Raw genomic sequence first — 461373 nt, 5'->3', positions numbered from 1 at the left:
CCGACAAGCTGGAGATCATTCGAAAGGAGTTGAGCCTCAGCGAAGCCGGGCCGCAGAAGCTCGCCGACATCGTCGACGGCGGCACCTTCCTGCTGTCCACCCTCGACTCGGTCCTGCCGGAGACGAGTTCCTTGTTGCGGACCAGCCAGGTGGCGTTCACCATGGTCGCCGACAAGAACGCCGGAATCGACGCCGCCTCGGACAATCTTTCCGAGAGCTTCGCGGGCATCAACCGGATGCGGGAAGGCTACCGTCGGCTGACCAACCAGACGCCGGGCACGCTGGCCCACGTCGACAACCTGTTCGTCGACAACTCCGACACCATGGTGCAGTTGCTGGGCAACCTCACCACCACCTCGCGGCTGCTGTATCTGCGGGTGCCGGCCCTCAACGCGCTGTTCCCGAAGCACCGCACCTCGGTGCTCGACGCGCTCGGTTCGGCGATGCACTCCGGCGGACTGTGGGGCACCGCCGAGATCTACCCCCGCTACACCTGCGACTACGGCACACCCAAGTACCCGCCGTCAGCGGCGGATTACCCGGAGCCGTTCATGTACACCTATTGCCGCGACGACCATCCCGGCGTGCTGGTCCGTGGCGCCAAGAACGCGCCCCGGCCGGCGGGCGACGACACCGCCGGACCGCCACCGGGCGCTGACCTGGGCCGGCAGACCGACCCGACACCGAAGGGGCGCTACACGATCCCGACGCCCTACGGTGGCCCGACGCTTCCCATCGAGCCGCCCCGCTGATTCGAGCGCTAGGAGATGATGATGTCCGTGAGCACCGACGAAGACCAGGACACCGGCCGCACCCCCGACGACGAGGAGATGGTCGCCGAGACCGAGGCTGACTCCAAGGCCGTCGGGAGCGAGACCGATGCGGAGGCCGGTGAGACTCAGGCCGACGACGGCGGCTCCGGCGGTGACGACGGCGCCACGCCCACGGCGCGCAACTGGCGCCGCCCGGCATTGTGGGGTGCGCTGGTCACGGTGTTCGTGGCGCTGTTGGTCGCGGTCGGAGTTCTGGGATGGCAGCTCTGGCAGGAACGTCAGGTCACTCAGGCCGCTGAACAGGCTCGGCAGGCCGCGACGGAGTACGCGCAGGTCCTGACGAGCATCGATTCGGAGAAGGTGGACGAGAACTTCGACGCGGTGCTCGACGGAGCCACCGGCGAGTTCAAGGACATGTATTCGCAGTCCAGTTCACAATTGCGGCAATTGCTGATCGACAACAAGGCATCCGCCCGCGGCGTGGTCCTGGAGTCGGCGGTGCAGTCGGCGAGCGAGGACAAGGCCGTGGTGTTGTTGTTCGTCGATCAGTCGGTGTCCAACACCAACGTGCCCGACCCGAGGCTGGACCGCAGCCGCATCAAGATGACCATGGAGTATGTCGACGGGCGCTGGCGCGCAAGCAAAGTCGAACTCCCGTGATGACGCGCCGGTTCATTCGCAGCAGCGCGGTGGCCGTAGTGGCGACGGCCATGTTGGCGACCGCATCGCCCGCATCGGCGTCAGCACCCTCGTTCTGTGGTGAGCTCGGCGGTCAGTGGGACGGGCAATTCTGTACGACATCGGTGGAGTCGGAGCGCAAAGCGACCCGCAACATCAAGATGGCGCTGCCCGGCGATCTCGTGGAGAACCCCGTGATTCGGGAGTACCTCACCAACCTGATGAACAACTGGCGCAATGCGGCGAAGAAGACGGTCCAGAACAGCTTCGGAGAACAGCACTTCCAGATTTTTCAGCACGGCGAGGCGATGACGGTCGTCTTCCACGAGATGTACTCGGGCACGGTCGGTACCGACGCTCTCGCGCATCCGAACGCACCGATCATCAGCGACGCCTACCGCACCTTCACCTTCGCCGACGGGCGACAGATACAACTGGCTGACCTGTTCAAACCTGGCGTCGACCACATGGCCGAGATCCCGCGCCTGGGTGCGCCGTTCATCGTCGCCGCCCTCGATGCCGCGCCGCCACCGCACCAGCCCGGCACCTATCCGTTCACCCCGGACCGCTGGACCCCGGACAAGGTGTACTCCGGGGCGTACAAGGCGTGGGCGCTGACACCCGACGAACTGATCATCTACATGCCCGACTACCCGGTAGGCAGGGATCGCCCGACCAACTTCACGCCGGGGCTCATGCAGTGGTCGATGGACGGGGGTACCGTGCAGGCCCACATCCCGCTCGCGGCGCTGGCACCGATCCTTCGGCCCGAATTCGGTGGAGTGTAGCCATGTTCCGGTGGGTGCTGACTCTTGCGGTGGGCCTGCTGCTCGTCGCGGCGCCGCCGAGTCACGCGGAGCCGGCCGCGCCGACGCTGCCGGTGTTCACGCCGTACCCATCGGACTGGCAGCCCGATTACACCCCGTTCCCATACAACCTCTGGCAGATCCGCGTCACCCCGCAGCAGATCACCGCGCAGCGGGAGTCCTGCCAGTGGTTCAACGCCCAATACGGCGAGCTGATGGGTCAGGTGTTCGGGTTCCAGCGTTTCCTCGCCGACCAGGATGACGACTGGTCGCGTCCCGGGGTCACCGAGGCCGGCGATATCGTGGCGGCCAACCTCGACCAGTCCGCGGCATTCCTGGATCCGCGGGCGCACACCCTGTTCATCATCAACTATCCGGACCAGAGCGAGTATTCGCCGCTGTTCCACGGTGATTCGATCTACCGGCTCTGGTATCAGTTCACCCAGATCAGCGACAAGATCAAGCAGCGGTGGCCGTCCGGGGTCATCAACGCCAACATCGCGACCGCCAATGTCTACGGCACCGTGATCCGCGACTCCGGAGTCTGCGCCGGCGCCTGACACCGCGAGCGCCTTGCTTCGCGAGCGCGCGTGTCTGTCCCTCGACACACCGAGAACTGTCAGCATTTCGCGCACCCTCGCGCCCGTCGAGCGCGCCCTCGCGCCCGCCGAGCGCGCCCTCCCGCACCATTGACATGTTGACACAAAAAGCTAGTCTTTGTGTCAACAGCAATCCGGGAGGACCCCATGGTCGCGGTCGTCAACGAAGTTCCTCGAACAAGTACGCAACCCGTGCGACCGCGTGTGATGCGGGAATTCCGCAAGCACTCCGGCAGCGTCTTCGGCGGCTTCTTCGGCGCCGCGGCGTTCGACGAGGTCGCGCTGGTGCCGGTGGCCGCCGCGGTCGACAAGACCGGACGTTTCGCCGAGAACTTCGCCGATCGCGGTGTGCGCAGCGGCTTCTCGGCGTTTCTCGCGATCTGGGGGGACGCCCGCGACCGCGAGCTGGAAGGTCAGCGGCTCAAGACCATGCATCGCGAGGTGCGCGGCAAAGGCGTCGGCGACTTCTCCGACGTGCGCTACAGCGCGCTCGACCCCAAGCTGTGGAACTGGATCGCGGTCAGCGGCTTGTTCCTGGTGCTCAACTCGTTCACCCCTGCCACCGGCTACACCCTCAACGAGGCCGAACGCGAGCTCGCCTACCAGCAACTGCTCGAAGCGTTCAGTTCGCTCGAGTTGCCCGGCAAGAGCGCGAAACTGCCCGCCACCTACGACGAGGCCACCGACTACTACGAGACGATGGTGCGCGAGGAACTTGCCTCCAATCCGTTCCTGCGTCGCGTCACCGCGGACCTGACCCGGTTGCCGCTACCCACCCTGGTGCTGCCGCCGGCCCTGCGCAAAGCGCTCACACCGTCGTGGATGGTGCTGCGCCCCGTCGCCGGCCGAGTGGTCAAGGTCTGCTCGTTCGGCATTCTGCACCCGGGCATCCGTGAGCTCACCGGTTTCGACTGGCAGGCCCGTCATGACCGCGAATTTGCGCTCTACACCGGGCTGCTGCAGATCGCGTGGCGCGTCCTGCCGGACCGGCTGCTGCTGATCCCGCTGGCCCGCAACCGGATCGAATACGAGAAGCTGGTGCGCCTGCATCGGTCCGTGGCGTTGGATTCGTTCGCCCCGCCGGCTGGGCGCTGCCCCGTCGGCGGGCCCTGATGCGTCGCCGCAACACCGACAGCCGCACCGAGCAGGAGTCGGCGATCCTCAAGGCGGCCGCCGAGGAAGTCGCGCTCGTCGGGGTCGGCCGCCTCAGTATGGACGTCATCGCCCGGCAGGCGGGAGTCAGTCGCAGCACGCTGTACCGCCGATTCCCCAGCCGCGACACCTTGATCACCGAATTGGGCCGCCAGATCTTCGAATTCGCGATGGCCCGGCTGCAAACGGTGGCGATCGACGACGGGCCGCAACAGGCCGCGGTGGCCGCGTTCCGGGAGGGGGTGCGTCTGCTCACCGGTGAACCGGTGATGCGCCGCTTCCTGCAACTCGACGACGACTTCACCGCCACCGCGAGCATGGTCGGCGAAGCCCGACAGTTTTTGACCAGCGCGGCCACCGCGATGGCCAAGGCGTTGCGGGCGGCGGGGGCCACGATGTCCGACGACGAGCTGCTGGCCGTGGCCGAACTGCACATCCGGCTGGCGGCTTCGCTGGTCCAGGTCAGCACACCCGTACTGGATGTCAGCGACGACACGGCGGTCACCCGATACGCGCAGGCCTACCTGGCCCCGCTGGTCCACTGAACAACTGGAGGTTTGGATGAAAATGCATGGTGTCGCACCGGGGCATGGCACCCTGTGACCATGTCCGAGCTGCCCGAACCCCGTCTCCTCGACGACCGCGTGTCCCATTGGGCGCGAACCACACCCGACGCCGAGGCGATGGTCTACCTCGACCGCAGTTGGACCTGGGCGCAATGGAACGACCGCATCCGCCGGCTGGCCGGGGCCCTCACGCAACGGGGGATCAAACGCGGTGACGTCGTGTCGTTCCTGGACATGAACCACCCCGCGTGCGTCGAGCTGACCTTCGCGGCCGCATCGCTGGGTGCGGCCACCGCGATCTTCAACTTCCGTCTCGCCGCGGACGAACTCGACTACGTCATCAATGATTCCGGTGCCAAGCTGCTGATCGTCGGCGCGGAGTTCAAGCCGGTGATCGACAAGATCGCCGACAAGCTGCCCGCCATCGAGCACATCATCACCGTGACACCGCAGGGCGACGACGAATACGAGGCGCTGCTGGCATCCGCCGAACCCGTCGAACGCAGCGACGACGTCGACCCCTCCGATGTCGCGATCATCATGTACTCGTCGGGAACCACCGGCCGGCCCAAGGGTGTGGAGATCGCCCAGCGGAACCTGATCGCCCACACGGTCAACAACCAGGACGGTTACGAGTTCGCCGAGGGTGACAAGAGCATGGTCTCGATGCCGCTGTTCCACGTCGGCGGGTCGTCGTGGATTCAGTTCGGCATCTACGCGGGCGTCCCCAGCGTGATGACCCGGGTGGTCGACGGCGCAACACTCGCCGACGCCATCCTCAAGGGCGCCAACCGCACTTTCCTGGTACCGGCCGTGCTGGCCACGGTGCTCGAAGCCGGCGAGGACGCGATCAAACTGTTCGGCGCGCTCAAGACCTTCGGTTACGGTGCCGCGCCCATGCCGTTGCCGTTGCTGCGGCAGGCGCTCAAGGCCTGGCCTGACACCGAATTCATCCAGGTCTACGGTCTGACCGAGGTGTGCGGGGTGATCAGCCGGCTCATGCCCGAGGACCATCGCAGCACCGACCGTCCGGAACGGTTGCAGAGCGCCGGACGTCTGACCAACAACGCCGAGCTCCGTGTTGTCGACCCGGAGACGCTGGAGGAGGTCCCGACCGGTCAGCAGGGCGAATTGTGGTTCCGCACCGACCAACTGATGAAGGGCTATCACAACCTGCCTGACGCCACCGCCGAGGCGATCACCGAGGACGGCTGGTTCCGCAGCGGCGACATCGGCCACGTCGACGAGGACGGCTACATCTTCGTCGAGGACCGGCTGAAGGACATGATCATCTCCGGTGGCGAGAACATCTACTCGATCGAAGTGGAACGCGTCCTCGCCGAGCACGAGGCCGTCACCGACGTCGCCGTCATCGGTGTGCCCGATGACAAGTGGGGCGAGGCGGTCAAGGCCGTCGTCGTCACCGCGTCCGACGTCTCGGAGAAAGACCTCATTGCCTTCGCCCGCGAGCGGCTTGCGGGCTACAAGTGCCCGAAGAGCATCGACATCGTCGACGAGTTGCCGCGCAACCCGACCGGCAAGATCCTGAAAAAGGAACTCCGCAAACCACATTGGGAGGGTCGCGACCGCGCGACGGTGTAGCGGGTCAGGACACGTCGAACACCAGCAGGTGCACGTAGACCTCCGGTGACTGGCGCTCGTCGACGGTGATGTTGCGGCTGACCAGGCGACCGTCGCCGTTGGTGATCCGGTCCTGCCAGCTCAGCACGCCCGACCCGGCGACGAGTTCGGGTCCGGCGACGATGTCCTGGGTGTAGATGACGAAACCCGGCTCCTCCGGCCGCCCGCCCGCCAGCCCCGAGTCCTCGACCAGCTGGTCGGCGCCCTCCGGAGTGGTCTTGACCGACAGACGATAGGAGTCGTCCGGCCCGCCGGTGTCGGCACGCGCACCGAGGACCTCGACGTCGGCGGGTAACCGGATGCCGCCGAATTGCTCTGCGGTGGCGACGATCCCGGAAGTGTCCGGCTCCCCCGAGGAACAGCCCGACAACACCATTGCTGCGGCGGGGACCAGCGACAGCCACACCCAGAACGACGGCACACGGACTCCTCTCTCAGGCGGGCCTCTGCAGCCCGCGCGGTGTCGGCTGCGCCGGCGGGAGCGGCACGGGACCGCCGGGCCCGGGTGCGGCGCCTTCGTAACGGTACGTCTGCGAGGTGCCGCGGATGTCGTACTCCTGCGCGAGCCCGACAGTGTGCAGTCGGCCCATCTGGTCGTCGGTGATCGTCTGGCCCAGGATCTCCACGCTCTTTCCGCCGTCCCAGTTGTACCGGTCGAACACGTGGGTCCGGTACTCCACCGACACCCTCGGTTTGGCGCCCGGGCTGCTCGGGGGATGTACGACGACGACGCCCGACGCGGACTGCTCGTAGGAACCCACCGCGTAGTACCAGTCGGCGTTCGCGTCCTTGTTGACAGTGCCGTCCTGCCAACCGGTCTGGAACGGAATGGGTTGTCCGTAGTTGCCGCTGCGTTCGGCGTCGGCGACGATCCGGGCGACCTCCTGGTTGACCAGTTCGTCGGTGCGCTGCTGCGCTCCGGGGACCTGGTCGAGGAACGTGTCGACGTCGAGCTCGAGATCCTCGCCGCTGTTGTCGAGGTAGTGACGCAGGTGTTCGGCGGCGTGATCCCAGCCCGCTACGTCGGCGGCTTCGGCAGCCGCGGCGATCGCCTGTTCGGCGACCCGGTCGCCGATGCCGGGGGATTGTGAACCGTGTTCGCCGTGCCCGGGGTCGGTCGGCGGATCGGCTGGTGCACCGGGAATCACCACCGTCGGCGGCAACCCCCATGCCGCGCGCATCGCGTCGGCGGTCGCTTCGTCGGCCGACGCGAACAGCCCCAGTAGCTTCTTGATCAGCGCGGTATGGGCCGGCGCCAGCGCCCGCACGGGTAACGGCGCGAACCACGGCGGCGTGGCCACCCCGTCGTCGGAGATCCGCCAGCCCGTGCGGCGCAGCGGCTCGACCACCGCCAGCAGCGCAGTGCGGATGCGGCCGAGTCGGGTCCCGCCGCGCTGCAGAGTCTCGGCCATGAGATGCAGACGCGCACGCAAGTGCTGCTGTCGCGCCAACTCCTGCTCGCCCTTGGCGATGGCGGCATCAGCCCCGGCGCCCTGCCAGTGCCGCCGCATGATTTCGAGTTGACGACGTTGCTCGCCGATGGCCGTGTCGAGGTCGCCCACCTTGCCGCGCAACCTGTCCGCCGCGGCGATCACGTCGTCGGGGCGTGACGCTTCCACCTCCGACACCGTCACACTCACCTGATCAGTATCGGTGCGGCGCGGACACCCCGATGACACCAATTTCGGAGTGGGTGGGCCACGATGAAGCGGTGGTGGAGTTGTCCGACGTTCTCGATCGCCTGCACGTGGTCGCATTGCCGATGCGGGTTCGCTTCCGCGGCATCACCGTTCGCGAGGTGGCTCTGATCGAGGGGCCGCACGGTTGGGGTGAGTTCTCGCCGTTCGTGGAGTACGAGCCTGCCGAGGCCGCGCACTGGTTGGCCTCCGGGATCGAGGCGGCGTACCGACCGGTGCCGGCTGTGCGCCGCGACCGCATCCCGATCAATGCCACCGTGCCCGCCGTGCCGGCGGCGGCGGTGCCCGACATCGTCGCGCGATTCCTGGGCGCGCAGACAGCGAAGGTGAAGGTCGCCGAACCCGGTCAGTCGCTGGCCGACGATGTGGCGCGCGTCAACGCCGTCCGCGCCCTGGTGCCGACGGTGCGGGTCGACGCCAACGGCGGCTGGACGGTGGCCGAGGCGGTCGCGGCGGCGCGGGCGCTGACGGCCGACGGCGCGCTGGAGTACGTCGAACAACCGTGTCGCACCGTGGCCGAACTCGCCGAGGTGCGCCGGCAGGTCGACGTGCCGATCGCCGCCGACGAAAGCATCCGCAAGGCCTCCGACCCGCTGCACGTGGTGCGCAGCGGCGCGGCCGACGTCGCCGTGCTCAAGGTCGCGCCTCTGGGTGGCGTGGCCGCGATGCTCGACATCGCCGCCGATATCGACGTGCCGATCGTGGTGTCCAGCGCGCTGGACTCGGCGGTCGGGATCGGCACGGGGCTGGTGGCCGCTGCTGCGCTACCGCGTCTGACCCATGCGTGCGGGCTGGGCACCGGCAGTCTGTTCGTCGAGGATGTCGCCGAACCGCCGGTGCCGGTGGACGGCAGCCTCCCGGCCACGACGGTGACGCCGGACCCCGCACGGCTGGCCGCGCTGGCCGTCACCCCGCAGCGACGGCAGTGGTGGATCGACCGCGTCCGCGCCTGCCATCCGCTGTTGTCCTGATCTGTGGGATCCATGGCCTAGACGACATCGTCGGCAGGCCAGAGACTGAGTGCATGGTGCGCACAGTGCTGGTGGTCGGCTTCGCCGGCGTGCAGGCGCTCGACATGGTCGGGCCGTTCGAGGTGTTCAACGGAGCGTCGGCGTTCGTGGCCGCGGTCGGCGGCGAGGGTTACGACGTGCGAGTGGTCGCCTCCGGCGGCGTCCCGGTCCACACCGGCACCGGGCTGACGCTGGTCGCCGAGCCGCTACCGGACCCGTCCGCACCGGTGGACACCGTGGTGATCCCCGGCGGCGTCGGCACTCACACCGCCCGCCGCGACAGCGAGCTGATCGGGTGGATCGCCGCGGTGTCGACGACCGCCCGCCGCGTGGTGAGCGTCTGCACGGGCGCGGTGCTCGCCGCCGAAGCCGGCCTGCTCGACGGCTGCGTGGCCACGACGCACTGGGCTTACGCGGCGGAACTGGCCGCGGAGTTCCCGAACGTCACCGTCGACCCCGACCCGATCTTCGTGCGCAGTTCGGCGAAGGTGTGGACGGCCGCGGGCGTCACGGCGGGGCTCGATCTGGCGCTGTCGCTGGTCGAGGACGACCACGGCACCGAGGCCGCGCAGACCGTCGCCCGCTACCTGGTGATGTACCTGCGCCGGCCCGGCGGGCAAACCCAGTTCGCCGCGCCGGTGTGGATGCCGCGGGCGCGACGCACCCCGATCCGCGACGCGCAGGAAGCCGTCGAAGCGCACCCCGGCGGCGCGCACAGCGTCGCCGAACTGGCCCGGCGCGCCGCGATGAGCCCCCGCCACTTCACCCGGGTCTTCACCGAGGAGGTGGGGGAGGCGCCGGGCGCCTACGTCGAGCGCATCCGTACCGAAGCCGCACGCCGGCAACTCGAGGAGACTGACGACACCATGGCGGTGATCGCCGCCCGCTGCGGGTTCGGGAGCGCAGAGACCTTGCGCCGCACCTTTGTTCGTCGTCTCGGCATTCCGCCCGACCAGTACCGCAAGACGTTCGCCTGACCCAAGGAGACACCATGCAGATCGCCATCATGCTCTACCCGGGCTTCACCGCGCTCGACTTCATCGGCCCCTACGAGTCACTGCGGTACCTGCCCGACGCCGAGGTCCGGTTCGTCTGGCACGAACCCGGTCCGATCGCGGCCGACTCCGCGGTGCTGCTCGTCGGCGCCACGCACAGCTTCGACGAAACCCCGACCCCGGACGTCCTGCTCGTCCCCGGCGGTTTCTCGTCGACCGAACACGCGCGCGACGCGAAGGTGCTCGACTGGGTGCGCAGCGCCCACGCGACGACAACGTGGACGGCGTCGGTGTGCTCGGGGTCGATGATTCTCGCGGCGGCGGGGCTGCTCGACGGCAAACGCGCCACGTCGCACTGGGCGGCGCTGCCGTTCCTGCGCACGTTCGGGGCCACGCCCGTCGACGACGAGCGCATCGTGCGCGCCGACGACAAGACCGTCACCTGCGCCGGAGTGTCCGCGGGCATCGACCTGGGCCTGTGGCTGGCTGCGCAGATCGGCGGTGAGAGCAAGGCCAGGGCCATTCAGCTGTCGATGGAGTACGACCCGCAGCCGCCGTTCGACAGCGGCCACATGTCCAAGGCCTCGGCGTCGACCAAGGCTGCCGCCGCCGCGATGATGGGCCGCGAGCTGGTCAAGCCGGCTGCGCTGGGCGCTGCGACCGGACTGCTCTGGGACGCCGCCCTCCGTTCCGTGCGATTTCGGCGTGCCAAGCGACGCTGAGCGTCGACAATCACGCCGAAATCGCGGCGCGGATGACCTGGACGACGCGCTCGGGGTACTCGACGAGGTCCAGCCACGTGAAGCGCAGCACCTGCCACTGCATCAGCACGATGTCGTTCTGACGCGTGCGATCGATCTGGAACTCTGCGGCACCGCTGTGGAATGCGAACCCGTCGACCTCGATGGCCACCTTCGAACCGGGGAAGCCGACGTCGACGCGGTAACCGCCCACCCGGTAGTTCGCCCGCCACCCGCTGATTCCGGCCTCCCGCAGCAACCTCAGCAGCAGCCGCTCTGCTTCCGACCGCGCACCGTTGTCGGCAGCCTGCAGCAGCCGCCTACTTCGCGGTGAGCCGTATCGGCCGGTGTGGCGCAGATGCGCTGCCCACAGCGCCGGCAGATCGATTCGGGTCGTCTGCAGCGCCCAGTCCAGCAGTTTAGGCCCGCCACCCCGTCGGGCCGCGGCTTCGACGATTGTCAGCGCGAGATCGGTGACGTTCAGCCCGTTCACTTCCACGATGTCCGTGCGGGTGAGGTCGCGGCGACGCGGTCGACAGCCGACGCGCCTGCGACCGTTGCTGTCCCTCGGGATCGTCATCTCGACGACTTCGGGGGCAAACTTCGTGAGGCCGTGCCACCAGGCGGCGGTCAATCCGCTGCCGACGGCGGACGGACCGTAACTCCACACTGCCGCTCTGATGCGGGCGGCATCGGTGAACGGTCGGTCGTCGACGAAATACACCCCGCGGGCGCAGCGCACCCAGCGACCCGACCGAACGCGCCGTTGCACCGCGGCCTGGCTGAGGCCGGCCGAGCGGGCCTGGGCCAGCGTGATGACGCCGTCGTGACTGCGCAGGAATGCGTCCAACATGTACTAGCGGACGTCGGCGGGCGCCTTCCGGTTCCATCCCGAGCGATTTCGGCGTGCTTGTCGTCGCTGACCGTCGATAAGCACGCCGAAATCGCTCCAGTAGCGTCGGCGGGGTGGATCTGGCATACGACGATCGCGGCTCCGGGGAGCCCGTGCTGTTCATCGCAGGTCGCGGCGGTGCCGGCCGGACCTGGCACCTGCATCAGGTACCCGTGTTCGCTCGTGCCGGTTATCGCTGTGTGACGTTCGACAACCGCGGTGTCGGCGCCACCGAGAACGCGTCGGACTTCAGCACCGAGACGATGGTGAGCGACGTGGCGGGGATCATCGAGCGCCTCGGCCTGGCTCCGGTGCGCATCGTGGCCGTTTCGATGGGGTCCTTCATCGCGCAGGAGCTCATGGTGGCCCGCCCGGAGCTGGTGCGTTCGGCGGTGCTGATGGCCACCCGCGGCCGCCACGACCGCACCCGCACGTTCTTCGGTGAGGCCGAGCGCGCGATGACCGCCTCGGGCGTGCAGCTTCCCAAGGAGTACGAAGCGAAAATCCGTCTGCTGGAGAGCTTTTCGCCCAAGACGCTCAACGACGACAACGCCGTGCGCGACTGGATCGACATGTTCACCATGTGGCCGCAGAAATACACCCCTGGGCTGCGCGCACAACTGTCGATCGCCCCACAGGGCAGTCGGCTGCCGGCCTACCAGAGCATCCAGACCCCCGCACTGGTCATCGGCTTCGAGGACGACGTGCTGCTGCCGTCCTACCTGGGCCGCGAGGTCGCCAACGCGATGCCGAACGCCCGCTTTCTGGAGATTCCGGCCACGGGTCATCTGGGTTTCATCGAGAAGCCCGAGGCGGTCAACACCGCGATCCTCAATTTCTTCGCCGATACCCTGTAGTGGTGAACCCATCGACGGCGCAGGCCCGGGTGGTCGTCGACGAACTGATCCGCGGCGGCGTCCGCGACGTTGTGCTGTGCCCGGGGTCGCGCAACGCGCCGCTGGCCTTCGCGCTGCACGACGCCGACCGCGCCGGCCGGCTGCGGTTGCACGTGCGAATCGACGAGCGCACCGCCGGCTTCCTGGCGATCGGCTTGGCCGTGGCCGAACGCGCGCCGGTCTGTGTCGCGATGACGTCGGGTACGGCGGTGGCCAACCTCGGGCCCGCCGTGGTGGAGGCCAACTATGCGCGGGTCCCGCTGATCGTGTTGTCGGCGAATCGGCCCTACGAGCTGCTCGGCACCGGCGCCAACCAAACCTTCGAGCAGCTGGGCTATTTCGGCACGCAGGTGCGCGCCAACATCAGCCTGGGTCTGGCCGAGGAAACCGCTGACATGGATGCGCTCAACGCCCAGTGGCGTTCGGCGACGTGTCGAGTCCTGGTGGCGGCCACCGGATCTCGGTCGGCCAACGCCGGTCCGGTGCAGTTCGACATCCCGCTGCGTGAGCCGCTGGTGCCCGACGCCGAGGAGCCGGCGGTGCCGTACGCGCCCGATGGACGCCCGGACGGCAAGCCGTGGACCTACACCCCGCCGGTGACGTTCGACCAGCCGTTGGAGATCGACGTCACCCCCGACACCGTCGTGATCGCGGGCCACGGCGCGGGTGTGCATCCCAATCTGTCGCACCTGCCGACCGTCGCCGAGCCCACCGCACCGCAGCCGCAGAATCCGCTGCATCCGTTGGCGCTGCGGTTGATTCGGCCCAAGCAGGTCATCATGCTGGGGCGTCCGACCCTGCACCGGCCGGTCTCGGCGCTGCTGGCCGACTCGTCGATTCCGGTGTACGCGTTGACCACCGGGCCGCGCTGGCCCGATGTCTCGGGCAACTCGCAGGCCACCGGCACCCGCGCCGTCATCTCTGGCGCGCCGTCGGCCGCCTGGCTGCGCCGTTGCGCCGACGTGCACCGCCATGCCGTGGATGCGGTGCGGGGACAGCTTGCCGCGCATCCCTTGACGACCGGGCTGCACGTGGCCGCGGCGGTCGCCGACACGTTGCGGCCCGGCGATCAACTGGTGTTGGGCGCGTCGAATCCGGTTCGCGACGTCGCGCTGGTCGGCTTCGCCGCCGCCGAGGTGAAGGTGCGTTCCAACCGCGGTGTCGCCGGTATCGACGGCACGGTGTCGACGGCGATCGGCGCGGCGCTGGCGCATGAGCGCAGCGGCGGTCGCACCGTGGCCCTGATCGGTGACCTCACCTTCGTCCACGACAGCTCCGGCCTGCTGATCGGGCCCACCGAACCGACCCCGCGGCGACTGACCATCGTGGTGTCCAACGACAACGGCGGCGGCATCTTCGAACTCCTCGAACAGGGCGACCCCCGCTTCTCCGACGTGTCGTCACGTGTCTTCGGCACACCGCACGACGTCGATGTCGGGGCGCTGTGCCGGGCTTACCACGTGGAGAGCCGACAGATCGAGGCCGCGCAATTGGCCGAGGCACTCGACGAGCCGTTCGACGGCATGCGGGTGCTGGAGGTCAAGGCCGACCGGTCGTCGTTGCGGGCGTTGCATGCGTCGATCAGGGCGGCCCTGTGAGCGGAGCGAACGATTCCGGCCCTGTGAGCGGAGCGAACGATTCCGGCCCGGTGAGCGGAGCGAACGATTCCGGTCCTGTGAGCGGAGCGAACGATTCCCGCCCCGTGAGCTTCGTCCAGCGCCTGAAGGCGTTGTGGCAGATCGTGATTCCGCATCTGTACGGCGAGCCGGGGGAGACCCGCAGCGGCCGCATCCTGCGTCGTGTCCGGATCGGCATCGTGGTGGCGGCGTGCCTGGTGACACTGCAGTCGGTGCTGCTGGTGCTCGGGGCGTGGCGCAACGACCGCCAGATCGAACGCAACATGGGGGTGGCCGAGGCGAACGTGCTCGACGCGGGTCCGCGCCGGTCGACGATCGAGTTCGTCACGCCCGACCGCGTCACCTACCGGCCCGAATTGGGGGTGTTGTATCCCTCCGAACTCGAGAACGGGATGCGCATCTACGTCGAGTACGACGTCAACGATCCCGATCTGGTCCGCGTCCGCGACCGTGACGCCTCGTTGGCGATCATTCCCGCCGGCTCGATCGCGGTGGTCGGCTGGATCGTCGCCGGCGCGGCGCTGGCGGGGACTGCGGTGATCCAGCGGCGCATCGTCGAGGGTCAGGACGCGACGAGCTCGTCGAGCCAGCTGGCGTCGTAGATGTCGAGCTTCTGCTCGGCGCGCAGGTCGAACACCGTGGGGGTGCCGGCTTCGTCGGGATCGACCTCGAACAGGAGCGTGTAGTTGGTCTCGTCCATGTCGACGACGTCGACGCTCGCCGCGCCTTGGGCGACGTTCGCGGCCACCGGCTCTGGCAGACCGGCGCCGAGCGCCATGTCCCGCAGCTCCGCGCTGCTGAACGGCTGGCCACCCGGGTCCTGGTTGCCCCACAGCTGCCCCACGAAGCGCTGGAATTGCGCGCCGGTCGCGGTGACCGGACCCACCGGTTCGGCGGCGACGAACATCGCGTTGGCCACCGTGGCCGAGTAGCCCTCGTAGTCGACGTCCATGAAGGTCAGCGGCCGGTAGGTGACCTGGAGGGCGCCGACCGCGATGTAGTAGGCGAGGTCGTCGCCGAAGTCCCGTTGCAGGGTCGCGCAGTGAGTGCACTGCGGCTCGGTGTAGATCTCGATCTGGGCCGGGGCGGTGTCGAAACCCGCGATCACGCCGTAGCCGTCTTCGGACAGTGCCAGCGGCGCCGTGACCGCCGGCGGCTTGGCGGTGCCCGTCACCTGCCGGGCGCAGCCGACGGCCCCGGTCAGCAGGCACATCACTGCGACCAGGGCGAGCCATCGGGACGAACGCATACGACCATCCTCTCAGCACAGTTCTCGCGACATATCCCTGGCGGCAACCTTCCCGACAGGTCGTGGTGTCAGCGTCACCGGTGTGCGCGTCGCGATCGTCGCAGAGTCCTTCCTCCCCAACGTCAACGGCGTCACCAATTCGGTGCTGCGGGTCATCGAGCACCTGCGCCGCACCGGCCACGAGGTCATGGTGATCGCCCCGGACACTCCGCCGGGACAGCCCGCCGCCGAGCGGGTGTACGACGGGGTCCGCGTCCACCGGGTGCCGTCGCGCATGTTCCCGACGGTCACCTCGTTGCCCTTGGGCATCCCGTGGCCGCGGATGGTCGGTGTGCTGCGCGGCTTCGATCCCGACGTCGTGCATCTGGCCTCCCCGGCGCTGCTCGGCTGGGGCGGGGTTCATGCGGCACGCCGCCTCGGAGTGCCGACCGTCGCGGTGTTCCAGACCGACGTGGCCGGCTTCGCGCAGAGCTACGGCGTCGCGGCGTTGTCCCGCGCGGCCTGGGTGTGGACGCGTCGTCTGCACAACCACGCGGACCGGACGCTGGCGCCGTCCACGGCAGCCATGAAAGACCTTGCTGACCATGGTGTTTCGCGGGTGCACCGCTGGGCCCGCGGTGTCGATGTCACGGGTTTCGTCCCGTCGGCGCGTGACGACGCGCTGCGGCGGACCTGGTCACCGCACGGCAAACCGATCGTCGGGTTCGTCGGCCGGCTCGCCCCGGAGAAGCACGTCGAACGGCTCTCAGCTCTCGGCGACGATGTGCAACTGGTCGTCGTCGGTGACGGCGTCGACCGCACCAAACTCGAAAAGCGTTTGCCTGCAGCAGTGTTCACCGGTGCGCTGTACGGGCCGCAGCTGGCGACCGCCTACGCCAGCATGGACGTCTTCGTTCATCCCGGCGAGCACGAGACGTTCTGCCAGACGGTGCAGGAGGCCATGGCTTCGGGCTTGCCGGTCGTCGCTCCGGATGCCGGTGGGCCGCGCGATCTGGTGGCCCCGATGCACACCGGCCTGCTCTTGCCGGTGGCCGACTTCGAGCGTCGACTGCCCACCGCGGTGGCCCATCTGGTGGCCGAACGGTCCCGGTACGCGCCGGCCGCGCGACGCAGCGTCCTCGGCCGGACCTGGCCGGTCATCTGTGACGAGCTGCTGGGTCACTACGAGGCGGTCATCGGGACCCGCGCCCGCCGAGCGGCGTGAGCCTCAGCCCTGCGCCTCCACGGCGACGGGCTGCCACTGCTCCCACGTCTTGAGTCGGCTCTCGTAGTCGGCTTTGGCCAACTGCAGCGGCAGCTCGCCGAAGAACACCCGCAGCGGCGGTTCGGGCGCGTCGACGACTTTCAGGATCGCGCGTGCCGAGGCCTTCGGGTCGCCGGGTTCGGCGACGCGCTGACTGCGGATCCGGTCGGCCTCCTCGTGAACCGCCTGGTAGTCGGGCAGTGGGGTGGACCGTCGCGACGACGACCCGGCCCAGTCGGTGGAGAACCCGCCCGGTTCGATCAGCGTGACGTGGATCCCGAACGATGCGACCTCCTGGGCCAGCGACTGCGAGAAGCCCTCCAGCGCCCACTTGGAGGCGTGATAGATGCCGACGTTCTGGAACGCGGTGATGCCGCCGATCGACGACACCTGGATGATGTGGCCGCTGCGCTGGGCACGCAGGTAGGGCAGCGCGGCCTGGGTGATCCAGAGTGCGCCGAACACGTTGGTCTCGATCTGGGCGCGGGCTTCTTCTTCGGTGATCTCCTCGATGAACCCGAAGTGCCCGTAGCCGGCGTTGTTGACGACGATGTCGAGCCGGCCGAAATGGTCGTGTGCGGCCTTGACCGCGGCGAAGTCGGCTTCGCGGTCGGTGACGTCGAGGGCGATCGGCAGCAGCGCGTCGCCGTATCGGGCGACCAGGTCGTCGAGCGTGGCGGTGTCGCGGGCGGTCGCGGCCACTTTGTCGCCGCGGTCCAGCGCGGCGATCGTCCATTCGCGCCCGAAGCCGCGCGAGGTACCGGTGATGAACCAGACTTTTCCACTCATACGCCTAACAAGGTATCGCCGGCCGAGCCCATTCCCGGTCCGCTGCTGTTCACAGGTAGCGTCGGCACGGTGAACCGCGCTTCGCTGGAGAAAGACCCGCACGAGGTCGCGTCGATGTTCGACGGCGTGGCACGGCGTTACGACCTGACCAACACTGTGCTCTCGCTGGGCCAGGACCGGTTCTGGCGACGCGCCACCCGAGAGGCGCTGCGGATCGGCCCCGGTGACCGGGTGCTCGACCTCGCCGCCGGCACCGCGGTGTCGACGGTGGAGCTGGCGAATTCGGGTGCGTCGTGCGTGGCGGCGGACTTCTCGGTCGGCATGCTGCGCGCCGGGGCGTCGCGGGACGTGCCGAAGGTGGCCGGTGACGCGACCCGGCTGCCGTTCGCCGACGAATCCTTCGACGCGGTGACGATCAGTTTCGGGTTGCGCAACGTCGTCGACCACAGCGCGGGTTTGCGGGAGATGGCGCGGGTGACGCGGCCGGGCGGTCGGCTGGTGGTGTGCGAGTTCTCCACGCCGACGAACGGGCTGTTCGCCACCGTCTACAAGGAGTACCTGATGAAGGCGCTGCCGCGGATGGCGCGCGCGGTGTCGTCGAATCCTGAGGCGTACGTGTACCTGGCCGAGTCGATCCGGGCGTGGCCGGACCAGCGTGCGCTCGCGCAGCGCATCGAGGCGGCCGGCTGGGCCGACGTGCGCTGGCGCAACCTGACCGGTGGCATCGTCGCGTTGCACGCTGCCACCAAGCCCTGATCCCCTCGCCTCGTTTTGGCGAGAGCGCGCGTCTGCTGGCCGACAGGCCGTCTTTTCCCGGCATTTCGCGCGCGTTCGTAGCCGACGAAAGCGCGCTCGATGCGCACGCGAGGGTCTGTAGTGCCGCCGACTGCTCGGCGGGGGGCCCTGCCATCGGCCGGTCGCAGGTACCTCGCCGCCGGCATCCGCGACGTCAGTTCAGTCGCTGAGCTGATCCCACAGCTTTTCGGACTCCGTGCCCACACGCGCGTCGTGGATTTGTTGGAAGTTGCGGCCACCCCGACCGAACGTCGCGATCACCGCTGCGGGGCAACGTAATTCGTCCACCGGGTCGGAGAGCCACCGGCACGGTCGCACATGCACGAGGTCGACGTCTTCACCGTCGACGTCGTAGAAGTACGCGCCGTCGAGGCGACCGAGCCAGTACCACCCCTCGCCGTCACGGGTCCACACCAGCGAGCCGTCGGGCGCCGCGGCGAACCGCTCCACCCGCCGCTCCAACTGCCCGCCGTGGCCGCGGTCGCCGAACCCGCACCGCCCCAGTTCGAGGGCACGGCGCAGCGTCGAGGCCGGATAGACGTCGTCGCTTCGGGACCGCAGCGGCGCGCGGTACACGTTCGTCACGGTCGCGCCCGACGAGCGCGCGCAAAATGCTCACCAAACCCGGCGTGTCGCCCAACAAACACGCGCTCTCGGCAAAACAGCGCGACCGGAATCACGTGAAGGGGCGGCGGTCGTCGAGGCGACGCGAGAGGCGCCCGGCGCCGCGCCACACCCGCGCGACCATGTCCTCGTCCTCGTCGGTGACGAAGTTGCCCATCACACGCACTGCGATCGTCATCAACGCCGACGACCGCATCGCCACCGGTCCCGCAACCGGCAGGAACCGCGGGAACGTCAACAGCAGCGCCAGCCGCCGCGCCACCGAGAACCCGCGCGCGTAGTGCTCGCGCAGCACCGCCGGCCATGCCGTCTCGTAGGATCCCGCCCCCAGCAGTTCGGCGGCCAGCCGGCCGGTCTCCAACCCGTAGTCGATGCCCTCCCCGTTCAACGGGTTCACGCATGCAGCGGCGTCGCCGATCAGCATCCAGTTCGGTCCGGCCACACCCGACACCGCGCCACCCATCGGCAGCAGGGCCGACAGCGCCGCCCGCGGGTCGCCGTCGAAACCCCACTCGTCGCGACGCAGGCCGGTGTAGTAGTTCAGCAGCGGCCGCAGTCCGGCATCGGCAGGCCGCTTCACTGTGGCCAGCGCGCCGACACCGATGTTCACCTCGCCGTTGCCGAGCGGGAAGATCCAGCCGTAGCCCGGCAGCACCTCACCGGTGGGGGAGCGCAGCTCCAGATGCGAGGTGATCCACGGCTCGTCGCTACGCGGCGTGGCGATGTAACCGCGGATCGCGACTCCGTAGACCGTCTCCTTGTGCCACTGCCGGCCCAGCGCGCGGCCCAGCGTGGACCGCGCCCCGTCGGCGACGATCAGATGCCGGCATCGCACGACCTCACCGTTGTCGAGCACGACCGCTGTGACCCGGCCCGCAGAATCGCGTTCGGTGTCAACTGCTTTGGCCCCGAGTTTCATTTTCGCGCCGTCGTCGACGGCCACCAGACGGATTCGGTCGTCGAGTTCGGTGCGCGGCACGGCGCTGCTCGACGGCGGGAACGACCGGCCCGGCCACGGCACCTCGACGTGGGCGCCGAACCCCGACATCCGCAGACCTTCGTGCGCGACCCGCCCGTCCAGCCACGCACCCAACCCCAATCGGCGCAGCTCGGCGATGGCGCGCGGGGTCAGCCCGTCACCGCAGGCCTTGTCCCGGGGGAACTCGGCGGAGTCGATCACCAACACGTCGTGCCCGGCCCGGGCCGCCCAGGCGGCCGCCGACGAACCGGCCGGTCCGGCCCCGACGACGACCACATCAGCGCTCGGGTTCATGGTTCACAGTATGTTGGCAGTGTGAGGACGCCCGCGAACGTGGTGGCAGGAGTGGACTTAGGCGACGCTCAGTTCGCTCAGGACGTCCGTGACGGCGTCGCCCGCATCGAAGCGCTGATGTCCGAGGAGCTGGGTAAAGCCGACGTCCTGATGGCCGAGGCGGTGCACCATCTGTTCGAAGCCGGCGGCAAGCGGTTCCGGCCGCTGTTCACGGTGTTGTCGGCGCAGCTGGGTCCCGAACCCGATGCATGGCAGGTCACCGTTGCCGGCGCGGTCATCGAGCTGGTGCACCTGGCCACGCTGTACCACGACGACGTGATGGACGAGGCGCAGATGCGCCGCGGCGCCCCGAGCGCCAACGCCCGCTGGGGCAACAACATCGCGATCCTGGCCGGCGACTATCTGTTCGCGACGGCGTCGCGCCTGGTCAGCCGGCTCGGACCGGATGCGGTGCGGATCATCGCCGACACGTTCGCGCTGCTGGTCACCGGACAGATGCGCGAGACGCGCGGCGCGGCCGAGAACGTCGACTCCGTCGACCACTATCTGAAGGTCGTCTACGAGAAGACGGCGTGCCTGATCGCGGCTTCCGGCCGGTTCGGAGCGACGTTCTCCGGCGCCGACGAGGAGCAGATCGAGCGGCTCAGCCGCATCGGCGCGATCGTCGGGACTGCTTTCCAGATCGCCGACGACATCATCGACATCGACAGCGATCCTGATGAATCGGGCAAGGTGCCCGGCACCGACCTGCGTGAAGGGGTGCACACGCTGCCGGTGCTCTACGCGCTGCGCGACTCGGGTCCCGACGTCGACCGGCTGCGCGAACTGCTGGCCCAGCCCATCGACAACGACGACGACGTCGCAGAAGCGCTGCGCCTGCTGCGCGCGTCTGACGGAATCCGCAAGGCCAAGGAGACGGTCGCCGAGTACGCCCGTCGGGCCGAGGAGGAACTCGCCCTCCTGCCGGCGGGACCGGGCCGCGACGCGCTGGCCTCGCTCGTCAGCTACACCGTCCACCGAGACGGCTGACGGATCCGGAACCTGCGGGGGGCGCGTGCGCGTTAGTCAGGCGATGACTTCTGCAGGCACGGTACGTGCGCACGTTTTCGAAGGAGGCAAGCCGCGATGACCTGGCATCCGCATGCCAACAGGGCCAAGACGTTCTTGCTGCTGGCGGTGTTCTCGGGCCTGATCGTCGGGGTCGGCGCCATGTTCGGGCGCAACATCATGTTCCTGGCGGTCCTGTTCGCCATCGGCATGAACGCCTACGTGTACTTCAACAGCGACAAGCTGGCGTTGCGGGCCATGCACGCGCAGCCGGTCAGCGAGATGCAGGCACCGGTGATGTACCGGATCGTGCGTGAGCTGGCCACCACTGCGCGCCAGCCCATGCCGCGGCTCTACATCAGCGACACGGCCGCCCCGAATGCGTTCGCCACCGGGCGCAACCCGCGCAACGCCGCGGTGTGCTGCACCACCGGCATCCTGCAGATGCTCAACGAACGTGAGTTGCGCGCCGTGCTGGGTCACGAGCTGAGCCACGTCTACAACCGCGACATCCTGATCTCCTGTGTGGCCGGCGCGATGGCGTCGGTGATCACCGCGCTGGCCAACCTGGCCTTCTTCGCCAGCATGTTCGGTGGGAACCGCGAGGGCGGCTCGAATCCGTTTGCGATCCTGCTGGTTTCGCTGCTCGGCCCGATCGCGGCGACGGTCATCCGGATGGCGGTGTCGCGGTCGCGCGAGTACCAGGCCGACCAGTCCGGTGCGGAGCTGACCGGTGACCCGCTGGCGTTGGCCAGTGCGCTGCGCAAGATCAGCGCGGGGGTGGAGCGCGCGCCGCTGCCGCCGGAGCCGCAGCTGGCCGATCAGGCGCACCTGATGATCGCCAACCCGTTCCGTTCCGGCGAGAAGATCGGGCAGCTGTTCTCGACGCACCCGCCGATCGCCGACCGCATCGCGCGCCTGGAGGCCATGGCCGGCGGCGGCCGCAGCCCCTACTGACCGCCGAAATTGCATTCCACGCGCGTCAAGTACGCTTTTCGGCCACGCTGGATGCAATCTCGGCGGGAATGAAGCCGCCAGATGAAACACTGCCGAGCTCGGTGACGACACTTAAGCTGTGATCGTGCTGACCCGACTTCTGATCAGCGCTGCGTGCGTCGCAGCGGCCGGTGCGGTGTGCGCCCCCACCGCCGCGGCGCAACCGGCGCCGCCGCCACCGCCGCCTCCCGCGCCGAACGTCAACGCCTACCCGCCGGTCAGCCCCAAGGACTTCGCGATCTACGAGGGCACCGCCTACGCGTTCAGCGTCGGAGACCTGGTCTGCATGCTGCAGCGCTCCGGCAGCTACGGCTGCAACGGCCCGCTGCCCGGTGCGCCGCAGGGCGCCAACCTGGTCAGCGGCACCACCGGCGGCGTCCCAGGCTTCGCGTCGGCGCCGCTGCGGATGTACGACGGTCCGGTCAACGCGCTGCCGCCGAACACCCGGCTGAGCTTCGGCACGGTCAGTTGCGGCACCGACGGCGCCACCACCTCGTGCGTGGACAGCCGCAATCAGGCCGGGTTCGTCGTCACCCCCGACGCCACGTGGGTGGTCAACGCCGTCAACCCGCTGCTGGCGCGCCCGGAAGGCACCAACCCGTTCTTCAACTAGGACGTCAGAAACCCGAGCCATGCACCTCGTGGCCCGGCTTCTCCGCGACCAGGCCGCGATAGGCCTGCTCCACGGTGGAGCCGTGGTTGACCACGCCGTCGACTTCGCGGGCGATCGGCATCGGGATCCCGAACTTCTCGGCGAACTCCATGATCACGCTCGCGGCTTTCACGCCCTCGGCGACCTGGTTCATCGCCGAGATGATCTCCGAGATCGTCTTACCCTGACCGAGTTGTTCGCCGACGTGACGGTTGCGGCTGCGCTGCGACGTGCACGTGACGATCAGGTCTCCCATGCCGGCCAGCCCGGCGAAGGTCTCGCGGTTGCCGCCCATGGCGACACCGAGTTTCGACATCTCGGCCACCGCCCGCGACATCACCATGGCGCGGGTGTTCTCACCGATGCCCAGCGAATACCCCATGCCCACCGCGATGGCATAGACGTTCTTCAGTGCGCCGGCCATCTCCACACCGATGACGTCGTCGGTCGTGTAGGTGCGGAACCGCTTGGTGCGGAACAGCTGTGCCAGGTTCGCGGCAAGATGCTGGTCGGGCATCGCGAGTACGGCGGCCGCGGCGTAGCCTTCGGCGACCTCACGGGCGATGTTGGGGCCGGCCAGGATTCCGGCGGGGTGCCCCGGCAGGACCTCGGCGACGATCTCACTCATCCGGTAGTTGGTGCCCTGCTCGAGGCCTTTGACCAACGACACCACCGGGACCCACGGCCGCAGCTGGGTTGCCAATTCGTTGAGCACCCCACGGAATCCGTGTGACGGCACCCCCATCACGATCACGTCGGCGCATTCGGCGGCTTCGGTGAAGTCGGTGGTGGCCCGCAGCGTGTGTGCCAACTCCACCTCGTCGCCAAGGTATTTCGAATTGCGGTGGTTGTCGTTGATGTCGCGAGCGGTGTCCTCGGAACGCACCCACTGCAGCGTCGGTCCGCGCCGCGCGCAGATCGACGCAACCGTCGTGCCCCACGACCCGCCTCCGAGGACCACGACCCTGGGTTCGCGCTTCGCTGCCATAGGAGTTCACACTAGGGCGGTGGGCGCCGCGCCACAGCAAATTCGGCGCCCATGTGAATCACTCAGCGGTAGTTGACGAACTGCAGCGCGACGTCGAGGTCGGAGCCCTTGAGCAGCGCGATGACCGCCTGGAGGTCGTCGCGCTTCTTGGAGCTGACGCGGATCTCGTCGCCCTGGATCTGTGCCTTGACGCCCTTGGGGCCCTCGTCGCGGATCAGCTTGGTGATCTTCTTGGCCTGCTCGCTGTCGATGCCCTGCTTGAGGGTGCCGCTGACCTTGTAGGTCTTGCCCGACGGTTGCGGGTCGCCGGCGTCGAAGGCCTTCATCGAGATGTCCCGGCGCACCAGCTTCTCTTTGAAGACGTCGACGGCGGCCTTCACCCGTTCCTCGGTCGAGGAGACGATCTCGATGGCCTCCTCGCCCTTCCAGGCGATGGTGGTGTCGGTGCCGCGGAAGTCGAAGCGCGTGGCCAGCTCCTTGGCCGCCTGGTTCAGCGCGTTGTCGACTTCCTGACGGTCGACCTTGCTGACGACGTCGAACGATGAATCCGCCATGGGAATCGTTCCTTCCTCGGTGGTGATAGGACCTCGTCCCATCTTGGCCGTCGCCGGGAACGCTCCCGACACCGCCCCCTACCCGCGCGTTTGTGCCCGAGGGCGGTCCTCGTTGTATTCTGCTGTCCGCGCTGTGCAGCGCATGTTGTACCCAGGCAGGTTGCCCGAGCGGCCAATGGGAGCGGACTGTAAATCCGTCGGCTTACGCCTACACAGGTTCGAATCCTGTACCTGCCACACTGATCAGGCCCCCTTTCGAGGGGGCCTGATTGCTATCCGGGGGAAGTCCGTCCGCAGAGCGCCGCAGCGGTTCCCGCCGCCGCGTCGAATGCGACAGCGAGCGCGTCCAGGTCGCCGGGGAACAGATGGCCCTAGCGGTCCTGCGTGAGGACCGCCGACTTGTGGCCGAGGAGCTTCTGCACCACCTTGACGTTCGCCCACCGCACGCGCGACGCACTCAAGCCGGCGCCCTCGAACCGAACCGAGCCATTGACCGAAAGCCCGGTGATCCACGCCTGCAGATCGTCGAACCGGACATCCCGCAGCGCCGTGTCCTTCCACCGCGACAGGACGATGGTGTCGAGCAGGGAGCGGTACCCGGCGACCGTCGTGGCCGAACTGTTTACCTTCGTGTCGATCCACCGCTCGGCCATGGCCCCGAACGTGACAGCCGACAGCGCCGGGTCCGTCCAGGTGCCCGTCACCTGGTCACTGACCTGCTTGTTCAGCCAGTTCTGCGCGTCAGCTTTCCGGCCGAAGCCCTTCGCGTGCTCTTTACCGTTGCCGTCGAATACCTTGCGCGCCAACGCAAACCCTTACCGTGGGCGGCAGACGGAACAACCTCAGTGGAGCCGTCAGGTAACCGGACCGTCTTCGACCACCGATCCTCGACACCAGCGCGGCGGTTACGCATCTGAATCACGACCGTCGGCGGTCCCCCAGTACCTCTTGTGGCATGGCTTCCTCCTCGAATTCTGCGACCAAATCTGTGATCAGCTGCGCTATGGATGTTCCCAGCCCGATGAGCGCCGCGGCGGCAAACAGGACGTGCCCCCATCGCCTCCGTTCGCGGCGAGGGAGTGCGAAGGCGTAGAGCTGGGGGGGGTGTCGGATTCCCAGATCTCGAGGCTGGGTGTGACCCATCGTTCGGCGAGCTGGAGGCAGACGGCTACGAGGTAGAGCGCGGTGGTGATAAGTGGTGTTGTGTTCATGGCCGCGCGTTCAACATGGCCACGGTGCACGGGGCCCCGCCTCAGAGATCGCCGACTTCTTCGATTGCCTCGTCGGCGTTCTTCGGGCCTCGCTCGAGCCGGTAGTACCGGGGAGCGCCGGCTTCCTTAACGTCGTCGAGGATGTGTAGGAAAGCCGCAATCAGTCGCGCTGCGTCAGCGGTGGCGCCGCGCTTACCTTTGGCCGGGACCTTGCGTAGACCGACCCAGTGCAAACCGGCTCGCCTGCACGCGACGCGTTCGGCTGGCCGCTTGTCGAGCTGGCCATTGTCGGCGCAGATGTACACCTCGCAGCCGAGTCCAGCGACGATGGGATACAGCGGAATATCGAGGATCCCCTTCTCGACGTCGATGCCGCCAACGAAGAATGTGTGGTCCTGAAACATCGCTCTGACCGCGCCGACGATCTTTAGGTTGCAGGACTCGTCGAGGAAAATCTTCACGCAGCCGCCTCGATGAGCTGCGCGAATGCCACGGCGTCAGCGACGGCGTCAGGAGTGACCGAGGGATAGTACTCAGCGACCTCATCGAACGACACGTCGCCGTCAGCGACGAGGTCGACAACCGCGTCGTACGGGACGCGGGTGCCTCTGATCGTCGGCCAGCCGCCGAGCCGGTTCAGATTGACTTCGAGCTCCGGCTTCGGGTGCTTGAAATCGACGACCTTGACTTCGTTGCGGTTGATGAAGCTGTTGAAGACATCGACCATCTCGACCATGACCCTGGTGGTGGGTGCGGCGACCAGGTCGATGGCTTCGTTGCTGTTCTCGACGAGCGCGATCGACTCGCCGTGAGCGACGAGCGTGTACTTCGAGGGGTGCTCGGTGAGCTCGAGCATGTCGAGAGTGGACAAAGCTTTGCGGATCTTCTGCAGGGACACGGTGGAGCGCAGTCGGGCGAAGGTGCGCAGAGCAACCAGGTCTTGGAAGCTGTACAGCGCGCGCGGCCGGGTGCCGTACTCGGGGGCCAGGACGACAGGCTCTCGTCGCCAGCCGGCGAGCTGAGACTTCGTGACACCGGTCATCGTGACCGTCAGCGGCACAGGAAACACATGATCACCCCCTCTCGGCACCTTGCCGCACGTCGGCCTGTCGTGACACCGATTGTTGCAGTGCCGATGGACATTCCTGACCTCGCCGCGACATTCGGTCACGTCGGGCAGCCCTTGGAGGCGACATGTGTCATCGCACTCCCCAGAGGACGCGTCGCCAGAACTCTCGTGACGAGTAATGGCCCACGAGTCCGCGGTACCAAGGGTCTATGCGTGAACGGTGCAATTGGGGGTCATCCTCACTCGACAGCTTCCAATGCCGGGCCGAGGCGTCAACGCATTCGATCGTGATTTCGACTCTCATCGGGTAGTGGTCAGCCCTTCCGTGCCGCCAGACCACACCGTGGACGTTCTTGAGTCCGACGACGAATTCGCAGAGTTGACCGCCGGGTTGGTCGAACCGGGGCACGATACGGAGCACCCGGTTGGGAATGGGGTCAGCCAGTGTGAATTCGCCGGCGCCGAAACTGTCGACTACCGCGTCGACTAGAACTGCTTGCAGCACGGGTTCTCGGCTCAGGTTGGTGATGCGAATCCGCATTTGGTAGAAGTGTTCGTCGCTGGCGCCGCTGTGTTCCCAGCTGATATCGATGAGTCGCGCCTGGGCGATAGCCTCCTCCTCGGCGACTTGCTCGCGGTGTTGTCTGTCGGCAGTGGCAATGTGCAACGCGGCCCATGCTGCGAAGATCGTCCCAGCAGCGGCAAACCAGTCGGCCAGCTCGGCGGAGCCGACGTGTAGGTACCGCGAAGCCGCGAGTCCTACGAGCGCAAGTAATAGTGCCCAGCGGAGAACTCTGAAAGCTCGAGTCCGACGCACCCGGCCAGCACCTGCTTGGGCCAGGTGCCAGCAGAGCGCCCAACGCATGATTGGCATCATGACCTACTCGCTTGAAGATTTCGGCGGAGATCATCTGCGGGGACTCCGGCCCGGCCGCCGTCCAGTGGCTCTCCAGACGCCTTCGCGGGAAGCCTCACCGGTGCTCCCTGGCTACAAGGTGGGCCGGCGGTGGCGGATGACTGCCGATGACATCACCGCGGCGATCGAGCTCCTACGGCCGGAACGGCCGCCATCAGATACGCAGTCGGCGGAGACCGCGTGCGGTCGATCGGGGCACTACCGGTGCTACCGGTCTCTTGGCTCACCCCGACCAGCCGACGGCTGCTCCTCAACTACGAGCCGCCCGAGGCTCCTTGAGGGCAGCGCGTCCGCAGTGCGTCCGCAGCAGTTTCGCTTACCATCCACCGTTGCCAACACCAACCGCATCCTGACCAGCGGGTTGACAGCGCAGTCAACAACGCCGGTTCAAGCAAACGCCAAGAAGGACAGACTGTAAATCCGTCGGCTTACGCCTACACAGGTTCGAATCCTGTACCTGCCACCACCGCTCAGGCCCCCTTCGAGGGGGCCTGACGCGTTTTGTGCCGGCGGAGCCCGCGAGCCGTTTCATCCATATGCAAAACAAACTCAACCGTCCTCAAAACATGTAAAAATTTCCTCCGAAACTTTACATATCGGTACTTGGTTTGCGATCGTATGCGGGGTGACCAAGTGGGATCCTGAACGGCCGTACAACGATTTGCCTGCACCGCCGAGCGCCGATGATCTAGAGACGCGGCGGGTGCTGAAGGCTGCCATCGGGGCCAACTCTGCGCTCGCCCAACTCGACCAGGCGGTCGTCTCGATCCCCAACCCAGCGGTTCTGATCAACACCATCCCGATACTCGAGGCGCAAGCGAGCTCCGCGATAGAGAACATCGTCACAACTACAGATGAGCTCTTCCGGCATCTCGACCACGACGCGGGTGCTGATCCCGCGACGCGCGAAACGCTGCGGTATCGAACAGCGCTTCGTGCGGGATTCGACCACACCATCGAGCGCGGCCTCACCACGTCTACGGCATCTGCGGTGTGCAGCATCATCAAAGGGCGGGAGATGGAGGTGCGCGCGCTACCTGGTACCAGGATTGGCCGGCCAGGGACTAGTGAAGTGATCTACAGCCCGCCCGAGGGGCGCGACGTTATCAACGAGAAGCTCGGAGACTGGGAGCGATTCATCCATGCGGATGACGGACTCGACCCACTTGTCAGGATGGCCGCCGCCCACTACCAGTTCGAAGCGATCCACCCGTTCACGGATGGCAACGGCCGGACAGGGCGGATTCTGAACGTGTTGATGCTCATGGAAGCGGGACTACTCCGGCTGCCTGTGCTCTATCTTTCGCGGTACTTCATCGATTCGAAAAACGACTACTACCGCTTGCTCCTCGCAGTCACCGCCGAGTCGGCGTGGGAGGAGTGGGTGCTGTACGTCTTGACCGGGATTGAACTCACGTCGCGGTACACGATGAAAAAAATCGACGCTATTCGCGCCTTGCAAGACGACTTCCATCAGCGTGCACGCGCCGTCTCGCGCGGGGGCGGGGATGCGGAGTTTCAATCTGTGCTGTTCGAACAGCCCTATTGCCGCATAGCTACCGTGATGGCTCGATGCAATGTTTCGCGGCCTACCGCGACTTCGTGGCTGAGCGCGCTTGCCGATGCTGGGATGCTGCAGACCATGAAGATCGGCCGCGATCGTCTGTATATCAACCGGGAGTTCTTGCAGCTCTTGGTGCGTCGTGAGCCAGCTGATCAAGCGGCTTCAAAATAGAAAGAAACTTCGTACGACTGAGAAACTTGTCCGAAAAGTGGGCACAAGTTCACATCAGGATGTGACTCAAGTCGCCACCACCCACTCAGGCCCCCTTTTCGCGGGGGTCTGAGGGCGGGTTGCGAGGTTCACTCGTCGGTTGCGGTCAGAAGTCCCTGTCGGCGGACCCGGTCTCGGTGGCCGGGGTGCTCGCGAGGGCGTTGCCGGCCAGGTCCCTCGGCGTCGTCGAGGGCGTCCAGACCATCGTTCCCGACCCGCTTGGGAACAAGTTCTGGCCCGGACCGAGCGGTACTAAAAGCCCAAGCACGACCGTGATGGTGTTGCCGGTCATCGTCATCCGCGAGGGGCTTACCGCAGTGCCGAACCTCAAGTACCCGAGGCCGACAACGTAGTCGCCGCGGCCGAGGTCGATGGTCCCCAGTGGTAGCAGCGAGTCGTTCGAAGCGTCGTAGACCTGCACGATGTCGTTCGACCCGACGTCGCCGCTTGCCCGCACCACAACCTCGGTGGTGGTTCCGTCCCACCCGGCGAGGATCGAAGTGGGATCGATCGGCTCACTGAATGTGTAGGTGATCGTGTCACCCCTGTCCATGATGCCACTCAAGGACCCGCTGTTGGTGGTCTGGACGTTGACGGCTCGCGGCGCGATGTTGTCCACGACCGTGATGCTGACGGTGGCGATGTTGCTGGTGGCAGTGCCATCACTGACGGTGTACGTGAAGCTGTCCGTGCCGGTGAAGTCGAGCTTCGGGGTGTAGGTGAAGGTGCCGTCGGCATTGAGGGCCACCGTGCCGTTCTTGGGTTGGGTCCGCACCGTTGCCTTCAGATTGGCCTTGGGATTGTCGACGTCGGTGTCGTTGGTGCGCACATCGACGATGACCGTGGTGTTCTGGGTCGTGGTGACCGTATCGCCTGTGGCGACGGGCGCATCGTTGACCGGGTTGACCGCGATGGTCACTGTGGCAACCGAACTCGTGACGCCGTCGCCGGCGGCGTAGCTGAAGCTGTCGGTTCCGTTGTGGTTGGCCGTGGGGGTGTAGGTGAAGGTGCCGTTGGCGTTGAGGGTCAGGGTGCCGTGGGCGGGGCCGGTGACCAGGGTTGCGGTGAGCGGGTCACGGTCGACGTCCGAGTCGTTGGTCAGGACGTTTCCGGTCAGCGCGGTGTCTTCGTTGGTGGTGAAGCTGTCACCCACAGCCGTGGGTGCGTTGTTGACCGGGTCGATCGTGATGGTCACCGTGGCAAGGGCACTGGTGTTGGTGCCGTCACTGACTGTGTAGGTGAAGGTGTCGGTGCCGTGGTGGTTGGCGTTCGGTGTGTAGGTGAAGGTGCCGTCTTTGCCGAAGGTCACGGTGCCGTTGGCGGGGTCGTCCACCAGGATCGCTGTAAGGGTGTTTCCGTCGACATCGGTGTCGTTGGTCAGAACGTTGCCCGTCAGCGGGGTGTCCTCCTTGATGGTGTAGCTGTCACCGACAGCGACGGGGGCGTCGTTGACGGCGGTGACGGCGATACTGACGATCGCAACATGGCTGGTGAGGGTGCCGTCACTGATCGTGTAGGTGAAGACATCAGTGCCGCTGTAGTTGGCGTGCGGGTTGTACTCGAACGACCCGTCGGCGTTAAGGGTCAGGGTGCCGTGGGCGGGCCCGGTGACCAGCGTTGCGGTGAGCGGTTTGCCTTCGGCGTCTCTGTCGTTGGTCAGGACGTTTCCGGTCAGCTCGGTGTCTTCGTCGGTGGTGAAGCTGTCGTTGCCGGCGACGGGGGCGTCGTTGACCGGGTTGATGGTGATGCTCACGGTGGCAACGGAACTGGTGGTGGTGCCGTCGCTGACCTCGTAGGTGAAGGTGTCGGTTCCGTTGTAGTTGGCCGTCGGGGTGTAGGTGAAGGTGCCGTCGGCGTTGAACGTCAACGTGCCATTGGCCGGGCCTGTCACCACCGTCGCGGTGAGCGGGTTGCCGTCGGCGTCTCTGTCGTTGGTCAGGACGTTGCCGGTCAGCTCGGTGTCTTCGTTGGTGGTGTAGGCATCGTCGGTGGCCACCGGTGCGTCGTTGACCGGCTTGACGGTGACGATGACGGTGGCCGTGGTGCTGGCGGCCGTACCGTCGCCGGCGGTGTAGGTGAAGCTGTCGGTTCCGTTGTAGTCGGCCGTCGGGGTGTAGGTGAAGGTGCCGTCGGCGTTGAGGGTCAGGGTGCCGTGGGCGGGTCCGGTGACCAGCGTTGCGGTGAGCGGGTTGCCGTCGGCGTCTCTGTCGTTGGTCAGGACGTTGCCCGTCAGCGGGGTGTCTTCGTCGGTGGTGAAGTTGTCGTTGCCGGCGACAGGGGCGTCGTTGACCGGGTTGACGGAGATGCTGACGGTAGCAACGGAACTGGTGGTGGTGCCGTCGTTGACGATGTAGGTGAAGGTGTCGGTTCCGTTGGAGTCGGCATCGGGGGTGTAAGTGAAGGTGCCGTCGGCGTTGAACGTCAACGTGCCGTTGGCCGGGCCCTCGACAAGGGTGGCGGTCAAAGGGTTCCCGTCGGCGTCTCTGTCGTTGGTCAGGACGTTGCCCGTCACGGGGGTGTCTTCGTTCGTGGTGACCGAGTCGTGATTGGCCACCGGGGCGTCGTTGACGGCGGTCACCGCGATCGTCACGAGTGCCGTGTTGCCCGTGGTGGATCCGTCCGAAGCCCGGTAGGTGAAGCTGTCGACACCGTTGTAGTCGGGGTCGGCGATATAGGAGAAGCTGCCGTCGGCGTTGAGGATCAGCGTGCCGTGCGCAGGCCCGGTGACCACCGTCGCGGTCAAGGTGTCGCGATCGACATCGTTGTCGTTGGTCAGGACGTTGCCGGCGAGAGGGGTGTCTTCCCCGACGGTGAAGCCGTCGTTGCCGGCGACGGGGGCGTCGTTGACGGAGTTGATGGTGAGGCTGACGGTGGCGACCGAGCTGGTGGTGGTGCCGTCGTTGACGGTGTAGGTGAAGGTGTCGGTGCCGTGGTAGTCGGCGTCGGGTGTGTAGGTGAAGGTGCCGTCGGCGTTGAACGTCAACGTGCCGTTGGCCGGGCCGTCGACAAGGGTGGCGGTCAGTGGGTTGCCGTCGTTGTCGTTGTCGTTGTCGAGCACTCCGCCGGTCAGCATGTGGTCTTCATCGAATGTGAACGAGTCGTTGCCGGCCACGGGGGCGTCGTTGACGGAGTTGATGGTGAGGCTGACGGTGGTGACCGAGCTGGTGGCCTCTCCGTCGCTGACCTGGTAGGTGAAGGTGTCGGTGCCGTGGTAGTCGGCTGTCGGGGTGTAGGTGAAGGTGCCGTCCGCGTTGAGAATCAGGGTGCCGTGGGCCGGTCCGGCCACCACTGTCGCGGTCAGGTCGTCCTGGTCGATGTCGGTGTCGTTGGTCAGGAGGTCGCCGGTCAGGACACTGTCCTCGTCGATGACGAAGGAATCACCATGGGCGACGGGGGCGTCGTTGACCGGGTTGATGGTGAGGCTGACGGTGGTGACCGAGCTGGTGGCCTCTCCGTCGCTGACCTGGTAGGTGAAGGTGTCGGTGCCGTGGTAGTTGGTCGTCGGGGTGTAGGTGAACGTGCCGTCGGCGTTGAGGACCAGGGTGCCGTGGGCAGGTCCGGCCACCAGTTCTGCGGTCAATGAATCTTCGTCGATGTCGGTGTCGTTGGTGAGCACGTTGCCCGACAGTTCGCGGTCTTCGTCCGTGCTGAACGAATCACCGACAGCGACCGGTGCGTTGTTCACAGGCGTCACCGTGATGGTGACGGTCGCCTCTTGGCTGGTGAGGCTGCCATCGCCGACGATGTAGGTGAACGAATCCACGCCGTTGTAATTCGCGCCCGGGGTGTAGACGAACGTGCCGTCGTCGTTGAATTCCAGCACGCCGTGCACCGGACCTTTGACCAATGACACGGTCAGCGAATCATTATCGCTGTCAACGTCATTCGACAGCACATCGCCGACCAGGACGCCGTCCTCGACGACGGTGTAACTGTCGTCGGTGGCCACCGGAGCGTTGTTGACGGGCTTGACCACGACCACCACCACGGCTGGTGTGCTGACAGCTGTGCCGTCGGAAGCGGTGTAGGTGAACCAGTCGACGCCGTCGAAGTTCGCGGCGGGCGTGTAGGTGAAGGTCCCGTCGGAGTTGAGCACCACGGTGCCGTTGGCCGGACCGTCGACCAAAGCCGCGGTCAGCGAGGGGGATTCCACATCACGGTCGTTGGACAGAACGTTGCCGGTCAGTTTGCCACCTTCGTCGACATCGTAGATGTCGTCACCGGCGACGGGAGGGTCGTTGACCGGGTTGACCGTGATGGTCACGGTTGCGGTGTTGCTGGTGACGGTGCCGTCACTGACGGTGTAGGTGAAGCTGTCGGTTCCGGCGTAGTTGGCGGTCGGGGTGTAGATGAACGAGCCGTTCGGCAGGAGTACGAGCACACCGTGGCCGGGACCCGATGCGACTGTGGCCGTCAGGGTGTCGCGGTCGACGTCGTTGTCGTTGAACAGCACCGAGCCCGCCAGGATGGCGTCCTCGTTCATCGAGTAGACGTCGTCGTGGGCGACGGGGGCGTTGTTGGCCGGAGTGATGACGATCTGGACGACGGCAGGTGCACTGGAAAGCGTGCCGTCGGAGACGGCGTACGCGAACCAGTCTGTCCCGCTGTAGTTCGCATTGGGGGTGTAGATGAACGAACCGTCGGTGTTCATGGTCAACGTGCCGTGGTTCGGACCGTCGACGACGGTGGCGGTCAGGGTGCCGTCCTCGGCATCCTCGATGTTCACGGTGCCGGTGTGCGACGTTCCCTCGCCGACGGTGAACGACCCGTCATGGGCGATGGGCGCATCGTTGACCGGCGCGATCGTGATGGTGGCAGTGGCGGTCGCGGTGGCTGTTCCGTCGCTGACGGTGTAGGTGAACGAGTCGGTCCCGTTGTAGTCGGCGAACGGGGTGAACGTGAAGGTGCCGTCCGGGTTCAGGTCGAGCTGACCGTGTGTCGGCCCTGAGGTCAGTGACACCGTCAGCGGATCGGAGTCCACGTCGGTGTCGTTGTGCAGCACCGAGCCGGTCAGGATGGCGTCCTCGTCGATGCTGAACGAGTCGTCATGGGCCACCGGCGCGTCGTTGGCGGCGACGACGGTGATCGTCACCAGAGTCGGTGCGCTGGTGAGCAATCCGTCGGAGGCGACGTACGAGAAGTGATCGATACCGTTGAAGTCGGTGTTCGGCGTGTAGGTGAACGATCCATCGGCGTTGAACTCGACGACGCCGTGGCTCGCTCCGGTCACCACCTCCGCGGTGACAGGGGAGCCCTCGCGGTCGCTGTCGTTGGTCAGGACGTTCCTACTGATCGGGGTGTCTTCGGTGGTCGTGTAGTGGTCGTCGACGGCGATCGGCGCCCGGTTGACGGGGGTGACGGTGATCGTCACGCTGGCAACGGAGCTGGAGGTGGGATTGGATGCGGTGTAGGTGAATTCGTCCGTGCCGCTCCAGTCGGGGTCCGGCGTGTAGGTGAACTCTCCATTCGCATTCAGCGTCACGCTCCCGTGGGAGGGCCTGGAAAGCAGTGTGGCGACGAGGTTCTGGTGGGCGGGGCCGCCGTCGTTGGACAGCACGTTGCCCACCACGACATCGTTCTCGGCCGTCTGATAGGTGTCGTTGGTGGCCGTCGGTGCGCCGGCCGGGGCGCCGATGTCGAGGGTGATCTTCGCCGAATGGGCGTGGCCCCGGTTGGGCTTGAGGAATCCGAATAATCCGTGCAGGTGGAAGCGATTACCCGCATCGCTTGCGGTGACGACGAATTCGTCGGTGCCGGTGAACCCCGGGTCAGGCGTGTAGGTGAACGTCCCGGTCGCCTGGTCGACGACGACTGTTCCGTGCTGCGGTCCGCCGGGCACACCGCGCGTCGGCACGTAATAGGTGATCGCATCTCTTTCGGCGTCGTGACCGTCGAACGAGATCGGGCCACTCGTCTCACCCGGCTCCAGCACGAGGCTGATGTCCTGCGGCCGCACATCAGGGGTGCGGTTGAAGAAGGTGCGCTGGATCTCCCGGGAAATCCATCCCAACACTGCCCACAGGAGCGGGGGATGCGCCGGAGCGGTAGGGCCGGGCGAGACGAGCGGGGCCAACAGCGTGGAGACGAATTCCTGGACGCCGTCGACCGCCGTGACGGCATCGGGGGCGGAGGCAGACGCGGCAGCAGCTCGCGGCTGGGATCCGTCGTTGGCGAGAGGGGTGTGAACTGCGTCGGACGCACTCTCTTCTTCGTTCTCGTCCGGGGTCGTCGACTCCAGCCCCGACGGCAACTCCGGATCGTTCGACACGATGGGCGGCTCTGAGGTCGTGGACTCGCCACTGCCTTCCGGTCCGGTGAGCGGCGCGGCGTCTGCTGCCGAACGTCTGGCGGACAACGGGGACGCACTCTGGCGCTTGGACTCCGACTTCGGTTCGTCCGCAGGCGAATCCTCGAGCGACGGAACACCCTCGACCTCGTCCGGCAGGTCAGTCTCGTCGTCGACATCGAAGGTCGGCTCGTCCACCGCGTCGGAATCGTCGAGCTCGGCGTCACCGGTCTCCGGATCCTCGAGCTCCACGTCCTCGAACTCGTTGTCTACGGTGTCGATCTCGTCGAGCTCGACGTCGGTTGCGGTGTCCCCGGACACGGGGTTTGTCGACGCACCCGGCGTCGTCGGCGAGGAGGAGGGTCGTCTCGACGCATCGTCGGATCGGGAGTCTCTCGTCGGCGAGTCCGTGGAGGTCACCCCGGTGTCGGCGTGTGCGGCCCCCAGACCGTGACCGGTGGTGACTGCGGCTCCGACTCCGAGGGCCACCGCCAGCATGCCGACGCGGCCGATGTACTTCGCGTGGTTGCCGGCGGTGATCTTGGGAACGACCTGGCCTACGGTGTCACCCGCCAGGCTGAACGTCGGGTAGGTCGCCTGTGCATAGCTGGGGTTCTTCAGTCTCTGGTGCCGAGCTTTGCTCGAAGCATCCTGGCGACGACGTTTTCCAACGCTCATGGTGTGGCTCCCAACCCTCTGGTCCGTCCTGGGCCAGTCCGTTCAGCTTGGTGCGCATCTGTTGCTCATGAGCATGCAGCTGCACATCTAGCAAAATTTGACGTCCCAGATAATAGACTCAGCGGAGCGTAATTGTGAAGAGCTTTTGGTGGTATTTTCCTGGTATGCGGACAAACTGTGTGCGCACAGGTGCGATTAGAGCAAAGTACTGAACACAGCTACTCATGGGATTCGAGATTGCCCCGAGGTTCATTCGCAAACCTTGCTCCGAGGCCTCTCAGTTCATTGACAAGCATTTATCGATCGATCAGTAGCGATGTCAGCGAACTAGTTCCCGCCTGGGATACGGGTTCACCTACCTCGAAATCCGTCGTGGTAGGCAAGATTGCTGCTCCAGGTGGATCTTCGCTGTGATCGCGGGCCCTGGCGGCAGAGGGGCGCGGCGGCCCTCTGTCGGGTTACGCAGCATCGCGACGATCTCGTCGATGACGTCGGGATTGGGCGAACGCGTCGCGCCTGGCGCAGGGAGATCAGGAAGAGGACGAACCCGCAGGAGTGCGGCACAGCGGTGACGACCAGGCCGCGACGGTTCTTCCGAGTCGCTGCAGGCGTCTCATGCAATCTCGATGGTCGTTGCCATCAGCTGCACGGCGCGTCGTGATCCGATGGAACGATTCGTCGGGGCCGACGGCATACGGGAGGCGCGGGTAGCTCCCGAGCGTCACCCGCCGCTCACTTCAGGCGCCGGCTGCTCTTGACCGGGGCATGCCTCGACCGGCACCCGAATCGTGATGTCACCGGCACGGTCGAAGTGGAAGGTGACGTCGGTCGACATCGCGGGCTTCAGGTCCGGTGACAGATCGCTGAGTTGAAGCGCCGGCCGCTCGGTCCCGGTGCCCACCGACTCGGCGCTCGGCTGACCGAAGGCGACCGTCGAACGCCGGGGGATCTCGACGCCAGATCCGATGTCGGCGCTCTCGGCTCCGGCGGTCGACACGCCTTTGAGCCGCTCGACGCTTTCTGAACTGGTGTTCGTGACGGTGAAGCGCATCAGCGCGCCACTGCCGACCTGAATGGCGCAATTGCCGGGCAGGAACGTCGGCACGATGAAGGCATTCTCGACGGTGGTGTCCTCGGTCTCCGAGCCCGAGCCGCGGTTGGTCGACGAGCCGATCACCTCCTCGCCGCAGCCTGTCGCGGTCACGGCCAACAGTGCCGCGACCGTAAGCGAAAGCAGTGGTGCGCTCCTGCGGCCGGTCCTTTCAGGCTGCGCCACAGGATGATGTTGAGTGGTCATCGGTGCTCCTTTCATGGCACGGGTAACCCAGACGTCTGCTCCCAATCCTCGAAATTCGCGGCGCCTTTCGTGCCTCCCCGCAGGGGTTGCCGGCGCGCCACGACCTAGAGGTGTATCCCCGGTGGGCCCGGGTACGCGGCCCTGAGTGCCGGGGGAGCCGGGAAACTCGACGAGAACGGAGAAGGGATATGAGCACCGTTGCAGCAATGCTGCAGAGCCACCCGAAAGGTCCGTCGGGCGTCGATGAGGCGGCGCTGGCGCGCTGTATCGAGGTCCTGGTCGAGTGCGCCCAGACCTGCACCGCGTGCGCGGACGCCTGCCTGGGCGAAGACTCGGTTGCCGACTTGACCCGATGCATCACCACCGACCTCGCCTGCGCCGACATCTGCAGCGCGACAGCGAAAGTGCTGTCCCGCCGCACAGGCTCCGACGCCGACCTGACCAAAGCGCTACTCGCTGCGTGTGTGACGGCATGTGAGAGTTGCGCCGAGGAATGCGCCAAGCACAGCTCCCACCACGAACACTGCGCGATCTGTGAACGAGTGTGTCGTCAGTGCAGCCAGGCGTGCGGCGAACTGCTCGGCGCCGTGGGGTGATCGGCTCGGGCGCCGGCCGCGGTCACCGACGGTCCGTCACACCGCGACGGCGTCTCCTGCCGGTGAGATCCGCACGAGCGATCCCGAGTCGTACACCAACTGGTAGATGTTGCCGTCGGGCCCCTCGCGCAGCACCACGGTGTAGCCGGCGTCCGGGTCGAACTCCTTGGGATCAGCACACGCGGTGAAATCCGGGCTGCAGGTCAGCACGCGGATCCACCCCTGGACGGTGTCGGCGATGAACACCTTGCCGCGGAAGTCCGGCCCGAACGCCGACCCGTTGTAGACCAGCACCGACGTGATCGCCGCGCCCCCGCCGCGAGGGTAGGTGTAGATGGGGTCGACCACGTCCGCGCAGTCACTGGTGCACAGCCCCTCGGCGCCCGGCCACCCGTAGTTGGCGCCGGCGGTCACGAGATTGAGCTCCTCCCACGACGACTGCCCGACGTCGGCGACCAGCAGTTGCCCGGTGGGCGCGAAGGTCAGGCGGAACGGGTTGCGCAGCCCGTACGCGTAGATCAGCGGCAGGGCACCGTCGCCGAGCGCCGGGTTGTCCGTGGGGACGCTGCCGTCGGGGTTGAGCCGCAGGATCTTGCCGTGGATGTTCGTCAGATCCTGGGCATTGCCGGGTCTGGCGTTGTCACCGACGCCCCAGTAGAGCTTGCCGTCGGGGCCGAAGCCCAGCGCTCCACCGTGGTGGTTGGCCGCTGCGGCCTGATCCGACTGCACCAGCACCAGCTCGGAGCCTTCTGCGACGGTGTCGCCGACGACCGTGAACCGCGAGAGCTGGTTGGTCGTGGTCGTGTAGGCGACGTAGAGGTAGCCGGTGTTGTCGAAATCAGGGTCGACCTCCAGACCGGCGATGCCACGCTCACCCAGCGTGCTGACCGCCAGCGTGACCAGCGGTTGCGGGCGCAGCACTCCGTTCTCGACCATCCGGATGGCACCGGTCTTCTCGGCGACGATGATCCGGCCGTCGTCGAGGATGCGGAAGTCCACCGGCTGGTCGAGGCCGCCGACCACCGTCGCGCGCTCGTATCCCACGAAGACCGTCTGCGAGCTGCGGTGTCCGCTGTTGCCGAGGAGGCCGAAGCTCACCAGGTTGATCAAGCCGGCCAAGCCGTGGATGTGGAAGCCGCTGCGCGCGTCGCTGACAGTGACGGTGAATCGATCCTGCCCGGTGAACGTCGCGCCGGGTGTGTAGACGAACGAGCCGTCGGAGGCGATGGAGACGGTGCCGTGGTTCGGCCGCGTCGCCGAGTAGGTCAGCCGGGTCGAGTCCGGGTCGTCGGGGCGCAGATTGCCCTCGATGACGCCGCCGTCGACGGAGTTGTCGCTGGGTTGGTGCCGCAGCGTGGGGGTCTTGTTGTCGAAGAGACGCTGCAGCGGGGTGGGTGCTGCGGTCTGTGACGCGCCGTCGAGGCCATCGCCTGTGATGTCGGTGCGGTTCGCAGCCGTGCTGCGCGCTGCGGTCCGGGAGGACCGGTGCGCGGCGATCGAGACGGCCGCGTCGGGTTTGTCGGAGACCTCGTCCGTCACCTCGGGTTCTTCAGGTTCGACGTCGACGTCGGCAGGTTCGGCTCCGGATCGGTCGTCGCCGAGGCTGCGTTGTGTGCCGCGCCTCGGCGACGACGTCGACTCCGACCGCGCGGCCGGACCGGTTTCAGCGCGAGATTGCGAAGACGACGATGCGCTGGTGTCGCGCTCACCTGTGTCGGCCGACGCCACCGCCTGCCCTGTCAGAACTGCCGCCCCGACGCCGAGTGCGAACGCCAGCCCACCGACCCGTCCGACGTAGCGCGCGTAGCACCCCGTCGGCTCACCGGCCGCACGGATGTCCCCCATGTCCCCTCCTCGGTTCCGACGCCTGCAGAGCAAACTGTAGGACGGGCACTGCGCAAGCGAAGGCGTTTTCGCCGCCCGCGTCAGTTTCGCGTCACCCTGATCGGTCCTCAGGCGTACATGTGCCGAGATCATCGAGCATGATCTTGAAGCTGCCTCGCTGCAACAGCTTTCGGGACTTCATCGCCGGCGGGCGGCGTGCCCGCCTCCTTGCCCACGGAAGTTCCGGCACTTTGCGGGACACCGGTTGGCGGCCGGGTCACATCTGGTCACAGCTAACTTTCAGTCGTATACTCGCCACGGCCCGCTCCGCGGGCGATCAACGGGAGGGGACCACGATGGCCAAGCACCGCGCGAAGAAGACGGGGGGCCGGAAGGGGTCCGGTTCAGCCTTGGGCGTCGCAGCGATCGCCGTGGCCGGCGCCGCTGCGCTGGGGGTGGCGCCGACGTTGTCCACGAGCCCGGGCCTCATGGCGTCGCTGCACTATCTGCGTGGCACCAACATCGGCACCGTCCCCACCGACGGAGAATTCACCGACTTCATCGACGAGGTGCTGATCGGCGCCGGCGCCGACCTCCCCGAGCAGCCGTATCAAAAGGTGCCGTACAACGCAGGCTTCCGTCCGTTGTCGCGGGGCGGTTTCCGCGACCTGACCTACGACGCTTCGGTCGCGCAGGGCGTCGAGCTGCTGACCGGCCAGAATCCGGTGGCCGGCGACATCATCTTCGGGTTCTCTCAGGGGGCGGTGGCCGCTTCGGCGTACAAGGGCACGCACACCGGCAACACGTATTTCCTGGTGGCGAATCCTGCGCGGGCGAACGGCGGTGTGCTGCAACGGTTCAAGGGATTCAAGCTACCTCTGGTGGATGTCACGTTCAGCGGTGCGACACCGAACAACGGCGACTTGACGATCGATGTCACCCGTCAGTACGACGGATGGGCGGATTTCCCCACCTACCTGTGGAATCCGGTGGCGCTGATCAATGCGTTCATGGGTATCGCCATGGTTCACGGTGACACTCAGTGGAAGCTGACCGCCGAGGACCTCGAGGAGGCGCGGGAAGCGGGCAGTGATCACTACCAGTTCGATGCCGACTCCAACACCGCCTATTACGTGCTCCGGACATATCCGGTGCCGTTGTTGATGCCGCTGGAGCCGTTCCTGCCGGATTCGTTCATCGCCGCGCTCGACGCACCGCTGCGAGCCTTCATCGAAACGGCGTACGACCGCAGTGACTACAGCACGCCCACGCGCGCGTCCCTGTTCCGGCCCCTGCGTCCGCGAACGGCGGAACCGGACGCCGCGACGACCACCCCGTCGCCATCGATCGCAGACGCGGAAGAAAGCGAGACATCTCGCGAATACGATGCTCCCGCCGAGCCGAAGTCTCCGCAGGCGGACGCTGAAATCAACGAGCCCTCTGAGGCTTCAGTCTCGGAAGTGACTTTCGAAGAGGCCGAGTCGAGCGACCAAGCCGTGTCCGAAGAGGTCGAGGAGACCAAACCCCAGCGTCGGATCGCTGACGGCGACCGGGCGCAGCGTCGCGCTGCTTCGGACCAGAAGCGCCGTGACCGCAGCGACGCCGCCTGACTGGCGGAGTGCCCACGGCGCGTCACCGGGGCGTGTTCGGTCCCAATTCTCAGCGGCGAAGAACTCTGTCAGCAAATTTATCTGCCATACTACGCCACAAACTTGGGCGTGTGTCTGAGGTTTACCGACGCTGGTGTGGATAGAGCCTGATTATCTTGGTAGTAAACACTTTTCGATGAATAACACGGGTGTAGCCGACTGATTTCGAGTAGCTAGCGACTCATAAAAAAAGTAAAAAGTGCGCTAACATGCGAATACAGCAACGTTGTCCTGATCGCAACAACCTCCGACAAATGAGCAGACAAACCGCCGGTGGTGATCCACACTTGTTCAGCAACCAATTCCGGTTTGCACGTCGGACTGAACCTACGGGGGTGGGGATATGTCGACAGACTTGACTCAACGGGGGCGACGAGAGAATTTCTCGGGTTCTGAGGGGTCTCCATCGATGTGGACGCCGATTCCGGTCCGGCGCAGAACTGGCTTCGCTGGGCAAGGCGAAGTGAGTGAAAGCGTGTACCGGCGGCCGATGGCACCGGCTCCCTTCTCCGCTGTGGCACCCGAATGTACACAGGCCGCCATCGTCCAGGTTGTCCGCCCGTGTGAGAGCCCCATGGGTCGTCCGAGAGTCGAGGACGACCTGTCCGTAGCAGTCGCCGTCGGGGAGACCAAGGTCGTGATCGTCGACGACTGCAAACTGACCCGAGACAACCTGGTCGCAGCGTTCACCGAGCGCGGGTCGTTGAAAACGTCTGTGGCTTGGGATCTTCCGTCGCTGTTCAACACACTCGCCGCACCCGACAGTCTGGTTCTGTTGAACATCAACACCCGTGACAGCGCCATGCTGCTGCAGGCGGTGTTCGAGATCGACGCGCGCCACAAGGTCATCGTGATGGGCATCGCCGAAGACGAGGACGAGGTGATCGTGGCGTGCGCCGAAGCCGGCGTCGCGGGCTATCACCTCCGCAACGAATCGCTCGATGATCTGCTGGAACTGATCGGCAGGGTGGCCGCCGGCGAATCGCTGTGCTCGCCGCGCATCTCAGCGATCCTGCTCAGGCGGCTCTCAATGCTGGCGGCGCAACGCGAACCCAGCGGCAAGGAACTGGTTCTGACGGCCCGAGAGGTTCAGATCCTCCGCATGCTGGAACTAGGCCTTTCGAACCGGGAGATCGCCGCCCGGCTGTGTATCGCCATCCATACCGTCAAGAATCACGTGCACAGCGTCCTGACCAAACTCGGTGTCAGCAACCGGGCCGAGGCCGCGGCGCGCTTCCGGACGGTGCGGTTCACCGAGATCGACTCGGCGATCTAGTCCCGATCTGGTCGGGGATTTGGTCCTATCGGTCCATGGCCGGGTCCAAGCCGGGGACCGATAGTGGTCAGGTGAGACTCAGACCGACAACACATGACCCTCGCGGGCCGGCACCCGACCATCCAAGAGTGCGGCGTAACACGACTCCACAGCCGACTTCCCATGCCCCGTCACGACTGTCAGCCACGGGTCGTCGGGTCGGGTGACCGGCTCCATGAACGCAGTCCAGGAGGTGGCCATGCGCTCGCGAAGACCGGCCGTGCCCCATTCCTGCATGCGTTTGGTGGCTTGATCGGGGGCGAAGAAGAGCACCGGGTCGGGGCCGGGAACCGCCGTGTCGGTCGGTTCTGCATTCCAGTGCGTGGCGCCGACGGCGCAATCGTAGGTCAGATGGTCGCCCAACCGCTGGTGGACCGCCGCGCGGACAGCAGCGCTGCCGCTGAAATCAACGATGACAGTGGGATTCTCGGGTAGCTGCGTCTCGATCTGGTCATAGGTCAGGACGTCGTCGTAGCAACCCAACGAGCGGGTGAACTCCTCGTTGGCCGGCGAGGTCAGGCCGACCACGCGCACCTCGTTCTCGCCGTGCCGCTGCGACAGACAGAAAGCCGTGCCATAGGCCGTCTTCGAAGAAGCGCTGGACAACACGACGGTGTCGGCGCCGAAATACCCGTTGTCATGCAAGAAGTCGTCGAGCAGAAACGATGTGGCGAACAGTGGACGCAGAATCGCCTGTTGCGGTTCCCGTTCGGCGACATAGCTCGCGTCGGAGGTGCATCGCTCGTACCGCGCGTAGATCGGCGGCAGACCGCGACGATGCTCCGCGCCGTCACTGAATCCCGCGTTGGACACGTTCTGGGGGTAGAGCACGACCTCGTCGGCGATGGGGAAGTAGCCGTAGAAGCGGTCCCCGACGTCCACACCGTCGCGGTCCGAATCCGTGACTGCACCGAAGCCCCAGGCCGGGATCACGCCGGTGGCAGGGTCGCCGGTGGGGAAATGCTGCCAGTAGCCGAAGGAGTCGCCCAGGGTCGCGTAGGTGATGTTGTTGGCGGTCAGCGCGAGCAGGTCGATGCGCATGCGCACTGCCCCGGCGCCCATATCGGCCGGTGTGGAGGCCCAGCTGCTCCGCCGGATGTCGTCGCGCCGGACTTCGAATCGGGTGGCCACTGCAGGCATCGTAGTCGCGAGCTTGGGCGGACAGAAGGGCTCGCGGTAGGGTCGACGGTTAGTCGCAAACAGATCGGAAGTTCATTCATGGACCTTGTACTCGGCTTGTCGATGACCTCGTCATCGTTGCGCTGGGTGCTCGTCGACGGCGCCGCCGGTGACGGCGCCCCGCTCGATCGGGGCTCCGTCCCGACCGACCCCAGCCAGGGATTCGACGCAGACGCACTGGTCGAGGCGCTTTTCACTCGTGCCGCGCCGCGTGGCGTCGACGCATTCGGACTGACGTGGGCTGCCGATGCCGAGTCGGTGACCAGCGCGGTGTGGCAGGCACTGACCCAGCGGGGCTTGGAGAACGTGATCGCGGTCTCGGACGTCGAAGCGGCCGAGGCGCTGGCGCGCGGCATCGCCGAGTTGGCCGGCTGTGAACGCATCGTCGTCTGTGTGGCCGAACCCGGCACCTCGGTGGTGGCGGCGGTCACCCCCGACGGCGTCACCGCCGACCGCGTCGACCCCTCGGCTCTGGCCGACGTCGAGGGCTTGGCCCCCGAGGCCGTGTTCGTGGTCGGATCCGGTGACGTCGCCGCGGTGGTATCGGCACTGCGCGATCGGCTCGAGGTGCCCGTGGTGTCGGCCGACGAGGCCGAACTCGCGCTGGCGCGCGGCGCCGCGCTGGCAGCGGCATCAGCGGTGTCGATTCTCGACGCGGATTCGGCGCCGAAGCGCACGGTATCGCCGACGGCGACGCTGGTCGGGGTCCTGGCCGCCGCCGTGGTGACGTTCGTGGTGTCACTGTCGGTGGCTCTGGGAATGACGTTCACCCCCGACTCCGGACAGCAGCTGGCAGGCTCGGTGCAGCCGCCGGCCCGGGAATCCGCGCCACCTGCGAAAGCCGTTGCACCCGAGGCCCCCGCTGAGGCCGCACGCCCGGTGGTTCCGGAGCCGGCCCCGCCCGCAGAACCTCCACCGCCTGCGGTGGCCGAGCCCGTCGCCGTCGAAGTGGCCGAGCCGCCCGCAGCGCCGCCGCCACCGGCGCCGGAAGCGCCCGCGCCGGTCTTCGAGGAGCCCGCCGCGCCGGCCCCGGCGTATGTACCCCCGGCGCCGGCGTATGTGCCCCCGCCTCCGCCGGCGAACTACCTGCCGCCGGCGCCCGCCCCGGCAGCAGCTCCGCCGCCGCAGTTCGCGCCACCGCCCGTTCCGGCGGCGCCGCAGCCGCGACTGCGCGACCGGATCATCGAACGCATCCCGATCATCAACCGGTTCCACGAGCCGCAGTACACCTACGGCCCGTAGGTCAGTCGAAGGCCAACGGCAGGGTCTTGGGTCCGGACAGCGCAACCATCGGTTTCCAGGGTGCCGGTCCGGTTCGCCGCGGGGGTTGCCACCGTCGGGTGACGGCTTTGAGCGCTTCGGCGAGTTCCGTTTTGGCCAGGTTCGCGCCGATGCAGTAGTGCACGCCGGCGCCGAAGGTCATGATCGGCGCTGTGGCCGAGCGGGTGATGTCGAAGCGGTCGGGTTCATCGAACACCGCTGGATCACGGTTTGCCCCAACGAAGTTCAGGATCACCATGGTGCCGGCCGGGATCGCCACCCCGCCGAGTTCGAGATCCTCGCCCGCCACCCGCAGCGTCGAGCACGCGATCGGTGCGTACCGCATGGTTTCGTGGACGGCGTTGAGCGCCAATTCCGGCCTGCGGCACAGCAATTGCCATTGATCGGGGTGATCGCACAGAAGGTCGATCGACGCGGCGACCTGATTGCGGGTGGTGTCGGTGCCGGCCAGCAGGATCCCGGCGGCCAGCATCCGCAACTCGGCGTGATCGAGTCGGTCTCCGCCGTCTTCGGCCCGGATCAGGTCGGACAGCAGGTCGTCGGTCAGGGTGTGACGGCGGCGTTCGATCATCGCGTCGGTGTAATCGTCGAGTGCGCGCCACGCGGTCATCACGATGTTCTCCACGTCGGGCACCTCGGTGAAGGTGAACGCCTGGAAGATGTCGTCGGCCCACAGTGAGAACTGCTCCCAGTCCTGAGCCGGCGCGCCCAGCAGGGCGCAGATGACGGGTACCGGGTACGGCCGCGCGATGTCGGTGACGACGTCGCAGTGGCCGCGCCGGGTTGCGTGGTCGACCAGAGAGGTGATGACGTCGGTGATCGTGTCGTGCAGCCGCTGGACCGCGCGGGGTGTGAAAGCCCGTGACAGCAGGCTGCGCAGCCGGTGGTGCTCGGGCCCCTCCATGCACAGCAACGTGCTGGTCACGCGGTCCCACAGGGGACCGGAGGTGATGCCCTGGACCACGAGACCCAGGCCCGGTGGCAGCCGCAGTCGCGGATCCCGCAGCGCAGACTTCACCAGCTCGTGGGACAGCACCTCGGGTCCGTACGGTCCGACCGCGATGGGTGCGACGGCCAGGGCGTCGCGTAGCTGCGGATACACCTGGGCCGGCGTGTGGTCGCCGTCGTAGTCGATCACCGGGAGCCCGGCCCGGAACACATTCGGGGTGGCTGTTCCCGCGCTCATGACCCCGAATGTAGGGAGTCCACACCGGGCGCGGGCCTGATTTGGTGGAGCTCGACAGGGCCGAACGCGTCCCCGAGACGCCACAGCGGGCGTCACCGTGGTAGAAAAACAGCACTTGCGGCATGTCGCGTGAGCGGGGGCGTTCGATTCGGGCAACCGAACCAAAGCCGCTTGACATGCTTCCGGGCAGCCCCGGCAAACATTGATGTAGCTTCAATCCAACACCGATTGGCCGCAGCCGAGGAGAACACCGGTGAATGCGACACCATTCGGGCACTATCGGCTCCAGAAGCTGATCGGCCAGGGCGGGATGGGCGAGGTCTACCAGGCCTTCGACACCAGGACCGACCGCGTCGTGGCCTTGAAGGTCCTGCCGCACCACATGGCGACCGACGAGACGTTCCAGGCCAGGTTCCGGCGGGAGTCACAGGCCGCCGCGGGGCTCAACGACCCGCACGTGGTCCCCATCCACGGTTTCGGTGAGATCGACGGTCGGCTCTACCTCGACATGCGCCTCATCGAAGGTCGCAACCTCGGCACCATGCTGCAGGAGAGCGAGAAGCCGCTGGGGCCCACGTTCGCGGTGACGATCGTCGAACAGGTCGCCCACGCATTGGACGACGCGCACAGGACCGGGCTGATCCACCGCGACATCAAGCCGTCGAACATCCTGATCACCGATCGCGACTTCGTCTACCTGATCGACTTCGGGTTGGCGCGCACGGTCGGGGAGCAGGGGCTGACGACGGCGGGGAGCACCCTGGGCACGTTGGCCTACATGGCCCCGGAACGCTTCGAGGGCGGGGAAATCGACTACCGCAGCGACATCTACGCGCTGACCTGTGTGCTCTACGAGTGCCTGACCGGTTCGCGGCCGTACCCGGCCGACAGCCTCGAACAGCAGATCGCCGGTCACATGGTCACCCCGGTGCCGCGGCCGTCCGACGTGGATTCGCGTCTGGCTGCGTTCGACGACGTGATCGCCAAGGGGATGGCGAAGAAGCCGGCCAATCGGTACCAATCCGCCGGCGAACTGGCCGCGGCCGCGCGGCGCGCACTCAACGCGCCGGTGCGCCGCCCCGGCGGAACGTCGCGCCACGCGGCCCGATCGGAACGCACTCTTCCGCGCAAGGCGATCGCCGCCGCAGCCGCGCTGGTGGTCCTGGCGGTCGCGGCCGTCGGGCTGTGGCAGTGGGCGCCGTGGGCCCACGGGCCGGATGCGACGGCTCCGCTGCCCGAGGGGGCCGTCGAATCCATTGCGGCGACGGTGCCGGACGACATCCGCGACGCCGGACGGCTGATCATCGGTGTGAACGTGCCGTATGCGCCGATGGAATTCAAGAACGCCGACGGCCAGCTCGTCGGCTTCGACGTCGACCTGATGAACGCGGTGGCACGCGTGCTGGGCCTGGTGCCGGATTACCGGGACACCGCGTTCGAGAAGATCCTGCCCGCAGTGGTCGACGGCTCATTTCACGTCGGTACGTCGTCGGTCACCGATACCCGGGAACGGGAAGCTCTCGTCGACTTCGTGACGTACCTCGAGGCCGGGACGCAATGGGCGCGCCGGCCCGGCACTTCCCTGGGGCCTGCGTCGGCATGCGGTCTCAAAGTCGGTGTTGCGCAAGGGACTTTGCAGGAGACCGAGGAACTTCCCGCCAAGAGCGGTCAATGCACGGCAGCCGGCATGGCACCGATCGAGATGGTGGTCTACAGCAGCCAGGACGAGGTCACCGCGGCGTTGATCGCCGGCGAGGTCGATGCGATGTCGGCGGATTCACCGGTGACAGGATTCGCGATCAAACTCAGCCGCGGCGAATTGGTTCCTGCCGGTGATGTTTTCGACTCGGCACCCTACGGCTGGCCGGTACGCAAGGACTCCGGCTTGGCCCAGTCTTTGCTGTTGGCACTCGAACACCTGATGGAAAGCGGCGAGTACCGCACCATAGCCACGATGTGGGGTGTCGAGCGCGGCATGATCGACCAGCCGGCGATCAACGGCGCACCGCGGTAGGCGCGGTTTAGCACTCAGCTCAGCGGGTAGAAATCGGGCTTGTGGCCGATGTCTAAGGAGGAGCAGATGACCAGCGATGACAAGTCTGCCCAGACCCGCAAGAGCTTCGCTGAAACCGTCAAAGGTAAAGCGAAGGAGTGGGCGGGCGCCGTCACCGGCAACGACTCGCTGACCGCAGAGGGTCAGCTGGAACAGGCCCAGGGTAAGGAACGCCGGGAAGCCAGCCGCACTGCGGCGGAGGCTGACGCCGAGGCCGCGCAGGCGCGTGCCGAGGCCCGCGAGGCCGAGTTGGAGGGGGCCGCGGAGCGGCGGCAGACGCAGATGCAGGCGGCCGAGGCCAAGACCACGGTGCGTGACCAGCAGATCGCCGATCGGCAGGCCGCGCAGCAGGCAGAGCATCAAGAGGCCGCGCGCAAGCAGGCGCGGCTCGAAGCCGAGGTGAAACAGGAAGCCGAGCGGGCCAAGGCGCAGGAGCGGGCAGAGGTTCGTTCAGCCAGTGCTGAATACGGCGAGGCGGTCGACGACTACAACGAAGCCGTCAGTGATGCGGTCCGCACCGAAGCCCAAGCAGACCGGCTGCGCAGTCGCGTAGAGGGCACTGAGAATCCCTGATCCGTCGAAACAGGAGTTGACGATGAAGATCACCGATTTACCGTTTGCGGTGCTGCGATTGCAGTACCGGCTGGCCCGCGTGCCTCTGCAGTTGATCGAGCAGCGCTTTGTCGCCCGGATGGACGCCGAGGCGCCGCCGAGGCTGTATTTCGAACGAGCGGTCGGCACTGTGGATGCCGCGGCGGGCAGCCTGTTGCGCGACGCCAAACTCGAAGAGAGCGGCATCAATCGCATCGAGAAGGCCGCGGTGCTGGGCGAAGCGGCCCGGCTCGACGACCTGGCCGCCCAGCAGAAGCAGCAAGCCGAAGACGAACTCGCCGAGCGACGTGAGCGTGCGGCCAGCGCGCCGGAGGAGGCTCGGCAGGAGGCACAGGAGCGCATCAGCGAAGCGCGCCTGACCGCCGAGCAGCGCAAGCAGCAGACGGCCCAGGAGGCCGCGGTGCGTGCGGAGCAGGCCAAGAAGCAGGTCGATGACGCGGCCGAGCAGAAGGTCGCCGCCGTCGAGAAGACCCGTCGCAATGTCGAAAACCGCAGTCGCGCAGTGGAAAACACCAAGGTGTCCGCTGCGAAGGAGGAACTCGAAGACGCGGCCGACAAGCAGCGGACAGCCGGCAAGGCGCGTCAGCACGCCGAGCGGCTCGATGAGCTCAGTGACGTCGAGAAAGAAAAGCGGCAGGCCAACACATGACGGCGATGCCGCCCGACCCGGACCCCGGGCAGACTCCGGGCCAGGAGCACGCCGGCGGCGTGCCTCCGGGGGAGACCCCGCCCGACTCGGCGCAGACCAGGGCCACTGCCAACGCGGACCCTACGGCTGGGCGAAACCTCAACCCGCGCAACGCGATCGGCATCACGGCCATCGTGCTGTTCGTGCTGGTGTTCGCGGTGGTTGCGGTCCTGCTGATCGCCCAGATAGTCGGCGGCTGACGAGGTAAGCAGGAGATCATCCGTAGCCCACCGGGCCTGGTGATCACAAACGCCCGCGGTTACACCGCGGGCGTTTGTCGTGTCTGCAGAGGTTTGCCGAGCAGGTGCCCTACCTCTGCGGGCCACCGAGTTCGGCGGGCCTCGGTGTCGCTGTGGCCCGGCTGGAAGGCGGGGCGAACCCCGCGAACCACGGCTTTATTCCCGAAGTTTGCAGTACGGCATTACAAATGCCTCTGACTGAAGCAATAACATTAGCTGAACGCAACCTATGGCAACCGCGAATCATGATCGACAGCGACGTTCGTCCCCGACTCGGTTGTCGCGGTAAAGTCCAGCGAAAAATCAGCTAGAAAGCTGATTACGCAACCCGCATGGGACAGTCACCTGCGTTCAAACCGAACCATCGCGCACTGGCGCAGTTATCCGAAACCTGTTCGCTAGAAATAGAAATAAGAGAACAATAAAAAAGTTGCTATGCAGCCGTGGGTGGCGGCCTTAATCTGGGATCACACCGCGAACACGCGGACTCATCACCACAGAAAATCCTGGAGAAAACCCGTGCACACCACCCTGCGCAACGCCGGCATCACCGCCGCCACCACCGTAGCCGCAGCCGCTGTCGCCCTGTCGACGGCCACCGGCGCCGGGGCCGCCAGCTCGGCGGTCATCATCGGCGGAATCAGCGTGCCCAAGATGTCGGATCTGCTGATGGCGCCGCTGCTGGGCGGTGCGTTCAAAAACCAAGAACGCATCAACGTCCAATGGCCCGCTGAGGCCGGCCCCTTCACCGGACGCGGCGACCTGACCCTGGGCGCCTCGATCGCCGTCGGTAAAGAGAACATGCACGCCGCGATCAAAGACGCGCTGGCCGACCTCGACCGCGACGCCGCCGGCAACATCGTCGCCGGCCAGAAAGTCACGGTCGTGGGCCTGTCGGCCGGTGCGCTGGTCGTCGACGAGGTCATGCGCGACTTGGCCGCCCAGCCCGGAGCGCCCTCAGCTGAGCACCTGACCTTCGTGGTGGCCGCTGATTCCAGCCGTCAGGACATGATCGACAAGGCCAAGCACAACGCCAAGTACGACTACACCTACCAGCCCGCCCCGACGACCGGCTACGACGTGGTCGTGGTCACCGGCGAATACGACGGCATGGCCGACTTCCCGGACCGTCCGTGGAACCTGATGGCCGTGACGAACGCCATCGCCGGCGGGGTCCTGGTCCACGTGACCTCCATGTACACGGATCTGTCCACGGTTCCGGCGTCGAACGTCACCGTCGAGACCAATGCCGAGGGTGGCACCACCACTCACTACCTGGTTCCGACCAAGAAGCTGCCGATCGTCACCCTGATGCCCTGGCTGGCTCCTCGCGAGGCCGAGCTCAAAGCTCAGATCGACAAGGCCTACATCCGCAACGACGTCAAGACCACCACCACGGCGGCGAAGACCGCCGACGCGCGCACCGCGATCAGCTCCGTCCCGGCCACTGTGGCGCGCACCCTGGCGGTAGACACCAACGCCGAGGTTGAGGCCGAGGTCGACACCAAGGCGCAGGCCAAGCAGTCCCGCGCCGAGGCCAAGCAGGCTCGCGCCGAAGCCCGTCAGGCCAAGGCCGTCGCTCGCGCCGAGGCCAAGAAGGCCAAGGCCGATGCCAAGCAGGCCACGGCCGGCACCAAGAACGTCGGGTCGTCTGACTCCACGGACTCCTCGGAATAACTCTCCAGGTTTACTCCGCGACGGCCCGAAATGACGGACCACCCGAACCCGAAACCCCGGCACACCACCGGGGTTTCGTGGTGTCTACGGGTCAGGGCACAGCGACAGGGCTGCGGTGCTCGGCTTCCAATGCGGTGCCTTCGATATCCAGGTCGGGCACATACTTGCCGAACCACTTCGAGTGCACCCACATCTTGTCCCCGAGCATCGCCATCACGGCCGGGATCAATGTCAGTCGCACGACGAACGCGTCGAGGAACACCCCCGCCGCCAGTGTCAGGCCGACCGATTTGATGATGGGGTCGCTACCGGCCACGAAGGCCACGAACACACCGAACATGATCAGTGCGGCAGCGGTCACCACCCGGGCCGACAGGCCGACGCCATTACGTACGGCGTCGGTCGCCGCATCGGGGCCGGACGTTTTGGTCAACTCCTCTTTGACGCGGGACACCACGAACACCTGGTAATCGCTGGACAGACCGAAGATGATGGCCAGCACGATGATCGGCAGGAAGCTGATGGTCTCGCCGGGCGTGATGCCGAGCAGGGATGCGCCCCAACCCCATTGGAACACCGCCACCTGTACACCGAGGGCTGCGAACACCGAGAGCAGGAAGCCGACGATCGAGGTCAGCGGCACCAGCGCCGCCCGGAACGCGACGGTCAGCAAGATGAAGGCCAACCCCACGACCACGAGCAGGAACACCGGCAGCGCCGCGGCGAGCTTCTCGGAGGTGTCGATATTGGATGCGGTGTTGCCGCCGACCAGAATCGTTGCGCCCGTGTTGGCCTCGATCTCATCGCGGTCGGCGCGAATGAGCTCGACCAGACCGGCAGTCGCCGGGTCGTTGGGGCCGGTCTCTGGAATGACCTGGATGACCGCGGTCTGGTTCTCCACGGCTGCGGGTGCCGCGGCGACGACGCCTTCTTCGCGGTTGAGGTTCTCCACCAGGGTGGGCACCACATTCGGGTCGGTGGCGTTGGACAGATCGGCGACGACCAGCAACGGCCCGTTGAAGCCCGCTCCGAGATGCTCGGCGGTCAGGTCGTAGGCCTGTCGGGAGGTGTTCGATTCGGGCTGGGACGAGCCGCTGGGCAGACCGAGATGCATGTTCATCGCGGGCAGCCCGATCACCACGAGAGCTGCGATGCCACTGATCAGCAACGGCTTACGGAACCGGACGACGAACCGGGCCCAGGCCGCACCCATCGTGCGGTGCGGGGTGTAGGCGGCGACCTGCGCCACCTCCTTGGGGCGCTGCGGTTGCAGGGGTGCCTTGATGAATTTCGCCACCCGGCCTCCGGCGAAGCCGAGCAGGGCCGGCAGCAAGGTCACGGCGATCAGCATCGCGATGAGCACGGACACCGCGGCGGCGATACCCATGTAGGTCAGGAACGGGATGCCGACCACGGCGAGGCCGCACAGCGCAATGATGACCGTCAGCGCCGCGAACACCACTGAACCACCGGCGGTTCCGACGGCCAGCGCCGCGGATTCCTCGCGCGGCATCAGTAACAGAAGGTTGTTGCGGTAGCGGTTGAGGATGAACAGCGCGTAGTCGATGCCGCACGCCAGTCCCAACATCAATGCGAGTGACAATGCCGCCGAGGGCATTTCGATGAATGCCGCGACGACGAAGATGCCCAGTGCCCCGATGCCGACACCGATGCCCGCGGTCAGGATCGGAAGGCCCGCGGCCACGACGGCTCCGAACGTCACGAGAAGGATCAGGAAGGCGACGCTGACGCCGATGATCTCCGGCAGGTGCGGAATCGCGACCTTGTAGCCGGGGTACACGCTGCCGGCGTACTCGACCTGCAGGCCGGCGTCCTCGACCGGTTTCATGGCCGACTCCAGCTCGCCCAGGGCCGAGTCGGTGACCTCGCCCAGTGGGGCGGTCCATTGCACGGTGCCCAGGCCGACCCGGCCGTCCGGGGCGATCTGCTGGGTCTGGTTGGGTCCGGCGGCCGCGGCGATGTCCGGGAGGGTGTTCAACTGCGCGACGGCCTGGTCGATGGCACCGGTGAACGCCGGGTCGGTGATCGCGCGGCCCTCCGGGGCGGCGAAGGTGACCTGGGTCTGTGCGCCGCCGAAGGCCGGCAGCTTGTCCTGCAGCTGCTCGATCGCACGCTGGGATTCCGTACCGGGGATGACGAAATTGTCGCTGGGTTCGCCGCGGAACCCCACGAAGGCCAGGGCGACGCCGATCAGCAGGGCAAGCCAGGTACCGAGCACCAGCCAGCGGCGGCGGAAACTGAACCCACCCAGCGCGAACAGATAGCGGGACATCGTCATCCTTCGTGTCGTGGCAGCCGAACTGGCTAGCTGATTCCCGGTCGGTTCGCGCAGTACGCTCGCGAACGCGTGTGACATGCACAACGGGACCGCAGTCGCTATAACCGCCGTCGGTGCGGTTAAACGTCGCCCATGCGGATCCACGGGTCCAAGACCTGTTCGAGGCGCGGATTTCGTACGCCGACGGACCCCCATCTGACTCATCGGTAAGAAATGGCTGAACGCCCCCGCTGCTGCGTCGCGCGGAGTTTGATCTATCCCATGGGTGCAGGGGCGTACATAGGTCGGGTTGGGGGTCTGGCGGTAGCGCTGGGTATCGGCGCGGCACTGTTGGCCGGTGCGGGCGTCGCCGCGGCTGATGACGGGCCGTCCTCGGCGGGCGAAGCGAGCAGCTCATCGAGCTCGTCGGACACCTCGAGAGCACCGAGCTCGAAGGAAACCTCCGAGCGGTCGACGCGAAGGTCTGAAGCGCGGGCCGCACGGCGCGCGGACAAGTCCACGAGGGCAGAGGTCGCCACAGAGGCGACCAGCCGGGAGGAGACCAGCCGCGCCGAGGCTCCGCCCGAGCCGGAACCGGCCCAACCTGAACCGGAGGAGCAGTCCGGACCGGCTGACGTCGACGATTCCTCGCCACCGAGCGACCCCTCGGCGAGCACGGACAAGCCCGACACCAGCGTCGGGTCACAACCGGTGAGTTCGTCGGCAGCGGCGCCGACCACGGCGAAGCCGACCCCCGCGGAGCGCAGGGTCGAACAGGCCACTCCGGCGCAGACCGCGACGGCCTCGTTGGGTCGCAGTGCACCGCGGCGGGCCACCGCCGACCCCGGGAACCCGGCCGTGCCGGGACTGACGTCGATGATGCTGTCGCTGGTGGCCGCGGGCCGCGAGGTGACGGGTGAGACGTCCCAGGCGCCGACCGCCGCAGCGACCGCCACGGCGCTGGACGAGGACGCACCGCGGTATCCGATTCCGACCGATGTGCGGGTCACCGAGGCGACGGCGGCGTTCGAATGGGTGCAGAAGATCCCGGTGCTGGGACCGCTGCTGGTGACGCCGGTGGTGCGGCTGCTGCATGCGATCCCGTTGGTCGGGGATGTGCTGCACCCGTTGATCGGCTGGCCGGTCGACCACCGGGCTGACCCGAACGCGCCGAAGCCGCGTACCGTGCTGGTCGAATCTTTCGACGGCGCAAAGATCTACGTCCACTTCATGCCTGCCAAGGGGTTGGCGGCCGGGGAGTCGGCGCCGACCGTCTTCAACGGACCGGGACTGGGTCTGCCGGGGTCGACGGCCCTGGATCTCAGGAGCGACAGCTTCCTGCCCAACGACGTGATCGGCGTCGGGGCGCTGCGGGACGCCGGCTACAACGTCGTCACCTGGGATCCCCGCGGCGAGTGGCGATCCCAGGGCCGAATGCAGTTGCAGTCACCGGATTTCGAGGGCCGCGACATCTCCCACGTCATCAGCTGGCTGTCCACCCTGCCGGAGGTCGCCAAGGACGGCGACGACCCGAGGATCGGGATGGTCGGGGCGTCCTACGGCGGCGGAATCCAGTTCGCCACCGCCGCGATCGACAAGCGGATCGACGCGATCGTGCCGACGATCGCATGGAACAGTCTGACGGACACGCTGTTTCCGACGCAGTCCGTGCGCAGTGGGTGGGCCACGTTGCTGACGTCGGTGCTGGTGCTGACGTTGTCGCGCCCGCACGAGCGGATCCTGCCCGCCGCGATCGTCGGCATCCTCACCGGCAAGGCGTCACAGTCCGACATCGATCTGCTCAACAGCCGCGGCTACACCGACCGCATCGGCGACATCACCGCGCCCACGCTGTTGGTGCACGGCACAGTGGACACGCTGTTCACGCTCGGTCAGGCCGACGCCAACGCCAGGGCACTGATCGAAGCCGGCACCACCACCAAGGTGCTGTGGTACTGCGGCGGGCACGGCACCTGCCTGAGCAGCTACAACGACGGTGAGGTCGTCATCGACAGGACGCTGAACTGGCTGGATCGCTACGTGAAGGGGGAGGACATCCCGACCGGCGCGCAGTTCGAGTGGGTGGATCAGCGCGGCAGGTGGTTCGAGTCCGACACTTATCCGGTGACTCCGGACTCCACGCCGCTGGTAGCCGAGCGCACCAGACGTCAGTCGCTGGCGATCGTCCCGTTCCTCGGCGGCTCGGGTCCCAACCCGTTCATCGTCACGCGCGGGCTCATCGCCACGATCCTCGGATTGCCTTCGGGTGCCTACGCACTCAACGCGGTCAACCTGCGCACCCCCAGAGTCACCGCGACGACGCACGTCCTCGGAGCGCCCTCGCTGACCCTGACGTACTCGGGGACCGGGACTGCCCGCCATGTGTACGCCCAGATCGTCGACAACAGCACCGGACTGGTGCTGGGCAACCACGTCACGCCCATTCCAGTCGAGCTCGACGGGCGGAACCATGAGGTGACGGTGTCGCTGGAACACGTCGCCCACACCCTCAACCCCGGGCAATCCGTGACGGTGCAGGTGATGACGTCGGCGTTCCCGTTCTGGAATCTGTACTCGTGGGGCGGCATCGCGATCGGGAGCATGAGTGTGCGGCTTCCGACCTTGGCCTCGGTGGCCGCGGCGCAGGCACCCATTCTCGCGGCGTAGGTGTACTGTCGAACGTAGGCCGCGTCACTCGCAGTCCCCATCGGCGGACTCGCCCCCCACGGCATTGCGCGTGGCCTCCGATGCGATCTCTTCGCTCGGACCACGTACAGGGGTGACTCCCGTACCACTCAAGGACATGTTTTATGGATACGTCTGAACTGTTTTCGCATCGTCAGGCGCCGCAGGTCATCAACACCGATGAGCACTCTTCCGAGCCGGTACAGGCTCCCGTTTTCTCCGACCAGCCGCGTAGGCAGTCCTCCGACACCGCGGGCGCATGAACGGTATGGCGCGGTCCCGCCGCGCATCCAAGCCTGTTCGTGCCACGCTGGCCAAAGAGCTCGGCGGAACCATCGACGGTGCCTGGTGGCCGCACTCGGCGCTGATCGCCGCAGAGCTGCCCGAGCTCATCGGAGCCCTGCATCGGACGCTCGGAGAGATCATCGACATCCGGATCAACTGGTCGGCCACCGAAGGGCAATCCGACTTCGAGACGATGGTCACCGGTTCGCGTTTGATGCGCAGCAACGACCTCGCCCGCCGTCCCCGCTTGATGGCGGTCAAGGGTGCCGAGGGAAGCGCGAAGCTGTTGGTGGTGCCCAGCATGACTTCGCAGGCGCTCGGCTCGATCGTCATGCGCGTCGCAGCCGGGCTGCCCGCTCCGAGCAGCAACGGCGATGCGAAGCTGTTCGACACAGCTCAGACGGTGATGCGCCTCGCCGAAGCCGAAAGCGCGAAGTGGGCTGAGGCTGCCAACATCTAATCCGTTGTCGCGCAAGTCATTTACTCACTGCAGTTCCCATATGCGCAGGTGGCGTGCTAGGCTCTACAAAGATGTCTCTCGACATCTATTCACATGAGGAAGTTGAAAAAGTATGGCACAGGGAACTGTGAAGTGGTTCAACGGCGACAAGGGCTTCGGCTTCATCGCCCCCGATGGCGACGCTGGTGACGTTTTCGTTCACTACAGCGAGATCAACGGAAGCGGATACCGCTCACTCGAGGAGAACCAGCGCGTTGAGTTCGAGATCGAGCAGGGCAACAAGGGGCCGCAGGCCGTGCGAGTGACTGCCATCTAAGGCAGACCAAGACCTCAATGTGGGCTGGTGAGTGACTCTCACCAGCCCACATTTCTTTTTCCGCCGAGATTGCATTCCACGCGCTGGATTTCGCGATGTTCCCGCGGTGGACGCAACTTCGAAGAGGATGAAGAACCCTGCGCGTCGTAATGCTGAGCACCTTCCCGCCATCGGTGAGTGGCACCGCGAGGTTCAGTGCCCGCCTGGCGCAAGCACTGTCGGACCTGGGTGTCGAGGTCGGTGTCGTCCGGCTGGGCGACGAATCCGCCTCGCCGGACACACGGGTGGTCGGCGAACTGGTCGACGGATCCGAAGAGTCGCTGATCAGCTGCGTCGAACTGCTCAACAGCGGTGACGTCGCACTGATTCAGCACCAGGACGACCTGTACGGCGGTGTGTACGGCGAAGCGCTGCTGAACGTCCTGAGCGCGCTGCGGGTGCCGTCGGTGGTCGTGATCCATACGGTGCCGAAAAGCCCCGAGCCGCATCGCCGTTGGGTGCTGGAACGCATCGCGGCGACTGCCGACCAACTGGTCGTGCTCTCGGATGCGGCACGAGAGCGCCTCTGCCAGGACTACGCCGTCGAGCGCGACAGGATCCTGACCATCCCGCACGGCGCGACGATCCCGACCGGCCCTCGTCTCAAACGCCCGAGCCGCCCGATACTGCTCACGTGGGGTTCGCTCGGCCCGGGTAAGGGCGTCGAGCGGGTCATCGACGCGATGCCATCGCTGCGGGACGTGTCGGGACCACCGCGCTACCTGGTGGTGGGGCAGACGCATCCGAAGGTCGCCGCGGTGGACGGCGAGACGTACCGCGAGGCCAGGATGGAGCAGGCCGTTCGCAGCGGAGTGGCCGGTTCGGTGGTCCTCGACGAACGCCGGTACGCCCGCGCGACCCTGACCGAGTTGGTCCAGTCGGCATCCGCGGTCGTCCTGCCGTACGACTCACGCGAGCAGGTGTCCTCGGCGATCCTCGTCGAGGCCATCGCCGGCGGCAGGCCCGTGGTGGCCACCGCGTTTCCCCACGCCGTGGAACTGCTCTCCAGCGGAGCCGGCATCATCGTCGACCACGACGATCCCGCAGCGATGGCCTCCGCACTGCGGCAGGTGCTGACCCAACCGCGGGCGGCCGGCGCCATGGCGGCCGAAGCCCGGCGACTGGCGCCCACAATGGCGTGGTCGACTGTCGCCGATGCCTATATCCGGCTCGCGCAGCGGGTACTCGACGAAAATTGCGCGCGGCGATGATCACCCCCCGGTCCGCCGCGGACCCGGACAAGCGAACGGAACCTGCATTTGGCCATCACGGACACCGCCGCGTACGCACACCTCACCGACGAGGACGTCGCGTCGCTGGGCTATGAGCTCGACGCCATCCGCCGCGAGGTCGAGGAATCGATCGGGTCGCGCGACGCGGCCTATATTCGACGCACCATCGCGTTTCAGCGCGGTCTCGACATCGCCGCGCGGCTGGTGCTGGCCGCCACCCGCTCGCGCGCCGGGTGGCTCGTCGGCACGGCAGCGCTGGCGACGGCGAAGAGCATCGAGAACATGGAGATCGGCCACAACGTCAGCCACGGCCAATGGGATTGGATGAATGATCCCGAGATCCACTCGAGCACCTGGGAGTGGGACATGGTGGCGGTGTCGGCGCAGTGGCGCTATTCGCACAACTACCGCCACCACGTGTTCAACAACATCGTCGGCGTCGACGACGACCTCGGCTTCGGGGTGATGCGGGTGACGCGCGACGAGCCGTGGAAGCCCGAGCACCTCATTCAGCCACTGCGCAACATCCTGCTCGCAGTGATCTTCGAATGGGGCATCGCGCTGCACGGTGTGCACTCCGAGCGGGACCGGTCCGAGGGCGACGCTGCGCGGATCTCCCGCGAGCGCAAGACGTTGGGCACCAAGATCTTCCGTCAGATGGTCAAGGACTACCTGGTGCTGCCCGCGCTCGGCGGACGACGCTGGCGCCGGGTACTGGCGGGAAACGCGGTCGCCAACCTCGCCCGCAACCTGTGGGCGTATGTGGTGATCTTCTGCGGGCACTTCCCCGACGGCGCCGAGAAGTTCACCGCCGACGTGCTGGAGAACGAGTCCCGCGGCGAGTGGTACCTGCGACAGATCCTGGGTACCGCCAACTTTCGCGCCGGCCGCGTTCTGGGATTCCTCAGCGGCAATCTGTGCTACCAGATCGAGCACCACTGCTTCCCCGACCTGCCGAGCAATCGCTACGCGCAGATCGCCGGGCCGGTGCGCGCCATCTGCGACAAGTACGACGTGCCGTACACCACCGGTTCGCTGGCGCGCCAGTACCTGCTGACGCTGCGCACCATCCACAAACTTGCGCTGCCGGACCGCTTCCTTTTGGCCACCAGCGACGACGCACCGGAGACCGCGTCGGAGAAGAAGATCCGCTAGCCCCGTCTCCCGCCGAAATCGCATTCCACGCGCGTCAAGTCGCCATTTTCCCGCGCTGAGCGCAACCTCGGCGCGACTACCGCACGATGATCGTGTGTTCGCCGCGCGGCACCAGCTCGCCGATCACCGGGGCTCCCGGGATTTCGCCGGCGATCAGCAGTCCGCCGGAGGTCTGCGCATCGGCCAGCAGCAGCGCCTCGTCCTCACTGATCGCCGACACGTCGATGTGCGGCGCGACCCACTCCAGGTTGCGCCGGGTACCGCCGCTGACGAACCCGTCGCGCAACGCCTCCCGCGCACCGTCGATGTAGGGCACGGCCTTCGCATCGACGACTGCGGTGACCCCGCTGGCGCGCGCCAACTTGTGCAGATGCCCGAGCAGCCCGAACCCCGTGACGTCCGTGGCGCATTCGACGCCGGCCCGCAGCGCGGCGGCCGACGCCTCGGCATTCAAGGTGGTCATCACCTCGATGGCCTGCTCGAAGCGTTCGCCGGTGTTCTTGTGCCGGCTGTTGAGCACGCCGATGCCGAGCGGTTTGGTCAGCGACAGCGGAATGCCAGGCTTCCCGGCGTCATTGCGCAGCAACCGCTTCGGGTCTGCGACGCCGGTGACCGCCAGTCCGTACTTGGGTTCGGGATCGTCGACGCTGTGTCCCCCGGCCAGGTGGCAGCCGGCCTGGCTGCAGACGTCGAGTCCGCCGCGCAGCGTCTCGGCGGCCAGCTCGAACGGCAGCACGTCACGGGGCCAGCCCAGCAGGTTCACCGCGACCACCGGCTGTCCACCCATTGCGTAGACGTCCGAGAGCGCGTTGGTGGCGGCGATGCGACCCCAGTCGTAGGGGTCGTCGACCACGGGGGTGAAGAAGTCCGTCGTCGCGATCAGCGCCGTGTCACCCGCGATGCGTACCGCCGCGGCGTCGTCACCGTCGTCGAGTCCGACCAGCAGCTCACCTACCGGGTTCACAACCTGCGCCGATGTCAGGCCACGTACGACGTCCTCGAGTTCGCCGGGCGGGATCTTGCAGGCACAGCCACCGCCGTGGGCGTACTGGGTCAGGCGCTTCTCCATGTGTCCCATGCTGCCCTGCCATGATGGGAGCCATGGCTCAGGGAGGCGTATTCGGTCTGGTGACCGGCGCGATCTTCAAAATCGTCGAGCGGCAGTCGCTGTCGCTGGCGGGTTCGATTCCCGTCCGCCTCCGCCAGCCGTTCCCCTGCGATTTCGGCGTGCTCAGCGACGCTGAGCGTGCGTCAGCACGCCGAAATCGCCATGGATGACCCCCGTCGGCGGGTGCCGCGCACCGACGCGCTACTCGCCGACCCCCGTCTGGTCGAGGCGCAGCGCGTCCTGGGCCGCGAGCTGGTCAAGTCGGTGATCGCCGACGCTCAGCAGAAAGCGCGCCGCGGTGACATCGCCCCGGAGCAGGTCGCCGACGCCGCGGTGGCCGCGCTGCCGACGGGCGCGTCGAGTTTGCGGCCGGTGATCAATGCGACCGGCGTGGTCGTACACACGAACCTGGGACGTGCGCCGCTGTCGCAGGCGGCGGTGGACGCGATCGTCACCGCCAGCGGCGCCACGGACGTCGAGTTCGACCTCGCCACCGGGCGGCGGGCCAAGCGTGGCCGTGGCGCACTGCAGGCGCTCGCCGACGCCGTGCCGACCGCGGGCGGTGTGCACGTGGTCAACAACAACGCCGCCGCGCTGCTGCTGGCCGCGATGACGCTCGCTCCGGGCAAGGAGATGATCGTCAGCCGGGGGGAGCTCATCGAGATCGGTGACGGCTTCCGGCTGCCCGCGCTCATGGAGTCGACCGGCTCGCGCATCCGCGAGGTCGGCACCACCAACCGCACGCATCTGCGCGACTACGCCGACGCGATCGGGCCCGACACGGGCTTCATCCTCAAGGTGCATCCGTCGAACTACGCGGTCAGCGGCTTCACGTCCGCGGTGTCGGTGACCGAGCTGAGTGCCCTGGACACTCCGCTGGTCGTCGACATCGGCTCCGGCCTGCTGACGCCGCACCCGCTGCTGCCCGACGAGCCCGACGCCACCACGGTGTTGCGCGCTGGTGCGGACCTGGTCACCGCCTCGGGGGACAAGCTGCTGGGTGGTCCGCAGGCCGGGCTGCTCTTCGGCGACGCCGATGTGATCGAACGTCTGCGCCGACATCCGGCGGCCCGTGCGCTGCGGGTCGACAAACTCACGTTGGCCGCACTGGAGGCGACGCTGACCGGCCCACCGCCGCCGGTCGCGCAGGCATTGACTGTGGACGTCGCGACACTGCGGGAGCGCGCGGCGCTGCTGGCCGCGCAGCTGCCCGACGCCGAGGCGGTCGACTGTGTGGCTGCCGTCGGCGGTGGCGGCGCCCCCGGCGTCGAATTACCCAGTGCTGCAGTCGCTTTACCGCAGCGGTACGCGGCAGTGTTGCGCACGGGAAAGACGCCGGTGGTGGGCCGGCTCGAGAGCGGCCGATGCCTGCTGGATCTGCGCACTGTCGCGCCGGAGGACGACGACGCGCTGCTCGAGGCCGTGCGGGCATGTACGTCGTAGCCACCGCCGGACATGTCGATCACGGCAAGTCGACGCTCGTGCAACGGCTCACCGGCATGTGGCCGGACCGGCTCGCGGAGGAACAGCGCCGCGGCCTGACCATCGACCTGGGCTTCGCGTGGACGAACATCGAGGGTCGCGACATCGCGTTCGTCGACGTGCCAGGCCACGAGCGGTTCGTCGGCAACATGCTCGCCGGCGTCGGCCCGGTGGCGGCGGTGATGTTCGTCGTCGCCGCGAACGAGGGCTGGATGCCGCAGACCGAAGAGCATTTCGCCGCGCTGCAGGCGCTCGGCGTCACGCACACCCTGGTGGTGATCAGCAAGGCTGACCTGGCCGATCCCGGCGACACGATTACCCAAGTGCGCGAGCGGTTTCCGCGCGCGCCGATCGTGCTGGGCACCGATCTCGAGCGGGTGCGTGCGGAGCTGGTCGCGTTGGTCGACAGGCTGCCCGCGGCGGACCGCGACGCCGACATTCGGTTGTGGGTGGACCGGTCGTTCACGGTGCGCGGTGCGGGCACCGTGGTGACGGGAACCCTTGCCGCAGGCACGATTCGGATCGGTGACGAACTCGAGTGCGACGGTCGACGGGTCACCGTGCGGGGTCTGCAGTCGCTGGGCGCCGACCGCACCGAGGTCGCGGCGGTCGCGCGCGTCGCGGTGAACGTGCGCGGTGTGGATCGGCGTGACATCGCCCGCGGTGACACGCTGCGCACGCCCGGCGCGTGGATCGACACGTCCGAGGTCGACGTCGCGGTGCGTACCGATGGCAAGCTGCCCCAGCAGCTGATGCTGCACATCGGCTCGGCGGGAGTGCCGGTGCATGTGCGGCCCCTCGGGGACGTCGCAGCGCGGCTGCGGCTGGCGCGTCCGCTGCCGCTGCGGATCGGCGACGTCGGGCTCCTGCGCGATCCCGGCGGGCACCGCATCGCCGCGGGGGTCGAGGTGCTCGATGTGCGGCCGCCGCTGCTGCGTCGACGCGGTGACGCCCGCGCCCGGGCCGCGCAGCTGGTCGAAGGACACGCGCCACCACCGGTCTGCGCACGCGGGAAAGACCTGCGCGCCATGGGATTTCCCGCACAGGGTGTGCAGGTCGGGGAGTGGGTGGTCGAGCCCGGTTGGTGGGCCGAGCAGCGTGGCAGCGCCGTCGAGGTGGTGCAGCGGTGGGCCGCGCAGCATGACGTCGCGGCGGGCATGCCGTTGGAGACGGTGCGCCAGGAGCTGGGCTTGCCGGCAGCGGAACTGGTGGTCCCACTGCTCGACGGCACCGGATTGCAGATCGTCGACGGCCGCGTGCGACGTCCGGGAGCCGGCCTGCCGGAACGGGTCGACAAGGCGGTGCGAACGCTCGAGGAGTGGCTGGCCGCCGAGCCGTTCCGCGCACCGGAGGCCGCGGAGCTGGCCGAGCTGGAGTTCGGACCCAAGGAGCTCGCCGCAGCGGTGCGTGCCGGCCGGCTCACCCGCATCGCCGACGGCGTGGTCCTCGGCGCGGACGTCGTCGAACGAGCGGCCGAGGTGCTCGAGACACTGCCGCAGCCGTTCACCGTCGCGCAGGCCAAGCGGGCCTGGAACACCACCCGTCGGGTCGCGGTGCCGCTGCTGGAGGTGCTCGACGCGCGCGGAGTCACCCGGCGCCTCGATGACGGAACCCGCCGACTGCCCTGAGCTACTATCTGCGTATGGATGCAGATAGTGGGGTATGTCGTCGGCGGCTACCCGACGATCAGGTCGCACTGGTGGTCGAGGTCTTCCGGATGCTCGCCGACACCACCCGGGTGCAGGTCCTCTGGGCGTTGAACGGCCGGGAGATGTCGGTCAACGAACTCGCCGAACACGTGGGCAAGCCCGCACCCTCGGTGTCCCAGCATCTGGCGAAACTGCGCATGGCACGCCTGGTCCGGACCCGCCGAGCAGGGACCACCATCTTCTACGCGTTGGAGAACGACCACGTCGGCCAACTGGTGTCCGACGCGGTGTTCAACGCCGAACACGCCGGCCCGGGGGTCCCCGGACATCACCGCGACAGCGCCGGCCTGCGCGATCTTCACGCAGACACGCGACAAGCCGGCGCATGACTCACGAAGCCCGACCCCACCTCGGTCACGACCACCACCACGACCACCGCCACGGGCTGCGCGGTGCACTCAAGGAAGTGTTCGCGCCGCACAGCCACGACGCCTCCGACAGCATCGACGACGAACTTGAGTCCAGTCGGGCAGGTATCCGCGCGGTCAAGATCAGTCTGCTCGCCCTCGGGCTCACCGCGGCTGCGCAAGCCGTCGTCGTCGCGGTGTCCGGTTCGGTGGCGCTCCTGGCTGACACGGTGCACAACCTCTCCGACGCGCTCACCGCGATCCCGCTGTGGGTGGCATTCGTGCTGGGACGGCGCGCGGCGACGCGCCGATTCACCTACGGATACGGCCGGGCCGAGGATCTCGCCGGGCTGTTCGTCATCGCGATGATCGCGTTGTCCGCGGCGGTGGCGGCCTACGAGTCGATCAAGCGGCTGTTCCAGCCGGCCGCGATCGACCACGTCGGCTGGGTGGCCGTCGCCGGACTCATCGGGTTCATCGGGAATGAACTTGTCGCGGTGTACCGCATCCGGGTCGGCCGGCGCATCGGGTCGGCAGCCCTGGTCGCGGACGGCTTGCATGCCAGAACCGACGGATTCACGTCCCTGGCAGTGCTTCTCGGTGCCGCAGCGGTCGCGCTCGGATTCCCGCTCGCCGACCCGATCATCGGACTGGTCATCACCGCAGCCATTCTCGCGGTGTTGCGGACCGCGGCGCGCGACGTCTTCAGGAGGTTGCTCGACGGCGTCGATCCCGAGCTGATCGACGCCGCAGAAGCGGCGTTGGCCGCCGAGCAAGGCGTGCGCGAGGTGCGTAGCGTCAAGATGCGGTGGATCGGGCACCGTCTGCACGCCGACGCCGAACTCGACATCGACCCGACTCTGACGCTTGCCGAGGCGCACGCGGTCGCCCACGAAGCAGAGCACACCCTGACCCACGCCGTTCCGAAATTGTCGTCGGCTCTCGTCCACGCCTATCCCTGCCCAACCTCGGTCTAGCCGGGGCGGGCCAAGTTGTTCGAGGCCCATATACCTAACAGTGCTAGGGTAGCGGTGCTATGTATATCGACAAGGACTTGGTGGCGGCCTCGGCGACCCCGCTGGTGCTCGGCATACTCGCCGAGGGCGAGTCCTACGGTTACGCCATCCTCAAGCGGGTGAATGACCTGTCAGCCGGGCAGATTCAATGGAGTGACGGCATGCTGTACCCGCTGTTGCATCGGCTGGAGCGACTGGGGCTGGTGACGTCGTCGTGGACCCGGTCCGAGAGTGGGCGTCGCCGGAAGCATTACGCGATCACCGACGCTGGTCGGGAGATGCTCGTCGAACGCCGAACACAGTGGGAGGCGATGGCCGACATGCTGGACCAGGTCTGGCGCAGTGTGCAGCCGCCGCCCTCCGCGGCCGGGGGCTGGGCGTGACAACCGGCGACCCGGTGGTGGAATCGCAGATCGGTCACTGGCGGGGATACGTCGAACGTCACGCCGCGATCTCCACCGCTGACGTTGACGAGATGGAAGACCATCTGCGCAACCAGATTTCGGATCTGTCGACCGTGGGGCTCAACGCCGACGAGGCGTTTCTGGTCGCGGTCAAACGCATGGGCGATGTCGACAGCATCTCGCGAGAATTCGCGCGCGAGCACTCCGAGCGGTTGTGGAAACAATTGGTGCTGCTGCCTGTCGACGGCGACGGGCGCACCGCACGATCCCACCGCGAACTCTTCGTCGTGATCGGCCTGGCCGTCGGTTCGGCCGTGGTCACCAAGATCGGGTCCACGGTCATGGGCGGCGGATACGGATTCGCCCGCTACGCCGCACTTTTCGTGTTGCCGTTCCTGGTCGCGTACTTCTGCTGGAAACGGCGGGTGTCCGGTCGGGTGATCGCTGCGCTGGGCGCGGCGTTCACGGCCGCGGCCGTCGTGCTGTCGGTGTATCCGTTCGAGGTGGGCGGCGTCACCGAAGTCATCGCGACCATCCACATCCCGATCGCGTTGTGGTTCGCCGTGGGTGTGGCCTACACCGGCGGCCAGTGGCGCAACGGCCGACGACGGATGGACTTCATCCGGTTCACCGGAGAGTGGGTGGTGTACCTGACCCTGCTCGGCCTGGGCGGCGGTGTGCTGACGGCCTTGACCGTCGGCGCGTTCGAGGCACTGGGCAGCGACATCGAGCCGGTGGTGGAGGACTGGTTGGTGGCGTGTGCGGCACCGACGGGCGTGCTCGTCGCGGCGTGGCTGGTCGAGGCGAAACAAAGCGTGGTGGAGAACATTGCCCCGGTGCTGACCCGGGTGTTCACCCCGCTGACGACGCTGATGCTGGTCGCCCTGCTGGGTGCGTTCGCGGTGTCGGGCAGCGTCGTGGATGTCGACCGCACCTTGCTGATCCTGATGGACGTCATCCTCGTGCTCGTCCTCGGACTGCTCCTCTACGCGATCTCGGCCCGCGACCCACAGCTGCGGCCCGACTTCTTCGATCGGCTGCAACTGCTGCTCGTCCTCAGTGCGTTGGCCGTCGATGCACTGATGCTCGTCGCCATGCTGACCCGTATCGCGGAGTTCGGTTCGAGCGCCAACAAGGTCACCGCGCTGGGTCTCAACCTGGTGCTGCTGGTCAACCTCACATGGTCGGCGTATCTGCTCGGGGGCTTTCTGCGTGGCCGCCGCGAGTTCACCGCGATGGAGCGATGGCAGACCGGGTATCTGCCGGTGTTCGGGCTGTGGGCGGCTCTGGTCGTCGTCGCCATCCCGCCGATGTTCGGCTTCGTCTAGCTCGGGCGGGTGGTTTGATTGGTGGCGACTGGGTAGGAGGTACGACGTGGACATCAAGGGCCTGTTTCAGTCGTGGCCGGTGTACCGGCAGCTCACCGGCGACGACAAGCTCGGCCGCGGCAAGGCCGCGCAGAGCCCCCGCAGTCTGACGCTGACCCCGCGCACCGCCGAGGCCGACCGCGTCGTCAAATCGGTGTGCCCGTTCTGCGCTGTGGGTTGTGCGCAGAACGTTTACGTCAAAGACGAGAAGGTCGTCCAGATCGAGGGCAACCCGGACAGCCCGATCTCCCGAGGCCGTCTGTGCCCGAAGGGTTCTGCCAGTAAGCAATTGGTCACCGGACCGCAGCGCCTCACGAAGATCAAATACCGGCCGCCGTATGCCACCGAGTGGCAGGAGCTGGACCTCGAGACCGCGATGGACATGGTCGCCGACCGGGTCATCGACGCGCGCGCCCGGAGTTGGCAGGACTTCGACAAGGACCGTCACACCTTGCGCCGCACCATGGGTATCGCCAGCCTCGGTGGCGCCACGCTGGACAACGAAGAGAACTACCTGATCAAGAAGCTGTTCACCGCGCTGGGAGCGTTACAGATCGAGAACCAGGCGCGCATATGACACAGCGCCACAGTTCCCGGTCTGGGAGCTTCCTTCGGTCGCGGCGGGGCGACGGATTATCAGCAGGATCTCGTCAACTCTGACTTCATCGTCATCATGGGCTCGAACATGGCCGAGGCTCATCCGGTCGGGTTCCAGTGGGTGATGGAGGCGAAGGCGCGGGGCACCGGTGTGGTGCACATCGATCCGCGGTTCACCCGCACCAGCGCGTTGTCCGACCGGCACGTCCCGCTGCGGGCGGGTAGTGACATCGCCTTCCTGGGTGGGGTCATCAACTACATCCTGAGCAACGGGCTCGACTTCCGGGAGTACGTCACCGCGTACACCAATGCGTCGTTCCTGGTCGACGAACGCTTCGCCGACGCGGAGGATCTCGACGGGCTGTTCTCCGGGTACGACGACGCCACCGCCTCGTACGACCCGTCCACGTGGCAGTACGAGAGCACCGATGCCGAGGAGGGCGGCGCCGACGCCAAGGAGGAGAGTGCCGGGGACCGCTCGGGTTCCGGCGGACCACCCATCGAAGGTGCTGCCGGCGGCATCCCGAACGATCCGACGCTGCAGCATCCGCGCTGCGTCTACCAGATCCTCAAGCGCCACTACGCCCGCTATACGCCGGAGATGGTCGAGCGGGTGTGCGGCATTCCCGCCGACGTCTTCCTCGACGTCGCGCGCAAGTGGACGGAGAACTCGGGCCGCGAGAAGACGGCGGCACTGGTCTACAGCGTCGGCTGGACCCAACACACGTTGGGTGCCCAGTTCATTCGGGCCGGCGCCATCATCCAGCTGCTGCTGGGCAACATCGGCCGCCCCGGTGGCGGGGTGTTCGCCCTGCGTGGTCACGCCAGCATCCAAGGGTCGACCGACGTGCCGACACTGTTCAACCTGCTGCCCGGCTATCTCGCGATGCCGCAGGCCGGTCACGAGACACTGGCCGACTACCTCGACGACATCAAGAGCCGCAACCAGAAAGGCTTCTGGCACAACGCCGACACCTACATGGTGTCGCTGCTCAAGGAGTACTGGGGCGAGCACGCGACCGCGGAGAACGACTACTGCTTCGACTATCTGCCGCGCATCAACGGCGACCACGGGACCTACCGCACCGTGATGGACATGGTCGACGGCAAGGTGTTCGGCTACTTCCTGCTCGGACAGAACCCGGCGGTGGGTTCGGCGCACGGGCGGTTGCAGCGCCTCGGTATGGCCAACCTCGATTGGCTGGTGGTGCGTGATCTCGTGGAGATCGAGAGCGCCACCTTCTGGCGCGACGGCCCGGAGGTCGAGACGGGTGAGATCTCCCCGCAGACGTGTCGCACCGAGGTGTTCCTGTTTCCGGCCGCATCGCACGTCGAGAAGTCGGGTACGTTCACCCAGACCCAGCGGATGTTGCAGTGGCGCGACCAGGCTGTCGAACCACCTGGCGACGCGCGCAGCGAACTGTGGTTCTTCTACCACCTGGGTCGCATCCTGCGCGAAAAGCTCGCCGGCTCAACCGATGACCGCGACCGTCCGCTGCTGGACCTGTGGTGGGACTACCAGCTCGACGGCGACGAACCGTCAGCTGAGGACGTGTTGCGTCGCATCAACGGCGTCGACTTGACCACCGGCCGGGCCGTCGACAGTTACCTCGAACTGAAGGCCGACGGGTCCACCGCGTGCGGGTGCTGGATCTACAGCGGTGTTTACGCCGACGAGGTGAATCAGGCGGCGCGGCGTAAACCGCACACCGAGCAGGGGCCTTACGACAACGAGTGGGGTTGGACCTGGCCGCTGAACCGGCGCGTGCTGTACAACCGCGCGTCGGCGGACCCGCAGGGCCGGCCGTGGAGCGAGCGCAAGAAGCTCGTGTGGTGGGATCCGGACAAGGGTGAGTGGACTGGCTACGACGTCCCGGATTTCGAGAAGAACAAGGCGCCGGACTATGTGCCGACCCCTGAGGCCGTCGGCGTGGCGGCGCTGCGTGGCGACGACGCGTTCGTGATGCAGGCCGACGGCAAGGGCTGGCTCTTCGCCCCCAACGGGGTGCTCGACGGTCCGCTGCCTACCCACTACGAACCGCACGAATCCCCGGTGCGTAACCCGCTGTACCAGCAGCAGGGCAACCCTGCACGGAAAGTGTATGGGCGAGCGGACAATCCGTCGAACCCGTCTTGGCCGGACGCTCACGGCGAGGTGTTCCCGTTCGTGTTCACCGCCGCACGGCTGACCGAGCACCACACCGCCGGCGGGATGAGCAGGCAGCTGCCATACCTCGCCGAGCTGCAACCGGCGTTGTTCGTCGAAGTGTCACCGGAACTCGCGCGAATCCGCGGCTTGAACCACATGGACTGGGCGCATGTCATCACCAGTCGCGCCGCGGTCGACGCCCGGGTTTTCGTGACCGACCGCATGCGCCCACTGCGGGTGGAAAACCGTGCTGTGCACCAGATCTGGATGCCCTACCACTGGGGTAACGCCGGTTTGGTCGACGGCGACGTCGTCAACGACCTGCTGGGCGTGGTCGCCGACCCGAACGTGTTCATCCAGGAGAGCAAGGTCGCCACCTGCGACATCCAGCCGGGCCGCCGGCCGCGTGGTCCGCTGCTGCTGGAGTATCTGCGTGAGTACCGCGAACGCGCGCAGATCACGCCGGAGACCGGAACGCAGCTCGACACCACCGAGCCGTCGCGCGAGCACACCGAGGAGACGCCATGAGCCGGAACAGTTTCTACGGCCCACTCGACGACGTGGCGGGGGAGGCCGGCTACGAGGAGCATCCGCCGCGGGTCGGGTTCTTCACCGATACGTCGGTGTGCATCGGCTGTAAGGCCTGCGAGGTGGCGTGCAAGGAGTGGAATCAAGTGCCCGTCTCAGGAGATGGGGACGGATTCAACCTGCTGGGTATGTCGTTCGACAACACCGGCGAACTCGGCGCGAACTCGTGGCGGCATGTGGCGTTCATCGAGCAGCCCGCCCGTGAGCCCGAAGATCTCGGCATGCCGGCCTTCGAGCGTCCCGGTGATGCGACCGGCGCGGAAGCCCGGCAGGACTTCCGCTGGCTGATGTCTTCGGATGTGTGCAAGCACTGCACTCACGCCGGCTGTCTGGACGTCTGCCCGACCGGTGCGCTGTTCCGCACGGAGTTCTCGACTGTGGTTGTGCAGCAGGACATCTGCAACGGCTGCGGCTATTGCGTGTCCGGTTGCCCGTACGGGGTGATCGAGCGACGCGAAGGCGACGGCCGGGCCTGGAAGTGCACGCTGTGCTACGACCGCCTGCACGACGGCCTGGAACCTGCGTGCGCGAAGGCGTGCCCGACCGACTCGATCCAGTTCGGCGTGCTCGACGAACTGCGCGAGCGCGCGGCGCTGCGTATCGAGGAACTGCACGAGCGGGGGATCACCGAGGCTCGGCTCTACGGACACGACCCCAACGACGGGGTCGGCGGCGACGGTGCGTTCTTCCTGCTGCTCGACGAACCGGAAGTGTATGGGCTGCCACCGGATCCGGTGGTGCCGACCCGGGACGCCGGTGCGATGTGGCGCTACGCCGGGATGGCCGCGTCGGCGTTGGTGGGGGTGGCGGTGTCGGCGTTCCTGGGGCGGCAGCGATGAGCGCTCGCGCGAAGAGCAGAGGACAGTCGTGAAGGAGAAGCTCAGCGACACCGGCGCATCCGACATGCATGCGCACTCCCGCCACCGGCGCGGCGGCAGAGAGGACATGGCCGTCGCGCCCGCCGACTTCCGGTCCTACTACGGCCGGCAGATTCTCAAGACGCCGGTGTGGAACTGGATGATCGCCGCCTACCTGTTCAGCGGTGGGCTGTCGGCGGGTTCGGCGCTGCTCGCCGCGGGCGCCGATCTGACCGGGCGGCCGCAGCTGCGGAAGGTGTCGCGAGTCGGCGCGCTGGTCAGTGTGCTGGCGAGTCTGTATTTCCTGATCGGCGATCTCGGCCGCCCGGAGCGCTTCCACCACATGCTGCGGGTCGCCAAGCCGAGCTCGCCGATGAGCATGGGCACGTGGATCCTCGGCGCGTACGGGCCCGGCGCAGGGCTGGCCGCGGTGGCCGAGTTGATGCCGCGTCGGCTTCGACGCAGCCTGCTGGGCCGGCTGGTCGACAAACTGGCCCGTCCCGCCGGCCTGGAAGCAGCGGCGGTTGCACCCGGAGTGGCGTCGTACACCGCAGTTCTGTTGTCGCAGACCGCCGTTCCGGCCTGGCGTGAGGCGCATCCGTATCTGCCGTTCATCTTTGTCGGCTCGGCCGCCGCAAGTGGTGCCGGCCTGGGCATGCTGCTGGCGCCAGTGGCCGAGACCGGTCCGGCGCGGCGGATGGCCGTCACGGGGTCGGCGCTCGAGGTGGCGGCGTCGCGGACGATGGAGCGCCGGCTGGGACTGGTCGGGGAGGCGTACACGACCGGGCGCCCGCACCTGCTGCGGCAGTTGTCGGAGATCCTCACTGTCGGCGGGGCGGTCGGCGCGGTGGTGGCGGGCTCACGCCGGTGGGCGATTGCCGCGTCGGGCGCGGCACTGTTGGCCGGTAGCGCGCTGCAGCGGTTCGGGGTCTTCGAAGCCGGGGTCGCGTCGACGAAGGACCCGAAGTATGTCGTGGTGCCGCAGCGGGAGCGGTTGAACGCCGCCCAGCGTGTTTAACGGTTGTTCTCCGCACTGCGCTGACGGTGCATCCGATCGCGGGCGGCTTTACCGTCGTCCTCGGCCTCCAGCGCGTCATACATTTTGTCCGCCTTGGCTTCCGGCATCAGGGGTGGCAGCAGCGGGGTGGCGGCATCGACGATCGCCTCGATCACCACGGGCCGTTCGGCTTGGAACGCGCGCTGCCACGCCACGGTGGCCTGAGCCGACTCTGTGACGCGAATCCCGGTGAGCCCCAGCAGTTCCGCGTAGTCGGCGTAGGGGAAGGACGGGACGTCCTGTGAGGCGGGGAAGCGGGGGTCGCCTTCCATCTCGCGCTGTTCCCACGACACTTCGGACAGGTCCGCGTTGTGCAGCACCAACACCACGAACCGGGGATCGGTCCACTGCTGCCAGCGGTCGGCGATGGTGATGAGTTCGAGCAGCCCCGACATTTGCATGGCGCCGTCGCCGACGAGCGCGACGACGGGCCGGTCGGGTGCGTCGAGTTTGGCGGCGATGCCGTACGGCAGCGCGCATCCCATCGAGGCCAGGTAGCCGGACACATGCGCGGGCACGCCGGGCGGCAGCCGCAGATGGCGGGCATACCAGTACGTCGTCGAACCGACATCGACGGCGACGCGCGCGTTGGACGGCAGGAACTCGTTGAGTTCGCGGACGACGAATTCGGGGTTGGCGTTGACGGTCTCCTCGCGACACCGTTGTTCGGCCAGCGCCATCCAGGTTCCGGTCCAGTGGTGGATCTGCTGTTCCCAACCGCGGTCCTTGGTCGGCTTGAGCAGCGGCAGCAGGTCGGAAAGCGCTTGCCGCGCATCACCACAGACGGCCACGTCGATCGGGTACTTGGCGCCCAGCACGCGCGCCTCGATGTCGATCTGCACCGCACGAGCCTGGCCCGGCGCCGGGTAGAACTCCGTCCACGGGTCGTTGGAGCCGACGATGAGCAGGGTGTCGCAGTGGCGCATCAACTCGGCGCTCGCGGTGGTACCAAGGTGGCCCATCACACCGGTGTGCCAGGGCAAGGATTCGTCGAGCACCGGCTTGCCCAGCAGCGAGGTCGTGACTCCGGCGCCGAGAGCGTCGACCACCGCGGCGATTTCGTCGGTGGCGCCGGCCGCCCCGCGACCCACCAGCAGCGCCACTCTCGCGCCGGCGTTGAGGACGTCGGCGGCCAGGCGGATCTGCTCGGCTGGGGCGTTGATGCGGGGCCTCGTCGATACCGGCGCCGAGGGCACCACCCCGTGACTGTGCGGGATCTCGTCGGGCATCTCGGCCTTCTGCACGTCGTGCGGGACGATCAGACACGTCGGAGTGGAGGTGGCCAGCGCGGTGCGCATCGCGTTGTCCAGCGCGGCCATGGCCTGCTCAGGTGCGAACACCGTCTGGACGTATTGCGCGCACACGTCTTTGAACAATGCGTGCAGGTCGACTTCCTGCAGATAGCCGCTGCCCAACGCGGTCGACACCACCTGCCCCACGATGGCCACCACCGGGCGGCGATCCAGTTTGGCGTCGTAGAGCCCGGCCAACAGGTGGATCGCACCGGGCCCCTGGGTGGCCAGGCAGACCCCGACTTCGCCGGTGTACTTCGCATGCCCGCATGCCATGAACGCCGCGAGCTCCTCATGCCGCGTCGCGATGTAGTCGGGCGAACCGGCGCGCTGCAGCGCACCGAGCACGGTGTTGATGCCGTCACCGGCATATCCGAACACTCGCGTCACACCCCAGTCCTGCAGGCGGCCGATCAGGGCGTCGGCGACATTCATGGCGGCTCCTCGGGTCATCCGGTCCCGGCTACCCGCGGCGGGTTTTGCGAAACCCTGCCGGTTTGACGCGCCTGTCACCGGGGGTACGTCGGATGGGTGGAGCGGCTCAGTGGTCTGGATGCGGGTTTGTTGTACTGCGAGTCCGAGGCAGTGCCGCTGCACGTGTGCTCGGTGCTCGAGCTCGACACCTCCACCGTTCCCGGCGGCTACAGCTACGAGCGCTTCCGCACCGAGTTGGCCAAACGGATGCCGGCGGTCCCGGAGTTCCGCACCAAGCTCGGCGACAGCCAGCTGAATCTCGATCACCCGGTGTGGGTGGAGGACAAGGACTTCGACCTGTCCCGGCACGTGCACCGCGTCGCCGTGCCGGCCCCAGGTGGGCGTGAGGAGTTGGCGGAGGTGTGCGGCCAGATCGCCTCCACCCGGCTCGATCGCAGCAAGCCGCTGTGGGAGTTGTGGGTGATCGAAGGCACCGGCGAGAACTCGCTGGCCGTGATGATGAAGGTGCACCACGCGGCGGTCGACGGGGTCTCGGCGGCCAACCTGCTCAACCAGCTACTCGACGTCGAACGTGACGCGCCGCCGCCGGATCCGGTGGACGGCCCCGGCGATGCGTCGCGGTTGGGTATCGCCGTCGACGGGCTGGTGCGTTTCCTGACGCGGCCGTTGCAGCTGACCCGCACGGTCCCGGAGACGGCGGCCATGCTGGCCAAGACGGTGCAGCGCGCGGTCACCGGCTCGGCGATGGCCGCGCCGTTCTCGGCGCCCCACACCCGGTTCAACGCGGAGCTGACCGGTGAGCGCAGCATCGCGACGGTGCAGCTGGACCTCAACGACGTGAAGAAGGTCAAGAACGCGTTCGACGTGAAGGTCAACGACGTGGTGATGGCGCTGTGCGCCGGAGCGTTGCGCGGCTTTCTGGCCGACCGCGGCGAGCTGCCGGACAAGCCGCTGATCGCGGTGGTCCCGGCGTCGGTGCACGGCCAGACCGACCGGCCGGGCCGCAATCAGCTCTCCGGCATGTTCTGCAATCTGCACACCAATGTCGAGGACCCGTCCGACCGCCTGCAGACGATTGCCGAATCCAATGTGCGCGCCAAAGAGCACAGCGGATCGCTGGGTCCGACGTTGCTGATCGATCTGGCGCAGAGCATCTCGCGGACCGGCTACACCTGGCTGTTGGGCCTGCTGTCGCGGGCTCCGCTGAGCAACACGGCGATCCACAACGCGGTGATCTCCAACGTTGCCGGCCCGCCGACCACGCTGTACAGCTGCGGCGCCGAGGTCAAGGCGCTGTATCCGCTGGGGCCGATCTTCCACGGCTCGGGGCTCAACATCACGGTGATGTCGCTGGCCGACACTCTCAACGTGGGCATCGTGTCCTGTCCGAAGCTGGTCGATAACCTGTGGGATCTGGCCGACCGGTTCTCGTCCGAGCTCGAGGAGCTGGTGCGCCGCTGCTGACCGGCGTTAGGCGGTCGCAGCGTGCGGGAAGCCTACGGCCGGTCGAGACGGAAAGGACGGCATGTGAGCTCCGCGAGAGGCGGCTTCCGGTTGGGCACGCGGTTCGGGCCCTATGAGCTGCGGTCGCTGATCGGCGTCGGAGGCATGGGCGAGGTGTATCGCGCCTACGACACTCAGCGGGAGCGGATGGTCGCGATCAAGCTGCTCCGTCCCGAGGTGGCCGCCGACCCGAGCTTTCAGCAGCGGTTTCGCCGTGAGTCGCGGGTGGCCGCGCGGCTGCAGGAACCGCACGTCATCCCGGTGCACAACTTCGGCGAGATCGACGGCGTGCTCTACATCGACATGCGCCTGGTCGAAGGCGCCAGCCTCAAGGACGTGCTGCGCACCGACGGTGCGTTGCCGCCGGCGCGTGCGGTCGCGATCATCCGGCAGGTCGCCTCGGCGTTGGACGCCGCACATGCCCACGGACTGGTGCACCGCGACATCAAACCGGAGAACGTGCTGCTGACCGCCGACGACTTCGCCTACCTGGTGGACTTCGGCATCGCGCACGGCGGCGGCGAGGCGTCGGTGACGTCGACGGGTCTGGTGGTGGGGTCGAGTGCGTACATGGCGCCGGAGCGGTTCAGCGGGGACCGCGGCGGGCCGGCGTCGGACGTGTACTCCCTGGCCTGTCTGCTGTACGAGACGCTGACGGGGCGGGCGCCGTTCTCGGCCGGCGATCTGCGGCAGGTGATGGGCGCGCACATGTTCACCCCGCCGCCGCGGCCCAGCATCATGCGCCGCGGGATCAGCCGGGCGTTCGACGACGTCGTCGCGCGCGGCATGGCGAAGACGCCCGGTGAGCGCTACGCGTCGGCCGGCGAGCTGGCTCAGGCCGCGTCGGCGGCCCTCTCCGGTGCCGCGGCGGTCTCCGGTGCCGCGACGCCCGACACACCGCCGTCGACGCGCCAGTTCTCGACGGTCTATCCGAACCCGGCGGCCACCGGCTACGCGCCGTACCCGCCGCCGCCCGCGCCCGTGGCCGCACCTCCGCCTGCGCGCCGGTTCGGCCGCGGGCAGGTGGCGTTGATGGTCACCACGGTCGTGCTGTTCGCCGCCGCGCTGGTGCTGGCGGTCGTGCTGGTCTTCGGCGGAGACACCGCGCCGTCGACGCCGCGGTTGGCGGCACCACCGCAGTCCTCGTCGACCACCACGACCACGTCTCGCCCCGGTGACGGCGAAGGAATCACCGGCGTCTCGGGTACGGATTCGCGAGGCTTCGTCGGGCATACGGCGCGCTGCGACTCCGCGGACTCACCGGCCGCGGCGATCAAGACGTCGCTGTCGCTGGCGATCATCTGTGAGACCTCCGAGGGCGACTACTACTACCGCGGGGAGCGGCTGCGCGACGGCGCGAACATCCGGATCGACAACGTGCGTCGCTCCGGCGACGGGTTCGTGGCAGTCAACCCGGCTGACGGGGCGCGCTATGACGTACAGCCCGATCAGCTGACGATTTCCAGTAACGGGAGCGTGGACTCCGCGGAGCCGGCTCTGGAGTACGGGTCGAGCTGATACTGCTCAGCGTTGCGGACAGGTGTCGACGGATTCCCCGGCGGCAACGGCGTCGGCGAAAGCCTCGATGTCTGCGAGCGAGGCGGCGATGACGCCGCGGTGGTCCTGGTCGCGGTACACGCGGTAGTCGACGGAAACGCCTCGGACGCAGAGGGTTTCGGCAAGGCGGTCGATGCCGGCCGGGGCGACCAGGACATCGTCGCTGCCCTGCGCGATCAAGACCGGAACCTGCGGGTCCAGGTGCGACGGGTCCTGGCGGTCCAGGTAGGCGCTGAGTTCGTCCAGGTTCGCGTCCGGCGTGAACAACTGCGACGGCGGCACCGGAGGGACGGTGTTGATCTGCGCGACGCATGCGGTGCGCGCGGCGGTCACCAGGGGGCGCGCCTGGCTCGTGAAGATCTGATCCGGGTCGATCGATGGCTCCACCACCGCCGCTCCGAGCACCAACAGGGGCAGGAACCGTTGCGCGGCTTGTACTTCGGGGCGGCCGGCGCGAACCAGGTCGACAGCCTCGGTCAGTCCCACGCCACCCGGTGCGATCGCCACGACGCCCTGCAGGTTGAGGTCCCCGCCGCCCCGCCCCAGGTCGGCCGCCGCGAACAGCACCGCCTGACCGCCCTGGCTGTGCCCGATGGCCACCCAGTCGGTGCCGATGGAGGAGTCGAGATGTCGTGCTGCGCGGACGATGTCGGTGAGGGTGTTGGCCTCGCTGACTCCGTTGGCGTAGGGGTGTCCGCCGGGCGTGCCAAGGCCTTGATAGTCGGTCTGGACGACGGCGTAGCCGCGTTCGACCCAGCCGGCCAGCATCGGGTTGACCAGGGCGACGTAGTCGTGGACGAGTCCGTCGGCGGTGTCCGCGGACGGGGCGCAGGTGTCGGCGTAGCCGGTGGTGCCGTGGGCCCAGCTGATGACCGGCCATCCGCCTTCGGGCGGGGATGACCGCGGTACCGAGACGGTGCCCGACACCACGATGGGTTGACCGTGCGGATCCTCGGAGACGTAGGTGATCAGCCGGGTGTCGGCAGTGGGCAGTGCGGCCGCGGTGGCCAACGGGCGGGCGGTGAGCAGTTGTCCGGGGCGCAGTTCGGGCTCGGTGGCGGCGGTGCAGCCGATCAGCAGGGCCATGACGAGGACCGCGGCGGGCCAAGCCCGGGTGCGGTCAGTCATCGAGCATCCGCCGCCGGCTGGCGGCGATCGGGCTCTGCGCAGTCAGTCCGCCGTCGAGTACGAGGGTCTGCCCGGTCATGTAGCGCGACTCATCGGACGCGAGATACACCATGGCCCAGCCGATGTCCTCGGGAGCGCCGATCAAGTCGAGCGCGTTGTGACTGCGGATGTCGGCGATCATGTCGGCCGGGAGATTGTCGCGCAACGCGGGGGTCATGATCGCCCCTGGCGCAATGGCGTTGCAGCGGACGTTGTTTGGTCCGTACTGGGTGGCGATGTACTGGGTGAGACGGATGACGGCGGCCTTGGCGGCGCCGTAGGCGCATTGCAGCGTGTCGCCGGCCAGCCCGGCCACCGAGACCGTGTTGACGATCGAGCCGCCCCCACCGGCAATCATGTGTGGCAACGCCAACCGGGAGGCCACGACGGTGCTGCGGGCATTGAGCGTCATCGTCTTGTCCCATTCGGACAGGTCCAGGTGCAGCAGGTCGAGGTCTTTGCGCGGATCGCTGCCGCCGACGTGGTTGCACAACACGTCGATGCCGCCGAACTCGGCAACGGCACGAGCAACCATGGCCGCGATCGAGTCCTCGTCCAGCACGTCCACCGCCATACCTACAGCGTTGCCGCCGATGTCGGCGGCGGCCTCGGAGGCCGCTTCGGCGTTGAGGTCGGCGATCAGTACCCGGGCGCCTTCGCCGGCCATCAATTGTGCGGCTGCGCGGCCGATGCCGCTGGCGGCGCCCGTGATGACGACCCGTCTGTTCTCGAGCCGGTGTCCAGTCATCGCTTCAGTCCGTTGTGTCGACAGCGGTATGCCCTCTGGGTAGAGGTTAGGCCGGTCGCATGGGTTTGGTCGCCGAATCCGATGCCCGGTGGATTCCGCGCCGCCGAGTGTGGGAAGTATGGGAGGGTGCCGCTGGCCCTTGCTCGATGTGCAGGAGGATTTTGATGACCGCGACCACCGCATCACCGCCGCCGCGGTCCACCCCGGCGCAGACCCGCCGCGCGATCTGGAACACCATTCGCGGGTCGTCGGGAAACCTCGTGGAGTGGTACGACGTCTACGTATACACCGTCTTCGCAACCTATTTCGAAGGCCAGTTCTTCGCTGAGTCGGAGAAGAACTCCACGGTGTACGTGTACGCGATCTTCGCGATCACGTTCGTGATGCGCCCGATCGGGTCATGGTTCTTCGGCCGCTTCGCCGACCGTCGCGGCCGGCGTGCCGCGCTGACGGTCAGTGTGTCGCTGATGGCGCTGTGCTCGTTGATCATTGCGCTGGTGCCGTCGCAGGCGTCGATCGGTGTGGCCGCGCCGATCATCCTGGTGTTCGCTCGGCTGCTGCAGGGCTTCGCCACCGGCGGGGAGTACGGCACCTCGGCGACTTACATGTCCGAGGCGGCCACGCGGGAGCGGCGCGGGTTCTTCTCGTCGTTCCAGTACGTCACGCTCGTCGGCGGCCATGTGCTGGCGCAGCTCACGCTGCTGATTCTGCAGACGTTCCTGAACGATGAGCAGCTGCGCGAATTCGGTTGGCGCATCGGGTTTGCCATCGGCGGTGTGGCCGCGGTGGTGGTGTTCTGGCTGCGTCGCACCATGGACGAGTCGCTGTCCGAGGACGTCATCGAGGCGACCAAAGCCGGCGAAGAGGTCGCCGCCGGCTCGGTGCGCGAGCTGGTGACCCAGTACTGGCGCGGGCTGCTGCTGTGCTTCCTGATCACCATGGGCGGCACCGTCGCGTTCTACACCTACAGCGTCAACGCGCCGGCCATCGTCAAGAGCACCTACACCGATGCCGCGATGACCGCGACGTGGATCAACCTGATCGGACTGATCTTCCTGATGTTGTTGCAACCGGTCGGCGGCATCATCAGCGACAAGGTGGGCCGCAAGCCGCTGCTGGTGTTCTTCGGGATCGGCGGGCTGGTGTGGACGTACGTGCTGATCACCTTCCTGCCACAGACGCAGTCCCCGCTCGCTTCGTTCGCGCTGGTCGCGGTCGGCTACATCATCCTGACCGGCTACACCTCGATCAACGCGCTGGTGAAGTCCGAGCTGTTCCCCGCGCATGTGCGGGCGCTCGGCGTCGGGCTCGGCTACGCTCTCGCGAACTCGGCCTTCGGCGGGACCGCGCCGCTGATCTACCAGGCGCTCAAAGAGCAGGACCAGGTGCCGCTGTTCATCGGCTACGTAACGGTGTGTATTGCGATCTCGCTGGTCGTGTACATCTTCTTCCTGCGCAACAAGTCCGAGACGTACCTGGACCGGGAGCGGGGATCGGCGTTCCGGGCGTGAGCAGCGGCGACGTCCTCTCCACGCGGATGCTCGAGTGGGATGACATCGACGACGTCGCGGACCGCGCGACGACACGACGAGCTCCTCGCACCGTGGTCCTTCGACTGCACGACGGTCGCGAAGAGATCATCTCGGTAGCTGACGTCTACCTGCCGGGCGGGGCTCTGGCCGACAACAGAGCTGTCCAGCGTCTTCGCGACGGGCGGTTCGACCTGGACTGATCGGCCTCTCAGTTTCGCCGCCGCAGACGAGGGGTAGTTGACACCGGTGTCAGGGCAGGGCGAGGGCATGGCCAGATGAGCTTCAAGGGCGTCGTCAACCGTGCCACCGGCAGCCGCACCGTCGAGTGGATCGCCCGCGCCGGATACCCTATCAGCGGCCTGCTGCACCTGCTGATCGCGTACATCATCCTGCGCATCGCGTTCGGCTTCAGCGGGGACGCCGACCAGACAGGTGCGCTCGCGACGTTGGCCGAGCAGCGCGGCGGAGCGCTGTCGCTGTGGGTGGTCGCCTTCGGGCTGGTGGCGCTGGCGATGTGGCGGCTGGCCGAGACGGTCCTCGGACTACACCCCGGCGAGTGCACCGACGCAGACATGCGCGACTCGCCACTCATCAACCGTCTCAAGGCCTTTGGGCTGGCCGTGGTGTACTTGGCCCTGGCCCTCACCGCCGTGCAGTTCGCCCTGGGGGTTGGCCGGCAGGGCAGTGAACGAGCCCAAGGCCTCAGTGCGCGCCTCATGCAGTCCGACGGCGGCAAGGCCGTCCTGGTCGCGATCGGAATCGCCGTCGCCGCGTTCGGCAGCTACTTCGTCTACAAAGGCGCGTCGCGCACGTTCCTCGGCGACCTCACGGTGCCCGGTAGCCGACTGATCATCGTGTTGGGAGTACTCGGCCACGTCGCAGAAGGTGTGGTGCTGTTCGCGGCCGGGGTGTCGGTGATCGGTGCGTCGTTCCTGCGGGACCCCAGCCGCGCCACCGGGCTCGATGCGGCAGTCGAAGCTCTCGGTCACGCCGAATTCGGCCAGACGATATTGATCGTGGCTGCAGCAGGTTTCGCTGCCTATGGCCTGTACAGCATGGCGTTGACGCGGTACTCGCGGATGTAGTTCAGCAGGGCGCTTTGATCTCGAACGACATGTCCCGGGTCTCGCCCGGGGTGGTGACGTCGCTCCCGACGAGGGTGCCGCTGATGGTGTAGACGTCGCCGTCGGTCACCGCGGCTTTCGCCTCACCCACCTCGGAGTCGGCGACGCCGTAGTGGTCGTCGATGCCCTCGACGTTCACGCTCGTCACCACCGGTCGTTCACCGCCCAGCTCGACCAGCACCCGTGCGTTGCCCTGGTCGCCGGCGGTGTCGATCTGCAGGAGCCACTGGTTCTGGGTGCACTCGACGGTTCGCGTCATCGCGGTGTGTCCATCGATCGTCATGCGACCGGACTCGGCGGGTTGTTCCGTCGGTGGAGTTCCGGTCAAACCGCATCCGGCCGTCAGCGCTGCGGCAGCGAGGATGAGGACGAGACGGCTGTTCATGGGTGACCTCGAGCGTTCGGCAGCGGGTGACTTCCGGTGAATCTAGGGCGGGACCGTCCGATTCGTCGCCGATTGGTGTGATCGGGCGACAAATTGGTGCACGGACCCCCGGGCGACCCTCGGTAATGTTCCCGTCGTAGTGAGAGGGGGACAGATGTTCGTCGACACCGATCTGCTGCGCTGCGGTGCAGAGTTTTCCGGGAGCGCCGGCCAGACCGCTCGACGAGGGGCGGAGCGGTTCGCGGCGACGGAGCTGACGACGGGCATCTTCGGCGACTTCGACGCGGCGCACGGATTCCAGCGCGCGCTGCGTCGGGCACGCCAGACCCATGTGTCCGCGATGGAGGCCCACGGCGCCGGACTCGAGGTGTTGGCGGAGAAAGCAAACTCGGCGGCCGCGGTCTTTGTGCGACAGGACGACGCGAACGGATCGACCCTGGAGTCGGCCGGACTCCGTTTCGCGTGAGGCGGTATGGCACCCCTGCTGAGGCATCTCGATCTCGGTGAGCTGATCGGCGCTGCCGGTGGCGATCCGTGGCAGGTGAACAAGACGATTCAGAGCGGGTCGCCCGGCGAGATCAGCGGACTGGCTACCGCCTTCTACGAGGCCGGCGTCTGCAGTCAGGAAACGAGCGAAGAGTTCCACGCCGCCAAACAGCGTTTCGCCGCCGCGTGGGACCGCCAGGATGGCGGCGACCATCCGATCAACGATTCGGCGGAGGTGCGGCGGGCCACCGAGTCGCTGCAGCTGAGTCGTGAACAGCTCAGCCGGATCGCCGTCGATCTGCAGAACATCTCGGCCGCGCTGGCCGAAGCGCAGCGTGCCGGCGACACCGTGATCAGCAACATCGAGATCCGGCTGCGGATGTTCGACGACTACATCGATCGGGAGATCGCGATTGCCGCGGCGGAGGGACGGGCAGCCGACTGGTCCGACCTGAAACAGGCAGCGATCGACGCGACCGAACAAGGTCTCCGGGAAATGCACGCTGTCCGCGACGCCTACGCAGCGCAGCTCGACGCGGCACAACTCGAGATGGCAGCCGAGGGTTACAGGCCCGACGCTGCCGCGCCCGTCGATGGTGTCGGCGACGTCGCCGTGAATCCCGCCGCACACGCCGAGGCCGACCACTACGAGCGAACCCAACGCGCCGCCGACGAAGCACTGGTGAACGCGCCGGGGCCTTCGACGCCGGAGAAGCAGGCCGCCGCAGGACGGCTACGTGATCACGCGACGATCAACGACCCAGGCGCGGGCGTCGACAAGGTGCACCTGGCCGGCGAGCGGCTCAACGATCACCGGATGGCGCAGTTCGCCGGACCGCTACCAGCCGACACCGTCCTGGGCGGCAACGCCCGCACCCGCGCCCAGGCCAGGCTGCAGATGCAGCAGCTGCTGGAGACTCCCCATGCGATTCCGGGCCAGACGCTGACGCCGGATCAGGCCACCCGGCTGCTCGATCAATGGGAAATCGATGGCCGGGCGATGGTGCTGGACAAGTTGGCCACGCAGCTGACGCAAGCCGGGGTCTCGCACGATGGTGCTGACCGCGCGATCCGGGAGATTCAGAACGGGAAGTCGCCGGCGCAGGTGCTGCGCGAGGCGACCGGGGCACTGGCGACGCAGGCGAGTGCGTGGGGTGAAGGGGCCCAAGCACAAGCCCGGACACTGCCCACCGGTAGCCACTGGGGCGCCGCGCCGGCGTGGTCGCAGGCGGATGTGGAGGCGCTCAAGGGGTTCGGGTCGAAACTGGGACTAGCGGGTACCGCGGTCGATGCGTTCGCCTCGGTATACGACTGGACTCAGGGGTCCCCGTTCGCTGAAGAGGGTCCGCAGTTTGTCGGTCGCACCGCCGGCGCCTGGGCGGGTGGCTGGGCTGCCGGCGCCCTGTGGGGCTCCGCCGTGGGACCGCAGGGGACGCTGATCGTCGGGTTCCTCGGTGCCTTGGTCGGTGGAGTGGGAGGCGAGGAAATCGTGAACAAGATGCTAGGGAAGTAGTCGTGCATACCGTGTCCATTTGGCTTTTCGGCTTGTGCGTCATCGCCTCGGTAGTCCAAGGCTGGTTCGACCACAGTCGGCAGTCACAGCGCCGGTGGTACTGGGGACTGACCATCGCCGCGGCCATCGCGATGTTCCTCGGCCGTCTTCCAGACGTCCGGGCAAGCCTCGAGGGAGCCCTCTTCGCCCTTTTTGTGATGACCTTCATTGCCTACGCGCATACGCCGTACATCAAGATCCGCGGGAAGATCTACCACTTTCCGCTGCGCGACATCGAACCTGACCCGGAAGATGTCGTCGAGCGGCCCATCGTGGACCGCGAGCATGACCCGCTGCCGGATGCGTATGGCCCCGGTATCTCCGCAACCAAGCTGTGGTGGACCCTGGTGGGCCTCATGTTCATCGCGTCGGTGAACACCATTGCCTTTCTGACGGGGAAGGGCGACTGGACCGGGCTGGGCATCGGTTTAGCCTTCCTGGTGTTCTTCGGATTGCTGCTCGGATATGGCGACGGCAGTTGGGATTACACGGTTGCGCGAGGGCAGCGACTGCAGTTCGGGATCATCACGGTGATGACGGCAGGATCGTTCGCATTGCTCTACCTGCCGGCGTTCCAGACGGCGAGGCGCTGGCCGCTGCGTCGTGAACAGTCGATGGAGTATCGGACTCACCCGCGGCATTGGAAGCAAGCGGACTAGATACAGACGTGCTTCAAGCCGCGCGGTTCCAGGGGCAGTACGTCATATAGGCGAGTACCACGTAGTCGGCAGCGCCGTCCCAATCGAAGGCAGGATTGTCGTAGCGGACAAGCTCAACGACGCGTGAGTGCGGAACGCCCAGGTTGAGTTCGCGGCACACGCCTTGGGCATATCGGATCGTGCCGTAAGGGTTGGTGTAGGTGATTCCGACCTGATCGAGGCGGTCAAGAAAATCTGTGTCTTGCGGAGAAGCGCCGGCGTGGGCAGCGAGACCGGCCGCCATCAAAGTGCCCACGAGCGAGAGTCCGATACCGATGATGAGTCGGATGCGCGTCACATGCTCGAACATGTTGGTTCCCTCAGGGGTCTGGGCAGGCCAACGTAACTGTGTTCGAAGAATAGCTCCTTGGCTGTAGGCGTTCCTCATCTTCGAACGGGTTGCCGGACAGCGATGCTCGCCCGGATGGTGAGCATGATGCAGCCGTGACTCGACGGACTAATGAGGCAACCGTCCGGACCCGGCCGCGGTTCACCGCGTTCGTTAGTGGAGCCGAACGTGGGCGACTGTCGGGAATCGAGCATAGAATTACGCACCTGGTTTGCTGGGGGACATACGATGGCGATGGATTCTGAGGACGTGGCGGGAGACGGCGTCGCTCCGACTGTGCTGTGCCCGCAAGGTCACGTGAACGCGTGGAACTACAAATTCTGTAGCCGGTGTGGGTCTCCGATCGGTGTGGTCGAGTGGCCCGAGCATCAACCAAACGTGGAGGTGGCATCGCGACCGAAGCGGCGCGGTGTGGTGGCGGTCTTGGCGCTTGCAGCGGCTGTCCTGGTGTCCACGGTTGCTGTGATTGGCTACTTTCTGACCAGGACGCCGTCCGACGACCGTGCAGCGTCGACGGCACCAAACGGATTCGGTGCGGGAACCGCTTCGCCGGCGAACTTGGCTCAGCCATGCGGGCAGGGGCCGGTGGTCGAAGCGGAATCGGTTGACATGGCCGCCGATGGGTTGACTGTCAGTGCGGCTTTCCTGTCTCGCTGTCCTGGTGGAAACACCGAATCCGGGACAGAAGTCCGGATCACCGTCGCCGCCGGCGATCGCGATATCGCCGCCGGCATCTTCGACTTCTCGACCGCTGCATTGGAGATGGATCCAGGGGTAGCGGTGCGCCGCACGTTGGTCTTCCCTCGCGGGACCTATTGGCGCACGCCCGACATGTTTTCCGGTGCACCGCAATTGGTGTTCCACCGTGGTGGCCAGTCGGTATCAGACCCGTCAGCCGCAACGTCCGAGAACCTTGTGGCACAGAGTGTTGCCCTCCCAGAACACGGAAGTGTGGACGGCGTGGCTGAGGCAGTCCTCGAGGAGCTGCGCGATGCCGACTACGGCTATGTGTCCGGCAGTATCGAGAACCGTTGGATTGCACAGATCAGTTCGAAGAAGCCAGGTATCACGGTCGAGGGGAAGACGTTGACAAGTGCCGACGTGCTCAGCGATCACCTGGACTTGCGCACCAAGTACGACGGGACGCGATTGGTGTGGTCGGGACATTGGTCGACGTTCAACTCCCCCGATTGGTGGGTGACGGTCGCCGGACCGCCCCAGCTCACAGCGACCGAAGCGAACAGATGGTGTGATGCCGAAGGCTTCGGTATGGACGACTGCTTTGCGAAGTTCGTGAGTTCAGTGTTCGGAACCGAGGGCACCACCGAGTACCGGAAATGAGCGGCTGAGATGTCTTTCTGCGTGTTCTGTGGTGCAACGCTTTTGGATCCGTCACGTTGTGACTCGTGCGGTGCGGTCAACATCGGTGGCACATGGCATCCGGCCGGTGATATCGCCTATGAATCCGAGACGACAGCTGGCACAGGTTGGCGTCCCGACCCTACCGGCCGGCATGAAGGCCGTTACTTTGTCAGCGGGCAACCAACGGACTTGGTCCGCGATGGAGGCAAGGAAACACTAGACGCCGTCGGTAAGCAGCAGCTGGATGGTCTCGCCGCTACGGATCGATCCGAGACGTTTCCGGAATCGAGGCGAAGGCTGCACCGCGGCTGGATCGTTGGAGCAGCCGCTGTCCTGGTCGCTGCGGTCGTCGGTGGCGGCTTCGCGGCTCATGCGTACCTGAATCGCGATCGCACCACCGTCGACGACAAGTACCTCACGGCGTTGCGGCAGGCAGGTTTGTCCGCCGAGTTCAATTCCGACGCGAATGCGGTCGCACACGGCAAGCAAGTCTGCCGACAGATGGAGGAGGGCAGTCCACAGCAAGGTATGCCCGCCGACGAGGTTGCCGTGCAGTACTTTTGCCCGCAGTTCGCGGAGGGATTTCACGTGCTGGAAACAGCGACGATCACCGGGAGCTTCACGCTCAAGGATGATGAACCCAGTGCGTACTCGTCGGCGATCGACGTCGACGGATCGTCGTGTACGGGAGCGGGCGGCTATTCCGACGTGAACGAGGGAACGCCCGTGACGGTGAAGAACGGTAAGGGGGAGATCCTCACAACCTCTTACCTCGAACCAGGCAAAGGCGGCCGCTATCTGTGCACATTCGGCATCACCTTCCAGGTGACTGAGGGCGAGGACCGCTACGTGGTATCCGTCGGCCGTCGTGGTGAATTGAGCTTCACCTTCCAGGAACTGAAAGCACGTGGGGTGGCGCTGGTACTGGGGTGACCGCGCAGGTCCCTGGCGTAGAGGGTGATTGCGTGGCTACCGCTGCGAGGTCCAGTGCTGCTCACCACCTGCAACAATCGCTCGGGTCGCAGGATCACGCGCTCTTTCGTCACTCGCATACCAGTTATGCGATGCGGAATGCGCTCATTCTGTCCGGTCTGTGGTTCGCAGCCCGGTCTGCACGCTGACAGGCCGTCGGTTCTGTGACGGCACGCGAACGACTACCTTCACCAGATGCGGCATGTGCATCCGAATGCGGGCTGTTGCTAGCTGGGCCCTCTAACCTAAGACCGTGCTCAACATTCCGACTCTGAAGTTTAGCTATGGCAATTTGCTGCTTGTCCGGCTTCGTGAGCTCGGATCCGCCACTATTGAGGAACTCCTCGGCGACGACCCGGCGCGATTCTTCAAGTCCGAAGGCCCTTTTGAGAACCCAGAGCGCAGGGCCCGTGACTGTCTTCGGTTCGCCAGAATGCTCGGTCTGGTGGCGGAAGACGATCACCGGTGGGAACTCACCGCGGCCGGTACCACGTACGCCGAGAATGTTGATCGAAGTGATCCTTGGACCGTTGACGATGTCCAAGCAGGCGTTCTTCGTGACCAACTATCGGGTGACGCCGCAGAGTTGGCCCAGCCCGTCCGGATCGCGCTTCAAACGGTGCGCGATCTGACTCCCGGCTTCAGTAACGAGGAATTTGGGCGCGCTCTCGCTAAGCACGGGGAAGTTGAACAATGGCAGGCAGAGCGGACTTTTGAATCGCAAGGCGCCCGCTACCGCGAGCTTCTGATCGAGAGCCAGCTCATCGACAGACGTGGCGAACTGACGGAGTATGGGTCCGCGCTCGTTGGGCGAAAAATTTCCGTCTGGTGGGTCAATCAGGGCGCCACCTACACGAAGGAGCGCGATGGTGGATTCCTCTGGGCTCCGATGCTCAACAAGGCAGGCCGACCCCAGTACCACTGGGACACGATGGATGATGTTCGCGAAGGTGATGTGGTCCTGCACTACAGCAACGGATCGCTGCGAGCTGTAAGCCACGTAACGGAGCGTGCCAGGCCAGCACCGAATCCGCTCGGCGACCAAGCGTGGCACGACGAAGGTCGGCTCGTGGAAACGCGCTATGAAGAGTTGAACGAGCCCGTCGCCCTGGCGTCGATTGACGAGAACGCTCGCATCAGACAGGGTTCACCATTCACAGTTTCTGGATCCGTTCAACAGGTGTACCTTGTCCGTCTCGAGGACGAGTTGGTGAGCGAACTAGCGCGAGAATTCTCAGAACTCGCCGCACACCTGCCTTCGGTCCCGGTCACTGCGAGCTCAATCCCGGCAGGTACCGATGCGCCGACGCCGGCCGTTGTGTTCCGTGAATTCGGTGCCGCGGTTACTGCATCTGGGCTTCGTTTTCCAGCAGGTTCGAACCTTGTCCAGTCCTTTGTAAGCAGTCTGCTTGCCAAGCCATTTGCAATCCTCACCGGCCTCGCGGGGTCCGGCAAGACCCAACTCGCCATGAGACTCGGGGAATGGTTCGGTACAGACGAAGACGGCCGCCACCGTCACGTCGTAGTACCCGTGCGGCCTGACTGGACTGGTCCCGAATCGATCTTTGGGTACGAGGACGCTCTACGTACGTCCGCTTCTGGTGCGCCCGTGTGGTTCGTTCCGGAGGGGTTCGAGTTTATTCTCCGAGCGGCGAGTGATCCTGGGCACCCTTACTTGCTCATCCTTGACGAGATGAATCTTGCCCACGTCGAGCGCTACTTCTCCGACTTTCTTTCCGGCATCGAATCACGCCGACCAGTTCTACCGGATCTGGTGTTCGACAAGGAATCTCATCAGTGGGTCTTGCGTGATCTCGAAGCGCAGAGACTGCCATTGCCAAGAAATCTTTTTGTTGTCGGAACAGTGAACGTCGACGAAACGACCTACATGTTCTCACCGAAAGTGCTTGACCGGGCATTCACATTCGAGTTCCGGGTCAACGCAGACGATCTTGACGCCGAACTGAAACGTCCTGTCGCAGCGCCTGGAGGGGAGGACCAACTAGTGCGGGCCTTCGCTTCCCTGGCGGAGAAAGACGATTGGCATCAGGATTATCCTCATCCGGCTCGCGATGTGATCGTGTCGACCCTCCGACAGGTGCATGGGATCTTGGCCGTGGCTAATCAGGAGTTCGGGCACCGCTCACTCTATGAGATCCTCCGATTCTGTGCGTTTTTCGCTGCGACTGGCGATGCCAATGTTGACACCGCTCTGGATCTCGCAATGATGCAGAAGGTGCTGCCTAAGGTGCACGGTTCACGACGTAGGGTTGAGCCGATTCTCGCTGAGCTGGGGGCACTGGCGCAGGGGCAGGGGCCCTCTCCGCGAATGCCGCTCACCAACGCCAAGGTTGGCCGCATGATCGACTCGGTGCGGGCGAACCAGTTCGTCAGCTTCGCGGAGTAACTATGACAGCGGATTCGACGCGGCTGTTGCTTAGAGACGCCGACGGTCACAACGCAGGTGAACTGATTATCACCAACCTGCCGGGGCGCCAAGGCCTGACACTCCTGACCGGCTGTGAGGTCGGACTGCGTGAAGGTGAGGTCTACCGGTACGAGGTGATCGCGGACGCAGCGCGTGTGGAGATCGAACCGCGCGAGTTGTTTGATCCCGACGATGCAAGCTACATGCGAGGACGACTACGTCCCGGGCAGGCCGTTGGGCGTCTCCGGGTCCAAGTCATTGACTCAACAACGAGGTTGTCACGGACCGCCGATATTGAGGTCCTTGCGGTCAAGATTGACCACGAAACCGAGTATCGCCAAATGCTCACCGACATAGCATCGTTCGCGGCTGAGGCAGTCTTGCAGGGTTTCGCCCCTACCATGGTGGGCCTTGCGCCGAGCGATCTACCGGCCGAACTGCTGTACCACCGCTTTGCGATGATTGCGGCATATCTGAAGGATCCAACATTCGAAGCCGCGATTGCCCGCGTTACTTCACAACCACACCGCACATGGGTGACGGAGCGGGAGCCCCGCCCGATCGGCTCACCATTTCCGGCGGGTACCGCATTTCGGCATGCAGTACGGGCTCCTGGTCCGCGTGTACCGTGGCGGAGCGGGACGGCCACGATCGCGTCGTTACCGGCTGTATTGATTCGGAACCGCGCCGAAGCGAGCGTCGACAACCCCGCGAACCAGTTCGTCAAGTTCGCACTGGAACGTTGGCGGACCATCGCGCTGGAGCTGTTCGATGTGCTGTCTCAAAGCTCGCGGAGTGTCGAATCAGGCCCGCTGCGGCGAGGCCAACAGGTCGCTGCTGAGGTGGGTGCGCAACTCGACGAGTACTTAGCGCATCCAGTCTTTCGAGAGGTTAACTCGCTGCGGAGAATGCCAACCTCAGACCAGGTGCTACTGAAGCGCGCGGGGTACCGCGAGGTCTTTCGGATCTTCGCGATGACCGAATCGGGCCCCACTTTGCGGATCGATCGCGAAGATATGCACGACGTCTTCGCGGCTTCGCAACGCAACATCGCGACGCTCTATGAGTTCTGGTGCTTTCTCGCGGTAGTGGATTCCTTGGGACGCGTGTGCGGGCTTAACCAGACGCCGCGCGCATTCGCTGTCGCCGGAGACGGCATGTCTGTCACCATGCGGGCAGGCCGGAAATCGAAGTTGTCGTGGACAGTTCAACGCGGGGGCCGAACTCTCAACGTAGAGGCCTATTTCAATCGAACCTTCGCAGGAGCTGACGACAGGCGAGGGTCATGGAGTCAAGCGATGCGGCCGGACTGCTCGGTGTGCATCCGACCAGAAGACAGCACACCGTCTAGCGTGCCAGCACACGAGCTCGAAGTGTGGTTGCACTTCGACGCGAAGTACCGCGTGGACAACCTGCTTGCGCAATTATCTCTGGGTCCTGACTCGCTGGAACCGGCGGAGGGATTGCCGACACCTGGTGGCGCCAAGCGCGACGACCTCCTCAAGATGCATGCCTACCGAGATGCGATCGCGCGAACGGCAGGAGCGTATGTGCTCTACCCCGGATCAGAGATCAAAGACGTCCGACGCCATCCAGGCTTCAAAGAAATCTTGCCCGGCCTCGGCGCATTCCCACTCAGGCCGAACAGCGATGGGCTCCAGTCATCGTCGCGGGCGCTCGATCAATTCCTGAGCGACGTGCTCTCACATGTCGCAAGCCAGGTCACGCGGGACGAGCGGCACCGCTTCTGGAGCGCGACGGTACACCGACCGGGTGAGCCCACCCTCGCGTCATCACTCACAACCGACTTCTTGGATGAACCTCCAGCCGACACCGACGTGCTCCTGGGCTTTGTTCGAAGCCCTGAACATCGTCGGTGGATTGAGCGACTGCGGCAGTACAACATTCGCGCTGGCGATCGAACGGGAGCTGTCGAGATCGGCGGGCGCGAGCTCGGCGCCAAGCTGCTTCTCCTCTACGAGAACTGGGGCGGTGAATTGCGCGTGGTTTCAGCTGCAAAGATCATGCGCTGGCGACCTGTGACGGCAGCCGATTTGACCGCAACGGGCTACCCCGGTCCTCGCGGCGAGCTCTACTTTCTCGCCGAGCTGGATTTCGTCGACCGCCTGCCTTCGTGGGCGGACACGATCGACGTGAGGCTACTGACGGCGAACGTCCGCGCCGGGGCGCCGCTTGTCGTGACGTGGTGGGACGTAATCCGGGCGGCGTCGCCCGACCTTCCGTAGTTGGGTCAATGACCCTCTGCGGCGATGACATGTGGAGCCTTGATGAACCACCCCGGGTTTGATGCACACCTTCTTTCGAGGGAAGGTTGTTCGCATCATGCCGAGGAAGTACGACGACGAGTTCAAGGCCCGGGCGGTGCGGTTGGTCACCGATCATGCCGAGGAGTACGACACCCGCACGGCCTGCATCACCGCAGTGGCCAAACGGTTGGGAGTGTCCTACGAATCACTGCGCCGCTGGGTCAACCTGGCTGAGTTTGACACCGGGGTCCGCGACGGGGTGCTCACCGACACGGTGCGCGAGTTGCGAGTGCCGACGGTCACGTAATTCCTCAGGGGTTGCCGTCACGTAATTCCTCATGCTCGGGCCATGCTGAGCAGAGAGTAACGGGCAGTGTGGAGCGTTGTCAGGCGGTGGCGGGTCCGGGTCGTTTCCGGGGCCGATAGGACGGGCCGTCCATCAGGACTTGGTGGCTGGTGTTGATCAGTCGGTCGAGCAGCGATTCAGCGACGACCGGGTTGGGGAACAGCGGATACCAGTCCTTCGTGGCCCGGTTGCTGGTCAGGATCAGCGGTTTGCCCGCGATGGCTCGATCGGAGACGAGATCGTAGAGATCATCGCTTTGGGTGGGGGTGTGCTCGCGCATTGCGAAATCGTCGACGATCAGCACGAGTGGGCGGGTGTATTCGCGCATGCGTTGGCCGATGGTGCGGTCGGCGTGGCCACCGGCCAGATCGGCGAGCATGCGGGAGCATTTGACGAAGCGGATGTCGCCGCCTTGGCGAGCGACTTGATGTCCAAGTGCTTGTGCCACATGGGTTTTCCTACCCCGACCGGGCCGTAGAGGATTACCGACTCGCCGGCATCGAGCCATCGTAGCGCGGCCAGGTCGCGCAGCATCACCGCCGGGAGCTTCGGGCTGACGGTGAAGTCGAAGTCGTCGAAGGTGTTGTTCTGTTCGAAGCGGGCGCGGCGGACCCGCCGAGCCAGAGCGGCTGATTCCCGGCGGCCGACCTCGCCTTCGCAGAGCACCTGGCGTGTTCCCAGTGAATGAGTCCAACTCATCTATACCCGCCGTTTCGAGCCGTGGTCATGCGAGTTGAGGGATTGAATAGGCGGACGTCCAGAGTGTCTCAAACACTCTGCGGGGCTGATGTTACCGAGGTAGCTGTGGCGGCGCTCTGCGTTGTAGAAGTTGTCGATGTAATCAGCCATGGCCGCGGTCAACTCGATGGTGGTCGCCCATCTACGGGTGTTGAGCAGCTCGACCTGCAGCCGTGCCCAGAACGACTCCATGGCGGCGTTGTCGTAGCAGTCGCCCACGGTGCCGAATGAGCCGAGCAGCCCCCACCGCCGCAAGTTCTCTCCGAAGCTTGTCGGCGTTGGGTGAACACTGACCCCTAATCGTCGGCCGAATTTGGACCCCTCGGTTGATTCTGAGGATGTGATGGCAGTGGAGGATTGGGCTGAGATCCGCCGGTTGCACCGGTCGGAGGGGATGCCGATCAAGGTGATCGCCCGGGTGCTGGGCGTGGGCCGCAATACCGTGCGGCGAGCGCTGGCCGCCGAGGGGCCGCCGAAGTATCAGCGGCCGAGGACGGGCTCGAAGGTCGACGCGGTTGAGCCACAGATCCGGGAGTTGTTGCAGGGGGTATTCGCGGATGCCGGCCACGGTGATCGCCGAGCGGATCGGCTGGGCGTACGGGATCACGATCCTCAAGGACCGGATCCGGGAGTTGCGTCCGCTGTATCTGCCACCGGATCCGTCGGGGCGCACGCAGTATCTGGCCGGGGAGCTGGCCCAGTGTGATCTGTGGTTCCCGCCAGTAGACATCCTTGGGTTATGGCCAGACCGGTCGGCCTCCGGTGTTGGTAATGGTCACGGGGTACTCGCGGGTGATTACCGCGATGATGCTGCTGAGCCGCCAGTCTCCGGATCTGTTGTGTGGCCATTGGGAACTGCTGCGTGGATGGGGTGTGGTTCCTCGGGCTTTGGTGTGGGACAACGAATCTGCAATCGGTAAGTGGCGGGCCGGCAAGCCGGAGCTGACCACGGCGATGAACGGCTCCCGCGGGGTGCTGGGCATCAAGGTGGTGCTGTGCCGACCTGCGGATCCCGAGGCCAAGGGTCTGGTCGAGCGGGCCAACGGGTACCTGGAGACCTCGTTTCTGCCGGGTCGGTCGTTTAGCTCACCGACCGACTTCAACGAACAACTAACCACGTGGTTAGTGGTCGCCAACGCGCGGACCCATCGCAGTCTGGGGTGCCGGCCAACCGATCGATGGGCCGCCGATTCGGCAGCGATGGTGGCGTTGCCACCAGCACCGCCGGCGGTTGGCTGGACGACCACGGTGCGGCTGGGCAGGGACCACTACGTGCGGTTGGCTGGACGACCACGGTGCGGCTGGGCAGGGACCACTACGTGCGGTTGGACGCCAACGACTACTCGGTGCATCCCTCGGTGATTGGCCGCAAGGTCACCGTCACCGCCGACCTGCATACGGTGCTCATCCATTGCGACGCGGTCCTCGTCGGCGAGCACCAGCGTTGTTGGGCATCGCACCAAACGATCAGCGATCCCACCCACGTCACCGCCGCGGCACGGTTGCGCACTCAGCGCTGGCTGGCCACCGCGACACCGCCGGATGACAGCGGAGTGGACTATCGGGACCTAGCCGATTACGACTGCATTCTCGGTCTCGATGGCGAGGTCGCGTCGTGACTGCCAAGCGCACCGCGGCAATGAGCCGCGACGTCGGCGCGGAGTTGGCGTTTTTGACCCGTACCCTCAAGGCGCCCTCGCTGGCTGATGCGATTCCCAGATTAGCCGAGCGGGCCCGCGCTGAGACTTGGACACACGAGGAGTTCTTGGCGGCGTGTCTGCAACGCGAAGTCGCCGCTCGCGAGGCTCACGGCGGTGAGGGCCGCATCGGGGCAGCACGATTCCCGGCTCGAAAGGCATTGGAAGATTCGACTTCGACTATCAACGCTCACTCAATCGCGAGCAGATCGCCCACCTGGGCACATTGGACTTCATCGCCGCTAAGCAAAACGTCATCTTCCTCGGACCACCGGGCACGGGAAAAACCCACCTACCATCGGGTTGGGCATCCGGGCATGCCAGGCCGGCCACCGCGTCGCGTTCGCCACCGCAGCCCAATGGGTCGACCGCCTCGCTGCTGCCCACCACGGTGACCGACTCCAAGAAGAGCTCATCAAACTCGGTCGCGTCCCACTGCTGATCATCGACGAAGTCGGCTACATCCCATTCGAAGCCGAGGCGGCCAATCTGTTCTTCCAACTCATCTCCGCCCGCTACGAGCGCGCCAGTCTGATCGTCACCTCCGACAAGCCCTTCGGCCGATGGGGCGAAGTCTTCGGAGACGACGTCGTGGCCGCCGCCATGATCGACCGCCTCGTCCACCACGCCGACGTCCTCTCCATGAAAGGAGACAGCTACCGACTCAAAGACCGAGACCTCGGCCGCGTCCCCGCGGCCACAACCACCAAACAAACCTAGAACGGGGGTCCACTTTCAACCGACGAAAAGGGGTCCAGATTCACCCGACGTTGACAATGCTCCAGGAGGTGAATTGGCTGCCGTGATCGGTATGGAGGACCGTTGGGCCACTGCGATTTCTGTTGGTCACGGCCATGTTGACCGCGTTGTTGCCCAAAGTGGTGTCGGCGGTGGTCGAGAAGGTGCGATCGACAATGATCCGAGAGAAGCAGTCCAGGATCGCACAACAGTAGACCTTTCCATCGCGCGCGGGATGTTCGGTGATGTCGGTGCACGCAATTCGTTGGGCCTCGTGGCGGCGAACCTCCGATTGACGAGGTCAACGGGGGTGTCAACACCAATCAGGTTCGGTTTTCGCCGCCCAAGACGCGGCAGCCCGTACAGACCCCGCTCCGACATGATGGAGTGCACAAGCTTGTGATTGACGTTCATCTCGTAGTCGGCCAGCAGCGCAGCGCGGACCCGTTTGCGTCCGTAGGTGCCGCGGGAACGTCGGTGGATCTCCGTGATCGTATCGGCGACGATCACGCGCCGTACCTCGCGATCAGGGATGGCTCGCCGCCGGTGGTACTGCAGCAGCGATCGGGCTAATCCGGTTATCCGACAGGCTGATCGAGCGGAATGCCCTCGCGCGATCAGTCCTTCAGCGATCGCGCGTCGGCGTTTTTGGGGGCACCACCGCCTGCTCGTCAAACAACTCGCACGCATCGCGGGTAAATGCCAACTCGGCCTCCAGTTGCGCGATGCGCCTGTGGGCGGCAGCCAGCTCGTCGGCCTCCACGCTGGGGATGCCCTCGATGACTCCCGCGTCGATTAGCGCCTGCCGCTTCCACCGAAACAGCGTCGCCTGGCAGATTCCGGTCTCGGCAGTCACCGGCGTCACTGCTTCACCTGAGCGCAGCCGCGCAACGGTTTGCCGGCGCACCGACGATGAATACTGACGGGGCATGTGACCTCCCGATGATCACTCTGCCCTCACCTCTCGCAACAGTGGACCAACAACACGGGTATAGATCTGGTGGACTCAGTATCAGGGACTCGCCACTGTTTGACTTGTGCATTCAAGTCAGCGTGGTGCGACGTGGGAAATGAGAGGGCTTGCGCAACGTGCTGACCACTGTCAGGTCGTGCGGCGAATCCCTTGAGTGCTTAGAAGAAACTCGATTGAGTGGGCTCTTCGGGACGCCGCAAGCGAGCCATTTCTAGAGCCTCGGAGGCGCGCATACCCTTCGATTCCCAACTCTTAACGAAGTCTTCGCCGAGGAGCACATAGGACCAAGACACGTCCATCCGAAGGTGTTCGGGAAGGGTATTGATTTGTTCGACCCAGGCGAGCGCCGCACGCTGTTTACGACGAACGTTTTCGTCCGATAGAAACGCCTGCGCCTTGGTCTCGACTACGAAGATGACATCCTCGGTGCGAACGATGAAGTCTGGGGAGTACTGCGCGGGCATCCCGTCCGCTTTCAGGTAGGGACGGCGCATGAAGTCATGCCGATGTTCGTGGATCTTGCAGAACGCCTCGACCTTCGTGTCGCTGTCGACCCATTTGATGAACCGGCGCTCAAGCCCACCCTTGTTCGTTGGTATCGGCAACTTCGGATAGATGCATTTCCTCACCGGCTCACACGACGTCGAACGGACCGGGATCGTCTTCACCTCAGAGAAAAGAACGTGTCGGACCTCAGCTTCGGCGGCAGTCACCGACTCTTGAAGTTCAGTAAGTTTAGTGGCGAATACGGCGGCGATGTGTTGCGCTACGTCGTCGACCATGAGAACTCGCCAGTTCTCTTCGGCGTGTACATCAAAAGTCTTCCCGAACAATTGATTCCGAATATAAGTGTCCAACCAGCCAGCTAGCAGTGGCCGGTGGGCCTGCAAGATCGGATAATGCGCGGCTTGTTTGAACTTTGCTGCACTTTTCGTGAGATTCGCCCCGAGCGCGTGCGTGATCCGGTTCGTCATCCGGGACAAGAAATCGTTGTAGCCGGTCGCCGTTAGAATACCGCCGTCCACACGGTAGTCGCCGTATTGAGTACCGGTTTGCTGGTCGTGAGAGGCGAATTGATCACCCTTGCCGATCTGTCGGATTAAAAAATCGAGCGGATACTTGCAAGGCGGCAACGTGTTCGGGTCGAGGCTCGGTGCCTTCAGTTCTTCGTCGGCTTCGCGGAGCATGATCGGGATTTCGAAGTCGAAAGCTTGGTATCCGGGTTTCAGATCGACACTTTCGAGGTCGCCGCGGGGGTTCTTGTGGTCGGCTTTCTCGTCGACGGTAGCGACGAGACCTTCCGCGATTAGCTCGTCGTAGAACGCCTCAAACGCCGGATGCTCAACGATGAACAACACGTCGAAGTAGTTGTTCGGTTCAAGTCCGTCCTTGACCCGCTGCCGCGTTTCGGCTTTCATTTCGTCGATTGTGTCATCGCCTCGCCACATCAACCGCAGACCACGACCAATAGTCTGCTCTAACAGAATCGGGGCTCTTGAGCTTCGGAGAGGGACAATCACACAGATGTTGGATACATCGAATCCTTCGCGCAGCATCAACACAGACACGATGATCCGAGGCGTTCTGTGCCGGTCCACGTCAAACAGTCGTTCGCGGATTGGTTCCCAATTCGCTTGAGAAAGCTCGGATTTCCGTCCGGAGTCGACCCGTAGCACCTCGTCTGCCCCCAATCCTGATGCGATCAGGAACTCTTCGACGACAGGCGTGACGTTCGTGTCCTCACAGATCACCAACATCTTTGGGTGCTTATCTGGATCGGACTTTGCGAACTGGTTCTCTAAGATTCGGAGCTTCGCCAGCCCGGCCTGCAACATCACTCGCTGCCCTTGCGATAGACCGGTGACCTTCCCTGTGTCGTCACGCTCGGCTCTGAAGTCCAACGGAAGAGCCGCCACTTCCTTGCGCTTGTCTAAGGCGAGCGACTTTACGAGCCCGCGTCGCATCGCCGACGCGAGATTGAAATCAACAACGATGTGCGGGAACCACTGACGGTTCCGTTTTTTCCCCGCTCCAACCTCGTTGTACGGGGTGGCGGAGAAGTCGACCTGGATGAAGTTCGGCCCCTTTGTTGCGGCGATCTCCAACAGACTCTTTTGCCATTCCACATCGGTCAGTTCGCCAGCAGAGCGAACCTCGTGAATGTGATGAGCCTCGTCGTTCATCACCATCAGATCCGGAAGGTCCACCAGAAACTGCAGCGGTCCGCCTCGCGCGAAACGACGATCTAGTACATCAAGCGCATTCCCGGTCGATGTACCTGGGGTGAGCGGGAATAAGCTCTCGACAGCGGCTTTTGGATCGATGTCTTGGCCGGGCGCATCAACGTCGTCACCGGCCTCATCGTCGAGGAAGTTTTCGTCCTCTACGCCTGCGAGCAGATGCCAATTTGTGATCGCGACCAATCCGCCGCCAGTCACCTTCCGGCCAATGTCAGTCTTTGTGACGACCGACGACTGGAGGAATCCGAAGATGCTGTTCCGATAGTTTTCGGGGATGAACAATGTCTGCTGCTGGTATATGTCGCTGGTAGTGAAGTCCCGTGTGCCGCCGATCGTTTTGCCTTGGAACGAGTCCAGCAGGCGGTCGTAAACGATCAGACCTGGCGCAACGAGTAGGAAGTTGTTCGTGAAACGATGGTCGTTGGGGTTGGCCTTCTTATTGAGGTATTGCCACACCAGGAGCGCGTTTAGCACCCAAGTCTTGCCGGTGCCCGTCGCCATCTTCGCTGCATACTTCGGATGCTTGTGGCGGTCACGGGTGACCTCGCCCAGCACGCCGCCTTCTAGCATCGCCTCGGCCGCTACAGCCTGGTACAGGTCGGACAGTGTGCGGGCAGCCAGGACCTCGTGAGCGTAAATGATGTGCAGGATTGCTGCGCGCTGCCCTTCATGAAAATTTAGGTCGCGAACATCGCAATAGTCCTGCTGAAACCAGTACCGCAGCAATTCAGCCGTTACCGGGGTCACTTGCCCGAGCAGCTCGGGCTCAAGGCCGTCTACAAGGTCTGAAACCTGCGGTCCAATCAGTTTCGCCAGGCCCTCGGCAAGCGGAAATGTCGCGCTCATGCGAGCGCAACGTTCTCAACGACGACCTCGGACTCGAACCCGAATACGTCGACCGCCCGAACGCAGACAGTCCGCGGACCGTCCTTGAACGGCAGTTCTAGCTGAGCGGACGTGACCACACGCAACGGGTCGCCATCGTTGTCCGTGTTGCCACGATAGTCCTGCCACGCGGATCGAAAGAGTTCACCGTCATAGTCTGGGTCCACGGCCCAATATTCAATCAGCGAAAGAGGTTCCGCATTCATCACCTTTTGTAGATAACCACGATTCTTCTCGTCCAAGTTGATCGCGTCTGGCGACAGCAAAATGTAGTTCTCCAGAGTGACCTTCAACTGCTCGGCCTCCGCGTTACGCGTCCGCGACGAAACCGACGCTTGCAGATATTGCAAGCTTGAGAAGCGAATTGCACCCGCAAGCTTCTCAACGCCTCTCTTCTTTAGTCGGTCTAACAAGTCGGGGGGGATGACTAGGACTTCGAGTTTGTTGTCTCCCAGCGCCGCGATGTCCTGCCCTATGCCGGCTGAAAAGTTCCAGCCCAGAACGATGACCTTGTCGAAGCCCCCGAGCTTGCCGTCTCGGAAGCCCTGGGCCTTCCGCAAAGTCGAAATGGTTGTCAGTTTCGACGGACTATCTACCAACACAAGTGTTTTCGTGTGGGGCAACCTGCCCAAGCTGCTGTTCACATTTTCTTCGGGTGGCAGAGGAAGTGCCCCGAAGAGCTCTAATACAACCTTTGCCAGGTCTCCTATGCGGAACTTCCGACCGAGCGTCGAGCGGGCTTGTTCGATCTGGTAATCGCCAATTGCCTGGTAGACAAACGGGCGAGCCTCAATATCGATCAGGCGTTTGCGAATAACCATTATTGATGCTTTACCCAGATCAGAGGTGACCCATCGTCGCCCATTAGCTTCTGCTACGGCCGCGACGATGCCCGAGCCGCCAAAAAAGTCGGCAACGATCGAATCGTTGTCCGAGCCTCCTCTAATGATCCGCTCAATGAGCGGCCAAGGCTTTTCTGTTGCGTAACCCACTCGCTTCTTACCGTCTACTGGATAGCGCCCCGCGATCGCCATAGTCCACCAGTCTTCAGGAATTTTTCCCGAAGCAAGCTCGTAGCCCTCAACTAAGAATCCTGACCCTGCAAGGCCCTGTTTGAAGTTCCCCCGCGTTTTCTCGCTATGTGTTTCACGAATCGCATCGACATTGAAGATCCATGAGTCGGTCTTCGAATACCAGAAGATTGTGTCGTGTTTGCGATTGTACTGACGCATGCCAGGGCTTCCAGGGCCGAAGTATGTCCACACGATTTCGTTTCGTAAGTTCTGTTTTCCAAAAATCTCGTCTAGAACGAGTTTGACATAGTGCCCGACGTGCCAATCAAGGTGAACGTAAATAGACCCCCGGTCAGTTAGCAACTCGCGTGCCAATACTATTCGCGGCACGATCATTGCTAAGTAAGAGGCCGTACCTTCCGACCAAGTGTCGGAATACGAGAACTGCTCGAACACGGTCGGCTTTTGTTCAATAGTCACACCAGGCAACGTCACCTTCGAACGATAGTCGGCTTTGGAATCGAAGGGCGGGTCGATATATATCAGATCGATTTTGCCACGCAGGCTCGGATGGTCGTCGTCGCCCGCGAGCAGTGCAGCCATGGCTAAGAGGTTGTCACCGTAGACCAGCCGATTCAGCTGATTCGAGGGTGACCCCGACGACGTGGACCCCGGCGGCGTAGCGAATAGGTCAGTGGCGGCGGTGTCCTTAGCCGGAATTACGAGCTCTCGGGTTTGGAGAGTGACACGGTTCGCGCCGTCCAGCTGATCCAATATCTGGGCCGCTTGCCGTTTACCTGCCGTGACAATGGCTGGCAGCTGTTCCAGCAGTGACTTACTCACGAGTCGCTTGTTCCCCTCGGACGGACCTTGTTCTCGTAGCCGACCGTACCCGTCAGCTAGTAGGTGACTGCACAAGGGAGGAGGCCGACACGGCTGTCGGGACCCCGCGCGCAATCGGGCGTGAGCCACAACTAGTTTGTGGACTCCGGCTCGGGCGTTGAGGTCTTTTCCGGTATGCCCTCACGTCCGAGGGACTCAAGGGCGCTCGCGAAGACTGCCATGTCGGTCTCAATGGCCTCTTCACACCTTTCCACGAACCGTTCAAATGCTAGATCTTCTTCGTCGTGCCTCAGGTCCGTGAGGAGACGTCGACGGGCATCGCTTAGGCGTCGAGCGGACGAGTGGTGTGCGGTTGCCAGCCGACCGTCCTGAAGCACTTGCTGAATCCCTTGAGAAGCTGCGGTGACAGCTCCTAACAGAGCAGCGATCCAACCTGGTAGATCCGCTGAGATCACAACAGGCACTGCGGCGGCCGAGACAATTGATAGTGAGACGAAAGCTAGGTATCTGACGCGAATGCGCGCGGCTAGCTGACTATGACGAACAATCGCGTCGTCCACGATGCCCAGATACCTAGAGTCGTAAGCGTTCGCAAGGTCAATTGGCTTCGGCGGCTTCCTAGCGGCACTGCCGAAGTCGCCGTCCATCTCCTCCTCTTCTTCTTCGTTTAGAAGCAAGAGCCGAAGAATGAACAAAAAGCCTAGGAAGCGCAGCCATCGCCCAAAGACGCCACGCAGCCGTACGACGAGTTGCATGAGCGAATAATCGCACCTCTCGGACGATGGTCCGCTCAGACGTGCGATGACGACGCAGAAATATTCTGGGATCGCCCCGGACACCTGCCGGTGTAGCGGGTCACCAAGCCGGTGCAAGTACGTCTCGAAACTAACCCCGCCCTACGTACGTGAACGCAGCGTCAATGCCCTTGCTACGACCACCTGACATCCGCACCCGCGCCGTCGATCACTTGCGAGCCTCGCTATGTCGACAACCCGACCCGTATCGGCTACTGCTGGTTCACCATCCGCGAGCTGCGATTCGCGCATGAACAGGTCGCCGGACGGCCGCTGCAACGGGACTGGTTCCGCCGCGTCATGGAGCCCCAACTCATAGCGACCGGCACCGTCACCAGCCGGGGACGTGGCCGGCGCGCGGAGCTTTTCCGGCGCCCCGGCTGACCGGTCACTCGCGACCGGTCAGCCGGGCGAACGCGTCGCGCGACGCATCCCGGCTGGGCGGGTGCGCGTCCTGCCACACCCGTAGCGGAACGTCGGCCAGTGGATCGAAACACGCTGCGAGCCGAGGGTATTCGAGCCGCCGCCACTCCCGCAGACGATCATCGCCAGGCGCGAAGCCGTTAAGCCGTGCGAGTTGCTGCTCCTGAACGTCAGGGTCGGCGTTGAGTCGGACCCACGCCGGTCATCAGGCTATGCCTGCCGAGCATGAATGGCGTGAACCCCCACGCCTTGGAGGCCGTGCTATTAACGGACCGGCAATCCTCGCATGCCAGCCATGACCACCGCGACCGACCGCCGGTAGTCGCCCGGAAGCAGATGATGCACAGGTCGAAGTCCCGGGACACGACAGCCCACTTGCGATCCCACTTCACCGGGAAATCCTCGCAGCGGCACGACTGCCACAGCAACGACGTCCCTCGGCGTATGGGACCGCGGATACCGCCACACGGGATGTGCACCGAAAGCTCGGTAAGGCGATGGCGCAGTGCTGCATCAATTGCACTGAATGGATCCTCTGTCATCGCTCGCCGCTCTGGCGACACCACCCGCGGGTGCCCACCGCTTGCACGCCGGCGCGTGCCCGCTCTTCCCCTGGGGCACCGTGCGGTGGTCGCGCGGTTGCCGGGACGACGGGCCAGGTACCCGAACGGCCGTCCGCTCGTGAGCTGCCATCAGGATAACCCGCAGCGGCGACATGTCGGTGGGTGTTGCTATCTTGAGGATGTCTCCCGCGCGACGGGAAATCACCCTCCTCGACTTCTGGCGGATGCTCCGCCGACCCAAAGTTTCGACGACGCCGCAAGGCGATAGAAAGGGGGACCCCATGTCCGCACACCTCGAGACTCCCGGCTACGACGTCATCGGTGACGTCCACGGCTGCGGCACCGAGTTGATCGAGCTGCTCGACGCACTCGGGTATACGCCGAGCGGACCGAACGGCGCATACCGCCACGCGACCCGTACGGCCGTGTTCGTCGGCGACCTGATCGACCGCGGCCCGCAACAGCTGCAGGTGCTCCAGACCGTCGAAGCCATGATCGAAGCCGGCAGCGCCCGAATGGTGTTGGGTAATCACGAGTTCAACGCCATGGCGTACGCCACCGAGTGGCCCGACGGCTCCGGCAAGTACCTCCGGCCGCACGGCGACTCGACCGAGCGGTCCAAGAAAAACGAAGATCAGCACGCGGCCTTTCTCGAGCAGCTGAGCGAGGAGCAACGGAAGCACTACCTGGAGTGGTTCAAAACCCAGCCGCTGTGGCTCGATCTCGGGGACATCCGCATCGTGCACGCCTGCTGGCACGAGAAGTCCATCGCGCTGCTGCGGCGAGAGCTCGGCGGCGACCGCATCGTCTCGACCGAACATCTGGTGCGGGCCTCCGACCCGGACGATCCCGTCTACACCGCTGTGGAGACCCTGCTGAAGGGGCCGGAGATCAGCCTCGTCGACCACGGGCAGAAGCCCTACCTCGACAAGGACGGCCACCTCCGGAACCGGGCCCGCCTGAGCTGGTGGAAAGCCGACGCGACGACCTTGCGTGGCCTCGCGGAGATCGGTGGAAACTTCACTACCGAAGATGAACAGCCCTATCCGGACCTCCCCGACCTCGAGCTGGCGGCCGAGCATCGCTCGTACGTCTACTCCCACGAGGTGCCCGTGTTCTACGGCCACTACTGGCGATCTGGGCAGCCGAGCCACCTACTGGACTGGACGGACTACACCGCCTGCGTCGACTTCAGCGCCGTGAAGTCTGGATCGCTGGTCGCCTACCGCTGGTCGGGGGAGAAGCGGATCAAGCCGGAGAACTACTTCACTGCGGCCCGGGCGTAGCCGGCATCTGGCCAATCGGCGTACACAACCCCTGGCAGCCAGACGAATCCGGTTTGGCCGCAGGATGTTCGGGAGACGACCGATCCAAGGCGCATGGGGATAGCCGCACACGAGGAACCATTCAGCCGGCGCTGAATTGGTGAACAAGCCGCTCTCAAAAGGCCCATAAACTGAATCGGTGAGCGCGCTCGACGGTTTCCTGACGACGTGGTCCAGGGCGCGTGCGGCTTTCGGGTCGGGAGAACCTCAGCCCGGTCAGCAGTTCGACCGGAGCATCGCGCAGCTACAGGAGTTGCACGCAGCGGTCCAGGCCGCCGTCCCCGGCGACCAATGGTCAGGGTCCGCGCGGCCGGATCTCCGGGCGTTGCTCACTTCTGAAAGGCGAACGCCATGACGACATTGAACCGCCTCCGCGGTTTGGATTCCCGCACTTGGTGCGTCGCCACCTGGCTAGCCCCTCTGGTCACCCAACTGATCCTCGCGCTCGTCATCGTCACTGCGTGGCTATTCGGCAGATGGGTGGCCGGATCCGACGCAGTCCCTCTCATGTTTGTCAGTCTCGCGGCCGTCCTCCCTGTCTGCGCCGTGACCGCACGCGTTCTCGCCCGATCAGTGACGGCGCACGCACAGGGTGCCGCAGTGAGCGTTGTGGGGGCGTACGCGGTCGTCCTCGTCGGTGTAGCGGCCTACGCACTCTGGATGCTTCGATGACGAACCAGTCTGAACGACAAGCTCTCAAGCCGGGGTACAGCCCCGTCACATTTCTGTCTGCGCTCGTCAACATCCTCGTCGTCGAGTTCGCACTCTGGACAGTTCTTCCGTGGTTCCTGCTGACGATCTACGTTCTGCCCCTGTTGTTGATTGATCTCGTGGTAGCGGGCGTGCTGAACTCGCGGCCGGGAACAGCGGGACAGATCGGCCGCGGTTTGCTGATTGGTCTGATCGCCGCTCCGCTGACTCTGGTTGTGTTCGTTCCGGGACTCTGGCTCGCGCAGGGCCTGGGTCTCATCTGACGGTGACCGACGACCACCTGGGTGTGAGCTGGATCGATCAGCCTTATTGAAACCCTATGTCTCTCAGTGCGCGTCTGGCGCGCAGCGCGCATTCGAGTAGCCGCTCGTCGTCGATGTCGGCTGGGTCGGTCCGAAGGTTCGGATCGACGACGTGAGCGTCGGCGTCTTCGAACAATTCCTGCAGGATCGGATAGACAGGCTTTCCGAGTGTGCGTCGCTCAGCCTTGAATGCCTTGAGGAACCTTTCTGCGAATGCCGCAGCGGATATCGCTCGATCGATGAAGCTGTCGATCAAGTCGAGGTATACCGATATGTCGGGTAGGCGTCGTTCTTCGGATTCCATCAAAGTGTTCCTCGCTGGCGAAAGTCTGTGACCTGTTGGAGCGCCGTATGTTTCAACTACTACCGGGCGTTCTGCTGTACGGCACTACATCCACCTCGTCGCGCCAGGGCCATCTGGTTGGAGGTTCGTCACCGACCCAGGCGTACTCCAAACCCGATACCTGGCCGTCGGTGATCCAGACGAGGATTTCTCCGCGATAGTCGTCGCCAACTGACACGAAGGCGCGCGCAGGGAAGGGCACATTCGGCAGAGGTACAGGAGCAGACCGATCAGACCCCTTGATTTCGAGAACCCAAGGCGCCGAAGCGGAAACCAACGCGCCGTCGAGAGGACTTAGCAGTGCATCGGCAGTAGGAATCCCTGCGGCAGAGACGATGACACGCACGAGATCCGCCTGGTCTGCGGTGATTGGACCCCAATCCCGAGACGTCAACGTCATCCCTCCAGTTCGACGTACGGCGCGGCTCCCTGCACGCGGACACGACCCCAATCGCCCTCCGCGACAAACCAATCAACAGCCCGGCCCAGCACATCGATATTGCCGAGATCCTTCTCGCCTGCCGCATCGGTGAAGTAGCGATCAGATCTGGCGATCCACTCGATCCGCTCGACGTCCGGAAACACAAGGCTTGCAGGTGCATAGCAGTACTGCTCATCCTGCCGTGGCTCACGGTACGCCGGGCTCTCAGGAGTCAGGACCGCATCGAGGGTGAAAATGAGGCGGCCAGGTAACTCGGAAATCCCGAGAACATAGCTGTCCTCGAGATAGACGCCAGCGAGGCCCGGGAACTTCGCGTACTCGATCACTCTGAACCTGCGCTCCAGGTCACCAGCTCTCCGCCCGGAGTGCACACCACGAGCGCTCCACCGGGACCCGACACATTCCAGGCTTCGTACGCAGGGTCCGGTGGTACCTCGATTCGTGTGCCGTCACGAAAGCAGACCACCAGCGACCCCGTGCTGTCCGCGAAGGCCTCGTCGATCATCTGCGCCGTCAGTTGCCGCACCGGCCAAAAAGCCGCCTCGGCGTCTTCGTCCGGTACCAACCTCGTGGTCCGGCCGTGGGCGCTGATCGTGAACGGTGACTCGATCACGAGGAAGTGACCCTGAGACAACCGCAGTACGACCGTGTACTCAATGAGCACCGACTGCACCAACAGTCCATTGATTCCCAACTCCGTTAGGGCCATTCAGCGATTCTCGCCGCGTTGAAGCGCGCCAGCACAGCGCTTACCGCCAGACCGTACTTTGTGGGCTCCCAGTCGTCGCCCATATTGGCCGTCAGTTCGTCACCCAGTGCATTGACGATTTCGTCGGCGTCCAGACGAGACACCGCGCTCCCATACCGAAGGCGCTCATAAAGGCGAGGATTGCGCCGAGCCACTATGTCGAGAAGGAGACTCGACTGCTTGTCGTCGAGACCGAAGATCTGATCCACACGTCCCCCTTCTCCTCGGTCATGAAGTAACTAGGGCCGCCGCTCAGGCGATTGTTCGATGACTCGAGCATATTTCCCCAGCGGTCACCCGCTGGTCAGAAGTTTCGCCGGACGCCGCGAGCCGAAATGTTCGCAGGCCCCCAACACCTGCTGGGTGCCCGCCCACGCCGGCTAATCCGCGGCTCTACCGACGCCATCGCTGAGCTGTGGTGCACGGCGATACAGCCAAGCGTGGGCAACGCGGCTAAGTCAGAAGTTTCCCTGGATGGATACGCTGGATCGCGGCGTGCTGGTTGACGCCGAGACAAATCGGGCGGTGAAGCCTGTGAGGTGCGAGGAACGAAGTCGATGCCGGTCGAAAGCCACATCCCCGGAACGCCCGGCGGCAAGGCTCAGCCCCGGGTCATCCCCGGAACACCGCCATCCACCTCACGTAGGCGGTCCAGGCGTCTGTGGTTCCTTCTCTCCGTCCCCCTCGCCCTTGTGGCGGTCTATCTCGGGGATGTCCTCCTCAGCTCGGACAGGGTGCCGCGAGGCGTCACCGCAGCCGGCGTCCCGATCGGCGGCCTGACACTGACCGACGCCGAGGCCCGCCTGCGCACCGACATCGCCGCGCGCGCCAATCGGCCGATCCCTGTCACCGCCGGCCCCGAGCGGAGCGAGATCGATCCGACGGCGGCAGGGCTGACCGTCGACTGGCGCGCCACGGTGCAGCAGGCCGGCGCCCAGCCGTTGAACCCGGTCACCCGCATCGCGTCGCTGTTCACCGCCCGCGAGATCGGTGTGGTCTCCACCGCCGACGACATCGCCCTGACCGCCGCCCTCGAGCGGCTCGGCGCAACCGTCGCCCAGGATCCCGTCGAGGGCACCGTGCGCTTCGAAGGCAGCGATCCCGTCGCCGTCAATCCGCAGAGTGGCCGCCGACTCGATGTCGATGCCGCCGCCGACCTACTCAGGAGCAACTGGGCCGACGGCGCCGTCATCGACCTCCCTGTCGTCGAATTAGAGCCTCAGACAACGGCTTCCGATGTCCAGACCGCCATCGATGACGTCGCCAAACCGGCGGTCTCCGCGCCACTGGTGATCACCGGTGACGACGATTCCCGTGCCGTCATCGGCGAGGACGTGATCGCCGCCGCACTGGCTTTCGACGTCGAGGACGGCGACATCGTGGCGACCGTCAACGCAGCCGTCATCGCGGACGCCGCGCGGCCCCAACTCGTCGCCTCGGAGACGCCGCTGCGTGAAGCCACCATCGACTTCACCGTGTCGCCGCCGGCGAAAGTGCCGTCGCAGGACGGTCACCGTATCGATTACGACGAGACACTGACCGGTCTGCTCGACGTGCTGACCGACGCCGGCGACCGAGAGATCGCGGCGGTCTACGTGGACGAGCCCGCGACGTTCACCACCGAGGACATCAATGCGCTGGGTCCCGTCGAGGTCATCGGCGAATTCCAGACCTCCGGGTTCTCCCGCGACTCAGGAATGAACATCAAACGCGCCGCCGCAGCCATCGACGGCATCGTCGTCGCGCCGGGGGAGACGTTCAGCCTCAACGGCGCCACCAACCCCCGTACCGCGGCGAACGGCTACGTCGAAGCCGGCATCATCATGCACGGCAGGCCAGACCGCGGCGTCGGGGGCGGCGTGTCCCAGGTGGCCACCACACTGTTCAACGCGGCGTACTTCGCCGGCATGGAACTCGTTGAGCACCAAGAGCACAGCTACTACATCAGCCGGTATCCGGCGGGTCGGGAGGCCACCGTGTCCGGCAACGACATCGATGTCAAGTTCCGCAACGATGGGCCGACGCCGGTGCAGATCCAGACCACCTGGACGCCGAGCACGGTGAGCGTTCAGGTGGTTGGGATCAAACGCTACGAGGTGTCGTCCGCGCAAAGCCCGCGATCGAAGCCCACCAGTCCACGAACCATCACCATCCCCGACGGCGAATCATGCAGCGCCAGCAGCGGCGCACCGGGATTCACCATCACCGACACACGCACGCTGCATGACATCACCACCGGAGAGACGCGCTCGGAGTCGCACACCGTGCGCTACGACCCGATTCCGATCGTGGTGTGCGGGTGATGACCGATGGGGAAACTGACATTGCCGACACGGTACGAACGCTCCCGCCGCCAGGCTGAGGACGTCGATGTTGGCGAGCTCGGTCTTATCGTCCGCGTCCTGTGTCAGGGCGTGAGATCGGTTCACGGCGAACCACGTTCGGGAAGTCGGCAACGGTGTTAACCAACGACCCGCGACAAGGTCGAGCGCTTCCACAGGACGACGCTAGCCTGCACGCCGCGGTCCGAACTATGTGGAGGTAACGGTGATGAGGCCGGCCCACCCCTGACGATCAGGTGGAAACCTCACCGCGCTACCTCCCGAAGGGTCACGCGCCCGTCGTCAATGGTCAGCTCCAGCAAGGTCGACCCGTCGGCGCTGTCCACGGTGACGTGATGGTGATCGAGCCCTCGCCGGCGCGACAGCGACACCACCATGTCGGCCAACGCTTTCCGTCCGGAAGCATCGAGAGACGCGCCCGGGCCACTGGGTCCAGGAGAAACGCGCACGGGCAGTTCCGAGTGGCTGGCCGCGGTCAATGTGAGCTCTAACCGGTCGATGAGCGGGTCGAGCGAGGGAAACAGTTCGCGGGCCCCCTGAGGAGAGCTCAGTACGTAGCCTAGTCCGAATGCGTTGGGCGCCACGCGAAGCTGCCGAGGGTTTCCGGTCTCGCTCAGCGTCCGTGTGATCGCTTCAGCTAGTTCACGACGGTCGGAGAGCCCACTGCCGAGCACTCGGCTCTCCCAGGGGGCCGAGCTTATTCCGGTTCCACAAGCGCCACACACGTCGGTTACTTTCGTAGGTAGGAATGTTCTTTGAGCGCTTTGGTCAACCCGAGGCGCGGACGATGAGTTCGGGTTTGAGCAACACGGATTCAGGGCGTTCACCGTCCATGAGCGCAACGAGAAGCTCAAGCCCTCTGCGGCCCATTTCATGCATCGGGGAACGCACAGTCGTCAACGGGACCAACAGTTCTGCCGCGAGCGGTGTGTCGTTGTAACCGATCAATGCCACGTCGTCGGGCACCCTCAGCCCGTGATCGCGCAGAGCGCCGAAGGCGCCAATAGCGGCGAAATCGTTGGCGGCAAAGATGGCATCTGGATACGGACCGCGCGCAAGGAGTTTTTCGGCGGCTCTGCGGCCTCCGGCCGCGTCGAAGCCGCCCCACATCACACGGTCGTCAGGGACCTCGAGACCTGCTTCGGCGAACACGCCCCGTGCTCCTGCCGTACGCTCGCGTGCTGTCGAGGCGAACGGAAGCCCTGCGAGGATCCCGAGCCGTCGCCGTCCCGAGTTGATCAGATGTTCGCCGATCAGCCTTCCGCCATGCAGATCATCAGTGGTGGCGGAGAGGTGGCCCGGGATCCGGCGGTTCACCAGAGCGAATTGGACTCCGCGGTCACGCAATTCATCGAGGAACGTGTCGTCGCAGTGCGCGTCGCCGAAGATGAGGCCGTCGACCCGGCGCCCCAGCATCATTTCGGTTCGATCGACCTGGGCAGCGCGATCGTCCAAAGAGTTGGTGACGAAGGTCGAGATGCCGTTCTCGATCGCAGCTTCCTCGATGCCCTCGTAGATCGTTGCCAGCACGAAATCCGCCAAGCGGGGAACCAGAACGCCGACCAGGCTTGAGCGCGCGGTTCGCAGGCTCGCGGCGTGCGGATTGGGCCGGTATCCGCGGTGCTGTGCGGTGACGCGTATGCGCTCGACAGTCTTGGCGCTTGCCCATCGTTGCGCGTCGTCTCCTGAGGCGTTGAGAACGCGAGAGACGGTGGAAACATCGACCCCGAGCTCATTGGCGATCATCCGCAGCGTCACCGGGCGCCCGCTCATTGGTCTTTCCTCTCGCCACATGACGGCTGGCCTCTCATCTCTGAATCAGATGCTAGGCCAACCGTGCATGCCGTGACGCCCTCGCCCAAAATCCATACCCAAACGATTGACCCAATCGTTTGGGTATGGTCTACTTCTTGGCGCGCACCCCATGTGGTGTCGATCACTCTTCGGAAAGCAGGTAGAAGCACCATGTCGAGCCGACCCCTTGTTGTCGTCCTCGCGACTGGCGGAACGATCTCCTCCCGTCGCCGGGGCTCCGGGGAAGTCGTCGCTACCGACGAGGCCAGGGGATTGGCCGGCGATATCGACTGGGGCGGAACCGATGTGAAGTTCCGTGACGTGATGACGATCGGCTCATACCAGTTGCGACTCAGCGACATGGGAAGGATCGTCGACGCCGTCGCGGACGAGTTGGCTCGACCGGAGGTGACCGGCGTGGTGGTCACACACGGCACGGACACGCTCGAAGAGACCGCCATGCTGCTGGACCTGGTCCACGCCGACGACCGACCCGTCGTCTTCACCGGAGCGCAGCGACCAGCAGATTGCACCGACGGCGATGGCCGTCGCAACCTGCGTGATGCGGTATCCGTCGCCGCGGACCCGCACGCGCGTGGTCTTGGTGTACTGGTTTCGTTCGGCGGCGACATCTTTCCGGCGCGAGGTGTCCGAAAGATCCATACGACCGACCTGGCGGCATTCGGTCACCCCGACGGCCGCCTGGGGTCGGTGGTCGACGGGCGGCCCAGGATCAGCAGGTCCCCGCTCCGCCCCAAGCCCCTTACCTGGACGGGCAATGTCGATGCTCGCGTTGACATGGTGCTCGTTTACCCGGGCGCCGAAACGGACCTGCTGACCTCGGCGGCGACAGCAGGAGCCCGCGGAATCGTCTTGGTCGGTACCGGGATCGGGAATGCGCCTGCCGGCTTCTCGCAAGCCGTTGCGGAGCTCACCGGCCAAGGCGTCGTCGTCGCGCTTTCGAGCAGAGTGCAGGCAGGTCCAGTCTTGGGTGTCTACGGTAACGGCGGTGGGGCAGACCTGATCTCGGCCGGTGCTGTTGCGGTATCCGACCTACCGGCCTCACAGGCACGCATCCTTTTGGCGACGCTGCTTTCGGCGCACCCCGATGCAAGCCCAGCGGACGTGCGCACCCAATTCGCCGAACTCATATAAGCAGCATCAATGGTCGACAGCCTCCTCACATTTCGCAACAGATAGGAAGAAGGTTCACCCATGTCCAAGGAAATCTTTGTCGCGTTCGGAATCGACGTCGACGCAGTCGGCGGATGGCTTGGTTCCTACGGCGGTGCCGACTCACCCGGTGACATCTCGCGAGGCGTGTTCGCAGGAGAAGTTGGCGTTCCGCGGATCAACAAGCTCCTGGCGCGCTACGAGCTGCCGTCGACGTGGTTCTGGCCCGGCCACTCGATCGAGACTTTCCCGCAGCAGTTCGACGAGATCGTCGCCGCCGGACATGAAATCGGCGTGCATGGTTACAGCCACGAGAATCCGATCGAGATGAGCCGCCAGCAGGAGAGCGACATCCTGGACCGGTGCATCGAACTCATCGAGGGGCGTGCCGGAAAGCGCCCGACCGGCTATGTCGCCCCCTGGTGGGAGTTCAGCAAGGTCACCAACGAGTTGTTGATCGAGCGGGGTATCTCCTACGACCACTCGCTCATGCACCGCGACTTCGAACCGTACTACGTGCGGGTTGGCGACTCATGGACTCCCATCGACTACGCCAAGCCGGCCGCAGAGTGGATGAAGCCGCTCGAACGTGGCGTCGAAACCGATCTCGTCGAGATCCCGGCAAGCTGGTATCTCGACGACCTCCCTCCCATGATGTTCATCAAAGCCAGTCCGAACAGCCACGGCTTCGTCAACCCGCGGCACATCGAAGAGATGTGGCGCGACCAGTTCGACTGGATCTACCGCGAAGAGGACTACGCGGTATTCACCATCACCATTCACCCGGACGTCTCGGGGCGGCCGCAGGTTCTGCTCATGCTGGAGCGCCTGATCGAGCACATCAACAGCCATGACGGGGTCACCTGGGCCACCTTCGACACCATCGCCGAGGACTTCCGTAAGCGCCGCCCCCGCAAGGCCTGACCGCGATTTCAACGACCGGGACATCGATGGTGGAGCGTCGACGGCCCGCAACGCCGCCTGAAAAGCTGCGGAAGGAAAAGACACCCATGCGTATCGGCATGCTCACGCCGTCCTCCAACACGTGCTTGGAACCGACGACCTACCGACTGCTCGGCAACAGCAGCGACGTTACGGTCCACTTTCAGCGGGTGCCGGTGACCCGGATCTCGCTGGATGGCGACTCGGTGCGCCAATTCAACGAACAGACGATGGTTGCAGCTGCCCGCATGCTTGCGGACGCGACTCCAGACGTCATCGTGTGGAACGGCACCTCAGGGTCGTGGTTGGGTATCGACCACGACCGACAACTATGTCAACAGATCACCGATGCGCTCGGGGTTCCTGCAACCACATCCACCCTCGCAATGCTCGAAGCGTGTCGGGCCTTCGGTGTGAATCGATTGGCTTTGGTCACGCCCTACACGGTCGAGCTGAATGCCCGGATCCGAGAGGTGTACGCCGCCAACGGAATCGAAATCGTCATCGACTCCGCACTCGGCATCGAGGACAACCTCGCGATCGCTCGTGTTCAGCCCGGTGAGGTGGCCGCCGAAGTAGTCCGTGTCGCAGGGGATGCGCATGCCGCAGCTGTCCTGTGCACGAATCTTCATGGGGCCGAAGTTGTGCCAGAACTGGAGGCGCAGTTGGGTATCCCCGTGTTCGATTCAGTCGCAGTAACCCTGTGGCACGCACTCGTCATCGCAGGACATCCACACGCCAGCGAGGGCCAGGGGGCGGTGTTTCGGGACGGATTCGTGCTCGCCGACATGCAGAGATCCTGCGAGGAACTCCTCGAGGGCACGGGATGTGACCGCGCCACCCTGCGGATTGACCTTCCGCGCCACCGATTGGACATCGACCGTCCTGCGGCGGAAGCCCTGCGGCCCGGCGTCCGCCCCATCCGTCGGGAGACATCACTTCGCATGCGCGAACTCGAGACGGTCAAGTGGCTCGATGAGCACCGACGCAATCTGCTACAGCCGCTGTTCGGGCCTCCGCCGGCGCCGCCGGAAGCCTTGGTCGACAAGTACGGCGTGCACGCGCAGTTGTTGGGGCCTGTCGAGCACAACGGGACGCTTGTCGGCTTCTTCTCGGCGCACAGCCGCGAAGAGCGCCCCTGGACCGACGACGATCTCGACGTCATGAACCGGGTTCGGGAACGAACCCAGGCTCTCCTGTCGCATCTCGCGACAACTTGATCCGGCTGTAACCCCGCAGTTCCCAGCACCTTTCAAGCATCTTCCGAATACCCGAGGAACACGAGATGAACGAGCACGAGATTCGGCAACGACTCAACAACCGCGGATGGGGCCCATTCTTCAACAGACTCTGGGTCGCCAGCGGTCTGGGATGGATGGCAGATGCGATGAACATCGCGGCCCTCGGGCTTGTCCTACCGCTCATCCTGTCGGATCTGGGCCTGACCAGAGGTGAGGGCGGCGTCATCGTCAGCGCTACCTTCGTCGGCTTCATGGTCGGTGCCATCTTGACCGGCCGACTCGCCGACATCGTCGGCCGCCGAACCCTGCTGATCGGCAACATCATTCTGTTCAGTACCGCGGCGGTCCTCGCCGGCTTCTCCCAGGACTTCTGGACACTGCTCATTCTCCGCTTCATCCAAGGTGTCGGGATGGGCGGTGAATTCCCCATCATCGGTACCTATCTGAACGAGTTGAGCCCGGCGCGATACCGTGCACGTCTCGTGGCATTCACCTCTGCCTTCTACGCCTATGCCTTCGCGCTCATCCCGCTGATCGGCATGTTCGTCGTGCCGCTTCTCGGCTGGCGCGGGCTGTTCTTCGCCCTGGTGATCCCCGTCATCTTCGCGGTCTGGGCGCGGCGCGCACTGCCCGAGTCACCCGTCTTTCTCGCTCGGCGTGGGCGCACCGAAGAGGCCGAAGCTGCGGTGAAACTCATCGAGGACGGTTCGTCCTATCTCCCGGCCGAGCCGAGCGACCAGGTCCCCGACTCCGGAGGAAAAATCCTCACGGTGCGAACCGGGGTACTCGTCGTGATGTGGATACTGATCTTCTTCGCGCAGTACGGCTTTGCCAGTTGGATCCCGTCGGCCATCAACGAAGAGGTCGGTGCCGACTCATCCAGCTACTTGTTCACCTCGCTCCTGTTCAGCGGAATGGTGGTCGGCTACCTCGGCAGCTCGTGGGTCGGCGGCAAGATGTCACCACGTGCCTTCCTGTACTTCTCGTTCTTGCAGTTCGGCATCTCTCTGGTCCTTTTCGGCATCTCCACACATATCGTCCCGATGATTCTGTTCGGTTGGCTCGCGGCAGCCGGCTACGGCTTCACCACCACCTCGGCTTACGCCTACACGCCGCGACAGTTCGAGACGAACGTCCGGGCATCCGGTTTCGGACTGGTCACCGGTATCGGCAGGGTGGGCGCGATCGTCGGACCGATGGTGGTCGCCGTCCTCAGCCCCGTCGGTAGTCTGGGCGCCTCCTTCGTCGCATTCGGACTGTCGTCGATGTTGGTGGTCGTGATGGTCATCGCGTTGGAACGGAAGCGCGCCGGGACGGCCGTCGTCGCACCGGAAGAGGCAGCCCGATGAGCGACCTGACCCCAGGTGTCGTCACCTACATCCTGTATCCGGAGCTCGTCGACGGCACGGTCGATGAAGCGCGCACAGCGCTGACCGAGCTCGGCAGGTTCGCCACGCTGTCCGTCTGGGAGATCCCTTACCGCACAGACATCTACGACGATGACGTGGTCCGCGGACTCCTCGAAGGGCGCGAGCTGATGCTCGGAACGCAGACGTCGTTCATCAAACGAGGCTGGAACCTCTCCGCTTTAGATGACGAATCCTGGCGGGAGGCAGTCGACCATCTTCGATCTGCCATCGCGCTCGCAGGGGACCTCGGTGCTCCGTGGGTCGCTCTGTGGGCGGGCGAGGACACCGCGAGTGAGCCGGCGTCCGCGTCCCGACTAGTGGAGGCGATCGGGCAGGTGAAGGACCAGGCCGAGCGCGCCGGAGTGCGTCTTCTGCTCGAGGCGTTCCCCACCTGCAGCTTTGGCGGCTCTGTTGTCCCGGACCTGGCTACTGCCGTCGACGTCTGCAAGAAGTCGGGGGGTGCCATCGGGATCATGTTCGACCCTGCCCACCACACGCTCGTCGGGGATACACTCCCGCCTGCGTCATGGGAATGTGTCGACTACGTCCAGCTCGCCTCTGGGGGACTCACGCCCGACGGGAAACCTGTCGACAGCCACCCGTTTTTCGGAGCCGAGAATGCCATCTCGAACTGGAGTGACATGCTCACCCTCACACGCGACGCTCAGCGGCATGGCTACGCGGGCCCGGCCGTGTTCGAAGTCCGCGACGAGTCCGACCGTTTGGCGATGCTCTCTCGGCTCGACGACCTGGGTCGCGAGCTGACGGGGGCGAGCGCATGAATAGTCGCACGGCCTACATTGGGCAGCAGGTTCATCCAGACGCGCTCGAGCTACTCCGCGCCCATGGCGACGTTGTGCTCGGTTACGGTCCGTCCGCCATGTCCATCGAGGATGCGATGCCGGAGATGGACGCGCTGATGCTGCATTGGCAGACGATCGATGCGACGTTCTTCGAACGAGCGCCGCGGTTAAAAGTGATCGCGCGTCACGGCGTCGGTGTGGACAACGTGGACCTCGTCGAGGCCGAGGCGCGTGGCATCCCCGTGCTCATAGCCGCCGAAGCCAACTATCGCTCGGTCGCTGAACAGGCAATCACTCTGATGATGGCAGTCCGCCGTCAGGTCGCGCGCGGACACCTTCTGGTCAGCGGTGGCGGGTTTGCCGAGCGTGACGAAACCTACTTGGGAGAGGAGCTTTTCGGTTCCACACTGGGCGTCATCGGCTTCGGCAGAATCGGACGTCACGTCGCGCACGTCGCCCGCGCGCTCGGAATGCGTGTGCGCGCCTTCGATCCGTTTCTCACCGCCGACGAGATCGAACAACGCGGTGCCGAACCCTCCGCCAACCTGGCGGAGCTGCTTCCAGACTGTGACGTCCTCACCATCAACATTCCCCTTTCGGAGAGCACGCACCACCTCCTGGGCGCTGCGGAGTTCGCGCAGATGAAGCCGGGTTCGGTCCTGATACACACTGCGCGCGGCGGTATCGTGGACGAAGGCGCACTCGTCGAAGCGCTCCAGACCGGCCATCTGGCGGGGGCAGGTCTCGACGTCTTCGAGCAAGAGCCCCCCAGTCCGGAAAACCCGCTGCTGTCGATGAGCCAGGTTGTCCTCTCACCGCATGTCGGCGCCTACACACGAACCGGCGAGCGGCTCATGGGACTCTATGCGGCTCAAGCCATCGTCGATCATTGGAACGGAGTCGACCCGGACGCGACGGGCCGACCATGGGGACGCGCACCTCGTCCGTAACCGGCGTTGCGCTCTTTGGACGTCCCCGTCCGCCGAACAAGTCACAGAAGAGGAACAGAACCAGAATGAGTGTGATGTTGACGGGTGGAGCAGGCTTCGTCGGCCTCAATGTCGCCGAGCTACTGCTGAACGACGGTCACGATGTCGTCGTCTACGGGCTCGAAGCTCCTTCAGAACGCTTCATGAAGCACGTCGCCGATATGCCTGGTCAGCTCTCGACAGTGATCGGTGATGTTCGCGATCGCGACGCCGTCCGACAAGCGATGGCCGCGCACGGCGTCGACAGGGTGGTACACGGCGCCGCAGTCACCGCAGGTCGCTCCAGGGAGGCCACGGGTGGTGCGGACGTCGTGTCGGTGAACGTAATTGGCGCGGTCGAGGTCCTCGAAGCTTGTTCAGAACACGGCGTTCGCCGAGTGGTCCAGCTCGGTACCGGGTCGATCTACGGCATGCGCGCCGATGTTCCCGGCGTACTGGACGAGGTCGACGATCCGCCGGTACCCGATTCGCTCTACGGAATCACGAAGTATGCCGCGGAGCGCATAGGCCTGCGGTATCGCTCAACTCGTGACCTTGACCTGGTGGTCGCGCGGCTGGCGAACGTCTTCGGACGGTGGGAGTATCCGACCGGAAAACGGGATACGCTGAGCATCCCGTATCTGCTCATGCAGCACGCAGACCGTGGTGAGCATGCAATTGTGGGTCCCGACCTGCCTCAAGATTGGGTCTACGCACTCGACGTTGCATCGGCAATTGTGGGATTGCTCTTCAAAGACCAAGTGGTGCACGACGTTTTGCACGTGGGAACCGGGACCCGATGGTCGGTCGAGACTTGGTGCGAGAAGCTCAGAGAGGAGTTTCCCGAATTCAGTTACGAATTCGTCGACCAGAAGGATCGCGCGACGGTCGGGCGTGAGACGCCGAACCGCCGGGCGCCATTCTCGATCGAACGTCTCCGTTCCGAGTTGAGCTTCACCCCACGGTTCATGTTGCCTGAGGCACTGGCTGACTACTCCGACTGGTGGCGCCAAAGTAGGGACGAGTGACCCTATCCCTGATACCGGCCGGTACCTCATCACAGACCCAGACCCAGATCCAGACTCACCGCTCGATGGACCTCATCACTTCGGAACCAGGCGGATCCGATTGGGAGATCAGTACATCACCACCCCGGACAACTCGTCACCGCGCGAGTGCACGTGAGCCGACGGACCTGATCGCCAAGACGTGCGCCGATGCCTGCCTCATGCAGGACGAAGTACGTGCGGCCCAGCGCGGTGTTGATCCGGTCCGGTTCGAACTGCGCGGGATCGGGCAGCACCTCGGCGAGGCTGTCCACGTCGAGCAGATGGCCGCAGTCTTCGGGCGGCGCGGTCCCTTCCCCGTCGACGACCACCGCTACCGCACCGACATCGTCTGCAGGCACCACCTGCTCCAGCCCCAGCGTCAGCTGCCAGTTGTCGCCGTAGTCCTACACGTAGTGCAGGACGTCACCCCGGTCGGGGTCCATCGTTACTCGCCGGGCCACCGGTTGACCAAGTGTCTCCCTACGCCGTCCGAACCGACGTGAACTCCCGTGAGAACGTCCGCGCCAGATCCTCTGCCCGGTAGTGGTATTCGTCGCCGGTCAGGCCGCTGTCACCCAATGCGTAACGCGACGCCAGCCGGGCCAGCGCATCGGCGCCCTCGTTGAGGGGCTCGCCGCGATGGCCTTTCACCCAGACGGGCGTGATGCGGTCACGATCCTCGTAGATCATCCGTTGCGCCCGAACAAGTCCCGGCGTCTTACCGCTCTCGCGATAGATCGCGTAGCCCTCGGGCAGGACGTCGTCGCCGGCCATCCACCGCTTCACCATCGCCACCGCCAGCTGACTGTCGCTGAGCACCGTGATGTCGCGACCACGGAGCTTCTGCACCGCCATGCCGATCGCGCGCAGTTCGGCGACCAGCACGACCTGCGGTCCGATGAGCTTCGTGGAATGACGGAAGCCTTGCAGCCCGTACTCGCCGGTGGAGGCGAGCCACCCGTAGCCGGTGATCTTGCCGCGCACCGATCCGTCCGTGGCCACCCACACCGGTCCTGTGGGCACCGGCGTCACCTCATGCAGCCCGGCGAACGCCTGCCGTACCAACTGCTCGTCGGTCAACCGCGGCCGCTCGATCCACACCCCGGGCATGAGCAGCGCAACTTCGTCGCGCAGCGCCCACAGCATGCTGCGCGGCGGCATCTTCACCAGGAACCGGATCCGCTCCACGTCGACTTCGTCGCGGACGCGACGGATGACATCGAGCGTCGCGGTTTCGGCGCAGTCGGCCTCCACGGTTCCGGTCCAGCGGTTGTCCGCAGACTGCGCGGAGTACCGGAACAGCGACCTGCCGCGCTGGGCCAGTGCGATCGCGATCGACAGCATCGGACGCGGCCGTGCCGACATGATGTCGACCGGTCGCGACACGGGCGCGGGTTTCGGTGCCATAGCCATAGCGGCACTCTAAGGAGCACCTCTGACATCTCCGCGCATCTCGAATCAAGCACCCCCGACATACCCCCAAAACCGTTCCGAGCGCGGATAATCGACCGGTAGCGCGAGAGGGGGTGCTGCCGGGGTGGCCGAGCAGATCTCGATCGTCGTCGCAGAGGATTGCCTGCTGGTGCGTGACAGCGTTGCTCGCGCCCTGTCGGTCAGCCCCGACACCACCGTCGTCGGCGTCGCCGAGGACTACGACCAAGCGGCCGCCCTCGTCGCGGAGCATCAACCGACCATGCTGGTCACCGACGTGCGGATGCCGCCGACGTCCACCGACGAGGGCATCCGGCTGGCGAACTGGCTGCGCACCGCGCACCCGGCCGTCGGCGTGATCGTGTTGTCCCAATATGTTGACCAGACGTACGCATCGGCATTGCTGGAGGGCGGATCGGCGCGCCGCGGATACCTGCTCAAGGAACGGGTCGCCCACTTCGACGAGCTTGGGGATGCGGTCCGGCAGGTCGCCGGCGGTGGCACCGTCCTGGATCCGATGGTCGTGGAGGCCCTGCTCGCCCAGCCGCGCCAAGCCGCCGCTTTGAGCCGGCTGACGCCCCGCGAACGCGAGGTGCTCAGTGAACTGGCCACCGGCTTCAGCAACCGCACCGTGGCCCAACGTCTGGTGTTGTCCCAGCGCGCGGTGGAAAAGCACATCAATTCGATCTTCGCCAAGCTCGAACTCACCGGCGACGACTCCGTGGACCGCCGGGTCCGGGCGGTGCTGATGTTCCTCAACGGCGGCAATCCGCCGTGAGCACGAACAGTGGTGTGTACACCCTGGTACGCACACCCGAGATCGACCACGATGGGGCAGTGGTGAGCCAGCAGGTCCGCGTGTGGATCGTCGACGACCAGGCCAGTTTCCGGCTGGCCAGCACGGCAACGCTGGACGCCACCACCGGCTTCGTGCTCGCCGGACAGAGTGCCACCGGCGAAGCTGCCCTGGAACGTCTCGACGGGGACGGCGCCGACCTCGTCCTGATGGACATCCACATGCCCGGCATCGGCGGCATCGAAGCCGCGCGCCGGCTGCACGCCCGCCACCCGCACATCGTCATCGTCCTGATGTCCACCTACGACGCCGACGAACTGCCCGCCGACGCGATTGACTGCGGTGCCGCCACCTATCTCCACAAACAGCGACTGAGCCCCGAAGTGCTGAACCACATATGGCGAACAGCAAGCTGAAGCTGCTCACCCCACCCGGATCCGTCCCCGACTGGCGGATCCCGAAAGTCCTTCTCACCTCCGCGTTCCGCTCGTCAGCGTGGTTCGGCCACAACCTGATCCACCGTTTCCGTTCCGAACGTTTCGAGGTGTTCCTCTCCGGCCACTTCGGCCTGTGGCTCGGCGCCGGCATCGTGGTGCCGCTATGGGAGTACTTCTGGATCTTCCGGTCACCCTGGATGCTGGGCTTTGTCGTAGTGGCGTGCGTCCAGTGCGCCGTGCTGGCCATCGGCCTGAACCTCGCCCGGCACAACATGTTCGAGCAGTCGGTGACCCTCGTCTGCGTCGGCAACTGGGTCGCGGTACTGGGCGTCACGTTCGTCTCCCCGCCGCTCCTTCCGGTGATGGCACTGTTGGCTCTGGTGCCCGTCGTCTTCGCCGAGCCGTATATCAGCTTGCGCCGCGGACTGATCTTCACCGTGATTACCGCCGCCTGCGTTCTCGCTGCAGCGGCCATCGCGGAGTTCACCCCGTTCACCGACCACGTCGAGCAGGCACCCCAGTGGATGGCGACGGCATTCGTGCTGATCGCGTTGCCGATCAACGCATTACATCTGATGGTCATCGTGTGGAACAACGCTGCGGCGCTGCGGATCTCAGAGGCGCAGCTCGCCGAACATGCAGCCGAACTGGCGGCGTCGCGCACCCGCCTGATCACCGCCGCCGACGAAGAGCGACGTCGCCTGGAACGCGATCTACACGACGGCGCCCAGCAGCACCTCGTCGCACTGTCGGTACTGATCGGCCTGGCCCGCAACACCAGTGGAGACAAACAACGTGACCTGCTCACCGAGGCCTCGACGCTGGTGGACAGTGCCATCACCGAGATCCGCAACCTTGCGCACGGGATCTATCCACCGCTGCTGGTCAGCGGAGGACTCGCCCAAGCACTGCCGGCGCTGGCCGCACGGTCGGTCATCCCCGTGGCCCTCGACCTGGACGCCATCGGCCGCTACCCGCCGACAACCGAAGCCGCCCTGTACTACTGCTGCAGCGAAGCCCTGCAGAACGCCGCCAAACACGGCGGCCCCGACACCACCGTGCACATCACCGCACACGTCGTCGAAGGCGTACTAGAAGTACAGATCAGCGATACCGGCCGCGGCTTCGTGCCGGGCACACCCGGCGCCGGACTGACCAACATGACCGACCGCCTCTCGGCCATCGGCGGCCAACTGGCCGTCGACAGCGTCCCCGGACGTGGCACCCGCATCACGGCCGCCGTCCCGGTCTAGGGGCGATGGTGGTGCGCACACCACCGCCGATCGTGTGGCGCACACCGTCGAAACCGATGGCCCACTGCGACACGATGAATCCCATGTCCGCCATCGATTCTGCTACGCGCCTCCCCACCGGGACGGTGACGCTACTGCTGGCCGACATCGAAGGCTCGACCCGTATGTGGGACACCCAGCCCGACACCATGCCGGACGCGCTGGCAACCCTTGACCGCGTCGTCGCCGACCTGATCGGCCGCTACCACGGCGTCTGCCCCGTCCAGCAAGGCGAGGGCGACAGCTTCGTCATCGCGTTCGCCAGCGCCGGCGAAGCAGTGGCCTGCGCTCTGGAACTGCAGCGAACCGACCTGTCGCCCATCCGGTTACGCATCGGGATCCACACCGGGGATGCACGCCTGCGAGACGAAGGCAACTACATGGGCCCGCTGATCAACCGCGCTGCGCGACTGCGCGACCTCGGCCACGGCGGCCAGACGCTGCTGTCCTCGGCGACAGCCCATCTGGTCGACGACGCGCTGCCGCCGCAAGCCTGGCTCGTCGACGCGGGCAGCCATCAGCTGCGCGGGCTGATCCGGCCCGAACGTGTCGCACAGTTGTGCCATCCCGACCTGGTCGACGACTTCCCGCCACCCCGATCCGACTCAGGCGGAGGATTCCGCCGCCGGCCTGCTCTGCGCACCGAATTCATCGGCCGGGCAGGTGAATTGGACGACCTGCACCGCTTGTTGCAGCGCCGTCGGCTGATCACCCTGTGCGGTCCCGGAGGTGCCGGCAAGACTCGGCTGGCGGTCGCGGCCGCCGACGGCGCCTACGGTCAGTTCGACGGTGGAGCCTTGTTCGTCGACCTCGCTGCCGCCGCCGACGCGACCCAGGTGCCGCATCCGGCCACGCTGACTCGAGATCTCGCCGACCGCAACGTGTTGCTGGTCGTCGACAACTGCGAGCATGTGCTCGACGCTGCCGCAGCGTTGATCGACACGGTGCTCAACGCCTGCCCCCGCGTGAGCGTGCTGGCCACCAGCCGCGAACCACTCGAGGTTGCCGGTGAGCAGATCTACCGTGTGCCGCCGTTGTCGCCCGGCGACGCGACCGCGCTGTTCGTCGAGAGCGCCACCCGGGCGAACGCCGACTTCAGCGCTCAGGGTGCGGAATCCGCGGAGGTCGCCGAGATCTGCCGTCGGCTCGACGGGTTGCCCCTGGCGATCGAGATCGCGGCGTCGCGCACGCGGAGTCAGTCGCTGACCGACATCCGCGAGAGTCTGCATACGCGCCTGCACCACAGGAACCCGGCTCGCCGGACGGTGGCGGCGCGACACCAGACGCTGCATGCCTGCCTCGACTGGTCGTATGCGCGCTTGGCCGATTCGGAGAAGGTTCTCCTCGGTCAATTGGCCCGACACGCCGAACTCGACCTCAACTCGTCCACGGTCGACGGAGACGTTGCCGGACTGGTCGACAAGTCGCTGCTGATCTGCGACTACCACGCCGGCCGGCCGCGCTACCGGCTCAGCGAGATCGTGCGCCAGTACGCCCTCGAAAGCTCCGGATAAGCCGGCCGCGTCGGCCCGCCGAGAGCGACCGGCGTGGACGGACATCTCCGCGGTCGAGCAAGCGGTGAGACCGGGCAAACCGCTTTGAACTGCGAAAACAGCGTCGCATCGGTCCGGACGGCGGCGGGTGCCGAAACTCGTCGACACCCGCCGCCGGCCTTCGGAAGCGATGGCAAACGCTACGTAGCGGCGCGAATCTGACATAAGTATGCGTATGTTTGCCGACCGGTGTCCTGGTTGCAGGCCGCGGGGCGGGGAGCCGAAGCCATTGCGGAATGGAAGACAATCTCCGCACATCGCTTTAGCTGGCTGATCACCGAGCGCGGTCGGTCGAACGCGGGAAGCCCCGTAATGATGCGGGTTGATAATTATCGGACTTATTATTTTTTGCCATGCCCTCCGATCTGGTGCGCCAGCGCCTCGTCGCCGACCAACCGGAGATCCCGGTGGACGTGGTGCGGACTCTGCTCGGTGTGCTGCGCCAGCGTCTCGGGCTGGACACGGCCTGGCTGTCGTCGTTCCGCGACGGGATGCAGGTCATCGAGGTTCTCGAAGGCGACAGCGACGCACTCGGTCTCTCGCTCGGCAAGCGGTCGCAGCTGTCGGAGACGTACTGTGTGCGCGTCATCGACGGTCGGTTGCCCGCGGTCATCCCGAGTACCTCGACCAACCAGATCGCCGCGAGCCTGCCGATCACCGACGAGTCGGGCATCGGCGCCTACGTCGGAGTCCCGGTGTGCGGGCGCGACGGTGCGATGTTCGGCATGGTCTGCGTGGTCAGCCAGAACCCCCAGCCCCACCTCGCCGAGGACGACCGGCGCCTGGCCACCCAGGTCGCCGACCTGATCGGCACTCTCATCGAATCGCCGGCGACCGGTGCAGATCCAACCGCCGGTCAGCGCAAGGCAATCCGGCGCGTCGTCGCCGAACGCGACTTCGAAGTGGTCTTCCAGACGATCCACGAGGCCGCCACCGGCAAGGTGGTCGGTGTCGAGGCGCTGTCCCGTTTCCCGTGCGAACCGTTCCGCCCGGACGCGTTCTTCGAGCAGGCCGCGCTCCTGGGGCTGAACATCGAGTTGGAGACCGCGATCGCCCGACGCGTGGTGTCGCTGATACCGAGCCTGCCCGGCGACGTCTTCGTCTCGATGAACATTTCACCGGCGGCGGCGCTGGCGGTGCCGTGGGCCGAGATGTTCGGTGACGTCGACCCGTCGCGCATCGTTCTGGAAATCACCGAGCACGACGCCGTCCCCGATTACGCGGCGCTCGACGACGTGCTGGAACCGTGCCGGGCCCGCGGCATGCGGCTGGCCATCGACGACGTCGGCGCCGGGTTCGCATCGTTCTCACACGTCCTGGAGCTGGGACCGGAGTTCGTCAAGATCGACCAGTCGATCACCCGGCACATCGACGCCGACGACGCCCGCAGCCGGCTCGCCCAGGCCATCGCCGAATTCGCCGGCCAGATCGGTGCGACGGTGGTCGCCGAAGGCATCGAAAGCCAGGGCGAACTCGACACCGTCGCCGCCGCCGGCATTCCGTTGGCGCAGGGCTACTACCTGGGCCGCCCCAAACCGCCCGGCCACGGCTTCCCGGCCGCCAAGGCCGCCGCACCGACGAACCGGTCACCCGCCGCCGTCGACCTGCTCGGCGAACGGCCCTTCGAGCTCGCGCTGACCCATTCACCGATCGGTATGGCCGTCGTCGGGCTGGACGGCAAGTTCCTGCGCACCAACCGTGCACTGCGCACGATGCTCGGATTCACCCGCCGGGAGTTGGCGGGCCTGTCCTTCCAGGAGATCACCCATCCCGACGACCTGGACTCCGACCTGGCCCTGGTCGCCGAGTGCCTCGAGGGCCGACGACGTTCCTATCGCATGGACAAGCGCTACATCGCCGCCGATGGGCACGTGGTGTGGTGCGCCCTGACCGCGGTGATCGTCCATGCGCCGCGAGACCGGCCGCTGTGCTTCGTCTCCCAGATCGTCGACGTGACCGCCGAGCGGCTCCGGGAAGCCGAACTCGCCCACCAGGCGGCCACCGATTCGCTGACCGCCGTCGCGAACCGATCCGCCGGCTGGAGCCGGCTCGAGCAACTCGACGCCGACAACGACGGCTACGGCGTGTTGTTCTGTGACATCGAACGATTCAAGTCGGTCAACGACCGGTGCGGACACCACGCCGGGGACCGACTGCTCGTCGAGGTGGCCGCTCGCCTCGTCGCTGCCGTTGACGACGACGACCTGGTCGTGCGGTGGGGCGGTGACGAGTTCCTGGTCATCACCGACACCGTCGACGACCCCGGTCTGACGCAGCTGGCCGCCCGGGTCACCGCGCAATTCGACCGCGCTCCCGTTGTGCTGCCCGACGGCACCGACATCCCGGTCGCCCTCACGATCGGCTACTCCGCCCATCACCCTGGCGACGGACGCGGCATCGACGCCGTGCTGGACCACGCCGATCAGGCGATGTACCGACAGCGGCGCAGCTCATCGCGGCGGAGATAGGTCTCCGATTGCTCCTGAGCCGAGTGGGTACACGTACGGGCGATCATGGACGTATACAACTTGGCTTTCGAATGGACAGAGACAAACCGACATTGGCTGATCGAAGTTCCCATCCGGATCGTCGCGTACATCATCGTCGTCTTGATCGCGCGGTATGTGCTGCACCGGATGATCGACCGGGCCGCGACCGGCAGGACGCGCAAGGAGCGCACCCAGGGCGGTGAGACCGCCAGGAAGCCCCCGTTGCTGCGGTACCTGCGCGACCGGACACCGTCGTCGGCCAGCGCGAGGACAGCCGAACGCCGCCAGCAGCGCGCCCAGACCATCGCCTCGGTGCTCAAATCGACCGTCTCGATCGTGATGCTGGTCTGGGTGGTCCTGGGCATCCTCAACGTGCTCGGCGTCAACATCGCGCCGTTCATCGCGTCCGCGGGCGTCGTCGGCCTGGCCATAGGTTTCGGCGCGCAGAACCTGGTCCGCGACTTCGTCACCGGGGTGTTCATGCTGCTCGAAGACCAGTACGGCGTCGGCGACACGGTTGACCTCGGCGAAGCGGTCGGGGAGGTGGAAACCGTCGGCCTGCGCGTGACCACCGTGCGAGACATCGACGGCACCCTCTGGTACGTCCGCAACGGCGAGATCGCCCGCGTCGGCAACATGAGCCAGGATTACGCCGTCGCCCGTATCGAGGTGCCGGTTGCGCTGAGCACCGACGTCGCGCGCGCCGAGGACGTGGCCGTCGAAGCCGCCGAACAGGCCCTCGCCGATCCGGCGTTGGCCGCCAAGGTGCTCGGCGAACCCGAGATGCTCGGCGTGCAGGAACTGCTCCCGGACCAGGTCACGCTGCGGATGACCGTCAAGACCCGACCCAACGCCCAATGGTCGGTGCAGCGTCGCCTGCGCCGCGAGATCCTGCGCGCCTACGACGAGAACGGCATCGAACTGCCCTACCCGCCCGGCCGCATGCAGCCGGTCGCCGCGGTCGGGGAGTAGATTCCCGCCCGGCGTCGGCCCCGCTGGTTAACATCCCCCTGACGAAAGGGGGAGATTCGCCGTGACCATCACCGTCGAGGAGATACCGCGGCTGTCCAACGGGGCCGAGCGCCGCGTCTGGCAGGCGTTGATCGATCAGCTCGAACCGGGGGACCTCGTCATCCCGGGCAAGCGGGTGACCGATCATCTCAAAGACCATGAGATCGACTTCTTCGTCGCGATCGAGGGCGCGGGCATCGTCTGCGTGGAGGTCAAAGGAGGCGAGGTCTGGCACGACGGCGAGACATGGTGGCAGCGCGGGCGCAGCGCCGAACGCAAGATCGAACCCGTCCGGCAGGCCCGCGAAGCCTGCTATGCGATCCGCAGCTTCATCGAGACCGATCCGTCGTGGAAGCAAGGCCGGTTGCGCTGGGACCACGTCGTCGTGCTGCCCAACACCGACCTGCCCGAGGACTTCGGACTGCCGGACTGCCCACGCTGGAAGGTCATCGACCGCACCGACCTTCCCGACATCGCCGCCAAGCTGCGTCACATCCTGCACAGCCAGGAACTCGACCGCCCCTTCCTGACCAAGGACGGCATCGCCCAACTCAGCGAAGCGCTCAGCGGGCGCGGCCTTCCTCAGCGCAGCGTCGTGGCGCGCGCGTTGGAGAACGAGGACGCGGCCGACATGCTCACCGAACACCAATCGGTCATCCTCGACGCGGTGCGGTTGCTGCACCGCGTGGAAATCCGCGGCGGTGCCGGCAGCGGCAAGACGTTCCTGGCGATGGAGCAGGCGCGACGGCTCGCCCGGGACGGGAAACGTGTTGCGTTGATGTGCTATTCGCATGGGTTGGCGTCCTATCTGGAGCGGATCACCGAGGCCTGGAATCGCCGGCAGCGTCCGGCCTACGTCGGCGAGTTCCACGATCTCGGCAAGAAGTGGGGCGCCCCGGAGGGACCTGACGAGGCGCTGCGCACCGAGGAGACGGTGCAGTTCTGGGAACATGACCTGCCCGCGCAAATGACCGCGCTGGCAGCACAATTGGAGCCCGGCCACCGATTCGACGCGATCGTCGTCGACGAGGCGCAGGACTTCGCCGACGCATGGTGGGATCCGCTGCTGGCCGCGCTGAAAGACGAAGAGACCAGCGGACTCTACGTTTTCACCGACGAGGGCCAGCGCGTGTTCAACCGGTTCGGCTCACCGCCGGTGCCGCTGGTTCCCCTGGTGCTCGACCACAACCTGCGCAACACCCGCCAGATCGCCAACGCATTCCAGCCGCTGGTCGACCATCCGATGCGCTTCCTCGGCGGCGAAGGACCGGCCGTGAGGTACGTGCCGTGCTCGGCCGCCGAGGCGATGGAAGCCGGCGACGACGAAGTCGAGGCGCTGCTCGAGCAGGGCTGGCGTCCCGAGGACGTCGCGCTGCTGACCACCGGCAGCCGTCACCCCGAACAGCGGGAGCGTCAGGCCGCGGGCAACGCCGCCTACTGGGACAGCTTCTGGGACGCCGAGCAGGTGTTCTACGGCCACGTGCTCGGCTTCAAGGGCCTCGAGCGCCGCGCGGTCGTGCTCGTGGTCAACGAGGCATCGGCGTTTGACCGCTCTCGCGAACGCCTTTACGTCGGACTGTCGCGGGCACGCGACCAGTTGGTGGTGTGCGGGGATCCGGAGTTCATCCGCCAGGTCGGTGGACCCGACCTGGCGCGGCGCCTGAACATCGAAGGCTAGCGACTTTGGCTGGCCTGAGGCACTCGTGCCTCAGCTGTCACAGGTATCCGCATTGTGCAGAGAAAGTGCGAGAAGCCCTCTGCAAAAAGCTGATTCGTGTGACTCCTGGTACACACGAGCGCCCGGAAGCACCGCCAGGGCGGAACTTGGCGGGACGCCGCGTACAACAGCAGAAGTGGCACTGCGGAGTCTGCGAATACGCGTGGTAACGGCGGTGCGGCTCAGCCCGCCTGCGGGAAATCTTCGGTCAAAGCTCCCAGCAGACTGACGAACTCGTCGTCGACGAAGTGCGTGTGCGGCAGCAGGGTCAGCCTGCGCAACAGTGGTTCCGGCAGAGTCGGATCAGGCGCGGCCACAACAGACTTGAGTCCGAGAACCATCGCCTCGCCGTACTCGCCGATACCGAGCAACACGAACGCCGTGTTCGCTTCGACATCGGTGAGCGATGGGCGGCAGTGCTCGATCAGCTCCCACGCCACCTCGCTGAGCTCGGTACGGTCCATGTCGCCAATTCTCGACCACGGCCCGCCCCCGCGCGCGCCGAGGTCGCGTTGAGCGGGGCGGAACATATGGGTTGACGCGCGGAATGCACTTTCGGCCGGAGAGGGCTACCGCACCGCGAGGTAATGGTGGGTGACCGGCTCGCCGTCGACGTACTTCCTGACCGCCCGCTCGGTCAGCAGATCCTGCCCGGTCAGCCGCGTGTAGTGCTGGTGCATGTGCTCACCCCACGACCGCACCACAAACGTCTCGACGAACGTCGATTCATGCTCGACATCGCGGTAGAGCTGCCACTGCGAGGCGCCGGTGCGCTGGCGCGACCGGCCCTGCACTGCGATGGCCGCCAAGAAGCCTTCCTCGTTCGTCGGGGCCACGCGGTAGGAGATCAGCACCATCACCGGGCCGTCGAGCGGCTCGGGTTCGAACACCAGCGTCGGCTCCGGCCAGTGCGCCGACGGCGTCAGGTCCAGGTTGCCGGTCTTGGCGTGCAGCGGCCACCACAACGACGACAGCGCGCACACCAACAGCAGCACCACGCTCGTCAGCAAGCTGGTGACGCTGCTGGTGCCACCGGCCAGCAGACCCCACGCCAATGAGCCGAGCGCTTGGCCACCCATGAAGATCAACTGGTACATCGACAGGCCGCGGGCGCGCACCCAAGCGGGAAGGCTCAACTGCATCGAGGCGTTGAGCGTCGACAGCGACAGCAGCCAGGATGCTCCGCCGATCACCAACGCCGCGATCACCACCGGGAAGATGTGCACCAGCGCCAGTACCGCGGTGGCCACAGCGAAACCCAAAGCGCCCATGATCAGCAAGGCGTTCTGGTCGAACCACAAGCGCAGCCGCCCCAGCAGGAAAGCCCCTGTCACGGCTCCGGCCCCCAGCGAGCCGAGCAGGATGCCGTAACCAGAGGCCGACAGGCCCAGCTGGTTGGCCGCGATCACCGGCAGCAGCCCCCACAGTGCACTGGCCGGAGCGATGAACAGCGCCGCCCGCAGCAGAATCCGCCGCACCACCGGCGAGCTGCGGATGTAGCGGCCCCCCGCGCTGAGCGCCGCCAACGCCCGCTCCGGGGGAAAGGTGTTCTCGATCGGGGGACGCCGCCACCAGATCAGCACGAACACAATCCCGATGAACGAGACCGCGTTGAGCGCGAACACCAGGGTGGGCCCGGCCAGTGAGACGAGCACACCGGCGATCGCCGGTCCGATCGCGCGGGCCCCGTTCATGCTCATGCTGCCCAGCGCCGCAGCCGCCGGAATCTGATGCGCCGGAACGAGATCGGGTTGGATCGCCTGCCACGCCGGCGCGGTCAGCGCCTGCCCGCACCCGATCAGGAACAACAACATGAGCAACACCACCGGTGTCGTCATCCCCAACCCGGTCAACGTGGCGAGTAGCCCCACCCCGGCGGCCATGGCGCCCTGTGTCGCGATCAGCAACCGTCGCCGGTCGATCAGGTCGGCCAGCACCCCCGACGGCAACGCCAACAGCATCACCGGCAGCGTGGTCGCGGTCTGCACCAGCGGCACCAGGACGGCGGCGCCGGGGTCCTCGACGAGCATCCACTGCGCGCCGACGGTCTGCATCCAGGTACCCAGGTTGGACACCAGCTGCGCGATCCACAGCGCGCGGTAGACCGGCGACTGCAGCGGCGCCCACGTGGACGTCGTGGTGTCTGCCGTTGTCATCCGCCGCTCCCCGGGGCCGGTCCCTGTCGTCACAGTAGGGGTGGGTACCCGCTGAGAGGCAGGAACGCCGTGTGGCGTTCCCTAGCATCGGGGGGTGTTTCGACGACTTCACCAACTGAAGCGATGGATGTACCGCGGAGGACGGCCCGGAGCGCTGGCGAGGGTGCTCAACACGCTGGCCGCGTGGCAGTTCAGTGCCGGGGTGCTGTCGCGTCGCTGCGATGCCAACCTGTTGGTCCGCGGCCGCACCAGCGGCAAGACCGTCACCGTTCCGGTCGTGATCACCGACTACGACGGTGAGCGGTACGTGGTGTCGATGCTGGGTGAGGACGCGAACTGGGTGCGCAACGTGCGGCAGGCCGGCGGCCGGGCATCGCTGCGCCGGCGGGGCGTGGAAGACGTGCTTCTGGTGGAGGTGCCCACCGACGAGCGCGCACCGATCTTGCGCCGGTATCTCGCGCTGGCACCGGGCGCGCGGCCGCACATTCCTGTCGACCGGCGTGCGCCGCTCGCAGAGTTCGAGCGCGTCGCGGCGGACTTTCCGGTGTTTCGAGTCGAACCGCGACGCGACGACGACGGTTGATGACAAGTTGCCGCCACGCCGCGCTGTGCTGTCCTGCGCTGTCAGCGTCGGAAGCGCAACGCCTCCGTCGGGGCAGCTGGATCGACCGGGCCCTGCTGCGGCGGGCGCGCCGGGCCGGCATGGCCGGTACCGCGAGGAGGTCGTCCCGGTGTTCGGCGAGACGGCCGCGGCGCCCGCATCGGCGTCGTCTCGGCATGCGCGGTCACGATGTGGGGCTGCGTCTGGCGGCGTCGGCGGTGCTCCTCGTCGATACCGTCGGAAAGCCTTGCCAGATAACCGATGAGCGCCGCGACGTCCCCGTCATCCCACCGGGACAGCACCGCTTCGAGGCCGTTGATGTTCGACGACCGCTGCTCCTCGAACACGGCTCGGCCGCGCTGAGTGAGGCAGAAGCGGGGCGGCGCCGACTGATCAGCGGCCGGTGCCCGGCCGACCAGACCGTCCCGGATCAACGCCGAGATGCGTTCCTCGACGGCGCGCGGGTCGCTGTCGACCGCGGCCGCGAGTTCGGCCAGCGTCAACGTGCCCGTCCCACCCAGGTAGGCCGCGATGACGTAGTCACCACGGTCCAGGCGGTGCGGCGTCGTCGAAACTCCCAGCGAGACCGCGGACTGGCGACCGACCGCGGTCATCACGTTCTCCAGGCGTTGCGCGCGTCGGCGCAACGCCGACGGTGACAGCACCGGTTCGACGTCGCTCGGTACCGGCGCGGGCGCCGGCGTCGCCGAGGGGATGGCCAGTGCGATCAAGGCGGCCGCGGCCGCTGCGACACCGGCGATGATCAACGCGACGCGGAACCCGTTCAACGACGGGATCATGTGACCGGCGACGGTCATCCCGGTCTGGACGAGGATCGCGGTCATCACCGCACTCGACACCGAGGTGCCCAATGCCCGCGCCAGAGAGTTGATCCCGTTGGCGGCTGCGGTCTCCGACACCGGAACGGCGGCGTTGATCAGCGTCGGCAACGAGGCGAAGGCAAAGCCTACCCCGGCGCTCACCACGACGCTGAAACCCAGGACGCCGGCGGGCGAGCCGAGAAGCTGGGTACCGCCGAGATAGCCGGCGGCGATGACGCCGCAGCCGAGCACGAGCGTGAAGCGGGGACCACGCGACGCGATGACCTTGGCCGCAATGGGCGCCGAGGCCATCATCGCCAAACCACCGGGAGCCATCCACAGCCCGGCCGCCACCAGACTCTGGCCCAGGCCGTGCCCGGTGGAGCTGGGCAGCTGCAGGATCTGCGGGCCGATCAACGACATTGCGAACATCGCGAAGCCCACCGCGATGGACGCGACGTTGGTCAGTAGGACGGGAGTCTTCATCGTGGTCCGGATGTCGACCAGCGGTGTGGGCGCCCGCATCTGCCACCAGCCGAACACCGCGAACGCCACCACCGAACCCAGCAGCAGACCGATCGTCGTCACGTTGACCCAACCCCAGGTCGCGCCCTTGGAGATCGGCAGGAGCAGCAGGATCAGCGCCGCGGACAGGCCGAGCGCACCGAGGACATCGAAACGTCCCATCGACGTGGACGGCACGACGTCAGGCACGAAGACGCTGAACATCACGCAGCAGCCCAGCCCGAGCGCCGCGGCGCACCAGAACAGCGCATGCCAACTGAAGTGTTCGGCGATCACCGCCGAGAGCGGGAGCCCCAGCGCGCCGCCCACCCCGAGCGATGCGCTGACCATGCCCATGGCGCCGCCGACCCGTTCGGCGGGAAGCGCTGCGCGCAGCACGCTGATGCCGAGCGGGATGACCGGTGCGCCGAATCCTTGCAGTGCGCGGCCGACGACCAGCGGGATCAACGAGCTCGTCAGCGCGGCGACGACGGAGCCGACGGTGAGCAGCACCGCGCAGGCGACCAGCACCCGTTTGGCGCCGAACATGTCGCCCAGCCGGCCGAACATCGGCGTCGCGACCGCGCCCGTCAGCAGCGTCGCGGTCACCGCCCACGAGGCGTTCGACGACGACGTGCCCAGGATCTGCGGCAGTTGCGGGACGAGCGGGATGACCAGCGTCTGCATCAGCGACACGCTGATCCCGGCGACGGCGAGCACGGCGATCAGGACCCGGCCGCCGGTGGGCGGCGCGGGGCGCTCCACGAGTTGATGAGTCACGAAGGGAAGTCCTCGGTAGTTCGAGAGGGTTGGCGAAGCCGTGACGGCGGGTGCGGGCACGTCCTCGTGCCCCGGTTAACAGCACCTTCGGCCGTTTCAATAAACGGAACAATAGCACCGCGGTCGTTTCATTACTCATACTGGTGGGATGAATCACGCGTCCTCCGACGCTGCGCGCAGGCGCGTTGCCCCGGGCCGGCCGACCCGTGAGCAGGCGCTGCAGCGCGCCGAGGACCTGCTCGACGGTGCGCTGGAGGTGTTCCTCGATCGCGGCTACGACTACGCGACCATCGACGCGATCGCGGCCCAGGTGGGCATGGCCAAGCGGACCATCTACGCGCGCTATCGCGACAAGGAGGCGTTGTTCCGTGCTGCGGTGCAGCGCGCCATCGACCGTTGGGTGGTGCCGGTCGACGACCTGCAGAACCTCGACACCGGTGATCTGGAGGAGACGCTGATCGCCGTGGCCCGGGCCCGGCTGCAGACCGCCGTCAGTTCCGACGGGGTCCGCCTGCAGCGCATCCTCAACGCCGAGGCGTACCGCTTTCCCGAGCTGGGCCGACAGGCCTACGAGCAGGGCACCCTGCCGGTGGTGCGGTTCATCGCCGAGGTGCTGCGGCGCCACGCCTCCGACGGCGGTATCGCCGTCGACGAGCCCGAACTGCTCGGGACGTCGTTCCTGAGCCTGGTGATCGGCGGACCGGCCCACGGCGTGCTGTGGGGGGCCGTCCTGGACAACGATGCGGTCGCCGACCGCATCCGCACGTGCGTGCGGCTATTCCTCGACGGCGCCCGTCCGCGTTGACAAGCGTTGCGCGACAGCGCCGTAGCGCTCCAGCCGCTCCGGATCGGACAGCGCGTTGTAGAGCACCAAGCGGGTGGCTGTCCCGGCATACCGGACGCTGAGCGCCTCGGCCAGACCGTCCCACGGCGCCTCGGTGACGAATGTGGCCAGGTGCTCGTCGGTGATCTGCGCGGCCATGCCGGCGATGTCCCCGGCCTTCTGCTTCTCCCGGAGCCGGGCCGTGGTGCCTTCGAAGCCGGCCTCGTCCCAGATGAACGCGTAGTTCGGTGTGCTGCCGTAGAAGCTCAGGCTCGCACGGACCAGCTCCCGTTCGCGGTGGCGTTCCTCGTCGCTGTCGCCGACGATCGTCATCACCGGCACGATGAGCGCGACCTCGTCGGCTGAGCGGCCCGACTTCTGCGCTCCGGCAGCGACATTCGGCAGCACATGGCGCGCGATGTAGCCCGGCTCGCCGAGCGGATGCACATGCACGCCGTCGGCCACCTCACCGGCCATCCGCAGCATCCACGGATTGACCGCCGCCACATCCACCTTCGGGTCGGGAGCGTCGATGGGGCCCGCGCTCCACTGCGGCGTGATGAAGTCCATGCTGTAGAAGTCGCCCCGGTGGTTGAGCTTGCCGGTCCGGAACGCCGCGAAGCACGCCTTGACTGCGAGCACGTAGTCGCGCAGTCGCGGGCCGGGGCGCTCGAACTCCACGCCGTAGCGGCGCACCACATGGGTGCGGACCTGGGTGCCCAGACCCAGCCGGAAGCCGCCGCCCGTCGCCTCCTGCAGTTCCCACGCCGTGGCGGCCGTGACGAAGGGGCTGCGCGGAAACGCCACGGCGACACCGGTGGACAACTCCAGTCCCGGCGCGGCCTGAGCTGCCAGCGCGGCGTTCATGTACGGGGTGCGGCCGGTCTCGGTGAACAGCATCCCGTCGAAGCCCGCCTTCTGCGTTCGGCGGGCCAGGTCGCCGATCGTCTGCAGGGGCTGCGGGGTGGTCATCACGTCGACGTGCACGACCGCACCCTAGCCTTCTTTGGGGACGCCCAGTGTTGAGTTGAGGCACGTGATCGCCCCGAATGTGTGCCGGAAGCCAACGCTCAGCGGGGACATCCGGCCGGCGGGAACGTCACATCCTGTTAATAGCGGCGAAATTGCGGTGCCACACCTGCGTCGTTCACTGTGTGCAACCCCAGCCGCCGCCCGGAGGACAGCCCATGACAGTCGACGCCGCGCCCAAGCAACTGACGATCGTCCGCGGTGCCTGCCCGCACGACTGCCCCGACACCTGCGCCATGCTCTACCACGTCGAAGACGGCAAACTGGTTGACGTCAAGGGAGATCCGGAACACCCGATGACGCGCGGCGGCCTGTGCGTCAAGGTCAAGAACTTCCACGAACACCACTACCAGCCGGATCGACTGCTGTATCCGATGCGCCGGGTGGGCGCCAAGGGGGCCGGCGAGTTCGAGCGCATCACCTGGGACGAGGCACTCGCCGAGATCAAGGCGCGCTGGACCGCCATCATCGACGAGTACGGCAGCCAGGCGATCATGCCGCACGCCTATCTGGGTCACCAGGGTGTGCTCAACGGGCTGACCTCCGGCGACGCGTTCTTCAACCGGCTGGGATCGACCGTCGCCGAGAAGACGTACTGTGAATCCGGGTCGTCGACCGCGTGGCACATGACCGTCGGTGGATCCGGGGGATTGGATGTCGAGTCGATGGCGTACTCGAAGTACATCATCGTGTGGGGCATGAACATGACCAGCACCAACCTGCACGGTTGGCCGTTCCTGCTGGAGGCGCGCAAGAACAACGGCGCCAAGATCGTCGTCATCGATCCCGTACGTAATCGCACAGCGCGCCAGGCGGATTGGCACATCCCGATCCGGCCCGGCACCGACGGCGCGCTTGCCATGGGCATGATTCACGAGATCATCGCGCAGGGTCTGGTCGACACCGACTACGTCGAGCGCTACACCGTCGGTTACGACGAGCTCGCCGCGCGCGCTGCCCAGTACCCGCCCGAGCGCGTCGAGGAGATCACCGGGATCCCCGCCGCCGACATCCGCACGCTGGCCTACGAATACGCCACCAGCCAGCCCGCCGCGATCCGTCAAGGGGTGGCGCTGGAACGTAGCCGCGGCGGCGGTCAGGCGATCCGCGCCATCACCTGCCTGCCGGCGCTCGTCGGCGCGTGGCGTCACGTCGGCGGTGGCACCATGGAGATGCCGATCTGGGAGTTCCCGACGAAGTTCGACGCGATCTGCAAACCGGAGTGGATTCCCGAGGGCGCCCGCGTGGTCAACGAGCTCGACCTCGGCATGGCGCTGACCGGTGAGCTCGGCCTGGACCCGCCGATCAAGTCCCTGTTCGTCTACAACTCCAACCCGGTGTCACAAGGCCCCGCGCAAGAGAAGACGATGCGTGGCCTGATGCGCGACGATCTGTTCACCGTCGTCAGTGAGCATTTCATCACCGACACAGCGAAATTCGCCGACCTGCTGCTGCCCGCGACCATGCAAGCCGAACAACTCGACATCATGGTCACGTGGGGACACCTCTACATTTCGCTGAACCAGCCCGCGATCGAGCCGCCCGGGGAGTGCGTGCCCAACGTGGAGCTGTTTCGGCGATTGGCCAGAACCATGGAGTTCGACGAGGAATCCATGGCCTACTGGAACCGCACCGACCGCGAGATGCTCATCGACTTCCACGACTGGGATGCCCCCGCCCTGGCCGGCATCACCTACGAGAAGCTCGAAGAGGTCGGCTGGATGCGTCTGAACGTCGGCACCCCCGACGTCCGGGCACCACACGCGGAAGGCAACTTCCCGACGCCGTCGGGCAAGTGCGAGTTCAAGTCCAGCCTGGCCGAGGGCGGCAACTTCGTCGTCCCCGTATGGCGGTCGATGTACGAGGCCATGCAACCCGGCGACTACGTCGACCCGGTGCCTGACTACGTCCCGCCCTTCGAGTCCCCGCAGTCCAATCCCGAACTCGCCGAACGGTATCCGCTTTCGATCATCTCGCCCAAGCCGCACGCGTTCCTCAACAGCCAGTACGGCAATGCGGCCGACAAGCAGAAGGTGCAGGGGCGGCAGTGCGTGTTCATCCATCCCGCCGATGCGGCCGAACGCGGCATCGCCGAGGGCGATACGGTACGCGTCTTCAACGACCGCGGCTCGTTCCAGGGGCCGGCGGCCTACGACGACGGGCTGATGCCCGGCCTGGTCATGGCCAATGTGGGGCACTGGCAGGGAAAGACATCGGGCACCACGGTCAACGCGATCACCGCCGATCGGCACTGCGGACTGGGCAACGCCGGGGTCTACGGCGACAACCTGGTCGAGGTGGAGAAATGTGCGGGGGCAGGAATGGAAGACAAAGCGGCGAGCTGAGCTACGACAGGCGCTCGTCGAGGATCGTCAGCGCCTTGATCAGCTCCTCGTGCGGCAGCGGGTTGTCGTGCGAGAACGCGATCAGGACGCCGACGATCGCGCCGGCGATCACGCGTCGTTCGAACTCGTCGACGTGCTCACCGAGCCGCTCGGCCAGCGCGTCGGTGAGCAGATCGATCAAGTGGACGTACTCCGAGTACACCAAACCGCGCGCCTCGGGCACCTGATACAGCAGGCTTTGACCGAGGATCGCGTCTTCGCGCTCTTCGGGGGACAAACCGCTGAACACCTCGTTCACCGCGTGGCGATACGCTGCCGCGACCGACAGCTCCCGCGGCGCGGCTCGAAACGCCGCGACGATCGGAGAACTGTGGTCGTCGGATACCAGGAGCGCTTCCTTGACCCGGAAATACCGGTAGAACGTCCTCGGTGAGACGTCGGCGGCCTCAGCGATCTGTTCCACCGTGGTGTTCGGATACCCCTGCTCGTCGAACAGGCGGAAGGCCTCGCGGCGTATCGCCAGGCGGGTCTGCGCCTTCTTGCGCTGGCGCAGGCCGCTGGAGGGATCCTCAGGCAAGGGCACCTTCGCAAGCATTCCTCATCGGTTCGCCTTCCGCCAAGGGCTTGGCGGACATCCGCGCGTGCCTGCGGACGGCCACCGGCCGCCTATCCGTCACCTCCCGTTCATGCCGTGATCTTGATCCGCTCACCTGTGCCCGCCAGGCTCCGACCGTCCTGTGAGCACAACTGAAGAGGGTGACCGATGAGGGCCTCGCACCTGGTCCGCGCGACCGCGACCGCAACGATCGCAGCACTGCTGTTGGCGGCCTGCTCCCGCGACACCGAAGACGAGCCCACCGACCCGGACCTGCCACGGGCGACGTCGGCTGTCGACTTCGACCTTCCCGACGCCGAGCGCTACCACCGCACGGCCACCTATCCGGTGTACCTCAATGCACCGGCCGATCAACGAGACGACGAGACGGTAGCGGAGATCTCCACCGTCACCCCGGACGGCAACACCGTCATCTACACCGACGCAGCCGGCAAGCGCATCGGCTTCCTCGACATCCGAGACGCCGCCAACCCTGTTGGCCTCGGCACGCTTTCGCTGTCCGAGCTGGGCCACGCCGACGACCAGCCCACCTCGGTGGCCGCGGTCGGCGAGTTCGTGCTCGTCGTCGTCGACACCACCGGCGGCGAGTTCCCCAAGCCGTCCGGTCGCGTCGACGTCGTCCGCGTCGCAGACCGCACCCTTGTGCACAGCATCGACCTCGGCGGACAGCCCGACTCCATCGCGATCTCCCCGGACGGCTCGTTCGCCGCGATCGCGATGGAGAACCAGCGTGATGAGGAGTTCACCCCGGCCGGCGGCGAGGAGGGCGACCTGCCGCAGCTGCCGACAGGCTTCATCGCGCTGATCGACCTCGTGGGCGCGCCGGAGGCGTGGATCCCGCGGCGCGTGGACTTCGACGTCGAGGCTGCGCGAGCCGCGGGCCTGGACACCGCCGAGGACCTGGAGCCGGAGTACGTCAGCATCAACTCCCGCGGCCAGATTGCGGTGACGCTGCAGGAAAACAACGGCATCGCGATCATCGACGGCCGCACCGGCGAGATCCAGAACATCTTCAGCGCCGGAGCGGTGTCCGTGACCGGTATCGACACCGCCGAAGACGGCCGGATCGACCAGACCGGTTCCATCCCCGACACCCCACGCGAACCCGACGCCATCGGCTGGATCGGCGACGGCCATGTCGCGACCGCCAACGAGGGCGACTGGAAGGGCGGCACCCGCGGCTGGACGATCTTCGACGCCGGGAGCGGCGAGGTGGTCTGGGACGCCGGCAACAGCTTCGAACAGTTGGCCGTGCGGACCGGGATGCACATCGAAAGCCGCTCGGAATCCAAGGGTCCCGAGCCGGAGGGTCTCGCGATCACCGAGATCGACGGTCGCCCGGTTGCGCTCGTCGCCTCGGAACGCAGCAACTTCGTCGCCGTCTACGACGTCAGCGACGTCGCCGCCCCGCAGTTCCGCCAGATCCTGCCCACCACCCCGGGTCCCGAGGGCATCCTGCCGGTCCCGGCGCGCGACCTGCTCGTCATCTCCTCGGAAACCGACGACGCCGAAGCGCGCGTCCGTGCCTCGGTGAACGTCTACGGTTTAGGGTCGCAGTACGCCGCGTCCGGAGGCACTCCGTCGTTCCCGTCGATCGTGTCCGGGGACATCGACGGCACTCCGATCGCGTGGGGCGCTCTCGGTGCGCTGGCGACGGACCCGGCCGACGAGAACCGGCTCTACACGGCCACCGATATCGCGTATGGGCCGGCGCGCATCCTGGGCATCGATCTGACACAGACCCCAGCGCTGATCGACACCGAGCTGCCGATCACCGACAACGGCGAGCCGGTGACCCTCGACATCGAAGGCGTCGCCGCGAAGCCTGACGGTGGCTTCGTGCTGGCGGTCGAGGGGGAGGAGGGCCCCGGCAATCAGCTGGTGTTCGTCGCCGCCGACGGGGCGATCGATACGCGGGTGTCGCTTCCTTCGGACGTTGCCGCGGGGCTCGGTGGTCAAGGTTTCGAAGGTGTCGCGTTAGACGGCGACGCGGTGTGGGTGGCCCTCCAGCGGGAGGTGAAGACCGATCCCGTGGGCGTGGCTCGGCTCGGCCGTTACACCCCGGCCGGTGACAAGTGGGAATGGTTCGGCTATCAGCTCGACACCACCGACGTCGACGGCGACTGGATTGGGCTCTCCGAGATCCAGGTGCACGACGGGTCGCTGTTGATCCTCGAGCGCGACAAGCTCAACGGGCCCGACGCCCGCGTGAAGGCCATCTACCGCGTGGCGCTGCCGACCGACCCCGGCACCGTGCAGGTGCTGCCGAAGACGTTGGCGCGCAACCTCCTTCCTGACCTGCAGGCTGGACGCGGCTATACCCAGGAAAAGGTTGAGGGCTTCGCGGTCGCGGGCAACGGCAGGCTCTACGTCGTCACCGACAACGACGGCCTCGACGACGCCAACGGCGAGACCGTGTTCCTGGACCTCGGACCGGCCGGCGAGGCGCTGGGTTAGGTTCGGCGAACTTGCATTCCACGCGCGTCAACTCGCCATTTGACGCGCGTGGAATGCAAGTTCGGCGATTGGGCTGAGTGTCCTGAAGGCACACATGTCGTGGCAGCATGATCGTGGTGTGGTTCCGCAGCGGTAGTACCGTTTTGAGCGGCCGGTCGCAGACGTATGTTGGCCTGGGAGGGGGCGGTCCTCATGAATCTGGTCGACAACGCGACTGTCCGTCGGGCCGTCGCTGATTTTGTGTCCCGGCCTGAGCAGCGAACCGCGATCGAGGTGCTTCGATCTTGCATGTACGGCGAACTACTCCTCGACCTAACCGGGTCAGACATGCCGGTGGATGGTTCGTTCGTCCGCGGATCTCGGATCCAGATCCGCGAGGGCACTGGGCCGGACGGTGGCCGGGCGCTGTTCGTATTCACGCGTCAGGAGGAGATCGCCCGTCTGTATCCACCGGACACTCAGACTCAGTCGATGGTCACGCCCGCGGCCGCTGCGCTTGGGTTGGCACAGCATCAAAAGGCTGCCTGGCTCTATATAGATCCCGCAGGACCAACGTGTGCGTTGTCGGCTGCAGAGATCGAATTCGCGTTGAGCAGTCCGAACAACGAGCCGTTGAAGACGGCGCTCGCAGCGTTGGACGCCGGCCAGGTCGACAGGCTGAACGTCCTGGAAGTTCTTCGGCAAGACGGCCCGCTGCTGTTGGGCGCAGCCGCGGAATCGGTCGGGGGTAAGACAGCGGTCCGCTCGACTGTTTTGGCCGATGGCAGACCCGCTCTGATCGGATTCACCAGCGCACCTGAGGTCGTCGCGTTCAACCCATCGGATGCCGCCGTCGTCCTCACCACGCTCCAGGTGTTGGAATTGGTCCGCAGAGATGGCTACAGCGGAATCGTCGTAAACCCCGCTGGGCCCTCAATTGCGTTCTCCAGGGCGGAAGTTGGCTAGGGCCTACCTCCTGGGAGCATGCAATTCGGCTGCAGACTCGATGATGCGGAGAGAGTAGTAGCTCGAATCGTTACGTCCGAGATACATTCCAGTCTGTAGCACGATCAGGTGACAGTATCCGTCAGGCGCTTCCATGCATTCCGCGGATTCCATCGCGCGCCGCGTTGATGTATTTGGAGATAGTTTCTCGAACCCACCGTAGCTCCTCAACGCTGGTTTGTGGTTCGAAACTCACAGCCCGGATCAGCTCTTCGAGTGGGACATCAGACTTCGGGGAAAATTTGGTGAGGTACTGCCATGTAGGAGATTTGTCGCGAGGCCCGAATTCGTTCGGGGCCTCTAGTGGGGCAATCATGCAATTGACGCTGCCCTCGCGGGACGACCGATAAACCTGGATCTTACAATCCTCGGACCTGTAGTAAACAACAGAACCGAACCCGCCGTCTTCATCAACATGTGCGTTGACACTATCCAGCGTGAACCCGAGCTCAGACAGCAGAGGACCGACGGCGGATTGCACTTCATCGGGAAAGCTGTCAATCTCGTTCATCGACTTCCTATCCTCACCCATGAGCTTCCAATTCGCTCGTATCCGTATTCGGACGCATTCGCCGCGAGATATTTCATCTCCTTTGCGGAGAACGAATTAGGATCAGTGCGGACGATGTCTTCTGACGACGAGCATCTCGTGCCGTCAACGATGTAGTCGCTGATCTGCCCGTGTGCAATTGTTTCGGGTCGGCCTTCAGCGGCCACCCGCATGCGACACCATGCCCCCCTTCACGTCTCAGCCGTACGCTAACACTGCTCGGTTGCCCGCTGACGCGGCACATTCCGAGGCGTTCATGTGCGGCACCGAGTGTGCTTCTAACGCGCCGTTTTCGCGGGTTTGACGCGCGTGGAATGCAGTTTCGACGCTAGACGGGAGCCGGGACCTTCGCGGTTGTGCGCATCTGCTGGCGGAGCTCGGTGAACTCCGAGATCGTGCGCGTCGCCACCGTGGCGACCGGGCGGGCGTTGCGGCCGGTGGCCTCGGTCTTGGACACCATGACCACGCTGTCGATGTAGGGCTGAATGGTGGTCGCGTTCTGCACCGTCGCGACGATCACCAGCTGGAACCCGAACTTGCGGAACGCCTGCAACGCCTGCTGAGCGAACTGCGGATCGGACTTCGAGAACGCCTCGTCGAGCATCAGCTGCGCGAACACCGGACGGTTGTCGGTGTCGCCGGGCGCCGCCAGGTTGAAGCTCAACGCACCGGCCAGGCAGAACGCCATCAGCTTCTCCTGCTCGCCGCCGGAGTTGTCACCGGCGTTGGAGTGCGTACGGATCAATTCGCCAGTGCTGATGTCCCATTCGGCGCAGTCGAACGTGAACCGGTTACGCACGTCGAGGGCGTCGCGCGTCCACGCCTTGTCCTCCGGCGCGGTCGACGCCAGCCGGTTGCGCAGCCGCAGGATGTCGGCGTACTGATCCAAGATCGCCTGCTTGTCACCCAAGCCGACCTCGGCGATGCGCCGGCTGATCGACCGCACGATCTCGGTCAGCTCCGACACCGCCGTCAGCACCCGCGGGGTCGCGCGCAGCGTCAACCGGGTGCCGCGGTTGAACTCGACCGCGCCCAGACCGGTGTTGACGCGCTCGATCTGCTCGGCGATGCGCCGGGCCTCCTGTTCGGCGACCCGGTGCAGCGTCAGGATCGCATCCGGTGCCTGTTCGGTGACCAGTCGCATCATCCGCTCGTATGCCTCGGGCAGCTCACGCTCGTCGATGTGGCGGCACAGCGCGACATAGTCGTGCACGCGCTCGTCGAAGTTGTCCGAGTCGTTGGGGATCGCATCGGGGAACGCGGTGTCGAACGTGTTGAGGATGCGCGCCAACTCGTCGTAGGAGCGTCGGCGGCTCTCCCGAAGCTGTTCGCGCTCCTTCTTGATCGCGGTGAACAGCGCGTCGCGATGCGGTTCGGGCTCGAGCAGCTCGAGCGTCACCGGCACCTGGTTGGCGTACCGGTGCAGCAACTCCGTCAGCGGCTCGGACACGAAAGCAGGCTGCAGCCGGTCCTGCAGTTCCAGCAGCCGGGTCCGGCGCTCGTCGAGATCGTCGCGACGGGTCTGGATGGCGCCGCGGCGGGTCATGAGTTTCTGGATCTGCGACCAACATTCGTCGGCGCGCGCGTTGAGCGCCTCGATGTCGGGGTTGTCGGCCAGCAGCAGCTCGTACTGCTCACGCAGCCGGTCGGCGTGTCCGTCGGCGGTTTCGACGTCGATCTGGTTCCACTGGCCGAACTGCTCGCAGATGGCTTTGCACGCCGAAGCGCGGTCGCGCCACTGCTGGCGTTGGGCGGCGATGTCGTCGGCGGTGCGGCGCGCCTTCTGGTAGGCCTCCTCGGCGGCGGCCAGGTCGACGGTCAGGGCGTTGATCTTCGCCGACACGTCGCCCTGATACAGGTATTCCGACTGCTTGAGCGGCCGGCGGTCGTCCTTGATGGCCAGCCGGTCGGAGTCCTTGTACAGACCCGTATCGGTGACCGCGCGCCGGAACCGCGCGAACACGTCCGGGCTGTCCACGCAGATGTGGTCACCGGCGGCCGTGACGATGTCGACGGCCTCAGCCGCGCACGGATGCTGCGGGTCGACCGGAAACAGCTTGCCCGCCAGGGTGTTCGACTCCGGCTCGACCGGCTCGGCACCGTAGTTCTTGGTGCGCACGTGATGCAGTGCGAGCCGGCCCCGCATGTTCGTCTCGTTGACGAAGCGCAACACCTTCGTCCAATGCTGGTCGGGCACCAGCAGCCGCAGACCCGCGCCGCGCAGCACCTTCTCCACCGCGGTGCGCCACCGCGTCTGGTCGGCCCGCAGATCCATCAGCTCGGCCACATACGGCAGCTCCGCGGTGTCGACGCCGACTGCCGCGCAGATCTGTTCGCGCATCAGCAGCGCGAACTCCGGCAGTGCCGAACCCACATGCTCGACGCGTTTGAGTTCCTTGGCGGCGTCGTCGCGGGCGATGCGGGCGGCCTTCTGCGCGTACTCCGCGTCGGTGGACGCTTCGCGGTGGCGCTCCACCTTGGCCAGCAGTTCGGTGGCCTCGGCCAGCAGTTCCTCGCGCAGGTTCCAGAACTCCTCGGCGGTGTCCGGGATGTCCAGGCCCTGCGCGGTCAGCATGTCCTCGTAGGCCGAGCGGCGACGCGACACCTGCTCGGCCTGTGTCTCCGCGGCAGTGACCTGCGACTGCAGCGGTCCGAGGCTGGCGCTGTTGCCGTTGATCTGCGCATTGAGCGAATCCGCTTCGGCCTTGGCCAGATTCAGCGACCGGGTGACGTCTTCGTACTCGTTGTCGAGCTGTTCGATGGTCGAGTCCAGCTGCGCGATCTGCGCGGGGCACTGCGTGACGCGCACGTGGTCGGTGTAGGCGCGCACCATCGGTGCGTCGACCAGGTCGATGATGCCCAGGTCCGAGGACTCGGATGCGTACCGCTGTTGGATCTTCTCGATGTCGCCGAGGATCTTGCGTTTGCGTTGGGCGACCGCGAGCAGTTCGCGGGCCTCCACCAGCGGGTCGATCTGCTTGAGCGCCTCGGGCAGTCGCGCCAGGCTGTCGGGTTCGTCGAGCATGAACTCCCGGACGAACTGTTCGAGGCCGCCGACGCTCTTCAGTGACTTCGCCTTGCCGAGCAACTGTTGAGCGGCGTCGGAGGCGCGGATCCCGATGGTGGCGTACAGCTGTGCCAGATACTGCGACTCCACCTTGGTGGTGAACCGCCAGCCGTTTTCTTTGAACACGGCCGTGTCGAAACGCCCTGCCGCCCAACGATTGCAGACGTCTTCGATGTCGAGGTCGCCGTCGCCGATGACGAAGCGGCTCGACGAGTCGTTGCGGGACTCGCCGGTGAGCCACTTGAGCACCAGGCCCGTCACGGTGCGCCCGGAGTCGCTGGCGTAGGTGACGGCGACCGCCGACCACGCGGTGCCCTCGCCGCGCAGGTACATCACCCGGCTGGTGCCGCCGTCGCTGCGCTGTCCCCACGCGCCGCGCACGTACTTGTCGACGGTGCGTCGTCCGGCGCTCGATCCTGCGGCGGTGTTGTCGCCGGAGGCGTTGAAGTTGCGTCGGTTGAACGGCAGGAATCCGAGCGAGATCGCGTCCAGCAGTGAGGATTTGCCGCTGCCGGAGGCGCCGGCGATCAGTGCACCGCCGGGGCTGAACGGGATGGAGTGGTAGCCGTCGAACACGCCCCAGTTGATGACCTGTAGGCGGGACAGGTGGAACTGTTCAGTCACCTTCGTCTCCTTCGGCGGGTGCGCCGCCGCGCTGCAGCTGTTCGAACTGTTGCTGCAGCTCGGTGATGACGCTCGCGGTCATCACCGCGGTGATCACCGGGCTGATGGTGTAGCTGTCCTCGTCGTCGCGGGTCTTGCGCAGGATCTCCAACCCGGCCAGTCGGGCGATGGCGCCGTCGATGCGCGCGGTGAACGTCACGGCGTCCCGGTCGGTGTCGTTGAGCACGCCGGAGAACAAGGCGTGCATCTCCTCCCGGCTGATCAACACGGTCTGCCCACCGGACGCGCGCATCATCTGTGCCAGATGCAGCGCGAGGATCGAGTCGTAGGTGCCCAGCGGTTCGCGACGGAGAAGCTTGACGCCCCTGGCGGATTCGTAACGGGCCTGTTCGACGAACGCCACATCGGTACCTTCGACCACGCGCAGTAGCAGGTCAAGCTCGGAGAGCCGCACGGCGAGCTGGTCGCGGTACTCCAGAATCCAGGCGTAGAGGTCGCTGTCGGATTCGGCGCTGATGTAGCGGCGGGTGAGCAGGTGCTGCAGCGCCCAGCAGGCGCGGTCGGGCAGTTCGGAGACGTCGCCGTCGAAGCGCGGGCGGCGCTGGTGCGGGGGACGGGCGTTCTGGTCGACCTGCGGCAGGGACGAGAAGGCGGCGTACTCGGCGGCCTGGTCGGTGGTCATACGGTGGCTCCGGCGAGGGTGCTGATCGGCTCGGTGAATTGCAAAGCAGGAACTTTGATTTCGCGGTCCTTGCCGTCGAGTGAGCGGAAGCGGACGGTGGTCGACGGCGTGGTGTCGGGATTCGGCTGCTTGAGCGCCCAGGACCACAACACGATGACGTGACCCAGATAGGCGTTCTCCACCATCTCCACCGCCTGCGGCAGGGACACCGGGCCCCGGCTGATGGCGGCGTTGAGCATGTCGGTCATCGCCGGTGCGTCGACCTGGGTGGTCAGCGCGGCGAAACTGGTCAGGTCGACTTCGCCCTCGGCGGGCCGGGCCGGCTTCGGCGCCGATAGATCGCCGATCTTGAAGCTGAGCGCGCCGACGGAGCTGATCGTGTGGCGTGCCAGCGGCAACTCGATGTCCAGGCGGGAGTCGATGAGGCTGGTCTTGAGCAGGTTGCGGGCCGCACCGATGGCCTCGTTGAGCTGACGGGCCACGCCGCGGCTCTGTTCGAGTGTGCCGAACGCGGTGAACCGTTTGACCCGCTGTGCGCAGCGTTGCTGGATGCGTTCCACCTCGTCGATCTGGTGGCCGACGAGCTCGAAGAACCCGGCCATGACCTTCCGCAGCTCAGGGTCGAGGTGGGGGAGGGCTTGGGCGACGGCGGCGACGTCGGCCTCGAACTCGGCGCGCTGGTCGGGGTCGTTGATCATCCGCAGGAACGCGCGATGGGAGTCGCGGCCTTTCGAGTCCCAGGCGGCCTGGTAGTCGGCGTACATCTGGCGTTGGCGGTCGCGATACTCGGTGTTGGAATCGATGGGCTCGTCGAGGGCGGCGGTGGCCTGTTCGATCATGGTGCCGTACTGACCGATGTCGGTGATCAGGCGTTCCATCTGCAGGGCGATGGCACGGGCTTCGTCGTAGCAATCGGTGACATCGGGCTCTGGGCGATGGCCGCTGTCGAGTTTGTCGAGCTCTTCGTGCAGCGCCGCGATTTCGGCTTCGATGTGTTTGCGCACGCGGGCAGGGTCATTGTCGACCTTGAGGGCCACCTGCTTGAGGCGGGACGCGATGCCGGTGATGGAGCCGCCTGTGGCGATGGTGTCCTGGCGGCGCATGCCACGAAGGAAGTCCAGCGCGCGGCGGGCGTCCTGGGTCAGGTAGCACACGTTCTGGTCGTGGCGTTCGTCGACGATACGGTGCAGCCAGCCCTGGGCTGCCCAGGACTTGATCAGAGCGAGGGCGGGCTGTGGGTCGTCGAGCTCGTTCAGGTCGCGTTCCAGGCGGACGACGAGCTCGGTCTCGGAGACGGTGCCGTCGGCCAGGTGACGCTCCATGAGCGTGGCGTACAGACCCAGGTTCGTGGCGGCCAGCAGCCGGATCGCGCGCGAACTCTGCAGGTCGCGGTTGAGCTCGAGCAACTCAGCCGCGGGAAGCCCCGCATTGTCGTCCACGTCGTCCTCTGTTCAGTGTGTACTTCGGAGGTCCCAACATAAGCGACGGCGGGGACATCTCCGAAGCGGGGCGGAGGGGTGTCGGAGACGATCTTCGTCACGCTGCGCGTTTGCGGACGTCAGCGGATTGTTCGCGCTCGCAAGGCATTGCAGCAGGTGGGGCGGGTGGTGCTGGCGTGATATATGAGGCGGGGGGCGGCTCTGGATCGGTTTACGCAGTGGCGGCCGGGCTGGTGGGTGAGGGCGGTTCGTCGGTCCCCGGGACGAGATGAAGCGGGAGGGGTCGACGTACTCCGCGGATTCACCAGTGCGTCAACCTCCGGCATCGCCCAACGCCGCGCCGTTCACCGTGTACTAGCGCGCATGCGAACCGGGGGACGCCAGCGGCTTGAGCGGAAGTCCGACGACGATCCGCGCCGCATTGTGTCCGAGCGTGCGGGCCGCGCGTGCATCGCCGGCATCCGCGGTCAACCCCGCCAAGGGTGCGGGAATCTGGTCGGGATGCACGCAGACGTGGCCGCGTGAATCGACGCCGACACCCACACCCAACGGTGATCTGGCGGCGGCTGCCTTGGCGAGCGCCGTTGCGGACCGATCATCGGCCACGCGATCGAGGACATACGGCACCCCTTCTTCCTCGGCGCCGGCCAACACCGCCGTCTCGATCGGTCCCGCTTCCGCGCTCAGCACCACGATCGCGGGCTTGGGCGGCTGCCCGCCCTCACGCGCCAACGCCCTGCTCCACTCGCGACTCGAGTGCGTAGCCGGCGACCAATCCCGACGCAACCGCGTTGCGCGGGCCTTCGGTCCCACGTACGTTGCCTGTGCCGCAGACGATCCCGAAGGGTGCCACGGCATCTGCGATCAGATCCGGAATCTCGAAGTCCAAAGCGCAGCCACCGAGCAGCACCACGAAACCGATGCGGCGTAGGTCGCCGTCCGGTGCGATCCGTTTCAGCGAACGCAACGCGTTGACCACGAATACCCGTTCCTTGGCGCCGCGGCGCACGGCTCGGATCCTGTCCATCGGGTGCCGGGTCGGGATTGGGCTCATCACCTGCTCGCCGAGCGTCACCACGCGGGCGAAGGCCGTTGTGGGCAGCGGTGTTTCGAAGAACTGAACCGTGCCATTCTCGAGCCGGACGTGAAAGAAGCTCTCCACCTTGCCCAACGGGCAGCGCTTGACCTCCTCGGCCAGTTCGAGGTTGTCGAGGCCGAGTTCGGCATCGATCAACTTTGTGACCAGATCACCGGCACCGGCCAGATGGACGGTGTCGATGTGGCCGTCGGGCGTGATCAGCGCGGCGTCGGTGGACCCGCCGCCGAGGTCGAGCACCACCAGCGGCTTGTCGGTGCCCGGCGTGGTGAGCGCACCCAGGACCGCCATCTCGGCCTCCACACCGCCGACCACTGCCTCGACCCGCCTGGCTCCCGTACCTTGCAGCCGAGCGTGCACCGCATCGGCAACCGCCTGCATGCCGCTCTCCCTGGTGCGCACCATCGCGGCCAGTGCCACCGCGTTCTCGAGGGCCACCTCTCCAGCCAGGCCGCCCCGGACTTCCTGCGGCACAAACGTATCGACGGCCAGCAGGTCTTGGATGTGCACATCGGTGAGCGCATACCCGCACAGGTCGGCCATGCTTTGGCGGACGTTGGAAATCATGCCGCCGGTGTTCGTTCCGGATTCCCCGACCACGTCGACCAAGGGAGCCACCCGCTGCACGGCGGCCATGATGTCCTCGGCGCCGCCGGAGACGTCGACCGTCAGCCGTCTGCGGTGGCCGATCAGCTCGAGCGATCCCGCCGCGATGACGCGATCGCCGATGTCCCCCGACGGCGTGCGCACGACCACGGCCGACCGATTGCCGGTCAGCGCTCGCGCGACCGGCGACACCAACTTCGTTTCGGCGGCGTCGAGGCCGAAAATTGTCGCCAGACCGTAAGCGTTCGACAGTGTCCGAATCGACTGTCCCGGCCCTGCCACCTCCACCGCCGCCGGCATCCCCAGCGGCACGGCGTCGATCCTCGACACCTCGTCGATGACCGGGATCGCCGTTTCAAGGCGGTTGACGACCAGCACCGCGTCGTCGTTGCACAGAATCGCGCCGGTGACCGAAACGCCGCGTGCAGCAGCGCTATTGATGGCACGAGCCGCGATCTCATAGTCCACCTCGGCCGGCACCACGACAATCACCGCGTGGCCCGGCTCGGCATCGGCCAACCCGCCGAAGTTGATCACCACCCCGACTCCGAGCCCGCGGCCGCCGGGGGTGCGCGGGTCATGTCCGATCATCGTCGACTCGGTGATGATCGTTTCGGTGATGGTCTCCATCGCCAGCCCGCTGATCACCGGTGTCGCCTCGTTGAGCAGGATCACGCCCAGATCCGCAATCGGGACGCCAGCCGATGCGAGCGCATCGACAACCGCCTTGGCGACGCCGTCGACGTTCGCAGCGGTCCCCTTGACACCGGTGGTCGGCGTCAGCGCGGTGCCCACGAACTCGACCTCGCCGGCGTCGACGCGCGCGACTGCGGCCTCTGTTGTCGAGTTCCCGATATCAACCCCGACGACGATCAACGAACCACCTCCGTCAGCCCGTCAGCACCTCGCAGAACTGCGGTGTCACCTCGACCGGCGGTGCCTGCCTACTGATCTGCTCGGTTTCCTTGAGGTGCAGCAGTGCTGCCTTGGCCTGCCAGCGGGGCCGCGCCATCTGGTCGTTGAGCGTCGGAACCGGTTCGGGCGACTCGCCTTTGGCGTACTGTGCGGCGTTCGAACCGATCCGACGGTAAGTCTCCAACGTCATGAGTGGACACTGCGGAAACAGCTCCAGACTTGAAAGCCGGGGAAGATCACGCTGGTGGATCATGGTTGTGCCACGCGACAACAACCCGACACCGATTCCCGATCCCGACAATCTGGCGGCGGTGTGGGCCACCACCGCCAGATCGGAACTGTGCCGAACCCGGATGCAGCGCGCGGCGACCTCCTGCTCCTCGATGCCGGCCAGGATCTGCCGGATCACCTCGGCGTGCGGCACACCGACAATGGTCTGGCTGAAAAACGCTGCGAAGGCGGGGGATACAGCCACCACCACCTCGTCCGGCCGGGTACCGCGTTCGGCGGTGCCCCTCTCGGTCAACGACAGTGATCGCGGCATGGGGGTTTGAGTCGACGTCGACATACTCAGTCCACCTCGACTTCCGGATTCGATGCGCTGGTGACGTGCCGCAGCCGCTTCATCTCTTCCCACCTCGTCCCTTCGGGCCGATACCCTGAGCCAGGTCCGGCGTAGTCGTTGCGGTCGTTGATCGCCGACAACGGCAGTAGCTCGCGGGTGAGAATCGCCGATGTCTGGAGCATGTCGCCCGAAACACGTTGTCGCAGCACGGCCAGAATGTTCTCGGCGATGTCGGAGAACCCGGTGGACTCCAACGCCTTCACCACGTCCAGGCCAGTGAGATTGCGGTCCATCACCAGCTGGGCGCTCTTGAGGTCCTCGAGTACGTTGCGCGGGATCAGGTCGTTGCTGCCGTGGGCGTACACGGCGGCGTCGATCTCCTCGTCGGTGATCGGCGCGAGATCGAAGTGGGCGAACACCGCTTGCAGCGCCTTGGCCGCGTGCAACCGCACCGCCAGGATGTCGGACTCCTTGACGTGGCGCAGCCCGCCGTCGACCTGGAAATCCCGCTGCAGCGTGTTGAAGTCGTCGAAATCCTCCGCATCGACATTGGATCCGGCGAACATATTGTCGTAGTTCGGCACCGCTGAGTATCCCGAGCACACGAAGTCGGTTCCCGGCATCAGCTGCGGCATCAACCGCGCGGTACGCCGCATCGGCGAGTGCGAGAACGACTGATCGTTGCCCGACGCGCACTCGAGGTCGACCGCCGAGGCGATGAGGTTCTCCGCGGCGACTGCGCGGATGCCCGCGGGCACCGCCCCCGGCACCCCGATGCATGAGATCGAGCCGTTCTGCAGACCCTGCGCGCCGGCACCCTTGGCGACCAGGATGCAGCGGATCTCCAGGTACAGCATCGACCGGCCCTCGGCATTGCCCATCTGTACTTCCGAGCCGGTACCCGAGGTGAACCGCATCTTGATTCCGCGCGAGGCGTACGCAGCGGCCAGGAACGCCTTGGACCAGGGCGTGTCGTCGCCGTCGACGAACACCGGCTCGGTGCCGTAGACCGAGATGGTTTCGGCATAGCCGGTGATGCCACGCATGCCCAGGTCCAGTTCGGTCGCCTCCTCGAGCGCGCACTGAGTCAACGGCCCGCCCGCACCCGACTGGCTGCCGATCAGCAACGCGATGGCGACCAGCGGCGCGTACCGCACCACACCCAGCGTCGTTTCGACCTCGGCGAAACCACGGATTGCGGCTTCGGCCGCTTCGCACACCACCTGTAACGGGTTGTCCCGCGCGCTGGTGCAGTGCGCCTGATTCGCCGGCGTTCGCCGGGCCCGCATCTTCTGAATGCCCATCATGATCTCGACGATGTTGAGCGTCTTTGCCACCTCGAGGAGCTTGGCGGGCGTCAGCCCACCGGTGACGGCGATGACTTCCTCGCGAGCCACGCTCGGGTCCACCATCATCCGCGCAATGTCCCGGGCCGGGATGGCCATCGATTGCTCGGTGGTGGCGACGTCGATCGCCTTGTCCGCGATGAACTGGTCGATGAAGTCGAAGTCGGCGCGCTCGCGTCCGTCCATTTCGACGATCACCCCGTCGACGACCCGCACACTGGGCGCGGGGTCGAAGGCGCTGTCCATCGCGACCATCCCGGCTTCGGGCCATTCCTCGACGAAGCCGTCGAGGTTGACCGGTCGCTCCTCGAGCGCCTTGGTACGGGCAGATTGCCGGACGCCGGTGTCGACGGCCGAGCGATGCGCTGTTGTCGTCACGAACCTCTCCTAGTTGCTCGACGCCAGAACGTCCCGGCGCTCGTACACTTCCGCGGCCTCACGGACCAGCTCGGCAAGGTGCGTCGCGCCGTAGTCGTTCTCCAGTTCGGCGGCGATCGCGTCCAATTCCGCCCTCGTCGAGGCGTTGGGCCGAAGCGCGTTGTAGATTTCCAACACGCGCTGGTCACCGATCACCGTCATCTCCGCCGCACGGCGCAGGTTCGCCCCCAACTGGACCCGGCCGACCCTCTCGGCCAGTTGCGCCTGAAGGCGAAGCGTGTCGGCGGTGATGCGGAGGTCGCCGGCCTGCACGTCGCCGGCCATGACCGCGTCGATGGTGATCTCGGTGATCGGCTTGCCACTCGGCGTGAACAGCAGGTCGGGGCGATTGACACTGAGCGGATAGTCCACAGCCGGATCGAGAATGGGTTCTGTCATACATCACTCCAACGCGTGCGACCGGATATTTCCCTAGCCGAACCGGCATGCGGCCGGCAGCGGGTCAATTGTGCCCCGCGTCACGTTGCACACGCGTTGCACCGCAGGTCACGCAGCCGGCCGCACCTCGGGTCCCGGCCGTTCGGACAGTTGACGAAGGGGACGGACGCCCGATCGTCCCAAGCCTGCCATCGCCCGGCTAACCTGTGCGCACCATGGGAGATTCCGTTGCACACCTCGGCTCGGCCTGGGGCGCAGCAACTCTCGATGCCACCCTGCGCGGCCGGGTCGCCGGCTTCGGTGAGTACTTCGCTCTGGCCGAGCCGGCCGGTGCGGGTTGGCGTCCGGTGTCGCCGCTACTGACGGACGTCGCGGCGGTGCGCGAGCAGGTGGCGGGCACCCGCCGTGCCATCGCAGACGCGCGCCGCATGGAGCCTGACCGGATCCTCCTCAAGTCCGCCGCCTCGGCCTGGCACCTCGCAATCGCCGCCCGGCTGATCTCGCCCGTGATCGGCGCCGCCGCCCACTGCTCCGCAGTTCCGGTGCTGACCCCGCCGCGTCTGTACTGGCGACCAGGTGCCGGACACGGGTTGAAACTGGCGGCGGCTCGGTTGACCTGGGTCGACGCTCACACTCCACGGCGCGCCGCGGAGCTCATCGTCGGCTCACTGCTCGACACGGTCTTTGCACCGCTACACCAGACGCTGCGTGCCGCGGCCGCCTTGTCGCCCGGCGTGATGTGGGGAAATCTCGCGTCGGCCGCCCACGGGGCGGTCACCGTGATGGCGGGGACACGGCCCGTCTATCGCGCTTCGTGTCAAGCCCTGATCGGCACCCTGCTCGAGATGGGTCCGCTGCACGACAGTGCCACCGTGGCCGGCGGGCGATTCCGGCGGCGCAACTGCTGCCTGTTCTACCGCGTTCCCGGCTCAGGCCTGTGCGGAGATTGCGTGCTGTCGCACCCACCGACCGACTGACGTGCAACGGTCGTGCAACCCGGGCGCGCTTAGCATCCGACCTCGATAGCAGGGATGCGCCGGACAGGAGCCGACATGAGCACACCTGACATGTCGTACCCACACGCCGATCACGCTGTGATCCGCAGTACGGTCGTCATGGACGACGAAATTCTTCGGCACGGACTCGTGCACGTTGTATCGCAGGTCGATGGCATCACATGCGTCGGCGATGCGGGCTGCGACACCGGATTCGCAGCGCGGATCACCGCACTGCGACCGGATGTGGTCCTGCTCGGAGCCAGCCAATTCCCTTGTGTCCGTGCTGCGGTCAACGACATCAGACCGGCACCGAAGTTGATTGTGGTCATCGATCCGGGTCGGCGGTCGGCTGACCTCGTCGACTTGGTCCGCGCCGGTGCCGACGCGATCATCGACCGTCGAGCACCCTCGGCGGAGGTGCGCCGCGCCCTTCGGCGCGTCGTCGCGGGACAGTTGGTGCTCGACGAATCCAGCGCGCATGCGCTCATGGTGCATATCCGGGCGAGTATGCATCCTGACGAGTCCGCCCACGTTCGGGTCCTGACGATGCGGGAACGTGAGGTGCTGACCCTGTTGGCCGACGGACTCGACAATCGCGGTATCGCCGCGAAATTGTTCATCGCCGAAACGACGGTCAAGTTCCACTTGCGCAACATCATGGACAAGTACGGCGTGCACCGCCGAGCAGCGCTGGTGTCAGCCGCGCTGCGCGACGGGACCGTTCGACCGTCGGGGTCCTAGAGAGCTGCCACGCCCGCCTGGGCGACCGTCACGTCCTCTTCGACGCTGCCGGCGCTGACGCCGATGGCGCCGACGACCTCACCGTCTTGCTCCAATAGCATCCCACCGCCGAAAAGGACCAGGCCGCCCGACAATTGCTCGAGACCGTAGAGTTCGCCGCCCGGTTGCGCGACCTCCATCAGTGCGGCGGTCGGCAGGTTCATCATGATCGAAGTCCTGGCCTTGCGGATCGAGATGTCGATGCTGGCCTTGATGGCCCCGTCCATCCGGGCGAAAGACACCAGATGACCACCATCGTCGACGACGGCGATGTTCATCGGTTGTCCAATCTGGACGGCCTTGGCAACGGCCCCCTCGATGACCCTAGTCGCGGTTTCCAGTGTCATCTTACTCATCAAGGCTCCCTAATACGTTCCAACACAATCGGATACGAGCATCGATGATGTCGCAGCCGTGTCTGGAATGGTAGCGCGGTCTGCGCGGCGCGAGCCGAAGCCCGGACGTTGATCCCGTCCAGAATCCGACACAACACTGTCCGTTCGGTCAGCATGTGACGGGCATGCCGTCGAAAACCGGTCTGCGACAAGCTGTTCCGTCATGCTCTCGGCGCACGTTCGATTAGACGATCTGGCGACGGTGGTCGCAGAAAGGTGGCGCGGTGTCCAGCGTCGGCATCATGGTCTCGGAATTCCTGGGGACGGCGGTCCTTGTCTTGATCGGAAATGGCACCGTCGCCGCCACCATGCTGAAAGGCTCACTCGCCAAGGGCTCTGGCGGTGACTGGTTGATCATCGTCATCGGTTGGGGATTCGGGGTGTTCGCGGGAGCCAGCGTGGCCGACGGCTCCGGTGGGCACATCAACCCCGTGGTCACAAGCGCTCTGGCGATCACCGGGGCAGTTTCGTGGTCGGCGGTGCCGCTGTACTTCGCCGGTCAGCTGGCCGGCGGGATCGTCGGCGCGACATTGTGCTGGTGCGCGTTCAAGCTGCAGTTCGACCACAACGACAACAACGACAGCACCCGCGCTGTGTTCTGCACCGTCCCGGGACTACGTAACCTGCGCTGGAACCTGGTGACCGAGGCAATTGCGACGTTCGTGCTGGTGCTGTGGATCCTGATGAATCCCAGCACAAATGGTTCGCTCGGTTACGCGGCAGTGGCGTTCGTCGTGATCGCGATCGGCTTCGGGCTCGGTGGTCCGACCGGGTATGCGATCAACCCGGCACGCGACCTCGGACCACGGATCGCGTATGCACTTCTGCCGATCCCGGGCAAGGGAACCACGGACTGGGGATACGCGTGGGTGCCGATCGTCGGGCCGGTAATAGGTTCGACGCTGGCCGCCGTCGTGGCAGCGGGGCTGAGTTGATTGCCCCAGCAGCCAGGAGGCGCTGAGCAGCCTGAGATCGACGGTCGCGTCGACCGCAACGCTGCCGGAGGCCCGAAGTCGGCCGCATAGACGTCTTCGGCAGGGGCCCTGGGCGGGACGTCCCATCTCACGATGCCTCGGCCACCGTTGGTCAACCGCTATGATGTGGCACCAATTTGCAGTTCCGCGGTGCCGGGCCCGGAAAAGGCTATCGTGGTGAAACGCGTGCGCCCGCGAGGGGGCTACGCACAAGGAGCGTGACGGCGGTGGCAACGACGAGCTGGAGGGGTCGGGAATCGGCCCGGGCGCTTCGCTCTGTGCGCGAGCGCTTCCTCGCCGGCCAGGTCGACGCCGGCGACCTCGGGACAAGCGCCGTGCGTCCGATCATCGCCGAAAGCTGGCTGCGCAGCCGTGCCACCGGGGTAGATCCGAACATCGTCGGCGCCCGCGCCTCGACGGTCACCCTGACGGCGGAAGAGCTTCGGATCAGGCACCCGCTTGCCAACGCTCTGCCGGTGATCCGCAAGTTGCTGGTTGACGACGCCAGCGACACCGGTGTGGTGGTCGCCGTGACAGCCGCCGACGGGACGCTGCTGTGGGTCGAGGGCGATCCCGATGTGCGCCGTCGCGCCGAGTCGATGAACTTCGTGCCCGGGGCGGACTGGAGTGAACGCAGCATCGGCACGAACGCGCCCGGCACGGCGCTCGCGCTCGACCGCGAGCTGCAGATCCACGGACCGGAGCACTTCTCGGGGATCGCTCAGCAGTGGTCGTGCACCGCGGCGCCGGTGCACGATCCCGCGACCGGCGTGCTCATCGGTGCCATCGACATCACCGGCGGGCCGCAGGTCGGCTCACCGCAGGCATTGGCGCTCGTCCGCGCGACCGTCGTCGCCGTCGAGAACCACCTGGCGCTGCTGAACCTGCGGCCGGCGCCCGTTCGAACCGCGGGGGTGCCGCGGCTGATCGCCCTCGGCGCCGACCGGCCCAGTTGGCAGGTCGTCGACGACGACAGGCGGGTGCGGACCACCACCCTGACGTGCAGGCATGCCGAGATCCTGACGTTGCTGACCCGCCACCCGGAGGGCCTGAGCACAGACCACCTCGCGGTACTGCTCGACGAAAAGGACCTCGACGTCGTGACCGTCCGCGCGGAGGTGTCCAGGCTGCGCAGGGTCATCGGCGCGGAGTTCATCGGCTCCCGGCCGTACCGGCTGCTCCGACCGATCGCCACTGACTTCGGGACTGTCCTCGACGCGGTGTCGGCGGGTGATGTGGCCACCGCGGTGGAGCAGTACAGCGGCCCGCTTCTGAGCCAATCGTTGTCTCCGTCCATCGCACGGCTACGGACCGAGTTGAGCACGAGCCTGCGCAGTGCCGTGTTGGCGGCCGGCGACCTTCGATTGCTTCGCAGCTGGTTGGAGCTGCCCGATGGCCGTGACGACCGCACGGGCTGGCGACTGCTCTACGAAAAGTCCGCCGTCGGTTCGGCCAACTGGGCGCGGGCCCGTGGCCACCTCGCCGGACTCGACTCCGAGTTGGGGTAATCCTCTGCGCGGCCGCGATCGTGCAACTGTGATGCAACCCTGCCCCACCTAGCCTTCATGGCGACCGACACACGTCGTCTCGAGGCGGGAGCAAGTTATGACTGTGTACGCGCGTCCAGGATCTGCGGATGCTCTGATGTCGTTTGAGTCGCGGTATGGCAATTTCATCGGTGGCGAGTGGGTGGCGCCGGTGTCGGGTGAGTATTTCGAGAACCCGACGCCGGTGACGGGTCAGCCTTTCTGTGAGGTGCCGCGATCGACCGAAGCCGATATCGACAAGGCGCTCGACGCAGCGCATGGCGCAGCGCCGGGATGGGGTAAGACCGCGGCGGCGGAGCGGGCCAACATCTTGAACAAGATCGCCGACCGGCTCGAGGCCAACCTCGAATCGATCGCGGTGGCCGAGTCCTGGGACAACGGCAAGCCGATCCGGGAGACGCTCAATGCCGATATTCCGTTGGCAATCGACCACTTCCGGTATTTCGCAGGGGCGATCCGGGCGCAGGAGGGGTCGCTGAGTCAGATCGACGCCGACACCGTCGCGTATCACTTCCATGAACCTCTGGGGGTGGTGGGTCAGATCATTCCGTGGAATTTTCCGATCCTGATGGCGACCTGGAAGCTGGCGCCGGCCTTGGCGGCCGGTAATGCCGTGGTGCTCAAACCGGCCGAGCAGACCCCGGCTTCGATCCTGTATCTGATGAGCTTGATCGGTGACCTGTTGCCCGCCGGCGTGCTCAACGTGGTCAACGGGTTCGGTGTGGAGGCTGGTAAGCCGTTGGCGTCGAGCAACCGCATCGCCAAGATTGCGTTCACCGGTGAGACCACCACCGGCCGGTTGATCATGCAGTACGCCTCGCAGAACCTGATTCCGGTCACGCTGGAGTTGGGTGGCAAGAGCCCGAACATCTTCTTCTCCGATGTACTGGCCGCCAACGACGACTTCTGCGACAAGGCGCTAGAAGGATTCACCATGTTCGCGCTCAACCAGGGCGAGGTGTGCACGTGCCCGTCGCGATCGCTGATCCAGGCCGACATCTACGACGAGTTTCTCGAGCTCGCCGCAATCCGCACGAAGGCCGTCCGCCAGGGCGATCCGCTCGACACCGAGACGATGATCGGCTCGCAGGCGTCCAACGACCAGTTGGACAAAGTGTTGTCCTACATCGAGGTCGGCAAGGACGAAGGTGCCCGTCTGGTCACCGGTGGGGAACGCGCCGAACTCGGCGGCGACCTTTCGGGCGGCTTCTACGTGCAGCCGACGATCTTCGAGGGGCACAACAAGATGCGGATCTTCCAGGAAGAGATCTTCGGCCCGGTCGTCGCCGTCACCTCGTTCAAGGATTACGACGACGCGATCAGCATCGCCAATGACACCCTTTACGGGTTGGGTGCCGGGGTTTGGTCGCGCAACGGCAATGTCGCTTACCGCGCGGGTCGCGACATCACGGCGGGCCGGGTGTGGACGAACTGCTACCACGCCTACCCCGCGCACGCCGCCTTCGGCGGTTACAAGCAGTCCGGCATCGGCCGCGAGAACCACAAGATGATGCTCGACCACTACCAGCAGACCAAGAACCTGCTGGTGTCCTACAGCGACAAGGCCCAAGGGTTCTTCTGATGACCACCACCCCGCAGGCGAGTGGACACGAGATCGGCCCGGTTGGCATGTCTGCTCACCGACAGAGAAGCGCGGCGCAAGCGCACCGCGACAGCATCTCCGACCCCGAGGGGTTCTGGCTGGAGGCGGCCGCGGCCATCGATTGGTACACCGAGCCGACCGTCGCGCTGGACAACTCCGATCCGCACGCGTGGCGGTGGTTTCCCGACGGGACGCTGAACACCTGCCACAACGCGCTCGACCGCCATGTCTTGGCCGGACACGGCGACCGCGTCGCGTTGGTCTTCGACTCGGCGATGACAGGGGCTCGACGCCGGTTCAGCTACCGCGAACTACGCGACAGTGTGGCGGTGCACGCCGGCATGCTCACCGACCTCGGCGTGACGGCGGGCGACCGCGTCGTCATCTACCTGCCGATGATCCCCGAGGCCGTCGTCGCGATGCTGGCGTGTGCCCGCATCGGTGCGATCCACTCGGTGGTGTTCGGCGGGTTCGCCGCGGCCGAACTCGCCGCCCGGATGGATGACGCGCAGCCGAAGGTGCTGCTGACGGCGTCTGGCGGTCTGGAACCCGGACGCTGCGTCGAGTACCTGCCCACGGTGGCCAAGGCGCTGGAGCTCAGCACGTCGCCGCCGGACACTGTCGTGGTCAAGAACCGGCCCGAAGTCCCCGGCGACGCCCGGCATCAACCGGGATGGCTGGACTGGGACACGATGGTCGCCGACGCGGCGCCGGCCGATCCCGTCCCGGTCTCCGCCACCCACCCGCTCTACATCCTGTACACGTCCGGCACCACCGGTAAACCCAAGGGCGTGGTGCGTGACCACGGCGGCCATGCGGTGGCGATGGCCTGGTCGATGGCCAACATCTACGACGTCGGTGCGGGCGACGTCATGTGGACCGCGTCCGACGTCGGCTGGGTGGTGGGCCACTCCTACATCGTCTACGCGCCGCTGATCGTCGGCGCGACGACAGTCCTGTACGAGGGCAAACCCGTCGGCACCCCCGACGCCGGGGCGTTCTGGCGGGTCGTCGATGACCACGATGTCAACGTTCTGTTCACGTCGCCGACCGCGCTGCGTGCCATCCGCAAGGAGGATCCGGAGGCCGGCGAACTCGCCCAGTACCGCTTGACCTCGCTACGTACGTTGTTCGTAGCCGGTGAGCGACTCGACCCCGAGACTTACCACTGGGCCTCCGACAAACTCGACCGGCCCGTCGTCGACCACTGGTGGCAGACCGAGACCGGCTGGGCCATCTGCGCCAATCCGCGTGGGCTGGAACCATTGCCGATCAAAGCCGGCTCGGCCTCCGTGCCGGTTCCCGGCTACGACGTTCGGGTGCTCGACGCCCACGGAGCTGAACTCGGCCCCAACGCGGAGGGCAACATCGCGATCCGGTTGCCGTTGCCGCCGGGTTCGCTGCAGGGGCTGTGGAATGCGCCCGAGCGGTTCAGGTCGTCTTACCTCGATGCGTTTCCGGGCTTCTACACCACCGGCGACACCGGGTACTTCGACGACGACGGATACCTGTTCGTGTTGGGCCGCAGCGACGACGTGATCAACGTTGCGGGACACCGGTTGACCACCGGGTCGATGGAAGCTGTCGTCGGCACGCATCCCGCGGTTGCCGAGTGCGCCGTCATCGGGATCCCCGACGAAGTCAAGGGCCAACGCCCGGTGGCCTTCGTCGTGCTCAAGGCGGGCGCAACCGTCGACGCGGCGACGCTGCAAAGTGACCTTGTCGCTCTGGTCCGCAACGAGATCGGGCCTGTCGCCGCGCTGCGCGAGGTCTATGCCGTGTCGGCACTGCCCAAGACGCGGTCCGGGAAGATTCTGCGCCGCACCATCCGCGAGATCGCCTCCGGTGTGGACTACAAGGTTCCGCCGACCATTGAAGACGCCGCTGTGCTCTCCGCGATCCCGACGCTGACCGCCCACTTGTAGTGCGCCATGTCAGGATGAGCGTATGACCCTGAAGCGGGGCGAACGGTGTCGGAGCCGATGTTCGGCACGGTTCACGTTTGCGGACGTCAGCGGATTGTCCGCGGCCGCAAACCTTTCCAGCAAGGGGACAACTGGTGCTGGCGTGATATATGAGGCGTAGTGGTCAACCGTGGATCTCACCGTTTCCAGGCGCCGTAGATGCTGTCCTTTGACGCCGATCCAAGTGCGGGGTGACGAGCAAGTCCGCTGTTAAACTACACGAACGGCCATCACTCCCGGGGGTAGCAAGCAGGTGTCAGATCCGCTCGCCGTGAATCCAGAGGGACTGCTCTCGTCGTCAGCGACGCTCCATGAACATGCGAGTCAGCTAGTCGCCGCCACTGACATGCCTGCGCTTATAGGCGGGAAGGCGTCGTGCCTCGGCGCTGCCGCAGTCTCCGCCGCTATTGCAGCCTTCAGTCAAGCGTATGCCGCTCGTCTGGCTGATCGGGGGCTGGACGCTGAGAGTGCAGCGAGCGACTATACGGCATCCGATGAGGACGGCGCCGCGGGCATCCGCAGGGTCTCGATGTGAGTGGGATGCCGGTTGGATTGCTTCGAATCGCGGCTCCGAGGCCCAGTGCTGCGCCTGCCCCGGGTGAAGGTCTCCCGACGCGGTCGGACATCGAGAACTGGATCGACGCCGTCAATGAGCTTTCCTCATCGGCGGATTCCTATCGGGCAGCAGCTAATCGAATCGAAGCCGCCACAGACGCGCACGTTCAGCAGATCTCCGCGCCGGGTGGAACGGTGTGGGAAGGTAGTGGGGCGGACGCCGCACGCGAGTCGGCATACGCCGATCGGGGCGCGATCTATCGAGCGGCTGACCACATGCGCGACATGGCAAAGGCGGCCAATCGCGGGGCGCAAAACCTCAGTCATGCGCGAGACCGTGCCCTCGACGCAATCGCTGAAGCAGAAGCTGACGATTTCCGCGTTGGCGAGAACTTGGCGGTCAGCGACATCCGCCGGTATAGCAGCGAGCAAGCTGGCCTGTATGCGGCGCGCAAGGCGAAGGCTGGGGAGCATGTCAGCTACATCGTGATGCGGGCAGGCGCTTTGGTCTCCGAAGACGCACAGGTCGGCTCCGAGCTACGAGCGGGGGCAGCAGCGCTCAACAGCATGATCCCCCAGGATTGGGAAGGTAAACCGTCACCGGCGCAACCGATTGCCGACGGTAATGGCGAGATTCAACTGTACGACGACAGCGGCGACGGTCCCCACACTGGCCCGGAGATCGCCAAGGAGCTCGAACAACTCCGCGACGGCAAGCGCAGGGGGATCAAAGAAGTCGACGCTGATGGCGACATTTTTGATCTTTGGGAGAAGTACTCGGAAGGTGGCGTACGAGTCCCCATACCCGAAGAGATTGCCGACAAAATCTATGACAGGGTCGTTCTGCCCGACGGCACGACCATCAGTGTTCGCGAGAGCGCGGGTCATGGCCCCACCCTCGACGTGGGGTATCCGCCCGGCGTAGACGGCCCTAAGAAGGTTCATTTGCCGGAGGCGCCACCACCACCGCTGATCCCGCCACCGCCACCGCCACCGGCAGGCGGCGAGGCGCCGATTATCGCCCCGCCTCCGCACTTACCGGTTATGGATCATCCACCGGTTCAAAGTCCGCCGGGACTTTCGCCTCCGTGGGCGCCCAGCGGGGGCGCGCCAGTGCTATCGCAACCGGACCTGCCGAACCTCGATGCGGGAATCTTGGCAGGTGTTGGCACGGTAGTTGCTGGCATTGGCGGCTTTCTCGCGATTTTGGCCAATCCGCGGGCAGCGTTGGGGGGCTGATGAGTACGAGGAACGTGGCGATATCACGATCGCTTATCGTCTCATCGGTGGTCGAGGAGATCCGCAGCCACGTCGGCTCAATCACATTGGTGCCTCTTGCCGGCCTAGGTTACTGGCTTCCCGGTCTGGAGGTTCCTGTCGGCTGGACAGTTGTTGGCACTCCAGCCGAGCCGGCACCCGTGACTCGAATTGCCTTGCGCCATATTGCTTCAAAGCGAAGTAACTGGGATGGCTGCGAAACCATCGCGCTGTACCAATTCACGGGCTCGGTCTCCGAGGAGTTCGTGCAAGAGTCTGCTGGCCGTACTCTGAACGACTTGGGCGCCGATAATGTGCTGCATCACAACGTTTCTCTCGGTTTCAACAGTGTTGCTGCTGTGCGAAGTAGCGGCTGGTTCACAATCGGTAAGCGCTCCCTATGGGGCCAGTTCTCGAACTATGTGGTGAACACTGGTGCGGTAGGCGGCCTGGTGGAGCACAGTGTTCTAGTTGAAGCGCAATTCCGGCCGCGACTGTCTCGCGAGGTAAACCAAATGACTCAGTCGGTTCTCAGTTCGCTAGTAGCAAGCCTATCCGTATCCGAGCCCTCAAGAGGTCTACCGTCGGACTGTTCTTGGTGAACGTCATCCGCGGCTTTTGGTGTTTCCTCCCGGGACGAGATGAAGTGGTAGGGGCTCGTACTCTGTGCCTTGTGCGCGGAGATCGGCAAGCCAAGCGTCATACTCGGGCTCGTAGGCTCGTCCGATTCGCTTTCCCTCGTCCGTGACGCGGAACCACAGCAGCAGTGGCCAGCGGAGGCGGTCGTCGAACCGGTCGATGTACTCGGTGCCCAACCGTGCGATGGCGTCGTCAAGCGGCAGGTCCCAGTCCTCGAAGCGGGCGCCATGTTCGACTGGTTCACCCAGCGCAATGACACCTTCCTCGGTCATAGCGCGGACCAATGCAAGGGTCTTTCGCTGGACCTCCGCCAAGGACTCCGAACGGTTTTCCGAAGCGACATAGTCGTGCACCTGCTGGAGCTTCACCCAATCGCTTTCTCCGTCGAGCAAGATCTTCTCGCGGATAGTAAGAACCTTCGGTTTACTTTGCCTCGTCATCATCACAAGGATATCTCCGGCGCCGACATGGCTATCGCAACTGCGCAACCTTCTTTGAGCGGTGGGCCGCTGCTACTAGGGACGAACAAAACCCGCAATGGACAGGCCGTGGTCGCTCGACGGTGTTGACCGACGGCTCACATGCCTCGTCGGTTTACCAGTGTCGGAAAGTCGTCGCGGCCAACCATGAAATGCCGTCGTCGCCCTCACCAGGATCCAGGCAATTTATGCCCCTTGAACAGCGGTGATGTCGGTAGCCCCAGGTAGAATCCGGTCACTGCTACAGCTTGGGGGAGTCGTCGTTGACTGATTGGCCGGTGTGTGGCGTCTGTGGTGAGGCCGCTCGGTTCCGCTGGATGGGCGGGGTGCATGAGTGCGACGCCGCGGCGTGCTCAGATCTGCCGCTGTTGGTTGTGCTTCCCGAATCCGTCCCGACGCACGCACCCGTCTGCGGCAACGCTGCGCGGCAGGAAATCGTGATGGAAACTGTCCCGAAGACGACGACCTGGCGCACCTGACGCGCTATATGGAACGGGTACAGGACGACGAGGAGGTAACCCACGTGCGCGTCTTGGTCCGGGCTAGCGGATCGCTGGAGTTTTACGCCCCCGGATTCATCTACAGCCGGCCCGTCGGCGCGGCCGAATAGTCGTCGTCCGGGGACCTACCACTGAACGCCGCTCTGATTGAGGTGAGTTCGTCGCCGGCCCTGTGTATTTGGACGAGTGTATCGTCGATACGTCATATTCGGTCAGTCGATCCAGGCTGTTCGGGAATCGATCACAGCTCCGCGCAAGAGTCGAAATCACGAGCGGTCGCCAACGCCTCGGCATTTTGGTTGGTGACTTCAAACACCAGAGTGGCTCCGTCGGTACCTTTAGTCCGCGTCTTAAAACGGATCTGCGCCATGTCAGGATGAGCGTATGACCGTGGTGTTGGTGCATGGCAATCCCGAAACCGACGCGATTTGGGGACCGCTGGTTGCCGAGCTTGGCCGCGACGACGTCGTCCTGCTGTCACCGCCCGGGTTCGGCGCGCCGTTGCCCGACGGGTTCGGGGCGACGTACCTGGAGTACCGGGACTGGCTCGAGGACCAGCTGTCGGGCATCGACGGGCCGATCGACCTGGTCGGGCACGACTGGGGCGGCGGGCACGTGCTCAACGCCGTGATGCACCGACCTGAGCTGGTCCGCAGCTGGGTCAGCGACGTCGTCGGGCTGTTCGACCCGGACTACGTCTGGCACGACATGGCGCAGGTGTGGCAGACCCCCGAAGCAGGCGAAGAGCTGATCGCCTCGATGATGGGCGGCGGATTGGACGCGCGCACCGAGCTGATGCAGTCGCTGGGCTTCCCGTCGGACATCGCGGCGGCGTTGGCCGCCGGGCAGAACGACGACATGGGTCGGGCGATCCTTGCGCTGTACCGGTCGGCGGCGCAGCCGGTGATGGCCGAGGCGGGCAAGGCGCTGGAGAACGCGGCAGCGCGGCCGGGTCTGTCTCTGCTGGCCACCGAGGATCCGTACATCGGGGAGAACGACACCCGTCGGCGTGCCGCCGATCGGGCCGGAGCGCGCACGGAAGTGCTCGAGGGGCTTGGTCATTGGTGGATGGTGGAGGATCCCACGCGGGGTGCGTCGGTGCTGAACGAGTTTTGGGCGACGCTGGATTAGATCGTGTCCGTGAGGCGCGCGATGACCTTTGCCGCCGGTTCTTTGGCGTTGACCTGTCCGACGGATTGGCCCGCGTTGATCGGCGCGATCGTGTAGTCGTCGTTGTCGATCGCGATTCGCAGTGCCGCTCGGCTGTTTTCGTCGACGTCGTCGTCCCGGTCTTGCCATCGGTCGGTGAAGGTGTTGCGCAGCAACCGTTCCGGGAGATCGCGCGGCCACGGATAGCCGAGCGCGACGTCGAAGGCACGGGACAGCACGGTGTCGGTGTTCTGAGCGCGGAACATCACCTCACGTGCGGGGTCCGTCAACATCGACTCTGCACAGGCGGCCAGAGCAGTGCCGACCCACACACCTGCCGCGCCCGCCGTGTGGACAGCGGAAACCGCGCGGGCAGAACCGATTCCGCCGGCGGCGAGTACCGGCACGCTCAGGTGCTCGAGGACCTCGACAAGTAGCGGCAGTGTCGCGACCTTGGGGCGGCCGTGGCCGCCGCCCTCCGCACCGCGCGCGACCAGGACGTCGACACCGGCGTCCACGGCACGTCTGGCCTCCTGCAGATCCGCGACCTGGGTGACTGTGGTGGCGCCTGCGCTGTGCGCCCTGGCCACCCAGGACCAGTCGTCGCCGAAGCTGACCGACAGCAGGGCCGGCCGCGCTTCGAGCGCGGTGTCCAGCAGTGCCGGTTCGTTGTGCACCACCCAGCCGATGAGTCCGATACCGAAGGGTCTGGCCAGGTTCTCAACGTATGCCAACTGGTCAACGAGCTTGGCTGCGGTTGCGCTGCTGCCCATTCCGATCATGCCGAGGCCGCCGGCGTCGGACACGGCCGCAGCCAGTCGCCCGCCGGCGACGCCGCCCATCGGAGCGTTGACGATCGGGACATCGATGCCGATTGCTGTCGACCAGGTGGTCATGGGGCCATCTCACCGCGTCGGGGGCAGTTTTGTCACGCTCGCCGGGCGCGAGCGCGCGCTGAGTGCCGGTGATGCGCGGCGTGTCGAGGGGCAGACGCGCGCGCTCGCGGTGCAAGGCGCGGGGCGGATCAGCTGGTGCGAGTCAACCGGTCGTCAAGATGCGCACGAGGGCGGTCAGGCCCAGGACCACGATCACCGCCCGCAGCCAGGTCGCGTTCAGTTTGCGGCCGTACTTGGCGCCGAGCCAACCGCCCACCAGGGCGCCGGCGGCAATGCCGCCGGCTGCCGTCCAGGCGATGCGGTCGAACGCGACGAACGTATAGGCCATCGCGGCCAACAGGTTGACGACACCGACGAGCAGGTTCTTCAGACCGTTGGACAACTGCAGGTCCTGCGCGAGCAGTATGCCCAGTACACCCATCAGCAGCACGCCCTGGGCGGCGGCGAAGTAGCCGCCGTAGACGCCCACCAGATACACGGTGACGACGAGCGTGGGACTGATGGTCCTTGCGGTATCTGCCCGCCGGTTCGCCACCCACCTCTGCAGCCGCGGCTGGACGACGACCAGGACCAGTGCAGCTGCCAACAGCACAGGCACCACGATCTCGAAGGTGTCGTCAGGCAGCGACAACAGGAGGAACGAACCGGTCAGCGCGCCCAGCGCTGATGCCGGCAGCAGGGCCATCACCACCGCCTTCTGTGCGGCGATCTCCCGCCGGTACCCCCACGCCCCGCTGACGCCGCCGGCAACGAGGCCGATGGCATTGCTCATCGTCGCGACCACCGGTGGGTAACCCAGCGCGATCAGTACCGGGAATGTCACCAGCGTCCCCGAACCGACGACGGCGTTGATCGCGCCTGCCGCCAGTCCAGCCAGGATGACGACCCCGAATTCCCACACCGCTCAACCGCACAATGCTCGGGCGGCCTCGGACAACGCGGTGGTGGCAACCCGACAGTCCGAAAGCGACACTGCCTCGGCGGCGACAACACCGGCGCCGAAGTCGCGGCGCCCCGGCCCGAACATGACGGTGGGCACTCCGAGCGAGCATCCATACCCCGCGTCGAATGCGTTGCGGCTGTAAGTCGTCGGGAAACCTGCCAGCGCGGTCACGACGGGTGCGGACGGATCCACCAGCGCAGGCAACATCGAGGCGCCAGCAACGACATCCAGGTCCGGCCACACCCCGTCGAGGTGACCGCGGATCCCGTCGGTCGCCTCATCGGGATGTTCCCCCGGCAGCAACCGCCGATCCACCACCACGAGCACAGACGACGGCAGTGTGTGCGGAGCAATCGGTTCGCACCGGAATTGGTACGGCGTCGCGGTTGCCGGCCCGAGTTCGGGATGCGGTGGGGGAAGAGGTGTCTCGGCCAGTCTGGCCACTACGTCCGCCGCGGGGGGAATCGGATTGCAGCCCCGCTCCGGCTGGCTGGAATGCGACGATGCGCCACGCACAGTGATCCGGACGTCGACCCGGCCCCGATTACCGAGCGACACCGCCAGATTCGTGCCGAAGGCGAGAATGGAGTGAGCGGCCTGCACCTCGAGGTCATGGTAGATGCGGCGCGAGCCGTCATGGCTGCTGCGGCCTTCACAATTGACCGTCAACCAGACTGCGCGCCGCAATGTCCTCAATTCCCGTACAGCCGTCAACGCCGCGGCCATCGGACCCTTGTTCTGGTTGGCGCCCTGGCCCACCACGGTGGGACCGTCGAGCCCCCACGGCGTTCCGTCAACGATGCGCGCGTCGTGCGGATCGGCCATCAGATTCCCGTGCTGGGAGACGATGTAGGTCTGCAGCAGGAGACCGTCGGGAGTGTCAGGGCCGAACCGGGCAGCGATGTCACCGCAGGGGTGCTGTCGGATCTCGTCGGGTCCGAGTTCCTCGATCATCGGAAGGATTCCGGTGGTGACGGTCTCGCGCAATCGTGGGTCACCGGGCGGTATCTCGGTGCTGCCGGCAGGAACCGAGGTGTCGGTGCCGACCAGCGTGAGCAGTGTGGTCTCCAGGTAGTCGGCCATCAAGCGGTGGGCACCGTGCTGCGGCGGCGTTGCAGCTCGGGAAGCAGTGTCTGTTCGGCGAGTTCCATCTGCCGCGACTGGTCGAAGGACGCGAACCGCAGGATCGGGATGTCCAAGCCACGTTCCAGATACTGATCGACACGTGCGATGACTTCCTCAGGAGTCCCGAAAGCGCCCCAGCGGTCCAGGATTTCGTCGGTGCTGTCCATCGAGTAATAGGTATCGAGGAATCGTTTCCCCTCAGCTCTCGCCTCGTCCCGGCTCGAGCCCAGGTTGATCATCAGGTGCGCCGAGGACGTCAACGCGGTGATGTCGCGGCCGGCGGCCTCGGCCGCCGTGCGGATCTCGTCCCATTTTCGACCGAACTCCTCGGGCGTCGTCACCGCGGTCTGCCAACCGTCGGCCAACGTCGCGACGCGTTCGATAGCCGCCCGATACCGGCGCTCCGGCATACGAGCTGGATCGGGATTGCTCGCGATCCATATCGGACAGGGATCCTGCACGGGCTTGGGCTCCAACGACACTTCGGGGAACGACCAGTAGGGGCCGTCCCACGAGGTCGGTCCGCTCCACAGCGCCCGCACCAGGCGCACCCCTTCTTCGAGGCGCGGGACCCGCTCGCGGCCAGTGATCCCTGCCGCGGCCAGTTCGGCTACGACATTGCCGCCGCTGCGCTCGGTGGTTGCACCTAGACACACCGCCAACAGGGCCCGCCCGCCGGACAGCACATCGAGGCTGGCCCACTGCGCCGCGAAGATCACCGGCTGGCGCAGCGGGAAGGTGGCAAGGCAGCACACACCGAGCTTGACTCGCTGGGTGCGGGCGCTGATCGCGGCGAGGCTGGCCACCGCCTCCACGCGTGGCTTGGCGATGAGACCGTCACCGACCCAGACCGAATCGAAGAAGGCTCCCTGATCGGCGCCCTCGGCGAGATCGAGCATCTCCGCGACGCTGATGGCTCCGAACAGAATTCCGCGGTTGGGCAGGCTCAGTCCGATTCCCTGCATGTTGCTCCTCTGTAGTTGGTCAGCAAGTGCCGACGTAACCGTCCTTGCGCCGGTCGGACCCACCTTCGAGCCCCGCGTCCGTGCGCAGGATCATCTGTGCGCCTCCGCATTCGAAGCGCGGCAGGTCGGCGATCTGGTGGCCGCGGCGGACCAGTTCTGCCGCGGAAGCGTCATCGAAACCCACCTCCAACCCGATGGAGCGGCCCGGCATCACGCGCAATCTCGGAGCGTCGACGGCCTGCTGTGCCGACATGCCGCGGTCCAACACGTTGCGCAGGATCTGCAGCTGTCCCTGCGGCTGCATGAACCCACCGACCACACCCAGACAACCCCGGAAGCCGGTGCCGTCTCCGAGCATCGCCGGAATGATGGTGTGATACGGGCGCTTACCGCCTTCGGGCCGGTTGGGGTGATCGTCGCGGAGCGTGAAACCGTTGCCGCGGTTGTGCAGAAGAACACCGCTACCCGGAGCCATGATGCCGGATCCGAAACTCTCGTAGAGACTTTGGATCAGCGAGCACGCAGCACCGGATGGGTCCACCACACACACGTACACGGTGTCCGAGGCCACCCCCGGCCCCCGGGTATGGGACGCTTCGGGGCCGATCGAGTCGCGCACCGTCGAGAGACGTTCCTCGTCGAGGAGATCAGCGACCGGAACTGAACCGAACCGCGGATCGGCGACATGGTCGGCGGCATCGTGGAAGGCAGCCTTGAGGCATTCGATCAGGTGGTGATCGGCTTCCCCCGGCGAGGTCAAGGGAAGATCTTCGTAGAGAGCCGCCGCTTCCAGAACCACCAGACCCTGGCCAGGGGGCGGCATTTCGTACACATCGATGCCTCGGAACCGGCCCCGGATCGGCGCCGTCCACTCAGGACCGGACCAGCTGCTCAGGTCGGAGGCCGCCAGTGGGCCTCCGGCGCGGTTGACCGCGTCGACGAAGCCGGCCGCGAGTGCGCCGGTGTAGAAGGACTGATGCCCGTCGCTGGCGTAGCAGTCGAGCGCGTCCGCGAGGCCGGGATTGGCGAACGTGTCGCCGGCCTCGGGAACGTGGCCGTCGGGAAGGAACACCGCGGCGGCATCCGGGTTGCGGCGCAGTTTGTCTGCGCCCAAACGCCATTCTTCGGCGACGATCGGGCTCACCGCGAATCCGTTGCGTGCTGTCTCGATGGCCGGGCGGAGAATCCGCTCGACGCTGATGTGGCCGAAGCGGTCGAGCAGCGCGGTCCACCCCCAGGTGGCGCCGGGCACGGTCACCGTCCACGGCCCGTCGGGAGGCATCGCTTCAAACCCCTGAGAACGCAAGGCCTCTACCGTCATGCCGGCCGGTGCGCCGCCCGCCGCCGCCAGCCCGACGGGTTCATCGGCGCCCGACTCCCAGTACAGCGCGAACAGATCGCCCCCCACCCCGGTGGAGCGGGGGTCGACAACGGTGAGCATCGCCGCCGCGGCGACGGCCGCGTCGGCCGCGGTACCGCCCGCATCGAGGACGGCAAGTGCGGCGTCGACGGCGAGCGGATGGCTGGCGGCGACCATGCCCCGTCCTGAGCTCATTTGGATCCGGACACTTCGGTGATCACGTCGAAGTCCACCATGGAGGGATCAGCGCTCTGGCTGTACTCACCGAGTGACTGGAAGAACGCGTCCATGTTGGCCCAGCTGTCTGCTGTCAACGGCGCGGTTCCGGTCTTCGGGTAGAACGAGGCCTGGGAGTAGTACTGGTAGATCTGCGGCAGGAAGTCCTCACGCACGTCGGGTAATTGCTCCTTCGCGGCTGTGGTCCACGCACCCTCGTCCTGATAGAACTGGTCGTAGGCGCTCTGGACGTCGGTGAGGAAATCGACGACCCGGTCACGGTTGCTTTCCAGGAACCTCCCCGAGGTCACCCATACGGTGTTGAATGCGCTGGCGCTGTCGCCTTCGAGGTCACTCCAATCGCCGAGGACGGTGAACTCTCCTTCGTCCTGCAGTGTCAGGACGTCACCGAATTCCAGTGCGGTGGCGTCGATCTGCTTGCCCAGCATGGCCGCCGCCCGGTTGGGAGACTCCGGCAGCACGCTCCAGTTGATCTGGTTCTCCAGATCGGGGCCCGCCTGGCGGGCGAGTTCGCGCGGCAGAGTTTCAGTGGGGGAGCCGGGTCCGTGATAGGCGACCCGCGCACGTGCGAGGTCGTTGATGCTCTGGTACTGCGGCTGTGCGACCAGCACGAACTCGGGAATGACCTGGCTGACATAGACGATCTTGACGTCGACGCCGCTCTGTGCGGCCTTGATCGCCGAAGCACCGTCCATATTGCCGATGTCGAAGTTGCCGTTCTGCAGGCCCGCGACGACGGCGCTGTCTTCGTTGAGCGCAGTGATCTCGGCGCCGGCTTTCTGTGCACCGAGGTAGTCGGCGATGTCGGCCGGATCGAGGTCCGAGGCGAACGCAACCTTCATTGGCGTCGCCGGATCATCCTGTGGCTCAGTGGACGAGCAGCTTGCGAGGGTCAGCGCTGTGGCGGCTGCGGCCACCAGCGCGCTGAGGCGGTGATATTTCATGACGGTCCCTTCTGGTCGACGATGTGTTAGGCGTGAATCCCGCGATGCCATGGCATGAGGCGGCGTTCGAGTAGCTGCACTGCAGCTGCGAGGGTCACGCCGAGGAAGGCGAGCACGATGACTCCGACGAAGACCTTGTCGGTGCGGTAGTAGTTGGCGGCCGTGCTGATCAAGCCCCCCAGCCCGGTAACTGCGAAGAGCAGTTCGGCGACGACCATTCCCTTGACCGCTCGCGATATGCCCATCCGCAACCCGGCGAAGATGTAGGGCAGCGAAGCGAATGACACAACGCTGCTGAACAATTGCCACCGATTCGCACCGAACGCACGCGCCGCGTCCACCAAGTTGCGGTCCACGTTGCGAACTCCCGTGTATGTGCTGATCAGAATTTCGAAGACACAGAAGAGGAATACCGTGACGGTGCGTGCGGTGAAGCCGAGGCCAAACCAGATGATGAACATCGGCACCAGTGCGGCCGTCGGCACCACATACAGCGCCGAGACGAACGGGTTCAGGGTCCGACCGGCCGGTCCGTACCACCCCATGAAGAAACCGACGCTGATACCGACGATGATCGCCAGGCAGAAGCCGACGAGCAGGGAACTCAGGCTGTCCAGCACCGCGCGCCACAGCTCGCCGGTCGCCCACATCTCCCAGAACGCCGACGGGAGCTGCGACGGGGGTGCCAGGAAGAAGTCGCCCACCATGCGACCTGTGATCTCCCAGATCAGCAACACCGAGACGACCAGCAGCACCTGTACGAGGCGCTCCCAACTGAACAATCTGCGCCGCAACAGTTCTGCTGTACTGATCTGTTCGCGCTCGATGACTGCGGGCATGAGTGTCTGACTCCGTTCCCTGGTCTACAGGAGTTCTTCGAGGTGGGCGCGCAGTTCTCGTGCCACCGGATCGTTGATCAATCCGGTACGGGTCCGTGGCCGGTCGATCGGGACGGCGATGTCGGCGCGAACCTTCCCATCGGCCATCACCACACGCGGTCCGACAGCAGCATCGCCTCTTCGATCGAGTGTGTGACGAACAGGACCGAACGCTTCTCCTGAGACCAGATCCGCATCAGTTCGGTCTGCATGTGCTGTCTGGTGATCGCGTCGAGCGCGCCAAATGGCTCGTCCATCAACAGCACCTGGGGTTCGAGTGCCAAGGCACGGGCGATCCCGACGCGCTGCTGCATACCGCCAGAGAGTTCCCCGGGGTAGTGGTCGAAGAAGCCGGCGAGTCCGACCATTTGGAGATACTTGTCAGCGCGCGGGCGGCGCTGGGAACGGGGGACACCCGCGAAGCGCAGCGACTCGACGATGTTCTGGCGTACGGTGCGCCACGGCAGCAAGGAAGGCTGTTGGAACACCACGCCGCGGTCGGTGCCTGTACCGGTGACCGGAGTGCCGTTGACCTCGACGCGCCCGGCAGACGGGCTCAGCAAGCCGGCAATCACTTTGAGCACCGTGGTCTTGCCGCACCCGGATGGTCCCACCAGGGACACGAATTCCTCGGGACGCACCGAGAGTTCGACACCGTTCAGCGCGTAGGTACGGACGACCTCTCGACCGGTGATTCGTTCGTAGACCTTGGTCAAGCCTTCGATGGAGATGGCGTCAGTCGCGACTGAGGACTCCACAACCGCCGGTGCCATGCCAGCTCCTCTCGGTATGTTGTATACACGGAGTTGACCACCGGGTTATTTCCTGTTTGTTTCCTTCGGGTTTACGGTGCGCGTCAAATTTGCAAGATCAAGCAGTTGCGGCGTCGGCGGTCGCGCGGCTGCGATACATCTCGGCCGTGGCGATCGTATGAGCGCGCATCAGCGTGGAGGCGTGAGCGGAGTCGCGGGCCCGCAACGCATCGATGATGCGTCGGTGTTCGTTCCACGAGGCCATGCCGCGAACATCCGCAACCGAGGAGAAATACCATCGCACACGCTTTTTCATCAGCGACAGTGTCGAGTGCAGCATGGCGTTGCCCGACCACTCGCTGATCCGGCTGTGGAACGAGGAGTTGGCTGACACGACACCCTGGATGTCGCCGGCCTCGACGGCGGCCACCCCCTCACGCCAGATCTCCTCGAGTATGTCGAGCTGATCACCGGTCACCCGGGTGGCCGCTCGTTCGGCTGCGTAGGACTCCAGCAGCGTGCGCATGTCGAAGAAGTCGTCGATCTCGTCGCTGGTGGGCGCGTGGACGTAGGCGCCATTGCGGGGATGAATGTCGACCCAACCGGCGCGAGCCAGCATCGTCAGTGCCTCGCGCACGGGGTTGCGGCTGACGCCGAGTTGGGCCGCCAGTTCGTTCTCCAGCAGTCGCTCGCCAGGCGCGAGCACGCGGCGGACGATGAGGTCTTCCAACGTCGCGTACACACGATCCCGCAGGACGGGCTCCTGCTGGATGGTGGGAATGGCTTTCGCTCCAGACTCATTCGGCAACTCCCGCCTCCTCGGTGTCTCGTGTTTTTGTCCAACGATCGACGAGCTCGTCCGCTGTCGTCACCAGACCGAAATGCTTGCCGACCACGTGAACGGACGCGTCGTGCGCCGTCTTCGTGTACGACGCCGCGCAGTCCTCGACAAGGGTCACATAGAAGTCGTGGAAGAGGCCGTCACGCAGGCTCGACTCCACGCACACTTCGGTGGCGACTCCGGTGAACAGAATCGACTGGACGTCCAGAGACCTCAGTGTGAGGGCAAGGTTGGTGCCGACGAACGCGGAGAAGCGATGCTTGGTGACGATGTGATCGCCGGCTTGCGGTGCTACACCGAAGAACTCAGCGCCCCAGGTATTCGTGCGGCAGGTGACGCCGGTGCGGGCGTTGTCCGCGGCGTCACCGAGACGAGCGAGCCACGCATGGCTGTCGTTCGAGGGGTCGTGCAGCGTGCGGACGAAGATCACCGGTATGCGGCTGTGTCTCGCCGCCTCGATGAGTTTGTGGAGCCGCGGCAGCATCGCATCGACGAACTGCAGATCGAAGCGGTATCCCGCCGGTAGCGATCCCTGCGGGCTGCAAAAGTCGTTCTGCACGTCCACGACAACCAGCGCGGCATGGCCTGGCATGTGTCGGTCGTTCTCGGAGAGTCGAATCACGTGCCCCCTGTGTGTACGGTATACGAACCGTAGCAGTCGTTCTGCGCGTTCGTTGGCTGGCGATGAGCGCTCGCAGGCGTCGAGCGCGCGCAAAATGTCGGTGATGCGCGGCGTGTCGAGGGGCAGACTCGCGCGCTCGCGGTGCAAGGGGTCGCGGTGCAAGGTGCGGTGCCGGTCAGGGCTACAGGGGAGGTTCCTCGACGCGGCCGCGGCGGACGCGCGCTGCAAGGCCTTCGGCGGCCAGGCGCCAGAGCTTCTCGCCGAATTCGGCGGATGCCAGCGACGGCCGACCGGTGACACCGTTGCGGGACAACTCGGTGGCGGTGTACCGGAACACCAGATCGGCGGTGCGGTCCTCGTCGTCGGCCTCGAGCATCCGGTCGCGATGCACGAGGTCGGGCCGGATCGCCAACATCACCGAGGTCTCGGCGCAGTTGGCGTGCGCGTCCGCGGCGTCGGCCAGCATCGCCTCGGACACCTGCTCGTCGCACATCCACCAGTCGACGACGCCGACCCGAACGTCCCGGCGTTCCAACCGGAGGCGGTCGGTCGCGGTGCCCAGCGCGGCGGCGTTGCCCATGTGTGCGTTGACGAACAGCAGCCGCCGCAGCCCCGACAGCGCTGCCCAGTGCACGTACTGGCCGACGATGCCGTTCAACAGTGCCGGCGTCAACGACAGCGTCCCAGGCAACTCGGTGCCGTGGCCGTAGCTGACACCGAGGGAAATCGCCGGCAGCACCGGCGCACCCGTCATCGCGGCCGCCCGCTCACACATCGCGGTCGCGATGATGGTGTCGGTCGCAACCGGCAGGTGCGGACCGTGCTGCTCGACGGCGCCGACCGGCACCAGGCCGACCTCATGGGCGCCGCCAACCGGGGTGAAAGACAAGTCCGGTGAGGCGGTTTCGCCCCAGACGAAGATCGCGGCGTCAGTATCCGAGTGTCGTGTCGACGACATTGACCAGTGGCTCCCCGTGGATCAAGTGCTTCAGATTGCGGCAGAACAACTCGACCTGGCGGTCGCCCAGCAGATTCGAGGCGTGCGAGTCGTGCGGCGAGATGTCCACGCCCGGCATGTCCCACAGCGGGCTGTCGTCCGGAAGAGGTTCGTGTACATGGCAATCCAAGAACCCGCCGCTGAGCCGGCCCTGCTCGAACGCCTCGATCATCGCCGCTTCATCGACGACCGCGCCGCGCGAGACGTTGGCCAGGTAGGCCCCGCGAGGCAGCCGGGCGAACTTGTCGGCGGTGAGGAGCCCCTCGGTGTCGGCGGTCAACGGACACGCGATGACCAGGTAGTCGGCGCGGCTCAGCGCGTCGTCGAGACCTGCCGGTCCGACCGTCACGTCGAAGCCGGGTGTCGGTACCGGATGGCGGCGCACCCCGACGGTGGTCATCCCCAGCGCCTGCGCCAGCGCGGCGACGGCGGAGCCGATGTGACCGGTCCCGATGACGCACATCGTGGTGCCGGCCAATTCGCGCGCGGGCAACTGGGTCCACCGCCGTGCCCGCTGTTCGGCGCGTCGTCGGTAGATCAGCTTGGCATGCACGAGGATGGCGGCGATCACCGTCTCGGCGATGGCAGGGGCGTGCACCCCGGAGGCGTTGCACAGCGTGACGCCGTCCGGGATCAGGCCGGCGATCTGTTCCACTCCGGCGCTGCAGGACTGCACCAGCCGCAGCTCCGGACTGAGGAACCCGTGGAAGGCTGACTCGAACAGGATGGCCGGCAACGACTCCCAGCTCTTCAGGGTCCCACTGCACTCCACGAGCACGGCATGGGGCTTTCGCCCCACGAGGTAACCGGCGTTGAGGTCGTCGACCGAGGGGTGCTCGAGCCGGACCATCGGCCCGCACCCCTCGATCTGCGCGATGTGCTCGTCGGTGAGCCACCGACCGTCGCTGTAGTCACCCTGGTAGCCGTAGGGCACCCCCGCGACGACCACATTGAGCTCATCTGCGGTCGGGAAGCTCATGACGGCGCTGCCGGGCTCGGCTCGGCGGCATGCAGGCCCGTGGCGTAACGCCGTGCGACCCACGCGTCGAACTCGGCCACCGAGTGCTCGTTCCACGCATAGGGCCCGCGCGGGGCGAACATCGACGTGGCGGCACGCTGGATCGCGGCGTCGACCATGTAGTCCTGCCAATTGAGTTTCAGGTGCATGTCGGAGCCCAGCGCGATGAGGTCGCTGTAGTTCGGCAGCGATCGGTAGTCGGCCGGCACCATCAGGGTCTGCCGAATGTCGATGGCGTCGGGGCCTTTCGGATACACCAGGCGGTAGAACGCCGAGTCGCTGTTCAGGATGATCAGCAGCGTGGGCGGCAACAGGATGATGTAGGAGCGTGCCCGCTCCTCGTCGGTCAGCGTGTCGATCACCGGGAACAGCGGCTGGCCGATCGGGCTCAACGCGAACTCCGGATGCGTGGCCAATTGAATCAGCACCACCGCGGCGTCACCGGTGTCGAGCTCGACGGGGACGTAGCCGCTGGACGGCAGTACGGCGTGACGCGGGTAGTGCAACCGATCGACGTGATACACGTCGATCGAGTTCTCGTGCATGATCTTCCAGTTCCACGGCATGTCGGCCTGCAGCTTCGGCTCCTCGGTGGCCATCGCCGCCAGGTCCCAGTTCGCGACCAGCTCGTCGACCGGCCCGAGCCGGGCGGTGAGGCTCTCGGCGTCGGCGGAGAAGTTGACGAACACGAAGCCCTGCCAGCACTCGACGCGCAGACTCGGTAACGACAGGTCGGGGTCGGCGCGGTCGAAGCACTTCGTCCGCCGCATCTGCGGCGATCCGATCAACGCGCCGTCGGTGCCGTACACCCAGAAGTGATACGGGCATCGGAAGCCGCCGCCGGCGTTGCCGCGGGCTTCCGGCGGCACGTCGAACCATTCGTCCTTTTCGCCGTCGCCGGGTCCGGTGACGACCATCCCGCGGTGCCGGCAGATGGCAGAGAGCACTTTGACGCTGTCGTCGGGCTGCCGGACCACGATCAGCGGTTCGCCGAGAATCGTGACGGTGAAGAAGTCGCCGGGCTGCGGGATCTGGTCCACGCGGCCGACGCACAACCATTCGCGCATGAACACGAAATTGCGTTCCAGATCAAAGATCTCGTCGCCGGTGTAACACTCCGGAGGAAGGCCCTTGGCGTCATCGAAGCGTCCGGTGGCGGCGGCCAGCTTCTGGGCCAGACCCGCACAGTCTGAGCCGGCCGATCGATGGGGTGCAGTCGTCACCGCAGGACCTCTCCGTGGTTGACGGGATTGGTGTCGGGTAGCAGCGCGGACAGGAACGCCCTGGTGCGCTCTTGACTGGGGGCGTCGAGCACGGTGCTCGGAGGGCCCTCTTCGATGATCCGGCCGTCGTCGACGAACAGGACGCGCGAGGCGCACTGTCTCGCGAAGGCGATCTCGTGGGTCACCACGACCATCGTCATGCCCTGATCGGCGAGTTGCCGCATGATGCGCAGCACGTCGCCGACCCGTTCGGGGTCCAGCGCCGAGGTCGGTTCGTCGAAAAGCATCACCTCCGGCGCCAGCGCCAATGCCCGCGCGATCGCCACGCGCTGCTGCTGGCCGCCCGACAGCTGGGCGGGATAGCGCTCCGCCATGGCCTCGACACCGAGCTCGCGGAGCAGCATCGCGTTGACGTCGGTGGTATGCCGCCGCGACAGCCCCAGCACCCGCGACTGCCCTTCCCGCAGGTTCGCCGACACCGTCATGTGCTGGAAGAGATTGAACTGCTGGAAGACGATCGCCAAGCCGGCGCGAAGCCGGTCCTTGGCGCTGAACCGTCGCCCGTCGGGACCGGCCACCGTCACTTGGTTCACCACCACCGATCCGGCGTCCACGTCGACCAGTCCGTCCATGGCGCGCAACAGCGTGCTCTTGCCCGAGCCACTGGGACCGAGGATGCACACCACCTCGCCGCGCTGCACATCCAGGTCCACACCGTCGAGTACGACGTTCTCGCCGTAGCTCTTCCGCAATCCCCGGATGGTGATGACGGTCGGCTGCAAGGTCATGTCCCGACCGGCGACCGTGCGGACCCGGTCCCAGTACTCCTGGAACTCAGGGGCGTGCAGATCGAGCTGCACCGGTGCCTCCTCGGCGTTGCGCGCCGACGGAGTCGATGCCCGCATCCGGGTGCGAACCCACGCCGAGATCGGGCCGGGTCGGGTGCTCCGGGTGTTGTCGAGCCGCCACTCGCTGAACTGCTGCAGCACCATGAGAATGGTGTTCAAGCACAGGTAGATTGCGGCGGCAGCACCGAAAACGGGCAGATACTCGAAGTTGATGGCGACGAGCTGCTGGCTGCGCAGGGTGAGTTCGGCGACGGCGATCGCCGAGGCCAGCGACGTGTTCTTGACCGTCATGATGGCCTCGCTGGCAAGCGCGGGCGTGATCACTCGCAGCGCCTGCGGCAGCTGAATACGCCACAGCGTCAACGCCGGCGACAGGCCGATCGACCTCGCGGCGTCGATCTGCGAGACATTCACCGCATTGAGGCCGCCGCGGAAGATCTCCGCCGCGAACGCCGCTCCGTTGAGGGCCAGGCCGACGACCGCGGTGTTGTCCGACGACAGCTGAAGTCCCCACTGCGGCAACACGTTGTAGAGGAAGATCAACTGCAGCAGCAGAGGCGTGCCGCGGAACACCCAGATGTAGGCGGCCACCACCAACCGTGGCAGTAGCCACCGCGAGTTGGATACCAGTGCGATGAGCAGTCCGGCCGGCCACGCCAGAAGCACTGAGAGCACCGCGATCTTCAGCGCGAGCAGCCCGCCGTCGATCAGTTCCGGCAGCGTGAAGTAGTGCCAGAACTCGGTCAACACTGGCGGATGGGGTTCGTCGGTGTCAGCTCCCACTCCTTCGCCGACGTGCAGTACGCATCCGAGGCGATATAGGTCTCCACCGCCGACTGCAGCTCTGGCTTGAGCGGGCTGTCCTTGGCGATGGCCATGCCGACGACGCTCTTCTCGCCCTCGACGTTGAACGCCACGTCGAGCTTGTTGCCGAACTCGGTGCGGGAGATGTAGAGCGTCGTGATATCACCCTCGATCTGTCCGTAGATGCGGCCGCTGGCAACGGCGTTGACGCCCTGGGCGACCGACGGGAAGCCGGTGGGCTCCAACGGCGGTTGGCCCTTCGCCGTACACTCGGCCGACCACGCATCGAGCTGTTCGCGCTCGACCGGGCTGGAAGTCAGATAAGCCACCGCCTTGCCGCACAACGCTTCCGGGCCAGGGGTGTTCGGTGCGTTCTCGGCGGTCGTCAGGACCGCCAGGGGGATCTGCATGTAGTCGATGAAATCGACCTGTTCCCGGCGCTTCTCGGTGTTGTACATGCCGGACAGGATCGCGTCGATGCGACCCGACTGCAGAGCCGGCAGCAGACCGTCGAACGAGATCTGCTCGAATCGGTAGGTCCAGCCGAGCTGGTCGGTGACCCCCTTGGCGAGATCGTTCTCGAACCCCACGACCTCGGTGGATCCGTCCTGCAGGAACGAGACGGGTGGGAAGTCACCGGAAGTCCCCACGACGATCTCGCGCGCGGCGGCCGACTCGTCACCGGCATCGCTGGACTCGGGCGCCGGGCCCGAACATGCGGCCGTCAGCGCGATCAGGCAGGCGCCGGCGGCAAGAGAGAGCAGAGGTCGTTGCGTCATTGTGGTCACCTTCGGGTCGGGGGCGGATCAAACTTCGAGCAGGTAGCGGTCGACTTCCCAGGGGGACACCACGCTGTGGTAGCCATCCCATTCCTCGGCTTTCATGCCGAGGTAGTCGCGGACGAAGCCCGCCGGGAAGGTGGCCGCGACGAGCGGATCGGCGGCGAACGCGTCGATTGCCTCGAGCAGCGTGCGTGGAAGACGCTCTCCGACCCCGCTGCTGGTGCGGTCCCAGTCGCTGGCATCGTCGGTGACCGGATCGCCGGGATCCAGGCCCAGTTCGATGCCCTCCAGGCCCGCCGCCAGCGTGAACGCCGCCGCGAGGTACATGTTGGCCATCATGTCCACCGAGCGGTTCTCGATGGCCGGCCGGTTCTCGGGCAGGCGCAGCATGCAGGAGCGGTTGTTGGTGCCGTAGCGGGCCCACACCGGCGCCCACGACACCGAGCCGTCGGCCAGCTTGGGCGTGAGCCGCTTGTAGGAATTGACTGTAGGACAGGTCAGTGCCGACAGCGCGGGCGCGTGGTGGAGCACACCGGCGGCGAACGACATGGCTGTCTTACTCCAGCTGCCGTCGGGCTCGACGAAAACGTTTTCCCCGGTGGTGGTCGACACCAGGCTCATGTTCATGTGGGCGCCCGAACCCCACGACCGGGTTTCCGGCCGGGGCATGAATGTGACTGTGGCATCGATTTTCTGGGCCAGCGAGGTCAGCATCAGGCGCAGGTGGGTCAACCGGTCGCACATCGTCAGCACATCGGTGTAAGCGAAGTCCAGCTCGTACTGGCCCTCGCCACCCTCCTGGTCGAAGCTGTACAGGCCGTAGTCGGCGGCTTCCATGTGCGCGGAGAGCTCGGCGAAGAACTCCAGCGAGTCGATCACCGCGCGAGCGTCGTAGGCCGGGGTGGGTTCGATGACCGACGAGGTGAAGCGCGGTGTCAGAGTAGGCAGGGCGCTGGTGCGGTAGAGGTAGAACTCGGTCTCGACACCGAGGTTCATCGCGAATCCCATGTCGGCGGCCTTGGCGATCACCTTCTTCAGCGCCGACCGCGGACAGTTCTCGAACGGCTCATGCCCGCTGCCGGTGACCAGATCGGCATTGAAGAACGCGATTCGTGTGTCCCAGGACAAGATTCGCATGGTGCCCGGGTCCGGCAAGCCCACGCACTCGTCTTCCGCGGGGTTCATTGCACCCAGCCGGCCGATCCCGCGTGGTGTGTAGCGCTCGGACCCGGCCAGTATGTCCGGCAGGTGGCCGATTGGCACCACCTTGCTCTTCGGCCGACCTGTCACGTCCACCCATGCGGCCATGGCGAATTGGACGCCGTCGTCGGCCAGGCGCGCAGCCAGTGCAGCGTGCTCGTCCTGCTTTTCGTGCAGTGTTTTCATGTCGGGAGGCACCTGCGCTTTGAAATCGAAGTCCAACGGTGAAGTGCGTAAAGAGTAGGCTGCGTCATATTTCATAGCCGTGAACAAGTTGTAAAACAAACGGATTCGTCCGTTACGCTTTGAATATCGAATTTCGCAGTTTTCCCGAGGGGGCCAGCGTGACCGACATCGTCGATGCGAAGACGGCCAAACGATCGCCGGGACGTCCGGCGGCGGTCGCCGACCGTAAGCCGGCACTCGATGACCTCGACCGTCAGATCATCCGGTTCCTGCAGAGCAATGCGCGCATCCCCAACACCGAGATCGCCCGGGCACTCAAGGTCACCGAGACCACGATCCGCAACCGCGTCAACCGACTGCTCGAAGAAGATCTGATCGAAATGGTCGCGCTGATCACGCCGAAAGCCAAGGAAGCCACCGTCTCCGCCTTCATCATGGTGTGCGTCCTGCCCGAGGCGGTCGAAGCCGCCATCGAGGTGTTGAAGCCGCGCCCGGAAGTGCGCTACCTCAGTCGGGTGCTGTCACGTGCACAAATTCTCATCGAGACGTTCTTCACCGACCATGACCATCTGTTGGCCTTCCAGAACGACTGCCTGGCCGTCCTTCCCGGCGTGCAGACCATCGACACCTCGCTGGTGCTGCGTATCGACAAGATGTCGTTCGAGTGGGAGATCTAGCCCGTCGTCAACACACGCCGACGTGGCCGTCCTCGCGCCTGTCGGACCCACCGTCCAATTCGTCTCCGGTACGCATGATCATCTGTGCGCCACCGCATTCCGACTTCGGTAGGGCGGTGATACGGTGGCCGCGGCGCACCAGATCCGACGCACTCGCATCGTCGAACCCGGCTTCCAGACCCACCGTACGTCCACCGAGCACGCGCAATCGTGGCGCGTCCACCGCTTGTTGGGCGGACATGCCGCGGTCGAGCACGTTGCGCAGGACCTGGACCTGCCCTTGGGGCTGCATGAACCCGCCGACGACTCCGAGGCAGCCGCGGAAACCGGTGTCGTCTCCGAGCATCGCCGGAATGATGGTGTGGTACGGGCGCTTTCCGGGCTCGGGGCGGTTCGGGTGGTCGTCGTGCAGGGTGAAGCCGTTTCCGCGGTTGTGCAACAGCACCCCCATCCCGGGAACGCATACCCCCGAACCGAAGCTGTCGTAGAGGCTCTGGATCAGCGAGCAGGCAGCGCCATGCCGGTCGACGACGCACACGTATACCGTGTCCGACGGCATGCCAGGGACCGGTCCGTCGGAGGCCTCCGGGCCCACGCGATCGCGCAGTGCCGTCAGGCGGGCGTCATCCATGAGCGCGGACACCGGCACTTGTTGGAAGTCGGGGTCGGCGATGTGGGCGGCAGCGTCCCGCAGGGCGACTTTCAGGCTCTCGATCAGGTGATGGTCGCTAGGCTCCAGATTCTGGTACAGCGCAAGGCCTTCCAACACGATCAGGCCCTGATTGGGCGGAGGTGGCTGGTAGACGTCGACGCCGCGGAAGCGGGTTCGGATGGGGGTGTTCCACTGGGGCCCGGTCCAGGTGCTCAGATCCGCAGCGGACAGGGGACCGCCGAGTCGACGGACCGCGTCGGCATAGCGCGTGGCGATGTGTCCGTTGTAGAAGGGTGCGTGGCCGTCACGGACGAAGGCCTGCAAGGTGTCGGCCAGCGAGGGGTTACGGAACGTGTCTGCGGCTTCGGGGGCATGCCCGCCGGGCAGGAACAATTCCGTCGCTTCGGCAGTGGTACGCAGGCGGGGTGCGCCCAGGCGCCACTCTTCCGCGACCGTCGGCGTCGCGGCGAACCCGCTCAGCGCGGCCTCGATGGCAGGCCCGAGGACCCGTTCGCGCCCGAGCACGCCGTACCGGTCGAGCAGCTCGGCCCAGCCCCAGACGGCGCCGGGGACGGTGACCGTCCAGGGCCCGTCTACGGGCATGGTTCGGAACCCGTTGGCGCGCAGTGCCGCTACCGTCATCGCAGCCGGTGCGCCCCCGGCGGCGGCCAGACCGACTGGTCCCGAGGCGCCGGGCTCCCAGTACAGCGCGAACAGGTCACCGCCGATGCCCGTCGACGGTGGATCGACGACCGAGAGCATCGCGGCGGCCGTCACCGCAGCGTCGGCCGCGGAACCGCCCTCTTCGAGAACGGCGACGGCGGTGTCGACGGCCAACGGGTGGCTGGTGGCGACCATGCCTGCAGGTGAACTCATCTCACGTCCGGTCGGCTTGCGGGGGCGGTGCCAGGACGGTAGCAGCGGGCCGTCTGTCGCGCAGGACGAGCCTTTTGCGCACGCTCGTCGGCCGCGAGCGCGCGCAAAATGTCGCTGCCGCGCGGTGTGTCGAGGGACAGACACGCGCGCTCGGCACAACGAGGTTAGATGGGGTAGGGGCGGGGGGAGTGCTGCACCGACACCCAGTGGTCGGTGGTGAACTCGTCGATCGCCCACTGGCCGCCGAACCGGCCGATGCCCGAACCCTTCTCGCCGCCGAATGCCGTGTTGGCGTCATCGTTGACCGGAGCATCGTTGATGTGCGTCATACCGGCCTGGATGCGACGGCCGAACCGCACCGCGCGGTTCACATCCCGGCTGAACACCGACGACGACAAGCCGTACTCGGTGTCGTTGGCGATCTTGAGCGCGTCCTCTTCGCCCTCTGCGCGGATCACCGTGATGACCGGACCGAACACCTCCTCGCGGGCCGTCGCGACCTCATTGGTACCGGTCAGCACATGCGGTGGCAGGCACTGACCCGTCGGACCGAACGGCTCACCGCCGAGCACCAGCTCCGCGCCGTCCTCCTGCGCGCGCGTGAGCATGTCCTGAATGCCTTCCAGCTGTGACGAATTGATGATCGGCCCCAGGTGGGTGTCCGGGTCACGCGGATCGCCCACCTTCAGCGTCCTGACCTTGGCGACGAACCGGTCGAGGAACTCGTCGTGGACAGCCGCATCAGCGATGATTCGGTTGATGCGCATACAGATCTGGCCCTGATGGAAGAACGCGCCGAACACCGCCGCCTGCACGGCCAACTCGAGGTCGGCATCGTCGAGGACCACGAACGGCCCGTTGCCGCCGAGCTCGAGCGCAAGCTTCTTCAGCCCGGCCTTTTCCGCGATGCCCTTGCCGACCGGGGTGGACCCGGTGAAGCTGACCACCCGCGGCGTCGGGTGCTCGACGATCGCGTCGCCGATATCCGATCCCGACCCGACAACGACCGACAACAGCCCCTCGGGCAGGCCGGCCTCTTCGAAGATCCGCGCCAGCAGCAGTCCTCCGGTCACCGGGGTGTCGCCGGCCGGTTTCAGGACCACGGCGTTGCCGACGGCCAAAGCCGGTGCCACAGAACGGTTCGACAATTGCATCGGAAAGTTCCACGGCGAGATGACCGCGACCACACCGACGGGCTCGCGGTAGACGCGACTTTCCTTACCTGGAATGTCCGACGGCATGATGTGGCCTTCGACGTGGTGGGGCATCGACGCCGCTTCCCACATCACCGAGCGCACCAGCCCCCACTCCAGTTCGGCCTTGGCCAGCGTGCCGCCGGTCTCTCGTACGAGCCAGTCGACGATCTCGTCTTTGCGGTTGGTCATCACGTCGGCGGCCGCGCGCATCACCGCAGCCCGCTCCGCCGGCGGGGCGGCAGCCCAGTCATGTTGTGACTCAACGGCACTGCGGTACGCCTCGTTGAGGTCGTTCTCGTCGGCCTGGGGGATCTCGGTCAGGGTGTCGCCGGTGTAGGGGTCGGTGCTGGCGCGTGTCTTGCCCGCCGAGCCGGCGCGCCACCGGTGACCGATCGGCATCGTGTCGAAATCGGGATAACGGTTCATCACGGCACCACGCCGATCTTGCTGTGCGGCCCGTCGGACTGTGCCTGCCAGGCCTTGTCCGCATCTTCGAGAGAGAACCTAGTGGTCTCGACGGTGATACGTCCCTGCGCTGCCAGGGCGGTCAGATCTGCGTACGCCTTGCGGGTGACGTCGACGGGCAGGAAGTCGTTCATGTGTCCGATGTGGGTGCGACCCATGAGTTGTGTGAAGGGCACCCCGGGCGCACCGCCGGCGCCCTGCCCCACGGTGATCAGCGTCGCGCCCGGAGCGGACGCCTGCAGCGCCGCCAGGAACGGGTCGCCGTAGATCATGTCGATGACGACCTCGTAGCCGTCCTCGGCCTGCTTCGACAGCGCCGCGACGTCATCGTCACCGCCGAGCCGGACGGTCGCGTCGGCGCCCAGATCCCGGGTCTTCTCCAGCGCTTCCGGGTTGCGACCCGCGGCGACGACATGGCGGGCGCCGAGGATCTTGGCCGCCTGCACGGCGATGTTGCCGACCACACCGGTGGCGCCGAGCACCAGAACGGACCTGTTGTCGACGTCGGCGTGATGGGTCAGCGGCAACCACGCCGCCAGACCCGCGATGCCGAGCGCCACCGCGACGTCGTCGTCGATACCGTCGGGCACGGGATAGACCTTGTCCGGATCGACCGCAGTGCGCTGCGCCCACGACCCGAACGGTGCCGGCGGGGAATCGAAGTAGACGCGCGAGCCGTCGGGGGTGCGTCCGACTCCTTCCTTTCCGACGACTCTGGGGACCTCCGGCTCGCCCATCGCGCCCGAGGCGAGGGCGAGGTCCACAGGATTACAACCAGCAAGGGTGACGGTGACGATGTCGTCACCGGTGGGCTCGTCGAAGTCCCTGACCCGGGGAGTCTGTCCTGCGGCTTCCAGCACTGCTGCACGCATGTATTGCTCCGTTCTTTGTTCGCAGCCTCGGCTACCCGAGGCGAGGCGATCGAAACGGAGCGGTACGGACTCCCGGCTACTGCTTTTGGGGTGGTCCCGGGTCCGGCGGCGTCTCCGGCGTCGCGGGGTTCGGTGGGTCGTCGGGCGTGAGCCGCTCCGGCACTTCGGCGGGGCTCAGCCGTTCCGGAGGATCTGACGGTGTGGTCATGTGCGTGGGCTACCCCGATCAGCTCAGCGCGAAGCGCAGGCCCGCCACCGCGGTGCCGTTCCAGATGCCGGCCTCGATCTCCTGGGGTCGCACCGCGACGGCTTCGCCGCCCTTGTCGAGCACCGTCACCGCGAGCCGCGACAGCAGGTCATAGCCGTCGTCGTCATAGGTGATCTGTCCGGTGGAATCGTCGAGGCGACCGAGAACGTCGACGGTGAAGTCGTAGATCAGTGTCGACACGGCACCGGCGACCGCGGCGCGCCCGATGTCGGCGAGGTCGGTGGCCACCAGACCGCGGCTGACCCCGTCGCCGATCTCGTTGGCCAACTCGGTGCTGCGCGCCGCGTTGAGCACCGACAGTTCGGTCCGGATGGTCTCGTCGATCTGGTCGGGCCGCAGTGCGTCTGGAGCGCCGGGCACCGGAATCAGTCGGCGCTGGTGATCGCGCGCCCGGTACAGATTGAGCAGCGGCTCGGTCGCGAACAGGAACAGTGGCTTCGTCGCACCCGGATCTGACTGCGCTAGTTCAGTTTCCACGGCGTCGAAGACCCGCTTGGCATAGGTCTCCAACAGTGCCTTCTTGTCCTCGTCGCCCAGGCGGACGCGGTCACGGTCGCGGACCGTCGCGCGGTTGGTCGCCTCGGCGACGTCGGCGGCGTACTCGCCGGACAGTGCGAGCTCCTGTGCGCGGGTGGCGGGCGTGGCGTTCCACAGGTTCCAGCCGTTGGCCGACAGCGTGAGCGCGAAAGCCTCCTGCGGCGTGGTGACCGCGCGCACCAGCTGGCCGATGTCGAAGTATGCGCCGACCTGCAACTGGGTCAGCAGCGCGTTCGGCAGTACGTAGACCTCGTGGAAGTCATCGGCGATGAAAAGCGCCAGCGAGCGCGACGGGCGCAGCCAGAGGTCGGCGCCGGCGATCTGCTCCCACCTGTCTCGCAACCGCTGCTCGACGTCAGGGCTGATGCCGCGCTGGCGTGCCGTCCGCAGTGCTGCGTCGACGGCGCTCTTGGCGGTCAGCAGATTGGTGTCACGGTGATCGGGGCCGGGCTGCGTCTCGGCGTAAACGGTGATCGTGATCTTGTGGGGTTCACCCAGCCGGCGCAGATCGGCGATGTCGGGAAGTTGATAGCGGGTCAACACTCACTCCTTCTGTCGTGTGTGCGTCCCCGTCCATCATACCGAAGCCATGGGCAGGCCAATGACGGGCAAATTCTTTGCAAATAAACGTATTTCGCGGCTAGTGAACGATGTCGGCCAGGATGCGCAGCGCATCGTCGACCTCTTGCTCGGCGGTCGACCATGCGCACACGAACCGGACCACCGGTGTGTCCAGGTCGGGCTGGTGCACGGCGTAGTGACGACCGAAATCGCGGTGCACCTCCGGGGGAAGCTTCACGAACACTTCGTTCGCCTCGGTCGGCGCGGCCAGGGGCAGTCCCAGGTCGGTGAGGCCGGCGCTCAACCGCGCGGCCATGGCATTGGCGTGTGCGGCGTTGCGCAGCCAGATGTCGTCGGCGAAGAACGCCGCGAACTGCGCCGCCACATACCGCTGTTTACTCGCCAGATGTCCGATCTGCTTCTGCACGAACCGGATTCCGGGAAACTGCGTCGGTTTGCGCACCAGTATCGCGTCGCCGAAGATCATGCCGTTCTTGGTGCCGCCGACAGTCACGATGTCCGCGTCGCCGATCACGTCACTGGGCGGAATATTCAGTGCGACAACAGCATTCGCGACCCGTGAGCCGTCGACGTGGACGAGCAGATCGAGGTCGTGAGCGTGGTCGACGAACATCGTCATCGCCGGCTCGGTCCAGACGCGCCCGTTCTCGGTGGACTGGGTGATGCTGACGATTCTCGGCTGCGAGTGGTGCACCGGCCCGCGACGCGCCGCGTGGCGGTCGAGCTGTTCGGGGGCGATCAGACCGTCGGTGCTGGGCAGCCGGGTCAGCTGCGCCCCGGACAGCCGCACCGGACCGCCGGCCTCATCGACCAGGACGTGGGCGATGTCGCTGCAGAGCATCTCCTGCCACGGTTGTACCGCCGAGGTCAGCGAGATGATGTTGGCCGCGGTGCCGGTGAACGTGAACAGGACCTCGGCGTCCGGACAGTCGAACGTCCCTCGGAGCAGGTCAGCGGCGCGTTCGGAGATCGGATCGGCGCCGTAGGCCGCCGCGGCTCCGGCGTTGGCATCCTGCAGCGCCTGCAGCGCCGCCGGGTGTGCGGGCGCGGCGTTGTCGGACGCGAAGGCGTGAGACACAGACACCCGGTCCATGATTCCACTCGCAGCCGGGAACGCTATTCCGCGGAGGCGGGGCGAGAGCCACGCCAGCGGCGCCAGCCGCGGTGCGCGGCCACGGCGCCGATCACCGCCATGACGCACCACACCGCGATCGCGGAGTAGGCCAGCGGCGCCGAGAACTCACCGATCGACGCACCCAACGCCGTGTAGACGAACGCCCGAGGCGCCGACCCGATGAACGCGCCGACGGCCATCTGCCACAGCGGAACACCGAATGCGCCGAAGGCGTATGAAGCCAACGCATCCGAGATTCCCGGCACGAACCGCTGCCCGACCACGGCCCACAACCCGCCCTTGTCGATCAGCGCATCGATGCGTTCCGAGCGCGTCGGCCCGAGCAGCGCACGAGCGCTGTCCCGCCCGGCGCGGCGACCCCCGAGACTCGCCAGCATCGCGGTGCCCACCGTCGCGCCCAACGTCACGAACGTGCCCAGCAGCGGTCCGAAAAGAAACCCGCTCGCCGCCGCGAGCACCGGACCGGGCACCAGTGCCGCGCCCAGCGTCGCCGACACCACGACATAGGCCAACGGCGCCAGGGGCCCCGCGGACTGCACCAGCGCGCGGACTTCCTCGACGTCGATGACACGCTGTACCGCCACCAGGTAGAACAGCACGCCCAGGAACGCGACGAACACCGCCAGTCGCACGATGTGGCGCTTCTTGTCGGACCGATCGATGTCGTCTGCCTCGTTCATCTCACCGGCAATCCTGCCCGACTACGGTGGGACGAATGAACGACCACCGCTACGTCATCGTCGGGGCGGGCGCCGTCGGTGGCGCCGTCGGGGGCATGCTGGCCCGCTCGGGAAGCGACGCCATCCTCGTCGGGCGGGGTGCGCACGGCGCCGCACTGGCTGAGCGGGGCCTGCTGCTTCGCACGCCCGACGGCGCGTTCGAGATCGCCGTCCCTGCGGCCACCGGACCCGACGACGTCCGCTTGACCACGCGCGACGTGTTGGTCTTCGCGACCAAGACCCACCAACTCGGCGCCGCACTGCAGGACTGGGCCGACCGCCCCGTCCACGACGGCGACGCGGTGGTGGGCACCGCCGGCGACGTGCTGCCGGTGCTGACCGCGCTCAACGGTGTCGTGGCCGAGGAGATGGCCCTGCGGTTGTTCGCCCGGGTGTTCGGTGTGTGCGTGTGGATGCCCGCCGCGCACGTCACGCCCGGAGAAGCGATCGTGCGGTCATGGCCGATGGCCGGTCAGTTCCACATCGCGCGGTGGCCGGCGTCGTTGACGACGGCGGACGACACTGAGCTGTTGCGCGAGATCGCCCAGACCTGGACGCCGGCGGGCATCCAGATCCTGCTGCCCGCCGACGTGGCACCCTGGAAGTACAACAAGCTGCTGAGCAACCTCACCAATTCTGTTGTCGCCCTGACCGGTTCATATGACGGCATGGGCACCGTCGGCGACGCGGTGCTCGCAGAGGGGGAGCAGGTCCTCGAAAGAGCCGGGATCCCCTACATCCCGTTCTCGGAGTCCGACGCCGCGCGCGCCGACGGCCTGACCATGCGGCCGGTGCCGGGCGCTGACGGCGTGATCCCGAACTCCACCTGGCAGTCACTGGCGCGCAACACCGGTGGCGTGGAGACAGATTTCCTCAACGGCGAGATCGTGCGCATCGCCCACTCCTACGGCGGGACTGCCCCGATCAATGCGGGCCTGGCCCGCTTGGCTCGCGACGCCGCGCGGCACGGAAGCGCGCCGGGCCAGTACACCCGCGAGCAGTTGAAAGCGATGTTGATCGATGGCTGAGGTCTTCATCACCGCCGCCGAGCTGGCCCGCCGCCTGGACGCCGGCGAGCCGATCACGCTGCTGGACGTCCGGTGGACGCTGACCGAACCCGACGGCACGGCAGCGTACGAAAGCGGACATCTGCCGGGGGCGGTGTACGTCTCGCTCGACGACGACCTGTCCGACCACTCGGTCACCGGCCGCGGCCGCCACCCGCTGCCATCGGGCGCCGCGCTGCAGGCAGCGGCGCGGCGGTGGGGTGTGCGCACGGGTGTCCCGGTCGTCGTCTACGACGACTGGAACCGTGCCGGTTCAGCCCGCGCATGGTGGGTGCTGACCGCCGCCGGTATCCCCGACGTGCGCATCCTCGACGGGGGACTGGCTGCGTGGACCGGCGACTTACACACCGGGACAGTGGTTCCCGAGCCGGGCGACATCAACGTCGTCCACGATGACCTGTACGCCGGAGCGCTGCCGACCGTCACCGCCGACGCGGCCGCAACCGCCTCGGTACTCGTCGACGCGCGGGCACCGGAACGCTTCCGCGGTGAGACCGAGCCCGTCGACCCGGTCGCCGGACACATTCCCGGGGCGCGCAACGTGCCCAGCACCGCGCTGCTGTCCGACGGGGGGCTGTTGCCCGCCGGGGATCTGCGGCAGGCTGTCGGTGCCGTCGACGACGAGGTCGCCGTCTACTGCGGTTCGGGGGTGACGGCGTCGCTGGTGGTGGCGGCCCTGGCGTCCCTCGGCGTCGATGCCGCGCTGTTCCCCGGGTCGTGGTCACAGTGGAGTTCCGAGCCGGCCCGCCCGGTCGCCCGCGGGGCGCAGTAGCTGCTCAGAGTTGCACGCCGCGGGTCAGCGCGCCGTCGACCAGGAGGTTGGTTCCGGTGATGAAGCTGGCCGCGCTGCTGGACAGGAACACCACCGCGTTGGCGATCTCCTGCGGGGTGGCCATCCGGCCGGTCGGGTTCAGCCCTAGTGCGGTCGCGAACAACTCGGGGTCGTTCTGCTCAATCGTCGGCCATACCCCGCCCGGGAAGTACGTGTTGCCGGGGCTGACGGTGTTGGCGCGCACGCCCTGCGCGGCCAGCTTGTAGGCCAGCCCCTGCGTGTAGTGGATGATCGCGGCCTTCATCGTGCCGTACGGGCCTGCGGCGAAATCGATCTCGCGTCCGGACACACTGGAGATGGTCACGATCGACCCGCCACCGGCTGCCAGCAGGTGCGGCAGCGCGGCGTCGACCAGGCTCACCGTGCCCATCAGGTCGACGTCGAAGGTGGTGCGCCAGTTCTCCGGTGACTCCGGGATGGCCAGCGCGCTGACGTTGGCGACTACGCCATCGAGCCCGCCGAGCGTGTCGGCGGCCCCGTCCACCCACTGCTGCACCGCCGCGGCGTCCCCGACGTCGACGGCCGTGCCGACCGCGGTGGCGCCGCCGGCGACCAGCTCCGACTGCGTCTGTGCGACTGCGTCCGGGGTGCGCGCGCAGAACGCGACCGACGCACCTTCGGCGAGCAGACCCTCGACGACCGCACGGCCGATACCGCGGGTGCCTCCGCTGACGGCGAAGCGCTTACCGGTCAGTCCGAGATCCATTGACGTCCTCCTAGTAGCTGATGGTGCCCAATCGTTCTGCGGCCGAACGCAGTTCGGCGTGGATACCGCCGTAGGCCGCGGCGGGCGGCAGGAGCCGCTTCTCGACCTTGGTGACCGTGCTGTAATTCGTGTCGACGACGTTGGCGATCGGGCACAGCGAGATCTGGGTGAGCAACTGATACGCGTCGAACCTGTCGAGCCCGTACAGCTCGCCAAGCCAGGTGATCATCTCGACCTGGCTCGCCCGCCACGCCTCCTCCATCGGACGCCCCGAACCGATGCACATCAGGTGGGTATCGGTTTCCAGACGGGGCCACGCCGATGTGCCACCCTTGATCAGGTCGACGATCGCGGTGACGTGCATCGCGCCCTCGACCGCGGTTCCGCACGACTCGCCCTCACCCTGCCGGTAATGCCCGTCGCCGAGCGAGAACAGCGCGCCCGGGACATTGACGTGCAGATAACACGTCGCGCCTGCGGCCATCTCCGGGGTGTCCATGTTCCCGCCGAAGATGTCGGGCACCAGTGACGTGCGGACCTCCCGCCGTGCGGGTGCGACGCCGATCGTGCCGAGCATCGGGTTGGACGGCAGCGCCAGACTGAACTCGCTGCCGTGTGCGTGGAACGCCAACGTCTTTGCTGCCGAGTCGTATTCGTAGATCCAGGTGCGCTCCGGCAGCGCGTCCTGCAGCGTGGGGCTGACCGGCACGCTGGTCAGCCCGCCGAAGAACGGGATCAGCGTCGACGCGCCCCACGTACGGGCGGGTGTCAGGTCGACCAGGTGGATGGCCAGGGTGTCGCCCGGTTCGGCGCCCTCGACATAGAACGGACCGGTCTGCGGGTTCAGGTCCGGGGTGTCGAGCACCGCGGACGCGACGTCGGCCACGCTGGAGATCCGCCCGCCGTACGCGTCCTCCGCCCACAGTGTCAGCACCGTCTGCGGTCTGATCCGTCTGACCGGCTCCACCCCGCCGAAGGTGTAGCGGTACTGGTCGGGGGTCGGGATGAACGTGACGTGCTCCATCCCGCCATCCTTGTCCGTGCGCGGCGGTCACGCAGCGCGGTCGCGGATATGTTCGCCCGCCGGTATCCCGGACGTCCGCATCCTCGAGGGCTCGGCGAGGAGCCGACTTTCACTGATTCACCGCGCGCATCACCCAAAAATCTGCGACTGTGTCAATTTAAATTGGGACGGCTGAGGGAGCAGACATGCGTCGTGGGATCGCGTCGGGCTGTGCGCTGGCGTTGTTGGTGGTCGGCTGCGGCGCTCCGCAGGAACAGCAGGAGTCGCCGAGTTCGGCGTCACCGCAGGCGCAAGCCGCCGACCAGGCTGAGGAGCCCGCCGCCGACGAGGGCGGCGGCACGATGATCGTCACCTACGAGGATGCGCAGAGCCCCGAAGCCGTCAACGGCCGCGCGCTGCTGCAGGAGTACACGTTGCTCGAAGACCTGGCCGCCGACATCAATGAAGGGCTGATCCTGCCCAACGACGTCGCACTGCTCGGAGCCGAATGCGGCGAGGCCAACGCCTACTGGGATTCCTCGGAGAACAGCATCACGATCTGCTACGAAGACGTCGACAACGCGTTGGCGGTGTTCACCGCCGACGGCGTCGACGATCCCACGTCCGCGGCGCTGAACTCCGAGATCGCGACGTTCTACCACGAACTCGGACACATGGTGATTAGCCTCTACGACCTACCCATCACCGGTCGCGAAGAGGACGTCGCCGACCAGCTCGCCGCCTACCTGCTGCTGCAGCCCGGCGATGACGGCACGGTCGACCCCGAGTCCGTGCAGGCGGTCAAGGATTTCGCGCGCACGTTCCAGGCGCTGGGCGAACAGCGCAGCGAACTGGACGTCACCGATCTGGCCGACACGCACTCACTCGACGAGACCCGCACCTACAACCTGCAGTGCTGGATCTACGGTGCCGATCCCGACGGCAACGGCGACCTCGTCGGTGACGACGGACTGCCGCAAGCGCGCGCCGACGGCTGCGAGGCCGAGTGGCAGCAGCTGGACAACGCGTGGTCAACGCTGCTCGAACCGCACTTCAAGTAGGGCTACCCCGCCGGAGCCGGAGCCGGCGGCATCGCGGGCGGCGGCGGCAACGGCGCACCGGGCGGCGGCAGCGGGACACCGGGCGGTAGCGGGGGAGGGGGCGGCGGCGGTGGTGGCACCAAGAGCCGGACGATGTCGGCTTTCATCGCCTGCAGCTGCGCACCCCAATACCCCCAGCTGTGAGTTCCGTTGGGAGGGAAGTTGAACACGGCGTTGCGGCCGCCGGCAGCCACGTACTTGTCGCGGAACTCCTTGTTGGTGCTCAGCGTGATGTTCTCCAGGTAGCCGGCGCTGAAACTCGCCGCGAGGTCCGCACCGGTGTCCAGATCCGATGTCGCCCCGTTGCCGCAGTAAATCCACAATGCAGTGCGGTTGGCGACCAGCCGGTTGATGTTGACGGTCGGGTCGGCGCGCAGCCAGGCCGGTGAGCCGGGCTTGCCCCACATGTCGTACGCGTCGTAACCGCCGGCGTCCTGCATCGAGATGTCGATCAGCGTCGGCCACAGCCCACGCGACGGCGCCAGGTACCCCGACAGCGACGACGCGAACTTGAACATGTGCGGGTGCCAGGCCGCCAGCGTGAGCGCGGCGCTGCCCGACATCGACAATCCCACAACGGCGTTGCCGGACGGGTCCTGCCCCCTGTTCGCGGCGAGCCACGACGGCAGTTCGCGGGTCAGGAACGTCTCCCACTTGTAGGTCACGGTGCCGGCATTGCCCTTGGCGGGGCGGTACCAATCGGCGTAGAAGCTGGATTGGCCGCCGACCGGCATGATCACCGAGACGCCGGACTGGTGGAACCACTCGAACGCGGCGGTGTTGATGTCCCAGCCGTTGAAGTCGTCCTGCGCACGCAGCCCGTCCAGCAGCAGCACCGAATGCGGTCCGCCGTGCTGGAATTCGACGCGGATGGTGCGGCCCATCGACGGCGACGGCACGTCGAGCTGCTCGATCGGCAGGCCCGCCGGCGAGAACGCCTGTACGGGCGCCGGCGGCGCGACGGTCAGCAGGGCAGCGGGCAGCAGCGCCGCGGCGGCAAGCCGTGCGCCGATGCGGCGGATCCGATGTCGAAGGGACGGCACGCGCGTGACCGTACGCAGCAGCTTGGGCGCATCACCGGCTACCGCGCGGGGCAGTGACCCGCTCGTTACCGATTCATGGCCGCGCTGAGATCGATCCCGGTGGTCACAGGGGCAGCGGTCTGGTCAGCACGACGGGTGCCTGCGCCATGAATCTCGGTGTGGTGCCGCGATGTTCGTCGGCGGCGTGCACGGTGAACGGATGGACGAGGTAGACGTCGCCGGGAGATCCGGTCGCGTAACGCACCGGGCGGTGCCTGCTTGCCGGCTCGATGCGTTGCGCGGCCGCGACGGCATCGAGGGGCCCGTCGCCCAGAGCCGCGGCGGTGTCGCGGTGCGAGCCGACGCGCAACCGCGTCGGAGCATCGTCGATCGTCACCTCGGAGAGCAACGTGAGCATCAGCAGGGTGTGCGGCCGGCTGGTGACGGCCCAGGACCCGTCGGGCAGCGGGGTGTTGAGGTCGATGTGCCAGCCACGGTCGTCGGCCGGCGGCTGCACCGGAAACCGGACCGGGACGTTGCCCAGTGAACCCCGCGGCACCCAGCCGCCCGCACCGAACAGCCCGTCGAGCGCGTCGGCGACCGCAGGGCTGCGCACGATTTCGCCGAACGGACCCGCTCCCGTGAGATCGGCCGCCCACAGCACCGGCTGCGTCCACGTCGACGGGTCGTGCGGCGACGCGTCGAGCTGCGCCCACAGCTCGGCGCGGGCGGCGTCGGCGACGTCCCGGGGCGCAGCAGCGGCGATCTTGACGAAACCGTCGGCGGCGAACGTGTCCATCACGGCGTCGAGCGTGGCACGCCGAGATTGCCTCTGGCGAGTGGTTTTCGGCTAGTTGACGCGCGTGGAATGCAATTTCGGCGGGTCAGAGGGTGACCGACATGGGGCCGACGCCCCAGATCTCGGCGCAGTACTCCTTGATCGCACGGTCCGACGAAAACCGGCCACTGCGCGCGGTGTTGCGGATCGACATGCGCGACCACGCGTCGCGGTCCAGCCACGCCTGGCTGACCTCGGCCTGCCGGTCCACATACGAACGGTAGTCGGCCAGCACCAGGAACGGGTCGTGGTGGCACAGGTTGTCGACGATCGGGCGCAGCACCTCGGTGTCTCCTCGGGTGAACTCGCCGCACACGATGAGTTCCAGCACCGCGGCCAGTTCCGGGTCCGACTCCACATGACTCAGCGGCCGATAGCCGTCGGCCTTCACCTCGGCGACCTGATCCTCGGTCAGTCCGAACAGGAAGAAGTTCTCCGCACCCGCTTCCTGCCGGATCTCGACGTTCGCGCCGTCGAGCGTGCCGATGGTCAACGCGCCGTTGATCATGAACTTCATGTTCCCGGTGCCGGACGCCTCCTTACCTGCGGTGGAGATCTGCTCGCTCAGGTTGGCCGCCGGATACACCAGATGCGCGGTCTTGACGTTGAAGTTCGGCAGGAACACCACCTTCAGGCAGCGGTTCACCTCCGGGTCGGCGTTGACGGTCTCGCCGACGGCGTTGATCAGCTTGATGATTCGCTTGGCCATGTGGTAGCCGGGCGCGGCCTTGCCGCCGAAGATGAACACGCGCGGCGGGATTGACAGCGACGGATCGGATTTGAGCCGGTGGTACAGCGCAATGATGTGCAACACCATCAGATGCTGACGTTTGTATTCGTGGATGCGCTTGACCTGCACGTCGAACATCCACGTCGGGTCCAGCTCGATGCCGGTGGCGCCGTGCACATACTCGGCAAGACGAGACTTGTTGGCGCGCTTGATCTCCCGCCACCGCTGCCGGAACGACGGATCGTCGACGAACGCCTCGAGCCCGTGCAGCCGCTCGAGGTTGGTCATCCATCCCGGCCCGATGGTGTCGTCGAGCAGGCCGCGCAACCCCGGGTTCGACAGCGCCAGGAACCGGCGCGGTGTCACTCCGTTGGTCACGTTGCCGAACCGCTGTGGCCACATCTCGTAGAAGTCCTTGAGCACACTGGACTTCAGCAGTTCCGAATGCAGCGCGGCGACACCGTTGACGCTGTGGCTGCCGACCGTGGCCAGATGCGCCATGCGCACGGACTTGGCGCCGTCCTCACCGATCAACGACATGCGTCGCACCCGGTCCTCGTCACCGGGGAACGCCTCGCGCACCTCATCGAGGAAGCGCGCATTGATCTCGTAGATCAACTCCAGGTGCCGCGGCAGCGCCTCGCCGAACATGCCCAGCGGCCACGTCTCGAGCGCCTCGGGCAGCAGCGTGTGATTGGTGTAGGCGAAGGTGCGCACGGTCAGATCCCATGCGGTGTCCCAGTCGAGCTGATGCTCGTCGATGAGCAGCCGCATCAACTCGGCCACCGCGATCGACGGGTGGGTGTCGTTGAGCTGGATCGCCCACTTGTCAGGAAGTTGGTGCAGCGGCCGGTGTGCACGGTTGAGGTGGATGTCGAGGATGTCCTGCAGCGAGCACGTGACGAAGAAGTACTGCTGCAGCAGGCGCAGCCGCTTGCCGGCGTCGGGTTCGTCGTTGGGATAGAGCACCTTCGACACCGTCTCCGAGACGACCTCCTCGTCGACCGCCTTGTAGAAGTCGCCGGTGTTGAACGCCTCGAGCGCGAACGATTCCACCGCCCGCGCGCTCCACAGCGTCAGCGTGTTGCACGTGTTGACGCCGTAGCCCTGCACCGGGGTGTCGTAGGAGACGCCTTTGAGCACCCGCTGCGGCACCCATCGGACCCGCAGCCGCCCGGTGACGTCTTCGTAGGTCTCGGTGTGGCCGCCCCAGTTCACCAGGTAGCTCGCGTCGGGCTTGTCGATCTCCCACGGGTTGCCGTGCACCAGCCAGTTGTCGGTCTTCTCGACCTGCCAACCGTCGCTGATCTCCTGGCTGAAGATGCCGAACTCGTAGCGGATGCCGTAGCCGACCGATGGCCGTTCCAGCGCGGCCAGCGAGTCCAGATAGCACGCCGCGAGCCGGCCCAGCCCGCCGTTGCCCAGCCCCGGTTCGCCCTCGCAGGCCAGGATCACATCGAGGTCCTGCCCGAGGTCGGCCAGCGCTTCGCGCGCTTGTTCCTCGATCCCGAGGTTGAGCAGGTTGTTGCCGAGCTGCGGCCCCATCAGGAACTCCGCGGACAGGTAGCAGACCACCTTCGCCGAGAGGTCGAGCCAGTCCTGTGTGGTGGCCATCCACCGTTTCTGCATGCGGTCGCGCACCGCCAGCGACAACGCCCGGTAGTAGTGCTCGGGCGTCAGCACCGCGGGCGGCCGGGCGATCGAGTAGAGCAGGTGGTCGGTCACCGCAGCACGCAGCGTGTCCGCAGTCAGCCCGGTGCGGGTCTGTCCGGTCGGTCCCAGCGGAACCCCGTTGACCTCGGCGGATGGGGCGTTGCGGACGTCGGTCACGTCAACCTCCTGCAGTCGGTGGGATCAGCGGTCGGGTCATTGTCGCGCCCCGGTGTTTCCGCGCGGCGTCGGCCATGTGAACGCCAATGTGCACACCCCCCGCGGCGGGACGATCGGAGCCTGCGAGGCCGCTGGGATTGCCGGATCGTTAATTGACGGGGTTGACTAGACCCATGCCGTCGAGGGAGACATCGCTGGCAGTCGGCTTTGCCGATCGCCGGCAGCGTTTGCGCGCACGCTGGCGCGCGTTCGACGCCGTGCCACCTCTGTGGCAGCTGCTGGCCTGGACTGCGGCCGTCGCGGTGACCTCGTATGTGCTGCGATGGCTCGGGACCCTCGACGGGCGCACGTGGACGGTCGCCTGGCTGGCGGCCGCGCCGCAGCTGGTCGCGCTGCTGATGTCCCGCCGTCGCCACTGGCCGGCGTATCTGGTCGCGTTCGCGTTGTGCCAGTACATCCCGGCATGGGTGCTGCTCGACCAGCGCCCCGACCTGGCTGCCCTGTCCACGTTCACCGCGGTGGTCTTCGCCGCGACGATGCTGCACGCCGACCGGGACTGGGTCTTCGGCCGCAGCGACTCGCTGCACAGCTGGCGCCGCTTCGTCCTCTACGGCGTGCTCCTGGGCCCGCTGCTGGCCGCGGTGATCGGGACGGTCAGCCTGCTGCTCGCTGACCAGGGCTGGCCGGAGCACAGCTCGCTGGTGATGCCCGTGCTGATGTGGTACCTCGCCGAGGCCGTCGGCATCGCGTTCCTGGCCCCGGTGCTGCTGCGGTGGCGGCGGTACTGGCGGCGCTACACCGCGCGCCAGCTGATCACCGGTATCGGCTTCACGGTGTTGATGGTCGCGCTGGGTGTGCTGGCCGCAGTCGAGTCCAGCTTCGTGCTGATGTTCCTGACCGGGGTGCCCGCACTGCTGGTGCTCATCGAATTCGGAATTGCCGCGGCGTTCTGGCAGATGGCGGTCGGGGCGACCATCATCCTGGGCTCGACGGCGATGGGGACGGGTCCGTTCGTCGTCGGCGACAGCCTGACCGTGGCGATGATCCGCGCGCAGGTGTTCCTGCTCGCCGGGTACGTGATGGTGGTGCTGGTGGCCGCGGCGCTCGAGGAACGCAACCGCCTCACCGCACTGGACGACGCCAGCCACGACGTCTACGACCTCGTCGCCGATCTGACCGGCGACCTCGTCATCGTCGTCGACGCCCGCGGCGACGTGCTGCACCACGCATTCACCGGACACAGCAGCCTGAACCTGCCCCGCGGCCACATCACGCGCGCCGAGTGGGAAGGCGAGGTCCACCCCGACGACCTGAGCATCATCGCCAACCACTGGCGCTCCACCCCCGTCGGTGCGTCCGCGCCGTTCCGCATCAAATCCAGCGACGGATCCTGGTGCTGGTTCGTCATGCACAGCCGCCGCTCCACGAAAGGGCTGGCCGCGGCGGTGCTGCGCGATGTGACCTTGGAGCGCGAGGTGCAGGAGTCACTGACCGACATGGCGCACACCGATCCGCTGACCGGGCTGGCCAACCGGCGCGGACTGAACCAGCGGGCCCGCGAGATCTGGCTCAGCGCCCTGGAATCGGACCAGCCGCTGACCGCGCTGTTCATCGACGTCGACCACTTCAAGGCCTACAACGACCATTTCGGTCACCAGGCCGGCGACACCTGCCTGCGCGAGGTCGCCGACGTCCTGCAGAACCTGGCCGCACCCGATGCGTGCGTGTCGGCACGTTACGGCGGCGAGGAGTTTGCGGTGGTGCTCGCCGGCTGCGACAGTCCCTACACCTTCGCCCTCGGGCTGTCCTCGGCGATCCGGGCACTGGCCATCGGACATCCGGCCACGCCGTGCGGAGTGGTGACCGTCAGCATCGGAGTGGCCACGGTGCATCCCCGCGACGAGATGCGGTTGCGGTCCGTCGACCCCGACTTCGACCCCGACCTGGCCGTCGCCGAACTGCTCGACCGCGCCGACCGGGCGTTGTACACCGCGAAATCCGACGGCCGTGACGCGATCGCGGTGGCACCCCACCATCCCGGGGGACGGCCGCGCGAGGTCGCCGGCGGCCGGCACGACGACTGAGCCCGGCTCACTTCCACTCGAAATGCTGGTAGTCCAGCGGTGTGGTCCAGTGCCCGCCCCACTGCCAGCCGCGGTCGGTGAACGTCCGGACGGCAGGGTCGCCGTCGTGCAGCATCCCCGGATCGGTGCGGGTGCGGTCCACCCACGGACCGCTGTTGGCCGGTTCGTGGGTACCGCGCCGATCGATGTACGGGTTGAGCTTCGGATTGATGTCGATGGCGCGCCCGTAGGCGTGCAGTGACCAGTTCCCGGTGCCGGGGATGTCGCGGCAGTTGAACGCGGACGTGTTGTTGTCGCGCATCGACAATTCGTCGTCGGCGTTCGGGTAGTGATCGGCGGTCCGCATCTTCTCGATCGGGAAGTCCAGGCGGAACAGCTCCTCGAAGACCGCGATGACCTCGGCAGTGAGGTCCTCGTGCACCACCAGCACGCCGCGGTGGGGCTGCCCGTCGAAGCCGACGTGGTTCAGCTCCACCCGGCGCAGTTGCTCAGGCGGCAGCGGGCACCCGGGCCGCCAGGTGGAGGCCAGATCCGCAGCGGTCACCGGGTGTACCGAGGCGGGCTGGGGGCGTGGCGGTGGCGCCACTGTGCGCACGGTTTCGGGCGGCAGCGCCTGTGCTGTCGGCTCGGCGGGCGGCACGGTCGGCTCGGTCGGGCCGGGTTCCGGCGGCGGGGCGCACTGGACGAGGGCCGCCGTCAGAGCGGTCCCCAAGCAGAGGCGGAGCAGGGTCACCGGAACCCAACCTACCGCGATTAGTCGCGCTAATCAGTTCTGTTAGTTGACCTTTCGAATTGACGCGCGGGTAACGGTGTTGCCGCGATTGGTGTGACGAGGCTCATTTCCCGGCTATAGTGTGTGCATAGTCACAGAAAGGCGGCACATGATGGGAATCGGCGAGGGCGCGGTGGTACCCACAGAGGGCGAATCGCGGCACGGCGTGCACCCGTCCAGGTCGGTCAACTGGGCGGTCGTCATCTTGATGGTGACCCTTCTGGTCGCGGCGGTCGCCGGCGTCGTGGTGGCGCTGTCCAGCGGGCTACCGACCATCGCGATCGTCATCGCATTGGTCTCCGGAGCCGTGTTCGCCGGGGTGCTCTGCTGAGGCGCTGACTCACAACTGGCCGTGCCGCGGCGGGCGGGTGCCCGACAGCGTGTGACGGCCGATGTGCTGCAACTTCCATCGCGTGGGATCGTGCAGCGTGTGCGTGCGCGCGTCGCGCCAATGGCGGGCGAGATTGCCCGCCGCCGACGCGCTGCGCGTACCGCCCAGCTCGAACAGCACGGTCGACGCCTCCAAAGATGCGCGCACCGCCGCCACCTTGGCCACCGCGACCGCCACCGATGCGGATGCCGCGGACTCCTCGGTCAGTTGCGCGTTCGCCGCATCCACCGCCCGCGCGGCCTCGCTCAGCAGTGCCTGCGCAGCGCGCACCGTCACCGTCACCTCGCCGGCCGCAGCGATCAGCGTCGGGTCCTCCACCGCCGTCGGGACCGACGCCTCGAAATGCGGCCGCGCCCGCTGCGCCTGCCGCACTCCCGCCGCCAACGCGCCCGTGGCGATACCGACGTCGATCGCCGCATGCACCAGCTGGGCCCGCGCGCCGTACGTCGTCGGCGCCGCGAAAATCGGGGAGAACGGCACCACATGCTCGCTGGGCACCGCCACGCCGGTCAACGTCACCGTGCCCGATGCCGTCGTGCGCTGTCCCATGCCGTCCCAGTCGTCGACGATCTCGACGCCGTCCGCGTCGCGCGGCACGAACGCCAGCGCCTTCGGGGTGGCCGCCGTCGGCACCTGCCCGTCGTCGAGTGACGCGCGCACCACCACCCAGTCGGCGAACAGCGCGCCCGTCGAATAGAACTTGCGGCCCGAGAGTACGAAGTCACCGTGCGGTCTACGGGTCAGCGTCGTGGTGTCGACGTCGATCGGGTGCGGGCCCCGTTCGGACTGTGCATTGGCCAGCATGGCGCCGTCGAGCACCAATCGGTAGAAGTAGGCCTGCTGATCGGGCGTGCCCTGCAGCCGCAACGCCTCGAGAAAGACGAAGTGCGAGTGCGGAATCTGTGCCAGTGACGGGTCCGCGTGCGCGATCAGCCGGAACACCTCGGCCAGCACGTCGGCCGGTGCATCGATGCCGCCGTGGTCTGTGGGAACCGAAATGCCAAGCAATCCGGAGGATTTCAACGAATCCACCTGTTGGTGCGGAAGCAGCCGCTGTGTGTCGCGGTCGGCGGCCCCGGCGTCGAACTCCGCCGACAGCTTGGCCGCGGTCTCCAGTGCCTCGGTGGTCGAGGTCAGTGCGGTCATCGGGGCGCGCCGAGGAATGGGATCGAAGCCGTTGCAGCTGCGAGACTTTGGCTGTGGAACAGGCCACGCTCACGCAGGAGCGGCACCACACCCTCGCCGAACCAGAACAGCTCCTCGAGGTGTGGGTAACCGGAGAAGATGAACTCGTCGATGCCGATCTCGGCATACTCGGCGATGCGGTCGGCGACCTCGGTGTGGCTGCCGACCAGCGCGGTGCCGGCACCGCCGCGAACCAGCCCCACGCCGGCCCACAGGTTAGGCGCCACCTCCAGCGAGCGCGCGTCGTGCCAGCTGCCGTCACGGCGGTGCGCCTCGTGCAGGGCCAGCATGCGCCTCTGTCCCTCGGACTCGCTGCGGTACAGACCGTTCTGCGCGTTGCGGACCGTGTCCTCGTCGAGCGCCGCGACGAGCTTGTCGGCCTGCGCCCACGCCTCGTCGGCGGTATCCCGCGAAATGGTGTGCAGGCGAATACCGAACCTCACCTCGCGGCCTTGCTCGGCGGCCAGCTTGCGGATCCAGTCGACCTTGTCGCGCACCGCCTCGGGCGGCTCACCCCACGTCAGATACACGTCGGCGTGCCGGGCGGCCACCGGTCCCGCCGCCGCCGAACTGCCGCCGAAGTACAACGGGGGCACCGGATCCGGCAGCGTCGGGATGGCCGCCTGCTCGACCTGGATGTGCTCACCGTCGAGCGATACCGTCTCACCGGCCCACAACCGGCGCACGACGTCGAGGAATTCGTCGCAGCGCGCATAGCGGCCGTCCTTGTCCAGGTGGTCGCCGAACGCGCGCTGTTCGTGGGCCTCGCCGCCGACGACGACGTTGAGCAGGAGGCGGCCCGGGGCATGGCGGGCGAACGTCGCGGCCATCTGCGCCGACAACGTCGGGCTGACCAGGCCGGGCCGGAACGCCACCAGGAACGCCAGCGACGTGGTCTCGCGGGCCAGCAGTGCTGCGGTGATGAACGCGTCTTCGCACCAGGCGCCGGTCGGGATCAGCGCCCCGGTGAAGCCGAAGGTCTCCGCGGCCCGCACGATCGACCCGAGGTAGTCGATCGACGCGTCGCGGTCACCACTGGCAGCGCCGGCGGGCTGGCCGTGGCCGCCGCCGACGATCAGCCGGCTGTCGCCGTATGTGGGCAGGAACCAGTGCAATTTGATGGTCACGGGTGCCGCCAGTCGAACGCGTTGGAGAGGATCGCACGAGTCACTGCGAAAGCGTGCCGGGGCGCGGTCGGCCAGTCAGCGGTTTGTGTCAGCGCGATTGAAACTCTCGCGAGCGACGAGCGCGCGGAAAATGCCTGCTCAACACGGCGTGGCGGGGGACAGACACGCGCGCTCGGCGGAACGGGGTGAGCTAGATCATGTCGTTGCGGGTCAGCCAGCGCATGATCGGCCAGCCGACGAACACCGGCAGCCACACGGTCAGGATGCGGTACAGCAGCACTGCCGGCACCGCCACCGCGGCGGCCACACCGAACGCGGCCAGGCCACCGATCAGCGCGGCCTCCACCGCGCCGACACCACCGGGGGTCGGGGCGGCCGAGGCCAGCGTGCCGCCGACCATCGTCACGATGGTGACCGTGACGAAGCTGGCGTCACCACCGAACGCTTCGATGCTGGCCCACAATGCCAGCGCGGCACCGAGAGTGGTTGTGGCGCAACCGAAGATGATCATCGCCAGCCGCTTCGGTTCGCGGGCCAGCTCCTTGAGGTCGTCGAGCACCTCCTCCAGCCGCGGACGCACCGCGGTGGCCAGCCAGTGCCGCAGCTTCGGCACGAACAGGAAGATCCCGACCGCACCCAACAGCACACCGGCCACCAGATAGATCACCGTGGTGCTGGGCACGAACCGCGACAGGTCGGCCGACGCGCCGGCAGCGAAGCTGAAGAACACCAGCAGCGTCAGATGCGTGATCACCTGGACCGACTGCTGCAGTGCCACCGCGGTGGTCGCGCGCAGCGGCCCCAGCCCGCCCTTCTGCAGGAACCGCGCACTCAACGCGAGCCCGCCGACGCCCGCGGGCGTGGTGGTCGCGGCGAACGTGTTGGCCACCTGCATGATGCTGAGCTTGCGGTAGCTGACCAGACCGTCGGCGCACGCCCACAACGCGGCACCGGCACCCAGGTACTTCAGCGCCGAGACCGCCAATCCGACCAGGGCCCACCACCAGTTCGCCGACCGCAACTCCGAGAAGAACACCGGCACCGAGCTGATGAACGGATAGGCGACGTAGACCAGCGCCACCAACAGCACCAGCTGAATGAGCTGGTTTCGGGTGAACCGGGTGATCGTCGCGACGGGGATCTGGTCGGCTCCGGTCTGGCGCTTGACCTCGTCGCGCAGCAGCGACAGCGCGGCGCCGGCGTCACTCACCGGCTCGCGTACCCGTTTGGGCACCGCAGCCTTGGTGAGGCGGCGCGACGCGTCGAGCACCTGTTCGTTGCCGAACACCGTGATCGCCGCGCGCACCGCATCCTCGGCTTCGTACAGGTCGCTCGTGGTGACCAGCAGCTGGGCGATGTCGGCGTGCAGCTGCGCTTCCGAAGCGCCGTACTCGGCGTAGATGAAGCCGCCGAACAACGGCGTGCCCTCGTCGACGGTGATCTGGTTGGCGCGCAGATCACCGTGCGAGATCTGCTGGCTGTGCAGAATCCCGAGCGAGTCCCACACCCGCGTCACCGGTGTCGACTCGCGGCAGCGGTCGATCGTGACACCGCGGGCGGGTTTGTGCGCGTACAGCGTCCAGCCGCGGTCCAGCGGCGCGACCGCGATCGGCGAGGTGTTGGCGATCGCGAGTTCGCTGATCGCGATGGCCATCAGCGCGCGGTGCTCGACGCGCCGCCGCATCGACGTCTGGAGGGGGGCGGTTTCGTCGTCGCGCAGCCGCAGCTTGCTCCAGAACTGCGCGACGAAGCCGCCGCCGCGCTGGTGCGGCCCGTAGAGCTCGACGACCGCGGTGTCGGGTTCGGCCTCGGAGAGGTCGTCGTCCGGGTCGCGGCGCGCGGACAACACCAGCGGTCCGCGCCCGGCCGGTCGCATCACCGTCAGCGACGCGACGCGGAAACCGCGACGGGCCAGCGCGCGCACCGCGTCGTCGAGCGGCACCTCCAGGGCCGGCGTGCCGACCACCAGCACCACCAGCGCGCCGACGAACCAGCCCACCGCCAGCCCGAGCAGCGACCGCGCCGGCACCACCGCGCTGACCACCAGGTGGATCGGCACGAACGCCAGCAGCAGCGCCCACCACCAGCGGCGCCACCGGGCCGGCAGCCACGGCCCCGACACCGTCAGCACCGCCGCCAGCATCGCGATCCAGCGGGGGTCGTCGAGGAACTGCGACAGCACGGTGTCCAACCGGCCGTTGAGATCGAAATGCCATTGCGGTGCGGAGATTCCGTTGCCGGTGATCGACAGCGACAGGATCGCGATCGCCCCGGCCGCGGCGTACGCGCCGAGCAGCTTCCACTGCTGCTGCACGATCAGCCCGATCAGGATCGCGAACGGCAGCGCCAGGATCGCCACACCGTAGATCAGGTACACGGCGTTGGACTGGGTCGGGCTGAGCACGCCGACGATCTCGGAGATCGACCGCTCCAGCACCTCCCACTCGTAGCGGGTGATCAGCGAGCTGGTCACCACCACGGCCAGGAAGACACCGGCCAGCGCGAGCCGCAGGATGTCGTTGGTGCGTCGCGTCAAGGGCTGCAGCAGGCTGCCGGTGACAGCGATGTCGCGCCCGTCAACTCGCATGCAACAACGATCTCTCAGGTCGGCTCGTGAACCGTCATCGGCTCACCGACAACTTAGCGAAGACCGGCCGGTTACTGGCGCAGGCGGCGAGCCAGGCCCGACGCCCGCAGCGCGCGCCGCTCGATCGCGGCCCGCACGGACGCCTCGGATCCGACGACGCGGACCCGCTTCTGCGCGCGGGTGACCGCGGTATAGAACAGCTCGCGCGTCAGCAGCCGCGAGTCGGGCGGCGGCATCAGCACGGTGACGTCGTCGGCCTGGCTGCCCTGACTCTTGTGGATGGTCATCGCGTGCATGGTCTCCACGTCGGCCAGCCTGCTCGGCCGCAGCTGGACCTCCCCGATGGCCACCTGCAGGGCGTCGTCGCGCAGCACGGCGACCCCGGTGTCGCCGTTGTAGAGACCCAACCCGTAGTCGTTGGCGGTGACCAGCACCGGCCGGCCCGGATACCACTGCGACCACATCGGCTCTCCGGTCGCGTCGGCCAGCCAGCGCTGCACCTGGTGGTTCCAGTGCGCGACACCGTGCGGTCCGCGGCGGTGGGCGCACAACAGGCGGTGTCCCTCCAAGGCGCGCACCGCGGCCGCGACGTCGCCGAGCAGCGCGGCGTCGCGCAGCAGCATCGCCTGCGCCAGCAGCGGAGCGCGCAGCTGGTCGGCGGGCTCGTCGGTGTCCAGCCACTCGACGTGGTCCCCGCCGGTACTCAGCAGCTCGAGCACCCGGTCGGCCTCCCCGGTGCGGATCGCGTCGGCCAGCGCGCCGATGTCCGCACCGAACCGGTGCGACGTCTGCAGCGAGGCGACCCGCACGTCGGTGCGGCCGCCGAGCCCGTCGACCAGGTCGGCCAGCACCGCGCCGGCCTCCACCGAGGCCAGCTGGTCGGCGTCACCGACCAGCAGCAGCCGGCTGTCCGGCCGCACCGCCTCCAACAACCGCGCCATCAACGTCAGCGACACCATCGACGTCTCGTCGACGACGACGACGTCGTGCGGCAGGCGGTTCTCCCGGTGGTGGCGAAACCGCGACGAACTGCCCGGCCGGCGCTGCAGGAGCCGGTGCAGGGTGGATGCGGTCAGCTCGCCGAGGCGGTCGCGGTCGGCGGGGTCGAGCTCACCGATCTGGTGGTGCACCGCCTCGGCCAGCCTTGCGGCGGCCTTGCCGGTGGGTGCGGCCAGGGCGATGCGCAGCGGCGGTCGCCCGGCGAGCTCGGCCTGTTCGGCCAGCAGCGCCAGCAGCCGCGCCACCGTGGTGGTCTTGCCGGTGCCCGGACCGCCGGTGAGCACGGTCAGCGACTGCGCCAGCGCCACTTCGGCGGCGCGGCGCTGCTCCTCGCGGCCCGCCGGGAACAGCCGCTCCAACCCGGGCACTTCGGCCGGCAGCGGGGTGGCCAGCAGCGCCAGCACGTCGTCGCGGACCTGCTGCTCCTCGCGCCAGTACCGGTCGAAGTACAGCAGGTCGTCGACGAAGCGCAGCACCTGCTCTGCGGCCAGCGGGCTCGCCCGCACCGCGCGCAGCCACTCCTGCGGCTCCGGCCACGGCAGGCCGGGCAGCGGCACCTGCTCGGCGAGCGACTGCAGATCCACGCACACGGATCCCGAGCGCAGTGCCCGCACGACGAACGCGGCGGCCAGCGCCACGGTCTGATCCGGTTCGCCGGCCAGCGCGCAGAGCCGGGTGGCCACGTGCACGTCGGCGGGCTCGAACACCTCGGCCTCGACGAACGGAGCGAGCAGATCGATCTCGGTCACGGCCGGCCCCCGGCCAGCGCATCGGAGACGGCAGTCACCAGCGCGGCGGGCGGTCGCCAGCTGAACACCCCGCACGGATGCCCGTCGACCACCGGGGTGTCGGGACCACACATCCCGCGCAGGAACAGGTACAGCACCCCGCCGAGATGCCGGTCCGGCTGGTAGTCCGGCAGCCGCCAGCGCAAAAACCGGTGCAGCACCACCGAATACAGCAGCGCCTGCAGCGGATAGTCGGAGTGCAGCATCGCCTCGGCCATTCGCGGCATCGTGTAATCGGCTGCGGTGAGCGGCAACTCGGGCTCGCCGAGCCAGTTGGTCTTGTAGTCGACCACCACGAACCGCTGATCGGGCAGACGCAGCACGGCATCCACCGACCCGGTCAGATAGCCGCGCAGCGACTGGTCGGCCAGGGTGCCGCTGCTGAGCCGGCCGGCATAGGATGCCAGGATGTCGTCGGCCGGCACGTGCGCGGCGAACAACCGGCCGATGTCGGCGACGGTTACCAGCGGGGCGTCGTCCCGCCGGTCGCCGCCGGCCAGCGGGAACTCGAAATCCATCTCCCGCAAGCGATCTGGTAACGCGATCTGCCGCAGCGTCAGTCCCGGCGCCAGCGGGCCGAGTGGGGTGTCATGCAGCGGCACCAGCGCCCGGGCCAGATCCTCGGGTGGCACGTCGACCGGCCACCACACCGAGTGCTCCCGGACGCGGGCCTCGAGTTCGGCGGCCAGGTCGGCTGCTGTCGGTTCGGCGGTCTCGAGCACCGCGTGCACCAGCGTGCCGAACTTCGCGCCCATCGGCAGATCGGCCATCGGCGAGGGCACGTCGGTCGTGGCCGTCGCGGCGCTTTCGGTCAGCGGGATGTCGGCGCTCTCGTCGTCGAGTTCGACGACCTCCGGCTCGCTGGACACCCCGGCCCTGGGCTCCGAAGCCTCCGAGGCCCGGAGCAACCCCGAATACGACGTGCGCCGCCACATCGTGTCGATCTGACGGTGAAAGTGCCGGGCCCGCAGCCCTTCCGGCGGCGTGGACGGATCGACCTCGGCGCGCGGCGCGATGACCGACTCCTCCAGCACGGGACCACCCAGGTCGGCCCACGCGCGCAGCGCGGCCATCGCGTCGGCGTCGTCGACCTTCGGCGGACTGCAGCGGTCCGGCACCAGCGTCTCACCCGGTCGGCGGCCGCGCAGCAGCCGCGACAGCCCGCCGTTGGGTTCGTCGTACGACGGCGCCCACCACGCGATCACCTGGGCTTGGGCTCTGGTGAGCGCCACATACGTCAGGCGGACGTCATCGGAGGCCGCCTCCCGACGCCCGAGCACGGACACCGCGTTGTAGTCCGGGCTGTCGGGCCCGCCGATGTGCAGACAGCGGGTGTCGGACTCGTGGTATAGCACCACCTCGCGGGTCTGGATGTTGCGGTTGAACGCGAACGGCAGATACACCACCGGGTACTGCAACCCCTTGCTCGCCCACACCGTCATGATCTGTACCGCGGCCGCGTCGCTGTCCAGGCGGCGGTTGCGTTCGGCGGCCCCGTTGCGTTCGTCGCGCTGGGTGCGCAGCCAGTCCCGCAGCGCGGCCAGCCCGAAATGCTCGCGGTGCGCCGTGTCGTGCAACACCTGCGTGATGTGCGCCAGGTCGGTCATGTGCCGGTCACCGTCGTGCCACGACAGCACCCGCCGGCTCATGCCGGCCAGTTGCGCGGCCTCGAACACCGCGGCCACCCCCCGTTCGCGCGCATGATCGGCCCATTCCCGCAGCCGGTGGGCGATCCGGTCGGTCAACGCGTCCCCTTCGGCGGCAAGGGTTTCCGCGGTGGCGCCGAAGAACATCGTGGTGGCTGCCGCGCGCACCAGACCCGACCGGTGCGGCTGGTCGAACGCCTCGAGCAGACACAGCCAGTCATCGGCGGCCTTGGACCCGAACACATCGGAGTCACCGGTGTAGACGGCCGGGATGCCGGCATCGGCCAGCGCGTCGAAGCAGGCGCGGGCATCCTTGTGGGTTTCGACGATCACCGCGATGTCCCTGGCCTGCAACGGTTTCTCGCAGAAGGTGGCATCGCCGGCCAGCAGTGCGCCGATGTCGGCGGCCAGGTCCTCGCCGATGTGGCGACGCAGTCGGTCCATCGGGATGTAGCGGTCCGCGCGGGTGTTCAGTGCGTCACGGGTGACCACGCGCAACCGGAACGGGTCGTTGCGCGGCGCACCGCGGAGGCGATGGCCGCGGTGGCGCGCCTCGATCGGACGCACCACGATGCGGGGATCGCCCAACTCGGCGTCGCGCAGCACCACCTGCAGCGCGTCGACCAGTGCGCTGTCGCTGCGCCAGTTGGTCGCCAGGGTGCGCCGCTCGCCGGCGCTCTGCGCCGCGTGCAGATAGGTGACGATGTCGCCACCGCGGAACGCGTAGATGGCCTGCTTCGGGTCGCCGATCAGGATCAGCGTCGAGCGGCCGGAGAACGCCCGGTCGATGACCTGCCATTGCACGGGGTCGGTGTCCTGGAACTCGTCGACCATCACGATCGGCCACCGCCGGTGCATGCGGGCGCGGGCCGGAGAGTACTGAGAGTCCCTGCCGCGCAACGCATCAGCCAGTCGGGAGAGCAGATCGTCGTAGTGCAGGATGCCGAGTCGGCGTTTGCGCCGCTCGAGCTCGGCGCACACCTGCGTGGCGAACGTGACACGGACCTCGGCCTCCGAGCCCGCCTCCGGGGACGCGGGACGCAACTCGGTGCCGGCGTTGGCGACCACCTCGCGCGCCAACGCCAGCGCCTGGTCGCGGGTGAGCACCGGATCGTCGTGCTCGTTACCGAAGTGCGCCAGGTACAGGTCGTCGACGATCTCGGCGGTCAGGTCGTCCAGACTCTCGACCAGCCGCACACCCGCGTCGCTGTCCCCGGCGACTCCCAACGACTTCAGCACCAGCTGGCAGAACTGGTGGGTGGTCGCGATGGTGGCGGCGTCGAAACCGGCCAGCGCATCCCGCAGCCGCTGCCGCCGTAGCGCCCGCTCCTCGTCGGTGCCGTCGACGAGTTGCGCCACCAGATCGTTGTCGCCGACCGCCGACGGGTCCGCGAACGCGGCCAGCGCGTCGACGATCTGGCAGCGCACCCGCTCCCGCAGCTCCTGGCTGGCGGCGCGACCGAACGTGATCAGCAGCATCTGGTCGAGCGTCGCGTGACCCTCGGCGAGATAGCGCGTCACCAGACCCGCCAGCGCGAACGTCTTGCCGGTGCCGGCGCTGGCCTCGAGCACCGTCGTCGACCGCGGCGCCGGAAGCGGGCCCAGCAGATCAAAAGCCTGCATCAGTGCGGATCCTTTTCTGCGTGCAGCATCGGCAACCACAGCCGGCAGGCGTACGCACCCAGTCGGGTCGTCTCTCCGTCGTACTCCTCGCCGGGCTGCACCGGGGTCAGCAGCACCTGGAGGTCGGTGTAGCGGCCCCACACCTGCTGGTGGGCCGGTTCCTCGTTCTCGCCCGGGTAGCGACCGCTGTTCCAGCGGTAGCCGGCGTCGCGCATCGGGTCGGTGCGGGTGAACCGTGCCTCGGCCCACGCGTAGGAGGTCTTGAGCGGCAACGGGATCGGCTCGCGGCGACCGGCGTCGTACATCGCGACCAGATCGGCCAGGACGTCGACCGGGGACTGATCCGGCCGGCCCAGCATCCGTTCCTTGGGGGTGGCGCCGCGCTTGGGCCTGCCGATGCACACCGCGGTCCAGTCGCCGGACCGCGCGGCGGTCAGGGCCAGCAACCGGATCCACGACTCGAGCAGATGGCGACCGGCGAGCTTGGAGTAGGTCACCGACACCAGTCGGTCGCCGTAGACCTTCGGTACGGTGCCGGTGACCCGGCGGCCCCCGCCGATCGGGACGTCGATGTCGAACGCGCGCGGCGCGCGGGACCGGTGGCGCTGCGCGGCATCGGCGAGCGCGGCCACCTGGTCGCGCAGCTGGGCGGCCTTGCGCCAACCGAGACGTCCCGGCGGCAACGACCCGCGACGCCACTCGGCCTGCTGCGCGGTGGCGGGATCCATGCCGCGCAGCACGTCGTCGAGCATGCGGTCGCCGACCTTCCACTCGGCCAGCGCGTCGATCTCCACCGGCATCGCGTCCTCGACGGTGTCGACGTCCCACGGCAGCGTGTAGTCCAGCGCCCGGAAGAACCCCTTGACGGGATCCTTGAAGAAGCCGAGGAGATCATCGAGGGCGACGTCGTCGGGCCGCGGCGGCGGCAGCTTGGCCGCGAGCAGCGGCGGTTGCGGCGTGCGGTGGCCGGCCGCGACCGCGGCGGCGTCGCGCGCGGTGGGGTCGAACGTGAACGGTTCGTCCGGCGGCATGCCGAGATCACCGGGGGTGACGTTGCGAATATCGAACGGCTGCAACGGATGCTCGACCAGAACGCGGTCCCGGACCGGGGCGCCGGTGGTCAGGTCCACAGCGTCGAGCAGCTCGGCCAGCGGGACCGCGGGCGGCCTGCGGTGCCCGGTGTGCGCGTCGGCGCCGGTGTAGGTGACGACGAGCTTCTCGGTGGCCGCGCCGATCGCGTCCAGCAGCAGTTGTCGGTCCTCGGACCGGATGTCGCGTTCCCCGGTGATCGGGTCGCGGGCCAGGGCGTCGTCGCCGTCGACGACACCGAGCCGCGGGAACACGCCGTCGTCGAGGCCGACCAGGCACACCACGCGGTGCGGCACCGACCGCATCGGCACCATCGTGCACACGGTCAGCGTGCCCGTGCGGAAGTTGGCGCGCGTGGGCCGGCCCGCCAGGTGGCGGTCCAGCAGCGCGCGAATGTCAGGGAGGCGCAATTCGGTGTCGCGGCGCGGGCCGGCCGCGGCGCGAATGTCGGCGAACTCGCGTTCGACCTGCCGGACCTGCCAGACGTCGCTGTCGGGCACGGCGGTCAGCGCGGCGACGGCATCGCCGAGCGCCCCCAGCCAGTGGTCCAAAGAGGCGATCCCGGTGAGGGATTCGATGCTGCGGTGCAGCCGGTCGACGTAGTCGGCGAACCGGCCGGCCAACTCGACGTGATTGCTGCCGACGTCGTCGAGCGGCAGCGTGGTGTCCAGCCAGGCCCGCGAGTCGTCGGACATCGCCACACCCACCAACACCCGGTCGACACCGAAGCGCCACGTGTTCTGCACGAAATCCACGCCGTACGGCAGCCGCGACTCGCGGTCGAACCCCCACCGGATGTTGGCCTGACGGACCCAGTCGCCGATGGTGTCCAGATCGTCGTCGGAGAAGCCGAAGCGGTGCCGCACCGGCGCGGCTTCGGCCAGGTTCAGCACCTCGCTGGCGGTGGCGCGGCCACCCGCCAGCGCCAGGACCTGGCCGGCGACCCCCAGCAACGGATTGGTCTGGGTCAGTGCGCGATCGGCGAGCTTGACCCGCAGCCGGTGCGCCGGGTGGGCGCCGGCCACCACCTCGCCGAGACCGAAGTCCGCCACCAACAGCGGCGCGTAGGTCTCGATGTCGGGGCACATGACCAGGATGTCGCGCGGTTCCAGCGTGGGATCGTCGGCCAGCAGGCCCAACAGCACCTCACGCAGCACGTCGATCTGGCGGGCCGGCCCGTGGCAGCTGTGCACCTGCACGGAACGGTCGTCGTCACGGCGGGTACGTCCCGCCGGGCGCACCGCGTTGGCCGCGAGATCGGACTGCAACCACCCGAGCAGCGTGTCGGGACGTGCTGCGGCACCGAGACATTCGTCGGTGTACGGGTCCGCGGGCAGCGTGCGCTGCAATTCGCGTAAGTCACGCCCGAGCGTGGCCAGCAGTGGGTGCCCGACGTCGCGGTGGGTGGTGTCGTCGCGGCGGGGCAGCGGTCCGTGCACGCCGCGCAGCCGGGACCACAACACGTCGCTGGGATGCGGCAGCCACAGGTGCAACTCGTGGTGCGTGCTCAGCGCGTCCAGCAACTCGATGTCGGTGACCGGAAGCCGCGTGTGGCCGAACAGTGAGATGCGGCCGGGCAGCGCGGTGGGCGCGCCCCGCAGGCGCGCGACGGCGTTCGCGTGCCGCAGGTGGGGCGGCTCGGCGTCGACCCGCGCGACCAATGCGCGGTAGAGCTCCGGCTGCCAGCCCAGGTCGGGATCGAGGCCGTCGGTGCGATGCTCGAGCCAGGCCACCAGAAGGTCCGGGCGCTGCCGGGCGTAGGAGGCGAACAATCCGGCCAGCCGGCGTGTCACCGCATACCGGCGTCCCCGTCGCAGCTCCTGCTCCTCGCCGTGTTCGAAGTGACCGAAATGTGCCGCCAGCGTGCGGCACCACGGCTGGTCCAGCGACTGGTCGATCACCTCGAGCAGCGGCCACACCATCGCTTCCGCAGACCACGGGTCGTCGTCGGCGAGGCCGGTGAGCTCGGCGACCAGGGAGGCCGGATGGCGGAACGTGATGCCCGCGCAGACGCCATCCTCACGGGCACCTCCACTGGCGCCGAGGACGTGGGAAAGGCGTTGGCTGAGCCAGCGTTCCACTCCACGCGCGGACACCAGAACCAGGTCTTGCGCGAACGGGTCGGCCGGGGGAGTGCTCAGCAGCGTGCCCAGGCCGTCGGCGAGCAGGTCGGTCCGGTCGGCCCGATGGAGGTGAAGCGGCATCGCGGCTCAGAGTACGGCGTGGCGCCGACATGTATGGACGGCTCAGCCCGGTTCCACGACGTTGCCGGAGCCGGACGTGGATACCTCGGGCGTGCCGCTGCGGTAGGTGACCCGGTTGTCGAAGCCCGATGCGTTGATGCTCTGTGCCGTGTCCACGGTCAGGACGTTCTCCACACCGGAGACGACGACCGCCGTACACGGCCCCAGTACGTCAATGACATTGCCGACACCACTGACCGACACGGTTCCGCCGTCGCACTGGACCGTCCGGCGGGTCTGCACGCCGCCCAGACTGGTGACCGCACCCGGTCCCACGACCACGACCTGCTCGCCGGACTCCAGGACGGAGCCGCCGCCTCCGGCGATCCCCGGCGGCGGTGCCGGCGTCGGGAATCCCGCAGTGCGCGAGGTGAAGAAGACGATCGCAGCAATGGCCGCGGTCACCACCACCACGCCGACGACCGACGGGATCAGCCAGGCCGCTGCGGCACGCGAGTTCTTGTGCACGACCCGTTGCGGTGGTGCGTGATACGGCGAATAGCCCAATTCGCTGACATGGGCACGCTCGGCGAGGGGACGTTCGAGATCGCGAATCCGCGCTTCGGGGTCCGCGTCGGGCTCCATGCGCAGATCGTCGCACACACCGGCCGGGGGTCGCGGGGCTTTCTGTGCAGGTCAGATGGTCGCGGATGCGGCCGGGGGCCGGGCCGGGGGCCTGGCGGAGAAGGGACTGGAGGACGTCCCCTCATCCCGGTGCCAGGCCACCACGGCCTCGGCGGTCGCATCCACGTCAGCGTCGGTGTCGATCACCGCTTCTGCGGTGGCGAACGCCTCCGCGCCATTGATGCGACATTCGTAACCGATCCGGTGGGCGAGACGGCGCAGCCAGCTGATGGCACGCATCCGTTGACCGAACGTCAAACCGCGTGCGTCACAAACCAGGACGAGCCGGCGCACACCGGCCGACAGCGCGGTCGTGATCGCCCAGTCGGCGGTCTCGTTACCCCACGTCTTGAGCCGTCGCCGCGACGCTCCGGTGGGCCCGTCGCGCAGCAGAGAACCCAACAGGGGGCGGTCCACCACGACGACGATCGTCTCCATCGTCTCGGAGTTGGCGTCGGCCAGAGTTGTTGCCTGCGAATACGACTCGGTGCGCACGACCGTCACCCCGTCGCGACGCAGCGCCTCCGTGAGAATTTCCAGTACCTCTGCTGACCGCCCCAGCACGAGCACCGACGCAGCGCCGGTGTCCTGAACTGACACGCCGAACCTCCTTGTTGATGGACTCAGCTCATCGCTGGTGCGTCAGGCACCACGACTGCTGACTGATGGCCTCCTTCCGGTCGGACACGACACCGAGGGCATGGACGAGCGCGTCCCGGTAACCGGCGGCCGATTCGCCGTCGGCCCACGGCCGCCGATGCGCGGCCAATCTGGCCGCGACCCGGTCCAACGCCGCCATGATGCGAACACGGTCCCGCTCCGACGGCGGGTCCTGCGACCGCGTCAGCATGGCCAGACCGCCCGCCGCGGCGGCGATCTGGTCCAGCACGCACAGCCCCGCGAACCTCAGGCCCGAAGCGTGACCCGACTGGTAAGCCGCACCGCGGTTGGGCGGGGCCGTGCCGCTGTTGATGGCGTCACGGACTTCTGCCAGGACCCTGGCCAGTTCCGTCATGTCCGCGCCGACGGCGGACCGGGCGCATTCATTGAATTACTCATCGCACCTGATTTCGTCGAATTGGATGTGCTTCGCAGCACGGTTGCGAGGAACAGCATTTTTCGCGCAATTGATATCCCGCGGCTGGCGGGCATCCACACTTTTTTCGAATTGATCTTGTCGCGGAACACAAATGCGGAAAAGGTATTCCAGCGCGTTGTCTGCAACCGCTCTGCACGGCGACGGGCAGCGAAAAACCGCTGCCCAACCGTGATTTATTGTGGTGTCAGCCTCTTACGAGGCCCGCTCCGGGCGCTTGCGCCGGGTGATGAATTCACCAGCCTCGGCCGACTTCGCGCGCTTGGCGGCGCGCTTTTCCTTGAGGCTCATCGCAGGTTTCTTGAGAGAGCGACCTTGAGATTTACTAGCCACCGCTATCCCTTTCACTTTCCGCCAACCACGATCGACCATACCTCAGAAAAAAATAAAAGCCAGTGGCGTGCGAACCGCTCATCTGTGCACGTCAGAGCGCGGTTCGGGGGCGCGTCGACGTGGTACTCGTCAGTCCATGACGGCACCTGGCTTCCTCGCGATCGGCAGCGGGCCGGCCGGCGTCAGCGCAGCCGAGACGTTCCGCGGCAAGCACCGCGACATCGGCGTGCGCATCCTGTCCGACGACCCGGCGTTGCCGTATGCCAAGCCGCCGCTGAGCAAAGAGTTCCTGTGCGGCCAGACCGCCGAGCTGAACCTGCACAGCGCCGGCTGGTTCGGGCGCCACGAGATCGAGCTGATCCTCGGCGTGCGTGTCGAGCGCATCGACGTGGCGGCCCAGGAGGTCGTCACGACCGGTGGGGCGCGCTACCCGTACTGGCACCTGGTGCTGGCGTCCGGCTCCACCGCGGTACCGCTGGACGTGCCCGGCGGAGAACGCGCCATGAACCTGCGATCGTTCGCCGACGCCGTCGCGCTGAAGATGGCCGCGCGCCACGCCGCGACCGCAGTGGTCGTCGGCGCCGGTCTGGTCGGCTGCGAAGCTGCGTCCTGCCTGGCCGCACTCGGGGTGGACACCATCCTGGTCGCGCCGGAATCCGTACCGCTGCTTCGCCGTTTCGGCGTCGACGTCGGAGAACGTGTGGCCAAGATGCTCTCCGATGTCGGCGTGCGGTTCGTCGGCGCCGCGCGAGTGGCCGCCGTCATGGACACCGGGGTGACCCTCGAGAGCGGCGAGACGCTCGGCGGGGAACTCGTCGTCGCGGCCACCGGAGCCCGCCCCGACATCGGGCTGGCCGAACGGGCAGGACTGTCCACCCGCGGCGGCCGCGTCGTCGTCGACGCACAGATGCGCACCTCCGCGCCCAACGTCTACGCCGCAGGCGACATCACCCTGGCCCACAACGTCGCCGCCGGGCGGCGCGTCATCGCCGAGCACTGGCGCGACGCCGCGCTGCAGGGCCGCGTCGCCGGACTGACAGCCGCCGGATACTCGGCCGCGTGGGACCGGATCTCCGGATACTCCTGTGTCATCGGCGGTTACACACTGACCTACCGGGGGTGGGGCGGCCCGCACGACTCCTGTGTGGTGAGCGAGCGCGCCGGCGGATTCACCGCCGCGTACTCGCGGCACGGCGCACCGGTCGGGACGCTGACCGCTACAGCCAGTCCCGCTTCTTGAACATCACATACAGCACCACCACGGCCACCACGATCAGTGCGCTGCTCACCACGAAGCCGGTGACCGTGTCCACGCCGGGATAGATGACGTTCTGCCCGTAGAAGCCGGTGACCGCGGTGGGTACGGCAATGATCGCCGCCCATCCGGTCAATTTCTTCATCACCAGGTTCAACCGGGCATCCTGCAGGCTGAGATTTGTCTCGAACACCGTGGTGATCATGTCGCGCAGCGATTCGGTCCACTCCGACACCCGCAACACGTGGTCGTACAGATCGGAATACTTCGGATCCAGCTCCGCGGCCGCTGTCGCATCGATCCGGCGATGCTGGATCACGGTGACCACCTCACGCATGGGCAGCACCGCGCGACGCAACGCGACCAGGTCCTTGCGTAGCTGAAAAGTCTTGCGCTGTAGCCCCTTCCGTGGCGCCTTCTCGGCGAACAGGTCGTCCTCGAGGCTCTCGATGCCGTCGTCGAGGGCCTGCACCGCGTCGAAGTGAGAGTCGACCACCACATCGAGCAGCGCGTGGACCAGCGCACCTGCCCCGTACTCCTGCCCGCCGAGGTCGTCGAAACGCCGGGACACCTGATCGATGTCGAAAGACGAGCCCAGCCGCACCGTGATCACCCCCCGGGGCAACACGAACACCGAGATCCGGTGCATCGTCAGCAGGGTGTCGGAGAACTCGTCGGTCGGCGGCCGCGGCACCACCGTCACCCCGTAGACCGTGAAGAACGTATGAGTCTTGTACACCACGGCTTTGGTGCGTTCGGCCTCGGCCAGCACGTCCTCGACGGCCCACTCGTTCAGCCCGATCTCGTGCGCGAGTTCCTTCAGGGTCTCGTGATCGGGATCGTCGATGTCGCACCACGCCAGCGTGTCCGGCGCGGCCAGATAATCCGACAGCGCCGCGAACTCGAACTCCTCGCGAGGCCGGCCGCCCACCCAGACCCGGCCACGGATGAGCGTCACCGTCGGATCACTTGCCCAGTGCGAATTCTCCTGCCAGCGCGTCGATTCCGGCGCGGATCGCGTCCAGGGAACGTTGCCGGGCCTTGAGTTTGGTCGCGCGGTGCGCGCCGGCGTTCAACGTGGCGGCGGCCTCCTGCGCCACCTGCTGGGCGCGGGGGAGTACCTGGTCGGCCTCGACGACCTCGTCGAGCCAGCCCGACGAGAGCGCCGTGTCGCCGACGAACGTCACCGCCAGACCCGCCGCGCGGTCGAACGCCGCCGGCGTCAACCGCATCCGCATGAGTTCCAGCGCCGCGTTCGGGATCACCATGCCGATCGCGACCTCGATGGCCTGGCATCGCGTCTTCGGTCCGCCGACCCGGTGATCGGCCGCCAGCAGCAGAAACGAACCCATCGCGATCGCCGGCCCGGTCGCGGCGATCACCACCGGAACCGGGAACGTCAGCGTGCGCACGGCGAGTTCGAAGCCGCCGGAGAGCATCCCCAGCGCGGCCTCGGCGTCACCGGACTGGAACACCGTCAAGTCGAAACCGCCGCTGAAAACCCGCGAATTCCCGGACAGCACCACCGCTTTGGCCTTGTCGGTCTCTGCCCGGTCGAGCGCCTCGTTGATCGCGGCCTGCATCGTCGGCCCCAGCACGTTGACCTTGCCGTCGTCGAGCGTGATGGTGGCGATCCCATCGGCGAGCTCGTAGGTGACGTGACTGCTCATCCGGTCAGCCTCCCATCAACATGCGCCACTGCTCCAGGTTGCCGGCGCGGTACACGTAGTTGGTCTGGCGCACCTGGGCCAGGGGGGCGCTGGGCTCGGCTGAGTACCAGTGCCCGGGAAACACCGTCGGATCGCCGGGCAGCTGCGCGAGCGCCTGCAGGCTGCGGAACATGTCGTCGGCGTTGCCGCCCGGGAAGTCGGTGCGCCCGCACCCGTCGAGGAACAAGGTGTCACCGGCGACCAGGCGCCCGTCGAGCAGGAAGCACTGGCTGCCCGGCGTGTGTCCGGGGGTGTGCAGCAGCTCGATGTCGATCTCTCCGACGCTGACCCGGTCGCCGTGCTGATGTGACGTCAGCTCCGAGAGTGCGATCCCGGTGACCCGCGAGACCCAGTCGGCCTCGTGGACGTTGACGTGCACCGGCACGCTGGCCCGTTCGAGCAGTTCGGCCAGCCCCTTGAGCGTGAAACCCATCATCGAGCCGCCCACGTGGTCGGGGTGATGGTGGCTGACCAGTACGCCGGACAGATGCATCCCGTCGGCCTCCAGCGCGTCCACCAGATCCTGGGCGGCGTAGGCCGGATCGACCACCACGGCGTCCCCGGTCTCCCGGTCGCCGATCAGATAGGCGAAGTTGCGCATCTGTTCGGCGATCGGATCGCCGGCCGCGAAGTCGCGGCCCGAGAGCAACTGGCGGAAGTAGAGCCGGTCGGAATCAGCCATGCAGTCAGGGTAGTGGAGGCGCGATCAGGCGTTTTCGGCTGCTCTACGCCACGATTGACCAGCGGTTTGGCGTCCGAATCGGTGAGAATGTACCCTCTTTAAGGCTCGGCGCTGGCGCAGCGGCGAGTGCAGCGACAGGCCCCCTTAGCTCAGTCGGCAGAGCGTTTCCATGGTAAGGAAAAGGTCAACGGTTCGATTCCGTTAGGGGGCTCGGTGGAACGGTGGAGCGCCCCAGAGCGCCCAGCCCGGCTCCGTCGGGGCGGTGTAGCTCAGCTGGTTAGAGCGCACGACTCATAATCGTGAGGTCGGGGGATCGAGCCCCCCCACCGCTACAAGTAGAGAAGAACCGAGCTCTGAAACGAGGCACCGAAGGTGGCGTCCAGTACTGACGTACGGCCCAAGATCACACTGGCCTGCGAGGTGTGCAAGCACCGCAACTACATCACGAAGAAGAACCGTCGCAACGATCCCGACCGGCTCGAGATCAAGAAGTTCTGCCCCAACTGCGGCAAGCATCAGCCCCACAAAGAGTCGCGCTGAGCGGCGCGTCGGGCATAACTCTCAACACCCGTGTCATTTCTGGACCCATACGTCGGGACGCATTTTCGTTACCCCGATAGCTACGTCGTGGGCCGAGAGAAGATCCGTGAGTACGCCACCGCGGTCAAGAACGACGACCCGGCATTCTTCGACGAGAACGCCGCCGCCGAACTGGGCCATGACGCGTTGTTGGCGCCGCTGACCTTCATCTCGGTGTTCGGGTACCAGGCGCAGTTGGCCATGTTCGCGGCGAACAACATCGCGATCTCCGACGCGCAGATCGTCCAGGTCGACCAGGTGCTGAAGTTCGTCCGGCCCGTCACAGCCGGGGACACGCTGTACTGCGACGTCTGGATCGACTCGATCCGCAAGGCGCACGGCACCGACATCATCGTGACCAAGAACATCGTCAGCAACGCCAACGGCGATGTCGTGCAGGAGTGCTACACCACATTGGCGGGGCGTAGCGACGACGACGGAGAGAGTGGCTTTTCAGATGGCACTGCGTGAGTTCAGTTCAGTGAAGGTCGGCGACCAGCTGCCCGAAAGGGTGATCCCCCTGACCCGGGCGGACCTGGTCAACTACGCCGGCGTCAGCGGCGACCTCAACCCCATCCACTGGGACGACGACATCGCCAAGCAGGTCGGACTGGACACCGCGATCGCCCACGGCATGCTCACCATGGGACTGGGCGGCGGCTACGTCACCGCGTGGGTCGGCGACCCGGCCGCGGTCACCGAGTACAACGTCCGCTTCACCGCGGTGGTGCCGGTACCCAACGACGGCAAGGGCGCCGAGATCGTCTTCACCGGCCGGGTGAAATCCGCTGACCCGGAGACGAAGAAGGTCACCATCGCCCTGAGCGCCACCTCCGGCGGCAAGAAGATCTTCGGTCGCGCCGTCGCGGTCGCGAAGCTGGCGTAGGCGGATCGATCATGGCTCTCAAGACAGACATCCGCGGGATGGTCTGGCAGTACCCGGACCCGTTCGTCGTCGGACGCGAGCAGATCCGGCAGTACGCCGCCGCCGTCAAGGCCTTCGATCCGGCCAGCCACGATGACGCCGCCGCCGCCGAACTCGGGCACAGCGGCCTGATCGCGCCGCCGACGTTCATGTCGATTCTCGCGGTGATGACCCAGCGGCACTTCTTCCAGCACGTCGACGTGGGCTTCGAGACCATGCAGATCGTGCAGGTGGACCAGAAGTTCCTGTTCCACCGGCCCATCCAGGAAGGCGACCGCCTCACCGCCACGATGTACATCGAGTCGGTCGCCGAGCGGTTCGGCGCCGACATCGTCACCACCCGCAACGAGCTGACCGACGACGACGGCGCGGTCGTGATGGAGTCGTTCACCACGCTGATGGGCCACGAAGGTGACAATTCGATCTCGGCCGGATGGGACCCCGAAACGGGTCAGGTGGTCCGCAAGCCGGTCGTGCACGACACCGGGGACGACACCACGGATTAGTAAGACCGACCACCAGCGCGCTACACTGCTGCTTCGGGGTTTTCCCAGTTTAAGCGCGCTGTCCGTCGGCATGGATCGACCGAACGGGGAGCGCGCAAATTGTGTAAGCCCCGCAGGTCATCCTGAAGGGGCGTAGCTCAACTGGCAGAGCAGCGGTCTCCAAAACCGCAGGTTGCAGGTTCAAGTCCTGTCGCCCCTGCTCAATTGAATACTCGACAAGTGTGGAAACTCGGCAGATCTGTCGATACTGGTGAGTGACCCGCAATCGACACGATCAGAAAAGGGAGCATGCGGTGAGCGACGAGCGCGACGCAGGCACCGAAAGTGACGCCCAGACCGGCGACGGTGACGGTGACACCCGGAGCCAGACCGCGGTCGCGAACCGACCGCTGCGCCCGACGGGCAAGCGGTCGCGGCGCGGCACGGCGACCGTCGAGGCCGACGACACCGACGCCGCACCCGACACCGACGCGTCGGGCTCCGACGGCGACGGTCCCAAAGGCCCCAAGTCGACGAAGAAGACGGCCCGCAAGCCCAAGGACGGGCCGTCCCGCAATCCGTTCCTGTTCGTGTGGAACTACCTGGCCGAGGTTGTCGGCGAGCTGCGCAAGGTCATCTGGCCGAACCGCAAGCAGATGGTCACCTACACGACCGTGGTGCTGCTGTTCCTGGCGTTCATGGTGGCCTTGATCGGCCTGACGGACCTGGGGCTGGCGAAGCTGGTGAGCACGGTCTTCGGTTGACCGAAGCGTCCATGACCACCAGAAACGATAGAGAGGACTGACACGTGACTAGCTTCGACGGCGAAGCGCCCTCGGGCGAGCCCGTCGACACCATGGACGTCGATGAAGCCAACGCGGAAGCCGTGAGCACCGAAGAGGATGCCGCGCCCGCCGAGGTCAGCGATGATCCGGCTGATGCCGTCGACGACACAGCTGGTGCCGAGGAAGCCCCCGAAGAAGAAGACCCGGCCGTCGCGCTCAAGAAGGAGCTGCGCCTCAAGCCGGGCGAGTGGTACGTCATCCACTCGTACGCCGGCTACGAGAACAAGGTGAAGGCCAACCTCGAGACCCGCGTGCAGAACCTGGACGTCGGCGACTACATCTTCCAGGTCGAGGTGCCCACCGAAGAGGTCACCGAGATCAAGAACGGCCAGCGCAAGCAGGTCAACCGCAAGGTGCTGCCGGGCTACATCCTGGTGCGCATGGAACTCAACGACGAGTCCTGGGGCGCGGTCCGGAACACCCCCGGCGTGACCGGCTTCGTCGGCGCCACGTCGCGTCCGTCGCCGTTGTCGCTCGACGACGTGGTGAAGTTCCTGCTGCCGCAGAGCCCGGCCAAGAAGGCCGGCAAGGCGGCTTCGTCGGCTGCGGCCGCTGGGACGTCGGAGGCCGGCGGTATCGAGCGCCCGGTCATCGAGGTCGACTTCGAGGTCGGCGAGTCCGTCACCGTCATGGACGGGCCGTTCGCGACGCTGCCTGCCTCCATCAGCGAGGTCAACGCCGAACAGCAGAAGCTCAAGGTGCTGGTGTCGATCTTCGGCCGCGAAACCCCGGTCGAACTGACCTTCAACCAGGTCGCCAAGATTTAACGCGGGCCGTTCCAAGCCCACCTCGAGGAAAAGAAGGAAAGCACAGCCATGCCCCCGAAGAAGAAGGTCGTCGGGCTGATCAAGCTGCAGATCCAGGCCGGGCAGGCCAACCCCGCCCCGCCGGTCGGACCCGCGCTCGGCCAGCACGGCGTCAACATCATGGAGTTCTGCAAGGCGTACAACGCCGCGACCGAGTCGCAGCGCGGGAACGTCATCCCCGTGGAGATCACCGTCTACGAGGACCGCAGCTTCACGTTCGCGCTGAAGACCCCGCCTGCGGCCAAGCTGCTGCTCAAGGCGGCCGGCGTGCAGAAGGGCTCGGGAGAGCCGCACAAGACCAAGGTTGCCAAGGTGACCTGGGACCAGGTGCGCGAGATCGCCGAGACCAAGAAGGAAGACCTGAACGCCAACGACATCGATCAGGCCGCCAAGATCATCGCCGGCACCGCCCGGTCGATGGGGATCACAGTCGAGTAGCTTGCGGATCCCGTGGGAGGGCTGGCATCGGCCCGCACCACAACTTCTGAGAACCAAGGAGACAACAATGAGCAAAGACAGCAAGGCCTACCGCGCCGCCGCTGAGAAGGTCGACAAGACCCGGCTGTACACGCCGCTGGAGGCCGCGAAGCTGGCCAAGGAGACCTCGTCGACCAAGCAGGACGCCACCGTCGAGGTCGCGATCCGCCTCGGTGTCGACCCCCGCAAGGCCGATCAGATGGTGCGCGGCACCGTGAACCTGCCCCACGGCACCGGCAAGACCGCACGCGTCGCGGTGTTCGCGGTCGGCGACAAGGCCGAGCAGGCCCAGGCCGCCGGCGCCGACATCGTCGGCAGCGACGACCTGATCGAGGCGATCCAGGGCGGCATGCTCGACTTCGACGCCGCGATCGCCACCCCCGACCAGATGGCCAAGGTCGGTCGCATCGCGCGCATCCTCGGCCCGCGTGGCCTGATGCCCAACCCCAAGACGGGCACCGTGACCCCGGACGTCGCCAAGGCTGTCACCGACATCAAGGGCGGCAAGATCAACTTCCGCGTCGACAAGCAGGCCAACCTGCACTTCGTGATCGGAAAGGCGTCGTTCGACGAGAAGGCGCTGGCCGAGAACTACGGTGCCGCGCTCGACGAGATCCTGCGTGCCAAGCCGTCGTCGTCGAAGGGCCGTTACCTGAAGAAGGTCGTCGTGTCGACGACGACCGGCCCCGGCATCCCGGTGGATCCGACGGTCACCCGCAACTTCGCAGAGGCGTAACCCGCCGCTGACGAAAACCCCCGCGCCTGCTCGCAGGCGCGGGGGTTTTCGTTCGAAGCCTTCGGAGTGCTCCTCGGTGACCGCTCTTCCTCCGGCCGCGCCCGATCGGCGTCCCCCACGAACGGCCTGCCCAGACGCTCGGGCCGGAGGTCGATGGTGTATCCCCCGTGACCTCGTACGGTGACCGAGGAGCACCCCCGCACGAAGATAACATCGCAGCCGTCAATACCGTCGGGCAATCGTCGGTTTCCCATCGCCGGCAGGCCCGTGGTGTGTGATTGTTGTCACATGCGCCGACAAATGCGCGCTCTGATCTCCATCCTCGCCGCGATGGCGTTGGGCGTCATGTCGGCGTTCCTGTCCGCTGTGGCACTCGGCGCCACCGCGCTCATCGTGCCCGGTACCGGAACGCCCGACCCCGACAACGTCGCCCATTACCGCGAGAACGCATGGAACCGCTACATCGACGGCGTGGCATGTACCGGCGACGCCTGCGCCAACCCGGTGCTCGACGGCATCCCGTATCCGGCATCGTTCTGGCCGATGACGTTCATCCCCGGCTGGTGCGTGCCCGGCCGCTGCGAGAAATGGGATGTCTCGGTAGACGAAGGAGTCGCGCGCCTGAAGGACGCGCTGCTGCCGCTGCTGACGCCGACCTCCTCGGAGGAGGTCTTCATCTTCGGGTACTCCCAGGGCGGCGCGGTGGTCGCCAATGCGCTGCACTACCTCGACGGGCTGGACCTGGCCGCCGCGGTCAAGGCGCGATTGAAAGTCGTCACGATCGGCGGCATCGAGAATCCCGACGGCGGACTGTGGCAGCGGTTCGCCTGGCTGCGTCACCTGTTGGGCACCCCGGTGCCAGGCCTGGACATCACGTTCGAGCCGCCGATGCCGGTGGACACCGGAATACACACCACCAGCATCGGATTCGAGTACGACCCCGTGGTCTACGCCCCCCGATTCTGGGGCAACCCGTTCGCGGTGCTCAATGCGATCGCCGCGTTCGACACCGTCCACGGCTACTATCTGTCGCCCGACGGCGACGACGCCCCGGACGCGACAATGCCCTACGGCTATACGCCCGAGACCCTGGCGCCACAGCTGAACTGCGCGGTGAACGAACAGAACTGCCGCACAGACGGATTCGGGAACACCTACATCATGATCCCAGCGACCAGCCTGCCGCTGACCGATCTGGTGCGCACATGGGCCGACGAAGCTCGAATCGGTTGGCTGGCCGACCCGCTCGTCGACCTCGTCGAACCGGTACTGCGGCAGATCGTCGACCTCGGCTACGACTGGAGTGGCGACCCCGGCGTGCCCCGCGGCATGAGCGTGCTGCCGTTCAAGCTGTTCCAGAACTGGATCAAGGTAGGCATCGACCTTGTGGTGGCGGCCGTCGAAGGCGTCGAGGCGTTCCTGGGTAACTTCGTCGAAACACCCACTGCCACAACCGAACTCGAAACCGATCGTGAGCCGGCGCCGCGCACCGAGAACAAGCAGGCGGTCCAGGACACGAACGACGCCAACGACGCGGTCGGAGAGGTCGAGGAGATCGAGCTCACCGAACGCGATGAGCACGACGAGGCCGACGAGGACACGAGTGAACCCGACGACGCCGCCGACACCGGCCGGACTGTCCGCCTGCCCGACAAGGACCGGTCGGCGTCCAGCGACGGACCCAGAACCAAGCGCACCCGGGCCGCGGCGTGAACGCTACGCGGCCTGGGCGCCCGGCTTCAGGTAGGTCACCAGGCTGACGTCGATGCTCTCGTCGATGAAGTAGTACTGGCAGCCCTTGAGGTAGCGCATGTAGCGGTAGTAGTTCTCCTCGTCGGTGGCTGCGATGGCCGCCTCTTTGTTCTGCTCCAGCCGGTCGGCCCAGATGCCGAGGGTCTTGATGTAGTGGTTGCGCAGCGAGAGCGGCGTGGGCACGGTGAAGCCCGCCTTCTCGCCGTGCTCGACCAGCATCTGGGTGGACGGAATCCGCCCGCCCGGGAAGATCTCGGTGATCATGAACTTGATGAAGCGGGCGAGCTCGAACGTCAGCTTCTTTCCACGCTCAGCCAGGTCGTACGGGTGATAGCCGACGCTGCTCTGGATCGTCATCCGGCCGTCGTCGGGCATCACGTCGAAGCACATCTTGAAGAAGTCGTCGTAGCGCTCGAACCCGAAGTGTTCGATCGCCTCGATCGAGACGACGCGGTCGACAGGGGAGTGGAACTGCTCCCAGCCCTCGAGCCGCACGTCGAAGGTGCGGCTGGTGTCGAGGTTGCCGAGCAGCTGGTCGCAGTACGCCTTCTGGTTCTTGCTCAGCGTCAGACCGATGACGTTGACGTCGTACTTCTCCATGGCGCGCTGCAGGGTCAACCCCCAGCCGCAGCCCACCTCGAGCAGCGTCATGCCGGGCTTGAGGTCGAGCTGCTCCAGGTGCTGGTCGACGTTGGCGATCTGAGCCTCCGACAGCGTGCAGTCGGGCCCGGTGAAGAAGCCGCAGCTGTACTTGCGGGTCGGGTCCTGGAAGACGCCGAAGAAATCGTCCGACAGATCGTAGTGCGCCTGAATGTCCTCGAAGTGCGGCGTCAGATCCTTCGTGCCGGTGGATTGGTCAGACATGTTTCCCCTGCTCTTGCTTCCACGTATGTGACGTCCATAGACGACTGTCGTGGATGACCGTACCCATACGCCTGCTCATCTCTGCTGCAAACACGCGTCGTGCGGCATCAGACTAGCGGTCGGCCAGCGGGCTGATCCAACTCCGTCGTCTTGGCGAGGGTGAACTGGTTGACGTCGATGTATCCGACGCGGAACCCGTGCGCGCATCCGGTCAGATAGTGCATGTAGCGGTCGTAGACCTCTTGCGACTGTGTGGCCACAGCCTCCTCGCGGTGTTCTTCGAGGGCGGCGGCCCAGGTGTCGAGGGTGCGGGCGTAATGCGGCTGCAGCGACTGTCGGCGGGTCAGCGTGAACCCGGCTCCGCTCGAGCGCTCCTGGACCATCTCGATCGACGGCAGATATCCGCCGGGGAAGATCTCGGTCAGGATGAACTTGACGAACCGCGCGACCGAGAACGTCAGCGGCATCCCGGCTTCTGCCATCTGCGGCAGGGTCAGCGCCGTGATGGTGTGCAGCAGCATCACCCCGTCGTCGGGCAGCACCCGGTGGGCCATGGCGAAGAAGTCGTCATAGCGGTCCCTGCCGAAGTGCTCGAATGCGCCGATCGAGACGATGCGATCCACCGGCTCCTCGAACTCCTCCCACCCCTGCAAGAGGATGCGCGCCGAGCGATCGCCGCCGGAAGCTGCGAGGGCGCGCTCGACGTGCGCGTGCTGATTCTTGCTCAGCGTCAGCCCGACCACGTTGACGTCGTACTTCTCCATCGCGCGCAGCATCGTCGACCCCCAGCCGCAGCCCACGTCGAGCAGCGTCATCCCGGGCTGCAGACCGAGCTTGCCGAGAGCCAGGTCGATCTTGGCCATCTGGGCCTCGGCCAGCGTCATGTCGTCGCGCTCGAAGTAAGCGCAGCTGTAGGTCTGCGACGGATCGAGGAACAGACGGAAGAAGTCGTCGGACAGGTCGTAATGAGCTTGGACGTCGTCGAAATGCGGCGTCAGCCCGGACTTACGTTGTGAGGCCATGGGGCCTTCCTCGGGGCCGGCCCGAAGAGGTTCTCCTGTACGGCTCGTCAGCCCTTCACCGACGGTACGGCAAGTTCGGCCCGCGGGCGCTCAGTCGGCCGACTGAAATGTTTTTGTCAGCTCGCTGACTGAATTGTTTTTGTCAGCTCGCTGACTGAAATGTTTTTGTCAGCTCGCTGACGATCTCGTCCCAGAGCGGTTCGGGCAACTCGTGACCCATACCGTCGAACAGCACCAACCGGGCGCCGTCGATGGCCCGCGCGATGGATCGTCCCCCCGACGGGCGCATCAACTTGTCGGCCTTGCCGTGCAGGACCACCGTGGGCACGCGAGTCTGCCGGTTGTAGTGCCGCAGGCTGCCGCTGCCGGTGATGGCGTTGAACTGCCGCGCGATGCCCTGCGGATAGTAGGAGCGGTCGTAGAACGCGATCGCGTCGGCGCGCAGCGTCTCCTCGGTCGACGGGTATCCGGGGCTGCCGATGATCTTGCTGACCCGGATCGAGTTCTCGATGATCACGTCACGCGGCGAGCTCGGCGACGGCCCGGTGATAACCGCCAGCAGCTGGCGCGGTCCCGGCGGTGGGAGCAGCGCCTGGTTGTTCGACGAGAAGATCACGCCGAGGCTGCGGGTGCGTTCGGCGTGCCGGGCGGCGAAGATCTGCGCGATCATGCCGCCCATCGAGCCGCCGACGACATGGGCGCGGTCGATGCCCAGATGGTCGAGCAGCGCGGCCGCGTCGTCGGCCATGTCCTCCAGCGTGTACACCGCGGGGCTCCTGCGGCCGATCAGCGACCGCAGCATGTTGCCCACCTGCGAACCCCGGGTGCGGTGCCCGTCGAACTTGCTCGACAGGCCGACGTCGCGATTGTCGAACCGGATCACGCGCAGACCCTGGTCGATCAGCTTCCTGCAGAAGCCCTCGCGCCAGAACGTCAGCTGCGCGCCCAGCCCCATGATCATCAGCACCGCGGGATCGTCGGGGTCACCCATGTCCTCGTAGTGGATCTCCAGATCACCCGAGGGCGCCTTGCCCTCGCGAACCTCGATCATGCGTCGAGCTCGCTCTCATGCTCGCGGGAGACCTCCACCATGAAGTTCGCGAAGTACCCGGTCAGCGCAGGGTCGCTCATCATCTGCCACTTCGGGGCCAGCAGCTTCATGTAGCGCTCCACGTAGAGGAACTGCTTGCCGATCAACACCAGCTCGCGGGGCAGCTTCACGTCGTAGGCCTCGGCCAGCGCGGAGAGCTGCTTGCCGATCTCGGCGTAGCTCATGTCGCCCAGCGTCGACATGGTCAGCGGGGTCGCGAACTTCTCCAGGTCCTTGGCGGCCTGCGCCTCGGGCTTCATCGTGCCGACCGCACCCATCAGCACCACGATCTTGCCCGCGGCGGCGTGGTCCTTCTTGACCAGCAGCGCGTACACCAGCTCGCGCAGCAGCCAGCGGGTCCGCGGATCGATGCGGCCCATGATGCCGAAGTCGAAGAAGACGATCTTCCCGTCGTCGTCGACGTAGAGGTTCCCGGCGTGCAGGTCCCCGTGGAAGAGGCCGTGGCGCAGCCCACCTTCGAACACGCTGAACAGCAACGCCTTGACCAGCTCGGTTCCGTCGAAACCCTTCTTGCGGATCGCGGCGACGTCGTCGATGCGCACACCGCTGATGCGCTCCATCGTCAGCACACGTTCGCTGGTCAGGTCCCAGTACACCTGCGGCACCCGGATGTTGCGTCCCAGCGGTGACGCGTGCATGTGCGCCACCCAGGCATCCATCGACTGTGCCTCCAGCCGGAAGTCCAGCTCCTCGGCGAGGTTGTCGGCGAAGTCGGCGACGACGTCCTGCGCGGACAGTCGCTGGCCCATCTTGGCCAGCTCCACCAGGCGCGCACCGCGCCGCAGGATCTGCAGGTCGGCCGCGACGCGGCGACGGATGCCGGGGCGCTGGATCTTGACGACGACCTCTTCGCCGGAGTGCAGGGTCGCGTAGTGCACCTGCGCGATGGATGCCGACGCGAACGGCTTCTCGTCGAACGACTTGAACAGGTTGGCCGGCTCGTCGCCGAGTTCCTCCCGGAACAACCTGTGCACTGCATCGGGGTCCGCGGGCGGCACACGGTCGAGCAGGCTGCGGAACTCCCGGCTCAGCGGTTCGCCGAACGCGCCGGGGCTGGACGCGATGATCTGCCCGAACTTGACGTAGGTGGGGCCCAGGTCGGCGAACGTCTGCGGGATCTGCTTGACGACCTTCTGCTGCAGCGAGCCGCGCCGCAGCAGGGTGCCTGCGACGCGGGCGCCGGTGCGGGTCACCTGCCAACCGGTGGCGCCGACGCGGGCGACCTCGACGGGCAGCGGCACCCGGTCCAGCCGGGCACCCTCGCGCTGCTGGGTCTGCTTGGTCTTCCGGGTGGTGCTCATAGTCCGCCAGTGTCCCAAAACGGCGCGGTGTGGGAAAACCCGCCGGGGGTCACGCGTGCGCGAACGACTCCTCGAGCTCGTCGCGCGAGCGGACCGGGTCCGAACCCGGCTGGTACGTCGGCACGGTGTGCGGCGCCAACTCGGGATTCACGCCGCCGGCCACGCGGGCCTTGGCCTGCTCGAACTCGCGCACCGGACCGGAGGCGAGATGGATGCCGTTGATCGCCGACCAGACCATGGCCCGCCGTGCGGTGCGCTCGACGATGTTCGGGTCGCGGTGCTGGATCAGACCTTTGGCCCACTTCGGCATGGTGTCGCGCACCGCCCAGTTCAGGGCGCTCTGCGGCAGCGGCAGGTTGGGGCCGGTGGCCATCGCGGTCCCGTAGGTGACGGCGAGTCTCGGTAGATAGGACTTCAGGCAGTCCAACGTCTCGGCCTTGGTGGTGGGCAGATCGGTCCCGCCCAGCGCGTGCCCGACGCGTACGAACTCGCCGTAATAGCGGTCGATCTTCTTGCCCCGCAACGGATTCGGATGGTAGAGCTCGTGCGCGGTGGCGAGGCCCCACACGACTGTCGCGTAGTTCCACCGCAACCACTCGGGGTCGTCGGCGTCGTAGCGCGCACCGTCGGGACGGGTGCCTTTGATGGTGTGGTGCATCGACCGCACCGCCAGCGAGAGTCGCTCGGCGGTCTCGGTGGACCCGTAGGCGGTGCCGATGAAGAACGCCACGGAGTGGCCCAGACGCACCAGGGCGCCCTTCGGGTCGATCTGCGGCATGGGGTCCTCGCGGGTCTCCGGTTTGACCAGGCGCGAATGGTGCACGCCCATCCAGTAGATCGACGGGTCGAGCCGCTCCATGAACGCCGCGCACTGGAGTCCGAACACCAGGGCCTGCATATGTGAGTGGACGTGCCAGACCGCGCTGCCCGGCCCGAACCAGCCCGGGTCGCCGGTGGGAGCGGCGAACTCCATGCCTTTGAAGAAGTGCCGGCGGATGTCGCGGTCGAATTGTTGATCGAAGAAGTTTCCGACGAGCTGGTGGGGCAGGTGCATGCGAGCCTCCAGATTGGTCACAGGTGTGGCCAGATTACCGTTTGGGGACGATTGTGACCAGAACCTCTCCGCGTCCCCTTACGCTGGTTCGGTGTCTGGTCCCTCGTCCGGTCCGGCCGCGGCACCGGGTAGGTGGGCCGGAATTCCGCTGACCGACCGTCGCGCCGAACGCCGGGAACTGCTCGTCGATGCGGCGTTCCGCATCTTCGGCGACGGCGGTGAAGCCGCGCTGTCGGTGCGGTCGGTGTGCCGCGAGTGCGGGCTGAACACCCGATACTTCTACGAGAGCTTCGCCGGCACCGACGAACTGCTCGGCGCCGTCTACGACCGGGTCAGCCTCGAATTGGCCGCCGAGGTCGGGCGAGCGATGGAACAGGCGCCCGACTCCCTGCGCGCCCGCACTCGCGCGGGCATGGCTGCGGTGCTGCACTTCAGTTCAGCCGATCCACGCCGCGGCCGGGTGCTGTTCACCGACGCCCGCGCCAACCCGGTGCTGGCGCAGCGCCGCGCTGCCACCCAGGACGTGCTGCGCGAGGCCGTCCTCTCCGAGGGATGGCGGCTACATCCGGACACCGCACCGGTGGCCGCCATGGTCGGCGCGGCGATGTACACCGGCGCGATGGCCGAGCTGGCCCAGCAGTGGCTGACCGGCCAACTCGGCGACGACCTCGATGCCGTCGTCGACTACGCGCTGCAGCTCGTGCTTCGCTGAACCTGCCGTCACCGTCGGATTCCTGCCACGCCACAACCAATTCCTGCCACCGGAATTAAACCCTTGACCTGCCGGTTTAACGGTGCATCACAACAACATAGGGAAGCAGGAAGAGATCATGAAGAAGTTCACCATCGCCACCGCCGCCGCTGCTGGACTCTCGACCGCCATCCTCGGCCTGGCGGCTCCGGCCGTCGCCGCACCGTCGGGAACCGGCAACGCCAAGGACACGATCAGCCAGCTCGAGGCACAGGGCAACCGAGTCATCGTCAACCGGCAGGACAGCACCCCGCTGTCGGAAGCCAACGTCGTGGCCGTGCGGCCCGGCCCGGAGCTGCGGAAGTGGGTCTGGGACGCGCAGCGCGACGACCGCATCCTCGTCCCCGCCGGCCGCACCTACTTCGTCGACGTGGCTTGATCAGCGGCCAGATACCAGAAAGGGGCACCCTCCCCCTCGGGGGTGCCCCTTTCTCATGCCTCCGGCGACTCCGGCTAGACGGCCGCCTCCGGCGACCACGGCGTGAGCCACTCGGTCGCCGGCCAACCCTCCAACCCCGCGAGCAACTCGTAGAGCGTGGCACCGTCGATGCTCTCGCGGATGACGTCGCCCTGGCCGGCGTGGCGGGCCAGCTCCTCGATCATGTGGAAGAACACCCACCGCACCGACCACGCCGGGAAGTCCTTCGGGAACCACGGCACATGCTGCGGAATCGGCACGGCCGCACCGAGATCCACCCTCTCGAGCAGCGCGATGCTCTCGGCGTTCTGCCGGTCGAACGCGGCCAGCAGGTCAGCCAGGGTTTCGTCGGGCCCCATACGGAACTCGTCGGAATAGTCGGCAGCCTGGTCGTCCATCGGCCGCTTGTCGGCTTCGCACAACTCCGGCGCGGCCGCCACGCGTTCCATCCAGCCGCGCTGGCAGCTGGTCACGTGTTTGATCAGGCCACCGATCGACAACGCGCTGACCGACGGAGTCGACCGCGCCTGCTCGTCGGTGAGGCCGAAAGCGATCGCGTGGAACGCGTACTGCTGCGCGGCGAGGTAGTGCTTGAGTCCGTCGCGCTCGTCGGCGATGGGCGGGGGCATTGCGGGCATGTCAGTTCGTCCTCTCGGTGTGGGCATACAGGTCGCGCAACAGGGAAATCTCGGCGCCGTGGTGGATCACCTCTCGGTTGATGTGCAGCACCAGCTCGCTCATCGAGTGCTCGGCCCACGGCCCTTCGGCGGGTCCGACGGGGCGCTGCAGCGCGGCGTCGTCGAGGCCGCGCACCCCGTCGTTCCAGCCGCGGTACGCGTCGTCCAGCTGCGCCAGGGCTGTCGCCGCGTCGGTGGCGTAGTTCCAGGACGAGTAGTCGGCCGGCGGGCCGCCGAAGTGCGAGTGCACCCGTATCGCCAGCACGCCCACGATGACGTGCGCCATCCGCCACGCGATCGTCGTGACGGGCTCCGGCCGCGGGGGTGGGTAGGCGAAATCGACCGTCCCGTCGCGGTGCACGGTCCAGCAGTTCGGCACCGGCTCCCAGAAGTACTCGTCGTCGGTGAGCCCGTCCAGACGGGGACGCAACTGACCGCGCCAGTGGAAGTCCAGCTGCTCGGCGAAGTGCTCGGCCAGGGTCATGAGAGAACTGTCGCATCCAATGCGGACAACTTCTGTCCTCAATCGCGGGACACTGGTGGAGTGTCCGAAACCACCGCCCGCGTCCTGCAGCTGCTCGGCCTGTTGCAGTCGCGGCGCGTCTGGAGCGGCGACGAACTCGCCGAGCGCCTCGGCGTCACCACCCGCAGCGTCCGCCGCGACGTCGACCGGCTGCGCGAGCTCGGCTATCCCGTACACGCCAGCGCCGGAGTCGGCGGCGGTTACCAGCTCGGTGCCGGCGCCGCGCTGCCGCCGTTACTGCTCGATCCCGAGGAAGCGGTCGCGATGGCGGTGTGCCTGCAGGTGGCGGCCAGCGGCAGCATCGCCGGGGTGGGGGAGTCGGCGCTGCGCGCATTGACCAAACTCGACCAGGTGATGCCGGCCCGGTTGCGTTCCCAGGTCGCCGCGGTCCACGAGTCGACGGTCACCCTGGGGCCGGCCACGGACACTCCGGTCGCACCCGACGTCCTCATGACGCTGGCGCGCGCCAGCCGGGACCACGAGCAGGTCACCGCCACCTACGTCGACATCCGCGGAACCGTCACCGAGCGGCGCGTCGAGCCCTACCACCTGGTGACCACCGGACGCCGCTGGTATCTCCTGTGTTTCGACCGCGACCGCGACGACTGGCGCAGCCTGCGTCTGGACCGCATGTCGAACGTCGTCGCCACAGGCGCCACGTTCCACCCCCGAACCGCACCCGACCCCGCGTCCTACGTACGGCGCGCGATCAGTTCCTCGCCGTACCCCTACATAGCCCGCGTGCGCTACCTGGCATCGAGTGAGTTTGTGGCACAGTACTTTTCGACGGCATCGGTGGACATCGAGCAGGACGGTCCGGACGCGTGCATCCTGACCGCTGGTGCCGACGACCCGATGCGCATGGTGGCGTGGCTGGCGCTGCCCGACTGCGCGTTCGAGGTGCTCGAACCGCCCGAACTCGTCGCGGCGATGCGCGTGATCTCAGACCGGCTGGCAGCGGCGGCGGCCCAATGAGCGGCGACGTCGTGGTGGCCCTCGACATCGGCGGCACCAAACTGGCCGCCGCCCTCGTCGACGCCGACGGAACGTTGCTCCGAACCCGGCGCTGTCCCACTCCGGCCGGCGACGCCGAACAGATCTGGCACGCGGTCGCGGCACTGCTGGCCGACATCACCGAGGGATCGACGGCCGTGCCCACCGCCGTCGCAGTGTCCGCGGCCGGTCCGATCGACCTGGCGCGCGGCACCGTCAGCCCGATCAACATCGGTGCCTGGCACGACTTCCCGCTTGTCGAACGGCTGGCCGAGACCACGCGGGGGCCTGTGCATCTCGCCGGTGACGGCGTGTGCATGACACTCGGAGAGAGCCGGCGCGGCTCCGCCCGCGGCGCGAGGCACGTCCTCGGCATGGTGGTCTCGACCGGTGTCGGTGGCGGACTGGTGCTCGACGGCCGTCCGCTGCACGGGCGCACCGGCAACGCGGGACACGTCGGACACGTCGTCGTCGAACCCGACGGACAGCCCTGTGCGTGCGGCGGCCGTGGCTGCGTCGAGACCGTCGCGTCCGGCCCGAACCTGGTCAGATGGGCACGTGCCCACGGGTGGTCCGGCGGTGCGTCGGCGCGCGATCTGGCCGCGGCCGCGCTCGGCGGGGACGACGTGGCGCTGCGTGCGTTCCGGCGCGGCGGCGACGCGTTGGCCCGCATGATCGCGTCGGTGGCCGCGGTGTGCGACCTGGACCTGGTCGTCGTCGGCGGCGGTGTCGCCGATGCAGGAGCACTGCTGTTCGACCCTCTACGCGAGGCGTTGCGCAGTCACACCGGGTTGACGTTCCTGCGGGACCTGCGCGTGCTGCCCGCCGAGTTGGGCGCCGAGGCGGGGCTGATCGGAGCGGCCGCGCTCGCGCAGCGTTTTGGCTGATCGCAGCCCAGAAGGTATGGTGGTGCAGTTCCACCGAAGACCGTCGGTCACCAGAGCATCTGGTTGAAGGTCCGGGTAATCACCCGGCGGCCCACGCAGGAGGACGAGGCCAGTACGTATCCGTGCGCCCCGACCTGTCTGCGTCGGGGCGTTCGTGTTTTCTCGGCCTTCTCACGGTCGGCGGTGGGACAACCCCGAATATCCACCACGAGGAGGCATGCATGGCCAAGGCTGACAAGGCCACCGCGGTTGCCGAGATCGCCGAGCAGTTCAAGGAGGCTTCGGCGACGCTGGTCACCGAGTACCGCGGACTGACCGTCGCCCACCTCAAGGACCTGCGCCGTTCGCTCGGTGACTCCGCCAACTACACCGTTGCCAAGAACACGCTGGTCAAGCGTGCCGCGGCGGAGGCGGGCATCGAAGGACTCGACGACCTGTTCGTCGGTCCCACCGCGATCGCGTTCGTCAAGGGCGAGGCCGTCGACGCCGCCAAGGCGATCAAGACCTTCGCCAAGGACAACAAGGCGCTGGTCATCAAGGGCGGCTACATGGACGGCCGCGCGCTGTCCGTCGACGAGGTCAACCGCATCGCGGACCTCGAGTCGCGCGAGGTGCTGCTGGCCAAGATGGCCGGCGCGATGAAGGCGAATCTGTCCAAGGCCGCTGGTCTGTTCAACGCTCCGGCGTCGCAGGTCGCGCGTCTGGCTGCCGCGCTGCAAGAGAAGAAGGAAGGCGAAGAGGCCGCTTAGCAGTACCGGCCGCTTCACCCTGCACACCCCACTACTTACGAAGTAAGAATCAGGAAGGACCATCATGGCCAAGCTGTCCACCGACGAACTGCTCGACGCCTTCAAGGAGCTGACGCTGCTGGAGCTGTCCGAGTTCGTCAAGAAGTTCGAGGAGACCTTCGAGGTCACCGCTGCCGCTCCGGTCGCCGTGGCCGCTGCCGGCCCCGCCGCCGGTGGCGCACCGGCCGAGGCCGCCGAGGAGCAGTCGGAGTTCGACGTCATCCTCGAGTCCGCCGGTGAGAAGAAGATCGGCGTCATCAAGGTCGTCCGCGAGATCGTCTCCGGCCTGGGCCTCAAGGAGGCCAAGGACCTCGTCGACAGCGCTCCCAAGCCGCTGCTCGAGAAGGTCAACAAGGACGCCGCCGAGGATGCCAAGGGCAAGCTCGAGGCTGCCGGCGCGACGGTCACCGTCAAGTAAGACCGAGAACGTCAGCTGTGGGGCTGGTCTGGCAAACAGACCGGCCCCACAGTCGTCTTCGGCGGACCGAGTGTGCTCGGGTAAGCCGGTAGGTTACAGTGACTCAAGCCACAGGCGGGATGTGTGGCAGGAATCCGGGACTGGTTGAGAGGAATCCGTGTGGGCATTGGCATTCAGATTGAGGGACTGACCAAGTCCTTCGGCGCCCAGCGAATCTGGGAGGACGTCACGTTCGACCTCCCGGCAGGTGAGGTCAGTGTTCTGCTCGGCCCGTCGGGTACCGGCAAATCGGTGTTCTTGAAGTCGCTGATCGGTCTGCTGCGGCCCGAGCGCGGCAAGATCATCGTCGACGGCACCAACATCATCGAGTGCTCGGCCAAGGAGCTCTACGAGATCCGCACGCTGTTCGGCGTGATGTTCCAGGACGGCGCGCTCTTCGGCTCGATGAGCCTCTACGACAACACCGCGTTCCCGCTTCGTGAGCACACGAAGAAGAAGGAAAGCGAGATCCGCAAGATCGTCATGGAGAAGCTCGACCTGGTCGGTCTGGGCGGTGACGAGAACAAGTTCCCGGGCGAGATCTCCGGCGGTATGCGCAAGCGTGCCGGGCTGGCGCGCTCGCTGGTGCTGGACCCGCAGATCATCCTCTGCGACGAGCCGGACTCCGGTCTGGACCCGGTGCGTACCGCCTACCTGTCGCAGCTGCTGATCGACATCAACGCGCAGATCGACTGCACCATCCTGATCGTCACGCACAACATCAACATCGCCCGCACGGTGCCGGACAACATGGGCATGCTGTTCCGCAAGCACCTGGTGATGTTCGGCCCGCGTGAGGTGCTGCTGACCAGCGAAGAGCCCGTGGTCAAGCAGTTCCTGAACGGTCGCCGGATCGGCCCCATCGGTATGTCCGAGGAGAAGGACGAGTCGACGATGGCCGAGGAGCAGGCCATGATCGACGCCGGCCACCACGACGGTGGTGTCGAAGAGATCGAAGGCGTGCCGCCGCAGATCCAGGCCACGCCGGGCATGCCGGAGCGCAAGGCCGTAGGCCGCCGTCAGGCGCGGGTGCGCGAGATCATGCACACGCTGCCGTCGGCTGCGCAGGAAGCGATCCGCGCGGATCTGGAGGGCACCCAGCAGTATCCGGTGCGCGACTACCCCGAGGACGGCACGACGCAGCAACAGCACGTCGCCGACGATGCGCCGACTGGACGCATCCCGGTGGCGGGGGAACGCTGACCGGCTAGTCAGACCACTCGAAGCCGGGTTCGGACCACACGGTCCGGACCCGGCTTTTGTCATGTCCGGGCACTGATTGCGCAGGAAACGACCTGCGACCGCCGGTGCGAAAGTGGCAGGCGTTGCTACATTCCACGTGACAGATGTCAACGGTGAACAACTGTTATCCGTTACGCGAAGCAGTCCGCAGAGAGCTTACGGCGGCAGTTCATCTAGCTGGGAAATCAGAGGCGCGACACGCGCTCGTCAAATTTTCGGGTCTAGGGGTTGCGATATTCGGCGTGCCGCCGTTAGAGTTTGCCAGAATCGAACGCCCGCGTAAATTCCGGCGCTACGACCCCAGGAGAAACCCATGATCGACCGCTATCGAGTGCTGTTCGGCGCGGGCGTACTGGCGGGAGGAATGTCGGCGGCGATGCTCGCGGGAGCGGGCGTGGCCGGTGCCGACGACGGCGCGTCGTCAGCAGATTCGGGAACACCGGCGTCTTCGCGGGCGGGCGACGCGAAAGCCGGACCGCAGACACGACGCGACGAGTCGTCGCGAGGCGCGCGGGCCGAACGGGTGGAGTCGCGCCGCGCGGCGCGGGAGAAGGACACAGACGCCGACGCCGAGGCCGAACAGGACGCGGACCGCGTCAAGGCCGAGCGTCCGATACTCGACACGGAGGACCTCGACGCGGAGGTCCCGGACGGAAAAGACCTCGACGGGACGGACGAGACCCCGGTCGAGCGGCCGACGGAGCCCGAGGTCGACGAAGCCGACACCGATCCATCGGACAGCGGCCTCGTGCGCAGCATCGAGACCGATCTTTCGTCACCCGATGACGCCGTCGTCCTGCGTGCCGCGTCCATCGAGAACCCGTGGCTCGGCGCCACCAACGGTCTGGCCAAGATGTTCGACACGTTCAACGACATCGGCACCGCGTTCTACAACCTCTACACCCGCACCATGGAGTTCCTCGCCGGCCCCCTGCGCGCGCCGTTCGGCAGCCGGGTCCGCGCCGAGCGGTCGACCCTGGTGCTCGGCGACGGCCTCGAGGTGAAAGCCGACTGGTACTTCCCGACCAGCACGAAGCGCCCGACCGGCATCATCTATCTCCAGCACGGAATCCTGGCCACGGCGTCGTTCTACAACGCGACCGCGGCCTATCTCGCGGAGAAGACCAACAGCATCGTCGTCGCCCCGACGCTGACGTGGAACGTCCTCGACTTTGCCGACTATCCGCTGATGCTGCCCCACACGCACAGCGTCATCGCCGATCTGTTCCTCGGTGACCGCGAAGCGTTGCATGCCAGCGCCCGCCTGGCCGGTTACACGGAGCGGTTGCCCGACCGAGTCGTCTTCGCCGGCCACTCCGCGGGCGGCGGCGCGGCGGTCGGCGCTGCGGGCTACTACGCCGAACGTGGCGGCGCCGCGAACCTCGCCGGTGTCGTCATGCTCGACGGGGTGCCGTTCCTCGGGGCCATGGCCGCGGCTCTGGACAAGATCCCGACGTCGATCCCGGTGTACAACCTGTCCGCCGAGCCGGACAGCTGGAACGGCTACGGCGCCGCCAACTACCGGCTGTCCCAGGCGCGTCCCGGCGAGTTCACCGGTATCCAGATCGGCGGTGGCAAACACTCCGACACGATGCGAAGCACGAGCCCCATCGTGCAGTTCCTGGCCTCGCTGGCGACCGGCTTCTCCGCCCCCTGGAACGTGGCCACCAGCGAGATCGTCGTGGCCGGTTGGATGAACGACCTGCTCAACGGCACTCACACCGCCCACCTCTACGGTGCTCCGGGCTCGTCGCTGGAGATTCCGACGGGCTGGTGGTGGCGCCCCGCGGTCGACGTGTTGCCGGTCGAGACCCTTCCGCTGACATCGCTGGGCGAGGTCTTCACCTGCCTGTTCAACCCCAGCGCACCGAGCTGCCACCGGTTGCCCAGCGCGCCGGCGACGCCGGCGCTGCGCACGCGGTCCGTCCTGGTCTGAGTGAAAAAGTCCTCAGCAACACCGCGTTATCTCTTGACGACACGACGAAACCGGGCCAATCTATTGGCCAGCATGTATGCACGGGTTGAGAAGGCACGCCAGCGCCCGACCGGCCACGCGCCGCAGCGAGCGCAGGACGCATTCGGATGTTGAGGAATGTCGCGTCCTGCGCTATCGTTGGACGTTGCGCTGGCTGCATCCTGCCCACTCCGGTTTTCCAAGACCCGCTTCGCACGCGGTCCTCTGAGGGTTTCTCAGAGATCTAGACGCGTGCCTTGTGTCCGGACAGGTTGGTGAAGCCAGCCGAACCGACGCAGATTCGCGGCGAACGGTCCGGTGCACGTCGGCACCTGGGCTTCACGAACGTCGCATGAGGTGCTGGAAGGATGCATCTTGGCAGGGTCCCGCCAGATCGAGTCACAGACTGCTACTACTAATAGCTCCGTTCCCGGAGCCCCCAATCGAATTTCCTTCGCGAAGCTCCGTGAGCCACTCGAGGTTCCCGGGCTCCTCGATGTCCAAACCGAGTCATTCGAGTGGCTGATCGGCTCGGAGGCGTGGTTCCAGCGCGCGGTCGACCGCGGCGATGTGGACCCCCGGGGTGGTCTGCAGGAGGTGCTCGAGGAGCTCAGCCCCATCGAGGACTTCTCCGGCTCGATGTCGCTGTCCTTCTCCGACCCGCGCTTCGACGAGGTCAAGGCACCGGTCGACGAGTGCAAAGACAAGGACATGACGTACGCGGCTCCGCTGTTCGTCACCGCGGAGTTCATCAACAACAACACCGGTGAGATCAAGAGCCAGACGGTCTTCATGGGTGACTTCCCGATGATGACCGAGAAGGGCACCTTCATCATCAACGGCACCGAGCGTGTCGTGGTGAGCCAGCTGGTCCGTTCGCCCGGTGTGTACTTCGACGAGTCGATCGACAAGTCCACCGAGAAGACCCTGCACAGCGTCAAGGTCATCCCCGGCCGCGGCGCATGGCTGGAGTTCGACGTCGACAAGCGCGACACCGTGGGTGTGCGCATCGACCGCAAGCGTCGGCAGCCCGTCACCGTGCTGCTCAAGGCGCTCGGCTGGACCAACGAGCAGATCACCGAGCGCTTCGGCTTCTCCGAGATCATGATGTCCACGCTGGAGAAGGACAACACCGCCGGCACCGACGAGGCGCTGCTCGACATCTACCGCAAGCTGCGCCCGGGCGAGCCGCCCACCAAGGAGTCCGCGCAGACCCTGCTGGAGAACCTGTTCTTCAAGGAGAAGCGCTACGACCTGGCCCGCGTCGGTCGCTACAAGGTCAACAAGAAGCTCGGCCTCAACGCCGGTCAGCCGATCGCCACCACGACGCTGACCGAAGAGGACGTCGTCGCGACCATCGAGTACCTGGTGCGCCTGCACCAGGGCGACAAGGTGATGACCGTGCCCGGCGGCGTCGAGGTGCCCGTCGAGGTCGACGACATCGACCACTTCGGCAACCGTCGTCTGCGCACCGTCGGCGAGCTGATCCAGAACCAGATCCGTGTCGGTCTGTCCCGGATGGAGCGCGTCGTCCGCGAGCGCATGACCACCCAGGACGTCGAGGCGATCACCCCGCAGACCCTGATCAACATCCGTCCCGTCGTGGCGGCGATCAAGGAGTTCTTCGGAACGTCGCAGCTGTCGCAGTTCATGGACCAGAACAACCCGCTGTCGGGTCTGACCCACAAGCGTCGTCTGTCGGCGCTGGGCCCCGGCGGTCTGTCCCGTGAGCGTGCCGGCCTCGAGGTCCGCGACGTGCACCCCAGCCACTACGGCCGCATGTGCCCGATCGAGACCCCCGAGGGTCCCAACATCGGTCTGATCGGCTCGCTGTCGGTGTATGCCCGGGTCAACCCGTTCGGCTTCATCGAGACCCCGTACCGCAAGGTCGTCGACGGAGTCGTCACCGACGAGATCCAGTACCTGACCGCCGACGAAGAGGACCGCTACATCGTCGCGCAGGCCAACTCGCCGACCGACGCCGAAGGCCGGTTCGAAGAGGAGCGTGTGCTGGTCCGCCGGAAGGGCGGCGAGGTCGAGTACGTCTCCAGCACCGAGGTCGACTACATGGACGTCTCGCCGCGCCAGATGGTGTCGGTCGCGACGGCGATGATCCCGTTCCTCGAGCACGACGACGCCAACCGTGCCCTGATGGGTGCCAACATGCAGCGCCAGGCGGTTCCGCTGGTCCGCAGCGAGGCCCCGCTGGTCGGCACCGGTATGGAGCTGCGCGCCGCGATCGACGCGGGCGACGTCGTCGTCAGCGAGAAGGCGGGCGTGGTCGAAGAGGTCAGCGCGGACTACGTGACCGTGATGGCCGACGACGGCACCCGACACACCTACCGGATGCGCAAGTTCGCACGTTCCAACCACGGCACCTGCGCCAACCAGCGTCCGATCGTCGACGCCGGCCAGCGTGTCGAGGCCGGTCAGGTCATCGCCGACGGGCCGTGCACCGAGAACGGTGAGATGGCGCTGGGCAAGAACCTGCTCGTGGCGATCATGCCGTGGGAGGGCCACAACTACGAGGACGCGATCATCCTCTCCAACCGGCTGGTTGAGGAGGACGTGCTCACCTCGATCCACATCGAAGAGCACGAGATCGACGCCCGCGACACCAAGCTGGGCGCCGAGGAGATCACCCGGGACATCCCGAACGTCTCCGACGAGGTGCTGGCCGACCTCGACGAGCGCGGCATCGTCCGCATCGGCGCCGAGGTCCGCGACGGCGACATCCTGGTCGGCAAGGTCACCCCGAAGGGTGAGACCGAGCTGACCCCGGAGGAGCGGCTGCTCCGCGCGATCTTCGGTGAGAAGGCGCGCGAGGTCCGCGACACGTCGCTGAAGGTGCCGCACGGTGAGTCCGGCAAGGTCATCGGCATCCGCGTGTTCTCCCGCGAGGACGACGACGAGCTGCCCGCCGGCGTCAACGAGCTGGTGCGCGTCTACGTCGCGCAGAAGCGCAAGATCTCCGACGGCGACAAGCTGGCCGGACGCCACGGCAACAAGGGCGTCATCGGCAAGATCCTGCCCGTCGAGGACATGCCGTTCCTGCCCGACGGCACCCCGGTGGACATCATCCTGAACACCCACGGTGTGCCGCGTCGTATGAACATCGGCCAGATCCTGGAAACCCACCTCGGGTGGGTCGCCAAGGCCGGCTGGAACATCAACGTCGCAGGTACCGAAGGGATCCCGGACTGGGCGGAGAAGCTGCCCGAGGAGCTGCACTCGGCTCCCGCGGACAGCATCGTCGCCACCCCGGTGTTCGACGGTGCGCAGGAAGGTGAGCTGCAGGGTCTGCTCGGATCGACGCTGCCCAACCGCGACGGCGAGACCATGGTCAACGCCGACGGCAAGGCCGTGCTCTACGACGGTCGTTCCGGTGAGCCGTTCCCGTACCCGGTGACGGTGGGCTACATGTACATCCTGAAGCTGCACCACCTGGTGGACGACAAGATCCACGCCCGCTCGACCGGCCCGTACTCGATGATCACCCAGCAGCCGCTGGGCGGTAAGGCGCAGTTCGGCGGTCAGCGGTTCGGTGAGATGGAGTGCTGGGCCATGCAGGCCTACGGCGCGGCGTACACGCTGCAGGAGCTCTTGACGATCAAGTCCGACGACACCGTCGGTCGCGTCAAGGTCTACGAGGCGATCGTGAAGGGCGAGAACATTCCCGAGCCGGGTATTCCGGAGTCGTTCAAGGTTCTGCTCAAGGAGCTGCAGTCGCTGTGCCTCAACGTCGAGGTGCTCTCCAGCGACGGCGCGGCCATCGAGATGCGTGACGGCGACGACGAGGACCTGGAGCGTGCCGCTGCCAACCTCGGAATCAACCTGTCCCGCAACGAGTCCGCCTCCGTCGAAGATCTCGCTTAAGAGTTATTGGCTACAAATCCCGCAAGGGGAAAGGGAGTTACGTGCTCGACGTCAACTTCTTCGATGAACTCCGCATCGGCTTGGCCACTGCGGACGACATCCGCAACTGGTCCTACGGCGAGGTCAAGAAGCCGGAGACCATCAACTACCGCACGCTGAAGCCGGAGAAGGACGGCCTGTTCTGCGAGAAGATCTTCGGACCGACTCGCGACTGGGAGTGCTACTGCGGCAAGTACAAGCGCGTCCGCTTCAAGGGCATCATCTGTGAGCGCTGCGGCGTCGAGGTCACTCGCGCCAAGGTGCGTCGTGAGCGGATGGGCCATATCGAACTGGCCGCGCCGGTCACCCACATCTGGTACTTCAAGGGCGTCCCGTCGCGCCTGGGCTACCTGCTCGACCTGGCCCCGAAGGATCTCGAGAAGATCATCTACTTCGCGGCCTATGTGATCACCGCCGTCGACGACGAGATGCGGCACAACGAGCTGTCCACGCTCGAGGCCGAGATGGCCGTCGAGCGCAAGGCGATCGAGGATCAGCGCGACGCCGACCTCGAGGCCCGGGCCCAGAAGCTCGAGGCCGACATGAAGGAGCTCGAGGAAGAGGGCGCAAAGTCCGACGTGCGCCGCAAGGTGCGCGACGGCGGCGAGCGCGAGATGCGTCAGCTGCGCGACCGCGCCCAGCGTGAGCTCGACCGGCTCGACGAGATCTGGACGACGTTCACCAAGCTGGCTCCCAAGCAGCTGATCGTCGACGAGCTGCTCTACCGCGAGCTGCAGGACCGCTACGGCGAGTACTTCGAAGGCGCCATGGGTGCCGAGTCGATCAAGAAGCTCATCGAGACCTTCGACATCGACGCCGAGGCCGACTCGCTGCGCGACACCATCCGCAACGGCAAGGGCCAGAAGAAGCTGCGCGCGCTCAAGCGGCTCAAGGTCGTCGCGGCGTTCCAGACCAACAGCAACTCGCCGATGGGCATGGTGCTCGACGCGGTTCCGGTGATCCCGCCGGAGCTGCGCCCGATGGTCCAGCTCGACGGTGGCCGTTTCGCCACCTCCGACCTGAACGACCTGTACCGCCGCGTGATCAACCGCAACAACCGCCTCAAGCGACTGATCGATCTCGGTGCGCCCGAGATCATCGTCAACAACGAGAAGCGGATGCTTCAGGAGTCGGTGGACGCGCTGTTCGACAACGGTCGCCGCGGCCGTCCGGTCACCGGACCGGGCAACCGTCCGCTGAAGTCGCTGTCCGATCTGCTCAAGGGCAAGCAGGGCCGCTTCCGCCAGAACCTGCTCGGTAAGCGCGTCGACTACTCGGGTCGTTCGGTGATCGTCGTCGGCCCGCAGCTGAAGCTGCACCAGTGCGGTCTGCCCAAGCTGATGGCTCTGGAGCTGTTCAAGCCGTTCGTGATGAAGCGTCTGGTCGACCTGAACCACGCGCAGAACATCAAGAGCGCCAAGCGCATGGTCGAGCGGCAGCGTCCCCAGGTGTGGGATGTCCTCGAAGAGGTCATCGCCGAGCACCCGGTGCTGCTCAACCGCGCACCCACGCTGCACCGTCTGGGTATCCAGGCCTTCGAGCCGCAGCTGGTCGAGGGCAAGGCCATCCAGCTGCACCCGCTGGTGTGTGAGGCGTTCAACGCCGACTTCGACGGCGACCAGATGGCCGTGCACCTTCCGCTGAGCGCGGAGGCGCAGGCCGAGGCCCGCATCCTGATGCTGTCCTCGAACAACATCCTGTCGCCGGCGTCGGGCCGCCCGCTGGCCATGCCGCGTCTGGACATGGTGACCGGCCTGTACTACCTGACCACCATGGTCGAGGGGGACAAGGGCGAGTACCAGCCGGCCGGCAACGACGGCCCGGAAGCGGGCGTGTACAGCTCGCCCGCCGAGGCGATCATGGCGATGGACCGCGGCGCGCTGAGCGTGCGGGCCAAGATCCGCGTCCGGCTGACGCAGCAGCGTCCGCCGGCCGACGCCGAGGCCGAGCTGTTCCCGGAAGGCTGGACCTTCGGTCAGCCGTGGACGGCGGAGACGACGCTGGGCCGGGTGCTGTTCAACGAGCTGCTGCCCAACGGCTATCCGTTCGTCAACGAGCAGATGCACAAGAAGGTGCAGGCCCGGATCATCAACGATCTCGCGGAGCGGTTCCCGATGATCGTCGTCGCGCAGACCGTGGACAAGCTCAAGGACGCCGGCTTCTACTGGGCCACCCGTTCGGGGGTCACCGTGTCGATGGCCGACGTGCTGGTGCCGCCGCAGAAGCAGGAGATCCTGGAGCGGTACGAATCCGAGGCCGACGGCATCGAGAAGAAGTACCAGCGCGGCGCTCTGAACCACGACGAGCGCAACGAGGCTCTGGTCAAGATCTGGCAGGACGCCACAGAAGAGGTCGGTAAGGCGCTGGAGGACTACTACCCGGAGGACAACCCGATCATCACGATCGTGAAGTCCGGTGCCACGGGTAACTTCACCCAGACGCGCACCCTGGCCGGCATGAAGGGTCTGGTGACCAACCCGAAGGGTGAGTTCATCCCGCGCCCGATCAAGTCCTCGTTCCGTGAGGGTCTGACGGTGTTGGAGTACTTCATCAACACCCACGGTGCCCGTAAGGGTCTGGCCGACACCGCCCTGCGTACCGCCGACTCGGGTTACCTGACCCGTCGTCTGGTGGACGTGTCGCAGGACGTCATCGTTCGCGAGACCGACTGTGAGACCGAACGCGGGATCACCGTCACGCTCGCCGAGCGGCAGGATGACGGCACGCTGGTGCGTGATCAGCACATCGAGACCTCGGCTTACGCCCGTACGTTGGCGCAGGACGCGGTCGACGCGGACGGCAACGTCGTCGTCGAGCGTGGCCACGACCTGGGCGATCCGGCGATCGACGCACTGCTGGCAGCCGGCATCACCGAGGTGAAGGTCCGCTCGGTGCTGACCTGCACCACGGGCACCGGCGTGTGCGCCATGTGCTACGGCCGTTCGATGGCGACCGGCAAGCTGGTCGACATCGGCGAGGCCGTCGGCATCGTGGCCGCCCAGTCCATCGGTGAGCCCGGCACGCAGCTGACGATGCGTACCTTCCACCAGGGTGGTGTCACCGGTGGCGCCGACATCGTCGGTGGTCTGCCCCGTGTGCAGGAGCTGTTCGAGGCGCGTATTCCGCGGAACCGTGCCCCGATCGCCGACGTCTCCGGGCGGGTTCAGCTCGAGGAGAGCGACAAGTTCTACAAGATCACCATCGTTCCCGACGACGGGGGCGAGGAGGTCGTGTACGACAAGCTGTCGCGTCGTCAGCGCCTGAAGGTCTACAAGCACGACGACGGTTCCGAGCGGCTGCTCGCCGACGGTGACCACGTCGAGGTGGGTCAGCAGCTGCTGGAAGGCTCGGCCGATCCGCACGAGGTGCTGCGTGTCCAGGGTCCCCGCGAGGTGCAGATCCACCTCGTCAAGGAGGTCCAGGAGGTGTACCGCGCTCAGGGTGTGTCGATCCACGACAAGCACATCGAGGTCATCGTCCGGCAGATGCTGCGTCGCGTCACGATCATCGATTCGGGTTCGACGGAGTTCCTGCCCGGCTCGTTGACCGAGCGTGGCGAGTTCGAGACCGAGAACCGTCGCGTCGTGGCCGAGGGTGGCGAGCCCGCGGCCGGTCGTCCGGTGCTGATGGGTATCACGAAGGCGTCGCTGGCCACCGATTCGTGGCTGTCGGCGGCGTCGTTCCAGGAGACCACTCGCGTGCTGACCGATGCGGCGATCAACTGCCGCAGCGACAAGCTGCAGGGTCTGAAGGAGAACGTGATCATCGGCAAGCTGATCCCGGCCGGTACCGGTATCAACCGCTACCGCAACATCCAGGTGCAGCCCACCGAAGAGGCCCGCGCTGCGGCGTACACGATCCCGTCCTACGAGGATCAGTACTACAGCCCGGACTTCGGCCAGGCGACCGGTGCTGCGGTGCCGCTGGACGACTACGGTTACAGCGACTACCGCTGAGCCGTACGGAAAGCCGATAGAAGGCGAAGCCCCCGCTCTTGCGGGGGCTTCGCTGTTCTCCGACGCGGTGAGGACATCCTCGACACGATGCTGATGAATGCGCTGTGGTTCCTGTTCGGTCTGGCGCTGCTGGTGGTCGGTGCAGAGATCATGGTCCGGGGCGGCGCGCAGGTGGCCGCGCGGTTGGGTATCAGTCCGATCGTCATCGGGCTGACGGTGGTGTCGATCGGGACGAGCATGCCCGAGCTGGCGGTGGGGGTGGTCGCCGCCAGGGACGGCAGCGGGGCGCTCGCGGTGGGCAACATCGCCGGCACCAACGTTGTCAACATCTTGTTGATCCTCGGGCTGAGCGCGTTGCTGGTGCCGCTGGCGCTGCAGGTGCGGACCATCCGGTTCGAGTTGCCGATGATGGCGGCCGCCGCGGTGCTGTTGTTGGTCCTGGCGTCCGACGGCGTGATGTCGCGGGTCGACGGTGTGATCCTCGTGGTGTGCGCGCTGGCCTATACGGTCGCGGTGATCCGCTCGGCTCGGCACGAGCCGCATGTGGTCGAGGACGAGTTCGCTTCGGAGGTCGCCACCGAGTTCGGTGCGGAGTTCGGCCCGCTCGACGAGGTGGCGATCGCCACCGCCGCGCGGCGCCGCACCGCACTGCACGTCGCGATGACGTTGGGTGGTATCGCGCTGGTGGTGATCGGCGCAGACTGGCTCGTCGACGGCGCGGTCGGGATCGCGCGTCAGATGGGGGTGTCCGAAGCACTGATCGGTTTGACGGTCGTCGCGATCGGGACGTCGGCTCCCGAGTTGGTGACGACGGTGGTGTCCACGATCCGCGGTGACCGCGACATCGCGATCGGCAACCTGGTCGGCAGCAGCATCTACAACATCCTCCTGATCCTCGGTGTGACTTGCCTGGTGCCGGCCGGCGGTTTGGCCTTGCCGGACAGTCTGGTGCGGGTGGACATCCCGATCATGGTGGCGGTCGCGCTACTGTGCATCCCGATCTTCATGTCGGGTCGGCGGGTCAGCCGGGTCGAGGGCGGTGCGATGGTCGCCGCATATCTCGTCTACCTGACGCTGCTGTTCGCGACGCAGACCTGATCTCACGTGGCGGTTGACTATGACGTGGGTCGCAGCTAGCTTCCTACATACCGACCGGTCCGTTAGTTACGCGCCGCGGTTCGAGCGAGAGGGATTGCGGCCAACGCCCTGATTCTCGAACGCCTCGACGGCTGGCACACAGGCAAGGAGACCCCATGGACGACACCGTACGGTTGGATGACGTCGACCGAGCGATCGCAGAGGTCGCGGCCGGGCGGCCCGTCGTCGTGGTCGACGACGCCGACCGCGAGAACGAAGGCGACATCATCTTCGCGGCGCAGGCCGCGACGCCGGAGCTGATGGCCTTCACGGTGCGGTACTCCAGTGGCGTGATCTGTGTGCCGATGCCGGGGGACGTCGTCGATGCGCTGGCCCTGCCGTCGATGACGTCGAACAACCAGGACCCGAAGGGCACCGCCTTTACCGTGTCGGTCGACGCCGCCGACGGTGTCACCACCGGTATCTCGGCCGCCGATCGCGCCCGGACGGCACGCCTGTTGGCCGAGCCCGCGACCACCGCCGACCAGCTGACTCGTCCCGGGCACATGTTCCCGCTGCGGGCCCGCGACGGGGGTGTGCTGGTGCGCCGCGGTCACACCGAGGCGGCGGTGGACCTGGCGCGGGCGGCCGGGCTGCATCCGGTCGGCATCCTCGTCGAGATCGTCAACGACGACGGCACGATGAAGCGCGGGCCGCAGCTGCGTGACTTCGCCGACGAACACGGCCTCGCCATGATCTCGATCGAACAGCTGGTGCAGTACCGCCGGCGCACCGAGTCGCTGGTCGAACGTGGTGCTGTGACCCGGATGCCCACCGCCGCAGGCGATTTCACTGCCATTGGATACCGTTCTGTGGTGAATGGCAACGACCACGTGGCGTTGGTGAAGGGTGACATCGACACCGACGAGCCGGTGCTGGTTCGGGTCCATTCGGAATGCCTGACCGGCGACGTCTTCGGTTCGCGGCGCTGCGACTGCGGTCCCCAACTCGACGAGTCGCTGCGCCGCATCGCGGATCTGGGCCGCGGAGTTGTCATCTATCTCCGTGGTCACGAGGGCCGCGGAATCGGTTTGCAGTGCAAACTGGCCGCATATGCCTTGCAGGACAACGGTCGTGACACTGTCGAGGCGAACCTGGAGCTGGGATTCCCAGCCGACGCACGCGATTACAGCGACGCCGTCTCCATCATCGCCGATCTCGGGATCGGGCCGGTGTGGTTGCTGACCAACAACCCGGACAAGGTAGAGAGCTTGTCCGCCGGTGGTGTCGACATCGCGGGCCGGGTCCCTCTCTGCATCCCACCGAACGTACACAACATCTCCTATCTGGCTGATAAGCGAGACCGGATGGGACATGACCTGCCGGGCCTGGATGCTGACGTGCCGGGCCAACGGGCTTCGAGGCCGCTGCAGTTGGTCCGGTAGTGGCAGTTACGACGTTGGTTCGCCACACAGTCGAAGGTCCGGTGGCCCGCTTCACTCTGGATTCGCCGGCCAATCGGAATGCACTGTCGACCAGGCTCATCGACGAGCTGCATCGCGGTCTGGACGACGTACTGGGCAACCCCGCTCTGCGGGCAGTCGTCCTGGGGCATACCGGTGGAACGTTCTGCGCAGGAGTCGATTTGGCTCAGGTGTCGAGCGAACGCTCGGCTGCGGAAGGCGACGACCACATGGATGGTCTCGTCAAACTGTTGCGCCGGATACTGGAGCTTCCGGTGCCGGTCATCGCCGCCATCGACGGTCATGTCCGGGCCGGCGGGCTCGGTCTGGCCGCAGCCTGTGACATCGCGGTGGCCGGACCCTCGAGTACCTTCGCCCTGACAGAGGCACGGATCGGGGTTGCTCCGGGCATCATCTCGATGACGCTGCTCCCCAGGGTGAGTCCGCGCGCATCGGACCGCTACTTCCTCACGGGAGAGAAGTTCGGCGCGCGCGAGGCGGCAGAGATGGGCTTGGTGACCATTGCCGCCGAGGACGTCGAGGCGACCGTGTCGGACCTGGCCGCGGCGATCGCGTTGGGCTCTCCTCAGGGACTTCGGTCGTCGAAGGCGCTGACCACCGAGCCGGTTCTGGAGATATTCGATCGGAGAGCCGATCGCCTGGCCCGCAATGCTGCCCGGTTGTTCGATTCCGCGGAGGCACGTGAGGGTATCGCCGCGTTCCGGGAGAGACGACAGCCGAATTGGATCCAGTAGGAGGCAGGCCGAACATGCCGCGTATCGAACCCGTCCGCGAACCCGACGAAGAGCAGCGCCAGGCGCTCTCCAAGACGCTGCACGCCCCCGATGGCACGCCCGTCAACGTGTTCGCGACGCTGGCGCATCAACCGCAACTGATGCGTCGCGTCAACGCGCTCGGCGGGTATTTCATGGTGCACGGCTCGATTCCGTTGCGCGAGCGGGAGTTGGTGATCCTGCGCGTGGCGGGCACGTGCGACAGCGCTTACGAAGAGGGACAGCATCGGTGGATCGCCGGCGAGAAGGCCGGTCTGTCCGCTGCCGAGATCGATGCGGCGCTCGATCCCGGTACGTCGCACACGTGGTCGGCAGAGGATGCGTCACTGCTGGCGTTCGTCGACGAACTGCTCTCGACCGGTGGGGTGAGTGATTCCACGTGGGCGAGCCTGGAGTCCTGGGGTGACGTCAAGCGAACCGAACTGCTGGTCCTCGTCGGCTTCTATCAGATGCTGGCTCTGGTCATCAAAGGGATTGGCGTGGAGCTGGATCCGTCGGTGGCTCGGCTGCTCGAATCGACACAGAGCGACTAGCCGAACCGGCCTCACCCGATGGCGAGGCCGGCTCGGCGGATGCCTACGTGTTCGACGCGAGCACCAAGGAGATGGTGTCGGCAACGCATGCCGGCTTCGACTCCCCTTCGATCTCGATGGTGTACCGGGTGATCACCTGGGTTCCGGCCGCGACATCGTTCACTTCGGCGATCGTGGCGTGGGCACGGATGCGCGACCCCACGCGGACCGGATGGGGGAAGCGCACCTTGTTGAGCCCGTAGTTGAGCCGAGGCTCCGGAATGTCGACCTGGAAGATCTGGCTACCGAGCCAGGACGTCAGCGACAGGGTCAGAAAGCCGTGCGCGATGGTCTCGCCGAACGGACCCTCGTTCCGGGACCGCTCCACGTCGACGTGAATCCACTGATCGTCACCGGCGACCTCGGCGAATGCATCCACCCGCTGCTGGTCGATCTGAACCCAATCGGTGACACCGAGTTCTTGGCCGACGGCGGCTTTCATCTGGTCGATCGAATGGAAAGTCATCATGGGAGGGGCGCCTCTCGTCTCGGCGGTGATCACTTGGGGGAGGCCCCGGTCCGGCCGGCACGGGTTGTCGGAACAGCGGCCCCGCCGAAAGTACCAATCGGTATGTCGAGTCGGCATCGTCGGCTCCGACGACGCGGCGACGGTCGATTCCCCAGAGTCGTGTAGAGGCTTTACGTTTCGGCGCGAGGGCCGTAGTATCGGGCTTACATACCGACCGGTCGGAAGAAACTGGCGGAGAGACGAGTAAGGGGTTCTCAGAGTGCACATTGGTCTGAATCTGAATGTCCAGAACCTGGGGCGCACCAGCCCCGACCGGGAGGTCATGGCGGCTGAGCTGCGGTACGCGCAATTGGCAGAGAAGGTGGGATTCGACTCGCTGTGGATGCCCGAGCATCACTTCACCGACTACATGCTGACCCCGAATGTGCCGCAGGTGTTGGCCTGGATCGCCGGTCAGACCGAGACGTTGCGGTTGGGGACGGCGGTGAGTGTGTTGCCATGGCAGGACCCCATCCGTACCGCGGAGAGCTTCGTGGTCCTGGACAACCTCAGCCAGGGCCGCGCGATGCTCGGCCTGGGCCGCGGTCTTGGGCGGGTGGAGTTCGACGCCTTCCGGCTGGAGATGGGTGAATCGCGGCGTCGTTTCGTGGAGTACTCCGAGGCGATCCTGAACGCCCTCGAGACGGGCGTGATGGAGTACGACGGGAACCTCTACAAGCAGCCGCGGTGCGAGATTCGGCCGGAGCCGTATGCCTCGGTGCGTGGCCGGACCTTCGCCTCGGCGGTGTCCCCGGAGTCGATGGACATCATGGCCCGGCTGGGGGTGGGCCTGATGGTGATCGCCCAGAAGCCTTGGCCCACAGTGCAGGCCGATCTGGACAACTACCGTGCCCGGTACAACGAGCTGCGCGGTGAGGAGCCGCCCAAGCCGCTGATCAACGTCTACGTGGGGGTGGGCGAGACTGAAGCCGAAGCCCAGGAGATGCGCGATCGGTACCTCAAGGGCTATGCGCTGTCGACGGTCGAGCACTACGAGTTCGACAACGTCGGCTTCGAGAAGATCGAGGGTTACGAGTACTACGGCAACCTGGCCCGCAACATCGAAAAGCACGGTGTCGACGGGTTTGCGAACTTCCTGGCCGATCTCCAGGTGTGGGGTACCCCCGACCAGGTCGTCGAGAAGCTGATCTCGTATGTCGACCGCATCGACGCCGGGGGTATTGCGATCGTGCCGTCGTACGGCGGGATGTCCAGGGCCGTTGCGGACAAGAACTTCGACCTCATCGCCAAGCATGTGGTGCCGGCGCTGAAGGCCTACGACGTGGGTGGCGACCTGGGTGTCCAGTACGGCGCCAACGCGGTGGCGGCGGTCTGAACGGATCGACGTGGCTGAAACCAAACCTGGACTGAGACTGGGCTATAAGGCGTCGGCAGAGCAGTTCGCCCCGCGCGAGCTGGTGGAGTTGGCGGTGTTGGCCGAATCGCATGGGATGGACAGTGCGACGGTCAGTGATCATTTCCAGCCGTGGCGTCATGAGGGTGGGCATGCGCCGTTTTCGTTGGCGTGGATGACGGCGGTCGGAGAGCGCACCGAGCGGATTCAGTTGGGGACCTCGGTGTTGACGCCGACGTTCCGGTACAACCCGGCGGTGATTGCGCAGGCGTTCGCGACGATGGCGTGTCTGTATCCGGGGCGGATCTTCCTGGGCGTGGGGACCGGGGAGGCGCTGAATGAGATCGCCACGGGTTATGAGGGGGATTGGCCAGATTTCAAGGAGCGCTTTGCGCGGCTGCGGGAGTCGGTGCGGTTGATGCGCGAGTTGTGGCTGGGTGACCGGGTGGACTTCGAGGGCGACTACTACTACACCAAAGGGGCGTCGATCTATGACGTGCCCGAGGATGGGGTGCCGGTCTATATCGCTGCGGGTGGTCCGGTGGTGGCCAAGTACGCCGGCCGGGCCGGGGACGGGTTCATCTGTACCTCGGGCAAGGGCGAGGAGCTGTATAAGGACAAGCTCATCCCGGCGGTGCGTGAGGGTGCGGAGAAGGCCGAGCGCGACGTCGCAAAAATCGACAAGATGATCGAGATCAAGATCTCGTATGACACCGATCCTGAACTGGCGCTGGAGAATACGCGGTTCTGGGCGCCGTTGTCGTTGACTGCTGAGCAGAAGCATTCCATCGATGATCCGATGGAGATGGAGAAGGCTGCTGACGAGTTGCCGATCGAGCAGGTCGCCAAGCGCTGGATCGTGGCCTCGGATCCGGACCAGGCGGTGGAGAAGGTCAAAGACTACGTCGACTGGGGTCTGAACCATCTGGTGTTCCACGCCCCCGGCCACGATCAGCGCCGCTTCCTCGAACTGTTCCAACGCGACCTCGAACCGCGGTTGCGGAAGCTGTGCTGACACCGGTCGGCCCCCTAGTGGCTGCGCTTGACGGAGTGCCCACCGAACTGATTGCGCAGGGCGGCAACGGCTTTCATGGCGGGTGAGTCGTCCTGGCGGGACCGGAACCGGTCGAACAGCGACCCCGCGATGGTCGGTACCGGAACCCGGAGTCGGATGGCTTCTTCCACCGTCCAGCGGCCCTCGCCGGAATCCTCGGTGTACCCGCTGATGCCGGCGAGTCCGGGATCTTCGCAAAGGGCTTTGGCGAGCAGCTGTTGCAGCCACGACCGCACGACCGTGCCGTTGGACCAGGCCTGGATCACCGCTTGTGGGTCCCGTACCAGGGCCTCGGCGGTCAGCATCTCGTAGCCTTCGGCATACGCGGTCATCAGGGCGTATTCGATACCGTTGTGCACCATCTTGGTGAAATGTCCGGCGCCGACCGGTCCGGCGTGGACGAATCCGTCCTCGAGCGCACCATCGGGGCGAAGGGTGTCGAAGATCGGCATGGCACGAGCGACATCCTCGTCGCTGCCACCGATCATCAGGCCATACCCCTCGGTCAGGCCCCAGACGCCGCCGGAAACACCGGCATCGATGTACCCAATCCCTTTCTTGCCCAACAGCTCTGCGTGGGGGATGTCATCGGTGTAGCGGGAGTTGCCGCCGTCGATCACCAGATCTCCCGGGCTCAGCACCTCGGCCAGTGAGCCGATGGTCTCGGTCGTGATGGCCCCGGAGGGAACCATCACCCAGACGATGCGTGGCGTAGACAGCGACTCGGCGAGTGCGGCAAGCGTCGGTGCATCGCTGATCTCGCTACGTGTGTCGTAGCCGATGACCTCATGGCCGCCCCGACGAAGTCGTTCCCGCATGTTGAAGCCCATTTTGCCCAGCCCGACGAGACCCAATTGCATGGTGAAACCCTCCGTTGTGGTCGTGGACCAGCCCAGCGTGGAAGAGCGGATGCGGCCAACAGTGGCCAAGTGACTGAATCCAAGTCTTTCGAGGGGCCGCACGCTGTGGTGGCAACCCGGCGGGGATGATATCGCACTGGATAGATCCACGAGAAACGCCTTGGCACAGTGATATTCACGTTGATGGACCAGCCCTGGCGGCCCGCGGAGCGCAAAACGGCGTCGTCGGCGGTCAGTTCCCCGCCGGTGGTCCGGCCTGTGGCATATCTGCGTCTGGTGAACGGCGTGTTACCTGCGTTACACGATTTGTCCAACAGGTCGCCCCGCGTTCCCCCTTTTCGGGGATGGTGGGCGGACCTACTGACGCCGACAATAATTCCGGTGGCGAGGATGGGTGCTGTGCGACCGGCGCCCGTGCTTCGGCCCCGCGCGAGGCTGCGAGCTGCAGTTGAGACCGTTGCGGCGATTGTCCGCGACAGGATGGAAGGAACACCCCACCTATGGCGACTACGCCTACCCCGGCGCCGGATGTCGGGAGGGAGACCGGCTCGGATCTCGACCAGGCGTTACGCGACGCCGTGTTGAAGATCGAGAGTGCGGAATACCAGAATGGGAATCCGGCTTTCAGCCCGCTGACCGCTCGCGACTGGCTGATCATCGCCGCAGCCTATGTGCTGTTTCCCGCGTTGCTGGCTCTGCTGGTGGGCACCGCATGAGCAAAGACGGCGGGACCACGGCAAGTGGAGCGGATTTCCACGAACATGCCCTGATGGGCCGCATCCCGGTGCTCTCCGGGGACCGGATTTACAACCGTTGGTACACCTGGGTCCTGCAGGCCTTCCTCTACGGTGCCGCTACCTGGTCGTTGTTGGGTGGCGGCTATCTGGGCTCCATCCTGCCGCCCCTGCAGGGATTCGCGGCCTTCATCCTGGGGCAGACGATCTCGCTCGTCCTGGGGTCGTTGTTCACCGGTGTGATCTCGAGTCGGTTCGGTGTCGACCTCACCGATGCCGCCCGGACAGTGCTGGGCTCGCGCGGTGCCCAGTTCGTGCGGTTGGTGGTGTTCGCCGGTATGACGGTGACCACGCTCATCCTGGTCTCGCTGATGGCGGCGGCCTTCGGGCAGTTCGCGGAGGTCACCTTGGGTATGTCATCTGGGGGCTTCGTCGGTGCGGTGTGCGCCACGACGGCGCTGATCTTCTGCGTGGTGATCGCCAAGATCGGGCCGTCCATCCTGGAACGGGTGGCCAACTGGATCATCTTCCCGTTGTTCATGGTTCTGCTCATCGCGCTCGCCTGGGCGCTGATCAGCCGGTACGGCTTGGTCGATCTGTGGTCGCTGCGGCCCGATCCGGAACTCACCATCCCCGGCGCCTATGTTCGTGCCGTCGAGTTCGGTTTGGCGACCGGCTTCGGCTACTGGATCACCACCGGTGCGATGTTCCGTCTTGTGAGCTCGCCCCGGCTGGCGATCCACGGCAGCACCGTCGCCTGGTCGTACCTGATTCTGCCGATCACCGCGGTCGGTATCTTCGCCGCACTGGCCGTCGGCTCGGCCGATCCCACGCTGTGGATGTATGACCTGATGGGCCCGGTGGGTGGCGCTCTGGCCATGATGTTCATCGTGGTCGCGAACATCACGGCGTTGATCGTCATGATCTATGTCGCCACGGTCGCGGCGCGCCAATCGCAGGGCATGATGAAGATCCCGTCCTGGGTGGTCATGTGTGTGATCGCGGCGCCCGCCGTGGTCGCGACGTTCTTCGCCCACCAGGTGCTGGCCTCCTATGCCGTCATCGTCGCCGGTCTGGCGTTGCCGGTGGCACCGCTGGTGGCCGTTCTGACGGTGGACTTCTTCGTCCTGCGCCGCAGCCAGATCGACATTCGGCACGTCTTCACCCCAAAGCAGGGGACGAAGTACTGGTATTGGGGCGGCGTCAACCCGGCTGCCGTAGTCGCGTTGATCGCTGGTATCGCCACGTACCTATGGATGTACAACCCATTGACCGGCGAGGCCGGCGTGGGCGCCTTCGAGTACCTGACGGCGACGATCCCCACGATGGCGGTCTCCGCACTGCTCTACTGGGTCCTGTCGGTGTGCTGGGTGATTCCGAGCGGGCTCGGCGGATACCCGACGTGCAAGGCCCCCAGGCATGTGGACGTCGAGACGCACGAAATAGGCCTGTAGCCGGCCGGGAGTGAAAGAGGGGCCTGCGGCATCTCGCCGCAGGCCCCTCTCATATCCGGCGGACGTTGCCGAGGAACGGACCTACTCGGTCCAGTCGTCATAGAACGGCGGCATATCCGAGGACGCCTTCCCGGTGAACCGTGGATCGCGCTTCTCCCGGAACGCCGCGACACCCTCCGCCCCGTCGGCGATGCTGGTGTAGAACATGGCCAGCGAATCCACCCGGTGCGCATCGACAGGATGCTCGAGGGTGGCATTGCGGTACAGCAGTTGACGGGCCAGCGCCACTGCCACCGGCGACTTGCCCTTGGTCCACCGATCCGCCAATTGTGTTGCTGCCGTCAGCAGGTCGTTACCGTGTACCGACCGGACCAGACCCTTCTGCAGCGCGCTCTGGGCGTCGAGGATCTCGGCCGAATACAGCAGATCGAGCGCTGTGTCCATCCCGACGATCCTGGGCAGGAACCAGGTCGAGGCCGCCTCCGGGGTGATGCCGAGTCTGCCGAAGACGAAGCCGATGCGCCCCCGCTCGGAGATCAGCCGGGCGTCCATGGCCAGCGTCATGGTGGCGCCGATCCCGACAGCGGGGCCGTTGATGGCGGCGATCACGGGCTTGCGGCAGGCATGGATGGCCAGGGTCACCCGACCGCCGGTGTCCCGCACTCGGCGCAGGCCCGGATCGTCCAGCTCGGCCATGTCCGCCAGGGTGGGGCGCAGCGTCTCGTCGAGTCCGAAGGGGTTACCGGTCTCGGCGAGATCCATGCCGGCGCAGAACGCGCGTCCCGCACCGGTCACGATCACCGCCCGGACGTCGTCACGGTCGTTGACGTGTCGGAAGGTCCACTCGAGTTCGTCCGCCATCTCCACGGTGAACGCATTGAGGCTGTCGGGACGGTGCAGCGTGACGGTGAGAACGCCGTCGTTGACGTCATGTCGCAGGGTGCGCAGATTCATCGAAACCTCCATGGTGATCCCGTGCAGTCAACCACCGGCGCAACGGCGGATCGCTGCAGATTCAGGGGAAGTGGGCGATTCAGACTTCGGTCTTTGGTGCAGGTGTAGCTGCTGCCAGCGTCGATACGCTCGTCCGGACGCTGGCCCCGATACGCCGGGCAGACGTTTCTCGCTTACACGCTGTTCTGACAAGGAGGTCAATGTGACAGAGACAATTGCGTCTCCGGCCACGCCCACCATCGCCCACGAACGCCGGCATTACATCAACGGCGCGTGGGTGTCGGGTGAGTCGAGCGAACTCATTGACGTGGTGAACCCGGCGACCGAAGAGATCATCGCTCAGGTGCCGGCCGGTACGGCGGGTGACGTCGACCGTGCCGTCGCGGCGGCCAAGGCGGCGTTCGAGGCCTGGTCGACGACTCCGGTTGCCGAGCGGCTGAGGATCCTCGAAGCGATCGTGGAGGGTTTCAAGGCCCGCGAAGACGACCTGGTTCGCGTGATCAGCATGGAAATGGGTGCGCCCGAGTCTTTCTCGCGTGCCGCGCAGGTGTCGCTGCCGCTGATGACGATGACGACCGCGGTCGAGATCCTGCGGGACTTCGAGTTCGAGTACGAGGCCAACGGTGTTTCGATTGTGCGTGAACCGATCGGTGTCGTCGGGGCCATCACCCCGTGGAACTTCCCGTTGCATCAGGTCGCGTTGAAGGTGATCCCGGGTCTGGCCACCGGTTGCACCGTCGTGCTCAAGCCGTCCGAGGTGACTCCGCTGTCGTCGATCATCTTCAGCGAGGTGCTCGAGGCGGCCGGCGTTCCCGCCGGCGTGTTCAACCTGGTGCAGGGACACGGCCCCGTCGTCGGAGAAGCCATCGCGAGCCACCCCGATATCGACCTGGTCTCGTTCACCGGCTCCACCCGGGCCGGGAAGCGCGTGACCGAACTGGGCGCGCAAACCGTCAAGCGGGTCACACTCGAACTCGGTGGCAAATCCGCCAACATCATTCTCGACGACGCGGACTTCGACAAAGCGATTCCGGCGGGTGTCGCGGGCTGCTACCTGAACTCAGGACAGGCCTGTAATGCTCCGACCAGGATGCTGGTGCCCAGGGCACGCCTGGCCGAGGTCGAGGGACTGGCCAAGAAGGCTGCGGAGACGTTCGACGCCGGCGAAGGCGTGGACGGGAAGACCTCGCTCGGCCCGGTGACCACCGAGGCCGGACTGCACCGCGTCCGCCGTTACATCGAGCAGGGCATCGAAGAAGGCGCCAAGCTCATCGCCGGCGGTGCGGAACCCGTCGACGGGCCCGGGTACTTCGTCCGGCCCACGGTGTTCAGCAATGTCACGCAAGACATGACGATCGCTCGCGAGGAGATCTTCGGCCCGGTGTTGTCGATCATCGCCTACGACTCTGTGGACGAAGCGGTGGCCATCGCCAACGACTCCGAATACGGACTCGGGGGCTGGGTCTGGTCGGGCGATGCGGATCGAGCACGCGAGGTCGCCAAGCGCATGCGCACCGGCCAGGTGTACATCAACGGCGCGAACATCCACCCATACGCACCGTTCGGCGGCTACAAGCAGTCTGGCAACGGCCGAGAATGGGGTCTGTACGGTTTCGAAGAAGTCTTGGAGACCAAAGCGCTGCTGAGCTGAGGACACGCTCGAGACGGGGTGCCACGGCCTACTGCCGGGCACCCCGTTCGGCTCTCGATGAGATCTGAGCAGGTGGGGATTCTCGGGTGGCCCACGCAATCGGCGTAACGCAGAATTGACGGCGGCGAGTGCCGTCACCCATTGACAAACGTACCGGTCGGTTTGTTACCGTGGCGCCAGTTAACAATGTGGCCCAGGTAACAGGAGGCTCGGATGACTACGTCGCTGAGGATGATCGACGGTGGCGCGGAACAGTACGTCTCCGCGCCGAGACCGGCTGCTGACGGCGACGGCTACCGCAGGGCCGTGGAAGCCGACCTGCTGCGACGCATCGGTGCGATCGCCGCAACGGCTGCGCAGCGCGACCTCCAGGAGATGCTCGATGATCTCGCCATCGCGGTGATCGAAACCTCGACGTGGGCGATGTGCGGGATCGAGACATTCGATCCTGTCGAGCGGACGCTGCTCGACTGGACGCACGCCGGTTTCGCGCCCTCCGCCGGAGAGGTATTCGACCAGTGGGTCAACGAGGGCGACCCCTCGCTGACGTCTGCCACCCGTGATCGGATCTTGGTCATCCCGGACGTGTCGAAGGCAGACGAGTTCCCCACAACCCGGCGCGAAGCGATCAGGACGGGATTCCGTTCGGCCGTCTATGTCCCCGTCCGGCTGACGGACCGCTGGAGTGTGCTGACCCTGTGTCACAGCAGCACCCACGAATTCACCCGTGAGGAGGTCGCCCTTGCCGAGTCGGTTGCCGCAGCGATCGCGGTGGCGGTGGAGTCGGTTCTGAGGGCACGCGGTTGGCAGGCCGGGACGGTTCGGCCGGCAGCAGAGTCGCGTGCGCGGTTCCACGATCGTCTCCTCCGACTTCAGATCGCGGACGCCACCTTGGACGAATTCTGTTGTGGCATCTCGGAGTTGTTGGCGTCTCCGGTACTGCTGGTCGACCGGTTCGAGCAGCCGTTGGCATCCGCGAAGTTCACCCCTGAACACGTCGCGGAGTTGCTCGGCACGCTTTCCGGGCACCGGTCGGCCGTGCGTTCAGGCGACAACGTCATTCAGCTGAAGGCGGGCCGCGAGGATCTGCTGGTGGGCCACGCCTACGACGGTGCCAACCGCGTCGGTTCCCTGATCGTGGGCACCGCGCCGGTCACCGACACCGACAGTGCCCTGTCGGAACTGCTGACACTGGCCTGCGACCATGTGGCGCTGGCGCTACTACGGAAGCGCGCGTCGATCGAGACGGATATCCGTATGCGGCAGGACTTCGGCGAGGCACTCGGCGGAATGGATCCCAGCAGCGCGGCGCTCACCCAGTCGGGCGCGGTGCTGGGAATCGACCTGGCAGCGCGGCACCGCGTCATGCGGGTCCATCCGGAGGGTCTTCGGTGTCCTCTGTCCGCGCACGACGCGTTCGAGGTGGCCGAACAGCTGTCCAAGCGTTTGGCGCAGAACGGCTTCGGTGCGGTGGTGGCGCCCGTCGGTGGCGTCGACTTCGTGGTCGTCCTACACGACGAACAGAGTCGCCGCGGCGCGGCGACGCCGGCAGAAGTGGTGCGGGCCGGGCTTCGAGACCTCTTGAGCGCCCTGCTTGGACCGGCGGCAGGAAGCGTCGCGATCGGGATCGGTATCGGAAATGCTGCCCTCGGTGTGCAAGGCCTGGACCGGTCACATCGCGAAGCCCGGCAGGCCCTCGAAGTCGCCAGGACCATCGATGGCGATGACGCGGACCGACACATCGCCGACGTCGGCAGCTACGCCGTGCTGGCCGGATCATCCACCGCGACCGCCGACGACCAGGACCTGTTCGCGCGGCGCTACCTCGAACCGCTGATGGAGTACGACCGCATCCACAGCGCCGGGTATGTCGAGACCCTGCAGACGTACTTCGAGAACGTAGGCAACGTGCAGCGGACCGCGGACAAACTGTTCCTGCATTTGTCCACCGTGCGGTACCGGCTCAAGCGAATCGAGGAGATCGCAGGGATCGATCTCCGCGATGAAGAGGACCGGTTGTGCATGCAGCTTGCGCTGCGGATCGCGCGGTTCACCGAACAGAAGCGGTGCGCGAACTGAGCGCTGCGGCGTGAACTGCACAGTCGTGGCGCTTTGGCGCTTTGCGCAGTTTTGCGGCCCCCGGCTTCGCCGTCCGGGCATGTCGCGCTGCGACCGGCGTCACTAACGTCGGGACCAGCGGCTCGCGATACCCACCGCAGCATTTGAGAGTGCGGTAGTCGGCGCGAGTTGTGAACTGCTGCGGCTGCCTCGGCGCCATCGTTTCGAGAAGGGACACTCCATGAAGATCGGTATCTTGCAGGAAGGCGAATACACCGGTTCCACGGTCGAAGAGCGCTACCACGAGATCATCGAGGAGATGGTCCTCGCCGACAAGATGGGATTCTCGGTGTTCGGCTCGTCCGAACAGCACTTCGAGGGACCGAAGTTCTCGATTCCCGCGCCGGAGGTGCTGTACGCCGCCATCGCGATGCGCACCGAGCGGATCAAGCTGCGTCCTATGGGTGTCGTCGCCTTGTCGTGGAACAATCCGATTCTGGTGGCCGAGCGGCTGGCCGCGCTCGACATCCTCTCGCGCGGACGCGCCGAACTGTGTACCGCCCGATCGAACAACGCCAAGACATTGGGCATCTTCAAGGTGGATCCGGCGAAGACCCGTGAGATCTGGGGCGAGACCATGGACGCCCTGGAGGCCATCTTCAGTAATCCCGATGCGGCCGAATATCACGGCAAGCACTGGGATTTCCCGGAGACCTCAGTGGTCCCGACGTTCATCGACAAGCGTTACCCGAGGATCTCGGTCGCCGCGAGCAGTGTCGAGTCCCATGCGATGGCGGCCAAGCGGGGTATCGGTGCGATCACGTGGGAGAACTACTTCGGGTTCGACTACATGCAGGAGTGCTTCGACGCCTACCAGAAGGCCATCCCCGAGACCACCGCTACCCCGGACCGGCTGAACAACTACATCGGTGTCTACGTCGGCACCGCATTCTGCGCCCCCACGACCGAAGAAGCTCGCGCGGTCGCCGGCGAACAGGCCCTGGAGTACTTCCGGGTCACCCTGGACATGTACCGCAAGATCGCCCAGAACCCCGGCTACGAGTACATGAGCCAGATCAACACGCTGCTCGACAAAGGCGATGATCTGGACTGGCTCTGCGAGTCGACTTCGTCGGTGATGGTGGGCACGCCTGACGACTACATCCGTCGACTGAAGGACCTCGAGGCGCGCGGTGTCGATGAGGTGCTCCTGCGTATCGATACGTTCGGGCACCGGAATCACATGGAGTGCATCGAACTCATCGGCCGAGAGGTCATCCCGGCCGTCTCCTGACATCCCTGCGGTCCTTTCATTCGACGTGGCGGCGCTGTGACCCGGATCGGGTCGCAGCGCCGCCACGCGCCTTTCGCTATTCCGTCGTATGGCAACCGCCGATTTCGTTGTTCTGCCGGTATCGACGGTGGTGCCGTGTCGCTACCGTTCCCGACGTGACCCAAATTCTCGGCAACGTCAGTACAGTTGAACTTTCCTACAGCGAATCCGCAGCCGACGGGCACCCGGCGATCAAAACGGGAGTGCACGCGCTCGACGAGGTCGCGGGTGGCTCAATGGGCTTGTGGGAGGCCAAAGCCGGCGTCTTCGTCGGCGCTCCGCACGCCGACGAGGTCTTCGTGGTGCTGTCCGGCAGCGTCACCCTCGCCACGACGGATCAGGGCACCCCGGTGAGCGCCACGCAGGGCGACATCGTTCGACTCGCCAAGGGCGTCGAGGTGCGCTGGGACATCGCGGACACGCTACGGATCTTCTACGTCTTTCCCTGATCGAGTCAGTAGACCCAAGGGTCGAGCGGCAGCCCATGGACCGTCGCTCGGCCCTTTGTGGATTCACGGAGCGACCGGATGTGCCTGTAGCTGAGAATAATTGGTCCGCTCATGAACACCCTCATGCGGGCGCAGCACTGGCTGAGTGGCGTGTTCTTGAAGGATGACATCTATCGATGAGCTGTTGCTGACGCTGGGACCGCTCATCGACCTGGCTGAATTCCCGGTGATGACTTCCTTCTCGTCGTCGGTTGCAAGGGATGGGGATCGTTTTAATCTGACGCCAACCAGAAGAAGGGGAGTGCAGCTGTGCAGATCGGTGTGTTGTATCCGCAGATGCAGGCCGGAGGAGACCCGTCCCATGCTGCTCGTTTCGCAAAAGCGGTGGAGCACTTGGGGTTCGACTACCTCCTGGTCACCGACCACCCGCTCGGTGCGGCACACGTCGACCGAGATCCGCCGCTGGAGGGCGACACCGACGAGAACAACACCTTCCACGATCCGTTCGTCCTGTTGGGTTATCTGGCCGGCGTCACCCGACGCATCGAGTTCGCCACAGGCGTTCTCGTGCTGCCGCAGCGTCAGACCGCGCTAGTGGCACGGCAGGCCGCCGACGTGGACCTGTTCTCCGGCGAGCGGCTGCGTCTCGGTGTGGGTGTCGGCTGGAATTACGTGGAGTTCCAGGGCCTCGGCGAGGATTTCAAGACCCGCGGTGCACGTCAAGAAGAGCAAATCGAACTGATGCGGACGTTGTGGTCCGAACCGGTGGTGGATTTCACCGGGCGTTTTCACCGGATCGACCGCGCCGGCATCAATCCTCGGCCCAAGCGCTCCATCCCGATCTGGTCGGGCGGATTCGGTGAACGCGCGTGGGACCGCGCCGCGCGGCTGTCCGATGGGTTCATCTTCTGGGGATACGGCGGTGTCGACGAGGCGGTGAAGACGATCGCAGACATCCGTGAACGAGTCACGTCCTACGGACGCTCGGCCGCGGACTTCGGCGGCGAGTACACGTCTCTGAAAAATCTGTCCGACAACCTTATCGATGAGTGCAATGGTTGGCGCGAGGGCGGCGGAACCCACTTCGCGGTAAGCACCCTCGACTTCGGGTTCGACAAAGACATCGATGCTCACATCGAGTACATCACCAAGGTCGCCAAGGGGTTGGGCGTGTCCTGACGGACAGCTGGGAAGTGACCCGGGATGTGTGACGTCCTTGCAGCTTTCCTCAAGTTCGCACCCGCCGATTTCTCTGTCCGGCGATAGTGCCCGGGGTCACCCCGGAAATAGCCTGATGATCATGACAACACTTCTGGCCAGTGCAAGCGATGTGAACCTCGACCTCGTCGACTACGACTCGGGGAACGGCATCCCGACGGTCAAGGTCGGGATCCAGGACATCGAGACGGTAAACAGCACCACCGTCGGTGTGTGGGAGGTCCATCCCGGAGTGCTGGTGGGAACACCGGACACCGAAGAGGTCTTCATCGTGCTTTCCGGTGACGCCACGATCACCTCCGAAGGTGATGCCGAGCCGATCGTCGTCGGCCCCGGTTCCATCGTTCGGCTCGTCGTCGGCCAGGAAACCCGCTGGGACGTGCGCGAGACTGTTCGTAAGTTCTGGGTGCACGCCTGAGCTGAGGATGCCGCCGCCGACCGTCGTCCGGCGGCGGCATCTGCGCCTTGCCCGCGGCTGTCTGTCGGTGGTCAGCCCGGGCCCGGTTCGATCGTCCACCCCGAATACGGCGTCCCTAGGAGAAACAATGCGTTTGAACGAGCTTCCCGGTACCTCGTATCGGGACCCGGCCGAAATCGATGTCCAGCTCGACCTCATCTACCACATGTGGGACCTCCCGCAGTACCTCGACTACTGGCAGCACGAAAGCGCGCTCGCCACCGAGGAATTCAAGCCGATCGAAGACATTCGCGTGGGCACACTCGATGAGGAGCGCATCGACGTGTTCAAGGCGAAGAAGCCAAACGCGCCGATCGTCATCTTCATCCACGGCGGCTGGTGGATGATGTGTACCCGCAAGTTCTTCCACTGCGTGGCACGGGGATTCTACGAGCGCGGATACACCGTCATCATGAGCGACTACGCTCTGACACCCAAGGTGGGTATCCCCAGCATTACCAATGCGACTCGGGCAGCGGTCATCTGGGCGTACGAGAACGCCGAGAGCATCAACGGCGACAAGAACCGAATCTTCGTCACCGGACACTCCGCCGGCGGACACCAGACCGGCATGATCGCCGTCACCGACTGGTCGCACTTCGGCGTTCCCCAGGACGTCGTCAAGGGTGTGGCACCGATCAGTGGTGTGTTCGATCTGCGTCCGTTCCAGTACAGCTGGTTGCAGGACAGGCTTCAACTGTCGACGGAATCGGCATTGCTGGAGAGCCCGCAGTTCCACATCCGTGACAACATGCCGCCGCACTTCGTGGTTTTCGGCGATGAAGAGTCCGTAGAGTTCCACACCCAGTCGGAGAACTACCACAAGGCTCTGCTCAACGCCGGGCACGCATCGGAGCTTCTCGCGGTTCCTCACAACGACCACCAAACCGTGCTGCAGACTCTGCTCGACGCCGAGTCGGAGATGACTCAGAAGTTCGACGACTTCTTCCGCGGCTGCTGAGCGACAACTTCGATCCGGAGGACACTCATGGGTAAGACTTCAGTTTTCATCGACGGCGGCCGGTTCTACGACGCCATCCACGCGCGTGCCTGCTCCGTCGACATCGACTACGCCGAATTGATGCGCACGGTCGCCGGTGAGGTTGAACTGGCCAACCTCAACTTTTACTTGAATCCCATTCTCGCCGAGGTGTATCCGGCCCGGACTCGGCACCACCAGGCCGTCCTCGACATGGTGGCAGGGCAGGGATTCACCGTGAAGACGGGCCGCACCGAGGTTGTCTACTCGGCCTACATCGATCGCGGCATCGAGGGCTGGCTGGCCGCCGACATCGTTCGGGAGGCAGCTGTCGCCGATGTGGACACCATCCTCGTCGTGAGCCAGCGTCCTGAGCTGGTTCCGGCTGTGCAGGCGGCACGCGAACTCGGCAAGCGCGTTGAGGTGGCGTTCTTCACCAACAAGTTCGATCCGACCCCGACCGAACTCTCCGATGCGGCAGACGAATTCAAAGAGATCACCGTGCACGACATCCTGCGGGCACCGTGGATCGGACCCGCCCCGCACCGGGTACGGGCCGCCCTGCGCCCGAGCGCCTGACGCCTAGAGAACGGAATTGACTGCCATGAAGTGGAGCATCATCCAGGAGGCTGACCGCAGCTCCAGCACCAACGAGGAGCGCTACCACGAGGTGCTCGAGGAAGTCGCCCTCGCGGACAGACTCGGGTTCCACGCCTACGGTTGTTCGGAGCAGCATTTCTTCGCACCGAAGTTCACCGTGTCGGCGCCGGAGGTGCTCTACGGGGCCATCGCCATGAAGACCGAGCGCATCATCATCCGGCCGATGATCGCGGTACCGATGACCTGGCACCATCCGATCCTGATCGCCGAACGCCTCGCGACAGTGGACATGCTGAGCCATGGCCGCACCGAGTTCGCCAGCGGGCGCGGGGTCAATGTGAACACCCTCAACGTGTTCGGCGTCGACCCCGAGGCGACCCGGGAGATCTACGCCGAGGCGGCGGACGCGCTCGAAGCCATCTTCAGCAATCCCGACGAAGCCGAGCACCACGGCAAGTACTGGGACTTCCCGAAGACCCAGGTGATCCCCCAACTCAAAGACCAGCGATACCCACGGATGTCGATGGCGGCGAGCAGCCTGGGGTCTCACCAGATCGCCGGTGAGCGCGGCTACGGTGTCATCGCCTTCGAGAACTTCTTCGGTTTCGACTTCCTGCAGGAGAGCATCGACACCTACAAGAAGTCGCTCGCGCAGACGACGGTGGCCCCGGAGCGGGTCAACGACTGGGTCGGCGTGTGTGTGGGTGCGGCGTTCTGCGGTGCGACCACCGAACGCGCCCGGGAGCAGTCCGGCCAAGAGGTGCTCGACTACTTCGAGATGGCGGTGGGTGTCTTCCGGGACGCGCAGGACAGCCCGGCGTTCAAGCACCTGAACATCGCCGGACTGCTGGGCCGGGTCGGTGACCTGGACTGGTTGGTGGACAACACCTCCGGCGTCATGCTCGGCGATCCCGAGTACTTCATCCGGCGAGCCGAGAAGCTGGCGAAGATGGGTGTCGACGAGATCGTCCTGCGGATCGACGGGATTCCGCACGAGGATGTCATGGAGTCCATCGAGATCATCGGTCGAGAGGTCATCCCCGCAACGTTGTAGCGGTCAGCGCACGATCATGATGACCGCGCATGTCGTGCGGGAAGAGGAGCCTCACATGTTGGAGACCCGTTTCACCCGAGAGTTCGGTATCGAGCATCCGGTGGTCTGTGGGGGTATGACCGGCGTCGGCACCGCGCCGCTCATCGGTGCGGTCGCGCAGGCCGGCGCCCTCGGCTTCCTGACCGCACTGACCCAACCCACACCGGAGGCGCTGACCGCCGAGATCGCCCGGGTCCGCGACCTGACGGAAAAGCCGTTCGGCGTCAACCTGACCATCCTGCCCACCGTCAAGCCGGTGCCCTACGACGAGTATGTCGCGGCGATCATCGAGGCGGGCGTGCGCATCGTCGAGACCGCGGGCGCCAACCCCGCACCGTATATGCCTGCGTTCAAGGCAGCCGGCGTCAAGGTCGTCCATAAGGCGGTCGCCGTCCGGCATGCGCTCAAGGCTCAGTCACTGGGGGTCGACGCGGTCAGCATCGACGGTTTCGAGTGTGCGGGTCACCCGGGGGAAGAGGACATCCCGGGCCTGATCCTCATCGCGGCGGCGGCCGCCAAGTTGGATTGTGTGCTGATCGCCTCCGGCGGCATCGCCGACGGGCGCGGTCTCGCCGCAGCGCTGGCACTCGGTGCAGACGCGGTGAACATGGGTACGCGGTTCGTCGCCACCGCCGAAGCGCCGGTGCACCAGAGTGTCAAGGATCAGATCGTGGCCAACGACGAACGCGCCACCCAACTGATCTTCCGGGAGTTCCGCAACACCGCGCGGGTGGCGCGCAACAAGATCTCGGAGGAGATCGCCGAGATCTCCCGGCGCCCGGGGGCCACGTTCGACGACATTGCCCACCTGGCCTCGGGGGAGCGGGGCCGCCGTGCGGTCCTCGCCGAGGGGGATGTGGACGGTGGGCTGTGGTGGGCCGGACAGTCGCAGGGATTGATCGACTCGGTGCTCTCAGTGCGGGACGTCGTCGACTCGGTGGTCGCCGATGCGCACGAATTGATCGCGAAGAAGCTGCCCGCTCTGATCACGGGCTGAGACGGCGCACCAAAGCGTCGGTTCTAGGGCGCCGCAGGTGGTGTCCACACATCCTTGCGGGCCATGCCCGCTGCCCGGCCCTGTTGCGAGATCACCAGGGCCAGTTTCCTCGACGCTTCATCGATCATCTCGTCACCGAGCATCACCGCGCCGCGGCCGCCCCCTGCCTCCGACGTCGAGTACGCGTACGCATCGAGGATGTTCTCCGCGCGGTCGTAATCGTCCTGGCGGGGGCTGAAGATCTCGTTGGCAGCATCGATCTGAGCGGGATGTAGAACCCACTTCCCGTCGAAACCGAGCGCGGCAGTGCGGTTTGCGAGGCGGCGATAGCCGTCGTCGTCGTGAATCTGGACATACGGTCCGTCGATGGCCTGCAGTCCGTTGGCGCGTGCCGCCATCAGGATCTGCATCAACGGGTAATGAAACGCGTCGGCGATGTCATAGCCGGGTGGTTGTTCACCGATGGTGAGTCCGCGCATCCGGGAACTCGCCATGAAGTCTCCCGGGCCGAAGATGATGGTTTCCAATCGGTTTGAGGAGGCGGCGATGTCGCGAACGTTCACGAGGCCCGTCGGGTCCTCGATCTGCGCTTCGATGCCCACACGTCCGACCTCGAGACCGACGGAGAGTTCGATCTGGGTGAGCGGTGGTGTCCAACCACGCGACCTGTGCCGCGGACTGCACCTTCGGCAGCATCACGCAGTCGAGGTTCGTACCGGCCGTCTCGACGACCTCGATGACATCGCGGTATGCCCACTGGGTCGTCGCATCGTTGATACGTACCGTGCGGATCTTGTCCCCCCACCCGCCTGCGTTGAGCGCTGCCGCAACAGTCGCCCGGGCGCTGGCTTTCGCGGACGGAGCACACGCATCTTCCAGGTCGAGAAAGACGTGATCCACGGGGAGATCGCGAGCCTTCGCGATCATCTTCTCGCTGGATCCCGGGACGGCGAGGCACGATCGGCGTGGGCGTGACTGGACATCGCGCATTAGGATCCTGGATCTCCTTCAACCGTGGGCCGCCGCTCACATCAGATGCCGACGAGCCTAACATACCGACTGGTTTGTTTCCGTTGGCACGGTTCAGTGACCGGGCTCGTGGCCGACGCTGACCAGCGGGAATTTCCCGCTGCGTCCTCACCGGGGTACCAGGCGGGGTCTGACGGCCCTATCGGGAAACCGGTCGGTTTGTACGGTACGGTAGCGCGAACATGTGTCGGAGGTAACAAGGAGCGGGTATGGCAACGACCCTCGCAAGGTTTGACGGCGACGGCGCTGCTCATCCCGAATTCGGCGATCACTTCTCCGCATTCGAAGCTGATCTTCCACGTCGGATCGCCGCGATCTCGCGGAGCGTAGGCGACGGTCAGGACTTGTCCGCCACCCTGACCGCCGCAGCTCGGGCGGTGGTCGAGACATCGCGCTGGCCGATGTGTGGTGTGGAGTTGTTCAGCCTCGACGGCCACGATCTACTGGATTGGTCCTCTGTGGGCTTTGCGCCGGGCGCGTTGGAGGTCTTCGAGCAGTGGCCGGTCGAAGGTAATCCCTCTGTTGCAGCCGCCCGGCAGGCCCGCGTCATCGCGGTGCCTGACGTTTCGAGAGCCGACGAGTTTCCCTATACCCGTCGGGAGGCGATTCGGACCGGTTTCCGTTCTGCGATCTATGTCCCGGTTCGGCTGCCGCAATGTTGGGCAGTGGTGGCATTCTGCCGACCCGACGTCCATACCTTCAGCGATGACGAACTCGACGTGGCAACGTCCATGGCTTCATCGGTGTCAGTGGCCGTGGCGTCGGCCTTGGCACTGAGCGATGGTCATAGCGAGAACGCCGGATCAGCTTCGCAGCGTCATGCGGCTCTGCACGATCGACTGCTTCGTCTTCAGGTGGGCGGAGCATCGGTGGCTGACGTCTGTCGGGGCGTCGCTGATGCGTTGCGTGCTCCGGTGTTGCTGGTGGACCGGTTCGCGCGGCCGCTCGTTACCGCTGGGCCGGCCGCCGAGCAACTCGGCGCGTTGGCGCAATGGGTAGCGGCCACGAAGCCGACGTTTGCAGACGGCGTAGCGGTGGTTCCGCTGCCGACCGGCGACCTGACGGTGATGGTTCAACACTGCGGCGACGGCGACGACCGGCTGGGAACCCTCTTGGTGTTGGTGCCGCCGCGGCGCGACGCCGACCCGGCGCTGTCCACCTTGATCATTCGGGGTGCCGAGCACGCGCGGCTCGCGCTCATCCGACAGCGGATGGCTGTCGAATCCGAGGTGCGGATGCGCCAGGAGTTCGGTGAGGCGCTCGGATCGATGGCCGTCACCGGTCTGGGACTGACCCAACTGGCCGCGGTCATCGGAATCGATGTCGACGCGACTCACGAGGTCATGCGCGTGCATCCAGAAGGCCTTGGAAGGCCGTTGTCCGCGCACGAGGCATTCGATGTGGCCGAGATCCTGACCAAGCGGCTCGCGAGCATCGGCGTCACGGCCGTGGTGTCGCCGGTTGGCGGGGTCGACTTCGTACTGGTCCTCCGAGACCAACCTCAGCACCGTGGTGCCACGACGCCGGCGCGGGTTGTGCGGTCGACCCTCCGAGATGCGCTGCAGTCATTGCGTCCCGCCGGTAGGGGCGCTCGTGAGATCGCGATCGGGATCGGGATGGGGAACGCCGGAACCGGCGCCGACGGGCTGGACCGTTCTCACCGGGAAGCCAAGCGCGCCTTGGAAGTCGCCATCATGATGGACGGCGCCGACGCCGAGCGACACATCGCCGATGTCGGAAGTTACGCCGTCCTGGCGGCCAACTCCGCGGTGAGCGCGACGGACCAAAGCCTGTTCGTACGCCGCTATCTCGAGCCGCTGATGGAATACGACCAGGTGCACAACGCCGGATACGTGCAGACATTGCGAACGTACTTCGAAACCGTCGGAAACGTGCAGCGCACCGCGGACAAGCTGTTCCTGCACCTGTCGACAGTTCGGTACCGTCTCAAGCGGATTGAGGAGATTGCACAGGTCGACCTCCGCGAGGAGGAGGACCGGTTGTGCATGCAGTTGGCTCTCCGTCTGGCACGGTTCGACGACGAAGCCGACGGCGCCGTCTGACTCCTGCGCTTTCTGGCTTACCGCGGTGTTCTCGCTTTACCGCGACGTCCTAGCTCTCCGCGACGTCTCAGCTCTCCGAGATGTCGAGGAAAGCCGAATTCAGCAGACCACCGACCGGGCGGAACTCCGTGAGCATCCAGTTGCCGAGGTCCGGATCGGTGTTCGGATCGTTCTTGAAGAGTTCGAGCGCTGCTTCGCGCGACGGCGCCTTGACGACGATTTCGCCACCGGGAGCGTCGTCCTCGCCGCGAACCGTTCCGAGCACAACGAGGTTGCGGGACACCAGGTCTCCGAAGAAGGCGATGTGCTGATCGGCGACCGCTTCACGTTTCTGCCGGGCTTCTTCGTTGTCGTGGTAGTTGTACAAGCCGGTGTACAGCGGCATGCTGTTTCTCTCCCGTCCTGGCCGAATCGCGACGGCCGCCGCGGACATGACCGCTTGGTCCGTCTGTGGTGACGCTATGGCTTGGTTTCGGCGTTGTCTCCGTACGCATGCCGAAAATGTGCACGCCTTCTTGCTTCGGTTCTGGAGGTGACTTCCGGGCACGCTTTCTGCGGCAGTAGTGGCGGTCGCCGCACTCCTTGGACTCCCGGTATCAGTGGCCTAAGCTCCTGACGCAGTTGACCTTCCGGATATGGGGTGGGACGGTCAGCGATTCGGCGTGGCATTGCAGTCAGGGCGGTCGGGGCCGTCAGGGCCGTCCAGGTGCCGACGGCCAGCGGTCTGCAACGACGTCGATCCACGAAAGAAAGAGGTACCAAAATGGCCGGGGCGCGGATAGGTGTCATCGGTGCAGGCATCGTCGGGCTGACGGTGGCGCGGCAACTCCAGCGGACGATGGGTGCCGAAGTGACCGTCATCGAGAAAGAGACGACTGTCGCAGCGCACCAGACCGGGCACAACAGCAACGTCGTGCACTCAGGGGTCTACTATCCGCCGGGATCTCTCAAGGCGACCCTTTGCCGCCGCGGGGTAGGCCTGTTGCGCCAATACTGCGTCGAACGTGGGCTGGCGTACGAGGAGGTCGGTAAGGTCATCGTCGCCGTCGAGCAGGACGAGATGCCCCGGCTGACCGATCTGGCCGTACGTGCGGAGGCCAACGGCATACCGAACACCCGTGTGATCGATCGAGCCGAGCTTCGCGAGCGTGAACCTCACGTCGATGGACTGTCCGCGTTGCTCATCCCGAGCACAGCGGTGGTCGATTACCCGGCGATCGCGGAGGCGCTTGCCACCGACGTCCTCGAGGCAGAGGGAAAGGTGCTCCTTGGTCGCCGTGTTGTGGGCATCGAGGGTGACGATTCCGCAGTCGTGGTTGTCACCGATGTGGAGGAGTTCGTCTTCGACCATGTCGTCGTATGTGCCGGCCTGCAATCCTCGACCATCGCCGAACTCGCCGGCGCGCCCAGAGAGCCGGAGATCGTCCCGTTCCGTGGTGAGTACTACGAGCTGGTGCGCTCCCGTTCGGATCTGGTGAAAGGACTGGTGTATCCGGTGCCTGACCCGCGATACCCGTTCCTTGGCGTGCACTTCACTCGCGGCGTCGACGGCCATGTACACGTGGGACCGAACGCGGTGCTGGCGTTGTCGCAAGAGGGCTATCGCTGGCGGGACGTCAGCGCGAACCAGGTGTGGCGGTCGATCAGCTATCCAGGGATGCTGAGGCTCGCGAGGCGGAACCTCCGCATGGGTGTCAGCGAGATGATGGGATCGGCCAGCAAGTCGGTGTTCCTGCGCCGTGCTCGTGCCTATATCCCGGAGCTGGAGTCGGCGGACCTTGTGCGCGCGGGGGCCGGGGTGCGGGCGCAGGCGCTGCAACGGGATGGAAATCTGGTGGACGACTTCGTCATTCACCATCAACCTCGGGTCACCTTTGTGCGCAATGCGCCTTCGCCGGCGGCGACCGCATCGCTGGCGATCGCCGAGCACATCGTCGCGGAACTCGCGGACGTCCTCGGCGCGTAGTGCACACAAGAGTGGTGCTGGCATTCTCGCGTGTGGGCCTGGCCTGAACCCGGTTCGTTGAGCTCATGGAAATCCGCGAACGCTGTTTGACCATTCGAATGTAGCCGCGATGCAGGCCTGTCAATAGCGTTGGACAGCAGGGCTATGACCCTTGCCGGTCTCGTGCGGAAAGAAGGGGTGTGACCCATGGTGCAGATGGCGTCGCCAAGCGAACGACGCGCGGCGTTGGAAGACCGCTTTCCCACCTGGGAACCGCGGCCCATGCACAAATGGCTCGACCGTATCGCCGAAGAGTTTCCCGAGCGGGAGTTCGTGGTGACCGACGAGCACAGTTACACCTACCGCGAGATCCAGGAGTGGTCTAGAGACCTGGCTGCCGGTCTTGCCAGCCGGGGCATCTCCAAAGGCGACCACGTCGCCGTCGTGATGGGCAACTGCCCCGAGTACGTGGCACTGAAGTTCGGTATCAGCGCACTCGGAGCGGTGATCGTGCCGATCAACACGATGTACCAATGCGATGAGCTGCTGTTCGTCCTCAGGGATTCAGAGGCCTCCGCCCTGATCACGATGACGGGCTTTCGGAACCAGAATTTCCTGGACATGCTGGATGAGATATGCCCGGGTTGGGACGACGGCGCCGGACTCGCCGGGCTGCCCCATCTCGAATTCACCGCTCAGTTCGAGGCAGCGGTGCCGGCTCGTCGAAATGTGCCGACGCTCGCCGATGTCGCGGGCTGGGGCCGGATGACGACCATGCCGGAAGTCGACGTCGAAGCCGGCGACCTGAGCGCGATTTTCTACACATCCGGAACCACGGGTTCGCCGAAGGGCGTCATGTGGCAGCACGATGCCGAAGCCCGCGTGGCCTATGGCAGCGCATACACCCGTGCGTTCGCCGACGGCTGGCGCGTGCAGTCGTCCCTGCCGCTGTTCCACGTTTTCGCCAACAACGAGGTGATGAACGCGGCGATGTTTGCTGGAGCGGTCTTCATTCCGCGACCGAGCTTTGATGTCGAGGACTACGTATCCGCGATCGTGCGACACCGGCCGACAGAGATCGTCTGTGTGCCGACGATGGTGGTGGCCCTCTGTGAATCCGAGGTGGCGATCTCGGCCGATACCGACTCCCTGGTCGCGCTGATGTGTGCCGGTGCGCCGGCGCCGGCGTGGTTGTGGGAGCGCGCAATCGAGATATTCGGTGTTGAGCAACTGACGACAGCCTTCGGCATGACCGAGACCGGAGGAGGGCCGGTCATGTCGAGACCGGAAAGGGATGTCGAGCACGTCGCGACGACCGTCGGACAGCCGAAGTGCGGAGGAGTGGCGGCATTGCCCGGAATGAACGGGCTACTCTCCGAAACCCGAACGGTGGATCCCGTCACAGGCGAGCCACTTCCGGAAGGCGCTGAGGGAGAACTGATCTCCCGCGGACCGACGAACGCCATCGGATACTGGAAGCGGCCGGAAGCAACCGCTGAGACGTTTCGGGACGGCTGGGTCTACACAGGTGATCTCGGCAAGGTGCTCCCCGATGGTTCCATCGTGCTGACTGGACGCAAGAAGGAAATGATCCGTTCGGGCGGTGAGAATTTCGCTCCCAAAGAGGTCGAGGAACTCCTGTCGCGGCATCCGGCGGTCAGCCAAGCATTCATGGTCGGGATACCCGATGTGAAGTGGGGCGAGATCGGTTGCGTCTGGGTCGTCACGGAGGCCCATGCAGAGGTGACGGCCGAGGAGCTCATCGAGTTCTGTCGAGGCAAACTGGCATCGTTCAAACGTCCTCGTCATGTGCTGTTCATATCGGCCGAAGATCTACCGAAGACGCCGACGGGCAAGGTGCAGAAGTTCGTGCTGGTCGACATGGCCGTCGAGAAACTCAATGTTGCGCAAGCACACTGAGCGACTGTCTCCGGGGAACCGTTGTGCCGGAGCTAATATCGAGAAGGTGAGAAAAGGATGAAGGTACGGGTCCCCCACGGTCCGCTTGCCCAGGGGCTGGCACCGCTGGGCGGTGCGGACGGCGATATCAGCGACGGTCTGGTGTTCGCGCCGGCCCCGGTGAACTCGTGGGACGAAGCCGAGAGCGAACTGGTCGACGTCTTCGAGTTGTCGAAGCAGGCGATCCTGGCGCACGCACCGGTGGTGTATCTGGTCGAGACGGCTGCGGTGTTGGGTCGGGCGTCGGTGCTGAACTCTGCGGTTGCGACCGGCCTTGTCGGGGGCGCAAGAATTTTCGCGTTCGAGGGCAAGCGAACCGAGGATTACGCGACCGTCATCTCCTACGACGCGAATCGGCCGGCAAGCACCATCGTCGAGGCTGTGCAATTTCTCATTTCCACCCGCTCAGCGCTCGGCCAGGTGGTCTCGCTGGGCACCGAGCACGTAGGGGCGATGCTTCCATGAAACTGGCTGTCATTACCGGAGGGGCCCGGGGCATCGGTCGTTCGATCGCCGATGTGCTGGATGCCGAAGGCTACAAGCTGCTACTGGTGGACGTCAGCGACGCCGTCGAGGAGGCTGCCGCCGAGCTCGGTGCACTCGCCGTTCGCGCGGATATTTCCACCCCCGAGGGGGTCAACGCCATCGTCTCGGCCGCCGAAGAGTCGGGCGCCGAGCCGGCGCTGTTGGTCAACAACGCCGGCATCACGCGAGATGCGCTGCTGCGCAAGATGGATGAGGCGGCTTTTCGCGCCGTCGTCCGGATCAATCTCGGCGGGACCATCGCGCTCACCGAAGCGCTGGCGCCCAAGATGTGTGAGGGCAGCGCTGTAGTGAACATCAGCTCACGTGCCCAGCTCGGCAATGTGGGGCAGTTCAACTACGGCATCGCCAAGGCCGGACTGATCGGTGCGACACGGGCGATGGCGTTGTCGTTGGCGCCGCGCACCCGGGTCAACGCGGTCGCGCCCGGCTTCACCGAGTCGGAGATGACGCTGGCCATGCCGGAGGCGGTCCGCGAGCGCGTCATCAGTTCGATACCGGTCGGTCGCGCCGGTAAGCCGGTGGACATCGCCAACGCGGTGGCGTGGCTGGGATCCGATCGGGCCGGATACATCAACGGCCAGATCCTCTACGCCTGCGGCGGCCGGACCTTCTGATTCGCCGGCGGCCATCGGCGGGATGGGCTTTTGTCGACTTCGGTGAAGCCGCCCAGGGCATTTCACCCGCTTCGGGTGTAGCCGCCGACTCGGGGAGATTCCTACGCTGAGAATTCCATCGTGAAGGAAAGGGCCAACCGTTGTGGCGCTGACGATCTGGACGTTCTTACCGGGGGAGCAGGTGGTTACGGCTGCCGATCTCCGACAGGCCACGGAGTCGGTCCTGTCCTGTGCCCCGGCGGGCTCGCGGGTGCAAGCCCGCGGCGTCGACGAACATTTCATGTTGTTCGACGTGGCGGTGGACCCGAGCCGCCCGACATTCGGAGACGAGCTCGGCAATGATCACCCGGCCCGGATCGCCGCCACGATCTGGCTCCGGGACGGTATCGAGGATCCTGAGGTTCGCGCCATGGAGACCCTCGATCGTCTACATGGTCAGAACCCGGGCCCCTTCGCCTCCGCGGTGTGCGACAGCCAGTTTCACCTGGACATCACCGAGTCGACAGGGGAGCCCAACGCACACGTCGTCATCCTACTGACCAAGGCGGCTCACACATCGCGAGACGAAGCGATCTGGCACTACCGCAGCCATCACGTGCCCATGGCAAAGGCCCTGCAGCCGTTGTACACGCGCTACTCGACCCATCGGACCCTCCATGTTCGCGGGGACTTCCCCGAGGACGGCATCACCGTCCAGGAGTTCCCCTCACGGGATGCGTTGACCCGGCATGTACAGAAGCGATTCGAACCCGACGACGACTCCTTCCAGGATCTCGCGAACTTCCTGTCCAGACTGGACTTCTACTCCGGGCACCACGCCGTTCTGTAGATCGTGCACGAGATCTGCGATTCACCAATGAGATGAGGATGAGTAGGTATGGCAGTCGATTCCATCAATCCTGACGGCCTGAAGCAGCCGACAGGGTTCAGTCAGGTGCGCGTCGGCACGGGTTCGAAGCTCGTTGTCGTGGCCGGTCAGGTGGGCTACGCGCAGGGCACATTCGAGATGCCCGAGAGCTATCGAGACCAGACGCGCCAGACGATCGTCAACGTGGCACACGCGTTGACCACAAGCGGTGCCAAGCTCAGTGATCTTCTGCGACTGACGATCTATGCCGTCGGGCTCGACGCCGAGACCAAGCCGGAGGTCTGGGCCGGCTACCTCGAGGGGATCGAGCAGACCGGGCTGCCCGAAGCCGCGATTGCGCTGATCGGTGTCTCTTCGCTGGCTGGTCCGGAGTACCTCGTCGAGATCGAAGCACTGGCTATCGCCGACTGACGCTTCCCTTTCATGCCGGATCCGGCGGGTGCAGTGATGCGCCCGCCGGATCGTCGCTTCCTTCTAGCCCGGGAGGCTCAGCCGCCGGGCTGTTTGTCGACCCCTCGACCCCGGCGTCGAATCAAGCACGCCGGTAAGGCGTTTGCGACGGCGCCAGCATTTCCCGGCCCATTTCACGCTATCTGTTGACAGGCCCGCCGACCCCTCATAGTGTGTCCTCCACCACATACGGACCGGTACGTATGCGGAGCGATGTGTGACACCGCGGGACGACCCCCAGGATTGCCACGACATTCGAACTGCGGGACCGCCATGGACGGAGACGGTTTCGGAGGACGCTGCGCAACGTCGGCTCGCTTCGCGAGACGGCCGAGCAGCACACCAGTCCGGGTTGGCGACGGCGCCATCCCTCGTGGATCAAGAATCAACAGGAGGAAACTGTGCCCACCACTCGGGCCGGGTGTCGCGATGGCGTCCGGATCAACAGCTCGGCAGGGGCGGTCCGATGAGCCAGCTCATCGAGCAGCGGTCGATCGACCAGATCCCGGCGAACGAGCGTTACGGAAGTGTCCGTCATCAATTCACGCTCTGGTTCGCGAACAACATGCAGGTGTCCAACGTCGCATACGGTGCGGTTCCGATCTTCCTCGGCCTGCCGGTCCACTGGGCGATCATGTCGATCGTCGTCGGCCACGTCATCGGCGGTGCCCTCATGGCACTGCACTCGGCACAGGGGCCGAAACTGGGTATCCCGCAGATGATTCAGAGCCGGGCGCAGTTCGGTTATGTGGGTGCGACCCTGCCCATGGTCGTCGTGTTCATCATGTTCGCCGGTTTCAACGCCGCGTGTCTGGTGCTGACCGGGTACATGCTCAGCAGCCTCCTCGGCGTGAGCGTGGATGTCGGCATCGTCCTGGGCACGGTGGGAATCATCCTGCTCCCCATCTTCGGCTACAAGATCCTGCACGTGTGCCAGAAATGGGTTTCGCTGATCGCCGGCATCGCCTTCGTGGTCATGACCTTCAACCTGTTGCGCAACTACGGCTTCGGTGACACCTCCGCGGGAGAGTTCTCCTGGGGCATGTTCGTGCTCTCGGTCGCGATCATGGTGACCTTCCAGCTCTGCTATGCACCGTACGTCGCCGACTACTCGCGGTACCTGCCCGAAGAGACCTCGGTGAAAAAGACCTTCTGGTTCACCTTCGCCGGCACGGTGACCGCCTGCGTATGGACGTTCTCGTTCGGCGCTATCGCTGCGGCCGCGGCTACCGACGCTTTCGCCGGTGGAAACCCCGACTTCATCGTCGCCCAGGCCGGATTCGCCATTCCGCTGTTCCTGCTGATCATGATCATCAGCAACACGGCCGCGCCCGGGCTCGGTGTCTACGCCTGCTTCATGTCGGCGATCACGGTGGTGACGACATTTGTCAAGGTGCGAATCACTTTCCCGGTCAAGGCCGCTGGCATGACTCTCATTGGTCTCACCGCAATGCTCCTTGCTGTCCTCGGGCGCGAGAACTTCCTGGGCAACGTTACCGCGTTCATTGCGATCCTCGGCTACTTCATGGTCCCGTGGACGGCGATCAATCTCGTGGACTTCTACCTCGTGCGCAAGGAGCGCTACTCGATACCCGACATCTTCGACCCCGTTGGGCGGTACGCCGGAATCGACTGGCGCGCCATGTCGGCCTACCTGATCGCGATTGTGGTGTCGGTACCGTTCATGAGTACGGAGATGTACGTGGGACCGTTCGTCGAGCCCTTGGGCGGCATGGACATCGCCTGGTTGGTGAGCCTGGTGCTCGCCGCCGCCCTGTACCTGTGGAACATGAGCCGCTACCCGGCCCGCCGCGGGTTCATCGCCCGCCTGGGTGACGAACCAGTCCGTAAGGACGGCGACGACTCGGGCGTGGAAAAGGTGGCGGTGACGCCCTGATCGGACGCGGGACGCTCCCGACGCGATGTGCGCGTCGGGGCGCCCCGTTTGGCGCATTTGTCCGCCTTGAGAAGCAAAAATGCCTAGCCCCTTTACGTTTTCGCTTCATCGCCGTAATGTGATATCAACAAACCGACCGGTCGGAAGAATGCCGGCGACAAAGAAGGCAAGGCAGGTGGGATGAGATGCATACCGGATTGAACCTGAACATCCAGAACTTGGGTCACGCCCAACCTGACCGGGAGGTCATGGCCGGCGAACTGCGGTATGCGCAGTTGGCGGAGAAGATGGGCTTCGACTCCCTGTGGATGCCGGAGCATCACTTCACTGACTACATGGTGACGCCGAATGTACCGCAGTTGCTGGCCTGGATCGCCGGTCAGACCGAGACGTTGCGCTTGGGGACTGCGGTCAGCGTGTTGCCGTGGCAGGACCCGATCCGCACCGCCGAATCATTCACCGTGCTCGACAATCTCACGCAGGGCCGTGCCCTTCTGGGCCTGGGTCGCGGGCTGGGACGGGTGGAATTCGATGCTTTCCGTCTGGAGATGGGCGAGTCGCGTCGGCGCTTCGTCGAGTACTCCGAAGCCATTCTGAACGCTCTCGAGACCGGCGTCATGGAGTACGACGGTGAACTCTACAAGCAACCGCGCTGCGAGATCCGCCCCGAACCTTACGCGTCATTCCAGGGGCGGACGTTCGCCTCGGCCGTCTCGCCCGAATCCATGGACATCATGGCGCGGCTCGGGGTGGGCCTGATGGTGATCGCTCAAAAGCCTTGGCCGACAGTTCAGAAGGACCTCGACACGTACCGTGCTCGCTACAACGAACTGCGTGGTGAGGAGCCGCCCAAACCCCTCATCATGATCTACGTCGGTGTCGGGGAAACCGAAGCTGAGGCGCAGGAGATGCGGGATCGATACCTCAAGGGCTACGCGCTGTCGACCGTCGGGCACTACGAGTTCGACAACGTCGGATTCGAGAAGATCGAGGGCTACGAGTACTACGGCAATCTGGCCCGCAACATCGAAAAGCACGGTGTGGACGGTTTCGCCAACTTCCTGGCCGATCTCCAGGTCTGGGGCACCCCCGACCAGGTGGTCGAAAAGCTGATTTCTTACGTCGATCGGATCGACGCCGGCGGGGTCGCCATCGTGCCGTCCTACGGCGGGATGCCGAGGGCCGTTGCCGACAAGAACTTCGACCTCATCTCCAAGCACGTGGTGCCCGCGCTCAAGGCTTACGACGTGGGCGGGGACCTCGGTGTCAAGTATGGAACCATGGTCGCCGCCGTGTCCTGATCGGCCGGCCACAATCGTCCGTTGCGCGCTTCGGTCTCGAATGCCCATCTGACGCAGCTCGTCGAGGTGGACGAAGAACGGTCGTGGATTTGCGCCGGTTGGTCGACCCCTTACCCGGGCACCGCGCCGTAGCGTCGTAGAGGAGGCCTTCGACAACGAAGACCGTCCGACCGAGGGGTAACACATGGCCCGCACTCTCGCCGAGGTCCACCGCGACTGTGGAACGACCCTGTCGAGCAAGGCATTCCAATTTACCGGCCGGGGTCCGGTATCGCGCGCAAGACCGATCGTTCTCCATGCGCCCGACCTGGCGACGGCGCAGCGCGAGCGCCGTAGGATCCGATCCTCCGTACCGGATTCGCCGTTGGTTCTACTCGAGATCGAAGCGGTCGTCGCCGAGACATATCCGCTCGCGCTCGCGAAGCTGGCGGGGTCCGGCAACGTGCCGGAAGCGTCGACGGTCCGTTATGTGGGAACCCCGATCGGCCTCGCCGGTTTGATCGCCGATGTCGCTGCTGCAGAGGTGGCCGACGGTGTCGTGATATCGCCGGTGCCGCGGTCGGACAGGCCCACGCTCATTCTGGAAGAAACCATCCCCTGGTTGCAGGAGCACGACCTGATGGGCGCCGTCGTCGACCTCAACGGCCGCTAGCAGCGCCGCGTCCGCACTGGACGAGCGGAATGGCGCCAACCGAGACACCGGTCATGGAGAAGGGCGGACGAGCGACGTGGATGTCGGACTCTTTCTGAACACGCAGTGGCGGCGGGAGGAGCGCGCGTCGGTCGACGACGTGACAGCCCAATCGCGGGGCGCGCGGGACGCGGGATTCACCTCGGTGTGGCTGCCGCATCACTACCTGACCGCGCCGATGCAGATGATGCAACCGTTCACGTTGCTCGGCTACCTGATCGCCGAAACCGGCGACATGCGGTTGGGCATGGACATCTTGATCCTGCCGTTGCTCAACCCGACGTTGGTCGCGGAGGAATGGGCGACACTCGACGTGCTCAGCGGAGGACGGGCCGTTCTCGGGGTCGGTCTCGGCTCCCGGCCGGAGGAATTCGAGGCCTTCGGAGTCTCGAGAACGCAGCGGGCGTCACGTATGTCCGAAAGCGTTCAGTTGATCCGGCGCCTCTGGACAGAGGACCGGGTGACGTTCTCCGGCAAGCACTATCAGGTGACGGATGCCGGCGTCGGGTTGCGATGCGTCCAGAAAGGCGGGCCACCGATCTACATCGCCGCCATGGCCGATGTCGCGATCGACCGGGCCGCACGATTGGGTGATGGATGGCTGATCGAGCCGATGGCCGCGCTACCGCAACTCGCAGAACAGGTTGCGGTGTACCGCAAGTCGTTGGCCGACGCAGGCAAGCCCGCGGAGTCACCGGCCGTGCTGACCCGGGAGTGCTATATCGGGTCGAGTCGCAAATCGGCGCTCGAGGAGTGCCGACCCGCGCTGCAGGCCAAGTACCAGGCGTATTCATCATGGGGGTCGGTGAGCGACTCGCGCGTCGATGAGGTCCTCAGCTTCGAGGAATATGCGGCCGACCGATTCCTGATCGGGGACGAGGCGTCGGTGGCCGACGAAATCGCCTGTTTTGCAGAGACTTTGGGTGTCGACCAGTTTCTCATGCGTACGCAGTGGCTCGGCCTGCCGATCGAACAGAGCGTGCGGACCATCGAGGCGCTCGGACGGATATTCGCCTGACCGAGGGCGATTCGCAGCGGCTGCGAGCGCTCTTGACGCACACGGTGCGTGTGCTAGATTCTCCCCATACCGACCGGTACGTAGGTGTCACGGTGAGCGCTCCGGATAACGGCCCGACTTCGTTGTCGGCCGTCGTCGCGAGAAGCTTGACTCACTGCCTGCGGCACCGTGACCCGGCGGCAGAGAGGAACATCCGTGCGAACGACATTGGTGCCCGCATCCGTGGGGACGACGGAGCTGCGCGAGCTACGCGCCGACGTTCGAGCCTTTCTGCGAGAGTCCATCGCCAACGGCGATTTCGTGCCCAAAGCCGATTCGTGGCAGTCCAGTATCGACATCGGTTTCAGCCGCCGCCTCGCCGAGCGGGGCTGGCTTGGCATGACCATTCCCATCGAGTACGGCGGACACGGCCGCACCGCACTGGAGCGGTTTGTCGTCACCGAGGAATTGCTGGCGCACGGCGCACCGGTTGCCGCCCACTGGATCGCTGATCGGCAGATGGCGCCCTCGATCCTCAGCCACGGCACCGAAGAGCAAAAGCACAAGTACCTGCCCGGCATCGCGCGGGGCGAACGCTTCTTCGGCATCGGCATGAGCGAGCCGGACTCCGGCTCCGATCTGGCGTCGGTGCGTACCCGAGCGATACAGGACGGCGACCGCTGGCGGGTCAGCGGCACCAAATTGTGGATGACGTCGGGGCACGTCGCCACCAACATGATCGTGCTCGTCCGCACCGACGAGGGTGAACGGCACCAGGGTCTGTCCCAGTTCGTGGTGGATCTGCCGAATCCTGGCATCACGGTCAACCCGATCATCACCGTCGACGGCGAGCACCACTTCAACGAAGTGGTCTTCGACGACGCCATCCTCGAAGCCGACGCGCTGCTGGGCATCCGCGGCGCGGGCTGGCGTCAGGTGACGGGGGAGCTCGCCACGGAACGATCGGGACCCGAACGCCTGCTGAGCCCCTTCCCGCTGCTCGCGGCGTGGGCGCGGGAAGTCGACGCCGAGGATGCGCCTGCGACGCTGGAGCTCGGCCGGCTGGTGTCCCGGTTGCTCGTCCTGCGGCAGATGTCGCTCGGCGTGGCACGTCAACTCGCCGCCGGCAAGCAGCCCGCCGTCGAAGCCGCCCTGGTCAAGGATCTGGGCACGACGTACGAAGGCGACCTGGTTGAGACGATCCGCCGCATGGCAATGACCGAACCCGGTAGTGGTACAACGCCTTTCGACAAACTTCTCGTCGACGGTGTCAGGCATACCCCCGCCTTCACCCTGCGTGGCGGCACGAATGAAGTTCTCCGCTCGATCGTCGCGAAGGGACTGGCGTGACCATGAACATGTCCGACACGCACGAACACCTCGAGGACCTTCGCGATACCGCGCGGGGAGTGGCCGCGACGCACCTCGCGGTCGACGCCCATCCGGATCCGTCGCTGGATCGCGGCCTCTGGGATGAGCTGGAAAAGCTCGGCTTCATCGGGCTGTGCGCACCCGAAGCCGTCGGGGGTTCCGACGGTGATCTCCTCGACGCCGCGACCGTCTTGGCCGAACTCACCACCGTGCGGGTTCCGTTCGCCGAGGCGGCGTTCGTCGCCGCGCCCGCCCTCGGCCAGGCGGGCGTCGACGTACCGAGTGGTCCGTTCACGGCCGCCCGAGCTGCGGTGACACTCGAGGATGGAGCGCTCAGCGGGCAGGCCGAACGTGTGCCGTTCGCGCGTGACTGCGAGTCACTGGTGCTGCTGGTGCCGGGTGCCCAGCCGGCATTGCACGTGATCTCGTTGAGCGCGGACGGAGTCACCGTCACCCCCGGGGAGAATCTCGCCAACGAGCCACGCGATCTGGTGACGCTGCAACACGTGACAGCGGTCGCGTCGGCTGACGTGTCGGAATCCGACGTCACGGCGTGGGAACTGCGTAGCGCCCTCGCGCGAGCCGTGTCGTCGGCCGGCGTCGCCGCAGCCATCGTGGATCAGACCGCGCAATACGTCTCCGAGCGCGTGCAATTCGGCCGGGCACTGATGAAGTTCCAGGTCGTTCAGCATGCCGTCGCCAGGATGGCGGCCGACGCCACGGCGATGCAGACCGCGGCGACGGCGGCGACGATGGCGATGCTCGAGGGCCCGGACTCCGCGGCGATGTTGGTGGCCGCGGCGAAGGCGGAGACCGCGATCCTATCGCGCCCGGTCACCGCGGCGGCCCATCAGGCACACGGTGCCATCGGCTTCACCCAGGAACACATCCTGGGCGCCCTGACCACCCGGCTCTGGGCGTGGCGCGAAGAGTACGGCAACGAACGGTACTGGCACCAGCGCCTGGGTGAGCTCGTTCGCGGGCAGGACCTGTGGCAACTGGTGACAGGACAGCAATAGCCGACGTGTCGGCACAGAAGAGAAGGAGTCCCCGCCTGTGAGTGACGAGGCGCGCGTAGATGTCAGCGTCGACAGCGGAATCGCCCGGCTGACGCTGAACAACCCGACCCGCAAGAACGCGATCACGCTGCCGATGACCGAGCAGATCGCCGACTTCTGCCACATGGTTGAGACCGACATGTCGATCGGCGCGGTGATTGTCGACTCCGCTGGCAACTACTTCTGCAGTGGCGCCGACACCCGCGACCTCGCGGCCTCGTCGGAGGCGCCGGCGTCGCAGGAAGCGGTGGCCCGCACCTCTGCGGTCTACGGGTCGTTCGTACGCGTCGGGATGCTGCCGGTGCCGACGATTTCGCTGGTCAAGGGCGGCGCGGTCGGCGCCGGACTGAACCTGGCGATGGCGACAGACATCATGCTCGTGACGCCGGATGCCGTGTTGGACAGCGGCTTTGTGGCTCGCAAGATCCACCCGGGCGGAGGCCACCTGCGGATGCTTGGCCGCTCGATGGGCTATCAGCAGGCTGCCGCCATGGCAATCTTCGGGGCGGCGCTCTCCGGTGCGGACGCCGTGGCCCGTGGCTTCGCGTGGGCTGCCGTGCCCGCCGACGAACTGCTCGACACCGCGCTCGGCCTGTGTCGCCTGCCGGCGGCGGATCCCGAATTGGCCCGTCGGGTCAAGCAATCGGCGACGATCGAACTGGATTCGGGCATGTCCTGGGCGGCCGCGGTCGAGGTCGAGCGGGGCGTGCAGATGTGGTCGCTTGGTCGCAAGGGCTCGAAGGCCTGGGCCGACAAGCCGGCCATACCCACGCCCGGACAGTAATGCCGGGGGCCGCCTCGCCGGAGTCAAGGTGTTGGGCGTCTCCGGCCCGTACGGCACGCTCCAACTCGCGTCCTCGGCGCGGACGGTAAATGGACATCAAGGACCACGCGCGAGTCCTCGATGATCTGATCAGCGCCGCTGACTCCCTCTTGCGCAAGATGCAGTTGCCACCCGCCGAGCGTGTGGGCATCTCACCGGAACGACACCATCAGGCGCTGGGCGGGCTGGCGTAGTTACAGAGGCAGCGGCGCGACCCGACCTTTGTCGCCTTCGTTCCGGCGTTGGGGTACAACTGGCGTGGCCTGATGCGGTCGGCATACCGACGGTTGTACCGGACGGCAGACAGCGGCATATCGGTGGTTGTCTACCACTTGGAGCGCCGGCGCCGCCCTGGACAGTCTCCGCAGCACCGCCGACCGGTTGAACTATGAGCCGGCTGACCTCACCGACCAGGTAAACCACGACGTACGCGTCGTCGCCGTGCCGTCTTCGGCGAGTCCGCTCAGCCCGCATTGGTTCACCCTCTACGGATTCACTCGACCGGAGGAGTACGGAGGAATCGAAGCCTTCGTCGAGTGGCGTGTGACGCCTCGCACTGCGCCACCGAGCTACTCTGTGGCCGCCTTCCCGTCTACCGTTGAGACGGGCTGGCCGGTTCAGGCTTTGAGCCCGTCGATCAAGATGTCGGCGAACATCTCGCCGATCTGCCGTGGCGACATGTCTCCGTCGGGCCTGAGCCAGGTGTGGCTCCACGAGCACATCCCGATGATTCCGAACGCCAGTAGGCGCGGCGGACCAGAATCTTTGAAGACGCCCGATCGGACCCCCCGCTCGATGATTTCGACAACGCACCGCTCGAACTCGTCGCGCTTGGCGAGGACATCCTCGAAGCCTTCGCCGGACAAGCGCCTGAGTTCATGCATGAAGACCGAGATCTCGGACTTGTATACCTCCATCGGCTCCATCAGCACCGTTATCACGAGCTCCCTGAGCAGGACGTCTGCCGGATCGTCCCGCGCCAACACCTCGCGCACCAACTCGAGCTGATAGTCGACCGAGGTGTCGTGTACCTGCTGGAGCAGGTCTTCCTTGCTGTCGAAGTAGTAGTAAAAAGCGCCCTTCGTGCGGTTGGCGTCGTCGACCACCTGCTGCACCGACGTCGCATCGTAGCCCTGTTGGGCGAACAGCTTCACCGCGCTGCTCAGCAGCGCGGCTCGCGTCGCGTCGGGATCGCGCACATGCGGCGTCGTACCGGTTCGCTTACCGCGCGCTTTGGGCATGCTTCCTCCATCCCGACTATCCAGGTTACTCAAGTTAACATTCCTATCGGTCGGAACGGTCCCTGGCGCGGGCCGGACTCCTTGTCGCCGCCGATGATCCGACCCCGAAAACGACACGCGCATCCTGGGGAACACACGGACACGAGTTCGTGGGTCAGCTGGTGCTGGGTACCAGGTGGATGGTTTGTGGTCGTTCGACCCGATGGTGTACGTGATCTCGCCGAATCTGCTTCCGCAGGGCGACCTCCTGGTCACCGACGCATGGGACGGTGACCGGTGCCGGTGGGGGGTGCTACTGCGGCCGTTCGCTGGGTTGATCTGACTGGACCGGGGGCGATCACCGCCTATGGAAAGCAGTGGAATATGAACCGAGCCAACGGATCCGACGTCTCGTTGAGGCATTGGTGACGGTGGGACGCCTTCCCCGACGGGTGTTCCCGCTGGACCGCTGGGGGCTCACCCACGAGTGGAACCACTCCGGGCGCTCAGTGTGGTGTGGCTATTGTGTGCAGGTTGTCCGATCGACGTCAGTGTTGTTGGGCCCGCCTAGACTCGGCTGCGTGCTCATTGGTTCTCACGTCCACGGTGACGATCCCCTCGCTGCTGCCCAGGCCGACGGCGCCGACGTGGTGCAGTTCTTCCTCGGCAATCCGCAGAGCTGGAAGAAGCCCAAGCCGCGTGAGGACGCCGAGACCCTGAAGGCTTCGCCCATCCCGATCTATGTGCACGCGCCGTATCTGATCAACGTGGCCTCGGCCAACAACCGGGTCCGCATCCCGTCGCGCAAGATCCTGCAGGACACGTGCGACGCGGCCGCCGACGTCGGCGCCGCCGCGGTGATCGTGCACGGCGGCCACGCCGACGACAACGACATGGACGCCGGCTTCGAACGCTGGGTCAAGGCACTGGACTACCTCGAGACCGACGTGCCGGTGTATCTGGAGAACACCGCCGGCGGGGACCACGCGATGGCCCGCCACTTCGACACCATCGCCCGGCTGTGGGACCACATCGGCGACAAGGGCATCGGTTTCTGCCTGGACACCTGCCACGCCTGGGCCGCCGGTGAGGCGCTGATCGACGCCGTCGACAGGATCAAGGCGATCACCGGCCGCATCGACCTGGTGCACTGCAACGACTCCCGCGACGCGGCCGGCTCGGGCGCGGACCGTCACGCCAACTTCGGCTCCGGCCAGATCGACCCGCAACTGCTGGTCGCCGTGGTCGAAGCCGCGGACGCGCCGGTGATCTGTGAGACCTCCGACGAGGGCCGCAAGGACGATATCGCCTTCCTGCGCGAGCACGTGCGCTGAGCTTGCGCTTGGTCACACTTCGGTAGCCAAACGGACCGTGAACGAAATCCTGCCCGGTGGTTAATTAGGCTTACGCCGGGAATTCCCCGCTCCCGCGACGAAAGGCCGTTGGGTGTCCGTTGACGAGGCGTCTCCCGCGCCGACGCACGTCGTCAGTGACCCCGAGCTCCTCGTCGACCGCCGCGCCCGCTGGCTGCGGATGCTTCGGTGGGCGGCGTTGATCGCCTGGGCAGCGGTGGTCACCCACCGGACGATCACCGACGGGTTGGCGTTCAACCGCGAGCTGCTGCTGCTCTACATCGCCACCGGTCTGCTGGCTGCAAGCATCGGGCAGGGCCGGCGGATGCTCTACGTTATCCGGGACTGGCTGCCGTTCGCGCTGGTGCTGATCGCCTACGACCTCAGCCGCGGCGCCGCGACGATGGTCGGCCGGCCGACGCTGTGGCATTGGCAGGCCGACGCCGACCGATGGATGTTCTTCGGGGTCATGCCGACGGTGTGGCTGCAGGAACGGCTGAAGGAGCCGACCCCGCCGTGGTGGGAAGTCGTCATCAGCAGCGTCTACATGTCGTTCTTCATCCTTCCGTACGTGGTCGCCGCCGTGCTGTGGCTGCGCAACCGCGAAGAGTGGAAGGCGTTCGTCCGGCTGTTCGTCGGGCTGAACTTCGCGGCGCTGATCGTCTACGTCCTGCTGCCGGCCGCTCCGCCGTGGGCGGCGGCCCGATGCACCGCCGTCGACGTGGAGGGGGGACCGTCTGATCCGAAGTGCATGTTCCGGTCGGCGCGCGGTGTTCCCGACGGCGGCATCCTCGGTGCGATGCAGACGCATCTGGACGGCGCGAACCCGTGGATCGAAAGGATCGTGGGGCGCGGCTGGGGCAAGCTCAACCTGCATTCGGCGACCGCGCTGCTCGACCAGGGGCAGGCCAGCGTCAACCTGGTGGCGGCCATCCCGTCGCTGCACGCCGGCATGACGGCGGCGATCGCGGCGTTCCTGTGGCACCGCGCGCACCGGGGGTGGCGCCCGCTGCTGGTGGCCTACGTGCTGGTCATGGCGTTCACGCTGGTGTACACCGCCGAGCACTATGTCGTGGACATCCTGCTGGGGTGGGCGTTCGCGGCGGCCGCGGTGATCGTCTTGAACCGCTACGAGCGCCGCCGAAAGCGGCGGACCAACGCTATTACAGAATCTTGTGCAACCGTCGCCAAGGTGTAACAGTGAGGTATGGACACCCACGCCGTCACCAACCAGGTCCCTCCGCTGGAGGACTTCAACCCGGCCGCGTCGCCGGTGCTGGCCGAGGCGCTGATCCGCGAGGGCGGCGACTGGGGCGTCGACGAGGTCACCGAACTGGGCGCGCTCGGTGGCAGCCGACGCGCGCAGCGTTGGGGTGAGCTGGCGGACCGTCACCGGCCCGTGCTGCACACCCACGACCGCTACGGCCACCGCATCGACGAAGTCGAGTACGACCCCGCCTACCACGAGCTGATGACGGCCGCGATCGGTCACGGTCTGCACGCCGCGCCGTGGGCCGACGACCGTGCCGGCGCGCACGTGGTGCGCGCGGCCAAGATGTCGGTGTGGACGCCCGAACCCGGGCACGTCTGCCCGATCTCGATGACGTACGCGGTGGTGCCGGCGCTGCGCCACAACCCGGACCTCGCCGCGGTCTACGAGCCGCTGCTGACCAGCCGCGTCTACGACCCGGAACTGAAGCCGGCCACCGCGAAGGCCGGCATCACCGCCGGCATGTCGATGACCGAGAAGCAGGGCGGATCCGACGTCCGCGCGGGGACCACCCAGGCGGTACCCGCCGGCGACGGCAGCTACCGGCTCACGGGGCACAAGTGGTTCACCTCCGCGCCGATGGGCGACATTTTCCTGGTGCTTGCCCAGGCTCCGGGCGGCCTCAGCTGCTTCCTCCTGCCACGCGTGCTGCCCGACGGCACCCGCAACCGGATGTTCCTGCAGCGCCTCAAGGACAAACTCGGCAACCACGCCAACGCGTCCAGCGAGGTCGAATACGACGGCGCCACCGCATGGTTGGTCGGCGAAGAAGGCCGCGGCGTGCCGACGATCATCGAGATGGTCAACCTGACCCGGCTGGACTGCACGCTCGGCAGCGCGACGAGCATGCGCAACGGGCTGATGCGGGCCATGCACCACGCCCAGCACCGCAGCGCATTCGGCGCGTATCTGCTCGATCAACCGTTGATGCGCAACGTGCTGGCCGATCTGGCGGTCGAAGCCGAGGCGGCGACGATGCTCGCCATGCGCATGGCCGGCGCCACCGATCGCGCCATCCGCGGCGACGAACGCGAAACCCTGCTGCGCCGCATCGGTCTGGCCGCGGCCAAGTACTGGGTGTGCAAGCGCGCCACCCCGCACGCGGCCGAGGCGATGGAATGCCTGGGCGGTAACGGCTACGTCGAGGATTCGGGCATGCCGCGGCTGTACCGCGAGGCGCCGTTGATGGGCATCTGGGAGGGGTCGGGCAACGTCAGCGCGTTGGACACGTTGCGCGCCATGGCCACTCGCCCGGAGTGCATCGAGGTGCTGTTCGACGAGCTGGCCGCGGTCGCGGGACACGACGCACGGCTCGATGCACACGTCGAGGCGCTGCGACCGCAGCTGACCGACCTCGACAACATTCAGTACCGCGCTCGCAAGGTCACCGAGGACATCGCCTTGGCGCTGCAGGGTGCACTGATGGTGCGCCACGGCCATCCGGCGGTGGCCGAGGCGTTTCTTTCGAGTCGGCTCGGCGGTCAGTGGGGTGGCGCGTATGGCACGTTGCCGACCGGGCTGGACCGGGCGCCGATTCTGGAACGCGCGCTCGTCAAGGGCTGATCAATGCGGATGACGGCGCGCTCAGTGGTGCTCAGCGTGCTGCTCGGCGCTCACCCCGCGTGGGCAACCGCGGCCGAATTGGTCGCTCTCACCGCTGATTTCGGCCTGCGCGACTCCACCGTGCGCGTAGCGTTGACCCGCATGGTCGCTGCCGGGGACCTGGTCCGCTCCGATGACGGCTACCGGCTCTCCGACCGGTTGCTGGCCCGGCAGCGCCGCCAGGACGACGCGCTCGACCCGCGCCGACGTGCCTGGGACGGCACGTGGGCCGCGCTGGTGGTCACCAGCGTCGGCGCGGACGCCCGCACCCGCGCCGGACTGCGGAACACGCTGCAGGACAGCCGTTTCGGTGAACTGCGCGAGGGGTTCTGGCTGCGGCCGGACAACCTCGAAATCGAGCTCGGCGACGACGTCGCCGCGCACGTGCGGGTGATGAGCGTCCGCGACGACGACCCCGTCGGGCTGGCGGCGCAACTGTGGAATCTGTCGGGCTGGGCCGATCACGGTACCCGGCTGTTGGTCGAAATCGCTGAGGCACAGGACATTCCCGGGCGGTTCCTGGTCGCCGCCGCAATCGTGCGGCATCTGCTCACCGATCCGGTACTGCCCGACGAGCTGTTGCCGCAGGCGTGGCCGGGGGAGCGGCTGCGCACCGCGTACCAGGATTTCGCCGCCGAACTGGTGGCGCGACGAGATGCACTGAGATTGGTGGAGGCGACGTGAGCGGTGGAGTGCGAGTGGAGAAGAGCGGTCCGGTCACCACGGTGATCATGAACCGGCCGCTCGCCCGCAACGCGGTCAACGGACCAGCAGCGGCAGAGCTGCACGCGGCGTTCGACGACTTCGACCGCGACGACTCGGCGTCGGTTGCGGTGCTATGGGGCGACAACGGGACGTTCTGTGCCGGTGCCGACCTGAAGGCGTTCGGCACGCCGGAGTCCAACCCTGTGCACCGCACCGGGCCGGGCCCGATGGGGCCGAGCCGCATGGAGTTGTCCAAACCGGTCATCGCCGCGGTGAGCGGTTACGCCGTCGCCGGCGGCCTGGAACTCGCGTTGTGGTGCGATCTGCGGGTCGTCGAACAGGACGCGGTACTCGGCGTGTTCTGCCGCCGGTGGGGCGTGCCGTTGATCGACGGCGGCACCGTCCGGTTGCCGCGGCTGATCGGGCACAGCCGCGCGATGGACCTGATCCTGACCGGCCGCGCTGTCCACGCCGACGAGGCGCTCGCGATCGGCCTGGCCAACCGGGTGGTGCCCACCGGCGAAGCCCGCGAGCGTGCCGAGGAACTGGCCGCGCAACTGGCGGCGCTGCCGCAACAGTGCCTGCGCGCCGACCGCATGTCCACGCTGAACCAGTGGGGCCTTCCCGAACGTCAGGCCATGGACTTCGAGTTCGGCAGCCTGTCGAAGGTTGCTGCGGAATCCCTCGAGGGCGCGGCGCGGTTCGCCGGCGGCGCCGGCCGTCACGGGGCGCCGGCTTAGCCGGCGGCGGAGAGGATTTGGTCGACGGCGATGTCGGAGCCATCGCTACGGCGAATGCCCTCGCCCATCCGCTGCGCGGCCGTGCGGTAGCGGTCGGTGCGGAGCATGGTCTCGACGGCGGCCCGAATCCGTTTCACCGGCGCGTGTTTGCCCAGGAGCAGTCCGGCGCCGACATCGCGCAGAGCTGCGCCCACCGCCTTCTGGTCGATCAGCGGATTGGCCGGCAGCACGATCTGGGGCACCGAGAACGACAGCGCCCGCATCGCCGTGCTGTGCCCGCCGTGACCGATCACCAGCGAAGCGGTCGACAGTACTTCGTCGTGGTCCAGCCATGGGTACACCTCGGCGTTGGCCGGCACCCGAAGCCCCGACGCGTCGATGCCCGGTCCGACCGTCACCGTGGCCGCCAGCGGGAGTGGAGCCACCGCATCGAGGATGCGCTGCAGCATCTGAGGTTGCCCGGCGAAGGCATTGGTGCTCAGACTGATCAGAACCTGCGGTGTCGCCGCAGGGGTGGATTCGCGCGGCGCGCCCTGCCAGACCACGCCGGTGTGGCACACCCCCGGGTTCCCGCGCACCGGGTCGAGGTCGGCACGTGCCGAAACAACCTGTACGACACCGCGGTGCTGGGCGGCCAGCGGGTCGATGCCGCGCATCCGCAGCGCCCAGCCGACGGGCCCCGCGGCCAGGTCCTGCACGGCGCGATAGAAGCAGTGCACGAAAACGACGGTGGGAAGGCCGGAGTCGATGACGTCGTTGATCGCGGCGACCAGGATCATGTCGACCACCACGACATCGGCACGGTGGCGGCGGGCCGCTTCCCTCACGCACGGACCGATCTGCCGGTCTGCAGCCACCCGCGTGAAGTCGGCCATCATCGCGGCCAGTCGACGCTGCGCGGTCGGGTCGAGATGCGTGCCTGCCGTGAAAGGTTCGAAGGGAAAGCCTGCGGCTTCGATCCGCTCTCGCAACCCGCGGTGGCCGATCACCCGGATGTTCGCGCCGCGATCACGGAGTGCCTTCGCGACGGCCAGTTGCGGAGCGACATTTCCACCGCCGTCGACCATCGCGAAGAGGACGTTCATCGCCTGTGAACGTACGGCATTCAGCCCTTGCTGATGCTGTTGTTGTTGCCGGTGTCGTTGACCTGCGGCTCACCGTCGCGGTAGGTGACAGTGTTGTTCAACCCGACCACCGACAGCTCGCTGTCCACCCGGTCGAACGTGATCCTGTTGTCCGAACCGCCGATGTTGACGTTGGCGCACGTGCCGATGACCGTCAGCGTGTTGTTGGAGCCGCCGACGTTCAGGGACTTGCCGTCGGCGCAGTCGATCTCGGTGGTGGTGCCGAAAGATCCGTAGTTGATGGTGTTGCCGATCTCGATCTGCGCGCCCGAGGTGCCCGCCGTGGCGGTCGGGGTGTTGGTGTCCTCGCTGGTCGCGCCGCAACCCGTCAGTGTCAGTGCCAGCGCCGACAGCGCGGCAATTCCATACCGACGTAGAACCATGTCACGCGGGTACCCGATTGATCCGGTTTGTCATCCCCAGTTCCCGTCCGCGGTCCCACACGATCGGCTCGCCCGACTTGTAGAACACGGTCTGGTTGAACCCGTAGACGGTGATGTCGTTGACGACGTGGTCGGCCACGACGGTGTTGTACGACCCCTGAACCGTCACCGCCCAGCAGTTGCCCAGGACGTTGACCTGATTGTTCGCGCCGTTGACGAACACCGTGGCGTTGTTGCACTCGATGGTCTCCACGAGTCCGACGCCGGTGATGTGGGTATCCCCGTTGATGGCCGACGCCGTCGGGGCCGAGCACACCGCCGCAACAGCCAGCGCACCCACGGTGAGCAACCGTCCTGCCGACGTCGACTTCATGGTGAGAGCCTACGACGGCACGAGATGCCGAGGCTAGGTGCTCTCGGTAGCGTGAGCGGTGATGATGCGACGACGTGTCGGTGGCGTTTTGCTCGCGGTGGTGGCCACCGCGGCGGGCGGGGTTGCCTGCGCGCAGACGATCGACGGCGTCGCGCAGCGCGACGACGCGGCCACCGACGCGGCCCGCAGCTACGGCTACGTCGACGACAACTGCGGTCTGCTGGACGACTCGTCGGTCCAGGCGACCCTGGAGGCCAACGAGCTGACCCGGCCCTACAGCGGAGCGGTGTGCCAGTACGTGGTCTTGCGCGGAGCCGAACCGGTGACCCTCGACGTGACGTTCTCCTGGTTCGAGACCGGGGTGCTCGAGCGCGAACGCTCGCTGGCCGAGCAGCGCGGCGCCGTCGTCACCGACCTCGACGTGGAGCGGCGCCAAGCCTTTGCGGCGCGACGCGACATCACCGGCGCGGCGTGCTCGGCGACCGCTTCCGCCGGATCCGGGGTGGTCAGCTGGTGGGTGCAGTACCGCGATCGCGACGCCGGGGAGCCGTGCGTCGACGCCGAGAAACTGCTGACGGCCACGCTGCGCTCGGACATGTGACGTGCCCGTCGACAGGGCCCTGGGCATCGCCGCCATCTGTCTGGTCCTCGCCGGTTGCGCCGGGGAGGAGCCGCCGGCCGAGTCGACCTCGGCCTCCGGAAGCGGATTCGTCAGCCAGGACTGCAACGGCATCACCGACGCCGACATCGACGACGCGGTCGGCATGCCGATGTACCAGCAGGCGGTGGTCTCCGACGCCGGGTGCTTCTGGCAGGAGGACACCATGATCGGCACCGTCGGCGTCGGCATGGGCATCTCCACGTGGTGGTACCGCGGCAGCGACATGGACACCGAGCGGGAACTCGAGTCCACGGCCGGCCGCACCCTGGTCGAGTTGTCGATCGACGGCAACAAGGGATTCAAGGCCTACGACGACACCGCGTGCAGCATCTACGTCGCCAAGGGACGCGACGTCATCACGTGGTCGATCCAGACGCTGAATTCCGCGACGTTGCCAGATCTGTGCTCGATCGTCGAGGATCTCGCACAACTGTCCCAACAGCGGGTGAACTAGAGTCTCTCGCTGGCCCAGCGGGGGCCGCTGAGGACGATACGAGGGGGACGCGGACATGGCAGCTCGGCCGCCGCGTTCGGCGAAGCTGAGTCGCGACTCCATCGTCAACGCCGCCCTGACGTTCCTGGACCGCGAGGGCTGGGACGCGTTGACCATCAACGCGCTGGCCAATCAGCTCGGCACCAAGGGGCCGTCGCTGTACAACCACGTGCACAGCCTCGACGATCTCCGCCGAACCGTCCGGATGCGGGTGGTCGGCGACATCATCGACATGCTCAACAACGTCGCGCAGGGCCGCACCCCCGACGACGCCGTCGCGGTCATGGCCGGCGCCTATCGCAGCTACGCCCACCACCACCCGGGCCGGTACTCCGCGTTCACCCGGATGCCCCTCGGCGGCGACGACCCCGAGTTCACCGAAGCCACCCAGGCCGCCGCCGCACCCGTCATCGCGGTGCTCTCCGCGTACGGTCTGGATCAGGAGTCCGCGTTCTACGCCGCGCTGGAGTTCTGGTCGGCCATGCACGGGTTCGTGCTGCTGGAGATGACCGGGGTGATGGCCGGGATCGACACTGACGTGGTGTTCACCGACATGGTGATGCGTCTGGCCGCCGGCATGCGGTCCAGGTAGGAGATCTCGCAGGTCAACGGGTTTTGTCGAGGTCGACCACCCTGGTATTGTGGACCGTCGTGCCTGGCAGATAGGGCGCTTGCGGTTCTTGGTTGTCTTCAAGATCCATGAGCTGGAGCCTGCACTCCGGGCCAATTTGCATGTCCTCCGTCGTAGATGACTCGGGAATTGCCCCGAGATGCGCGGCTGGCCGCATGCGACACGCCCGGCCGCGGGGTAAGCGGCGAGGGTGTAACTGCAGGACAGAGAACTTCAGAAGAGCGAAGCAACACAGAAAGCCGGTACATGCCAACCATCAACCAGCTGGTCCGTAAGGGTCGCCACGACAAAGCCGGAAAGGTGAAGACCGCGGCCCTCAAGGGCAGCCCGCAGCGTCGCGGCGTGTGCACCCGCGTGTACACCACGACCCCGAAGAAGCCGAACTCGGCGCTTCGGAAGGTCGCCCGTGTGCGTCTGACCAGTGGTGTCGAGGTCACGGCATACATCCCCGGCGAGGGTCACAACCTGCAGGAGCACTCGATGGTGCTGGTGCGTGGTGGTCGTGTGAAGGACCTGCCCGGTGTGCGCTACAAGATCATCCGCGGGTCGCTGGACACCCAGGGTGTCAAGAACCGGAAGCAAGCCCGCAGCCGCTACGGCGCGAAGAAGGAGAAGAGCTGATGCCGCGCAAGGGACCCGCGCCCAAGCGTCCGTTGGTCAACGACCCCGTCTACGGGTCGCAGCTGGTCACCCAGCTGGTCAACAAAGTTCTGCTGGACGGGAAGAAATCGTTGGCCGAACGCATTGTTTACGGTGCGCTCGAACAGGCTCGCGAGAAGACGGGCACCGACCCCGTGGTCACGCTGAAGCGGGCCATGGACAACGTCAAGCCCTCGCTGGAGGTCCGTAGCCGCCGTGTCGGTGGTGCCACGTACCAGGTCCCCGTCGAGGTCCGTCCGGACCGGTCCACCACGCTGGCTCTGCGCTGGCTGGTCAACTTCTCCAAGCAGCGTCGCGAGAAGACGATGATCGAGCGCCTGGCCAACGAGATCCTCGATGCCAGCAACGGCCTGGGTGCCGCCGTCAAGCGACGCGAAGACACCCACAAGATGGCCGAAGCCAACCGGGCCTTCGCGCACTACCGCTGGTGATTGCTCGGAACACGCAAGGCTGACAAAGCAACTACCAAGCGAAAGAGAAGACTTCTGTGGCACAGAAGGACGTGCTGACCGACCTGAACCGGGTCCGCAACATCGGCATCATGGCTCACATCGATGCCGGCAAGACGACGACGACCGAGCGCATCCTGTACTACACCGGCGTCAACTACAAGATCGGTGAGACGCACGACGGCGCTTCCACCACCGACTGGATGGAACAGGAGCAGGAGCGCGGCATCACCATCACCTCCGCCGCGGTGACCTGCTTCTGGAACGACAACCAGATCAACATCATCGACACCCCCGGCCACGTCGACTTCACCGTCGAGGTGGAGCGCTCGCTGCGCGTCCTGGACGGCGCCGTGGCCGTGTTCGACGGCAAAGAGGGCGTGGAGCCGCAGTCCGAGCAGGTCTGGCGTCAGGCCGACAAGTACGACGTGCCGCGCATCTGCTTCGTCAACAAGATGGACAAGCTGGGTGCGGACTTCTACTTCACCGTGCGCACCATCGAGGAGCGTCTGGGTGCCACCCCGCTGGTGATCCAGCTGCCCATCGGCGCCGAGAACGACTTCATCGGCATCATCGACCTGGTCGAGATGAAGGCCAAGGTCTGGCGCGGCGAGACCGCCATGGGTGAGAAGTACGAGGTCGAGGACATCCCGGCCGACCTGGCCGACAAGGCCGAGGAGTACCGCACCAAGCTGCTCGAGACGGTCGCCGAGACCGACGAGGCTCTGCTCGAGAAGTACTTCGGTGGCGAAGAGCTCACTGTCGACGAGATCAAGGGCGCGATCCGCAAGCTCACCGTGAGCAGCGAGCTGTACCCGGTGCTGTGCGGCAGCGCGTTCAAGAACAAGGGCGTGCAGCCCATGCTCGATGCCGTCATCGACTACCTGCCGTCGCCGCTGGACGTCGAGTCCGTGCAGGGCCACGTGCCGGGCAAGGAAGACGAGGTCATCACCCGCAAGCCGTCGGTCGACGAGCCGTTCTCGGCGCTCGCGTTCAAGATCGCGGTGCACCCGTTCTTCGGCAAGCTGACTTACGTCCGCGTGTACTCGGGCACCGTCGAGTCGGGCTCGCAGGTCGTGAACTCGACCAAGGGCAAGAAGGAGCGCCTCGGCAAGCTCTTCCAGATGCACGCCAACAAGGAGAACCCTGTCGAGCGTGCGTCGGCCGGCCACATCTACGCGGTCATCGGTCTGAAGGACACCACCACCGGTGACACGCTGTCCGATGCCAACGAGCAGATCGTCCTGGAATCCATGACGTTCCCGGATCCGGTCATCGAGGTCGCGATCGAGCCCAAGACCAAGAGCGACCAGGAGAAGCTGGGCACGGCCATCCAGAAGCTGGCCGAAGAGGACCCGACGTTCAAGGTGCACCTGGACCAGGAGACCGGCCAGACCGTCATCGGCGGTATGGGCGAGCTGCACCTGGACATCCTGGTGGACCGTATGCGTCGCGAGTTCAAGGTCGAGGCCAACGTCGGCAAGCCGCAGGTGGCCTACCGCGAGACCATCAAGCGCAAGGTCGAGAAGGTCGAGTACACCCACAAGAAGCAGACGGGTGGCTCGGGTCAGTTCGCGAAGGTGCTCATCGATCTGGAGCCGTTCTCCGGCGAGGACGGTGCCACCTACGAGTTCGAGAACAAGGTCACCGGTGGCCGTATCCCGCGCGAGTACATCCCGTCGGTGGATGCCGGTGCGCAGGACGCCATGCAGTACGGCGTGCTGGCCGGCTACCCGCTGGTGAACCTGAAGGTCACCCTGCTGGACGGCGCTTTCCACGAGGTCGACTCGTCGGAAATGGCGTTCAAGGTGGCCGGCTCTCAGGTGCTGAAGAAGGCCGCGCAGGCCGCGCAGCCGGTCATCCTGGAGCCCATCATGGCCGTCGAGGTCATCACGCCCGAGGACTACATGGGCGACGTGATCGGCGACCTGAACTCCCGCCGTGGTCAGATTCAGGCCATGGAGGAGCGGAGCGGTGCTCGTGTCGTCAAGGCGCAGGTTCCGCTGTCGGAGATGTTCGGCTACGTCGGCGACCTCCGGTCGAAGACCCAGGGCCGGGCGAACTACTCCATGGTGTTTGACTCGTACGCCGAGGTTCCGGCGAACGTGTCGAAGGAGATCATCGCGAAGGCGACCGGACAGTAAGCCCGGTCGGTTCGCGGGGACCACAACTGAAGAAACCAAACCTGCTTTAACCAAAGCACCAACACAGTCCAGGAGGACAACACAGTGGCGAAGGCGAAGTTCGAGCGGACGAAGCCGCACGTCAACATCGGGACCATCGGTCACGTTGACCACGGCAAGACCACCACGACTGCAGCAATCACCAAGGTTCTGCATGACAAGTTCCCCGATTTGAACGAGTCGCGCGCATTCGACCAGATCGACAATGCGCCCGAGGAGCGTCAGCGCGGTATCACGATCAACATCTCCCACGTGGAGTACCAGACCGACAAGCGGCACTACGCCCACGTGGACGCCCCCGGTCACGCTGACTACATCAAGAACATGATCACCGGTGCCGCCCAGATGGACGGCGCGATCCTGGTGGTCGCCGCCACTGACGGCCCGATGCCGCAGACCCGTGAGCACGTGCTGCTCGCCCGCCAGGTCGGCGTGCCCTACATCCTGGTCGCGCTGAACAAGGCCGACATGGTCGACGACGAGGAGCTCATCGAGCTCGTCGAGATGGAGGTCCGCGAACTGCTGGCGTCCCAGGAGTTCGACGAGAACGCTCCGGTCATCCCGATCTCGGCGCTCAAGGCGCTCGAGGGTGACCCGAAGTGGGTCAAGTCGATCGAGGACCTCATGCAGGCCGTCGACGACTCCATCCCGGATCCGGTCCGTGAGACCGACAAGCCGTTCCTGATGCCCGTCGAGGACGTCTTCACCATCACCGGCCGCGGCACCGTGGTCACCGGTCGTGTGGAGCGCGGCGTGGTCAACGTGAACGAGGAAGTCGAGATCGTCGGCATCCGCGAGGAGACCACCAAGACCACCGTCACCGGTGTCGAGATGTTCCGCAAGCTGCTCGATCAGGGCCAGGCCGGCGACAACGTCGGTCTGCTGCTCCGCGGCATCAAGCGTGAGGACGTCGAGCGTGGCCAGGTTGTGGTCAAGCCCGGCACCACCACGCCGCACACCGAGTTCGAGGGCAGCGTCTACATCCTGTCCAAGGACGAGGGTGGCCGCCACACGCCGTTCTTCAACAACTACCGTCCGCAGTTCTACTTCCGCACCACGGACGTGACCGGTGTTGTGACCCTGCCCGAGGGCACCGAGATGGTGATGCCCGGTGACAACACCGACATCTCCGTCAAGCTGATCCAGCCCGTCGCCATGGACGAGGGCCTGCGCTTCGCGATCCGCGAGGGCGGCCGTACCGTCGGCGCCGGCCGGGTTACCAAGATCATCAAGTAGGCTCGCCTACGTGATCATCAAGTGATCTGACTCAGTACCGCGAAGCGGCGCTCACCTTCGGGTGGGCGCCGCTTTCGTTTTCGTCGGATCCTGTAACGCGTCGTCGCAGCGGCGCGATGTTCTGGTCGACGGTCGTCGAGGGGTCGGCCGGGAAGTGAAGTCAAAGTTGTCTCATCGCAAGAATGGCATCGCGGCGCTCGCCGCTGTCGTGGGCGCTGCTGCCATCGCAGGGTTCAGTGCCGGCGCAGCCTCGGCTCAGCCGGCCTGTCCCGACGTCCACCTGATCGGCGCTGCCGGATCCGGAGAACGCGCCGGGGACATCACCGCCGACGGCGGCATGGGCCGCGTCGTCTACAAGTCCTACCGGGACCTTGCGGGCATGTTGGCGCAGGACGGCCGCACCATCACCGCCGAGGCCGTCACCTATCCCGCGACCCCGGTACCCGAGGACGGCGGCATCCTCGATTGGGCTGGGTTCATGGACAGCGTCGACACCGGCGTGGAGGCGCTCGAACAGCAGTATCAGGCGTTCGTCGCGCAGTGCCCCACCACCCAGGTGGTGCTGGCCGGGTATTCCCAGGGCGCCATGGTGGTGCACCGCAATCTTCACGCCCTCGACGCGAGCCCGAACCTGGCCGCGGCGTTGCTGGTGGCTGACGGGGATCGGCTGCCGGCGGATCCGACGATCAACCTCGGCTCGGTGACCGCCGTACCGGGGGCCGGTAAGGGCGTCGCCCAGGACTGGCCGATCCTGGCCCATGCGCCGGCTCCGTTGCCGGTGACGGTCGGGATGCGCACGATCAGCGTCTGCGATCTGGGTGACGCGGTCTGCGATTACGACCCGGACGCCGAGGACGAGATGAACCCGGCCGCGGTCGCCGTGCACACCAGCTACGCGCGCAATGGCGCGTCGATGGATTCGTGGACGGTTCCGCTGTATCAGCTCGTGGCCTCCCGCATCGGCGCGGCGCCCGTGGCGCCGACGGCTCCGGTAGCCATGGCCGCCGGCTGACGATTCCCCGGCGAAGAGCCACTGCCGCAGCAATAATGCTGCTCATGTCGACGTTCTGGCGGTACGTGCGGATTCAGCTTTTCGTGCTGCTGTGCGGAATCGTCGGCCCGATCTTCCTCGTCATCTTCTTCGCCAGCGGCGCGGACCCGCTGCTGGGCTGGATGTTCTGGACGGGCCTGCTCGTCACCGCGGTCGATGTGTTGATTGCGCTGGCGCTCACCGGTTTCCGCGCCCACAAGGACGCGCGGACCGCGCAGCTGGAAGCTGACGGAGTGCTGGCTCTGGCGCACGTGACCGCGATTCACGACACCAACACCCGGATCAACGATCAACCGTTGGTCAAGCTCGACCTGCACGTGTCGGGCCCGGGCATCACGCCGTTCGCCACTCAGGACAGCGTCGTCGCCTCGGTCAGTAGGTTGCCGATGATCACCAGCCGAAGGCTGGTCGCACTCGTCGACCCGGCCACCAGCGACTACCAGATCGACTGGGACCGAAGCGCTTTGGTCAGCGGCATGGCACCGGCGACGTTCACCGTCGCCGAGGATGGCCTGACTCACGATCTGACCGGACAGGCCGAGCCGCTGATGGAGATACTGCAGGTCCTCAAGTCGCACGGCATCAGCATGGACAGCATGGTGGATCTGCGGTCGAATCCTGCTGCGCGCCAACAGGTGCAGGCCATCGTGCGGCACGCCGCGAATCAGCATGTGGCACCGGTGCCCGCACCGGTCGCGCCGTCTGCCGAGCCGACGACCGCCGAACGGTTGCAACGCCTCGAGACGCTCCGCGCGACGGGGACGATCACCGACGCCGAGTACACGGCCAAGCGCGCCGAGATCATCGCAGAGCTGTAAATCGTTCGATCTTGATTTCCGGTTGTCCGACGTCGCCGGCGCTCTAGGGGGACAAAGGAGTTTGGTCCGCTGCTCTACATGAAGGCGCGACGGGAGCGTGGCCTGCGAGGTTCACCGTCGCAGAAGCCGCGAGAACCACGGTGTCACCAAGTACCTGATGCCGCCGCTGCCCCACACCCTCGACACCCGGGACGACTTGGAGCGTCAGCAGTGGGAACGCAGCACCCATACAAACGTGCCCAATCATCAGGGGCCCACTGGATGGGACGGATTCCTAGAACGCGTTCTAGTTCGGCTGTTAGCCTGTGCCGGTGAGCACTGGTGCACCATTGGAAGGCCGCGTCGCACTGATCACCGGTGCTGCCCGCGGGCAGGGCCGGGCGCATGCGGTCCGGCTGGCCGACGACGGCGCGGACATCATCGCCATCGACGTGTGTAAGCCGGTGTCGGAGACCGTCACCTACCCGATGCCGACGTCCGACGACCTGGCGGAGACGGTCGCGCTCGTCGAGCAGACGGGTCGCAAGGTTCTCGCGCGTGAGGTCGACGTCCGCGACCTTGCCGCGCAGCAGGACGTCGTGTCCGCCGGGATCGAGCAGTTCGGCCGCCTCGACATCGTGGTCGCCAACGCCGGAATCCTCAGTTGGGGCCGTATCTGGGAGATGTCGGAGTCGCAGTGGGACGACGTCATCGACGTCAACCTCAACGGCACCTGGCGCACCATCAAAGCCGCGGTGCCGGCGATGATCGAGGCCGGTAACGGCGGCTCGATCATCATCGTGAGCTCGTCGGCCGGATTGAAGGCCACCCCGGGTAACGCCCACTACGCCGCGTCCAAGCACGGCCTCGTCGCGCTCACGAACGCGCTGGCGCTCGAGGCCGGGGAGTACGGGATCAGGGTCAACTCGATTCACCCGTATTCGATCAATACGCCGATGATCGAGCCCGAGGCAATGGCCGAGATGTTCACCAAGCATCCGACGTACCTGCACAGCTTCGCTCCGATGCCGTTGAAGCCGGTTGCGCGCGAAGGAAAGCCGGGGTTGCAGGAATTCATGGCGGTGGAAGAGGTGGCGGACGTGGTGGCCTGGCTGGCCGGCGACGGTTCGATGACCATTTCCGGTTCGCAGATCGCCGTCGACCGCGGCGTCATGAAGTACTGACCGTTCCGGGTCGATGCTGAGCACCCACATGTGGGGTGGCGCACAACCGTGCGTGCTCATCGTGTAAAAAGCCCACGTGAGCACTTCAGAGGGGCCGAGTGGCCAGAACGGTGTCGTGATCGTCGGCGGCGGACTGGCCGCGGCGCGCACAGCCGAGCAACTGCGACGTTCCGAGTACAGCGGACCGGTCACCATCGTCAGCAACGAGGACCATCTGCCGTACGACCGGCCACCGCTGTCGAAGGAAGTGCTGCGCGCCGAGACCGACGACGTGACGCTCAAGCCGGCGGAGTTCTACGCCGAGAACGACATCACCGTGCTGCTGGGCAACGGCGCGCGCTCGGTGGACACCGCAGCCCAGACGCTGACACTGAACGACGGCACCCAGCTGCCCTACGACGAGCTGGTCATCGCGACCGGGCTTGTGCCCAAGCGCATTCCGTCGTTCCCCGACCTGCCCGGCATCCATGTCCTGCGCGACATCGACGAGAGCATGGCGCTGCGCAAGGAGGCGGCCACCGCCAAGCGCGCGGTCGTGATCGGCGCCGGCTTCATCGGGTGTGAGGTGGCCGCGAGCCTGCGCAAGATGGGTGTCGAGGTGGCGCTGGTGGAGCCGCAGCCGACACCGCTGGCGTCGGTGCTGGGGGAGCAGATCGGCGCGCTGATCACCCGCCTTCACCAGGCCGAGGGTGTCGACGTGCGCTGCGGGGTCGGGGTTGCCGGTGTCGAGGGCGACGACCGGGTCCGCAAGGTCACGCTGAGCGACGGCGCCGAGCTGGACGCCGACGTGGTGATCGTCGGCATCGGCTCGCGCCCGAACACCGAGTGGCTCGAGGGAAGCGAGATCGCCGTCGACAACGGTGTGGTGTGCGACGACGCCGGACGGACGAGCGCGCCGCACGTGTGGGCCATCGGTGACGTGGCGTCCTGGCGTGACCACATCGGCGGACAGGTCCGTGTCGAGCACTGGAGCAACGTGGCCGACCAGGCCCGCGTGCTCGTTCCGACCATGCTGGGCCAGCAGCCGGCGGCGGCGGTGACGGTTCCGTACTTCTGGAGCGACCAGTACGACGTCAAGATCCAGGCTCTGGGTGAGCCGGAGGCCACCGACACCGTGCACATCGTCGAGGACGACGGCCGCAAGTTCCTGGCCTACTACGAACGCGACGGTGTGGTGGTCGGCGTGGTCGGCGGTGGTTTCCCGGGCAAGGTCATGAAGACCCGCAACAAGATTGCGCAGGGCGCGAAGATCTCCGAACTGATCGGATAGTTGATTCGGTGAGCGGTACGCCTTCCACAGCAAGAGCGTTTCGACCAGTGAATCTGGCGCCGGCAGAGACCTAAAAGCGCCCTGACAAGCCCTATCCACAACTTTCCAGCAGTAGCCACGGTTATCCACAGCCCGGGAAAATCAGTGCAGCGGTGGCGCTTCGGGCGGTACTAGAGTCGAACTTGTGTTCGATACTTTGTTCGCCGATCTGCCCGATGAGGGGTTGGTGGCTGCTGTCGAGCAGGCTGCGCGGGAGGAGAATCGGGCCAGTGCGCGGCGTTACGCGGCGATCGCGGAGTTCGTTCACCGCACCGTTGATGAGGACGATGAGCGCGGCGGGTGGGCATTTGATCCGTGGAACAACGCAGCGGCTCATATCGGGGCGGCGCTGTCGGTGGGGCAGCGGCGGGCGTCGGGGCAGATGCGGATCGCAGTAGCGCTGCGTGATCGGTTGCCGAAAGTCGGGGCGTTGTTTTCGGCTGGTTCTTTGAGTGCGCGGTTGATTTCGGAGATCACCTGGCGCACGCACCTGGTCGAAGATCATCGGGTGTTGGCGCTCATCGATACCGCGCTGGCCGAACGGGCGATCCGGTGGGGGCCGTTGTCGGATGCCAAGCTCGTCGGTGCGATCGAGGCGGTGATCGAGCGCTATGACCCGGATGCGCTGCGTCGGGCGCAGGAGATGATCAGAGCGCGGGATTTCCGTATCGGTGCCTGTGATGATCCCAATGAGATCGTGTCGGTGCACGGGCAGTTGACCGCCGGTGACGCTGAGGCTTTCCAAGCGCGGATCGCGGCGCTGGTCAAGGGTTTGTGCGACGACGATCCGCGCACCGCGGGGGAGCGTCGTTCTGATGCCGCGGGTGCCATTGTGCAGGACATCGAGCGCTTGGCCTGCCGTTGCGGCTCCCCGGAGTGTCCGGCGCCTGATCCGGTGTCCTCGCGTGTGGTGATCCAGGTGATCGCCGATCAGGACGCCGTCGATGCCGCCCAGGATTTGATCGCCGCCCAGGACCGCGAGCAGCAGCACAAGCGCAACGAGAACCAGGAACCGGCCGAGGAGACCGTCGAGCCTGCACCGGCCGATCCGGAGTCGCCGGCACCGGAGTCCGTAGTGCGTCAGCCCAACCCGCCCGCGCCTGCTCCCGCCGAGGCTGGGTCAACCGAGGAGCCGGCCGAGGAGCCCGTCGAGGACCCCGCGCCGCGGAAATCCGGTGTGGCGGTCCGCTCGAAGGGGCGGGTCCTGCCGATCCCCGCGTTGGCGGAGGCCATCCGTGGCGGTGCGGTGATCAAGCCGCTGTGGATCCCAGGCCCCGACCCCGAGCCGCACTACCGTCCGTCGGCGAAGCTCGCCGCGTTCGTGCGGGCCCGTGACATGTTCTGTCGGTATCCGGGTTGTGATGTGCCCGCTGAGCATTGCGACATCGACCATGTGGTGCCGTGGCCGTTGGGGCCCACGCATGCGTCGAATCTGAACTGCAAGTGTCGAAATCATCACTTGGCCAAGACTTTTTGGGATGGCTATCGGGATGTGCAGTTGCCCAGCGGGGAGGTCATCTGGACCACTCCGGAGGGTCGCACGTATTCAACGATGCCGGCGAGTCGCCTGTACTTCCCGGCCTGGGATACGACAACCGCACAGCTTCCGCCGATGGCGCAGCCGCCGCCGGGGCTGCTGCGCACCGGCAAGATGCCCAGACGGCGCCGTACCCGCGCCGCTGAGAACGCCGCGCGCATCAAAACCGAACGCGAACACAACGCAACCCAACGCGCCCTCGAGCGCGAACGGATGCGCGCCCGAACCGAGACGGCGCGGCAACCCCAGCGCCAGCCGAAACCTCAACCCGACTACGGCGCCGACCCGCCGCCCTTCTAGAACTCCCCGAGGTAGAACCGCGCGCCCTGATCGTCAGTGCAGAGCGCGGACTTCCCGTACGGCTGCTGCGACGGCTCCTCAATGACGGTGCCCCCGGCTGCCCGGACGCGTGCCACCGCCGCGTCGATGTCGGCGACAGTCCACATCGGCACGACCACCGCCTGAGCGGCCCCGCCACCGACACCCGCCATCGGGTGGGTGTCCTGCACACCCCAGCCGTCCTCGATATGCCCCGGCTCGAACGCCCAGAACAGGAGCCCGCTGTAAAACGCCTTGAACACAGAAGAATTCGGCACCTGATAGGTGATGTAGGACAGCTCGCCCGGGCCCCCACCGTTGAGCAGCGGCCGCGGCTCGCCGGCTCGCGGGGTGTACACGGCGAACGGCAACCCCTGCGGATCGGTCGCGTTCACGACCTGCCCGAAGTCGAGACGCTCCACATCCCCGACGGCTCCGCCTGCGGTCCGAATGCTGTCGCGGGCGGCATCGACATCGGTCACCGCGTAGCAGCACACCAACGTGTTCGGGCCGGACACGATCCGGATCCGCTGCCCGACGTTCGTGACCGCCCGCGTCTGCGCGTCGATAGTCCAGCCGAGTACCTGGCCGTAGAACGCGGCCGCGCGTTCCGGATCGGGTGACGACACCGCGACGTATCCGACATCGCCGTGCTGGATGGGCACGAGGGCACCGGTGACCGGACCGGTGAGCATCCAACGGTGTCCGAACGGGTCGATCACAGCGGCGTTGCGCGTGCCGTGCGACTCGTATGGTTCGCGCTGCACCTGCGCCCCGAGTTCGGCGGCCCGACGCAGCGTCGCGTCGGTGTCGGCGACCGGCAGCATCAAGCTCACCGAAACCGACTGTGGTAAAGGGGCTTTCAGTCCGATCTCCGGATATTCGTCGGCCAGGTACATCGTCCCGCCCGGCAGCGACAACTCCGCATGGCCGATCCGGCCGTCGTCCATCTCGACGGGCTCGCCGACCAGCGTGGCGCCGAATGCGTCGATGTACCAGGAGATGGCGGCGCGGGCGTCGGCGACGGTCAGGTAGGGGACCGCGGCGGGCCGCGAAATGGGGACCGCGGCGGGCCGCGAAATGGGCACCGCGGCTCCTGTCGAGGTCGGCCGGGACAATTCAGCCAGAGCACTGTCGGTACCGCTCATGATCACTCCTTGGGATCGGTGGGGTAGCGAGGCGGCAGCTTCGAGCCGCGCTCGCAGTCGGCGCGCGAACTCCGGGTCCGGCGCCACGGGGAAGTCGCCGCCGCGCAGCACGTCCAGCGGATCGTGTCCGGTCACGGCAGTCCTCCTTCCGGGTGTGGGTAGTGCGCTCGAAACGCTCGTCGGGCGCGCACCAGCAGAGCCTCGGTCGCGTGCACGGTGCGACCGATCAAGTCGGCGCACTCAGGCACCGTGCAGTCGTCGAGGTACCGCAGCGCCAGCACGGTCCGGTGCTGCTCGGGCAACCGGGCCAGCACCTGCTCGGCGACGATCCGGTCCAGTTCGACGTCCCAGTCGTCGGCCGGCTCGACCGGTTCCGGCACATCGGCCACCGGCACCGGGATCCGCGCTCTGCGGTAGTGGTCGGCCAGCTTGTGGCGCGCCACCCCGATCAGCCACGGCACGCTGAACTCAGGCGGTGACGGTTTCCGCGCAGCGTCCATCGCCGCGAGGAAGGTCTCCGACGTCAGGTCCTCGGCCGTCCCGCGGTCACTGCAGCGCCTGACGAAGTACCCGTAGACGGCGGGGAGGGCCTCGTCGTACAGCGCGAGCAATTGGGATGGGGCGCTCACACCCTTATCGTCGCCGTCAGGCCCCGGACTCCGACACCCCGATTTCCAGACCGGACAAACCCGAGGCCAGCATGTCGAACGCGTCGCCCAGTGCGGCGCTCAGCGCCACCGACTCGTCGGCCAACCAATGTTCGTAGGCTGACAGCGACACGGCGAGCATCGTCCACGCCACGGTCTGGGGCATCAGCTCGGTCGCCTGCACGCCGAGGCGCGCGGCCACGAACTCCGCGATCACGCCGCGCCAGCCCGCGTACATCGTCATCGAATATGCCTGCAGTGCTTCGGTTTCCAGGATCAGTCTCATTCGTTGCCGGTGGCGGTCGGCGTCGTCGAAGTCGTTGAAGGCCAGCAGTGCGGTGCGCAGCGCGTCGCGGATCGGCACGTCCGAATCGACCTCGGCCAGCAGTGTCCGCATCAGGTCCAGGTGCGCGTCGAAGTCGCCCCACGGCAGCGCGTTCTTCGACGGGTAGTAGCGGAACAGTGTCCGGCGGGCGATGCCGGCGGCCGACGCGACGTCGTCGACGCTGACGTCGTCGAACCCGCGGGCCATGAAGAGGTCGATCGCGACGTCGCTGATGTGCTGCCAACTGGTGGACCGGCGGCGACCCACGCGGGGTTTCGTGGCACTCATCGCGACCCCTCTTCCGTTTCGGCACTCGATGCCATATTGTTAGCGACCTGCGTCACAAAAGTCGAGACCCGTCCACGGAAAGGTGACATTTGATGGATCAGAATCAGAACGCCCAGAGCGACGAGCTGGTGACCGAGAGCCTGGTCGAGGAAGTCTCGATCGACGGGATGTGCGGGGTCTACTGACCGTGAGTGCGCCGACTTCTTTCGATGCGGGCCGACGCTGGCGGTTGCATCCGCAGGTGGCGGTCCGCCCTGAGCCGTTCGGCGCGCTGCTCTACCACTTCGGGACCCGCAAGCTGTCGTTCCTGAAGAACCGGACGATCGTCGAGGTGATCAACTCGCTGGGTGATCACCCCGACGTTCGGTCCGCCTGCCGCGCCGCCGGTGTCGACGACGACGCCCAGGCGCCCTACCTCCATGCACTGGGCGTCCTTGCCCAGTCCAAGATGCTTGTCGCGGAAGAGGATCGATGACTGTCACTGCACCGGTACCCCGGCTGGTCGACCAGTTCGAGCGTGGTTTGGACGCGCCGATCTGCCTGACCTGGGAGCTGACCTACGCGTGCAACCTGTCCTGCGTGCACTGCCTGTCCTCGTCGGGCAAACGCGATCCGCGTGAGCTGACGACCCAACAGTGCAAGGACATCATCGACGAGCTCGAACGCATGCAGGTGTTCTACGTGAACATCGGCGGCGGCGAACCGACGGTGCGCAGCGACTTCTGGGAACTCGTCGACTACGCCACCGAGCATCACGTCGGCGTGAAGTTCTCCACCAACGGTGTCCGGATCGACAAAAAGGTCGCCGCCAAGCTCGCCGCCAGCGACTACGTCGATGTCCAGATCTCCCTGGACGGAGCGACCGCCGAGGTCAACGACGCCGTGCGCGGCCCCGGATCGTTCGCGATGGCCGTGCGCGCACTGGAGAACCTGCGCGACGCCGGCTTCAAAGACGCCAAGATCTCCGTGGTGGTGACCCGTCACAACGTCGGCCAGCTCGACGACTTCAAGGCCCTGGCCGACGCCTACGGCGCCACCCTGCGCATCACCCGCCTGCGTCCGTCCGGCCGCGGCGCCGACGTGTGGGACGAACTGCATCCCACCCCCGCGCAGCAGGTCGAGCTCTACAACTGGCTGGTGGCCCATGGTGAGCGCGTGCTGACCGGCGACTCGTTCTTCCACCTGTCCGGTCTCGGCGAGCCGGGTGCGCTGGCCGGCCTGAACCTGTGCGGTGCGGGCCGGGTGGTGTGTCTAATTGATCCGGTCGGTGACGTCTACGCCTGCCCGTTCGCCATCCACGACAAGTTCCTCGCCGGAAATGTGTTGCGCGACGGCGGTTTCGACACGGTCTGGAAGCACTCGGAACTGTTCCGCGAGCTGCGCGAACCGCAGTCGGCGGGCGCGTGCACCGGCTGCGGGCACTACGACGCCTGCCGTGGTGGCTGCATGGCCGCCAAGTTCTTCACCGGTCTTCCGATGGACGGCCCGGACCCCGAATGCGTGCAGGGCTACGGAGAACCGGCTCTTGCGCTCGAACGTGACAAGCCCAAACCGAGCGTGGACCACTCCCGCTCGGGCGGCCGCAAGCCGAAGGGCCCCATCCCGCTCACCCTGCTGAGCGCGCCTCCCCAGCGCCTGGTCGGCGCCGGCGCGCCTCCGAAAAAATTCTGCAACGAAAGTCCTGTGTAACCCCCCATGGCACGTGATACCTGGTTCGAAACCGTCGCCATCGCCCAGCAGCGGGCGAAAAAGCGGCTCCCGAAGTCTGCCTACTCGTCGCTGATCTCCGCCAGCGAGAAGGGCGTCACGGTCACCGACAACGTCGAGTCCTTCGCCGAACTCGGTTTCGCGCCGCACGTCATCGGCGCCACCGAGAAGCGCGACATGGCGACAACCGTGATGGGACAGGACATTTCGCTGCCGGTCATCATCTCGCCGACCGGTGTGCAGGCCATCGACCCCGAGGGTGAGGTCGCGGTTGCCCGCGCTGCCGCCGCCCGCGGAACCGCGATGGGTTTGTCGTCCTTCGCGAGCAAGCCGATGGAGGAAGTGACCGCGGTCAACGACAAGATCTTCTTCCAGATCTACTGGCTGGGCAGCCGCGACGACATCCTCGCGCGCATGGAGCGTGCGCGGGAGGCCGGCGCGAAGGGCCTGATCCTGACCACCGACTGGAGCTTCGCGCACGGCCGGGACTGGGGCAGCCCGAAGATCCCGGAGAAGATGGACCTCAAGACGATGATCCGGATGTCGCCGGAGGTCGTCACCAAACCGCGCTGGTTCTTCAGCTTCGCCAAGACGCTGCGGCCGCCGGACCTGCGCGTGCCCAACCAGGCGCGGCGCGGCGAGCCCGGCCCGCCGTTCTTCGAGGCCTACGGACAGTGGATGGGCACGCCGCCCCCGACGTGGGAAGACGTGGCCTGGCTGCGCGAACAGTGGGGCGGTCCGTTCCTGCTCAAAGGCACCGTGCGCGTCGACGACGCCAAACGTGCTGTGGACGCGGGTGTTTCGGCCATCACGGTCTCCAACCACGGTGGCAACAACCTCGACGGCACCCCGGCGGCCATCCGTTGCCTGCCCGCCATCGCCGACGCCGTCGGAGACCAGGTCGAGGTGTTGCTCGACGGTGGTGTCCGCCGCGGCAGCGACGTCGTCAAAGCCGTCGCGCTGGGCGCTCGGGCGGTCATGATCGGCCGCGCGTACCTGTGGGGTCTCGCGGCCAACGGACAGGCCGGTGTCGAGAACGTCCTGGACATCCTGCGTGGTGGCATCGACTCGGCGCTGATGGGTCTGGGCAAATCCTCGATCCATGAGCTGACACGGGACGACGTGCTGATCCCCGAGGGCTTCACCCGCACCCTGGGCGTGTAGCCCGCTGGTGCCAACGGGGCGCAGGGGGCGCGGGTGAACCCCGCGCGAAATCTCTTGCTCCGGTGGGCGAACAATCGGCGCGTAACAGGTGAATTCGGCCTACCATCGTCGCGTGGCTTTCCCCAGCGAGCTCGGAAACTCGACGTCGCGGCAGCTACACGACAAGTCTCCTGCACTCATCGTCCCGGTCGGGTCCACCGAGCAACACGGACCCCATCTGCCCCTGGACACCGACACCCGCATCGCATCGGCGGTCGCTGACGCGTTGACCGCCCGGCTGCGCGCGGCAGGCACCGGACCGTGGCAGGTCGCGCCCGCGGTCAGCTACGGCGCCAGCGGGGAACACGAGGGATTCGCGGGCACGGTGTCGATCGGCACCGCCGCGCTGACCGAGCTGCTGGTGGAGTTCGGCCGCTCCGCGTGCCGGTGGGCGTCACGGCTGGTGTTCGTCAACGGTCACGGAGGCAACGTCGCGGCGCTGCGTGACGCCACCGCGCTGCTGCGTTCCGAAGGCCGCGACGCCGCCTGGTGTTCGTGTGTGTCGCGCGACGCCGACGCGCACGCCGGCCACACCGAAACATCGGTGCTGCTGCACATCGCTCCTGCGGTCGTGAGCATGCCAGACTCGGTGCGCGGCAACGTGGCGCCGCTCGCCGAGCTGATGCCGGCGCTACGTGCCGGTGGCATGGCCGCGGTGAGCCCGATCGGGGTGCTGGGGGACCCGACGACGGCGTCCGCAGAGGACGGGAGCAGAATCTTCGCCGAGATGGTGGACGCGTGCTGGACGCGCGTGGCACGCTGGCGGCCAGACAGTGGGGGGATGCTGACATGACCGGCCCGCGTCTCCCGGACGGGTTTGCCGTCCAGGTGGACCGGAGGGTGCGCGTGCTCGGGGAGGGCGCGGCGTTGCTCGGGGGTTCACCGACCAGGCTGCTGCGGTTGGCGCCGGCGGCACAGACGATGCTGCACGGCGGCAGGCTCGAAGTCCGCGACGCGCTCTCCGCGCAGCTCGCCCGGACCCTGCTCGACGCCACCGTCGCCCATCCGCGGCCGTTGAGCGGTCCCTCGCATCAGGACGTCACCGTCGTTATCCCGGTGAAAGACAATCATTTCGGACTGATGCGCCTGGTGTCCTCGCTGCGGGGCCTGCGCGTCATCGTCGTCGACGACGGCTCCGCGCAACCGGTTCGCGAAGCCGACTTCGAAACCATGCACTGCGCGGTGCGAGTTGTACGCCACCCGGTCAGCAAAGGCCCTGCTGCCGCCCGCAATACCGGCCTGGCGGCGTGCGACACCGACTTCGTGGCGTTCCTGGACTCCGACGTGGTGCCTCGTCGCGGCTGGCTGGAGGCTCTGCTCGGCCATTTCTGCGATCCCGCGGTCGCGTTGGTGGCCCCGCGCATCGTCGCGTTGAATCATTCCGACGGCGTGGTGGCACGCTACGAGGCGGTGCGCTCGTCGCTGGACCTCGGCCTACGCGAAGCGCCCGTGGTGCCGTACAGCACCGTCTCCTACGTCCCGAGCGCCGCGATCATCTGCCGCCGCGAGTCGCTGCGCGACATCGGTGGGTTCGACGAGATGCTGACCTCCGGCGAAGACGTCGATCTGTGCTGGCGGCTCAACGAGGCCGGTGCCCGCCTGCGCTACGAGCCGGTCGCCACCGTCGCCCACGACCATCGCACCGACCTGCGGAAGTGGTTTGCGCGCAAGGCGTTCTACGGCAGCGCCGCAGCACCGCTGGCCATCCGGCACCCGGACAAGACCGCGCCGCTGGTGATCTCGGCACCCACACTGGCGGCCTGGCTGTTGGCCGCGCTGGGCTCGGGTCTCGGCTATGTGGCGTCGCTGCTGGTGGCGATTTTCGCCGGACGACGGGTCGCCAAGACGCTGTCCGGGGTGCCGGCCGAACCGATGGAGGTCGCCGGCGTCGCCGCGCAGGCCATGTGGGCGGGCGCGACGCAGCTGACCGCGGCGATCTGCCGGCACTACTGGCCACTGGCGCTGCTGGCGGCGTTGTCGTCGCGAAGGTGCCGGCAGGTGGTGCTGGTCGCGGCGGTGCTCGACGGGGTGTACGACTGGCTGATGCGCACCGGACGCGTCGACGACGACGTGCAACGGGTCGGGGTGTTGACCCATGTGCTGCTCAAGCGACTCGATGACATCGCCTACGGGGTGGGGCTGTGGAGCGGCGTCGTGCGGGAGCGGCACGCCGGTGCCCTCAAGCCGCAGATCCGGCGCTGAACCCCTTTCATGACCGATGTTCTGATCGTTGGTGCCGGTAGCGCGGGTTCCGTGCTGGCCGAGCGCCTTTCCGCCGATGAGCGCTGCACCGTCACCGTCGTGGAGGAGGGGCCGAGCGCGACCGACGAGCGGGCCGCCCACCACATCGCCGACGGACTGCGTCTGCCGATCGGGCCCGGCAGCCCGGTGGTGCGACGCTATCCGACCGTGCTGACCGACGCTCCTGTACGCACCGCCGAGATCATGCGCGGCGCGGTGGTCGGCGGTTCCGGCGCAGTCAACGGCGGCTACTTCTGCCGCGCGCGGCCCGACGATTTCGACAGCTGGGAGAGCCCAGGGTGGACATGGGCCGACGTGTTGCCGCACTTCCGGGCGATCGAGCACGACCTGGATTTCGACACGCCCGCGCACGGTCGCAACGGCCCCATCCGGGTACGTCGCGTCAGCGAATTCGACGGTGCCACCGCGTCGTTCGTCGAAACGGCGCTTGCTGCCGGCTACGCGTGGATCGACGACCTCAACACCGAGCGACCGCTGCCGGCGGGCGTGGGGGCGGTGCCGCTGAACATCCACGACGGCCAGCGGGTGGGCCCCGGTGGTGCGTTCCTGCAGCCGGCGCTGGCGCGCCCCAACCTGACCCTGCTGACCGACACCCGGGTGCAGCGGCTGCTGTGGCGCGACACCACGGTGATCGGTGTGCAGGTTGCCGGGCCGGCCGGGATCGTCGAGCTGCGAGCCGACCGGGTCGTCCTGTGCGCCGGCGCGCTCGAGACCGCCCGCCTGCTCTTGACGTCCGGGATCGGCCCGTCACCGATGCTGCAGGCCGCGGGGATCGACGTCGTCGCCGACCTGCCCGTCGGGGTCGACACCGTCGACCACCCCGAGTGGGTGCTGCCGGTGGCGTGGACGCCAACCCGTGCTGTACCGCCGCTCGAAGCGGTCCTGACCACCGAAGACGACGTCGAAATCCGGCCCTACACAGCGGGATTCGGCACCATGGTGGGTGCGGCGGCCGGGCCGACCGATCACCCGCATCTCGGTGTGACGTTGATGCGTCCGCAGTCGCGCGGGAGGGTCGCCCTGGTCGGCGCCGAGTTCGTCATCGAGCACCGCTACGACAGCGTGCCCGAGGATGTCGAATCACTGCGCACTGCAACAGTACTCGCGGGTGAGCTGGCCGACGGGGCGGTATGTGGCGAGCCGTCGTGGGCAACGTCGCAGCATCTGTGCGGGACCGCGAAGCTGGGTCACGTCGTCGACGCCCGGTGCCAGGTGTTCGGTGTCGACGCCCTGTCAGTCGTCGACGGCTCGATCCTGCCGGTGATCCCCAGCCGCGGACCGCACGCCACCATCGTCATGATCGGCCACCGGGCTGCGGAATTCTTCGCGTGAACCACGGCGCAGCGGCGCCCACTGCCTGCCGTCGCGTCCGGGCGACCACACCGCGACGAACAGAGCGCCGGTCAACACCACCAGCGCCAGCACCGTCAGCGCCTGACTCATCGAGTGCAGAAAAGCGTCCTCTGCCAGTCGCGCCAACTCCGTGCCCTGCGGTCCCATGCGCTCGGCCATCGACAGCGCATACGCCAGCGAATCGGTGGCGCCCGAGCGGATCTCGTCAGGGAACGCCGACAGCTTGGGCGCCAGCGACGAGTGATACACCGCGGCCAGGATGGATCCGGCGGCCGCGATGCCGACGGCCGCGCCGATTTCGCGGGTCGCGTCGTTGACCGCCGAGGCGACGCCCTGCTTCTCGTCCGGGGTGGCGTTCATGATCGCCGACGTCGTTGGTGCAGTGCACAATCCGATGCCGGACGCGAGGAGCAGCATCGGCCACATCAGGTCGATGAACGCAGAGCCCCCGTCCAGGAACTTCATCAGGTACAGGCCGATCGCCATCAGCAGCAGACCCGCAGTCACCGCGGCGCGCAGTCCGACCTTGGGTAGGTACAGGTGCAGGGTTCCGCCGAGGATGAGCACGGGAACGGCCAACGGCGACAACGCGAACGCGGTCTCCAGTGCGGTGTAGCCCATCACCAGTTGCATGAACTGCATCGCGATGAAGAAGAAGCCGAAATTGGCGATGAACAGGAACGTGATGCCCACCGCGCCGGTCGCGAAGTCGGGCCGGCGGAACAACCGCACGTCGAGCAACGGATGCGTGCGCCGCAACTGCACCGCCGCGAAGGCGGCCGCCAGGGCCAGACCGCCGCCGATGCAGCCCAGGACGGCGGGGTCGGTCCACCCGCGCGCCGGCGCCTCGACGATGCCCAGGACGAACACGGCGATCGCGGTGGCGATCAACCCGGCGCCCAGCCAGTCGATCGGGGTGGCGGTCTCGTCGCGGGAGGAGCCGATGGTCAGGGTCAGCACGAACATCAGGGCAGCGGCGCCGGCGAAGCCGTAGAAGATCGACTGCCACGAGAAGAAGTGCAGCACCAGGCCGGTGCCGAGGAATCCGAAGATGGCCCCGGACCCGGCGACGCCGGCCCAGATTCCGACCGCCTTGTTGCGCTCGGCCTTGGGGAACGCCGCGGTCAGCAGTGACAGGGTCGCGGGCATGATGAACGCCGCGCCCACGCCGGCGACGGCGCGTGCCACGATGATCTGTGTCGGGCTGTCGAGCACACTCGGCGCCAGTGAGGCCACCGCGAAGATCGCGAGTCCGACCAGCAGGGCGCCGCGCCGCCCGTACCGGTCCCCGAGGGCACCCGCCGGCAGCAGCAGGCAGGCCAGCGCCAGCGTGTAGCCGTCGACGATCCAGGTGAGCTGACTCTGCGTCGCTGAGGTCTGCAGCGCGATGTCGGGCAGCGCGGCGTTGAGTGCGACCATCGACGCGATCACCAGCAGGACGTCGATGCTGGCGATGGCGAGCAGCCACACCCGCCGACGATTGGACAGGGTGGCGATCTGGGCGTCGATATCCTGAGCGGGTCCGGTGACGGTGACCATGACGTCTCTTCCAGCAGGAGGTTCAAGACTGTTGGTCTCGAAAACGTTTCACGAGACTAACAGTCTCGTTGCAAGACCAATAGTCTCGTGGAGGTTCCCGTTGTCGAACTGGGAGAAACCATGACCGCCGAGAACGGTGATCCGCGGCCTGCGCGCTCACGCGCGCGTCTGCTCGATGCGGCCACGACGCTCCTGCGTGCCGGCGGCCCCGGCGCGGTGACGATCGAGGCGGTCACCCGCCAGGCCAATGTCGCCCGCGCGACCTTGTACCGCCACTTTCCCAGCGGCAACGACCTGGTCGCCGCCGCGTTCACCGGCCTGATCCCGCCGCCGCCGATGCCGCCGGAACGCGGCACCCTGCGCGAACGACTCGAAGCGATCGTGGTCGGATGGGCCGACTCGATCGCCGAAGCGCCGACCACCCTCACCGCGATGGCGTGGCTGTCACTGGGCCCGGACATCACCGGGGTACCCCACGCGGCGGGAACTCAAGTGCGCTCACTGCGCGAACGCATCGCCGAACAGTACTCAGCGCCGTTCGACGCCGTCTTCGGCAGCGCCGATGCCGCCGAACAACTCCTGCCGGTCGATCGCACGACCGCGTTCGCGCTGCTGATCGGCCCGCTGGCGTTCGGGCGCATCAGCACGCTGACCGACTTCGACTACCGCGCCGTGGCCGTCGCCGCCGTCGACGCCTTCCTCAACACCTACACAAAGGCGGCTCAGCGCACCGAGTAACGGATCGGCAGGTGCTTGAGCCCGCCGACGAACGTCGTCGCCGACAGCTGGGGCTCGCCGGCCAGCTCGATCGACTCCAGCCGGGGCAGCAGCTCGGTGAACAGGCTGTTCATCTCCATGCGGGCCAGCGCGGCGCCGAGGCAGAAGTGCACGCCGTAACCGAACGCCACGTGCTTGTTCGGGTCGCGGCCCACGTCGAAGCGGAACGGCTCGTCGAACACCTCTTCGTCCCGGTTGCCCGACACGTAGGCCAGGTAGACCGACTCGCCCTTCTTGATCGGCACGCCGCGCACCTCGGTGTCCTCGGCGGCGGTGCGCATGAACTCCTTGACCGGCGTGGACCAGCGGATCATCTCCTCGACCGCGGTGCCCATCAGGCCGAGGTCGCCCTGCAGCCGCGCCAGCTGGTCCGGGTTCTCGATCAGCGCGAGCAGCCCGCCGGAGATCGCGTCCTTGGTGGTGTCGTGGCCGGCGCTGGCGACGATGACGTAGTAGGACAGCGTGTCCACGTCGGTCATGAGCTCGCCGTCCACCCGGCCGTTCGCGATCGCCGACGCCAGGTCGTCGGTCGGATTCTCGCGCCGCGACGCGGTCAGCGCCGCGAAGTAGTTGAAGAAGTCGGTGAGCACGGCCATCTGCTCTTCGGGGGTGGTGCCGCGCTTGTACTCGTCGTCGTCGCCGCCGAACATCTCCTGGGTCAGCATGTGCAACCGGCCGAAGTCCTCCTCGGGCAGGCCGAGCAGCGACAGGATGACGTACAGCGGGAAGTTCACCGCGATGTCGGTGACGAAGTCGCACTCCGGGCCGATGTCGCGCATCTTGTCGACGTAGCGTTTCGCCAGCTCGTCGACCCGCACCTTCAGGTCGCGCATGGCCTTCGGCCGGAACCAGTCGGCGCCGATCGCACGCACCTTGCGGTGGTGCGGGTCGTCCATGTGGATCAGGGTGCGCAGCCCGAGCCCCATCTCGAGTTGGGCCTTCGCCAGATCGTCGGCCTGCGCGGTGGCCAGCAGTGGTCGCGGCTCGGACAGCCACAGGTCGTTGGCCCGCTCGATGGCCATGATGTCGGCGTGCTTGGTGATCGCCCAGAACGGTCGGTACGGCCCGTGCTCGACGTAGGCGACAGGGTTGTGCGCGCGCAGGTGTGACAGGGCGGCGTGCAGCCGCGCGTCGTCGGCGTAGGCCTTGGGATCGGCCAGCACCTTCGCGGCTTCGTCCATCGTCGGTGTGCTCATGGGGCTCCTCACACAGGGCAGTACTTGACGGGTGTCAAGCACAGTCTATGTGATCGGCGCCACTTGTCGAGGGGCGGGCTACTGTCAAACGTCATGCCGAAACGAGCGCTCGCCGCGCTGGTCGTGTTGCTCCTCGTCGCCGCCTGCACGGCCGAGACGCCGGAAGCGGCGCCGGCCGACCCGGCCGTGGTGCAGACGGCGACGGGTGCGGTGCGCGGGGTCGACGAGACCGGACACCGCGTCTTCCGGGGCATCCCGTACGCGGCGCCACCCGTGGGACCGCTGCGGTTCGCGCCGCCGCAACCAGCTCCGACGTGGGACGGCGTGCGTGACGCCGAGCGGGACGGACCCCGGTGCATCCAGGCGCCCAGCGGAGAGCCGGAGTTCGGCAGGCAGACCGACGAGGACTGCCTGACGCTGAACGTGTGGGCGCCGACGCAGCGCGACCAACCCGGAAAACCCGCGGCCGTGATGGTGTGGTTCCACGGCGGCAGCTTCGTCGCCGGCGGCGGCGGGATGTTCGACGCCGCATGGCTCGTCGAACGCGGCGACATCGCAGTGGTCACCGTCAATTACCGGCTGGGCGCACTGGGCTTCCTCGCGCATCCGGCGTTGGGCCCGCCCGGTGCCGTCGGCAACTACGGGCTGGCCGACCAGCAGGCGGCGCTGCGCTGGGTGCGCGACAACATCGCCGCGTTCGGCGGAGATCCCGCCCGGGTGACGATCGCGGGGGAGTCCGCCGGCGCGATGTCGGTCTGCGACCACCTCGTCGCCCCGGAGTCCGAGGGCCTGTTTCACGGCGCGATCGTCATGAGCGGACCGTGCGCGGCGCAGGCCGCGCTACCCGACGCGCAACGCATCAGCCTCGACTACGCCGCCGCGGCCGGGTGTCCGGACGTCGCCGCCGCGGCCGCCTGCCTACGCGGCCTGCGGGTGGACAAGCTGCGTGAGCCGGTCTGGTACAGCCGGCTCGGCGGTGCCCAGTTGTCCGGTCCCGCCACCGGTTCTGCGGTGCTGCCCATCGATCCGATCGACGGCGCCGCCGACGGACGTGCCGCGCGGGTGCCCGTCCTGATCGGCACCACCCGCGACGAGTTCACCCTGTTCGCCGGGCTGCGTTACCTCACCGACGGGGAGCGTTACGGTCCCGAGCGCTACCGGCCGCTGCTCGAGGAGGCGTTCGGCGCCCGCGCAGACGCCGTCCTCGCGCGGTATCCGGTGGACCGCTACGGCGACGTCGCGCTGGCCTACTCGGCCGCGGCGACCGACGGACTGTTCAGCTGTGTCGCCGCCCGCCTCGCCGACGACCTGGGCCGTCGCGCACCCGTCTACGCCTACGAATTCGACGACCGCACCGCGCCTGCCCCCGAGCCGCTGGCCACGCTCCCGTTCCCGGTGGGCGCCAGCCATTCGCTGGACGTGCGCTACCTGTTCGACGTCGGGGGAGCTCCCGGCCTCACGCCCGCGCAGCAGGAATTGAGCCACCGGATGATCGATCACTGGAGTGAATTCGTGCGCACCGGGGAACCCGGACCCGAGTGGCCCGAACTGCACGCCCCCGATGGGGCACACTGGATGACACTGCATCCGGACGGCAGCCGGGTCGACGGCGATTTCCTGCGGGAGCACCAGTGCGACTTCTGGTCCGCAGCCGGTTGACCAGGGATTTGGTTGAGCGCCCGATCTCAGGCATACTGTTCGGGTTGCCTTGAGCCAGGTTCGCCTGGCCGGGCATGCGACCGGCGCCCTTCGGGGCGCTTCCGGTCCCCAACCTCGATCGCGACAATATCGACGCGGTGGAGTGTGCGTACGGGCGACACACCCGACCGCGGGGGCCGGTGAACCACAGACAGGTAAACAGCGGCGGCACAGCCAGGCCCACCGGGCCGCGGGAGTTCCCGATGGCGTGGGGCCACTTAGTAGTGAGGTAGGAGAAGCGTGGCGGGACAGAAGATCCGCATCAGGCTCAAGGCCTACGACCATGAGGCGATCGACGCCTCGGCGCGCAAGATCGTCGAGACCGTCACCCGGACGGGCGCCAGCGTGGTCGGCCCGGTGCCGCTGCCGACCGAGAAGAACGTGTACTGCGTCATCCGCTCTCCGCACAAGTACAAGGACTCGCGGGAGCACTTCGAGATGCGTACCCACAAGCGGCTGATCGACATTCTCGACCCGACGCCGAAGACGGTGGACGCTTTGATGCGCATCGATCTGCCGGCCAGCGTCGACGTCAACATCCAGTAGGAGCTCAACAGAAATGGCACGTAAAGGCATTTTGGGCACCAAGCTGGGCATGACGCAGGTGTTCGACGAGAACAACAAGGTCGTGCCGGTGACGGTCGTGAAGGCCGGGCCCAACGTCGTGACGCGCATCCGCACCGCGGAGCGCGACGGTTACAGCGCTGTGCAGCTCGCCTACGGCGAGATCAGCCCGCGCAAGATCAACAAGCCGCTGGCCGGCCAGTACGCCGCCGCCGGTGTCAACCCGCGCCGCCATCTCGCCGAGCTCCGGCTCGACGACGAGGCCGCCGTGGCCGAGTACGAGGTCGGTCAGGAGCTGACCGCCGAGATCTTCGCCGACGGCAGCTACGTCGACGTGACCGGCACCAGCAAGGGCAAGGGCTTCGCCGGCACCATGAAGCGGCACGGCTTCCGCGGCCAGGGCGCGAGCCACGGCGCCCAGGCCGTGCACCGCCGGCCGGGTTCGATCGGTGGCTGCGCCACCCCCGGCCGCGTGTTCAAAGGCACCCGCATGTCAGGCCGCATGGGCAACGACCGCGTCACCACGCAGAACCTGAAGGTGCACAAGGTCGACGCCGAGAACGGCGTGCTGTTGATCAAGGGTGCGATCCCCGGACGCAACGGTGGACTGGTGATGGTCCGCAGCGCAATCAAGCGAGGCGAGAAGGCATGACTCTGAAAATCGAGGTACGGACGCCCGCAGGCGCCACGGACGGCTCCATCGAGCTGCCCGCGGAGCTGTTCGACGTCGAACCCAACATCGCGTTGATGCACCAGGTGGTCACCGCGCAGCTGGCAGCGGCCCGCCAGGGCACGCATTCGACCAAGACCCGCGGCGAGGTTCGCGGCGGCGGCAAGAAGCCGTACCGCCAGAAGGGCACCGGCCGCGCCCGTCAGGGCTCGACCCGCGCACCGCAGTTCACCGGCGGTGGCACCGTGCACGGCCCGAAGCCGCGCGACTACAGCGAGCGGACCCCGAAGAAGATGATCCGCGCCGCGCTGCGCGGTGCGCTGACCGACCGGGCCCGCAACGGCCGGATCCACGCGGTCACCGAGCTCGTCGAGGGGCAGACCCCGTCGACCAAGAGCGCCAAGACGTTCCTGGGCAGCCTGACCGACCGCAAGCAGATCCTCGTGGTCATCGGCCGGGCCGACCAGAACAGCGCCCTGAGCGTACGCAATCTGCCTGGCGTGCACGTCATCTCGCCGGACCAGCTCAACACCTACGACGTGCTCAAGGCCGACGACGTGGTGTTCAGCGTCGAGGCACTGAACGCGTACATCGAGGCCGGCACCAAGCAGCAGGAGGTTTCCGCCTGATGGCCACCGTGACCGACCCCCGCGACATCATCCTCGCGCCGGTGATCTCGGAGAAGTCCTACGGGCTCATCGAGGACAACGTGTACACGTTCATCGTGCACCCCGACTCGAACAAGACGCAGATCAAGATCGCCATCGAGAAGATCTTCAACGTCAAGGTCGCGTCGGTGAACACCGCCAACCGGCAGGGCAAGCGCAAGCGCACCCGCACCGGTTACGGCAAGCGCAAGGACACCAAGCGCGCCATCGTGACGCTGGCCGCAGGCAGCAAGTCCATCGACCTGTTCGGAGCGCCGGCCTAGCCGGCAGGGAGATTTAGAAGATGGCTATTCGCAAGTACAAGCCGACGACCCCCGGTCGCCGCGGTTCGAGCGTCTCCGACTTCTCCGAGATCACTCGTGATCATCCGGAGAAGTCGCTGGTTCGCCCGCTGCACGGCAAGGGCGGCCGCAACGCACACGGCCGGATCACCACCCGGCACAAGGGCGGCGGCCACAAGCGCGCCTACCGCGTGATCGACTTCCGTCGCCACGACAAGGACGGCGTCAACGCCAAGGTCGCGCACATCGAGTACGACCCGAACCGCACGGCGAACATCGCGCTGCTGCACTACCTGGACGGCGAGAAGCGTTACATCATCGCGCCCGAGGGTCTCAAGCAGGGCATGGTCGTGGAGTCCGGCGCCAACGCCGACATCAAGCCCGGCAACAACCTGCCGCTGCGCAACATCCCCGCCGGTACGGTCATCCACGCCGTGGAGCTGCGCCCGGGCGGCGGCGCGAAGCTGGCCCGCTCGGCCGGTGTCAGCATCCAGCTGCTCGGCAAGGAAGGCTCCTACGCCTCGCTGCGTATGCCCTCCGGTGAGATCCGCCGCGTCGACGTCCGCTGCCGCGCCACCGTCGGCGAGGTCGGCAACGCCGAGCAGGCGAACATCAACTGGGGCAAGGCCGGCCGCATGCGCTGGAAAGGCAAGCGGCCCACCGTCCGTGGTGTCGTGATGAACCCGGTCGACCACCCGCACGGTGGCGGCGAGGGCAAGACGTCCGGTGGTCGTCACCCGGTCAGTCCGTGGGGCAAGCCCGAGGGCCGCACCCGCAAGCCCAACAAGCCGAGCGACAAGCTCATCGTCCGACGCCGGCGCACCGGCAAGAAGCGCTAGGTAGGAGCCACAGATGCCACGCAGCCTGAAGAAGGGTCCGTTCGTCGACGACCATCTGCTCAAGAAGGTCGACGTCCAGAACGAGAAGAACACCAAGCAGGTCATCAAGACCTGGTCTCGCCGGTCGACCATCATCCCGGACTTCATCGGTCACACCTTCGCCGTCCACGACGGACGCAAGCATGTCCCGGTGTTCGTCACCGAGGCGATGGTCGGGCACAAGCTGGGCGAGTTCGCTCCCACCCGCACCTTCAAGGGTCACATCAAGGATGACCGGAAGAGCAAGAGGCGATGACTACAGCGATTGAATATCCGTCAGCGTCGGCGACGGCGCGCTACGTGCGTGTCTCGGCGACCAAAGCCCGCCGGGTCATCGACCTGGTCCGGGGCAAGAGCGTCGAGGAAGCCCTCGACATCCTGCGGTGGGCGCCGCAGGCCGCCAGCGAGCCGGTCGCCAAGGTGATCGCCAGCGCCGCGGCCAATGCGCAGAACAACGAGGGCCTCGACCCGACGACGTTGGTGGTCGCGACCATCCACGCCGACGAGGGCCCCACCGCCAAGCGCATCCGTCCGCGCGCCCAGGGCCGGGCCTTCCGGATCCGCAAGCGGACCAGCCACATCACGGTGATCGTGGAAAGTCGACCGAGCCGTTCCGACCGCGGCGCCTCGGCTTCGGCGGCGCGCGCGCGTCGTGCTCAGGCCAGTAAGGCAGCCAGCTCGAAGGGAGGCTCGGAGTAGTGGGCCAGAAGATCAATCCGCACGGCTTCCGCCTCGGCATCACCACCGACTGGAAGTCGCGCTGGTACGCCGACAAGCAGTACGCCGAGTACATCAAGGAAGACGTCGCGATCCGCAAGCTGCTGGCCACCGGCCTGGAGCGGGCCGGCATCGCCGACGTCGAGATCGAGCGCACGCGTGACCGCGTCCGGGTGGACATCCACACCGCACGTCCGGGCATCGTGATCGGTCGCCGCGGCACCGAGGCCGACCGCATCCGCGCCGACCTGGAGAAGCTGACCAAGAAGCAGGTCCAGCTGAACATCCTCGAGGTGAAGAACCCCGAGTCGGTGGCGCAGCTGGTCGCCCAGGGTGTCGCCGAGCAGCTGAGCAACCGTGTGGCGTTCCGCCGCGCGATGCGCAAGGCCATCCAGTCGGCGATGCGTCAGCCCAACGTCAAGGGCATCCGGGTGCAGTGCTCGGGTCGCCTCGGCGGCGCCGAGATGAGCCGCTCGGAGTTCTACCGCGAAGGTCGGGTCCCGCTGCACACGCTGCGCGCGGACATCGACTACGGCCTCTACGAGGCGAAGACCACCTTCGGCCGCATCGGCGTGAAGGTGTGGATCTACAAGGGCGACATCGTCGGTGGCAAGCGCGAGCTGGCCGCCGCCCCCGCCGCGGACCGTCCGCGTCGCGAGCGCCCGTCGGGCACTCGCCCGCGTCGCAGCGGTGCGTCGGGCACGACCGCCACCAGCACTGACGCCGGCCGCGCTGCCGAGGCTCCTGCCGTCGCGGAAGCGACCCAGGGCACCGAGGCGGCTGCCGGCGCGACCCAGAATACGGAGAGCTAGCATGCTGATCCCTCGCAAGGTCAAGCACCGCAAGCAGCACCACCCCAAGCAGCGTGGCATCGCCAGCGGCGGCACGCAGGTGAGCTTCGGCGACTACGGCATCCAGGCGCTCGAGCACGCCTACATCACCAACCGGCAGATCGAGTCCGCTCGTATCGCCATCAACCGGCACATCAAGCGTGGCGGCAAGGTGTGGATCAACATCTTCCCGGACCGTCCGCTGACCAAGAAGCCCGCCGAGACCCGCATGGGTTCGGGTAAGGGTTCGCCGGAGTGGTGGGTGGCCAACGTCAAGCCGGGTCGCGTGCTCTTCGAGCTGAGCTACCCGAACGAGGAGATCGCCCGCGCCGCACTGACGCGTGCGATCCACAAGCTGCCGATCAAGGCACGCATCGTCACCAGAGAGGAGCAGTTCTGATGGCCGTCGGCACCACGCCGGGTGAACTGCGCGAGCTCACCGACAACGAACTGACCGACAAGCTGCGCGAGTCCAAGGAAGAGCTGTTCAACCTGCGCTTCCAGATGGCCACCGGACAGCTTGCCAACAACCGCCGGCTGCGCGTCGTGCGGCAGGAAATCGCACGGGTGTACACCGTGCTGCGCGAACGTGAGTTGGGTCTGGCCGCCGGACCCGGAGGTGAGGAATCCTGATGGCAGATAGCGACCAGAAGGGGGCGAAGTACACGCCCCGCACGGAGCAGCCGCGCGGCCGCCGCAAGACGGCCATCGGCTACGTCGTCTCCGACAAGATGCAGAAGACCATCGTGGTCGAGCTGGAGTCCCGGAAGAGCCACCCGCTCTACGGCAAGATCATCCGCACGACCACGAAGGTCAAGGCCCACGACGAGAACGAGGCCGCCGGTGTCGGCGACCGCGTCTCGCTGATGGAGACCCGTCCGCTGTCGGCCACCAAGCGCTGGCGGCTGGTCGAGGTCCTCGAGAAGGCCAAGTAGTACCGATCATTCGGAGAGACCCCCGTATGCCCTTTCGGCAGCGGGGGTTTTCTCGTTGAGCCGGGTGGCGATCCCGTCGAGAATCAACCGCAGCCCGGAGCGGAAGTCGGCGCCGCGGTCGTCGGCTCCGTCGAAGACCCCGGCGCGTAGGGCGGCCGCGAGCGCCGGGTGACGGTCGGCGTCGACGAACTCCCGCAGCAGCGCCGGATGGTCGAAGGCGTCGTGCTGTGCGCCGGCGGCCAGATCCAGCGCCGCGGAGCCGCGGACGAAGTGCAGGATCGCCATGACGGCGGCGAGCTTGTCGTGCTCCGACAGGCTCGTCGGGCCCATGGTGGCCAGCCCGGCGTCCAGCCACGCGAGCTGCCCGGGATCGACGGGCGGTCCGGCGGCCGCCTCCAGGATCCATGGGTGCCGGTGGTAGACGTCCCACAGCCCGTGCGCCCAGTCGGTCAGGTTGTGGCGCCACTGGGCTGACTCGGCGGGGTCGGGAGGGGGACCGGGTGCGGCGGACACCATGAAGGTGACCAGTTCGTCCTTGTTCGCGACGTGGCGGTAGAGCGACATGGTGCCGCACCCCAGCCGCTCGGCCAGGCGGGCCATGGACAGGGCGGCAAGACCGTCGGAGTCGGCGATCTCGACGGCCGCCTCGACGATGCGTTGCCGGCTCAGCCCGCGCGTCCGCGTTCCGCTGTCGGGATTTCTCCACAACGCCTCGAGGGCACGCGGGATGGGGCGATCCGGGGTCATGAAGGCCACCATAAGGCTTGTTCCGTCTGCTGCGTATGCCATACGCTTTTGCGTATGACATACGCATGGCGGGTGGTCGCCGTGATCGCGACCGGATTCGTGGCGCTGTCGCTGCCCCCGTATCTGCGCGGAGACACCAGAGTCCCGCCGACGTTCGACGGCCATTACCCGATGCTGGTGGCCCACGTGTTGCTCGGCAGCGTGGCGATGGTGGCCGCGGTGCACCAGATCTGGCCGGGCCGGCGACTACGCCACCCGGCCGTGCACCGCGTCGTCGGTCGGGTGTACATGGGCACCGCGATCCCGGCGGCACTGTGCGCGCTGGTGCTCGGCGCCGCGACACCGTTCGGTCCTGTGTTGGCGGTCAGCAACGTCGTGTTGGCCGCTGTGTGGCTGTATTTCACGACCGCCGGCTGGGTGGGCGTTCGCCGGCGCGACATCGCGGCGCACCGGTTCAACATGGCGCTCAGCGTCACCGCGGCGCTGTCGATCATCACCAACAGGGTGTGGAACCCGGTCCTCTTCGTCGCGCTGCAGCCGTTGCAGGCCACGTTGTTTGGCGGCAGCGAGGAGGACTTCCTGCACATGGTCGCCGGTCTCGGCGGCTGGCTGGGGTGGACGGTCCCGGTCGCGACCGTGTACTTCTGGCTGAAATCGCGACCCGTCGGTGTAATCTCCGGGCATGACCGCGGGTTTCAACGGCAAGATCGAGCTCGACATCCGTGACTCGGAGCCCGACTGGGGCCCGTTCGCCGCTCCGACGGCACAGCCGGATTCACCCAACGTGCTCTACCTCGTGTGGGACGACGTCGGAATCGCGACCTGGGACTGCTTCGGTGGGCTGGTCGAGATGCCCACCATGAGCCGCATCGCCGAACGCGGGGTGCGGCTTTCGCAATTCCACACCACCGCTCTGTGCTCGCCGACGCGTGCGTCGCTGCTCACCGGCCGCAATGCGACAACCGTCGGGATGGCCACCATCGAAGAGTTCACCGACGGTTTCCCCAACTGCAACGGACGCATCCCGTTCGACACCGCGCTGCTGTCGGAAGTGTTGGCCGAGAACGGTTACAACACCTACTGCGTGGGCAAGTGGCACCTGACGCCGATCGAGGAGTCGAATCTGGCGTCCACCAAACGGCATTGGCCGCTCTCGCGCGGGTTTGAACGGTTCTACGGTTTCCTCGGCGGCGAAACCGACCAGTGGTATCCGGATCTGGTGTACGACAACCATCCGGTGGCACCGCCGGGGTCCCCGGACGATGGCTACCACCTGTCGAAGGACCTGGCCGACAAGACCATCGAGTTCATCCGTGACGCAAAGGTGATCGCACCCGAGAAGCCGTGGTTCGCCTACGTCTGCCCCGGCGCCGGGCACGCCCCGCACCACGTGTTCAAGGAGTGGGCCGACAAATACGCCGGCAAGTTCGACATGGGCTACGAGCGCTACCGCGAGATCGTGCTGGAGAACCAGAAACGCATGGGTCTGGTCCCGCCGAACACCGAACTGTCACCGCTGAACCCGTACTCCGACGTCACCGGTCCCGATGGTCAGCCGTGGCCGCAGCAGGACACGGTGCGTCCGTGGGACTCCCTCGACGACGACGAGAAGCGGTTGTTCGCCCGCATGGCCGAGGTCTTCGCAGGGTTCCTGTCCTACACCGATGCCCAATTGGGCCGCGTCCTGGACCATCTCGAGGAAACCGGCCAACTGGACAACACCGTGATCGTCGTGATCTCCGACAACGGGGCCAGCGGTGAGGGCGGCCCGAACGGTTCGGTCAACGAGGGGAAGTTCTTCAACGGCTACATCGACACCGTCGAGGAGAGCATGCGTGCCTTCGACGTGCTCGGCAGTCCCGAGACGTTCCCGCACTATCCGATCGGCTGGGCGATGGCGTTCAACACGCCCTACAAGCTCTACAAGCGCTACGCCTCCCATGAGGGCGGGATCGCCGACAGCGCGATCATCTCCTGGCCCAACGGAATTCGAGCCCACGGCGAAGTGCGCGACAACTACGTCAACGTCGCCGACATCACTCCCACCGTCTACGACCTGCTCGAGATCACCCCGCCGGCGACAGTGCGCGGCGTGGCGCAGAAGCCGCTCGACGGCGTCAGTTTCAAAGTGGCCCTGAACAATCCGACTGCTCCCACCGGCAAGGACACACAGTTCTACACCATGCTGGGCACGCGCGGGATCTGGCACCGCGGATGGTTCGCCAATGCCGTGCATCCCGCGTCACCGTCAGGCTGGTCCAACTTCGAGGCCGACCGCTGGGAGCTCTACCACATCGAATCCGACCGCAGCCAATGCCACGATCTGGCCGCCGAACAGCCCGACAAGCTCGCCGAGTTGGTGGCACTGTGGTTCGCCGAAGCCGAGAAGTACAACGGTCTGCCGCTGTCGGACCTCGACGTGCTCGAGACGGTGTCGCGCTGGCGGCCGCACCTGGCCGGGGAGCGCAGCGCCTACACCTACTACCCGGGCACCGCCGACCTCGGTGGCGGTGCGGCCGTCGAACTGCGCGGGCGCTCGTTCGCGGTGTTGGCCGACGTCGCGCTCGACGAGGACGCCGCCGGCGTCGTCGTCAAACACGGTGGGGCACACGGTGGTTACGTGATGTTCCTGCGTGACGGACTGCTGCACTTCACCTACAACTTCCTCGGCGAGACCGAGCAGACGTTGTCGTCCTCCCAGCCCGTCGGACCCGGCCCGCACACCCTGGGATTCGCCTACACCCGCACCGGCACCGTCGAGAACAGTCACACCCCGCTCGGCGACGCGGTGCTCTACGTCGACGGCGCCGAAGTCGCCACATACTCCGGGATGCGCACCATGCCGGTGACTTTCGGGCTCGCCGGCGCGAGCCTGAGCGTTGGACGCAACTCCGGCTCCCCGGTGTCGCGCAGCTACACCCCGCCGTTCCCGTTCGCCGGCGGCACCATCGCCCGCGTCGACGTCAACGTCTCGGGCGCACCGTTCGTCGACCTGGAGCGCGAGTTCGCGCGAGCGTTCGCCCGGGACTGATGACCGAACTCGTCGCGCTGCCCGGCGGGGCGTTCCGGATGGGTTCGACGCGCTTCTATCCGGAGGAGGCTCCGGTGCACACCGTCACCGTGGAGCCGTTCGAGATCGAACGGCACCCGGTGACCAACGCTCAATTCGCCGAGTTCGTCGCCGACACCGGATACCGCACCGTGGCCGAGACCGCGCCGGACCCGGCCCAGTTCCCCGGGGCCTCGCCCGAGGACCTGGTGCCCGGCGCGCTGGTGTTCCGGCCCACCACCGGGCCGGTCGACCTGCGCGACTGGCGGCAGTGGTGGGAATGGGTGCCCGGCGCGTGCTGGCGCGCACCGTTCGGCCCGGGCAGCACCGTCGACGACAAGCCCGACCACCCGGTGGTGTCGGTCTGCTACACCGACGCGGCGGCCTACGCCCGCTGGGCCGGGCGCCGACTGCCCACCGAGGCCGAGTGGGAATTCGCCGCGCATGCCGGCTCGACCAGCACCTACGGGTGGGGCGACGACCCGATGCCGGGCGGGCGGCTGATGGCCAACACCTGGCAGGGCCGGTTCCCGTACCGCAACGAGGGCGCCCTGGGGTGGTGCGGCACGTCGCCGGTCGGCACATTCCCGCCCAACGCGTACGGCCTGGTCGACATGATCGGCAACGTCTGGGAGTGGACCACCACGCGCTTCACCGGCCACCACCGGCTCGGGGCCGCCCCGTCGTGCTGCCCGCCGGAGAACCCCGATCCTGCCGTCAACCAGGCACTCAAGGGCGGATCGCACCTGTGCGCGCCGGAGTACTGTCACCGGTATCGGCCGTCGGCGCGGTCCCCGCAGTCGCAGGACAGCGCCACCACCCACATCGGTTTCCGCTGCGCCCGCTGACCGGCGGAAACCGGGATTTGGCGCATTCGCCGAGCTCACCTAGTATGTACGGGTTGCCTTAGGCAGACCTCGGCCAGCCATGCGGCGGGCCCCGCGTGCCTTTGGGTGACAAAGACCGCGCACGTCAGGGTCGGTAATCCTGCGTGCACACAGTAACCAGGTCAGGAGATCTAGTGATTCAGCAGGAATCGCGGCTCAAGGTCGCCGACAACACGGGCGCCAAGGAGATCTTGTGCATCCGCGTGCTCGGCGGTTCGTCGCGGCGCTACGCCGGCATCGGTGATGTCATCGTGGCGACTGTCAAGGACGCCATCCCCGGCGGCAACGTCAAGCGCGGCGACGTCGTCAAGGCGGTCGTGGTCCGCACCGTCAAGGAGCGCCGCCGCGCCGACGGCAGCTACATCAAGTTCGACGAGAACGCCGCCGTCATCATCAAGAACGACAACGACCCCCGCGGCACCCGCATCTTCGGGCCCGTCGGTCGTGAGCTGCGCGAGAAGCGCTTCATGAAGATCGTCTCGCTTGCCCCGGAGGTGTTGTAGATGAAGGTCCACAAGGGCGACACCGTGCTGGTGATCTCCGGCAAGGACAAGGGAGCCAAGGGCAAGGTCCTGGTGGCGTACCCCGATCGCGAGAAGGTCCTCGTCGAGGGCGTGAACCGGATCAAGAAGCACACCGCGCAGTCGGCCAACGAGCGCGGCGCCTCGTCCGGCGGCATCGTCACCCAGGAGGCGCCGATCGCCGTCTCCAACGTGATGCTGCTCGACTCCGACGGTAAGCCCACCCGCGTCGGCTACCGCATCGACGCCGAGACCGGCAAGAAGGTCCGCGTCGCCAAGACCAATGGCAAGGACATCTGAGATGACCAGCACCGAAACCAAGAGCCTGCCGCGCCTCAAGCAGCGCTACCGCGAAGAGATTCGCGAGACGCTGCAGAAGGAGTTCGGCTACGCCAACGTCATGCAGATCCCGGGCGTGGTGAAGGTCGTCGTGAACATGGGTGTCGGAGACGCCGCCCGCGACGCCAAGCTCATCAACGGCGCCGTCAACGACCTGACCCTGATCACCGGCCAGAAGCCGGAGATCCGTCGGGCCCGCAAGTCCATCGCGCAGTTCAAGCTCCGCGAAGGCATGCCGATCGGTGCCCGCGTCACGCTGCGCGGCGACCGCATGTGGGAGTTCCTGGACCGGCTGATCTCGATCTCGCTGCCGCGTATCCGCGACTTCCGCGGTCTGAACTCCAACCAGTTCGACGGCACCGGCAACTACACCTTCGGGCTGACCGAGCAGTCGGTGTTCCACGAGATCGACGTGGACAGCATCGACCGGCCCCGCGGCATGGACATCACCGTCGTCACCTCGGCGACGAACGACGACGAGGGACGGGCGCTGCTGCGGGCGCTGGGCTTCCCGTTCAAGGAGAAGTAGACACATGGCAAAGAAGGCGCTGGTCATCAAGGCCAACAGGAAGCCGAAGTTCAAGGTGCGGGGCTACACGCGCTGCAACCGTTGCGGCCGGCCGCATTCGGTGTTCCGCAAGTTCGGGTTGTGCCGCATCTGCCTGCGCGAGATGGCGCACGCGGGCGAGCTGCCCGGCGTGCAGAAGTCCAGCTGGTAGCAGCCGGAAACCACAGACCACACACGAAAACAGTTGCGGTAGGCCCGGTCCGGGAACCGCCGCGAGAAAGGTGAACCGGCTGTCATGACCATGACGGATCCGATCGCAGACTTCTTGACACGTCTGCGCAACGCCAATTCGGCGTACCACGACGAAGTGACCTTGCCGCACAGCAAGATCAAGGCCAACATCGCCGAGATCCTCAAGCGCGAGGGATACATCAGCGACTACCGCACCGAGGACGCCCGCGTGGGCAAGTCCCTGGTCGTGCAGCTGAAGTACGGCCCCAGCCGGGAACGCAGCATCGCCGGCCTGCGCCGGGTGTCCAAGCCCGGCCTGCGCGTCTACGCGAAGTCCACCAACCTGCCGCGCGTGCTCGGCGGTCTGGGTGTGGCGATCATTTCCACGTCGTCCGGTCTGAGGACTGACCGCCAGGCGGCCCGCGAGGGCGTCGGCGGCGAGGTCCTCGCGTACGTGTGGTGAGGGAGGGCTAGAACATGTCTCGCATTGGAAAGCAGCCGGTCGTCGTCCCCAACGGCGTCGACGTGACCATCAACGGCCAGAACGTGGCGGTCAAGGGGCCCAAGGGCACGTTGACCCTCGATGTCGCCGAGCCCATCGAGGTCTCGCGTGACGACGAGGGCGCCATCGTGGTGTCCCGCCCGAACGACGAGCGCCGCAACCGCTCGCTGCACGGCCTGTCGCGCACGCTGATCGCCAACCTGGTGACCGGGGTGACCGAGGGTTACACCACCAAGATGGAGATCTTCGGAGTCGGTTACCGCGTGGTGGCCAAGGGCAGCGACCTGGAGTTCGCGCTCGGCTACAGCCACCCGGTCCTGATCAAGGCTCCCGAGGGCGTCACCTTCACGGTCGAGACGCCCACCAAGTTCTCGATCTCGGGAATCGACAAGCAGAAGGTCGGCCAGATCGCGGCCAACATCCGCCGCCTGCGCAAGAGCGACCCCTACAAGGGCAAGGGGATCCGCTACGAGGGCGAGCAGATCCGCCGCAAGGTCGGAAAGACAGGTAAGTAGTCATGGCTACCAAGACTCAAGAAGCCGGTTACAAGCCGGTCGGCAAGAACATCTCCGAGACGCGGCGCACCTCGCGTCTGCGGCGGCACGCCCGCCTGCGCAAGAAGGTCGCCGGCACCGCCGCGCGTCCGCGCCTGGTGGTCAACCGGTCCGCGCGGCACATCCACGTGCAGCTGGTCGACGACGCCCAGGGCGTGACGCTGGCGGCGGCCTCCTCCATCGAGGCCGACGTGCGTGCGCTCGAGGGCGACAAGAAGGCCGCCAGCTCGCGGGTCGGTCAGCTCATCGCCGAGCGTGCCAAGGCCGCCGGCATCGAGGAGGTCGTGTTCGACCGCGGTGGGTACACCTACGGCGGACGGATCGCAGCTCTGGCCGACGCCGCGCGCGAAGGCGGGCTGAAGTTCTGATGAACGCATTGACCGACATGAACCGAACCGGAAGGAATGCATGATGGCCGAGCAGGCTGTGGGAGCCGGCGGGCCGTCGAGCGACGGCCGCGACGGCAGGGGCCGGGGACGCCGCGACGATCGCGGTGGCCGCGGCGGTCGAGACGACCGTGAGAAGAGCAACTACCTCGAGCGCGTGGTGTCGATCAACCGCGTTTCCAAGGTGGTCAAGGGTGGTCGCCGCTTCAGCTTCACCGCGCTGGTGATCGTCGGCGACGGCAAGGGCATGGTCGGCGTCGGCTACGGCAAGGCCAAAGAGGTGCCCGCCGCGATCGCCAAGGGTGTCGAGGAAGCGCGCAAGAACTTCTTCCGGGTTCCGCTCATCGGCGGCACCGTCACCCACCCCGTGCAGGGTGAGGCCGCGGCCGGTGTGGTGCTGCTGCGCCCCGCCAGCCCCGGTACCGGTGTGATCGCCGGCGGCGCTGCGCGTGCGGTGCTGGAATGCGCCGGGGTGCACGACATCCTGGCCAAGTCGCTGGGCAGCGACAACGCGATCAACGTGGTGCACGCGACCGTCGCCGCGTTGAAGATGTTGCAGCGCCCCGAAGAGGTTGCGGCTCGCCGCGGCCTGCCGATCGAGGATGTAGCGCCCGCAGGCATGCTCAAGGCCCGCCGTGAGGCTGAGGCCATGGCCGCCAGCGCTGCGCGTGAGGGAACGGCGTAACAGATGGCAGAGCTCAAGATCACCCAGGTGCGCAGCACCATCGGCGCGCGGTGGAAGCAGCGTGAGACGCTGCGTACGCTGGGCCTGCGCAAGATCCGCCAGTCCGTGGTGCGCGAGGACAACGCGCAGACCCGCGGTCTGATCAAGACCGTGCACCATCTGGTCACGGTTGAGGAGGTCTAGAAATGACGATCAAGCTGCACGATCTGCGGCCCGCGCCCGGCGAGAAGACCGCCAAGACGCGCGTCGGTCGCGGTGAGGGCTCCAAGGGCAAGACCGCCGGCCGCGGCACCAAGGGCACGAAGGCACGCAAGAACGTGCCGGTGATGTTCGAGGGTGGCCAGATGCCGATCCACATGCGGCTGCCCAAGCTCAAGGGCTTCCGCAACCGGTTCCGCACCGAGTACGCGGTGGTCAACGTCGGCGACATCGCCAAGGCGTTCCCGGAAGGGGGGACCGTCGGTGTCGACGAGTTGGTGGCCAAGGGCCTGGTCCGCAAGAACACGCTCGTCAAGGTGCTCGGCGACGGCAAACTGACCGCCAAGGTCGACGTCACCGCGCACAAGTTCAGCGGTTCGGCCCGCGAGGCCATCACCGCCGCCGGTGGCAGCGCCACCGAGCTGTAGAACCCAGCGCTGCACGCGAAAGCCCCTGCTCCGGCAGGGGCTTTCTGCGTCTCTGCGCCCGTAACGCGCGCCGCACCGCGCACGATTACACTGCGCGGGGGAAATCACCTAGGAGCAACCATGATTCGCTACCGTCGCACCGTGGCCGCGGCGATGGTCGCCGCCGGCCTGGCGGCGTTCGGCACGGCTGCGCCTGCCGCAGCCCAACCCGACGACGCCCGCTTCGGCGACGCCGTCGAAGCGCTGGGCATCGACACCAGCCGCATCGCCGATGTGCCCGCGCTCGGGCGTCAGGTGTGCGACCTGCTCACCGCGGGACTGGCCGGCAACGTCAACCCGGTCCCGGTGGTGCGGGGTGTGCGCACGACGCTGCAGAACTCCGGACTGGACCGGGACAAGGCCACCGGCCTCATGCGGGTGTCGGTCAGCGCCTACTGCCCGCAGTACGCGCGTTTCGTCGGTCGCTGACCTGTCGCGGGCCGTCGGTAGGCTCGGCTGATGCATTCTCTGCTGTCCGGGATGCCCGGCTTCGACGATGTTCGCCAGTTGGCACGCAAGATCGACACCGCCCGTCACCAGGGTGTCCCGAACGGCGCCATCCTGGAACTCGATCTGCAGAGTGCGCCGCCGGAGACCGCGGGTTTCGACCCCTTCGCCGTGTTGTCCGGGGTCATCGGGCCGACGAAACCTCTGCTGCTGCGCGAAGCGGTCGCCGCGATCCACCGCGCTGCCGAGGATCCGCGCGTGGCCGGTCTGATCGCCCGCGTGCAGATCACTGCCGCCCCGCCGGGACCGGTCCAGGAGTTGCGCGAAGCCGTCGCCGCTTTCACGGCGCGCAAGCCGTCGCTGGCGTGGGCCGAAACCTACCCCGGCACGCTGTCGTACTACCTGGCCTCGGCGTTCGGTGAGGTGTGGATGCAGCCGTCGGGCACCGTCGGGCTCGTCGGTTTCGCGACCAGCGCCCTGTTCCTGCGCGACGCGCTGGACAAGCTCGGCGTCGAGGCGCAGTTCGTCGCGCGCGGTGAATACAAATCCGCTGCAAATCTTTTCACCGAGCACGGGTACACCGAGGCGCACCGCGAAGCCGACGCCGCGCTGGTGCACAGCCTGCAGTCGCAGGTCTGGGACGCCGTGGCGGCGTCCCGCAACATCGACGTCGCCGCGCTGAACGCGCTGGCCGACCGGGCGCCGCTGCTGCGCGACGACGCCGTGACCGCCGGGCTGATCGACCGCATCGGCTTCCGCGACGAGGCCTACGCGCACATCGCCGAGGTGGACGACGCCGACGCCGACGATGCGCCGCCGCGACTGTTCCTGTCCCGCTATGCCCGGGCCAAGAAGCCGTCGGTGCCGGGATTGAAGAGCCAGCCGAAGATCGCCGTGGTCACGCTGTCCGGGCCGATCGTCAGCGGCCGAGGCGGACGCCAGGTGTCGCCGATGGGCAGCTCGTCGGCCGGCGGGGACACCATCGCCGCCGCGCTGCGCGAAGCCGCCGCCGACGACGACGTCGCCGCGATCGTGTTGCGCGTCGACAGCCCCGGCGGCTCGGTGACCGGTTCGGAGACCATCTGGCGGGAAGTGGCGCGCACCCGTGAGCGCGGCAAGCCGGTGGTGGCGTCGATGGGTGCGGTGGCGGCCTCGGGCGGCTACTACGTGTCGATGGCGGCGGACGCGATCGTCGCCAACCCGGGCACGCTGACCGGCTCGATCGGCGTGGTCACCGGCAAGCTGGTGGCGCGCGGTCTCAAGGATCGGCTCGGCGTCGGCTCGGACACCGTGCGCACCAACGCCAACGCCGACGCGTGGTCGGTCGACGCGCCGTTCACCGAGGACCAGCGGGCCCACGTCGAAGCCGAAGCCGACCTGTTCTACACCGACTTCGTCGCGCGCGTCGCCGAGGGCAGGTCGATGAGCGTCGAGGAGGTCGAGCAGGTGGCCCGCGGCCGGGTGTGGACGGGCGCCGACGCGCACGCCCGCGGTCTGGTCGACGAGCTCGGCGGCTTGCGCACCGCGATCCAGCGCGCCAAGAAGCTGGCCGACATCGACGAGGACACCAGGGTCGCGATCGTGCACCTGCCGGGTTCGTCGCTGCTCGACGTGCTGCGGCCCAAACCATCGTCCCAGCCGGCGGCGGCGCTGTCGGATGCGGTGGCCGCGTTGGCGTTTCGTTCGGTGGCCGACGTGGTCGACCAGACCCAGCGCTCGATGTCCGGGGTCAACGCGTTGTGGCTGGGCCCAACTCGCCTCTGACGTAGATGATCTGGCCGCCCAGCGGATCCTGGCCGGCGGCGTCGGGCGGCAGGGTGCGGCCGAAGCGCGCGAACAGTTCGTCGCGCGGTGTCGTGGTCACCTGCCAGCCCAGGTCGGCCAGGTAGTCGACGACGTGGCTGCGCCGGCCGGCGTACACCAGCGTCGACATGTCCAAATCCAGCCCGTGTTCGCGTAGGGGTTGGGCCAGTGTCTTCGCCTTCTCGGTGTCGAAGTCGACGATGCCCGGCACGTATTCGGTGGACACCGTCGACCCGGGGGCGGACTGCACGGTGATGCGGTCGAAGAGCAGATCCTGGGCCTCGGGCGGTAAGTAGATCAGCAGACCTTCGGCCAGCCACGCCGTCGGCGCCGACGCGTCGAAACCTGCGTCCGCCAACGCCTGCGGCCAGTCCTGGCGCAGGTCGACGGCCACGGTGCGCCGGGCCGCGCGTGGTTGCGCACCGAGCTCGGTCAGTGTCTGCGTCTTGAAGTCGATGACGCGGGGCTGGTCGAGTTCGTAGACCACCGTGTCGGTCGGCAGGTCCAACCGGTAGGCGCGTGCGTCCAGACCCGAGGCCAGGATCACCACCTGTCGGACGCCGGCCCGCGTGGATGCCAGCACGCTGTCGTCGAAGAAGCGGGTGCGCACCGCCATCCCGTCGATCATCGCCTGCACGCGCTCGGGGGAGGTGTCGGGGAACAGCGACAGGTCGAGTTCCCCGTCGAGCATCTTGACGAAGAAGTCCAGGCCGACCGCGCGCACCAGCGGGTCGGCGAACGGATCGTCGATCAGCGGGTCGGCGTCGGCGCTGGCCAGCGCCCGGGCGGCGGCGACCATCGTGGCGGTGGCGCCCACGCTGGAGGCCAGGTCCCAGGTGTCGTCCTCTTGGCGGGCCACGGCGTCAGCCCAACCGGGCGGTGAGGTAGCCGGAGTCGCCGATCATCGCCATCAGGTCGTTCTTCGGCGGTTCGAACCCGTTCGCGGAGTAGGCCTGCGCGGTCGGCAGGATGTCGACCTGCCAGCCCTGGCCCTGCAGGTGTTCGGCGGCCGACGTGCGGGGGCCGTTGTAGAACAGCTCCTCGAGGTTGACGTCGCTGCCGTGCCGGCGGGCCCGCTCGGTCATGGCCTTGGCCCAGTCGCCGGTCAACGCCTGGGCGTCCATGTGTTCGGTGGCCAGCCGGCTACCGGGGGCACTGAGGGCGGTGATGTGGTCGAGCAGCCGGTCCTGCGCGTCCGGCGGCAGATAGACCAGCAGGCCCTCGGCGATCCATGCCGTCGGCACGGTGTCGTCGAAACCGCGCTGACGTAACGCGCCGGCCCAGTCGTCACGCAGGTCGATCCCCACGGTGCGCCGTTCGGCGGCCGGGGTCGCGCCCGCATCGGCGAGCACGCGGGTCTTGAACTCGATCACGCTGGGCTGGTCGATCTCGAAGACGACGGTGCCGGCCGGCCAGCGCAGGCGGTAGGCGCGGGTGTCCAGTCCGGACGCCAGGATCACCGCCTGGGTGATGCCGTCGGCGGTGGCGGCGGTGAAGAAGTCGTCGAAGAACCGCGTACGCACCGCGATCTGTTCGCGCATCAGTTGGGCGCCGAAGAGCGGATCGGAGTCGAAGTCGATCTCGCCGCGGGCGACCTTGATGAAGTGCGGCAGACCGACCGCCTCGACCAGGACAGCGGCGTAGGGATCGTCGATCAGCGGTTCGGGTCCGCGGCTGGCGAATGCCCGCGTCGAGGCGACCGACGTCGCGGTGGCCCCCACGCTCGAGGCCAGATCCCAGGTGTCGCGTTCGGTTCGTGCCATCGCGCTGTCAGCCCCTTCTACTTCTGCGCCGTCACGTAGACGACCTCGGCGAATCCTTCGTCGGTGTCCAGCCGCTGCAACCCGTAGCGCTGCAACAGGTCGTTGGTCGGCACGGCTTCGACCGTCCATCCCTGCTCTGTGAGGTACCCCGGGAGCTCGGCGCGTTCACCGAGGAACACGAGCTCGGAGAAGTCCAGATCGAAGCCGTGGGCACGCCACAGGTCGGTGGAGGCCTGCATGCGCTCGCGGACCTCCTCGGGGTCCACGCCCTGATGGCTGGGCACACCTTCGGCGGCCAGCCGGCTGCCGGCAGGGCTGAGCGCGAAGATCTGATCGAGCAGGCGGTCCTGGGCTTCCGGCGGCAGGTAGCCGAACAGACCCTCGGCGATCCACGCCGTCGGCCGGGTGGCGTCGAACCCGGCGGCGGCCAACGCGGCCGGCCAGTCCTGGCGCAGGTCCACGGCCACGGTGCGCAGATCCACCGTCGGCCTTGCGCCCAGCTGCGCCAACGTTCGACTCTTGAAGGCGATCACGTCGGGCTGGTCCACCTCGAACAGGACCGCGCCGGCCGGCCAGTCCAGCCGGTAGGCCCGCGCGTCGAGCCCGGCGGCGGGGATCACGGCCTGGGTGACGCCGTCGGCGGTAGCGGCGGCGAAGAAGTCGTCGAAGAAGCGGGTGCGTGCGGCCATCCCGTCGGCGAAGCGGCTCATCCCGACCGGCGACTGGCCGTCCTGCACGTCGAGATCGGAGGGGGTGAGGTCCCCGCCGGCCAGCCGGGTGAAGAAGTCGACGCCGACGGCGCGTACCAGCGGCTCGGCGAACGGATCGTCGATCACCGGATCGTCGGCCCGCGACGCGACCGCGCGGGCTGCGGCGACCAGGGTGGCCGTGGCACCGACGCTGGACGCCAGATCCCAGGTGTCATCGTTACTGCGGGGCATGCGGACACCCTTCACAAACTAGTTAGCTGCGTTAATGGAATACCACGACTGTACGCTTCTGATTTGGGGACAACGGAGTTGCAACTGTTAGTCTCGTAGACTGTTTGAACGCGTGACTTGCGCAGGCCGAATGCCTGCTCGTGCCGTCGCGCGCACGACTTAACGCCCACGCTGGTCACGCCAGCCACATGAGCACGCCGCGATCGACAACTCGGCCGTGCAGGAGGAAAGAGTGCTCTCGGCTTTCATCTCATCACTGCGAACAGCCGATCTGAGGCGAAAGATCCTGTTCACCCTCGGCGTCGTGATCCTCTACCGCGTCGGTGCAGCGATCCCGTCCCCGGGCGTCAACTACCCCAACATCCAGCAGTGCATCGCCGACGTCAGTGGCGGTGAGTCGGGGCAGATCTACTCGCTGATCAACCTGTTCTCCGGTGGCGCCCTGCTGCAGTTGACGGTGTTTGCCGTGGGCGTGATGCCCTACATCACGGCCAGCATCATCGTGCAGCTGCTCACCGTGGTGATCCCGCGCTTCGAGCAGCTGCGCAAGGAAGGGCAGGCCGGTCAGGCCAAGATGACGCAGTACACGCGTTATCTGTCGATCGCGTTGGCCATCCTCCAGGCCACCAGCATCGTCGCGCTCGCCGCCAACGGCGGGCTGCTGCAGGGCTGCACGCTGGACATCATCGAGGGCCAGAGCGAGGGCCTGAACATCTTCACGCTCGTGGTGATCGTGCTGGTCATGACGGCCGGCGCGGCGCTGGTGATGTGGATGGGCGAGCTGGTCACCGAGCGCGGCATCGGCAACGGCATGTCGCTGCTGATCTTCGCCGGCATCGCGGCCCGCATCCCGGTCGAGGGCAACATGATCCTCGAGGACCGCGGCGGGCTGGTCTTCGCGATGGTCTGTGTTGCGGCCCTGGCCATCCTGGTCGCGGTGGTGTTCGTCGAGCAGGGTCAGCGCCGTATCCCGGTGCAGTACGCCAAGCGCATGGTCGGACGTCGCATGTACGGCGGCACCTCGACCTACCTGCCGCTGAAGGTCAACCAGGCCGGCGTCATCCCGGTCATCTTCGCGTCCTCGTTGATCTACATTCCGCACCTGATCAGCCAGTTGGTGGCCAGTGCCAGCGACAGCACCGAGACCAGCTGGTGGCAGACCTTCATCGCGGAGAATCTGACCAACCCGGCCGACCCGATCTACATCGGCATCTACTTCGGCCTGATCGTCTTCTTCACGTACTTTTATGTGTCGATCTCGTTCAACCCCGACGAACGCGCCGACGAGATGAAGAAGTACGGCGGCTTCATCCCGGGTATCCGCCCCGGTAAGGCCACCGCCGACTACCTGAGGTTCGTGCTGTCACGCATCACGCTGCCCGGCTCGATCTATCTGGGTGTGGTGGCCGTGTTGCCCAACCTGTTCCTGCAGATGGGCAGCGGTGCGACTCTGCAGAACCTGCCGTTCGGCGGCGTCGCGGTGCTGATCATGATCGGCGTCGGCCTGGACACCATCAAGCAAATCGAAAGCCAGCTGATGCAGCGCAACTACGAAGGCTTTTTGAAGTGAGAGAAGGGCTCGGAAAGTTGAGAATCGTGTTGTTGGGGCCGCCCGGCGCAGGCAAGGGAACGCAGGCGCAGAGGTTGGCCGAGAAGCTCGACGTTCCCCATGTCTCGACCGGCGACCTGTTCCGGTTCAACATCACCAACGGCACTGAGCTCGGCCTGGAGGCCAAGAAGTACCTCGACGCCGGCGACCTGGTCCCCGCGACGCTGACCAACGCGCTCGTCGACGACCGCCTCGACGACGAGGACGCCGCCAAGGGGTTCATCCTGGACGGCTTCCCGCGCTCGGTCGAGCAGGCCAAGGCGCTCGACGCGATGCTCGAGAAGCGCAAACTGTCGCTGGACGCAGTGCTGGAGTTCCGGGTGCCGGAAGAGGAACTGGTCAGCCGGCTCAAAGGCCGTGGCCGCGAGGACGACACCGAGGACGTCATCCGCAACCGGTTCAAGGTGTACCGCGACGAGACCGCTCCGCTGCTCGACTACTACCGCGACTCGGTGACCAGCGTCGACGCGGTCGGTGAGCTCGACGTGGTGTTCGACCGCGCCCTCAAGGCGCTCGGCCGCTAGATGGTCTCGCTGCCCGGCTTGCGTAGCCGCAAGGTCGTTCCCCAGCGCACCGCCGGGGAGCTCGACGCGATGGCCGCGGCCGGTTCGCTGGTCGCCGCGGCGCTGCGTGCCGTGCGTGCGGCTGCGGCTCCGGGCGTGTCCACGCTGGAACTCGACGCCGTCGCCGAGTCCGTCATCCGTGACGGCGGCGCGATCCCGTCGTTCCTGGGCTACCACGGTTTCCCGGCCACGATCTGCGCATCGGTCAACGACCGCGTCGTACATGGCATCCCGACCGCGGCGGAGATCCTGGCCGAGGGGGATCTGGTGTCCATCGACTGCGGCGCGATCCTGGACGGTTGGCACGGCGACTCGGCGTTCACGTTCAGCGTCGGCGCGGCCCGGGCCGACGACCAGGCGCTGTCGGACGCCACGCGGGAATCCATGGGGGCCGGCATCGCGGCGATGGTGCCCGGCAACCGGCTCACCGACGTCTCGCATGCCATCGAGCAGGGGACGCGCGCCGCGGAGAAGCGGCACGGCCGGCAGTTCGGCATCGTCGCCGGCTACGGCGGGCACGGCATCGGCCGCGAGATGCACATGGACCCGTTCCTGCCCAACGAGGGCTCGCCCGGGCGCGGTCCCTACCTGGCGACGGGCTCGGTGCTGGCGATCGAGCCGATGCTGACGCTGGGCACCAAGCGCACCGTGGTGCTCGACGACGAGTGGACCGTGGTGACCGCCGACGGGTCACGCGCGGCGCACTGGGAGCACACCGTCGCGGTCACCGACGACGGACCGCGCATCCTGACGGCGTGACCAACCGGGACCCGATCGCGGTCGCGCGCGCCAACTGGGAGAGCAGCGGTTGGGGCGACGTCGCCGACGGGATGGTCGCGGTGACGTCGGTGATGCGGGCCCATCAGATTCTGCTGGCCCGCGTGGAGAACGCGCTGCGGCCCTACGACCTGAGCTTCTCCCGGTACGAGCTGCTGCGGCTGCTGGCGTTCAGCCGCACCGGTGCCTTGCCGATCACCAAAGCCTCCGACCGACTGCAGGTCCACGTCACCAGCGTCACCCACGCGATCCGGCGGTTGGAGGCCGACGGGCTGGTCGAACGGTTGCCGCATCCCACGGACGGCCGCACCACGCTGGTGCGGATCACCGACCTGGGCCGCTCCACCGTGGAGGACGCCACGGTCACGCTGAACAACGACGTCTTCGCCGACATCGGCATGTCCGAGGAGGAGTCGCGGGCACTGGCCGCGTCGATCCAGACACTGCGCCGCAATGCCGGCGACTTCTGAGGTCAGCTCAACCGGATCGACAACTCCGAGAAGCCGGCCGCCGGATAGGTCGCGGGGACGGCCCGCCCGCCGAGTGTGATGCGTCGCGTCGCGGCGAACAGTTCTTCGAGCACGATGCGGAACTCCATGCGCGCCAGTGGCGCGCCGGGGCAGACGTGGATGCCGCGCCCATACAGCAGGTTGCGCCCAGGGTCGCGTCCGAGCCGGAACTCGTCGGCGGCGTCGAACGCGCGCGGGTCGCGGTTGGCCGACGCCCACATCACGGTCACAGGCGCCTCGGCCGGGATGCGGGTGTCGCCGAGCCTGACCTCGGCCGTGGTGCGACGCCGGTTGCTGATCAAGGGCGCGTGCAGCCGCAGGATCTCGTCGCAGGCCGGCTCGATGAGCGTCGGGCCGGCGCGTAACCGGTTCTGGACGTCGGGATGGGCGGCCAGGAACTGCGCGAGGATCCCGACGCCGGCCGCGATGGTGCCGAGCTCGCCGACGGTCCAGTTGCGCACGATGGAGACGATCTCGTCGTCCCTCAGCGGCCGACCGTCGACGACCTCGCCCAGCAGATCGGTGGTGGTGTCCTCGGGGGCGCCGGGTCCGCGTCGTGCGTCGAGCTGCGCGCGGATGTAGCCGTCGAAGGCCAGCGCCACCGCGGACATCTTCTCCCGGTCCTGGGCGTGCACGGCGGCGTGATTGCTCTTAACCCACTCGCGCAGCGGCTCCTGCAGCGAGTCCGGCCACCCCATGAACGCGCACTGGGCGCGGCCGGCGTAGGGCTCGGCGAACGCGTCGACGAAGTCGAACTCGGCCTCCCGCGGCAGGGCCGCCACCAGGTCAGACGTGATCGCCCGCAGCCGCGGCTCGAACGTCGCCAACCGGTCGGCGGTGAAGTACCGGTCCACGACGGCGCGGAACGCGGTGTGCTGCGGCGGATCCATGCCGTTGGGGACGGCGACGTGCCGCGCGGAGACGGCGTTGGAGAACGTCTCGTGGTCGTCGAGCACCCGGACGACGTCGGCGTGTCCGTGCACCGGCCAGGTGTCCGGCCCCGTCACCGCGGCGCCGCGGTCGAGGGCAGCGGGATCGTCGCGGTCACGGTGGTGCCGGCGCCGGGACGGGACCGGATGTTGAGCCGTCCTCCCACGATCTCGGCGCGCTCGGCCATCGAGAGCAATCCGTATCCCCCCATCTCGTCGGCACCCAGCGGGTGCTCGAAGGTGTCGAAACCGATGCCGTCGTCGGCGATCTCGAGCCGCGCGATGTCACCGTGCTCGCTGCGATCGACGCGGAACGTCAGCCGCGCGGACTTCGCCCGCGCATGCTTGACGACATTCTGCAGGCATTCCTGGGCGATGCGGTACAGCGCGAGCTCGATGTGGTCGGGCAACCGGGGGTCGGCGAGGTCGAGCTCGATGCCGACCTGCGGGATCGATCGGGCCAGGCTGGCCAGCCCGCCGGAGAGCCCGAGGTCGTCGAGCACCGGCGGGCGCAGACCGCTGATCGCCGCGCGTGCCTCCTGCAGCGTCAGGTCGGCCAGTTCGCGGGCACGTTCGAGCTGTTCGGTCAGGGCGTCGCGGTCATCGAGCGCCTGGGCCGCGGCATCCAGCCGGTACGACAGGGTCACCAGCCGCTGCGAGATGCCGTCGTGGATGTCGCCGGCCAGCCGGCGGCGCTCCAACTCCTGCGCTTCGATGACCTGCTCGACGAAGTTCTCGTGCGCGCGTTCGCGGGCCACCAGCTGTCGGTGCAGACGCGCCTGGTGCATGGCGCCGGCGATCAGCCGCCCGATCACCAGCAGCAGCTCGACGTCGCGATCGCCGAAGTCGCGCTCGGCGACGGTGTGCACGTTGAGCACGCCGACCAGGCCTCCCGGGGCGGTCTCCATGGGGACCGACACCATCGAGGTGAAGTCGCGGCCGCGCAGCGAGTGGAACGGCAGGTACCGCGGATCTGATTCCTTGTCCCTGCGGATCACCACCGGTTTGCGGTTGCTGGCCACCCACCCCGAAATGCCCTGTCCGAGCGGCAGTCTGATCTTTCCGACCTCGGAGTCGAACGGCGGGGTGGCCCCGGCCAGCGTCAGCGAGCGTTCGGTGTCGTCGAGGACGTGGACGAAGCACACGTCGCTGTCGGTGGACGCGGTGATCATCCGTGCCGCCGCCGCGGCCAGCGGTTCGACGCCGGGCCCGCTCGAGGCCGCCTCGATGAGCTCGCGCAGCAGCGCCAGTTCGCGGTCGGCGGTCAGGACGGCGCGGGCGGACGAGCTCATTGGTAGATGCCCTCCCGCAGCGCCGTGGCCACGGCACCGGTGCGGTCGCTGACCCCGAGCTTGCGGTAGATCGAGCTCAGGTGCGTCTTGACGGTTTCGTCGCCGATGATCAACTTGGCCGCGATGGCGCGGTTGGACAGCCCGTTGACCACCAGGGCCAAGATCTCGCTTTCGCGCTGGGTCAGTCCCTGACGCGCCCCGGGCCAGAATTCGTCCCGCTGCAGCCGCGCCGCGGTGTCCACGGCCCGGGCGGCCATGCCGGGGTCGATCGCTGTCGCACCGCCGTGGGCCAGCTCGAGCTGGCGGACCAGTTCCTCGCTGCTGATGCTCTTGAGCAGATAGCCCGACGCACCGACCCGCAGCGCTTGGAACAGGTATTGCTCGTCGTCGTAGACCGACAGCATCACGACTTTGCGGTCCGGGTCGCGGGCCCGCAGCTGCTGGCAGACGTCGAGGCCGCTGGAGCCCTGCATACGCACGTCGCACAACACGATGTCGGGGTTGTGCTCGGCGACCACGTCGAAGACGTGTTCGGCGCCGACGGCCTGACCCACCACGGTCACGCGGTTTTCGAACGCGGCCAGCATCGCCTTGAGGCCTTCGATGACCATCTCGTGGTCGTCCACCAGCACGATCCGCACCGGTGTCGCATCGGCCATGCCCCCAACCTTAGGGGCGCGGCCCGGTCGTGGTGATCAACTTCGGGTGCATCGTGGCGCGGCGAATCCCCCTAATGGGGGAGGCGGGCGCGGTGTGACCTACGCCACGATCAGATCCATGCAACCTATCGACGGGAAAGCATGGCGAGCCGGCCGGTTCTGGTGGGACTGGCCGCAGCCCAGCGACGCGAACATGGTTCCGCTGCGGGCGGTGATCGTCGACCTCGACGCCCTCGCCGACATCGACACGGCGGGGCATCGTCCGGCCTTCAACGCGGCTTTCGACGAACTCGGACTGGACATCAACTGGTCCGAGCAGCGCTACCGGCAGCTGCTGGTGCTCTCCGACGAACGCCGGCGGGTGGCAGCCGAGCTGCGCAAGCGCGGCGTGTGTTGCGAGTGCGACGTGTTGGCCGAACTGTTGATCGACGAGATCTGCGCGGCGAAGGAGATGATTCTCGACGAGACCATCCTCGACGCCGACGTGGCGCCCCGCCCGGACATCGTCGACGTGATCACCGAGGCAACGGGTTCCGGGGTTGCGGTGGGAATCGTGAGCACCGGAAGCCACACCTGGGTGGAACCGCTGGTCCGTCAGCTGGTCGGCGACGGTGTGGTCGCGACGGTGGTGACCGTCGACGATGCCCCGGACGGAACCCTGTACCAGCGTGCTCTGGACGAACTCGGTGTCACCGCGCAGGATTCGCTCGCGTTCGCGGGGTCGCCGGCGAGCCGGCGCGCGGCCGAGACGGCGGGGTTGCCGACGGTGTTGGTGGCCGGGGACGACGAACGCGTGCCGTTGCGTCTGGCCGACTGTCAGCAGGTGCGCGACAGCTGGAGTCAGTCACATTCGATTACGGCGGCCTGATCGCGGACCCGATTTCCGGCGGCGTCGTCGATGACGTCGGTCAGTACGCGGTAGCCGCCGCTGTCGGCCATGTCCGCTGCGATACGGTGCGACGCTGCACGGAAACTGGGCTCGCTCAGCACGCGCCGCACGGCGCGGCGCAGCGTCCGGACGGCGGGGCGGTCGCGACGGATCTGTAGACCGACACCGGACCAAGCGACACGGGCACCCACCTCCGGCTTGTCCTCTTTGCCGCCGGTGGCCACGATGGGCACGCCGTAGCGCAGCGCGTACTGCACGCCGCCGTATCCGCCGTTGGTCACGAAAACATCGGTGCGAGGCAGTAATTCGTCGTACGGCAGGTATTCGGCGGCGCGGACGTTCGCAGGCAGGGGCGGCAGTGTGTCCAACGGCCGACCGCCGGTGGAGACGACCACCAGCACATCGTCGTCGGCCATCGCGTGTGCCGTCGGGACGATCAGTTGGGTGTAGTCCTTGTTGGCGATGGTGCCCTGCGTGACGTGCACGACCTTGCTGGTGCCGTCCAGATCACCCCACCACGGGGGAAGCGGTGCGTGGGATCCGCTGGCCGACAGGGGCCCTGCGAAGTGGACGTGCGGCGGCATGCCCGAGCGGGGGTACTCGAATGCGGGCACGGTGAACTGGACGACGGCGTCGGCGTGGCGTGCCCAGTCCATCATCGGGAACGGCAAGTCGGTGCCGTGCATTCGTCGGTGAATCTCGTTGCTCAGGTCGGTGATCCCGCTGAGCAGACCGCGTGTCAGGCGCTCCAGGATGACGTTGCGGGCACGGTTGCCGTATCGCGCGGGCGGCAACCCGAGGCCGAACGGTGCGACGTCGGGGCTCGACATCGACAGCGGCAGCACGCCGCAGTAGACGATCGCCGGGCGTGCCGGACGGGGGCGGCTCAGCAGGAACGGCGCGGCGGCGAAGGTCGGGTCGACGAGCAGCACGTCGACGGGTTGCTCGGCGTTCGCGGTCATCACCGCCTCGATCTGTGCGGGAACGGGCCGGACGAACATGTGCTCGATGTCGAAGGCGACGGCTTTGATGCCGCGCAGCGCGGCCCGTTGCGGAAAACGGACGTCGGAATCGACGCGGTCGTCGTAGTCGGCTTCCCCGGCGAGCGCGATGTGACGGGCGCCCGTGGCGGACACAGGGTCGGCGAACCGGCTGCCGGTGAGGAACCGGACGTCGTCGCCGCGGTCGACGAGGTGACGTGCCACGGCCAGCAGGGGGGTGACGTGCCCGTGGATCGGCACGCTGGCGATCAGGATCGAGGCCACGGTGGCTCCTTCGAGAGGTTGGCTACGATGGCGTAGTATTCAGCACTATGGCATACAGGTCAATATCGGATTCGGAAGAGCCGCCCCGTCGCTACCGATCTGAGCTGCGGCGTCAACAGGCCGAGCAGACCCGGCACGCCGTCGTTGCGGCCGCGGCTGCGCTTTTCGCCGAGAACGGGTATGCGGGAACCACGTTGGCCAAGATCGCGGCTGAGGCCGGGGTGTCGGTCGAGACGGTGCAGACCCACGGGCCGAAGGCCGCGCTGATGATCGCGGCGGTCGAATACAGTGCGTTCGGTCGCAGCGGCGACCGCAACATCCTCGACGGCGACGTGGGCGACCGATTGGCGCAGATCGACGATCCGCAGGAAGCGGCCGAGTTCATCGTGACGCTGCAGGCCGACCTGCACAGGCGCTCCGCGCGCACCGCGCGGGCACTGTTCAGCGGCGCGGCCTCGGACCCCACGCTGGACCGCTACCTCGAGGAACTGCTGGACGGCATCAAACGCCAGGTCCGCCGGATCCTGGTGGTGTTCCGCGAGCGCGGTTGGCTGCGCGAGGACGTACCGTTCGACGAGGTCGTCGAGACAGCGGCGCTGCTCGCCGATGTCGAGACCTATCTCAAGATCGTCGACCGCAGCAGGTGGAGCGAGCAGGCCTACCGGAAGTGGCTGCGCCGCATGCTCGCCGAGACGATCATGAACCCCGCAGGAGTTCGATCACGGCGCTGAAGTCCTTGTCGGCATGTTCGGCAGCGAAATCGGCGTAGATCTGGGCGGCATGGCTGCCCAGCGGCGCCGACGCACCGGTGGACTCGACGGCCGCCATCGCCAGGCCCAGGTCCTTGTTCATGAGCGCGGTCGCGAACCCCGGCTTGAAGTCGTTGTTGGCCGGCGAGGTCGGAACCGGGCCCGGCACCGGGCAATTCGTGTGCACGGCCCAACAGTTCCCGGTGGCGCCGGTGATCACGTCGAACAGCGACTGCGCCGGCAGACCGAGCTTCTCGGCCAACACGAAGGCCTCACCGATCGCGATCTGCTGCACCGCCAGCACCATGTTGTTGCACAGCTTCGCCGCCTGGCCGGCGCCCGAGGCGCCGCAGTGGATGATCTTGCCCGCCATCGGTTCGAGTACCGGCTTCGCGCGTTCGAACGCCTCGTCCTCGCCGCCGACCATGAAGGCCAGCGTGCCCGCCGTGGCGCCCTTGATGCCGCCGGAGACCGGCGCGTCGATCTGGGCCAGGCCCCGGTCCGTCGCCTGGGTGTGAATGGTGCGGGCGTCGTCGACAGAGATCGTGGACGTGTCGATCAGCAGCGCCCCGGACTTGGCCGCCGGCACCACCTCATCGTAGACGGACTTGACGATGTTGCCGTTGGGCAGCGACGTGATGACCACGTCGGCGTCGGCCACCGCTTCGGCGCCGGTGTCGAACACCTTCGCGCCCTTGGCCTTTGCCGCCTCTTTCAACTCGGCGACCAGATCGAAGGCGTGCACGTCGTGTCCGGCGCCCACCAGGTTCGCCGCCATCGGACCGCCCATGTTGCCCAGGCCGAGGAACGCGATCGTCGTCATCTGTTTTCCCGTCGGTTGTCAGGATGCGCGGGCTCGGCCCGCAGCGGACCGTCCGATCACCACACGCATGATTTCGTTGGTGCCTTCCAGGATTCGATGCACCCGCAGATCGCGGACGATCTTCTCCAAACCGTACTCACGCAGATACCCGTAGCCGCCGTGCAGTTGCAGCGCCTGGTCGGCCACCTCGAAGCATGCGTCGGTGACGTAGCGCTTGGCCATGGCGCACAGCTCGACCTTGTTCGGGTGGTCGTCGTCGAGAGCTGTTGCGGCACGCCACAACAGCGACCGCGACGTCTCCAGCGCAGTGGCCATGTCGGCGAGGGTGAACCGGATGGTCGGCTCGTCGAGCAGCGAACCGCCGAACGCCTGCCGATCGGCCAGGTACGCCGCGGCCTTCTCGTAGGCGGTCTGCGCGCCACCCAGCGAGCACGCCGCGATGTTGATCCGGCCGCCGTTGAGGCCCTTCATCGCGATGCCGAACCCGGTGCCCTGACCGTCCGGGCCGCCGAGCATCGCATCGGCCGGCACCCGAGCGCCCTCGAAGATGACCTGCTTGGTGGGCTGGGCGTTCCAGCCCATCTTCTGCTCGTCGGTACCGAAGCTCAGCCCGGGAGTGTCTTTGGGAACGACGAACGTCGAGATTCCTTTGGGCCCTTCGTCACCGGTGCGGGCCATCACCACGTACACGTCCGAGGACCCGGCGCCGGAGATGAACTGTTTGACCCCATCGAGGATGTAGTCGTCACCCGAGCGAACAGCCCTGGTGCGCAACGCGCTCGCATCCGATCCGGCGCCCGGCTCGGTCAGGCAGTAACTGGCGATGGCATCCATCGACGCCATCCGCGGGACCCACTCCTTGCGCTGCTCCTCGGTGCCGAAGCTGTCGACCATCCACGCGCACATGTTGTGGATGGACAGGAACGCCGACACCGTCGGGTCCGCGGTCGCCAACTTCTCGAAGATGCGCACCGCGTCGATGCGCCGCAGCCCGCTGCCGCCGGCGTCCTCGCGACAGTAGATGGCCGCCATGCCCAGTTCGGCGGCCTCGCGCAGCACGTCGGTGGGGAAGTGGTGCGTCTCGTCCCACTCCAGTGCGTGCGGCGCGAGCCGCTTCTCGGCGAACGCGGCGGCCGTCTCGGCGATGACGCGCTCGTCCTCGTCCAGGCCGAAATAGTCCATCGGGATCTGCTATTTCATCGTCGGGATGACGAACTCCGCGCCATCCTTGATGCCCGACGGCCACCGCTGGGTCACGGTCTTGGTCTTGGTGTAGAACAGGATCGAGTGCGGGCCGTGCTGGTTGAGGTCGCCGAAGCCGGACCGCTTCCAGCCGCCGAAGGTGTGGTAGGACACCGGGACCGGGATCGGCACGTTGACACCGACCATGCCGACCTGGACCTTCGAGACGAAGTCCCGGGCGGCGTCACCGTCGCGGGTGAAGATCGCCACGCCGTTGCCGTACTCGTGCTCGGTGGGCAGGCGCAGCGCCTCGTCGTAGTCCGTGGCGCGGACGATGCACAGCACCGGACCGAAGATCTCGTCGGTGTAGATCGACATGTCGGTGGTGACGTGATCGAACAGCGTGGGCCCGATGAAGTAGCCACCCTCGAGGCTCTGGTCGTCGAAAGTCATTTCGTCCGAAGCACGTTCGCGCCCGTCGACCACGAGTTCGGCGCCGGCCTCCACGCCCTGGGCGATGTAGTCCTTGACGCGGTTGAGCGCGGCCTCGGTGACCAGCGGGCCGTAGTCGGCTTTCGGGTCCAGGCTGTGTCCGACACGCAGTTCCTTGACTCGCTCGGCGAGCCGGGCGCGCAGGCGGTTCGCGGTGTCCTCGCCGACCGGGACGGCGACGCTGATCGCCATGCAGCGCTCGCCGGCGCTGCCGTAGCCGGCGCCGATCAGCGCATCGACAGCTTGGTCGAGGTCGGCGTCCGGCATGATGATCATGTGGTTCTTGGCGCCGCCGAAGCACTGTGAGCGCTTACCGTTGGCCGCGGCGGTGGAGTAGATGTACTGCGCGATGTCGGAGCTGCCGACGAAGCCGACCGCCTGGATGTCGGGGTGGGTCAGGATCGCGTCGACGGCTTCCTTGTCGCCCTGTACCACCTGGAAGACGCCGGCGGGCAGCCCGGCCTCGATGAACAGCTCGGCCAGTCGGACCGGCACCGAGGGGTCGCGCTCGGAAGGCTTGAGGATGAACGCGTTTCCGCATGCCAGCGCCGGACCGGCCTTCCACAGCGGGATCATCGCGGGGAAGTTGAACGGCGTGATGCCCGCGACCACGCCGAGCGGCTGCCGCAGCGAGTAGACGTCGATCCCGGTGCCGGCGCCTTCGGTGTACTCACCCTTGAGCAGGTGCGGGATTCCGATCGCGAACTCGATGACCTCGATGCCGCGCTGGATGTCGCCCTTGGAGTCGCCGACGGTCTTGCCGTGCTCGATGGACAGCAGCTCGGCCAGCTCGTCGACGTTCGCGTTGACCAGCTCGATGAACCGCATCATCACGCGGGCGCGGCGCTGCGGGTTCCACGCGGCCCATTCCTTCTGCGCCTCGACGGCCGAGGACACCGCGGTGTCGACGTCGGCCGCGCTGGCGAGCAGGACCTGGGCCTGCACCTGTCCGGTGCTCGGGTTCAGGACGTCAGCGGTGCGCGTGGACGCGAGGTCGCTGCGCTTGCCGTCGATGAAGTGGGGGATGCGTGTGGTCATGTCAAAGCCTTCTTCCGCGTCGATACTTGGATATCCTAGTAATCCCGCTCTCATGATCGCAAGGGGCTGCGCGGGTCGGTTGTCCACAAACCCGAATCCATCCCCAACTCGCGCTCCACCTGGATCTTCGGGAACCGGGTGGCCATGACTCGAACTAGTGTTCGAGTCATGGAAAGTCCTGTCGCATCGGCGCTCGCGGCCCTGGCGGCCGCGCGTGATGCCGTGAACGCGCTGGATCTGACCTCTTCGAGTCACGGCGAACTGCTCGAGGTGATGGACGCGCTGGAGGTCGACTCGCGCCGCGCACCGGTGTTGCAGCATCGCATCGTCAACCGGCTGAGTGCCGAGGCCAACCCGTTGGAGCTCGGTGCCACCTCACTGTCGAAGCTGCTGGCGTTCCGGTTGCGGATCAGTGCGGCCGAGGCGCGTCAGCGCATCGATGCGGCTGCGGATCTGGGGCCACGTACGGCGATGACGGGCGAAGCGTTGGCTCCGGTCTTGGAGCACACGGCCGCGGCGCAGCGCGGCGGTCGGATCGGTGCTGAGCACATCAAGGTGATCCGGGAGTTCTTCGCCGCGTTGCCCGAGGCGGTCGACGCCGAGACCCGCGTCGAGGCGGACCGGACCCTGGCGAGCATCGGCGGACGCCAAGGTCCTGAGGGGCTGCGCAAAGCCGCGAATCGACTGCTCGCGCACCTGCACCCGGACGGTGATCTCAGCGACGCGGAGCGGGCTCGCAAACGTTGTGTGCACCTCGGACCCCAGCGTTCGGGCGGCCTGAGTCGGATCAGCGGTGAACTCACGCCGGAGGCCAGGGCGGTCTACGAAGCGCTGTTCGCGAAACTCGCGGCACCGGGGATGTGCAATCCCGACGACGAAGAACCGACCGTCGACGGTGAACCGGCGGATGGGGCCAGGGATTCCCGGTCACAGGCGCAGCGCAACCACGATGCACTGCTGGCGATGGGCCGGATGCTGCTGTGCTCCGGGAACTTGGGCCAACTCAACGGTCTGCCGGTCACGGTGATCGTGTCGACCACCCTGTCCGAACTGGAGTCCGGTGCGGGACAAGCGATCACCGGCGGTGGATCGTTGCTTCCGATGCGCGACCTGATCCGCATGGCCGCGCACGCCTACCACTACCTGGCGGTGTTCGACGACCACACCCAGCAGACCCTGTATCTCGGACGGACCCGGCGGTGTGCAAGCGCGGCCCAGCGAATCGTCCTGCACGCCAAGTACCGCGGTTGCACACGCCCCGGATGCGACGCGTGCGGCTACCGCTGCCAGGCGCACCACGGCAGGGACGACTGGAAGAACAACGGGCGGACCGACATCGACGACCTGACTCTGGCGTGCGGACCGGACAACCGCATGATCGAGACCACCGGCTGGACCACGGTGCAGCGCAAGGACGGTCGCACCGAGTGGATTCCGCCGCCGAGCCTGGACACCGGGCAGGCGAGGGTGAACGATCTGCATCACCCGGAGCGAATGCTGCGCTATCCGGATGACCCGGATGTCGAGGCGGCGCCATGACGGAGTTCCTCGACGAACGCCTGGCACTGGTCCCACGTGGGCAGCAGTCCCTCCGCGCGCGCCTCGTCGAGGGTCGCTGCTTCGCGGTCGCGCTCGGACAGCACCACCTCGCCGTCGAAGGGCCACTCGATGTCCAGTGCCGGGTCCAGCGGGCTGACGGTGTGCTCGCGGTCCGGGGCGTAACCCGCCGAGCACAGATACATCACCGTCGAATCCTCTTCCAGCGCAAGGAAAGCGTGGCCCAAACCCTCGGACAGATAGATCGAGCGGCGGTCGCGGTCGTCCAGCCGCACCGCATCCCAGCGGCCGAAGGTGGGGGAGCCCACCCGGATGTCCACGGCCACGTCGTACACCGCGCCGCGCAGGCAGGTCACGTACTTGGCCTGGCTCGGCGGCAGCTGCGCGAAGTGAATCCCGCGCAGTACTCCGGCCGCCGACACCGAACAGTTGGCCTGCCGCAGGTCGAAGCGGTGCCCGGTCATCTCGGAAAAACCCGGATCGGTGAACCACTCGAAGAACAGCCCCCGGGCGTCGGTGTGCACGGTCGGGGTGATCTCCCACGCGCCCGGCACCGCGAGCTCACGGGTCCTCACTGGCCGCGCTCCGCGTACCGTGCCTCGACGCGCTCTTTCAACGGCCCCCACCAGGATTCGTTGCCGCGGTACCAGTCGATCGTCTCGCGCAGGCCGGCTTCGAAGTCGGTGTGCTCGGGCGTCCAGCCCAGTTCGGTGCGCAGCGGCGTCGGATCGATGGCGTACCGCAGGTCGTGGCCGGCCCGGTCGGTGACGTGGTCGAAGTCGTCGGCCGAGCGGCCCATCAACCGCAGGATGGTGCGCAGCACGGTCAGGTTGTCGCACTCGCCGTCGGCGCCGATCAGATACGTGCGGCCGATCTCACCGTCGTTGAGGATGCGCCACACCGCGCTGTTGTGGTCGTCGACGTGAATCCAGTCCCGCACGTTGGCGCCGGTGCCGTAGAGCTTGGGGCGTCGCCCGGTCAGGACATTGGTGATCTGACGCGGAATGAACTTCTCCACATGCTGATAGGGGCCGTAGTTGTTGGAGCAGTTCGAGATCGTCGCAGCCACCCGGTAGGACCGCACCCACGCACGCACCAGCATGTCCGAGGAGGCCTTGGTCGCCGAGTACGGGCTCGACGGGTTGTACGGCGTCGACTCGGTGAACCGCGCCGCGTCGTCGAGCGGCAGATCGCCGTACACCTCGTCGGTCGACACGTGATGCAACCGCACCCCGTGCCGGCGTACCGCCTCCAGGACGGTGAAGGTGCCCACGACGTTGGAGTGCACGAACGGCGCCGGATCGGCCAGCGCGTTGTCGACGTGCGTCTCGGCGGCGAAGTGCACCACCGTGTCGGACTCGGCGACCAGCGTGTCCACCAGCGCGGCATCGGTGATGTCGCCCCGCATCAGCCGAATCCGGTCGGCGACCGGCGCCAGCGACTCCTCGCTGCCGGCGTAGGTCAGCGAATCCAGCACCGTCACCCGGACGTCGGGACGCTCCCGCACGGTGGCATGGACGAAGTTCGCACCGATGAAACCCGCGCCGCCGGTGACCAGCAGCCGCATCAGCCGGTGGTGCCCAACGGGCCGGCCAACTCCTCGAGTGTCGAGAGCAGTTCGTCCGGGCCGCCGAGCACCTGGACGGCGACGTGGTCGGCGCCGGCTTGCAAGTGCTCGATCAGCCGCGCGGCGATCTCGTCCGGCGTGCCGTGGGCCACCACCGCGTCGATGAAGCGGTCGGTGCCCGGCGGTTCCAGGTCCTCGTCGGTGAAGCCGAGGCGTTTCCAGTTGTTGACGTAGTTCGACAGCCCCAGATAGAACTCGACTGCCTCTCGGCCGATCTCGCGGGCCTTCTCGCTGTCGGTGGTCAGCACCACCTTGTGCTCGGGCGCCAGCAGCACGGTCGGGCCGACCAATTCGCGGGCCTGACCGGTGTGCACCGGGGTGGTCAGGTAGGGGTGCGCGCCCGCGCTGCGCTGCGCGGCCAGTTTCAGCACCTTCGGACCGAGCGCGGCGATCACCCGCCGGCTGGTCGGAACCTTCGCGGAGTCCAGGACATCGAGATAGTCGTTGAGTGCCTGATACGGGCTGGTGTACTGCTCGGTGTGCTCGGGATGGCCCACCCCGACACCGAGGACGAAGCGGCCCGGAAACGCCTTCTCGATGCGGTGGTAGGACTCGGCGACCTCCCCGGCCGCTGCGGTCCAGATGTTGACGATGCCGGTCGCGACCTGCAGTCGGTCGGTGCTCTCCAGGATCGGTTCCACGAACGACAGGTCCGCCGCGGGAGAGGCTCCCACCCAGAGAGTGCCGTAGCCCAGCTTCTCGATCTCGGTGGCCTGCTCAGGTGCGACGGGACCACCCGTCCACACCCCGAAGCGTCCCAGTGCCGGCTTCAGCGATACGCCTCCGCTGTCGGTCATGCATTCCCCTTCGTCAGTCCCAGCGGCCCGGCCAGTTCGGCGAGCGCCGGGACCAGCTTGTCAGGCGTGGTGAGCACCTGGACGGGCACGTGGTCGGCGCCTGCCTCGAGGTGTTCGGTCAACCGCGCCGCTATCTGCTCGGGCGTGCCGTACGCCACGACGGCGTCCACCAACCGGTCACTACCCGGTTTCGTGACGTCTCGATCACTGAACCCCAGACGTTTCCAGTTGCTGACGTAGTTCGTCAGACCCAGGTAGATCTGCAGCGCCTCCCGGCCCGTCGCCCGCGCCTGCTCCGCATCGGTTGTCAGGACCACTTTGTGCTCGGGTGCCAGGAACGCCTCCGGGCCGATCAACTCACGCGCTCGCGCGGTGTGTTCGGGCGTCGTCAGATATGGATGCGCACCCGCCGCCCGCGCGGCCGACAGCTGCAGCACCTTCGGGCCCAGCGCTGCGATCACCCGGCGCTCCCGCGGGACGTCATGGGCGTCCAGCGTGTCGAGGTAGTCGGTCAGCGCGTCGAGAGGTTTGCGGTACTGCTGGTCGGCCTCGCGGTGACCGACGCCGATGCCCAGGACGAACCGACCGGGATGCGCGGCGTCGATGCGGTGGAACGACTCGGCCACCGCGCCGGCCTCGGCGCTCCAGATGTTGACGATGCCGGTGGCGACGCGCAGCGCTGTGGTCGCCTCGAGAATCGGTTCCACCCAGTCCAACTCGGCGGGCGGCGACCCGCCGACCCAGACGGCACCGTAACCGAGCGCTTCGATCTCGGCGACCTGCTGCGGGGTGACGCCGCCGCCGAAAGATCCGAACCTGCCGAGATCCAACGTGCCGGTCATTCCGCGGTCACCGGGCCGGGGGCTTCCAGCGGAAGCCACACGATGAACTTCGTGTCGCCGGGCTGCGACTCGACCGACAGGTTGCCGCCGTGCTTTTCGACGACGATGCGCCACGCCAGGTCCAGGCCGAGGCCGGTGCCCTCGCCGAACGGTTTCGTGGTGAAGAACGGCGTGAAGATCCGCTCGATGACGTCCTTGGGGATTCCCGGCCCGTCGTCGCAGATCTCCACGCGCACCCCCTGGTCGGTCGAGCGCATCGTGCGCACGGTCAGCGTGCCGTGACCGTCCATCGCCTGGATTGCGTTGTCGATGATGTTGGTCCACACCTGGTTGAGATCCCCGGGGTAGCACAGCAATTGCGGCAGCGACTTGTCGTACTCCTTGACCAGCTTGATCGGTCCGTCCTTTCCGATCTTGCCGCCGAACATCATCAGCGTGCTGTGCAGCAACTCGTGGAGGTCGGCGCTCTGGTACGGCGCCCGATCCATCTGCGAGTACTGCTTGGCCCCGGCCAGCAGCGCCGAGATCCGCTTGCTGGCCTCGGCGATCTGGTTCATCAGCAATTCGTTGTCGATCGTGTACTTCAACCAGCCGATCGCGCCGGGCAGTGTCGCCGAGCAGTCCACGCCGGCGATCGAGGCCTCGACCCGCTCCAGCCAGTCGACGTCCAACCCGGCCTCGACGAACGTCGACGCGTAATCCCACGCGCTGTCGATTCCGTGCGCCTCCAACCAGTCGCCGATCTGGTCCTCGCGGTCGGACGCCTCCAGCGCCGTCAGCTCCTGCGACTTCGACTTGGCCACCTGTTCGGCGACCTCGTCCTGAATGCTGACCAGCACCTTCAACGCGGCCGGGGTGAACTGGCCGTCGGCCAGCATGGCGAGCTTGTGGCGGACCTTGCCGACGCTCTCCCGCAGGTCGGCCACCGCCCGGGCGGTCGCCCCGGCCGGATTGTTGAGCTGATGGGTCAGGCCCGCCGACAGCTGGCCCAGGGCCAGCAACTTTTCTCGCTGCCCCAGGAGTTGCCGCTGGCGAAGGCCGCCGACCATGTGGCCTTCCAGCAGATGCACGGCCATCGGGAATTCCTTGTGCATGAAGTCCGCGAATGCCGACGCGTCGAGCACGAAGAACCGTGACGGTCGGGTCACCCGCACCGACGCCTCGTAGAGGTGCTTCTCCTTCGGGATGTACGCCGACCACGCCCCGCAGTACACGCCGCGCTGGGAGGTGCGGTTGGTTTCGATCTCCACGCCGCCCGACCGCTTCGACAACACCAGCTCGCCGTCGATCAGCACGTAGAAGCACGTCGCCGGCTCGCCTTCGGTGACGATCGGGCCGGGCTCGAAGGTCTCGATGTGGCCGTTCTCACACAGCGTCTGCAGTTGCTCGTCGTTGAGCGCCTCGAACAGGAACAACGAGCGCAGCTCGTCGGGAAGGCACTTTCCGCCCATGTCTGATCCTTCCTGAAGACCGCTACGTCTCGGCCAGATAGCGGTGGACGAGCATGACCGCCATCGAGCCCTCGCCGACCGCCGCGGCCACGCGCTTGGCGGATTCGGCACGCACGTCGCCGGCGACGAAGACCCCGGGCACGCTCGATTCGAGGTGGTGCGGTGGGCGATCGAGCATCCAACCCGTGACCTCGCGGAGGTCGGGCCCGGCCAGGATGAAGCCGTGGTCGTCCCGGACGACCACACCGTCGAGCCAGTCGGTGCGGGGTTCGGCGCCGATGAAGATGAACATCTTCCCGCAGGCGACTTCCTGACGCTCACCGGTGTGGATGTGCTCCAGGCAGATGCGTTCCAGGCGGCCGTTGCCCTTGACCGCACCCACCACGGTGTGGGGACGTTCGACGATGTTGTCGGTCGCCCGGATCTGCTGCACCAGGTAGTGCGACATCGACTCCTCGAGCGGGCGGCGACTGACGATGGTGACCGCCTTCGCGGTGCGGGACAGATGCATGGCGGCCTGGCCTGCCGAGTTCGCGCCGCCGATCACGTAGACCTCGTCGTCGTCGCAGTCGGCGGCCACCGACGCGGTGGCGCCGTAATAGACACCGGCGCCGGTCAGGTCGGCGCAACCCTCGGCCGGCAGCTGCCGGTACTCGACGCCCATCGCCAGGATCACCGCGCGGGTTCCGATGGTGCGGCCGTCGGACAGATGCACCGTCCGGGCGCTCCCGTCGACCTCGAGGCGCGTCACCTCGGCCGCGGTGATCAGTTCGGCGTCGAACTTCTCGGCCTGGCGACGGGCGCGTTCGGCCAGCTGCGACCCGGAGAGACCGTCGGGGAATCCCAGGTAGTTCTCGATGCGCGAACTCTGCCCGGCTTGCCCTCCGGTCGCGGTGCGTTCGATGAGTACGGTCTTGAGACCTTCGGAGGCGCCGTAGACGGCCGCGGCCAGTCCGGCCGGACCGCCGCCGACGACCACCAGGTCATAGAAGTCGCCGGCCGGGGTCGTCGACAGTCCCAGTGTGGCAGCCAGTTCCGCGTCGGTCGGGTCGACGAGCGTCTCACCCTGTTCGGTCACCACCACCGGCAGCGTCAGCCCGTCGCAGCCGGCCGCCTCCAGCAGTCGGCTGCCCTTGGGTTCGTCTGAACGAAACCACGTGTAGTACAAGCGGTTTCGCGCCAGGAACTCACGCACCTCCGAGGATCGGGCGCTCCACGGATGCCCGATGATCTTGGTGTGCGGGATTGCCCGCTCCCCGGTGGCGCGCCACGCGTCGAGCAGCGCATCGATCACCGGGTAGAGCTTCTCCTGCGGCGGGTCCCAGGGCTTGAGCAGGTAGTGGTCGAGGTCGACGACGTTGATCGCGTCGATCGCGGCGTGGGTGTCGGCGTAGGCGGTCAGCAGGACACGGCGGGCCATCGGGAAGATGTCCATCGCGGCTTCGAGGAACTCGATCCCGCTCATCTGCGGCATCCGGTAGTCGGCGACGAACACCGCGACGGTTTCGCCGCGCAGCTTGAGCTCGTTGAGGGTCAACAGCGCGTCGGGCCCGGACTCCGCCCGCACGATGCGGTACCGCTCGCCGTAGTGACGCCGCAGATCCCGCGCGACCGCGCGAGACACCGCCGGATCGTCGTCCACGGTCAGGATCACCGGCTTACGAGGCGGTTGCGCGGCTTCTGTCATCGCACTCAGTATGCGCGACCTGTCCAGTCGAAAAGGTGGTCTCGCCCGAACGCAGCGGGTGACCTTGGGCCCTAACAGAGTGCGATGTCGCGGCGTACGAACAAGGTATGAGCAACTACGTAGAGGTGGCCCCGACAGTCGACGTCGACGTGACAACCCACGGCGAGTTCCCGGGCATCGCGGAGTATGCGCAAACCAAGATCGGCGGGCTCGCGCGCCTGGCCAAGCGGCCTGTCTCCTACGCCCGAGTCCGGTTGACGCGGCGACACGATCCGGCCGCCGAACGACCCGTGGTCGCCCAGGCGAACCTCGACGTCCACGGCCGGCCGGTCCGCGCCCAGGTCGAAGCGGCCACCGCGCGCGAGGCCATCGACATGTTGGAGTCGCGGGTGCGCCGCCGGCTGGAGCATCTGGCCGAGCGCTGGGAAGCGCCCAGGGGTCCCGGCGCGGCACCGCCGTGGCGCCACGGCCCGGAATCCGAACGCGGTTCCCGGTCGTTCGGCACCTCAGCGCCAGAGCCGAACATCGTGCGTCGGAAGTCCTACGCCATGGCTCCGTGCACGGTCGACGAAGCGGTGACCGAGATGGAGCTGCTCGACTACGACTTCCATCTGTTCAGCGAAAGTGGTTCGGGCGCAGCAGCAGTGGTCTACCGCTCGGGACCGTCCGGGTACCGGCTGGCTCTCGTGGCGCCGGAACTGGCAGAGGCGGTGGCTCCGTACCAGAAGCCCGTCACGGTCAGCTCGCATCCGCTTCCCTGCTTGCGTGAGCAGGACGCGATCGAGCGTTTGACCTTGCTCGGTCATCCGTTCCTGTTCTTCATCGACGCCGCACAAGGACGCGCGGGCGTCCTGTACCGGCGCTTCGACGGTGACTACGGGCTGATCATCCCCGCCGGGGATTCGTGACGGGCGTCAGCGCGGACGCACCACCATCACGGGCACCGTCGCGGCCTGCACGGTCGCGCTGCTGACCGAACCGAGCAGCGTGCCCGTCACCGCGCCGTAGCCGCGGCTACCCACGACGAGAAGCTGCGCCGACTCGGAGTGCTCGACGAGGTGGCGCGCCGGCTGATCGGCGACCACCACCCGGTCCACGGCCACGTCGGGGTAGCGCTGTTGCCACGGGGCGAGTCGTTGCGCAGCCTCCTGTTCGATCCCGGGCCGGATCTCGTCCCAGTCGAACCCCGGCATGTCGAACGCGCCCGGCGACCACCATGCGTGCAGCGCGACCAGCCGCACGCGGCGGCGGGCAGCCTCGACGAACGCCAGGTCGACGGCGGGCTCGCCGGCCGGTGATCCGTCGAAACCCAGGAGCACCGGAGCGTCGTCCGATGCGGCCGGCAGGTCGTCGGGCACGACGACCACCGGGCCGTGCGCGCTGTGGACCAGGCCGGTGCTGGTGCTGCCGAGCATGGCGCGGGCCAGCCGGCCCCGGCCGCGGGAACCGACGACGACCATTCCGGCCGTCCGCGACGCCTCCACCAGAGCTCCGGTCGGGGTGGCGACGACGAACTCGGTGGTCACCGGAACCGCGTCGCCGGTCAGCGCGCGGGCCCGTCGGGCCGCGTCGTCGAGCAGGTTCTGGCCGATCTGGCCCTGCCAGTCCATCAACCCGGCCGGCGCCGCCGAGGCCGGCCACGCGCCGACCGGCGGCATGGTCGCGTACAGGATGGTCAGCGCCGCACCGTGGAGCAGTGCTTCCCGGGCGGCCCATTCCAGCGCCGGTCCGGCGGACGGCGAATCGTCGACGCCGACGACTACCTTCGTGATCTCGGCCGGGGCCATCAGGACTCCTTGCTCGTGTGGTTCTACGCAGTATCGCGTGCACCGGGTCGACCCGATCAACTGGTGACCAACGACTCCTGTGTCAGCTAGTTAGCCGGGCTAGCGTGGACAGTATGGTTCTCAACGAATCCGGCACCGGCCGGCAACCCAACCGGTCCGTCGTCGAACGGTTGCCAGGGGCGGCGCCGCTGCGGAGCGCGGTACGGCCGCTGACCCGGACCGGCAACTACTACGCGCGTTCCTGGCGCGACTATCTCGGCCGCCGTGCACAGGACATGCCGATCGCCCGGCCCACCGTGGCGTTGGCTGCCGAGGCGCTGCGCGACGAGGTCGTCCTGCTCGGACTGCGGGCGCGACGTCCCCTCAGTGATCCCGCGGCGTTCGCGCGGATCCACGCCGAGGTCGTCGACGCGCTCGAGTTCTACGGCGAGCGTGGTTTCCTCGACGACCCCGAGAAGTTCTTTGCCGAACCGGGTCCGCTCACTGACGTCGACGTCGTGCCGATCCGGCGCCGCAACCGCTCCTATGCCCGCCTGCGCTGGGCGAGTAGCTACCGTCCGCTGCCCGGAGAACCGGGTGGGGAGCGGTGGTCGGGGTACCAGTCCAACCACCACGGGTACGGGCTGATGCTGCGGCATGCCGAGCCCCGGCCCTGGCTGGTGTGCGTCCACGGCACCGAGATGGGGCATGCCGGCATCGACCTGGCGCTCTTCCGCGCGTGGTACCTGCATGAAGAACTGGGGCTCAACGTCGTGTTGCCGGTGCTCCCGATGCACGGCCCGCGGTCGCGGGAACTGCCCAAGGCCGCCGTGTTCCCCGGCGAGGACGTTCTCGACGACATCCACGCCACCGCACAGTCGGTGTGGGACGTGCGCGGGCTGCTGTCGTGGATCCGACAGGAACAGCCGGGCGCCCAGATCGGGGTGTACGGGCTGTCGCTCGGTGGATTCGTCGCCGCGCTGGTCGCCGGCCTCGACCGTGACCTGACCTGCGCGGTCCTCGGGGTGCCGGTGGCCGACCTGATCGACCTGCTGGGGCGCCACTCCGGTCTGTCCCAGGACGACCCCCGGTGGCGCACCCTGGAACTGGCCGCGCCGCTGTCGCGGATGATCTCGCCGCTGTCGTTGACCCCCCGCGTGCCGCCCGAGGGCCGGTTCATCTACGCCGGCATGGCCGACCAGGTCGTGCATCCGCGCGAGCAGGTCGTCCGGCTGTGGGAACATTGGGGACGCCCCGACATCGAGTGGTACCGAGGTGGCCACGCCGGGTTCTTCCAGTCCCGGCCCGTGCACCGCTTCGTGACCGCGGCGCTGGTCCAGTCCGGTCTGGTCGCGGGCTAGCTGCAGGTTCGACGATTTTGGGCCTGGCCCCAGTGCGAGTACCATGGATCAACGGTGCGGCTACCGCGCCGACTTCCTGCGTGCCCTGACAGGATTCCCCGCCTCACCGGCTCGGGAATTCCCCGGATCCGGCCCACGTTTTCAAGTCGGACTCAGGCTGCGCTGAAGAGGCCAGCAAGCCGATACGAAACTAAAAGCTAAGGATCGTTACACAGTATGGCCAAGAAAGACGGTGCCATCGAGGTCGAGGGTCGTGTTGTCGAACCCCTGCCCAATGCGATGTTTCGCATTGAGCTGGAGAACGGACACAAGGTCCTCGCCCACATCAGCGGCAAGATGCGGCAGCACTACATCCGCATCCTCCCCGAGGACCGCGTCGTGGTGGAGCTCTCTCCCTACGACCTGTCCCGTGGCCGCATCGTGTACCGCTACAAGTAAGTCATCCCCCGAAGCAAGAGAAGGATCGAACAAGCCGTGAAGGTGAACCCGAGCGTCAAGCCCATCTGCGACAAGTGCAGGGTGATCCGCCGGCATGGGCGGGTCATGGTGATCTGCTCCGATCCGCGCCACAAGCAGCGGCAGGGATGAGCGCTTGCGTGAAGACCGGACAACACAGCTAGGTCTTCCGCTCATCTCTCACAACTGAATGCAGACCTCCCAGTACCAGTGAACGGCTGGGTTCTTTTAGAAGAAGAGCCGTTCACACACGTCCGGATCGGAGGCCGGACCCCGCCAGTAGCGCGGGAACGGACTGGGAACGACACCTCCGTACGAGAAGAAGGAACACTGCCTGATGGCACGTCTCATGGGCGTCGATCTGCCGCGCGACAAGCGCATGGAGATCGCCCTGACCTATATCTACGGCATCGGCCGTACCCGCTCCCAGGAGATCCTGGATGCCACCGGCATCAGCCGGGATCAGCGCACCAAGGACCTGACCGACGACCAGGTCACGCAGCTGCGCGACTACATCGAGGGCAACCTCAAGGTGGAGGGTGATCTGCGCCGCGAGGTGCAGGCCGACATCCGCCGCAAGATCGAGATCGGCTGCTACCAGGGTCTGCGGCACCGCCGCGGCCTGCCGGTGCGCGGCCAGCGGACCAAGACCAATGCGCGCACCCGCAAGGGCCCCAAGCGCACCATCGCCGGCAAGAAGAAGGCCAGGTAACCCCGGATGGCACAGGCAAAGAAGGGCGCCCCCAAGAAGGGGCAGAAGACCCGTCGCAGGGAAAAGAAGAACGTCCCGCACGGCGCCGCCCACATCAAGAGCACGTTCAACAACACGATCGTCTCGATCACCGACCCGCAGGGCAACGTGATCGCCTGGGCGTCGTCGGGACACGTCGGCTTCAAGGGGTCGCGTAAGTCCACGCCGTTCGCCGCGCAGCTGGCCGCCGAGAACGCCGCCCGCAAGGCGCAGGAACACGGCGTCAAGAAGGTCGACGTCTTCGTCAAGGGCCCGGGTTCGGGCCGCGAGACCGCCATCCGCTCGCTGCAGGCCGCCGGCCTCGAGGTCGGCGCGATCGCCGACGTCACGCCGCAGCCGCACAACGGATGCCGTCCGCCCAAGCGGCGCCGGGTCTAGGGAGGAACTGACTAATGGCTCGTTACACCGGACCCGTCACCCGCAAGTCGCGCCGTCTCGGCGTCGACCTCGTCGGTGGTGACCAGTCGTTCGAGAAGCGTCCCTACCCGCCCGGTCAGCACGGCCGCGCGCGGATCAAGGAGAGCGAATACCGCCTGCAGCTGCAGGAGAAGCAGAAGGCCCGCTTCACCTACGGCGTCATGGAGAAGCAGTTCCGTCGCTACTACGAAGAGGCCAACCGGCTGCCCGGCAAGACCGGTGACAACCTGCTGCGCATCCTCGAGAGCCGGCTGGACAACGTGGTCTACCGCGCAGGTCTGGCCCGCACCCGCCGGATGGCTCGCCAGCTCGTCAGCCACGGCCACTTCACCGTCAACGGCGTGAAGGTCGACGTCCCCAGCTACCGGGTGTCGCAGTACGACATCATCGACGTCAAGGACAAGTCGATCAACACGCTGCCGTTCCAGATCGCCCGCGAAACCGCCGGTGACCGCCCGATCCCGGGCTGGCTGCAGGTTGTCGGCGAGCGTCAGCGCATCCTGGTGCACCAGCTGCCCGAGCGGGCGCAGATCGACGTGCCGCTCACCGAGCAGCTCATCGTCGAGCTCTACTCGAAGTAACAATCCTGGCCCCGGAATCCACCGGGGCACAGGCCACCTAACGGCATCAAATAGCGGTTGCCGAGAAGGAGAACGAAAACACCATGCTGATTTCTCAGCGTCCCACCCTGAGCGAAGAGGTCCTCGCCGAGAACCGCTCCCAGTTCGTCATCGAACCGTTGGAGCCGGGCTTCGGATACACGCTGGGCAACTCGCTGCGTCGCACGCTGCTGTCGTCGATCCCCGGCGCAGCGGTCACCAGCATCCGCATCGACGGTGTGCTGCACGAGTTCACCACCGTCCCCGGGGTCAAGGAAGACGTCACCGACATCATCCTGAACCTGAAGTCGCTGGTCGTGTCCTCCGAGGAGGACGAGCCGGTCACGATGTACCTGCGCAAGCAGGGCCCCGGTGAGGTCACCGCGGGTGACATCGTTCCGCCGGCCGGTGTGACGGTGCACAACCCGGACATGCACATCGCCACCCTCAACGACAAGGGCAAGCTCGAGGTCGAGCTGGTCGTCGAGCGGGGCCGCGGTTATGTGCCTGCCGTGCAGAACAAGGCCTCGGGTGCCGAGATCGGCCGTATCCCGGTCGATTCCATCTACTCGCCGGTGCTGAAGGTCACCTACAAGGTGGAGGCCACCCGCGTCGAGCAGCGCACCGACTTCGACAAGTTGATCCTCGACGTCGAGACCAAGAACAGCATCAGCCCGCGTGACGCGCTGGCCTCGGCCGGCAAGACGCTGGTCGAATTGTTCGGTCTGGCAAGGGAACTCAACGTCGAGGCCGAGGGCATCGAGATCGGCCCGTCGCCGGCCGAGGCCGACCACATCGCGTCGTTCGCGCTGCCGATCGACGATCTGGACTTGACGGTGCGTTCCTACAACTGCCTCAAGCGCGAGGGTGTGCACACCGTCGGTGAGCTGGTCGCGCGCACGGAGTCCGATCTGCTGGACATCCGCAACTTCGGCCAGAAGTCCATCGACGAGGTGAAGATCAAGCTGCACCAGCTGGGCCTGTCGCTCAAGGACAGCCCGGCCAGCTTCGATCCGTCCGAGGTCGCCGGCTACGACGTCGCCACCGGCACCTGGAACAGCGACGCCGGCTACGACCTGGACGACAACCAGGACTACGCCGAGACCGAGCAGCTCTAATCAGTTTTCCGTCCCGGCCCTACCTGATACGGGGGCCGGCCCCGATAAAGGAGTAGTCACAATGGCTGGTGTTTTCCATGCCTAAGCCCACCAAGGGCCCTCGCCTCGGCGGGTCGTCCTCGCACCAGAAGGCGCTGCTGGCCAACCTCGCCACCGCGCTGTTCGAGCACGGCCGCATCAAGACCACCGAGCCCAAGGCGCGGGCGCTGCGGCCGTACGCGGAGAAGCTGATCACCCACGCCAAAAAGGGCACGCTGCACAACCGGCGTGAGGTGATGAAGAAGATCCGCGACAAGGACGTCGTGCACGTTCTGTTCGCCGAGATCGGGCCGTTCTTCGCCGACCGCAACGGCGGCTACACCCGCATCATCAAGGTCGAGAACCGCAAGGGCGACAACGCTCCGATGGCGGTCATCGAGCTGGTGCGGGAGAAGACGGTGACCTCGGAGGCCGACCGTGCTCGCCGCGTCGGTGCGTCGCAGCAGAAGGTCGCGGCCGCCGGTGCTCCGCAGGCTGCGGTCGAGCCGGAGGCCGCCGAAGGCCCGACGGCCGAGGAGGCCTCGGCCGAGGACGAGCTGCCCGAGGCGCAGGACACCACGGCTGTGGAGGCTCCGCGCACGAAGCCGGCCGATGAGACTGCAGCGGCCGAGGAAGCTGCCGCTGAGGATGACAAGTCCTAGCGACAACGTCGTGAGCATGCCCGCCACCGGAAACGGTGGCGGGCTTGTTCGTTTACGGCTCGACATCGCCTATGACGGCACGGATTTCGCCGGCTGGGCCCCCCAGGCCGGCCAGCGGACGGTCGCGGGTGCTCTGGACGAAGCGTTGACCACCGTGTTCGGTACGCCGATCGTCACGCGGGCCGCGGGCCGCACCGACTCCGGAGTGCACGCCGAGGCGCAGGTCGTCCACATCGACGTGCCCGAACAGTCGCTGCCACGGGCGTATCCGCGGTCGGCGCGGCCGGCAGACGCCGAGTTCGCGCCGCTGGTGCGGCGGCTGGGCCGGATGCTGACCCAGGACGTCCGGGTCCTCGACATCGTGCGCGCCGCACCGGGATTCGACGCGAGGTTCTCGGCGTTGCGGCGGCATTACGTCTACCGGCTGTCCACCGCGCCGTACGGTGTCGAACCTCGGGACGCCCGCTTCGTGACCGCGTGGCCGCGCGAGGTGGACGTCGAGGCCATGGCTGCTGCGGCCCGAGGACTGTTGGGGCTGCACGACTTTGCGGCGTTCTGCCGACATCGGGAGGGCGCCACCACGATTCGTGAGCTGCAACGGCTCGACTGCGTTCGGGACGGGCACCGCGTCGACGTGTACGTCACGGCTGACGCGTTCTGCTGGAACATGGTGCGCTCGTTGGTCGGAGCGCTGCTGGCGGTGGGGGAGCACCGCCGAGACGCGGCCTGGCTACGTGAGTTGTTGAATGCGCCGCGACGTTCCAGCGACTTCGCTGCCGCGCCGGCTCGTGGACTGACGCTCGTCGGGGTGGACTATCCGCCGGACAGCGAGCTGGCGGCCCGGAACCTGATCACGCGGGACATCCGGACCGCCGACGAAGTCGGCTGAATCAGATCCGGCCGGCGACGAAATCAGCGGCCTGGTTGACCATCCCGGCCCGGATGTACGCCGGGGCCAGGTGGTCGGGCCAGTAGTCCTGCCAGTTGTTCGGGTCCGTCGGGTTGCAGATCGGATCGTCACCGTGGCAGAGCTCGATGGTGCGCTCCTGGTACAGCGGGTTGAAGTTCGAGATCGGACCCACCCACGCGATGCCGTTGCCGAACAAGGCCACTGCGGCGATGTGCCGATCGACGCCCGCCGGGAGCGGGCTCTTGAAGCCGAACGCTGCGATCGGCACGGCCAGCACCACGTCGGTGACCGCGGCACCGAGCGAGTAACCGCCGAGCACCAACCGGGTGTCGGGGCACGTGGCGGCCATGTGCTGGATGCGCTGGCTCATGTCGTTGGCGCCGATGTCGATCTCGGTGTCGGCCGGATACTTCACCGCATACAGCGCGACGTTCTTTCCGGTCTTCTGTCGCAGCGCGGAGACCAGCGCGTTGCCGATCTGTCCGGCGCCGGGGGACTCGACGCGACCGCGAGCAAAAATGAGTTCCGCTTCCGGGCACGACTGTGCGACGGCGGTCGGGGTTGGCCCGAACAGCGCGAGCGTGGCCATCACGACTGCAGCTAGCACTGACAGGGCTCGGGTGGCCCGACGTGGACGCCGGCGATGGTGCTGGAGCGGTGCGTGAGTCACCCCGCCGATCATAGCGACCGCCGAGGACCGGTACCCGTGTTCTGCAACACCGTCCATGCCAAACGTCCTGTCTGCCAAAGGGTCAGATCCGGCCGGCGACGAAACCCGCGGCCTGGTCGATGAATACCGGGCCTTCGTAGTTCGTGTGCGCGAACGGGTTTCGACCGCCGGAGCAAATCGGATCGCCGTCGGCGCACACATCGATCGCCTTGCCTGCGAAGGTCCCCGTCGCCGAGACCGGGTTGCCGAACTTCGTCGCGGGATTGCCGAACACCGCAACCGCGGCGACGTTGCCGTTGAGTCCGCCGGGCAGCGGCGGCGCCGAGCCGATGTTGCCGATGCGGTTGCCCAGCGGCGGGACGCCGGCCAGCATGTCGACCACTGCGGCGCCCTGCGAATAGCCGCCCAGAACGATGCGGGTGCCGGGGCACTGCGCGGCCATCGCGGAGATGCGCGCGGTGGCGTCGATGGCGCCACTGGCGGTGTTGAGGAAGTCGTAGCTGGCGGGGTAGTTGACGCCGTAGATGCCGACCGTGCGACCGCCGAGCCGGTTGCGCAGGTTGTCGGCCAGCGCGTAGCCGACACGTCCCGGACCGGCCGGTTCACTGGTCCCGCGGGCAAACACCACTTCCACGTCGGGACAGGGTTGCGCCGACGCGGTCGGTGCGGGCAGGGCGAGCGCGGCGACGGGCGCCGCCACAACAGCGGCCACCGTCACGAGTCGGCGGCTCAGTCGATGGAAGAGCACAAGACACCGTAACGTATCTAGCAGCACTAAGTTAGTCCGGTCGCCGCAGCCGGGATGCGGTCTCCGTAGCGCGCCAGCGCCAGGCCGAGCAGCACAATGGCTCCGCCGAGTGCCTGCAGGGGCGTGATGGCCTCGCCCAGCAGCAGCCACGCGGCCACCACCGCGAACATCACCTCGGACAGACCGACCAGCGACGCGAACCGGGGCCGAAGGCGGGCGATGCCGACGATGCCGAGGGTGTAGGCGATTGCTGTGGGAATGAGCCCCAGCGCGATGACCGGCACCACCGGCGGCATGGTCAGGCCCGCGATGACGGTGTCGGCAGCAGTGAAAGTCATCGGCATGATCCCGACGACGCCCACCAGCGCGACCGCGGCGGCGCCGACGGCGAGGCCGCCGGTGGCCAACGTGATCGGGTGCAGCGGAGTCTGGTCAGGGTGGTGTTTACCGGTGCGGTCGGACATCAGGAAATAGCAGGCCGCGCACACCGCCGCAGCCAAGCCCCAGGCCACCCCCACCAGATTGATCTGGGCGGCGGTGAAACCGTCGGACCCGATCACGCCCAGCACCAGCATGATCCCCGCGATCGCGAGCGCGACGCCGCCGAGCGTCATCCCGGTGGGCCGCTGTCGGGTGGTGGCCCACAACCACGCGACCACGAGTACCGGCGCGGTGTACTCGAGCAGCAATGCGACGCCGACCGACAGATGCGACACCGCGTTGAAATAGAACAGCTGCGCCCCGGCGATGGGCACCAGGCCGTAAAGGGCGATGACCGGCAGGTGGCGACGGGCTTCGCGCAGCCACCCCGGGCGGGCGATCGCGGCGAACAGCGCCATGATCAGTGCGCCGCCGGCCAGCCGGGCGGTGACCGCGGCGGTCGGGCTCCACCCGGCGACCATGAGTGCCTTGCCGAACGGACCGGAGCAGCCGAACGCGAACGCCGAGCCGATCGCGAACATCAGTCCGGACCGGAACTGGTCGGTGCCGGTACGCCGTGCTTCGGGCGCCGTGTGCAACGCAGCCACCATCCACCTCCGGACCGCAGGGGTTTGTCATGAGTAAAATGAATTTCGTTCATGACGGTACCGTCGGAGGGTGTCAGGGGTCAAATGCTTTTCAGTCATGACACCGAGCTCACCCTGCGGGCTATCGGTGAACTGGTCAACAGCGACCGGGTCGACGGGGAGGAACTCGTCGATCTGCCCGCCTTGGACGCGTACCTGGATCGCCACGGCTGGACGGGCAGGCGCGACCGGGACGATGCGGAGCTGCGAGCGGTGCGCCAACTGCGCGAGAGGTTGGGCCGGATCTGGGCGGCCGCCGACGACGAGGTGTACGTCGTCGAACAGATCAACGCGCTGTTGTCGGACACCCGGGCGGCGCCGTGGCTCACCCGGCACCCGGAGATGCCGGAGTGGCACCTGCATCTGGCATCGGTGCACGACCCGCTGTGGCAGCGCATGGGCGCGGAGATGGCGATGGCGCTGGCCGACGTGATCCGGTCGGGAGAACTGCGTCGCCTCAAGGTCTGCGCCGCCCCGGACTGCGAGGCCGTGTTGGTCGATCTGTCCCGCAACCGGTCCGGCAAGTTCTGCGACACCGGAAACTGCGGCAACCGCCAGCACGTCGCGGCCTACCGGGAGCGCCGCGCGAAAAAGTGAAAAGCGCTGCCCCGCGAGGCCGATAGGCTGGCGCGGGGGTGACGATGGCTGGGCAGATCACACGCCTGCAGGTCAGCGGGCACCGGTTCCATGTTCGCCGGATGCACCACGCGCTGGTGCGTGCCGACGTCCGGATGCTCGACGATCCGCTTCGCGCGCAATCGCTTTCGTTGTCGGCGGGTGCCGTGGTCGCGGTCATCGCGGTGACGGTGTGCATGGTGCTGGCCGTGTTGCGCCCGGCCGCCGACGTCGGTGCAGCGCCGATCGTGCTGGTTCCCGAGACGGGTGCGCTCTACGTGACGGTCGAGGGCACCGTGCATCCGGTACCCAACCTGGCCTCGGCCCGGTTGGTCACCGGTTCCACCGACCCTCCGAAGTCCGTGTCCCAGCCCGCGATCGACCGGTCGGCCCGCGGCGCCGCGCTCGGAATTCCGGGCGCTCCAGTTCATTTCGGTCCGCCGCTGTCCGCTCAGGAGTCCCAGTGGACGGTGTGCGACGACGAGCACGGTGCCACCACCGTGTTCGCGGATTCGGTTGCCGACACGGCAGTCCGGTCCGGTGGCAGTGTGCTGGTAGCCGTGCGCGGGAACGCCGCGCTGACCTATCTGCTGCACGGCGGCTGGCGATCACGGGTCGACCTGCGGCAGCCGGCAGTCGTGCGGGCGTTGAAACTCGACGGGGTCGCACCGCGCGAGGTTTCGCCGGCTCTGCTCTCGGCGATGCCCGAGGCGCCGCCGATCGCGCCGCCGCCGATCCCGGCGGCCGGCACTGCAGGGCCCTCGACCCTCGGCGGGTTGCCCGTCGGGGCGGTATTCGCCGCATCCGGAGTCGACGGCGAACACCTCTACGTCGTCCTGTCCGACGGCGTACAGCGCATCGGTCCGGTGACCGCTGACCTGATCCGCTACAGCGACGCCCGCGCCGAGAACCGGATACCCGTGCTGGCTCCCGACGTCGTCGGCACGGTGGCGGTGCGAACCACCCTGGCGGTGAACACGTTTCCCGACCAGGCGGACATCGCGTCGCCACGCGTCATCTGCGTCGGCTGGCGCGCCGACCGTGCGGAGGACGCATCGCCGAGCGCCGTACTGCTCGGCGAAGAGCTGCCGGCCTCACCGGCCGCAGTACGCCTCGCTCAGGCTGACGGGCCGGGACCGGCCGTCGACTCCGTGGGGATCCCCGCGGGGCGCAGCGTGTACGTGCGCAGCGTCGGGATCGCCGGTGGCGGGTACAGCAGCGGAGCGTCGTTTCTGGTCGCCGACACCGGCGTGGCCTTCGGCGTCGGCGCCGACGACTCCGCGGCGCGGCTCGGCCTGATCGACCCGCCGGCGCCCGCGCCATGGCCCGTGCTGTCGACGTTGCCGCGTGGGCCCGAACTGAGCCGCAGCGCCGCGTCAGTCGCGTGGGACGGCGCGGCGTAGCCGGCCCAGCGCGGCCATCACCACCCCGACTCCGCCGATCAGGACCAGGCAGATCACGCCGGCGCGGACAGGGGAGCCCGGGTCGGTCTCGGCCACCGGAATCGGTTGCGCCACAGTGGTTACGTTGGTCATACGCTGCGGAGTGCCGACACCGGCCGGTCCGGACACCGCCGCCAGTGCGTCGACGACGCCGTGACCCACAGCCGGGTTCCAACCACCGGGTGGCTGCTGAGCCGTCTCTTCGATCCGGGCCGTCACCTGCCGTGCCGTCAGTTCCGGGAAGCGGGCCCGCACGAGTGCTGCGACTGCACTGACCACCGGGGCCGCGTAGCTGGTGCCCGACAGCGGGGTGCCCTGAGGTGAGGTGTCGACGAGTCCATCCGTGGCCGCTGCCAGCGAGGTCACCTGCTCGCCGGGTGCGGCCACGTCGACCCACGGTCCGGGAAGGCTGAACGGCGACGCGACACCGTCGACACCCACCGACCCGACGGTCAGCACATAGTCGTCGTACCAGGCGGGGCTGACCACGACCGCGACCTCGGCGGCCGTCGACGCATCGCTCGGGTTGTCGTCCGGGCATTGCCCGGGACCGCCGACGTTGCCCGCTGCGCTGACCACGACGACGTTCTTCACGTCCACCGCGTAGGCCAGGGCGGCGCCCAGGGCCCGGTCGTCGAGGCCGGCGCCGACAGGCAGACACGCCACCGACGAGATGTTGATGACACCGGCACCCAGGTCGGCTGCGGTCCGGACGGCCGCGGCCAGCGTCTCGACATCACCGAAGCCGGACTGGCCGGATTCGTCGCTGGCACGGAACTTGTTGCTGGACTGTCGAATCGCCAGAATGGCTGCCTCCGGCGCGACCCCGGCGAACGCCTTCGGGTCGCTGGTGTCGGGACTCGCAGCGATGATGCCGGCGACCGCGGTGCCGTGGCCGTCGCAGTCGGCGGTGCCGTCCTGCATCCAGACGTAATCCCCGCCGGGGATCAGGTGCGGCAGGCGGCGGTGCCGGGCCACGCCGGTATCGATGACCGCGACGGTCTGCCCCGCGCCGCGGCTCAGTGCCCACACGGCGCGGGCGTCCCACGCGGGTGCGGCCGCGCTGTCGGTCGACTCGGCCGGAACGGCGACGCAGTCCTCGTGCCGCGTGGTGGGCCGCGGTGGTGCGGGCGCGGCGGCCGGAGGCAGCAACGTGTCGTCGATGGGCGGTGGGGTGGCGGTGTCCGCGGCCGCCACGGGCGACGCGATCACCGACCACATGGCGCACATCGCCAACCCGCGTTTCACGCTCATGACAGACCCAGCCCGCGTGCCCAGCCGTACGCGCCCGTGACCCACAGCGCCAGCGGCACCACCACCACCAGCGCCGCATATTCCAGCACTTGAACGCCCTGACGCACAACGGGAGTGAGCTCGCTCCCGCACTGCGTCCGGTACGTCAACGCCATGCCGGCAAGCGCCGCGCCGGCACACAACCAATGCAGGTGCGCCGACCACAGCAGGGCCGTGCCGACCCACCCGGTCGCACAGCCCACCAGCCCGGCCGCCCCCAGCGCGATACGCCGTGCCGGATCATGGTGATGGCGTGCCCGCAGAGACAGCAGTACTCCGACATCGACCGCCAGCGCGACGGCCGGAACAGCGCTTGCTGCTGCGAGCGCGACGGCGCCGAGCGCTGCGGTCGCCGAGCAACCGATGACCAGCCCGGTCAACAGTCGGTGCGCCGCGGCGGCGCGTCCCGGTTCGATCGTCTCCCGTGCCGGGGACAGCCCGGCAGCGCCGATCACCATGCGCGGTGCCACGGTCAGTGCTGCCACCGAAGCCGACACCAGGACGGCGCCCGCCCCGCCCGTGGACAAGGACGCCGTTGCGCTGACTGCTGCGGCCGCTGTCACGAGCCCTGCCGCGGTCCCGGCGGCGACGTGCATGGTCGACGCCGTGACACGACCCAGCAGTGCGGCCATCGCGCAGCCGGCCCCGGCTGCGAACGCGACGCTGAGCTGCCAGGATGCCTGCGGGAGCGCGAGATACCCGGTGGCCGCGGCGAATACCGGGGCCCCGACGTTGAGCGTGGTCGGAAGCGGGCAGCGACGGTCGGCGGTACCGATGATCGCGGCGGCCGCGGCCAGCGCGGCCGCGCACCACAGGCGAACGTCCGGCCCGCCAGGCCACACCAACGCCACGGCCAGCACCGCCACCACAGCCAGCCCGGCGCCTTCGAGCAGCAGCGACGGCAGCACCGCGCCGGGTCGCGCGTGATCCGCGACGAGTGACGCGGCGTCGACCGACGAACGGCGTGGAGCCGGTACCCCGGCAGCATCCAGCACGAGGACATCTCCATCTTCGACACCGTTGTCCCGCAGGCCGTTCGACGTGTCGAGTACGCCACCGGTCAGCCGGCTCAGATGCCACCGGTGGGGACCATCTTGCGACGACGGTCCGACAACGACATCGACCAGATCGGGCAACAACGTGCCGACCGGACAATCGGCGGGCACGTTGACATCGACGGCCGCGGCACCCGACCGCGGCGCGCACACCGTCACCCGGCACAACCAATCACGCATGCGGCCAACGTATCCGGCATTCCCGGCCGCGCGACCGCCAAATTTCTCACCTGTGGATGGAACGCCGACGCGGTGCGGTGCGTCTACTCACATGTGGACACCCCCACCACCCCGGCGCGCATCGTGCTCGATGCGCCCCCCGATGTTCCCGATGCCGCGCCGACGGCGCCGATGGCCAAGCTGATGCCCATCGTGATGCTGGTGGCGATGCTCGGTATGGGGGCGTGGTACCTGAGCACCGGTGCCACCAGAGCGCCCATGGGCTTGTTCTTCCCGGCGATGATGGTGTTCTCGGTGCTGGGCTCGTTGGTCTACAGTGTCCGCGCGGGCGGACGCGGAGGGGAACTCAACGAGCGACGTGCCGAGTATCTGCGCTATCTCGCCGGTGTCGAGCGTGCTGTGATGGCCGCAGCCGACGAACAGCACCGCCGGCTGCATCTGACGCATCCCGATCCGGGTGCGCTGTGGACGATGCACGACCGCATACGTAGCTCAGAGGATGACGAATTCTTCTGCGTACGAATCGGTATCGGCGCACGACCGGCCGAGGTCGTGATCGTCGCACCGACGCTGCCCGACGACGATGCCGCCGACCCGGTCACCTCCACCGCTGCGCGCCGGCTGGTGCGTGCCTACGCCCTGGTCGACGCCGTACCCGTGACTGTCGATCTGTCCGCCGTCCGGGAGATCCGGGTGAGCGGGGACCTCGAGGCATGTCGGGCGCTGGTGCGGGCCGTGGTGTGCCAGATCGCCGTGCATCATCATCCGGGCGTCGTCGGCGTCGCGATCTGCGCCGGGTGCGACCAGGGCCCGTACTGGGAATGGGTGAAATGGTTTCCAAGGCAGAGTGCTTCGCCGGACCGGTGTCGGATCGTCGTCGTCGACGGTGTCGAGCCGCCCGTGCCCGACCGGCACACCACTGTTCTCGTCGTGGTCGCCGCGCCGACGCCGGTGACGGTGACCGCGGACGCCAAACCGATCGCAGTCGTCCCTGACGCGATGACTGTGATCGATGCGGCCACCTGCGCTCGCCGGCTGGCGCGCCGCGTCCCACAGTCCGGTGTCGCGCCGGTGTCTGCGGGAGACTGGTTGATGCTCAACGGTATTCGGGATCTCGATACCGTCGACGTCGCCGCGTACCGCCGCGGCCACGGTGCCGGCGACCTGCTACGGGTGCCGGTCGGTGTGGCCGAGGACCGCACTGTCGTCACCCTCGACATCAAGGAAGCCGCCGCGGGCGGGCTGGGTCCGCACGGGCTGTGTGTCGGCGCGACCGGGTCGGGGAAGTCGGAGTTCCTGCGCACACTGACCCTGGGCATGATCGCGGCGCATTCGCCCGAAGACCTCAACCTCGTGCTCGTCGATTTCAAGGGCGGCGCCACCTTTCTGGGCTTCGAGAACGCCCGCCACGTCGCCGCGGTGATCACGAACCTCGCCGACGAGGCACCCCTGGTCGCGCGGATGCGCGACGCGCTGGCCGGGGAGGTCACCCGCCGCCAGGAACTGCTGCGCGCTGCAGGCAACTTGGCTGACCTGACCGCATACCGGCAAGCCCGCCACGAGCGCAGCGACCTCTCGCCGCTGCCCGCATTGTTCATCGTGGTCGACGAGTTCTCCGAACTCCTCAGCCGGCATCCCGACTTCGCCGAGCTGTTCGTCGCGATCGGGCGCCTCGGCCGATCCCTGGGCATCCATCTGCTCCTGGCCAGTCAACGCCTCGACGAGGGCCGACTGCGCGGACTGGAAACCCACCTGTCCTACCGGGTGTGCCTGAAGACGTTCTCGGCCGGTGATTCCCGCGCGGTACTCGGCGTGCCCGATGCCTACCATCTGCCCGCCGAGCCCGGTGCGGCATATCTCAGGACCGCCGACGGCCTGTTGACGCGCTTCCAAACCTCTTACGTCTCGGGCGGGTACACCCCGGTGGTCGCTGAGGAACCGCGTCGCGCCGCCGTGGAGGTCTTCAACCGGGTCACGGCGAACCCGACTGTCATTGACACGGAACCGACTCGGCGGCCGCTGCTCGAAACCGTCCTGCACCGGTTCGCGACCACAGGATCGGCGGCGCACCCGGTGTGGCTGCCGCCGCTGCGTCAGGCCCCGCGTCTGGACCGCCTGCTCGACCGGGCGTCCCCGCTGCGAGTGCCGATCGGGGTGGTGGACTGCCCGTTCGAACAACGCTACGAGCCTCTGATGGTCGACGTATCCGGTGCGGCCGGAAACCTCGCCGTCGTCGGCGCGCCGCAGTCCGGGAAATCCACCGCGCTGCGCATCGTGATCAGCGCGCTGGCCGCCACCCACGACGCGTCACACGTCCAGTTCTACTGTCTCGATTTCGGCGGTGGGGCCCTGAGCACGCTGCGCGGTCTGCCCCACGTCGGGTCGGTGGCCGGCCGCCGCGACACCGAGCTGTGCCGCCGCACCGTCGCCACCGTGGAGGCGGTACTTCGGCAACGTGAGGCCGCGTTCCGCGAACTGGGCGTGAGCACCATGGTCGAGTACCGCACTGCCGGCCAGGACAGCATCGGCGACGTGTTCCTGGTCGTCGATGGCTGGTCCAGCCTGCGCGACGAGTTCGACCACCTGGAGCCGGCCATCACCGCGCTGGCCGGACAGGGGCTCGCCTACGGTGTCCACGTCATGCTCGCAGCCTCCCGGTGGGCGGATCTGCGGCCTGCGCTGAAAGACCAACTCGGCACCCGCATCGAACTGCGGTTGGGCGATCCCGCGGAATCCGAGATGGACCGCCGGCGCGCCCGGGAACTCACCAGCCTGCCGGCAGGCCACGGGATCACCTCGACAGGAAAGGAATTCGCGATCGCCCTACCCGACGGGGCGGTACCGCGACACAGCCCGGGCGTGCGATCGGTGCCACCGGTGGAGCTGCTTCCGCATCGCGTCGAGCTGCATACGTTGACCGGTGGGGCGCCGCGCGGTCACATCGTCCTCGGGGTGGGGGAAGGCGATCTGCGACCGGTCGTGCTGGACCTCGGCGACCATCCGCATCTGCTGATCCTCGGCGAGGGGGAGTGCGGCAAGACCGCACTGCTTCGGACACTGTGCACCGAGTTGACCCGCACCCGCTCCGCAGCCGAGGCCCAGCTCGAGATCGTCGACTACCGTCGCACCCTGCTCGGCATTGTCGAATCCCCGCATCTGAGCGGCTATTCGGTGTCCGGTGTCGCGTTGGCTTCTCGCATGAACGTGCTGCAGCAACAGCTGAGCGCCCGATTGCCCGATGAGCACGTCACCCAACGACAGTTGCGCGATCGGTCCTGGTGGACCGGCCCGGACATCTATCTGGTGATCGACGACTACGACCTGGTTGCCGGTGCCACCGGCAACCCGCTGACGCCGCTGGCCGATTTCCTGCCGCACGCCAAGGACATCGGGTTACACGTGATCGTGGCCCGCCGGTCCGGTGGCGCCGCGCGGGCGCTGTTCGATCCGGTGCTCGCCCGGCTGCGCGACATGGGCTGCAGCGGACTGATGATGAGCGCGAGCCCCGACGAAGGCGTCCTGCTCGGCGGCATCCGGCCCGGCCCGCTGCCGCCCGGCCGCGGGATTCTGAGCGTGCGTGGCCGGCGTGACGAACTGCTCCAGGTGGCCTGGGTCGAGCCGCCATGACCACCATCGTGGTGGAAGTCGGACCGAAAACGGTTCGCGGGCAGGGTGATCCGCCCGATCACTGGGTCGATGCCGCGATCGACTGTCTCGACGACGACATCGCGCTCATCGACGAGCATCCGGTGGCGGTTGCCGACGTGTGGTGCGACGTACTGGACGCCGCGATCGGCGACCACCCCGACCCTTCCGACCAGATCATCCTGGTACTGCCGACATGGTGGTCGGCAACCCGCGTCGCCACAGTGACCCAGGCACTGCACCGCTGCCGCGCCGACGCGGTCGTGCACACCCGGGGCGCACTGCTCACCGAAGATGCGGACGCCTCGGTGGTCGAGGTGGCCGACGACTTCGTGCTGCTCATGTCCGGCACCGCCGAGCCGATCGTGCTCGACCGGCGTGCAATGGATCTCACGGCGTACCTCGGCGGTGTCACCGAGGTGCTGATCGACATGCCCACCGGGGTGGTGCCGCTGCCTCCCGAAGTGTCGACCGATCTGCGGGCCGCAGGCGTGCGTACCACCTTCGTGGGCCGACAACGGTTCTGGCGTACCGCGACCGACCCCGAGCCGGTCTGCGCGCCGCGTCAGCGCCGTCGCGTTGCCACTGCGATCGGTGTCCTCGCCGCGTCCGCCGCTGCGGGCTGGGCCGTCCACACGTCCGCCGTGCCGGTGGACGACGGATCGGCCTGGGTCGTCGAGGGCAGTGTCGGGTTCCGCGTGCCCGCGCAATGGACGGTCGAACGTGTCACCGTGGGACCGGGATCGGCGCGCCTGCAGGTGTCCGATCCCGGCGGCACGGCCGCGCTACACCTCACCCAGTCACAGCTGACCGCACCGACATCACGGGCCGGCTTGGCCGCGTCATTGCGCGCCGCCATCGCCGTCGAAACGCCGGGCGTCTTCGTCGACTTCGAACCGGAAGGCCGAGTCGGCCGGCGTCCGGCCGTGACCTACCGCGAAATCCGGACCCACAGCCACACCGCGTGGGCGGTGATCACCGACGGCGCCACGAGCATCGCGGTCGGATGCCAGAGCGCCCCCACCGAGTCCGCTGTGCTGCACCAGATCTGCGTGCGCGCCGTCGAGTCGGCACGCGTCGTCGATTGAGTGGAACCGATCGGCGCCCACCGGCGTCCTAATAACAAACCGCCTGAGTTCCACCGCGAAAGGATCCGCCGATGTCCACACCCGCCATGCCTCCGCCGACCGGTTCGGCCGCACTGACCACCGATCTGGATCTGATGGTCGCGATCGCGGGGAAGACCGATGCGCGCAACGATGAGCTGCGGGCGATGCTCAGCTCGTTCATCACGGCAATGAGCAGCGTGCCGGCATCGGTATGGGGCGGCGTGGCCGCGGTGCGCTTCCGCGAGGTCGTCGAGCGCTGGAACGGTGAGGCGCTCAAGCTGCATGCAGCGTTGGCCCGCATCGCCGAGACCATCCGCGACAACGAGCGGGTGCTGCGGGCGGTCGGCGAAACCCACTCGCAGCACATCGATTCCGTCGCGGCGGGACTGTAGGAGGACAGCGCATGGACACCACCCTTTCCTACGACTTCGGCGCCATCGAGTACACGGTGCGCCAGGAGATCCACACCACCGCCGCCCGCTTCAACGCGGCGCTGGACGACCTGCGGGCGCAGATCGCGCCGCTGCAGGCGACCTGGACCCGCGAGGCCGCTGAGGCCTACCGGGTGGAGCAGGCCCGCTGGGAGCAGGCCGCTGCCGCACTGAACGAGATTCTCGTCAGTCTCGGCAACGCAGTCCGGGACGGCGCCGACGACGTCGCCGCCACCGATCGGCGCGCCGCCCGAGCCTGGGGTGCGTGACCGCACCCCACCAGAGTCTGCGCGGCTCCGGACCGGAGGGGAGCCGGCCGGGGCCGCGCAGTACCGCAAAACCTGAGCGGCGTCCAGAATTATGGCGCTGACCAGTGCAGATGAAGATTGCGAATGCGAGTTGTCAACGCGCAGCGACGGTTCGACGATGAAGACATGGACATCAGCGACTACGCGGCGTTCCTGCCGATCGAATACACCCGCGACATCACCGACCCGGAAGCGACGTGGTGGCCGTGGCGCGGCAACCGCGTGCACATCGCCCGCGCCGTGGTGCCCGATGCCGCAGCCCGCGTGATGGTGATCCACGGTGGCGGCGGATACAGCGGCGCGCTCTGGCCGCTGGCCGCCGTCGCCGCCGGCGAAGGCGTCGACGTGCTCGCGCCGGACCTGCCGCTCTACGGCGACACCGAGGTCGCCGACCCGGCCGGGATCCGCTACGACGACTGGGTCGAGCTGCTCTGCGAGTTGGTCCGCGCCGAACGCGCCGCCGACCCGCGCCCGCTGATCCTCTTCGGCGCCAGCATGGGCGGCATGCTGGCCTACGAAGTCGCCGCGCGCACCGGCGAGGCGGCCGCCGTGGTGGTCACCTGCCTGCTCGACATGACCGATCCCGCGGCGCGTGGCGCGGCAACCCGGATCGGGTGGCTGGGCCGACCCGCACCGGGTGTGCTGCGGGCGCTGCGCCCGGTGCTGGGCCGGGTGCGGGTACCGATCCCCTGGCTGGCCGATATGAACAACATGAGCCGAGACCCGAGGCTGTCGCGGCTGTGCGCCTCCGACCCCCGGGGCGGTGGCGTCAGCGTCCCGCTCGGCTTCCTGTCCAGCTGGATGGCGTTCCGGCACACCGCGGCCGAGTCCTACACCGCCGCCCCGGTGACGCTAGTGGCCCCCGCGGCCGACGCGTGGACCCCGCCGGAACTAAGCATTCGCCTCCTGCAACGGATTTCGGCACCCACGGACCTGGTCCTGCTGGAGAACTGCGGGCACTTCCCGATCGAGGAACCCGGACTGACCCAACTGCGCGACGCGATGCGCGCGCTCCTCAGCCAGGTGGTGGGGCCAGCTGGTTGACGACGCGGGTCAGCGCCGCGGCGTCGAATCCGTGCCGGGTCTGGACGCGGTGCAGCTGCGCGTCGAGGGTGTGCACCAGCGTGCGCGCGGTCAGCTCGGGGTCGTCGCCGCCGCGGTCGCAGCGCTTCAGGTGGAACGCCACCTCGTCACAGATGCGGTCCTCGAACGCCTGGAGCTCGGCCATCTCGTCGGCGCCCTGCGGCACCATCCGGTGCAACACCGCGTGCAGGCGCGGGCGGTCGCGGTGCAGATCGACGACGGCCTCGACCAGCATGCGCATCGCCACGTCGAACGGCGGGGCGTCGTCACGCAGCCGGTCGAACACCTCGGACAGCCGTCGGTCGGCGTCGCGGACATGCCGGGCCGCGACCGCGCGCAGCAGCGCGGTCTTGTCGGGGAAGTACTGGTACAGCGTCCCGATCGAAAGCCCGGCGCGGGCGGCGATGCGGTTGGAGGTGGCGTTCATCCCCTCGCGCGAGAAGACCTGGGCGGCGGCCTCCACCAGCGTCGCGACCGTCTCGCGGGACCGGCGCTGGCGCGGGGTTCGTCGGGGCTCGTCGATGGTCACAGTGTGAGCGTAGGTTGAGTGACGCACAACACATCGGCACAGAGCAGGAGATCCACCATGACCGTGTACGCCCGCCCCGGCACCGACGGCTCGCTGATGTCGTTCAAGGGCCGTTACGACAACTTCATCGGCGGACAGTGGGTACCCCCGGCGGCCGGACGCTACTTCGAGAACGCCACGCCGGTGACGGGGCAGCCGTTCTGTGAGGTCGCCCGCTCCGACGAGAACGACATGGAGAAGGCGCTCGACGCCGCGCACGCCGCCGCGCCGGCTTGGGGCAAGACCACCGCCGCCGAGCGTGCGGTGATCCTCAACAAGATCGCCGACCGCATCGAAGCCAACCTCGAATCGATCGCGCTGGCCGAGTCGTGGGACAACGGCAAGCCCATCCGCGAGACGCTCAACGCCGACATCCCGCTGGCTGTCGACCACTTCCGCTACTTCGCGGCGGCCATCCGCGCCCAGGAGGGCTCGATCAGCGAGATCGACGCCGACACCGTGGCCTACCACTTCCAGGAGCCGCTCGGTGTGGTCGGTCAGATCATCCCGTGGAACTTCCCGATCCTGATGGCCACCTGGAAGCTGGCACCCGCGCTGGCCGCCGGAAACGCGGTGGTACTCAAGCCGGCCGAGCAGACACCGGCGTCGATCCTTTATCTGATGGAGCTCATCGGTGATCTGTTGCCGGCCGGTGTGGTCAACGTGGTCAACGGGTTCGGGCTCGAAGCCGGCAAGCCGCTGGCGTCGAGCAACCGCATCGCGAAGATCGCGTTCACCGGCGAGACCTCGACCGGGCGGCTGATCATGCAGTACGCGTCGCAGAATCTGATCCCGGTCACCCTCGAGTTGGGCGGAAAGAGCCCGAACATCTTCTTCAACGACGTGCTCGCCGCGCACGACAGTTACCAGGACAAGGCGCTGGAAGGGTTCACGATGTTCGCCCTCAACCAGGGCGAGGTCTGCACCTGCCCGTCGCGGTCCCTGATCCAGGCCGACATCTTCGACGAGTTCCTGGCGCTGGCGGCCATCCGCACCAAGGCGGTCCGGCAGGGCGACCCGCTGGACTCCGAGACGATGATCGGCGCGCAGGCCTCCACCGACCAACTGGAGAAGATCCTGTCCTACATCGAGATCGGCAAGAACGAAGGCGCCCAGGTCGTCACCGGCGGTGAGCGCGCCGAACTCGGCGGAGACCTCAACGGCGGCTACTACGTCGCGCCGACGATCTTCACCGGCAACAACAAGATGCGGGTGTTCCAGGAGGAGATCTTCGGTCCGGTCGTGGCGGTCACGTCGTTCCGCGACTACGACGAGGCCATCAGCATCGCCAACGACACCCTCTACGGGCTCGGCGCCGGGGTCTGGTCCCGGGACGGCAACACCGCCTACCGCGCCGGCCGCGACATCAAGGCCGGCCGGGTGTGGACCAACTGCTATCACCAGTACCCGGCACATGCGGCGTTCGGCGGATACAAGCAGTCCGGCGTGGGTCGGGAGAACCACAAGATGATGCTCGACCACTACCAGCAAACCAAGAACCTGCTGGTCAGCTACAGCGACACGGCGCAGGGCTTCTTCTGATCGGGGGCAAGGACGCGTTTTGACCTGCATGGACGCGTGTAGGTAAGCTGCCTCGTTGGCGTGTGCTGCTAGCCGGAACCTCGGGTCCCTGCCGGTCGCCGAGGCATTTTCTTCGAAGTGCACGCCAGACCGGCCCCCGGATCACCGGGAACCACCCCATATAGAGAGGTATGCGCTGTGCCTACGTACACGCCGAAGGCGGGTGACACCACGCGCTCGTGGTACGTCATCGACGCCACCGACGTGGTGCTCGGCCGGCTCGCCGTAGCAGCTGCCACCCTGCTGCGCGGCAAGCACAAGCCGACATTCACGCCCAATGTCGACGGCGGTGACTTCGTCATCGTCATCAACGCAGACAAGGTTGCCATCAGCGGCGACAAGCTGCAGAACAAGTTCGCCTACCGTCACTCGGGGTATCCCGGCGGTCTGCGCAAGCGCAGCATCGGTGAGCTGATGGAGAAGCACCCCGATCGTGTGGTCGAGAAGGCCATCATCGGCATGCTGCCGAAGAACAAGCTCGGCCGTCAGGTGCAGAAGAAGCTGCGGGTGTACGCCGGTGCCGAGCACCCGCACACCGCCCAGCAGCCGATTCCGTACGAGATCAAGCAGGTGGCCCAGTGACTGAAGCCAACTACGCCGACGTCGACGAGACGGGCGCCGACACCGGAGCCGTCGAGACCGACACCGCCTACTCCCTCGAGCCGCAGGAACCCGTCCTGATCGACCGTCCGATCCAGACCGTCGGGCGCCGCAAGGAGGCCGTCGTCCGAGTCCGCCTGGTTCCGGGCACCGGACAGTTCAACCTCGACGGCCGGACCCTGGAGAACTACTTCCCGAACAAGGTGCACCAGCAGCTGATCAAGGCCCCGCTGGTGACCGTGGACCGGCTCGAGCAGTTCGACATCTACGCCCACCTCGACGGTGGCGGCCCGTCCGGGCAGGCCGGCGCGCTGCGTCTGGCCATCGCCCGTGCGCTGATCCTGGTGCAGCCGGAGGACCGGCCCGCACTGAAGAAGGCGGGCTTCCTGACCCGCGATCCGCGTGCCATCGAGCGCAAGAAGTACGGCCTCAAGAAGGCCCGCAAGGCACCTCAGTACAGCAAGCGCTGACCTACGTGTCACGGCGTGGCGCCCGGCATCCGCACTGCGGATGGCCGGGCGTCAGTCGTTTCCGGGCAGGTGTGTCCTGTCCCACATCAAAAATCTGCGACCTTGTGGTTAAGCCGGACATCCTCATGCCCAGGGGTGTCGGCGGCAAAGCTAATCAGTCCGGCTGACCGTCGTTGTCGTCCTCCGGCGAAGTGGTTGCATCTCGCGCGTCGACCTTGCCAGCCTCGAATGCGAAGCCCGGGCGTCCGTGGTGACGTCGGCAGGCCGCTTCTGCCCCCGAAGGCGAGTCAGTCATCTCGCCGATGCCGGGCCGAGGCTTCGTGACTGAAAAGGAGTTACTCGATGAGCTTTGTGAAGACCGCCGCAGCCGGCGCCCTCCTCGGTGGAGGCATGCTCTTCACCGCCGGTCTCGGTATGGCCGGCGCGCAACCCGCCGCGCCCACCCCGGACGGCCTGGTCGACATCGCCGTGGGCGACACGACCATCCTGCGCGGAGTGCCCGCCGACGCCGCAGCCGTGACCGCCGGTGCGCTGTGCGGCACCGCGCCCGAGGAAGTCGGGGCGCTCGCCCAGCAGGTCGACAGTGAGAGCGTCACCCAGACCGTGTGCGCCGGACTGCCCGGTGGCGACCTGGTGCTGACGCAGAACGTCAGCAGCACCCAGGAGCAGCCGAGCACCACCGGCGGCACCGAGCAGGGCACCACCGGGTCGTCGGACAACGGCACCGGTAGCGCCGAGAGCAGCGAGAGCACCGACGGCACCGGCGGTGCCGCCGAAGGCTCCGGAGCTGCCGAGGGCGAGACCACCTCGCCTGGCACCGACGGATAACTGATCCGAGCTCACCGCCCGTATCCACCGGATACGGGCGGTGAGTCGTTTCCGGTCCGGGCGGATGGGTATTCCTCGCTGCGGAACCGAAGGGAGTTGCGCATGCCTGAGCTCATGACACTGGTCAAAAGCGCCGCTGCGGGAACCGCGGTCGGCGGCCTCTTGTTCACCACCGGCCTGGTGGCCCACGCGCAGCCGGCGGACCCGCCGGCCGGCCCCGACGGTCTGGTGACCGTACTCGTCGGCGGCGTCGCCGCTGTTGACAGTGCGTCGCTCGAGGCCGCGGCCGCAACCGTGACCGAGGTCTGCGGCGGGGACCCGGCCGCGTTCGTCACGATGGCGCAGCAGGTCGACGTCGAAGGCGCGCAGATGACCGCCTGCACCGGCACCGCCGAGGGCGATGTGCTGATCGTGCAGAACGCGGCACAGGAGGCCGCCCCGGCTGAAGCGCCGCCCAGCGCCCCGGCCGAGATGGAGACCCCGCCGATCGCAGGTGAGGAAGAAGAGAGCGAGCCCGCCGACACTCCGCCCGTGCCGGGTGAAGGAGAGGCAGACGAGCCGTTCAACAGCCAGGGCTAGTTCCTGACCCTTCCCGTCACGGCGGCATATCGATCCGGCGACGGCACGATTTGCCAAACGATCGGTTAGGTGTGCCGCCGTTCGGTATGAGAAGTTGTCAGGATGGCTCGACTGTTCGGCACCGACGGGGTGCGTGGAGTCGCCAACCAGGACTTGACCGCCGAGTTGGCGATTGCGTTGGGGGCCGCCGCGGCCCAGCGCCTCAGTAGGACCGGTGGCTCACACCGCCGTGTCGCGGTGATCGGCCGGGATCCGCGTGCCAGCGGGGAGATGCTCGAAGCGGCGGTGATCGCCGGAGTGACCAGCGAGGGCGTCGACGCGCTGCGTGTCGGTGTCCTGCCGACGCCTGCGGTCGCGTACCTGACCAGCGCGTACGACGCCGACTTCGGCGTGATGATCTCGGCCTCGCACAACCCGATGCCCGACAACGGCATCAAGATCTTCGGGCCCGGCGGGCACAAGCTCGACGACGACACCGAGGACCGCATCGAGGAACTCGTCCACCAGGGCCCCGGCCAACGGCCCACAGGCGCCGGGATCGGTCGGGTCGTCTCCGCGGAGGACGCGCTGGAACGCTACCTCCGGCACGTGGGCAAGGCCGCCACGTCGCGCCTGGACCGGCTGACCGTGGTGGTCGACTGTGCGCACGGCGCGGCGTTCGATGCCGCTCCGAGGGCGTACCGCGCGGCCGGCGCCAACGTGATCCCGATCCATGCGGAGCCCGACGGACTCAACATCAACGACGGCTGCGGCTCCACCCATATGGAGGCGCTGCGCTCGGCGGTGGTCTCCTACGGCGCCGATCTCGGGCTCGCCCACGACGGGGACGCCGACCGCTGCCTGGCCGTCGACGCACACGGACGGATCGTGGACGGCGACGCGATCATGGTGGTCCTCGCGCTGGCGATGCAGGAGTCCGGTGAACTGACATCCGACACCTTGGTCACCACGGTGATGAGCAACATGGGGCTGCACCTGGCAATGCGCGGGGCCGACATCGACGTCCGCACCACAGGGGTGGGCGACCGCTATGTCCTCGAGGAGCTGCGCGCCGGCCGGTTCGCGCTGGGCGGGGAGCAGTCCGGTCACATCGTGCTGCCCGCATTCGGCACCACCGGCGACGGCATCGTCACCGGTCTGCGGTTGATGTCGCGGATGGCGCAGACCGGCAGCACCCTGGCTGAGCTTGCCGCGCCGATGCAGACGCTGCCTCAGGTGTTGATCAACGTGCAGGTCGCCGACAAGGCCACGGTGGCCGACGCCCCCTCCGTGCGCAACGCAGTGGCCGCCGTCGAGGCCGAACTCGGCGATACCGGACGGATCCTGCTGCGGCCTTCGGGAACCGAGCAGGTGGTGCGGGTCATGGTCGAGGCCGCCGATGAGGACACCGCGCGGCAGATGGCGGTGCGGGTCGCCGACTCGGTCAGCGCCGAGCGCTGAAACAGGCGGAACCGCCGGCCCGTCTCGGGCGTCCTAACAGATATGGGGACAACCGGCGCCGCGCATGTCGATGCCGCGGCCGTGCGCGCTGCCGCACGCGAATACGACGCGGCCTCAGCGCTGATCGACGCCGCGGTGCGAAACCATGTGAGCGCGTTGGCTTTCGGTGGTGCCACCGCAGGCCGTGCCTACCTGGCTCACGGTGATGCGCTGTGCCGCGCGGTCGACAATGTGGCGACGGGCCTGCGGCAGTGGTCTCGCGCTGCAGCAGAAATCGCAGCGGCGTTGCATGCCTGCGCCGACCGTTACCGGGACGCCGACCTGCGCGCCGCCGATCGGGTCGGGTAGATGCCCGAGAACCGGGACGTCGCAACACGATCGGCAGAAGCGCGGCCCGCGATCGAGAATCTCCAGCAGTATGTGTGGGCAGCTCATCAGGTCGGGTACAGCCATGGCGACCTGACCGTGCACGCGGGCCAGGTGCGCGACTGGTACAGCAGCGAGGACGGAATGGATCTCGAGGTCCTCGCCGGCGATGCGGCCGCCCTCGAGGCCATCGCCGCAGCCTGCCACCAGGCGCTGGAACTTCAGCAACGCCAGATCACAGCACTGTCCACGGCGTGGACCGGTCCTGGCGCCGAGGCGTGTCAGCAGTTCCTGCGCCGCCACGGCGATACTTCCGCAGCCGTGGCGACGGCCGTCGGTTCGGCGGCCGCCGCCCTGGCCGATGCGGTCGATCGCCTCTGGCAGCTTGTCGACGCCAAGGCGGGTGCGGTGATCGACATCGACGGCGCAACCGCGGCCAGTCGTGACCAATGGTTGTCCGCCGCGGCGACACTGACGACCGGTGCCGGAGACCGCGCGGTCGCCGCCGAAGTGGTCGAGCATTCGGTGAAACCGTTCGTGGAGAACGTGATCCAGACCGGGTGGCTGACGACGATGCGCGACACGATCGCCGCGGTCAGCGAGACCTACCGGACCGCCACGGCGGAAGTGAATTCCGGGACGGTGCCCGATTTCGCCGTGCCCGTCGAGCTGGGCCCCACCCCTGCGGTCGCCTGCGTCGAGGACCGCGCCTGCACCGCTCCGGCGGGGGAGCGCAGCGTCGCTGCGGCGCCGTCACCCGCGGCGTCGGCAGCGGTAGCACCCGCGGCGCCGGCAGCGGTGGCACCCGCGCCGGTCGTCCCGGCTGCCGCCGCACCAGGCGTCGCACCGGCTCCCGCACCAGCCGCCGCACCGGCCGTCGCACCGGCTCCCGCTCCGCCGCCGGCTCCCGCGCCGCCGGTCGCTCCGAGCCCGCTGGGAGCACCCGGCGGGGACATGGGCGGCGGACTGTCGGGTCTGGGCCAGCAGTTCTCCGATACTCTGCGGGGCCTGCTGGGCGGCGGCGCCGACGGCTTCGAGCCGCCCGACCTGGATCCCCCCGAACTCGAGAAACCGGGATTGGAGGAGCCTGAACTCGAGGACACCGAGAGCGACGACCCTTTAGAAGACCCGGTCGAAGAGGACCCTGACGACGAGAACCTCGATAGCGAAGTCACCGAGAGCCAGGTGACGGTGCCCGCCGAAGACGAGGTCGAGCCGCCAGTCGATGACTGCGCGCCCCCGGCTGCGACGCCGCCACCGGAGCCGGCGCCCGCTCCGGTCGTCGAGCCTCTGCCGCCACCGCCCGCCGCGCCAGTAGTCGCGGAGCAGACGCCGTGTGAGATCGCCGAAGGCGAGGTACCGCAGGTCGGCGAACAGCCGGCTACTAGCCGCGCGCCAGATGCCGGCTGATCACCAGACGCTGAATCTGGTTGGTGCCCTCGAAGATCTGCATGATCTTGGCTTCCCGCATGTATCGCTCCACGCGGTAGTCCCGGGTGTAGCCGGCCCCGCCGAGGACCTGCACGGCGTCGGTGGTGACCTTCATTGCAGCGTCGGTCGCCGTCAGCTTGGCCACCGACGCGTGCCGCGAGTAGGCCAGGCCGGCATCGCGCCGGCGCGCCGCGTCCAGGTAGGTGGCCCGGGCGGAGTCGACGGCAGCGGCCATGTCGGCCAGCAGGAACGCCAGGCCTTGGTGGTCGATGATCTTGCGGCCGAACGTGGTTCGCTCCTGGCTGTAGGCCACGGCCTCGTCGAGCGCGGCCTGCGCCAGGCCGACGGCGACCGCGGCGATGCCGAGCCGACCGGAGTCCAGTGCGCTGAACGCGATCTGCAGGCCCTGTCCCTCACTGCCGATGCGGCGTTCGGCGTCGACGATCGCGTTGTCGTAGTGCGCGGTGGTGGTCGGCACGGCGTGCAGACCCATCTTCTCCTCGGGTTTGCCGAAGGTCAGGCCGGGGGTGTCGCGGGGGACGAGGAAGCACGAAATACCCTGCGAGCCTTCGCCGGTGCGGGCGAACAGGTTGTAGAAGTCGGCGATTCCGCCGTGGGTGATCCAGGCCTTGGCGCCGTTGATGCGATAGCCGCCGTCGGCCGGTGTGGCTTTGCATGCCAGCGCCGCGGCATCGGAGCCGGCTTGCGGTTCGGACAGGCTGTAGGCCCCGATGGTCGATCCGCCGAGCATCTCGGGCAGCCAGCGTCGGCGCTGCTCGTCGGTGCCGAAGCTCATCAGGGGGTGGCACGACAGGCTGTGCACGCTGACCGCGACCGCGACGGCGGCCCACCGCGCGGCGATCTCCTCGAGAACTTGCAGGTACACCTCATATGGCTGACCGCCCCCGCCCCACTCCTCGGGGTAGGGCAGGCTCAGCAGCCCCGCCTCGGCGAGCGTGCCGAACACGCCGTCGGGATAGGTCTCGTCCTTCTCGTGCCGGTCGACGATCGGGGCAAGGACCTTGTCGGAGATGTCGCGAGCAAGACCGACGAGGTCATGGGCATCGTCGCTGGGCAGCAGTCGCTCAACAGCCATACTCGGGACAGTACTACAGGACGTCTCCCAGTACTATTGCGGTCATGGCCAGGACCGCGTTCGCCACCCGCCGCCGCATCGAGCTCTTCGATGCGCTGGTGGAGCTGTTCCTGGCCGACGGCTTCGCGCACCTGACCCTCGACGACATCGCAGCCCGGCTGCGGTGCTCGAAGTCGACCCTGTACACGCTCGCGGCCAGCAAGGAGCAGCTCGTGCAGGCGGCGACGGTGCACTTCTTCCGGACCGCGACCGAATACGTCGAAACCCAGGTCGGCACCTCGGTCGGTGCCCGTGAACGCATCACGGCGTACCTGACGGCCGTGGGCGCCGCGCTCGACCGCGCGTCGGATCAGTTCATGGCCGACCTCGACGCGTTCGCTCCGGCCCGGGAGATCTACGAGCGCAACACCCGCATCGCCGCGCGGCGAGTGCAGGAACTGATCGCCGACGGGGTGGCCGCCGGCGACTTCCGTGACGTGCACGCCGCATTCGCCGCCGATCTCGCCGCGACCGCCATGGTCCGCATCCAGCAGCGCGTGGTCCGGGACAACACCGGGCTCGACGACGCGGCCGCCTACCGGGAACTCGCCGCGATCCTCACCGGCGGTATCCAGGCCTGAGCGGTCAGGGCAACAGGTTCTGCAACTGCTCGACGAAACGCACACGCTCGGCGGCGTCGACACCCATCGGATGCACCAGCAACGTCGTCACCCCGGCCTCGGCGAACGCCGAGAGCCGCTCTGCAACATAGGATTTCGGCCCCACCAGAGACACCTTGCGGACCAGCTCGTCGGGCACCGCGTCGATGGCCTCTGACTTCTTGCCCGCCAGATAGAGGTCCTGGATGTGGTCGGCGATGTCGCCGAAGCCGTACCGGGTGGCCAGGGTGTGGTAGAAATTGCGGCCGCGCGCACCCATGCCGCCGATGTAGAGCGCCAATTGCGGTTTGGCCCAGGCCAATCGATCCTCGACGTCGTCGCCGATGGCCAACGTGGCGTTGACCATCACGTCCAGCGGCCCCAATTCCGGGGAGCGCTTGGCCGCGCCGGCGCGCAGCGCATCGCCCCACACCTGCCCGGCCTTCTCCGGGTAGAAGAACACCGGCTGCCAGCCCTCGGCGATCTCGGCGGTCAACTCGACGTTCTTCGGTCCCAGCGCCGCGATGGTGATCGGGATACGTTCGCGCACAGGATGGTTGATCAGCTTGAGCGGCTTGCCCAGGCCGGTGCCGCGGTCGGCGGGCAGCGGCAGTTGGTAGTGCTTGCCGGCATAGCTCGACCGCTCGCGGCGCCACACCTGCCGGCAGATCTCGACGACCTCGCGGGTGCGGCCCAGCGGCGCGTCGAACGGGAGGCCGTGGAAGCCTTCGATCACCTGCGGGCCGGAGGTGCCCAGCCCGAGCCGGAACCGACCGCCGGACACGTAGTCCACCCCGGCGGCCGTCATCGCCATCAGCGCCGGCGTGCGGGTGTAGATCGGAACGACGCCGGTGCCCAGCTCGATCCGTGAGGTGCGCGCGGCCAGGAAGCCGAGCTGACTGATCGCGTCGTACGAGTAGGCCTCGGCGACCAATGCGATGTCCACGCCCAGCTTCTCGACCTCGACGACTTCGTCGACAGCTTCGAGGAAGCCGTCGGCGTAGCCGAGGAAGATTCCGGTTCTCATCAGGGCTTCAACAAGGCGACGACCTTGTTCTCCAGGTCGACGGGGTCGTCGGCGAACGGGTCCATCACCGAGGCCTTGGGCAGGTCGACGTCGGCGTCGGCGAAGTCCTTGTAGGTCTTGTCGCCGGCGAGCATGAACAGCAGATAGCCGCTGAGCAGCGCACGCACAGTGCGCTGGGTCTTCTTGTCGGCGCTGGGCAGGCCGACCACCGCGGCCAGGCGCCGTCCTTCGACCAGTCCGCCGGCTTCCAGCCTGCGGGTCGAGCGCAGGGTCGCTGTCTTCCACGCGCGGGCCAGCTCGGTGGCGTTGGAGCGCAGCGACATCGGATCACCCGGATCGGCCAGAATCACGCCCGGCACCGTCAACGACGAGGCCGGCTGCACCGCGGGCGGGCTGGTGACCGTCGGGTACGCGGCGAAGACGGCCCTGATCCGGTCGGGCATCCCCGCCGCGGCGAACACCGCCGCCGACGCGCCGAAACCGTGTCCGGCCACACCGAGCTTGCCCGGGTGCACGCTGATGTCGCCGCTGCCCAGCCGCACTCCGGTGATGATGTCGAGCACCGTGCCCAGGTCGTAAGCCAGGTTCAGCACCGACGGCGCCAGCCCGGTCTCCGTCTTGGGCGCGGCGGCGACGATTCCCCAGGACGCGAGGTGATCGAGAGTGCCGTGATAGCGGTCGGTGGATGTGATCCAATCGTGGCCGAACGCCACGCCGGGCAGATTCTTGCCTTCGGCCGGGGTGTAGACCACCCCGGGAACGCCGGCAAAGGCCAGGTCACCCCGCAGAACGCGATGCGGGCCACGACGCGTCAACGCGGCATAGAGCTTCTTCGTGCGGGCCACCCGAAGACCGTAACCCACCGGGTGGAATGGATGCCCTGCCGTACCCTGGGAGCCTATGTGCGGAATCGTCGGCTACGTCGGGCACCGGGGTGCTTGCGACATCGTCGTCGACGCGCTGCGCCGCATGGAGTACCGGGGTTACGACTCGGCCGGTGTTGCGTTGCTCGACGGCCGCGGAGGTCTGACCGTCAGTCGCCGGGCAGGACGGCTGGCCAACCTGGAAGCTGCCCTTGCCGAGGCGGGGGCGGGGAGTCTGACCGGGTCTGCCGGCCTGGGGCACACGCGGTGGGCCACCCATGGCCGTCCCACCGACCGCAACGCGCACCCGCACCGGGACGCCGAGGGCAAGGTGGCGGTGGTCCACAACGGCATCATCGAGAACTTCGCCGCCCTGCGCGCCGAGCTGGAGAACGCCGGGGTGGAATTCTCCAGCGACACCGACACCGAGGTCGCGGTCCATCTGGTGGCCCGCGAGTACGCCGCCGGCGACCATGCTGGTGACTTCCCGGCCGCGGTGTTGGCGGTGCTGCGGCGCCTGGAAGGCCACTTCACGCTGGTGTTCGCCCACGCTGATGAGCCCGGCACGATCGTCGCCGCGCGACGCAGCACCCCACTGGTGCTCGGCGTCGGGGACGGCGAGATGTTCGTCGGCTCGGATGTCGCCGCGTTCATCGAACACACCCGCGACGCCGTCGAGTTGGGCCAGAACCAGGCGGTGGTGGTCCACGCCGACGGGTACCGGATCACCGACTTCGAGGGCAACGTCGCCGTGCCGGGCACGGATTACCGGACCTTCCACATCGACTGGGACGTCTCGGCCGCCGAGAAGGGCGGCTACGAGTACTTCATGCTCAAAGAGATCGCCGAGCAGCCCGCCGCGGTGTCGGACACGCTGTTGGGGCATTTCGCCGACAACCGCATCGTGCTCGATGAGCAGCGGCTCTCCGATCAGGAGCTGCGCGAGATCGACAAGGTCTTCGTCGTGGCCTGCGGCACGGCGTATCACTCCGGCATGTTGGCCAAGTACGCCATCGAGCACTGGACGCGGCTGCCCGTCGAGGTCGAACTGGCCAGCGAATTCCGTTATCGCGACCCGGTTTTGGACAGTCATACGCTGGTGGTGGCCATCTCGCAGTCCGGCGAGACCGCCGACACGCTCGAAGCGGTCCGCCATGCCAAGGACCAGAAGGCCAAGGTGCTGGCGGTGTGCAACACCAACGGCAGCCAGATTCCGCGCGAATGCGACGCGGTCCTCTACACCCGCGCCGGCCCGGAGATCGGGGTCGCCTCGACCAAGACGTTCCTGGCGCAGATCGCCGCGAATTACCTTGTCGGGCTTGCTCTTGCCCAGGCGCGTGGCACCAAGTACCCCGACGAGGTGGCCCGCGAATACCACGACCTGGAGGCCATGCCGGACCTGATCGCGCGCGTCATCGCGACCGCCGATCCGGTCCAGGATCTGGCGCACCGGTTCGCCGCGTCGCCGACGGTGTTGTTCCTCGGACGCCACGTCGGCTACCCGGTGGCGTTGGAGGGCGCACTCAAGCTCAAAGAGCTCGCCTACATGCACGCCGAGGGTTTCGCCGCCGGGGAACTCAAGCACGGCCCGATCGCGCTGATCGAGGACGACCTGCCGGTGATCGTGGTGATGCCGTCACCGAAGAACGCCGCGGTGCTGCACGCCAAGCTGCTCAGCAACATCCGGGAGATCCAGGCGCGCGGCGCGATCACCATCGTCATCGCCGAGGAGGGCGACGAGACGGTGCGTCCCTATGCTGACCACCTGATCGAGATCCCTGCGGTCTCGACGCTCTTCCAGCCGCTGCTGTCGACCATTCCGCTGCAGTTCTTCGCCGCCGGGGTGGCCCAGGCCCGCGGCTATGACGTCGACAAGCCGCGCAACCTCGCCAAGTCGGTCACCGTCGAGTAGTGGCGGGCCAGCTGGGCCGGTTCGTCGACGGCCGGCGGGAACATTATCTCGCCGCGTACCGGGCGGGCATGGCCGAACTGCCCGCCTTCGACGCCGAGTCCGACGTCTCCACCTCCTACGGTACGGTGCACACGTATCACTTTGCCGCCCAGCATGATTCGACACCGGTGGTGTTGCTGCCCGGTCGCAACGCGGCGACCCCGATGTGGTGCGCCAACCTCGCCGGGCTGACAGCGCGGCGCAGCGTCTACTGCCTGGACCTGCTCGGCGAAGCCGGTCTGAGCGTGCAGACCCGGCCGATCACCGACGCCCACGATCAAGCGCGGTGGCTCGAGGAGACGCTGGCAGGTCTGGGTCTTCAGCGCGTGCACCTGATGGGGGTGTCGATCGGCGGGTGGGCCGCGGCCAACCATGCGGTGCGTTTCCCGGACCGGGTGGCCTCGCTGGCGCTGCTGGAGCCGGTGTTCACGTTCGCCCCGATCCCGCTGCGCACGCTGGCGGCCTCGGCGCTGCTGACGTTGCCCGGTGTGCCCGTGCGTTTGCGTCGGTGGTTTCTGAGTTGGTTGTCCGGAGGTGTCGACCTCGAAGTCGCGCTACCCGAGGCGCGGCTCATCGACGCGGCGATGACCGACTTCGCGCTGCGCCTGCCTGCGCCGAGTCGGATCACCGACGATCAGTTGCGGTCACTGACCATGCCGGTGCTGGCCTTCCTCGGCGGGCGCAGCGTCATGCTCGATGCGCGCAAGGCTGCCCGACATGCCCGGGACACGGTGCCCGCGGTCCAGGTGGAGGTGTTCCCCGAGGCCTCCCATGCCGTCAACGGCGAGTTTGCCGAGGAGATCGAACGCCAGGTCCTTCCGTTCTGGGACGCGGCGGACCCGCTGAACTCGGGAATGTAACGCGCCTGGTTGTGCGTTCGATAAGAAAACTATAAGAGCCATGGCAGCAATGGTTGCCGCTGTCGTGGTTTCGGAGGGCCGGGCCGAATCGCGCCCGTTGCCGCGCGAAGGTCGGGAATCGGAAATGAACCACGATGGACACAGGCGCAGTGGACGCTGCACTATCAGCCCGCGCAACGACGGAGCGGCGCTGGTGCTGCAGGTCGCCGGGGATCTGGATGTGCTGACCGCACCCACCCTCGCCACCCACCTCGATGTCGCCCTCGCCGGCGGCGCCACTGTGCTGATCGTCGATCTTTCCGACGTCGAGTTCCTGTCTTCGGCCGGAATCAGCGTCCTCGTCGAGACACACCGTCTCACCGCGCCTGCGGGAGTGTCCCTACGCGTGGTCGCCGAGGGGCCCGCGACCAGTCGTCCGATGCGGTTGATGTGCGTCGACCAGATCATCGATCTGTATCCGACGCTGGAGGACGCCCGGAAGGGCCGGCAGGCGACGGCCTGAGCTCTCCGACATCGAGCGGGCAGGTCAGCTCTGCGGCGATTGTTGGTAGAGCACCAGTTTCCAGTCCTGGCCCGCACGGTGATACACCGACGACATGGCTGCGGCGAACGGTTCGTCCTGGCCGTCGCGCCAGCCCTTGCCGGTGTAGACCAGCGCCGCGGTGTCCTCGCCGATCGCGATCAACCGCACATCGCTGATCTCGTAGCGCTGCCATGGTGGCGACTGCCCCAGCGACGACGTCACCGTCGCACGGTCCATCACCATCCCGTTGGCCAGCACCATCACCGCGTCGTCGGTCATCAGCTCGCCGTAGAATTGGTCGCCGGTGCCGTCGCACAGCGACTTCCACCCTGAGTGCTCGAGCGCGAGAAGCTCGTCTGCGAGTTGCGTCATGACCAGAAGGTACCCACGTAGCCTTGCAGCGATGCGGTACTACTACAGCGCCGACCAGATCCGCGACGCCGAGGCCCCACTGTTGGCGGCGCTGCCCGACGGCGGACTGATGCGCCGCGCGGCGTTCGGGCTCGCGACAGCGATCGCCCGCGAACTGGGGGCCACGTCGGGCAGGACCGTGTGTGCGGTGGTCGGCAGCGGCGACAACGGGGGAGATGCGCTGTGGGCGGCGACTTTCCTGCGTCGGCGCGGTGCGCGGGCCGCGGCCGTCCTGCTCAATCCTGAACGTGCGCACCGCAAAGCGCTTGCGGCGTTCCGGCGTGCCGGCGGGCACATCGTCGACACTGTCCCTGCGACAGCCGATCTGGTGATCGACGGGGTGGTCGGCATCTCCGGGTCCGGTCCGCTGCGACCCGACGCCGCGCACGTTTTCGACGCGGTGTCGCGCGCCGGCATCCCGGTGGTGGCGGTCGACCTGCCCAGCGGCGTCGACGTCCACACCGGCGCAGCCGACGGGGCTCACGTCACCCCGGAGCTGACGGTCACCTTCGGCGGCCTGAAACCGGTGCATGGTCTGGGGCAGTGCGGACGCGTCGAGCTGGTGGACATCGGCCTCGACCTGCCGCCCAGCGCGATCAGGGGCTTCGAAACCGAGGATGTCGCCGCGCGCTGGCCGGTCCCCGGCCCCACCGACGACAAGTACACCCAGGGCGTGACCGGCGTGATGGCCGGTTCCGACACCTATCCCGGAGCGGCGGTGCTGTGCACCGGCGCTGCGGTGGCCGCCACCTCGGGCATGGTCCGCTATGCCGGCACGGCCGGTCAGCAGGTTCTCGCCCGTTGGCCTGAGGTGATCGCCACGCCGAGCTTCGCCACCGCGGGGCGGGTGCAGGCGTGGGTCGTCGGCCCCGGCCTGGGGGCCGACGAAACCGCCGCCGCCGCCTTGTGTTTCGCGCTGGAGACCGACCTTCCGGTCATCGTGGATGCCGACGGTCTGACCATCCTGTCCGCGCACCCCGAACTGGTCGACGGCCGCGCCGCCCCGACCGTGCTGACGCCGCACGCGGGGGAGTTCGCCCGGCTGGCCGGTTCGCCGCCGGGTCCGGATCGCATCGCCGATGTGCGCCGCCTGGCCGACCGGCTCGGCGTCACCGTGCTGCTCAAAGGCAACGTCACCGTGATCGCCGAACCGGAGTCCGGCCCCGTCTACCTCAATCTCGCCGGCTCGTCGTGGGCGGCGACCGCCGGCTCGGGTGACGTGCTGTCCGGCGTCATCGGCACGCTGCTGGCCGCCGGGCTCCCGCCCGGGGAGGCGGCCGCCGCGGCGGCCTACGTGCACGCCCGGGCGGCCGAACTGGCGGCCCGCGACCCCGGCCCCGCTGCGGCGCCGACGTCGGCGGCGGCCATCCTGGCGCATCTGCGGACGGCGGTGGGCTCCATCCTCTAGAAAGGAGCCCATGCCCAACGTCTCCCGCCATTCGTCGCTGACTCCCGCCTACACCGGACGGCTGTCCACGTCTCCGCTGCCGGCGCTGCGCCTGCCCGACGAGTCGATGGACCCGGAGCAGACCTACCGCTTCATCCACGACGAGCTGATGCTCGACGGCAGCTCGCGGCTGAATCTGGCCACGTTCGTGACCACCTGGATGGATCCCGAAGCGGGGCAGCTCATGTCGGAGACGTTCGACAAGAACATGATCGACAAGGACGAGTATCCGGTCACCGCGGCGATCGAGCAGCGCTGCGTGTGCATGGTGGCCGACCTGTTCCACGCCGAAGATCTGCGCGACGACGATCCGTCCAGCGCGATCGGGGTGTCCACGGTCGGCTCCAGCGAGGCGGTCATGCTCGCCGGGCTGGCGATGAAATGGCGCTGGCGCGACCGGCTCGCAGACGGGGCCTGGAAAGGCCGCACACCCAACCTGGTCATGGGCTCCAACGTGCAGGTGGTGTGGGAGAAGTTCTGCCGCTACTTCGACGTCGAAGCGCGCTACCTGCCGATGGAGGAGGGCCGCTACGTCATCACTCCCGAACAGGTGCTCGACGCCGTCGACGAGGACACCATCGGTGTCGTGGCGATCCTGGGCACCACCTTCACCGGCGAGCTCGAACCCGTCGCCGAGATCTGTGCGGCGCTGGACACGCTGGCCACCGACAACGGACTCGACATCCCGGTGCACGTCGACGCCGCCAGCGGTGGCTTCGTGGTGCCGTTCCTGCACCCCGATCTGGTGTGGGACTTCCGGCTGCCCCGCGTGGTGTCGATCAACGTCAGCGGCCACAAGTACGGGCTGACCTATCCCGGCATCGGATTCGTGGTGTGGCGCAGCGCCGAGCACCTGCCCGAGGATCTGGTGTTCCGGGTCAATTACCTCGGCGGCGACATGCCGACCTTCACGCTGAACTTCTCGCGGCCCGGCAACCAGGTGGTCGGCCAGTACTACAACTTCCTGCGGCTGGGCCGCGACGGCTACACCACGGTGATGCACACGCTGTCCGACACCGCGCAGTGGCTGGCGCGGGAACTGCGCACCATGACCGGGGCCGACGACAAACCGGTGTTCCAGGTGATCTCCGACGGGGCGGGGATCCCGGTCGTGGCGTTCAAGCTGGTGGAAGGCACCAAGTACACGGTGTTCGACGTGTCGGCGATGCTGCGGAGCTTCGGATGGCAGGTGCCCGCGTACACGATGCCCGACGACGCCACCGACGTCGCGGTGCTGCGGGTCGTGGTGCGTGAGGGGTTCTCGGCGAACCTCGCGCGGGCGCTGCGCGACGACATCGTCAAGGTGCTGGCCAAGCTGGACCAGGTCGGCGTCGGCGGGTTCGCCGACGAGCAGCATTTCGCCCACTGAGCACCGGCTGGGACAATCGTGGGCGGTGACCACGACGATGAACGATTCCGCGGCCGGGTGCACCGCGTCGATCGACCTCGACGCGATCGCCCACAACGTCGCTGTGCTGCGCGAAAAGGCCGGTTCAGCGGCGGTGATGGCAGTGGTCAAGGCCGACGGTTACGGGCACGGCGCCCCTGAGGTGGGTCGTGCGGCGCTGGCCGCCGGGGCCGCCGAGCTGGGTGTGGCCACGGTGTCCGAAGCCTTGGCGCTGCGCGCCGCCGGTATCACCGCGCCGGTGCTGGCCTGGCTGCACCCGCCGGGCACCGACTTCGGGCCCGCGCTGGCTGCCGACGTCCAGATCGCGGTGTCGTCGCTGCGACAGGTCGACGAGGTGCTCGACGCGGTCGCCCGCACGGGCCACACCGCACGGCTGACGGTCAAGGTCGACACCGGGTTGAGCCGCAACGGCGTCGCGCCTGCGCAGTATCCAGCGGTGCTGGACGCGCTGAGCCGCGCGAGCACCGACGGCGCGGTCGACGTGCGCGGCCTGATGTCCCACCTGGCCCACGGCGACGAGCCCGCGCACCCGTTCAACGACATCCAGGCGCAGCGGCTCACCGAGATGGCCGCTCTCGGCCGGGCTCGCGGCGTGGGTTTCGACGTGGTGCACCTGAGTAATTCGCCGGCGGCGCTGACCCGTCCGGACCTGGCCTTCGACCTGGTCCGTCCCGGCATCGCGGTCTACGGACTCACGCCCATCCCCGAGCGTGGGGCCATGGGGCTGCGCCCGGCGATGACGGTGAAATGCCCGGTGGCGCAGGTCCGTTCGATTCAGGCCGGCGACGGCGTGTCCTACGGTCACACGTGGATCGCGCCGCGCGACACCACGCTGGCATTGATTCCGGCCGGCTACGCCGACGGCGTGTTCCGCACGTTGAGCAACCGGTTCGAGGTGCAGATCAACGGACGCCGCTACCCCAACGTCGGCCGGGTCTGCATGGACCAGTTCGTCGTCGACCTCGGGCCCGGGCCCGTCGAGGTCGCCGCCGGCGACGACGCGATCCTGTTCGGGCCGGGCGATCACGGCGAACCGACCGCCCAGGAGTGGGCCGAGCTGCTGGGCACCATCAACTACGAGGTGGCGACCAGCCCGCGCGGACGCATCGGGCGCAGCTACCGCGGAGGCGGGAGCCGGTGAGCGCACGTGCGGGTTGGCTGGCCGGGGCGGCCGGGCTGGCCGCCGTCGGCTCGGCCGCCGGTGTGACGGCCGCGCGGTCGCTGCGGCGTCGCCTTACCGTGGACGACCCGCACCGGGACGAGGATTTCGAGCTGCTCGACGCCGACCGCAGCAGTGTGGTCGCCACGATCGACGGTGTGCCGCTCGCCGTGCGCGAAACCGGGCCCCAGGACGCGCCGCTGACGGTCGTGTTCGCGCACGGCTTCTGCCTGCGGATGGGCGCGTTCCACTTCCAGCGCGCGCGGCTCACCGAACAGTGGGGACCCCAGGTTCGGATGGTGTTCTACGACCAACGCGGTCACGGACTCTCCGGCAATGCGCCCCCGGACACCTACACCGTCGAGCAGCTCGGCCAGGATCTCGAGAGTGTGCTCGCGGTGACGGCGCCCCGCGGCCCGGTCGTCCTGGTCGGCCACTCCATGGGCGGCATGACGGTGCTCTCGCACGCCCGCCAGTATCCGCAGCGTTATCCCACCCGGATCGTCGGCGCGGCGTTGATTTCGTCAGCGGCCGAGGGGGTTTCGCGGTCTCCGCTGGGGGAGATCCTGAACAATCCCGCGCTGGAGGCGGTCCGGTTCGCCGCGCGGTACGCCCCGGGGATGGTGCACCGGGCGCGCGGGGCCGCGAAGATGGTGATAGGTCCGGTCCTGCGGGCGGCGTCCTACGGCGACGACGCGATCAGTCCCAGCGTGGTCGCGTTCTCCGAGCGGATGATGCACGACACGTCGATCACCACGCTCGTGGAGTTCCTGCACGCACTCGAAGTCCACGACGAGACAGCAGGTCTGGAAACGTTGAGCAAGATACCCACCCTGGTCGCCTGTGGTGATCGCGACATGCTCACTCCGTTGGAGTACTCACAGCAGATGGCGCGGGCCATGGCGAAGTCGGAACTGTTGATCGTCGGTGGCGCAGGCCATCTGGTGCAGTTGGAACGTCCGGAGGTGATCGACGATGCGCTGGTGCGTCTGGTCGAGCGCGCGACGCCGTCGAAGTTGGTGGCGTTGACGCGGCGGGTGCGGGAGCGGGTGTGGTCTCGTGACTGAGTCCTCCGGCACCGCAGAACTGCTCACCGCCGATGACACCGTCGCGCTGGGCGCGCAGCTCGGTGCGTCGCTGCGGGCCGGCGATGTGGTCGTGCTGTCGGGTCCGCTCGGCGCGGGAAAGACCGTGCTGGCCAAGGGGATAGCGCAGGCGATGGATGTCGAGGGTCCGGTGATCTCGCCGACGTTCGTGCTGGCACGTGTGCACCGGGCGCGCCGGGCCGGGATGCCGGCGATGGTGCACGTCGACCTCTACCGTCTGCTGGACCAGGAGTCGGTGGACCTACTCGCCGAGTTGGATTCGCTGGACCTCGACACCGACCTCGATGACGCCGTGGTGGTCGTCGAGTGGGGCGAGGGTGTGGCCGAACGGTTGTCGGACAGTCATCTCGACATCCGGTTGGAGCGTAGCTCGGACACCGAGGCGCGCACCGCGATGTGGAAGTGGAGTCGCCCGTGAACCGGCTGGTCCTGGCCCTCGACACGGCGACGCCGGCGGTCACCGCCGGGGTGGTGCGGATGGCAGACGGTGGAGTCGAGGTACTCAACGAGCAGGTCACCGTCGACGCCCGCGCCCACGCCGAACGGTTGACGCCGAACATCGTCGCCGCCCTGCGTGAGGCGCAGGTCCACGCCGAGGATCTCGACGCGGTCGTCGTCGGGTGCGGACCGGGGCCGTTCACCGGCCTCCGGGTCGGGATGGCCACCGCCGCCGCCTACGGTCACGCGCTCGCCATCCCGGTGCACGGTGTGTGCAGCCTGGACGCGATCGCGGCGCGCAGCGCGGGGGAGGTGCTCGTCGTCACCGATGCGCGTCGCCGCGAGGTGTACTGGGCGCGCTACCGCGACGGGGTGCGCGTCGACGGGCCCGCCGTCAACGCTGCGACCGAGGTCCCCGCGGGCGCCGGCGCCGTTGCCGGATCACGCGAGCACGCCGCGCTGTTCGACCTCGAGCAGCTGCCCGCGGTCTATCCGACGGCTGCGGGATTGGTTGCCGCAGTGGCAGACTGGACCGGCGATCCCGATCCACTGGTGCCGCTGTATCTGCGGCGCCCGGATGCCAAGCCGCAGGCGGCGTCGCGATGATCGCGCAGTACGGACCGCTGACGCCGAACGATGCGGCGCGCTGCGCCGAGCTGGAAGCCCAGCTGTTCGACGGCGACGACCCGTGGCCCGAGCGTGCGTTCCTCGCCGAACTGGCGGCCAAGCACAACCATTACGTCGCAGCCCGGGTGGACGACAAACTGGTCGGCTATGCCGGTATCGCGCGATTGGGCCGGATCAGACCGTACGAGTACGAGATCCACACCATTGGTGTCGACCCGGCCTACCAGGGCAAGGGGATCGGCCGGCAACTGCTCGACCGCCTCCTCGAATACGCCGACGGCGCAACGGTGTTCCTCGAGGTCCGCACCGACAACGCGTCGGCGATCGCGCTCTATGAGAGCGCCGGATTCAGCCGGGTCGGGCTGCGTAAGCGCTACTACCGGGTCAGCGGCGCCGACGCCTACACGATGAAACGGGAACGGCAATGATCATCCTGGCAATCGAGAGCTCCTGCGACGAAACCGGTGTCGGCATCGCCGACCTCGCCGACGACGGCACCGTCACCCTGCTGGCCGACGAGGTCGCCTCCAGCGTCGACGAGCACGCCCGCTTCGGCGGCGTGGTGCCCGAGATCGCCTCGCGCGCCCATCTCGAAGCGCTCGGCCCGACGATGCGCCGTGCGCTGGCCGCCGCCGACGTCGACCGGCCCGACGTCGTCGCCGCCACCATCGGCCCCGGACTGGCCGGTGCACTGCTGGTGGGAGTGGCTGCGGCCAAGGCGTATTCGGCGGCCTGGGGTGTGCCGTTCTACGGCGTCAACCATCTGGGCGGGCACCTGGCCGCCGACGTATACGACCACGGGCCACTGCCGGAGAGCGTCGGGCTGCTGGTGTCGGGCGGTCATACGAGCCTGTTGCACGTGCGCTCGCTCGGGGAACCGATCGTCGAACTCGGGTCCACAGTGGACGACGCCGCCGGGGAGGCCTACGACAAGGTGGCCCGGCTGCTCGGCCTCGGCTATCCCGGCGGGCGAGTGCTGGACGAGCTCGCGCGGGAAGGGGACCGCGACGCGATCGTGTTCCCGCGCGGCATGACCGGACCGCGCGACGATCCGTACGCGTTCAGCTTCTCCGGCTTGAAGACCGCCGTGGCGCGGTATGTCGAACGTCATCCCGAGGCGCGCAGCGCCGACGTGGCCGCGGGCTTCCAGGAGGCCGTCGCCGACGTGCTGACCTCCAAGGCGGTGCGGGCCGCCGAACACCTCGGGGTGTCGACACTGCTGATCGCCGGTGGCGTGGCGGCCAATTCGCGGTTGCGCGAACTGGCGGCGCAGCGCTGCGAGGAAGCCGGTCTGACGCTGCGGATTCCGCGTCCACGGTTGTGCACCGACAACGGCGCGATGATCGCGTCGTTCGCCGCCCACCTGATCGCCGCCGGCGCCTCGCCGTCCCCGCTGGACGCTGCCAGTGATCCGGGGCTGCCGGTGGTGCAGGGTCAGGTGGCGTGAGCGGGCCTGCAGACAAGCTCGCCGTCACCGAGCTGCTGTACCGGTATGCCGAGTTGATCGATGCCGGGGACTTCGACGGTGTCGGTCAGCTATTGGGCCGAGGGCAGTTCATGGGCGTGGCCGGCGCGCACGACATCGCGGCCCTGTTCGCCCACACCACGCGTCGCTTTCCGGAGCACGGCAACACCCCACGCACCCGGCACCTGGTGCTCAACCCGATCGTGGAGGTGAATGGCGATGTCGCAGAGGCACGCTCGACGTTCTGCGTCGTGCAGGCCACCGACACGGTGGGTTTGCAACCGATCGTGGTCGGCCGCTACCGGGACACCTTCGCCCGGGATGACGCCGGCTGGTACTTCACCGACCGCCACGTCGACGTCGAGATGCTCGGCGACGTGTCGGATCACCTGCTGATCGACCCGCGCCGGTACAGCTAGCCGGCTCAGCCGGGGATGTGCCACGGAGGGTCGGCGACCGCGGGGTCGGCCACCGGGCGACCGGGACCCATGACGACGCACTGCTTCACCGGCACCAGATGGGAGCTGAACCCGCGGGGCACATACTTGGTCACTCCCACGCAGCGCTGCCAGGTGCCGTCGGGCTGCACGGGGCTGTCGCACTTGCTGAGGAATTGCCCGCCGTAGTGACAGCCCGCGCCGGCAGACGGCGCGAACGTCACCACACCGGCGCCCATCAGCAGGGCGCTCAGGACTCCGATGATGCAGCGCTTCATGGTGGCCTCCCATCGGTGACGGTACCGGTCGGCACCCGTGTTCCCCTGCGCCTTCCGACTAAAACGGCGGCGGATCGTCGCCGTAGTCGGGTGGCGGAACGAGGTGGTCACCGTCGGACGGTGCCGCGCTCGCACCAGCAGCGGTCGCCCGGTCGAGTTGTCGTTGGATGGCATTCCGACGACGCTCGGCCGTGATGCGGTAACGGCGGCTGTCGCTACGTCGGCGGCGCCGACGGGGCATCTTCAATGCACGCCGCGGGTCTCGCAGCGGAGACGACGGTACCGGGTCATCGGGTTGCGGCCCGTCTCGCGACGGTGGAGTCGTGGTGTTCCAGCTTGGAAACAACAGGCCCGACAACGGAGTGGTGGTGTAGGAGTGCCCGGTGGGAGAGGTGACAGTGACGCTTCCGTCGGGGCGCTGGGTATCGGACCAGCCTTCCCAGAAGGTCTTGACCAAGTGATGAATCCTGCAGTAACACTTGGTGTTCGAAGGATGCGTGGGTCCTTCCGGCCAGGGTCGGGTGTGGTCGATGTCGGCCGTGATCGCGGGCCGGTCGCACCCGGGTACTCGACAGGTCAGGTCTCGGGTTCGGACGAACCGCGCGAGCGCCGTCGAGGGCCGGTACCCCTCGCAACCCTCGACCGAGCCGGCGTCGGGAACCAGACGGACCGTCGCACCGTGCGCGATCAACTGCGCCAGCAGAGGCGCGGGCACGATGCCGTTGCGCATGCCGGGGATCAAGCCGGGCTTGCGCGGAGGCGCCGGCGTTTCGTCACGCTCGGTGTCCGCCATCGTGATGAGCCCGTCGAGCCTGGGGTCGGGCGGTTGATCCAAGCTCTGCTGTTCGGCCACGACGTTGACGACGAAGCTTGTCGCCCGACCGTCGTCAAGCGCGGCTGAGCATGCGGGGTTGCCGCAGCGGCACGCGAGGTGCGCGGATCCCGCAGCCAGCGCGCCGAAAGCGTCGGCGCGGCGCTGATCCATGGTGCGTGGATCGTCCTCGCAGACAGCGGTGATCATGGCCGCAAACCGCTGATTGGCCAGAGCGGCGTCGGTGGTCGCCAGTCGTCCGTAGATGCTGACGGTGCCGGCGCGGTCCTCCCAGTCGCCGATGGTCAGCGAGCGCCCCTTCTGGCGGATGCGGGTGCGCCGCACGGCGTCGGGATCGTATGTGTCGACCCACATATCGATGGCCAGCTCGAGCTTGTTCTTGGACAGTGTTCCCCACGCCGGGGCATTTTCGGCGATTTGGGCGTCGACCGCGGCCAGGGCGTCGTCGTCGGCGATGAGCTTGGTGCGGTGGACAATGGCAACGGCCATCGCGGCCGAAATCTCGCCGGCCAGGAATCGCGCGTTCGTCCTCGGCAGCCGATTGCGGAGCGCCAGGGCCACATCGATCTGGGCCAACGCGAATCCATGGCCGACGGCCAGCGCGCAGGCGATCTCGGCGGCCGCGCTGTCCCAATCGTCACAGGCCCAGTCGGGATGCTCCGGGTCGGAGCATCGCCGTCGCGCCAGCTCGGCAATCGCCGAGAACTTGCGGGCCTCGGCGGCCGCTGCGGCTCGCGCCCAACCGCTCACGGCGTCGATGAGCTCGCCGTCGCTCACGTCCCGCAGTTGCGCGGGACCCGGCAGGTAAGAGTCGAACACGTGTTCGAGACTAGCGATGCCATACGACAATATGCTGCGCTGTCGCAACCCAACCTTGAGTGCTAGCACTCTCGTGTATAGAGTGCTAGGTGGCAGTCGGTCCACCCGTGTGTCGACACCCGCGACGACGGCGCGTGGGCGGACACCGGCCGCCGAGAAACACACCTACATCAGCGAAAAGTGAAGGGGCTCCATCGTGGCGAGCGTGAACATCAAGCCACTCGAGGACAAGATCCTCGTTCAGGCCAATGAGGCCGAGACCACGACCGCTTCCGGTCTGGTCATCCCCGACACCGCCAAGGAGAAGCCGCAGGAAGGCACCGTCGTCGCAGTTGGCCCCGGCCGCTGGGATGAGGACGGCGAGAAGCGGATTCCTCTGGACGTGTCGGAGGGCGACGTCGTCATCTACAGCAAGTACGGCGGCACCGAGATCAAGTACAACGGCGAGGAGTACCTGATCCTGTCGGCCCGCGACGTGCTGGCTGTCGTCTCCAAGTAACCGACGATCGTGTTCCGCCCCGGACTTCCCGCATCCCTGCGGTGATGTCCGGGGCGGCGCGCGTCTCAAAGGAAAGACACACAAACTCTCATGAGCAAGCAGATTGAGTTCAACGAGACCGCGCGTCGCGCCATGGAGGCGGGTGTCGACAAGCTCGCTGACGCGGTCAAGGTGACCCTCGGTCCCCGTGGCCGGTTCGTCGTGCTCGCCAAATCGTGGGGCGGCCCGACGGTCACCAACGACGGCGTGACGATCGCGCGTGACATCGACCTGGAAGATCCCTTCGAGAACCTCGGCGCCCAGCTGGTCAAGTCCGTGGCGACCAAGACCAATGACATCGCCGGTGACGGCACCACCACGGCCACCGTGTTGGCCCAGGCCATGGTCAAGGCCGGTCTGCGCAACGTCGCCGCGGGCGCCAACCCGATCGCCCTCGGCGCCGGCATCTCCAAGGCCGCCGATGCGGTGTCCGAGGCGCTGCTGTCGGCCGCCACCCCGGTCGACGACAAGAAGGCCATCGCGCAGGTCGCCACCGTGTCATCGCGGGACGCCGAGGTCGGCGAGCTGGTCGGCGAGGCCATGACCAAGGTCGGCACCGACGGCGTCGTCACGGTCGAGGAATCCTCCACGCTCAACACCGAGCTGGAGATCACCGAGGGCGTCGGCTTCGACAAAGGCTTCCTGTCGGCGTACTTCGTCACCGACTTCGACAGCCAGGAAGCGGTGCTCGAGGACGCGCTGGTGCTGCTGCACCGCGAGAAGATCAGCTCGCTGCCCGACCTGCTGCCGCTGCTGGAGAAGGTCGCCGAAGCCGGCAAGCCGCTGCTGATCGTCGCCGAAGACGTTGAGGGCGAGGCGCTCTCGACGCTGGTGGTCAACGCGATCCGCAAGACCCTCAAGGCCGTCGCGGTCAAGGCGCCGTTCTTCGGGGACCGCCGCAAGGCCTTCCTCGACGACCTCGCCGTCGTCACCGGCGGCCAGGTCGTCAACCCCGATGTCGGCCTGGTGCTGCGTGAGGTCGGCCTCGAGGTGCTCGGCACCGCCCGGCGCGTCGTCGTCGACAAGGACAGCACGGTCATCGTCGACGGTGGCGGCACCCAGGAGGCCATCGACGGCCGCAAGTCGCAACTGCGCGCCGAGATCGAGACCAGCGATTCCGACTGGGACCGGGAGAAGCTCGAGGAACGGCTGGCCAAGCTGGCCGGTGGTGTCGCGGTCATCAAGGTCGGCGCGGCCACCGAGACGGACCTGAAGAAGCGGAAGGAAGCCGTCGAGGACGCCGTCGCCGCAGCCAAGGCCGCGGTGGAAGAGGGCATCGTCGTCGGTGGCGGTGCAGCATTGGTGCAGGCGCGCAGCGCGCTGGACAAGCTGCGCGAGACGGTCTCCGGTGACGAGGCGCTCGGCGTCGAGGTGTTCGCGCAGTCGCTGTCGTCGCCGCTGTACTGGATCGCCACCAACGCCGGCCTCGACGGCTCGGTCGTGGTGAACAAGGTTTCCGGACTGCCTGCGGGACAAGGCTTCAACGCCGCGACCCTGGAGTTCGGCGACCTCGTCGCCGACGGCGTCATCGACCCGGTGAAGGTCACCCGCTCCGCGGTGGTCAACGCGGCATCGGTGGCCCGCATGGTCCTGACGACCGAGACCGCGATCGTCGACAAGCCGGTCGAGGAAGAAGATCACGGGCACGGCCACGGCCATCACGGCCACGCTCACTAGTTAGTCACGAAGCACCCCCGGTCCCGTTGGGCCGGGGGTGTTTTCGTTTGGGAAAGGCCGCGAATTTTCGAGTGGACCTCGAGGTCGAGTCGTCGCACCTGAGACGCCGCATAGGGAAGTGTTCATGCCAGCCATGCGGATGCTCACCGTCGACTATTCAATGGTTCGATTTTTTGCACCCCCCTGGTCGATCGACGCCTTCAGCCTGTAGGCGAAGTTGTTAGGAGCAGCGTCGCCTAGGGAGCCCAAGCTGCGTCGTAGACGTTTTGGTATACCGGTAGGGATACCTTCTGGTATGATCAATCTGCGGCTCGAGCCCGCCAGGCCAAGAACCCCTTGGCCATCGAGCCGTCCACCCAAGCCCAGGGTGAAAGGAAGAGAAGAGATAGCAGTGAATAGCCCGAAACCGCACCGCAGCAACCCCAAAGGAGGTGAATCGAAATGATGAACGTTACTGACCTGGCGGCGTTTCAGAAGGCTGAACGCCGGACCGTGTTGGCTCAGGCAAAGTTGACGCCCTCTGAGTCGGCTGATCTTGACAGGTTTGTCGAGTTCTGCAGAGACCATGGAGTTCCGGACGCGACTCGTTCATCTGCGATTCGCGCCCTAGTACTCGATGGCCTACAGGTGTTCAAGGACGAAAGACCCACCTGATAGACCTGCGGCGTTGACCGGCCGCATGGTGGCACTGACTCACGCCGAGTCGGAAAGCCATAAGACGGTCCGCGAGAAAGGGGCGCGATGACGCAGCCCGTCTCTAGTGAAGACCCCCACGACGACGAATCAGGAGGCAAGAAATCCGAGAGCGCCCCGGATGCGACTCTGCAGGCGTTCCACGAACGTAACCGGAAGCACAAGCGGAGGCTCTTCGACCGGATGGCCCAAGGAGTGGCGTTCGGTAGCGGCAAGGAAATCGGTGAGACCTTCACCGAAGAGCACGGCCTTTACGAGAGGATGCTCGAGTTTTTTGAGCGGCTGCAGGACGACCTCCCCTTCCTGTGACCCGTCACTCGGCCTCATGCGCTCGGTAGCAGCTACTTGATCGACGGAAGCCCGCGTCACTGGGACCCCAGCCCCCAGTAGTGCGGGTTTTTCCTTCGTCTACGCGGATAAGCGCCTTTGCCAGAATGATCTCGTAGTCGACGTGAGCAGTCCGGCGGCTCTGTTGGTAGATCAGTGGTTCTCCCTCGATGGCGTATCGACGGCCGCGCCACTCGACCGCGGATGCCTAGGCAATCAACGCCTTACACGTTCTGAGGCCACGCGTCGGCGTCGTGCAGGCCGTGCCGATACGGATCGGTGTGTGTCAGCTGCCGATTCAGTCAGGCCCCCCGCGGCGGGGCAGTTCGGCTATGGACACTCTGCGCTTGAGCTGCTGGCCGCACTGCTTGCAGGCGAAGGTTGTCACAGATTTGGACACCGTGTTCTCGTGCTCGCACTTGAAGCACTGAACTGTCGAGTACTCAACCGCGGGTGGGTCCGTGGGTCGCGCCGCCCGCCGTGCTTTCGTCTGCGGGACGGCCGACGCTGACGCTTTGCGTCTCAGTGGTTGGCCGCACTGCTCGCAGGTAAAGCTCGTCACGGACTTGGACACCTTCTGCTTGTGGTCGCACTTGAAGCATTGAACTGTCGAGTACTCAATTGCGGTGGCTTCAGTGAGTCGCGCCTTCGGCTTTTGGGCTTTCGTCTGCGGTTTCGGCCGCATCTGTTCGTCAGATGCGATCTTGTTCGATTTGCGCCTGTTGCAGCGCCAGCACAGAGTCTGCAGATTGTCAGGCGTAGACAAGCCGCCCTTGGAGACGGGGACGATGTGGTCTACCTCTAGAAGGAGGTGGGGCTGCTCCGCGAGGGACACAGAGCAGTACCGGCAGGTGTGGTTGTCACGTTCCTTGATGGAGTTTCGCAGCTTTGAGGTCATCAGAGCGCGCTGGCCAGCAGCACTTTTTCGCCACCGGATCTTCTGCGAAAGGGTCTCGATAAGCGCGTCGATCGTCGGGGTATCAAACGTGACGGACGAGCGCTGCGAGCTGTTCCCACCGGCACTCACGTACTCAAAGACGTACACCGGGTAGGGAACCGTGATCGGCGAAAGCTCTACCCCGACGTGCTCCATGAATTCGCCTGCGTAGTGCTTCAAAATGAATGCAGGCGGGCTGATCGATTGAGTAATGCTCTCCTCACGCTGCTGGAGGTTGTAGACAGCCTCCTCCAGGCGCGCGATGTCGTCGCCCAAGTTTTCGACCTCTGCGAGATGAGTCTCGTCAGCCTTGATGTCGAAATACTTCATCACGTACTTCAGGGGCTCTGCGCTGGCGTTGCGCACCACTTGCAAGGAACAGTTATGCACGTTCGGTGCGTGATAATTCGCCACGTTCCGATCCCGGCGGTAATTCCAGTAGCTCGTGTTCTCGAACGTGGCTAGATGCGCCATTGACCCGGTATACGAAGCGCCGAGTTCGAACGTTCCGCGGCTGCGGATCTCGGCAACGTAGTGGGCTAGTTCGTTGTGCTCGGCAACAAACGATGCGATCCGTTTCTTGTGCGCTAGGAACTCTTCGCTTGCAAAATACCGCTCTTTGAGGATGTATCGGCCAATCAGATACGAGCCCCAACCCGCGAGCACGAGGCCGCCGATAATCAGGAGAGCTTCCATACCGTTCGGTTCCTTCCCGCGAGTCACCGTGAATGATAGGGCTTTGGCCAATCGCGTCACGCGCGGTCACGCGATTTGAACGTGCCTATTGATGCCAGATCTGCGGACAGCACCTGCAGTTGTGCTCTGCCGGATAGGTTCTCAGCGTGAATGTGAACACTAGATACACCGAGTTCGATGTCACCCCGCACGTCGAGACGACTGCGACGGTTAATGGAAAAGGCGAAATAACCCACACGTCGGTAATGCTGTTCCCTTACGGAGATCAAGAACAACGCTCTGAGGGGGAGAATTGGTTGCAGCACAGCCCGGTAGTGATGCTCATGTCGCTTGAGGAAGCCGAGGTCTTGGCCCGCGTCTTAGCTGCGGCTGTGAAGGATGCCCGAAATGGAAGCTTTGACACGATCGACCGCGATTAGCTTCGGTACGCGATAGGGGCCGGTCGCTGGTAAGCCGAGCCCGACAATCACAGCGAGCGCATAGCGGATGAAACGCGTGAAACCGGGGCCTGGTTCGAGCGACCAGGCCCCGGCTGTAACTGTCAGGCGACGTCGTAGCCGCGAAACCACACCGGCCTCGTTCACGAAGCCGATACCGATACGAGAAGTAGCGCGGATCCAAGTGCTGGACGGCCGGGAAGCGCTCGGCAGTGGTGCCCTTGCGCTGAAGGCACTTAACGTGACCCGACGGGATACCTCAGATCAGGTCAGGCTCACAGCCCGCAAGATCGGCACCGAGGCGGTGCTGTTTCCCCAGATGGGGCACAGCATGATGCTGGAACCAAGGTGGCGGGACGTCGCCGACCACATTCGGGAATGGCTCGAGAACCCCGGTCTGTAAGAGCTGGAGTCGAATGGGTCAAGCGCTCTGGACCCCGACGATGACCACAGCCCTAGGTGTTCGGTATCGACGGGCGAGGTGACGCTGTTCAGGGCACCACGACGGCGCGTCCGCGCACCTTGCCGTCGGCCAGATCCCGATAGGCCCGGGCCGCATCGTCGAGCGAGTACGTCGTCGTCTCCACGTGCACCAGGCCCCTGGCGGCCAGATCCATCAACTCGTTGAGCTCGAGCCGCGATCCCCAGTACGTCGTCTGGATGCTCACCTCGTAGGGCTGGGAGAAGAAGGACAACGGCACGGAGCCGCCGGCGATGCCGACGATCGTCACATCGCCGAGTGGTCGCGCGGCCGTGCGAGCCAGCTCGATGGTCTGCTCGGCTCCCACGAAGTCCAGCAGCACGTCGGCGCCGCGGCCACCGGTCAGTTCTCTGATGGCTTCGCCGGCCTGATCGCCGGACAGCACCACGTCGTCGGCACCCATTTCGGTGGCCAGGTCTAGCGCTTCCCGACGATTGTCGACCGCGATCACGTGGGCGGCTGTGGTCGCCTTGAGGAGCTGCAGGGCCACGTGACCCAGACCGCCGACTCCGATCACCACCGCCGTGGCGGTCGGCGTCAGCTTCGCCCACGAACGCCGGATGGCGTGGTACTGGGTCAGACCGGCATCGGTGAGGGCCGCCGCGGTCGACGCTTCGAGTGATTCGGGCAGTTTGACCAGCGATCGCTCGGCCGGTACCAGCAGATACTCAGCCATGCCGCCGTCCATCCCGAGCCCGCCGCCTCCGCTGATGACCGGCGCCGACAGCGGATCCTCGCAGTAGTTCTTCGCGCTGAGCGCACAGCGTTCGCACCGGCCGCAGCCCCAGGGCCCGTACACCGCGACCGCATCGCCCTCGGCGACGGCGTGGACACCGTCGCCGACGGAGTCGACCCAGCCGGCGTTCTCGTGCCCGAGGGTGAACGGGGGAGTCCACGGCATCATCCCAGCGTCGAAGTCATGCAGGAGGTGCAGATCGGAGTGGCAGGCGCCCGCGCCGCCGATCTTGACCACCACCTGGCCCGGGCCCGAGGGTCGGCTTGGGCACCTCGAAGAGTTCCGGCTCGCTCTTCCAGATCGTCAGCCGCAGTGCCTTCATGGTCAGCCCTCGCTCGCTCCGTTGCCCGTGATCGCTGTGGACCCGATGTTAGAACCGGCAACGGCTGTGCCTGGGGCAAATTGCGGCAGAGCCGCTACGGCAGGAGCGTGGCTACCTTTCTCTGCAACTCTGCCCGGGAGGTGATCAACCGTTCCGGCCGCACTTTGTTCGACAACATGTGCTGTGGTTTTCGTCCGAGGAAGAAGGCGATGCGTTCAGCGTTGGCGCCGCTAGGGTGGGGTAAGCCTGTCAGCACTCGGTTTGGGTCGATGTCCATCCTTTCGGCCGCGAATTCGAGGGCACGGCCGACGATCGGCCCCAGTGGTACGAAGACCGCCTGACGGAGTTCCGATGCTTGCTTTAGGAACCCGGACGTCAGTTGTTCACGGAGTAGCGGGGTAGTGAACATCGATGGCGTGCCCGAATAATTCGCTCCGTCAACAAAGACGGGAAAGCACAGGGCCGAGGTGAAGAACGCGATCTCGGCGTCGTCGCCCCAGAGTGAGGCAGTGGACCTGATCTCGAGCAGTCGATTGACCTTGATCGAATCGAGCATCGCGACCAGGTTGGCCCGCATCGGTCCGGAAAAGCTGGCAAGGACCTTGACGGACGCGAGGGTGTCCATCTCATTGAGACCGGCGCGGAGACACCGGCGGGTCTCGATCCAGGCGTTGCGCATTTGCTGCCGACCGGGCGTAAGACCGACGATCGCGATGCGAGCGTCGACGTTGACCGGGGCGCTTGGAAAATATGCGATATCGATTCTCTTTACGCTGGCTTTGCCCGCGGCAATCCTCAGACGCCTCGGTTGTTCGATCTCGGCGGCGAACTCGGATTCGGGCATGTCGCGCAGTATGGGCCCGAAGTGGGAAAAGACGTGCGTCCGCATGGCACCAATATGATGCGGTGAACGCCAGACGAATGTGGAGCGATTCGACTATCCGGGTTTCCCCGCAGGATCGATCGGCGTGTAGGAGAGCTCCCCGTCGAGCTCGTTGCGCCAGGCCAAACCCATCTGGACGAGCTCCTCGGCGGCGGCGGTGTGTTCGGCCGGCACCTCCGGCTGATGGGCGATCACTTCGGCGGCGGCGTGATGACGCGCGTCGGTCCGCGAGTCTGCCTGCACCGCCGCCAGCCAGCGCTGACGCGGTTCAGCCTCGTTGTCGGGGTCGTCGGCGGGATCGTCTGGTGCTTGGCTCATGCCCTGTCGATTTGACGCCGGCCGCCCGAACGAAACCGACCGTTGAGAGGCCGGTTTTGCCCTCGTCCGCGCGACGGTATAGCCTGGCGGCGTGAACATCGGTGTGTGCGTCGGCTATTGGCGCTTTATCAAGGCTCCGGGCGGAGCCGATAAAGCGCAGCGCTAAGCACGCATCCACCCGGAGCCCAGGCAGTGACCAGCAGGTCGCTGCCTTTCGTCATTAAAGGGCACCGGACCAGTAGGTGCCCGTCATCAGGAAGGCACCTCCCCATGAATCTGGCGCAGATCGCCACCCCGCCCGCCACCTCGGACCGGCGTATCCGGCGATTCACCGAGATTCCCAGCCCGCACGACGTGCTCACCGAGTTCCCGCTGGGTGCCCGGCGCGCCGAACGGGTCGCCCGAGACCGCGACGAGATCGCCGACATCCTCGCCGGCCGCGACGACCGTCTGCTGGTCGTGGTGGGTCCGTGCTCGGTGCACGACCCGGCCGCCGCGCTGGACTACGCGAGCCGGCTGGTGAAGGTCGCCGAGGAACTCGGTGACCGCCTGAAGATCGTGATGCGCGTGTACTTCGAGAAGCCGCGCACCACGATCGGGTGGAAGGGCCTGATCAACGACCCGGGCATGGACAACACCTTCGACGTCGCCCGCGGCCTGCGCATCGCGCGCCAGCTGCTTCTCGACATCATCGACATCGGCCTGCCCGTGGGCTGCGAGTTCCTCGAACCCAACAGCCCGCAGTACATCGCCGACGCTGTGGCGTGGGGTGCCATCGGTGCGCGCACCACCGAATCGCAGGTGCACCGCCAGCTCGCCTCCGGGCTGTCGATGCCCGTGGGCTTCAAGAACGGCACCGACGGCAACATCCAGGTCGCCGTCGACGGGGTGAAAGCCGCTGCGGCGCAACACGTCTTCTTCGGCATGGACGACATGGGCCGCGGCGCGGTGGTCAACACCGAGGGCAACGATGACTGCCATGTGATCCTGCGCGGCGGCACCGACGGCCCGAACTACACCGCCGACGATGTCACGGCGACGGTCGCCAAGCTGACCGCGGCCGGTCTGCCCGGCCGCGTCGTGATCGACTGCAGCCACGCCAATTCCGGCAAGGATCATGTCCGTCAGGCGGCGGTGGCGGGGGAGGTCGCGCAGATGGTGCGCGACGGTCTTCCGGTCAGCGGCGTGATGCTGGAGAGCTTCCTGGTGGCCGGCGCGCAGGCCCCCGAGGCGCTGCCGTTGACCTACGGACAGTCGGTCACCGACAAGTGCATGGATTGGGCCAGCACCGAATCGGTGCTGCGGGAGCTGGCGCGCCGCGCATAGGCCGGATTTGAGGCAATCGCCTCATGTGGGCGGGGGTGTCCGGGCTGCACGCTACAGCCCATGAACACCAACAACACTCCCCGCTCGGCGGCCGCGCAGGTGGCCGATACCCCGACTCTGCCCGGCGGAACCGATGAGACCGTCACCGGCTTCGGCGTGATGGGCCTGCCGTTCGCCAGCGGCCACTATCTGGCCTACCGCGATTTCCCGGCCGCGTCGTTCCTTCCCGGCGCGGCCGGGTACCGGTCGGTCTGGCACCGCGCCCCGGACGGGGCGTGGACGTTCTACGCCACGACCCCGGCCGAACACAGTTGCGCCCGGTACTTCAGCGCGGCCACGTCCAACGGCGCAGTCGAATGCCCCATCGAGACCACCTGGACCGGCGACTACACGCTGACGATCGACATTCCCGACGTCCTGCACTGGACCGTCGACCTGCAGGACACCGCCGCCACCCGCATCCTCACCACCGTCGCGACCCGGCTACCCGACGGCACCTGGACGAGGACCGGCGCGCTCGGGGTCATCGGCCGACTCGCCGGCACCGTGTTGGGCGCAGGGCAGGTGCGGCTGGCCGGCACGATGCCCAACGGGCAGCACTTCCGTATCGCTCCGCGCCGGATGTGGGCGGTGCGCGACAGCCGCGCGCAGCTGCGGGGCGTCCACCTCGGGAGGATCGCGCCGCTCCCCGAGCAGGCGTCTCTCGGGGACTTCCGGGCGCCGCAGCGCGGTCTGGCGGTCATCGCCCAGGGGCGTTTCGATGCGTTCGACCCGACCCGACACCGCAGCGCCGCCGATCTGGCGACTTGACGTGTCCGCGGCTGGTTTCAGGCGCACACTCGAACCGATGAACGCGGCAGGCCCGACGAGGGCTGAGTTGCTCGCGGCCCTGTCGGTGGCCGTGGACCTCGGCTTGGGTCAGCCCGCCGAACACATGTTGCGCTCGGCGCTGATCGGTACCCGGATCGCCGACCGGCTGGGGCTGACCCCCGCGCAGCGCGACTGCGTCTACTACACGGCGTTGGTGATGTGGATCGGCTGCCATGCCGACTCCCACGAATACGCGGGCTGGTTCGGCGACGACATCGCGGTGCGCCGCGACTCCTACACCGTCGACTGGGCGGGCCTGCCGTACTACCGGTTCATTCTGGCCAATATCGGTCGGGGACAAGCGATCACCCGGCGGATGCTGACCGTCGCGTCGTTGTTGGCCGGTGCCCGCACCCGGCTGATCCAGTTGATCCACTCGCACTGTGCCTCCGCGTCGTTGCTGGCCGAGCGGATGGGTTTGAACGCTGACGTCCAGCAGGCCCTGGGGTTCACGTTCGAACGGTTCGACGGCGGTGGACTGCCGCACGGCGCGGCCGGCGATGACCTGCCGATCGCCATCCGCGTGGCACAACTGTCGGACATGGTCGAGGTGCACCACCGCACGCTCGGAATCACCGGGGCCGTCGCGATGGTCAAAGCCCGTCGTGGGGGTCAGTTCGATCCCGCAGTGGCCGATGTCTTTCTCGACGGCGCGGAGCAGATCCTGGCCGGACCGGCCGTCGGCGACAGCTGGCGGGCCGCGCTGCACGAGGCACCCGACCGGCACGACCACCTCGCCGATGCGGAACTGGACGGCATGCTGCAGGCACTCGGCGAGTTCGTCGACCTGAAATGCCCGTTCACGCTGGGCCATTCCGGCGCAGTCGCCGACCTCGCCGCCGCTGCGGCGGCGGCCGCCGGACTGGATGACACCGGAGCCACGATGCTGCGTCGCGCCGGCTACGTCCATGACCTCGGCCGCATCGGGGTGTCGAACAAGGTCTGGTCGAAGGCGTCGGGACTGACCCCCGGGGAGTTCGAACACGTCCGTCTACATCCCTACCTGACGGTTCGAATCCTCAGCCGCATAACGGGTTTGGCCGAGGTTGCCGTGCTGGCAGGCAACCACCACGAGTGTGTGGACGGCTCCGGCTATCCGCGCGGTGTGGCCGGACCGGCGTTACGGATGCCCGACCGGATCCTCGCCGCAGCTGTGAGTTGTCAGGCGGCACTGGAGCCCCGGCCGTACCGGCCGGCCATGTCGGCCGACGACGCCGAGCGTCGGCTCACGGAACGGGTGCGGGCAGGAGAGCTCGACGCGGCCGCCGTGAATGCCGTGCTGCACGCTGCGGGGTGGCCGACGAAACCCGGGCCGGCCCGGCCAGACGGTTTGACACCCCGCGAGATCGAGGTGCTTCGGCTCGTCGCGCGGGGCGCATCGAACAAGGAGATCGCCGCAGCGTTGGTGATTTCGGAGAAGACGGCGCGCAACCATGTGGAGCGGACCTACACCAAGATCGGAGCGTCCAACCGCATCGGCGCCAGCATGTATGTCCTACAGAACGGACTGGTGAAGTGAAATGCGATCAACTCTCGGCCGCGCAGCGGCTCTCGTCTATGGAATCCTCTGTTACGCAGCGTTTGTCGTCGCGTTTCTGTACGCCGTCGGGTTCGTGACCGGTATCGGCGTACCCCGCACGGTGGATCGCGGCATCGAGTCGCCTCTGACCGAAGCGGTCCTTGTCAACCTCATGCTGTTGGGCGCCTTCGCCGTTCCGCACAGCGTGATGGCCCGCCCCGGTTTCAAGAAGCGGTGGACTCGCATCGTGCCGCCCGCGATCGAACGCAGCACGTACGTATTGGTCTCCAGCGCGCTGCTGGGATTGTTGTTCTGGCAGTGGCGCACCATGGATGTCACGGTGTGGCACATCGAACCGCCCGCCGCGCGGGCGGTGATCTGGGTGATCGCCGCGGCCGGTTGGGCGACGGTCGTGACGTCGACCTTTATGCTCAGCCACGTCGAACTGTTCGGTCTGCGTCAGGTATTCGACACCTGGAGGTCCGGAAAACCCGATGACGCGAACCACTTTCGCACGCCGATGCTGTACCGGTTGGTGCGGCACCCGTTGATGCTCGGCTTTGTGGTCGCGTTCTGGGCCGCACCGACCATGACCGCGGGCCACCTGCTGTTCGCCGCTGCGAGCACCGCCTACATCTTGGTCGCGCTGCGGTTTGAGGAACGGGATCTGATCGCCACCCTCGGCGATCAGTACCGTCGATACCGCGGCGACGTCCCTATGCTGATACCGCGACCGGCTCAGGCGCTGCGGCGAATCCCGCGCTTGAGCAGCAACTCCCGTTCGGACTCGCTGAGCCCGCCCCAGATCCCGTAGGGCTCACCGACCGAGAGCGCATGACTGCGGCACTGGGCGATCACCGGGCATTGCCGGCACATTTCCTTGGCGCGCATTTCCCGTTGGGCGCGGGCCCGCCCACGTTCACCGTCGGGGTGGAAGAACATCGAGGAATCGACGCCTCGGCAAACACCATGCATCTGCCAATCCCAGATATCGGCATTCGGACCGGGCAGCTGTTGCGGCTGTGGCATTGGAAAACCCCTCTCTGTCCACCCTTTTCGCGTACTCAGTGGACGCGTGAGTTCTGGATCGAACCGAGCACAGTCGCCGATGACCACTCGTGCACTCAACGTAGAAGGGCTACGGATTTTCCGTCAATACCTTGGCGGTGTGCTCAACCGCATATCCGCAGGCAGAAAATTTACCTCACGTTCATCCTTGCGCAGTTTGCGCGTCGAGAACGATGCTAGGCAACGTGATTGCGCAACCAACGGAACCGCTGTTTTGGCTGTTCAGTTCGACATCTGTCAAGTAGCTAATTCGATGCACAGGAATGGCCGTAAACATTGCCGTAACACGGCATCCACAAATTGTTAACTGACGCGCTCTGCAAATTTCCCCGGCTGATAGCGTCGCGCACCGATGAACACCGCTGCCACCGCCGAGCTGGAAGACGCGGCGTTCGGTCGTAGCCCCGGTCGGTGGCCGCTGCCGGACGCCTGCCGCGCGCACGATCTCTGGCTGCGTGCGGTCGCCGCGGCAGGGCAGGGCCGGTATGCCGGCGCGCTGGCCGATCTGGCCGTCGTGCTCCGTCGGACAACCCGCGGTCCGCTGGCGTCGCTGGCGCACAGCACTCGGGCCTCGTTCCTGCGGCAGCTCGGTTGGCACGAGAGGGCGCGCACCTTTGACGGGCGCGCGTGGGCACTCTCCGGCGGGGTCGGCGAGCCGGCGGCCGACGCACTGATCGGTCTGGCCGCCGACGCGCTCGGGGTGGGTCGCTTCGCCGCATCCGAGCGCGCCTTGGCGCGCGCCGCCGACGTCGTCGCCGAGACGCACGTCGCGCGGTTGCCGGTGCGGCTGGCGTGGGTGTCGGCCGAACTGGCGATGGTGCGCGGTGACGGCGCGCGCGCAGTGGACTTCGCGCGGCAGGCGGTGGACCTCGCAGAGGCCACCGGGTCGGTCCGCCACGACGTCAAGTCGAGGGTCGTCCTGGCCGCGGCCCACTGCAGCGCGGGAGACCTCGACAGCTCGCGACGGGTGGCCGACGCGGCGCTGGCGGCCACCGAAGACCTGAGACTGGCTCCGCTGCGGTGGGCAGCGGCGAGTCTGCTGGCCGACATCGGCAGCAACTCCTACGCCGAGGCGCAGGTCACGGCCCTCCGGGACCGCGCCGCAACTGACGTAATCAGATGGGGCGGCGTGTGGCGTTCACGGTAACGGGGTTGCGACCTACCGGGTCGTTATTGTTTAGCTGAGCCGGCACCGATCCGGTGCCGACCGACACAGCCACCTCGCCTCCGGGACGAGTGTGTCCCGTAGTAACGCTGGAGATACCGCGCACGATGACAATTTCGGGAGAACGTCTCGATGATGTCGTTGCTGCGGCGATAGCCGGCAGTCGAGACGCCCTCCGGGAGGTGCTGGAGACCATCCGCCCCCTCGTGGTCCGGTACTGCCGGGCTCGGGTGGGAACCGCGGAACGTAGCGGTCTCTCAGCTGATGACGTTGCTCAGGAGGTGTGCTTGGCTGCCATCACGGCGCTGCCGCGGTACAAGGATCAGGGACGACCGTTTCTGGCCTTCGTGTACGGCATCGCAGCGCACAAGGTTGCTGACGCGCACCGGGCGGCTGCCCGCAACAAGTCCGACCCGATGGATGTCGTCCCGGAGCGTTTCTCCGGTGAGGCCGGACCCGAGCAGATGGCCATCGACTCCGAGTCCGCGGCGCGCATGAAGGCGCTACTGGAGATCCTGCCTGAGAAGCAGCGCGAGATCCTGATCCTGCGTGTCGTCGTCGGCATGAGCGCCGAGGAGACGGCCGAGGCCGTCGGCAGCACACCGGGCGCGGTGCGCGTTGCTCAGCACCGGGCGCTGGCGCGCCTGAAGTCGGAGATCGCGACCACGGGGCGTGACTATGCCTGACTTCGGACGCTGGGGTGCCAACGGAGGCGATCCGTCCCTCAACGACATCAACCGCACCGACCAGTTCCTCGACGCGCTGGCCTCGCAGCAACCGGTGTACGCCACCGACCGCGAAGAAGCCGAGTTGGCGCAGCTGCTGGCCGGCTGGCGCGACGACGTGCGCGAGACGCCCGTCGGCACGTTGCTGTCGGTCGACGACGCGGCCACCGCGCTCGAGCGCGTCAACTCGCCGGGCCGACGCCGACGCATGTCACTGGCCGTCGTCGGCTCGGCCGCCGCGGCCGTGCTGTGTCTTGGCGGCTTCGGCGCCGTCGTCGCCGGGTCCGGCCCGGGGGATGCGCTCTACGGGTTGCGGACCGCGATGTTCGGCGACCAGTCGCCGGCGGTGCGCGACGACGCGGTGATCCTGGCCGCCCAGACCGAGATGCAGCAGGTGCAGCAGCTCATCGAGCAGGGCGACTGGGAAGGCGCCAAGGCCAAGCTGGAGGCCGTCACCACCACGGTCGCCACGGTCGGCGACGTCGAGAGCAGGCAGGACCTCGTCACGCAGTGGCAGGAGCTGACCGTCAAGGTGGAAGCACAGGACCCTGCGGCGACCGTCACCCCGGGTGCGCCGTTGCCGACGTTCCCCGAACTGCCGGCCGTGCTGCTCGATCCGAACTCACTGACGGTCACCGCTCCGTCGGAAACCACGTCACCCTCGGAGACGACATCTCCGTCGGAGACCACCGGGCCTTCGGAGACGACCGCTCCTTCGGAGACGAGCGTGACTTCGGAGACGACCGCTCCGTCGCAGACGGCGGCGCCCTCGGCGACCACGACGCCCGCACCGGCGCCGACGTCGTCGTCCGTGCCGTCTACCGGCACCTCGCCGACCGCTGCACCGACATCGACGTCGACATGGACGTCGGCGCCGTCGCCGTCGACGGTGGTCGACCAGTCATCGTCGGTGCGGCCCAGCTCGTCGGCACCCTCGTCGTCACCGGTGTCGTCGTCGGCTGCCGCGCCCAGGACCACGCCGTCGTCGTCGACCGCCGCCGGCTCGTCGTCTCCTGCGCGGGCGAGCTCGTCACCGAGTTCGACACCGGCCCCGACCACCACGGCAGCCCCGACCACCACAGAAGCGGCGCCGTCACCGACGTCTCAAGTGATTCCGCCCACCACGACAACGGTCATCCCGGGCGGACAAGCGGGCTGAAAACCCGGTTCGCTGGCTCAGCGGTAGCCGTCGGACTCCGAGGCCGCCTCGTTGAGTGAGGCATCGGCGTAGCCGCGGCAGTAGTCCCACGTCACGTAGGAGTCCGGCTCGGGATCGTAAGCCGGCTCGTGCGGACGTACGGTGCCGTCGACGAGCAGCTGCAGCAGATTGGCCCGCAGCATGTCCCAATCGTGGTAGTGGTCCTGCTGGCATTCGTCACAGCAGACGACCAGCCCGCGAATTCCTTTGTGCGCCAGCAGCGCTTCGTACACCGCGAGATCGGCGAGGTCAGCTTCGACGGCGGTGCGCTCCTGCGGATCCAGGGGCTGACCGGGCTCCAGGGCGTCCAGCGCGGCCGAGGGATCGCTCGGGTCGTCGGCGAACGGATCAGGCGGCAGTCCTGGTGGCAGGTGGTCTCGCACGCCATCAAGAGTACGCAGCCCCCTGCACATAGCGCCAGCGCTCGCCCGGCACGTCATGGGCGACCCGACGGGCTAGCTCATTGCCGATAAGATGTGGCTTCAGGTCGCGTATGGGCCTGCTGCACTGTCTCTGGAAGGCTCCCCCGATGTCGATCGCCGAAAGCAGCATCCCTATCGCCGTTCCGGTGTCCACGGGCGGCGATGATCCCACCAAGGTCGCGATGCTCGGGCTCACGTTCGACGACGTGCTGCTGTTGCCCGCCGCCTCGGACGTCATCCCGGCCACCGCGGACACCTCGAGCCAGCTGACCCGCCGCATCCGCTTGAAGGTGCCGCTGGTCAGCTCGGCCATGGACACCGTCACCGAATCCCGCATGGCCATCGCGATGGCCCGCGCCGGCGGAATGGGCGTGCTGCACCGCAACCTGCCTGCCGCCGAGCAGGCCGGCCAGGTCGAGACGGTCAAACGCTCCGAGGCCGGCATGGTCACCGATCCGGTCACCTGCTCGCCGGACAACACGCTGGCCGAGGTCGACGCGATGTGCGCCCGGTTCCGCATCTCCGGGCTGCCCGTTGTCGATGCCGACGGCCAGCTCGTCGGCATCATCACCAACCGCGACATGCGCTTCGAGGTCGACCAGAACAAGCGGGTCGCCGAGGTCATGACCAAGGCGCCGCTGATCACCGCGCAGGAGGGTGTCTCCGCCGAGGCCGCGCTGGGGCTGCTGCGCCGCCACAAGATCGAGAAGCTGCCCATCGTCGACGGCCACGGCAAGCTCACCGGCCTGATCACCGTCAAGGACTTCGTCAAGACCGAACAGTTCCCGCTGGCGACCAAGGACTCCGACGGCCGGTTGCTGGTCGGCGCCGCCGTCGGTGTCGGCGAGGATGCGTGGTCGCGGGCGATGACGCTCGTCGACGCGGGCGTCGACGTGCTGATCGTCGACACCGCCCACGCCCACAACCGCGGCGTGCTCGACATGGTGCACCGGTTGAAGACGGCGGTCGGGGAACGCGTCGACGTGGTCGGCGGCAACGTCGCGACCCGGGCGGCCGCAGCCGCGCTGGTCGAAGCCGGCGCCGACGCGGTCAAGGTCGGGGTCGGGCCGGGCTCGATCTGCACCACGCGCGTGGTCGCCGGTGTCGGCGCCCCGCAGATCACCGCGATCCTCGAAGCGGTCGCCGCGTGCAAGCCGTACGGGGTGCCGGTGATCGCCGACGGCGGTCTGCAGTACTCCGGTGACATCGCCAAGGCGCTGGCCGCGGGCGCGTCCACGGCGATGCTCGGCTCGCTGCTCGCGGGCACCGCCGAGTCGCCCGGCGAACTGATCTTCGTCAACGGCAAGCAGTTCAAGAGCTACCGCGGCATGGGGTCGCTGGCTGCCATGCAGGGCCGTGGCGCGACCGGCAACCTGCGCGGCTCCTTCTCGAAGGACCGCTACTTCCAGGACGACGTGCTCTCGGAGGACAAGCTGGTCCCCGAAGGTATCGAAGGACGGGTGCCCTACCGGGGCCCGCTGTCGACCGTCATCCATCAGCTCGTCGGCGGCCTGCGCGCCGCCATGGGCTACACCGGATCCCCGACCATCGAGGCGCTGCAGCAGGCGCAGTTCGTTCAGATCACCGCCGCCGGTCTGAAGGAGAGCCATCCCCACGACATCACGATGACCGTGGAGGCCCCGAACTACTACGCCCGCTAGGGTCTTACGGGGCTGAAGGGGAACGACTAATGCGCGACATGGTGGAAATCGGCATGGGCAGAACTGCCCGCCGCACGTATGAACTCGACGACATCAACATCGTCCCGTCCCGGCGGACCCGGTCGTCGAAGGACGTGTCCACCGCCTGGCAGCTCGACGCGTACCGGTTCGAGATCCCGGTGGTCGCACACCCGACCGACGCTCTGGTGTCGGTGGAGTTCGCCATCGAGATGGGACGGCTGGGCGGACTCGGCGTGCTCAACGGCGAAGGCCTGATCGGCCGGCACGCCGACGTCGAGGACAAGATCGCGCAGGTCATCGCCGCAGCAGAGAAGGAAGCGGACCCCTCGGCCTCGACCCGACTGCTGCAGCAGCTGCACTCCGAACCGCTGGACCCCGAGCTGCTCGGCGCCGCGGTCTCACGGATTCGGGAGGCCGGGGTCACCACCGCCGTGCGGGTCAGCCCGCAGAACGCGCGTGCTCTGACTCCCGCGCTGGTGTCCGCCGGCGTCGAGCTGCTGGTCATCCAGGGCACGATCATCTCCGCCGAACGGGTGGCTTCCGACGGCGAGCCGCTGAACCTCAAGACGTTCATCTCCGAACTCGACATACCGGTCGTCGCCGGCGGTGTGCTCGACCACCGCACCGCACTGCACCTGATGCGCACCGGGGCGGCCGGCGTCATCGTCGGCTACGGCTCGACCGAAGGGGCGACGACGTCAGACGAGGTGCTCGGTATCAGCGTGCCGATGGCCACGGCGATCGCGGACGCGGCCGCCGCCCGGCGCGAGTACCTCGACGAGACCGGCGGACGCTACGTGCACGTGCTCGCCGACGGCGACATGCACACCTCCGGTGACCTGGCCAAGGCCATCGCGTGCGGCGCCGACGCCGTGGTGCTCGGTACCCCGCTGGCCTCGGCGGCCGAGGCGCTCGGCGGCGGCTGGTTCTGGCCCGCGGCCGCGGCGCACCCGTCGCTGCCCCGCGGGTCGCTGCTGCAGATCGCCGCGGGGGAGCGGCCGTCGTTGGAGCAGGTGCTCAACGGTCCGTCGGACGACCCGTTCGGCTCGCTGAACCTCGTCGGCGGGCTGCGCCGTTCGATGGCCAAGGCCGGCTACTGCGACCTCAAGGAGTTCCAGAAGGTCGGGCTGACCGTCGGGAGCTGACCGCCGGTCAGTGCAGGCTGCGCAGAGTGCGGGTCAGGTAGTCCTCGATCAGCGTCTTGCGGGCCGTCGAGTCGTCGACGGTGATCAGCAGCGCGTACAGGCCCAGCAGGAAGTAGATGGCGCTGTTCATGGGCGTCACGTCGCCGTCGATCTCACCGCGCTGCTGCGCCAGTTCGATCTGCTCGGCCACCAGCACGATCAACGGGTGGTCGTCGCCCTCCTCGGCCGGTGGGCGCTTGGGCGAGAAATGCAGCGCCAGAAAGTCTTTGAACAACACGACACCGAGGCGCCGTTCCAGGGCCAGGATCAGGCGGACCGCTTCCTGCAGGACCGCGAGCAGGTCGTTGTGGGATTTGGTGAACGTCGCGAACCGCTTCGCGATCCGCGCCTCCTCGCGACTCTCGAGCTCGAGCAGGACGTGTTCTTTGGTCGGGAAGTGGAAGAAGAACGTCCCGTGGGCGACACCGGCGGCCGACACGATCGTGCCGACATCGGCCTCGGCCATCCCGGCGCGCTTGAACTCGGCGATGGCGGCACCCAGCAGGCGCTCCCTGGTCTGCAGCCGCTTCGCCTCGCGCGTCGTCATCCCATTGGCCACAGTGCTCGACATTATCGTCTGGAAATAAGGGCAACCTCGCTGGCAAGTTACCGATCGGTAAGTTCATACTGGTCAGATGAAGACTGACTACGACGTCATCGTCATCGGTTCGGGATTCGGCGGCAGCGTGACGGCGCTGCGGCTCACCGAGAAGGGCTACCGCGTCCTGGTCCTGGAAGCCGGTCGGCGGTTCGCTGACCACGAGTTCGCCAAGACGTCGTGGGATCTGCGCAAGTTCCTGTGGGCGCCGCAGCTCGGCATGTTCGGCATCCAGCGCATTCACCTGCTCGACAACGTGATGATCCTCGCCGGAGCCGGCGTGGGCGGCGGCTCGCTGAACTACGCCAACACCCTCTACGTCCCGTCCGATCCGTTCTTCAACGACCCGCAGTGGCGCGACATCACCGACTGGCGCGACGAGCTGCTACCGCACTACGACCAGGCCCAGCGGATGCTCGGCGTGGTCACCAACCCGACGTTCACCGACGCCGACCGCGTCCTCAAGGAGGTCGCCGACGACATGGGTGTCGGGCACACATGGGTGCCGACGCCGGTCGGGGTGTTCTTCGGACCGGACGGCACCAAGACACCCGGCAAAACGGTGTCCGACCCGTACTTCGGCGGCGCCGGCCCGGCGCGCACGGGCTGCATCGAGTGCGGCTCGTGCATGACGGGCTGCCGCTACGGCGCGAAGAACACGCTGCTGAAGAACTACCTGGCGCTGGCTGAAAGCGCCGGCGCGCAGGTGCTGTCGATGACCACGGTGACCGATTTCAGCGAACGGACCGACGGCACCTGGCAGGTGCGCACCATGCGCACCGGAAGCCTCCTGCGCCGCCACCGGCGTACGTTCACCGCACAGCACGTCGTCCTTGCCGCCGGCACCTACGGCACCCAGAAGCTGCTCTTCAAGATGCGTGACACCGGCCGGCTGCCCAAGCTGTCGGACCGGCTCGGCGTCCTCACCCGCACCAACTCGGAGTCCATCGTCGGGGCGGGACGGCTCAAGGTGGCCGACGATCTGGACCTGACCCGCGGCGTGGCGATCACCTCGTCGATCCACCCGACGTCGGACACCCACGTCGAACCCGTGCGCTACGGCAAGGGATCCAACGCCATGGGGCTGCTGCAGACGCTGATGACCGACGGCGCCGGGCCCGAGGGCACCGACGTGCCACGCTGGCGGCAGATCTTCCACATCGCCAAGGACGACCCGAAAGGCACCCTGCGGCTGCTGAACCCGCGCCGCTGGAGTGAGCGCACCATGATCGCGTTGGTGATGCAGAACCTGGACAACTCGATCACCACGTTCACCCAGCGCACCAGGCTCGGCTTCCGGCGCTACCGCAGCACGCAAGGCCACGGCGAACCAAACCCGTCGTGGATTCCGGTCGGCAACGAGGTGACCCGCCGCATCGCCAAGAAGATCGACGGCGTGGCCGGGGGAACCTGGGGCGAGCTGTTCAACATTCCGCTCACCGCGCACTTCCTCGGTGGCGCGGCGATCGGCGACAGTCCCGAGAGCGGGGTCATCGACCCGTATCACCGCGTGTACAACTATCCGACGCTGTCGGTCGTCGACGGTGCCGCGATCTCGGCGAACCTCGGTGTCAACCCGTCTCTTTCGATCACCGCGCAGGCCGAGCGCGCGGCCTCACTGTGGCCGAACAACGGCGAAGAGGATTTGCGGCCGGCGCAAGGGCAGCCCTATCGGCGCCTCGCACCGATCGCGCCGAAGAACCCGGTGGTGCCCGCCGATGCGCCCGCCGCGCTGCGCACCTTGCCGATCGAACCGGTCACCTCGGCGGGCTGATCAGGCACCACACCTGATCGTCGGCCATCACCACGTCGGCCCCGATCCGTCGGTGTTCGACGGTGTCGGTGTCGCACACGACGCTGACTTCCACGGTCTCGCCTGAGCCCGTCACCACCACGCGCGCATGGCTTTTCGCGTGGGCCAGGACGTCAGCGAGGGGTTCGGCCACCGCGGCGATGTGTGCGTCGTCCAGGTCGGGCAGGGCACTGGTGACCTCGATCGTTACGTCCACGTCGCGTGCTTCCGCCGCGTCGACGAGGGGTCGGATCCGTTGCATCAACGGATGGGCGAAGGTGCCGGCCTGATCGAACAGGGCGCGCAGGCGGCGGCATTCGGCGCGCGCACGCATCTGTGTCTGATGGTCGATGTCGTGGCCGCGGGACAACGAATCCAGCAGGGGCACAACGCGGTCGACGACCTCGGCGTAGCGCCTCTGGTACTCGATCCGCAACGCGGCCGCGACGCGCTCCCGGGCCAGGACCTCGTGGTGCGCCTTGGTCTCGGCGTGGGCGTCAGCGGCGGCGTCGCGCATCAGTCCGTTGAAGATTAATGCGAACAGTTGCACTCCGAGGATGCTGGCGCTGCCCAGCCCGATGTTGACCAGCGCTGCCGACGAGGGCTCCTGCCACAGCACCACTGCGTTGCCGATCACCCAGTAGCCCACCAGGATCGGCGCACCGGTGCGGACGGGCAAGCCGAGCAGCAGGGGCAGGACGCACCAGCCGATCCCACCCTGCGCCCAGTGCGCGTAACCGAGCACCGATCCGTTGGTCACCGACAGCGGCTGGGCGACGGTGACCAGCAGCAACGCGGCAGCGGCGGGCCAGCCCAAAGCGGTACGACCCCAGAGGATCTGTGGCACGGCCGCGAGTGCGCCGGCTCCGGCGAGCACACCCAACGCGGTGTTGAGCCCGGCGTGGGTGGCCCCCGTCGCCGGCGGAACGGTGACCAGGAGGTTGACCAGCGCGTAGACGGTCAGAGCCAGCCCGTACCGGGTCCTGGCCGGCACCGTGAGCTGATCGGTGTCACCGGTGGGGTCATCCGGTGGCTCGGTCAGCCAGGACAGTTCGACGGTGGTGCCCTGCTGCGGAACCGAGGAGATCCGTGCGCGACCGCCCGATCGCTGCATTCGCCCCAGCACGGATTCTCGCAGACCGTGGCGAGACCGCGGCGCGTCGGCATCGAAGCCGACGCCGTCGTCGCGCAGCCGGACCGTGCTGTCGGACACGGTGACTCGCAGGATCGAGGCGTGGGAGTGGCGGTCGACATTCGTCATGACCTCGCGGGCAGCGGCGATGACCGGCTGCGCCGTGCGTCCGGGCAGCCAGATCCGTTCGCGGCCGCCGAACTGCACGGGCGTCGTGATGTGGTCGGCACATTGCCGCAGTGCGGCAACGAGATCGACCCACGGTGGCGGCGCCACCCAGGTGCCGTCGTGGAGCAGCGCCAGATCCCGGCCGGCTTGGGTGGCCACACGATGCGGGTCGGTCACGGTGCCGTGGCCGACCATCAGCAGGGTCGAGGCCGCGGTGTCGTGGAGCAGCGCAAGCTGTTCGTGCTCATAGTCGCGTACCGCGTCGTTGACCTGTTTGGCCAGCTCCGCGTGCTCCCGGTCGGCGCGCGCGCGATCGATGGTCGCAGCCAGGCCGAGCAGCATGTAGCGGATCACCGACGCCGTCGCCCACTGCACCGCGAAGTAGTACAGGGCGGTCACGGAGGTGACGTCCGGCCAGCCGAGGACGCCGGCGGCGCCGCAGGCATAGGCTGCCGCGATGCCGAGAGCCATCAAAAGGCTCAGACGCGGCGCCACCGACACCGAGATGCTCACCACGGCGGTTCCGGCGATCGCCTGCGGAGCGCTGTTGGACAGGTGAAAGCCGGTATCCGGCACCAGGATCGGGATCGCCAGGCACACGGCCAGCACCAGTAGGTAGTCCACCCCCAGCCATCGGGCGGCGCCGGACCGGGTGGACAGGCGGTACGCCGACCACACCGCAAGGACCGCCAGGACCCACTTACCGGCCGGCGTGGCCTGCGACTGGGGGTCGGCCAAGGCGATCAGGGACACGCCGAGGTTCACCGTGTGCCGCATGAGCAAGCCCACGGTGGCTGCGCGCGCGGCCATCTGCCGCCCGGACGCCTGGTGCGACCCGCCCCCGTTCGTCGCCACGGTCCTCCCCAGCCCGTCATGGACGCTTCGTGGCGATACGTTATCTCGTCGCTGAGATCTTCGAGTTGCGGCATGAGCCTTGGTGATCACGTCGAACGTAGCAATACAACGTTGGCTGGAGGGATCTCAGCGAGTTTGCCGAGACGTGGGTCTCGTTTTGCTGTACTGGCGGGTTTTTGTCGCGTAAGCAAAGTTCCTGCGGTTGAATACCCGCTAGGGGAGCCGGGTCGGTGACGGTCGGTTCGGAAGGGCGGGGGATGTCCGACGGGGGAGCGGTCCGTATCGCGATGATCGACGACCACGATGTCGTGCACGCTGGCGTGCAGGCATGGTGCGCGGAGGCCGATCCGCCGATCGAGATGGTGGGCAGTTATCTGGAACCGGGCCAGTACTTCGCTGCCTGTGCCGACGGTGCGGTCGAGGCCGATGTGGTGCTGCTGGATCTGCAGATCGAGGGCAACCGGCCGGATTTCGAAGCGCTGCGCAGACTGTCCGACAACGATGAACGCGTCATCGTGTACAGCCACATCACCGCCGACGAGGTGATTCTCACCTGCCTGGATCTGGGCGCGGTCACCTACCTGGTCAAATCCGAAGGCAAGCGGCACCTGATCGAGGCCGTGCACGCCGCTCATGCGGGAACGCCGTACGTCGGTCCGCGGATGGGCAAGGCGCTGCTGAACGACAGCACGCTGGGCCGCATCAAACTGTCCGAGCGGGAGAAGCAGGTCCTGGTGGCGTGGTTTCAGACCGAGAGCAAGGAACTGGTCGGCAAGCGGCTGTTCATTGCGCCGACGACCGTGCGCACGCACCTGCAGCGGGCCCGGGCCAAGTACGCGAGTGTGGGGCGGCCGGCACCGACGAAATCGGCACTGCTGGCGCGGGCGATCGAGGACGGAATTCTGAGTCTCAACGATCTCTGAGTCGTGTTTCGTACGTTTGGGCGACAGACGTGCCGGGTCGGCGGACATTACCGTTTTGGACGGGGGAAATGTCGGGGGATGTGGTCACCGGTGGCGTCAGCCGTCTCTGGGGGGTGACGGTCGGTCGAGGTCGGAATGGGTACCCGGCAGTCGCATGGGGCGCACCGGTGACCACAGCCCCGGCCATCTCACTAAACTGGCCGGGTGGAAGCTGCAACCCCTCGTCCCGTCCTGGTCGTCGACTTCGGGGCGCAATACGCCCAGCTGATCGCCCGTCGTGTTCGTGAGGCGCGGGTCTATTCCGAGGTGGTGCCGCACACCGCCGGGGTCGAGGAGATCAAGGCACGCAATCCGCGTGCGCTCGTCCTGTCCGGCGGACCGGCCAGTGTGTACGCCGACGGTGCGCCGCAACTGGATCCGGCGTTGTTCGAGCTCGATGTCCCGGTGTTCGGGATCTGCTACGGCTTCCAGGCCATGGCGCAGGCGCTCGGTGGCACGGTCGCGCAGACCGGCACCAGCGAGTACGGCCGTACTGAGCTCAAAGTGTCTGGTGGGCAACTGCATTCGGACCTTCCCGAGACTCAGCCGGTGTGGATGAGCCACGGCGACGCGGTGACCGCTGCGCCCCAGGGTTTCGACGTGGTGGCCACCAGTTCGGGTGCGCCGGTCGCGGCGTTCGAGAACCGCGAGCGGCGGCTGGCCGGGGTGCAGTATCACCCCGAGGTGATGCACAGCCCGCACGGCCAGCATGTGCTGAGCCGGTTCCTGCACGAGTTCGCCGGGATCGACGCGACGTGGACGCCGGCCAACATCGCCGATGCGCTCATCGAGCAGGTGCGCGCCCAGATCGGGGGCGGCCGCGCCATCTGCGGACTGTCGGGCGGGGTCGACTCGGCGGTGGCTGCTGCGTTGGTGCAGCGGGCCATCGGGGACCGGTTGACGTGTGTGTTCGTCGATCACGGACTGCTGCGGGCCGGGGAGCGGGCGCAGGTGCAGCGCGACTTCGTCGCCGCGACCGGAGCGAATCTGGTCACCGTCGACGTCTCCGACCGCTTTCTCGAAGCGCTGTCGGGCGTGACCAATCCCGAAGGCAAGCGCAAGATCATCGGCCGCGAGTTCATTCGCGCATTCGAAGGCGCGGTGCGGCATGCGCTGGGGCACACCGACGGTGACGTCGAGTTCCTGGTGCAGGGCACGCTGTACCCCGACGTCGTCGAATCCGGTGGCGGCTCGGGTGCCGCGAACATCAAGAGCCACCACAACGTCGGCGGTCTGCCCGCGGACCTGAAGTTCAAACTCGTCGAGCCGCTGCGCCTGCTGTTCAAAGACGAGGTGCGAGCAGTCGGACGCGAGTTGGGGCTGCCCGAGGAAATCGTTGGGCGCCAGCCTTTCCCGGGCCCGGGTCTGGGGATCCGCATCGTCGGTGAAGTCACCGCCGAACGGTTGGACACGCTGCGCCGCGCCGATGCCATCGCGCGCGAGGAACTGACCTCTGCGGGCTTGGACCACCAGATCTGGCAGTGCCCGGTGGTGCTGCTCGCCGACGTCCGCTCGGTGGGCGTACAGGGCGACGGACGGACCTACGGCCATCCGATCGTGCTGCGCCCGGTCTCCAGCGAGGATGCGATGACCGCCGACTGGACCCGGGTGCCCTACGAGGTGCTCGAACGCATTTCGACGCGGATCACCAACGAGGTGCGTGAGGTCAACCGCGTCGTGCTCGACATCACCAGCAAGCCGCCGGGCACCATCGAATGGGAGTAGCGCGACACCGTTCGCGTTGAGTGTGAGCTCCGGGCTGTGATCGAGCGTCGATCGCAGCCCGGAGTGCTGTTCTGCGGAACCTGACCACGATCCGGTTGACGATTGTCGGAGGGCCGGTGTTTACTGGCCTCATCGAACAAACTTTCGATAACCAGTGATTCGGATGAGGTGAAAGGTGCTGCTGTGACTGCTGCAAAAGCGCTGAACCGCTGTCCGATCAAACGCGCTGAGCAGGTCGAACAGCTCCGTAAGCAGATGGCCTCGGTGTCCGGCAGGATGGGGGTCAGTCGCCGGCCTGCCGTCCCGCCGGTAGACCCGACGCACCCGTCGGATTCTTTGCTGGCTACCCCTGAATCGCTGCCTGATCCGCTGGCTGAGGTACTTCCGGCCTCGTTGCCGCGCGGCACGGTGGCGGTCGTGTCGGGCGCCCGCTCCCTGCAGTTGGGCATGGTGGCCGCGGTCACCGCGTCCGGTGGCCATGTGGCGATCATCGGGCAACCCGACGTCGGGTTACTGGCCGCGGTCGAGATGGGGGCCGATCTCAGCCGGATCGCGGTGATCCCGGAGCCCGGGGCCGACCCGCTCGAGGTGGCCGCCGTGCTGATGGACGGCATGGACCTGGTGGTGCTGGGACTCGGCGGCCGGTGCGTGCCGGCCACTCGGGCCCGGGCGTTGGTGGCGCGCGCCCGTCAGCGCGGCTGCACGCTGCTGGTCACCGACGGGGACTGGCAGGGAGCGTCGACTCGCCTGGAGGCCCGGGTCAGCGGTTACGAGATCACCGGCGGGCGGGGTGAGCAGCCCATTCCCGGATGCGGACGGATCAGCCGGGTGCGGTTGGCGACGCGCGCGCGGGGACGGCTCGCGGGTCCGGCCCGCGCCGTGGGCAGCTGAGCGGGCCGATGGCGCAGAGCAGGGTCCTTGCGCTGTGGTGCATGGACTGGCCGGCAGTCGCGGCAGCGGCCGCCGCGGAGCTTGCACCAACCGTCCCGGTGGCAGTCACGTTGGCCAACCGCGTCATCGCCTGCTCGGCGGCCGCGCGCGGGTCGGGGGTCCGCCGCGGGTTGCGCCGACGGGAGGCGCAGGCCCGATGCCCGGAGCTGCACGTGGTCACCGCCGACCACACCCGCGACGCTCGGCACTTCGAGCGGGTCACCGCAGCGGTCGACGAGTTGGTCCCGCGCGCCGAGGTGCTGCGTCCCGGCCTGTTGGTGCTGGCGGTGCGTGGCGCGGCCCGGTACTTCGGTTCCGAGCAGGCTGCCGCCGAACGTCTGGTCGACGCGGTCGCCGCAGCCGGTACCGAATGTCAGGTCGGTATCGCCGATCAACTGCCCACGGCGGTGTTCGCCGCCCGCGCCGGCCGGATCATCACCGCCGGCGCCGACGCGGAGTTCCTGGCGCCGTTGTCGATCCGGCAACTGTCCGCAGAGCCCAGCCTGTCGTCGCCCTCCCGCGAAGAGCTGACGGACCTGTTGTGGCGCATGGGAATCCAGACGCTGGGACAGTTCGCCGCGCTGTCCCGAAGCGATGTCGCCTCCCGATTCGGCGCCGATGCGGTGACCGCGCACCGGGTGGCCTGCGGCGAGTCGGCCCGAGGTCCGTCGGGACGGGAACCGGAGGCGGATCTCGACGCGGTGCTGGAGTGCGACCCACCCATCGACCGGGTGGACGCGGCGGCGTTCGCCGGACGATCGTTGGCGGGCACGCTGCACCGCAGCCTGGCCTCGGCCGGGGTGGGCTGCACCCGTCTGGCCATCCACGCCGTCACCGCCAACGGTCAGGAGCTGGAACGGGTGTGGCGGTGCGCTGAGCCGCTGACCGAGGATGCCACCGCCGACCGGGTGCGCTGGCAGCTCGACGGCTGGCTGAATCGCCGGCACCCGCAGGACCGTCCCGGCGCACCGATCACGGTGCTGCGGCTGCGGCCGGTGGAGGTGGTGTCCGCCGAGGCGCTGCAGCTGCCGCTGTGGGGTGGGGTCGGGGAAGAGGACCGCCTGCGGGCCCGGCGGGCGCTGGTCCGGGTTCAGGGTCTGCTCGGGCCGGACGCCGTGCGGGTGCCGGTGCTCAGCGGCGGCCGCAGTCCCGCCGAGCGCATCACCTTCACCGCGCTGGGCGACGAGGTTGTGCCCCAAGCTGATCCGCGCCAGCCGTGGCCGGGTCAGCTTCCCGAACCGTCCCCGACGGTGCTGCTCGACGACCCGATCGAGGTCTTCGACGCCGAGGGGTCACCGGTCCGGGTCACCGCGCGGGGGTTGTTCTCCGCGGACCCGTTCCGGTTGGCCGCGCCGGGCCGTTCGGGCCGAGTCTCCTGGTGGGCGGGTCCGTGGCCGGTCGACGAGCGCTGGTGGGATCCGTCCCAGACCAAAAGTGGCAGAGCGGTCCGGGCGCAGGTCCTCGTCGGCGCCGATCCGCCGCAGGCGCTGCTGCTGTGTTACCGGCAGCGCAGCTGGTACCTCGAGGGGGTCTACGAGTGAGGCAGCTGCGCCGCGAACGCGCCCACCCGCGCGATGAACCGGTCGAAGAACGCCTTCGGGTCGACGGCGACCCCGATGAGCGCGTTGGGATTTCGGCCCCAGCGCCGGCTCCAGTCGGCGATCGTCATGCCGCGCGTCAGGGTGCCGGTCAACTCGACGTCCACCGGTGCGGCGCGGCAGGTCACCAGGTCCGGGTCCAATGCCACCGCCGCGGCCAGCGGGTCGTGCAGGTGCGCCAGAAAGCCTTCGCCGCAATCGTGGTGGAACTCGAAGTAGAACCGCATCGCGTCCTCGAGCACCCGGATCAACGGGTGCGACGCCGTCGACAGGGTGCCCCGCTCGTCGTGCTCGGACATCGGCGACGAGGACGCTCCGGCCGCGGCGGCCAGCGCGCTCATCAGCTCCGGGGTCATCATGACGTTCTCGGTCAGGTTGAGGCCCAACACGATCGGCGGCTCATCGGTATCGGAGAAGCCGGCGAACACCTCGGCGGCGGCTTCGGGGTCGACGCTGATGTTCCATTCGGCCACCGGGGTGGTGTTGCCGCGGTAGTCGAACGCGCCGCCCATGATCACCAGACGCTTGATCAGCCGGGGCAATTCCGGCTCGACGCGCAACGCCAGGGCGAGGTTGGTCAACGGCCCGGTCGCCACCGCGATCAGCTCGCCGGGATACGCGCGCGCCGCCCGCACCCACGCCTGCGCCGCGTCGTACGACGTCACCTCGGCGGTCGGGACGGGCAGGCGGGCGTATCCGAGCCCTTGTGGACCGTGGGTGTCCTCGGCGGTCCGCAACGGCGTGCTCAACGGGATCTCCGAGCCCTTCGACACCGGCACCCCGGTCACCCCGCACAGCTGCAGCAGCCCCAGGTTGTTCTCGCACACCTGGTGCACTCCCACGTTTCCCGCGGTCGAGGCGATTCCCACCACGTCGGCCTCCGGACTGGCGAACAGGTACACCAGCGCCATCGCGTCGTCGACGCCGGTGTCGACGTCGACGAACACCGGGTGCCGCGGGCTCACCAGTGCACGCCGGGCAGTAGTCGCACCATCTTTTTGAGGGGGCGGGAGACCAGACGCCGGCCGGTGAAGCCTGTACCGCCGGTCACGACATAGCGCATTCCAGACATGCTTCATGTTTCGTCGGAGACAGGTCAACTGCGGCGGCGGATCTGGTGCACCGCGGTCGGGCCGCGACCTCGGGAAAGCCGATTTCGTCGCCTGAACTGCAAAGAAGTTCTTTGCTGGCCTGGTAACGTTCCGCTGAATGGGGGGCGTTTTAACCGGCCTGCATATATGTTGACCGGGGGTAGGCGGGCTATGGATCGTTTGCGGGAATCGGTGGCCGATATTGTCCGGCCAGAGCTTTGGCGTGCCGATCAGTATTACTGGTTTACTGCGGCCCTGGCCGCCCGGGGAATGCAGACCAGAGCCAGTCGGTTGATCGCTGCTGCCCTCGCGGTGTTCGGTCTGGTGCCGATCGCGCTGTGCTACAGCGGTCAGGCTTCGCAGAGTGTGCCGGTGAAGGTCGTCTCGGGCGTGATGGCTGTCGCCGCACTGGTGATCGCCGGAATATGGCTGCGAGATCGCTGGCCCACCCGCGTGCAGTCATTGATGTGTGCGGCCGTGGGGTGCGGTGTCGTCACGGTGATCGCGGTGTCCGTTCTCGACCCGCTGTTCGGCTTCCTGAGCCTGATGCTGTTCGTGTTGATCAGCGTGTACGTGGTGTGTTTTCACACCGCGCGGCTGCTGGCGTTGGCGTGGCTGGTTCTCGGGGTTTTGACCGTGGTGTTGTTCCCGCGTGTCGCCGAGGACAATGTGGCGCTGGCGGTGACCTCGGCGCTGGTCGTCATCTCGGTCAACATCTTCGTTGCCTACTCGTTCCGGATCGTGGTCAGGTTGGTCGAACCCGACGCCGATCATGCCGACATCGAACAGCTCACCGGGCTGCGGCATCGCGACGCGTTCTATCGGGACGTCGCCACCCTGCTGGCCTCCCGCAGCCGCAGTGACGACAAATATCTGGTCGTGGTGGCGGTCAACATCGACAGCTTCTCGCTGTTGCTGGGTCTGTCCGGCTCGCGAGGCGGTAATCGGGCGCGGGTGGCGGTCGGGCAGGCGCTGCGCGAGACGGTGCGCCACAACGCGATCGTCGCTCACGTCTCCGACGACGACTTCCTGGTTGCCGACTCGTTCACCACCGCTGACGCGTCGCCGCTGGTCGAGCGGATCCGCGGCGCGATCTCGGCGACCCCGCAGAAGCTGACCGCCAGCATCGGCGTGGTGTGCACGCCGCTGCCGCCGCTGGCCGCCGAGCCGCCGGACGAGGTGCTCGACAAGCTCATCGGCATCGCCCATCAGGCCATCGAGCAGGCGCGCATGGCAGGCGGCAATCAGGTGCGTTACGTGCTGCGGCCGAAGCTCGAGGACGGCGACGGTGGCGGCGATGACGACGGCGGCTCGGGTGGCTGGCCGGATGAGGACCGCAGCGCCTGACGCTTCCCTTGTCGAACATCTGTTCGATATTCTGGGCGGGTGAGTTGGCACACGGGTCCGCCGAGCTGGACCGAGATGGAACGGGTGCTGACGGGCAAGCCACGCCGGGCCGGTTGGCCGATAGACCAGCAGATCGGTGACGGCGGGGACAGTCCCGCCTGGTCACGTAAGCGCGGCCGGTATGAACCGGTGGAGGGGCCCCGGCAAGGCTCGACGGTGCCGTACGCCGAACTGCACGCCCACTCGGCCTACAGCTTCCTCGACGGTGCCAGCACCCCGGAGGAGCTGGTGGAGGAAGCCGCGCGGCTGGGCTTGAGGGCCATCGCCCTGACCGACCACGACGGTCTCTACGGCGTGGTGCGGTTCGCCGAGGCCGCCCGCGAGCTCGACATGGCCACGGTCTTCGGCGCCGAGCTGTCGCTGGGCGGAGGCAGCCGCACCGAGGAGCCCGACCCGCCGGGGCCGCATCTGCTGGTGCTCGCCCGTGGCCCGGAAGGTTATCGGCGGTTGTCGCGGCAGCTGGCGACGGCGCACCTGGCCGGCGGCGAGAAGGGGGTGCTGCGCTACGACTACGACGCGCTGACCGAAGCGGCTGACGGTCATTGGCAGATCCTCACCGGGTGCCGCAAGGGGCACGTCCGCCAAGCGCTGGTCCAGGGTGGTCCGGACGCAGCCGAGAAGGCGCTGGCCGACCTGGTGGACCGGTTCGGCCGCGACCGCGTCACCGTCGAGCTCACCCGTCACGGTCATCCGCTCGACGACGAACGCAACGCCGTCTTGGCGGCGTTGGCGCCCCGGTTCGGGCTGGACGTGGTGGCCACCACCGCCGCGCACTTCGCCGAGCCGAGCCGCGGACGGCTGGCCATGGCGATGGCGGCGATCCGGGCACGCAACTCGATGGACGAGGCCGCGGGTCACCTCGCCCCGCTGGGGGGTTCGCATCTGCGCTCCGGAGACGAGATGGCGCGGCTGTTCGCCCACTGTCCACAGGCGGTGACCGCGGCGGCCGAACTCGGAGAGCAGTGCGCGTTCGCGCTGTCTCTGATCGCCCCGCAGCTGCCGCCGTTCGACGTGCCCGCAGGCCACACCGAGAACAGCTGGCTGCGACATCTGGTGATGACCGGCGCGCGGGAACGCTACGGCCCGCCCGCGCACGCACCCCGCGCGTACGCGCAGATCGAGCATGAGCTGCGGATCATCGAACAGTTGAATTTCCCGGGTTACTTCCTGGTGGTGCACGACATCACCCGGTTCTGCCGGGAGCACAACATCTTGTCGCAGGGGCGAGGGTCGGCGGCGAACTCCGCGGTCTGTTATGCGCTGAAGGTCACCAACGTCGACCCGGTGGCCAACGAGCTGCTGTTCGAGCGGTTCCTGTCTCCGGCCCGCGACGGCCCACCCGACATCGACATCGACATCGAATCCGACCTGCGCGAGGAGGCCATCCAGTACGTCTACCGGCGCTACGGCCGCGAGTACGCCGCGCAGGTGGCCAACGTGATCACCTACCGTGGCCGCAGCGCGGTGCGTGACATGGCCCGCGCGCTGGGCTATTCCCAAGGGCAGCAGGACGCGTGGAGCAAGCAGTTCAGCCAATGGGGACGGCTGACCGACGAGACCCATACCGAAGGCATTCCCGAGCAGGTCGTCGAGCTGGCCCAGCAGATTTCGAATCTGCCCCGACACATGGGTATTCATTCCGGCGGGATGGTGATCTGTGACCGTCCGATTGCCGACGTGTGCCCGGTCGAGTGGGCGCGCATGGAGAATCGCAGCGTGCTGCAGTGGGACAAAGACGACTGCGCGGCAATCGGTTTGGTGAAGTTCGACATGCTGGGCCTGGGCATGCTCTCGGCGTTGCACTACGCCATCGACCTGGTGCGTGAGCACAAGGGCATCGAGGTGGATCTGGCGAAACTGGACCTGTCCGAACCCGCGGTGTACGAGATGCTGCAGCGCGCGGATTCGGTCGGGGTGTTCCAAGTGGAGTCACGTGCGCAGATGGCCACGCTGCCCCGGCTGAAGCCGCGGGTGTTCTACGACCTGGTGGTCGAGGTCGCGTTGATCCGCCCCGGGCCGATCCAGGGCGGCTCGGTGCACCCGTACATCAAGCGCCGCAACGGTGAGGAGGCCGTCACCTACGAGCATCCGTCGATGGAGCCGGCGCTACGGAAGACGTTGGGGGTCCCGCTGTTTCAGGAACAGCTGATGCAGGTCGCGGTCGACTGTGCGGGGTTCTCCGCGGTCGAGGCCGATCAGCTGCGGCGGGCGATGGGGTCGAAGCGGTCGACGGAGAAGATGCGCCGGCTGCGCGACCGGTTCTTCGAGGGGATGCGCGACCTGCACGGCATCACCGGCGAGGTGGCCGAACGGATCTACGAAAAGTTGGAGGCCTTCGCGAATTTCGGGTTCCCGGAGAGTCATTCGCTGAGCTTCGCGTCGCTGGTGTTCTATTCGTCGTGGTTCAAGCTGCATCACCCGGCGGCATTCTGCGCGGCGCTGCTGCGGGCGCAGCCCATGGGGTTCTACTCCCCGCAGTCGCTGGTGGCCGACGCGCGCCGCCACGGCGTGACCGTGCACGGTCCTGATGTCAATGCCAGCCTGGCCTACGCCACCTTGGAGAACCACGGATTGGACGTGCGTCTCGGTCTGGGCAGTGTCCGTCACATCGGTGCCGATCTGGCCGAGCGGCTCGTCGAGGAACGAAAAGCCCACGGGGAGTTCACGTCTCTGCTCGATCTGAGCGGGCGGGTGCAGCTGACGGTGCCGCAGACCGAGGCGCTGGCCACCGCGGGAGCACTAGGCTGCTTCGACATCACCCGCCGGGAAGGGTTGTGGGCTGCGGGCGCGGCCGCCGCCGAGCGGCCGGACCGGCTGCCCGGGGTCGGCAGCTCGTCGCATATCCCGGCGCTGCCCGGCATGAGCGAGTTGGAGTTGACGGTGGCCGACGTGTGGGCCACCGGGGTCTCACCGGACCGTTTCCCGACGCAGTTCCTGCGCGAGGACCTGGCGGCCCTGGGGGTGGTCCCGGCCGATCAGCTGCTGTCGGTACCCGACGGCACCCGGGTGCTGGTAGCCGGCGCGGTGACCCACCGGCAGCGGCCGGCCACTGCTCAGGGAGTGACGTTCGTCAACCTCGAGGACGAGACGGGGATGGTCAACGTGCTGTGCACGCCGGGGGTGTGGACGCGACACCGCAAGCTGGCGCAGACTGCGTCGGCTTTGGTGGTGCGCGGTGTGGTGCAGAACGCCACCGGGGCGGTGACGGTGGTCGCCGACCGGCTGGGCCCGCTGAAGATGCGGGTGGCCTCGAAGTCCCGCGACTTCCGTTGAGGTTCCGTCGCCTTGTTTCGGCGAGCGCGCGTGTCTGCGGGTCCGCGCGCGGCGTGTCGCCGACGTCAGCGCGCGCTCGTCACCGGAACGACGACCTCGTTGCGGCGCCGGAACGGCAGCGTGAAAGGCGGATCGTAGAACCACGACATCGGCTCGCCGGCCATCTCGTAGCCGCTGCCCCGCAGCGCCTCACGTAACCGGTCGGACTGGCGTCGCACCTGCGCGGGACTGCGGTCCCCGCTGAACCGGAGCACCGCCACGGTCTCGCCGGGAACCTCGACCAACTGCACGCGCTCGTCGTCGGGCGCGGGCAGGGTCTGCATCGTCCACTTCGACGGCATGAAAAAGCGGATGGTCGACGGACCGTCGCCGCCCTGCTGGGTGACCGGTGCGGTCATCGCGATCTTCTGGCCCGAACGCTGGGTGACCGGTGCGGTCATGTCGATCTTTTGTCCGCCGTCGTTGCCGCCGAAGATGTAGTTGGCCAGGCGACGAAAACCGATGTTGCGGGCAGCGTCCTCGTCAGCGGCCACGACGGTCTCTGCGGCGATGCGGTCGGCATAGCGACGAATCTCGATCTTGATGCCGTCGCGGTTGACCGTGTCGAGCACGGTGTAGCGCGGCTCTTCGGTTCCCCATCGCAGCCCGACGACCGACCCGGCGAACTCGAGTCCCTGCGAGACAGCTTCTTTGATGTTCAGCACACCGACGGGTACCCCGGCGGCAGACGTTTCTCACCCCGTTTGCGCGAAAGCGCGTGTCTGTTGGTCGACACGCCGTTCCGCACGCGCAGTTTGCGCGCTCTCGCCGAGATCGACTGCACCAGAACGCTTTCCGTCCAGCGGCGAACGTACGCAAAATGTCACATTTGACCGGTGTGGCGTCCGGCAGACACGCGCGCTCGCCGAACAAGCTAGCGCAGGTAGTCTCGAAAAAATGACGCTGAACCTGACCGCCGACGAAGTCCTGACCACCACCCGTTCGGTGCGCAAGCGGCTCGATCTGGAAAAACCGGTCCCGCGTGAGGTGTTGATGGAATGCCTCGACATCGCGCTGCAGGCGCCGACGGGATCGAACCAGCAGGGCTGGCAGTGGGTCTTCGTCGAGGACCCGCAGAAGAAGCAGGCGCTCGCCGAGATCTACCGCACGAACGCCACCCCGTATCTGAATCTGGAGAAGCCGCAGACCGGCGACATGCGCGACGACCAGCGGCCCCGTGTCGAGGACTCCGCGCGCTATCTCACCGATCACTTCCACGAGGTGCCGGTGCTGCTGATCCCGTGCCTGGAGGGCAAACCCACCGAGACCCCGTCGGGTCAGAGCGCCGGTTACTGGGGCTCGCTGCTGCCGGCGGTGTGGAGCTTCATGCTGGCTTTGCGGTCGCGCGGTCTGGGTTCGGCGTGGACGACGCTGCACTTGCTCGGCGACGGGGAGCGGCAAGCCGCCGAGATCCTGGGCATCCCGTTCGATAAGTACAGCCAGGCCGGCCTGTTCCCGATCGCCTACACCAAGGGCACCGACTTCAAGAAGGCCAAGCGCCTGCCCGCCGAGCAGGTGACGCACTGGGACAGCTGGTGAGTTCTCACACCGCGCCGGCGAACCCGTGCTGGCGCCACGCCTCGTAGACCGCGACGGCCGCGGCGTTGGACAGGTTCAGTGACCGCCGTCCGCTGATCATCGGAATCCGAACGTGCGCGGTGACGTGCGGGTCGGCCAGCGTCGCGGCGTCGAGCCCGGTGGGTTCGGGACCGAACAGCAGCACGTCGCCCGGCTGGTAGGCGACGTCGGCGAACGACGTGGTCGCGTGCGCGGTGAAGGCGTACACCCGCGCCGGCGTCACGGCCGCCCACGCGGTCGGCAGGTCCGGATGCACGAACACCGATGCGAGGTCGTGGTAATCCAGACCGGCGCGGCGCAGCTTGGGCTCGGACAGGTCGAAGCCCAGCGGCTCGACCAGATGGAGCTCGCATCCGCTACCGGCCACCATCCGGATCGCGTTGCCCGTATTGGGTGCGATGCGAGGCGAATAGAACATCACCTTGAACACAGGGGACAATGCTCGCATGGTCGAGCAGAGCCACTGGATGCGCAAGGTAGAAGCCGACCCGGGGCATTCGCAGTGGTACATCGAGAGATTCCGCGCGATGGCTCGCGACGGCGCTGACCTGGTCGGCGAGGCCCGGCTGGTCGACGCGATGGTGCCGAGGGGTGCGCGCATCCTCGACGCCGGGTGTGGGCCGGGCCGAGTCGGCGGTTATCTGGCAGCCCAAGGTCATGACGTGGTCGGCGTCGATGTCGACCCGGCGCTGATCGAGGCGGCCGAGCAGGACCACCCCGGACCGCGGTGGCTGGTGGGGGATCTGGCCGAGCTGGATCTGCCGGCCCGCGGGATCCCCGAGCCGTTCGACGTGATCGTCTCGGCCGGCAACGTGATGACGTTCCTGGCGCCGAGCACCCGGGTGCCCGCGTTGACTCGCCTGGGCGCGCATCTGGCCGACGACGGACGTGCGGTGATCGGGTTCGGCGCGGGCCGCGACTACCCGTTCTCGGAGTTCTTCGACGACGTCGACGCCGCCGGGCTCATCCCTGATCTGTTGTTGTCGACGTGGGATCTGCGGCCGTTCGCAGACGACTCCGATTTCCTGGTCGCGGTGCTGCGGAGAAACGCTCAGCCGGTCACGGCGTAGCGCTGCGCCTGCTGCGCGTAGTCGGCCGACACGCAGACGTCGTACCGCTGGGCTTCCAGCGACTGCACGCTCGAGAAGTCGCGCTGCCCGCCGGTCGCCAGATGGGCGACGAAGCCGAACACCGCACCCCAGAAGGTGCCGATCACCAGCGTCACCAGAATCGTCACGATCCACGCGGGACCCACCGTGAAGATCGCCAGCAGCAGGCCGACGAACAAGCCGAACCACGCCCCGCTCGCGGCGCCGGCCAGCGCGGCCCGGCCCTTGTTGATGCGCCCGGTGACCTGTTCGACGGTGCGCAGACCGTCCCCGATGATCCGGACGTGTTCCACGGGGAAGCCGTCGTCGGACATCCGGTCGACGAGTCGCTGCGCGTCGATGTATTCGGTGAACGATGCGATGACGCGGCGGCTCGCACTTTCACCGCCGCCGGTAGCTGCGTGCGGGCCAGTCGGATTCGTCACTTCTACCTCCATCAGCTGCACCTCGGTTCGCTTCACGGTACGCCTCGGCGCCGACGCCGACCTGGCATACTCGTCGAGTCGTCCGCCCGGTTGTGGGCGCGTTGTCTTTCAGGGGAAGTTCACGATGCTGTCCAACTGGCCGGTCCGGGTCAAAGTGCTGGCGATCGTCAGCGTGCCCTTGACGCTGGCGTGCGTGCTGGGCGGGATGCGCATCTACGACGGTGTGACCGCCACCGGCGCCGACGACGAGACCATGCGCGACGCCGCGGTGGTCGGCGTCGCCATCCTGCTCACCTTTGTCGTGGTGGCGCTGGTGGCGCGGTCGCTGGTGCGTCCGCTGCATCTCCTGCGGGACAGCGCGTTGAAGGTGGCGCGTGAGGACTTGGCGCGCGAGTTGGAGCAGGTCCGCGTGAGCGGCAAGACCCCGACGGTGCAGCCGATTCCACCGAACACCTCCGAGGAGATCGGTCAGGTTGCCCAGGCAGTCAGCGAGCTTCACGACCAGGCCGTGGCGCTGGCAGGTCAGCAGGCCCGGCTGCAGCTGCAGGTGACCGACATGTTCGAGACGTTGTCTCGCCGCAACCGGGCGCTGATCGACGAGCAGCACGCGCTGCTCGACGAGTTGCACCGCGAGGAATCTGATCCCGAGCGTCGGGCCAACCTACGTCGCGTCGACCACCTCGCCGCTCGGATGCGTCGCAACGCGGCGAACCTGCTGGTGCTGGCCGGCGCACGGATCCCGCGCGAACAGGACGACCCGGTGCCGCTGCTGGCACTGGTCAGCGCTGCTGCAGCCGAGGTCGAGGACACCGAACGCGTGGTGGCCGCTCTGCCGGACACGATGATCGCCGGTCGGGTGGCCGGGGACCTGATGCATCTGCTGGCCGAACTGCTCGACAACGCGTTGCGCTACTCGCCACCGCAGTCGCAGGTGCAGGTGTCGGCGGTGCACACCCACAACGGCGGACTGGTGATCGAGGTCAGCGACACCGGCAGCGGCATGAGCGAGTCCGATCTGCGGGTCACCAACACCCGGCTGCGCGCGGGTGGCGAAGTCAACCCGTACACCGCGCGCCACATGGGCTTCTTCGTCGTCGGGCGGCTGGCGGCCGTGCACGGGTTCGTGGTGCAGCTGCGCAGCACCGTCGCCGGCAAGCCCGAGGCAGGGATCACAGCCGGGGTGTACGTCCCGGCGAAATGGCTGGTCGGCAGTGGATCCCTTCGAAGCTGATCGCGAGTACGTCGGCCAGGACTTCCGCGACGAGGACTTCAGCCGGCTGCGCACCGAGCGCGTGGTGTTCACCGAGTGCGACTTCTCCGGGGTCGACTTCTCGGAGTCCGAGCACGACGGTTCGGCGTTCCGCAACTGCACGTTCCGGCGGGCATCGCTGTGGCACAGCGTCTTCCGACACTGCACGTTTCTGGGGTCGTCGTTCGTCGAGTGCCGGATGCGTCCGCTCACGCTCGTCGAGGTGGATTTCACGCTGGCCGCACTCGGCGGTGCCGATCTGCGCAAGGTGGATCTGACCGGGTGCCGGTTGCGTGAGGCCAACCTCGTCAACGCCGACCTGCGGGACGCGGTGCTCGCCGGGGCCGATCTGACCGGAGCGCGCATCACCGGGACCCGACTCGAGGGCGCCGACCTGCGCGGCGCCCGGGTGGACGCCTCGCTGTGGACCGGCGCACAGGTGCGCGGCGCGAAGGTCGACGTCTCGCAGGCGTTGGCGTTCGCCGCGGCACACGCCCTCGATATTTCCGGGGCCTGACCACAAAGCGGCAGGTGCAAAAACCGCACCCGACGAGGTGTTTGACCCCACAGCGCCAAAAGTCGCATCTCCGGTGCGCAATTAACTAGCGTCGAAATCGTGCAGCTCACCCGGTTCACCGACCTCGGCCTTCGGGCCATGATGCTGCTGGCCGCAGGCGAATCCGACGGCCAGCGCATCACCACTCGGTCGATTGCCACCGGCGCCGCCGCATCGGAGAACCACGTCGCAAAAGCCGTGTCCCGCTTGGTCGAGTTGGGCATGGTGTCGGCGCGCCGCGGGAGGGTCGGGGGTCTCACGTTGACCGACGCCGGCCGTACCGCGTCGGTCGGGTGGCTGGTTCGTCGCCTCGAAGGTGACCGTGAGGTCATCGAGTGTGGCGGTGACAACCCGTGTCCGCTGGTAGCCGCCTGTCGGCTGCGCCGCGCGCTGGCCGACGCCAAAGAGGCGTTCTACCGCGAACTCGACCGCTACACCGTCAGCGACCTGGCGCGCGGACCCACGCTGACGCTGCTGCCCCTGAGTTCCACCCCGCCAATTGAAAGGAACCCCCGATGACCGTCATCGCCACTCCCGCCCAGCTGGAGCCCGCCCACGCCGAGGTGGTGTCCGCGACTCTGCCGCTGATCGGGGCGCACATCGACGAGATCACCACCGAGTTCTACCGCGGGATGTTCGACGCCCACCCGGAACTGCTGCGCAACCTGTTCAACCGCGGCAACCAGGCTCAGGGCGCGCAGCAGCGGGCGCTGGCCGCGTCGATCGCGACGTTCGCGACCCACCTGGTCGATCCCGACCTGCCGCACCCGGCTGAGTTGCTGTCGCGTATCGGGCACAAGCACGCGTCGCTGGGCATCACGGCCGATCAGTACTCGATCGTGCATGAGCATCTGTTCGCCGCGATCGTCGCGGTGTTGGGCGCCGACACCGTCACCGCCGACGTCGCCGCGGCGTGGGACCGGGTGTACTGGATCATGGCCGACACGCTGATCGCCCTGGAGCGGGACCTCTACCGCGGCGCGGGTGTGGCCGACGGCGACGTCTACCGACGGGCGCGGGTGCAGGCCCGGGTCGACGATCCGTCCGGTGCGGTGCTGATCACCGTCGTCCCGTCGGGTCAGCCGTTCCCCGAGTTCCTTCCGGGCCAATATGTTTCGGTCGGTGTCACGATGCCTGACGGGGCCCGGCAGCTGCGTCAGTACAGCCTCGTCAACGTCGCCGGCAGCGGGGAGCTGACGTTCGCCGTCCGGCCGGTCGCCGCGGTGGGGGAGCAGCCCGCCGGAGAGGTGTCGAACTGGATCGCGGCCAACGTCTGCGTCGGCGACGTCCTCGACGTCACCGTCCCGTTCGGTGACCTGCCGACGCCTGACGGCGCCGCCCCGCTGGTGTTGATCTCGGCGGGTATCGGCATCACCCCGATGATCGGCTTCCTCGAACATCTCGCGGCGCACGCCCCGGATGCCCGAGTGCAGGTGCTGCACGCCGACCGCAGCGACCAGAGCCATCCGCTGCGCGAGCGGCAGTTCGAGCTCGTCGAGGAACTGCCACACGCCACGCTGGACGTCTGGTATGAGGACGGCCGCACCTCCGGGACCTCCGGCGCCCACGCCGGCCTGATGAACCTCGACGGCATCGACATCGCCGACGACGTGCAGGTGTACCTGTGCGGTGGAAACGGTTTCGTGCAGGCGGTGCGGGCGCAGCTGCTGGGCAAAGGGATCACCGCGGAGCGGGTGCACTGCGAGCTGTTCTCGCCGAACGACTGGCTGCTGGACTAGGAGACGGTGATCGCGCGGGCGACCAGGTCGGCCACCATACGGCAGTACGCCGGGTCGACCGGGTCGTCGCGGTAGAGCGCGAAGGTGTGCAGGGGCGACGTCAACAGTTGCAGAGCGACGATCGGTTTGACGTCGTCCCGCAACTCGCCGCGCTCGGCCGCACGTCGGAAGATCACCTCGATGACCTCGCGCCGCAACGCGTAGAACGCGACACGGGTCTTCACGTCGGCGGCCTGCGACTTGCTGTCGATCACCAGCATCCGGGCGATCCGTCGGCCCACGGGCGCGTTGAGGTAGTTAGCCAACGCCATCGCCAGTTCGCAGAGGTCCTCCTGCAGCGAGCCGGTGTCGGGCGGGCTGATCATCAGCTGGCTGTAGCTCGCCAGCGCATCGATGATCAGTTGGCTTTCGTTGCCCCAGAGCTGTCGCAGAACGCCGGGGTCGAGGTGACCGCGTTGCGCCACGGCTTCGATGCTGAAGCGGTCGACGCCCCACTGCTGCAGCTCCTCCAAGGCAGCATCGAGTGCTCTCTTGCGTTCGTCGTCAAACACAGCTTGTAACCCCCCTCTCGGACGTTGCCGCCCGAGCTTACGAAATCTGGCACAGTATGCCGAAACATTCCGACAAACCGGCGACCGGTCGCGATCAGGAGGCGTTGAGCCGGATGCGCCAGCGCACAAAAGCCAGGTAGAACGCGCTGATCGCGACCAGCATCGCCATGTCGAACAGCCACGCCCCCGACGTGTGCTCCCAGTGCCGGTCCTGCGGGGTCAGCGGTCCCGGCACCAGGCGGATCAGGTCGACGGTGGACGCTGACGCCGCGAAACCCCACCGCGCCGGCGTCACCCAGGACATCTGGTCGAGCACGAGGCGGTCGGTCACCGGGATCATGCCGCCGGAGAACACCAGCTGGCTCATGATCGCCACGACCAGCAGCGGCATGATCTGCTCGCTGGAGCGGGCCAGCGCCGACAGCGCCAGCCCGACCATCGCGGCGGCCACGCAGGTGACGGCGATGTCGATGAACAGTTCCAGGCTGGGACTGCCCAGTACCGCGCCGCGCTCGACGGCGCCCGGGCCGAAGCCTTTGCCGAGGATCGCGATGATCGTGACGATCGCGGACTGGATGACCGCGAACACCGTGAACACTGCGACCTTGGCCAGCAGGTAGGCCGTGGTGGACAGTCCGACGGCTTGTTCGCGACGGAAGATGGCGCGCTCGCCGATCAGTGCGCGGATGGTCAGCGCGGTACCCATGAATATCGCACCGACGTTGAGCATCACCAGGATCTGGCCGGGTTCGTTGGGCGCCGCGCCACCCTGGATCGCCGGTACCGGCACGCCGAAGCCGACGTCGCCGGGTACCGACAGCGACAGCACGCCCATGATGAACGGCAGCAGCATCAGGAACGCGAAGTAGCCGCGGTCGGAGACCACCAGGCGGATCTGGCGGCGCGCGATCGTCGACAACTGGCGGGTCAGGCTGGTTCTGGTGGGCGTGCCGAGGTCGGCTGGGGTCTGCGTGGCCGGTACCGGGGGCGGAGGGCCGTGCTGGGTCAGGTACCGCTGATGCGCGCCGTCCGGATCACCGGCCACCGAGCTGAAGATGTCCGCCCAGTTCGTGGTGCCCATCGACGGCCCGATCTGTTCGGGTGGGCCGTAGAACGCGGTCTTGCCGCCAGGGGCCAGCAGCAGCACCTGATCGCATACGTCGAGGTAGGTCAGCGAGTGGGTGACCACGAGCACGACGCGACCGGCGTCGGCGAGCTGCCGCAGCATCGTCATGACCTGGCGGTCCAGCGCCGGGTCCAGACCCGAGGTCGGTTCGTCGAGGATCAGCAGTGACGGGCCGGTCAGCAGCTCCAGGGCCACCGACGCGCGTTTGCGCTGGCCGCCGGAGAGCTTGTCGACGCGGGTGTCGAGGTGCTTGGTCATCTCGAGTTCCTCGAGCACCTCGTTGACGACCTGTTCGCGGTCGGCCTTCGTGGTGTCCGGCGGCAGCCGCAACTCGGCGGCGTACATCAACGCCTGCCGGACGGTGAGCTGACCGTGCACCACGTCGTCCTGCGGAACCATGCCGATCCGGGAACGCAGCGAGGCGTACTCGGCGTGCACGTTGTGCCCTTCGAAGGACACCTGGCCGGAGGTCGGGTGGGTGTACCCGGCGACCAGTCGCGCGAACGTCGACTTGCCGGCGCCCGACGGTCCGATGATGGCGGTCAGCGTGCCGGGGCGCGCGGACATCGAGATGTTGTCCAGCAGCGTCTTGTTGTTCTCGATGGTCCAGGTGATGCCGTGGACGTCGAGGCCGCCGGTGGCGGTGTCGGCCGCGGTCTCGGTGCGCCGGACCAGCGTGCCGCCCCGGAAGACGAGGTCGACGTTGCCGATGGTGACGGTGTCGCCGTCATCGAGCGTGGCGACCTCGACGCGGACGCCGTTGACGAAGGTGCCGTTGATGCTGCGGTTGTCCCGGATCTCGGCGGCTCCCGGGCCACCCGGGGTGGGTACCAGCGTGGCGTGATGGCGGGAGGCCAGCACATCGGGGATGACGATGTCGTTGTCGCTGGCGCGACCGATCTTGATCGAGCCCGGCGGCGCCTCTGCGGGCCGGCCGGGCCGCAGGATCTTGAGCATGCTGGTCGCGAGGTTGCCGTCGCCTGAGCGGGGCGCGGCGGCCGGGCCCATGACGGTCACCGACTCCAGGCTCGGCGAGCTGATCGGCGGCGGCGGTGGCGTGGGCCGACGCGGCGGCGCGCTGGGCGGCTGGCTGATCGGACCGGTCGGTTGGTAGCCGCGTCCGGTTTGCGCGTGTCGCGGCGGTGCCGGCCGGGTGTGGGTGGGCTGGCTGGGCCAGGAGGCGCTGCGACTGGTGGTGGGCACCGCGGTGGTCGGCGGGGTGCCGACCGACCCCTGGTGGCGGCCGACCTCGAACGTCAACCGCGGCCCGTCGGGGTTGCCGAGAAAGAGCTGTTGGCCGTCGGTGATGTCGGCGGCGGGCACCCGGCGACCGTTGAGGTACATGCCGTTGAGGCTGCCGTTGTCGATGGCCACCCATCGACCCTGTTCGGAGCGCAGCACCAAATGGGCGCGCGAGATCAACGGGTGGGCGATCCGGACGTCGGCGCGCAGATCACGGCCGACGACGACGTCGTTGCCGGCCGCAAAGGTGCGGGTGGATCCGTCGTACCGAACCGTCAGCGTCGGGGCGGCTGGTCGGCTCATCGTCGGCAACTCTATCGGTAGCCGATGACGTCGGGCCCGTGCTCCCTGCCCTGGCGGTGATCTGTTGCCGCACCGTTACCGAGCCGTCGCCGGAGCTGCGACACGCCCGTGTCGGAGACGAATGCACACGGGTCGCCAAACCTGCTGTGACCAAGGCGAATCGGGTCATGCCGGGGCGGCCGGACCGCGGCCGTGCCCGCGCTCGGCCCATTTTAGAGGGAATCCTCTACTTTAGGGTGAAGCAATGCCGCGGCCCGCCCGATACACCGTCGATGACCTGCTTGACGCCGCGGCAGAGCTGCTCGCCGTCGAAGGGCCGGCCGCGGTCACGATGTCGGCGGTGGCGCGGGCGTGCGGTGCACCCAGCGGCTCGGTGTATCACCGATTCCCGTCGCGGGCGGCCCTGTGTGGCGAGTTGTGGCTGCGCACCGAGGAACGCTTCCAGACCGAACTGCTCGCCGCGCTGGGTGAGCCCGGAGACGCCCAGCAACGCTGCGTCGACGGCGCCCGCCAGGTGTTGACCTGGTGCCGGGAACACCCCGCCGAAGCTCAGGTGCTGCTCACCGGCCCGGCTCAACTCGGCCTGGCCGAGTGGCCGGACGCGCTGAGCAACCGTCGGAAACGGTTGCAGCGCAAGCTCCGTAAGACCTTCGGCGAACTGGGCGACGACGTCAACCGCGTCAGCGCCGCGTTGATCGACGTGCCGCTGGCGATGGTGCGTCGCGCGCAGCGTCCGCGTCAGGCGGTGCCGGCCGGCGCCGACGAGATCGTCGAGGACTGCGCGCGTGCGCTCATCTCCCCGAGCTGACCGGTGACGGCGATCCGGTCCGCACGCAGTAGGTGTGGCTGTAGATCGTCGGCATGCACAGGTTGCAGTGGTCGCAGATGGACTGCACCGTGGAGTCGGCTTGGATGCGGTTGAGCAGATCGGGTTCGGCCAGCAGCGCGCGTCCCATCGCAACGAAGTCGAATCCCTCGGCCATCGCCTTGTCCATGGTCTGACGGTTGGTGATCCCGCCGAGCAGGATCAGCGGCATCGTCAGCTCGTCGCGGAACTTCTTCGCGTCGCGCATCAGGTAGGCCTCGTGGTACGGGTATTCGCGCATGAACTTCTTGCCGGTCATGCGGATGCCCCAGGACAGCGGCGGTTTGAATGCCTTCGAGAACTCCTTGACCGGCGCGCCGCCGCGGAACAGGAACATCGGGTTCAGTAGGGAGCTGCCGGCGGTGAGTTCCAGCGCATCGAGTCCGCCGTCTTCTTCCAGCCATTTGGCGGTCTGCAGCGACTCCTCCAGCGAGATGCCGCCGCGCACCCCGTCGGACATGTTCATCTTCGCGGTCACCGCGATCCGGTCACCGACCGCCCGACGCACCGCGCGCACCACGCCGCGGGCCACCTTGGCACGGTTTTCCAGCGAGCCGCCGAACTTGTCGGTGCGCCGGTTGATCAACGGCGACAGGAAAGAGCTGGCCAGATAGTTGTGGCCGAGGTGGATCTCCACCGCGTCGAACCCGGATTCGATGGCCAGCCGCGCGGCGTTGGCGTGCAGCTCGGTCACCTCTTCGATGTCGGCGCGGGTGGCCTTCTTGGCGAACCGCATCGACAGCGGGTTGAAGAAGCGGACCGGCGCCAGTGCGCGCGCCTTGTTGGTGCGGGCGTTGGCCACCGGGCCGGCGTGTCCGATCTGCGCGCTGATCGCGGCGCCTTCGTTGTGCACGGCATCGGTGAGACGACGCAGGCCGGGCACGGCTTCCGGGCGCATCCAGATCTGCCAGCCGTCGGTGCGTCCGCCCGGCTCGACCGCGCAGTACGCGACCGTGGTCATGCCGACACCGCCGGCGGCGGGCAGCCGGTGGTAGGTGATCAGGTCCTCGGTGACCAACGCGTTCGGCGTCGCAGCTTCGAACGTGGCGGCCTTGATGATCCTGTTGCGCAGCGTCAGCGGCCCGAGCTTGGCGGGGGCGAACACATCGTGCGGGGCTGTCATATCAGGAGCTTCCCATGCCTGCTGTCAGAATGAACCCCGTGGGTGCAATCACTTTGGACGGTAAGGCCACGCGCGACGAGATCTTCGTCGACCTCAAGGAGCGCGTCGCGCGACTCGCCGAGGCCGGGTACACGCCCGGGCTCGGCACCGTGCTGGTCGGCGACGATCCGGGATCGCAGGCCTATGTGCGTGGCAAGCATGCCGACTGCGCCAAGGTGGGGATCAACTCGATCCGCCGCGACCTGCCGGCCGACATCAG

General features: G+C 66.9%; 435 protein-coding genes, 5 tRNA genes, 8 pseudogenes and 1 riboswitch (2 of these 449 running past the window's edge). Of the genes and pseudogenes, 281 read left to right on the top strand and 167 right to left on the bottom strand.

What is annotated here, in order from left to right:
* From ACQI46_RS02470 to ACQI46_RS02440, 7 genes are all read left to right on the top strand, one after another.
* Positions 1–752 carry the 3' portion of an MlaD family protein gene (locus tag ACQI46_RS02470; protein WP_427092342.1) on the top strand. 499 nt of this gene lie to the left of the window's left edge, so the window shows 752 of its 1251 coding nt (coding positions 500–1251); its start codon lies off the left edge, out of view; its stop codon occupies positions 750–752.
* Positions 753–773: 21 nt separating this feature from the next.
* Positions 774–1433 (top strand): tetratricopeptide repeat protein, encoded by a 660-nt coding sequence (locus ACQI46_RS02465; RefSeq protein WP_427092341.1) that lies wholly within the window; start codon positions 774–776, stop codon positions 1431–1433.
* Positions 1433–2239, top strand: coding sequence for a mannan-binding protein (locus tag ACQI46_RS02460; RefSeq protein WP_427092340.1), 807 nt, complete (start codon positions 1433–1435; stop codon positions 2237–2239). The genes ACQI46_RS02465 and ACQI46_RS02460 overlap by 1 nt, the downstream gene beginning before the upstream one ends.
* Positions 2240–2241: 2 nt before the next feature.
* Complete coding sequence (locus tag ACQI46_RS02455) at positions 2242–2817, top strand: hypothetical protein (RefSeq protein ID WP_427092339.1); 576 nt, start codon at positions 2242–2244, stop codon at positions 2815–2817.
* Between the two features lie 186 nt (positions 2818–3003).
* Positions 3004–3969 (top strand): oxygenase MpaB family protein, encoded by a 966-nt coding sequence (locus ACQI46_RS02450; RefSeq protein ID WP_427092780.1) that lies wholly within the window; start codon positions 3004–3006, stop codon positions 3967–3969.
* Positions 3969–4553 carry a TetR/AcrR family transcriptional regulator gene (locus ACQI46_RS02445; RefSeq protein WP_427092338.1) on the top strand — a complete coding sequence of 195 codons (585 nt, stop codon included), beginning with the start codon at positions 3969–3971 and terminating at the stop codon, positions 4551–4553. The genes ACQI46_RS02450 and ACQI46_RS02445 overlap by 1 nt, the downstream gene beginning before the upstream one ends.
* A 60-nt stretch (positions 4554–4613) precedes the next feature.
* A complete protein-coding gene (locus tag ACQI46_RS02440; RefSeq protein ID WP_427092337.1) occupies positions 4614–6176 on the top strand; it encodes a long-chain-fatty-acid--CoA ligase in 1563 nt (520 codons plus the stop codon).
* A 4-nt stretch (positions 6177–6180) separates the two neighbouring features.
* Here the strand turns inward: ACQI46_RS02440 and ACQI46_RS02435 are convergent, their stop codons facing one another.
* The gene (locus tag ACQI46_RS02435; protein ID WP_427092336.1) at positions 6181–6636 is read right to left on the bottom strand and encodes a hypothetical protein; all 456 of its coding nucleotides are present in this window, start codon (positions 6634–6636) and stop codon (positions 6181–6183) included.
* 13 nt (positions 6637–6649) lie between these two features.
* Positions 6650–7855, bottom strand: a complete 1206-nt coding sequence (locus tag ACQI46_RS02430; protein ID WP_427092335.1) for a WXG100 family type VII secretion target — start codon at positions 7853–7855, stop codon at positions 6650–6652.
* Positions 7856–7887: 32 nt separating this feature from the next.
* Between ACQI46_RS02430 and ACQI46_RS02425 the strand changes: the two genes are divergently transcribed.
* The 3 genes from ACQI46_RS02425 to ACQI46_RS02415 are packed head-to-tail and all read left to right on the top strand — an operon-like array spanning position 7888 to position 10639.
* The gene (locus ACQI46_RS02425; protein ID WP_427092334.1) at positions 7888–8883 is read left to right on the top strand and encodes an o-succinylbenzoate synthase; all 996 of its coding nucleotides are present in this window, start codon (positions 7888–7890) and stop codon (positions 8881–8883) included.
* A 53-nt stretch (positions 8884–8936) separates the two neighbouring features.
* Entirely contained in the window at positions 8937–9899 is a 963-nt protein-coding gene (locus ACQI46_RS02420; protein WP_427092333.1) for a GlxA family transcriptional regulator, read from the top strand.
* Between the two features lie 14 nt (positions 9900–9913).
* Entirely contained in the window at positions 9914–10639 is a 726-nt protein-coding gene (locus ACQI46_RS02415; protein ID WP_427092332.1) for a DJ-1/PfpI family protein, read from the top strand.
* A gap of 10 nt (positions 10640–10649) precedes the next feature.
* Here ACQI46_RS02415 and ACQI46_RS02410 read toward each other — a convergent pair whose 3' ends face one another.
* Positions 10650–11510, bottom strand: coding sequence for a type IV toxin-antitoxin system AbiEi family antitoxin domain-containing protein (locus ACQI46_RS02410; protein WP_427092331.1), 861 nt, complete (start codon positions 11508–11510; stop codon positions 10650–10652).
* A gap of 113 nt (positions 11511–11623) precedes the next feature.
* Between ACQI46_RS02410 and ACQI46_RS02405 the strand changes: the two genes are divergently transcribed.
* From ACQI46_RS02405 to ACQI46_RS02395, 3 genes are all read left to right on the top strand, one after another.
* On the top strand, positions 11624–12406 hold the full coding sequence (locus ACQI46_RS02405) for an alpha/beta fold hydrolase (RefSeq protein ID WP_427092330.1): 783 nt from the start codon (positions 11624–11626) through the stop codon (positions 12404–12406).
* Between the two features lie 2 nt (positions 12407–12408).
* Positions 12409–14043 (top strand): 2-succinyl-5-enolpyruvyl-6-hydroxy-3-cyclohexene-1-carboxylic-acid synthase, encoded by a 1635-nt coding sequence (gene menD / locus ACQI46_RS02400; RefSeq protein WP_427092329.1) that lies wholly within the window; start codon positions 12409–12411, stop codon positions 14041–14043.
* 104 nt (positions 14044–14147) lie between these two features.
* Positions 14148–14684: a DUF3592 domain-containing protein gene (locus tag ACQI46_RS02395; RefSeq protein WP_427092328.1), complete on the top strand. Its 537-nt coding sequence runs from the start codon at positions 14148–14150 to the stop codon at positions 14682–14684.
* Here the strand turns inward: ACQI46_RS02395 and ACQI46_RS02390 are convergent.
* Positions 14645–15331 carry a DsbA family protein gene (locus ACQI46_RS02390; RefSeq protein WP_427092327.1) on the bottom strand — a complete coding sequence of 229 codons (687 nt, stop codon included), beginning with the start codon at positions 15329–15331 and terminating at the stop codon, positions 14645–14647. The genes ACQI46_RS02395 and ACQI46_RS02390 overlap by 40 nt on opposite strands.
* An 82-nt stretch (positions 15332–15413) precedes the next feature.
* On the opposite strand from ACQI46_RS02390, the gene ACQI46_RS02385 reads away from it, so the two are divergent.
* Complete coding sequence (locus ACQI46_RS02385; protein WP_427092326.1) at positions 15414–16535, top strand: glycosyltransferase family 4 protein; 1122 nt, start codon at positions 15414–15416, stop codon at positions 16533–16535.
* A gap of 3 nt (positions 16536–16538) precedes the next feature.
* Here the strand turns inward: ACQI46_RS02385 and ACQI46_RS02380 are convergent, their stop codons facing one another.
* Positions 16539–17363, bottom strand: coding sequence for an SDR family oxidoreductase (locus ACQI46_RS02380; RefSeq protein ID WP_427092325.1), 825 nt, complete (start codon positions 17361–17363; stop codon positions 16539–16541).
* Positions 17364–17432: 69 nt separating this feature from the next.
* Here ACQI46_RS02380 and ACQI46_RS02375 point away from each other — a divergent pair, with 69 nt between their 5' ends.
* Entirely contained in the window at positions 17433–18119 is a 687-nt protein-coding gene (locus ACQI46_RS02375) for a demethylmenaquinone methyltransferase (RefSeq protein ID WP_427092324.1), read from the top strand.
* Positions 18120–18317: 198 nt separating this feature from the next.
* Here ACQI46_RS02375 and ACQI46_RS02370 read toward each other — a convergent pair whose 3' ends face one another.
* Positions 18318–18743: a GAF domain-containing protein gene (locus ACQI46_RS02370; protein WP_427092323.1), complete on the bottom strand. Its 426-nt coding sequence runs from the start codon at positions 18741–18743 to the stop codon at positions 18318–18320.
* Between the two features lie 91 nt (positions 18744–18834).
* Complete coding sequence (gene menJ, locus ACQI46_RS02365) at positions 18835–20055, bottom strand: menaquinone reductase (RefSeq protein ID WP_427092322.1); 1221 nt, start codon at positions 20053–20055, stop codon at positions 18835–18837.
* A gap of 21 nt (positions 20056–20076) precedes the next feature.
* Between menJ and grcC1 the strand changes: the two genes are divergently transcribed.
* The 3 genes from grcC1 (at position 20077) to ACQI46_RS02350 (ending at position 22711) form a co-directional block, all read left to right on the top strand.
* Positions 20077–21084, top strand: coding sequence for a nonaprenyl/(2E,6E)-farnesyl/geranylgeranyl diphosphat synthase (gene grcC1, locus ACQI46_RS02360; RefSeq protein ID WP_427092321.1), 1008 nt, complete (start codon positions 20077–20079; stop codon positions 21082–21084).
* A 96-nt stretch (positions 21085–21180) separates the two neighbouring features.
* The gene (gene htpX / locus ACQI46_RS02355) at positions 21181–22059 is read left to right on the top strand and encodes a zinc metalloprotease HtpX (RefSeq protein WP_427092320.1); all 879 of its coding nucleotides are present in this window, start codon (positions 21181–21183) and stop codon (positions 22057–22059) included.
* Between the two features lie 121 nt (positions 22060–22180).
* Positions 22181–22711 (top strand): hypothetical protein, encoded by a 531-nt coding sequence (locus ACQI46_RS02350; protein WP_427092779.1) that lies wholly within the window; start codon positions 22181–22183, stop codon positions 22709–22711.
* A 4-nt stretch (positions 22712–22715) separates the two neighbouring features.
* Here the strand turns inward: ACQI46_RS02350 and ACQI46_RS02345 are convergent, their stop codons facing one another.
* A complete protein-coding gene (locus ACQI46_RS02345) occupies positions 22716–23738 on the bottom strand; it encodes an NAD(P)H-dependent glycerol-3-phosphate dehydrogenase (protein ID WP_427092319.1) in 1023 nt (340 codons plus the stop codon).
* Between the two features lie 62 nt (positions 23739–23800).
* On the bottom strand, positions 23801–24292 hold the full coding sequence (locus ACQI46_RS02340; RefSeq protein ID WP_427092318.1) for a YajQ family cyclic di-GMP-binding protein: 492 nt from the start codon (positions 24290–24292) through the stop codon (positions 23801–23803).
* 154 nt (positions 24293–24446) lie between these two features.
* On the opposite strand from ACQI46_RS02340, the gene ACQI46_RS02335 reads away from it, so the two are divergent.
* A tRNA-Tyr gene (locus ACQI46_RS02335) sits at positions 24447–24529 on the top strand.
* Positions 24530–24663: 134 nt separating this feature from the next.
* Here the strand turns inward: ACQI46_RS02335 and ACQI46_RS02330 are convergent.
* The 4 genes from ACQI46_RS02330 to ACQI46_RS02315 all read right to left on the bottom strand — a co-directional run bounded on the left by ACQI46_RS02330 (position 24664) and on the right by ACQI46_RS02315 (position 27449).
* Positions 24664–25098, bottom strand: a complete 435-nt coding sequence (locus ACQI46_RS02330) for a hypothetical protein (RefSeq protein ID WP_427092317.1) — start codon at positions 25096–25098, stop codon at positions 24664–24666.
* A 446-nt stretch (positions 25099–25544) separates the two neighbouring features.
* Positions 25545–25964 (bottom strand): hypothetical protein, encoded by a 420-nt coding sequence (locus tag ACQI46_RS02325; protein ID WP_427092316.1) that lies wholly within the window; start codon positions 25962–25964, stop codon positions 25545–25547.
* A complete protein-coding gene (locus ACQI46_RS02320) occupies positions 25961–26572 on the bottom strand; it encodes a DUF433 domain-containing protein (RefSeq protein WP_427092315.1) in 612 nt (203 codons plus the stop codon). Before ACQI46_RS02320 ends, ACQI46_RS02325 begins: the two co-directional genes overlap by 4 nt.
* Before the next feature lie 130 nt (positions 26573–26702).
* Positions 26703–27449, bottom strand: a complete 747-nt coding sequence (locus ACQI46_RS02315) for a hypothetical protein (RefSeq protein ID WP_427092314.1) — start codon at positions 27447–27449, stop codon at positions 26703–26705.
* A gap of 664 nt (positions 27450–28113) precedes the next feature.
* Between ACQI46_RS02315 and ACQI46_RS02310 the strand changes: the two genes are divergently transcribed.
* On the top strand, positions 28114–29223 hold the full coding sequence (locus tag ACQI46_RS02310) for a Fic family protein (protein WP_427092313.1): 1110 nt from the start codon (positions 28114–28116) through the stop codon (positions 29221–29223).
* A gap of 145 nt (positions 29224–29368) precedes the next feature.
* On the opposite strand, the gene ACQI46_RS02305 is transcribed toward ACQI46_RS02310, so the two are convergent.
* Both ACQI46_RS02305 and ACQI46_RS02300 read right to left on the bottom strand, forming a co-directional pair.
* Positions 29369–36226, bottom strand: a complete 6858-nt coding sequence (locus ACQI46_RS02305) for an Ig-like domain-containing protein (RefSeq protein WP_427092312.1) — start codon at positions 36224–36226, stop codon at positions 29369–29371.
* A 721-nt stretch (positions 36227–36947) separates the two neighbouring features.
* Entirely contained in the window at positions 36948–37430 is a 483-nt protein-coding gene (locus tag ACQI46_RS02300) for a hypothetical protein (RefSeq protein WP_427092311.1), read from the bottom strand.
* A gap of 281 nt (positions 37431–37711) precedes the next feature.
* Between ACQI46_RS02300 and ACQI46_RS02295 the strand changes: the two genes are divergently transcribed.
* Positions 37712–38119, top strand: coding sequence for a four-helix bundle copper-binding protein (locus ACQI46_RS02295; protein WP_427092310.1), 408 nt, complete (start codon positions 37712–37714; stop codon positions 38117–38119).
* Between the two features lie 36 nt (positions 38120–38155).
* Here ACQI46_RS02295 and ACQI46_RS02290 read toward each other — a convergent pair whose 3' ends face one another.
* Positions 38156–39964 (bottom strand): PQQ-dependent sugar dehydrogenase, encoded by a 1809-nt coding sequence (locus tag ACQI46_RS02290; RefSeq protein ID WP_427092309.1) that lies wholly within the window; start codon positions 39962–39964, stop codon positions 38156–38158.
* 335 nt (positions 39965–40299) lie between these two features.
* Here ACQI46_RS02290 and ACQI46_RS02285 point away from each other — a divergent pair, with 335 nt between their 5' ends.
* Both ACQI46_RS02285 and ACQI46_RS02280 read left to right on the top strand, forming a co-directional pair.
* Positions 40300–41553 (top strand): PE-PPE domain-containing protein, encoded by a 1254-nt coding sequence (locus ACQI46_RS02285; protein ID WP_427092308.1) that lies wholly within the window; start codon positions 40300–40302, stop codon positions 41551–41553.
* 613 nt (positions 41554–42166) lie between these two features.
* Positions 42167–42868 carry a LuxR C-terminal-related transcriptional regulator gene (locus tag ACQI46_RS02280; RefSeq protein ID WP_427092307.1) on the top strand — a complete coding sequence of 234 codons (702 nt, stop codon included), beginning with the start codon at positions 42167–42169 and terminating at the stop codon, positions 42866–42868.
* Between the two features lie 78 nt (positions 42869–42946).
* On the opposite strand, the gene ACQI46_RS02275 is transcribed toward ACQI46_RS02280, so the two are convergent.
* Positions 42947–44047 carry a DUF2855 family protein gene (locus tag ACQI46_RS02275; protein WP_427092306.1) on the bottom strand — a complete coding sequence of 367 codons (1101 nt, stop codon included), beginning with the start codon at positions 44045–44047 and terminating at the stop codon, positions 42947–42949.
* Between the two features lie 78 nt (positions 44048–44125).
* On the opposite strand from ACQI46_RS02275, the gene ACQI46_RS02270 reads away from it, so the two are divergent.
* Positions 44126–45328 (top strand): DUF7159 family protein, encoded by a 1203-nt coding sequence (locus tag ACQI46_RS02270; RefSeq protein ID WP_427092305.1) that lies wholly within the window; start codon positions 44126–44128, stop codon positions 45326–45328.
* A 1-nt stretch (position 45329) separates the two neighbouring features.
* Here ACQI46_RS02270 and ACQI46_RS02265 read toward each other — a convergent pair whose 3' ends face one another.
* Positions 45330–46553: a cytochrome P450 gene (locus ACQI46_RS02265; RefSeq protein WP_427092304.1), complete on the bottom strand. Its 1224-nt coding sequence runs from the start codon at positions 46551–46553 to the stop codon at positions 45330–45332.
* A gap of 253 nt (positions 46554–46806) precedes the next feature.
* Here ACQI46_RS02265 and ACQI46_RS02260 point away from each other — a divergent pair, with 253 nt between their 5' ends.
* From ACQI46_RS02260 to ACQI46_RS02240, 5 genes are all read left to right on the top strand, one after another.
* Positions 46807–48567, top strand: coding sequence for a bifunctional serine/threonine-protein kinase/transporter substrate-binding domain-containing protein (locus ACQI46_RS02260; protein ID WP_427092303.1), 1761 nt, complete (start codon positions 46807–46809; stop codon positions 48565–48567).
* A 66-nt stretch (positions 48568–48633) separates the two neighbouring features.
* Entirely contained in the window at positions 48634–49179 is a 546-nt protein-coding gene (locus ACQI46_RS02255; protein ID WP_427092302.1) for a CsbD family protein, read from the top strand.
* Positions 49180–49201: 22 nt separating this feature from the next.
* On the top strand, positions 49202–49867 hold the full coding sequence (locus tag ACQI46_RS02250) for an IF2 family translation initiation factor (protein WP_427092301.1): 666 nt from the start codon (positions 49202–49204) through the stop codon (positions 49865–49867).
* Positions 49864–50106 carry a DUF6480 family protein gene (locus ACQI46_RS02245; RefSeq protein ID WP_427092300.1) on the top strand — a complete coding sequence of 81 codons (243 nt, stop codon included), beginning with the start codon at positions 49864–49866 and terminating at the stop codon, positions 50104–50106. The genes ACQI46_RS02250 and ACQI46_RS02245 overlap by 4 nt, the downstream gene beginning before the upstream one ends.
* Before the next feature lie 558 nt (positions 50107–50664).
* Positions 50665–51822, top strand: a complete 1158-nt coding sequence (locus ACQI46_RS02240; RefSeq protein WP_427092299.1) for a PE-PPE domain-containing protein — start codon at positions 50665–50667, stop codon at positions 51820–51822.
* A 91-nt stretch (positions 51823–51913) separates the two neighbouring features.
* On the opposite strand, the gene ACQI46_RS02235 is transcribed toward ACQI46_RS02240, so the two are convergent.
* Positions 51914–54115, bottom strand: coding sequence for an MMPL family transporter (locus ACQI46_RS02235; RefSeq protein WP_427092298.1), 2202 nt, complete (start codon positions 54113–54115; stop codon positions 51914–51916).
* 260 nt (positions 54116–54375) lie between these two features.
* Positions 54376–54936: a hypothetical protein gene (locus ACQI46_RS02230; protein ID WP_427092297.1), complete on the bottom strand. Its 561-nt coding sequence runs from the start codon at positions 54934–54936 to the stop codon at positions 54376–54378.
* A 22-nt stretch (positions 54937–54958) separates the two neighbouring features.
* On the opposite strand from ACQI46_RS02230, the gene ACQI46_RS02225 reads away from it, so the two are divergent.
* The 5 genes from ACQI46_RS02225 (at position 54959) to ACQI46_RS02205 (ending at position 60272) form a co-directional block, all read left to right on the top strand.
* Complete coding sequence (locus tag ACQI46_RS02225; RefSeq protein WP_427092296.1) at positions 54959–56767, top strand: S15 peptidase family protein; 1809 nt, start codon at positions 54959–54961, stop codon at positions 56765–56767.
* 277 nt (positions 56768–57044) lie between these two features.
* The gene (locus ACQI46_RS02220; protein WP_427092295.1) at positions 57045–57530 is read left to right on the top strand and encodes a DUF5994 family protein; all 486 of its coding nucleotides are present in this window, start codon (positions 57045–57047) and stop codon (positions 57528–57530) included.
* A 112-nt stretch (positions 57531–57642) separates the two neighbouring features.
* A complete protein-coding gene (locus ACQI46_RS02215) occupies positions 57643–57846 on the top strand; it encodes a cold-shock protein (protein ID WP_370490401.1) in 204 nt (67 codons plus the stop codon).
* 173 nt (positions 57847–58019) lie between these two features.
* Positions 58020–59096: a glycosyltransferase gene (locus ACQI46_RS02210; protein WP_427092294.1), complete on the top strand. Its 1077-nt coding sequence runs from the start codon at positions 58020–58022 to the stop codon at positions 59094–59096.
* Between the two features lie 48 nt (positions 59097–59144).
* A complete protein-coding gene (locus ACQI46_RS02205; RefSeq protein ID WP_427092293.1) occupies positions 59145–60272 on the top strand; it encodes a fatty acid desaturase family protein in 1128 nt (375 codons plus the stop codon).
* A 76-nt stretch (positions 60273–60348) separates the two neighbouring features.
* On the opposite strand, the gene selD is transcribed toward ACQI46_RS02205, so the two are convergent.
* Complete coding sequence (gene selD / locus ACQI46_RS02200; protein WP_427092292.1) at positions 60349–61341, bottom strand: selenide, water dikinase SelD; 993 nt, start codon at positions 61339–61341, stop codon at positions 60349–60351.
* A 41-nt stretch (positions 61342–61382) separates the two neighbouring features.
* Here selD and ACQI46_RS02195 point away from each other — a divergent pair.
* From ACQI46_RS02195 to nrfD, 10 genes are all read left to right on the top strand, one after another.
* Positions 61383–61477: transfer RNA gene (locus ACQI46_RS02195), tRNA-Sec, on the top strand.
* Between the two features lie 65 nt (positions 61478–61542).
* Complete coding sequence (gene selA / locus ACQI46_RS02190; protein ID WP_427092291.1) at positions 61543–62823, top strand: L-seryl-tRNA(Sec) selenium transferase; 1281 nt, start codon at positions 61543–61545, stop codon at positions 62821–62823.
* Positions 62811–64490 (top strand): selenocysteine-specific translation elongation factor, encoded by a 1680-nt coding sequence (gene selB / locus ACQI46_RS02185; protein ID WP_427092290.1) that lies wholly within the window; start codon positions 62811–62813, stop codon positions 64488–64490. Before selA ends, selB begins: the two co-directional genes overlap by 13 nt.
* Before the next feature lie 14 nt (positions 64491–64504).
* Positions 64505–64900, top strand: a complete 396-nt coding sequence (locus ACQI46_RS02180; RefSeq protein WP_427092289.1) for an ArsR/SmtB family transcription factor — start codon at positions 64505–64507, stop codon at positions 64898–64900.
* Positions 64897–65895, top strand: coding sequence for a cation diffusion facilitator family transporter (locus tag ACQI46_RS02175; RefSeq protein WP_427092288.1), 999 nt, complete (start codon positions 64897–64899; stop codon positions 65893–65895). Before ACQI46_RS02180 ends, ACQI46_RS02175 begins: the two co-directional genes overlap by 4 nt.
* A gap of 59 nt (positions 65896–65954) precedes the next feature.
* Positions 65955–66317 (top strand): PadR family transcriptional regulator, encoded by a 363-nt coding sequence (locus ACQI46_RS02170; protein WP_427092287.1) that lies wholly within the window; start codon positions 65955–65957, stop codon positions 66315–66317.
* Positions 66314–67666 (top strand): permease prefix domain 1-containing protein, encoded by a 1353-nt coding sequence (locus ACQI46_RS02165; RefSeq protein ID WP_427092286.1) that lies wholly within the window; start codon positions 66314–66316, stop codon positions 67664–67666. The genes ACQI46_RS02170 and ACQI46_RS02165 overlap by 4 nt, the downstream gene beginning before the upstream one ends.
* Before the next feature lie 46 nt (positions 67667–67712).
* The gene (gene fdh, locus ACQI46_RS02160) at positions 67713–70979 is read left to right on the top strand and encodes a formate dehydrogenase (RefSeq protein WP_427092285.1); all 3267 of its coding nucleotides are present in this window, start codon (positions 67713–67715) and stop codon (positions 70977–70979) included.
* Complete coding sequence (locus tag ACQI46_RS02155; protein WP_427092284.1) at positions 70976–71878, top strand: 4Fe-4S dicluster domain-containing protein; 903 nt, start codon at positions 70976–70978, stop codon at positions 71876–71878. Before fdh ends, ACQI46_RS02155 begins: the two co-directional genes overlap by 4 nt.
* A 64-nt stretch (positions 71879–71942) precedes the next feature.
* Positions 71943–72914 carry an NrfD/PsrC family molybdoenzyme membrane anchor subunit gene (gene nrfD / locus ACQI46_RS02150; protein ID WP_427092778.1) on the top strand — a complete coding sequence of 324 codons (972 nt, stop codon included), beginning with the start codon at positions 71943–71945 and terminating at the stop codon, positions 72912–72914.
* Here nrfD and ACQI46_RS02145 read toward each other — a convergent pair.
* On the bottom strand, positions 72911–74680 hold the full coding sequence (locus tag ACQI46_RS02145; RefSeq protein ID WP_427092283.1) for a thiamine pyrophosphate-requiring protein: 1770 nt from the start codon (positions 74678–74680) through the stop codon (positions 72911–72913). The genes nrfD and ACQI46_RS02145 overlap by 4 nt on opposite strands.
* A 96-nt stretch (positions 74681–74776) precedes the next feature.
* Between ACQI46_RS02145 and ACQI46_RS02140 the strand changes: the two genes are divergently transcribed.
* On the top strand, positions 74777–76144 hold the full coding sequence (locus ACQI46_RS02140; RefSeq protein ID WP_427092282.1) for a WS/DGAT/MGAT family O-acyltransferase: 1368 nt from the start codon (positions 74777–74779) through the stop codon (positions 76142–76144).
* A gap of 63 nt (positions 76145–76207) precedes the next feature.
* On the top strand, positions 76208–77701 hold the full coding sequence (locus ACQI46_RS02135; RefSeq protein WP_427092281.1) for a serine/threonine-protein kinase: 1494 nt from the start codon (positions 76208–76210) through the stop codon (positions 77699–77701).
* 6 nt (positions 77702–77707) lie between these two features.
* Here the strand turns inward: ACQI46_RS02135 and ACQI46_RS02130 are convergent, their stop codons facing one another.
* A complete protein-coding gene (locus ACQI46_RS02130) occupies positions 77708–78868 on the bottom strand; it encodes a lipase family protein (RefSeq protein ID WP_427092280.1) in 1161 nt (386 codons plus the stop codon).
* On the bottom strand, positions 78861–79655 hold the full coding sequence (locus ACQI46_RS02125) for an SDR family NAD(P)-dependent oxidoreductase (protein ID WP_427092279.1): 795 nt from the start codon (positions 79653–79655) through the stop codon (positions 78861–78863). Before ACQI46_RS02125 ends, ACQI46_RS02130 begins: the two co-directional genes overlap by 8 nt.
* Positions 79656–79819: 164 nt before the next feature.
* On the opposite strand from ACQI46_RS02125, the gene ACQI46_RS02120 reads away from it, so the two are divergent.
* From ACQI46_RS02120 to ACQI46_RS02110, 3 genes are all read left to right on the top strand, one after another.
* Positions 79820–81166: an MFS transporter gene (locus ACQI46_RS02120; protein WP_427092278.1), complete on the top strand. Its 1347-nt coding sequence runs from the start codon at positions 79820–79822 to the stop codon at positions 81164–81166.
* Entirely contained in the window at positions 81163–81387 is a 225-nt protein-coding gene (locus ACQI46_RS02115) for a hypothetical protein (RefSeq protein WP_427092277.1), read from the top strand. Before ACQI46_RS02120 ends, ACQI46_RS02115 begins: the two co-directional genes overlap by 4 nt.
* Positions 81388–81462: 75 nt before the next feature.
* Positions 81463–82272 (top strand): DUF1206 domain-containing protein, encoded by an 810-nt coding sequence (locus ACQI46_RS02110; protein WP_427092276.1) that lies wholly within the window; start codon positions 81463–81465, stop codon positions 82270–82272.
* 1 nt (position 82273) lies between these two features.
* Here ACQI46_RS02110 and ACQI46_RS02105 read toward each other — a convergent pair whose 3' ends face one another.
* Entirely contained in the window at positions 82274–82696 is a 423-nt protein-coding gene (locus ACQI46_RS02105) for a lipoprotein LpqH (RefSeq protein WP_427092275.1), read from the bottom strand.
* A 154-nt stretch (positions 82697–82850) separates the two neighbouring features.
* Here ACQI46_RS02105 and ACQI46_RS02100 point away from each other — a divergent pair, with 154 nt between their 5' ends.
* The 3 genes from ACQI46_RS02100 to ACQI46_RS02090 are packed head-to-tail and all read left to right on the top strand — an operon-like array spanning position 82851 to position 85393.
* On the top strand, positions 82851–83162 hold the full coding sequence (locus ACQI46_RS02100; protein ID WP_427092274.1) for a DUF2563 family protein: 312 nt from the start codon (positions 82851–82853) through the stop codon (positions 83160–83162).
* Positions 83163–83168: 6 nt separating this feature from the next.
* On the top strand, positions 83169–84695 hold the full coding sequence (locus ACQI46_RS02095; RefSeq protein WP_427092273.1) for a hypothetical protein: 1527 nt from the start codon (positions 83169–83171) through the stop codon (positions 84693–84695).
* Between the two features lie 2 nt (positions 84696–84697).
* Positions 84698–85393 (top strand): hypothetical protein, encoded by a 696-nt coding sequence (locus ACQI46_RS02090; RefSeq protein ID WP_427092272.1) that lies wholly within the window; start codon positions 84698–84700, stop codon positions 85391–85393.
* A 13-nt stretch (positions 85394–85406) separates the two neighbouring features.
* Here the strand turns inward: ACQI46_RS02090 and ACQI46_RS02085 are convergent, their stop codons facing one another.
* A complete protein-coding gene (locus tag ACQI46_RS02085) occupies positions 85407–85742 on the bottom strand; it encodes a DUF732 domain-containing protein (RefSeq protein ID WP_427092271.1) in 336 nt (111 codons plus the stop codon).
* A 273-nt stretch (positions 85743–86015) separates the two neighbouring features.
* Here ACQI46_RS02085 and ACQI46_RS02080 point away from each other — a divergent pair, with 273 nt between their 5' ends.
* The 5 genes from ACQI46_RS02080 (at position 86016) to ACQI46_RS02060 (ending at position 93117) form a co-directional block, all read left to right on the top strand.
* Positions 86016–87122 carry a hypothetical protein gene (locus ACQI46_RS02080; RefSeq protein ID WP_427092270.1) on the top strand — a complete coding sequence of 369 codons (1107 nt, stop codon included), beginning with the start codon at positions 86016–86018 and terminating at the stop codon, positions 87120–87122.
* A gap of 9 nt (positions 87123–87131) precedes the next feature.
* Positions 87132–88076: a DUF732 domain-containing protein gene (locus ACQI46_RS02075; protein ID WP_427092269.1), complete on the top strand. Its 945-nt coding sequence runs from the start codon at positions 87132–87134 to the stop codon at positions 88074–88076.
* Positions 88077–88368: 292 nt separating this feature from the next.
* On the top strand, positions 88369–90522 hold the full coding sequence (locus ACQI46_RS02070; protein ID WP_427092268.1) for an McrB family protein: 2154 nt from the start codon (positions 88369–88371) through the stop codon (positions 90520–90522).
* A 2-nt stretch (positions 90523–90524) separates the two neighbouring features.
* Positions 90525–92789: a DUF2357 domain-containing protein gene (locus ACQI46_RS02065; RefSeq protein ID WP_427092267.1), complete on the top strand. Its 2265-nt coding sequence runs from the start codon at positions 90525–90527 to the stop codon at positions 92787–92789.
* 97 nt (positions 92790–92886) lie between these two features.
* The gene (locus ACQI46_RS02060; protein WP_427092266.1) at positions 92887–93117 is read left to right on the top strand and encodes a transposase; all 231 of its coding nucleotides are present in this window, start codon (positions 92887–92889) and stop codon (positions 93115–93117) included.
* A gap of 79 nt (positions 93118–93196) precedes the next feature.
* Here the strand turns inward: ACQI46_RS02060 and ACQI46_RS02055 are convergent.
* Both ACQI46_RS02055 and ACQI46_RS02050 read right to left on the bottom strand, forming a co-directional pair.
* A pseudogene (locus ACQI46_RS02055) lies at positions 93197–93855 on the bottom strand (ATP-binding protein).
* On the bottom strand, positions 93856–94086 hold the full coding sequence (locus ACQI46_RS02050; RefSeq protein WP_427092777.1) for an IS3 family transposase: 231 nt from the start codon (positions 94084–94086) through the stop codon (positions 93856–93858).
* A 148-nt stretch (positions 94087–94234) separates the two neighbouring features.
* Here ACQI46_RS02050 and istA point away from each other — a divergent pair.
* Positions 94235–95513: pseudogene (istA, locus tag ACQI46_RS02045) on the top strand (IS21 family transposase).
* A gap of 20 nt (positions 95514–95533) precedes the next feature.
* A pseudogene (gene istB, locus ACQI46_RS02040) lies at positions 95534–96311 on the top strand (IS21-like element helper ATPase IstB).
* A gap of 40 nt (positions 96312–96351) precedes the next feature.
* Here istB and ACQI46_RS02035 read toward each other — a convergent pair.
* The 6 genes and pseudogenes from ACQI46_RS02035 to ACQI46_RS02010 all read right to left on the bottom strand — a co-directional run bounded on the left by ACQI46_RS02035 (position 96352) and on the right by ACQI46_RS02010 (position 103038).
* Positions 96352–96576 carry a DDE-type integrase/transposase/recombinase gene (locus tag ACQI46_RS02035; RefSeq protein WP_427092776.1) on the bottom strand — a complete coding sequence of 75 codons (225 nt, stop codon included), beginning with the start codon at positions 96574–96576 and terminating at the stop codon, positions 96352–96354.
* 161 nt (positions 96577–96737) lie between these two features.
* Positions 96738–97019, bottom strand: a pseudogene (locus ACQI46_RS02030) (hypothetical protein); the annotation flags it as partial.
* Complete coding sequence (locus tag ACQI46_RS02025) at positions 96955–97260, bottom strand: transposase (protein ID WP_427092265.1); 306 nt, start codon at positions 97258–97260, stop codon at positions 96955–96957. The pseudogene ACQI46_RS02030 and the gene ACQI46_RS02025, both read right to left, overlap by 65 nt.
* A gap of 200 nt (positions 97261–97460) precedes the next feature.
* Positions 97461–100388, bottom strand: a complete 2928-nt coding sequence (locus ACQI46_RS02020) for a DEAD/DEAH box helicase family protein (RefSeq protein WP_427092264.1) — start codon at positions 100386–100388, stop codon at positions 97461–97463.
* Positions 100385–102043, bottom strand: a complete 1659-nt coding sequence (locus ACQI46_RS02015) for a DNA methyltransferase (RefSeq protein ID WP_427092263.1) — start codon at positions 102041–102043, stop codon at positions 100385–100387. Before ACQI46_RS02015 ends, ACQI46_RS02020 begins: the two co-directional genes overlap by 4 nt.
* Before the next feature lie 371 nt (positions 102044–102414).
* Positions 102415–103038 (bottom strand): SLATT domain-containing protein, encoded by a 624-nt coding sequence (locus ACQI46_RS02010; RefSeq protein ID WP_427092262.1) that lies wholly within the window; start codon positions 103036–103038, stop codon positions 102415–102417.
* 183 nt (positions 103039–103221) lie between these two features.
* On the opposite strand from ACQI46_RS02010, the gene ACQI46_RS02005 reads away from it, so the two are divergent.
* From ACQI46_RS02005 to ACQI46_RS01990, 4 genes are all read left to right on the top strand, one after another.
* Positions 103222–103461, top strand: coding sequence for an NrtR DNA-binding winged helix domain-containing protein (locus tag ACQI46_RS02005; protein WP_427092775.1), 240 nt, complete (start codon positions 103222–103224; stop codon positions 103459–103461).
* Between the two features lie 613 nt (positions 103462–104074).
* A riboswitch (SAM riboswitch) is annotated at positions 104075–104187 on the bottom strand.
* A 157-nt stretch (positions 104188–104344) separates the two neighbouring features.
* Positions 104345–105349, top strand: a complete 1005-nt coding sequence (locus ACQI46_RS02000) for a metallophosphoesterase (protein ID WP_427092261.1) — start codon at positions 104345–104347, stop codon at positions 105347–105349.
* Between the two features lie 178 nt (positions 105350–105527).
* The gene (locus ACQI46_RS01995; RefSeq protein WP_427092260.1) at positions 105528–105743 is read left to right on the top strand and encodes an EspA/EspE family type VII secretion system effector; all 216 of its coding nucleotides are present in this window, start codon (positions 105528–105530) and stop codon (positions 105741–105743) included.
* A gap of 313 nt (positions 105744–106056) precedes the next feature.
* The gene (locus tag ACQI46_RS01990) at positions 106057–106362 is read left to right on the top strand and encodes a hypothetical protein (protein ID WP_427092259.1); all 306 of its coding nucleotides are present in this window, start codon (positions 106057–106059) and stop codon (positions 106360–106362) included.
* Positions 106363–106405: 43 nt separating this feature from the next.
* On the opposite strand, the gene ACQI46_RS01985 is transcribed toward ACQI46_RS01990, so the two are convergent.
* The 4 genes from ACQI46_RS01985 to ACQI46_RS01970 all read right to left on the bottom strand — a co-directional run bounded on the left by ACQI46_RS01985 (position 106406) and on the right by ACQI46_RS01970 (position 108143).
* Positions 106406–106705, bottom strand: coding sequence for a colicin immunity domain-containing protein (locus ACQI46_RS01985; protein WP_427092258.1), 300 nt, complete (start codon positions 106703–106705; stop codon positions 106406–106408).
* Positions 106706–107140: 435 nt separating this feature from the next.
* Positions 107141–107512: a hypothetical protein gene (locus tag ACQI46_RS01980; RefSeq protein ID WP_427092257.1), complete on the bottom strand. Its 372-nt coding sequence runs from the start codon at positions 107510–107512 to the stop codon at positions 107141–107143.
* The gene (locus ACQI46_RS01975; RefSeq protein WP_427092256.1) at positions 107509–107895 is read right to left on the bottom strand and encodes a DUF6188 family protein; all 387 of its coding nucleotides are present in this window, start codon (positions 107893–107895) and stop codon (positions 107509–107511) included. The genes ACQI46_RS01980 and ACQI46_RS01975 overlap by 4 nt, the downstream gene beginning before the upstream one ends.
* Complete coding sequence (locus ACQI46_RS01970) at positions 107886–108143, bottom strand: hypothetical protein (protein WP_427092255.1); 258 nt, start codon at positions 108141–108143, stop codon at positions 107886–107888. Before ACQI46_RS01970 ends, ACQI46_RS01975 begins: the two co-directional genes overlap by 10 nt.
* A 483-nt stretch (positions 108144–108626) precedes the next feature.
* Between ACQI46_RS01970 and ACQI46_RS01965 the strand changes: the two genes are divergently transcribed.
* Positions 108627–110237, top strand: coding sequence for a VanW family protein (locus ACQI46_RS01965; protein ID WP_427092254.1), 1611 nt, complete (start codon positions 108627–108629; stop codon positions 110235–110237).
* Between the two features lie 284 nt (positions 110238–110521).
* Here ACQI46_RS01965 and ACQI46_RS01960 read toward each other — a convergent pair whose 3' ends face one another.
* Both ACQI46_RS01960 and ACQI46_RS01955 read right to left on the bottom strand, forming a co-directional pair.
* Positions 110522–110662: a hypothetical protein gene (locus ACQI46_RS01960; RefSeq protein ID WP_427092253.1), complete on the bottom strand. Its 141-nt coding sequence runs from the start codon at positions 110660–110662 to the stop codon at positions 110522–110524.
* A gap of 382 nt (positions 110663–111044) precedes the next feature.
* Entirely contained in the window at positions 111045–112049 is a 1005-nt protein-coding gene (locus ACQI46_RS01955) for a LacI family DNA-binding transcriptional regulator (RefSeq protein WP_427092252.1), read from the bottom strand.
* A gap of 192 nt (positions 112050–112241) precedes the next feature.
* Here ACQI46_RS01955 and ACQI46_RS01950 point away from each other — a divergent pair, with 192 nt between their 5' ends.
* From ACQI46_RS01950 to ACQI46_RS01920, 7 genes are all read left to right on the top strand, one after another.
* Complete coding sequence (locus ACQI46_RS01950; protein ID WP_427092251.1) at positions 112242–113225, top strand: asparaginase; 984 nt, start codon at positions 112242–112244, stop codon at positions 113223–113225.
* A 60-nt stretch (positions 113226–113285) separates the two neighbouring features.
* Positions 113286–114167, top strand: coding sequence for a polysaccharide deacetylase family protein (locus ACQI46_RS01945; RefSeq protein ID WP_427092250.1), 882 nt, complete (start codon positions 113286–113288; stop codon positions 114165–114167).
* 26 nt (positions 114168–114193) lie between these two features.
* Entirely contained in the window at positions 114194–115405 is a 1212-nt protein-coding gene (locus ACQI46_RS01940; protein WP_427092249.1) for a maleate cis-trans isomerase family protein, read from the top strand.
* Between the two features lie 65 nt (positions 115406–115470).
* Entirely contained in the window at positions 115471–116775 is a 1305-nt protein-coding gene (locus tag ACQI46_RS01935; protein ID WP_427092248.1) for an MFS transporter, read from the top strand.
* On the top strand, positions 116772–117617 hold the full coding sequence (locus ACQI46_RS01930) for a sugar phosphate isomerase/epimerase family protein (protein WP_427092247.1): 846 nt from the start codon (positions 116772–116774) through the stop codon (positions 117615–117617). Before ACQI46_RS01935 ends, ACQI46_RS01930 begins: the two co-directional genes overlap by 4 nt.
* Complete coding sequence (locus ACQI46_RS01925; protein WP_427092246.1) at positions 117614–118588, top strand: hydroxyacid dehydrogenase; 975 nt, start codon at positions 117614–117616, stop codon at positions 118586–118588. The genes ACQI46_RS01930 and ACQI46_RS01925 overlap by 4 nt, the downstream gene beginning before the upstream one ends.
* 65 nt (positions 118589–118653) lie before the next feature.
* Positions 118654–119634, top strand: a complete 981-nt coding sequence (locus ACQI46_RS01920) for an NAD-dependent epimerase/dehydratase family protein (RefSeq protein WP_427092245.1) — start codon at positions 118654–118656, stop codon at positions 119632–119634.
* Between the two features lie 116 nt (positions 119635–119750).
* Here the strand turns inward: ACQI46_RS01920 and ACQI46_RS01915 are convergent.
* Positions 119751–120047: pseudogene (locus ACQI46_RS01915) on the bottom strand (IS1096 element passenger TnpR family protein); the annotation flags it as partial.
* An 88-nt stretch (positions 120048–120135) separates the two neighbouring features.
* Positions 120136–121062, bottom strand: coding sequence for a ribonuclease HI (locus ACQI46_RS01910; RefSeq protein ID WP_427092774.1), 927 nt, complete (start codon positions 121060–121062; stop codon positions 120136–120138).
* Between the two features lie 130 nt (positions 121063–121192).
* Here ACQI46_RS01910 and ACQI46_RS01905 point away from each other — a divergent pair, with 130 nt between their 5' ends.
* The 7 genes from ACQI46_RS01905 to ACQI46_RS01875 all read left to right on the top strand — a co-directional run bounded on the left by ACQI46_RS01905 (position 121193) and on the right by ACQI46_RS01875 (position 130342).
* Entirely contained in the window at positions 121193–121864 is a 672-nt protein-coding gene (locus ACQI46_RS01905) for a LuxR C-terminal-related transcriptional regulator (RefSeq protein WP_427092244.1), read from the top strand.
* On the top strand, positions 121861–122298 hold the full coding sequence (locus tag ACQI46_RS01900) for a response regulator (protein WP_427092243.1): 438 nt from the start codon (positions 121861–121863) through the stop codon (positions 122296–122298). The genes ACQI46_RS01905 and ACQI46_RS01900 overlap by 4 nt, the downstream gene beginning before the upstream one ends.
* Complete coding sequence (locus tag ACQI46_RS01895) at positions 122280–123572, top strand: sensor histidine kinase (protein WP_427092242.1); 1293 nt, start codon at positions 122280–122282, stop codon at positions 123570–123572. The genes ACQI46_RS01900 and ACQI46_RS01895 overlap by 19 nt, the downstream gene beginning before the upstream one ends.
* A gap of 83 nt (positions 123573–123655) precedes the next feature.
* Complete coding sequence (locus ACQI46_RS01890; protein WP_427092241.1) at positions 123656–125125, top strand: ATP-binding protein; 1470 nt, start codon at positions 123656–123658, stop codon at positions 125123–125125.
* Positions 125126–125517: 392 nt separating this feature from the next.
* Positions 125518–127632 (top strand): EAL domain-containing protein, encoded by a 2115-nt coding sequence (locus tag ACQI46_RS01885; protein WP_427092240.1) that lies wholly within the window; start codon positions 125518–125520, stop codon positions 127630–127632.
* Positions 127633–127677: 45 nt separating this feature from the next.
* Complete coding sequence (locus ACQI46_RS01880; protein WP_427092239.1) at positions 127678–128625, top strand: mechanosensitive ion channel family protein; 948 nt, start codon at positions 127678–127680, stop codon at positions 128623–128625.
* 61 nt (positions 128626–128686) lie between these two features.
* Positions 128687–130342, top strand: coding sequence for an NERD domain-containing protein (locus ACQI46_RS01875; protein WP_427092238.1), 1656 nt, complete (start codon positions 128687–128689; stop codon positions 130340–130342).
* Between the two features lie 221 nt (positions 130343–130563).
* Here ACQI46_RS01875 and ACQI46_RS01870 read toward each other — a convergent pair whose 3' ends face one another.
* Together ACQI46_RS01870 and ACQI46_RS01865 are read right to left on the bottom strand one after the other, a co-directional pair.
* Positions 130564–130845 carry a hypothetical protein gene (locus ACQI46_RS01870; RefSeq protein ID WP_427092237.1) on the bottom strand — a complete coding sequence of 94 codons (282 nt, stop codon included), beginning with the start codon at positions 130843–130845 and terminating at the stop codon, positions 130564–130566.
* A gap of 105 nt (positions 130846–130950) precedes the next feature.
* On the bottom strand, positions 130951–132537 hold the full coding sequence (locus ACQI46_RS01865; RefSeq protein WP_427092236.1) for an MFS transporter: 1587 nt from the start codon (positions 132535–132537) through the stop codon (positions 130951–130953).
* A 94-nt stretch (positions 132538–132631) separates the two neighbouring features.
* Here ACQI46_RS01865 and ACQI46_RS01860 point away from each other — a divergent pair, with 94 nt between their 5' ends.
* On the top strand, positions 132632–133120 hold the full coding sequence (locus ACQI46_RS01860) for a nitroreductase family deazaflavin-dependent oxidoreductase (protein ID WP_427092235.1): 489 nt from the start codon (positions 132632–132634) through the stop codon (positions 133118–133120).
* A 41-nt stretch (positions 133121–133161) separates the two neighbouring features.
* Here ACQI46_RS01860 and ACQI46_RS01855 read toward each other — a convergent pair whose 3' ends face one another.
* Positions 133162–135243 carry an MFS transporter gene (locus tag ACQI46_RS01855; protein WP_427092234.1) on the bottom strand — a complete coding sequence of 694 codons (2082 nt, stop codon included), beginning with the start codon at positions 135241–135243 and terminating at the stop codon, positions 133162–133164.
* Between the two features lie 148 nt (positions 135244–135391).
* On the opposite strand from ACQI46_RS01855, the gene ACQI46_RS01850 reads away from it, so the two are divergent.
* Positions 135392–136048 carry a TetR/AcrR family transcriptional regulator gene (locus ACQI46_RS01850; protein ID WP_427092233.1) on the top strand — a complete coding sequence of 219 codons (657 nt, stop codon included), beginning with the start codon at positions 135392–135394 and terminating at the stop codon, positions 136046–136048.
* Here ACQI46_RS01850 and ACQI46_RS01845 read toward each other — a convergent pair.
* Positions 136019–137053, bottom strand: coding sequence for a TIGR03617 family F420-dependent LLM class oxidoreductase (locus tag ACQI46_RS01845; protein ID WP_427092232.1), 1035 nt, complete (start codon positions 137051–137053; stop codon positions 136019–136021). The two genes, ACQI46_RS01850 and ACQI46_RS01845, sit on opposite strands and share 30 nt — an antisense overlap.
* A 200-nt stretch (positions 137054–137253) precedes the next feature.
* On the opposite strand from ACQI46_RS01845, the gene ACQI46_RS01840 reads away from it, so the two are divergent.
* A complete protein-coding gene (locus ACQI46_RS01840) occupies positions 137254–139440 on the top strand; it encodes a molybdopterin-containing oxidoreductase family protein (protein WP_427092231.1) in 2187 nt (728 codons plus the stop codon).
* A 1-nt stretch (position 139441) separates the two neighbouring features.
* On the opposite strand, the gene ACQI46_RS01835 is transcribed toward ACQI46_RS01840, so the two are convergent.
* A complete protein-coding gene (locus tag ACQI46_RS01835) occupies positions 139442–140035 on the bottom strand; it encodes a TetR family transcriptional regulator (RefSeq protein WP_427092230.1) in 594 nt (197 codons plus the stop codon).
* 168 nt (positions 140036–140203) lie between these two features.
* On the opposite strand from ACQI46_RS01835, the gene ACQI46_RS01830 reads away from it, so the two are divergent.
* Positions 140204–142513: an esterase-like activity of phytase family protein gene (locus ACQI46_RS01830; protein ID WP_427092229.1), complete on the top strand. Its 2310-nt coding sequence runs from the start codon at positions 140204–140206 to the stop codon at positions 142511–142513.
* Positions 142514–142705: 192 nt separating this feature from the next.
* Positions 142706–143458 carry an SseB family protein gene (locus ACQI46_RS01825; protein WP_427092228.1) on the top strand — a complete coding sequence of 251 codons (753 nt, stop codon included), beginning with the start codon at positions 142706–142708 and terminating at the stop codon, positions 143456–143458.
* A 121-nt stretch (positions 143459–143579) separates the two neighbouring features.
* Here the strand turns inward: ACQI46_RS01825 and ACQI46_RS01820 are convergent, their stop codons facing one another.
* The 9 genes from ACQI46_RS01820 to ACQI46_RS01780 all read right to left on the bottom strand — a co-directional run bounded on the left by ACQI46_RS01820 (position 143580) and on the right by ACQI46_RS01780 (position 155203).
* Positions 143580–144008 carry a hypothetical protein gene (locus ACQI46_RS01820; protein WP_427092227.1) on the bottom strand — a complete coding sequence of 143 codons (429 nt, stop codon included), beginning with the start codon at positions 144006–144008 and terminating at the stop codon, positions 143580–143582.
* Positions 144009–144375: 367 nt separating this feature from the next.
* The gene (locus tag ACQI46_RS01815; protein WP_427092226.1) at positions 144376–147738 is read right to left on the bottom strand and encodes an ATP-binding protein; all 3363 of its coding nucleotides are present in this window, start codon (positions 147736–147738) and stop codon (positions 144376–144378) included.
* Positions 147731–148420: a DUF4194 domain-containing protein gene (locus tag ACQI46_RS01810; protein ID WP_427092225.1), complete on the bottom strand. Its 690-nt coding sequence runs from the start codon at positions 148418–148420 to the stop codon at positions 147731–147733. Before ACQI46_RS01810 ends, ACQI46_RS01815 begins: the two co-directional genes overlap by 8 nt.
* The gene (locus ACQI46_RS01805) at positions 148417–149859 is read right to left on the bottom strand and encodes a DUF3375 domain-containing protein (RefSeq protein ID WP_427092224.1); all 1443 of its coding nucleotides are present in this window, start codon (positions 149857–149859) and stop codon (positions 148417–148419) included. Before ACQI46_RS01805 ends, ACQI46_RS01810 begins: the two co-directional genes overlap by 4 nt.
* Before the next feature lie 354 nt (positions 149860–150213).
* Positions 150214–150591: a glycerol dehydratase reactivase beta/small subunit family protein gene (locus ACQI46_RS01800; RefSeq protein WP_427092223.1), complete on the bottom strand. Its 378-nt coding sequence runs from the start codon at positions 150589–150591 to the stop codon at positions 150214–150216.
* A complete protein-coding gene (locus ACQI46_RS01795; protein WP_427092222.1) occupies positions 150581–152437 on the bottom strand; it encodes a diol dehydratase reactivase subunit alpha in 1857 nt (618 codons plus the stop codon). The genes ACQI46_RS01800 and ACQI46_RS01795 overlap by 11 nt, the downstream gene beginning before the upstream one ends.
* A 13-nt stretch (positions 152438–152450) precedes the next feature.
* Positions 152451–153044, bottom strand: coding sequence for a propanediol/glycerol family dehydratase medium subunit (locus ACQI46_RS01790; protein ID WP_427092221.1), 594 nt, complete (start codon positions 153042–153044; stop codon positions 152451–152453).
* A 2-nt stretch (positions 153045–153046) separates the two neighbouring features.
* Positions 153047–154765, bottom strand: coding sequence for a propanediol/glycerol family dehydratase large subunit (locus ACQI46_RS01785; protein WP_427092220.1), 1719 nt, complete (start codon positions 154763–154765; stop codon positions 153047–153049).
* A 9-nt stretch (positions 154766–154774) separates the two neighbouring features.
* Positions 154775–155203 (bottom strand): diol dehydratase small subunit, encoded by a 429-nt coding sequence (locus ACQI46_RS01780; protein ID WP_427092219.1) that lies wholly within the window; start codon positions 155201–155203, stop codon positions 154775–154777.
* A gap of 215 nt (positions 155204–155418) precedes the next feature.
* Here ACQI46_RS01780 and ACQI46_RS01775 point away from each other — a divergent pair, with 215 nt between their 5' ends.
* Both ACQI46_RS01775 and ACQI46_RS01770 read left to right on the top strand, forming a co-directional pair.
* The gene (locus ACQI46_RS01775) at positions 155419–156180 is read left to right on the top strand and encodes a (2Fe-2S)-binding protein (RefSeq protein WP_427092218.1); all 762 of its coding nucleotides are present in this window, start codon (positions 155419–155421) and stop codon (positions 156178–156180) included.
* A gap of 75 nt (positions 156181–156255) precedes the next feature.
* Positions 156256–156942 (top strand): LuxR C-terminal-related transcriptional regulator, encoded by a 687-nt coding sequence (locus tag ACQI46_RS01770; RefSeq protein WP_427092217.1) that lies wholly within the window; start codon positions 156256–156258, stop codon positions 156940–156942.
* Here the strand turns inward: ACQI46_RS01770 and ACQI46_RS01765 are convergent.
* Positions 156939–157328, bottom strand: coding sequence for a GlcG/HbpS family heme-binding protein (locus ACQI46_RS01765; protein WP_427092216.1), 390 nt, complete (start codon positions 157326–157328; stop codon positions 156939–156941). The two genes, ACQI46_RS01770 and ACQI46_RS01765, sit on opposite strands and share 4 nt — an antisense overlap.
* A 272-nt stretch (positions 157329–157600) precedes the next feature.
* Here ACQI46_RS01765 and ACQI46_RS01760 point away from each other — a divergent pair, with 272 nt between their 5' ends.
* The 6 genes from ACQI46_RS01760 to ACQI46_RS01735 all read left to right on the top strand — a co-directional run bounded on the left by ACQI46_RS01760 (position 157601) and on the right by ACQI46_RS01735 (position 165878).
* Positions 157601–158311, top strand: coding sequence for an MIP/aquaporin family protein (locus ACQI46_RS01760; RefSeq protein ID WP_427092215.1), 711 nt, complete (start codon positions 157601–157603; stop codon positions 158309–158311).
* A 257-nt stretch (positions 158312–158568) separates the two neighbouring features.
* Positions 158569–159858, top strand: a complete 1290-nt coding sequence (locus ACQI46_RS01755; RefSeq protein ID WP_427092214.1) for a transcriptional regulator — start codon at positions 158569–158571, stop codon at positions 159856–159858.
* Positions 159859–159955: 97 nt separating this feature from the next.
* A complete protein-coding gene (gene adh / locus ACQI46_RS01750) occupies positions 159956–161479 on the top strand; it encodes an aldehyde dehydrogenase (protein WP_427092213.1) in 1524 nt (507 codons plus the stop codon).
* A gap of 47 nt (positions 161480–161526) precedes the next feature.
* A complete protein-coding gene (locus tag ACQI46_RS01745) occupies positions 161527–163425 on the top strand; it encodes a propionyl-CoA synthetase (protein ID WP_427092773.1) in 1899 nt (632 codons plus the stop codon).
* 579 nt (positions 163426–164004) lie between these two features.
* On the top strand, positions 164005–165258 hold the full coding sequence (locus ACQI46_RS01740) for a hypothetical protein (RefSeq protein WP_427092212.1): 1254 nt from the start codon (positions 164005–164007) through the stop codon (positions 165256–165258).
* 47 nt (positions 165259–165305) lie between these two features.
* On the top strand, positions 165306–165878 hold the full coding sequence (locus ACQI46_RS01735; protein WP_427092211.1) for a hypothetical protein: 573 nt from the start codon (positions 165306–165308) through the stop codon (positions 165876–165878).
* 3 nt (positions 165879–165881) lie between these two features.
* On the opposite strand, the gene ACQI46_RS01730 is transcribed toward ACQI46_RS01735, so the two are convergent.
* The gene (locus ACQI46_RS01730; protein ID WP_427092210.1) at positions 165882–166358 is read right to left on the bottom strand and encodes a hypothetical protein; all 477 of its coding nucleotides are present in this window, start codon (positions 166356–166358) and stop codon (positions 165882–165884) included.
* A gap of 777 nt (positions 166359–167135) precedes the next feature.
* The gene (locus ACQI46_RS01725) at positions 167136–167264 is read right to left on the bottom strand and encodes a hypothetical protein (protein ID WP_427092209.1); all 129 of its coding nucleotides are present in this window, start codon (positions 167262–167264) and stop codon (positions 167136–167138) included.
* A 14-nt stretch (positions 167265–167278) separates the two neighbouring features.
* Here ACQI46_RS01725 and ACQI46_RS01720 point away from each other — a divergent pair, with 14 nt between their 5' ends.
* On the top strand, positions 167279–168025 hold the full coding sequence (locus tag ACQI46_RS01720) for an alpha/beta fold hydrolase (RefSeq protein WP_427092208.1): 747 nt from the start codon (positions 167279–167281) through the stop codon (positions 168023–168025).
* Here ACQI46_RS01720 and ACQI46_RS01715 read toward each other — a convergent pair.
* From ACQI46_RS01715 to ACQI46_RS01635, 17 genes are all read right to left on the bottom strand, one after another.
* Positions 168022–168939, bottom strand: a complete 918-nt coding sequence (locus tag ACQI46_RS01715; RefSeq protein WP_427092207.1) for an NAD(P)H-dependent flavin oxidoreductase — start codon at positions 168937–168939, stop codon at positions 168022–168024. The genes ACQI46_RS01720 and ACQI46_RS01715 overlap by 4 nt on opposite strands.
* Before the next feature lie 142 nt (positions 168940–169081).
* Positions 169082–169840, bottom strand: a complete 759-nt coding sequence (locus ACQI46_RS01710) for a sulfite exporter TauE/SafE family protein (RefSeq protein ID WP_427092206.1) — start codon at positions 169838–169840, stop codon at positions 169082–169084.
* A 3-nt stretch (positions 169841–169843) separates the two neighbouring features.
* On the bottom strand, positions 169844–170965 hold the full coding sequence (locus tag ACQI46_RS01705; RefSeq protein ID WP_427092205.1) for a M20 family metallopeptidase: 1122 nt from the start codon (positions 170963–170965) through the stop codon (positions 169844–169846).
* Positions 170965–171972 carry an LLM class flavin-dependent oxidoreductase gene (locus ACQI46_RS01700; RefSeq protein WP_427092204.1) on the bottom strand — a complete coding sequence of 336 codons (1008 nt, stop codon included), beginning with the start codon at positions 171970–171972 and terminating at the stop codon, positions 170965–170967. Before ACQI46_RS01700 ends, ACQI46_RS01705 begins: the two co-directional genes overlap by 1 nt.
* 19 nt (positions 171973–171991) lie before the next feature.
* Entirely contained in the window at positions 171992–173527 is a 1536-nt protein-coding gene (locus tag ACQI46_RS01695) for a gamma-glutamyltransferase family protein (RefSeq protein WP_427092203.1), read from the bottom strand.
* On the bottom strand, positions 173524–174411 hold the full coding sequence (locus tag ACQI46_RS01690) for an ABC transporter substrate-binding protein (protein ID WP_427092202.1): 888 nt from the start codon (positions 174409–174411) through the stop codon (positions 173524–173526). Before ACQI46_RS01690 ends, ACQI46_RS01695 begins: the two co-directional genes overlap by 4 nt.
* Before the next feature lie 128 nt (positions 174412–174539).
* Positions 174540–175352 carry an ABC transporter permease gene (locus tag ACQI46_RS01685; RefSeq protein ID WP_427092201.1) on the bottom strand — a complete coding sequence of 271 codons (813 nt, stop codon included), beginning with the start codon at positions 175350–175352 and terminating at the stop codon, positions 174540–174542.
* Between the two features lie 24 nt (positions 175353–175376).
* The gene (locus ACQI46_RS01680; protein ID WP_427092200.1) at positions 175377–175499 is read right to left on the bottom strand and encodes a hypothetical protein; all 123 of its coding nucleotides are present in this window, start codon (positions 175497–175499) and stop codon (positions 175377–175379) included.
* Entirely contained in the window at positions 175499–176164 is a 666-nt protein-coding gene (locus ACQI46_RS01675) for an ABC transporter ATP-binding protein (protein WP_427092199.1), read from the bottom strand. The genes ACQI46_RS01680 and ACQI46_RS01675 overlap by 1 nt, the downstream gene beginning before the upstream one ends.
* 97 nt (positions 176165–176261) lie before the next feature.
* Entirely contained in the window at positions 176262–176951 is a 690-nt protein-coding gene (locus ACQI46_RS01670) for a GntR family transcriptional regulator (protein ID WP_427092198.1), read from the bottom strand.
* Entirely contained in the window at positions 176941–177768 is an 828-nt protein-coding gene (locus tag ACQI46_RS01665) for a cysteine hydrolase family protein (RefSeq protein WP_427092197.1), read from the bottom strand. The genes ACQI46_RS01670 and ACQI46_RS01665 overlap by 11 nt, the downstream gene beginning before the upstream one ends.
* Positions 177769–177787: 19 nt before the next feature.
* On the bottom strand, positions 177788–178564 hold the full coding sequence (locus ACQI46_RS01660; RefSeq protein ID WP_427092196.1) for a creatininase family protein: 777 nt from the start codon (positions 178562–178564) through the stop codon (positions 177788–177790).
* Positions 178536–179582: a D-2-hydroxyacid dehydrogenase gene (locus ACQI46_RS01655; protein ID WP_427092195.1), complete on the bottom strand. Its 1047-nt coding sequence runs from the start codon at positions 179580–179582 to the stop codon at positions 178536–178538. Before ACQI46_RS01655 ends, ACQI46_RS01660 begins: the two co-directional genes overlap by 29 nt.
* Entirely contained in the window at positions 179579–180844 is a 1266-nt protein-coding gene (locus tag ACQI46_RS01650; RefSeq protein WP_427092194.1) for an aromatic ring-hydroxylating oxygenase subunit alpha, read from the bottom strand. The genes ACQI46_RS01655 and ACQI46_RS01650 overlap by 4 nt, the downstream gene beginning before the upstream one ends.
* The gene (locus ACQI46_RS01645; RefSeq protein ID WP_427092193.1) at positions 180841–182475 is read right to left on the bottom strand and encodes an amino acid ABC transporter permease/ATP-binding protein; all 1635 of its coding nucleotides are present in this window, start codon (positions 182473–182475) and stop codon (positions 180841–180843) included. Before ACQI46_RS01645 ends, ACQI46_RS01650 begins: the two co-directional genes overlap by 4 nt.
* Complete coding sequence (locus ACQI46_RS01640; RefSeq protein WP_427092192.1) at positions 182436–183275, bottom strand: ABC transporter substrate-binding protein; 840 nt, start codon at positions 183273–183275, stop codon at positions 182436–182438. The genes ACQI46_RS01645 and ACQI46_RS01640 overlap by 40 nt, the downstream gene beginning before the upstream one ends.
* Before the next feature lie 27 nt (positions 183276–183302).
* A complete protein-coding gene (locus tag ACQI46_RS01635; RefSeq protein ID WP_427092191.1) occupies positions 183303–184664 on the bottom strand; it encodes a glutamine synthetase family protein in 1362 nt (453 codons plus the stop codon).
* Between the two features lie 158 nt (positions 184665–184822).
* On the opposite strand from ACQI46_RS01635, the gene ACQI46_RS01630 reads away from it, so the two are divergent.
* Positions 184823–185341: an Lrp/AsnC family transcriptional regulator gene (locus tag ACQI46_RS01630; protein ID WP_427092190.1), complete on the top strand. Its 519-nt coding sequence runs from the start codon at positions 184823–184825 to the stop codon at positions 185339–185341.
* 7 nt (positions 185342–185348) lie between these two features.
* Here ACQI46_RS01630 and ACQI46_RS01625 read toward each other — a convergent pair whose 3' ends face one another.
* The 7 genes from ACQI46_RS01625 to ACQI46_RS01595 form a co-directional block, all read right to left on the bottom strand.
* The gene (locus ACQI46_RS01625; RefSeq protein WP_427092189.1) at positions 185349–186869 is read right to left on the bottom strand and encodes a gamma-glutamyltransferase family protein; all 1521 of its coding nucleotides are present in this window, start codon (positions 186867–186869) and stop codon (positions 185349–185351) included.
* A 164-nt stretch (positions 186870–187033) separates the two neighbouring features.
* Positions 187034–188491 (bottom strand): aldehyde dehydrogenase family protein, encoded by a 1458-nt coding sequence (locus ACQI46_RS01620; protein WP_427092188.1) that lies wholly within the window; start codon positions 188489–188491, stop codon positions 187034–187036.
* Positions 188491–189402 (bottom strand): quinone oxidoreductase family protein, encoded by a 912-nt coding sequence (locus ACQI46_RS01615; RefSeq protein ID WP_427092187.1) that lies wholly within the window; start codon positions 189400–189402, stop codon positions 188491–188493. Before ACQI46_RS01615 ends, ACQI46_RS01620 begins: the two co-directional genes overlap by 1 nt.
* 76 nt (positions 189403–189478) lie before the next feature.
* The gene (locus ACQI46_RS01610) at positions 189479–189610 is read right to left on the bottom strand and encodes a hypothetical protein (RefSeq protein ID WP_427092186.1); all 132 of its coding nucleotides are present in this window, start codon (positions 189608–189610) and stop codon (positions 189479–189481) included.
* 18 nt (positions 189611–189628) lie between these two features.
* On the bottom strand, positions 189629–190750 hold the full coding sequence (locus ACQI46_RS01605; protein WP_427092185.1) for a hypothetical protein: 1122 nt from the start codon (positions 190748–190750) through the stop codon (positions 189629–189631).
* Between the two features lie 97 nt (positions 190751–190847).
* Entirely contained in the window at positions 190848–191882 is a 1035-nt protein-coding gene (locus ACQI46_RS01600) for a threonine aldolase family protein (RefSeq protein WP_427092184.1), read from the bottom strand.
* Between the two features lie 23 nt (positions 191883–191905).
* Positions 191906–192604, bottom strand: coding sequence for a TVP38/TMEM64 family protein (locus ACQI46_RS01595; protein ID WP_427092183.1), 699 nt, complete (start codon positions 192602–192604; stop codon positions 191906–191908).
* A gap of 35 nt (positions 192605–192639) precedes the next feature.
* Here ACQI46_RS01595 and ACQI46_RS01590 point away from each other — a divergent pair, with 35 nt between their 5' ends.
* Together ACQI46_RS01590 and ACQI46_RS01585 are read left to right on the top strand one after the other, a co-directional pair.
* Positions 192640–193671 carry a ketopantoate reductase family protein gene (locus ACQI46_RS01590; protein WP_427092182.1) on the top strand — a complete coding sequence of 344 codons (1032 nt, stop codon included), beginning with the start codon at positions 192640–192642 and terminating at the stop codon, positions 193669–193671.
* Positions 193664–194482: a sulfurtransferase gene (locus ACQI46_RS01585; protein ID WP_427092181.1), complete on the top strand. Its 819-nt coding sequence runs from the start codon at positions 193664–193666 to the stop codon at positions 194480–194482. The genes ACQI46_RS01590 and ACQI46_RS01585 overlap by 8 nt, the downstream gene beginning before the upstream one ends.
* A gap of 4 nt (positions 194483–194486) precedes the next feature.
* Here the strand turns inward: ACQI46_RS01585 and ACQI46_RS01580 are convergent, their stop codons facing one another.
* Together ACQI46_RS01580 and ACQI46_RS01575 are read right to left on the bottom strand one after the other, a co-directional pair.
* Entirely contained in the window at positions 194487–195248 is a 762-nt protein-coding gene (locus tag ACQI46_RS01580; protein WP_427092180.1) for an SDR family NAD(P)-dependent oxidoreductase, read from the bottom strand.
* Between the two features lie 10 nt (positions 195249–195258).
* Positions 195259–196272, bottom strand: coding sequence for an acetamidase/formamidase family protein (locus ACQI46_RS01575; RefSeq protein ID WP_427092179.1), 1014 nt, complete (start codon positions 196270–196272; stop codon positions 195259–195261).
* Between the two features lie 185 nt (positions 196273–196457).
* On the opposite strand from ACQI46_RS01575, the gene ACQI46_RS01570 reads away from it, so the two are divergent.
* The gene (locus ACQI46_RS01570; protein ID WP_427092178.1) at positions 196458–197312 is read left to right on the top strand and encodes a DUF4344 domain-containing metallopeptidase; all 855 of its coding nucleotides are present in this window, start codon (positions 196458–196460) and stop codon (positions 197310–197312) included.
* Between the two features lie 2 nt (positions 197313–197314).
* Here the strand turns inward: ACQI46_RS01570 and ACQI46_RS01565 are convergent, their stop codons facing one another.
* The 3 genes from ACQI46_RS01565 to ACQI46_RS01555 all read right to left on the bottom strand — a co-directional run bounded on the left by ACQI46_RS01565 (position 197315) and on the right by ACQI46_RS01555 (position 201771).
* Positions 197315–198394 (bottom strand): esterase family protein, encoded by a 1080-nt coding sequence (locus ACQI46_RS01565; RefSeq protein WP_427092177.1) that lies wholly within the window; start codon positions 198392–198394, stop codon positions 197315–197317.
* Between the two features lie 103 nt (positions 198395–198497).
* Positions 198498–199172 (bottom strand): phytanoyl-CoA dioxygenase family protein, encoded by a 675-nt coding sequence (locus tag ACQI46_RS01560; protein WP_427092772.1) that lies wholly within the window; start codon positions 199170–199172, stop codon positions 198498–198500.
* An 85-nt stretch (positions 199173–199257) separates the two neighbouring features.
* Positions 199258–201771, bottom strand: a complete 2514-nt coding sequence (locus tag ACQI46_RS01555; protein ID WP_427092176.1) for a glycogen/starch/alpha-glucan phosphorylase — start codon at positions 201769–201771, stop codon at positions 199258–199260.
* A gap of 173 nt (positions 201772–201944) precedes the next feature.
* Between ACQI46_RS01555 and ACQI46_RS01550 the strand changes: the two genes are divergently transcribed.
* The gene (locus ACQI46_RS01550) at positions 201945–203855 is read left to right on the top strand and encodes a diguanylate cyclase (RefSeq protein WP_427092175.1); all 1911 of its coding nucleotides are present in this window, start codon (positions 201945–201947) and stop codon (positions 203853–203855) included.
* A gap of 7 nt (positions 203856–203862) precedes the next feature.
* Here ACQI46_RS01550 and ACQI46_RS01545 read toward each other — a convergent pair whose 3' ends face one another.
* Positions 203863–204588, bottom strand: a complete 726-nt coding sequence (locus tag ACQI46_RS01545) for a M15 family metallopeptidase (RefSeq protein WP_427092174.1) — start codon at positions 204586–204588, stop codon at positions 203863–203865.
* Between the two features lie 148 nt (positions 204589–204736).
* Between ACQI46_RS01545 and ACQI46_RS01540 the strand changes: the two genes are divergently transcribed.
* Positions 204737–204958: a hypothetical protein gene (locus ACQI46_RS01540; RefSeq protein ID WP_427092173.1), complete on the top strand. Its 222-nt coding sequence runs from the start codon at positions 204737–204739 to the stop codon at positions 204956–204958.
* Positions 204959–204967: 9 nt separating this feature from the next.
* Here the strand turns inward: ACQI46_RS01540 and ACQI46_RS01535 are convergent, their stop codons facing one another.
* The 9 genes from ACQI46_RS01535 to ACQI46_RS01495 all read right to left on the bottom strand — a co-directional run bounded on the left by ACQI46_RS01535 (position 204968) and on the right by ACQI46_RS01495 (position 219944).
* On the bottom strand, positions 204968–206164 hold the full coding sequence (locus ACQI46_RS01535; protein ID WP_427092172.1) for an SfnB family sulfur acquisition oxidoreductase: 1197 nt from the start codon (positions 206162–206164) through the stop codon (positions 204968–204970).
* On the bottom strand, positions 206161–207330 hold the full coding sequence (locus ACQI46_RS01530) for an LLM class flavin-dependent oxidoreductase (RefSeq protein ID WP_427092171.1): 1170 nt from the start codon (positions 207328–207330) through the stop codon (positions 206161–206163). Before ACQI46_RS01530 ends, ACQI46_RS01535 begins: the two co-directional genes overlap by 4 nt.
* Before the next feature lie 190 nt (positions 207331–207520).
* The gene (locus ACQI46_RS01525; protein ID WP_427092170.1) at positions 207521–209917 is read right to left on the bottom strand and encodes a flippase-like domain-containing protein; all 2397 of its coding nucleotides are present in this window, start codon (positions 209915–209917) and stop codon (positions 207521–207523) included.
* Positions 209918–209988: 71 nt separating this feature from the next.
* Complete coding sequence (recD, locus tag ACQI46_RS01520) at positions 209989–211665, bottom strand: exodeoxyribonuclease V subunit alpha (RefSeq protein ID WP_427092169.1); 1677 nt, start codon at positions 211663–211665, stop codon at positions 209989–209991.
* Positions 211662–214973 carry an exodeoxyribonuclease V subunit beta gene (gene recB, locus ACQI46_RS01515; protein ID WP_427092168.1) on the bottom strand — a complete coding sequence of 1104 codons (3312 nt, stop codon included), beginning with the start codon at positions 214971–214973 and terminating at the stop codon, positions 211662–211664. Before recB ends, recD begins: the two co-directional genes overlap by 4 nt.
* Positions 214973–218266 carry an exodeoxyribonuclease V subunit gamma gene (recC, locus tag ACQI46_RS01510; RefSeq protein ID WP_427092167.1) on the bottom strand — a complete coding sequence of 1098 codons (3294 nt, stop codon included), beginning with the start codon at positions 218264–218266 and terminating at the stop codon, positions 214973–214975. Before recC ends, recB begins: the two co-directional genes overlap by 1 nt.
* 42 nt (positions 218267–218308) lie before the next feature.
* Complete coding sequence (locus tag ACQI46_RS01505) at positions 218309–218890, bottom strand: DUF3060 domain-containing protein (protein WP_427092166.1); 582 nt, start codon at positions 218888–218890, stop codon at positions 218309–218311.
* Between the two features lie 51 nt (positions 218891–218941).
* Positions 218942–219529 (bottom strand): hypothetical protein, encoded by a 588-nt coding sequence (locus tag ACQI46_RS01500; protein ID WP_427092165.1) that lies wholly within the window; start codon positions 219527–219529, stop codon positions 218942–218944.
* Between the two features lie 28 nt (positions 219530–219557).
* Positions 219558–219944, bottom strand: coding sequence for a hypothetical protein (locus tag ACQI46_RS01495; RefSeq protein ID WP_427092164.1), 387 nt, complete (start codon positions 219942–219944; stop codon positions 219558–219560).
* A 550-nt stretch (positions 219945–220494) separates the two neighbouring features.
* Here ACQI46_RS01495 and ACQI46_RS01490 point away from each other — a divergent pair.
* Positions 220495–221598 carry an NAD(P)/FAD-dependent oxidoreductase gene (locus ACQI46_RS01490; RefSeq protein WP_427092163.1) on the top strand — a complete coding sequence of 368 codons (1104 nt, stop codon included), beginning with the start codon at positions 220495–220497 and terminating at the stop codon, positions 221596–221598.
* On the opposite strand, the gene ACQI46_RS01485 is transcribed toward ACQI46_RS01490, so the two are convergent.
* The 3 genes from ACQI46_RS01485 to ACQI46_RS01475 are packed head-to-tail and all read right to left on the bottom strand — an operon-like array spanning position 221576 to position 224004.
* Positions 221576–222571 (bottom strand): magnesium transporter CorA family protein, encoded by a 996-nt coding sequence (locus ACQI46_RS01485; protein WP_427092162.1) that lies wholly within the window; start codon positions 222569–222571, stop codon positions 221576–221578. The two genes, ACQI46_RS01490 and ACQI46_RS01485, sit on opposite strands and share 23 nt — an antisense overlap.
* Before the next feature lie 7 nt (positions 222572–222578).
* Entirely contained in the window at positions 222579–223283 is a 705-nt protein-coding gene (locus ACQI46_RS01480; protein WP_427092161.1) for a crotonase/enoyl-CoA hydratase family protein, read from the bottom strand.
* Between the two features lie 4 nt (positions 223284–223287).
* Entirely contained in the window at positions 223288–224004 is a 717-nt protein-coding gene (locus tag ACQI46_RS01475; protein ID WP_427092160.1) for an MBL fold metallo-hydrolase, read from the bottom strand.
* Positions 224005–224142: 138 nt separating this feature from the next.
* On the opposite strand from ACQI46_RS01475, the gene ACQI46_RS01470 reads away from it, so the two are divergent.
* From ACQI46_RS01470 to ACQI46_RS01415, 12 genes are all read left to right on the top strand, one after another.
* Positions 224143–224215, top strand: a tRNA-Thr gene (locus ACQI46_RS01470).
* 47 nt (positions 224216–224262) lie between these two features.
* Positions 224263–224336: transfer RNA gene (locus ACQI46_RS01465), tRNA-Met, on the top strand.
* Positions 224337–224376: 40 nt separating this feature from the next.
* Positions 224377–224544, top strand: coding sequence for a 50S ribosomal protein L33 (gene rpmG / locus ACQI46_RS01460; RefSeq protein ID WP_059101288.1), 168 nt, complete (start codon positions 224377–224379; stop codon positions 224542–224544).
* Positions 224545–224574: 30 nt separating this feature from the next.
* Positions 224575–225054, top strand: coding sequence for a (3R)-hydroxyacyl-ACP dehydratase subunit HadA (gene hadA, locus ACQI46_RS01455; RefSeq protein WP_427092159.1), 480 nt, complete (start codon positions 224575–224577; stop codon positions 225052–225054).
* Positions 225041–225469 carry a (3R)-hydroxyacyl-ACP dehydratase subunit HadB gene (gene hadB / locus ACQI46_RS01450; RefSeq protein WP_427092158.1) on the top strand — a complete coding sequence of 143 codons (429 nt, stop codon included), beginning with the start codon at positions 225041–225043 and terminating at the stop codon, positions 225467–225469. Before hadA ends, hadB begins: the two co-directional genes overlap by 14 nt.
* Before the next feature lie 11 nt (positions 225470–225480).
* On the top strand, positions 225481–226014 hold the full coding sequence (hadC, locus tag ACQI46_RS01445) for a (3R)-hydroxyacyl-ACP dehydratase subunit HadC (RefSeq protein WP_427092157.1): 534 nt from the start codon (positions 225481–225483) through the stop codon (positions 226012–226014).
* 126 nt (positions 226015–226140) lie between these two features.
* Positions 226141–226213, top strand: a tRNA-Trp gene (locus tag ACQI46_RS01440).
* A gap of 94 nt (positions 226214–226307) precedes the next feature.
* Positions 226308–226757 (top strand): preprotein translocase subunit SecE, encoded by a 450-nt coding sequence (gene secE, locus ACQI46_RS01435; protein ID WP_427092156.1) that lies wholly within the window; start codon positions 226308–226310, stop codon positions 226755–226757.
* Between the two features lie 44 nt (positions 226758–226801).
* Positions 226802–227605: a transcription termination/antitermination protein NusG gene (gene nusG, locus ACQI46_RS01430; protein WP_427092155.1), complete on the top strand. Its 804-nt coding sequence runs from the start codon at positions 226802–226804 to the stop codon at positions 227603–227605.
* A 48-nt stretch (positions 227606–227653) separates the two neighbouring features.
* Positions 227654–228082, top strand: a complete 429-nt coding sequence (rplK, locus tag ACQI46_RS01425) for a 50S ribosomal protein L11 (protein ID WP_270716309.1) — start codon at positions 227654–227656, stop codon at positions 228080–228082.
* A gap of 67 nt (positions 228083–228149) precedes the next feature.
* Positions 228150–228857 (top strand): 50S ribosomal protein L1, encoded by a 708-nt coding sequence (gene rplA / locus ACQI46_RS01420; RefSeq protein WP_427092154.1) that lies wholly within the window; start codon positions 228150–228152, stop codon positions 228855–228857.
* 288 nt (positions 228858–229145) lie between these two features.
* Positions 229146–230570, top strand: a complete 1425-nt coding sequence (locus ACQI46_RS01415; protein ID WP_427092153.1) for a PE-PPE domain-containing protein — start codon at positions 229146–229148, stop codon at positions 230568–230570.
* Between the two features lie 3 nt (positions 230571–230573).
* Here ACQI46_RS01415 and ACQI46_RS01410 read toward each other — a convergent pair whose 3' ends face one another.
* The 5 genes from ACQI46_RS01410 to ACQI46_RS01390 form a co-directional block, all read right to left on the bottom strand.
* Positions 230574–231473, bottom strand: coding sequence for a cyclopropane mycolic acid synthase family methyltransferase (locus ACQI46_RS01410; protein ID WP_427092152.1), 900 nt, complete (start codon positions 231471–231473; stop codon positions 230574–230576).
* Between the two features lie 107 nt (positions 231474–231580).
* Complete coding sequence (locus tag ACQI46_RS01405) at positions 231581–232495, bottom strand: cyclopropane mycolic acid synthase family methyltransferase (RefSeq protein WP_427092151.1); 915 nt, start codon at positions 232493–232495, stop codon at positions 231581–231583.
* 142 nt (positions 232496–232637) lie between these two features.
* The gene (locus ACQI46_RS01400) at positions 232638–233543 is read right to left on the bottom strand and encodes an alpha/beta fold hydrolase (protein WP_427092771.1); all 906 of its coding nucleotides are present in this window, start codon (positions 233541–233543) and stop codon (positions 232638–232640) included.
* Entirely contained in the window at positions 233543–234907 is a 1365-nt protein-coding gene (locus ACQI46_RS01395) for an ABC1 kinase family protein (RefSeq protein WP_427092150.1), read from the bottom strand. Before ACQI46_RS01395 ends, ACQI46_RS01400 begins: the two co-directional genes overlap by 1 nt.
* A gap of 49 nt (positions 234908–234956) precedes the next feature.
* Positions 234957–235961 carry an oxygenase MpaB family protein gene (locus ACQI46_RS01390; RefSeq protein WP_427092770.1) on the bottom strand — a complete coding sequence of 335 codons (1005 nt, stop codon included), beginning with the start codon at positions 235959–235961 and terminating at the stop codon, positions 234957–234959.
* Positions 235962–236052: 91 nt separating this feature from the next.
* Here ACQI46_RS01390 and ACQI46_RS01385 point away from each other — a divergent pair, with 91 nt between their 5' ends.
* A complete protein-coding gene (locus tag ACQI46_RS01385; RefSeq protein WP_427092149.1) occupies positions 236053–236673 on the top strand; it encodes a TetR/AcrR family transcriptional regulator in 621 nt (206 codons plus the stop codon).
* 118 nt (positions 236674–236791) lie between these two features.
* Complete coding sequence (locus tag ACQI46_RS01380) at positions 236792–237091, top strand: hypothetical protein (protein ID WP_427092148.1); 300 nt, start codon at positions 236792–236794, stop codon at positions 237089–237091.
* A 74-nt stretch (positions 237092–237165) separates the two neighbouring features.
* Here the strand turns inward: ACQI46_RS01380 and ACQI46_RS01375 are convergent, their stop codons facing one another.
* A complete protein-coding gene (locus ACQI46_RS01375; protein WP_427092147.1) occupies positions 237166–237768 on the bottom strand; it encodes a DinB family protein in 603 nt (200 codons plus the stop codon).
* Position 237769: 1 nt separating this feature from the next.
* A complete protein-coding gene (locus ACQI46_RS01370) occupies positions 237770–238291 on the bottom strand; it encodes a DinB family protein (RefSeq protein ID WP_427092146.1) in 522 nt (173 codons plus the stop codon).
* Positions 238292–238351: 60 nt separating this feature from the next.
* Between ACQI46_RS01370 and ACQI46_RS01365 the strand changes: the two genes are divergently transcribed.
* From ACQI46_RS01365 to ACQI46_RS01310, 12 genes are all read left to right on the top strand, one after another.
* Positions 238352–239305: a helix-turn-helix transcriptional regulator gene (locus tag ACQI46_RS01365; protein WP_427092145.1), complete on the top strand. Its 954-nt coding sequence runs from the start codon at positions 238352–238354 to the stop codon at positions 239303–239305.
* Complete coding sequence (locus ACQI46_RS01360) at positions 239302–240210, top strand: ROK family protein (protein WP_427092144.1); 909 nt, start codon at positions 239302–239304, stop codon at positions 240208–240210. Before ACQI46_RS01365 ends, ACQI46_RS01360 begins: the two co-directional genes overlap by 4 nt.
* Positions 240211–240431: 221 nt before the next feature.
* Positions 240432–240959, top strand: coding sequence for a 50S ribosomal protein L10 (rplJ, locus tag ACQI46_RS01355; protein ID WP_427092143.1), 528 nt, complete (start codon positions 240432–240434; stop codon positions 240957–240959).
* 64 nt (positions 240960–241023) lie between these two features.
* The gene (rplL, locus tag ACQI46_RS01350) at positions 241024–241416 is read left to right on the top strand and encodes a 50S ribosomal protein L7/L12 (protein WP_427092142.1); all 393 of its coding nucleotides are present in this window, start codon (positions 241024–241026) and stop codon (positions 241414–241416) included.
* 159 nt (positions 241417–241575) lie between these two features.
* Positions 241576–242658 (top strand): ABC transporter ATP-binding protein, encoded by a 1083-nt coding sequence (locus ACQI46_RS01345; protein WP_427092141.1) that lies wholly within the window; start codon positions 241576–241578, stop codon positions 242656–242658.
* A 352-nt stretch (positions 242659–243010) separates the two neighbouring features.
* Positions 243011–244633, top strand: coding sequence for an alpha/beta hydrolase (locus ACQI46_RS01340; protein WP_427092140.1), 1623 nt, complete (start codon positions 243011–243013; stop codon positions 244631–244633).
* 375 nt (positions 244634–245008) lie between these two features.
* Complete coding sequence (locus ACQI46_RS01335; protein ID WP_427092139.1) at positions 245009–248527, top strand: DNA-directed RNA polymerase subunit beta; 3519 nt, start codon at positions 245009–245011, stop codon at positions 248525–248527.
* Positions 248528–248568: 41 nt separating this feature from the next.
* Positions 248569–252522, top strand: a complete 3954-nt coding sequence (locus tag ACQI46_RS01330; RefSeq protein ID WP_427092138.1) for a DNA-directed RNA polymerase subunit beta' — start codon at positions 248569–248571, stop codon at positions 252520–252522.
* Positions 252523–252609: 87 nt separating this feature from the next.
* The gene (locus ACQI46_RS01325; RefSeq protein ID WP_427092137.1) at positions 252610–253620 is read left to right on the top strand and encodes a calcium/sodium antiporter; all 1011 of its coding nucleotides are present in this window, start codon (positions 252610–252612) and stop codon (positions 253618–253620) included.
* A gap of 155 nt (positions 253621–253775) precedes the next feature.
* Positions 253776–255044: a bifunctional 3,4-dihydroxy-2-butanone-4-phosphate synthase/GTP cyclohydrolase II gene (locus ACQI46_RS01320; RefSeq protein ID WP_427092136.1), complete on the top strand. Its 1269-nt coding sequence runs from the start codon at positions 253776–253778 to the stop codon at positions 255042–255044.
* The gene (locus ACQI46_RS01315; RefSeq protein ID WP_427092135.1) at positions 255044–255817 is read left to right on the top strand and encodes an enoyl-CoA hydratase family protein; all 774 of its coding nucleotides are present in this window, start codon (positions 255044–255046) and stop codon (positions 255815–255817) included. The genes ACQI46_RS01320 and ACQI46_RS01315 overlap by 1 nt, the downstream gene beginning before the upstream one ends.
* A 14-nt stretch (positions 255818–255831) precedes the next feature.
* Entirely contained in the window at positions 255832–256389 is a 558-nt protein-coding gene (locus tag ACQI46_RS01310; protein ID WP_427092134.1) for a carboxymuconolactone decarboxylase family protein, read from the top strand.
* A 43-nt stretch (positions 256390–256432) separates the two neighbouring features.
* Here ACQI46_RS01310 and ACQI46_RS01305 read toward each other — a convergent pair whose 3' ends face one another.
* Positions 256433–256897 carry a MaoC family dehydratase gene (locus ACQI46_RS01305; RefSeq protein WP_427092133.1) on the bottom strand — a complete coding sequence of 155 codons (465 nt, stop codon included), beginning with the start codon at positions 256895–256897 and terminating at the stop codon, positions 256433–256435.
* 259 nt (positions 256898–257156) lie between these two features.
* Between ACQI46_RS01305 and ACQI46_RS01300 the strand changes: the two genes are divergently transcribed.
* Together ACQI46_RS01300 and fgd are read left to right on the top strand one after the other, a co-directional pair.
* On the top strand, positions 257157–258272 hold the full coding sequence (locus ACQI46_RS01300; RefSeq protein WP_427092132.1) for an LLM class flavin-dependent oxidoreductase: 1116 nt from the start codon (positions 257157–257159) through the stop codon (positions 258270–258272).
* 31 nt (positions 258273–258303) lie between these two features.
* On the top strand, positions 258304–259305 hold the full coding sequence (gene fgd / locus ACQI46_RS01295; RefSeq protein ID WP_427092769.1) for a glucose-6-phosphate dehydrogenase (coenzyme-F420): 1002 nt from the start codon (positions 258304–258306) through the stop codon (positions 259303–259305).
* A gap of 14 nt (positions 259306–259319) precedes the next feature.
* On the opposite strand, the gene gnd is transcribed toward fgd, so the two are convergent.
* Entirely contained in the window at positions 259320–260204 is an 885-nt protein-coding gene (gnd, locus tag ACQI46_RS01290) for a phosphogluconate dehydrogenase (NAD(+)-dependent, decarboxylating) (RefSeq protein ID WP_427092131.1), read from the bottom strand.
* A 500-nt stretch (positions 260205–260704) separates the two neighbouring features.
* Between gnd and ACQI46_RS01285 the strand changes: the two genes are divergently transcribed.
* Positions 260705–260920, top strand: coding sequence for a hypothetical protein (locus tag ACQI46_RS01285; protein ID WP_427092130.1), 216 nt, complete (start codon positions 260705–260707; stop codon positions 260918–260920).
* Positions 260917–262392 (top strand): cytosine permease, encoded by a 1476-nt coding sequence (locus tag ACQI46_RS01280; RefSeq protein ID WP_427092129.1) that lies wholly within the window; start codon positions 260917–260919, stop codon positions 262390–262392. The genes ACQI46_RS01285 and ACQI46_RS01280 overlap by 4 nt, the downstream gene beginning before the upstream one ends.
* A gap of 81 nt (positions 262393–262473) precedes the next feature.
* Here the strand turns inward: ACQI46_RS01280 and ACQI46_RS01275 are convergent, their stop codons facing one another.
* Complete coding sequence (locus ACQI46_RS01275; protein WP_427092128.1) at positions 262474–263346, bottom strand: crotonase/enoyl-CoA hydratase family protein; 873 nt, start codon at positions 263344–263346, stop codon at positions 262474–262476.
* A 202-nt stretch (positions 263347–263548) separates the two neighbouring features.
* Between ACQI46_RS01275 and ACQI46_RS01270 the strand changes: the two genes are divergently transcribed.
* The 10 genes from ACQI46_RS01270 to ACQI46_RS01225 all read left to right on the top strand — a co-directional run bounded on the left by ACQI46_RS01270 (position 263549) and on the right by ACQI46_RS01225 (position 274181).
* Positions 263549–264997: an aldehyde dehydrogenase family protein gene (locus ACQI46_RS01270; protein WP_427092127.1), complete on the top strand. Its 1449-nt coding sequence runs from the start codon at positions 263549–263551 to the stop codon at positions 264995–264997.
* Positions 264998–265210: 213 nt separating this feature from the next.
* Complete coding sequence (locus ACQI46_RS01265; protein WP_427092126.1) at positions 265211–267076, top strand: helix-turn-helix domain-containing protein; 1866 nt, start codon at positions 265211–265213, stop codon at positions 267074–267076.
* A gap of 220 nt (positions 267077–267296) precedes the next feature.
* Entirely contained in the window at positions 267297–268349 is a 1053-nt protein-coding gene (locus ACQI46_RS01260; protein ID WP_427092125.1) for an LLM class flavin-dependent oxidoreductase, read from the top strand.
* A gap of 155 nt (positions 268350–268504) precedes the next feature.
* The gene (locus ACQI46_RS01255; protein ID WP_427092124.1) at positions 268505–268837 is read left to right on the top strand and encodes a cupin domain-containing protein; all 333 of its coding nucleotides are present in this window, start codon (positions 268505–268507) and stop codon (positions 268835–268837) included.
* 309 nt (positions 268838–269146) lie between these two features.
* Entirely contained in the window at positions 269147–270016 is an 870-nt protein-coding gene (locus ACQI46_RS01250) for an LLM class F420-dependent oxidoreductase (RefSeq protein WP_427092123.1), read from the top strand.
* A 121-nt stretch (positions 270017–270137) separates the two neighbouring features.
* Positions 270138–270473 carry a cupin domain-containing protein gene (locus ACQI46_RS01245; RefSeq protein WP_427092122.1) on the top strand — a complete coding sequence of 112 codons (336 nt, stop codon included), beginning with the start codon at positions 270138–270140 and terminating at the stop codon, positions 270471–270473.
* A gap of 127 nt (positions 270474–270600) precedes the next feature.
* Positions 270601–271473 carry an alpha/beta hydrolase gene (locus tag ACQI46_RS01240; protein ID WP_427092121.1) on the top strand — a complete coding sequence of 291 codons (873 nt, stop codon included), beginning with the start codon at positions 270601–270603 and terminating at the stop codon, positions 271471–271473.
* A gap of 27 nt (positions 271474–271500) precedes the next feature.
* On the top strand, positions 271501–272070 hold the full coding sequence (locus ACQI46_RS01235) for an NYN domain-containing protein (protein WP_427092120.1): 570 nt from the start codon (positions 271501–271503) through the stop codon (positions 272068–272070).
* Between the two features lie 25 nt (positions 272071–272095).
* Positions 272096–273145, top strand: coding sequence for an LLM class flavin-dependent oxidoreductase (locus tag ACQI46_RS01230; protein WP_427092119.1), 1050 nt, complete (start codon positions 272096–272098; stop codon positions 273143–273145).
* A gap of 55 nt (positions 273146–273200) precedes the next feature.
* Positions 273201–274181: an NAD(P)H-dependent flavin oxidoreductase gene (locus ACQI46_RS01225; protein WP_427092118.1), complete on the top strand. Its 981-nt coding sequence runs from the start codon at positions 273201–273203 to the stop codon at positions 274179–274181.
* A gap of 23 nt (positions 274182–274204) precedes the next feature.
* On the opposite strand, the pseudogene ACQI46_RS01220 reads toward ACQI46_RS01225, so the two are convergent.
* Positions 274205–275171, bottom strand: a pseudogene (locus tag ACQI46_RS01220) (HpcH/HpaI aldolase/citrate lyase family protein).
* A gap of 248 nt (positions 275172–275419) precedes the next feature.
* Between ACQI46_RS01220 and ACQI46_RS01215 the strand changes: the two are divergent.
* A complete protein-coding gene (locus ACQI46_RS01215) occupies positions 275420–277273 on the top strand; it encodes a helix-turn-helix domain-containing protein (RefSeq protein WP_427092117.1) in 1854 nt (617 codons plus the stop codon).
* Positions 277274–277340: 67 nt separating this feature from the next.
* Here ACQI46_RS01215 and ACQI46_RS01210 read toward each other — a convergent pair whose 3' ends face one another.
* Positions 277341–277658 carry a YciI family protein gene (locus tag ACQI46_RS01210; RefSeq protein WP_427092116.1) on the bottom strand — a complete coding sequence of 106 codons (318 nt, stop codon included), beginning with the start codon at positions 277656–277658 and terminating at the stop codon, positions 277341–277343.
* A 378-nt stretch (positions 277659–278036) separates the two neighbouring features.
* Here ACQI46_RS01210 and lhgO point away from each other — a divergent pair, with 378 nt between their 5' ends.
* The 14 genes from lhgO (at position 278037) to ACQI46_RS01140 (ending at position 291987) form a co-directional block, all read left to right on the top strand.
* Positions 278037–279239 (top strand): L-2-hydroxyglutarate oxidase, encoded by a 1203-nt coding sequence (gene lhgO, locus ACQI46_RS01205; RefSeq protein ID WP_427092115.1) that lies wholly within the window; start codon positions 278037–278039, stop codon positions 279237–279239.
* 186 nt (positions 279240–279425) lie between these two features.
* Positions 279426–281138: a class I adenylate-forming enzyme family protein gene (locus tag ACQI46_RS01200; RefSeq protein ID WP_427092114.1), complete on the top strand. Its 1713-nt coding sequence runs from the start codon at positions 279426–279428 to the stop codon at positions 281136–281138.
* Between the two features lie 57 nt (positions 281139–281195).
* Entirely contained in the window at positions 281196–281642 is a 447-nt protein-coding gene (locus ACQI46_RS01195) for a hypothetical protein (protein ID WP_427092113.1), read from the top strand.
* The gene (locus ACQI46_RS01190; protein WP_427092112.1) at positions 281639–282337 is read left to right on the top strand and encodes an SDR family oxidoreductase; all 699 of its coding nucleotides are present in this window, start codon (positions 281639–281641) and stop codon (positions 282335–282337) included. The genes ACQI46_RS01195 and ACQI46_RS01190 overlap by 4 nt, the downstream gene beginning before the upstream one ends.
* A gap of 181 nt (positions 282338–282518) precedes the next feature.
* Complete coding sequence (locus tag ACQI46_RS01185) at positions 282519–283166, top strand: hypothetical protein (protein ID WP_427092111.1); 648 nt, start codon at positions 282519–282521, stop codon at positions 283164–283166.
* A 48-nt stretch (positions 283167–283214) separates the two neighbouring features.
* Entirely contained in the window at positions 283215–283616 is a 402-nt protein-coding gene (locus ACQI46_RS01180; RefSeq protein WP_427092110.1) for a RidA family protein, read from the top strand.
* Between the two features lie 505 nt (positions 283617–284121).
* Entirely contained in the window at positions 284122–285552 is a 1431-nt protein-coding gene (locus ACQI46_RS01175; protein ID WP_427092109.1) for a purine-cytosine permease family protein, read from the top strand.
* A 185-nt stretch (positions 285553–285737) separates the two neighbouring features.
* Complete coding sequence (locus ACQI46_RS01170) at positions 285738–286853, top strand: LLM class flavin-dependent oxidoreductase (protein WP_427092108.1); 1116 nt, start codon at positions 285738–285740, stop codon at positions 286851–286853.
* A 184-nt stretch (positions 286854–287037) separates the two neighbouring features.
* The gene (locus ACQI46_RS01165) at positions 287038–287505 is read left to right on the top strand and encodes a hypothetical protein (protein ID WP_427092107.1); all 468 of its coding nucleotides are present in this window, start codon (positions 287038–287040) and stop codon (positions 287503–287505) included.
* 76 nt (positions 287506–287581) lie between these two features.
* Complete coding sequence (locus ACQI46_RS01160) at positions 287582–288562, top strand: LLM class flavin-dependent oxidoreductase (protein WP_427092106.1); 981 nt, start codon at positions 287582–287584, stop codon at positions 288560–288562.
* Positions 288563–288757: 195 nt separating this feature from the next.
* Entirely contained in the window at positions 288758–289891 is a 1134-nt protein-coding gene (locus ACQI46_RS01155) for an acyl-CoA dehydrogenase family protein (protein ID WP_427092105.1), read from the top strand.
* 2 nt (positions 289892–289893) lie between these two features.
* Positions 289894–290931 carry an acyl-CoA dehydrogenase family protein gene (locus ACQI46_RS01150; RefSeq protein ID WP_427092768.1) on the top strand — a complete coding sequence of 346 codons (1038 nt, stop codon included), beginning with the start codon at positions 289894–289896 and terminating at the stop codon, positions 290929–290931.
* A gap of 37 nt (positions 290932–290968) precedes the next feature.
* A complete protein-coding gene (locus tag ACQI46_RS01145) occupies positions 290969–291754 on the top strand; it encodes an enoyl-CoA hydratase-related protein (RefSeq protein WP_427092104.1) in 786 nt (261 codons plus the stop codon).
* A gap of 89 nt (positions 291755–291843) precedes the next feature.
* Positions 291844–291987 (top strand): hypothetical protein, encoded by a 144-nt coding sequence (locus tag ACQI46_RS01140; RefSeq protein WP_427092103.1) that lies wholly within the window; start codon positions 291844–291846, stop codon positions 291985–291987.
* Between the two features lie 423 nt (positions 291988–292410).
* Here ACQI46_RS01140 and ACQI46_RS01135 read toward each other — a convergent pair whose 3' ends face one another.
* Positions 292411–292992, bottom strand: a complete 582-nt coding sequence (locus tag ACQI46_RS01135) for a TetR/AcrR family transcriptional regulator (RefSeq protein ID WP_427092102.1) — start codon at positions 292990–292992, stop codon at positions 292411–292413.
* Between the two features lie 226 nt (positions 292993–293218).
* Between ACQI46_RS01135 and ACQI46_RS01130 the strand changes: the two genes are divergently transcribed.
* The 6 genes from ACQI46_RS01130 (at position 293219) to ACQI46_RS01105 (ending at position 298682) form a co-directional block, all read left to right on the top strand.
* Positions 293219–293356 (top strand): hypothetical protein, encoded by a 138-nt coding sequence (locus ACQI46_RS01130; RefSeq protein ID WP_427092101.1) that lies wholly within the window; start codon positions 293219–293221, stop codon positions 293354–293356.
* A gap of 238 nt (positions 293357–293594) precedes the next feature.
* Positions 293595–294347: a deoxyribonuclease IV gene (locus tag ACQI46_RS01125; RefSeq protein WP_427092100.1), complete on the top strand. Its 753-nt coding sequence runs from the start codon at positions 293595–293597 to the stop codon at positions 294345–294347.
* Between the two features lie 199 nt (positions 294348–294546).
* Positions 294547–295563: a phosphatase PAP2 family protein gene (locus ACQI46_RS01120; protein ID WP_427092767.1), complete on the top strand. Its 1017-nt coding sequence runs from the start codon at positions 294547–294549 to the stop codon at positions 295561–295563.
* 9 nt (positions 295564–295572) lie between these two features.
* Positions 295573–297198 (top strand): acyl-CoA dehydrogenase family protein, encoded by a 1626-nt coding sequence (locus ACQI46_RS01115; protein ID WP_427092099.1) that lies wholly within the window; start codon positions 295573–295575, stop codon positions 297196–297198.
* Between the two features lie 9 nt (positions 297199–297207).
* Positions 297208–297921 (top strand): PaaX family transcriptional regulator C-terminal domain-containing protein, encoded by a 714-nt coding sequence (locus tag ACQI46_RS01110; RefSeq protein WP_427092098.1) that lies wholly within the window; start codon positions 297208–297210, stop codon positions 297919–297921.
* Positions 297918–298682: a crotonase/enoyl-CoA hydratase family protein gene (locus tag ACQI46_RS01105; protein WP_427092097.1), complete on the top strand. Its 765-nt coding sequence runs from the start codon at positions 297918–297920 to the stop codon at positions 298680–298682. The genes ACQI46_RS01110 and ACQI46_RS01105 overlap by 4 nt, the downstream gene beginning before the upstream one ends.
* On the opposite strand, the gene ACQI46_RS01100 is transcribed toward ACQI46_RS01105, so the two are convergent.
* From ACQI46_RS01100 to ACQI46_RS01090, 3 genes are read right to left on the bottom strand one after another with little or no spacing between them, the layout of a single operon-like run.
* On the bottom strand, positions 298679–299767 hold the full coding sequence (locus tag ACQI46_RS01100) for a glycosyltransferase (protein WP_427092096.1): 1089 nt from the start codon (positions 299765–299767) through the stop codon (positions 298679–298681). The two genes, ACQI46_RS01105 and ACQI46_RS01100, sit on opposite strands and share 4 nt — an antisense overlap.
* 20 nt (positions 299768–299787) lie before the next feature.
* The gene (locus tag ACQI46_RS01095; RefSeq protein WP_427092095.1) at positions 299788–300189 is read right to left on the bottom strand and encodes a DUF3060 domain-containing protein; all 402 of its coding nucleotides are present in this window, start codon (positions 300187–300189) and stop codon (positions 299788–299790) included.
* A gap of 1 nt (position 300190) precedes the next feature.
* The gene (locus tag ACQI46_RS01090; protein ID WP_427092094.1) at positions 300191–300562 is read right to left on the bottom strand and encodes a DUF3060 domain-containing protein; all 372 of its coding nucleotides are present in this window, start codon (positions 300560–300562) and stop codon (positions 300191–300193) included.
* A gap of 64 nt (positions 300563–300626) precedes the next feature.
* Here ACQI46_RS01090 and ACQI46_RS01085 point away from each other — a divergent pair, with 64 nt between their 5' ends.
* The 12 genes from ACQI46_RS01085 to ACQI46_RS01030 all read left to right on the top strand — a co-directional run bounded on the left by ACQI46_RS01085 (position 300627) and on the right by ACQI46_RS01030 (position 313053).
* A complete protein-coding gene (locus ACQI46_RS01085) occupies positions 300627–301163 on the top strand; it encodes a DUF3558 domain-containing protein (RefSeq protein WP_427092766.1) in 537 nt (178 codons plus the stop codon).
* A gap of 1 nt (position 301164) precedes the next feature.
* The gene (locus ACQI46_RS01080) at positions 301165–301677 is read left to right on the top strand and encodes a DUF3558 domain-containing protein (RefSeq protein WP_427092093.1); all 513 of its coding nucleotides are present in this window, start codon (positions 301165–301167) and stop codon (positions 301675–301677) included.
* 55 nt (positions 301678–301732) lie between these two features.
* Complete coding sequence (locus tag ACQI46_RS01075) at positions 301733–302308, top strand: TetR/AcrR family transcriptional regulator (protein WP_427092092.1); 576 nt, start codon at positions 301733–301735, stop codon at positions 302306–302308.
* A 285-nt stretch (positions 302309–302593) separates the two neighbouring features.
* Positions 302594–302968, top strand: coding sequence for a 30S ribosomal protein S12 (rpsL, locus tag ACQI46_RS01070; RefSeq protein WP_427092091.1), 375 nt, complete (start codon positions 302594–302596; stop codon positions 302966–302968).
* Positions 302968–303438 carry a 30S ribosomal protein S7 gene (gene rpsG, locus ACQI46_RS01065; protein ID WP_427092090.1) on the top strand — a complete coding sequence of 157 codons (471 nt, stop codon included), beginning with the start codon at positions 302968–302970 and terminating at the stop codon, positions 303436–303438. Before rpsL ends, rpsG begins: the two co-directional genes overlap by 1 nt.
* A 56-nt stretch (positions 303439–303494) precedes the next feature.
* On the top strand, positions 303495–305600 hold the full coding sequence (fusA, locus tag ACQI46_RS01060) for an elongation factor G (protein ID WP_427092089.1): 2106 nt from the start codon (positions 303495–303497) through the stop codon (positions 305598–305600).
* Between the two features lie 84 nt (positions 305601–305684).
* The gene (tuf, locus tag ACQI46_RS01055; RefSeq protein WP_427092088.1) at positions 305685–306875 is read left to right on the top strand and encodes an elongation factor Tu; all 1191 of its coding nucleotides are present in this window, start codon (positions 305685–305687) and stop codon (positions 306873–306875) included.
* A 166-nt stretch (positions 306876–307041) separates the two neighbouring features.
* Positions 307042–307887: a cutinase family protein gene (locus tag ACQI46_RS01050; protein ID WP_427092087.1), complete on the top strand. Its 846-nt coding sequence runs from the start codon at positions 307042–307044 to the stop codon at positions 307885–307887.
* A gap of 44 nt (positions 307888–307931) precedes the next feature.
* Positions 307932–308744: an SHOCT domain-containing protein gene (locus ACQI46_RS01045; protein ID WP_427092086.1), complete on the top strand. Its 813-nt coding sequence runs from the start codon at positions 307932–307934 to the stop codon at positions 308742–308744.
* A 329-nt stretch (positions 308745–309073) separates the two neighbouring features.
* On the top strand, positions 309074–309907 hold the full coding sequence (locus tag ACQI46_RS01040; protein WP_427092765.1) for a mycofactocin-coupled SDR family oxidoreductase: 834 nt from the start codon (positions 309074–309076) through the stop codon (positions 309905–309907).
* 76 nt (positions 309908–309983) lie between these two features.
* A complete protein-coding gene (locus ACQI46_RS01035; RefSeq protein ID WP_427092085.1) occupies positions 309984–311177 on the top strand; it encodes an NAD(P)/FAD-dependent oxidoreductase in 1194 nt (397 codons plus the stop codon).
* Between the two features lie 184 nt (positions 311178–311361).
* A complete protein-coding gene (locus tag ACQI46_RS01030; protein WP_427092084.1) occupies positions 311362–313053 on the top strand; it encodes a DUF222 domain-containing protein in 1692 nt (563 codons plus the stop codon).
* On the opposite strand, the gene ACQI46_RS01025 is transcribed toward ACQI46_RS01030, so the two are convergent.
* The 3 genes from ACQI46_RS01025 to mftR are packed head-to-tail and all read right to left on the bottom strand — an operon-like array spanning position 313050 to position 315479.
* The gene (locus ACQI46_RS01025) at positions 313050–314354 is read right to left on the bottom strand and encodes a VOC family protein (protein WP_427092083.1); all 1305 of its coding nucleotides are present in this window, start codon (positions 314352–314354) and stop codon (positions 313050–313052) included. The genes ACQI46_RS01030 and ACQI46_RS01025 overlap by 4 nt on opposite strands.
* Positions 314351–314848, bottom strand: coding sequence for an RNA polymerase sigma factor (locus ACQI46_RS01020; protein ID WP_427092082.1), 498 nt, complete (start codon positions 314846–314848; stop codon positions 314351–314353). Before ACQI46_RS01020 ends, ACQI46_RS01025 begins: the two co-directional genes overlap by 4 nt.
* 16 nt (positions 314849–314864) lie before the next feature.
* Complete coding sequence (gene mftR / locus ACQI46_RS01015; RefSeq protein ID WP_427092081.1) at positions 314865–315479, bottom strand: mycofactocin system transcriptional regulator; 615 nt, start codon at positions 315477–315479, stop codon at positions 314865–314867.
* Positions 315480–315571: 92 nt separating this feature from the next.
* On the opposite strand from mftR, the gene mftA reads away from it, so the two are divergent.
* The 7 genes from mftA (at position 315572) to mftG (ending at position 321983) form a co-directional block, all read left to right on the top strand.
* Entirely contained in the window at positions 315572–315664 is a 93-nt protein-coding gene (gene mftA, locus ACQI46_RS01010; protein WP_427092080.1) for a mycofactocin precursor MftA, read from the top strand.
* Positions 315649–315954, top strand: a complete 306-nt coding sequence (gene mftB, locus ACQI46_RS01005; RefSeq protein WP_427092079.1) for a mycofactocin biosynthesis chaperone MftB — start codon at positions 315649–315651, stop codon at positions 315952–315954. The genes mftA and mftB overlap by 16 nt, the downstream gene beginning before the upstream one ends.
* On the top strand, positions 315951–317168 hold the full coding sequence (gene mftC / locus ACQI46_RS01000; RefSeq protein WP_427092078.1) for a mycofactocin radical SAM maturase: 1218 nt from the start codon (positions 315951–315953) through the stop codon (positions 317166–317168). The genes mftB and mftC overlap by 4 nt, the downstream gene beginning before the upstream one ends.
* Before the next feature lie 6 nt (positions 317169–317174).
* Positions 317175–318350, top strand: coding sequence for a pre-mycofactocin synthase MftD (gene mftD, locus ACQI46_RS00995; protein WP_427092077.1), 1176 nt, complete (start codon positions 317175–317177; stop codon positions 318348–318350).
* Positions 318351–318438: 88 nt separating this feature from the next.
* Positions 318439–319182 carry a mycofactocin biosynthesis peptidyl-dipeptidase MftE gene (gene mftE, locus ACQI46_RS00990; protein ID WP_427092076.1) on the top strand — a complete coding sequence of 248 codons (744 nt, stop codon included), beginning with the start codon at positions 318439–318441 and terminating at the stop codon, positions 319180–319182.
* Positions 319179–320591 (top strand): mycofactocin biosynthesis glycosyltransferase MftF, encoded by a 1413-nt coding sequence (mftF, locus tag ACQI46_RS00985; RefSeq protein ID WP_427092075.1) that lies wholly within the window; start codon positions 319179–319181, stop codon positions 320589–320591. The genes mftE and mftF overlap by 4 nt, the downstream gene beginning before the upstream one ends.
* A gap of 9 nt (positions 320592–320600) precedes the next feature.
* On the top strand, positions 320601–321983 hold the full coding sequence (mftG, locus tag ACQI46_RS00980) for a mycofactocin dehydrogenase MftG (RefSeq protein WP_427092074.1): 1383 nt from the start codon (positions 320601–320603) through the stop codon (positions 321981–321983).
* Here mftG and ACQI46_RS00975 read toward each other — a convergent pair.
* Positions 321885–323543, bottom strand: coding sequence for an MFS transporter (locus ACQI46_RS00975; RefSeq protein ID WP_427092073.1), 1659 nt, complete (start codon positions 323541–323543; stop codon positions 321885–321887). The genes mftG and ACQI46_RS00975 overlap by 99 nt on opposite strands.
* Before the next feature lie 120 nt (positions 323544–323663).
* On the opposite strand from ACQI46_RS00975, the gene ACQI46_RS00970 reads away from it, so the two are divergent.
* Complete coding sequence (locus tag ACQI46_RS00970; protein WP_427092072.1) at positions 323664–324281, top strand: TetR/AcrR family transcriptional regulator; 618 nt, start codon at positions 323664–323666, stop codon at positions 324279–324281.
* Here the strand turns inward: ACQI46_RS00970 and ACQI46_RS00965 are convergent.
* Positions 324266–325516, bottom strand: a complete 1251-nt coding sequence (locus tag ACQI46_RS00965; RefSeq protein ID WP_427092071.1) for a cytochrome P450 — start codon at positions 325514–325516, stop codon at positions 324266–324268. The genes ACQI46_RS00970 and ACQI46_RS00965 overlap by 16 nt on opposite strands.
* 93 nt (positions 325517–325609) lie before the next feature.
* Between ACQI46_RS00965 and ACQI46_RS00960 the strand changes: the two genes are divergently transcribed.
* From ACQI46_RS00960 to rpsQ, 12 genes are all read left to right on the top strand, one after another.
* The gene (locus ACQI46_RS00960) at positions 325610–327175 is read left to right on the top strand and encodes a carboxylesterase/lipase family protein (RefSeq protein ID WP_427092070.1); all 1566 of its coding nucleotides are present in this window, start codon (positions 325610–325612) and stop codon (positions 327173–327175) included.
* Positions 327176–327454: 279 nt separating this feature from the next.
* Positions 327455–327760, top strand: a complete 306-nt coding sequence (rpsJ, locus tag ACQI46_RS00955) for a 30S ribosomal protein S10 (protein ID WP_003883485.1) — start codon at positions 327455–327457, stop codon at positions 327758–327760.
* 13 nt (positions 327761–327773) lie between these two features.
* Positions 327774–328430: a 50S ribosomal protein L3 gene (rplC, locus tag ACQI46_RS00950; RefSeq protein WP_427092069.1), complete on the top strand. Its 657-nt coding sequence runs from the start codon at positions 327774–327776 to the stop codon at positions 328428–328430.
* Positions 328427–329077 (top strand): 50S ribosomal protein L4, encoded by a 651-nt coding sequence (rplD, locus tag ACQI46_RS00945; protein WP_427092068.1) that lies wholly within the window; start codon positions 328427–328429, stop codon positions 329075–329077. Before rplC ends, rplD begins: the two co-directional genes overlap by 4 nt.
* Entirely contained in the window at positions 329077–329379 is a 303-nt protein-coding gene (gene rplW / locus ACQI46_RS00940) for a 50S ribosomal protein L23 (RefSeq protein WP_370487912.1), read from the top strand. Before rplD ends, rplW begins: the two co-directional genes overlap by 1 nt.
* Positions 329380–329399: 20 nt before the next feature.
* A complete protein-coding gene (gene rplB, locus ACQI46_RS00935) occupies positions 329400–330236 on the top strand; it encodes a 50S ribosomal protein L2 (protein WP_427092067.1) in 837 nt (278 codons plus the stop codon).
* 13 nt (positions 330237–330249) lie between these two features.
* Positions 330250–330531 (top strand): 30S ribosomal protein S19, encoded by a 282-nt coding sequence (gene rpsS / locus ACQI46_RS00930; RefSeq protein WP_003892827.1) that lies wholly within the window; start codon positions 330250–330252, stop codon positions 330529–330531.
* The gene (rplV, locus tag ACQI46_RS00925; protein WP_427092066.1) at positions 330528–330974 is read left to right on the top strand and encodes a 50S ribosomal protein L22; all 447 of its coding nucleotides are present in this window, start codon (positions 330528–330530) and stop codon (positions 330972–330974) included. Before rpsS ends, rplV begins: the two co-directional genes overlap by 4 nt.
* Complete coding sequence (gene rpsC / locus ACQI46_RS00920) at positions 330974–331804, top strand: 30S ribosomal protein S3 (protein ID WP_427092065.1); 831 nt, start codon at positions 330974–330976, stop codon at positions 331802–331804. Before rplV ends, rpsC begins: the two co-directional genes overlap by 1 nt.
* 1 nt (position 331805) lies before the next feature.
* Complete coding sequence (gene rplP, locus ACQI46_RS00915) at positions 331806–332222, top strand: 50S ribosomal protein L16 (RefSeq protein WP_098002470.1); 417 nt, start codon at positions 331806–331808, stop codon at positions 332220–332222.
* On the top strand, positions 332222–332455 hold the full coding sequence (gene rpmC / locus ACQI46_RS00910) for a 50S ribosomal protein L29 (protein ID WP_427092064.1): 234 nt from the start codon (positions 332222–332224) through the stop codon (positions 332453–332455). Before rplP ends, rpmC begins: the two co-directional genes overlap by 1 nt.
* Entirely contained in the window at positions 332455–332757 is a 303-nt protein-coding gene (rpsQ, locus tag ACQI46_RS00905; protein WP_427092063.1) for a 30S ribosomal protein S17, read from the top strand. The genes rpmC and rpsQ overlap by 1 nt, the downstream gene beginning before the upstream one ends.
* Before the next feature lie 6 nt (positions 332758–332763).
* Here rpsQ and ACQI46_RS00900 read toward each other — a convergent pair whose 3' ends face one another.
* Positions 332764–333504, bottom strand: a complete 741-nt coding sequence (locus ACQI46_RS00900; RefSeq protein WP_427092062.1) for a TetR/AcrR family transcriptional regulator — start codon at positions 333502–333504, stop codon at positions 332764–332766.
* A 54-nt stretch (positions 333505–333558) separates the two neighbouring features.
* Between ACQI46_RS00900 and ACQI46_RS00895 the strand changes: the two genes are divergently transcribed.
* The 15 genes from ACQI46_RS00895 (at position 333559) to sppA (ending at position 344042) form a co-directional block, all read left to right on the top strand.
* A complete protein-coding gene (locus ACQI46_RS00895) occupies positions 333559–334230 on the top strand; it encodes a DUF2306 domain-containing protein (RefSeq protein WP_427092061.1) in 672 nt (223 codons plus the stop codon).
* Positions 334187–336535, top strand: coding sequence for an arylsulfatase (locus ACQI46_RS00890; RefSeq protein ID WP_427092060.1), 2349 nt, complete (start codon positions 334187–334189; stop codon positions 336533–336535). Before ACQI46_RS00895 ends, ACQI46_RS00890 begins: the two co-directional genes overlap by 44 nt.
* Positions 336535–337401, top strand: coding sequence for a formylglycine-generating enzyme family protein (locus tag ACQI46_RS00885; protein ID WP_427092059.1), 867 nt, complete (start codon positions 336535–336537; stop codon positions 337399–337401). The genes ACQI46_RS00890 and ACQI46_RS00885 overlap by 1 nt, the downstream gene beginning before the upstream one ends.
* 173 nt (positions 337402–337574) lie before the next feature.
* Positions 337575–337943 carry a 50S ribosomal protein L14 gene (rplN, locus tag ACQI46_RS00880; protein ID WP_014814254.1) on the top strand — a complete coding sequence of 123 codons (369 nt, stop codon included), beginning with the start codon at positions 337575–337577 and terminating at the stop codon, positions 337941–337943.
* On the top strand, positions 337944–338261 hold the full coding sequence (rplX, locus tag ACQI46_RS00875; protein ID WP_427092058.1) for a 50S ribosomal protein L24: 318 nt from the start codon (positions 337944–337946) through the stop codon (positions 338259–338261).
* A 1-nt stretch (position 338262) separates the two neighbouring features.
* On the top strand, positions 338263–338829 hold the full coding sequence (rplE, locus tag ACQI46_RS00870) for a 50S ribosomal protein L5 (protein WP_427092057.1): 567 nt from the start codon (positions 338263–338265) through the stop codon (positions 338827–338829).
* Between the two features lie 4 nt (positions 338830–338833).
* Positions 338834–339019, top strand: a complete 186-nt coding sequence (locus ACQI46_RS00865) for a type Z 30S ribosomal protein S14 (protein ID WP_427092056.1) — start codon at positions 338834–338836, stop codon at positions 339017–339019.
* An 84-nt stretch (positions 339020–339103) separates the two neighbouring features.
* Complete coding sequence (rpsH, locus tag ACQI46_RS00860) at positions 339104–339502, top strand: 30S ribosomal protein S8 (protein WP_098002479.1); 399 nt, start codon at positions 339104–339106, stop codon at positions 339500–339502.
* A 14-nt stretch (positions 339503–339516) separates the two neighbouring features.
* The gene (gene rplF, locus ACQI46_RS00855; RefSeq protein ID WP_427092055.1) at positions 339517–340056 is read left to right on the top strand and encodes a 50S ribosomal protein L6; all 540 of its coding nucleotides are present in this window, start codon (positions 339517–339519) and stop codon (positions 340054–340056) included.
* A 2-nt stretch (positions 340057–340058) separates the two neighbouring features.
* Positions 340059–340463 (top strand): 50S ribosomal protein L18, encoded by a 405-nt coding sequence (gene rplR, locus ACQI46_RS00850; RefSeq protein ID WP_427092054.1) that lies wholly within the window; start codon positions 340059–340061, stop codon positions 340461–340463.
* Between the two features lie 43 nt (positions 340464–340506).
* Positions 340507–341166 carry a 30S ribosomal protein S5 gene (gene rpsE / locus ACQI46_RS00845; RefSeq protein WP_427092764.1) on the top strand — a complete coding sequence of 220 codons (660 nt, stop codon included), beginning with the start codon at positions 340507–340509 and terminating at the stop codon, positions 341164–341166.
* A 3-nt stretch (positions 341167–341169) separates the two neighbouring features.
* Entirely contained in the window at positions 341170–341349 is a 180-nt protein-coding gene (rpmD, locus tag ACQI46_RS00840; RefSeq protein WP_043405808.1) for a 50S ribosomal protein L30, read from the top strand.
* A gap of 2 nt (positions 341350–341351) precedes the next feature.
* Entirely contained in the window at positions 341352–341792 is a 441-nt protein-coding gene (rplO, locus tag ACQI46_RS00835) for a 50S ribosomal protein L15 (RefSeq protein WP_427092053.1), read from the top strand.
* A 120-nt stretch (positions 341793–341912) separates the two neighbouring features.
* Entirely contained in the window at positions 341913–342260 is a 348-nt protein-coding gene (locus ACQI46_RS00830; RefSeq protein ID WP_427092052.1) for a DUF732 domain-containing protein, read from the top strand.
* A 30-nt stretch (positions 342261–342290) separates the two neighbouring features.
* Positions 342291–344042 carry a signal peptide peptidase SppA gene (sppA, locus tag ACQI46_RS00825; RefSeq protein ID WP_427092051.1) on the top strand — a complete coding sequence of 584 codons (1752 nt, stop codon included), beginning with the start codon at positions 342291–342293 and terminating at the stop codon, positions 344040–344042.
* Here the strand turns inward: sppA and ACQI46_RS00820 are convergent.
* From ACQI46_RS00820 to ACQI46_RS00810, 3 genes are read right to left on the bottom strand one after another with little or no spacing between them, the layout of a single operon-like run.
* Entirely contained in the window at positions 344008–344940 is a 933-nt protein-coding gene (locus ACQI46_RS00820; protein ID WP_427092050.1) for a class I SAM-dependent methyltransferase, read from the bottom strand. The genes sppA and ACQI46_RS00820 overlap by 35 nt on opposite strands.
* A gap of 4 nt (positions 344941–344944) precedes the next feature.
* Entirely contained in the window at positions 344945–345844 is a 900-nt protein-coding gene (locus ACQI46_RS00815) for a class I SAM-dependent methyltransferase (protein ID WP_427092049.1), read from the bottom strand.
* Between the two features lie 17 nt (positions 345845–345861).
* A complete protein-coding gene (locus tag ACQI46_RS00810; RefSeq protein ID WP_427092048.1) occupies positions 345862–346785 on the bottom strand; it encodes an SAM-dependent methyltransferase in 924 nt (307 codons plus the stop codon).
* Positions 346786–347017: 232 nt separating this feature from the next.
* Between ACQI46_RS00810 and secY the strand changes: the two genes are divergently transcribed.
* Genes secY through ACQI46_RS00790 form a run of 4 tightly spaced genes read left to right on the top strand, consistent with a single transcriptional unit; the run spans position 347018 to position 350204 of the window.
* Positions 347018–348355 (top strand): preprotein translocase subunit SecY, encoded by a 1338-nt coding sequence (gene secY, locus ACQI46_RS00805; protein WP_427092047.1) that lies wholly within the window; start codon positions 347018–347020, stop codon positions 348353–348355.
* A gap of 17 nt (positions 348356–348372) precedes the next feature.
* The gene (locus ACQI46_RS00800; protein ID WP_427092763.1) at positions 348373–348918 is read left to right on the top strand and encodes an adenylate kinase; all 546 of its coding nucleotides are present in this window, start codon (positions 348373–348375) and stop codon (positions 348916–348918) included.
* The gene (map, locus tag ACQI46_RS00795; protein ID WP_427092046.1) at positions 348919–349716 is read left to right on the top strand and encodes a type I methionyl aminopeptidase; all 798 of its coding nucleotides are present in this window, start codon (positions 348919–348921) and stop codon (positions 349714–349716) included.
* Entirely contained in the window at positions 349713–350204 is a 492-nt protein-coding gene (locus ACQI46_RS00790) for a MarR family winged helix-turn-helix transcriptional regulator (protein WP_427092045.1), read from the top strand. The genes map and ACQI46_RS00790 overlap by 4 nt, the downstream gene beginning before the upstream one ends.
* A gap of 2 nt (positions 350205–350206) precedes the next feature.
* Here ACQI46_RS00790 and ACQI46_RS00785 read toward each other — a convergent pair whose 3' ends face one another.
* From ACQI46_RS00785 to ACQI46_RS00775, 3 genes are read right to left on the bottom strand one after another with little or no spacing between them, the layout of a single operon-like run.
* The gene (locus ACQI46_RS00785) at positions 350207–351250 is read right to left on the bottom strand and encodes a cytochrome P450 (protein WP_427092044.1); all 1044 of its coding nucleotides are present in this window, start codon (positions 351248–351250) and stop codon (positions 350207–350209) included.
* Complete coding sequence (locus tag ACQI46_RS00780; protein ID WP_427092043.1) at positions 351247–352464, bottom strand: GAF domain-containing protein; 1218 nt, start codon at positions 352462–352464, stop codon at positions 351247–351249. The genes ACQI46_RS00785 and ACQI46_RS00780 overlap by 4 nt, the downstream gene beginning before the upstream one ends.
* Positions 352461–353123, bottom strand: coding sequence for a response regulator (locus tag ACQI46_RS00775; RefSeq protein ID WP_427092042.1), 663 nt, complete (start codon positions 353121–353123; stop codon positions 352461–352463). The genes ACQI46_RS00780 and ACQI46_RS00775 overlap by 4 nt, the downstream gene beginning before the upstream one ends.
* A gap of 118 nt (positions 353124–353241) precedes the next feature.
* Between ACQI46_RS00775 and ACQI46_RS00770 the strand changes: the two genes are divergently transcribed.
* Positions 353242–353991: an HAD family hydrolase gene (locus tag ACQI46_RS00770; protein WP_427092041.1), complete on the top strand. Its 750-nt coding sequence runs from the start codon at positions 353242–353244 to the stop codon at positions 353989–353991.
* Here the strand turns inward: ACQI46_RS00770 and ACQI46_RS00765 are convergent.
* A complete protein-coding gene (locus tag ACQI46_RS00765; protein WP_427092040.1) occupies positions 353964–355277 on the bottom strand; it encodes a glycosyltransferase in 1314 nt (437 codons plus the stop codon). The genes ACQI46_RS00770 and ACQI46_RS00765 overlap by 28 nt on opposite strands.
* Positions 355278–355324: 47 nt before the next feature.
* Between ACQI46_RS00765 and ACQI46_RS00760 the strand changes: the two genes are divergently transcribed.
* A complete protein-coding gene (locus ACQI46_RS00760) occupies positions 355325–356008 on the top strand; it encodes a TetR/AcrR family transcriptional regulator (RefSeq protein WP_427092039.1) in 684 nt (227 codons plus the stop codon).
* Here ACQI46_RS00760 and mmsB read toward each other — a convergent pair.
* Genes mmsB through ACQI46_RS00745 form a run of 3 tightly spaced genes read right to left on the bottom strand, consistent with a single transcriptional unit; the run spans position 355974 to position 359561 of the window.
* Positions 355974–356849: a 3-hydroxyisobutyrate dehydrogenase gene (mmsB, locus tag ACQI46_RS00755; RefSeq protein WP_427092038.1), complete on the bottom strand. Its 876-nt coding sequence runs from the start codon at positions 356847–356849 to the stop codon at positions 355974–355976. The two genes, ACQI46_RS00760 and mmsB, sit on opposite strands and share 35 nt — an antisense overlap.
* 18 nt (positions 356850–356867) lie before the next feature.
* Complete coding sequence (locus ACQI46_RS00750; RefSeq protein WP_427092037.1) at positions 356868–358031, bottom strand: acyl-CoA dehydrogenase family protein; 1164 nt, start codon at positions 358029–358031, stop codon at positions 356868–356870.
* A 9-nt stretch (positions 358032–358040) separates the two neighbouring features.
* The gene (locus tag ACQI46_RS00745; protein ID WP_427092036.1) at positions 358041–359561 is read right to left on the bottom strand and encodes a CoA-acylating methylmalonate-semialdehyde dehydrogenase; all 1521 of its coding nucleotides are present in this window, start codon (positions 359559–359561) and stop codon (positions 358041–358043) included.
* A 168-nt stretch (positions 359562–359729) separates the two neighbouring features.
* Here ACQI46_RS00745 and ACQI46_RS00740 point away from each other — a divergent pair, with 168 nt between their 5' ends.
* A complete protein-coding gene (locus tag ACQI46_RS00740; RefSeq protein WP_427092035.1) occupies positions 359730–361100 on the top strand; it encodes an HNH endonuclease signature motif containing protein in 1371 nt (456 codons plus the stop codon).
* On the opposite strand, the gene rfbC is transcribed toward ACQI46_RS00740, so the two are convergent.
* Genes rfbC through ACQI46_RS00710 form a run of 6 tightly spaced genes read right to left on the bottom strand, consistent with a single transcriptional unit; the run spans position 361064 to position 367522 of the window.
* Positions 361064–361693: a dTDP-4-dehydrorhamnose 3,5-epimerase gene (gene rfbC / locus ACQI46_RS00735; protein ID WP_427092034.1), complete on the bottom strand. Its 630-nt coding sequence runs from the start codon at positions 361691–361693 to the stop codon at positions 361064–361066. The genes ACQI46_RS00740 and rfbC overlap by 37 nt on opposite strands.
* Positions 361690–362685, bottom strand: a complete 996-nt coding sequence (rfbB, locus tag ACQI46_RS00730) for a dTDP-glucose 4,6-dehydratase (RefSeq protein WP_427092033.1) — start codon at positions 362683–362685, stop codon at positions 361690–361692. The genes rfbC and rfbB overlap by 4 nt, the downstream gene beginning before the upstream one ends.
* Positions 362685–363542, bottom strand: coding sequence for an LLM class F420-dependent oxidoreductase (locus tag ACQI46_RS00725; protein ID WP_427092032.1), 858 nt, complete (start codon positions 363540–363542; stop codon positions 362685–362687). Before ACQI46_RS00725 ends, rfbB begins: the two co-directional genes overlap by 1 nt.
* Positions 363539–364384, bottom strand: a complete 846-nt coding sequence (locus ACQI46_RS00720) for an LLM class F420-dependent oxidoreductase (RefSeq protein WP_427092031.1) — start codon at positions 364382–364384, stop codon at positions 363539–363541. The genes ACQI46_RS00725 and ACQI46_RS00720 overlap by 4 nt, the downstream gene beginning before the upstream one ends.
* Entirely contained in the window at positions 364381–365835 is a 1455-nt protein-coding gene (locus tag ACQI46_RS00715; protein WP_427092030.1) for an ATP-binding protein, read from the bottom strand. Before ACQI46_RS00715 ends, ACQI46_RS00720 begins: the two co-directional genes overlap by 4 nt.
* Before the next feature lie 22 nt (positions 365836–365857).
* Positions 365858–367522, bottom strand: coding sequence for an FAD-dependent oxidoreductase (locus tag ACQI46_RS00710; RefSeq protein WP_427092029.1), 1665 nt, complete (start codon positions 367520–367522; stop codon positions 365858–365860).
* A gap of 107 nt (positions 367523–367629) precedes the next feature.
* On the opposite strand from ACQI46_RS00710, the gene ACQI46_RS00705 reads away from it, so the two are divergent.
* A complete protein-coding gene (locus tag ACQI46_RS00705; protein ID WP_427092028.1) occupies positions 367630–368430 on the top strand; it encodes a ribosome hibernation promotion factor in 801 nt (266 codons plus the stop codon).
* A gap of 6 nt (positions 368431–368436) precedes the next feature.
* Here the strand turns inward: ACQI46_RS00705 and ACQI46_RS00700 are convergent, their stop codons facing one another.
* Positions 368437–369309, bottom strand: a complete 873-nt coding sequence (locus ACQI46_RS00700; RefSeq protein ID WP_427092027.1) for a universal stress protein — start codon at positions 369307–369309, stop codon at positions 368437–368439.
* A 113-nt stretch (positions 369310–369422) separates the two neighbouring features.
* On the opposite strand from ACQI46_RS00700, the gene ACQI46_RS00695 reads away from it, so the two are divergent.
* From ACQI46_RS00695 to truA, 9 genes are all read left to right on the top strand, one after another.
* Complete coding sequence (locus ACQI46_RS00695) at positions 369423–370649, top strand: alpha/beta hydrolase family protein (protein WP_427092026.1); 1227 nt, start codon at positions 369423–369425, stop codon at positions 370647–370649.
* A gap of 216 nt (positions 370650–370865) precedes the next feature.
* A complete protein-coding gene (infA, locus tag ACQI46_RS00690; RefSeq protein ID WP_003418601.1) occupies positions 370866–371087 on the top strand; it encodes a translation initiation factor IF-1 in 222 nt (73 codons plus the stop codon).
* Positions 371088–371123: 36 nt separating this feature from the next.
* Complete coding sequence (rpmJ, locus tag ACQI46_RS00685; RefSeq protein ID WP_003879483.1) at positions 371124–371237, top strand: 50S ribosomal protein L36; 114 nt, start codon at positions 371124–371126, stop codon at positions 371235–371237.
* A 205-nt stretch (positions 371238–371442) separates the two neighbouring features.
* Positions 371443–371817 carry a 30S ribosomal protein S13 gene (rpsM, locus tag ACQI46_RS00680; protein WP_090588189.1) on the top strand — a complete coding sequence of 125 codons (375 nt, stop codon included), beginning with the start codon at positions 371443–371445 and terminating at the stop codon, positions 371815–371817.
* A 6-nt stretch (positions 371818–371823) separates the two neighbouring features.
* Positions 371824–372234 (top strand): 30S ribosomal protein S11, encoded by a 411-nt coding sequence (gene rpsK, locus ACQI46_RS00675; RefSeq protein ID WP_011895801.1) that lies wholly within the window; start codon positions 371824–371826, stop codon positions 372232–372234.
* 14 nt (positions 372235–372248) lie between these two features.
* A complete protein-coding gene (gene rpsD / locus ACQI46_RS00670) occupies positions 372249–372854 on the top strand; it encodes a 30S ribosomal protein S4 (protein ID WP_427061890.1) in 606 nt (201 codons plus the stop codon).
* Positions 372855–372937: 83 nt separating this feature from the next.
* Positions 372938–373990, top strand: coding sequence for a DNA-directed RNA polymerase subunit alpha (locus ACQI46_RS00665; RefSeq protein ID WP_427092025.1), 1053 nt, complete (start codon positions 372938–372940; stop codon positions 373988–373990).
* Positions 373991–374067: 77 nt separating this feature from the next.
* A complete protein-coding gene (gene rplQ / locus ACQI46_RS00660; protein ID WP_427092024.1) occupies positions 374068–374670 on the top strand; it encodes a 50S ribosomal protein L17 in 603 nt (200 codons plus the stop codon).
* Positions 374657–375559 carry a tRNA pseudouridine(38-40) synthase TruA gene (gene truA, locus ACQI46_RS00655; RefSeq protein WP_427092023.1) on the top strand — a complete coding sequence of 301 codons (903 nt, stop codon included), beginning with the start codon at positions 374657–374659 and terminating at the stop codon, positions 375557–375559. Before rplQ ends, truA begins: the two co-directional genes overlap by 14 nt.
* Before the next feature lies 1 nt (position 375560).
* On the opposite strand, the gene ACQI46_RS00650 is transcribed toward truA, so the two are convergent.
* The 3 genes from ACQI46_RS00650 to ACQI46_RS00640 form a co-directional block, all read right to left on the bottom strand.
* Positions 375561–376169, bottom strand: a complete 609-nt coding sequence (locus tag ACQI46_RS00650) for a cutinase family protein (RefSeq protein WP_427092762.1) — start codon at positions 376167–376169, stop codon at positions 375561–375563.
* A gap of 163 nt (positions 376170–376332) precedes the next feature.
* Positions 376333–376962, bottom strand: a complete 630-nt coding sequence (locus tag ACQI46_RS00645; protein ID WP_427092022.1) for a cutinase family protein — start codon at positions 376960–376962, stop codon at positions 376333–376335.
* 62 nt (positions 376963–377024) lie between these two features.
* A complete protein-coding gene (locus ACQI46_RS00640) occupies positions 377025–378029 on the bottom strand; it encodes an EamA family transporter (protein WP_427092021.1) in 1005 nt (334 codons plus the stop codon).
* Between the two features lie 81 nt (positions 378030–378110).
* On the opposite strand from ACQI46_RS00640, the gene ACQI46_RS00635 reads away from it, so the two are divergent.
* A complete protein-coding gene (locus tag ACQI46_RS00635; protein ID WP_427092020.1) occupies positions 378111–378662 on the top strand; it encodes a CGNR zinc finger domain-containing protein in 552 nt (183 codons plus the stop codon).
* Between the two features lie 44 nt (positions 378663–378706).
* Positions 378707–380083, top strand: a complete 1377-nt coding sequence (gene eccB, locus ACQI46_RS00630; RefSeq protein ID WP_427092019.1) for a type VII secretion protein EccB — start codon at positions 378707–378709, stop codon at positions 380081–380083.
* On the opposite strand, the gene mycP is transcribed toward eccB, so the two are convergent.
* Positions 380057–381376 carry a type VII secretion-associated serine protease mycosin gene (mycP, locus tag ACQI46_RS00625; protein WP_427092018.1) on the bottom strand — a complete coding sequence of 440 codons (1320 nt, stop codon included), beginning with the start codon at positions 381374–381376 and terminating at the stop codon, positions 380057–380059. The two genes, eccB and mycP, sit on opposite strands and share 27 nt — an antisense overlap.
* A complete protein-coding gene (gene eccD, locus ACQI46_RS00620; RefSeq protein ID WP_427092017.1) occupies positions 381373–382650 on the bottom strand; it encodes a type VII secretion integral membrane protein EccD in 1278 nt (425 codons plus the stop codon). The genes mycP and eccD overlap by 4 nt, the downstream gene beginning before the upstream one ends.
* Before the next feature lie 171 nt (positions 382651–382821).
* Between eccD and eccCb the strand changes: the two genes are divergently transcribed.
* From eccCb to ACQI46_RS00595, 5 genes are all read left to right on the top strand, one after another.
* Positions 382822–386277: a type VII secretion protein EccCb gene (gene eccCb, locus ACQI46_RS00615; protein ID WP_427092761.1), complete on the top strand. Its 3456-nt coding sequence runs from the start codon at positions 382822–382824 to the stop codon at positions 386275–386277.
* Positions 386274–387383, top strand: coding sequence for a type VII secretion-associated protein (locus ACQI46_RS00610; RefSeq protein WP_427092016.1), 1110 nt, complete (start codon positions 386274–386276; stop codon positions 387381–387383). The genes eccCb and ACQI46_RS00610 overlap by 4 nt, the downstream gene beginning before the upstream one ends.
* An 86-nt stretch (positions 387384–387469) precedes the next feature.
* The gene (locus ACQI46_RS00605; protein ID WP_427092760.1) at positions 387470–387796 is read left to right on the top strand and encodes a WXG100 family type VII secretion target; all 327 of its coding nucleotides are present in this window, start codon (positions 387470–387472) and stop codon (positions 387794–387796) included.
* An 11-nt stretch (positions 387797–387807) separates the two neighbouring features.
* Positions 387808–388104, top strand: coding sequence for a WXG100 family type VII secretion target (locus ACQI46_RS00600; protein ID WP_427092015.1), 297 nt, complete (start codon positions 387808–387810; stop codon positions 388102–388104).
* 165 nt (positions 388105–388269) lie between these two features.
* The gene (locus tag ACQI46_RS00595; protein WP_427092759.1) at positions 388270–389187 is read left to right on the top strand and encodes an alpha/beta hydrolase; all 918 of its coding nucleotides are present in this window, start codon (positions 388270–388272) and stop codon (positions 389185–389187) included.
* Here the strand turns inward: ACQI46_RS00595 and ACQI46_RS00590 are convergent.
* Positions 389159–389749: a TetR/AcrR family transcriptional regulator gene (locus tag ACQI46_RS00590; protein ID WP_427092758.1), complete on the bottom strand. Its 591-nt coding sequence runs from the start codon at positions 389747–389749 to the stop codon at positions 389159–389161. The genes ACQI46_RS00595 and ACQI46_RS00590 overlap by 29 nt on opposite strands.
* Before the next feature lie 63 nt (positions 389750–389812).
* Here ACQI46_RS00590 and adh (ACQI46_RS00585) point away from each other — a divergent pair, with 63 nt between their 5' ends.
* The 8 genes from adh (ACQI46_RS00585) (at position 389813) to ACQI46_RS00550 (ending at position 397068) form a co-directional block, all read left to right on the top strand.
* Positions 389813–391336, top strand: coding sequence for an aldehyde dehydrogenase (gene adh, locus ACQI46_RS00585; protein ID WP_427092014.1), 1524 nt, complete (start codon positions 389813–389815; stop codon positions 391334–391336).
* 177 nt (positions 391337–391513) lie between these two features.
* Positions 391514–391957, top strand: coding sequence for a 50S ribosomal protein L13 (rplM, locus tag ACQI46_RS00580; RefSeq protein ID WP_427092013.1), 444 nt, complete (start codon positions 391514–391516; stop codon positions 391955–391957).
* A gap of 95 nt (positions 391958–392052) precedes the next feature.
* The gene (gene rpsI, locus ACQI46_RS00575; protein WP_427092757.1) at positions 392053–392445 is read left to right on the top strand and encodes a 30S ribosomal protein S9; all 393 of its coding nucleotides are present in this window, start codon (positions 392053–392055) and stop codon (positions 392443–392445) included.
* Positions 392446–392787: 342 nt separating this feature from the next.
* Positions 392788–393273: a hypothetical protein gene (locus ACQI46_RS00570; protein ID WP_427092012.1), complete on the top strand. Its 486-nt coding sequence runs from the start codon at positions 392788–392790 to the stop codon at positions 393271–393273.
* A gap of 102 nt (positions 393274–393375) precedes the next feature.
* A complete protein-coding gene (locus ACQI46_RS00565; protein WP_427092011.1) occupies positions 393376–393852 on the top strand; it encodes a hypothetical protein in 477 nt (158 codons plus the stop codon).
* Positions 393853–393954: 102 nt separating this feature from the next.
* On the top strand, positions 393955–395292 hold the full coding sequence (gene glmM / locus ACQI46_RS00560; RefSeq protein ID WP_427092010.1) for a phosphoglucosamine mutase: 1338 nt from the start codon (positions 393955–393957) through the stop codon (positions 395290–395292).
* Between the two features lie 42 nt (positions 395293–395334).
* Entirely contained in the window at positions 395335–395640 is a 306-nt protein-coding gene (locus ACQI46_RS00555) for a type VII secretion target (RefSeq protein ID WP_427092009.1), read from the top strand.
* A complete protein-coding gene (locus ACQI46_RS00550; RefSeq protein ID WP_427092008.1) occupies positions 395641–397068 on the top strand; it encodes a hypothetical protein in 1428 nt (475 codons plus the stop codon).
* Here ACQI46_RS00550 and ACQI46_RS00545 read toward each other — a convergent pair.
* Positions 397043–398185, bottom strand: a complete 1143-nt coding sequence (locus tag ACQI46_RS00545) for an acyl-CoA dehydrogenase family protein (RefSeq protein ID WP_427092007.1) — start codon at positions 398183–398185, stop codon at positions 397043–397045. The genes ACQI46_RS00550 and ACQI46_RS00545 overlap by 26 nt on opposite strands.
* Positions 398186–398229: 44 nt before the next feature.
* Here ACQI46_RS00545 and ACQI46_RS00540 point away from each other — a divergent pair, with 44 nt between their 5' ends.
* Positions 398230–398805 carry a TetR/AcrR family transcriptional regulator gene (locus tag ACQI46_RS00540; protein ID WP_427092006.1) on the top strand — a complete coding sequence of 192 codons (576 nt, stop codon included), beginning with the start codon at positions 398230–398232 and terminating at the stop codon, positions 398803–398805.
* 4 nt (positions 398806–398809) lie between these two features.
* On the opposite strand, the gene ACQI46_RS00535 is transcribed toward ACQI46_RS00540, so the two are convergent.
* Positions 398810–399850: an LLM class F420-dependent oxidoreductase gene (locus tag ACQI46_RS00535; RefSeq protein WP_427092005.1), complete on the bottom strand. Its 1041-nt coding sequence runs from the start codon at positions 399848–399850 to the stop codon at positions 398810–398812.
* Positions 399850–400695 carry a hypothetical protein gene (locus tag ACQI46_RS00530; protein WP_427092004.1) on the bottom strand — a complete coding sequence of 282 codons (846 nt, stop codon included), beginning with the start codon at positions 400693–400695 and terminating at the stop codon, positions 399850–399852. The genes ACQI46_RS00535 and ACQI46_RS00530 overlap by 1 nt, the downstream gene beginning before the upstream one ends.
* Before the next feature lie 55 nt (positions 400696–400750).
* Here ACQI46_RS00530 and glmS point away from each other — a divergent pair, with 55 nt between their 5' ends.
* From glmS to ACQI46_RS00515, 3 genes are read left to right on the top strand one after another with little or no spacing between them, the layout of a single operon-like run.
* The gene (glmS, locus tag ACQI46_RS00525; RefSeq protein ID WP_427092003.1) at positions 400751–402625 is read left to right on the top strand and encodes a glutamine--fructose-6-phosphate transaminase (isomerizing); all 1875 of its coding nucleotides are present in this window, start codon (positions 400751–400753) and stop codon (positions 402623–402625) included.
* Positions 402625–403524: an alpha/beta fold hydrolase gene (locus ACQI46_RS00520; RefSeq protein ID WP_427092002.1), complete on the top strand. Its 900-nt coding sequence runs from the start codon at positions 402625–402627 to the stop codon at positions 403522–403524. The genes glmS and ACQI46_RS00520 overlap by 1 nt, the downstream gene beginning before the upstream one ends.
* Positions 403525–403564: 40 nt before the next feature.
* On the top strand, positions 403565–404026 hold the full coding sequence (locus tag ACQI46_RS00515) for an STAS domain-containing protein (protein ID WP_427092001.1): 462 nt from the start codon (positions 403565–403567) through the stop codon (positions 404024–404026).
* A gap of 24 nt (positions 404027–404050) precedes the next feature.
* Here the strand turns inward: ACQI46_RS00515 and ACQI46_RS00510 are convergent, their stop codons facing one another.
* Positions 404051–404419: a nuclear transport factor 2 family protein gene (locus tag ACQI46_RS00510; protein ID WP_427092000.1), complete on the bottom strand. Its 369-nt coding sequence runs from the start codon at positions 404417–404419 to the stop codon at positions 404051–404053.
* A 31-nt stretch (positions 404420–404450) separates the two neighbouring features.
* Between ACQI46_RS00510 and ACQI46_RS00505 the strand changes: the two genes are divergently transcribed.
* From ACQI46_RS00505 to ACQI46_RS00465, 9 genes are read left to right on the top strand one after another with little or no spacing between them, the layout of a single operon-like run.
* Positions 404451–405866 carry an NAD(P)H-hydrate dehydratase gene (locus ACQI46_RS00505; RefSeq protein ID WP_427091999.1) on the top strand — a complete coding sequence of 472 codons (1416 nt, stop codon included), beginning with the start codon at positions 404451–404453 and terminating at the stop codon, positions 405864–405866.
* A 10-nt stretch (positions 405867–405876) separates the two neighbouring features.
* Positions 405877–407274 (top strand): glutamate decarboxylase, encoded by a 1398-nt coding sequence (locus ACQI46_RS00500; RefSeq protein WP_427091998.1) that lies wholly within the window; start codon positions 405877–405879, stop codon positions 407272–407274.
* Positions 407275–407311: 37 nt separating this feature from the next.
* The gene (alr, locus tag ACQI46_RS00495; RefSeq protein WP_427092756.1) at positions 407312–408454 is read left to right on the top strand and encodes an alanine racemase; all 1143 of its coding nucleotides are present in this window, start codon (positions 407312–407314) and stop codon (positions 408452–408454) included.
* Positions 408451–409539 carry an alpha/beta fold hydrolase gene (locus ACQI46_RS00490; protein WP_427091997.1) on the top strand — a complete coding sequence of 363 codons (1089 nt, stop codon included), beginning with the start codon at positions 408451–408453 and terminating at the stop codon, positions 409537–409539. The genes alr and ACQI46_RS00490 overlap by 4 nt, the downstream gene beginning before the upstream one ends.
* Entirely contained in the window at positions 409532–409996 is a 465-nt protein-coding gene (gene tsaE, locus ACQI46_RS00485) for a tRNA (adenosine(37)-N6)-threonylcarbamoyltransferase complex ATPase subunit type 1 TsaE (RefSeq protein ID WP_427091996.1), read from the top strand. Before ACQI46_RS00490 ends, tsaE begins: the two co-directional genes overlap by 8 nt.
* Positions 409993–410622 (top strand): tRNA (adenosine(37)-N6)-threonylcarbamoyltransferase complex dimerization subunit type 1 TsaB, encoded by a 630-nt coding sequence (tsaB, locus tag ACQI46_RS00480; protein WP_427091995.1) that lies wholly within the window; start codon positions 409993–409995, stop codon positions 410620–410622. Before tsaE ends, tsaB begins: the two co-directional genes overlap by 4 nt.
* Positions 410619–411071 (top strand): ribosomal protein S18-alanine N-acetyltransferase, encoded by a 453-nt coding sequence (gene rimI, locus ACQI46_RS00475; protein WP_427091994.1) that lies wholly within the window; start codon positions 410619–410621, stop codon positions 411069–411071. Before tsaB ends, rimI begins: the two co-directional genes overlap by 4 nt.
* Entirely contained in the window at positions 411068–412090 is a 1023-nt protein-coding gene (tsaD, locus tag ACQI46_RS00470; protein WP_427091993.1) for a tRNA (adenosine(37)-N6)-threonylcarbamoyltransferase complex transferase subunit TsaD, read from the top strand. Before rimI ends, tsaD begins: the two co-directional genes overlap by 4 nt.
* Positions 412087–412527: a nuclear transport factor 2 family protein gene (locus ACQI46_RS00465; protein WP_427091992.1), complete on the top strand. Its 441-nt coding sequence runs from the start codon at positions 412087–412089 to the stop codon at positions 412525–412527. Before tsaD ends, ACQI46_RS00465 begins: the two co-directional genes overlap by 4 nt.
* A gap of 5 nt (positions 412528–412532) precedes the next feature.
* Here ACQI46_RS00465 and ACQI46_RS00460 read toward each other — a convergent pair whose 3' ends face one another.
* Positions 412533–412823: a CDGP domain-containing protein gene (locus ACQI46_RS00460; protein ID WP_427091991.1), complete on the bottom strand. Its 291-nt coding sequence runs from the start codon at positions 412821–412823 to the stop codon at positions 412533–412535.
* Positions 412824–412881: 58 nt separating this feature from the next.
* Positions 412882–414474: a DUF222 domain-containing protein gene (locus tag ACQI46_RS00455; RefSeq protein WP_427091990.1), complete on the bottom strand. Its 1593-nt coding sequence runs from the start codon at positions 414472–414474 to the stop codon at positions 412882–412884.
* Between the two features lie 196 nt (positions 414475–414670).
* Here ACQI46_RS00455 and groES point away from each other — a divergent pair, with 196 nt between their 5' ends.
* The 3 genes from groES to ACQI46_RS00440 all read left to right on the top strand — a co-directional run bounded on the left by groES (position 414671) and on the right by ACQI46_RS00440 (position 417691).
* Positions 414671–414973, top strand: coding sequence for a co-chaperone GroES (gene groES / locus ACQI46_RS00450; RefSeq protein WP_003929249.1), 303 nt, complete (start codon positions 414671–414673; stop codon positions 414971–414973).
* Between the two features lie 90 nt (positions 414974–415063).
* A complete protein-coding gene (gene groL / locus ACQI46_RS00445; protein ID WP_427091989.1) occupies positions 415064–416689 on the top strand; it encodes a chaperonin GroEL in 1626 nt (541 codons plus the stop codon).
* A gap of 741 nt (positions 416690–417430) precedes the next feature.
* Entirely contained in the window at positions 417431–417691 is a 261-nt protein-coding gene (locus tag ACQI46_RS00440; RefSeq protein WP_427091988.1) for a hypothetical protein, read from the top strand.
* A 712-nt stretch (positions 417692–418403) separates the two neighbouring features.
* On the opposite strand, the pseudogene ACQI46_RS00435 reads toward ACQI46_RS00440, so the two are convergent.
* Positions 418404–419342 (bottom strand): annotated as a pseudogene (locus ACQI46_RS00435) (HNH endonuclease); the annotation flags it as partial.
* Positions 419343–419488: 146 nt separating this feature from the next.
* Between ACQI46_RS00435 and ACQI46_RS00430 the strand changes: the two are divergent.
* Both ACQI46_RS00430 and ACQI46_RS00425 read left to right on the top strand, forming a co-directional pair.
* A complete protein-coding gene (locus ACQI46_RS00430) occupies positions 419489–419761 on the top strand; it encodes a hypothetical protein (RefSeq protein WP_427091987.1) in 273 nt (90 codons plus the stop codon).
* A gap of 259 nt (positions 419762–420020) precedes the next feature.
* Positions 420021–420182 (top strand): hypothetical protein, encoded by a 162-nt coding sequence (locus ACQI46_RS00425; RefSeq protein ID WP_427091986.1) that lies wholly within the window; start codon positions 420021–420023, stop codon positions 420180–420182.
* Between the two features lie 88 nt (positions 420183–420270).
* Here the strand turns inward: ACQI46_RS00425 and ACQI46_RS00420 are convergent, their stop codons facing one another.
* The 3 genes from ACQI46_RS00420 to ACQI46_RS00410 form a co-directional block, all read right to left on the bottom strand.
* Complete coding sequence (locus tag ACQI46_RS00420) at positions 420271–421236, bottom strand: NAD(P)-dependent alcohol dehydrogenase (RefSeq protein ID WP_427091985.1); 966 nt, start codon at positions 421234–421236, stop codon at positions 420271–420273.
* A gap of 176 nt (positions 421237–421412) precedes the next feature.
* The gene (locus ACQI46_RS00415; protein WP_427091984.1) at positions 421413–422162 is read right to left on the bottom strand and encodes a hypothetical protein; all 750 of its coding nucleotides are present in this window, start codon (positions 422160–422162) and stop codon (positions 421413–421415) included.
* 93 nt (positions 422163–422255) lie between these two features.
* Complete coding sequence (locus tag ACQI46_RS00410) at positions 422256–422519, bottom strand: hypothetical protein (protein ID WP_427091983.1); 264 nt, start codon at positions 422517–422519, stop codon at positions 422256–422258.
* Between the two features lie 270 nt (positions 422520–422789).
* Between ACQI46_RS00410 and ACQI46_RS00405 the strand changes: the two genes are divergently transcribed.
* Genes ACQI46_RS00405 through mddA form a run of 4 tightly spaced genes read left to right on the top strand, consistent with a single transcriptional unit; the run spans position 422790 to position 427048 of the window.
* Positions 422790–423845, top strand: coding sequence for a 3-deoxy-7-phosphoheptulonate synthase (locus ACQI46_RS00405; RefSeq protein WP_427091982.1), 1056 nt, complete (start codon positions 422790–422792; stop codon positions 423843–423845).
* 60 nt (positions 423846–423905) lie between these two features.
* Positions 423906–424655, top strand: coding sequence for a hypothetical protein (locus tag ACQI46_RS00400; RefSeq protein WP_427091981.1), 750 nt, complete (start codon positions 423906–423908; stop codon positions 424653–424655).
* A 37-nt stretch (positions 424656–424692) separates the two neighbouring features.
* The gene (locus tag ACQI46_RS00395; RefSeq protein ID WP_427091980.1) at positions 424693–426234 is read left to right on the top strand and encodes an HD domain-containing phosphohydrolase; all 1542 of its coding nucleotides are present in this window, start codon (positions 424693–424695) and stop codon (positions 426232–426234) included.
* A 1-nt stretch (position 426235) separates the two neighbouring features.
* Entirely contained in the window at positions 426236–427048 is an 813-nt protein-coding gene (gene mddA, locus ACQI46_RS00390; protein WP_427091979.1) for a methanethiol S-methyltransferase, read from the top strand.
* Here mddA and ACQI46_RS00385 read toward each other — a convergent pair.
* The gene (locus tag ACQI46_RS00385) at positions 426973–427263 is read right to left on the bottom strand and encodes a WhiB family transcriptional regulator (RefSeq protein WP_427091978.1); all 291 of its coding nucleotides are present in this window, start codon (positions 427261–427263) and stop codon (positions 426973–426975) included. The genes mddA and ACQI46_RS00385 overlap by 76 nt on opposite strands.
* A 391-nt stretch (positions 427264–427654) precedes the next feature.
* Here ACQI46_RS00385 and ACQI46_RS00380 point away from each other — a divergent pair, with 391 nt between their 5' ends.
* The 3 genes from ACQI46_RS00380 to ACQI46_RS00370 all read left to right on the top strand — a co-directional run bounded on the left by ACQI46_RS00380 (position 427655) and on the right by ACQI46_RS00370 (position 430351).
* The gene (locus tag ACQI46_RS00380; RefSeq protein WP_427091977.1) at positions 427655–428449 is read left to right on the top strand and encodes a hypothetical protein; all 795 of its coding nucleotides are present in this window, start codon (positions 427655–427657) and stop codon (positions 428447–428449) included.
* A 125-nt stretch (positions 428450–428574) separates the two neighbouring features.
* Entirely contained in the window at positions 428575–429153 is a 579-nt protein-coding gene (locus ACQI46_RS00375; protein ID WP_427091976.1) for a sigma-70 family RNA polymerase sigma factor, read from the top strand.
* Entirely contained in the window at positions 429146–430351 is a 1206-nt protein-coding gene (locus ACQI46_RS00370; RefSeq protein ID WP_427091975.1) for an anti-sigma-D factor RsdA, read from the top strand. Before ACQI46_RS00375 ends, ACQI46_RS00370 begins: the two co-directional genes overlap by 8 nt.
* A gap of 17 nt (positions 430352–430368) precedes the next feature.
* Here ACQI46_RS00370 and ACQI46_RS00365 read toward each other — a convergent pair whose 3' ends face one another.
* Complete coding sequence (locus ACQI46_RS00365) at positions 430369–430773, bottom strand: DUF5319 domain-containing protein (RefSeq protein ID WP_043406106.1); 405 nt, start codon at positions 430771–430773, stop codon at positions 430369–430371.
* Between the two features lie 146 nt (positions 430774–430919).
* Here ACQI46_RS00365 and guaB point away from each other — a divergent pair, with 146 nt between their 5' ends.
* Positions 430920–432473, top strand: a complete 1554-nt coding sequence (guaB, locus tag ACQI46_RS00360; RefSeq protein WP_427091974.1) for an IMP dehydrogenase — start codon at positions 430920–430922, stop codon at positions 432471–432473.
* Between the two features lie 38 nt (positions 432474–432511).
* Entirely contained in the window at positions 432512–433639 is a 1128-nt protein-coding gene (locus tag ACQI46_RS00355; RefSeq protein ID WP_427092755.1) for a GuaB3 family IMP dehydrogenase-related protein, read from the top strand.
* Between the two features lie 7 nt (positions 433640–433646).
* Here the strand turns inward: ACQI46_RS00355 and ACQI46_RS00350 are convergent, their stop codons facing one another.
* The gene (locus tag ACQI46_RS00350) at positions 433647–434225 is read right to left on the bottom strand and encodes a TetR/AcrR family transcriptional regulator (RefSeq protein ID WP_427091973.1); all 579 of its coding nucleotides are present in this window, start codon (positions 434223–434225) and stop codon (positions 433647–433649) included.
* 88 nt (positions 434226–434313) lie between these two features.
* Here ACQI46_RS00350 and ACQI46_RS00345 point away from each other — a divergent pair, with 88 nt between their 5' ends.
* Positions 434314–436050 carry an FAD-dependent oxidoreductase gene (locus tag ACQI46_RS00345; RefSeq protein ID WP_427091972.1) on the top strand — a complete coding sequence of 579 codons (1737 nt, stop codon included), beginning with the start codon at positions 434314–434316 and terminating at the stop codon, positions 436048–436050.
* Here ACQI46_RS00345 and ACQI46_RS00340 read toward each other — a convergent pair.
* Positions 436034–438223: a sensor histidine kinase gene (locus ACQI46_RS00340; RefSeq protein ID WP_427091971.1), complete on the bottom strand. Its 2190-nt coding sequence runs from the start codon at positions 438221–438223 to the stop codon at positions 436034–436036. The genes ACQI46_RS00345 and ACQI46_RS00340 overlap by 17 nt on opposite strands.
* Positions 438224–438480: 257 nt before the next feature.
* Here ACQI46_RS00340 and ACQI46_RS00335 point away from each other — a divergent pair, with 257 nt between their 5' ends.
* The 4 genes from ACQI46_RS00335 to ACQI46_RS00320 all read left to right on the top strand — a co-directional run bounded on the left by ACQI46_RS00335 (position 438481) and on the right by ACQI46_RS00320 (position 443381).
* Complete coding sequence (locus tag ACQI46_RS00335; protein WP_427092754.1) at positions 438481–439146, top strand: response regulator; 666 nt, start codon at positions 438481–438483, stop codon at positions 439144–439146.
* A gap of 204 nt (positions 439147–439350) precedes the next feature.
* Positions 439351–440910 (top strand): glutamine-hydrolyzing GMP synthase, encoded by a 1560-nt coding sequence (gene guaA / locus ACQI46_RS00330; protein WP_427091970.1) that lies wholly within the window; start codon positions 439351–439353, stop codon positions 440908–440910.
* 183 nt (positions 440911–441093) lie between these two features.
* Complete coding sequence (locus tag ACQI46_RS00325; protein ID WP_427091969.1) at positions 441094–441801, top strand: hypothetical protein; 708 nt, start codon at positions 441094–441096, stop codon at positions 441799–441801.
* Between the two features lie 8 nt (positions 441802–441809).
* A complete protein-coding gene (locus ACQI46_RS00320) occupies positions 441810–443381 on the top strand; it encodes a DNA polymerase Y family protein (protein ID WP_427091968.1) in 1572 nt (523 codons plus the stop codon).
* On the opposite strand, the gene ACQI46_RS00315 is transcribed toward ACQI46_RS00320, so the two are convergent.
* A complete protein-coding gene (locus ACQI46_RS00315) occupies positions 443372–444403 on the bottom strand; it encodes a nucleoside hydrolase (protein ID WP_427091967.1) in 1032 nt (343 codons plus the stop codon). The two genes, ACQI46_RS00320 and ACQI46_RS00315, sit on opposite strands and share 10 nt — an antisense overlap.
* Before the next feature lie 417 nt (positions 444404–444820).
* Here ACQI46_RS00315 and ACQI46_RS00310 point away from each other — a divergent pair, with 417 nt between their 5' ends.
* Both ACQI46_RS00310 and ACQI46_RS00305 read left to right on the top strand, forming a co-directional pair.
* Positions 444821–445876 carry a diguanylate cyclase domain-containing protein gene (locus ACQI46_RS00310; RefSeq protein WP_427091966.1) on the top strand — a complete coding sequence of 352 codons (1056 nt, stop codon included), beginning with the start codon at positions 444821–444823 and terminating at the stop codon, positions 445874–445876.
* Positions 445877–445915: 39 nt separating this feature from the next.
* The gene (locus ACQI46_RS00305) at positions 445916–449209 is read left to right on the top strand and encodes an error-prone DNA polymerase (protein ID WP_427091965.1); all 3294 of its coding nucleotides are present in this window, start codon (positions 445916–445918) and stop codon (positions 449207–449209) included.
* A gap of 65 nt (positions 449210–449274) precedes the next feature.
* On the opposite strand, the gene ACQI46_RS00300 is transcribed toward ACQI46_RS00305, so the two are convergent.
* Positions 449275–449910, bottom strand: a complete 636-nt coding sequence (locus ACQI46_RS00300) for an SOUL family heme-binding protein (RefSeq protein WP_427092753.1) — start codon at positions 449908–449910, stop codon at positions 449275–449277.
* Positions 449911–450145: 235 nt separating this feature from the next.
* Here ACQI46_RS00300 and ACQI46_RS00295 point away from each other — a divergent pair, with 235 nt between their 5' ends.
* Positions 450146–450787: a nitroreductase family protein gene (locus ACQI46_RS00295; RefSeq protein WP_427091964.1), complete on the top strand. Its 642-nt coding sequence runs from the start codon at positions 450146–450148 to the stop codon at positions 450785–450787.
* A gap of 4 nt (positions 450788–450791) precedes the next feature.
* Here the strand turns inward: ACQI46_RS00295 and ACQI46_RS00290 are convergent, their stop codons facing one another.
* On the bottom strand, positions 450792–451244 hold the full coding sequence (locus tag ACQI46_RS00290; protein WP_427091963.1) for a tRNA (cytidine(34)-2'-O)-methyltransferase: 453 nt from the start codon (positions 451242–451244) through the stop codon (positions 450792–450794).
* A 28-nt stretch (positions 451245–451272) separates the two neighbouring features.
* Here ACQI46_RS00290 and ACQI46_RS00285 point away from each other — a divergent pair, with 28 nt between their 5' ends.
* Positions 451273–451896 (top strand): class I SAM-dependent methyltransferase, encoded by a 624-nt coding sequence (locus ACQI46_RS00285; RefSeq protein ID WP_427091962.1) that lies wholly within the window; start codon positions 451273–451275, stop codon positions 451894–451896.
* Here the strand turns inward: ACQI46_RS00285 and ACQI46_RS00280 are convergent.
* Positions 451878–452360 (bottom strand): general stress protein, encoded by a 483-nt coding sequence (locus ACQI46_RS00280; RefSeq protein WP_427091961.1) that lies wholly within the window; start codon positions 452358–452360, stop codon positions 451878–451880. The genes ACQI46_RS00285 and ACQI46_RS00280 overlap by 19 nt on opposite strands.
* A 253-nt stretch (positions 452361–452613) precedes the next feature.
* On the opposite strand from ACQI46_RS00280, the pseudogene ACQI46_RS00275 reads away from it, so the two are divergent.
* From ACQI46_RS00275 to ACQI46_RS00260, 4 genes and pseudogenes are all read left to right on the top strand, one after another.
* Positions 452614–453570: pseudogene (locus tag ACQI46_RS00275) on the top strand (ATP-binding protein); the annotation flags it as partial.
* A 1-nt stretch (position 453571) separates the two neighbouring features.
* Positions 453572–454126 carry a pentapeptide repeat-containing protein gene (locus tag ACQI46_RS00270; RefSeq protein WP_427091960.1) on the top strand — a complete coding sequence of 185 codons (555 nt, stop codon included), beginning with the start codon at positions 453572–453574 and terminating at the stop codon, positions 454124–454126.
* Positions 454127–454225: 99 nt separating this feature from the next.
* The gene (locus ACQI46_RS00265; RefSeq protein ID WP_427091959.1) at positions 454226–454684 is read left to right on the top strand and encodes an RrF2 family transcriptional regulator; all 459 of its coding nucleotides are present in this window, start codon (positions 454226–454228) and stop codon (positions 454682–454684) included.
* Positions 454681–455904 (top strand): globin domain-containing protein, encoded by a 1224-nt coding sequence (locus ACQI46_RS00260; RefSeq protein WP_427091958.1) that lies wholly within the window; start codon positions 454681–454683, stop codon positions 455902–455904. The genes ACQI46_RS00265 and ACQI46_RS00260 overlap by 4 nt, the downstream gene beginning before the upstream one ends.
* On the opposite strand, the gene ACQI46_RS00255 is transcribed toward ACQI46_RS00260, so the two are convergent.
* Together ACQI46_RS00255 and ACQI46_RS00250 are read right to left on the bottom strand one after the other, a co-directional pair.
* Positions 455901–456455, bottom strand: coding sequence for a TetR/AcrR family transcriptional regulator C-terminal ligand-binding domain-containing protein (locus ACQI46_RS00255; protein WP_427091957.1), 555 nt, complete (start codon positions 456453–456455; stop codon positions 455901–455903). The genes ACQI46_RS00260 and ACQI46_RS00255 overlap by 4 nt on opposite strands.
* A gap of 94 nt (positions 456456–456549) precedes the next feature.
* On the bottom strand, positions 456550–459126 hold the full coding sequence (locus ACQI46_RS00250; RefSeq protein ID WP_427091956.1) for an ATP-binding cassette domain-containing protein: 2577 nt from the start codon (positions 459124–459126) through the stop codon (positions 456550–456552).
* 244 nt (positions 459127–459370) lie between these two features.
* On the opposite strand from ACQI46_RS00250, the gene ACQI46_RS00245 reads away from it, so the two are divergent.
* Positions 459371–459934 carry a TetR/AcrR family transcriptional regulator gene (locus ACQI46_RS00245; RefSeq protein ID WP_427091955.1) on the top strand — a complete coding sequence of 188 codons (564 nt, stop codon included), beginning with the start codon at positions 459371–459373 and terminating at the stop codon, positions 459932–459934.
* On the opposite strand, the gene ACQI46_RS00240 is transcribed toward ACQI46_RS00245, so the two are convergent.
* Positions 459918–461114: an NADH:flavin oxidoreductase gene (locus tag ACQI46_RS00240; protein ID WP_427091954.1), complete on the bottom strand. Its 1197-nt coding sequence runs from the start codon at positions 461112–461114 to the stop codon at positions 459918–459920. The genes ACQI46_RS00245 and ACQI46_RS00240 overlap by 17 nt on opposite strands.
* A gap of 38 nt (positions 461115–461152) precedes the next feature.
* On the opposite strand from ACQI46_RS00240, the gene ACQI46_RS00235 reads away from it, so the two are divergent.
* Positions 461153–461373: the 5' portion of a bifunctional methylenetetrahydrofolate dehydrogenase/methenyltetrahydrofolate cyclohydrolase gene (locus ACQI46_RS00235; protein WP_427091953.1), read on the top strand. The gene runs 637 nt beyond the window's last position; only the first 221 of its 858 coding nucleotides appear in the window; its start codon is at positions 461153–461155; its stop codon lies beyond the right edge, outside the window.

It is taken from the genome of Mycobacterium sp. SMC-4 (genome assembly GCF_050205565.1).
In the GTDB taxonomy this organism is placed as follows: domain Bacteria; phylum Actinomycetota; class Actinomycetes; order Mycobacteriales; family Mycobacteriaceae; genus Mycobacterium.
The sequence above is the reverse complement of the archived record's forward strand: the minus strand, read 5'-3'. Positions and strand labels throughout refer to the sequence as shown.

Bases quoted from the DNA above. Each gene is read 5' to 3' on its own strand.
- ACQI46_RS02465 (WP_427092341.1), top strand. From the start codon at position 774: ATGTCCGTGAGCACCGACGAAGACCAGGACACCGGCCGCACCCCCGAC.
- ACQI46_RS02460 (WP_427092340.1), top strand. From the start codon at position 1,433: ATGACGCGCCGGTTCATTCGCAGCAGCGCGGTGGCCGTAGTGGCGACG.
- ACQI46_RS02455 (WP_427092339.1), top strand. From the start codon at position 2,242: ATGTTCCGGTGGGTGCTGACTCTTGCGGTGGGCCTGCTGCTCGTCGCG.
- ACQI46_RS02450 (WP_427092780.1), top strand. From the start codon at position 3,004: ATGGTCGCGGTCGTCAACGAAGTTCCTCGAACAAGTACGCAACCCGTG.
- ACQI46_RS02445 (WP_427092338.1), top strand. From the start codon at position 3,969: ATGCGTCGCCGCAACACCGACAGCCGCACCGAGCAGGAGTCGGCGATC.
- ACQI46_RS02440 (WP_427092337.1), top strand. From the start codon at position 4,614: ATGTCCGAGCTGCCCGAACCCCGTCTCCTCGACGACCGCGTGTCCCAT.
- ACQI46_RS02425 (WP_427092334.1), top strand. From the start codon at position 7,888: ATGACACCAATTTCGGAGTGGGTGGGCCACGATGAAGCGGTGGTGGAG.
- ACQI46_RS02420 (WP_427092333.1), top strand. From the start codon at position 8,937: ATGGTGCGCACAGTGCTGGTGGTCGGCTTCGCCGGCGTGCAGGCGCTC.
- ACQI46_RS02415 (WP_427092332.1), top strand. From the start codon at position 9,914: ATGCAGATCGCCATCATGCTCTACCCGGGCTTCACCGCGCTCGACTTC.
- ACQI46_RS02410 (WP_427092331.1), bottom strand. From the start codon at position 11,510: ATGTTGGACGCATTCCTGCGCAGTCACGACGGCGTCATCACGCTGGCC.
- ACQI46_RS02390 (WP_427092327.1), bottom strand. From the start codon at position 15,331: ATGCGTTCGTCCCGATGGCTCGCCCTGGTCGCAGTGATGTGCCTGCTG.
- ACQI46_RS02380 (WP_427092325.1), bottom strand. From the start codon at position 17,363: ATGAGTGGAAAAGTCTGGTTCATCACCGGTACCTCGCGCGGCTTCGGG.
- menJ (WP_427092322.1), bottom strand. From the start codon at position 20,055: ATGAACCCGAGCGCTGATGTGGTCGTCGTCGGGGCCGGACCGGCCGGT.
- htpX (WP_427092320.1), top strand. From the start codon at position 21,181: ATGACCTGGCATCCGCATGCCAACAGGGCCAAGACGTTCTTGCTGCTG.
- ACQI46_RS02345 (WP_427092319.1), bottom strand. From the start codon at position 23,738: ATGGCAGCGAAGCGCGAACCCAGGGTCGTGGTCCTCGGAGGCGGGTCG.
- ACQI46_RS02340 (WP_427092318.1), bottom strand. From the start codon at position 24,292: ATGGCGGATTCATCGTTCGACGTCGTCAGCAAGGTCGACCGTCAGGAA.
- ACQI46_RS02315 (WP_427092314.1), bottom strand. From the start codon at position 27,449: ATGATGCCAATCATGCGTTGGGCGCTCTGCTGGCACCTGGCCCAAGCA.
- ACQI46_RS02305 (WP_427092312.1), bottom strand. From the start codon at position 36,226: ATGAGCGTTGGAAAACGTCGTCGCCAGGATGCTTCGAGCAAAGCTCGG.
- ACQI46_RS02295 (WP_427092310.1), top strand. From the start codon at position 37,712: ATGAGCACCGTTGCAGCAATGCTGCAGAGCCACCCGAAAGGTCCGTCG.
- ACQI46_RS02290 (WP_427092309.1), bottom strand. From the start codon at position 39,964: ATGGGGGACATCCGTGCGGCCGGTGAGCCGACGGGGTGCTACGCGCGC.
- ACQI46_RS02285 (WP_427092308.1), top strand. From the start codon at position 40,300: ATGGCCAAGCACCGCGCGAAGAAGACGGGGGGCCGGAAGGGGTCCGGT.
- ACQI46_RS02280 (WP_427092307.1), top strand. From the start codon at position 42,167: ATGGGTCGTCCGAGAGTCGAGGACGACCTGTCCGTAGCAGTCGCCGTC.
- ACQI46_RS02275 (WP_427092306.1), bottom strand. From the start codon at position 44,047: ATGCCTGCAGTGGCCACCCGATTCGAAGTCCGGCGCGACGACATCCGG.
- ACQI46_RS02270 (WP_427092305.1), top strand. From the start codon at position 44,126: ATGGACCTTGTACTCGGCTTGTCGATGACCTCGTCATCGTTGCGCTGG.
- ACQI46_RS02265 (WP_427092304.1), bottom strand. From the start codon at position 46,553: ATGAGCGCGGGAACAGCCACCCCGAATGTGTTCCGGGCCGGGCTCCCG.
- ACQI46_RS02255 (WP_427092302.1), top strand. From the start codon at position 48,634: ATGACCAGCGATGACAAGTCTGCCCAGACCCGCAAGAGCTTCGCTGAA.
- ACQI46_RS02250 (WP_427092301.1), top strand. From the start codon at position 49,202: ATGAAGATCACCGATTTACCGTTTGCGGTGCTGCGATTGCAGTACCGG.
- ACQI46_RS02245 (WP_427092300.1), top strand. From the start codon at position 49,864: ATGACGGCGATGCCGCCCGACCCGGACCCCGGGCAGACTCCGGGCCAG.
- ACQI46_RS02235 (WP_427092298.1), bottom strand. From the start codon at position 54,115: ATGTCCCGCTATCTGTTCGCGCTGGGTGGGTTCAGTTTCCGCCGCCGC.
- ACQI46_RS02220 (WP_427092295.1), top strand. From the start codon at position 57,045: ATGAACGGTATGGCGCGGTCCCGCCGCGCATCCAAGCCTGTTCGTGCC.
- ACQI46_RS02215 (WP_370490401.1), top strand. From the start codon at position 57,643: ATGGCACAGGGAACTGTGAAGTGGTTCAACGGCGACAAGGGCTTCGGC.
- selD (WP_427092292.1), bottom strand. From the start codon at position 61,341: ATGGAGAAGCGCCTGACCCAGTACGCCCACGGCGGTGGCTGTGCCTGC.
- selA (WP_427092291.1), top strand. From the start codon at position 61,543: ATGGATGACCCCCGTCGGCGGGTGCCGCGCACCGACGCGCTACTCGCC.
- selB (WP_427092290.1), top strand. From the start codon at position 62,811: ATGTACGTCGTAGCCACCGCCGGACATGTCGATCACGGCAAGTCGACG.
- ACQI46_RS02180 (WP_427092289.1), top strand. From the start codon at position 64,505: ATGGATGCAGATAGTGGGGTATGTCGTCGGCGGCTACCCGACGATCAG.
- ACQI46_RS02175 (WP_427092288.1), top strand. From the start codon at position 64,897: ATGACTCACGAAGCCCGACCCCACCTCGGTCACGACCACCACCACGAC.
- ACQI46_RS02170 (WP_427092287.1), top strand. From the start codon at position 65,955: ATGTATATCGACAAGGACTTGGTGGCGGCCTCGGCGACCCCGCTGGTG.
- ACQI46_RS02155 (WP_427092284.1), top strand. From the start codon at position 70,976: ATGAGCCGGAACAGTTTCTACGGCCCACTCGACGACGTGGCGGGGGAG.
- nrfD (WP_427092778.1), top strand. From the start codon at position 71,943: ATGCATGCGCACTCCCGCCACCGGCGCGGCGGCAGAGAGGACATGGCC.
- ACQI46_RS02145 (WP_427092283.1), bottom strand. From the start codon at position 74,680: ATGAATGTCGCCGACGCCCTGATCGGCCGCCTGCAGGACTGGGGTGTG.
- ACQI46_RS02130 (WP_427092280.1), bottom strand. From the start codon at position 78,868: ATGACTGACCGCACCCGGGCTTGGCCCGCCGCGGTCCTCGTCATGGCC.
- ACQI46_RS02125 (WP_427092279.1), bottom strand. From the start codon at position 79,655: ATGACTGGACACCGGCTCGAGAACAGACGGGTCGTCATCACGGGCGCC.
- ACQI46_RS02120 (WP_427092278.1), top strand. From the start codon at position 79,820: ATGACCGCGACCACCGCATCACCGCCGCCGCGGTCCACCCCGGCGCAG.
- ACQI46_RS02110 (WP_427092276.1), top strand. From the start codon at position 81,463: ATGAGCTTCAAGGGCGTCGTCAACCGTGCCACCGGCAGCCGCACCGTC.
- ACQI46_RS02105 (WP_427092275.1), bottom strand. From the start codon at position 82,696: ATGAACAGCCGTCTCGTCCTCATCCTCGCTGCCGCAGCGCTGACGGCC.
- ACQI46_RS02100 (WP_427092274.1), top strand. From the start codon at position 82,851: ATGTTCGTCGACACCGATCTGCTGCGCTGCGGTGCAGAGTTTTCCGGG.
- ACQI46_RS02095 (WP_427092273.1), top strand. From the start codon at position 83,169: ATGGCACCCCTGCTGAGGCATCTCGATCTCGGTGAGCTGATCGGCGCT.
- ACQI46_RS02085 (WP_427092271.1), bottom strand. From the start codon at position 85,742: ATGTTCGAGCATGTGACGCGCATCCGACTCATCATCGGTATCGGACTC.
- ACQI46_RS02080 (WP_427092270.1), top strand. From the start codon at position 86,016: ATGGATTCTGAGGACGTGGCGGGAGACGGCGTCGCTCCGACTGTGCTG.
- ACQI46_RS02075 (WP_427092269.1), top strand. From the start codon at position 87,132: ATGTCTTTCTGCGTGTTCTGTGGTGCAACGCTTTTGGATCCGTCACGT.
- ACQI46_RS02065 (WP_427092267.1), top strand. From the start codon at position 90,525: ATGACAGCGGATTCGACGCGGCTGTTGCTTAGAGACGCCGACGGTCAC.
- ACQI46_RS02060 (WP_427092266.1), top strand. From the start codon at position 92,887: ATGCCGAGGAAGTACGACGACGAGTTCAAGGCCCGGGCGGTGCGGTTG.
- ACQI46_RS02050 (WP_427092777.1), bottom strand. From the start codon at position 94,086: ATGGAGTCGTTCTGGGCACGGCTGCAGGTCGAGCTGCTCAACACCCGT.
- ACQI46_RS02025 (WP_427092265.1), bottom strand. From the start codon at position 97,260: ATGCCCCGTCAGTATTCATCGTCGGTGCGCCGGCAAACCGTTGCGCGG.
- ACQI46_RS02020 (WP_427092264.1), bottom strand. From the start codon at position 100,388: ATGAGCGCGACATTTCCGCTTGCCGAGGGCCTGGCGAAACTGATTGGA.
- ACQI46_RS02015 (WP_427092263.1), bottom strand. From the start codon at position 102,043: ATGGCTGCACTGCTCGCGGGCGACGACGACCATCCGAGCCTGCGTGGC.
- ACQI46_RS02010 (WP_427092262.1), bottom strand. From the start codon at position 103,038: ATGCAACTCGTCGTACGGCTGCGTGGCGTCTTTGGGCGATGGCTGCGC.
- ACQI46_RS02000 (WP_427092261.1), top strand. From the start codon at position 104,345: ATGTCCGCACACCTCGAGACTCCCGGCTACGACGTCATCGGTGACGTC.
- ACQI46_RS01990 (WP_427092259.1), top strand. From the start codon at position 106,057: ATGACGAACCAGTCTGAACGACAAGCTCTCAAGCCGGGGTACAGCCCC.
- ACQI46_RS01985 (WP_427092258.1), bottom strand. From the start codon at position 106,705: ATGGAATCCGAAGAACGACGCCTACCCGACATATCGGTATACCTCGAC.
- ACQI46_RS01975 (WP_427092256.1), bottom strand. From the start codon at position 107,895: ATGGCCCTAACGGAGTTGGGAATCAATGGACTGTTGGTGCAGTCGGTG.
- ACQI46_RS01955 (WP_427092252.1), bottom strand. From the start codon at position 112,049: ATGAGCGGGCGCCCGGTGACGCTGCGGATGATCGCCAATGAGCTCGGG.
- ACQI46_RS01950 (WP_427092251.1), top strand. From the start codon at position 112,242: ATGTCGAGCCGACCCCTTGTTGTCGTCCTCGCGACTGGCGGAACGATC.
- ACQI46_RS01945 (WP_427092250.1), top strand. From the start codon at position 113,286: ATGTCCAAGGAAATCTTTGTCGCGTTCGGAATCGACGTCGACGCAGTC.
- ACQI46_RS01940 (WP_427092249.1), top strand. From the start codon at position 114,194: ATGGTGGAGCGTCGACGGCCCGCAACGCCGCCTGAAAAGCTGCGGAAG.
- ACQI46_RS01935 (WP_427092248.1), top strand. From the start codon at position 115,471: ATGAACGAGCACGAGATTCGGCAACGACTCAACAACCGCGGATGGGGC.
- ACQI46_RS01930 (WP_427092247.1), top strand. From the start codon at position 116,772: ATGAGCGACCTGACCCCAGGTGTCGTCACCTACATCCTGTATCCGGAG.
- ACQI46_RS01925 (WP_427092246.1), top strand. From the start codon at position 117,614: ATGAATAGTCGCACGGCCTACATTGGGCAGCAGGTTCATCCAGACGCG.
- ACQI46_RS01920 (WP_427092245.1), top strand. From the start codon at position 118,654: ATGAGTGTGATGTTGACGGGTGGAGCAGGCTTCGTCGGCCTCAATGTC.
- ACQI46_RS01910 (WP_427092774.1), bottom strand. From the start codon at position 121,062: ATGGCACCGAAACCCGCGCCCGTGTCGCGACCGGTCGACATCATGTCG.
- ACQI46_RS01895 (WP_427092242.1), top strand. From the start codon at position 122,280: ATGGCGAACAGCAAGCTGAAGCTGCTCACCCCACCCGGATCCGTCCCC.
- ACQI46_RS01890 (WP_427092241.1), top strand. From the start codon at position 123,656: ATGTCCGCCATCGATTCTGCTACGCGCCTCCCCACCGGGACGGTGACG.
- ACQI46_RS01885 (WP_427092240.1), top strand. From the start codon at position 125,518: ATGCCCTCCGATCTGGTGCGCCAGCGCCTCGTCGCCGACCAACCGGAG.
- ACQI46_RS01880 (WP_427092239.1), top strand. From the start codon at position 127,678: ATGGACGTATACAACTTGGCTTTCGAATGGACAGAGACAAACCGACAT.
- ACQI46_RS01870 (WP_427092237.1), bottom strand. From the start codon at position 130,845: ATGGACCGTACCGAGCTCAGCGAGGTGGCGTGGGAGCTGATCGAGCAC.
- ACQI46_RS01865 (WP_427092236.1), bottom strand. From the start codon at position 132,537: ATGACAACGGCAGACACCACGACGTCCACGTGGGCGCCGCTGCAGTCG.
- ACQI46_RS01850 (WP_427092233.1), top strand. From the start codon at position 135,392: ATGAATCACGCGTCCTCCGACGCTGCGCGCAGGCGCGTTGCCCCGGGC.
- ACQI46_RS01840 (WP_427092231.1), top strand. From the start codon at position 137,254: ATGACAGTCGACGCCGCGCCCAAGCAACTGACGATCGTCCGCGGTGCC.
- ACQI46_RS01835 (WP_427092230.1), bottom strand. From the start codon at position 140,035: ATGCTTGCGAAGGTGCCCTTGCCTGAGGATCCCTCCAGCGGCCTGCGC.
- ACQI46_RS01830 (WP_427092229.1), top strand. From the start codon at position 140,204: ATGAGGGCCTCGCACCTGGTCCGCGCGACCGCGACCGCAACGATCGCA.
- ACQI46_RS01825 (WP_427092228.1), top strand. From the start codon at position 142,706: ATGAATCTGGTCGACAACGCGACTGTCCGTCGGGCCGTCGCTGATTTT.
- ACQI46_RS01820 (WP_427092227.1), bottom strand. From the start codon at position 144,008: ATGAACGAGATTGACAGCTTTCCCGATGAAGTGCAATCCGCCGTCGGT.
- ACQI46_RS01810 (WP_427092225.1), bottom strand. From the start codon at position 148,420: ATGACCACCGACCAGGCCGCCGAGTACGCCGCCTTCTCGTCCCTGCCG.
- ACQI46_RS01790 (WP_427092221.1), bottom strand. From the start codon at position 153,044: ATGTCGACGTCGACTCAAACCCCCATGCCGCGATCACTGTCGTTGACC.
- ACQI46_RS01780 (WP_427092219.1), bottom strand. From the start codon at position 155,203: ATGACAGAACCCATTCTCGATCCGGCTGTGGACTATCCGCTCAGTGTC.
- ACQI46_RS01775 (WP_427092218.1), top strand. From the start codon at position 155,419: ATGGGAGATTCCGTTGCACACCTCGGCTCGGCCTGGGGCGCAGCAACT.
- ACQI46_RS01770 (WP_427092217.1), top strand. From the start codon at position 156,256: ATGAGCACACCTGACATGTCGTACCCACACGCCGATCACGCTGTGATC.
- ACQI46_RS01765 (WP_427092216.1), bottom strand. From the start codon at position 157,328: ATGACACTGGAAACCGCGACTAGGGTCATCGAGGGGGCCGTTGCCAAG.
- adh (WP_427092213.1), top strand. From the start codon at position 159,956: ATGACTGTGTACGCGCGTCCAGGATCTGCGGATGCTCTGATGTCGTTT.
- ACQI46_RS01745 (WP_427092773.1), top strand. From the start codon at position 161,527: ATGTCTGCTCACCGACAGAGAAGCGCGGCGCAAGCGCACCGCGACAGC.
- ACQI46_RS01740 (WP_427092212.1), top strand. From the start codon at position 164,005: ATGCCGGTTGGATTGCTTCGAATCGCGGCTCCGAGGCCCAGTGCTGCG.
- ACQI46_RS01730 (WP_427092210.1), bottom strand. From the start codon at position 166,358: ATGATGACGAGGCAAAGTAAACCGAAGGTTCTTACTATCCGCGAGAAG.
- ACQI46_RS01725 (WP_427092209.1), bottom strand. From the start codon at position 167,264: ATGGCGCAGATCCGTTTTAAGACGCGGACTAAAGGTACCGACGGAGCC.
- ACQI46_RS01720 (WP_427092208.1), top strand. From the start codon at position 167,279: ATGACCGTGGTGTTGGTGCATGGCAATCCCGAAACCGACGCGATTTGG.
- ACQI46_RS01715 (WP_427092207.1), bottom strand. From the start codon at position 168,939: ATGACCACCTGGTCGACAGCAATCGGCATCGATGTCCCGATCGTCAAC.
- ACQI46_RS01705 (WP_427092205.1), bottom strand. From the start codon at position 170,965: ATGGCCGACTACCTGGAGACCACACTGCTCACGCTGGTCGGCACCGAC.
- ACQI46_RS01700 (WP_427092204.1), bottom strand. From the start codon at position 171,972: ATGCAGGGAATCGGACTGAGCCTGCCCAACCGCGGAATTCTGTTCGGA.
- ACQI46_RS01695 (WP_427092203.1), bottom strand. From the start codon at position 173,527: ATGAGCTCAGGACGGGGCATGGTCGCCGCCAGCCATCCGCTCGCCGTC.
- ACQI46_RS01690 (WP_427092202.1), bottom strand. From the start codon at position 174,411: ATGAAGGTTGCGTTCGCCTCGGACCTCGATCCGGCCGACATCGCCGAC.
- ACQI46_RS01685 (WP_427092201.1), bottom strand. From the start codon at position 175,352: ATGCCCGCAGTCATCGAGCGCGAACAGATCAGTACAGCAGAACTGTTG.
- ACQI46_RS01680 (WP_427092200.1), bottom strand. From the start codon at position 175,499: ATGGCCGATGGGAAGGTTCGCGCCGACATCGCCGTCCCGATCGACCGG.
- ACQI46_RS01675 (WP_427092199.1), bottom strand. From the start codon at position 176,164: ATGGCACCGGCGGTTGTGGAGTCCTCAGTCGCGACTGACGCCATCTCC.
- ACQI46_RS01660 (WP_427092196.1), bottom strand. From the start codon at position 178,564: ATGTCGTCGACACGACACTCGGATACTGACGCCGCGATCTTCGTCTGG.
- ACQI46_RS01655 (WP_427092195.1), bottom strand. From the start codon at position 179,582: ATGAGCTTCCCGACCGCAGATGAGCTCAATGTGGTCGTCGCGGGGGTG.
- ACQI46_RS01640 (WP_427092192.1), bottom strand. From the start codon at position 183,275: ATGACGCAACGACCTCTGCTCTCTCTTGCCGCCGGCGCCTGCCTGATC.
- ACQI46_RS01635 (WP_427092191.1), bottom strand. From the start codon at position 184,664: ATGAAAACACTGCACGAAAAGCAGGACGAGCACGCTGCACTGGCTGCG.
- ACQI46_RS01625 (WP_427092189.1), bottom strand. From the start codon at position 186,869: ATGAGTTCACCTGCAGGCATGGTCGCCACCAGCCACCCGTTGGCCGTC.
- ACQI46_RS01620 (WP_427092188.1), bottom strand. From the start codon at position 188,491: ATGAACCGTTATCCCGATTTCGACACGATGCCGATCGGTCACCGGTGG.
- ACQI46_RS01615 (WP_427092187.1), bottom strand. From the start codon at position 189,402: ATGCGTGCAGCAGTGCTGGAAGCCGCAGGACAGACTCCCCGGGTCAGG.
- ACQI46_RS01610 (WP_427092186.1), bottom strand. From the start codon at position 189,610: ATGACCACACCGTCAGATCCTCCGGAACGGCTGAGCCCCGCCGAAGTG.
- ACQI46_RS01600 (WP_427092184.1), bottom strand. From the start codon at position 191,882: ATGGACCGGGTGTCTGTGTCTCACGCCTTCGCGTCCGACAACGCCGCG.
- ACQI46_RS01595 (WP_427092183.1), bottom strand. From the start codon at position 192,604: ATGAACGAGGCAGACGACATCGATCGGTCCGACAAGAAGCGCCACATC.
- ACQI46_RS01590 (WP_427092182.1), top strand. From the start codon at position 192,640: ATGAACGACCACCGCTACGTCATCGTCGGGGCGGGCGCCGTCGGTGGC.
- ACQI46_RS01585 (WP_427092181.1), top strand. From the start codon at position 193,664: ATGGCTGAGGTCTTCATCACCGCCGCCGAGCTGGCCCGCCGCCTGGAC.
- ACQI46_RS01580 (WP_427092180.1), bottom strand. From the start codon at position 195,248: ATGGATCTCGGACTGACCGGTAAGCGCTTCGCCGTCAGCGGAGGCACC.
- ACQI46_RS01575 (WP_427092179.1), bottom strand. From the start codon at position 196,272: ATGGAGCACGTCACGTTCATCCCGACCCCCGACCAGTACCGCTACACC.
- ACQI46_RS01570 (WP_427092178.1), top strand. From the start codon at position 196,458: ATGCGTCGTGGGATCGCGTCGGGCTGTGCGCTGGCGTTGTTGGTGGTC.
- ACQI46_RS01560 (WP_427092772.1), bottom strand. From the start codon at position 199,172: ATGGACACGTTCGCCGCCGACGGTTTCGTCAAGATCGCCGCTGCTGCG.
- ACQI46_RS01550 (WP_427092175.1), top strand. From the start codon at position 201,945: ATGCCGTCGAGGGAGACATCGCTGGCAGTCGGCTTTGCCGATCGCCGG.
- ACQI46_RS01540 (WP_427092173.1), top strand. From the start codon at position 204,737: ATGATGGGAATCGGCGAGGGCGCGGTGGTACCCACAGAGGGCGAATCG.
- ACQI46_RS01535 (WP_427092172.1), bottom strand. From the start codon at position 206,164: ATGACCGCACTGACCTCGACCACCGAGGCACTGGAGACCGCGGCCAAG.
- ACQI46_RS01525 (WP_427092170.1), bottom strand. From the start codon at position 209,917: ATGCGAGTTGACGGGCGCGACATCGCTGTCACCGGCAGCCTGCTGCAG.
- recB (WP_427092168.1), bottom strand. From the start codon at position 214,973: ATGCAGGCTTTTGATCTGCTGGGCCCGCTTCCGGCGCCGCGGTCGACG.
- recC (WP_427092167.1), bottom strand. From the start codon at position 218,266: ATGCCGCTTCACCTCCATCGGGCCGACCGGACCGACCTGCTCGCCGAC.
- ACQI46_RS01505 (WP_427092166.1), bottom strand. From the start codon at position 218,890: ATGGAGCCCGACGCGGACCCCGAAGCGCGGATTCGCGATCTCGAACGT.
- ACQI46_RS01495 (WP_427092164.1), bottom strand. From the start codon at position 219,944: ATGACGGAACTGGCCAGGGTCCTGGCAGAAGTCCGTGACGCCATCAAC.
- ACQI46_RS01490 (WP_427092163.1), top strand. From the start codon at position 220,495: ATGACGGCACCTGGCTTCCTCGCGATCGGCAGCGGGCCGGCCGGCGTC.
- ACQI46_RS01480 (WP_427092161.1), bottom strand. From the start codon at position 223,283: ATGAGCAGTCACGTCACCTACGAGCTCGCCGATGGGATCGCCACCATC.
- ACQI46_RS01475 (WP_427092160.1), bottom strand. From the start codon at position 224,004: ATGGCTGATTCCGACCGGCTCTACTTCCGCCAGTTGCTCTCGGGCCGC.
- hadB (WP_427092158.1), top strand. From the start codon at position 225,041: ATGGCACTGCGTGAGTTCAGTTCAGTGAAGGTCGGCGACCAGCTGCCC.
- hadC (WP_427092157.1), top strand. From the start codon at position 225,481: ATGGCTCTCAAGACAGACATCCGCGGGATGGTCTGGCAGTACCCGGAC.
- rplK (WP_270716309.1), top strand. From the start codon at position 227,654: ATGCCCCCGAAGAAGAAGGTCGTCGGGCTGATCAAGCTGCAGATCCAG.
- rplA (WP_427092154.1), top strand. From the start codon at position 228,150: ATGAGCAAAGACAGCAAGGCCTACCGCGCCGCCGCTGAGAAGGTCGAC.
- ACQI46_RS01415 (WP_427092153.1), top strand. From the start codon at position 229,146: ATGCGCCGACAAATGCGCGCTCTGATCTCCATCCTCGCCGCGATGGCG.
- ACQI46_RS01410 (WP_427092152.1), bottom strand. From the start codon at position 231,473: ATGTCTGACCAATCCACCGGCACGAAGGATCTGACGCCGCACTTCGAG.
- ACQI46_RS01405 (WP_427092151.1), bottom strand. From the start codon at position 232,495: ATGGCCTCACAACGTAAGTCCGGGCTGACGCCGCATTTCGACGACGTC.
- ACQI46_RS01395 (WP_427092150.1), bottom strand. From the start codon at position 234,907: ATGAGCACCACCCGGAAGACCAAGCAGACCCAGCAGCGCGAGGGTGCC.
- ACQI46_RS01390 (WP_427092770.1), bottom strand. From the start codon at position 235,961: ATGCACCTGCCCCACCAGCTCGTCGGAAACTTCTTCGATCAACAATTC.
- ACQI46_RS01380 (WP_427092148.1), top strand. From the start codon at position 236,792: ATGAAGAAGTTCACCATCGCCACCGCCGCCGCTGCTGGACTCTCGACC.
- ACQI46_RS01375 (WP_427092147.1), bottom strand. From the start codon at position 237,768: ATGCCCGCAATGCCCCCGCCCATCGCCGACGAGCGCGACGGACTCAAG.
- ACQI46_RS01370 (WP_427092146.1), bottom strand. From the start codon at position 238,291: ATGACCCTGGCCGAGCACTTCGCCGAGCAGCTGGACTTCCACTGGCGC.
- ACQI46_RS01360 (WP_427092144.1), top strand. From the start codon at position 239,302: ATGAGCGGCGACGTCGTGGTGGCCCTCGACATCGGCGGCACCAAACTG.
- rplJ (WP_427092143.1), top strand. From the start codon at position 240,432: ATGGCCAAGGCTGACAAGGCCACCGCGGTTGCCGAGATCGCCGAGCAG.
- rplL (WP_427092142.1), top strand. From the start codon at position 241,024: ATGGCCAAGCTGTCCACCGACGAACTGCTCGACGCCTTCAAGGAGCTG.
- ACQI46_RS01340 (WP_427092140.1), top strand. From the start codon at position 243,011: ATGATCGACCGCTATCGAGTGCTGTTCGGCGCGGGCGTACTGGCGGGA.
- ACQI46_RS01325 (WP_427092137.1), top strand. From the start codon at position 252,610: ATGCTGATGAATGCGCTGTGGTTCCTGTTCGGTCTGGCGCTGCTGGTG.
- ACQI46_RS01320 (WP_427092136.1), top strand. From the start codon at position 253,776: ATGGACGACACCGTACGGTTGGATGACGTCGACCGAGCGATCGCAGAG.
- ACQI46_RS01310 (WP_427092134.1), top strand. From the start codon at position 255,832: ATGCCGCGTATCGAACCCGTCCGCGAACCCGACGAAGAGCAGCGCCAG.
- ACQI46_RS01305 (WP_427092133.1), bottom strand. From the start codon at position 256,897: ATGATGACTTTCCATTCGATCGACCAGATGAAAGCCGCCGTCGGCCAA.
- gnd (WP_427092131.1), bottom strand. From the start codon at position 260,204: ATGCAATTGGGTCTCGTCGGGCTGGGCAAAATGGGCTTCAACATGCGG.
- ACQI46_RS01285 (WP_427092130.1), top strand. From the start codon at position 260,705: ATGGCGACTACGCCTACCCCGGCGCCGGATGTCGGGAGGGAGACCGGC.
- ACQI46_RS01280 (WP_427092129.1), top strand. From the start codon at position 260,917: ATGAGCAAAGACGGCGGGACCACGGCAAGTGGAGCGGATTTCCACGAA.
- ACQI46_RS01275 (WP_427092128.1), bottom strand. From the start codon at position 263,346: ATGAATCTGCGCACCCTGCGACATGACGTCAACGACGGCGTTCTCACC.
- ACQI46_RS01265 (WP_427092126.1), top strand. From the start codon at position 265,211: ATGACTACGTCGCTGAGGATGATCGACGGTGGCGCGGAACAGTACGTC.
- ACQI46_RS01260 (WP_427092125.1), top strand. From the start codon at position 267,297: ATGAAGATCGGTATCTTGCAGGAAGGCGAATACACCGGTTCCACGGTC.
- ACQI46_RS01245 (WP_427092122.1), top strand. From the start codon at position 270,138: ATGACAACACTTCTGGCCAGTGCAAGCGATGTGAACCTCGACCTCGTC.
- ACQI46_RS01240 (WP_427092121.1), top strand. From the start codon at position 270,601: ATGCGTTTGAACGAGCTTCCCGGTACCTCGTATCGGGACCCGGCCGAA.
- ACQI46_RS01235 (WP_427092120.1), top strand. From the start codon at position 271,501: ATGGGTAAGACTTCAGTTTTCATCGACGGCGGCCGGTTCTACGACGCC.
- ACQI46_RS01230 (WP_427092119.1), top strand. From the start codon at position 272,096: ATGAAGTGGAGCATCATCCAGGAGGCTGACCGCAGCTCCAGCACCAAC.
- ACQI46_RS01225 (WP_427092118.1), top strand. From the start codon at position 273,201: ATGTTGGAGACCCGTTTCACCCGAGAGTTCGGTATCGAGCATCCGGTG.
- ACQI46_RS01215 (WP_427092117.1), top strand. From the start codon at position 275,420: ATGGCAACGACCCTCGCAAGGTTTGACGGCGACGGCGCTGCTCATCCC.
- ACQI46_RS01210 (WP_427092116.1), bottom strand. From the start codon at position 277,658: ATGCCGCTGTACACCGGCTTGTACAACTACCACGACAACGAAGAAGCC.
- lhgO (WP_427092115.1), top strand. From the start codon at position 278,037: ATGGCCGGGGCGCGGATAGGTGTCATCGGTGCAGGCATCGTCGGGCTG.
- ACQI46_RS01200 (WP_427092114.1), top strand. From the start codon at position 279,426: ATGGTGCAGATGGCGTCGCCAAGCGAACGACGCGCGGCGTTGGAAGAC.
- ACQI46_RS01195 (WP_427092113.1), top strand. From the start codon at position 281,196: ATGAAGGTACGGGTCCCCCACGGTCCGCTTGCCCAGGGGCTGGCACCG.
- ACQI46_RS01190 (WP_427092112.1), top strand. From the start codon at position 281,639: ATGAAACTGGCTGTCATTACCGGAGGGGCCCGGGGCATCGGTCGTTCG.
- ACQI46_RS01180 (WP_427092110.1), top strand. From the start codon at position 283,215: ATGGCAGTCGATTCCATCAATCCTGACGGCCTGAAGCAGCCGACAGGG.
- ACQI46_RS01175 (WP_427092109.1), top strand. From the start codon at position 284,122: ATGAGCCAGCTCATCGAGCAGCGGTCGATCGACCAGATCCCGGCGAAC.
- ACQI46_RS01170 (WP_427092108.1), top strand. From the start codon at position 285,738: ATGCATACCGGATTGAACCTGAACATCCAGAACTTGGGTCACGCCCAA.
- ACQI46_RS01165 (WP_427092107.1), top strand. From the start codon at position 287,038: ATGGCCCGCACTCTCGCCGAGGTCCACCGCGACTGTGGAACGACCCTG.
- ACQI46_RS01150 (WP_427092768.1), top strand. From the start codon at position 289,894: ATGAACATGTCCGACACGCACGAACACCTCGAGGACCTTCGCGATACC.
- ACQI46_RS01140 (WP_427092103.1), top strand. From the start codon at position 291,844: ATGGACATCAAGGACCACGCGCGAGTCCTCGATGATCTGATCAGCGCC.
- ACQI46_RS01120 (WP_427092767.1), top strand. From the start codon at position 294,547: ATGCTTCGGTGGGCGGCGTTGATCGCCTGGGCAGCGGTGGTCACCCAC.
- ACQI46_RS01115 (WP_427092099.1), top strand. From the start codon at position 295,573: ATGGACACCCACGCCGTCACCAACCAGGTCCCTCCGCTGGAGGACTTC.
- ACQI46_RS01110 (WP_427092098.1), top strand. From the start codon at position 297,208: ATGACGGCGCGCTCAGTGGTGCTCAGCGTGCTGCTCGGCGCTCACCCC.
- ACQI46_RS01100 (WP_427092096.1), bottom strand. From the start codon at position 299,767: ATGAACGTCCTCTTCGCGATGGTCGACGGCGGTGGAAATGTCGCTCCG.
- ACQI46_RS01095 (WP_427092095.1), bottom strand. From the start codon at position 300,189: ATGGTTCTACGTCGGTATGGAATTGCCGCGCTGTCGGCGCTGGCACTG.
- ACQI46_RS01090 (WP_427092094.1), bottom strand. From the start codon at position 300,562: ATGAAGTCGACGTCGGCAGGACGGTTGCTCACCGTGGGTGCGCTGGCT.
- ACQI46_RS01085 (WP_427092766.1), top strand. From the start codon at position 300,627: ATGCGACGACGTGTCGGTGGCGTTTTGCTCGCGGTGGTGGCCACCGCG.
- ACQI46_RS01075 (WP_427092092.1), top strand. From the start codon at position 301,733: ATGGCAGCTCGGCCGCCGCGTTCGGCGAAGCTGAGTCGCGACTCCATC.
- rpsL (WP_427092091.1), top strand. From the start codon at position 302,594: ATGCCAACCATCAACCAGCTGGTCCGTAAGGGTCGCCACGACAAAGCC.
- rpsG (WP_427092090.1), top strand. From the start codon at position 302,968: ATGCCGCGCAAGGGACCCGCGCCCAAGCGTCCGTTGGTCAACGACCCC.
- ACQI46_RS01045 (WP_427092086.1), top strand. From the start codon at position 307,932: ATGTCGACGTTCTGGCGGTACGTGCGGATTCAGCTTTTCGTGCTGCTG.
- mftR (WP_427092081.1), bottom strand. From the start codon at position 315,479: ATGAGTGCCACGAAACCCCGCGTGGGTCGCCGCCGGTCCACCAGTTGG.
- mftA (WP_427092080.1), top strand. From the start codon at position 315,572: ATGGATCAGAATCAGAACGCCCAGAGCGACGAGCTGGTGACCGAGAGC.
- mftC (WP_427092078.1), top strand. From the start codon at position 315,951: ATGACTGTCACTGCACCGGTACCCCGGCTGGTCGACCAGTTCGAGCGT.
- mftD (WP_427092077.1), top strand. From the start codon at position 317,175: ATGGCACGTGATACCTGGTTCGAAACCGTCGCCATCGCCCAGCAGCGG.
- mftF (WP_427092075.1), top strand. From the start codon at position 319,179: ATGACCGGCCCGCGTCTCCCGGACGGGTTTGCCGTCCAGGTGGACCGG.
- mftG (WP_427092074.1), top strand. From the start codon at position 320,601: ATGACCGATGTTCTGATCGTTGGTGCCGGTAGCGCGGGTTCCGTGCTG.
- ACQI46_RS00975 (WP_427092073.1), bottom strand. From the start codon at position 323,543: ATGGTCACCGTCACCGGACCCGCTCAGGATATCGACGCCCAGATCGCC.
- ACQI46_RS00970 (WP_427092072.1), top strand. From the start codon at position 323,664: ATGACCGCCGAGAACGGTGATCCGCGGCCTGCGCGCTCACGCGCGCGT.
- ACQI46_RS00965 (WP_427092071.1), bottom strand. From the start codon at position 325,516: ATGAGCACACCGACGATGGACGAAGCCGCGAAGGTGCTGGCCGATCCC.
- ACQI46_RS00960 (WP_427092070.1), top strand. From the start codon at position 325,610: ATGCCGAAACGAGCGCTCGCCGCGCTGGTCGTGTTGCTCCTCGTCGCC.
- rplC (WP_427092069.1), top strand. From the start codon at position 327,774: ATGGCACGTAAAGGCATTTTGGGCACCAAGCTGGGCATGACGCAGGTG.
- rplD (WP_427092068.1), top strand. From the start codon at position 328,427: ATGACTCTGAAAATCGAGGTACGGACGCCCGCAGGCGCCACGGACGGC.
- rplW (WP_370487912.1), top strand. From the start codon at position 329,077: ATGGCCACCGTGACCGACCCCCGCGACATCATCCTCGCGCCGGTGATC.
- rplB (WP_427092067.1), top strand. From the start codon at position 329,400: ATGGCTATTCGCAAGTACAAGCCGACGACCCCCGGTCGCCGCGGTTCG.
- rpsS (WP_003892827.1), top strand. From the start codon at position 330,250: ATGCCACGCAGCCTGAAGAAGGGTCCGTTCGTCGACGACCATCTGCTC.
- rplV (WP_427092066.1), top strand. From the start codon at position 330,528: ATGACTACAGCGATTGAATATCCGTCAGCGTCGGCGACGGCGCGCTAC.
- rplP (WP_098002470.1), top strand. From the start codon at position 331,806: ATGCTGATCCCTCGCAAGGTCAAGCACCGCAAGCAGCACCACCCCAAG.
- rpmC (WP_427092064.1), top strand. From the start codon at position 332,222: ATGGCCGTCGGCACCACGCCGGGTGAACTGCGCGAGCTCACCGACAAC.
- rpsQ (WP_427092063.1), top strand. From the start codon at position 332,455: ATGGCAGATAGCGACCAGAAGGGGGCGAAGTACACGCCCCGCACGGAG.
- ACQI46_RS00900 (WP_427092062.1), bottom strand. From the start codon at position 333,504: ATGACCCCGGATCGCCCCATCCCGCGTGCCCTCGAGGCGTTGTGGAGA.
- ACQI46_RS00895 (WP_427092061.1), top strand. From the start codon at position 333,559: ATGACATACGCATGGCGGGTGGTCGCCGTGATCGCGACCGGATTCGTG.
- ACQI46_RS00890 (WP_427092060.1), top strand. From the start codon at position 334,187: ATGACCGCGGGTTTCAACGGCAAGATCGAGCTCGACATCCGTGACTCG.
- ACQI46_RS00885 (WP_427092059.1), top strand. From the start codon at position 336,535: ATGACCGAACTCGTCGCGCTGCCCGGCGGGGCGTTCCGGATGGGTTCG.
- rplX (WP_427092058.1), top strand. From the start codon at position 337,944: ATGAAGGTCCACAAGGGCGACACCGTGCTGGTGATCTCCGGCAAGGAC.
- rplE (WP_427092057.1), top strand. From the start codon at position 338,263: ATGACCAGCACCGAAACCAAGAGCCTGCCGCGCCTCAAGCAGCGCTAC.
- ACQI46_RS00865 (WP_427092056.1), top strand. From the start codon at position 338,834: ATGGCAAAGAAGGCGCTGGTCATCAAGGCCAACAGGAAGCCGAAGTTC.
- rpsH (WP_098002479.1), top strand. From the start codon at position 339,104: ATGACCATGACGGATCCGATCGCAGACTTCTTGACACGTCTGCGCAAC.
- rplF (WP_427092055.1), top strand. From the start codon at position 339,517: ATGTCTCGCATTGGAAAGCAGCCGGTCGTCGTCCCCAACGGCGTCGAC.
- rplR (WP_427092054.1), top strand. From the start codon at position 340,059: ATGGCTACCAAGACTCAAGAAGCCGGTTACAAGCCGGTCGGCAAGAAC.
- rpsE (WP_427092764.1), top strand. From the start codon at position 340,507: ATGGCCGAGCAGGCTGTGGGAGCCGGCGGGCCGTCGAGCGACGGCCGC.
- rpmD (WP_043405808.1), top strand. From the start codon at position 341,170: ATGGCAGAGCTCAAGATCACCCAGGTGCGCAGCACCATCGGCGCGCGG.
- rplO (WP_427092053.1), top strand. From the start codon at position 341,352: ATGACGATCAAGCTGCACGATCTGCGGCCCGCGCCCGGCGAGAAGACC.
- ACQI46_RS00830 (WP_427092052.1), top strand. From the start codon at position 341,913: ATGATTCGCTACCGTCGCACCGTGGCCGCGGCGATGGTCGCCGCCGGC.
- sppA (WP_427092051.1), top strand. From the start codon at position 342,291: ATGCATTCTCTGCTGTCCGGGATGCCCGGCTTCGACGATGTTCGCCAG.
- ACQI46_RS00815 (WP_427092049.1), bottom strand. From the start codon at position 345,844: ATGGCACGAACCGAACGCGACACCTGGGATCTGGCCTCGAGCGTGGGG.
- ACQI46_RS00810 (WP_427092048.1), bottom strand. From the start codon at position 346,785: ATGCCCCGCAGTAACGATGACACCTGGGATCTGGCGTCCAGCGTCGGT.
- map (WP_427092046.1), top strand. From the start codon at position 348,919: ATGGTCTCGCTGCCCGGCTTGCGTAGCCGCAAGGTCGTTCCCCAGCGC.
- ACQI46_RS00780 (WP_427092043.1), bottom strand. From the start codon at position 352,464: ATGAGCTCGTCCGCCCGCGCCGTCCTGACCGCCGACCGCGAACTGGCG.
- ACQI46_RS00775 (WP_427092042.1), bottom strand. From the start codon at position 353,123: ATGGCCGATGCGACACCGGTGCGGATCGTGCTGGTGGACGACCACGAG.
- ACQI46_RS00770 (WP_427092041.1), top strand. From the start codon at position 353,242: ATGCAACCTATCGACGGGAAAGCATGGCGAGCCGGCCGGTTCTGGTGG.
- ACQI46_RS00760 (WP_427092039.1), top strand. From the start codon at position 355,325: ATGGCATACAGGTCAATATCGGATTCGGAAGAGCCGCCCCGTCGCTAC.
- mmsB (WP_427092038.1), bottom strand. From the start codon at position 356,849: ATGACGACGATCGCGTTCCTCGGCCTGGGCAACATGGGCGGTCCGATG.
- ACQI46_RS00750 (WP_427092037.1), bottom strand. From the start codon at position 358,031: ATGGACTATTTCGGCCTGGACGAGGACGAGCGCGTCATCGCCGAGACG.
- ACQI46_RS00745 (WP_427092036.1), bottom strand. From the start codon at position 359,561: ATGACCACACGCATCCCCCACTTCATCGACGGCAAGCGCAGCGACCTC.
- ACQI46_RS00740 (WP_427092035.1), top strand. From the start codon at position 359,730: ATGGAAAGTCCTGTCGCATCGGCGCTCGCGGCCCTGGCGGCCGCGCGT.
- rfbB (WP_427092033.1), bottom strand. From the start codon at position 362,685: ATGCGGCTGCTGGTCACCGGCGGCGCGGGTTTCATCGGTGCGAACTTC.
- ACQI46_RS00725 (WP_427092032.1), bottom strand. From the start codon at position 363,542: ATGACCGACAGCGGAGGCGTATCGCTGAAGCCGGCACTGGGACGCTTC.
- ACQI46_RS00720 (WP_427092031.1), bottom strand. From the start codon at position 364,384: ATGACCGGCACGTTGGATCTCGGCAGGTTCGGATCTTTCGGCGGCGGC.
- ACQI46_RS00715 (WP_427092030.1), bottom strand. From the start codon at position 365,835: ATGGGCGGAAAGTGCCTTCCCGACGAGCTGCGCTCGTTGTTCCTGTTC.
- ACQI46_RS00710 (WP_427092029.1), bottom strand. From the start codon at position 367,522: ATGACAGAAGCCGCGCAACCGCCTCGTAAGCCGGTGATCCTGACCGTG.
- ACQI46_RS00705 (WP_427092028.1), top strand. From the start codon at position 367,630: ATGAGCAACTACGTAGAGGTGGCCCCGACAGTCGACGTCGACGTGACA.
- ACQI46_RS00700 (WP_427092027.1), bottom strand. From the start codon at position 369,309: ATGGCCCCGGCCGAGATCACGAAGGTAGTCGTCGGCGTCGACGATTCG.
- ACQI46_RS00695 (WP_427092026.1), top strand. From the start codon at position 369,423: ATGGTTCTCAACGAATCCGGCACCGGCCGGCAACCCAACCGGTCCGTC.
- infA (WP_003418601.1), top strand. From the start codon at position 370,866: ATGGCCAAGAAAGACGGTGCCATCGAGGTCGAGGGTCGTGTTGTCGAA.
- rpsM (WP_090588189.1), top strand. From the start codon at position 371,443: ATGGCACGTCTCATGGGCGTCGATCTGCCGCGCGACAAGCGCATGGAG.
- rpsK (WP_011895801.1), top strand. From the start codon at position 371,824: ATGGCACAGGCAAAGAAGGGCGCCCCCAAGAAGGGGCAGAAGACCCGT.
- rpsD (WP_427061890.1), top strand. From the start codon at position 372,249: ATGGCTCGTTACACCGGACCCGTCACCCGCAAGTCGCGCCGTCTCGGC.
- ACQI46_RS00665 (WP_427092025.1), top strand. From the start codon at position 372,938: ATGCTGATTTCTCAGCGTCCCACCCTGAGCGAAGAGGTCCTCGCCGAG.
- rplQ (WP_427092024.1), top strand. From the start codon at position 374,068: ATGCCTAAGCCCACCAAGGGCCCTCGCCTCGGCGGGTCGTCCTCGCAC.
- truA (WP_427092023.1), top strand. From the start codon at position 374,657: ATGACAAGTCCTAGCGACAACGTCGTGAGCATGCCCGCCACCGGAAAC.
- ACQI46_RS00650 (WP_427092762.1), bottom strand. From the start codon at position 376,169: ATGGCCACGCTCGCGCTGTTCGGGCCAACCCCGACCGCCGTCGCACAG.
- ACQI46_RS00640 (WP_427092021.1), bottom strand. From the start codon at position 378,029: ATGGTGGCTGCGTTGCACACGGCGCCCGAAGCACGGCGTACCGGCACC.
- ACQI46_RS00635 (WP_427092020.1), top strand. From the start codon at position 378,111: ATGCTTTTCAGTCATGACACCGAGCTCACCCTGCGGGCTATCGGTGAA.
- eccB (WP_427092019.1), top strand. From the start codon at position 378,707: ATGGCTGGGCAGATCACACGCCTGCAGGTCAGCGGGCACCGGTTCCAT.
- mycP (WP_427092018.1), bottom strand. From the start codon at position 381,376: ATGAGCGTGAAACGCGGGTTGGCGATGTGCGCCATGTGGTCGGTGATC.
- eccD (WP_427092017.1), bottom strand. From the start codon at position 382,650: ATGCGTGATTGGTTGTGCCGGGTGACGGTGTGCGCGCCGCGGTCGGGT.
- eccCb (WP_427092761.1), top strand. From the start codon at position 382,822: ATGGCCAAGCTGATGCCCATCGTGATGCTGGTGGCGATGCTCGGTATG.
- ACQI46_RS00610 (WP_427092016.1), top strand. From the start codon at position 386,274: ATGACCACCATCGTGGTGGAAGTCGGACCGAAAACGGTTCGCGGGCAG.
- ACQI46_RS00605 (WP_427092760.1), top strand. From the start codon at position 387,470: ATGCCTCCGCCGACCGGTTCGGCCGCACTGACCACCGATCTGGATCTG.
- ACQI46_RS00600 (WP_427092015.1), top strand. From the start codon at position 387,808: ATGGACACCACCCTTTCCTACGACTTCGGCGCCATCGAGTACACGGTG.
- ACQI46_RS00595 (WP_427092759.1), top strand. From the start codon at position 388,270: ATGGACATCAGCGACTACGCGGCGTTCCTGCCGATCGAATACACCCGC.
- adh (WP_427092014.1), top strand. From the start codon at position 389,813: ATGACCGTGTACGCCCGCCCCGGCACCGACGGCTCGCTGATGTCGTTC.
- ACQI46_RS00570 (WP_427092012.1), top strand. From the start codon at position 392,788: ATGAGCTTTGTGAAGACCGCCGCAGCCGGCGCCCTCCTCGGTGGAGGC.
- ACQI46_RS00565 (WP_427092011.1), top strand. From the start codon at position 393,376: ATGCCTGAGCTCATGACACTGGTCAAAAGCGCCGCTGCGGGAACCGCG.
- glmM (WP_427092010.1), top strand. From the start codon at position 393,955: ATGGCTCGACTGTTCGGCACCGACGGGGTGCGTGGAGTCGCCAACCAG.
- ACQI46_RS00555 (WP_427092009.1), top strand. From the start codon at position 395,335: ATGGGGACAACCGGCGCCGCGCATGTCGATGCCGCGGCCGTGCGCGCT.
- ACQI46_RS00550 (WP_427092008.1), top strand. From the start codon at position 395,641: ATGCCCGAGAACCGGGACGTCGCAACACGATCGGCAGAAGCGCGGCCC.
- ACQI46_RS00545 (WP_427092007.1), bottom strand. From the start codon at position 398,185: ATGGCTGTTGAGCGACTGCTGCCCAGCGACGATGCCCATGACCTCGTC.
- ACQI46_RS00540 (WP_427092006.1), top strand. From the start codon at position 398,230: ATGGCCAGGACCGCGTTCGCCACCCGCCGCCGCATCGAGCTCTTCGAT.
- ACQI46_RS00535 (WP_427092005.1), bottom strand. From the start codon at position 399,850: ATGAGAACCGGAATCTTCCTCGGCTACGCCGACGGCTTCCTCGAAGCT.
- glmS (WP_427092003.1), top strand. From the start codon at position 400,751: ATGTGCGGAATCGTCGGCTACGTCGGGCACCGGGGTGCTTGCGACATC.
- ACQI46_RS00515 (WP_427092001.1), top strand. From the start codon at position 403,565: ATGGCAGCAATGGTTGCCGCTGTCGTGGTTTCGGAGGGCCGGGCCGAA.
- ACQI46_RS00510 (WP_427092000.1), bottom strand. From the start codon at position 404,419: ATGACGCAACTCGCAGACGAGCTTCTCGCGCTCGAGCACTCAGGGTGG.
- ACQI46_RS00505 (WP_427091999.1), top strand. From the start codon at position 404,451: ATGCGGTACTACTACAGCGCCGACCAGATCCGCGACGCCGAGGCCCCA.
- ACQI46_RS00500 (WP_427091998.1), top strand. From the start codon at position 405,877: ATGCCCAACGTCTCCCGCCATTCGTCGCTGACTCCCGCCTACACCGGA.
- alr (WP_427092756.1), top strand. From the start codon at position 407,312: ATGAACGATTCCGCGGCCGGGTGCACCGCGTCGATCGACCTCGACGCG.
- rimI (WP_427091994.1), top strand. From the start codon at position 410,619: ATGATCGCGCAGTACGGACCGCTGACGCCGAACGATGCGGCGCGCTGC.
- tsaD (WP_427091993.1), top strand. From the start codon at position 411,068: ATGATCATCCTGGCAATCGAGAGCTCCTGCGACGAAACCGGTGTCGGC.
- ACQI46_RS00460 (WP_427091991.1), bottom strand. From the start codon at position 412,823: ATGAAGCGCTGCATCATCGGAGTCCTGAGCGCCCTGCTGATGGGCGCC.
- groL (WP_427091989.1), top strand. From the start codon at position 415,064: ATGAGCAAGCAGATTGAGTTCAACGAGACCGCGCGTCGCGCCATGGAG.
- ACQI46_RS00440 (WP_427091988.1), top strand. From the start codon at position 417,431: ATGACGCAGCCCGTCTCTAGTGAAGACCCCCACGACGACGAATCAGGA.
- ACQI46_RS00415 (WP_427091984.1), bottom strand. From the start codon at position 422,162: ATGCCCGAATCCGAGTTCGCCGCCGAGATCGAACAACCGAGGCGTCTG.
- ACQI46_RS00410 (WP_427091983.1), bottom strand. From the start codon at position 422,519: ATGAGCCAAGCACCAGACGATCCCGCCGACGACCCCGACAACGAGGCT.
- ACQI46_RS00405 (WP_427091982.1), top strand. From the start codon at position 422,790: ATGAATCTGGCGCAGATCGCCACCCCGCCCGCCACCTCGGACCGGCGT.
- ACQI46_RS00400 (WP_427091981.1), top strand. From the start codon at position 423,906: ATGAACACCAACAACACTCCCCGCTCGGCGGCCGCGCAGGTGGCCGAT.
- ACQI46_RS00395 (WP_427091980.1), top strand. From the start codon at position 424,693: ATGAACGCGGCAGGCCCGACGAGGGCTGAGTTGCTCGCGGCCCTGTCG.
- mddA (WP_427091979.1), top strand. From the start codon at position 426,236: ATGCGATCAACTCTCGGCCGCGCAGCGGCTCTCGTCTATGGAATCCTC.
- ACQI46_RS00385 (WP_427091978.1), bottom strand. From the start codon at position 427,263: ATGCCACAGCCGCAACAGCTGCCCGGTCCGAATGCCGATATCTGGGAT.
- ACQI46_RS00380 (WP_427091977.1), top strand. From the start codon at position 427,655: ATGAACACCGCTGCCACCGCCGAGCTGGAAGACGCGGCGTTCGGTCGT.
- ACQI46_RS00375 (WP_427091976.1), top strand. From the start codon at position 428,575: ATGACAATTTCGGGAGAACGTCTCGATGATGTCGTTGCTGCGGCGATA.
- ACQI46_RS00370 (WP_427091975.1), top strand. From the start codon at position 429,146: ATGCCTGACTTCGGACGCTGGGGTGCCAACGGAGGCGATCCGTCCCTC.
- guaB (WP_427091974.1), top strand. From the start codon at position 430,920: ATGTCGATCGCCGAAAGCAGCATCCCTATCGCCGTTCCGGTGTCCACG.
- ACQI46_RS00355 (WP_427092755.1), top strand. From the start codon at position 432,512: ATGGTGGAAATCGGCATGGGCAGAACTGCCCGCCGCACGTATGAACTC.
- ACQI46_RS00350 (WP_427091973.1), bottom strand. From the start codon at position 434,225: ATGACGACGCGCGAGGCGAAGCGGCTGCAGACCAGGGAGCGCCTGCTG.
- ACQI46_RS00345 (WP_427091972.1), top strand. From the start codon at position 434,314: ATGAAGACTGACTACGACGTCATCGTCATCGGTTCGGGATTCGGCGGC.
- ACQI46_RS00335 (WP_427092754.1), top strand. From the start codon at position 438,481: ATGTCCGACGGGGGAGCGGTCCGTATCGCGATGATCGACGACCACGAT.
- ACQI46_RS00320 (WP_427091968.1), top strand. From the start codon at position 441,810: ATGGCGCAGAGCAGGGTCCTTGCGCTGTGGTGCATGGACTGGCCGGCA.
- ACQI46_RS00295 (WP_427091964.1), top strand. From the start codon at position 450,146: ATGACGCTGAACCTGACCGCCGACGAAGTCCTGACCACCACCCGTTCG.
- ACQI46_RS00290 (WP_427091963.1), bottom strand. From the start codon at position 451,244: ATGTTCTATTCGCCTCGCATCGCACCCAATACGGGCAACGCGATCCGG.
- ACQI46_RS00285 (WP_427091962.1), top strand. From the start codon at position 451,273: ATGGTCGAGCAGAGCCACTGGATGCGCAAGGTAGAAGCCGACCCGGGG.
- ACQI46_RS00260 (WP_427091958.1), top strand. From the start codon at position 454,681: ATGACCGTCATCGCCACTCCCGCCCAGCTGGAGCCCGCCCACGCCGAG.
- ACQI46_RS00250 (WP_427091956.1), bottom strand. From the start codon at position 459,126: ATGAGCCGACCAGCCGCCCCGACGCTGACGGTTCGGTACGACGGATCC.
- ACQI46_RS00245 (WP_427091955.1), top strand. From the start codon at position 459,371: ATGCCGCGGCCCGCCCGATACACCGTCGATGACCTGCTTGACGCCGCG.
- ACQI46_RS00240 (WP_427091954.1), bottom strand. From the start codon at position 461,114: ATGACAGCCCCGCACGATGTGTTCGCCCCCGCCAAGCTCGGGCCGCTG.